We start from the raw sequence: 461,373 nt of genomic DNA on the forward strand, positions 1-461,373 counted from the left end.
CGTCTGGTGGCCGACATCAGTATTCACGCGCATTTTTCCTTGCCCGTTATCAAAACCCTGATCACCCTGTGCCCATTGTTTGGTTTGCTGGGCACGGTAACCGGTATGATCGAAATTTTTGATGTTATGAATGCCTTTGGCATGAACAACACGCGCTCCATGGCATCGGGTATTTCCAAGGCTACCTTACCCACCATGGCAGGCATGGGATCTGCCATTTTTGGTTTGATGGCATACCGAACCTTGTTGCGTTATTACGAAAAGCAAGTGCAGGCCATTGCTGATCAACTTTCCCTGTCCACTCGAGGAATCACCTCATGAGACGGCCGTTTTATCGCGTTACTGAAGATGAAGATACCGGCATCGATATGACCCCTATGCTGGATATTGTATTTATCCTACTGATATTTTTTGTGGTGACTGCCTCCTTTGTTAAGGAAACCGGTATTGATGTAAACCGCCCACAAGCCAAGACTGCCATCACCAAGGAGACCGCCAACATAAAAATCGCCATCGATGCTAATGACGTGATCTGGATTGATCGCCGCCAAATCGATGATCGCAGTGTAAAACCAATGCTGGAAAGAATGCATATTGAAAACCCCCAAGGGGCGCTTATTGTGCAGGCTGATCGCAAGTCTACTAATGATAAGTTGGTGCGGGTTATGGACGCTGCACGGCAGGCAGGTATTAATTCTATTTCCATTGCAGCAGTGGATCAGTAATGATCGTCAGACGCTACATAATTGCGTTTTTTATAGCGTTTGGCGTGGTAACGTTTCTGTTCGCGCTGATGATCACGTTAATTAAAACCAGTGAAGTACCCGTAAGCAGTAACGGTGCGCTGAACATGGTGGATTTTATTCGCTCCAAAAAAGATCGCGATTTGGAACTGGAGCAAGCAAAACCGGAGCCGCCACCACAGCCTGCTAAGCCACCTCCACCGGCTGAATTGCAAATGGAATCCGTAAGCAATATAGCGGGGGAATCTTTTACGATTTCTGAGCAACCGGTTACGGACAGTTTTTCAGTTGAGCCTGGGTTTTCGATGGGTGAGGGTGATGGAGAATACTTACCCATTTATCGAGTGCCACCGCAATACCCGCGCAAGGCTTTATTTGATCGGGTAGAAGGCTGGGTGGTTGTGGAATTTACTATTGGTACCCAGGGGGAAGTTAAAAATCCAAGAGTGGTCAAATCCGAACCCAGGGGTATTTTTGACCAGGCTGCTCTTGATGCCGTAAAGCGGTTTCGCTTTAAAGCCCGCACCATCGGAGGCACGCCCGTGGAAGTATCTGGCATTCAAAACCGCATTCGATTCAAGTTGAAAAAATGATGACTTGGCGCAGGTTATTCAACTCATTGCTGTTGTCTGTTGCGTGTAGCATCGGCGGCGTTGCGATGGCTGAAAACACGCCCACTCTCACCGCGTTGGTCTATAAAAAACTGGTTGAATCTCAACAAGCACTTCGTGATAAAAAACTGGATAGCTCGATGGCGATTCTTCAGGGCATTGCCAACAACGTAGAGAATACACCCTACGATAACGCCATGATCTGGCACATGCTAGGTTACATCCATTATGAGCAGGGCGACCTTAAATCTGCCGCCGAAGCGTTTGAGCGTGTGTTTGAGTTTGATGTTCCGCAAAGCCTGAGTCAAAGCAATCATAAGATTCTGGCGCAAACCTATATGGCGATGGATCGGTATAAAGAGGCATTGCCTCATTTACGCAACTGGTTAGAGCATGCCGACCGTGATCAAGAAGAAGTGCATGTGCTGATCGCCCATTGCCTGTATGAAATCAAGCAGTTCAAATCCGCTGTTTCTCACTTGCAAACGGCCATTGATAGCTACCGCGTCATGGGCAAAGCACCTCTAGAGCCTTGGCTCAACCTGTTGCAAGCCAGCTTGGCGCAAATGGATGATGTCAAACACCGTATTGATACCATTAAGTTGCTGTTGGCCTGGTATCCTAAACCCGAATACTGGTTGGCATTAGCCAGCAGCTACGCCCAGCTCGAAAAAATGGATAACTACCTGGCCATTCTGGCTCTGGCTCAGCGCAAGGAATTACTCACCAGCGAATCCCAGTATGTGTCATTAGCCAGTGTTTACTTTGCCCAGGGGGCCCCGCAAAAGGCCACCGAGATGCTCGAAGAGGGCATGCACAAACAATTGGTGCAACGCAATGTGCGCAATTTGCGCTTTCTGGCCTCTGCCTACAGTATGGCCCGTGAATTTCAGGCTGCGCTGATTCCATTGCGGCAGGCAGCCGCCCTCTCCGAAGACGGCGAACTGGACATTATGCTCGGTAATGCCTTGTATCAACTGGGCCGCTGGCAGGAAGCAAGCGCCGCGTTAGCCAAAGGCCTGGAGAAGGGCGAGGTGAAGCACACCACCACAGCGTGGCTGTTACTGGGTCAGAGCCTGCTGAATTTGAAACAATACGACGATGCTATTGCAGCATTTGAACAGGCCGCACTGGATGAACAGCGAGCCGATCAGGCTCAACAGTGGTTGAAATACGTGCGCTATGAGAAAGAGCGACAGGAAAAATTGAAGTTGGAGGCAAGCTGATCATGAAAGCCATTGTTATCGGAGCAGACAAATCACTGAGCTGGCAGCAGCTGGATTCAGAACCCGCGCCAGGCCCAAGCCAGGTAGCCATCAAAGTGCACGCCACGGCGGTTAATCGAGCCGATCTGATGCAACGGGCCGGTTTGTATCCACCACCACCGGGAGCCAGCGCTGTATTAGGGCTGGAATGCGCCGGTGAAATCAGCGCCGTGGGCGATGCCGTAACTCAATGGCAGGTGGGCGATCGGGTTTGCGCTCTGCTGGCCGGGGGCGGCTATGCAGAAACTGTGGTCTGTCACGCTGATCATGTATTGCCCATTCCTGCTGGATTCAGCTTTAGCGATGCTGCTGCACTGCCTGAAGTATTCGCCACCGCCTGGCTCAACCTGTTTATGCTAGCAGAGCTAAAACCAGGCCAAAAAGCGCTGCTGCACGCAGGCGCCAGTGGTGTCGGTACTGCTGCCATTCAATTGTGCAAAGCCATGGGCAACCCGGTATTCGTCACAGTAGGAGATCAAACCAAGCTCGATACCTGCCTGCAACTGGGTGCCGATGGCGGCCATGTACGCAGCGATGGTGAATTTGAAAATGCAGTCAAGACCTGGGCGGGCAAGTCCGGTGTCTCGGCAATACTTGATCCAGTTGGCGGCAACTATCTTGAGCAAAACGTAAGATGCCTGGATACCGATGGCAGTTTGGTGATCATAGGCCTGATGGGGGGCCGCAGCGCACCGCTGGATATTGGCCGTTTGCTGGTGAAACGGATTCGCGTGGTGGGGTCGACCCTGCGCAGCCGAGACGACTCCAGCAAAGCAGAGATCATTACCCAGCTGAAACAGCGGATTTGGCCACTGTTTGACTCGGGCGCAATCAAACCTATAATCCACAGCCGCTTCCCCATAGAGGAAGCCGACGCTGCCTTCGCATTGGTGGCCAGTAACCAGACCATCGGGAAGGTGATTCTGGAACTGCCACGGTAGCCAACGTAATCGTTACCTGCATTATTCAGGTATCATTGGTAGTATTAATGAAACGATCAGCAGATGGGAGCAGATCACGTGGAAGCACAAGCGCTGAATGAGCCGGAATCGGTCATTGAAATTGAGGACTTGAGCCTGTTTTCCGATCAGGGTGATCTGTTTAATGCGGCCGATACCAAAACATTTAACACTGTGCGCCTCAATCAAACCATCGCCAACTCCGCCCATCGTGCCCTGCAAGTCTGCAACGCCCAAGCGCAGTTGATGCTGGCCAAATACCAATCCGACAACGTGGATGAAATGAAAATCGCCCGGCTCAAAGCGGAGCACATCGCCTATGATCTGGGGGATTCTGAATACGATCCCGACGCTGATCGCGATAACCCCTTCGATGAATCCATTTTGGCTAACGCCTGGCAGGATGGTTACGAAAGCGCCCGCAGTGCCAAACGCTTCCGGCCCATGTTGCAAATTGAGCAAAAGTTTTGGGAGGAAGGGGTGAACACCGAAGACGCCCGCTCCCAATATGAACTCTGCGCTTTACAGCTCTATCGTATTGCATCCCGTCTGGAGGAAGGCGATCAGGCTGAGCGCGCCAAACGATTAGCCATGGAAATGTGTCGCTACAACGAAGGCGAAATGCCTTCTAACAATCGGCAGGCTGAGATCGATCTTTTTATGGCGAAACAAACCGAGCGCATTGCTAAAACCATCGATTTTTAACACCTGCATCGTTACTACTGATTACGTAGTTAACTACTACTCAAACCGTAGTTGGTTACTACGGTTTTGGGATTAGAACCTTAATCCCTGCCCCCCTATCATGCCTCCATCAAAGCGAATCACCAGTATCGACTCTTGATGACACTTCCTACGCTTTATTCTTTCATGGAGGCAAAACATGAAATTTGTTCATTTCAACTTCATTAAATGCATAACCGGCGCGATGCTTTGCGCATCCATCGGCTTGACTACTAATAGCCATGCCCTTGCTCCGGTCAATACAGATCCCACCACACCACCCGACTTGGGGCTACCGGCAGCACCCACCCTTTCCGTATCACGCAGTTCTATATCGCTGAGCTTGAGCATGAAGGACAGCTCAAACGAAGAAGACGGTTACTTTATCCAGATGCGCAACTCCAGTAATCAATGGGTCACCGTTCGCAGTAGCGGACCTTTGCACTCATACCAGTCCATCTCTGATACCCGTTGGGGGCTGAAACCGGATACTCGCTATTGCTTCCGTGGCGCTGCGTTTAACGCAATGGGCAATAGCTATTCAAAAATCAAATGCGCCTATACCTATGATGGTAATGAAAATTCGGTATGGCGAGTGCAGCTGGCGGTTGAAACCGGTGCCGGTGTGCATAGCGGTACCAACGACCAGGTGTGGGTGCGCATGAATTCCTCGTCTGTGAACGAATATCCACACGGCAATCTCACAGTGGTGGATTATCCATTTTCGGATTTTAGCCGTGTTACGACGCATACCGTTGATCTTAACCTGACCGGCCTGTCACAAATGAGTGACATCAATACTCTATCCCTTTACAAACAAGGCACTGACGACTGGTGTATCAAATCCGTTAAGCTGCTGGTGAACGGTATTGAGGTGTTTGTGAAAGATTACTCCAGCGCCAGTTCAGACTGCCAGATAATGCCGAGTTTATTTCCCGGTTTTGATATGTTGAGTTTTGACCGCTCAACGCTGCGTACTGCCAACGCATGGCATAGCTATGACGAGGATATTGCTCTGAGTCTGTTGGGTACCTTCGGCATTAGAAATACTGAGCTGGTATCCCGCCTGTCTGGCATGATCGGCCATAAAATGTATTTCAATGAACTTAGCTGGCGCGACGGTTATTATGATACCCCCATCTCTATTACCCCTGTCTGCAACAGCGCTAATCAATGTGATCGCCTGAATGTGGATCTGAACCTGTTAGCCGATGTCAGTATTCTGGATTTAGGCAATCTACACCCTAACGTAGACATCAATTTTGATTTGCTGGTGGAATGCGGTACCAACGAGTTAATCATCAGCACGGAAAACTTCTCTGTATCTGCAGATTCCGTCCTGGCGCAGGAAATACTCAGCCTCAGCCTGGTCAACTATGTGGATGGCCAGGTGGAATCGGCTATTCGCGATGCCTGGGACGCCATATCACAGTCCGTGCCAGGGATTCCCCAGTGTGAAGTGCAAGTTACCCAAGACGGCGATGTATATTTGCTATTAGCAGAGTAGTGTATCCATCCAGATCAGCTTTTAACCCACTGCAGCACACTTCTATCGGTGTGCTGCAACTATTTCATTACCTTATATACAAGTTAACCTACTGTTTTATATAGCTATATTTACTGTTACGACTCCTGCTGGCACACCGCGCCAAAACTCCTACACTTAGTGTATAAGCTTAAAACACAGGATGGTGTACTGGTAATCCCATGGCGTTGGATCTTATCCCCTACCATAAGAAGAACGTGCTGATCATTGAAGATCTGGCAGAGATGCGTTCCTCCATGAAATCCATGTTGGCCAATATGGGTGTCCAGTCCATGGAGACTGTGAATAACGGTGAAGATGCGCTCGCCAAGTTGGCAATGAATCGCTATCACATCGTGTTCTCTGATTATGAATTGGGCCGGGGTAAGGATGGCCAGCAGATTCTGGAAGAGGTTCGTCACTCCGGGCTTATCCCCGCCTCCACTGTTTATATTATGGTTACCGCAGCCCAGACCGTCGAAATGGTAATGGGCGCCTTGGAATATGAGCCCGATGGCTACATCACCAAACCGGTTACGTTGGAAATCCTGCGCACCCGCTTGAATCGGATCATTCGCACCAAAGATGTGTACCGGGAAATCAATCTTGCCATTGATAAGAAAGACATCAATGGCGCGTTAGAGGCCTGTAACCGCTTGGCGGTGGAGAAACCTAAGTTCGCGCTTCCGGCCTACCGCATTAAGGGCAAACTACTGATCAGCGAAAAGCGCTTCGACGAAGCCAAGGACATTTACGACACCGTACTGGGCATCAAGCGCGTCGCCTGGGCGGTGCTGGGCATGGGTAAGGTGGAATATTTTCAGGGCAACTACGATGAAGCCCAAAAATTGTTGGAGAGTCTGGCCCAAACCCGTTCCAAGTATGTCGAAGCCTTTGACTGGCTTTCCAAAGTATTGGAATCCCAGGGTAAATTCAAAGCCGCTCAAAAAGTGCTGGAACAAGCCATCGCAGAATCCCCTAAATCCGTATTACGGCAGCAGGAACTGGCCAGGTTGGCGGAGCTGAATGGTGATATGGAAGCCATGTACAAAGGTTGCCGCAAAGCCACCGGTTTGTCGAAGAACTCGGTATTCAAAAATGCCGATAACCTGATTCGATATGCTAAGGCGCTTCAACCCAAGATCAAGCATGGCAGTATGCGTGATCAAAAGATCGCCATCAGCGAAGCCTTTGGTTTGGTGGAATCCGCCAAAACAGAATTCCATCTGAGCCTTTCCCAAATGGTGAAATGTGGATTGGTGGAAGCTCAAACTCTATTTAACAGCGGTAAAACGCTGGAAGGCAAGATGGCCTACCGTGCGGTTAGTACCATGATCAAAGACAGCAGCGCTCTGTCGTTGGATGATCAGCTGGATGTACTGGTGGCCAAGCTACAGTTCGAAGATGAGCCAGAGGCCCAAGCCTATGGCGATGATATTTTGAAAAAAATCGGCGGTAATCGGCGTCTGCAAACAAAGTACTATGGCATTCTTGATTTTCATCTGTCGAAGATACCGGAAGCTCGGCTGGAATTGCTGAAACGGCGTGGCAGTGAACTGCTGAGTATTAAGGAATATGAAGAGGCCTGGGAAGTGTTGTACAAAGCCACACGCCTGCCCTGTGCCGACGTTGACTGCCAACTGGACGCGCTGAAAGCCATTGTCAATTTATACAAGCAGGGGGAGCGTTCGTCTGATTACCTGGGTCAGGCCAACGAGCTGTTTAATCTGCTGCAGAACATGGACAGTGGCGATCCCCGTTACCCCTCGCTGGAAAAACTCCGACTGCAATGGGCCGAGCAACAACCTGATGACGAACAATCCGCAACTGGCTGATCAGCTACTCGCTGCTTCTATCCACGAAATCAAAAATCGCTTTGGGCTGGTGTTTTCGCAACTGGATCAGTTGCTGGCAGCATTGCCTTTGGATGAAAGCCTGAATCAAAGCGCAGAGCAGATTAAGAGCGAGGCAGAATTCATCGGCGCTGAATTGGTACGGGTGTTGGCCAGTTATAAAACCCTGGAGGGCGATAACCTGATCAATCAGGATCAGCAGTTTCTGGTTGATTTTCTGGAAGAGAAAGTGGCCCGCCATGCCAACACCATTCGCGCCCACCACCTGAATTTAAGCTACGACAGTGATGAGGAATTGGATGGTTTTTTCGACGCCGGTGTCGTCAATATCGTGCTGGATACGACAATCTACAATGCGGTGAAAGAGGGCGCCAAAACTATTCTTCTGAGCGCTGATTATGTGGATGACTATTATCTACGGATACAGGTTCACGACGATGGCCCCGGCTTTCCGGCATCCATGCTGGAAACAGATTTCTCGCAAGGGCAAATCAAAAGCGATAGTCAATCTACTGGACTGGGTTTGTTTTTCGCCCAGCGCCTGATCAGTCAGCATCAGGAAGGGGAAAAGCAGGGCCGGGTCGAACTGGGTAAAAGTGATCGTCTGTCCGGCGCCTGCGTCAGTCTGTTTCTACCGCAGTAGGTTAATGGCGTTACCAGCTAATGTCGCTGCCGAAGCTGGAGAACTTGGGCCCAGAGCTCATGTTGTCTGGCATACCAAGGTTTATCGGCCCGCTACCGAACATCGGGGCGGGAGCAGGAGCAGTTGCCGGTGCTAACGCAGCCGATGCCCTGACCGCATTCACTTGTAAGAAGTTCTCCACTCCAAAATTGTCTCTTAAAAAGGCCATATTACACATACCGTTTATATCGGCAGCCGGGTGTGCAGTCAGGTATTTTTGCATTGCCCAACCAGCCACAAAGGTTCCGGTTCGGCCTTGGCCATAGCCGCAATAAACCAACACAGCGCCCCCGGCATTGATCGCTGCATCGATTACGTTCGCCGCATTCTGTAGCTGAAAAACACTAGGTGGTTGGTAATCGCCAACCTGGTAATGATGATGACTGATATTCGCGTTATTCAGCAACGTTCTTCCAACCTTGGGAATATCGTAATGGTTAGCACTGATGACACAATTGATGCCCTTGGACTTCAGATAGGTGATTTCTACGGGCCCCAGGGCATGCTTGCTGTCATTCGACGTATAACCAGGCTGCGAAGCCCGTGCTACAGCACCGTTGAGTGTCCATTGAAAATTAGTAAAGCCCATTTCTTTTCTTGTATGATTTTGATACGAATTTAAGCCAAATAGTTGGGCGGTCATGATGAATACCTTAATTTTATGGGTTGTTACCTTTAAATACGCAGCAAGCGCCATAAAAGTTGCAGTAGTTTTTGGTATTTCTGGATTTACAGGCCGTACTCACGCAAAGGCTGCGGCTGTTCCATCGCAGACAATGCAAGTATCGAAGCTTTAACGCTAATCAGGCTATAATAGGCGCCTTTTGAATTCGAGCACTTCACGATCAAGGTTTTCCATGAGCGAACAGAACGCATCCGGCCCCAAACAGGCCCTGACTTTTCAGGAATTGATCCTCACCCTGCAGAACTTCTGGGCTTCCCAGGGCTGCGTGGTGATTCAGCCCTATGATATGGAGATGGGGGCCGGCACCTTTCATACCGCCACCTTCCTGCGGGCCATCGGGCCGGAAACCTGGAACGCCGCCTATGTACAGCCCAGCCGCCGTCCCACCGATGGTCGCTATGGTGAGAACCCGAATCGATTACAGCACTATTATCAGTTCCAGGTGGTGCTGAAACCATCTCCTTCCAACATCCAGGATCTGTATCTGGAATCCCTGCGACTGCTGGGGATCGACACCAACGCCCATGACGTGCGCTTTGTGGAAGATAACTGGGAATCCCCCACCTTGGGTGCCTGGGGCTTGGGTTGGGAGGTTTGGCTCAACGGGATGGAGGTCACTCAGTTCACCTATTTTCAACAGGTGGGTGGGGTAGAGTGTTATCCCGTCACCGGTGAGATCACCTACGGTCTTGAGCGGCTGTGCATGTACCTGCAAGGGGTAGACTCTGTTTACGATCTGGTCTGGACCGACGGCCCCTTCGGTAAAGTAACCTACGGCGACGTGTTTCATCAAAATGAGGTGGAGATGTCCACCTACAACTTTGAACACGCCAACGTAGCCAAGCTGTTTGAATTGTTCGATTACTATGAAGCGGAATCCCTGAACCTGATGGAAAAAGAACTGCCGCTGCCCGCTTATGAAATGGTGGTTAAAGCGTCTCATACCTTCAACCTGCTGGATGCCCGCCGCGCCATCTCGGTCACCGAGCGCCAACGGTATATTTTGCGAGTACGCACCCTGGCACGCAATATCGCCAAGAGCTATCTGAAGGCACGTGCCAAACTCGGCTTCCCCATGGCCCCCGCCACACTGCGGGATGAAGTGTTGGCCAAACTGGCCCAGGAGGACGCAGCATGAGCACTCAGGATTTTCTGGTAGAGTTGGGCACTGAAGAGCTGCCACCCAAAGCACTGAAAAAACTTTCACAGAGTTTCTGTGACGGCATTGTAAAAGGTCTGGCCAGCGCGGGTTTGCCCCACGGCGATGTACATGCCTACGCCGCGCCACGGCGATTGGCCGTGCTGGTCAAGGCACTGTCTACACAACAGCCGGATTGCATACAGAATATTGATGGCCCGCCGGTAAAAGCGGCGTTTGACGCAGACGGTCAACCCACCAAAGCGGCCTTGGGCTTTGCCAGAAAGAATGGTGTCGAGGTTGATCAGCTGGATCGCTCCGGTGCCAAGCTTCGCTACGTTCAGGAAGTAAAAGGTAACCCGGCGAAAGATTTGTTACCCGACATCGTTGCACAATCATTGAATGATTTGCCTATTCCAAAGCGTATGCGTTGGGGTGCATCCCGGGTTGAGTTTGTTCGGCCCACACAGTGGCTGGTGATGCTGTTAGGCAACGACGTTGTAGAGTGCGAAATACTCGCGCAGAAGGCTGGTCACGAATCACGGGGCCATCGCTTTCATCATCCAGAAAAAGTACGCATCAGTGCGCCTGCCAATTATCTCGAAGATATGCGGGCCGCCTGGGTTATTGCCGATTTTGAAGAGCGCCGAACGTTAATTCAAAAACGCGTACACGAATTGGCAGCCAAGGAAAATGGCATTGCCATTGTTCCCGACGAGCTGCTGGATGAAGTAACCGCGTTGGTGGAATGGCCTGTACCGTTGGTGTGTTCCTTTGAGGAGCGTTTTTTGGCGGTGCCGCAGGAAGCATTGATTTTAACCATGCAGGATAATCAAAAGTATTTCTGTTTACTGGATGCCAATCAAAAACTGTTGCCACGCTTTATTACTGTAGCCAACTTGGAAAGTACCCAGCCTGAATTCATTGTTGAAGGTAATGAAAAGGTGGTTCGCCCCCGCTTGAATGATGCTGAATTCTTTTTCAAGCAGGACAAAAAGAACACATTGGAATCTCACAATCAACGTTTACAAAATGTGGTGTTTCAAGCCGAGTTGGGCAGTGTCTATGATAAGGCCGCCCGTGTTGCCAAGCTTGCCGGCTACATTGCCAGAACGCTGGGCTCGGATGCTCAATTGGCAGAAAGGGCGGGCTTGCTTTCAAAATGTGATTTATCCACTGAGATGGTGGGTGAGTTCCCCGAACTGCAGGGCATCATGGGAACTTATTATGCGCGTCACGATGGCGAGCACGATGAAGTGGCATTGGCATTGAACGAGCAGTACCAACCTCGCTTTGCAGGTGATGCACTGCCTTCAACTGTTACCGGTCAAGCCGTCGCCGTTGCCGAGAAAGTTGATACACTGATTGGTATATTGGGTATTGGCAAACACCCTACCGGTGATAAAGATCCCTTTGCGTTACGTCGTGCTGCATTAGGCGCATTGCGCATTATCGTTGGCAAAGAATTAGCGCTGGATTTGGTTGAGCTGGCATCTGAAGCTATCGCAGCCTATGGCGGTAAACTTACCAACGCCGATGTGCAAACGGACTTCCTCAATTTTATGAACGGGCGTTATCAAACCTGGTTTGTGGAAGAGGGTATCAGCATTGATATCATTAAAGCTGTGCTGGCCGTTAACCGAACACAACCATTGGATTTTTATAAACGCGCTAAGGCCGTTCAGGCATTCAAACAGCTTCCCCAGGCAGAAGCGCTTGCCGCTGCCAATAAACGTGTGGGTAACATTCTGTCCAAGCGAGATCAGAGCGAACCGCTTCCTGAACTCAACCAGCAGCTGTTGCAGGATCAGGAAGAGCAAACACTGGCCAGCGCTGTTGCATTGCACATGAGCGACCAACGCATGGATTACCCTGATCGCCTGCAGTCGCTGGCTGCCTTACGGGAGCCGGTGGATGCGTTTTTCGAAAAGGTTATGGTCAACGTTGAAGACATCGCTGTTCGTAATAACCGACTGGCCTTGTTGAAACAGTTGCATGACCTGTTTCTGGATATCGCGGATATTGCCGAGTTGCAGTAACTTCGGAGTGGTGTGTTGTAATTTCCTTAATGTTGCATTGCTATGGGTTGATCCAGAAAATTGATGTATATCCTTCGTGGTTTGGTATTTAACCTCTTTTATAGTCTGAGCGTGGTGCTACTCAGTATCCCCGTTATTATGATTGGGCCTTTTCTCGGCCTTCGCGGTAGAGCCCGGCTGTTCGTACTTTGGACACAAAGCATTCTGTGGTTGTTAAAGGTTATCTGCGGAATTCGTGTCAAAGTCATCGGCAGAGAGAATGTACCTGATCGACCCGTGGTAGTGGTCGCCAACCATCAAAGCACCTGGGAGACATTCGCTTTTTACAACCTGCTTTTTCCCATCTGCACCGTTTTGAAAAAAGAGCTTACCTATATTCCTGTATTTGGGTGGCTGCTTTTGTGGTCCCGCCCCATTGTGATCGACCGCAGTAAAAAGGCCACGGCGCTCAAAGAGATTTTGCGACAAGGGCAAAACAGACTTAAATCGGGGTTTTCAGTATTAATCTTTCCCGAGGGCACACGTGTCGCCCCTGGTGAAACCAAGCCTCATATGCCTGGTGGAGCCATGCTTGCTGTCAAAAGCGGGGTGGAAATACTGCCTGTTGTGCACAATGCCGGTCAACATTGGCCAGCCCATCAGGTAGCCAAGATCCCCGGTGAGGTCATTGTTCGTATTGGGCCCCCCATTTCCCCGGAAGGCCATACAGCCAAGAGTCTCAATGCAACGGCTGAAGCATGGATTAATGAACAGAAGGAAATGCTTAATTTTGGGGCGAATGGGTAACATTCTTGTTACCTCTGTTTCAGTAGGTAACACAGTTATCCACAGATTTTGATTGTGAGGATGGGAAGATCTTCGTCTCAGTGGATAACTACTTATTCCATCATATTACTTTACAGTCTTTTAACGGTTTAACATAAGCTATTGATTAGTATCAATAAAATCGAACTGAACATTTTGTATTCATATTAATTATTGTAGTTAGCGCTTACTTACAGTTTACTGCTTACCCTTTTCAGCTTCACGCCCACTGATTTATTCCACAAAGTTATCCACAAGCTCGTTTCTTTATTGCACATTTATTCAGCATAAAAAAAGGCCGCTGTAAGCGGCCTTTTTTAGCGTTGTTGCTGCTTATGTGAACTACACGTCCAGGTTGGACACGTTCAGCGCATTGGTCTCGATAAAGTCGCGCCTTGGCTCTACGTGATCGCCCATCAGGGTGGTAAATATCTGATCCGCCGCTATGGCATCATGAATCGTAACCTGAAGCATTCTGCGAGTTTCAGGATCCATTGTGGTTTCCCACAGCTGGCTTGGATTCATTTCACCTAGCCCTTTGTAGCGTTGTATGGTGTGACCTTTTTTCGACTCAGTCATCAGCCATTCCAGTGCCTGATCAAAGCTATCCACAGGGTAATTGCGCTCGCCTCTCTTAATGAACGCACCTTCTTCTATCAAGGTCGCCATTTTCTCACCCAACGTAGCGATTGAGTTGTAGTCATCGGAAACCACAAATTCACGGGACAATATATGCTCTGTCGGAACGCCGTGATACACCTGTAGAATTCTGGGTAGGAATATATGACGCTCGGTATCTTCATAGAGCGTTACTTCATAGCGTTCGGTAGCCGGTGTTGTCGCAACTAAATGTGCATGAAGCTCAGCACACCAGCTTTCGACCTTACTGGCGTCCGTCAGATCCTGTTCTTGCAACCTGGGAACATATACCAGTTGTTGCAGCACGAACGCAGGGTAGACCCTGGACAGGCGATCGATGCGTTTGTGAGTGCTGCGATATTCCTGCACCAAGCTTTCCAATGCTGATCCACTGATGCCTGGCGCCTCGGCATTTACATGCAGTGATGATCCATCCAGCGCGGCTTGCGTAAGATAGCTTTCCAACGCCAGATCGTCCTTAAGGTATTGTTCTTGTTTACCTTTTTTGATTTTGTACAAGGGCGGTTGGGCGATATAGATATAGCCACGCTCAATCAGCTCTGGCATCTGCCTGAAAAAGAATGTCAGTAGCAGTGTTCGGATGTGCGAGCCATCCACGTCCGCATCCGTCATTATAATGATGGAGTGATATCTGGATTTGTCTGGGTTGTATTCATCTTTGCCGATGCCACAACCCATTGCAGTGATCAGGGTTCCTACTTCAGCCGATGACAACATTTTATCAAATCGTGCCTTTTCAACGTTGAGGATCTTACCCTTCAGCGGCAGTATTGCCTGAGTCTTACGGTTGCGACCTTGCTTTGCCGATCCCCCCGCAGAATCACCCTCCACCAGGTAGAGTTCGGACAATGCTGGATCCTTCTCCTGGCAATCGGCCAGTTTTCCTGGCAAGCCTGCGATATCCAGAACCCCTTTACGGCGGGTCATCTCACGAGCGCGGCGGGCGGCGTCTCGGGCTCTTGCTGCATCAATGATCTTATTACAGATATTCTTCGCATCGTTTGGATTTTCCAACAGGTATTCCTGCAGTTTTTCCATCATATGCTGCTCAACAACGCCCTTAACCTCAGATGACACCAGCTTGTCTTTGGTCTGTGATGAGAACTTCGGGTCTGGCACTTTCACCGACACAATGGCTGTCAGGCCTTCACGGGCATCATCGCCACTGGTACTTACTTTGTGCTTCTTCTGTAGGCCTTCTTTTTCGATATAGGTGTTCAAGCAACGGGTCAACGCCGCTCTAAACCCCGCCAAGTGGGCGCCACCGTCACGCTGGGGGATGTTATTGGTGTAGCAGTAGATGTTCTCTTGATAGGAGTCATTCCACTGCAGCGCCACTTCAACGGATATGCCTTCGTCTTCTCTGTGGCCATCAAAATAGAATACCTGGTTAAGCGGTGTCTTATTCTGATTCAGGTACGACACGAAGGCACTCAGTCCGCCTTCGTATTGGAATACGTTTTCCTCACCACTGCGTTCATCTTTTAATACGATGCGTACACCAGAGTTCAGGAATGACAGTTCACGCAGGCGTTTGGCTAATATATCGTGGGAAAACTTAATGTTGGTAAAGGTCTCTTCCGATGGCCAGAAGTGCAGTTCTGTACCGGTTTTGTCGGAATCCCCCACAGCCGCTAACGGCGCGTCTGGCACGCCATGGGTATAGTTTTGTTCCCATACCTTGCCTTCACGGCGAATGGTGATTTTTAACTTGGTGGATAGCGCGTTTACAACTGAAACCCCCACACCATGCAGGCCGCCTGATACTTTATAGGAGTTATCATCGAACTTACCACCGGCGTGCAGCACCGTCATGATGACTTCTGCGGCGGATCTGCCTTCCTCGGGGTGGATATCCACCGGGATACCACGGCCATTGTCGGATACTGATATTGATTCATCTGGATGGATGACAACTCTCACTTCAGAGCAATGGCCAGCGAGCGCCTCGTCTATTGAGTTATCCACCACCTCAAACACCATGTGGTGCAGACCTGTGCCATCATCCGTATCACCTATGTACATGCCTGGGCGCTTACGTACTGCGTCTAGCCCTTTGAGTACCTTGATATTGGAGGAATCGTAGGTTTTATTTGAATCATCAGACATAAGTGTCGTTTGCTCCGGGTTCTGTATCGGGGTGTTTAGCGTAGAGTTCCATGTTCCACGTGAAACATTGTATGGTCCATCAACCCAGCTAGGAGGGTATCGTCGATAGACTGCTCATTAATGGCAGTGATAAATGTTTGGCACGGAAACTCAGTTAAAAATTGGGTCACGTTCTCTATATTCTTTTTATCCATTTCGGCAGGTAAATCATCCAGCAACAATACCGGGGATACACCTGTGCGATCCAGCATGAGGGATATCTGAGCCAGCCGGACACCATATAATACCAGTTTTTTCTGTCCTCTGGAGCATATATCTTTAGCTAATGTACCTCCCCACAGTATATCCAGCTCCGCCCTGTGAGGGCCGTATACGCAGCTCCTACGCTCTATCTCACTTTCGACCTTGGAATTGAGGCAATCAGCAAATTTGGGATATTCGTGCCGGTTCCAGCCAGCGCGGTATCTGAATTGAATATCCACATCGCTGCCAAAGTAATGCTTGAATATGCGCTGGGTATAAACAATCAACGCATCAACGTACTGCATACGCTCAGTATCAAGCCTCTCACCGTAGCGCTCCAGCACAGCATTCCAATAATTGACCTGGTGGGCTGTCACACTGGCCGTAGACTTAAGCAGGGCATTCTTCTGTCTAAGTGCTGCCCGATACTGGCTCCACGCATCAAGATAGCTATGTTCCACGTGGAACAATCCCCAATCTAGCATGCTTCGCCGTAGAGAGGGCCCGCCCTCTATCAATTCTACAGACGATGTATCTATGGCAATTGAGGGTAACATCTTTGCTAGCACCGACACTTTGCTAAGGCGTTCGCCATCCAAACGGGCATTGGTATTACCCATTGAATCCTTAGAAATGCCCAGCCGCGACTCCTTAAGAGACTCAGCGCAGACTTTGCCAAACACCACGAGCTGGTCGCTACCCTGGGCAATCAATTTCTTGGAATCGGCAGAACGAAAGGAACGGCCATTGGAGAGCAGCGAAATGGATTCCAGCAGACTGGTCTTACCGCTGCCATTAGGCCCAACAATAAAGTTGGTTCGGGAATGAGGATTAAGAGAGACACTCTGGAGGTTACGCACATTGGTAACCTCCAGGGAGGTAAGACGCATAGACTAGAGTCGCATGGGCATAACAACATAGGATGCAGAGTCATCACCTGCATCCGTAATCAACGCACTGCTATTGGAATCTGCCAACAGGATCTTAACCGTTTCGCTGCGAATAACGTTCATCACGTCCAGCAGATAGTTGACGTTAAAACCAATTTCTAACTCACCGCCGTTGTAATCGACGTTAATGGTTTCTTCGGCTTCTTCCTGCTCTGGGTTATTAGCAACCGTGGTAAGGCTGCCGGACTCAAGCCGCAAGCGCACGCCACGGTACTTTTCGTTAGATAAAATCGATACCCGTGAGAAACACTGCTTCATCTCATTCTTGTCACTGAGTACGGTTTTGTCGCTGTTCTTCGGTAAGACGCGTTCGTAATCAGGGAACTTGCCATCAATAAGCTTGGAGGTGAAGCGCAGATCAGGGCTTTCCACCCGAATATGATTAGCGCTTAGGGACACCGACACATCCGAGTCCATATCCGCGAACAACTTGGACAGCTCTAACACCCCTTTGCGAGGCACGATAGCCTGAACCGGGGATTCCACCTCAACCTGGATCTCGGCATTGCAAACCGCCAGACGATGACCGTCAGTGGACACCGCGCGCAGCAAATTAGTGGACACCTCAAACAACATACCATTGAGATAAAACCGAACATCCTGCTGCGCCATGGCAAAACCGGTACGATCGATTACCGACTTCAGATAACCCTGATTAATAGAGAAACTGACGTTGCCTGTGGCTTCATCAAGATTGGGAAATTCATTGGAGGGTAGGGTAGCCAGGCTGAAACGGCTACGACCTGCCTTCACCGACAGCTTTTGCTCATCGGTGACAAATTGAATAGTACTGTCATCAGGCAATGATTTACAGATATCCAACAGCTTCTTGGCCGGTACAGTAATCTCGGCGTGATCATGCTGAGATTCCAATTGCACATGGGCAACCAGCTCCACTTCCAGATCAGTGCCGGTCAGCGACAAAGTGTCGCCATCCACCACCATCAACACATTGGAAAGCACCGGCAAAGTCTGGCGACGTTCTACCACACCGGCCACCTGTTGCAAGGGTCGTAATAGTTTTTCCCGCTCAATGGTAAAGTTCATAGGCAGTCCTAAAGTTAGTTAGTGCTAACTCACGAAGTCAGTGATCTTAGTAAATTTGAATAATCTTCCCGTACATCAGAGCTGGTTTCCCGCAGCTCTTTAATCTTACGGCAAGCATGCAAAACCGTAGTGTGATCACGCCCGCCGAAGGCATCCCCTATTTCCGGCAAGCTGTGATTGGTCAGTTCCTTGGCCAGGGCCATGGCGATCTGTCTGGGCCTGGCCACAGAGCGGCTACGACGTTTGGACAGTATATCCGCCAACTTGATTTTGAAATACTCTGCGACGATTTTCTGGATATTGTCGATACTGACCTGTTTATCCTGAAGCGCCAGCAAATCTTTCAGCGATTCCTTAACAAATTCAAGGGAGATCGGTTTACCGGTAAAATGAGCGTTGGCGATCACACGCTTCAGCGCCCCTTCCAATTCCCTCACATTCGAACGCACACGCTGCGCAACAAAGAACGCCGCCTCATCTGGCAAAATGATTTTCGCCTCTTCGGCTTTCTTCATTAATATAGCAACGCGGGTTTCCAGCTCTGGGGGCTCCACCGCCACCGTAAGGCCCCAACCAAACCGGCTCTTCAACCGTTCTTCTACCCCGCTGATCTCTTTGGGATAGCGATCACTGGTCAGTATCATCTGCTGACCACCTTCAAGCAACGCATTAAAGGTATGGAAGAACTCTTCCTGAGAGCGCTCTTTGCCTGCAAAAAACTGAATATCATCAATCAACAAAGCATCCACAGAGCGATAGAAGCGCTTGAATTCATTGATCGCATTAATCTGTAGTGCCTTAACCATATCCGCCACAAAGCGCTCAGAATGCAAATAAACCACCTTGGCATTGGGATTCTGAACCATCATGAAGTTACCCACCGCGTGCATCAAGTGAGTTTTACCCAGACCGACGCCACCGTATAAAAACAGCGGGTTATAAGCTTGACCTGGATTCTCCGCCACCTGAGTAGCCGCAGCGCGCGCCAATTGGTTGGACTTACCCTCAACAAAGCTGGTGAAGGTAAAGGCAGGGTTAAGATTGGTTTTATGCTTGACGGTGCCCCCCATATCCACTTCGCGGGAACGAGCGTCTTTTCTATTGCTTCCTCTATTAATAGAAGCGTCGGCAGATGAACCCTGGTTTGCGGCTGGATCTTGTTGATCCAACGCATGCTCCACCACCGTCACGGTACGACCGGAACGCCCTTTGGAGGTATCAACGTTAGAAGGCGTTGGCTTTGCCTGTCTGGAACCGATGGCAAGCGCAACACTCAACGGCTCATCATCCAAGGACAGCTCTTTCATCAGCTCTGAAATGCGGCCAAGAAACTTCTCGTTGACCCAATCCAATACAAAACGGTTGGGTGCTAATAAACGTAACTGCACACCATCCACTTCGGCTTGAAGAGGTCTGATCCACATATTGAATTGTTGCGAGGGTAATTCTTCTTGTAGTCGATCAAGGCATTGATGCCATAGCGAACTTACCACCTGGCCAGCCCCCTGTGATGTCACGATGTCAGACAAATTGAACCCAGAATGATATACCCCGGAACAGGACTTATCCACAGAAGAAACTCAGTTTTTTACGCGCTAACTCCTTGACTGTGAATAGCAATGGATCTTGTGGACAACTCCTGCACGAAACCGGTACTGAGTGGGTACAGAATTGTGAATAACCCCAAACACTCAGTTATCCACATTCCTGTCATCAGGTTCCTATCAGCTAATACCGATTAAGAGCACTGGGTTATTATTACGCTAACTTCTTGTATTAATAGATAAATAATCAGTTATCCACAGAAACAGCTCTACCTAGTAATAACAAACATAATCTTTTCTTTATATATTCTTTATTTATTATTACGACCTGTGGATTGTGGAAAACCGCTGCCGGAAAACCCCTGACAACAACGCATTGACAGTCACCCCAAGGGGCCTTAGAATTGCGCCTCTTTTTTCCACTCCTGCATGGGCAAGCCATATTGGTCCCCCAGCGGATGAACACACCAGAGCGGTCGTATCATGAAAAGAACTTTCCAACCAAGTAACTTGAAGCGTAAGCGCAATCACGGTTTCCGTGCCCGTATGGCTACCAAAGGCGGCCGCCAGGTACTGGCTCGTCGTCGCGCCAAAGGTCGTCAGCGTCTGTCTGCATAGTACACAGCTGAAGCGGTGGCGTGAGCCTATACTCCTTTCAACGCCACCAGCGCCTGCTGACCCCATCGCAATATAAATCCGTATTCGACGGTGCCGATGGACGAGTCAGCCATTCTGCCTTTCTTCTGCTAGCTACTAAAACCCAGCCTGAGCAACCCGCCCGGCTGGGTTTAATCGTGGCTAAAAAACACCTCAAAAGAGCCGTCGATCGTAATGGCTTCAAACGCGTAGTCAGAACCCAATTTCGATTAGCCCAGCACAGCCTGGTGGGGCTCGATATCGTGGTATTGGCACGCCCCGGGTGCCGAGAGCTGGACTCCCGCCAATTAGCCGCAGAGATAGAGAAATACTGGCCCAAGCTGGTGCGCAGATGCCATAATCCCTCCCCGGATCAACCCGCTAAAGGCAAACCCCGATCTACCCAGTAACGGAAGGAGGCTGATTCTGAAAACCATCGCGCTGTTCCTTCTTAAGCTATACAAACTGGCCCTTAGCCCTTTGCTGCCACCACATTGTCGCTTCGAGCCTACATGCTCAAGTTACAGCCAAGAAGCCATTCAACGCTATGGCTTTGCACGTGGCAGCCTGTTAACCTTGCGGCGGCTATCAAAATGTCACCCGTGGCACCCCGGCGGATACGATCCTGTGCCGGATAACGAGTGTTGCGATCATGACGCAACCGAACCTACATCCAAAAGACAGTAAGTGAAGATGGACTGGCAACGAACCCTATTGATTGCAGCCCTGGCAGTGATCTCATATATGATGATCCTGCAATGGCAGAAAGATTACGTAGAAGCACCGCTGGCTCAGCAGGCTGAAACTTATTCACAAAGTTATCCACAAGACGGTGCAGGGGATGTCCCCGTGGCGGCAGTTGATGTTGCCGCCGACGTTCCCATGGATCCAGCTACGGTCAATGATGTACCGCAAGCGGTGACCTTGGAGCCGACGCAGAGCATCATTACGGTGGATACCGATGTTTTGTCGGTGAAGATCAACCCCGTGGGTGGCGATATTGTGTACGTAGGGTTGAAGCAATATCCTGCTTCCCTGAAAACGCCAAACATCCCCATCACGCTATTGGATTCCACCGACAGCTTTACCTATATAGCTCAGAGTGGATTGATTGGTCCTAATGGGCCGGACGGGTCGAAAGATGGCCGCCCGCAGTATTCCAGTGCTCAGACTCACTACACTCTGGATGGCGATACGTTGCAGGTTACGCTGCGCTATCAGCAGGAAAACGGCGCACTGATCAGTAAAACATTCACATTTACGGCGGAAAGTTACGTAGTGGATGTGGCGTTTACAGTGAATAACCGTGGCACTGAAACTTGGCAGGGCCTGATGTATGGTCAGATCAAGCGCGATGGCAGTGCTGATCCGGGGTTAAACACGGCAGTCGGGTTTGGTTTGCCAACCTTCCTGGGTGGCGCGTACTGGGATCAGGAAAAAACCTATAACAAGATCGATTTTGATGACATGGCGGAAGCGCCACTCAACAAAAAGATTCCCGGTGGCTGGTTAGCCATGATTCAGCACTACTTCATGAGTGCCTGGATTCCTGATCAGGAGCAAACGCATCAGTACACCACCCGGGTAGCCAAAGGCAACAATATCATTGGCTTTACCACGCCCAAGGTTGCATTGGCTCCACAGCAAAGTCACACCTTCAGTGCACGTTTTTACGCTGGCCCGAAAATTCAAGACACATTGAAAGCACTGTTGCCAGGTAAAGGCATGGATCTGGCCATCGACTTCGGGCCATTGTTCTTTATCTCAGAAATACTGTTCTGGTTCCTTCAGTTGTTCCACGGCTGGACCGGTAACTGGGGCTTCGCCATTATCATGCTGACCATGATGGTGAAAGCTGTGTTCTTCTATCCTTCGGCGTTGAGTTATCGCTCCATGGCGAAGATGCGCAAGGTCGCGCCGGAACTGACTCGCTTGCGCGAACAGTTCGGTGAAGATCGACAGAAACTGTCTCAGGAGATGATGAATCTCTACAAAAAAGAGAAGATCAATCCATTAGGCGGTTGCTTGCCCATATTAATCCAGATGCCCGTGTTTTTGGCACTGTACTGGGCGCTGTTGGAAAGCGTTGAATTGCGTCAGGCTCCGTTCCTGTTGTGGATTAACGATCTGTCGGTAATGGATCCCTATTTTGTGCTGCCATTAATAATGGGTGGCAGTATGTTTATCCAGATGACGTTGAACCCGGCACCACCGGATCCGATGCAGGCCAAGGTCATGAAGATGATGCCGATACTGTTCACGGTAATGTTCCTGTGGTTCCCGGCGGGACTGGTACTGTACTGGGTGACCAACAACATCCTGTCCATTGCCCAGCAGTACTTTATCACCAAGCGCATCGAATCCGGTGCCAGCAGTTAACACCCGTACCGATGCCTGACAGCATTCGCACTCTCGATACCGACACCATCGCTGCCCAGGCAACACCACCTGGCAGGGGTGGTGTCGGTATTGTTCGTATCTCCGGCCCCAAAGCCTGCCTGATCGCCCGCACCCTGTGTAAGAAAAGTAATCTGCAGCCCCGTTATGCCCACTTTGCCCGCTTTCACAATGCCGATGGCCAGGTAATTGACGAGGGTTTGGTGTTGTATTTCCCTGCACCCAATTCATTTACCGGAGAAGAAGTAGTCGAGCTGCAAGGTCATGGTGGCCCGGTGGTGATGGCCAGTCTGCTGAATCAAGTGGTGGAGTTGGGCGCGCGGGTGGCGCGACCCGGTGAATTCTCCGAGCGGGCTTTTTTGAACGATAAGATTGATCTGGCACAGGCAGAGGCGATTGCTGATTTAATTGATTCCGCGTCCGAGCAGGCAGCCCGCAGCGCGTTGCGTTCACTACAAGGGGCATTTTCTGATCGGGTTAACGTACTGGTAGAGCAACTGATTGCGCTGCGCATGTATGTGGAAGCGGCCATTGATTTTCCGGAAGAAGAAATCGATTTTCTCGCCGATGGAAAAGTGCTGACGGATGTGGATAACATCCGTCAGCAGCTACACCAGGTGTTCCAAGAAGCCAATCGTGGCGTGCTGATGAAAGAGGGCATGAAGGTGGTGCTGGCGGGTAAGCCGAATGCAGGCAAGTCCAGTTTACTGAATGCTCTGTCGGGCCGTGATTCTGCCATCGTAACGGCCATCGCCGGTACCACTCGTGATGTGCTGCGCGAACACATTCATCTGGATGGCATGCCACTGCATATCACCGATACGGCAGGCCTGCGCGAAAGCCCGGATGAGGTTGAGCAGGAAGGTATTCGCCGAGCCTGGCAAGAAATTCAGCAGGCGGATCATGTCATTATGTTGGTGGATGCCAGCGAAGTGACCGGTCAACAATATGCACCCAATGCGCTATGGCCCGAGTTTGTGCAGCAACTGCCGGCACATATTCCATTGACGGTGGTATTGAATAAAATTGATCTTGTGGGTTCACTGCCTGAAGCTGAAACAAATAATAAGGTTATCTGCCTATCGGCTAAAACCGGTACAGGCGTGGATGCGTTGCGTGAATACCTGAAGTCTGCAATGGGCTATGCAGGTGAAGGGCAGGGTAGCTTCACCGCGCGTCAACGCCACATTGATGCTCTGAAAAAAGCACAAGATGCCCTGGAGCAAGGCAGAAGCCAGCTGGTGGAAGCCGGTGCCGGTGAATTATTGGCGGAAGATTTGCGCTTGGCCCAGGAACATCTCGGTGAGATCACCGGACGATTTACTCCTGATGATCTATTAGGACGAATTTTTTCCAGTTTCTGTATTGGTAAGTAATTCTGTAGCAGGCCGCCATCAGACTTTGTATTGACTGGAGAGTTGCCGAAAGCTGCTGGCCAACGACGAGAGTTTTTGGCTTATTTCCCGACTATTTTCCACCGATTCGTGGGTTTCCTGCGCCAATGCTGCAACGCCATTAATGTTGGCGTTAATTTCATCTGCTACCGAACTTTGCTCTTCGGCTGCCGTTGCAATCTGTGTGTTCATGCCTTTAATGGTTTCAACCGCCGCAGTGACACTGCTGATGGTTTCTCCTGCCTGTTGTGACAATGTTACGCATTGAGCCGTGCGATCCTGACTGACTTGCATGGCTTGGACAGCATCCTTGGTTCCATTGTGAACGGTACTGATGATTTGATGAATTTCCTCAGTGGATTCTTGTGTGCGTTGGGCCAGAGTACGAACTTCATCGGCCACCACCGCAAAACCTCGCCCCTGTTCCCCGGCGCGGGCGGCCTCAATGGCGGCATTCAGTGCCAGTAAATTAGTTTGCTCAGCGATACCCTTGATGACATCCAGCACGCTGCCGATTTTGGAGGTGTCAGATGCCAGTTTGTTCATGACACTCGCAACGTTTTGTACATCGTCTGCCAGCTGATTAATCGAGCCAATGGTGTTGTTCATCACCTTGATACCATCTTGCGCACTATGATCTGCTTGCATGGCAGCTTCAGCTGCACCGGAAGCATTGCCTGCCACTTCCTGGGAAGCGGCCGTCATCTCATTGGTCGCCGTGGCTAATAGTTCGGTTCGAGTTTGTACCTCATCACTTTGTCGCAGCATACCGGCCATCATGCTTTGCAGGCGTTGGGAGTTGTCATCCAATACGGTTGCGCTGCTTTTCATATCTTCAATCATGTTGCGCAGCCCATGTTGCATGATGTTCACATCATTGGCCAGTTGCGCCAGCTCACCCTTGGCCTTGGTACTCACCGGCTGAGTGTAGTCGCCCTGGGTCATGCGTTTGATCCCGGTCATAAGAGAGTTTAAGGGGCTGATCACTAGATTATTCATGGCATAGATCACGCCACCGACAATGATCAACACCGTTACTAGTACCAAGGGGATCACCACCGCAGCCATAGTGCTGCTGCGTTGAGTATTGCGCTGCGCCATATTTTGGGATTGAGTAATGATCATCTCGACGGCTTCTGCCAGTAGCTGGGCAGGCTCACGGTCGATACCACTCACCGCCTGATCCCCGGCTTTGTGATCAAAACCGGATTGCTTGAATTGCTCTAAACCGGCCCGGTAAGCGGCGGCCATTTTCTGGTGGGCTGTCAGGAAACTGACCACTTTGTTTTTACTGGATTCATCGCTAAGATGCGTCAGCAATGTTTTGCCAACGTCTTGAATCTCAGCCTCGCGCTTTTGAAACGATCCCCAGTATTTGTCCAGCTTGTCTTTATCGTGTCCCCGCAGGAGTACGTTCTTCCATTCCTGTACTTGAACTTTGAACAGATAGTTCATGGTTTGAACGGAGTTGGCATGATCCAGATCTTCAACCACCAACCGCTCAAAATCCTTCAATATGGTGTATTGATATCCGATCACACTCACACAAATTAGAGAAACCAACAGGAATCCTAAAGCAACGCCTTTGGAGAGAAGTGACAGGGATCCTTTGCCTTTTGAAGTGTCCATACTAACCTGATCCTAACTCAATAAGTTTATATGCAGTAAAGGGTTATAAGTCAGTATAGAACGAACTATGAAAGGGAAAATGGAGGTGTGGATTTCACCAAGCCTGCCTATTTCAAAGCCAGTAACAGGCAGGCCTGGTGGGTTGGTATCAGTTCAATTCTGAGGTGGGGACGATAGGCAATACCACGCTGGAGGGGTGCTCTGAACTGTTGTGGATGGTGGTGGTTCCGCCTTCCACCATGGCACGACGGGGCAGGTTCAACATGCCCTGGGCCTGATTGCTGGGGCTGATGGAGACTCGCAGGCGGTTGCCTTCACGGATCAGTGCCGAGGTGGAGAATATTTCCACCTGTACCTTGGTGACTTCACCGGGCACCAGAAACGTTTCGGCCTCTTGGGTGAAGTAGTGATAAGGCTGAATCATTTCTCCATCAAGGAAGCGCGAGCGGCTTACATTGACCTGGCGGGCGGAAGCCAACAACAATCCATTGGTAATGGGAGCAACTCGGCCACTTTGGGTGACCTCATCAATACGTACCGAAATCACAGCGTCTTCGTGGGTACTTGATATCCACAGATCGGCCTGGATCGGCCCGTTAATGTAGTAGTCCTCAGTCATGGGGGCGGTTTCATAATTCAGCGCCGTTTGTTCCAGCTCGCGGTTATCCCAAAAGCAGGAATCCAGAGTCGCAATGCCGGCGGCTCCCAGGGTCCACTGTTCGTAACTGGGGGAACACTCGGTGCCGTCGTTCAATGTCAGGTTAACCCGCAGCAGTCCGCCGTTGTCGGATTTGCCGAAAACGTAGTCCGCCGACGGTGAGGCTTCCATGCTGTGGGTAGTTTCCGTCTCCAGTGCTGGTTCCTGACGCAGGCTCATATCGCCTCGCAAGTACCAGCGCTGTGGCATTGCCGCAGGGTGTGGCCAATCGGTGGTGGTGGCGAATCCCTGCCATATTCCGTGTTTGTAATTCTTCACATACTGGGTCACCGGGGGAATGCTTTCGGTTTGGGTGTCCATGCCCTTCAGGTACTTATCAAACCATTGCAGCAGCAGGTTAAGAGAGGGGTCGGTACTTTCAGTACCCGGCATAGCCTGGAGGAAGTTACTGATATGGCTGCCGTTGTAAATCACCAGGCGAGTGTCAACGCGGTCTTTCAATGATTCGTACAAAAGCGGCGCATCCCGCTGGAAGATATCGTTGAGGGCACCGAGGATGATGGTAGGTGCAGTGATTTTATCCATATTCTCGATGGGGGATCGAGTGCGCCAGAACTCGCTGTCATAGGTGATTTCAGGATCGCCGTCCAACACCCTATCAACCAGTGGCAGGTAGTAATTGTCGATTTGCGCAATGTGATCGCTGGTGGCTTTGGCGATTTGCTCCATATGCTTGGGGAACTGCAGCATGGTGGTGACGTTTTGGGTTGAGGTCAGATGAGTCAGCGTCATCCATTCGCTCATAAACACGGCGTTCAACATTCCGCCTGTACCCACTGTGCCACGCTGGGAATCCCCCATGGGTACGCTGGCAAAGATGGCTTTGATGTCGTCGGGGCGTTGTTGCGCTGTGAACAAGCCGGTAATGGCCATATAAGAGGCACCCGCCACGCCCAGGTTGCCGTCATACCAGGGCTGCTGTTTGATCCAGTCCACCACGTCGCCGTAGCCTGATTGCTCCTCGGCACCGAGCATTTCCCAGCCACCTTCCGATACGCCGCCGCCGATAACATCCACACCCACAATTGCGTAACCCCTGCGCACCAAAAATGGGTCCGGGGCACCCAGCACGACCGCTCCGGGCAGGGCCAGGAATGACATCAGGTTAATGTTATAAGCACTTTGTACCAGAATCACCGGGAAAGGGCCTGGGGCCGGGTTACCATCAGCGTCGGCAGGCAAGGTCACGCGTAAGCCAATGTTGTGGCCGCTGGTGGAAGGTATGTATTGCAGGCCGCCAACTTTTATTCTTGGGTAGTCAGCATCACGGGTGTAGGCACCGGTGCGAGGCGTATCCGCGTTTGATGCATCGGAGCCGGTTTCTCCATCGTCAGGTGCACCAGTGGTGCCCGGCGTGGAATTTTCCGTATCGGTGGAATCCTCGGTGGTAGCGCTGTCGAGGCTGCGAGAGCCGTCAGTTGAAGAGGAGTCTCCACCGGATGAGCCACCACCGCAGGCGGATAGGGCTGCCAGCAACAGGGTAATCAAAATCAGGTGTAATTTGCCCACAGGGGGCCGCTGCAGCGCAGACCTTTCCATGCATGTGCTCCTATTTCCGTTTTTGTTTTTATTGTAAGCAGCGCGCACCTTGCACAAGTGTGCTACTTATTAGTAGACAGCCAGTATGCCACGGACACTTTCTCTGGATATGGCCTAAAACGTCATTTTTATGTGTGAAATTGCAAATGTGGTTGACATATCTATCAGCAGGGGTTCCATTCTAAACAGGCGTTAAGCGCTAACGTTCATCACCACCGCCAACTAATGCTTTTGAACGATGCAGCGCAGGATCAGTCCCCTTACAGTCGTAGGCCCTATGACAAAAAACGACAAGGCTGCCTGCCGTGACAATAACAACAATAACCCGATGCTGTGGCGCGTTACTTCTGATGACATTCTTGGCTGCCTGCCAACGGCCGGAGCCACCGCCGGTAACCCCGGATCCCACTGAACTGGATGAGCCCGGTGTTTTCACCGTGGCTAAGTTCAACACCCGTATGGAGAACGACTACGGCGGCTATCCCACCACCATCTATTATCCGCAAGAAGGCGGTGCAGCGTTTCCTGCGGTGGTATTTTCGCCAGGATTGGCTTCCAACAAAGGCCTGAATCGCTGGGTTGGAGATCATCTGGCCAGCCACGGCTACGTTGTACTGATCTTCACCGCGCCGTTCCCGGTGTTGTTGCAAACCCATCAGCAGGAAGCGGGCTTTGGGTTGGGCTTCGAGCGACTCGAACTGTTGAATGACGATCCTGAAAGCCCCCTCTATGGCATGGTTGATCCGCAAACCCGCGCCATCATGGGCCATTCGCTGGGGGCAATGGCGAGCTTGCGGGCAGGCGCATACATGGATGTGGATGCCATCGTGCCGTTGGCGCCCTACGTGATTGAAGCCGAAGCACTGCAGGCGATTACCGCTCCTACGCAAATTCAGGCAGCCACTCAGGATTGCATCACCTTTCCCAGCAGTTCCATCAGCAATTATCAGTTGCTGGGCAGCGCACAAAAACAGGTGATCACTATCAATGGCGGCAACCATGTCAGCTTTAACGATGCCGACAGCGTGGCGGAGATCGTTGGTGGCTCGTTATTTGATTGCCCGTCGGTAATCGATACCTATGATCATCATCAGCGTTTGTCCCGCCGCTATTTTACTGCGTGGTTGAACTACTTTCTGAAACAACAGCAGCAGTATGAGCCCTACCTGTATGGTACGCTGGCCCAGCAGGATCTGGCATCGCAACTCTTAACCGAGTGGCAATTTGAAATGCCAGCCGTGCAGCCTTAAATCTTAACGAGCAGAAGATGGAATTCTTATCAGAGGAAGTCGTGATTTGCCCATACTGCGGAGAATCCCTGGATGTGCTCATTGATCATCAGGAAGCAGGTCAACAATACATCGAAGACTGCCAGGTGTGTTGCAGGCCAATCACTTTCAACGTGGGGATAGATGCGGAAGGCAACCTGAGCGTATCGGTTCACGCTGAAAATGAAACGAACTAACCGGCCACCACGACCAGCACCTTGACTGGTTTTTGCCCCAGTCATTCACCTAGTTAGGTTAGTTTTCGGAAACCCAACAAGCAAAACCGTAAAGCTTTTTTCTTTTTCTGTCCTCTGACATATAATATGCGGCCTTTTCTGTCGGTTGCGGGCATCTGCCACCAAACAGAAAAAGCAGTAATCATCGGCCTCTGCAAGAGGCCCTAGAGGGCAGTTTCGTGGATTATCCAAAGCATTACGGAGTCATCATCATTGGTGGCGGTCACGCCGGTACCGAAGCCGCATTGGCCAGTGCCCGCATGGGTGTTGCTACCCTGTTACTGACCCACAACATCGAAACCCTCGGCCAAATGTCCTGCAACCCGGCCATTGGCGGTATTGGCAAAAGCCATCTGGTGAAAGAAATCGACGCCCTCGACGGCGCCATGGCTCGCGCCACCGATAAAGGTGGCATTCAGTTCCGCATCCTGAACTCCCGTAAAGGCCCAGCCGTGCGTGCTACCCGGGCCCAGGCCGATCGTATTCTATACAAAGCTGCCGTACGTGAAATTCTCGAAAACCAGCCCAATCTGGACATCTTCCAGCAGTCTGCCGACGACCTGGTAATAGAAGGCGACACCGTCAAAGGTGTAGTCACCAACATGGGCGTGAGCTTCTTTGCCCAATCCGTGGTACTCACCGCTGGCACCTTCCTCGGGGGCAAAATCCACATAGGGTTGGAAAACCACTCCGGTGGCCGTGCCGGTGATCCACCTTCCATCGCCCTGGCCCAGCGCCTGCGAGAGCTGCCGTTCAATGTGGATCGCCTCAAAACCGGCACCCCACCGCGCATCGATGCCAAAAGCGTGGACTTCTCGGTGATGACAGAGCAGCCCGGCGACACGCCCCTGCCGGTGATGTCCTTTATAGGATCGCTGGCTGAGCATCCCCGCCAGATCAGCTGCTACATCACTCATACCAACGCGCGCACCCACGACATTATCCGTGGCGGATTGGATCGTTCCCCCATGTACACCGGCGTAATCGAAGGCATTGGCCCCCGTTACTGCCCGTCCATCGAGGACAAAATCCATCGCTTTGCCGATAAGGATTCCCACCAGATCTTTATCGAACCAGAGGGCCTCACCACCCACGAGTTATACCCCAACGGCATCTCCACCAGTTTGCCGTTTGATGTGCAGCTGGATCTGGTGCACTCCATCCGTGGCATGGAAAACGCCCACATCCTGCGCCCCGGCTACGCCATCGAATACGACTACTTCGATCCTCGGGATCTGAAATATTCATTGGAAACCAAATTCATCAACGGCCTGTTCTTCGCCGGACAGATCAACGGCACGACAGGCTACGAAGAGGCCGGCGCCCAAGGCTTGCTGGCAGGGCTCAACGCCGGTCTGCGCGCCCAGGAAAAAGACCCATGGCATCCGCGCCGTGATGAAGCCTACATCGGCGTATTGGTCGACGACCTCATCAGCATGGGCACGTTGGAGCCCTATCGCATGTTCACCAGCCGAGCCGAACATCGCCTGCTGCTGCGAGAAGACAACGCCGACCTGCGGCTTACTGAAAAAGGTCGCGAGCTGGGTCTGGTGGGCGATCACCGCTGGCGATTGTTCTGCGAAAAGAAAGAAGCCATAGAACAAGAAGAGCAACGTCTGCGCAGCACCTGGGTATTACCAGACTCCGCCATGGCAAAACAGTTGCAGCCCAAATTGGAAAACACCCTGGCCCGAGAATACAGTCTTAAAGATTTACTGCGTCGTCCGGAGCTGAACTACAAAGACATCGCCGCCCTAACCCCCGAACTCAATGTGGATGCAGCGGTGGCCGAGCAGGTAGAAATCATCGCCAAGTACGCCGGTTATATTTCCCGGCAACAGGACGAAGTCGAACGAGTACGACGCAGCGAAGGCACCTTGCTGCCGGATGATTTCGATTACGAGTCCATCTCAGGGCTCTCCAATGAAATCAAATCCAAGCTGGGTCAAGCGCGGCCACAAACATTAGGACAGGCTAGTCGCATTCCCGGTGTCACTCCAGCGGCGGTGTCCCTGCTGCTGATACACCTGAAGAAGCGCTCTACCCAGAACAAAAAAAGCGCGTAATGCTCATCGGCGCCAGCCAAGCAGCCTAGGAACACACAGTGCAATTGACCGAACAACAAGCGCAGCGACTGGCGGCGGGCTGCGAGCAGCTGGGCCTGAATCTAAACTCAGAACAGCTGCAGAAAATCCGCCGGTATCTGGAAAATCTGCTGAAGTGGAACCAAGCTTACAACCTCACCGCCATCCGCGATCCGGATGACATGGTGATCAAGCACCTGCTGGACAGCCTATCCATAGTGCCTCATATAAAAGGGCAAAATATACTGGATGTCGGCACAGGCCCCGGCCTGCCCGGTGTACCGGCGTCCATTTGTGATGAACATCGTCAGTGGACCCTGATCGACAGCAACGGCAAGAAAACCCGTTTCCTGGTGCAAATGAAAGCTGAATTGAAACTGGATAACGTCACCGTCATTAAAGGACGCATCGAATCCGTGCCGAATAGCCAGCGCTACGACACCATCACCAGTCGCGCATTTGCATCCCTGGAAGACTTCGTTAGTGTGTGCTTACCACTACTGCAAGAAGGCGGAGAACTGCTGGCCATGAAGGGGCAAATCCCCCATGAAGAAATCGAACTACTAAAAGATCAACAACTCAATATTCACATCGAACCACTGAAAGTGCCCTATTTGCATGAAGAACGGCACCTGATTGTGGTACAAAGAGCACAGACAGAATAATTCCATTCGGGGAGATCGATTGTGGGCAAAGTAATCTCGGTGACCAATCAAAAGGGCGGTGTAGGTAAAACCACCACCTCCGTCAACCTGGCTGCGTCGCTGGTTGCCACCAAGCGTAAAGTGCTCATGATCGATCTCGACCCCCAAGGCAACGCCACCATGGGCAGTGGCGTCAACAAGCACGAACTGGAAAGCTCCATATACGATGTGCTGGTGGATCAAATGACCGTCGCCCAGGCAGTGATTCATACCGAACCCGGTTATGACCTGATCGGCTCCAATGCTGACTTAACCGCAGCCGAAGTAGAGTTGCTGGATCTGGAAGGCAAAGAGCAGCGTCTCAACCGGGCCTTGGAAGGTGTGCGCTCTCAATACGATTACGTCCTGATTGACTGTCCGCCCTCACTTAACATGCTTACCGTTAATGCCCTGGTGGCATCGGACTCCGTAATCATCCCCATGCAGTGTGAATATTACGCGCTAGAGGGTTTGTCCGCTCTGCTCAATACCATTGAAAAAATTCAAAGCGCCCTCAACCCGAAACTGGAAATCGATGGTCTGCTGCGCACCATGTATGACCCCCGCATCGCATTATCCAACCAGGTATCCAGCCAGTTAACGGAACACTTCGGCGACAAAGTCTATCGCACCATCATTCCGCGCAACGTGCGTCTGGCCGAAGCCCCCAGCCACGGCCTGCCGGTATTGGAATACGATCGCAAGTCCCGTGGTGCCGTGTCCTATCTGGCCCTGGCCGGTGAACTGATTCGCCGTGCAGAGCAGAAAATAAGCGGCACCAGTGCAGAAACCGCCCCGGCCTGATTGCGTCGGTGGCCAAGCCCCTTATAATGTTCCACACACAAAATTGAATTTCGCATAATTCACCTACCACCATAAAGGCGATGCATGGCTGCCAAAAAGAAAGGACTGGGTCGTGGACTGGACGCACTATTGGGGAGCGCCAGCATACCGCAAAAAGAGGTGCCCACCGACGCCACCAAGCCGGTTAGCGTCAGCAAAGAAGACCTCGACGGAGAGCTGCGACACCTGCCCATCGAATTTTTGCAGCGAGGCCGCTACCAGCCACGCCGCGACATGGATCCCCAGGCCCTCGAAGAACTGTCTAACTCCATCAAAGCCCAAGGCATCATGCAGCCCATCGTGGTGCGCCCCATGGCCGGAGCCAATCAATACGAAATCATCGCCGGTGAACGCCGTTGGCGTGCAAGCCAACTGGCGGGCCTGGATAAAGTACCCTGCGTCATTCGTGCAGTAACCGACGAAGCCGCCATCGCCATGGCGCTGATTGAAAACATCCAGCGCGAAGACCTCAACCCCATCGAAGAAGCCGCTGCCCTGCAACGATTTCAGGATGAGTTCGAACTCACCCACCAGCAGGTGGCTGAGGCAGTGGGCAAGTCACGCACCACCGTTACCAACCTGCTGAGGCTGATGAGCCTGAGTGCAGAAACTCGTAAACTGGTAGAACACGGTGATCTGGAGATGGGCCATGCCCGCGCCATACTGACCCTGGATAGTGTCAAGCAAACTGACGCAGCCCGTACCATTGTTGCGAAAGGCCTATCGGTGCGCCAGACCGAAGCACTGGTGCGTCGCCTGCAACAAGAAGAAATCGCCACCGGCGACACCAAAATCGACCCCGATGTAAAATTGTTACAAGATAATTTATCAGACAAGCTGGGGGCACCCGTCATGATCCAGCACAGCGCAAAAGGCAAGGGCAAACTGGTAATTCGCTACAGTAGCCTGGACGAACTGGATGGTATTCTCGACCACATCAAATAGGTTGAGCAAAAAGTCACCGAAAAGCCTTAGATCCCGCCGCAACCCGTGTTGCCTGTGGTTAGGAAAGTCTCTATAATCGGCACCGCCTTACACAGGCACCTGCAATCAGCGTTTGAGCTGACCCAAAAGGTTCAAAAGGTCAAAAGAGAGAAATCCGCTGGTTGAGGGCAAACGGAAAAAGACTGTGACAAAGCCAAGCACGTTAAACAAAGGGTATATCGCTGTTTACGTGGTGGGTTCGCAGGCGCTCGTATCGACTCTAATTCCTGTGCTCGTGTTGTTTGCAGTAAGTAAAGAAGCCGCGTTAGCCGCGCTGGCAGGGGGCTGGACAGCTGTTCTCGCCAACCTTTACTTCGCAATACAGGCATTTCGCTTTTCTGGCGCACGCGCGTCGCAAGAAATGGTGCAGGCATTTTATCGGGGTGAGGCCGGCAAATTCGTCATTGTCATGCTGCTGTTCATCGCAGCGTTCAAACTGCTCCCGGGTGTTCGTGAAAGCGCGGCATATTTATTTTCAGCCTTCTTTATAGTGTATGGGATCGCCTGGGTGGCGCCTCTTCTGTTGCGTAAAACATAGCGCAGCATGGCCGGTAACGGCATTGACACAATGAATAAGGTAAAGTCCGACTTCGATTTTAAGGTATTGGGATACTATGGCAGGCGGAGATTCTTCAGAATACATCAAGCACCATTTGACCAACTTGGTATATGGTCAACACCCTGACGGTAGCTGGGGTATCGCCCACAGTGCAGCGGAAGCGGCGGAAATGGGCTTCTGGAAATTTCACGTAGACTCGCTGGGCTGGTCTATCGGCTTGGGTGTACTGTTCCTGGCACTTTTTGGAATGGCCGCTAAGCGTGCGACCACTGACGTACCTACCGGATTCCAAAATTTTATCGAAATCCTGGTGGATTTCGTTGATACCCAGGTGAAAGAGAACTTCCACGGTCGTAACGCCATGATTGCGCCGATGGGTCTTACTATTTTCTGTTGGGTATTTCTCATGAACTTGATGGACTTGGTGCCAGTCGATTGGCTGCCAGCCCTGTTCAATCTGTTCGGTGTTCATTATATGAAGATCGTACCGTCTACCGACCCCAACATCACCTTGGGCATGTCGTTCTCGGTATTCTTCCTGATTATTTTCTATAGCATCAAAGTGAAAGGCATTGGCGGCTTTGCAGGTGAATTAACCCTGCACCCTTTCAGCAGCAGCAATATGTTTGTGAAAATCATACTGATCCCGATTAACCTGTTCTTGGAAACCGTAAACCTGCTGGCCAAGCCCATCTCTCTGGGCCTGCGATTGTTCGGAAACATGTATGCAGGTGAAATGATCTTCATTCTTATTGCTCTGATGTTCAATGCTGGCTTGATCATGGCTGCGTTCGGTGGCGTACTGCAACTGGGCTGGGCGATCTTCCACATACTGGTAATCACCTTGCAGGCCTTCCTGTTCATGGTGCTCACCATTGTGTACTTGAGCACTGCGCACGAAGATCATTAAGAATTTGTTTTAACTTTTACACTTAACCTTAACTTTAAAAAGTAACACCAGGAGATAACATGGAAACTGCATCTGCACTTGTATTGATCGCCGCTGGTTTGGTAATCGGTCTGGGCGCGTTGGGTACTGCGATTGGCTTCGGTCTGCTGGGCGGCCGTCTGTTGGAAGGTACTGCTCGTCAACCAGAAATGGCTCCCATGCTGCAAGGTAAAATGTTCCTGATGGCGGGTCTGTTGGACGCGGTTCCAATGATCGGTGTTGGTATCGGCATGTACATGATCTTCGTATTGGCCTAAGTCCACCGCTTCGTAGAAAGTAGCGTCAAACATTTACTTTAACGAGCGAGAGGGTTTGGTATGGATATTAACGCCACCATCCTAGGACAATCTATCGCCTTTGCCGTATTCGTTTTTTTCTGTATGAAGTTCGTATGGCCACCGTTGATCAACGCCATGCGGGAACGTTCAGAGAAAATAGCACACGGTTTACAGGCGGCAGACCAGGCAGAGCAAGATCTTGAATTGGCTAAAGAGAAAGCCGCAGATACCTTGCGCGAAGCCAAGCAGCAAGCTGCTGCGCTGATTGAGCAGGCTAACAAGCGTGCCAACCAGTTGGTTGAAGAAGCAAAAGATCAGGCCCGCGCCGAAGGCGAGCGTCTGAAAGCGGCTGCACAGGCCGAAGTAGAACAGGAATTGAACCGCGCTAAAGAATCATTGCGTGGCCAGGTTGCGGTTCTGTCTATCGCCGGTGCGGAAAAAATTCTTGGCACAGCAGTAGATCAAGGCGCTCACAACGCAATGCTTGAGCAACTTGCATCAGAACTGTAACGGTATCGGATTATGGCAGAACTAATCACAGTTGCCCGGCCTTACGCGAAAGCGGCTTTTCAGTTCGCCGACGAAAACGGCGCACTTGCTGAATGGTCCGATATGCTAGCCTTTGCAGCGGCTGTTTCAGCAGACGAGGCAGTGTCCGGTTACTTGCACAACCCCAAGATCACTTCTGCACAAAAAGCAGAAGCCTTTGGTGCACTGTGCAAGGATAAGCTGAATGAACAGGGTCAAAACTTCGTGTCCTTGCTGGCGCAGAACAAACGATTAGCGGCATTGCCGGAAATCGCTGCGCTGTATGAAACACTGAAGTCACAGAAAGAACAAAGCGTCGATGTAGAAATTACATCCGCATTCGCTTTGTCCGACGAGCAGGCAAGCAAACTTGCCGCTTCCCTGAAGCAGAAACTGGGCCGCGAAGTCAACGTCACTACCGCAGAGGATAAATCTCTGGTGGGTGGCGTCATCATCAGAGCCGGCGATTTAGTGATTGACGGTTCTGTGCGCGGTAAGCTCGCTAAACTGGCCGAAAAATTGAATTCTTGAGTTTGAGGACATAAGCATGCAGCAACTCAACCCTTCAGAAATAAGCGAGCTGATCAAACAGCGCATCGCGAATCTGGATACAACATCCGAAGCGCGCACCGAAGGTACTATCGTTAGTGTATCTGACGGTATCGTGCGTATTCATGGTCTGGCCGACGTAATGTACGGTGAGATGGTTGAATTTGAAAATGGCATTTTCGGTATGGCTCTTAACCTGGAGCAGGATTCCGTAGGTGCAGTAGTACTAGGTGATTACCTGGGTCTGGCTGAAGGCCAGAAAGCAAAATGTACCGGTAAAGTATTGGAAGTGCCTGTAGGGCGCGAACTGCTGGGCCGCGTTGTTGACGCTCTGGGTAATCCAATTGACGGTAAAGGTCCTCTGGGCACTACCGAAACTGATGTTGTGGAAAAGGTTGCACCAGGTGTAATCGCACGTAAATCGGTAGATCAGCCAGTTCAGACTGGTTTGAAGTCGATTGACTCCATGACACCTGTAGGTCGTGGTCAGCGTGAGCTGATCATCGGTGACCGTCAGATCGGTAAAACGGCCATCGCCATCGACACCATCATCAACCAGAAAGATTCTGGTATTAAATGTGTGTACGTGGCCATCGGTCAGAAGCAGTCTTCTATTGCTAACGTAGTACGTAAGCTGGAAGAGCACGGCGCCATGGAAAACACCATCGTGGTAGCAGCGGCAGCCGCCGATCCTGCAGCCATGCTGTTCTTGGCAGCCTTTACCGGTTGCACCATGGGCGAATATTTCCGTGATCGCGGCGAAGACGCACTGATCGTATATGATGATTTGACCAAACAAGCTTGGGCTTATCGTCAGATCTCCTTGCTGCTGCGTCGTCCTCCGGGTCGTGAAGCTTATCCTGGTGACGTATTCTATCTGCACTCCCGCCTGCTGGAACGTTCTGCTCGCGTTAGCGCTGACTATGTAGAAAAGTTCACCAACGGTGAAGTGAAAGGTCAAACTGGTTCGTTGACGGCTCTGCCCATCATCGAAACTCAGGCTGGCGACGTATCCGCATTCGTACCGACCAACGTAATCTCCATCACCGATGGTCAGATCTTCGTTGAAACCAACCTGTTCAACTCCGGTATTCGTCCGGCGATGAACGCAGGTATCTCGGTTTCTCGTGTAGGTGGTGCAGCACAGACCAAAATCATCAAAAAGCTGGGTGGTGGTATTCGTCTGGCACTGGCTCAGTATCGCGAACTGGCAGCATTTGCTCAGTTTGCTTCTGACCTTGATGAAGCGACACGTAAGCAGTTGGAACACGGTACTCGTGTTACCGAGCTGATGAAACAGAAGCAATACGCGCCTCTGTCCGTTGCTGAGATGGGTCTGATTCTGTTTGTAGCCAACGAAGGCTATCTGGAAGATATTGAAGTACCCAAGATTCTGGATTTCGAAGCAGCACTGCTGTCTTACGCAAATTCTGAAGCCTCCGCATTGATTGCTAAAGTCAATGAGAAGGGCGATTGGAACAGCGACATCGAAAGCGAGTACAAAGCACTCGTTGAGAAGTTCAAGTCCACTCAGACTTGGTAATCATTAACCGGGGCAAGATAACTTGCCCCGTAACCTGAATACGGTAGACCTATGTCAGGCGCAAAAGAGATACGTGGCAAAATAGCCAGCGTTAAAAACACGCAGAAAATTACCTCCGCAATGGAACTCGTTGCGGCCAGTAAGATGCGTAAAGCGCAGGAACGTATGGCGGCGTCCAAACCCTACGCGGAGAAAATTCGCCAGGTCGTACGTCACCTAGCCAATTCCAACCCGGAATATAAACACACTTATATGACCGAGCGCGAAGTAAAGCGCGTGGGTGTCATCGTTGTGTCTTCCGATCGTGGCCTTTGTGGTGGCTTGAACATTAACCTGTTCAAAAAAACCATCGCTCTTACCAAAGAGTGGAAGCAAAAAGGCTGTGAAGTGGATATGGCACTGATTGGAACCAAAGCAGTCAGCTTTTTCCGATCGGTGGGTGGCAACGTGGTAGCGACTCGCACCGGGTTGGGTGATCAGCCTTCAATCGAAGACTTGATCGGCGCTGTAAAAGTGATGTTGGACGCATTTGAATCCGGCAAGATCGATCGCCTGTATCTGATGTACAACGACTTCGTAAATACCATGACCCAAGTGCCTTCATCTTTACAGTTGCTGCCTTTGGAAGCATCGAAAGATGGCGACTACCAACACCATTGGGATTACATATACGAGCCTGAAGCCAAAGAGATTTTGGATTATCTTTTGGTGCGCTTCGTAGAATCCCAGGTATATCAGGGTGTGGTTGAAAACAACGCCTGTGAACAGGCAGCGCGAATGGTCGCCATGAAGTCTGCTACCGATAACGCGGGCAACCTGATTAACGATCTGCAGTTGGTTTACAACAAAGCGCGTCAGGCAGCGATCACCCAAGAGATTTCAGAAATCTGCGGTGGCGCGGCAGCGGTATAACGATCAGGTTTCTTACCAACAGATTTTAACAGTTACGATTCAAGAGGATACAAACATGAGTAGCGGACGTATCGTACAAATCATCGGCGCGGTAATAGACGTAGAATTCCCGCGCGATTCTGTACCAAACGTGTACGACGCACTGAACGTGGAGAACGCTCCGACCGTTCTTGAAGTTCAGCAACAGTTGGGTGACGGTATCGTTCGTACCATCGCCATGGGTTCCACTGAAGGTTTGAAACGTGGCTTAGGTGTTAACAGCACTGGCGCACCGATCAACGTACCAGTTGGTATCGAAACCCTGGGCCGTATTATGGACGTTCTGGGTAACCCCATCGACGAATGCGGACCTATCGGCGAACAGCAGCGTGCATCTATTCACCGTAAGCCGCCTACTTATGCAGAACAATCCAACTCAACGGATCTGTTGGAAACCGGTATCAAAGTTATCGACCTGATCTGCCCATTCGCCAAAGGTGGTAAAGTTGGTCTGTTCGGTGGTGCGGGTGTTGGTAAAACCGTAAACATGATGGAGCTGATCAACAACATCGCAACCGAGCACAGCGGTCTGTCCGTATTCGCTGGTGTTGGTGAGCGTACTCGTGAGGGTAACGACTTCTACCACGAAATGCAGGAAGCAGGCGTTGTAAACGTTGAGCAGTTCGACAAGTCGAAAGTAGCGATGGTTTACGGTCAGATGAACGAGCCACCTGGTAACCGTCTGCGTGTTGCACTGACTGGTTTGACCATGGCTGAAAAATTCCGTGATGACGGTCGTGACGTTCTGTTGTTCGTAGACAACATCTACCGTTACACACTGGCCGGAACCGAAGTATCTGCACTGTTGGGTCGTATGCCTTCAGCGGTAGGTTACCAGCCAACTCTGGCAGAAGAGATGGGTGTTCTGCAAGAACGTATCACTTCTACCAAGACAGGTTCTATCACGTCTATCCAGGCCGTATACGTACCTGCGGATGACTTGACTGATCCATCGCCAGCCACCACGTTCTCGCACCTTGACTCAACGGTAGTACTGAGCCGTGATATCGCCGCCAAGGGTATCTACCCTGCGGTAGATCCACTGGACTCCACCTCCCGTCAGCTGGATCCTCTGGTAATCGGCACCGAGCACTATGAAGTTGCCCGTGGCGTGCAGACTAACCTGCAGCGTTACAAAGAACTGAAAGACATCATCGCCATCCTGGGTATGGATGAGTTGTCTGAAGATGACAAACTGGTGGTATCGCGCGCTCGTAAGATCGAACGATTCCTGTCACAGCCTTTCCACGTTGCGGAAGTATTCACTGGTTCGCCCGGTAAATACGTATCCTTGAAGGATACAATCCGTGGCTTCAAGATGATTCTTGACGGTGAGCTTGACCATCTGCCTGAGCAGGCTTTCTACATGGTTGGTTCCATCGAAGAAGCTATCGAGAAAGGCGCTAAAGCTTAATTAAGCTAGGGAGTAATCACCATGGCGATAACCGTACACTGTGATATCGTTTCTGCCGAGAAATCCATATTCTCTGGTTTGGTGGAAATGGTTGTCGCTCACGGCACACTGGGTGACCTGGGTATTGCTCCGGGTCACGCTCCCTTGTTGACACAATTGAGCCCTGGCCCGATTCGTGTCATCAAGCAAAACGGTGAAGAAGAAGTGTACTACGTGTCTGGTGGTATGCTGGAAGTGCAGCCCAAAGTGGTTACCATTCTGGCAGATACCGCCCAGCGCGCTGATGACGTGGATGAAGCAGCAGCCCAACAGGCTATTGAAGATGCCCGTCGAGCGTTGGCGAACCAGTCTTCCGAAATCAACTACTCTGCTGCGGCAGCGATGTTGGCGGAAGCGGCAGCGCAACTGCGTACGATACAGGCCCTGAAGAAGAAAATGGGCAAATAAGCACCGGTTGTCGTGAAACGCGCAACAAAGCATGATAAAAAGGGTAGCGCTAGCTACCCTTTTTTCGTTTAAACCCGATATGGAATTGTTTCGATGGATCTAAACGTTGTCATCCTTGCTGCAGGCAAAGGCACGCGCATGAAGTCGCGCTTACCTAAAGTGCTGCAACCTTTGGCTAAAAAGCCCATGCTTGCTCATGTGCTCGAGACCAGCTTTAAGCTGGAGGCCCATAAAGTGATCGTAGTGTATGGTCACGGCGGCGACAGCGTGAAATCCGAGATCAGCCGTTACTTTCCCGATGCGCCTATAGAATGGGTTGAGCAGGCTGAACAACTGGGCACTGGGCATGCGGTCAAGCAAGCAATGACTCTGTTGGAAACCAACACGCGGACGCTGATTCTATATGGTGATGTACCCCTGATATCAGAATCAACCCTGAGCCGCTTTCTGAACGAAGTTCAGCCAGGCGAATGCGGAGTGCTGACAGTCAAGTTGAACGACCCTACCGGGTATGGCCGTATTGTGCGGGACCATGCTGGTGTGGTGAGAGAAATTGTTGAAGAGAAGGACGCCGGTAAGGAAATTCGAAAAATCGAAGAAGTGAATACCGGCATAATGATGGCGGACTCCATAGACTTACAGCAGTGGTTGCCCACCATAGAAAATAAAAATGCGCAGGGTGAATATTACTTAACCGATCTTGTGCGTATTTCCAATGATCATGACGTGCCGGTTATTGGTTGTCGTGTTAAAGACCCAATCGAAGTCGAAGGGGTGAACGATAAAAAGCAACTGGCACGATTGGAGCGCATGTTGCAAAAACACCTGGCTGAGCGCTTATTAGTGCAGGGCGCGACACTGGCAGATCCTGCCCGAGTTGATATCCGTGGTGAAGTTAACATCGGTCAGGACTGCTTTATAGACATTAATGCAGTTTTCGAAGGCAACAATACACTGGGAAATAATGTAAAGATTGGCCCAAACTGTGTCATCGAAAACTCGGTTATCGGTGATAACACCATTATCAAAGCCAACAGTGTGTTGGAAAACGCGATACTGGGTGAGCATTGTGATGTGGGTCCGTTTGCCCGCCTGCGACCCGGCACCGAGTTGGCCAACGGTGCGAAAATCGGTAACTTTGTAGAAACGAAAAACATAAAGATGGGTGCAGGCTCAAAAGCCAATCACTTAACCTATTTGGGTGACAGTGAAATCGGAACCGATGTTAATATTGGCGCAGGCACCATTACCTGTAATTACGATGGTGCTAACAAGCATAAAACCAAAATCGGGGACGGCGCATTCATTGGCTCTAACAGCTCACTGGTGGCACCGGTTGAAATTGGGAAAGGTGCAACCATCGGGGCCGGTTCAACCATCAGTAAAGATGCAAAAGAACAGACATTAACCGTAACCCGCGCTAAGCAGGTCAGCATCGACGGTTGGAAGCGTCCTGAGAAAAAGCCCAAATAAGCAGTAAGGAAAAAGTTATGTGTGGAATTGTAGGTGTCATTTCAACTCGTGATGTAACGCCCATACTGCTGGAGGGTCTGCGTCGCTTAGAATATCGGGGTTATGATTCCGCCGGTATCGCCAGATTTAATCCAGGATCTGACATTGAACGGATTCGGCGTGTTGGCAAAGTGAAGGAACTTGAAGCCGCCGTTGCAGAGAGTCAGGGTGCAGGTACCATAGGTATCGCTCATACTCGCTGGGCCACCCACGGGGTGCCATCAGAAAGTAATGCGCATCCACACATGTCTTCCGATAACATCGTTGTGGTTCACAACGGCATCATAGAAAATCACGAAGAACTACGTGCATCCCTACAGAAAGACGGTTACGTATTCACCTCGGAAACCGATACCGAAGTAGTTGCGCATTTGGTACATCAAAATCTGAAAACCAGTGCGACATTATTGGAAGCAGTAAAAAAAACCACCCGTAAATTACGTGGCGCTTATGCTCTGGGTGTTATCTGCAAAGAACAACCGGAACTGCTGATTGCCGCCCGCGAAGGCAGCCCGTTGGTGTTGGGTGTGGGTTTGGGGGAGAACTTCATCGCTTCAGACCAGTTAGCGCTGCTGCCCGTTACCACCCGGTTTATCTTTTTAGAAGAAGGCGATATCGCCGAAGTCAGAAAAGATAGCTTCGTTATTGAGAATCGTGAAGGCAATACGGTAGAACGCACGGTAAAACAATTCACCGGCTCTGATAGCACAGCGGACAAAGGTGAATACCGGCACTACATGCTGAAGGAAATATTCGAGCAGCCTACCGCTGTACGCAATACGCTGGACGGACGGGTGACTCCAGAAGGAATCGATCCGGCACTGTTTGGCACTGATGCGGAAAAACTGTTTCCGAACATTGAAAGTGTTCAGATTATTGCATGTGGGACTTCGTATCATGCAGGGCTGGTTGCAAAATATTGGCTTGAGGGTCTGGCCGGAGTTCAGTGTAATGTAGAAGTGGCCAGCGAGTTCCGTTACCGCAGAACGGTAGTGCGCCCCAATACTTTGTTTGTGACTATTTCTCAGTCCGGTGAAACGGCAGACACGTTAGCCGCGCTGCGTGATGCCAAGGGATACTTATCAAGCCTTGCCATTTGTAATGTTGCAACCAGCTCATTGGTACGGGAATCGGCCATGTCGTTCCTCACCAAAGCTGGCCCGGAAATCGGTGTGGCTTCAACGAAGGCTTTTACCACACAGCTGGTTGCCTTGTATTTGATGACCATCGCCATTGGCAAGTTTCACGACATAGATGCGAAAGAAGAACGTCGCCTGCTGGAAGGGCTTCAGCAGCTACCGGATGTCATTCAGTCAGCACTACGTTTGAACAAGCCTATTGAAGTGATGGCTGAGAAATTTGCAGAGAAGCACCACGCTTTATTCCTCGGCCGTGGTGTGCAGTATCCGATCGCGCTGGAAGGTGCGTTAAAGCTAAAAGAAATATCCTATATCCACGCCGAGGCTTATCCTGCCGGAGAGCTGAAGCACGGCCCGCTGGCATTGGTGGATGCTGATATGCCGGTGGTAACCGTGGCACCATCGGACACCTTACTGGAAAAGTTAAAGTCTAATCTACAGGAAGTGCGTGCCCGAGGCGGTGAGCTGTTCGTATTTCAGGATTCAGATGCAGCGATGGAGCCTCAGGACGATGTTCACGTGTTGGATGTCCCTAAGGTGGCAGCAGAACTCGCTCCTATTGTGTACACCATACCGCTGCAGCTTTTGAGTTACCACGTGGCAATCATTAAAGGCACCGATGTGGATCAGCCGCGCAATTTAGCCAAAAGCGTAACGGTAGAATAACTGGATAACGCTAACTGCTAGCGGTTGTAGGTGAGTAGAAAAGGAGTTAACAAAGTAATAGAGTTGTTAACTCCAAAATCCGAGATAGATCACAATATGAGCAATTGCCAAAGGGGCATTGCTGAACGATCTGTAGCAATCGGGCTATAGCGGACGTCCGTGATTGACTGGCTAATCGAGCACATCAAGCTGAATGGGCCTACTTTCCGGTTGGCACATACTCAAAAGCTAATTCATGGCGTTCTGAATTTTCACTGAGACCTTCTGAAGCATAGATACAGATGAGCGGGAGAAAACCGCTTTCATAACGCCGCGATAAAGTCCGTCGGGGAGTACTTTTCTTGCCAGCAACGTCGCGTGGGCATCAACGCCAACGATGTAGCGAAGTCTATTGCTGCCATCATTGACTGCGTTCCAGATTGTTTCGGCAACATCGCTAGGTTTGGTTGCGAATAAGCCCGCAGCGTCATCAATTAGATCCAGCACCGGACGTGATTTCTCGTCATAGTCGTTGACACCGGTACAATTCTTGCGGTCTGTAGAGCGCCCCCAGAATTCGGTTTTTACCAACCCAGGCTCAATAATCTTGACCTGTATACCATATGAAGAAACCTCGTATTGCAGCGAATCACAAAAGCCTTCTACCGCCCATTTGCTGGCATGATAGACACTGTAAAGTGGAAAAATGGAGCGGCCTGCAAAGCTGGCTACATTAATCAGAAGACCGGAACGTTGCTTGCGAAAATGCGGTAGTATTTCCTGGGTAACAGACATCAGGCCCAGTACGTTGGTCTGAAATTGCCGGTTAATCTGATCGGTGCTAAAGGTCTCAAATGGACCTATCAGACCGTAGCCGGCATTATTGACAACCACATCGATTTGCCCGAATTCCGCTAAACCCTCTGCAATGGCTTCCCTGATCGTCGCTTCCTGCGTTACATCGAGAGTTGGACAAATGACATTAGCCAGGCCAACCAATTCCTGTTCATTGTCGGGCGTGCGCATGGTCGCGATAACGTTCCAACCCTCACGCTGAAATCGAAGAGCGGTTTCACGACCGATGCCACTGGAACAGCCGGTAATCAATACGGTTTGTTTCATTACTTAATTATCTCTTTGGCACTGATTAGGATCGAGAAACGCGCGCCTGATATTCTCGGGTCTTTTCGTTATCTGGTGCTATTCGCTCTTGTGCACCTGCAATTCTCTTAATCCAATTGCCAACGCGTTCAGGCAAGGCCTGTTCAATAGTACCAACCGGATATAACCATTTCGGCATGGTAACCTCTGGCTGACCATGCTTGCATGAAGCAATAACCTCGGCAGCGATTTCAGATGGCTTAGCCTTGGGAATTCCACGAATATTCATCCCGGCTGTCAGATCGGTATCCACTGCCGAAGGCATAATGGTCGTAATGGACACACCCGAACCCACTATTTCGGCACGCACCGAGCGCGATAGACCGGCCACCGCAAATTTACTTGCCGTGTAAACGGAAGCCCCGGCGCAGGTCATTTTTCCCGCCATGGAGGACACATTTACGATATGCCCATGGCTTCGTTGCAGCATGTCCGGAAGAACCAGACGCATACCATTGATCACACCGCCTGTATTGATTGCCATTTCCCGGTGCAACGCTGCTAAATCGATGTCGACGAACTTCCCGGTACGCATAATTCCGGCATTATTCACCAGCAAATCTACAGGCCCCAATTCGCGCGCCACATTCAAAAAATTCTCGAACGACTCGGGGTCGGCCACATCCAACTTTACTGCTCTTACACCTGAGAGTGATGCCGCTACAGCCTCTGCAGCTTTCTCGTCAATGTCGCCGACAACCACGCGAGCCCCTTGATCAACCAGGGCTCTGACCGTTGCTTCACCGATTCCTCTACCGCCACCTGTGACACAGGCAACAGCACCATTCAAATTGATGGACATAAACGATAGCCTCTTAGCGAACGTAGGGATAACGAAGGGCGAAGTAACCGACAATATCCCAGCCGTGTTTCACCTTGTACACCACCCGTCCCAAAAATACATCTGGCACGATTTCCACGATTTCGTCCCGAACCTTAGGAAGAATCAGTGGGTTCTTGAATGACGGTTCATCATAAGTAATCGCGCGAACTTTCAGGTGGGGTGCTACCGGTGAAGTGTCAATGCGATGATGGAAATCGAATCCAAGTAACTCATTACCCTGCTTTTGCAGCTTGTAGTGAGGCATAGCAAGCTTGGCGGGGATATAAGCAGAAGCGGTGATGCGGTTGTAGCCTGTGCCGGTTTTCTGATTGAAGGTTTTGCCTGTCCAACCCATGCGCCACAGAAGCTGCCCTAGAAAAACGGCGTTGTTAATCGTCCGCATCAGAAACGAACCGTGCAGGTTCATCACCATGCCTTCAGTGTCACCATCGGGTGCTTCTGCGTCACCATTACCCTGGGCAAACAACCAAGGCAAGCGATAGAACTGCGATTCGTGCTGGAGCTCTTTGAGCAGCTCCCAGGCATTTTCTTTCGCCAAATCAGGATTGCTCTGGGCTTGAACCCTTAGATTCTTCAGGCGCTGCTCTTCTGATATTGGCGCAGGAACAGTGGATGCCTGTTTCAACGTAGCTTGCATATGGGTTCTCCCTCTATTAATCCAGTCAAAATGTTTACAACACATACTTGGTACTGCTCTGTACCAATGTTATGGTAAGTTAAGCTAGGGAGTCAATAGCGGCTTGCCATGGGCAACCGAATTCTCTATAAGATGGAGCAAAAGCAAGGCAGGCCGCATTCATGTCACAACCAACACGTCCGTTCCTTGGCGAATCCGCTGAATCGCGTATCAGCTCCCGTCGCCAGACCCTTCTTGATACAGCTTTCGAAATGGCTGCGGAATCCGGGTGGAAAGGCTTGTCCATTCACCAGCTTTGTCAGGAAGCTGGGCTTAACAAGCGTTATTTCTATGAGAGCTTTGCTGATCTAGATGAACTGGGTGCTGCGCTGATAGATGATTTGGCCGAACAGCTGATTACCGCAGGGCAGGCAGCTGTTCAATCAGGATTGCAGCAAGGTTTTGATACGATGGCATTGGCCCGTCATGCGCTTAAGCACAGCATTGGATGGTTGGTAGATGATCCTCGTCGGGCTCGATTGCTGTTCAGTATGGCGAGCGACAATCCACGCGCATTACAGCATCGCCAGGATGTCATCAGGAGATTTGCGAGGACACTTTCCGCGTTTAGTATTGAATATCATCAGGCAGATGAGCCCCATGTGATCGCCAAGGTGGGTTCTGCCTTGCTCATCGGTGGAACCATCGAAATTATAGTGAGTTGGCTGGATGGGCAACTGGACGTATCGTTGGATGACCTAGTGGAAGATGTCGCGAATTTCTGGGTGGCAGTTGGCAATAGCGCCATTGACCTGACCAAAAGACGACTTGAAAAGAAAGCGAATGAGAAAGGGCAGAAAAAGAAAAAGGGCTGACTTGGGTAAAAGTCTGATCTGGTTTAACCTTTTAATATTTACATCATGCTATCCAACATCGTGTGCAGATGTTGATGAATATCCACTTTTCGCGATTGGATGAGGCAGAGAGGTCTAACAGTCAAGATCTCCTTATCGCCCTTATGGGCCATCGAAAACACAACAACGAATGTCCTCTTTCTGGTGCAATGCAACATTCAGAATGCTTGGCAAAATATTTCGCAGTGTTGAGCGAGATAAGTTGTTAACAACTTTATTTCCCTTTGAGCGATGGCTGCATCTATAGAATCTACAGCTTAGTGATCTTCCAGTTAACAACAATATTACTCACCCACAGCGATGGTAGCTTTGGTATTGTTCGTAGCCCGCAATGTGATTGCGGGCATGATGCTGATGGGATCGGTACCACAGGTCACGTCGAACCTGGCAACGATGCCAGCTAGAATTAAACAGGCTTCCAGCATTGCCAGATACTCACCGATACAAGTTCGTGCCCCGGCGGAGAACGGTAAATACTGGGAGCGCGAAACGTCCAGGTTAAGCCAGCGATCAGGATCGAATTGCTCAGGGTTAGGGAATACATCGGGGTTTCGATGGATCACGTAGGGTGAGACCATGACCAGTGACCCCTTCTTCAACGTCTCAGCACCCAGCTGAGTATCATTAATCACCGTGCGACCAAAGATATAACCAGCCGGATACAGACGCATCACCTCTCTAATGATGTTGTAAGTCACGGGCAGGGATTCACGTATGGCGTTCAGGTTATCGAACGCATCCAGGTTACAAGATCGTACCTCTGCGCACAGTTTTGCGAATTGTTGCGGGTGTTTGGAAAGCAATATAAAAGCAAAGGTGAGCGTGCTGGCGGTGGTTTCGTGGCCTGCCAAAAACAGGGTAACGATTTGATCTCGCAAATGAGACTTACGGCTGTCTCCGTCGTTTCCAGACGCAGCCATCAAATCCGCCAACAGGCTGGGTTGTTGTTCACCATTATCTGCAAGCCTGGCCTGAATTCCGCTGTATATAAACCGATCCACCCGTTTAACGGCCTTACGATATAGAACATTACCCCCCACCGGGAGCCAGTCCGGCGTGTAGATCGGATAGCGCAAGCGGGGCCCTAAAGAGCTCATTAGCTGATCCATGGTATCTTCCATCTCGGCCATATCGACTTCAAGCTCCATACCGAATATGCAGCGTGTAATGATGCGAGCGGTAATCTTGGACATTTCATGGGCTATATCAACTTGGGTACATCCATCCCAGTCTTTAGCAAGCTTTTTTACTTCGTCGTTGATAATAGGAATATAGGTGTTGGTGGATTTGGGTTGAAACGCGGGTGCAGAAAGCTTACGCAACCGTTTCCATTCATCACCTTCAGAAGTGAGTAACCCGTGGCCGAAGAGGCGACGCAGGCGTTTGGCGAAACTGCGATTGCGGACAAATGATTGTGATTTATTGGTGAGCACTGTGTTGACCAGCTCGGGATCGGATACCAGATACACGCGGGTATTGAATAACCTGAACTGAATAAACGGGCCGAAGTTCGCTGTGCTCTCGAGATACCCCAGGATATCCGCCATGAAAGGCTTTAGATTTCCCCACAAAAGGTGGGAAGAGGGCAGGGAGTGTGCAATCAGCCTGGGTTCATTCATGAGTGTGCGAAACGCCTTTGTTATTGTTAGAGCATAAGCAGATCGTTATTCTAACACCGAGCACTACCACAAAAGTTAATGGAATCCACATGAATAACCGTTGGCACCATCGTTTTTACAGATTTTGCATGATGGCTTTGATATTGAATTGCCATGCTGTGCAGGCCGAGATCATCATTCCCGAGGGCGCTACCGTCGGACTTGTCTTGAGTGGCGGTGGTGCCCGTGGGTTAGCTCATGTGGGGGTAATCCGAGTGCTGGAGGCCAGAGGTATTCAAGCCCAGGTCGTTACAGGAACCAGTATGGGCTCCATCGTCGGCGCGCTCTATGCCAGCGGTCGAAGTGCGGCCGAGATTGATCGCATAGCCAGAACCATGAATTGGCAAACTGCGCTCAGTGATGCATCGCCTCGGCGTGATCAACCATATTCATTCCGTGAGTTGGAAGCGGGCATGAGTACGGATGTGAGGATGTCGATCAATGGTGATGGCGTAGCGTTTCCCAAAGGGGTAATCGAAGGTCAGCATCTGGAGCAGACATTGGGCGAGCTGTTTCAAGAGGATGGCAAGCCCCTGCGCTTCGAGGAGCTGCCACGCCGCTATGCAGCAATCGCCGCGAACCTGGAAACCGGGGATCAGGTGGTTATGAATACTGGTGATCTGGCCAGCGCTGTGCGGGCCAGTATGTCTATACCGGGGGCGCTGGCACCAGTCGAGCGGGATGGCATGATTCTGGTGGATGGCGGCATCGCCAATAATATGCCCGTTGATCTTGCACGAAAAATGGGTGCCACGTTTATCATCGCGGTTGATGTGACGGCACCCCTGAAAACACGGGATGAATTGGATTCAATTTTCAGCATCGCCAATCAAACATCAGCGTTTTTGGTTCGCCTTAATACGGTAGATCAGCGCAGCAATCTTAGAAAGGAGGAAGTGCTGATCTTGCCGGAACTGGAAGGTCTGGGGTCGGCGGATTTTGATAAATTTGGCCCTATTATTGAGGCTGGACAGAAAGCGGCTCTGGACATCTTTACGATGGAAGAAGACTCGCTGCCGGAGTTCTTACACGGCACGCATTCTGCCGTAGATGAAGTGCCGGTGATTGAATTTATTCGGGTGAATAATGACAGCGCAGTCAGCGACGAGGTGATGAGGGCGCAGATCCACCAACAGCCAGGTCAAGCATTTGACATTAAGCAGATGGAACGAGACTTGTCGCGTTTGTATGGTTTGGACTACTTCAGCGTAGTGCGTTACAGAATTGTTGATGAAGACGGAAAAACCGGTTTGGAAGTCACTGGTGTTGGCCGCGAAACGGGCAATAGCTGGTTAAAACTGGGCCTGGAACTAGCGGACGACTTTAAAGGGAACAGCGTAGTAGGCCTGGCGGCCAGTGTTCGATCTGCAGGCTTAAACGAATATGGCGGCACAGCGTTTGGCAGGGTGGTATTGGGAACCATCCCGGAGCTGGAATTGCGTTATATCCAACCTCTTACGCCCAACTTGGCGTATTTTGTGGAACCGGCAGCAGGCTACAAGGCAGACCGCCTGGATGTTTATGTTGATGAATTCCAAGATGAACCCATATCAGAATATCAGAAACAGGATCGTTGGGTTGAGCTGTCTTTCGGTAGAACAATTTGGGATGGCGCGGGAGAAGTAAGGTTTGGTGCTGCACGTGAACGTGGTTCGCTGGATTTCAGATCTGGAGTGGACTTGGAAAGCCAAGGCGATAATATCGATAATTACGATGATGGCTTTTATTTTGGAAGAATCGGCTGGGATACGCTGGACGATCTTGGGTTCCCCAGCAGCGGACAGCGTTGGAGTATTACAAGTGAGCAACATCGCAGGAATTTGAAAGCTGAAGATGACTTTACCCGTGTCGAAGTCGATGGCACTTTCACATTAAATTGGGGGGCAAATACCCTGCTGTTAGAGGGTGACGCGGAAGTAAGTGACAGTGATGAGGCGACATTTGTTGATATTCCTTTTATCGGGGGATTTCTGGAGCTTTCAGGGTTACCGCCCCGTTCCCGATTCGGTCGTCATCGGGTGTTATTGCGTAGCGTATATTATCGTCGCTTAGACAAGGGCGGGCCGCTGCCTTTGAGTGTGCCGGTGTATATGGGAGGGTCTTTAGAGAGAGGAAATGTCTGGCTTAGTCGCGATAATATCTCGTGGGAGAACGCCATTGGTGCAGGCAGTGTATTTGTAGGTGCGCGAACACCGCTGGGCCCTGCATACTTAAGCTATGGTGTGACGGAAGAAGGCGATCACAGTTTATCAATCTTCTTGGGGCAGCGGTTTAGGTAAGGGCATATTGCGTGACACGGGTTTGTGCAGTTCCACCAGTTCGATACCCTCAACTATTGGCGTGCCTACATTGAGGTGGATAGGGTAGGGATGTGTTAGTCCATTTTCTGCATAGCCACGACGCTGGTAATACGAAATCAACTCTTTTCTGGCGGTGAGAACGGACAAGATGAATGCATCTACTTTGTAATAAGACTGGCTATAACACTCTGCATGTTGCAATAGTTTTGACCCGACACCTAACCCTTGGGTATCAGGAGCGACAGCGAAGCTGCCTATATGTGCAGTATGCCCGTGAAGTTCAATGTTGATACACCCAAGTAGCCGGTGACCATCTTTTAAAACGAAGTAGACACTGTCAGGGCTTGTGAATGAGGCTCTGATTGCATCAACAGATGAACGATTTCCAGCAACCAGATCAGCTTCTGAAGTCCAGCCACCGTGAGATCGGTAAGCCGAATTCAACAGCTGGCATATCTGTTCTGCATCTGAAATATCAGCTGAAACAATATTCGATAAATTGTGCATGTTATTCATGTCAGATCATACGGCTATGAGTTATGCCTGCTCGGTACTGCAAGCCCAGCCATCGTTGCGGCCGTTTAATTCGGATGCATGGTGGAGCAGAAGGTTTTCGTATTCGGTGATTTCCTGATAATTCGGACTCATGGTGACTGTCACCGCGATCTCATAGGGGTATGCTTCTGATTCTGGGTTGTCACAGAGAAGAATTTTCTGCCGGTTATAGAGCAGGATCTCACCGAACTTTAACGCTTCATTCTCAGTAGGGAACGCCACAATAAATTCCACATCTCTGATTTTTGATAAATCATCGCCCTGCTGCACCATATGCCACAGGGCGTCGCCGCTGGCATCATCTGGAAATTGAGAATAATCTCTGTTCATATTCACCACGCTGGATTCGTTAAGCATCGTCGGATGCTTTATCCCATTCCTCAGTATAGCCATTGTTCCTTAAATAGGATCTGAAGGTAGCCATAAGCAATTCACTCCACTCCTGCAGGTTTGTCTCGCCACAAATCTCGGTATTTGATTCAGAACACTTAACCAGTTCATCCACCGCCCGCCAGAAGAATTGAGCGAGATGGAGTGCTTGCTGGGAATTTTCAACCACGCCAGCCCTTATAATAGATAACGCTTCGGCGTCACAAAGTGCTTCGGCCAGATACAGCGCGATCTGTTGTTCTTTTTCATATCGATAGGAAATCATAATGTATCCTGGGCCTCTCTAATGACAGACATGCGCTCAGCAACAGCAATTAGTTTCACTTTCAATTGAGCACTGGTCATTCGTTCAGTGACTGTTAAAAAATAGTGTTCTTTATCCTTTTCATCTTGAACGAATTTCAGGCCAAGCGGTAGATCACACTGTTCGATAACCCAAAATACGTCCACTGGGTTGCCGGCTGCCCACTTCTTTTTGAGTTTGTATTTATCTTTAAGATGTTGCCACCTTGCAGAGAAAGAGAGGCCCATTTGATTGTGGGGTATAACCCAATTACGGCATTGTGAAAACAGATAATCCTTTTCGCGAATGTTATTGTAGGTTTGGCCCTGCTTGTCATCCATATACAAAGTGGGGTGTTCACCTCGTTGGACAGAGCGTGCGCAGAATGCATCAAAACTTTTGATGTACTCGCGGATATCCCCAATGATTCTAAACTGTTCCATTGTAATCTCTCAGATTATGGGCAAGAAATCGCTGATGACAGCGATCTGGGCGCAAGTGGCGCTATAGGCGATACAGTCAATTTCTGTGCCAAGAGCTATACCATTGATTTTAAAGAATATTATGGAGCAGCTGAGAGAAGTGACATGTCATATGGCATGCCACCAAGTGAGCGGGTATTGATCAGGCTTTTACATTGATGATCTGACCCGCCACCCCACCGGAGGAAGACAAGGTGGGCAAAGGAGGCAGGGCCTGCAGCAATTGCAGTGCGCCTTCTGCTTGTAAATCAACGGCTTTTTTGAACACGGCCAGCTCCGCAGTCTGTTGGACGCGGGAGTTGGACAGACTTGTCGCCAAGCTCGCGATGGCGGATGTTTCCATGAATTACCTCACTGCGGAGATTATGGCTCATAGTGCCTATCGGCCGCTGACAGCATTACTTGAGGTATTTTACGGAAAAGATATGACTCGAGGATCGAGCTTGCCTGAAAGACCGATGCTTAGTTGTGATGTTTAGAGTACACACGATAAACGACGGCAATGACAAGGCAAATGCTTGCTGGAAATAACAGCGCCATGAAATTATACATTTTATACAACAAGGCACCTAATGCACCGCCCAATATAAAGCCAACAATGATCGTTAAAAACAGCTTAGCTTTGCGCTTATCAAGCTTTTTGCCCCTAAAGTATTCGCCAAACATGATACCTAAATCTGTGAAAATACCCGTTACATGGGTGGTTCTTATTACCGCGCCGCTGTATGTAGTTGCCATGGCATTTTGCAGACCACACGCAGCGGACGCAAAAAAATGGCCATAAAACGAACCGATAGACAAACACCACAAGGATATCAACAGCAAAGCGGACTCTATAAATAACGCTGTATCATAGTGCCTACCAAGTTTTAGCGATGAGCTATGTAGTAAAAAGCCTGCTAGGGTTGAGCCGCATAAAAATGACAACAAAATGCCCAACAAGTGGGTAACGTTATAAAGGGGCACATTCAACAAACTTGTGCCTAAAAGCGTAGCTGTACCTGATAAATGGGAAACAGATTGATGCTCAAAACTAAGCAGACCGATGGCGTTAATGAACCCTGCTACCAACGCTAAAACAAACGCACCAACTTCAACCCATCTTGGTAATTGTGAAATCAACTCTTAAGACCCTACCCATTTTCCGATGCCGATAGCTTCCATAATAAACTCGACAGACAAAGCAGCCAGTATCATACCCATGATTCTTGTTAGGAGAGAGGCTCCACCGTTCCCAATGATTCTGATAATGCCGCCTGAAAAGAGCAGCAATACTAAAGTAACGATCAAGACAGCTAACATGGTTGCGGATGTAACAACCTGTTCTTGAATATTGTAAACACTATTATCAGTAATGAGTCTAACTGCCAACATTGCCCCGGGCGATGCCGTGGCAGGAATCGCCCAACGACAATCGCCCCGTGATAATTAGTGCCTACTTTTTACTTTTTCTCGCATCTCTAACCGTGTAGGAGGTCCCTTGACCGCGCTTGACCTCAAATAGATCGATGGCCTTAAACAAACTGCTGAGATTCTTATATCCATAGTTTCTACAATCAAATGATGTCTTATTTGATATATTCGAACCAATTGCGCCGAGATCTGCCCACCCGTCATCGTCTTCAGTTACCTCGATCGCTCGACGTAAAAGCGCAATTAACTTGGTATCTGACTTTATATTTTTGGGTTTGATCTTGTCTTGCTCTAGTGCCTCGGTTCGATCCAGAAACAGAAATTTTGAACAGGCATTAACAAAAGGCATTGGAGTTTTTCTTTCCCCAAAACCCAACACTACTTTGCCTTCCGCCAGCGCTCTGGTGACCATTGGAGTAAAGTCACAGTCAGATGAAATAAAGCACATCACGTCGATTTCTTTCGTATACATAACGTCCATTGCATCAATAACCAGAGCAATGTCTGAAGCGTTTTTTCCTTTGGTTAAATCGTATTGTTGAACTGGTTGAATGGCGTACTCGTGGAGTAAATCCTCCCAGCCTTTAAGGGTCGGTGACTTCCAGTTACCGTAGGCTTTACGGATGGTAACTAAACCATACTTTGCTACTTCGCTCAGAACATCTTCAAACTTACTGGCTGGTGCGTTATCAGCATCAATGAAAAGGGCTATCTTTTGCTTTAACTCATCCATTATAAACTCGCTATTTTAAAAGATAGGCTAACTGAGTTACCCACTGAAAGTGGATAACTAGAGGTATTCAGGGCTTGTCCTATGGTTGCGACGGCGCCTGCTTGCTGTGTATTCATTTGGTAAATATGTACGCGGGTGCATTGTGCGTACAAAGATAGTAATAGACGATGAGTTACTGGCGCAAGTGATTGTTACAGATACCAGAGCCTTGTTAGCCTTTTACTCATTGCTGCAGCCAAAATACGATACTAGGGCTTAAAAACAGAAACATCATGCCAATACTAAGTAAGTTACCCTTAAGCGGATTAAAATCATCTCTGATTTTTTTCCACCCAAATTTGAATACGTGCCTACCAAAATAGATGTCTAGGCATAACAGCATTACTAACCAAACAAAGCCTATTGCGATACAGTCCAAGTAGGTTTTTGGAGATATGAACGGTAAAGCAAACCAAGAAATAGCCAATATTATGGCTGAGCCTGAAAATAAACTGATCGTTTTGGCTCTTTTTTTACCATACAAACGATGTAATACTCGCACTCGAATATTGCCATTTACAACTTCACCCAAGGCAAGCAGCAAGCCGATCACAATAGCTTTCAATAACACTTTGTTTGCCTCATTAGCTCATTAGGTAGGCTTTAAGATGCTCGGTTTCTTTAACAAAATCAGAGTGAAGGTATAACCCCAGAGGGGGAAATATTGCTGAGCCAACGTTCTACACAATCGTATCATTGGACAGCTAATATATAAAACACGTGCTTGGTGTAGATCTCAATATCTACGTCACACCTTTCATGGCATTGAGTTTGTTTTTTATTGTTGGCGCATTTAAGAATAAGGCAGTTGACCGTTCTGATTCAATTTATGATAAAGAGCGGTGCGATTGGATTTGGAATTTAAGTGCGAGAAGTCTCATGTCTGATATATTTACTCAAGAAGAATTGATAGATAGAGCCTTTCATAGAGCTGCTTACGCAATGAAAGGAATGTGGGAAGAATATGGTAGTTCCGATACTAGACTTCTTATGCCACCTTTGATCCCGGATGAATATGTTCTGGCAGGAGAATCTCTAAATGGCAACGCCTATAAGGAGCACGTGGTTCCTAGGGTGATGATAAAAGTTATAAAAAATGGCTTCTAACGAACCAACTTTCGGGCCAATGGGTAACATAGAAGACTGAGCACAAACCAAGCGACAGCTAAATACTCTAAAGCATTGTCTGGTGCTTTTACCTGTATTCCGACCAACACAACGAGAACCACAAATAGAATGCCAAAACTTATTATTACTGAGCCGATGATGTACTTCATCCTTTACACCTTAATATTTCTAAAAGTTACGTTAATTGAAATGGCTTGCACCACACTTTGACTTCATGGAAGCCTATAATTTCATCAGATATAATTACAGCATAGCTTCGACCATTCCATTGTTTAGACTAGCTCAATACTCATAACGCCAAGGTAATGAAGAGAACCGCTCTGTATATCTAAGGCTATCATCCGTAATTTGTTGTTTTAAAGTAACTTTTTAGGTTAACAGTTATTACCTATACCATGTAAAAGCCGAAGGTTTGGTGATATTCAGATTCAAGGTATATGTGTTCGTTAGCCTCCTAACAGTAGCTTACCTTCGATTGGAATGAATCTATTGGCGGCTTTCATTAGTGATGTGGATGTTAATGATTCCACGCCATAGACTTCGACCTCTTTGCCTTTTCTGTTGCGTATTTTGTCTACCAGAAGGTCGAAGTCGCCATCGCCGGATACGAGGGTGATGATGTCGGCGCTGTCTGCGTGGTCCATTGCGTCAATGGTGATGCCTACATCCCAGTCTCCTTTGGCGGAGCCATCGGAGCGTTGGATAAAGGGTTTTAGTTTTACTTCAAAACCGATGGCTCTGAGTATGTTTTGAAATTCCCGTTGTTTTTGATCGCCTCGATCTATGGCGTAGGCGATGGCTTTGATTACTTGTCGGTCTTGGGTGGCTTGTGACCAGAATTGGTTGTAATCAAAGTTGCGTTTAAAGGCTTGTCGGGTGGTGTAGTACACGTTCTGCACATCAACCAATAGAATTACTTTTTTGATCACGTATCAAACCCCTCAAGTACGATCTTGCCGCGCGCGGTGCCGCTTTCGATGTGGGCGTGGACTTTACGCAGGGTGGCTGCGTTGATTTTGCCTGCGATTTCGGTAACGGTGGTTCGTAGCTGGCCTTTGTCGATCAGGGTGGCTACTTGGTTTAACAGGTTGCCTTGTTCGGTGATGTCGGGTGTCGCAAACAGTGGTCGGGCGAACATGAATTCCCAATGCAGGGACAGGGCTTTTTGTTTTAGCAGGAGGATGTTCAGTTCTTTGGGATCATCGATCAGGCCGAAGCGGCCCTGTGGTGCGATCAGTTCGACGATGTCTGCCAGGTGTTGATCGGTTTGGGTGGTGGAGAATACAAATCCCGGTGCGCCAAGGCCGAGTTGTTTTATCTGTGGTGCGAGTGGTTGGCGGTGGTCGATTACATGGTGTGCACCGCATTGACGTACCCAGTCTTGTGTTTCCGGGCGAGAGGCTGTGGCGATGACGGTAAGGTCGGTGAGTGCGCGCAGCAGTTGAATGGTAATGGAGCCTACGCCACCGGCCCCGCCGATGATCAGGATGAGGTTTTCACCCTGGGGAGTGGGGCGGCGCACATCAAGACGATCGAACAGCATTTCCCAGGCGGTGATGGCGGTCAGTGGCAATGCAGCGGCTTGGGCATGGTTCAGGCTGTTGGGTTTGTGGCCAACGATGCGTTCATCCACTAGGTGATATTCGCTGTTGGTGCCTGGTCGGTCGATGGCACCGGCGTAGAAAACGGTGTCGCCGGGTTTGAAGTGTTTTACGTTGGCGCCCACCGCTTCCACGGTTCCTGATGCATCGAATCCCAGCACTCCCCACTGGGAGCCTTGTGGGGGTCTGTTCATTCGCACTTTGGTGTCCACCGGGTTGACCGATACCGCAGCTATTTTCACCAGCAGGTCGTGGCCTGTTGGGTGGGGCCGTTCGAGTGTGATGTCCTGCAGGGCATCTTCCCGGTGTATGGGGCCTGGGGTTTGGTAGGCTACGGCTTTCATGGCGGCTGTCCTCGTGGCGGTGAGTAGAGGCAGAGGATAAGCGATATTTGCCGTTTATGTGTAGATATGATGTTTGCCTTTGGCCTGCTCGCTTAAGTTCTGTTGGTTGAGTTCCTCTAATATGCGATCCAGTGTTTTGGATATGAGGGCCGCATTTTTGATCATGGCGATTTTCGGCCAGGTGGAGCGTTTGCCGATGTTGATAAGATTTTCGATTTCTCCATCTTTGAATTCGAAGACGGTGTGACGCCATTTGAAGTCGGACTTTTCTAACAGGATGTTGATGTCGCCCAGGTAGTTTTGTTCCAGCATGCGTATGAGGTAGGCCAGCTGCGCTGCGATGCGGCTGCCCATGTCGCCACGGCGATCGAAAAATTTTTCTGAGGTGGATAGGCCTTCGTTGAGCACGCGTATGAAGGCTTCGGTGAGGGCGTTGCGAAAGCCTTTGGTTTGGGTGGTTTTTACATCTTCGATGAAGGGCACGACCATGGGGTTGATGAGGCTGACGATGAAGTGGTTGACGCCGTAGAGGCGCATCAGGCGTTTGGCGGGGAGATCGCCGGAGACGGAGCCATCGACCCAGCGGCGGCTGGCCAGGTAGGGACGGGCTTTGCCATCGAAGCCTTTGGCGTAGAGTCGCTCGGAGGGCATGAGGCCGGGGATGCTGCAGGAGGCGGCGACGGCGGAGCGTATGAATACGTTGGGGGAGGTGATGGCGTTCATGAGCCGGGATGACTGGTGTTTTTCGGCCGGTGAGATGGAGATGTTGATGTAGCGGCCGGTGTGTTCGAAGGCTTCCTGGAAGGTGAGATCCATGGCGATGACTTCGTCTAGGGTGCGTTCCCGTGAGGCGCGGGCTTGCTGTTCGGTGGTGCGGCCCATGAAGACGTCCATGAGTCGGGTGTTGTTGGTTTCTTCGTAACGTTTGCCGGTGAAGTATCCGGCTTTGAGTTCGGCGTGGGTTTTGGTGCCGAGCATGGCGGATACGATGGAACCGGCGCTGGCACCGGAGATGACGTTGGGTAACAGGTCGTGATCGATAAGTTCTTGCACCACGCCATGGTGAAAATAGATAAGCCCGGCACCGCCGCTTAACATTAACGCCGAGCGGCCGTAGCAGTGGCTGGCGCGGCGGAAGAAGTCGAGTTTGTCGGGGTAGGAGATGACGTTGTTGGGGCTGTTGTGGATGCAATCCATGGCTTGGGCGATGGTGATGACGTAGCTGTCGATGAGGGTTTTGGTGCCCGCTTTGGCGCGGTTGTACAGGACGGCGCGGCCCATGCCTCCCATGTTGCCGTGGATGCCTTCGTTGAGGGCGTAGAGCAGTTCACGATGGGCGCCGGCGTTGAGCAGGGTTTTGAGTTTTTTGTGGCGGGCGTTTATTTCGTTGTAATCGTAGAGGCTGCTTTTGGTTTCTTCTCGCCAGAGGGTGCTGCCGGAGCGGGTGTCGTGCTCTTTGGCCAGTTCGAGCCAGTGTTGATAGCTGTGGGAGGATGCCATGCGTTTTTCGAGCTGACGCAGGGATGATTTACTGGAAGAAAGTATGGGTAAGGTTAGCGACTGCATGATGACTGCCTCAGTTTGGATATGCGGCCCCCTTTCACATCGGTGTGGATGTGATACGTGCATCGGTGCTCTGTGGCACTTGTTGTCGACCTGCGTCGGTTGATGCGCGAAGCGGTGGCAATGTGTATCTGATTGGGCAGAAATGTTATGCGAGCGCGCTGGTGGGTGCAGAACTGCACTGTGGCAGAACCGCTTACTCCCACCAGCCTACCGCAGATGCCGTTGACGGGATAATCCTTGGGAAACCGGAATTTTACCTGGAGGCTCAGACCCTTGTACGGGACTGCTTGGTATGCCTCTTCGCGGCTTCTTACGAATTCTATTGGACACGCAGATTGCTTAGTTGTTCCAGCCGTCATCGAGCGCGGGGCTTTCACACCGCAGTAGTGCTCTAGGTATTTAAGCTAGCACCTTTGACTGGGCTAAGAAAGTGAATTATTGGGACTATTGCAGTTCCATTTCTGATATTTGATTGCCGTCAATGTCCAGCTCCTGCACTTTGGTCAATCGATCACCAGTGTAGTGGTAGCGGGTGTGGGTGATGAATTGATCGTCGCGGGTGTATTCGATTTCCCACAGCAGGCGGCCTTCGTTGTCTTCTTGACGCAGGGCTTTGCCGAGGGGGCGGCCGCGGCCGTCGTAGAGGGTGGCGCGGAATTGTGGGCCTTGTGCGGTGTGCTCCGGTGTGCTCCAGCATTCGCAGTCGACGCCGGGGTGTTGGTTGCGGTGCTGTTGGATGAGGGTGTCGAACGGCGGTTGTTGATGGCAATAGATGATTTTGTAGAGTTGGTCGCCGTCGAGCATGTGGATGTGTTGGGTGTGGCCGTTGTCATCGAGCCAGTAGATGCTGTAGACGCCTTCTTGTTTGGCTTCCTGTTCGCTGACGATACGGTGATCAATTCGATATTGCTGCTGCATGCTGTTTGGGTTCCTGTCAGCTTATTTTCTGGAACGGGCTGATGTCGAAGTCGCGGCCTTTGAGCATGAGTGAGAGGTCAATGCTGTCGCTGCCGGACAGGTGTTTGGCGAGATCCCGTAGTTCTTGGTTGAAGGTGCGATCGCCTATGCGGTCGAAATAGTAGGAATTGATGCGCCCTTGTTCAATCTGTTTTCGCATTTCGGCGCTCATTGAGCTGGCGACGTGGGGTTTGGCGCGGCTGCGCAGGCCCTGGAGCATGGCGTCGGTGAGTTCTTTAAAGCGCACCGGGTCGATGAACACGGCGATGTCGACGTCTTTGGCATCGGGTGAGCGCAGGGCGGAGCCTTGTACGCGCAGGTCGTCCACTGGCAGGCCGTAGCGCAGCAGCAGGGTTTTGAGATCGGTGCTGAAGTTGACGAAGTCGGTGATGCTGTCGAAGCGGAAGGGGAAGCCCTGGGCGCGGACGATGTGGATGTAGTTGCTCATCTGTTGCATCAGTTCGGCGGATGCGATGGGTTTTTTCACGCGGGAGCCGGTGAACATGAGGTCGCCGATATCGGTGTCGGTGAGGCCCAGGCTGCGACCGTGGCTGACGATGTCGGTGACTTCAGCTTGGTCGTAGCGGAATTCGAATTCGGCGTTGGTTTGCGCGCTGATGCGTTGTTGTATGCCTGCGGCGAGGTCGGCCGGGGTGCGCAGGGGCTGGGTGCCTGCTGGTGCTGCGCTGTTGGCGCGGAACAGGGCATCGTTTTTATAGGTGAAGGAGTCGGCATCGGCTCCGGGGGCGGCTTTGATGGTGCCGGGGTTGCCGTGTTCGTCGGCCTGGATGACGACGCCGCGGATGGGCGGGTAGCCGGTGCGGATGGCTTCGAGGATGAGGGTGGCGGTGCCGTCGTCGCCCCGCATCAGCATCTCGCGTACGGTGTTCATGATCCAGGCGGGCCCCATTTGTTTGCCTTTCTGCGGGTCGCCCAGGGTGGCGCGGTGGCCTTTGGCTTCGACGATGAGGATGTCGACGATGATGCCGTTTTGTTTACGCACCCATACTTGATCGAAGCCGGTGCCTGCTTCGAAGCCCCGTAACAGGGTCATGCCGTGGAAGCGTGGGTCGCCCATGAGGGCGTGGGTGGCGGCGATTTCGCCGCTGGTTTCGGTGACTTTCTGTTTTAGGCCTGCCTGCAGTTCGTTGCGGTATTCACGCATGTTTTTGTTGGCGGTGTCGTCGGTTGCCCAGTTGGGGAAGCGGCGTTTGGCGAAGTCGTCGGCCATGTCCACCATGGCTTGGTATTCGATGCGCTGGCGGATGAGGTTTTCCAGATGCAGTTGGGGTGATACATCGTGCTGATCGTGGCGGATGCTGCTGGGGTCGATGCCCATGCGGGTGAGCTCGGCGGCCACTCGGGCATCGAAATCGGGCTCGCGGCCGGAGCCTGCGGCGTACTGTCGGGTGACGGACAGGATGCTGCGCAGGGCGTCGTGGGTGCTGATGTCGGTGCGTTTGCCGATGCCGATGCCGATCAGTTCGCGCAACAGCAGGGCTTGTTCATCCGCCTCGCTGTTGCCACTTTGTTTGAGGCGGTTCTGGAAGAATTCGCTGGCGACGATGTGGCGGAACCAGGGGTGCAGATCTGCGAGCGCGGCCATTTGTTCTTTGGGCAGGTGGCCCATTTCCTGTTCCAGCAGGTGGGCAAAGTGTTTGCTTTCCGGGGCGGTGCGGAAGTCGCCCCATTGGCCCAGTTTGTCTTCCAGGTGAATGCGGTAGGCATCGCCCCCGCTCATGGGTTGTTTGTTGCTGATGGAATCGGCAAAGCGTTGGATGAGGGCGGGGCTCATGCCGCCAGCGCTGTCCACGGCGCGCACGGCGGCGCGGATGTCTTTGGCGTGATCTGCCGGTTCGCGGCTGCTGAATCCACTGAGTATGTACTCGATGACGGTCTGACGTTGGGCGGTGGCGGGCATGGATTCCAGGGCGCGCAGCAGTTGCTGGCTTTGCAGCAGCAGGCTGCTGCGGCTGCCGGGGCCGAGGTTATCCAGCAGGTCGGCGATTTGCTGGCGCTGATCGGGGCTGGCCCGGTGCAGCAGGTTGTGCAGGGCGTCGGCGTGGGTGTTGCGGTGGGCGGGCAGGCCGAGGATGGCATCAGCAATTTTTTGGGCGGCCACGGGATCGTTGCCCATGAGGCGGGCGCTGGCCCCCAGTTTGGGCAGCAGGCTGAGGTAGTCCTGTTTGTTCATGAGTTGGGACAGGGTGGCGCTGCGTTGGGCTTCCGGCAGTTGTCGCGCCAGGGCCAGCAGTTGGCGGACGTTGGCGCGGGTGACGTTGGCATCGGTGCCGCCGGATTTGAGGATGCTGCGCAGTTGTACGGGATCGAGGCCCAGTGCCAGCAGGCGATTGACTTCGCGGTTGCTGAGGCCGGTTAAGTGGCGCAGGGCACGGCGGGCGTCGGCGTTGTTGTCGCTGACCCCTTGTTTGATGAGGGCGCTGAGGTCATCGCGGGCTTTGTTGAACAAGCGCGCCGGTTGTAATAGGTACTGGGGCGTGGGCCGCAGGCCTGCGCGTATCTGCAGTCGCTGCAGGGGGGTAATGGCGTCCACTTCGCCGAGGCGGTTTTCGAGGTTTTTCAGGGTGCGCTGGGCCAGTTCCAGTTCGACCCGCAGGCGCTGTTGCTGGGTGGGGTCGTCGCTGCGTAGCAGTTGGTTGGCCAGGTCGTCCACCATGCGGTCGTGGGCATCGATCTCCAGTTCGAGCTTGTTGCGGTAGAGGGCAAGCTGCATGTCGAGGGGCAGGTCTTCCCAGCGGCTGAGGCGGGTTTCGTCGAGGCTGCCGATGTGTTTGGCCCATTTGGGATCTTGGGCCTGCAGGGCGTGGATGCCTTCTTCGCGCAGCACTTTGGGGTCGGCCCCCTGCCGCAGGATCACCACCGGTTTGCCGTGGAGGATGACGGTGACGGCGTTGCCGCTGTCGGAACGGGCGTAGCGGGCGAAGGCGGCGTCCGGCAGGATGAGGATGGGGACGTTGGCGACTTTGCTGCGTTGCTCGGCGGGTACGGCGGCCTGCATTTCACGGCGCAGTTGTTGTTCCTGGTCGGCGCTGGGGCGGATGGGGGTGCCTTGCTGGATGGCGTCATCGAGGGCTTTGTTGAAGCTCTTCAGATCCAGATCCGGGTTTTCCCGCAGGGCGGCCTGTTCCAGTCGCAGGCGTTCGGCGGGGGAGATGGAGCCTTCCATTTGGCGCAGGTGCAGTTCCACCAGGGCGGCGTCTGGTAGTACGGAGAGGGTGCCGCGCAGATGTTCGGGCACGTTGGTCATGTGCAGTTGGCGCTGGGCGCGGTCGGCGGCCTTTTGGGTTTGCTGGCGCTGCTGGGCGTTATCCACAGCCTGTTGCAGGTTCTGTTTGAACTGGTTGCGATCCAGTGAGGGGTCGATGGCCTGGGCCTGGCGCAGCAGTTCGTCGAAGCGATGGGGGGCGGGCAGGGTGCCTGCGTCCATAGCGGCGCGCACGGTGCTGATGGCGTCTTCCGGCAGACGGGCAAACACACCTACGGCGGCCATGGGTACGTCTTCCAGTACGGCGGCCCGTTGTTTGGCGAGGAGGCGGGTGTGGGCATCCTGGGCCATGCGGGCGCTTTGCACGGCGCTGTTGAGGTTTTTGAGGAAGCCGATGGCGTCCAGATCCGGGTTTTGCTTTTGGGCGGCCCGCACCAGGGCTTCGGCGTCCCGGTGGCTGAGGGTGCCTTTGGCCAGCATGCGGGCGACTTTGGGCAGTTCGCTGGCGGGCAGGTGTTCCAGGCCGCGCACGGGGATGTCGGCGAGGGCATCGCGCACCGGGCCGGGCAGGTCGGCGGTGATTTGATCGCGCAGGGGTTTGGCGGTGGCTTCGAACGCGCGGCTGCTGGCGTCATCCTGTTCGTTGCGCATGCGCTGGGTGTTGAGTTCCATTTGCTGACGCAGGGCACCGAAATCCAGATGCGGGTTTTTCTCGCTGAGGTCGGCGAACAGGTCGAGGCGGGTGTCGCCCCCTTGCCCCAGTCGGCCGCCGTGCAGCAGCTCGGCCAGTCTGGCGAGGGAGCTGCTGTCCATGCCGCGGGCCAGACGCTGCATCTCCGGTGGCAGCAGGGCCAGGTTGGCTTGGTCGAGGCGGATCTGCTGGCGGATTTCCTCCAGGGAGCGGGGTGGTTCGCCCGCGGCCATGGAGGCAGCGCGTAGGGCTTGCAGATCCTGCTGGGTCAGGTGGGGGTTGTCGCGGGCGGCGGCGGCCAGCTCGTTATAGCGGGCGCGGTGGCGGCCACTGAGACCGGCACGGCCACCGGAGCGGATCATGTCTTTCAGGCCCGCCTGTCCCATTCGTTGCAGGGCATCGTGGAGGCTGCCTTTGTACTGGCCGCTGGAGATTTCGATGTAGATGCCCATGGCTTCACCGGCGATGCCGCCCAGGCCTTCGGATACGCCTTCTTTGAGCATGTTGCGGCCGGTGGGGCCGAGGCCGCTGCCCAGTCGGGCCAGGCGGCTGGTGCTGGCGGGGTTATCCAGTTGGCCCACTAAGCTGCGGTTGAGGCGGTTGCCCAGGCTTTCGGAGACGCCAGCACTGACGGCGCTGATGGCGGCACCCTTTAAGCCACCGCTTAGAATGCGGCCGAAGGCGGCACCGGGGCCGTCGTCGTAGGTGCCATCCTGAATGGCGGTCTGGGCGGCGGAGCTGGCGGCCCCGGTGATGGCTTCCCGTACCATGGCACCGCCGACGCGGCCAAAGGTGCTGTTGATGGCTTCGCCAAAGCGCGCCAGTCGGCCCACCACCATGCCGCTCTTGCCGAGGCCCCCGGCGATGGCACCCCCAGCGCCGGCGGCGGCCACTTCGATGGCGGTGTTGGCCATGTCGGTGGCGGATTCCTCCCAGCCGTAGCGTTCCCCGCGCATGCCGCTTTTGACGGCGATGGTGAGCAGGCCTGCGCCCAATGCGACGATGACGCTGGCCAGTACAAAGCCAACCCCGAAGGCCATGAGGATGAGGGTGGCGGCGATGGCCAGTGCGGTGATGCCCGCCAGCCACAGTTGTTCCTGGCGGTCGATCTCCATCTGGTAGCGGGTGGCGGCCTGTTCCACGCGCATGGAGCGGGTGAGTAGCCCGTTGCGGTCGCCGGTGTAACGAGGTTCGGTGAGGCGGTCGCCCCGGTTTTGCTTTTGGAACACCAAGGCCGCAATGCGGGGGTTGATGCGGCCGTCACTGCCGAAGACGGCGTCATGTGAGCTGGGTAGCGGGAAGTCGTCTGGCGTGGCGTTGGGATCCTGTTGCAGGCGCAAGGCCCGTTGGCGGTGGGCCTCAGCCAGCAGTTCGGCGGCCATGCCGGTTTGTTCGGCGTCGATGGTGCGGGCCTCATCGGTGCTGGACATGGTGAGGCGGGCGAGGAAGCCGGTGCCCTGGCGACGTTGATGCTGGAAGCGCAGGGCTGCCAGTTCGATGTAGTCCTGATCGGTTTCGGGGTTGCCGCGGGCGAGGACTTCGATTTCGTTGGCGAGATCACCGGACACTTCGGTGACGTTGCCGAACATGAGGGTGCCCACTGGATTGGTGACGAGCCCCAGGGCAAATTCGCCGCCGGACATGCCCCGGTGGCGCTCGATGCCAAGCATGGCATCCATGCTTTCGCCGTAGCGGGATTCCCAGTCGGCGCGGGTCTGGGCGGTTTCGGCTTTGGTGCGATCCTGAAACGACATGCGCAGCAGGTCGTCGTTGGTGCCGGTGCCGCGGGTGGCCAAGCGTACCCCGGCGGTGAGGCTGGCGCGGCCTTGGGTGATGAGTTCGTAGCCGTATTGGGCGTCTTCTTGATCGGCGCTGCGTTCGGTGCCGCTGGCCAGCCCGGTCTGGTAATCCTCGCCTCCGGAGAACAGGCGCGCGGTGCGCTGGGCCATGTATTGGGTGGCACCCCCGGCCGTGTCGATCTGCTCCTGGGTGGCAGGGGGATCAAGCCGCTGGGCCAGCCGCTGCATGCGCTCTTCTTGCCGTTGGCGCAGGCGCAACAGTTGGGGCATGAGCTGGTCGCGACGCTCGGGATGCTCCCGCAGTTCCCGTTCCACCCGGTTGAGTTCCTGATCCTGAAAGGTGCGGGTGAAGCGCACTTGATCGGCGCTGGACGGGCGGCTGCCGCGACTGGCGCGACTGAATTCGTAGGCTTGCTGGGCGGCGAGGGCGTCTTCATTTTTCCAGCCGCCACGCACTACTTGTTGGACGTAGTCGCGCACGCCCTCATCTACGGGCACCAGTCGCGGGTGTTCGCCACCGCCGTGGGGGCCGCCGTGGCCGGGTTGGTGTTGCAGAATTGGCGCGGTGGCTTCGCGTATGAAGATTTCGCGGGCGGCCTCCAGATCGTTGGGATCGGCGGTGTCGGTGGGGCGTCGGTGATGGCTGGCGAAGTCCAGCATGGCGTCGTCGGTGAGCTGCTGTACCTGTTCATCGGTGATGAAGGTGGAGCCCTGGGTGCGGATCAGTTCTTCCCGCGCCAGTTGTTCGATGTTCTGCACCGACTGGTAGATGTGGTCGCTGCTGCGGCCACGGGCTTCCCGCAGGCTGGCGTCCATGCGGGCGGACAGCACCATGCCCAGGTCGCCGCGAATGTAGCCTTCGTTCATACGGTCGGTGGTGCTGCGAGTGAACAGGGTGGTCCAGCTGTTGTTCATGTCGGAAATCAGGCTGTCGATGCGCTCGCTGCCAGCGGCATCGCGCTCGGTCTGGTGCCAGCCCTGAACCAGTGATTCCCGCGCGAAGGAGTTCATGCCGAATACGGTGAGGGTATCCCGCAGGGCGCTTTCCCGTGCGTCGGCTCGAGTGGAGGCGTTGGCGCTGAACATGCCCCGTGCCCGTTGCGCCTGGGTTTCGCTCAGGCATTCGTCGAAGCGGTCGAACAGGTCGCCTTTATGGGCGACGTTTTCAAAATAGTAGCGCAGGGCCGGCTGGCCAGGCCATTGCAGGTCACCGAAGGCGGCGAAGACTTCATCGTCGTCGGCATCAGAGTACACCAGATAGCCCACGGTGAGGGGGGTGGTGGCCCCGAGGGTGAGCACGTTCAAGACCACCAGTCCGGTGGTGGTGTCGGTGTCGGGTTTGGTGAGTTCGGCATCGAGGGTTTGTGAGCGGGTGCTGAGATCATCGTCGAGGCGGCTGGTGATCTGCATGAAGACGCTGCCACGGCCGCTGCTCATGTTCTCTTCGTAGTCGGCCACGGCGCTGAAGTAGCCTTGCCCGGCGCTGTCGATGGCGTTGTTTAACGAGCCGCAGAAGCTGCGCAGCAGATTGGCTAATGCACCGTTGCCGTCGCCGCGGGTGGCGAGAATTTGTTCGGCCATGCGGGTGGCGTAGTCGCGGGTGCCCCGGATGCGGGCCCAGCCGCCTTCGCTCATGACGCCGGTGACCTGATAGCTGTACATATCAAAATCGAAGCGGGTGGCGGTGACCACGTCGGATACGCTTTCCAGGCTTTTGTCGGTGCTCTCCCCCAGGGCATTCATTTGTTTGCGCTTGGCGTTTTGTGCCTGTTGCAGGGTTTGTGCGGCCTGCTCGGCCATGGCGGCGTATTGTTGATCCGGCAGGTTGCGGGCGCTTTGCCAGGCGGCTTTCAGTTGTGGCCCCAGTTCATCGTGGTTGAGGAATTGTCCGACGGGCAACAGGGCGGCCACCCGCGACACCAGCTCGGGGTAGGCCAGGGCCAGTGAGGCGGCGGTGTTGTCCATCATGCGCTGGGTCAGTTCGCCCTGATCGCGAAAGCCTTTGGCGGCTTTGCTGCCGGCTTTTTGCAGGCCTTCCACCAGCTTGGGTTGCAGTTCGTCCTCAAGGTGTTTGATGACGCCGTCGTATTTGTCCACCAGGGTGTTGCCGTGCTCCCCTAGCGATTCGGCCAAGTTGTGGCGATCGTCTTCGATCTGGAAGGTCATGGCCTCCCGCGCGCGGCGTCGCTGGTCGGCAAAGCCATCGGCCATGGGGGTGGTGAGGCGCAGGGCGTAGTTGGTGAACTGGCCGCGAAAGCTGTCCAGGGAGCGGGCCTGGCTGGTGAGGTTGCGCTCGATGTTGGTGTTGGTCTGCCGGTGCTGGGCGGTGAGCACTGGGGTGATGCGGTCGGCGTGGTAGAAGCCTTGGGCATTGCTGTTGGCCATGGTCTGCACCTGGCGGGTGAGATCGCTTTGGGCCGTGGCCAGGCTTTTGCGCGGGCCGGGGGGGACGGTGGACTGGTTGGCTTCGCCATCGCCACTGCTTTCGGGCACCGGCGGCGGGTTGGGGCCGTAGGCGGGGGGGGTGATGTGGTAGGCCTCGCCGTTGGTGTTGATGTTGAGGATGTTGGTTTGGGCGGCCAGCAGGTAGGGGGTGAATTCCTGTTGCAGTTCCAGGTGATATTGTCCCAGTTCCTGTTGGTTGTTGAACAGTTCGTCGTGAACGGCCTGCTCCCCCTGTTTGCGGCCTTCGGTGAGTTCATCGCCGGTGCGCAGGGTGTGGGTGGAGAGGTGCTCCAGTTGCGCGTCAATGGCGGCGGTGAGTTCCTGTTTGGCGGTGGTGACGGCGTCGCGAATGCGGCGGATACAGCCGCCGGTGAAGGCGAGGATGTCGCGGGCGATTTCGTTGAATGAACTGCGGGTATCACGGGCCAGGTTATTGGTGCGCCATACGATTTGGCGCTGGCTGTCGCGGGCGGCGTCCACCACCCGCAGTACGGCCTGCTGGATTTTGGCGTGGTGCATCTCCGGGGGCGAGCCGGTGCGCTGACGAATGTCGCCGCTGCGTTTGAGGGCTTCTTTCGGCGGCGCGGGTACGCGCGGAGCTACGATATAGCCGGTGCGGGCGATGACAGGCTCCGGTAGAGGAGTTTCTTTTTCTTCTGCGCCGCCCTCGCGATTTTGCTGTTGCACGGTGTCCTGGGATTGATCGCCGCTTTCATCGCCGCTTTGTTCGGGCGTACACATGAGGGCGTCGCCATCGGTGCTGGCCCCGCCGGTGGGCGCGCTGCCATCAGCGGAGGTACTGTCGGTTGCGCTGTCGTCACCGCTATCACCGGCTGTGTCGGTGGAGGCATCCGCTGTGCTGTCACCTTCGGAGGGGCTTGTGGGGTTGGCGTCGCGGGTGGCTGTGGGGTCAATGGCAGCGTCGCTGCTGGGGGTGGCATCCTGGATGTGGCTCCAGCTGCTGTAGTCCAGGGTGGGATCATCCAGACTGTAATCGGTGCTCATGTAGCGGGGCACCGAGCACAGGGGCAACTCCTCCCGCGAGTAGGATTGGGTGGGCTCGACGCTGGGGCGACTGCGACGCAGGGATTCGCTGCTGCCGGGTTCGTCAGCGCTGGATCGGCGGCGGGTGAGGGTGTGGTCGTTCACGAATCAGGCTCGATTAACGCGTTAATGCACGCTGCTGCCGTAGGTCTGCTTTTCCAGCGCCGCCGACACCAGTCGATAGGCTTTGGGCAGCCAGATCCAGTGGTCTTCCACCCACACCAGGCCATCGTAATGAGCGCCGCCTTTGGGCAGCAGTTGGCCGGGCTGGTCGTGGCAGCGCCAGGTGAGCCAGATCCATTGGGGTTGCAGCCAGCCTGCAATGTTGCGGTAGCCGCGGGGGAATTTGTCGCTCAGTTCGTTGGGCCAGCGCAGTAACCCGGCGTTGGCGGCGGTGATGGCCACCTGATCATAGTCGGCTCCAGGGTCGGCGGTGGGGGCGCTGGCGTAGAGCTGGTCGACCTCGGGGATCATGGCAGCGGCGATGGCGGGGTCGAACAGTTTGTGCAGATCCTGGGGGCTGGGTTTGAGCTGGCGGGTGTAGAGGGGGTTATCCAGTTCGCGGATGATGTCCTCGGCCACTTCCGCCAGCAGGCGCAGATTGATGAGCAGGGATTCCCGCGAATCGAGGATTTTCTGCAGCCGTTCATCCAGTTTGCGGCCCTGCTGCGCCACGCTGTGGTCGGGGTCGTGGCGCAGGCGATGGGCCTGGGGGATGAGGTCGAGGCGTTCGGTTTCGCGGGCCGCCCAGATGCCCAGCAGGCGCTGGCGCGGTTCGCTGGCGAACAGCAGGTCGTCCACATCCCGCTCCTGCAACAGGGGCAGGCTTTCTGACAGTAAGCCACGCATGGCGGGGGGCAGGGTGGCCACGTCCAGTACCCGCAGGCGAGCGATGGGGTTGAAGCTGTAGATAAGCACGGGTTTGCGCCCGCCCCAGGTCCAACTGGCGAATTCAGGCTCCCCGGACAGCAGCGGGTTCTGGCCGGTCTCGGCGGGCTGCCAGCCCAGGTGCTGCAGGGTGGAGGCGATCTGCTGGAAGGGTACGTCGGGCTGCACCAGCAGGGTCTGACCCAGTTCGTAATCCATCATGGGGTTGGCTCCGGTTGGTGTTGATTGGGGGTGGGTTGGGTGTCGTTTGCATGCCAATTGCGCAGCAGGTTGAGTTTGCCCGGCAGCTCCCGCCCCAGTTTGCGGTATTCCGCCAGCAGGCCCACCAGCAGGTCGGCGGCGGTGATGGGGTTGTGGTTGGCATTGACCGCCGCCGCCAACACCACGTTGCGCAGTTGGCCGCCGCAGAAATCGCAGTAACTGGCCAGCAGGCGGTAGATGTCGTCACCGGGGCCGCGCTCCCCCAGATGGCTGCGCCACAGTTGCAGGCGTTCTTCAAAGCCGGGGATGGGGAACTCCACAATCAGATCCAGCCGCCGGGTGAAGGCCGCGTCGATGCGCTCCCGGTTGTTGGAGGTGAGGATGACGATGCCGGGGTGGTTTTCGATGCGGGTGAGCAGGAAGTGGGTGAGCATGTTGGCGAAGCGCTCGCCGGTTTCTTTGCCTTCGCTGCGTTTGCCGAACAGGGAATCCGCTTCGTCGAACAGCAGCACCACGTCGCTGGCGGCGGCCATGTCGAGCACGGCGGACAGGTTCTTTTCCGACTCTCCGATGTATTTGTTCATCACCGCTGAGAGGTCGACCCGATACAGGGGGGAGCCCAGCTGGGTGGCGATGTAGCTGGCGGCCAGGGTCTTGCCGGTGCCGCTTTCGCCGATGAACAGGGCGCGCACCCCGGCGGTGAAGGTTTGCTGCAGGGTGGCCCCCAACCCTTGCCAGAGGGATTCCCGTTGTTGCGCCCGCTGGATCAGGCGCTGCAGTTCGGTGTCCACCAGGGGCGGCAACACGATGGCGGCGCGATCCACCTGCCGGGGCTCCGGCTGGGCCAGCAGGCGCAGCCGTTCGGACCCCAGTTGCTGGCGGGCCTGGGTAACGTGGTGTAGGGCCAGCGGGGTGTTGTCGCGCTGGGCCAGCAGCTGGGCCGAGGCGGCGAGGCTTGCGATGGTGGGGCCGCTGAGCAGGGCGTTTCGGGCGCAGTGGGCGGCCAGCTCGGGGCAGCCTGCTTGCTGTGCCCAGATGGACTGACGCTGGCGTTGATCCGGCAGGGGCATCACCAGTTCCAGACATTGGCTGTCGCCCAAACGGCCATCTGCAGCACCTTCTACCGCGCCGTCGCTGCCCAGCAGGATGACCTGGGGCTGGGGCCTGGTGGCGGAGGCCGGGGTGTGTGCATTGGGGTGCCAGACTTCGCCGGGGCCCAGTTTGGGCTCCAGCACCGGCAGCCAATGGGCGTAGCGACAGGCCAGGGGCAGGGCCGGATCCTGTTGCCAGCGTGCCAGGGGGATGCCGATGGCCTGCAAGCTCAGCGCGCGGGCCAGCGCCTGGGCCAGTTGGCGGCGGCCGCTGTGGGGATGGCCCCGTAACACCAGGGTGTGGGCGCTGCCCTGTTGCAGCAATGCTGCCAGCACCGGCAGTTGTTGCTGCAAGGCGTCGGGCAGGAGCGTGAGATCGCCATCCCTGAGCAGGTCGCAGTCCTCCCAGCCATTAGCCTGACCCAACAGCACCGACCAGTAGGCGGCAGGCAGTGACAGGCTTTGCAGCGGCAAGGGTAAGGCAGTCTGAGGCGAGTCGTGATTGCCCTGCCGCTGGATCAGCCCGGCGCGGATCAAAGGGTGTTGTGGCAGGTTGAGTAATTGGAACGGTTGCTCCGGCTCTGTTTGCAGGCTTTCAAGAATGGCGGCGCACAGATGCAGTGTGGGATGGGGGGATGGCGAGGGCGCCTGTAGCTGAGTGATCACCAGCGAGATCACATGGCTGCGCTGGGTTTCTCCCAGCAGTGTCAGCAGAAAGGTATCCATCAAGTTGAGGCGGTATTCGTGGATCAGCCGCAGCAAGGGTTCGGAGCTGTCCTGGCTGGATGCGCGCTCATCAAAGGTGCGCCACTGCTTTTTCAGCGCCTGCTGCAGACTGTGCGCCGTGTATTGCTGGCCCCCCAGCAGGGATTGTGCCTCATCTTGCAGCAGGCGCAGTAAGCCGTTGTCTTTGGGCAGGGCCTGTTGCCAGAAGTGCACCAATCCCAGCCGCACCCAGCCCGCCAGAGCTTGCCACAGGGGGATGGTTGCAGGGCGTGCAGGGTCGGTATGGTGTGGGGGTTGGTTCATGACGGTTGCTCATAGTGAAAGTTCACCACCCGACCCAGCCAGGGTAGCCAACCGGGGTTGATGTCCAACCCGGCCAGCCGCACCTCAATGCGCACGTTGCCGGGGCTGGTGTAAAGATCCACGTGGCTGGGGTTATGGCCAATGGTGGCCGCCAGGGTAAGCAGGCTGGGTTGCCACAGTGGGCCATACCATTGCTGTGCCAATTGCTGGATGTCATCAGCTTGTGGCAATGGGGGCAGCCGGGCCAGATCGGCGCTGTGTTCCAATCCCAATTGCCTGGCTATGAATGCTGCCAATGGGTCCGACGCGTCGAAACCCAGTAACTGCGCCACGCGATATAACCAGAGCCAGCCGTTGGGCAAGGTCTGCCAGTAATCCCCCATCAGGGTTTGCAGTTCGGAACGGTTCAGGAAATTCAATAGATAGAGCACGCCGCCCTGTTGGGTCTCAAATTGATCTGGCAGCGGCTTGGGCGCCGGTGGTTGCAGGCGCAGCTGCTGTAATGGGTGTTGAGGTTGATGCGACCCGGCTTGCTCGGGCTTGATTTGAGCTTGGGTTTGGCTGTGAGCCGGGCCCGGTGTGGATGCCTCAGGGCCATCGGATGGCTGGGTGTCGACGCCGGTGGTGGCAAGCGTTGTGGCAGGGGGTGGCTGCGTGCCAGCCTGTTGCTGCGGCGGCTGGCTTTGGGTGGGCGCAGGCATATCGGCGTGATCGTTCACCGTTGGCTGAGCGTTGCCATCAACCGGCCCGGTGCGGGTGTCTGGCTGGGTGCCTGCTGTATTGTTGGAAGCCGCGGGTGCCGCGTGGGTGTGATATTGATGGCTGTGGTTCGCTGCAGCGGCATGGTCAAGGCCATCCCCAAAGGCGGTTGCGCTGGAGGTTGTCTGTGGTGTGGTTGCGCCGCCGATCTGAGTGAAGACCGCCGCCAGTGCCGCCTGGGGTGCCTGCCACAGCATCAGGGGCAGCCATTCCTGCGCCGCCAGCACACAGGCCAGACGCACCCGCAGATCCGTTGCTGGCAGATCCGCTATGGCGCTTGCCCAGCGCTGTTTCAGGGCGGCAGGCAGAGCAAAAGTTGCAGTTGGCGGTGCCGAGGAAGCGGGCAGTTCAGCGCCCACGGCAATGCGATACCCCTGTTTCCAGTTCAGCTCCCGCAGCAGTTGGGCGGCGTCTTCCGGTTGCAGGGTTTGCCACAGGGTACGCAGCATTTGCCGCTGCGCCAGCACAGCGATCACCCCATTCAGGTGGTGCAGATGATCGGCCATTAAACTGGCCACCGCCCGGCCCGCGGCCTGGTTGAACAGTGGTGCCCAACGTTGCCAATACCAGCGCCGGGGAGCCTGCCCCAATGTCAGATCGATAATCAGGGAGGCCAGCAGCGCCTGCAAATTGGCAAAGCGCACCACGTTATCCGGGTTGCGGTCGTGCTCGATGCAGTGGCGCGCCTGTTGCAACAGTGTTTGCTTTAAGCGATGGGGTTCGGCACGGGCACGCACCTGCCGTATCAACACGTATTCATCGCCGTGGGCGTGGGGCCACTGCGCCTGCTGCAATTCGCGGCCAAGCCGTTGCTGAGCTTCTGCCGGGCCGCGCAGATGCAAGCGGTGAATGTGGATATCCGAAGGCGCTAGCATGGGCACCTACCGCTGCTTGCGCAGGTTGCCCACCACCGCGAAGCGGGTATTGATCTTCGCATTGGCCTGTACCACGTTGACAATGCTCACTTCGGTACTGTCCGGGCTGTGATCTTCCACCGTGAGCTCCGCCGCGACCCGCTGATTCAGATCCAGTAACTGCAAGCGAATACCGGGGCTGATGGCGCGATTGAGCTTCACCCTAAAGCGCTCCCCCGGCAGCAGCAGGCGCGGCGGCACAAATACGTTGCCGCGCACGATTTCCTGGGGATCACCCAGTGATGCAAAGATGAGCGTGGCTCGAATCATATTGTGCATGGCGGTACGGCTGGCGGCATCGGCATCGTCTTTCAGTTGCCGGAACCACCAGTCTATTAATTCGGAGAGGGTACGGGTGGTGTTGAAGTCATCCTGCTCCGCTTGATCCAGCCCTGGCCACCAGCTGACATTCTCCACCCGAATGCGATCGTCCTCTGCCAACTGACCCCATTGCAAACGCAGGGAGCCGGGCAGCAGGGCCAGCTTCTCCAACAGGCAGGCCTGACATTGCTCCAGCCGCTCCCGCAGGGTTTGCGCTTGCTTGCGCAAATAGCCGTTGCTGCCCTGGGACAAATCCTCCAGCGAAAAGACTTTGGCGGCTTGCTGCTGGGTTTGCAGGCTGCTGGCGACGAACGTAGGCAGGCTTAACGCCGACCACTGCTTGATCACCGATTGGGTTTGCAGTTGCACGGTGTGCAGGCGCGCCTGCAGGGTATCGTTGCCGGTTTTGAGGCTCATTCGCTGCGGTTTGGCCTTAAAACGGGCCGCCCGCAACTGGCTCAGGTAAGCGTATTTGTCGAACGCGGGCAGTTTCGGCCGCAGCAGGTGCAGACCGGCCCAGTCGTCCATGGGGATTTCGGTGACCGCATCGAAGAAGCTCTCCAGTTCAGCGGGCAGATCGGCGTCGTTGTCCCAGTCGCAGCCGGGCACAATGTCGTTTTTATCTTTGTGGCGCAGGCTTAACGGGTCCGGCAGCGCTATGGACACCGGTGTGCTGCGCACCCGCACATAATACAAACCCTGCACTGCGGTGGTCAGAACCCGTGAGCGTTCCAGAAAGCGATCGTGGGTTTGTTTCCAGTCCTCTTCCAGTAGCCGTTGCGCCACACCGTAATCGCCCAGTTGCTCATCAAAGAACCGGTCGAGGCTTTCCAGTGTTTCCCGTGCGACGCGAATCAAACCGCTGAGCTTTTCGATCTGGGCCAGCTTGCGGGTGTGCTCCCGCAGTTTACCCTGCAATTTGCGCTCGATCTGGTTGTAGCGGGTTTCGGTGATGGCGATCCATTTGGTGAGCACTTTACCGGCGTTGAACAGGGCCTCGTAACGTTTTTGGTTGGCCACCAGCCCACGCAGTTGCTGGAATTTGGTGTCATCATTGCCAGCCAGTTCGCGGGCGCGGGTGTCGATCTGGGTTTCCAGCACGGCGGGGGACACCAGCCCCAGGTTCTGTTCGCTGGCTTTGAGTTTTTGGCGCAGGGAGGCCGCGTCAGTGGCGTCGAATACATCGCTGATGGTGGCGATCAGATCTTTCATGCCGTAGTAGGCTTTGTTGTATTCGTTGATCTCGGGGCTGATGTGATCCAGCACGCCAAAGCGGAATTCCTTGGCCTCGTAGGCGGGTTTGCTGACCGCGCTTTTGGCCAGGTTGGCCAACAGATCCAGCCGCTTGGTGTTGATGCCCAGTTCGAAGGCGGAGTAGCTTTGGGGTTTGCTGGTCAGGTAACTGGGGGTGCTTTTGGTGCTGGTGTTGAGGGCAGACAGCAGCAGGTTGTTGCTGAAGTTGAAGCCGCTGGAGGAGGTGCTGGAGGTTGCCGGGGCGCTAGCTTTGGCATAGCGGATGCCGCTGTAGGCGCTGGCAGGTGCTGGGCCGATGCTGGCGGTTGCGGTGGGCGCCGGGTTTGTGGCTGCGGACAATTCCTCGGGCATCAGGTTGGTGTTGAGGCTGGCGTAGGGCAGCCAACGGGCCACTTGCAGGCCATTACCATCCCCCGCCACACCGCCCGCCAGAGACGACAGGGCAACGGTTTGTGAATCCAGCTGTTGCCGTTTCAGCAGCAGGATGTCGCGGGTTTTCTCCAGCCGGGTGCGAATGGCGCGAATCTGGTTTTCGATGGCTTCCAGCTCCACCAACGCCACGGCGTATTGAATGACCAGGCCGTCCTCCTGCGGGGTGGGCAGCGGCGGTGGCACCGGGCTGCCATCCACGCTCACCAGCCAGTCGCGGTAGAAATCGGGTTGTGCAGGCACCCCTTTGCTGTACGGGTAAGGGGCTGCGGTGGTGCCCGGTGGCAGCAATTCACTCAGTGCCTTTTCAATCACACTTTGAAACAGGGCGGCGGGTGTCACCGGTGGCTGAGTTGGTTTGGGCAGATCCAGATGTTTGAACTGTTCCGGATCCAGCACGGCGTGTTCGAGGGTGGCAAGCTCGCCGCTTAAAGGCTCTTCGTTGGAAGGCTCGACAAAATACAGCTTGTCGAACTGCTGACGCCAGCGTGACCAGGCGTTGTAGGTGCGCATATAAAAGCGATACAGATCCGATTCCAGTTGCGCATCCGTGGGGGGAATATCCAGTAGATCGGTTCGGTAGTCACGACGATCCAAAGCCAGTAACAGACGGATTTTGTCGCCAGCAGGCTGCCGTAGATCGATCACCCGCCGGGCGATATGGCGGTCAAGCAGCTCCTGCACCGAGTCTGCGGGCACCGGCACCATATCGATGCCCAGATGATTGGGCAGCCACAGCAGGTTGGGGTTGATGGCGTCGGGGTTTTGCAACCAGTTCACCGGCAGCTGGCCTGCGGCGGGCAGGTAATCCAGATGCAGATTGCTGGTTAAAAAATCACCCAGAGGAGTGGCGCTATTGGCAGGCAGACTGTGGGCCTGCATCACCGCCCGCAACGCCGCGCTGGTTTGATTGAGCAGCGCGCGATAGCCGCCCTGGGGGTTGGCATCATAACGCCCGGCGGGCTCGGATACCCAGGCAACGGTGTGGGTATCGCCACTGGTGGTAATGGCCACCAGAGCCAATGGCACCGCTTGGTTGAAGCCGCTCAAAAAGCTGCCATCGACACGGTCGGCCGCCACCCAGTTTTGCAATTGTTCGGCGGGGGTAGTGGCCACCAGCGCCGGGGCGATGGCGAGCCGTTGCAATTGTACACTGGTGACCGTAACCAGCCGCGAATCGCGGGTTGGATCGAACTCGGCGCGCTGGCACGGCTCAACGCTGGGGCTGTCGATAGTGCGCTGAGCCTGCTGTAGGGTGAGGTAATACACCCCGGTGGCATCGGCACTGGCGGTGCTGGCCAGGTAATGCGCAATGATCGCCTGCCATTGGGCCCGCAGCGGCATCTGTACATTCAGGGTTTGCCCCTGAGCGGTCACCGCCAGCCCCGGATTGACGATAAAACTTTCATGATCTGCCAGCGCACCGCCGCCGCTGCTGTTGAGGTTAAGGCCGTATACCACTCCGGCGTGGTGGGTTTTGAGCAGGGGCAGCAGGCGCGCATCCGCATATTCCTGCTGGCGATCAAATTCCTCTTCCCCCAAATGGCGACCGGCGAACAGATGAACCCGCTCCAGTTTGGCGGAGCTGGCGATGGGGCGATGCAGCACGATGAAAGTCATGTTCGGTTCCTCAACTGTTAACCCGCTCGATCAACCTTTCCCAATCACCTTGCAGTGCATTGGGCAGGCCCTGTTGGGAGGCGGCATCCAGCACGGTTTTGCCCACGGCGGCAGGGTGCTCTTCCACCTGCCGCAGCCGTTCCAGCAGCGGTGCCATGGCGTCCCGTTCCACCAGTATTTGCACGGTGGGCCAGATCACCGGGTTGTAATGGCGATCCGTTAACAGCAGAAACTCGGTTATTTGCTGCACCGTGCGAGCGTTCTCGCCGTGCTGGTTCATCAGCCGCTCCAACGCCTCACGGCTTAGGTTGTCTTCTGCCGGGCGAATCTCGGCCAGCCGTTTGAAATTCACAAAGCGCAGGAACACGTTATCTTCACTTTCGATCAGACTGCCGGGATCAGAAGGTGTGGGGGTGGGTGTCGGAACGGGCACCGGTTCGGTTTCGGTATCCGTTTCCGTGTTATCCGTTGGGGGCGGTGGAATAGGTGCCGGTGGGGTTGGCTCAGGAACCGTGGTGCCCAATGCCAGCACGATACCGCTGACGGCGGTTTCGGCGGCTCTCACCGGGCGGCGCACGTACAGCAGCTGGCCGTCGGCCAGGGTATCCCAAATGTTTTGCCAGACGTTGGCATCGGTATCCAGCGCGTGCACCGGATGCACCGGATACAACTTCAGCCGCAGCAGATCCATCTGTGGCAGACGCCGGTTGATCGGGTTGTAGCCCCGCTCCAGTTGCGCACCATAACGGCCGTAATCGGCGTTGGAAAGCGGTGCCAGCACCACGATGTCGGTGCTTTCTGTGCTGCTTAAATCAATGTTGGGCAGCAACAGGGATTCGGCCTTGATCAATTCCACATCGGACAGGCGAATGGGGGCAATATGGACATTGAAGTGCTCGGGGAAATAGCCCTGATGACCATTCACGGCATCCACCGCATCCTTGGGCACCGTGCCCACCGGTGGCAGCAGGCTGAAATAATCGGCCGCAGCAAACTGGTTGTTGAGGCTGCCACTGGCACGATGGGTAAAGACGTCCGCCAGCAGGGCTTCGTATTGCCGTGACAGATCGGCCTGTCGGTCAGCAGCACCTATCTCCTTGCGCAGAGGCTGGCGCAGCAACTGGCTGTCCAGCCACTGGGGGGTGTCGTTCTGGATGGCGATCACACCCAGCGCCACGCTGTCTTCGGGAATCAACGCGTCTGCCAGTTCATTGCCCAGGAACTCGCGCATCAGGCTGGCCCGCAGTTGCAGCGGGTTTTGCTGCACCAGTGGCACCGGCAGTGGCACCAGTCCCATTTGCACCGATTCTGTCACCAGGGCGTAATCCGCGCCCCGCTTGCTGGCCAGATCCGTGGGGAACACTTCCGCCAGATCCGTGGCCACGTCCACATAGCGCAACACCACGGCGTACAGGGCGCGGTTGAACTTGCGGTATTGACTGGCGTTGAGTTGCGAAATCAGCGCTCTGTCTCCCAGGCTCACCATAAGCTGGGTATTCAGTTGCAGCACCCGGCCCAGTGATGTCATGGCCTGACCGGGCTGCAGGGTGAGCAGGCCAGAGAAAGGATCAAAATTCAGGTCGAGGCCGTTGATGATGCCGTGGCCCAGCACCTTGCCGATCTCCCGCAGGCGCTGATCCAGATAGATCTGATCCCGCTCCAGATCCTCGGCGGTGAGCAGACGGCCGTCGAAGTAGTGGGTGCGGGTCATGCGCGGGTCGATGTCGGCGATGTGCTCCAGGCTTTCACCGGCGGCGATGGGGTCCCCCAGGGGTTGAAACAGTATCTCGCTCATGATGTTGCTCCTGTGACCTTGCGTGGGGATTAGGGTTGTCGGTTGAGCCAGGCCAGCTGGCTGGCGGTGCTCAAAAACGGCCGCACCAGATTGTTGATGCTGATGCGTTCCGGGTTCACCACGATGTTATTGACGTCGCTGGTGCTGATGCTGATATGGGCCAGCAGCAGGCGCGCGCCGTCTTCCAGTTCATCCGCCAGGTTGCGGGTGGCGATGCCGCTGGCGTCCAGGGCATGCAGCAGTTTGGCGTGCAGGCTCAGTTGGGCGGCAGCGGCCGGGTTGCTCAGCTCCAGGGCATCCAGTTGCTGTTGTTCTGCTTCGGTCAGCGTGGGCATGGCATCGGCCACAGGGCTGTGACTGGACCAAGGGGCGTAACGCTCATCGGCGCTGGCCGGAGGCAGTTCAGGGATCAGCTCCAGTTGCACGCTGTCGGCGGTACGGGCGGGCTGCACTGCGTCGGTGCTGAGGTTGAGCTTGCGGGCCAGTACCGGCTGTTTGGCCACGGCGCAGTCTTTCTGGCGCACGGTGACTTTCAGCCACAGCAGGTCGTTGCTGGCGTCGAAACCTTCCAGCAGATCCGCCTCGGTTTGTGCATCCAGCCATTGGCGCAGGTCGATGCAGTAGGTTTCATGGATCATGACCTCACGCCCCAAACCATCAATGCCCAGGCCCGCGCTCACATGCAGGCGTACCAATATGTCATCCACATCGTTGCTGTGGCTGTTCGGCTGCATGCTGACCCCCATGCCCGCCAGGGTGCCGAAACCGTGCAGCCAGTACTGGTGACGGGTCAGGCGACGGCGATGGTAAGCCTGCTCGTCGCGGGTGGCTTCCAGCCCCAGCATCATGCCTGCTTCATAGGCCACCCGGCGCAGGGGTTGGGCCAGCTCGTCGTCCTGCTCCAGGGTGGGCAGGTCGTCCAGATTAGTCATGGGGCCTCCTCATGTGCTCGTCTCCATGCTCACAGGCTGGCGTTGATGTCCCGCGGTGAAAATGCCACCGGGTTCTTCAACAGGCCTTCCTGTCCGATCAGGGTTTGGTTAAGGATCACCGGCTCAGGATCGGGCCGCTGCTCCAGATAGGTGTCCACACTCAGCAGGGGTGAGGTGCCCAAAATGAAGGGTCGCTCGGTTTCAATAATGCTCCACTGCAGGTGTGCCGGGATCTGTTCGCTCAGGGTTTCCATGACTGCGTTTTTCTGTTGGCGGGCGCGGCCGTGCAGCAGCACGCTGAGCTTGTGGGCGTACTTGTCGAAGAACGCGTTCACCGCTTTGGTTTCCTCTTCGTCCGCCAGTTCTGGCGCAAACAGGGCCAGAAACTCCTGTGCATTCATATCCGACAGAATCAGGCTGTCGCCGATGATGCTGTTGCCGCTCATGCCGGTGCCCAGGGTGAGAGGGTGCGTGGCGTCGTCCATATTGCGGCCCAAAATGGTGGCCAGGGTACGGCGCAGGCGGAAGTTCTCCACCAGCACCACTTCGCCCCGCTGCACGCCGCCGTCGGTGGCCACGTCCAGTGCCAGGTTTACACCGGGCAGGGTGCCTTTGTATTGCTGAATCAGGGTGGCGCATTGCAGCAGGCGACGCTGGCGCGGCACCGGCCAGTGAGGGGGCAGTTCGACCCCGATGGATTGCGCCAGCCAGTGCAGGTTGTCGGCGGGGGCGGCAGCAGGGTGAACCAGTTGATCACTGGCGGCGATGCGGCCTTCAATGGGGGTGAGCATGCCTTCGAAGCTGGCCAGCAGCCGTTCCCGCGTATCCGCGCCGTTGGCGGGGCCGATCTGGTGAGCCGGGTTCTGCGGATCGAAGGATTCCTCCTGTCGGAACAGCTCCGGCAAGTAGGCTTCCTGGTAGGAAAAACGCGGTTGATAAACCCGAATGGCATGCAGGGCCGGGGTGGTGCGGCCATTGCCGGTAAAATGCACCTGCAGTTGCAGATAGCGGCCAGTGAGGCGTCGCACCGGGCCCTGGGGCCGTTGCAGCAACAACTCAAACAGGCCTCGTTGACCGGGGTTATCGCCTTCATCGCTGCGGGATAACGCGGGCTGGAACGCCAGTTCAGAGGGCAGTGGATTCCACACCGGGTCGGGCTGGTCGATCAGCGCGGCACTGCCCCGTTGTTCGGGTGAATTGTAAACGCGGGCCGAGAGTTTGATGCTGCAACCCGGTGGAATGCAGGCGTCCAGATAGACGCGGTGCCAAACCGTATTGGGGGCACCGGAATCCAGAACTTCATGCAGCAGGGCGTTGGCTTCCAGGTGATAGCGGGGCTGGCGCAGGGCATGCAGTTCCCGTGGGCGGGGGTCAAAGTCCGGGTAGTCGGGGTCCAGCTCGGCCTGATAGCGCAGCTGGCCATCGGCGCAACTGGCGAATCGGGGCACCGCCAATGACAGCATGGGGTAACGCTCGCCGATGAGTCGGGCCGAGCCGGTGTCCCCATGCAGGCTCAGCACCGGGCAGTCCCGTTGCCGGAACTGGGTATCACCGTTTTGCCGGGGGGCCAGGGCAGCCAGCCGGCCGGGGCCCGCAACGGCCAAATCCACCGCAAAGGGCAGCTCGGCTGGCAGGGTATAGGTGGTAAGTGGGCGATCACTTAGGTCGGTGAGGGGGCGGCTCACAATGCGCTGGTTGCCGCCGTTATCATGCAGCAAAATACAGAGTTGGGTCTGATCGCCGGTAATGGCCAGAGCCTCCCAGCCGCTGGGCAGATCCTGCTGCCAGCTCAGGCCCAGGGCATCGGGGTTTACGGTTACCGGTTCAAAGCGGGTGTCTTGGGGTGCATAGGGCAGGGGCAGTGGTTCGCCCTCACACAGCATGAGCTGAGTGGCGCTCACACACCACACCCGGTTTTGGTGGTCCACCCAGGCCCGTCGTGGTGCCGCTGGCAACTCGCAGTGGCTGAGCCAGCGCTTGCCCAGATGGAACAGCAGCAGGCCGTGATGATCGCTATCATTGCTGTAGGGAATGGCCAGGCGGCCCTCCCGGTTAAGATTCAGATCTTTCAGGGTGACCGCAGGTGTGGCACTGAGGGCAGCGGGGGGCAGGGCCACATCATTCAGCTCGCCGTCTTTAAGGGTCAGCCAGCCTCGTCCGCTGTTGAATTCCACGCGGCTGGCATCCGCACTCAGGCGCGCCACCTGATAAAACGGGTCCACTGCCATGGGGCTGGCAAGTTGCCAGGCGTTCAGGGCCGCAACCGCATCACTTTCGGGCAAACGCAGGGACTGGTTTTGCGCCAGGGTTAATGCCTGCTTGGCGCCATGCCATTGCAGCCGGGTGGAGGCGTGATCGAGTTCAGCCTCGCTGCGCAATAGAAAGTAGGGGGTATTGTTAACGTCCATAGGCCACCCTCATCAGCACAGATCCGGTATCACGGGCACGGCGATGCCATCCCGACTGTCGCTGGGGCTGCCTTCCAGTGGGCCAATGCCCTGCGGCAGTTTGGGGGTGTCACCGGGTTTGCCGATCTCAACACGCACGCCCATCAGCTCCGGCAGTTGATAGGTCTTCAGATCCAGCTCCTCGGTCTGAGGTAGGCGGCGCCAGACTTTTTCGCTGCTTTTGGCACCACTTTTCAGGCTGTGTTCAAACAGCGCCACGGCATTCACCGCCTGCACCCCGTCTACTCGGGCGGCCTGAGTCAGCAGCTCGTTGACCCGCACAGACTCCCCCATGGGCCAGCCATGGCCGCTGGCACCTCCGCTTTGCAAGGGCCACAGATATTCGGTAATAGCGTTTTGCACGGCCAGTATGGTGTCCTGCTCGGTTTGAGGGTCGCGCACCTGCACCACAATGCTCACCGCCACCGGTATAAACTGCGGGCTCAGCACATAGATTTCGGTGCCCACCAACACTCGATTCAACAGATACGAAAACACGTCCTTGAGCAGGCCTTTATTGGGTTTGGGCCAGTTGCCAATGCCCAGCTCTGCCGGTGGCAGCACAAACACGCTCACCACGCCGGGCACATCGGCGCGGGCCGCATCCAGAGTATTGCCGGGCAGGAACCCTTTAATGACCTCGGCGCGGGCCACAGGGTTGATGGGGTTCGACTGGCACAGCGCCTCAAAGTCGGTTTCGGTCACCGCACGATTGCGATGGGTAAGAAACTGGGGAATACGTTGTTCGGCCTGTTCCACCGTCTCGGCGTCGCGGCCACCGCTTAAGGGCCACTCATGGCGCAGCTTGAAACGGGGGCTGCCGTCGACGATCTCTTTGATGGTGCCGCAGGCCAGGTTGCCACCCTGGCCGCCGCCATAGCGGTATTGGGCCACCCGAATGCGGGCACCCTGGGGCGGCCGCTTACCGTTGGCAAGGCCATCACCGAAGTAGACGAAACCGGATTCAGGATTGAGGCGATACACCAGCGCATCCGCACTTTGCCCCGCCAGAAAATCCACCGGGCTCCAATCCACCCAACTGCCTTGATCCTCCACCTGCAATACCACGGTGCTGGCATCAATGTGTTGGTCTGGCAGGGCAATCACCTGATCCGGCAGGCCGGTGCCCATGCCGACGATCTGATCCCGACGCAGGCCCTGTGCCACCACATCCACACCGTTTAGGCCCAGATACCCCAATTGCAGGCCGGGATCGTCCGGGCAACGCAGGCGAATCCACAGTGCAACCCGCGCCGCCGCTACTGCATCATCCAGCGCCGGGGGCAGGTTCTTGCTGCCATCGAACATGGGGTCGGCGTTGGCGAAGTCTTCAAACAGGGCTGAATTCTTTGGCAGGCGCAGGCGCACCACCCCGGTCTGACGCCCCCCTAAGGAGGTGTCAGAAAGAATGTCCAGAGGCAGAAAACGGGTGCTGCCATCGGGGCCTTGCGCCACCAGATCCCATTTCAGATTACGGGCTTCCAGGTCGCTGATGGCATCGCCGTCAAGATTATCGGCGGGGGCGATGGCTACACTCAAGCGCACACCGGCCAGGTTATCCCGCAGCAGATCCATGTGGCTGTCCAGTTGTTTGGGGGCGATACAGGCCAAATAGAAACTCTGATCCAGGCTTTTTTCCAGGCTCATGTTTTCGCGGCCAATCTCAAAGCGGCGTGGCTGGAATGGATTGGGTTTCTCGCCTTTGCGCAGGCCGAATTGCTCATGTAAATCCTGCAACGTCATGCCCAGGGCATCCAGATCATCGGTGGACAAGGCTTGCTTGATCAACACCTGCAGGCTCAGGCAGGTGGGCTGCAATTCACCCTGGGTGGTGAGGGTTTGTTTGCCGCCGCGCAATTGGCTGCCATCTTTCAACAACGGTGCCAGCAACACGCTGGTGGGGCCAGCGTCTACGCAGATCACTCCACGGGCCGGGCGGGCCGGGCGCACCGGAATCTGCAGCAAGTTAAGGAACACCCGGCGTTGACGCTCGGGAATCAAATTGGCGCGATACAGAATGGTTTCGGTAAGCCAGGCGAACAGATCGATGAAACTGTGCACTGGGTCGCCGGGAGCAATCTGGGTCAGCTCCGGCAAATGGGCAGCCAGACGAGCTTTGGCCTCGGCTACCAGGTCGTCGAAGCGGCGATCGTCCAGATTGGGGACCGGTAATGGCATGGTCTCAGTTCCTCCTTACACACCCAGGTTCAGGGTCAGGCCCAGTTCGGCGGGGGCCGGGTTATGTCGCATTCGATAGCGGATATTGATGTGCACTTCCGCCAGACTGTCGGGGCTGGGTTGTACCTCTACGCCATCGATCGTCACCCGTGTTTCCCACAGCTGCAGGGATTTACGCACCACGCCAGCAATCAGGTTACGGGTGGTTTCGTTATTGGGTTGATGCACAAAGTTCAGCAGCCCCGCGCCAAAGTCGGGCCGTTGCAGGCGTTCGCCGGGGCGGGTCAGCAAAATATTCAACATCACTTCACGCACGCTCTGATCATCGTTGGCCCAGGTCAGCGCGCCGTCTTCATTGACGCTACCCAGTGGCCAGCTTTGAATCTTAGGGGTCGGGGTTGCCATGCTTAACGCCTCATTGCTCAATGCTACTTTTCAATTTTCGGGAACGGCAGACAGATCCGAACCCAGGGCAGCCAGAAGAACACAATGTTCAGCAGCGAAATCATGATCATCAGCAGAATCATGGCCACCAAGGTGATCACCGGCAGGCTGAACGAACAGATCCATTGGATGCCCAGCTTGGGGCCATCGCCGATGACATCCTCACTGGCACCCTTTTTCAGATTGAGGCCATTGATTAAATCAAAGGTGTCGCCGGGGGTAAGCACGCTGGCCCCTTTTGCTAATCCTCTTTTTAAGTCCCGCAGGCTGGGCATGGGGATCAGTGATGGGCGGCTGGCTTCGGGATCAAAGGGTGCGGCTACACGAAACTCCATGGATCGACTGTATTCATCGGCCCATTGAATCTGCTCTTTGCCCTGATCGTTTTTGGAGCGTACAAAGGGCACGATCTGATACACATCCTGTTGCCCCTGGCCAAACTTCGGCAGAGGAATTTCCTTTGCCTGAGCCAGGGTTTGCTCTCGAAAACGTTGGCCCAGCTGATGACGAATATCTTCCGCATCGCTGGCCACGATTCTTAATGAAAACGTTAACGAACCGTTGCCATTGCTGTTGGGCAGGGCTGCCAGTGTTGGCAGGTTATCCAGGCCGCCGACTTTGTCCGCCGCCTGCTCCTGCTGGATAATCCATTGCACCAGTGGATTGTGTTCCTGCTGGGCAAAACATTGCTGCAGATAGTGGGTCAGATGAAATTGCCGATAGCCTTTCACCAGTTCACGAGAGTGCTCATTAAACAGGCCATTGCGTAGATTCGCAGGCAGACGCCGATCATCGTAAAACCATAACGATGAGCAGAGTGCTTCCAGATCGGCATTCAAACTGGCGTTCTGACGGCTGTGTTGCGCACTGCCCGCTTCCCCCAGATGGTAGCGATTTACCAGTAAGCGCAGCAGTTCAAACATGGCTTTGCTGGGTACACCATCGTGCACCGGCAGGGCGTGGTGTTGCAGAAAACTCAGTTGCTTGCCTTCTCGATAGCCAAAGGGCCAGGGCAGGCTGCTGGCGGCGAAGTTTTCAATCTCCTGCCGATCACCGGCGGCAAACAGCTTGGCTGCCTGGCGTTCATAATAGAACCCCCCCAAGGGGACGTAGCCGAACAGCAGTGTGTGGCATTTGCCGTTGTCATCCACGGTGTTAAGAACATGCAAAGGATGCGTCTGTTCACCACTGTAGGCAGCTTGATTGGTGCGTGGGTGCAGCAGGCCGTTGGGGCACAGGCGTCGATCCAAATCAGGGTCACGCAATTCGTTGCTGGCATCCTGCCAGCCCAGTGCTTCGCCTTCTTCCAACACCCAGGCCTGTTCCTGCCCCTGGCGCTGGCGACGAATCACAAAACCGGCCGAGGTGATGCGGGCGGGATCCAGTGCCGGGCGGCCAAAGCGTTCGCACACCACCTCGCAGCACACCAGATGAAACGCGCGATGGGTGGGCAACCGCAACACCGGTTTGCTATCAAACTGGCTGTGGGTTTCTTCTTTAATCCAATCCGCAAACTGGGTTTGCGCAAAGCGCTGCTTGCTTACATCCTGCTGAAAGCGGTTAACAAAATCGGGATCCAGATACCGCAACAGGGATGCCTGTTCACCGGACTGAGACAGCCTCTGGAAAAACGGCGGTCGCAGACGAACACTGTGAATGGGTTGTGCACTGGTCATGTCAGCCTCCTCATTACCAAATGTTGCCCGCGCCGGGGGTGTATGTGGTGCCCACTACCGATGTGGCGATGATGGTGTCGCACTGCACGACGCCACTGAAGCGGGACATGCCAGCGTCGACCTGCACCATGCTGGCAGAGACATTCACCGTGGCGGCATTGATGTTCACCGGGCCTGCGCTGTCTACCGTAATGTCGGAGGCCGTCATGGTAACGCTTTGGCTGCCGCGTTCGATTTTTACTTCACCGCCGCCACCTTCAGTAATGGTGATGTGGTAGCCACTGCGGGTACGTAATTCCACTTTGGGATCGCTGTCGTCAAATTCCAAAACGGTGTCGTTGGGGGTGCGTACCACGTAGTGCTGTTCCTGTGGGTCTGCATCTTCCGGGCGGCTGCCATTGCCGCACCAGATACTGCCCATCACCAGCGGTGTATCCTGATTAATAAAGGCCACCACCACGATCTCATCCAGCCGCGGAATAAAGCTGGCACCGTAACCCTGGCCCGCCGACGGAGCCACCACGCTGGCCCACATTTCCATGGGGGCAGATTGCAAACGAATCTTCACGCGGCCTCGGTTATCTGGGTCGGCATTATCAGTGACCTGTGCCAGTTGCATGCTGTGTAAGTGGCCGAGCACGTGGGAATTCATGAGGCTGGGCTCCAATCGGCTTTGTTGACTTTAAGATGGGTTTCGAAACCGGTCTGGTTATCAAAACGATGGCTGCAATGCACCACTTGATAGGTGCCGCGCAAGCGGGGGGAGACACCGCTAAGTACGATTTCACGGCCGCTTTTCAGGCTCGGTTCTCCCTGACAGACGATATCGCCTTGCACAAAGCGTTTTGCCGCACGACGAAAATGCGCATCGGCGTACACATCGGCCTCACCCTGACTGCGGGCGAAGGGATGGGGTACGATCTCCTCTCCTGGCCAGCCCAGTTGCCCAAGCGTATCAACGGCGCTGGTGGCAGCGGGCGCAGGTGTGATGCGTTCGCTGGTGTGATCCACTGGGTCTGCAGTGCCCACGTTATAACCTTGAACGGTGGAGGACAGGGGTTGCTGATTCAGATCCACAATCAGCCGCACTTGCAAGGCGCTGTCTTGGGCGCTGATTTCAACGGGGTTGTTGTCAGGTTGCTCGGGTTTGGCACGCAGATTGTCGCCATCCATGCGCAGGGCAATGTCAAAGCGCCCCAGTAAGCGCATCAAAAAAGCCAGATCACTTTCATTGAGCTGATGCCAGGTATCGTTGATGGTGGATACCTGCACATCGGCGCGCACGCCCGCTTCACTGGCGATGGCCTGTACGATGTCATCGGGGCTTTGTTCTTCATAGCTGCGATTCTGTCGCGCGCGGGCCAACCAGTGCAGTTTATCCTGCAGCAGCAACGCCAGGGTCGGCGCGCCATCGCCGTATTGTTCTTCAATGGCGGTGATTTCACCTTTAAAAATCAGCGTTGGGTTGGGTTGCCCCATTTCAATTTCCACCTCCGCACCCAGGCCGATGTCATTAAATACATAATCAGGCTCTTGTCCGCCCTCGGGCACACCCCAGTTGGTGAGGGTCAGCTCCGCGTGAGCGCAGCCGTGCAGTGGCAGGTTTACCACCAGGCCAGTGATGGCTTCCTGCATATCCTCACGGGTCTCGCCCTCTATTTTGAAACTGGGGCGGGTGCTGATAAAGGCGTCTTCGGTCATAGTGCGCTGCGGATTCCTGATAACGGGTTAATCAATTTTCAAACGTTGTTGCCGTTGCTGGATGCGTTCCAGCGTTTTGGCCAGCTCCACTTCCGCCACCGAAAGCGGTTGTTGTTGTGATGCTGGCTGTGATTCCTGTGCCTGTGTCACCGGTTCCTGAATATCGGCAATCACCTCGTCAATTAGCACCGGCATGATGTGTTCTCCTGTCTTGCGGTTGTTGCTAAATAGGCATTAATCAAACCCCACGCCACCATCAAACTTGACTGCAGGGGTTGTTAGTTTCAGTTGTGCTCGGTTGCCTGTGGTGCTGCTGCGCAATTGCACCGATCCGTTGGCCAGGTTGCCCGCATTTAATGCGGTGCTGGCTCCTGCGCTGAAGGCGCCTTCTACCTTGGTGCCCAGACTGGCGGAGGCACCAAAACGGTATGCCGGTGTGGCAGATGAACTTACGGATACCGAGCTGCTGATGGAAACGCCAGCGCCAACACTGGCGCCCATGCCAAACCCCGCCTTGGCACCCACGGCGGAGCTGGCGGAAACGTTGGGCACCGCCAAAGTGGAGGCCGACGGCAGGCGAGGATTTTCGACGCCGTTGTACATGGCCGTGTCGCGCCAGTTGCCCGGTTGATTATCGCTGGCTCCGGGCACCGGTGCCGTGTTCTGGTCGGGTCGTGGCGCGCCATTGCTGTCCGGGTTATTGTCGCCGTTGCCAGCGTTATTGTTATCGGTGTTGCCCGTTGAGCTGAGTGTCGGTGTATCTTGAGTCGCCGCGGCAACCCCGGATGTACGCTGGCGGAACTGATAACGGTCCTCTTTCAACTTGAGGGAAACCGTTGCGCGCAGTGGACGTCCTTCCTTGGAGAAAAAGTCGAGAGTCTCTTCGTAACTCTCCACCAGCCCAACAAACTCAAAACTGCCCCACTGGAATAGACAGCGCTTGGGCGCCTGCATGCGGCTGCCAGAGCCAATGGGTTTCAAAAACCGTTCAGCGATCTTTTTGGTCTGATCGCGCACATCGGAGCCTTGCTCGATGCGATTGGCACTGCTGCTGGAGGCTGGCGCATTCCCCTGACCCTGATTTGCATCCCCCTGACTGGGGGCGGCTTCTATATAGGTGGTATCAAAAATCAACTCCACCGTCAGTGAAGATGAGCTCTTATCCACATACTGGGTAGAACGGCTATTGCCGTTGCGCTGATTCTCTTTCAGCGTGTTGGACAGGCTCACCTTTAACGTTGTGGGGTTGAACTGAACATCCACCGCGTTGTTCATGTCTGGCGTGTTGTTGTTGCCGCTGACTGGAATCAGTTTTCCGCGCTCGGGGTTCATATCAAATTACCCTCCCTGACTGCCGCTGCTATTACTGCTGGCCGGTGGTCGTTCCAGCTCCAGGCCTTCGTGTACCAGATGCACCTCTTCGATAGCCACCTGATTACCGGTGGCGTTCAGATCCGGGCCTTTGAATTTGGTGGGCAACACACCTTGTAAGCGCCATGTCATCATGTGATGTTCATTCACCGTGACATCAGGATGGGCATCTTTACCGTTACCTGCTGCAACCGTGGTGGTAGGGTTGCCCAACACAATAATTTCACCATGCAGGCGATAGCCGTAATTGGAGCCACGGGTGCTGGCGTCAAACCAACTCCATAAATCATTCACACTGGTGACGCCCCGTTTCAGAATCATGGGCGCGAACTTGGTGATGCCGCTGCGTTGCAGTTCACCCCAGTTGCGGCCACCTTCCTGAATGGCCTTGGGTTCCATGGTGAGTTCAAAACCGGTGACCTCACTGAAAGCGCCAGAGCACAGCAATTGATTACTGCTGCTGTTGTATAAGTTGACGCGAAAGCGAAACGGAACAAACTCAGACACCGCCGATCCCTCCCTGCCACTGCCCATCCACATTGGTAAAGGTGAGTTGAATGCGATCTATAGGAAACGCCGGTGCAATCATGATCTCGTAAATCATAGCGCCTTCGCGAGAGCTGATTTCCCGAATGCGAAACGCCTCCTCTGCCGTGGCGCCTCGCAAAGCACCCTGTTGTTGCAGATGCCGAAAAAAACGTTCCAGTAACAAACGTGGGCGGGGATCGCGGTAATCGATGTTAAACACCAGTTGATCCCCCAGCGCATTGAGCTGACGCTGCAAATAACCCAACAGACGCATCACCTCCGCCGAGCGGAAACCATCAAACCGTTGCAGGTTATTGGCGTAGGCATAGTCCTCCGGGTGCAGGGCAGGCACCACCAATCGCTCATCATCTAGTTGCAGAGTGCCACTGCGTTGCTGCAGCACGCATACGCCGGGGTTGTCCCGCAGGCTGACGGTTTCAGCAACCGCTAAACGGGGATAGGGCAGGCCATCGGTTTGCAGCGGAAGGGCTGCGATGGAGCGCCAGGGGCCGACATGCTGTGCGCGCGCACTTTGCTTGCCTGCGATGACACCTGCCGGGCTGTGTAATGAAAACTGCGCCCCTCTTAAATAGGGAAACAAAAACTGCATCTGACGCAAGCGATGACCACTGTCGCCGTCGCGGATGTCGCGCAGCCATTGCAGTGCCTGCTGATCCACGGCAGGGCTATCCAGTTCTCCGGCGTAGGCCAGTGGCAAGGTCAGCAAACATTGCACGTCCGGGCGATACTGCGCCATAAAGGGCAAAATACCTTGCAGCAGAACATTAAACGCTGCCGGGTCGGGCATTTCACTTAGCGCCACTTCAGAGGAGTGGCGTCGCTCTCGATGATCGTCGTCGGTGTTGGTGCCGCAGGGTAAAAATTGTGGATCAGGGTTGTCCAGGCGCACCCGGGGAATATCCGGCAAGCGAGCCGGTATCTGCAGTCGTTCCAGATCCGGTAGCGACAGGCTGCCTACCGATGCAATGACCAGCGCCGTGGCGATGCCTCGTAGGGTACTGACATCATGCAGTTGCGTATTGGCGGCCGGTAAAAAGCCGTTCAACCCCTGCTGCTGTGGAATAGAAACCACCCACAGTTTTTCACCACCGTTGGCAAAGAAATCATCCACACAGCGGGGCAGCCAGGCGCGACGTCCGGCAAGAGTGCTGATGTAGGTTGTGTCGGTGCTGCGTGCAGCAGGAAAAATATCGTGAAACTCGGCACTGGAGCGCACAGGAACAGGTACATGATGCAGCAACTGCAATTCGGCATCGGCGGTACCCGCCTGCAGCGCATCCAATGCCGCACCAAACCCGGCGTGCCGCATTTCAGCCACGGCACTGCCCAGAGCAAGCAGACGCTCGATGCGCACCGGCCCCGGACAATGGCCCAACATGGCTACTTCCAGCGCCACATTAAGGCGTGGTAATGGCCGTGGCGTCAAAGCAATGCGGGATGCCAGCAGTTGCTGCATAGGTCAGCCCTTATTCCTGCTCAATGTGCTCAACGGCCAGCACCAGCTCTTCAATGGCCACGTCACTGCCACCTTTAGCGGTCAGCGTTGGCCCTGTCCACTTAATGGGCATGGCATTGATGAGCTTCCAGGTTACCACCGCACTGGAGCTGGTGGCGTCTTCATTTTTGAGCTTGATGACCACGTTGCGTTTGGCGGTGACATCACCGGCCCGCACCTGATCCAGCCAGGTGTAGATGTTATCTGCACCGATCACGCCACGCTTCAAGGTGACATCCCCTGCCTTGTGAATGGCAGGCACCTTGGTGACGTAATTCACCGGGGCATTGCCGTTGCGATATTCCGCCACGGTGATTTCGGCATTCAAACCCGAGACTTCAGAAAAACCGCCGGCAATGTCGCCTTCGGTGCCATCATCCAGGTTCACCAGATAATTAAAAACGCTGTAGGGTGTATCGCGAAAAGTTGCCATGTTTATGTCCTCTTATTCATCCAGTGGCCGGTTAGCTGTCAGCGGTTTTCTGACCGATACGGAAGATGACAAACTCCGCCGGTTGCAAAGCTGCCACACCGATTTCACAAACCAGTCGCCCGTTGTCCAGATCGTTTTGGGTCATGGTGCTGCGATCGCAACGCACAAAATAGGCGGTCTTGGCGCTGCCCAGGAGGCGGCCGTTAACCCATTCGTTATAGAGGAAATTCTCAATGGTGATGCGCACGTTATCCCACAGGCGCTCGCCATTGGGCTCGAACACAACCCATTGGGTGGACTTCTCGATCGAGCGTTCCAGATAGAGGAAGTAACGGCGAACGTTAACGTATTTCCATTCTGGATCGGTGCCAGAGAGTGTGCGACCACCCCAAACCCGATGGCCACGGCCGGGGAATGAACGCAGGCAGTTCACCCCGTCTGGATTTAACAGTTCCTGCTGGAAACGATTAATGTCCTGTGCAAAGCCCAGCGCACCGATCACCGGCTCGTTGGCAGGCGGTTTGTGTACGCCCCGTTGCACATCTGTGTTGGCATAAACACCGGCCACAAAACCGGCGGGCGGTACGTTGATGGTGGTAGCGATGCCGCGTGGATCGGAGCTGATCACCCAGGGGTAATATAACGCTAGGCGGGAGTCATCAAACTGGGAGCGGAACGCACGTACTTCGGAAATGGACATGCTTTCGCGGCTGTCGACAATGCCAACGCGATAGCGCATCTTGCGACAGTGCTTCTGCATTTCCACGACCACCCCTTGATGGTTGGTGGCATCGGCGGCCGCTGCCGGGGTCATGACGATGGAAATGTCTTCAATGTCTTCCAGTGCGGCAAAACCGGAGCTGCCGGTAACTTCATTGGTGGCGCCGCCGTAATGCACTGCCTGCGGTGCCGCACCATCACTGCCACCACTCAGGCTGATCAGGTAGCGGGCTCCATCCACCGAATTGGGGCCGGGGCTCATGGCTGCGGGATCGAACAGTTCGTACAGCGCGGCCATGATTTGCTCGCCGGTAACGCTGTTGGCCAAAGTGCATTGCAGCGGACTGGTGAGCTGGTCGTAGCGTTTCTCCGGCGCTGCGGACATAACGCTGGCCAGGCTGTTGCTGCCGCTGGGTGCAGACGTCACATTGCCATAGGTGTAAATCACCGGGCCATTGCTGCCCCCGCTGCGCACATTAATGTCGAACGTGCGCTGTACCATCATCGTGCGGACGCTGCCCGGTGCGGCAGCCAATGCCGACAAGTATAAATCGATGGCGCTGCCTACCCCTGCGTTCAAGCCACTGCCATCCACGGTGAAGATCGTACCGGCGGCATTCAGGGTGCCCCGCAAGGTGGTGAGGGTGCCCCAGTGGCTGCCGGTAAAGAAGTCCGACAGATCGGTTTCTTCACTCAGAGTCAACACCGCGGAGGTGCCGTCTGCCAGTGCTCCACTGGTGGGGCGGCGTGCCGCCACCTGAGTGTAGGTGATGCTGGTATCGACGTCGTTCACCAAGTTGGCAATCACCAGGTGGCCATCCGGGGTGGCAAGATCGGCGGCGGCCAGTGGCGCAGCGTCGTCGGCTGTTATCACACACAGCCCATCCAGAATTTCAAAGTGATCGCCATCCCGTTGCACCACACCGCGAATGTCCATAGGAAAATGGGAAGCGGGCAAAGCGCCATTGGCGATGGCGTTCTGGGGCAGGCCGGTGGCATCAATAAAGACGATGTCCTGATCCTGAGGGCCGCTGGTAACGGTGGACTGGATAAGGTTCTCGCTGTCGCGCCAGTTCACCTCCAGTGTCACATCTCCCATGGCGCCCGGAAACCGACTTTGGAAGGTGACAAAGTCGTTGCTGTCTGCAGCAGAAGCGAAGCCGTCGGTCGGTAAGCCATAGTTGGCAACACGCGATACATACAGTTGCTTGCCGCCGCCGTCGAAGAAAGCCTTGGCGGCAATGGCAGTGTGATTCAAAACGTCAGATCCACCCAAAGACAGGTTTTGCACGTCGCCGTAGATACGGGTGAACTCTGCAAAACTGGTGACCACTTCGGGTCTGCCACGGAGGGGGCCGTAGCGGGTTGGGCCGACTATGCCCGCCACGCTGGTGCCAACTCCTTCAATGGATTTGGAACGAAAACTGACTTCCTCTACATACACACCCGGCGCTAGGTATTCAGGCATGGTCATCTCCTTTCAGTTGCGGTCAACTGGGTTGCACGGCTAAGTGATCCTTGCTGGCGGATCGGATTAATTGAATCTCACCGGGTACGACTTGAAATCCGATGGGGTCGGAAAACGAAGCAGGAGTGGACAGGCTTTCAAGTTCCATGGCGACCAGATCGTCGGTGGCAAGTGGCACCTGGGGATCGGCGCTTAACAGTGCCTGTACACTGATTTGTGCGTTGTATTCGGTAATGCCTTCGGGCAGGGGCGGCAGACGTTGTAATGAAACCATCACATCGCCACGATGATCCGCCTGGGCGCGATAGGTTTGGGTGCCACCACCGGGAACGGTGACATTCACCGTCAGCAATGCCCAGGGCACAATGCTGCCGTCGGCGGCGTAGCGCAGTGTGGCGATCAAACCACCGGCTTTGCCAAATCGCGTGCCCAGTGGTGTTGGGTAAAGAGTCAGAGCCTGCCCCGGCAGAGGCACATCACTGTTGCCAACGGTGGTGGAAAACGTGCGAGGGTTAAATAACCCCTTGGGATCACTGACTACACCGCTTAATAAAAAACCGGCTCCGGGTACAAAGGTTTTGTCGATATCGTCGGCCACGCCATTAACGATAGGCGTGGTGGGTTTGCGCCATAGCGCTGTTTTGCCAGCACCATGACGTAACTGTAAATCAGCAGGCTTATTCGACAGCTGTAGCTGCAGCGGATGTGGAATGCGTTGCATGTCCGCAGTGTTTTCTGCGCTGCTGCCATTTAGCCAATATAAAATATCACTGGCGTGCAGTACGTTGGTTTCCAGAATGGTAATGCTGCTCATACACGCCCTCCGGGAAACACACGGGTCACCACATCGGGGCCTTCGCTGCGTTGCGGATTCAAACGCAGGCGTACGGTTTTTGCGGTGTAGGCCATGGTGCTGGTGTAGGGGGATTCGAACACATCCCAAATGCGCATGAGATCTTCGGTGCTCATGTCGGCGGGGGTAATGTTCAATACCTCTGCCTGACCCCATTCATCATCGATGTCTTGTACGTGGGAAATATCCAGCTGGCTGTGGTTGGCCAGTTCGACAATGGCCCAGCTCATCAAATCTGCTTCAATGGCCGCACTGGTGGCGTTGGCAATCAGTAAAAAATGCAGATTAACCGGTAGTTCGGGGCGTGGGCCGCTGTTGTCGGTGCCCAAGGGTTTGAAAAAGCGGGCACGCCCGTGATCGTCGATGGTAATGCGGTGCAAATAGATACCCAGCAAATTGCCGCTGAGGTTGTTGGCGATATCGAAACTGCCCAACAGCGCAACGCGGGCATTGGTGGGGCCGTCACTGAGATCAGCAGGCAGTCGGCTTTTGAAGAAATCTTCAAGAGCAATCAGCGCACCTTGTACACCTTTGTACGAAGCCATTCACACTCCTATCGCGACAGCATGCTTTGTGAGTAATTATTCTTCTCTACTGCTGTTCTTTTTTCTGTGCAATTCACTACAAAAGCGCTGCGACTTAATCAAAGTTAAACAGGATCATAAGCCGCATCGATAATAAAAGTGTCACCGTATCGATTAAAAAAACGTCTGCGTTTTTCAATCAACAAACAACTGCACTGCTGCGATAGGTGCAACGATAAAATGAATCGCCGGAAGCGATCGAACATTCAGGCTAAAGCAAAGCGATTTTGTCCGCAAGGGGATTCAGTGGGCACTGCAAAAGATTTATGTTGAGTGAAATTGATTGTTGCTGCACATCAAATTTTTGTGAAATTTTCGAAAGCATTTTTCTGTCACGACATGTGCGAAAAACAATCAGAGCAAATATTAATCAAGCGGAGACGTTGCGTAATATTTTTTTGAGTTAGTAAAAAGATAAGCTCAAGAAATGAGCTGATTAGAAATCAATCGATAATGAACCGATGAAGGCGCGGGGTTCACCGAGTGTTAAATAACCAGCCCCTGGATAGCCGCCAACCGAAGCCCAATAATGTCGGTTAGTGATGTTGGTGGCGCGCAGACGAAACACAGCGTTGCTGCCTTGCCAAGCCTCGGTGATGTAACGCACGCCCACATCCCAGCGCCACCATGATGGTGCCCGTTGTTGATTGTCTGCATCGGCGTATTGTTCGCTGGTGTACATCAGGTGACTGTTCAACGATAAGCCGTTCACGTTGGCCAGGCTCCAATCCAAATTCAGGTTGGCCAGTTGTTGCGGCGCGCCGATACTGTGCTTGTCGTCGAGGTCGGTATCCAGCAGGCTGATGCCTCCTAGTAATTTAATATTGGCAGTTGGCTTGCCAAACATCGACCATTCAATGCCGCGATGGCTTTGTTCCTCGGTTGTGGTAAAGCGGTTAGCCTCATCGAAACCCAGCACCGGTTTGTCCATATTGAACAAGCTGATGCTGCCACCGAGATTGTCGGTAGAATACTTAAGCCCGGTTTCGATCTGTTTAACCCGAACCGGCGCTAGCGATTCACCTGCATTGCTGACAGGGCCGTTGCTGTTGCTGTCTGGAGCGTTGCCGCCTTTAGTCAGGCCCTCAACATAGTTTGCGTAAATAGATAGTTGAGGTGTTACGCGATACAGCGCAGCCAGTGTCGGCGTAGTTTGATCGCCGTCATAATGTGATATCAGATCGCCGCTGTCGTAGTCGTATGTTTTGTCGTGTATGGATTGCCATCTTGCTCCCAGAGTCAACAGCAGTTGATGTTCCAGCAGGGCGATTTCGTCGGCCACCGCATAGCTTTTGGTGTGGGTGTACGAGGTGACAAGAGGGTTGTCCAGATTTCCACCTGCAAAACTCAGGCTGCCAGGCATCCCTATGGGGCTTGCATTGTATATATTGCCATTGAAGGGATCGTAAATTGCGTAGGCGTTGTGGGCATGATTGCTGAACGTGGCGGTGGCAACGGTGAGTCGATGCTCGACTGCGCCAACAACAAACCGATAGCGTGCGCCCAGCTCTCCCGTCGCGACGGAGTCCTCGTGGATAACATCAAAACGGTTTGCGCTGTAGTCTCCCAGGTCGTTGGTGACGGTGAGAAAAGCAGCGAAACGGGCGTCTTCTTCACCTTCCCGCATGCCTCCGGCCAGCCAGCCGGTTAAGTTGGCGTTGAAGTCGTATTCTGCCCGCAAGGTGCCAAACAGATCCTGCTCGCTGGAATAGCTCCAGTCTGGAGCGATGCTGTTTTTGGCATCCGGTGCACTGGGTATGTCCAGGCCGCTGCCAATGGTGATGCTGGGCTGGGTCGCCTCCATTTGATGATTCTGGTAACCCAGATCGGCAGAAAGGCGCAGCTTTTCACCTGAGTAGTCGAGACCGACGGTGGCTAATCCGAGCTGCCGCGAATCTCCATCCATGGCGGCGTCACCGTTGCGGCTGATGGCGTTGAGTCTTATGCCAAAGTGACCGTCAGTTGAGCGACGTGCAATGTCGGTGGCAACTGACACTTGATTGTCGGACTGAATTCCCATGACGACACGGTTAAGGGGCTGCAGCGGCGCACGTTTGGGCATGACATTGATGGCACCACCCAGGCTGCTGTCGCTGGGCGGTGCACCGTTCAGAAACCCGTTTGGCCCACGCAGGATTTCCACCCTTTCGATCAGGTCTGCAGCCAGGTATTGCCGTGGCAGCATGCCGTACAGACCGTTGTAGGTCATATCGTCGGAAAAAATAGGCAAGCCGCGCACAACATAGAGCTGCTGGAAGTTGCCGAAGCCTCGCGCCACCCGCACGCTGGAATCGTATTGCAGAACATTGCCCACATCGTTGGCCTGCTGATCAGCGATGTAATCCTGTGTGTAGCTGGTGACGGAAAAGGGCGTAACGCTTGCAGGCTGGTTGCCGAGTATACCAACACGACTGCCCTGGGCGGTCTGACCGCCGGGCTGGGGCAGGCTCAAGCCCGCTGCAGAAGCATCAGCGCTGGGGGTGATGTCAATGGTCAGCAGGGTTTGCAGGTCAAGATCCAGCAAATCAACTGGAGCCCTGCTTTCTTCTGCAAACACACTGGCCGCCGACCATACGAATATGGAGAGCAACATCACCGAATACAGACAGTTGGGAAAAATCCGTGTCACACATATTCCTGTAAGCGTTGCTGACATCAGTATAGAGGAGAAATTAACGCAGTAGCACCGGAGACAAACCTGGCCTGGTGAAAGTTTGATCAAGTATAAATTTGCTACACTGTCTCTGGCGCAGCGTAAAGATCGAAAAGCCCGATACCGAGCTCCAAACGGCAAGGCCGTAGCCAAATGGAAGCAATTCCGCTATGTTGGCAGCTGCGCAGTTAATGCATTGAATAGTTTTAACAATTCGAGCTTGCGATATACTAAATGGCAGGGCGCTCCGGCGAGGGCGAGCTTCCACAACTTCCGATTTGATCGACAAATTGATGTCACCATCCACAGAATTACTATGACGACACTCAGATTGACCGTGACCAGCGCACCGCCGGACAGCACGTTAAGCGGTAAAACCATCGATATCAGCGTAGCTGGCACCACCTTTGGGCGCGGCCCAGGCAATCAGTGTGTATTGCCCGATGGCGAACGCATTGTGTCGTCCAAGCACGCCAGCATTACCCACGAGCTGGGTCAATACGTGGTGACCGACCTCAGCACCAATGGCACCTTTCTCAATGACAGCCCAACCGCGATCGGGCCGAACAATTCAGCCCCATTAAAAGAAGGGGACTGCATTGCCATGGGTAAGTACTTATTTACCGTAAGCCTCGCAGCCAGCGTAGCCGATAAGCCTGCATCAGCGCCCACTGCGGGTAGCTTTCTGGATGATCTGGGGGTGCCACCGGCAGCCTCAACACCGGCGCAAGCCCCAGCCTCAGGCGGAGCCGACGACCTGGATCAATGGCTCGAGCCCGCATCCAAGCCTGCCCAGCCCCAGCCCTTGTGGGGAGCCTCCAATGTGGTGCAGGCCAGCCCCGATTTTGAAGAAGAGAACGATCCCCTGGCAGCGATTGATCAGGCGCGCCGCTCCGAGTCGCCCATGGGGGGCTCATTTCTGGATTCGGTGCCGGAGGAGGAAGATCCTGATTGGTGGAAAGGCTCCCAAAAGGATAATGTTGATCCAATGAGTCAGGCATTCGAGGCACCCAAGCCTGTGCCGACGCCAGATTTTGCTGCCGAGCCGACACCGGTTCCTCAGATTCCCACGCCAGAAAGTCAGACCCCACCGATCCCAGAGCAAGCGGCCGTTATTCCCGAGGTAGACGATGCGGATGATCTGGACGCGCTGCTGGGCCTCGACAGTGCCCCAGCCCCGGCATCAACCCCTGTGCCTGACCAAACTGAGCCCAGCCTGCTACCTGTCACGCCGCAAAGTGACATGTCATCACCGTTTGCAGCGGAGTTCACCGAGCCTCCTGCCATGGCAGAGCCTGTGCCCCAGCCGCAGCCCAAAGTCGAACCTGCTGCCAAGGCTTCGCGAGCGCAGCCTGCCCAGCCCGAGCCGACACCCTCACCTGCGGCCAGCGCCGATGCTGCCGATACCGCCCAGGTGTTGGCGCAATTACTGGAGCTGGGAAACCTGGATCAAGGCCAACTCGATGCCCTGACACCCGAAGTCGTTGCTGTGCTGAACGCCACCATCGGCCATCTGCTGGAGTTGTTGCGTGCTCGCAGTAGTATAAAAAATGAACTGCGATTGGATCGCACCATGATTCAGCCCGTGGAAAACAACCCCCTTAAATTCGCCCTGACCGACAAGGATGCCAAGCGATATCTGTTTGGGGAGCACTCCGGTGCCTACATGTCCGGTAGCAAGGCGGTAGCAGAGGCGTTCAACGACATCGCAGGCCACCAAATGGCGTTGTTGGCGGGTATGCGCAGTGCGTATGAGAAGATGTTGGCTAAGTTTTCACCAGAAGCATTGGAGACCCGCTTTGGCGATGCTGCTACTAAAGGACTACTCAGTAGCAAAAAAGCCCGACTGTGGGATGCCTATGTGGAATACTTTGATAAACTTCAGCAAGATCCCGAGACAAGCTTTAATCGTCTTTTTGGCGAGGAGTTTGCAAGTGCGTATGAAACGCAAGTGGATGACATCAAATCCAGTAAGCCGGATCGTTGATGTCGTAACCCCACTTGGCAACCATTCACTATAACTAATATTAAGATTCAGAATATGATGATGCCGCTTCGTCACCTGTTACAGATCACCATCTCTGCGCTGTTGATTTTCAGCCTGACCGCCTGCGGAACCACCCGCAAAGCCCTCAATCTGGAAACCTCCGCCGAGTTCAAATTCGTTGCCAGCATGGATGTGAACCCCACTACGGCCACAGGCAAGGCCGCACCCATCGTGGTGCAGGTCATCACCTTGCGGGATGCCCGCCAGTTCAAGCAGGAAGACTTCCTCAACCTGTTTGAAGATCCCCAGAGCCGACTGGGCAACGATTTAATTGAGATCACCCGACTGAAAGAGTTTGCACCGGGAGAGAGCCGGGTGGAAACCTTCAACCTGACGCCGGACGTAAAATTCATCGGCATACTGGGTGAATACATCCAATATGAAGATGCCGAGGCCAAAGCGATAATACCCATTGAGCCTCACACAACCAACAAAGCACGCATCAGCATAGAAAAACTAAAAGTGCGTATCGAAGACTGACAGCCCTCCGCACATTGTTTTGCACCAGGAGCCCGCAATGACAATCAGTAATAAAGTGGTCTGGTCCGAGGGGTTGTTTCTGCGCCCCCAGCATTTCCAGCAGCAAGACCGCTATTTTGAACGCTACATTGACGGTCGTTGCGAAGCCATCGGTGGCTACCTGTGGGGGCTGCTGGATATCACCCTCGATAGCGAACTGCTTAAACTGGGTAAAATCGGCATCAGCTACGCGCGCGGTGTGTTTCCCGACGGCAGCCCATTCAGTTTTCCCGATGGAGATGAGCTGCCACCGGTATTAAGTGTGCCGGAGAACACCAATAACGAGATGGTGTATCTGTGTTTGCCATTGCGTCGTGCCGGTGCCATGGAAATCACCCAGGAAGACGGCCAAAATACACTGGCCCGTCACAACAGCGTAGAAATCGAAGTCCGCAATAATGTAGGCGAGCAAGGCGAGCCCACTGATATCGCAGTAGGTCAGCTCAATGCCATACTGAAACTGGGGTCTGAAGATTTGAGCGGTTATGCCAAAATCGGCATCGCGCGTATTCAAGAATACATCGCCGATAAAGCCGTGCAGTTGGATAACGCTTACATCCCGCCCATGGTGGATTGCTTAAAGTCCCAGGTTATCGCCAGCCATCTCACAGAGATTCATGGATTGATTCACCATCGCGCTGAGGCATTGAGTGGTCGTTTGGCCGACAGCGGTCGGGCTGGATCGGCAGAAATTGCCGACTACCTGTTACTGCAGGCATTGAATCGAATAGAACCACTGATTGCCCATATCAGCACGATCAATCAGCTGCATCCCCTGGCGTGCTACACCGAATTGCTGCAAATGGCGGGCGAGCTTGCAACCTTTACCACCCGCACCAAACGACCACCTGAGTTTCCCCGTTATCAGCACGAAGATCTGCAGACTATTTTTGATGCCGTGTTGATAAGTTTGCGACAGTGCCTGAGCACCGTGCTGGAACAAACTGCGGTTTCACTGGAACTCACCGAGCGCAAATACGGCATTCACGTAGCGCCCATAAGCGACCATTCCATTATCGGCAAAGCCAGTATCGTATTGGCAGTGAAGGCCGATGTTCCCGGCAATCAGTTGCGCACCGGTTTCCCTGCTCAGGTGAAGATTGCGCCGGTAGAACGCATTCGTGAATTCATCAGTGCGCAACTGCCGGGAATCGGTTTACAGGCGCTGCCGGTAGCGCCGCGTCAGATTCCCTACCATGCCGGGTTTACCTATTTTGAACTGGATCGATCCAGCGAGCTGTGGGCAATGATGCAAACCTCAGGTGGGTTTGCCATTCATCTGGGGGGGAACTTCCCGGGTTTGTCCATGGAGCTTTGGACAATTCGTGATTGAAGCGTGGAACACTAACACAGACGGAATTCAGATTGGGTATCAGTCATGAGCAGCGACGACGATAAAACCGTATTTACACCGGGTCAGCGACAACCGTCGCAGGCGGACATGGACAGCACCGTTTTTATTCCCAAGCCCGGAGCCCAGCGTGCTGCGCCCGCTCCCTCATCGCCAGCGGCCGCAGCCCCCGCGTCATCGGCTCCGGCAATGCTGGCTACAGAGCTGTTGCAGGTAGAACGAGGCCTGAACCCGGTGATCAGTGCTGCTACCACCCTGCTGGCGGTGGCCAACAAATTGCGAAACACAGCCCAGCATGCCGATGTGGCTGGCTTGCATCGCAATTTGGTTGAAGAAATCAAACTGTTTGATAGTAAGTTAAAAAGCCAGAACACCCGTCCGGAAATTGCATTGGCTTCACGCTATCAGATCTGTGCTGCGCTGGATGAAGCCGTCATGAACACACCCTGGGGCGCCCAGGCCGGATGGGCACAGCGTTCCCTGTTGAGTCTGTTCCACAAAGAAACCTCCGGCGGCGAAAAGTTCTTTGCCATACTCGCCAAAATGATGGAAGCACCCAGCACCAATCTGGACATCATAGAACTGGATTATCTTCTGCTGAGCCTGGGCTTTGAAGGTAAATTCAGAATAGATCCCCGAGGTCGCGATCAATTGGAAACCCTGCGGGACAATTTATACAACACCATTGAAAAACTGCGTGGTGAGTTTCAGCCGGATCTGTCGATCAACGCCAATACAACCGTAAGAGCCAAGCACGGGTTGATGGAGTTTTTACCGCTGTGGGTGGTCTCGGCAGTGGTATTGGCGCTCATCCTGGTGGTTTACAGCGGGTTCAGTATTTGGATGTCTCAGGCCACCGAATCAACAGCTGCCCAGCTGAACACGCTGAGTGCTGAAATTTTAAAAACGGATAAGAAACAGTAGTCCAAGTTCATGCCAACGGAATAGTTCATGAAACGCGTCATAGAGATATTAAAAAATAAAATTTTTCTGGGGTTGCTGGGCGTCATCGCGCTGTCACTGGTGATTTGGTTTGGTGCCGATTTCGTAAAATTTGGCGAAGACAATTCAACGCTTTCTGATCCCGCTCGGTTATTGTTGATGCTCGGGGTGTTGTTGATCTGGCTGTTGGCCCAGCTGTTAAGCATGTGGCTATCCCATAGCAAAAACAACAGTATGCTTAAGGAAATGGAAGTCGAAGAAGTTGATCAGGATGCCGTCCGCGCCGGGGAAGAAGTCGCAGCGCTGAATAAGCGCTTCACTGACGGCATGGCGATTTTAAAGCGCGCCAAATTTGATACCAGCAAAGGCAAAGTTGCGCTGTATCAACTGCCCTGGTACATCATCATCGGGCCACCCGGTTCTGGCAAAACCACAGCTTTGGTTAATTCTGGCCTGGAATTTCCTTTGGCTGAGAGCCATGGAAAAAATGCGCTGGGTGGAGTGGGTGGTACCCGCAATTGTGATTGGTGGTTCACCAATGAAGCGGTGATGATAGACACCGCTGGGCGCTTTACCACCCAGGATAGCCACAAAACCGTAGACAGCTCCGCGTGGCAAGGTTTTCTTGCATTGCTGAAAAAGCATCGGCCACGCCGCCCTATCAATGGTGCTCTCATTGCAATCAGCGCCCAGGATCTTTTAACACAGCAACCGGCGCAGCGGGCTCATAACGCGAAACTGATTCGTGAGCGCATTGATGAGCTGCAGAAAAGTTTTGGCGTTAAGTTTCCCATCTATGTGATGCTGACCAAATGTGACCTGGTGGCAGGCTTTACCGAGTTCTTTGCCAATCTTACTCAGCCTGAAAGGCAGCAGATTTGGGGCACCACCTTTAATATCGAGTCCGACCAGCAGTTGAACAGCATGCCCCATGAAATGGATTTGCTGATAGGTCGATTGAATGATCGTGTTTTGTGGCGTGTCCACAATGAACGAGACCCTGCTAAGCGCGCCTTAATACAAGCCTTTCCTCAGCAAATGGAGAACCTGAAGCCGTTGCTGGTGGAATTCATGAGCGAAGCGTTCGCGTCGAATCGTTACAGCGAACAGCCGCTGTTGCGCGGTGTGTATTTCTGCAGCGGCACTCAAGAAGGTACGCCCATTGATCGTATGATGTCTGCGGTGTCCTCCAATTTTGGCTTAAGCCGCGATGCGCTGCGTAATCAGGGAGGCAGTGGTAAAAGCTTTTTCATCAACCGCTTGTTCAAGGATGTAGTGTTCCCTGAAGAGGAGCTGGTTGGCAGTAATAAAAAGCTGGAATCCAATTTACTGTGGTTGCGCCGTGGTTACTTTGGCGCGCTTGGTGTGTTGTTTGTGGGGCTGGTTGTAATGTGGGCGTTTACCGTAAATCGTAATAACGCTTTTATGGCAGAGGTAAACAACTACATAGCTCAGTATCAGTCACAACAAAGCCAGCTGGGGCAGTTTGATCAGGATCCGGTTAATACGTTGCCGGTTTTGGCGCCGCTGTATCAGGCGTCACGGGTATACAACCAAGAAGAGCACCCATGGCTCAGCGGTGTGGGTTTGTATGACGCTTCTGTAGATAAAGCGGCAGATGCTCTGTATCTGAATGCGTTACGCAAAGATTTCCTGCCCCGCTTCCAGTATTACATGGAGCAAAAGTTACAGTCCATGAGTGCTACGGATGAAAACCTGATAGATACCTTCCGTACGTATCTCATGCTGGTGGATCGTGAGCACTTTGATCCCAAAGTAATAAGCGGATGGGCAGAGGATCAATGGCAACAGCGTCTGCCGGGCGAAGCGGGTAAACAGAACGACCTGAATCAACATTTGGCTGTTCTGCTAGCGAAGGGCTTTGGCAATGTGCAATTGAATGAATTTATCGTGACCGGCTCGCGTCAAAAGCTGAAGCAGATTCCAGCAGGTCAGCGTCTCTACAGTCAAATGAAGTCCAGCGATCTGGGGCAACAACAACTGGATATATACTCTCAGATCGGTGGCAAATCGGCAGAGATATTTGGCTATGGCGATGCGGCGAGTGCATTGCAGATGTCAGCGCTGTACAGCCGACCAGGTTTTAAATCCCTGGACTTCAGTGTTAAGTCTCCGTTGCTGCAACAGTTAGATCGGGATCGATGGATTTTCGGCAGTTCAGACGTGGATGATTTCACCGAGGCGGATAAAGAGAAATTAGCCACCGAGCTGAAAACATTATACCTCAACGATTACAGTAGCCAGTGGCAGAGTATGTTGAACCAGCTGCATGTGGCCAAGTTCAGTGACATGACCAGTGCAACAGCGATTGTGAAACAAATGGCTGATCCAGTCTATTCGCCTATTGTTGCAGTGTTGCGTGTCGCCAAAGAAAACACAGCACTGACTCCGGGCTGGCCCAAGCCTGCGTTATTGCCAGGTACATCGGCGACGGCAGCTGGCGCGGCAGAGGCCATCATCGGCAAAGTGGTGAAGCCGACTTTGGTCGATGTTGCTTTTAGAGACATCAACCAACTAACCACGCAGAATGAGCAACAGCCCGCTGCCATAAACGATGTGCTCAATGGTATTAAAGAGCTGCACGGTTACTTGAACAACATGGCGGTGTCACCCAATCCGAACCAGGCAGCCTTTGCAGCGGCCAAGGCCCGATACTCCACCAACAGTGCGGATGCAATTCGCAAGTTGCGTATTCTTGCCAGCAATACACCTGCGCCGGTAAGTGTGTGGTTGAATGAGCTGGCAGACCACAGTTGGGGCGTGATTCTGCAAGGCACCAAAGCACACTTGGATACAGCCTGGAATCAGCAAGTCTATTCAGTTTACGCGCGCACTCTTGGGGATCGTTATCCGCTGCGTAAAGTGCGTAACGAAGCCACGGTGGATGACTTTAATCAATTCCTCTCTGCCGCCGGGGTTGAAGCAACTTTCGTGAAGACCAACGTTAAACCTTTCCTGGATCGTAACTGGAAACCCGCGCAACTGGACGGACAGGCGGTTGCCTTTACCGAAGCCAGCCTGGGTCAGCTAAGGGGTGCTGATACGTTGCGTACGGCGCTGTATCGTGCCGGTGAAGAGCCCGGGTTTGATTTCACTTTGAAACCAAGAAGCCTCGATACTGCGGTGGGTAAATTCGAACTGCAACTGGGTGATCAGCGTTACACTTATACCCACGGCCCGAAAATTGGCAAAAATGCCACTTGGCGCAGTGGACGGGATACCAGTATTCGTATTTTATTTGAGGATCTCAACCAGACCCCGCACCGTGAGACCTATACGGGTAACTGGGCTTGGTATCGCCTGCTGGATGACGCTGGAATTCGTAAAGTAGGCAACACTACTTATCGGGCAACCTTTAACAAGGATGGACGTAAGGCAGAGTACGAGTTGACCAGTAGCAGTCGCATCAGTGGTTTGAATATATCTCTGTTGCGCAATTACCGTTGCCCACAAGGTTTGTGAGGAGAGCGCAGCGATGGCCAGTGAAATAGGCTTCTTTGGCAAATTGCCTGGCTACGGCGATTTTATTGAGCGCAACCTGCCCCGTAGTTTTGTTGAAGTATGGGATCAATGGTTGCAGCGGGCCATGGCGGGCAGTCGTCAAATGCTGGGTGAGCAGTGGCTCGACAGTTATCTTACCTCCCCGGTGTGGCGTTTCGCGCTGTCATCCGGGTGTGTCGATGGCCACGCCTGGCTGGGGATCATGTTGCCCAGTGTGGACAGAGTAGGGCGCTATTTTCCCCTTACCATTGCCTTACCCATGAGCAGCGGTGTTAATCTTAGTTTGGCTCTGTATCACAACGCTCCGTGGTTTAAACGTTTGCATGAGATAGGCTTGGCCTGTTTGCAGGAATCCCCAACCGTCGAAGCGGTTGTCGATGTGCTCGAAACGCTTTCAGACCCGGTGTTGGTGCCCTGGCGTGCCGAGCCCAGCCAGATGCGATCGGTTGGCAACTGCGTGTCACTGGTTGCAAGTAGTGACGTGAAACCCGAGCATGGTGACGTGTCACTCCGACAAAGCCTTGTACAAAATGAGGCCTTGTTAAGGCAGCACTACGCCAGTTTCAGCCTTTGGTACAGTGCGGGAGATGAGCAGGTGCCGGATGTACAATTAAACAGCGAATTTCTACCCGATCCGGTGGGCTATGTATCCATGCTCACCGGGCGGTGGCCCGATTATGGCTGGAATCAGATTGGATAATTTGAATATTTCACCGTGTATAACACACCATGGCAGGGTATCTTGGCTAGAATGAAGGATCAGGAAAGAGCCAGTACGCAGACAAAAACCATACAGTACAAGCGTTAGAAAAGGATCAGCATGGCATCTCCACACATCATCGACATCGACGAACTGCTGCAGCCCATCTCTGAGAACCAGCCCCAGGGTTCCGATATTCGTGAAGATTCTTCCTCCACGTCGTTGTATTACCAAATAAAAGACGCACGCAATACCGCCCGTGCAGCAGAACGGGCCAGCCTGTTTGATCCGGATGAAGCCGCCAATGTGCTGAATGCCTGGCGCCCGATACTGGATCTGGCACCGACGATACTAAAAGAACACAGCAAAGATCTGGAAGTAGCCAGCTGGCTGATTGAAGCCCTGATCCGCTTCCATGATTTCCCCGGACTCCGTGACGGCATCAAGCTTACCAGAGGCCTGGTGGATAACTTCTGGGAAAACCTCTACCCGGAACCGGATGAGGATGGCATAGAAACCAAAGTGGCACCCCTGGCCGGCCTCAATGGTGACAGCGGCGAAGGCACTTTACTTGCGCCCATTCGTAACGCCCTAATAACCACCGAAAGCTCGGTGGGAGCCTACAGTTTCTGGCAATATCAACAGGCCAGGGACGCTGCCAGAATCACCGATCCAGACAAACGTGAAGAAAAAGAAGCCACACTGGGATTCACCCAGAGACAGATAGAAACCGCCGTTGCCGAGGCATCCAACGAATACTATCAGAATCTGGTAGACGACCTGGAAGGGGCCGTGGCGGATTTCAAAGCCATGAATGACGTCCTGCGTCAGCATTGTGGTCACGAAGCACCACCGTATTCTTTGATACTGGAAACATTAGAAGAAGTACTGCGCGCTGTGCGTTTTTTAGCCAAAGATAAATTGGCTGTGGCTGCCCCTGAGGAAGAGGCTATGACCGAAACATCCGCAGGAGAAGCACCAGTGGCGGTGGCTCCAGGAGCCAGCGCTGGCACCAGTGGCCCCATTAGCAGTCGCGAAGATGCCCTGCGTCGGCTGGATGAGGTGGCCAAGTATTTCCGCGCCACCGAGCCTCATACTCCCCTGGTGACAGGAATTGAGCGCTTGGTACGCTGGGGTCGCATGCCGATGGCAGAATTGATACTGGAACTGGTGCCGGATCCCACCGCGCGCGCCTTCTACCAGCACCTTACCGGTGCTAAGCTCAACGAAAGTGATGATCAGGCGGACTTGAGTGCGACCTATGCCGCGACGGCGAGCACCATCAGCCAGCCACAAGCCACTTCATCCAATACCGAAGAAGACAGTGGTGGAGGTTGGTAGCAAACCTCTATGGCCAGATCATAAAATAGGAAATAGTAACAACATACGGAAGTGGCATAAAAACTGGAACGGAACATGCTTTCTCTCATAGCAAGACCAACGAATTTTAACGGAGGAACCACCCATGGCTGATAGCATTCACGACAAACTCAAACGTGTGCGCAAACCCCGCGTTCACATAACTTATGATGTAGAAACCGGCGGCGCTGAGCAGACCAAAGAGTTGCCCTTTGTGATGGGCGTGATGGGGGATTACTCCGGCGACAACACGGCAAACAAGAAATCCTTGAAAGAACGTAAGTTCGTGGGCATTGACCGTGACAACTTCAATCAGGTTATGGGCAACGTAAACCCTACCGTTTCCATGAAAGTGGAAAACACACTGGCGGGGGATGACAGCGAAATGGCGGTCGATCTATCCTTCAAAAATATGGATGACTTTGATCCAACCGCCATCGTGAATCAGGTAGAGCCGTTAAAGCAGTTGCTGGAAGCGCGCAACAAGCTGCGTGATCTGATGAGCAAGGCGGATCGCTCCGAAGAGCTGGAAACCATTTTGGAAGACATCCTGCAGAATACTGACAAGGTGACTTCCATTTCACAAGAACTGGGCCTCGGTAAGGAAGGGGAAGAATAATGGCCGAACAAGAAACCCAAACTGAAGGCGGCGCAGAAGCCGCGGAAGGTTCCGTCAGTCTGTTGGAAATGGCCATCGGCGCCACCAAGCAAACCGAACGGGATGAAGCACAGGATTTGATGGCCAACCTCACCAAGCAGGTGTTGGACGGTACCGTAACCTGGGATCGTAACCTGACCAAAACCATTGGTAATGCCATTACCGCCATCGATGCTGCAATTTCCAAACAGCTCGCTGCCATTATGCATAACGAAAAGCTGCAGAAAGTCGAAGGTTCATGGCGTGGTCTGCACCACTTGGTAATGAATTCCGAAACGGGAACCGGCTTGAAAATTCGCATGCTGAACATCGGCAAGCGTGAACTGTTTAAGGATCTGGATAAGGCTGTTGAATTTGATCAAAGCCAAATCTTCAAAAAGATCTATGAAGCAGAATTTGGTACCGCTGGCGGCGAACCCTATGGTGCTTTGATCGGCGACTACGAGTTTACCAATCACCCCGAAGACATCGACCTGCTGTCCAACATGTCCAACGTAGCGGCTGCAGGGTTCTGCCCATTCATCAGTGCTGCGGGCGCTCAGATGTTTGGCTTCGATGACTTTACCGAACTTTCCACACCGCGTGACCTGTCCGGTATTTTTGCATCCCAGGAATACATCAAATGGCGCAGCTTCCGTGATAGCGAAGATTCCCGTTTTGTATCATTGGTCATGCCCCGCGTACTGTCCCGTCTGCCATATGGTGCCAACACCAAGCCAGTGGAAGAATTCAACTACGAAGAATTCGAAGCAGATGAGTCCGGCATGCACAAAGCCGTTGGCCACGATCAATACACGTGGATGAATGCTGCATACGTAATGGGTACTACACTGACTCGCTCTTTCTCTGAAAATGGATGGTGTACTGCCATTCGTGGTGCAGAAGGTGGCGGTAAAGTAGAAGGCTTGCCATCACATCTGTTTAAAAGTGATGATGGTGACGTGGATCAGAAATGCCCAACTGAAATCGGTATCACTGATCGACGTGAAGCGGAACTCAGCAATCAGGGCTTCCTGCCGTTGTGCCACTATAAGAACACGGATTACTCGGTATTCTTTGGTGCCCAAACTGCGCAGAAACCCAAAGTGTATGATGACCCGGATGCCACGGCCAACGCGTCTATTTCTGCACGCCTTCCTTATATGATGGCTACCGGTCGTATCGCCCATTACCTGAAAGTGATGGCGCGGGACAAAATCGGTTCCTTTATGGAAGCGAAAGACTGTGAGCAGTGGTTGAATCGTTGGATTGCCGGTTATACCAACAGTAACCCCGATGCCAGCGCTGAAATGAAAGCCAAGTTCCCACTGGCGGAAGCGCGCATTGAGGTAAAAGAAACGCCTGGAGCCCCAGGCTCGTATAACGCCGTTGCCTATCTGCGCCCTTGGCTGCAGATGGAAGAACTGACCACCTCTCTGCGCATGGTGGCCAGTATTCCGAAAGCGGGTTAATTCCCGTTGTAACGGAATCCGGTCGGCGTGGTTTGACCAAACCACGCCGACTGTTTTCTTGCCCTAACAAAAACTGAACCCGTTACCATGGCCAACATCGACCTAGCAGAACTGCTTAATGCCACTCAGGCTTCGCAAGCGGCGCCCGGCAATCCGCTGGCTGCGTTTCTGCACAGTGAAGGGGAAGGTGATGGATTTCGAATATGGGTACAAAACTTTTCTGTAGCGAGTAAAGCGGCTGATCTGCCATTACGGCAGTATCTGGCGCAGCAGGTTTCGCTAATAGATGAGCTGATAGAAGAACAGGTTAATGCCATTCTGCATCATCCAAAATTGCAGCAAGTGGAGTCATCCTGGCGCAGTTTGCACAAACTGTGTGATGAGAGCTATCACTACCCTGATATCAAACTGAGACTACTGAATGTCAGTTGGGCTGAAGTCTGTAAAGACATCACCAAAGCTCAGGATTTCGATCAAAGCCAATTATTCCAGCGTATCTATAACGATGAATATGGCACGCCCGGTGGTGAACCTTACGGTTTATTAATCGGTGACTACTACGTAAGTCATAAGCCTTACAAAGGGCACAAATACAACGATCTTGAGGTGTTACAAGGTTTGGCGCAAATCGCTGCCGCCGCCTTCGCACCGTTTATCTGTGGTGCGGCTCCCCAATTGTTCGGGCTGGACGATTACCAGACTCTGGGCAGCCATCTTAATTTTCAGGCCATTTTTCAACAGCAGGAATACATCAAATGGCGCGCCTTCCGTCAGCAGGAAGATGCACGTTTTGTTGCCTTAACACTGCCGCGAATAATACTGCGCAAGCCCCATCAAAGCGTGGCAGGAGAACTGCCTTTTAAAGAGCGCTGTGAACGACCCCAGCATTATCTTTGGGGTAATGCAGCGTTCGCGTTCGCCAGCGTCATCGTACGTGAATACGGTGATATCGGCTGGTTTGCCCAAATTCGAGGTGTGCCACGTGATCAGTTAGCTGGCGGTGTCGTAACTGGATACGATGCCTTGCCGATTCCTGACGGCACCGGTGTTTATCACATATTGACAGACGTGGTGATAACGGATGCGATTGAACGTGAGCTCAGTGAGCTGGGGTTGATGCCGCTGTGTCAGTGTTACGGAGTTCCATTGGCTGCTTTCCACAGCAATCCTTCGGTACACATGCCGAAAAAATTCGAAAGCAAAAGCGCTACCGCTAATGCCCGTATCAGTGCCATGTTGCAACAGGTTCTGTGTGCATCGCGTTTTGCACACTATCTAAAAGTCATGATTCGCGACAAAGTAGGATCTTATACTACGGAAAAAGAAATCGAAGGCATGCTCACCAAATGGCTCAATCAATACACAACCGGTCGAGATGATTTGAGTTGGGAGATGAGAGCGAAATACCCGCTGCGGGATGTCCGCCTTCAGGTGCGTGAAATGCCTGGGATGCCAGGTCAATATACCTGTGTAATATTCCTCAAACCGCACTATATCGCAGAAAATTTGGTATCCGAATTAAAGTTGACCACTGAGTTGTCCCAGGCCGGCATAGGATCGAGGGGCTAATCATGATTGATAAAGAACAAAAACTGATTGTACCGTTGCTGGATCGTCTGCTTGATGATAATCCTCAGGAAACCAAAGAAAGTGCTCGCGCACATCACCTGTTGATTCATCAGATGAAAGAAAGCGTGCGCCGTGATCTGGAAGATCTGTTTAATACCCGGCAGTGCTGTATGGCACCGCCTAAGTCACTGCCGCATATTCAGGCGGCTTTGCATAACTACGGCTTACCCGATGCGGCCACGTTGAATTTGAGTTCACAGAAAGCCAGGCACGAGTTCTGCCGTACGGTAGAAGATACAATTCTGCGTTACGAACCTCGCATTCGTAGTGCAAAAGTGCAGACCCAATCGTCCTACGATCCAGAGGATCCCAGTATCCGATTTCGAGTAGAGGCTACACTGCATGCTCTCAATGCCGATGAGGTGATCGTGTTCGATTCGGCCCTAAACCCAGTGACCCGTTCAGTCACCGTATCGGAGACCGTGTAAATGAGTGATGAGCTGCTCAAGCATTATGAAAAAGAGCTGGCTTTTGTGCAAAAGGCTATGTCCGAATTTGCACAGCGTCACCCAAAAATCGGCAGTCGTCTGCGCATATCGGATGATCGCCCGGAAGATCCTTTTGTTGAACGTTTACTGGATGGTGTAGCGTTATTGAATGCGCGCATCCAGGATAAGCTTAACGACGATTTTCCTGAAATGACCGATGGTATGATGGGGACGCTGTATCCTCATTATCAACGGCCAATTCCATCCATGAGCATCGTTCAGTTTCAGGCGGCCGAGGCACTGGATGAATGCGTGACGATGCCCGCGAACACAGAAATGGACACAGATACCTTCGGCGGGGAAAGTTGTCGCTTCACCACTTGTTACCCAGTGGACATTCAGCCGTTGAAGGTAGAGTCGGCGCAACTGATGGCGCGCCCGTTTGTGGCGCCTGGCGCAGATGCGGTGAGTGGCGCCGATGGCGTATTAAAAATTGCATTGAAAACCTTGTCGCCGGCGTTGAATCTAGCGGAGCTTAAGCCTGGTAAAATTCGGTTTTACCTGCGCGGGCAGCCCAAGCATATTTATCCGCTGTACGAGCATTTTATGAATGGTGCCGTCAAGGTTGTACTGGCAAAAGGCGAATCGGATACCAATCCCACCTACTGCAATACCGATGTTATAAAATCGGTGGGATTTGATCTTGATGAAGGCATGTTGCCATATCCAGCCACAGCGTTTGAAGGCTACCGGCTGCTGACTGAATACTTTGTGTTTCCGCAGAAATTTTTGTTTGTTGATATCGACATTTCAAAGTTGCCCGCCACCATCAGCAATGAATTGAATATCTACGTTTATTTGAAAGAATCTGACGGCGAGCTGGAACATTACGTCAATGCCAGCGTGTTTGTTCTTGGGTGTACACCGGTTGTAAATTTGTTCTCCTATGTGGCTGATCCGATTGCTCTGGATCATACGGAAACAGAATATCGTGTCATTCCCGATGGCCGTCGCACTGGTGCGCTGGAGGTATACTCAGTCGATAGCGTCAACGCATCCGATGCTAACGGAAACAAGTTTGAATACACGCCATTTTATGGAATCAAGCACCGTCATACAGAGCGTAATCATGGTACTTATTGGCATGAACGTCGCTTATCTGTTATCGAGGGTGAGAATCGTAATGAGGAAGCATCAGAGCTTAACATCAGTCTGGTTGATCTGAATTTTGATCCGAATCTGCCGTCCGATGAAACATTGGATTTGCAAGTAACCTGTTTTAATCGAAACCTGCCCGCCAAGTTGCCGTCGGGCACTAATCAGCCGCGGTTGAATTTGGTCGAAGGGGATGCACCAGTGGCATCCATCCATTGTATAACACCACCTACCAGCACCTTGCGGCCACCATTGCGCAATCGTGCCTACTGGCGGTTGATGTCCCATTTGAACCTGAATCATCTATCCCTAACAGGAGATGAGGACGGCGATGCATTGAAAGAGATCTTACGTCTTTATGATTTCCGCAATGCAGATAGCACCCGCAAGATGATTGATTCCATTCGCCGAGTATCGGTAAAGCCGATTATGGCACCAATAAAAGTAGGTAAGGGCACTGCCATGTGTCGCGGTACTCAGGTAGAGATGGAATTTGATCCCAGATTGGTAGCAAGTGGATCAGCGTATCTATTTGCCAGCGTGCTGGAGCGCTTTCTTGCCCTCTACTGCAGCCTGAATTCATTTACCCGACTGATCGCCCGTATCAGTGAAAGTGAAGGAGAACTGAAGCGATGGCCTCCGCGCGCCGGCGAAAAAGCCTTGCTGTAACCAAGCAGCTGCAGGAAGAGCCCTATCGCTTTGAATTCTTTCAGGCGGTACGGCTACTGGAGATGGCTGCCCGCTTAAAAGCGGGAGAGAACAAAAAGTTTGCCCGTGTGCCTGTTGCCAAAGGTGCGCCCCCTAACCGTGAAAGTATCCGGTTTCGTGCCCAGGCCAGCCTGGCATTTCGTGGCGCTGACGTGGATCGAATTGAGATCACCGAAACCATCGAGCAGGATGATGGGGAAGCACCCCAAAAGCAGTGGCAGATGTTGATTAACAGCTTTGGGTTGTTTGGCAGTAATGGCGTACTGCCTTATCACATGAGCGAGTTGGTGATTCAACGTCTGCGTCAGAAGGATCGTTCACTGGCGAACTTTCTAGATGTGCTGAATCATCGCAGCACCTCGTTATATTACCAGGCGTGGCATAAATACCGCCTGCCTGTAGTGTACGAGCGAGCACATCGCGAAGGGCTTAACCGCAATGATATATTCAGCCATGTATTGGCATCGTTCATTGGTCTGGGAACAGAAAAGTTACAAGAGCGACTACCTATACCGGATGATGCGTTGCTGGGATTCAGTGGCCAACTGTCTCGTGGTACGCCTTCGGCACCTACCATGGCACGCATTTTGGAGCACTATTTCGAGCTGCCTATTAATGTTGAACAGTTTATTGGCAAGTGGCAGCCATTGCCCGAGGACATGCAAAGCAGGATACCTGGATTGGGTGTGCCGCTTGGGCAGAATAACGTGCTGGGTGAAAACGTAATACTGGGCCGTCATTGTTGGGATATTCAAAGTAAATTCCGCATTAGTCTGTCTCGGTTGACCTATGAGCAGTTCGTCAGCATTGCGCCTGGTACGAAAAAGATGAAAGCCCTCAAAGCGCTGGCCCGCTTTATGGCAGGTACAGAGTTTGATTTTGATATCGAGATCAGTATTCGTCAATGTGACTTGCCCAGAACCGGGCTGGGCCAGGTGGCACAACTGGATGGTAAGGCCATCAAGGGCGGCGAGTTGATGTTGGGCTGGAACAGCGGCCTCAGTAGTAAGAAAGACAATCTGCAAGACCAGAACCGGCTGATCCAAATTCGGGTGAGTGAATAATTCGATTAATCATTACTAAAATACAGGGAAGCTCAACATGATAAACGTAAACCTAAAATCCCTTGTGGACAAAATGTCCCCCACTATGCGCGATTCCCTGGAAGGGGCGGCAGGACTCTGTATCGGTCGTAGCCACTACAATGTTGAAGTAGAGCATTGGCTGTTGAAGTTACTGGAGACTGTCGATACCGATTTCAACACGCTGTTGGAAAAGCACGAATTGGATATCAGTCATCTCAATAAACAGCTGACTAATACTGTAGAAAAGTTTAAAAGTGGCAGCTCGCGTCCGGCTGCGCTGTCACCGGCGATTGTCGAAGCCAGCAAGAATGCCTGGATGATCAGTTCGGTGGATTTTGGCCACGGTATGATTACCAGCGGCCATTTACTGGCAGCCTTGATGTTGGATGATCAGTCGCGTCGAGCACTGCTGGATTCCGCTCCTGAATTCAAAAATATTGCGCCGGAATCGCTGCGCGAAACGGCGCGGGCGATAATCGGCACGACCGGTGAATCGTCTAGCGGCAGCCACGCTGGATCTGCTCCCACTGGTACGCCGGGTGATGGCGCGGTACGCCCAAGCAAGACCCCGGCGTTGGATAAATACACCATCAACCTGACGGATAAAGCGCGGCAGGGGAAAATCGATCCGGTGCTGGGGCGTGATGACGAAATTCGTCAGTGCATTGATATTCTTACGCGGCGGCGTCAGAACAACCCAATCCTGACCGGTGAGGCCGGGGTCGGTAAAACGGCCGTGGTGGAAGGTTTCGCTCTGCGTATCGCGAACGACGATGTACCAGAGCCATTGAAAGGTGTGGATCTGCACACGCTGGACTTAGGGTTGCTGCAAGCCGGGGCCAGTGTCAAAGGCGAGTTTGAGAATCGCCTGAAATCCGTGATTGAAGAAGTGAAATCCAGCCCCAAACCCATCATTATGTTTATTGATGAAGCCCATACCCTGATCGGAGCGGGTGGTAAGGAAGGTCAGGGTGACGCGGCCAACCTATTGAAGCCTGCATTGGCGCGTGGAGAATTGCGCACGGTTGCCGCTACCACATGGGCCGAATACAAGAAATATTTTGAGCGCGATCCTGCCTTAACACGCCGCTTTCAGGTCGTGAAAGTAGAAGAGCCAGATGAAGAAAAAGCCATCAATATGATGCGCGGAATCTCCAAGGTACTGCAGGATCATCACAAAGTACGCATTCTGGATGAAGCCATTATCGCCTCGGTAAAACTATCGAATCGCTATATACCAGGCCGCCAATTACCGGATAAATCTGTGAGCCTGCTGGATACTGCATGCGCTCGTGTTGCCCTTAGTCAGACAGCAACCCCTTCTGCTATTGAAGACTGTCGCCGCAAAATCTTTCAGGATGCCAGCAACGTAGCCAATATTGAGCGGGAAAACTCGGCCACCGGTGTCCATGATGAACGTATTGCGGCCTTGCACGAAAGTATGCAGCAGTCTGAACAGGAACTGCAGGAACTAGAAGCCCAGTGGGAAAAAGAAAAGGAGTTGATTCAACAGATTCGCGATGTGCGGGATCAGATAGAAGCAGACTTCTTGCGCACGCAGGGCGGTGAAGAGCGTGAGATCGATGATAGTAAACTCGCAGAATTGAAAGCCGAGTTGAAGACGCTGACTGCAAAACTGCAAGAGGTGCAGGGAATACAGCCATTGATGCAGGCTTCAGCGGATGAACAGGCAGTAGCTGAAGTAGTAGCGAACTGGACCGGCATACCGGTTGGGAAAATGGTGAGCGATGAAATAAATGCGGTTCTGAATCTGAAAGATCGTTTGGAAGATCGAGTAATTGGGCAGCCTCATGCATTGGAGGCGGTGGCAAAAGCAGTACGCACCTCCCGTGCTGGATTAACTGATCCTCGCAAACCCATTGGCGTATTCCTGTTCGTTGGCACCAGCGGCGTGGGTAAAACTGAAACGGCGCTTTCGTTGGCGGATGTGATGTACGGTGGTGAGCATAACCTGACCGTGATTAATATGTCGGAGTTTAAAGAGGAGCACAAGGTATCTATGCTGTTGGGTTCTCCTCCAGGCTACGTTGGTTATGGTGAAGGTGGTGTGCTGACAGAGGCTGCCCGTCGCAAGCCATACTCAATCATACTGTTGGATGAAATGGAGAAGGCACACCCAGGCGTACAGGATATTTTCTATAACCTGTTCGATAAGGGCACCATCAAGGATGGTGAAGGTCGCGACATAGATTTCAAGAACACCATCATCATCATGACTTCCAACGCCGGTGAAGATGCTATTCGCGCTATCTTCAACCAAACCGAAGAGCGTCCAGATCCTGAGATTGTATTGGATAGCATTCGCCCGCATTTGCTACAACACTTCAAACCGGCGTTTTTGGGTCGTACCACGTTGATCGCATACAATCCTTTGGATGATGAAGATTTGATGAAGATTGCGGCCATCAATATGCGTCGTATTGAGAAACGAGTGAAAAGTCATTATGGGGCGTCATTCACTTACGACGAAGATGTGCTGTTGCACATTGTTGCGCGTTGCCATGAAGCTGAAACCGGTGCCCGTAATATCGAGAATATTCTTAATAAAACCATGCTGCCTGAATTGGCAAGCGAGTGTTTGCATCATATGGCGAATGACGAGCCGGTGATGAATATTCATGTGGGTGTTACTGAAGAAGGTGATTTCACCTATAAAGTAAGCTAAGGCCGCTTCTGCAAAAGCACGAGGCTGAGTCAGAGCAGGCCTCGTGCCATCAGATATAACATACGAAACGAAGAGAGATCAGCTATGAGCAGGGCAACCATGAACACCGGCGGAGTTCCCATTTCCTCTGGATCGGATCAGGGGGCTTCCCAGTTGGTTCGTAATCGCCCCTGCCATATCGTTGTTTTGGCTGATTTGAGCGGACGTAATCACAGTGGGTTGGATGATCATACAACGCTTTCACAGCGCAAAGTTCATGAAGTAACGCGTGATAATTTTGATGATGTATTCGTACGTATTGGGGTGACCCTGGATCTGGTTATCGCCGATAAGCCAATTAAGTTTCAAGAGCTGGATGATTTGCACCCTGATTATATATATGAGCGTGTTGATCTGTTCAGCCAGTTTCGTACCTTAAAGCGAAAGCTCAACAAAGCAGACAGCTTTGATGCGGCAGCGCGGGAGATTCAAAGTTGGTCTACCGCCAAAAAGCAGGAGCATTCTGAGCCTACTCCTCAAACCACAGGTGATGATGGTCAGGATGATGTGTTGGACATGCTGTTGCATTCCACGCGAGCACAGCAGGAGGCGGCGCAATCAATTCAGGGTTTGATTCAGCAGATTGTATCACCTTACGTTGTGCCGGCAGATGATCCGCGGAAAAGTGAGTTACTGAATACAGTAGATCAGGCCACCAGTCATCTGCTACGTGAAATACTGCACAGCAGTGCGTTCCAAGATATTGAATCCAGTTGGCGTGGATTATATTGGTTGCTAAAGCAGCTGGAGACGGATCAGAATCTGCGTTTATTTGTTGCAGATGTTAGCCTGCAGGAGGTTGTAGCAGATAATCAAGCCAACGCTGATACCACCACCCAATTGCATAAGCTACTGGTTGATCAGAAGGTCGGCGAAGGCTCAGTACCCTATAGTGTGATTGTTGCGGACTATCGTATTGAAGATCAGGTAAGCCATTGTGAAGCACTCGCTAATCTTGCCAGTGTTGCTGCTGATTCCCATGCAGTGTTGCTTGCAGGTGGGTCTGAGCGTTTGGCTGGTTGCCCTGGCCTGGCAACCATCTCGGATCCGGATCATTGGTACTTACACAATCAGGGCGAGACTGATTTTACGCTGATGTGGAACGCTATTCGAGAGCAGGATTACAGTCAGTATGTTGTGTTGACCTGTCCGCGATTTATGTTGCGTTTGCCCTATGGTGCACAAACCAGTCCGCTGGAAGCGTTCGAGTTTGAAGAGCTACCCCAAGATGGACAGCATGCTTACTATCTGTGGGGCAACGGGGCCTGGTTGGTGGCAGCGCAGCTAGGTAATTACTTTAGCGGCGGTGGTTGGTCGATGCAGGCAACCAGCGCTACAAAAGTTACCCAGTTGCCACTTCATGTGTACAAGGAGCATGGGCAAAGCAATGTCATGCCCTGTGCCGAGGTATTGTTAACCGATGTCACGGCTGGTGCATTGATGAATAACGGATTGTTGCCATTGCGCTCGGTAAGGGATGAAGATAGCGTGGTGATCCCTACGTTGCGGTCGATTTCTTCTTTCGATCCAATGCTGCTCGGCCCCTGGAGCGAAGTTCGATAGCGTATTCTATCGATGAATAAGATGTTTGAATTTACTCAAGCCGGACTTTCTCCAAATCCAGGGCTTCGAATTCACCTTGTTGGTTGATGATGGAGCCCCATACTTGATGGCTGGCCTGATGATCGGATGCACTGAATGACAATGGCTTACCAATACCAAGATCCACGTTATTGAGGCGCTCTAATTCATCCACCAGTTCTTCAGTTGTGAAGTAGCGTCCCGCATTAATAAGAGCCATCGTAAACAGTTTCGCGGCAACATATCCCTCCAATGAAACAAAACCGGGCTGCTCTGTCGGAAAGTGCTGTTTCATTGCTTGCTGGTATTCCAGTACGCCGGATGCGTAGGCATCATACATAGGTACTACCTGCGATACAATGACACCTTCACCACCGTTATTTTCAGATTCTCTCAGTTCTTCGGCCAGCGCCGCCGATCCAACAAATGATACGTTGGCGAAATGCCCTTGATAACCATTGATGCGCATCAGTTTGATAAAACGGGAGCTGGCAGGATAGGTTCCTACGATGATAACACCTTCTAAGTGATGAATTTCTGGCCGCAGTAAAGCGATGGCATTCATCACTCGAGTGCTGTTACGCTGATAACTTGCTGTGCTGAGATCGTTAAGAGAAACACCGTACTGGTCGATGGCATTGGCCACACCAGTGAGTCCATCCCGCCCAAAGCTGTCGTCCTGATAGAACACAGCGATATTCTTTGGTGTGATGCCCAAGACACTTACAAAGTAATGTACTAAAGCAGCTGTTTCCTCGCCGTAGCTTGCACGGTAGTTAAACACGTAACGATCCGGAGGATCATTACGCAATATTTGCGCTCCAGAGAATGCACCGAACAGGATCATTTTATTCTCAAGCAGTTGCGGCAGTATGGCTTTGCTGGTGGGTGTGCCAACGTTGCCCAAAAGAGCAAACACGCCGTTTTCGTTGTCAAGAAACTCACTCATATTGTGAGAGGCTTGCTCGGGCTCGTAGCCATCATCCAGTGATTTTAAATGCAGTGTGCGGCCGTGGATGCCACCATTTGCGTTAAGCTGATGAAAGTACGCTTCGGCACCCATGCGCATGGCGCGTCCAAGCTCTCGGGCACTGCCACTAAAAGCTGCACTCATGCCGAGCTGGATCCGATCGTGGCTGACACCTCGTTGTGGTTGAGCCATGCCGATGCCATAGATAACATGGTCGGTTATTCCGTAACGCCAACTGGGAACCGCGTAAATCGCAATGCTGGCAATACAGATAATGCTGCAAAGTACAGTGATCCAAAGGTTGCGAGTTCTGCTACCCGCTTTTTCATTGGGGGAGTTTGTCGAATAAGATGGCTCAGCGCGATGGGCAGGGTTGCTGTAGCCATCAATGGATGGTTGGCTTGACTGTGGGGATGAAGGTACGTTGTGAGCAAACGGAGATGTGCCGGCCTGAACAAAGTTGGCTACTGAAATCGGTCGGGAGCCGGGTGTTTGCGGCATGGAATGAGATGTAGAACGTGCCTGAGGTGATACAACGCGGGTGCGATCATCCAGTGCTTCGGCGTGAACAACCAAGCCGTGATGCCGGAACAGCGTTACATACCGTTTTGCTTCCTGCTCATTAATATCTTTTTTGATCGTAATGCGTTTTTTACTTAGTAATGCGCTTAATTGTGCATCGGAAAAACGTAATGCCTGCTTCAAACCGGCGCGTATCTGGTCGGCAGTGAAGCCTCCCAACATTTCACCCTGACATACCAAATTGAACAATATAGGGTCGTTATCGGGTGCAGTGGGTGTGTCCGAAGGGCCTGCATCCCGAAGGCATTGTGAAAAGGCTTGCCACAATTCGACAGTGGATGCGAACCGCTGCTCCCGTTCCAGCGCCATGGCTTTGTACACAACCGGCTGCAGTATCTCGCAAGCCGGGTCGGTTAGCGAATAGCTGGACAATGGCGGTGGTAGCTCTCGCATTTGCTTGGCCATGATCACTTCACGACTGGCTCCGCGATAAGGTGCCTCACCCGTAATCATAAAATGAAGAATGGCGCCGATGCCGTAGATGTCGGCCAGGTGATTGATATTGGCACCCCGGATTTGTTCCGGAGCCAGATAGCCAGGGGTGCCCATGACTGTACCCAGCTGTGTATGCTTGAGGTTTTCCTCGTGCATAGGCTTGCTGATGCCGAAATCCACAACTTTTACCGTCGTGTCGTTACCTGAAAGGGTGGCCACCATTACATTGCCGGGCTTCAGATCCCGGTGTACCACGTTGTGTTGGTGGGCAGCGTTGATGGCGCTGCACAAAGGTTCCATCAGCCAAGTGATGTTAGGCAGGCTAAGCCCCTTCTCTTTATATACTATGTCTGCCAGGGATGCCCCTTCCAGGTATTCCATCACGAGAAACACCAATCCATCTTCGGTATGGCCGAAATCCAATACGCTGACGATATTAGGGTGATTCAATTGGCTGCAGATGCGAGCCTCACGCAGGAAGAGCTGGATAAAGTCATCGTCATAAAAGCTGGGCAGCAGCATTTTGACCACCACTTTTCGTGCCAGGCTGAGTTGCTCAGCCAGATATACTCGACTCATTCCACCATCGGCCAGCATGGCATCGATGCGATAGGTATCCTTCAGTGTGCGGCCGATGAGTGGATCGGTCATTGGGGTCCCTTAGGGTCAGCGATAGGTTGGTCAGTAGAGTATAGATGAGGGAGCGGCGAGTTTCTTTTGAGCTTGGGCAACAATTTATTTACACTTCCGGATGTGTTTCGCTTGGGGGCGAAATGGTTGAATCTACGTTTTAAATACAATGTCTTAAGTGTACCGGCACCATTACATCGCGGTGGCGGGCACAGGTTGTGAAGTCAGGGGATAAGTCATGGAAGTCAGCCCAACCTATCGAGTGGTGTTTACGGGGAAATTTACATCTGAGTCAGGAGCGGCGGCAGCGGTATCCGGTTTCGCTGCCTTGGCTCGTATATCCAACGAGAAAGCTGCCCAGGTGTTAGGTGCTGAGCGGGTTCTGAAGCAGGGGCTGGAGTTAAAGGTGGCCCATGCCTATCGAGAGAAATTGGAGCAGATTGGCTTACAGGTAAGCATTCAACCGCAAAAGGTGGAAAAACCAGTCTTGTCGTTGTCACTTGAGCCCATCGAGAATGAGCCCCCTGCGGATAATCACAACGAGATCAAACCCGGTCAGGAAGTCGTGGATTCACCGGTCGCCCAACTTTCTACAGATCGTATGCGGTGTCCGAAATGTGGCCATGAGCAGGATAAGGCTGCACAATGCGATTCCTGCGGAGTCTACGTGCATAAGGTCCAGTCAGCGGAGCCAGCCTTGACCGATCGTGGTGCAGCGGTGCGCGGGGAAGCTGATTCTGATGAGCCCGGTGATCCCAAACTTATTTCAGTAGTAACTGCAGTGGTTGCGGCGCTGGTATGTGCCTATCTATGGTTGGGGATCGCGGTAATTTCAGAATATGAACTGGGAATTGTTGCCTGGGCCATAGGGGGTGTTGTGGGTTTTGCTGCCATTGCATCGGGATCTGCCGGGATGCGTACCGGGGTTATGTGCGGGGCTTTAGCCTTGGCATCCATTCTGGGTGGAAAGCTTTTGGTGGTGAACCATTTTTACGGAGAGATTGCGTCTGCGCTGCAGCAGGAGCTACCGGAAGAAGGGTTGTTTCAATCCTATCAGGCTTACAATGAAATGGCCCGCTACTATGTGGAGCAGGTTGATACGGATGCGGAGTTGCGCAGTTTCATGGTGCACTATGATTTCGCCGACACAGACGATCCCGATATGATTACCAGCGACGAGCTGGACTTTTTTCGGCAAGAAGAGGCACCCATCCTGGAAGCAACGGCGGCTGAGCCGATTGATGTGGAGGCTTTCCGCGATCTGGATCAATTAAGCGGATCGGAATATGCAGAAAGCCTGTTGGGTTATAGCACTTGGGATGCGCTGAAAGAGGATTTAGGCCCGATCGACTACCTGTTCTTCTTTCTGGGTATCGCGACAGCGTTTCGTATGGGTGCCAGTGGCCGTTTGGGCTAGAGTTCACGGGAGTGGATAGTACCAGTCCGGTCGCGAGCGCAGGTCGTTAGGTGGATACTGATACTCCTGTTGGGGTTCAAACATGAGTGAGTTAAACCAACTGCTGTCGGAGGACAGCAGTGACAGCAAGTGACGTAAGCGGGATAAGTTAATGCCTGCTTCTACCCAGTCGGTCTCGCCATTGGCCAGATCCACGGGATCCATAATATTGAGATAACCGGGGTTTAGCGGCCGATCCACGGTTTTACCCTCATCCCGCCACCAATAGTGTAGCGTGCGCACGGACCAAAGGTAGCCAAAGTGATAGGCGGTGGGGTTGTAATCCCAACTGGCGATGCGGTCTGCATCGACCCGGTAGTGTTGTTCACGTTCTGTGGCAATGGCTTGCGCGCGATCCAGCGCATTCCGGGCCAGGTTTAAATGAACATTGGCATCAGCATTGGACTGGGCGTTCACAGTGGCATAGAGGTTGAGCACCTGTTCGGCCCTGAGCGTAGTCATCTCCATCGCGTCTTTCAGTTCTTGATACAGAGGTAGACCCTGTGGGGGAATGTCTTCCTGTAATGTCTGCATTTCCTCTAGTAACAGTGTCAGTTCATTGGTTGTGGTGGAAAGCAGCGGTGCCAGTTCGGTTGTGAAATCGATTTTCCCGGATTTGGGTATCAAAGGGTTTTTGTTATCAAGCAGGCCCATGTTACGGGGTTGTGTTTCCAGCATGCCAGCCAGTTTTGCCATATCATCCCAGGCTTCCCATCCCTGCAGATAGGCTTGAGCATTGCGCAGCGCAGGGTCATGGGGTTTCACACCGTTCACCTCGCCTTCAATAAACAATTGCTGTTGTTTCTGCACCCAGCGCACTAACAAATCGCTGACGCGTTCTGCTGCGTGGCCAAAAGGCTTAACCACCGGCAGTAATGCCTGTTGTAGTGCGGTTGTTTGATCAGAAATCTCTGGCATTGGATTCCAGGCGGCGCGGGCGGTAATCACGTCGTTGAGCCAATAGCCCCATTCCCAGCCACTGGAAAAGTTAACCTGACCATCAATTACGCTACCCGTTTTCTCATCTTCTGCGATCAAACGCAGATCATACAAACGGCGGTCGGCGTAAATGGGCAGGAACAGTGGCACGTCGATGTCGTAACTGACCCAGTAGGCTGTTTCGGGATAGTAGAGGACTTCACGGCGGCCCGCTTCTAGCCGCATGTAATCACGTATGAAAGTGAAATTGCTGTTGTTGTAGGTGTATGCCGGGCCCTCTAGATCGTAGTACTGAACCGTGTGTGGCATGACGCCAAGCAATGGATCAGCGTAGTAAGGTAAAAAATTGAAGTTAAGGGGATCGCCGTTGCGAGGGTCAGTGAAATTTTCTGCCACTTGATCCTGGGTGCAATGCACTTTGACGTAACTGCGCTTGCCATATTGGCTCCAGCTATAGCGAGCCACTTCGTTCATCCAGCTGAGCATGAGCTGATCATTTGGATGAGTAAACTCACTGAATCCCATCTCGATTTCAAAATAGTCGAAGCCCGCCTGATTCAGCCAATCGATAGCGTTGCGAATCTGTGCCAGTTCACCTCCGGGCTGCCGAACCATGGTCCAGGCGTGTTGCTGGCGGAATACAACGGGGGCATCAATACCCACGGCGAGGCCCCATTGATGTGCCATATCCACCAGGGTGTTCAGGCGGCGCTGGCGTTCATCGCTGTCGGCGAACTCCTGCCAGGAGTCTGCCATTAATAAAAACCACTCCACCCGGTTCTGCTTGTTGGCGACGCTCCACTCCAGAAAGCGCTCCCATTCCTGTAGTAGCGATTCCCATCCGGCAAGGTCATCCGGCCCGTTGGGGCCCCATCCGTTAAGAACATGGGTCAGTTCCAATGGATGCTGAGTGTGAATGTGCCAGGCGCGAATGGGCCAATGGGGTTGTTCATGACGGTTTGGTGCAATGCTCCAATCCAATTGCTCAGGCACAGTGGGGGACAGCGGGTGTAAAAAAGCAAAGCCCAATTCCTCCAGCAGCGCGTAGGCGGCGTAGAGATCACCAATATTGTGGCCGTTAGAGAGCAGGTTTTTTTCACTGCCGGGGTTGCCCTGGGCAAAAATGGCTTTGATATTGCGTGCCAGAGTCAGGGTCCTAAGAGTAAACGCTTCTGAAGCATCGTCGATAATCGGCGTGTTCTGGAGCAGCTCCCAATCGCCAGTGTCCCCAAAAACCAGAACCTGCGCCCCGGAGTCCAGGCGGTTTAACCCGTAGCTGGAATCCAGAACAGTGATAGGAGAAAACTGGCTCAAATGGGCCACAATTCGCTGCTTGGGAGTATCGGGGATGCTATCAGCGAACTTCACGAAGAAGCTGCCCGGCGAGCCTTGACTCTGGGTGTCTTCGTTTCCACCGCATCCTGACAACGGCATAAAGGCTAAACAAAGCAGGATGGTAAATAGGTATGGGATGGGCTGCACGGGATGTTCCATTCTCAGTTTGAGAATTCAGTTATTGCTACATCCGGGGAGGGTACCATGTTCTTATCGGGGGAGGACTATACCAAAGATGGATAGGCGTGCACTGATTGATCAATAAAAGACTGTTTGGTTGTGTAAGTGAGCGGAAGTAAATCATAAACCGATGGTAGAATATCGGTCTAACTGAAAAATTCACAAGGAAGGAAAGACACGGATGATTTCTGTTAAGAAACATGCTGTTCGTATTAATTTTTTAATCATTATCAGTTTGGTGTTATGGGGATGTGGCGGTGGTACGCCCAAGATATTGAATGGAGAACCGATCACTGGGCTGTCCGGCAACTTCGATACCGTTAAGACATTTTCTATTACTCTGCCAGAAGATACACAGGGATTATTGCTATCGGTTGTGGGCAGTGTGGACGTACAGGCCGAGTTGCTGAGCTCTGATGGCGCCAGCATTCTAATTTGCCAGCCTATGGGTATATGCCCTGTGAATAGCCCTGTAGCCGGTGACTATGAACTCAAGCTTACCGCAACCAACGACTATGAAAATGTCGTCGTGGCTGCGACCTGGGGTGGTCCAACAGAATCAGTACTGAAGAACGATGTTGCGTTGGTTGAATTAGCCTTACCTGCTGGTTCTGTTCGGTTGGCCTCTGTATTCCTGCCGGAAAATGGTCAGGTTTTATCTCTTAAAACTACCCATATGGGTGAAGTGGGCATACGGGTATTGGATGGGCAGGCTCAATTGCGGCATGAGTGTTTCTTCCCGCTCTGCAGCGTGTCGGGCTTGGAGTCTGGGCTGTATTTTGTGGAAATTTACAATACTGCTGAATTCACCGGTGCAAGTCTAACGGCAAGCTGGGGTATACCGCTGGTAGCGACTCTGGAAAATGGTCTACCCAAGCGGGGGCTGTCGGGTGGAGATGGCGAATGGCTCCATGAGACGCTTTATTTTCCTGAGCAGGCAGAAACATTGGTGGTGGTGAGCAGTAAACCAGATGTTGAACTGGTTATTGCGGATCAGCAGGGGAATGCTATTCATTTTTGTAGCATGAGTGTTCCTTGCTTTGTAACAGGCTTAGATCAAGGTTTGTATACGGTAGCGGCTAGAATACTGAGCGCCAGTGATGACTTTTCTATTACTGCGGCCTGGGCTGGTGCGCCCATGACCTCGTTACAAAATGGGAGCGCGCGCCTATGGGATGATATTGAGCCCGGAAATCATTATCTCGATAGTTTTGTGATGCCTGTCGATGCAGCTTTTGTTGCCGTTGCACCGCTTGCAGAATCTGTTCACCAGCAAGTATTTAATGCGCAGGGTGAACGGATTGCTGATTGTTGGTTTGAGCACGCGTGTATTCTTCCTGAGCTTACGGCCGGCCTGTACTTTGTAAATAGTCATGTGTCTGAGTCGGCGGCACATCAACAGTTTAGTGTGGCGCTGAACTATGGCGGGCCTAATTATAATTCATTAGGGCGCCACGAAAACAAGCAGAATATTGATGTACCTGCGAGTGGTTATGTAGTCGAAACGTTTACGGCGCAACCACAGGATAGACGTGGTGTGTTTTTTACCAGCCACACTGCCTCATTCGAAATCTATGCAGAGGATGGAAGCAAGCTGCCATGTGATCCCTATAGTCTTTGTGATTTAAATCTGGATGGAGCCAGATCGTATATTGCCTATGTGAGATCAAATGATGTGCTGGTAGACACACTGAGCGTAGCCTTCTCCACTTGGACAAATGCTGGTGGTTCTGTTCAACATCGAGAATCGGTTCCGGTTTCATTGTCAGGCCCCTATGACGTCATGGTCGAAACGATTGCTGTGCCAGAAGATGCTGATTCCTTTATGGTGGCTTTGCCCAGCGCATCTGTATCAGCACCCAATTCGGTATTCATTGAGATATTTCAACCGGGAGACACATGGCCTCGCGATGTTTGCAATTCTAATGAGCTGTGTATTATTCCGAACTATGGATCTAATGATTATGTCGTTTTAGTGCAGGGTTTGATGACAGATCTACAGCAACCCATTACTTCCAATTGGTCGCTTACTTTTGCCGGACAGAATTATACCACCATAGGAAATGGCGAAATAAATAGCTATGAAGATATGCAGGCAGGTGATTCAATTGTTGAGAGCATATTCATTCCTGAATCTATAGGGTTGATGCGGTTTGCGGCATCGTTCAATGGGATCGTCGATGTGTTTGGTGCCAATGGGGAGCGATATTGCCATGATAGTTACCAATGTTTTGTGGAAACGAGTGCCAATACTGCATTTTATGCAAGAGTTACGTTAGGCGACGATCTGATGCCATCGTTGAATACAGCAATGGCTTACGGCATGGCTGAGATGGGTTCCTTGAGCAATGGGGATCGGCGTGAAGCGATACTAGGCAATGAATATGGCGTGATAATTGAGTCATTCTATGTGCCGGAAGGCACACAGTCCGGAATGGTTGCTGCCTATAGTCAAAACTCTGATGTGTATGTTTCTATCTATTCGAGTAATGGCGCTGAGCTTTGTCATGATCAGGGGCATTGCTCGTTTTTTGCGCGTGAGCCAGGTGTATATTTTGTAGAGCTGAGTGCGGGTTCCAAGTTGGATCCGTCAACAGATATCAGAGTGAACTATTCACTTATTTTGGCCAGTGAGACTGACACATCGATTCAGGGTAATGCTTCATTTTTTGATTTGAATTTACAATCGGGTGAAGTGCATTTGGCTTCATTCTATTTAAAGGATCATATTAATTCATTTTCATTGATCGCCACTCCTGACGTAGATGTTCGAATGTACGATAGCTTTGGTAACGAAATTCATCTAAATAATGTTGTATTGAATTTGCCTGAAGGTATGTATTTCTTACAAATGACAAATTTGTATGATACCACTGAATTCACAGCAGGTTATTCAATCGCGTTAGGCGGAGAGGAAAATACAACCATGCAGCGAGGCCTGCCCGCAGTGTTTCCGTATGAGGCTGGCGGCATTGGAGGGGTGCAGTCGTTCTACATACCAGAGGGTGTTGAATCTATAATATTAAAGAGTTCACCATCTCCACTATCATTAAATATATATCATGAGAGTGAAGATTATGGGATGACTCGACATTGTTACAATGTTGAGTCCTGCGTATTACTCAATCCTTTGCCCGGTACGTATTTTGTTCATACATACTCTCCTGTGTATCCGTCGGATCTGCACGAGGAATATTTGCTTACCATGCAGTATGTTGGGTCGGCTGTGGGTGGTTCTATGATTAATGGCGAATACGTTAGCTTTGATGGGGGCGTTGAGGGGCAATACTGGATTCAATCGTTTTATGTTGACGCTGACAATATGCCACTTGCGTTTGGTGCAACAGAAAACTTAGCGGTTAGTTTTTACTTTGAAGATGGGACTCCTATAGAGTTATATGGTAGTGGGCAATCACTGTTTTATGACTACGGCCTACCAGCAGGTGGTTATTATGCAGTGATGGAGCTACTGGCTTGGAGTGGCCGTGTTGATTGGTATGACGGAGTCAGTGCCAAAGTAATGTGGGGCGACGCTCCTACATTGGATAATGGTGAATCCATCACGACGGGCGATGCTAATTTTGTGATGGAAAGCTTTTATGCTGTTGATGGTGCTGAGGAAAACTATCCGGATATTTACGCAGGGATGGTGAGCGCATCCATTGACTCAGGGCAAGTGATTGTAGCGAGCGAATACGATCGCACGGAATGTTTTATTAGCATCTTTGATACATGCTGGTTTGATGCATTCAGACCGGGTATGTATTTTATGATGGCACAAACTCCAAACTATGAAGGTCGTGGCCCTAATGGTATGTCTCTTGCCTGGGGAGGGCCTAACGGAACATCTTTACAGAATGGCGTCGAATATCAAACTTCCGAAATTCAGTTGCAGCTCTTTGAAGTTCAGTCTATGTATGTTGATGTGCCACGGACCATCAACATAACGGCATCAGGCCACGTATATATTGAGTTGCGTAACGGGTATCCGGGCGAGGTTGTTGAAACTTGTCAGAGTGGTTGCGAATTAGAATTGCAGCCAGGGTTGTATTTTATGCATTTCAGTTTCTTTGGCCCATCCGTCGGCGAAAGCTACCGCGTGGATTGGTGAGTTAATGTTTTTATTGGGCAGGGTGGCAATCTGTGAAGGTAACGGATAAACATAATTATTTTGTTTATATTTTGGCAACTATTTTTTGGCCGGAATAGTTTTTTCCTGAGGGTATGTGGATATTCATATTTCCTGTCTGTGTTGTTATCAGTTGAGTGCTGCTGGCCATCTAGTCGATGGCCAGTTCTTTAATCCTTCTTTTCAGCGCCGCCTTTGACACCTTTAATTGGTCTACCATCTGTTCTAGATTGCCTGCACAACTCTCATAGCTAGTGGTCAACTCATCAACACTCAGATCTCCAGCCTTGCGCACGTTGGGGTTGGCTTCAATCATTTTGTATAGTGCTGCGCGTGAGATGTTGAGATCCTCGGCCGTGTTTTTTAGATCCCAGCGTTGGCGTTGCAATGCTTCCATGAGTTCTGCTTCGTCGATGGTGCTGGGTTTGCGCCGAGGCGCGGCAATGGGGGCTTCTATTTGTGGGTTGTAAACGTTGTTGTGCATTGAGCTTCCAGGAACCGGTGTGGCTTCGGCCTCAATGCCGTTGCTTTGAACCTGCTCATTGGCCTGGCGCTGGTTTTCCTCCAGCAGCATGGTTTCAACTCTGGGAGGAATGCTGGTGAAGCTGGCCAGTCGATTATGGATGGCAACTTGGCGGGCGATGTTGCGCATTTGTCGAATGTTGCCGGGCCAATCGAATTCCAATGCATGACGGAAGAACTGGTACCAGAGCATTTCCGAGTTGGGGTTTAGCTCTTGATAGTGGCGTTGTTCGGCAATGGCATCGAACTCGAAGCGTAGGAATTCTGACAGTAACAAGCAGATATCCGGTTTGCGCTGGGCAAGGCGAGGAATCCAGATTTCGAAACCGGCTAGCCGTTGCAGTAATGGATTGCGGAAGTCCTGGCTTTCTAATTTGCTTTCCAGGTCGGCATCGGTGGCGGCAACCAAGCGTACATCCACTTTGAGGGTTTCAGTGCCGCCGACGGGCCTGACTTCGCTGGTTTCCAGCGTGCGTAGTAAGGCTACCTGAACTTCATCCGGGGCGTCGCCAATTTCGTCTAAAAACAGTGTGCTGTTGTTGGCTTGGGAGAAGTAACCGGGTTTATCTTTGCTGGCACCAGTGAACGATCCTTTCTTGGCACCAAATAATTCTGAGATCGCCAGGGTTTCCGGAATGGCCCCGACGTTCACGGCCAGCATCGGGCGCGTACAGCGAGGGCTGGCATTGTGCAGTGCGCTGGCAACCAATTCTTTACCGGTGCCGGTTTCGCCTCTGATTAACACAGGCACATTTAAGTCCGCCACGCGATCTATGGAGCGGCGCACGTTTTCGATGCCATCGCTAACACCCAGCATGCGATGCATATTGCTGCTGCGGCCGTCCGGTGACAGGCTATGCAGCACCAGGATGACGCGGCCGCCCAGCTCCATCACGACGCCGTTTTTTAGCTGCTCTTCGTATACATAGTGGGGGGCGCGCACGTGGACGCCATCAACGCGGATTTCGGTACCGTCAGGATGGGGGGTGATTAACAGCCGACCGTTCAATTGCTGAATGCTGATGGGCTTGCGGCTTACGTAGCGATCATCTAGGCAGTAGCGGCTTTTTGAATAAGGGGTTCCGAATTCAGGCTCAAGCCGCGACAGTGTGCAGACTTTGCCCTGGGACAGACCTTCGAGGTAGACAGTGGCTCCTATTCGTTTCCAGTCGCTGTGATAGGCGATGGTCACGGCGTAGACGCTGGTCTGGCTACTGAAGCTGACCGGACGCTCGGTGCCCCACATAGTAGTATCGTTGCTCATTCCCGGCTCACTGAGTGGTTTTATTATCGGAGGGTGTCAGCTAGGGGATTGTAACGGTGGCAGCCAAAAATATCCATGAGGGGGCCAGGATAGTTCAGCCCCCGATCAGGACAGTAGGGCAGCCCACCACAATGGTGCCACCGTGGGCGGTACTATCCCCCATGCGAGCTGCGGGTTTACCGCCAATCATGACGGTCGCACTGCCTTTGATGATGCTGTCTGGAGGGCCTACGCACACACACATGCTGCCCATGCCAGCAGCAGGCATGCTGGCAATCAGTACGGTGGGTGCCGAGGGCATGCTAATGGGCCCGCCCACATGGGGTATGGGTACGGGAGCGGGGGTTTGCATCGGGCAGACGTGCATATCGCCGACGCGTGCTGCGGGTTGACCCATGGCGCTATCCTCTTGTGTATGATTAGTTGATCATCACCAGGCCGCCTTGCATTTTCAGCATGCCGCCGCCTTTCACTTCTGTCATGGCGCTACCATTGATTTTCACCATGGTGCCGGTGATGGTAACGCCGCTGGGATCGATCTTGATACTGTTGCCGCCGACTTTCAGTTCGATGGACATATTGGCCTGCAAGGTAATCTTCTGGGCGGATTTGTTGGTGATGGCACCGGTGATGTTCATGGTTTGTTTGCCGGTTACCTTCATGGTTTGATCACCGCTGACTTTTACGTCGTGCATGCCACCGACACTGAGGGCCTGATCACCATTGACCGAAATGCTTTGATCTCCACCGACCGACTCGCTGTGGTCACCGTCAACGCTGGTTTCACGGTTACCGGCTACGGTGAGTGCCTGATTGCCCTTGCCCAGAGATTTGCTTTCATTGCCTTCGCTGATGGTGATGGTGCGATCTTTTTTCACGGTGAGCGTTTGGTTGTTTTCTATATTGCCGGTTTCGTCAAAATGCACCAGATAGTTGTAGTTCTTGCCGGCCTCAACGTAGATCTCTTCTTCGCTGTCTTTGTCGTCAAAGCGCAGCTCGTTGAATTTCTTGCTGGAGGTTTTGAATCCGCTTTGGGTGCTGGTGTATGCAGGGCCTTGATTGTCCTTGTTATACAGAGCGCCTACTACCACGGGCCGATCCGGGTCGCCGCCGATGAAGTCTACCAACACCTCTTGATTAAGACGTGGCACGAAGCTGGCACCCCACCCGGCACCGGCGTATGCTTGAGCCACCCTTAACCAGCAACTCTTGGCCTTGTCCGCCCATGGGAATTCAACTCTGATCATGCGATGGGGATCTGCATCGGCTTTGGATGTGGAGGCATTCAATTCCACCACTTTTGCCGTCAGTGGGCCGCCCATTCTCTGTTTGACCCGTGTTTGCGGGGCGCGGAATACCACTTTGTCGGGGATACAGCTGAAGCTATTTTGGTATTCACCGGCACTATCGTTTTTGTTGCTGGCAGCGTGTTGAATTTCGGTGATTACGTAGGTATTGCATTCCGATTTGATATGGTGATCCAGGGTGAAGCGGCCACCGGCGAAGAAGCTGCCACAGTAACCAGAGCCCTTAGCGATATCATGGGCTGCTTCCAGGCTTTCAAGGCGTACGCCGTTTAGGTTCTTGTTGGTGGCCACATCAAAATCGTGCGCAGCCTGGCCGTTGGATTTGAAGTTGAAGCCGCCAAAATCCTGAATGGTTTTTTCGCCGGGGCTTTGCGCAAACTTGTGCTTGGTGGATAGCGTCTGCTTGTAGAAATTCTTGGGTGTATCGTGGTTATAATCGGTCATCTCGAAGCTGCCAGCATGGTATTTCATCTCTCTATGCCAGCTGAGAATCTTGGCGGCTTCTTCGAAATCCGATCCTACATTGAGCTTAACGTTTTTTTCAGCGCAATCGGTGTAGCCACTGGTGCTATCGCACAATACCATGGTGTGTTTATCTTTTTCATGGATGAAGTAATACGCGATACCTTCTTCTTCCATGAGGCGCGTGACAAAATCGAAATCGCTTTCACCGTATTGAACGCAATATTCTTTTTTCAGGTAAGTAGCGGATGTTTTCTTCTCAAAGGTACCGAAATCACCGTATTCCTTGAGGATACTGCTGATGATGTCGACCGCGGTTTGCTCCTCATAGATTCGGTGATGGAACGATTGGGTCGAAAACCAAAATCCGGGCACCAGTCGTAAGGTGTACTGGCGAAAATCACCTTCAAGTTCGCCTAACGAAAAGCCGTTTACCCGACCATGGAAATAGCGCGGGGTTGCGCTGTCTTGGTAGTGAAGGGCAACTGAACATTTTTGGCCAATGACATCACTGCTGCTGAGGCTGTGATTCTTCGACAGGATGGTTACCGACAGGTTGAAGGGTTGCGAGAAAGCTTCGATGCCTTGTAGCGCGATGGCGATGGCGTCGCTGCTGATAAAGCTCGCTGAGATGGATAAAAGTCGATTGTCCTGGCTGATTGACATGGCCGGAGCCCCATTGTTTTGTGGTTATTGATCAGAGTGGAATGGGGCGAGGCAGTGCTGCCCCGCCCGCGGCAATTTACTGAGGTTTGCCGGTGGTCAGGTCATAACCCACTTTCATGTTCTGGCCGTTTTTGTTGGTTTTGTCTGCGCCTTGCAGATCCGCTACGATTTTGGAGTAGCTGAGGCTCAGGCTTTCGTGAGGCGCACTGCCGCCGCTGGCACTGACGCTGTAAGAGCTGATCAGCACGTCTGTCAGTTCGTAAGCGGCAAATTTCTCGACCTGTTTGGCACCAGTCTGAACGATGTGAATTTGAACCACAACGCCTTCTACACCGGTGAGTGACTCTTTGAACAGGCCACCGGAAGAATTGTCCATCATTTTGGACACGGATACTTCGCTGAGAGAAGGGCGGCTGGCTTCACGGTTGGCCATGTTGCCCACTTCCATGCTGATACCGCGGCCGGTACCCAGGTTGAAAGAATCCAGTTCGATCCAGTCTTCATAACCGGCTGCGGTTACGTTGCCCTTGATCTTTTTGTTGTTGAAGTTCATGTAAATAGCCATGGTGTCGTGCTCCTTGGGTGATATTGGTTACTTCTGATATTGTAGTATCAAATCTTGTGCCAACTCCACAAGTTGTTGTTTTATAAGGATAATTAAGCCGTGGGTTGCATCGGTGCTGATGTCGTAATCATGACTGCGCTGTAGATGCACGCCATTTCAGGAAGTGACAAGTCACATTACATTTCGGCGTGTCACACCATCAGGATGAAAATGAGACACAAAAAAAGCGCCCGGAGGCGCTTTTCTTTGCGAGGTGGGGTGTTGCTAAGTAAAGCTCTTACTGAGGTTTGCCGGTGGTCAGGTCATAACCTACTTTCATGTTCTGGCCGTTTTTGTTGGTTTTGTCTGCGCCCTGCAGATCCGCTACGATTTTGGAGTAGCTGAGGCTCAGGCTTTCGTGAGGCGCGCTGCCGCCACTGCCGCTGACGCTGTACGAGCTGATCAGTACGTCTGTTAATTCATAGGCGGCGAACTTTTCTACTTGCTTGGCACCGGTCTGCACGATGTGAATTTGAACCACAACGCCTTCAACGCCGGTGAGTGACTCTTTAAACAGGCCGCCGGAAGCGTTGTCCATCATTTTGCCAACGGATACTTCGCTGAGAGAAGGGCGGGTGGCTTCGCGGTTGGCCATGTTGCCCACTTCCATGCTGATACCGCGGCCGGTACCCAGGTTGAAAGAATCCAGTTCGATCCAGTCTTCATAACCGGCTGCGGTTACGTTGCCTTTGATTTTTTTGTTGTTGAAGTTCATGTAAATGGCCATGGTGCTGTTCTCCGTCGGGAAAGGTAGTTTTGAATTCGGTACTGCGTTTTTGTGTTGCTTGATAAAGGTATATCAAAGACCGTGCCAGTTTCGTAACTGTCTGTTTTAAAACGGTATATTCAGCTGGGAGAGAAGACGGCAGGGCACCAGTGCCAAAAAAGAGCGGGAACAGCAGTGAATCACGAAAAGTGACATGTCACCCGAGCCGGAATCAGGCCGTGGGTGACAGAGTGTGATCAGGCAGCTTCGCCCCGGCCACCTGCGGCAAGGTCCAGACCCTGTCGAATATAAAGCTTGAACTGGTCGGCGGCGTTGTCTGGATCGGGTGCAAAGGCGGCCATCGAAATGGCACCGGATACAGCGTGCGCGTAGAGAAAAGGGGGGGCGGGCATATCGGGTTCGCCGGGTTTGGCCATGCTGCCGCCACTCCAGAACGCCGAGGTGGCAGCCCAGCTGGCGGCCGATTTCTGCTGGGTTTTTTCACTCCAGGCTTTGGCCAGTTGACGCTTTTCTTCGTTGGGTTGCATTGCCCATTGCTCTGCGGCGTTGAGCGCAGCCTGTTGTGCTGCGGGCGCATCCGCAGGCATCGATTTTTTTACTGCCAGACAAGCCCACCAGATGGCTTCGCGCTTAGGCAGTCCGTGGGCCAGGAATTTTACGGCATCAAAATAAAGATCAGCCTTGATGAGCTGCTGAATAAACTCGGACGGAGACAGATTGCCTTTATCTGCAAACTCGACGGCTTCTTCACTCAGTTCGAAATGCTTGAGAATTTCGCTGGCTTGCTTGGCGGTAATCTTAACCAGTTCTGACATGGGAGAGGTTCCAAAAAACAATTTAAAGGAATGCTGTTGATGGACTATAGCATATTGGAATTCTAGGGATTTTGTCGCTAAATTTCTGGGGAGATCAGCAGCCAGCTGGACTCACTCCACGCTATTAATACGATGGGATGTGGGCGGTAGTGCGCCGGAAGCGGGTGTTTGCGGTGGGCGCGAGGCCCACCGTATTGATACTGTTTGCGTTATGCGGCGGCGTAGTCCAGCATCATATGATTGTTATTTGAAGGCATGGTTACGTGGGTGGTACGGCTGCGCTTGCGATGTTCCTGTGGCGTCATGTCGGTCCAGCGCTTGAATGCCTCGCGGAAACTGGCAGCATCTTTGAAGCCACATTTATGGGCAACGGCACTGGACTTTAATTTGGGATCGGCCAGGTAGTGCAGCGCCAGCTGTAACTGGTGTTCGTGACAAATGCGGCGGTAGCTGGTGCCTGCTTCCTGCAACTTGCGCCGCAAAGTGCGTGGTGTTACGTGCAGCCGGTCAGCGATTTGATCCAGGCTGGGCAGAGGGCCTTCCTGTTTGCCAATTTCTGAACGCAGCATCCAGGTCAGATCCCCTTTTTGCACTTGCGCCACCCGCTCTGCTTCCAGTTTACAAACAGCGATAGCCTGTTGCTCGGTGATGGGGTTGCCTGTGGGCAGTGCTCGCAGCATCAGTTCATTGGGGATCACCAGCATGCTTTTTTCACGGTTAAACGAAAACGGGCAATCAAAGTATTTTTCGTAGCTCTCGTAGTGTGCTGGCGGTGCATAGCTCAAATGAACTTCCGCAAACACGTTGCGTTCTTTAACCAGTGATCGAATCATGCTCTGCATTGAGCAGATCAACAACTCATGCGAAAAGCTGGGGGAGAGTGGAAAGCTCATGCCTTCCTGCCTATCGATCACGATTTCGGTGACGTCTTTGCGGAAATGGGGCGTGAGGCTGAATCGGCTGCGTACTATACTGCGGAAACGGTTTCCGGTTTCCAGAGCAGATCCCAGGGTTTGTGAACAAATCATGGCCACTGACAACACGCCCCAGCGCGACAAATTCAGGCAAGAACCCAGCGCCAGCGCAACATCTGGCCGGTTGGTGATACGGAAGATGTTGTGGTAGATGATGTCAAATTGCCGCAGGGAGACCAGGGTCTCCGGGTTCAGAATATGTTCTTCTTTCAGGCCAGTACCCAGCAACCATTGCCGAGGGTGAAAACCTTCTCGCTTCATAAACTGTTTGATAAGAAACAGTTCCGCACTGGGATAAATTGCCTGATCTTCGAACGCAGTCATGGTATTCCCCTTCATTGTTGTTTTTGGTGAATCAAGGAGTACTGCCTGTGTACTACACACCTTGGGAGTGAATTTGGGCCACTCTTTATCTTGTGATGGCCAATGATAGGGTGATTTGGGACGAAATACGAGTCATTTTTTGTAAATGACTCATAGTACGGCATAACTAAAAAATATCTCAATTTAGTCAAGAGGTTAGCGTAAATCATGAGCACTAACAGTCAGATTCAACAACAGGTAAGCAAAGAAGAATGGCAACAAAGGGTGGATTTGGCCGCCTGTTATCGCCTGGTGGCGCAGTTCGGGTGGGACGATTTGATTTTCACTCACATCTCGGCAAGGGTGCCTGGGCCGGAGCATCATTTTTTGATTAACCCCTATGGAATGCTGTTTGAGGAGATCACGGCATCCAGTTTGGTAAAGGTGGATCTGCAGGGTAACAAGGTGATGGACAGCGATTTCGACATTAACCCCGCCGGTTTCACCATCCACAGTGCCATCCACGCTGCCCGTGATGACGCCAAGTGTGTGCTGCATACTCACAGTATCAACGGCGTGGCGGTATCGGCGCAGAAAGAAGGCGTGTTGCCCATCTCTCAGCAATCCATTTTTGTACTGGCGTCTTTGGCCTATCACGATTATGAAGGGGTGGCGCTGCGTGATGATGAAAAACCACGTTTGGTGGACGATATTGGGGACAAGTTGTTTTTGATGTTGCGCAATCATGGGTTGTTGACGGTCTCTGAATCCATCGCTGATGCATTCTTGTACATGTATTTGTTTGAGGCCGCTTGTATGATTCAGGTGCGTGCCCAGTCAGGCGGTGGTGAGCTGCTGCCTATTGCGCCCCAGATAATTGATACCGCTATGGCTCAGGCGCAAGCGGTAACACGGCAAGCGGGAGGGGCGTTGGCCTGGCCCGCGTTGCTGAGAAGACTGGATCGAAAAAATCCGGGATACGATCAATAGAAAATGGCACCCATAAGGGTGCCATCGTTGTTGCTGGATGTAGCTCTGCTGACATCAAGGTTGCGTGATGATCACCTCCTGTCGCTGAGTGATGTTGGTTTCTATGCCGTCTGCTGTGATCATAATCGGCGCGGATAGGATGCTGCCTGGCGTGACCGTAGCGTCGACCGTAGCGGTAATGTCCACCCTGACTTGTGTTCCGGCCTGAATAGTGTCCAGGCTCCAGAACACTTCATCATTGGCGCCACAGTATCCCACCGAAGTGCACCCTGAGTGGCCGGTGCTGACGGGATTGGTATCGCGGACCCGGTTAAACGTGATACCCGCCGGTACTCGCATCATCAGTTGTGGATTTTCGATCAGGCCACCTGGCGAGGTATTCTCCAAGGTAATGCTGTACACCACGCTGTCGCCTGGATTGACTGCAGAGGATGATACTTCGTAATCCACATTCAATCGCGTAGGCTCAGAAACAGTAATCGATGTATTGAGCGCCTGATCCAGCTCCATACCGTCATCGTGCATCAGCTTGGCGTGAGCGGTTAGAATGCTGCCGCTTCGCGCATCGCTCGCTAAAGTAACGGTCAGAGTTCTCTGCAGGAATGCCGCCGCATCTAACCGGGAAACAGTCCAGCGCACCTGATTGCCCACTTGAGTGCCACCATCGCTGATCGCATCAACGGCTAAGCCTTCTGGTAACGAAATCTCCATGGCGATGTTATCGAGCGCGTCATTACCTGCATTACCCAGGCTCAGCGTGTATTGGAAAGCGCCTCCTGCAACGATTGTCCCGGTGGTGCTGCTTAACGTAAAGCCAACAGGTTCGGAAGCCACCACTTGCAGGCTGCGCTGCAGGTGAATGGTGTCTCCCAAAGCGTCGGCACTGACATAGACGGGCGTTTCGATCACCGTACCGGGTGGGATTGTGTTATCGACGGTACCGTTTATTTCGATCGTAATGCTTTCACCTGCCTCCAGATCGCCCACATTCCAGAACACTTCATCATCTTCGGCACATTGACCCACGGAGGTGCAACCAGAATGGCCAGTGCTGTCAGGAGCAACCTGTGTAATGCGATTGAAGCTGACGCCTTCAGGAACTTGCATCATCAGTATCGCGTTACTCACCCTGCCACCCAGAGACGTGTTGCCTAAGGTGATGTGGTAGGTGAAGTCGTTGCCCGCCGCCACGATGGTGCGATCCAAGTGGTAGTCGACATTCAATCGCAATGGCGCAGAGACCGTGACCGATTGCTCCACAATTTGATCGCGCTCAAGACCCTCATCAATCTGCAGCGTAGCTTTGGCTTTTAGAATAGAGCCTGCTTGGGCGTCTGCGGCGACTGCTACGGTTATGCTGCGATGGATGCTGTGGGTTGGGAGCAGTGATGTTTGAGTCCAGCTGACACGTTTACCCGTTACCACCCCAGTGCCTGCATCGATAACCGTAAGCTCAGCAGGCAGTTCCAATTCGACGTGAATATCATCGAGCACGTCATCGGTTGGGTTTCCCATTTCAAAGTGATATTGAAAGTGTTGGCCTGGAGCCACTGGTTCGGCCGACGCCTGTAGATAAAAGCTGGCGGCCTGCTCAGCGACCACGCTGGCACTGTCCTGTAGGTGCAGAATGTCACCTAAGCCATCAGCCTGTATGAACACGGGCGTGGTGATGACGGTTCCCGGGGGCGTTGCATTTGCGATAGTTGCGTTAATCTCCAGTGTCACGCTATCGCCTTCTGCAAGATTGCCGAGGTTCCAGAACACTTCGTCGCCGGCATCGCAGTAGCCGACCGAAGTGCAGCCGGAGTGCCCGGTACTGTTGATGGACGCATTCGCCATACGGTTGAACAGCACCCCGTTAGGGACGCGCATTTGCAACACCACGTTCTCTACAGTCCTACCCAGCGAGGTGTTACTGACACTGAGGTGATACTTCAGTTCGCCATTGGGAGTAACGACCGCTTTCGCCAAGTGGAAGTCGGCTTGCAACGCAATGGGATCGGATACAGTGACCGAGCTGGCAAGTGATTGATTCAGATCCAAACCAGCGTCATGGGAAAGATCGGCGAAGGCAGTGAGTGTCTCGCCTGGCTTAGCGTTCATGGCAACGGTCGCTGAGATACTGCGTTGCAAAGACGCTGTGGGCAATAAGCGAGGAACTGTCCAGGTGATGGTGTCACCGTCGACAATGCCTCCGTCGTCGATGCGATCAATGATGATTGAGGGTGGAACGGTCATGGTCAAGATGGCGTTCTCATGAACATCATCGCTGGCGTTACCGTAGTAGAGAAGGTACTCGAAGCTTTCCCCTGGGGCCAAAGCATCACTGGAAGAATATAAGCCAAAAGACGTTTCCTGTTGTGCCACAACACGAACAGAGCGCTGTTGCTGGATCACATCTCCAAGCCCATCAGCCGACACGAATATAGGTGTTTGCAGCACGGCTCCAGGTCTGACCAGTTCGGATACGGTAGCGTTAACTTGAAAAGATATGCTGTCACCGGGAGTAAGATTGGGCAGTTGCCAGAACACTTCGTCACTGCCATTACACATTCCTACAGAGGTGCAGCCACTGTGGGCGGAGCTGTCCAGCGTCGCGTTGGCTATTCGGTTGAAGGTAACACCGGATGGGACTCGCAGCATAACCACAGGATTGCTCACCGTATTCACGGCAGAGGTGTTACTGATATTGATGCTATAAATCAGGCTTTCACCCGCGGCCACAACCGACTGCTGCGTTTGGTAATCCAATTGCAGATGCAAAGGCTCAGAAACAGTGATGGTGTCGTTCAGTGTTTGTGCAGGCCTGCCTGCATAACTCAAGGTTGCGGAAGTGATCAACGTTGCGGCTTCTTGCATGGATGTGGGTAGGCTGATGGGCAGTGAGCGCTGCAGTGATTGTGTAGGCAGCAGGTCAGGTATCGCCCAAGTCACTATGTTGCCGTTGACTGTACCCGAGTGGCTTGGCGTACGAATGTTCACGTTGGCAGGTAATTCCAATGCCACTGTAATGTCGCGAATCATATCGTCGCTGGTATTGCCGATAGCGAGGGCGTAATCAAAAGTGCCGCCCGCTGCAACCGGCTCTGTGGAGGGTGTAATGGTAAAAGCCACCGGTTGTGCAGCGACTACCTCGGCGTGCCGAACCAGTTCGATGGATTCGGATACGCTGTCAGATGTGATGCTTAATGTGGTGCTCAGGATGCTGCCGGGTGTGACACTTTCCGCTACCGTTGCATCAACTTCGAAACTTAAGCTGTCGCCACTGTTTAGATCACCCAGGTTCCAGCTGGAGATATCGCCTCCATCACAATAACCCACTGACGAGCAGCCAGTGTGTCCAGTACTGTTAGTGGAGGCATTACCGATGCGGTTGAAGCTAACACCTGCAGGAATGTGCATATCTACAACAACGTTGCCAAGGATATCCACATCTGAAAGGTTAGCGACCGTTACCAAATATACCAAGTGTCCACCGGGCGTTACCTGACTGGACTGAACTTCAAAACTGAACTGATCGGTTGTTGCAATGGGGAAGCTTGCTGCGTTGGAAGGATCGGTGCCAGCGTCAATTTCTGTTTGGTTACTGAAGCCGTCATTGTCAAAATCTTCCTGCCCGTCATCAGTGCCATCGTCATCTGAATCGTGTTTGTTGATGTCATAGCCAAGCACCTGCTCCCAATAATTGCTGAGGGAATCACCGTCTTCGTTTTCCTGGCCGTCTTGAATGCTATCGCCATCGCTGTCGATATTGTCTGGATCGAGACCATGTTCCAGTTCGTATGAACTCAACAACCCGTCACCGTCCAGATCGCCATCCGACAGCGTGATTTGCAGTGTGTCGATGTCGTCAAACTGACCGTCACTGACGGTTAGCTGCACCAGATAGCTGCCGGGGCGATTCAATGCGAGCGATGGTGTAGCCGAAGTATCGCTGCTGAAGCTGTATTGCGCATCGGCGGGCGCATTGGTTACAGCCCAATGGTAAGTTAATTCATCGCCGTCCGGGTCAATAGAATGTTCCGCATTAAAATTAACGGTTGATCCCAAGATGAGACCACCCTGGTCCGGGCCTGCTACAGCCTGCGGCGGTGTGTTCTGATCAACGGTGACAATGACGGGGCGTGATTCGCTTTGGAGTTCTCCATCGCTGACAGTGAGCTGAATGACGTAAACGCCTTGTACGTCTGCCATAAAATAAGGTGTTTCAGTGTCTGCGCCCAGGAGTTGGGCGCTGCTGCCAGAGGGTACCTCACTGAACGACCAATTGAATGCCAAGGCATCGCCGTCTGGGTCAGATGATAGCGAGCCGTTCAGCACCACCTGAATTCCAGGGTTGCTGAAAGATTGCGGCGCGCCGGGATCGGCAGTGGGTGCATGATTGGTCAGCGAATCCACCGAGATATGTAGATTGTCGGTGTCGGTAGACTCACCATCACTCACCTGCAGTTGAACAATGTACTGTCCGCTCACATCTGGTATGAAATCAGCGTTAACTGAGGTGCCATTATTGAGGCCAGCAGTGCTGCCATCAGGAATACTGAGTAAAGACCAGATAAAGCTAAGCGTATCGCCATCCACGTCGGTGGAATCGGCTGCACTGAGGCTCACGCGCTCGCCAACTGTAACCAACTGATCGTCACCGGCGTTGGCAATAGGCGCAGTATTCCCAGCATTAACCATCACCCTGTCAGTGCTGGAAAGATCGCCATCTGTAACCGTCAGTTCGACCTCGTAACTGCCTTTTTGGTCAATGATAAAATTGGGCATGCTGGTGTTGGATTGGTTTAATGACGCAGTAGAGTTGGCGGGTATCTGCTGGGTGAAGGCCCACGCATAGGTCAGGGTATCGCCGTCAAAATCGCTGGACTGGGTACCGTTCAAGGTGACATGGTCGCCAACTAACTTGCCGCCAATGTCTTCGCCTGCATGGGCAACCGGAGCTACATTATTGGTTGTGATGATGACAGTATCCTGAACGCTGGCAGTGAATCCATCACTGACTGTGAGCGCAACAATGTAGGTGCCGGATACGTCGATATTTTGCAGAATAGGCATGGTATCACTGGCAGAACTTAACATTGCGGTACTGCCGATGGGCGTATCCAATATCTGCCAACTGAAATGCAGTGCATGGCCATCAGCGTCAGAACTATTGCTGCCGTTAAGTTGTGCTGAGCCGGGTGAGTTGGGTGTTAAATCTACCGCGCGATCGGCGCCTGCATTCGCTATAGGTGTGGTATTGGTGAGGGTGATGGAGGAGGTTTGCGGGTTGCTATCCACTAAACCGTCGTTGACGATCAGCTGAATCACATAATCCCCCGGCAGGTCTGCCGCCAATGAAGTCTGCGGCGCACTGGGACTGGTAATGTCAGCATTGTGGCCGACAGGTCCGGACAGAATAGACCACTGAAAGCTAATGACATCACCATCGGGATCTGTCGATGCACGTCCATCCAGAGGGATGGTAGCCGTGATGGATTGCGGTGAGCTGATGTCTTTAATTATTGCCGATGGTGCGTGATTTTCGCTATCGCGAGGTGTGTCGTTACTGTCATTGCCACCTCCCCCTCCGCCACAGGCGGTGAGTCCGACAGCGATTACAGTCGGTGCTATGATGCGGGCTAACGGTGTTAACCAGCAGGGAGGTTGTCCCTTTGGGTTGCCAGAAGTTTCGTGTGTCATGATAAATCCCCTATTTGTCGACGGGTGCGTCCCATACCGCTACAAGCGTACGCACGTTGTTGGCGTGTTCTGTTTAAAAAATTCCTTCCCAGAGCACGTCCATGCTGGGTTATGAAAAGTCCAGGGCATTTTTCTGAAGCGAAATTTGTTGCCTATTGCTTGCATAGTCAGGTTGTTGGATGAATAGGGGGCGAACCATGAACGAAATTACACCGCACCAGGTAATGACCGAAGTGGCATTGGCCATGGCCATGGCATTTTTCTGCATGATGGTGCTGGCATTGGTGTCACTGGGCGTGCGTGCGCCACCGGCGCAGCCAAAGCTGTTTCAGGTGGAGCAGCAGGCGATTCAAACCACGAAAGCAAGCAAACAATCCGCAGATATGGGATCGAAGTGGGTGATCTATCATCATGGGGATTTCTTTGATCAGGATCTAAAACCCATTGATCCTGTTGAGTTAAATCAGACAAATGTACTAATGGCGGTGTCGCCGGAATTGAATTTGCAGCAGCTTATGTCAGCACAGTCACAGATTTCTTCCCCTAACGTTTCCATAGCCCTTTTGGATAAAGGTTGGTTGTCTCGATTGGAGGAAATGCCATGAATGTAAATATTTCACAGAAATTCTCGATGCTTATTGTGGGCATATTGCTGATAGGCATGGGGGTAAGCAGCAACGTGTGGGCTAAGTCCAGCCTGTCGCGTATGGAGTTGACTCGATTAATCGTCAATGAGGCGATGCAGTGGGAGGTTGAGCCGGCGCTGGCATTGGCAGTGGCTAAGGTTGAATCAAACTTCGACCCCCAGGCCTTAAGTCACGCGGGTGCAAGGGGGGTGATGCAGATCATGCCCAGTACCGCCATGGGTGAATTCGGTGTGCATCGCTACCGCTTGTACGATCCAAATGTCAATGTTCGCCTGGGGGTGCGATATTTGAGGATGCTGCTGGATCAGTATGATGAGGATGAGAGCCTGGCCTTGTCTCACTACAATGGCGGGTCACGGGTGCGTCAGAGTGATGGATCATTGGCGGTGATCCCCGCCACCAGAGCGTATGTTGAGCGCGTTCTGCAGCAAAAAGCACATTTCGCCAACCATTCATTGGTACTATCCGCTAAACGGGGTGATCTGGATCGGCGTTACGATCGTTTGGCGCAGGCTGATCTGGACGACTTCGGTCAGTCAGCGCGCCTGGGCTCGGTGGGCATGCCTGTTGCTGTACGCGCAGAGCCTCAGCATGAAAGCAGCGAGCGAGCTCAGCTTATTCAGGCACTGCGGTCACTTAAGTTCAAAAACAGGGTGCGGGCCGTATCAGATCGAGGTTGGCATGCGCATTCACCCGAGCCGTTGGATGATTTCTAGCAAGCTGTTATGTGTAACCCAAAAATGACACAATATTGCAAACATGGCGGCCTACGAAATGAGCTATGTGAAGAAGCCAACGGGGATGGCTTCGATATTGATGCGGATCAAAATAGAATGGAAATTGATTTGGGGGGCGACATGTCAGAGCGTGGTGCAGAGGACAGCTTTAATGCGCTTAATCAGTTTGGGGTGAGTGAAACGCTGATTGGCCTGTTTCAAAGTTTGCGTGAGGCACCGGGGCTATCAGGATATAAATACCGCACCGAGGACATCAGTCGTCTGGAACGTGCCGTCGTCTTTCGTAATTATGGCAAAGCCTGTCTGGAACTCAGCTATCTTCTCACGGCAATTTTGCAACTGCCAATCGCGCAGAGACATCACTCGCCGCTATTACAGCATCTGTGGATTGAGCAGAACATTACTCCTGTCCGAGTGCGCTCTGCGTTCGCTGAGGCGGACGGAGAAATTGTAAGCCTAACAGAGGAGGGCATCCAACAGCAGATTGGTGCAGATCGCTTTGTTATTTCACCGACGCGGGTCGGTTATTTAGCGGCGCTAATGGAGTTGATCACGTATATCAATCCGGCAGTGATAGCCGAGGCGGAACATCAGCTAATCAAGCCTACCGTAAAATCGATACAGTCATTCTCCTCCCGATTACAAAAGTGGATTTATGACTATCTTGATGAGCATCTAATGCCAGCACAGCTGCGACGTCGGTTCCGCTTTTTAATGGATTGGTGTTTAGCGAACAAGCCGGAGCACCAAAGCGTAGAGACCTTTACGAGTGATCAGGTGGTGTTTCAATTTTGGCAGCAGGTGTCTGAGCTGGATGAAAACCTCGGGTTTCGACGGTTTCGATCGGTAGGTGATGACTTTATTGCCTTACTGAAAGCGCTGGAGCTGGGGCGCAGCCGATCTGAAGCCAATCATGCGGCAACCATTGGTTTGGACGTTGAAGCCGGAGAATGGCATCCAGATCAACTGGAGCAGCTGTATGAGGAGCTCGGATTAGAGCTGGCGGATGTTGGGTTTCTTGCAAAGGCTCCGAAATTTTTTGCTTCGAGCACCTGGGTGGAGGTGTCTCAGAGATTGATGGACGCGGGCAAACTCAGCGCTCGATTACCTCTCACTATCATGCGCATGGATGTACTGGGTGGCTTGCAGGCTAAATTGATTCAAGCTGATAAAGATAAGAACCATGAGCGATTTGAGTTTTATATGGATTCCATCCCAGAGCAGGATTACAGCGCCTATTTGGACGGGTTGGAACAATACACATCAGCAATCCAGGATGCCAGGATGTTGGGCCTTGGGTTGTTTCTGCAGTTGAATAGCCCAGAAGCGCTGGCACTATTGGCAGAGATATTGCCCGCTGACGTGTTGCAAGCCATGCAACAATGTATGCAAGATGCCAAATCTGATCAGCTACTAGAGAAAATAGTCGAGATCAGATTGCAGGTGCCGGAGCTAAATAGAGTGTGTCAGCAGGCCACAAAATTGCTGAAGAAAACCAACAGGGCGGGGTTCAGTGTCCTCCCGCAGCAGGATGAATTATTCGACTACAGTTATGCGCTGGATGTCATAGCACAATGTAATCGCTTGCGGAATGGGCATGTGTGTGCGTTGCATTCTAAACTAGAGCATCACGACACTGTGACCTTTACTGAAGATCTGGCGACATTCCGACGCATACTGCGTAAGCTTTATGGAGAACAATTATGAATGGTGATCAAGGCACAATGGATCATTCTACACCGGAATCGATGTTTGTGGCACTGAAAGCATTACAAGGCATTCACCAGTTGCAGGGAGATACCCAGGTTGTTTTGGCGGATATCGTGGCCTATATCTCAGGGCGAGGCAAGAAAGACATATTAGTAGAGAAGGCGATTCGCTCCGATTTGCGGTTAAGGCAACTGTATAAGCTGCTGTTGCAGCAGCAGCGGGTGGCGTTCTTGCCGAAGGAAGCACTTGCTCAGGATGCAGCTGAGTTGGATATGCGGATTGGGGCAGGCTTTCGCATATTGTTTCGCCGATCGCGTGCAGATTCAGGGCAAACATATGTGATTATAGAGCTGGATGAACATTATGAATTGGATCGCAGTTCAGACTATATGCTGTTTGCTGAAGATTCGACTGACGTCGTGCGTTTGAGATTTGTGGCGACCAGCGGTGGACGCTCACAAATCATATTGCCCAGTGACGATAAAAAGCTCAAGACAATAAAAAACCCGGATATTGAGCTGAGTCTGGTTCCTTTGTAATCCCTAAATTGGAAGCGTTGTAATGCGTGTACATGTTTTTATAGCGACAACTCAAGGCCCCATAGCAGTACAGCGTATTGTGGCAGAAGAACCTGACGTGCAATCTGTTATATGTATTGATGGCGGTATGGAGCCACTCTCCATTAGTGGCCGATATCATGATTTTGTGCGTAAAGGCAGTGGATTGATTCAGCGGGATTTTGGTGAGCCTGCCTATCGTGTGGATGTGTCCGGGCGCATTGATCAAGGCAACAGTTGGCAGTTGCCCGTGTATCTGGCTCATTATTTGAGCGCAGAGGGCTTGCTGGGAGATGGACAGCCGCAGCCCGGTGACAGAGTGGTGTGGAGCACAGGAGCCCTGAAGGCTGATAGATCCATTTCACCGGTAGAGGAGGTATACAATAAACTTAAAGCATCCAGTGAGCTGTTTTTGAATCTCAAAGAACAAGATGCACCTGTGTTGGTGTTGGTGCCCGCAGCTGAGAGCCCAGCTTTGGATCGCTGGTTACAATCAGACGACATCATGGTGGAGGCGCATACTGACTGGATCTGCGCTTCATCGGATCAGCTAGACGATGCTCTGCGCCAACTGTGTGATTTTATTTATCCTGAGCATGTTGGTGAACAAGACCAGCAAGATCACTGCATGGAAGAGGGCAACATCACCCAGCCAAATATACTGCAGGAGCCCTACCTGCCGCCTCCGGGAATGGTATCGGAAAGCGTACCTGCGATGGCGGCGGATGTTGCAACAGCACCGCAACCGAGCACAAGGGGCGGTATGATCTGGGGAGCACTGATATTATTGCTAATAGGTGCTGGCGTTGCGGGTTGGCAATACCAAGAGACAACGTTACCTGCCCCCAGTTTGGTAGTTGAGATGGGGCCAACCTATGGGGAATGCAATCAAAAATACATGATCGAACAGGTGTTAGTGGCAGAAAATGGAAACTTTCCGGATGTGTCGTTAAACAGGCTGTGCGCAATATGGATAGAAACGTCGCCGGAGGTTGGAAGTGTTGTTGGGGTGTCTTTGGATAACGGTACACTGTTTCCCATTCAGTTTAGTATCGATCGTTGGCGAATGTCGTTACCCAGTCAACGCTTTCACAGTCGCAAATATGCATTACTTGTTTCGGAGCAAGTACTGACAGACTCCGTGCTGAATAAACTTAAGAGTCAGCTAGAAGATGAATTCAATCGAGACAATGCCCAGAACGATACGATAGACCCTGCGTGGTTAGAAATGGTTGCGCAGAAAAATTCTATAGATATAGATGTGTATACGCACCAACTGGTTTACGAAAAAATGTCGTCTCGCGATTTTTGATCGGCAAACAATTGACCTAATCCTGTCATAGCCATATCAGAACTACCTTTTGGGAGACTGATATGAGCAGAAAAACGATAATTGCACTCTGTATGGCCCTGTTGCTATCGGGCTGCTTGATGCAGCCAGGCAACATCGAAGCCAACGACCCCTATGAACATATACGAGCTGAATTCAGCCAATGTCGCGCTCAGGCCCTGAAGATGGATGCCAGTGCTCGTGAACATCAATCTGTTGCCCAATATCACACCGCCGCCAACCTGTTCGGTCATTGCGTTGAGCGATATTCCACATATACAACGGTTGTATCCGCTGATGAGATGTTGGAAATGCAGGCGCTCTCCATCCTGGGCTTTATCAAAGCAGGAGATCTTCAGTCAGCCGAGGAGCAACTTCAAATTATGCGGGACGCATTTCCCGACCATGATCTTTATTTTTCAGACGGAAGTTCGTTTGTAGATTCGATTTATTTGCTGCTCGATACTGCCCCGACTGCGAGCAATAACAGGCGCCTATTGAATGTGAATCCAACCGTTTCTGCTGAGCGCCAGCGCCGCGATTACTGGTTGCAATACTAATCAGTTTGGAAATGGAGGGTAACGCAATGCATCGCTTCAACAACAGGTTTCCAGCAAGCTTCTGCCTCAAAGTGTTGATCAGTTTGATGTTGATGATTGTGCCTTGGGTAGCCAATGCACAATCTGCGGACTGGGTTCCAGTATCCAGTGAAAAACTGATTCAGCTGCCGGCGAGTTACCTCGATCGCTATGTGGAGCAGGATTTTCGTAGATCGTCCCTTGCCCAAAGCGTGGACGCTGCTAACAGTGCAATGGATGCGCAGTTATCTCGCATGACTTCACTGCGGGATCGTCTGGCTAGTGCACAGAAACATGAACAAATAGATTTGCGACATCAATTGCTGTTGGCGAAGTCGGAATACATTGATGCAGTGGAAGAAAAGCAGCGATTGGATCGCCGTGCGCTAGATAAAAAGTCCACGCTCTATCAGGGCGTACTAAGGGCAATGCTGAAAGATCAGCGAAGTAGAAATGACCCAGTCAGTGTTACGCTGGTATCTCAGCAGAAGGCAGCACGGGAGCGCATGCAGCGTTCGGTTGCAGTGGTAAATGAAGTGCTGGATGCAGAACCGGGTTTTAAACCTTCCCAGTATTCAGAACAGTATCGGGAAAACCTTGCCAGAGTGGAAGCGCTCAAATCTGCTATTGCCGAGCATGTAGCAAATGCGTCGCCGCTGATTAATGGCGAAGATGTATCAAGAGAGGAGTTTGTACGCTTTCTGTTGGCGAATGTTGAATCAGAGCGAGCTTTGTTGGATCAGGAACAGCTGATGTTGGGATATATGGCGCGACTGGTTGCATTGGATGCTCATGGGTTAGAGCAGGAGTTGATGTTAGGTGAGCATAATGACGCTGAAGTATTGGGCGCCGGAGCCAAATCAGAGCGCTTGGCCAAAGCGTCCGAACTGTTTGTTGATCAATATTAAAATACGGGATACCCAACATGTATAAGATGATTCTGATCATAACACTGGCTTTGGCCAGCATCCCTTTTGCTCAGGCCGCAGATCTGCGCAGCCTCGAAAACCTCGAACGAGAGCGTGCGCGTATGCTGAGTCTTGCACTGTCTCATGATATGGAAAGTGTACAAAGGGAGCAGCGGCTTAAAGCCATGTTGCGAACCCTTGTTGATCTTGAGCGTATGGTGCTACGAGACGACCGGCTGCTGGGTGTTGCCGACCCTAAAGTGAGGCGTGCATTCAAACACTATGAACTAACGTTTGTCAGTCATGCTTCTATGGAAGCGCAGCAGCAGGTCGTCGATTTCTGGCTTGAGCAACAAGGTTTGAGTACGGATCGGATTCTGTCTGCCAAGGCAGGCTTGCGATGAGTGTGAAAGTGAACGTGCAGAGACAAGATTTGGCGGGGTGGTTGATCAGGCCTGGCCGAGTATTGTTCTACCTTGGCGGCACAATAGTAATTGCCCTTGCTCTGGCCAGTTACCTGACTGAGACGGACACGGAACAGGTGTTGCTGTGGCTCAGGCAGGTATTTACTTCCAGTTTCATCGTGATGTTTTTGGTGTTGGTGTTTGCCGGTGTGTACGGACTGATCCGGCTCGATGGCTCTGAGGAGGACGCGTTCTGGCGGGAGTGCACGCTGCAAGCAGCAAACGGAATAGCTACGTTGGCGCTTACGTTTACCTTGTTGGGGATCAGCCTGGGGATTGGGGGATTGGCCCAACACAGCATCAGTGTTGACACTGTGCCAGGCCTTATTCAGGAGTTAACCGGACATTTTTCTACCGCTTTTATGACAACGGTCGTTGGTCTGCCTGTGGCGACGCTATTACGTTCGGTGGCATCGATTCGCTCAATTCGTTTGCAACTCGATTGGAGGAGAAACAGATGATTATTCGATTGTTCCTATTGATGGTGCTGGTAGCAGTAGGGTATCTGATGACTGCGTCACCGATGAATGTGTCTGAGTGGGCCAGGAAACTGAACAGCTCCGATGGGTTCCAGGCTGAACCTGAGCGAACGGAACAGCTGCAGTCGATTCAACAAGAGTTGGCGCTTATCAAACAGCAGTATGCGGAGCTTAAGCTTGCTTTATTAACAGAGAACACAAAAAGCGCCGAATATATCGAGCAGAATACGGATTTCCATGCCCAGCATCAGCGGCCCCAGGAGCTGCTTGAACTGGCCGAGCGCATGGAGCTTCGTGCGATTGAATTTGGCCGTTGAAAGTGTGATGCACAGGCTGCTGGATGGGATAATTGCTGTTGCAACACTGGTGATTATCGCAATGACAGCAGTGCACCCCGTTAGACAGGAGCCGCCGCCAGACAAGCACAAAACTACAGCGCCCGTACATAGGGGGCCAACATTGGAGCAGTCGGTATTATTCACAACAATTCCATTGCCCCCACCGCCACCCAGCGGTGAAATCACTGAATCGAATCTGAATCTGCCCACAAGACACGATAAGAATGGGCCGCACATAGAGTGGGGCTGGCCAGATAGCGCAGTAGAACAAGATGAGCTTTATCATTATCTACGGCGTTGCGCTGGCATGGAACTGGCGCTGCTCAGTGCGGGACAGATCGTGCGAATAACCAGCCAGAAAGATTCGGTGCCGATAAGCAGTGCAGTTCGGATCATCAAGGGAAGGCCGAGCCCTGCTGAGCAGCGCTTAGTGCCCCAGATCAGGGCAAGGGGAGCACCAGTCCGACTGTTTTCGGCTCAGTTTGATCAATATTTGATCCGGCAATTGCAGCAAGTGTACGGTCAATCTTTACGCGATGCTGATCGAATATCGGGCCGCTATCAACGAGCAGGAAAACATTGGAATCTGAATATGCTAACCGTGAATGGCCGTAGAGTAGGCGGGGAAATCCCCTTGAAATATGCTTGTATTAGTAGTCGCTGATGTTTGGTTGAGGGGTTGTCAACCCAGGCCGTGGTTGCGACACTATCCAGCGATACTTAGTAGAAAGCCATAAGAGGGAAGTATGAAATTCTCCAGGCAGGTTCTTGGCCAGTAGAAAAACTGCCCTAGCCTGTTCATAGTCAATCGAGACCATCAAAATCGAATAGGAAGCGAACCATGAATATCTTACGAACACTTTGTGCCAGCATCGTTGCCCTGTGTGTATTGGCCTTCAGTGCGCCGTTGTTGGCTGGGGATAACCCGAATTTATTAGTGATGGGGGAGGATGGTGACAAGGACACAGTGCCCCGTAGCAGTCGCGTATTTAAGCGAGTGCTGGATGCATTGAACGAAGAGATGCACAACGCCGGATTTAATATGTACGACGAAACTGCGATAACTCTGGGGGACTTTGCGCAGGGTCGTTCACGTCGTACTGACGCTGAGATTATAGACGTTGCCCGCTCTGTGCGCAGACCTCCTATAGATGTGGCGGTGATCTTTCAGATTTATGCCAGTGCCAAGCCCTTGGATCATACAACTAAAGTAAAGGTACGTATCAGCGGCCGCATGCTGAACGTAAAAACCGGCCAACGCTTGGGCAACTTCGAGGTGGATACACCCCAGGAGTGGAATGCAGAGCCGGAGTGCAATCGTGAATGTATTCTGGAAGTGGTAGGCAATTACAGTAAAACCATTGCTGCAGATCTTGGTGCTGTGTTGGCTGAAAAACTGGCGTGGATGGTCGAAGGTGACAGTGATGGCAGCGCTGCCACAGGTGAAAGTCAGTTACCGATGGCGTTTAACTTAATATTTGATGGCTTTACCCCAGATGACATGTTGTCCATCGAGGAATATATAGTCATTTTCTCTGGCTACAAATCACATCGCCCTGTGTACAGTTCTGCTCGTCGTTCAGAGATCTGGTATGAATCCACTATAAAGTCAGCGAAGTTAAATCGTAATCTGCAAAAAATGTTAAAGGAGCTGGATCTGAGCGGTATGGTTCAGTTTGCAGGTAATACCTACAGTGTTAAGAAAATTGCCCGTCGTAATGAAACCAAAAAGCCCGATACCAAAGATGGTTGGTAATGCCTGGCTACGTAGCTAAATTGGGGAACGATGATGCGTAATGTCTATTTAGTACTGTTGTTAGCGGGGCTGATGATTTCTGCTGGTTGTGCCACTAAGTCTCCGGCCACAGAGCCATTACTCTGGACGCCCACTAATCCTGAGCGCGCAGTGGTGGTGTTTGTAGATGATCACATTGACAACAGTCTGGAGCGTGATGAGGATTTGGTTCTTCAATTGCAGCGGCGCTCAGTCAGTGAGCTGCAGCAATATCAATATGACGTAACAGAAAGTGATCGTTTAACACAGACATTTCTGAATCATGCTGGGCGCAGAACCGGCAGTGAAGTGGCTGATAGTCTGGCAATGTTGGAGGGTTGGGGATTTGCAGTGGCGCATGTGTTCTCTTTGCACTCAGAAAACACCGCGCAGTATCGAAAGGTTTGGCTCAGTGTCAACAGTACGCTGTATGACGTTCAAGAACAGCGCATTATTCAGCGTTGGGAACAACCAATGCTGCGTCATGTGGTGGTTGCGGCTGATTGTAATCAAGCGTGCACTGAGCAATCTATCTTGCCTCGCGCAGAGGAGCTTATGGTGAACATCGCCGAGCGTACTCATCGGGCAATTAGGGAATATCATCATCCTGCTGAATACAAAGCACCACCTGCAAGAAAGCCGCCACCAAAACCTCCGGCGAAAATACCGGATGATGTTCCCGAGCCGAGATCGTCTGAAAAAGGTCAATGGAACACCATTAATTTCTAGCGGCTCTACCACGACGGCGCACGCGTCAAACTGAAAAAAGTACTGGGCAAAGTATGAGTAACACACGAACCAAATGGATGTTGTGGATCAGCTTGGTGTTGATCATGCAAAGTGCCTGTTGGAGCCAGGCAGCGCAACAGCAAACCGATCTGGAGCGGCCACTTGTCGCATGGGCGGGCTTATCGCTGTCTGGTTCGAGCAACAAACTGGATATCTTGTATCCCAGAGTAATGAAATATCAGGTGCGGGCTAATCAGTTGTTATATAGCACGCTAAAAGGAGTGCGGCCCGAATACTACCAGCTGGTTACAGACGATAAGGTGGATCTGCGCAAGGGTAATAGCCTTGCGATGACGCTGATGGTGGACAGTGAAAATGTCGTGGTTAGACAATTAGCCGGTTTACACCAAGCAGTAGTAGAAATCTCGGCCAGTGTGCTGGTTTATGATGTGGCCAGTGATGAAAAAGCAGTAGTGGCTTCGTTTCCAGTGGGGTTGGGTCCTTACGTAGAAACCTATGAGCACAGTGCGCCTACGCCGCAACAGCTGGATCGTTTGGTGGAGGGATATTTGTTTGGGGGGTTAAGCAATCTTGAAGCCGGTCTAATCGAAACTGCCATCAGTAACATGCAGTCAGCTGATATCAAATATCGATATGCCGCGAAGATTGGAATTGGCTCAGTAGCAATTGCCGAAGAGGCTGCGGCACTGATGGCGCCCAACTTCGGTTCTGATCAGAATGTAATGGAAGCCTATATTGCCAGACAAACAGCACGTTTATTATCAACCAGTCAGAAGGTGTCAGTTATTCCCTATAGAGTAGATAGTGCTGTGGCTCAGATGGTGCTGCGATTTACTGGAAAGAAAACCACGGTGCTGTTGGAGCTGCCTGAACCTGATTATCAACTATCTGTAAATGTTGAGCGCTTTGCACGTAAGTTGACTCAGGAAAACAAGCATGAACAACTTTTTGTTTATGCGGCCAGGGCAACGATCGGTATTGATGATGATTTTGGCGATCAGGTATACCAGGAATCGATGAAGAACTATGTACATAAAAAGATACTGCGTTCGCAACCAAACATTAATGAATGGGTTGTGTATCGTGGTGCGCTGGAGAACCTGACACTGACATTCTTCCAGCAGCTGGCTGCGCCCCAGGCAGGCTGGTTCAATTTGCAAGGTTTTGAGGGAGATCAGCGTAAGCAAGTGCAGTCAGATTTGCTGGCTGCCGCCGAGGTTTTGGAGCAATGTCGATGAGAAGGTGGGCAATATTGTGTATGGCTGCTGTGTCCTCATGGGCTAATGCTGAAATTGTCCACTCCAAAGGATTGGCTGAGATCAGAATCAATGGCGCAAGTGCCAGTTCGCAAGAACTGGCTCAAGCAGAATTTGTGGCCAAGGAAAATTCAGTACAACGCTTTCTTGCGGAATTCAGACCAGCAGCAGCGCAGGTGTACGCTAACTGCGGATTAACGCAGAAGAACATCGACGAAGTGGTTATTGATACTCGTACGCGTCCACCCAAAACTCGGCAGGGATTGGTGCAGGTAAAAATGCGTACCAGCATTGATCAGGTTAAGCTGGATCTGCATTTAAATTCATGCGTTAAACCCACATCACAACGTATTGCTATTGTGCTGGTGGCGCGTGAGCAGGCAGACACGCAGAGCCATGATACCTACAAAGCGTTTTTCGGCCAGCTTGATAAGTCTTTGGGGGCGGTGTTTGTCGCCAAGGGATTCAGCGTGGATTCGAAGCAGGATATGGAAATATTCAGCGGTGGCATTTATCGACAAGAGCGCCTGGTTCGGCAATATGAGCACAGTGGTCAGGTTAATTGGGAGCCAGCGCGAATAGCCGGTTTTATTACCAACGTTGATTTGTTGGTCATTGGCTACTTTGATATTGGTCGTTCTAATAGTGTGAGCACAAACAATCTAACAGAGGTGGCTGTATCAGGAACCGCTGAGATGTTCGATATGGTCGAGAATGTGGTGGTGGCATCAACGCCTAAAATCCAATTGAATGCCGAAGCAAGAAACGAACGGGAAGCAATTAATGAAGCAGTGCAGTTGGTGGTTGAAGAGGTGGGTATTCAGCTTACGGATAAGCTAAACGCCTATTCGCTACGGGCTGGAAAATAAATTTTAGAACATTGGGGAATGTTATGAATAAGCTGAAGAATATTGTGATGACGATTGCCTTGTTGGGGCTGGCAAATGCAGCATCGGCGGGCTGGGGTTTTGATGATCTGAAAGAGCTGGTGCCGCTGAAAAAAACTCAAAATGATTCAGAGGTGAAAGTAGAAGAAAAAGCAGGGATAGACGCAGATAAGGCTTCTGAAGCCCAAGCTACTACGGCTGAAACACAAGCCAAGGTGCAGCAGTCCGAGGCAAAAAAGGTTGAAGCCGAAGCGAAGATGGACGTGCTTGTTGATGAGAATGAACGGGTGGTAAAACGATTGATCGCATCCTTGCTGCGGGTGGCAGAGGCGCAGGCAAATTTTGCCGAAGCTCTGGATGCCAAAGACCAGGCGGACAAGCTTCGGGCCGAAAGTAAGGCGCTGGGGGAAGCTAACTATACAGATAAGAGTGCTCTGCATCGACACGTGAAAGTGTCTAAGGCTACTAATAAGGTCATTCAAAAGAAAATCGCCTTAAATCAAGAGCTGAGCCAAGAGGGGCGAGAGCAGTTCAGTACTGGGATGTTACATTACGTGATTGCGGTAAAAGAAACCAAAGAGATGACCGATGAAATAGGCCCGTTCTATGATGCCACCATGGCAGAGGCCAAAACGGTGCAGAGCCTGATTAATCAAAGCAAGAATCAGAATAATGTAATTGGCTTCATCACTAATGTAAAAGACTATGCCACAAGTCGTTTCGGGAAAAAATTCGCTACCACCAAGTATCTGGTAAAAAACAGCAAAGGTTTAGCGAAGGATCATAAGGCTACCGTGAATTCAGTAGTGGAGTATGCGAGAAACAATGATATTGAGGTGCCTAAGGAAGTAGAAACGTCTTTGGACTTCATATGATGCCGTTGGATGCAAGAGGATAGAACTCATGGAAGCGACAGCAGCGATGAGGCAATATTGCGTGGCCAGCAGGATGACAATTCAAGTTTTGCTGCGGAGTGTGAGGCGGATGGGGCTGTGTGCTTTGTTGTTGCTGAGCGCATATTCGGGGCCGTCAGTTGCTGTTGAAGCAGGGTGGGATGGGCCGAATAACGATCCGTTTGGGTTGCAACCTAAAGAACGCAATATTGCCCGGATCAAAGAGATACCCATTGCGCTGCCCGGTGAATTCGTTATGGATTTACATAGAGCGTCGGATTTTGACAAAACGAATACCTATATTGCTGATCAGCTCGGTAAGGATGATTATGATATCGCCTTGATACCGAACTCAACACTAAGTGTGGTGAAGTTTCCTGTACCAAAAGGGGGGTGGATCAATTTTAACGATTACTTGGCGATTCTGGAACAGGCACCGGGTGTGGCTGATGCCCAGCCTAATTTTGTCCGATATACCACCGTTGGCCAAAGCCCTTTTTCTGATCCGCAGGCAAGTAAGCAGTGGTTTTTGCAAGCAATCAATGCTGAGCGCGCGTGGCGGATAAATCAGGATGCCTCGAGTGTCGTTGTGGCGGTTATTGACGACGCCATTATGGTTCAGCATGAAGATTTACAAGGCAATCTTTGGAGTAACCCAGGAGAGATCCCGGGCAATAGGATTGATGATGACCGCAATGGATATGTTGATGATATCAACGGCTGGAATTTCGGCGCTAACAATAATGATCCATCTCCAAGAGGTTCAGGTTGTATTGAAAGTGGGCACGGCACTCATGTGGCAGGTGCGATAGGTGCTGTGGGTGGCAATGGTAAAGGCGTCACGGGTGTTTCACCTAAAGTAAAGATCATGGCTTTGTCTGCTGGCCGGCCTGATAGTAAGTGTGGTTTTGACTCTGCAGGCATACTGGAGGCTGTTCGGTATGCGGTTGATAACGGAGCCAAGGTCATCAATCTTAGTTTGGGTGGCCCCATGGGAACTAGAATTGCGAAGCAAACCTATCAGTATGCCAGTGATAAGAATGTATTGCTGGTTGTAGCTGCGGGCAATGATGGGTTATCCAATGACGTGGAGGATATACCCCAAGGCAGCGAGATCACTCTGACCGCTCTGGTGCGGGACAACAAAGTTGTTCATCAGGCATTGGCTCCCAGCTATCCAGCTGCGTTTTCCCGCAGCATTGACGGCATGCTGACGGTTGCCAATATGCGCGCTGATACTCAAAATTCAGCAAATCTTTTTTTATACCGTAGGGACATTCCCTGGGATTACGTAGGTGTTGGGGTGAAAGTCCAAGGTGGAAAGCTGGTGACAAAAGGCTTTAAAAAACTGTCATCGGGATCTTGGGTTGTGGGCAGTAGTTATGGTGCCCGTACGGTTCAAATTGGTACACCTGGAACGGATATCTTCAGCACTATTCCCAAGCCCAGTGGTGATGGGGCTGCGAGTGGCTATGGCATGATGACTGGCACGTCGATGGCCAGTCCGATTACAGCGGGTGCGGCTGCTCTGCTATGGTCGAGCTTTCCTGAGCTGAGTAATGTGCAGATCAAGCAGCGCTTATTAGCCAGCGTGAAAAAGAATTCGGATCTGAGCGGTAAGGTTGGCAGTGCGGGGCAATTGGATATCTATGAAGCGTTGTGCGGTAAGCAGTTTAGTAAACGGGCGACCGGTTGCGATGGCAATAAGCCAAAATCCAAGCCACCTCAGGCTGCGCCCCCTGTCAGTAAACCTGTGCCGAAACCAGCACCAACACCTGAAACGAAACCGAAGCCAGCACCTGAGCCGAAACCAAAACCAAAACCCACGGCCAATGATTGGTTGCGTGGTGCTGAGGACCCATCGGAAGGCAGCATCGAATGGTGAAACACATGCAGAGCAATAAGCTGATCGTAGTGGTGATATTTATGGTCGTTGCCGTTGGCTGTTTAAAGCAAGAAGAGCCACTTGAGCAAGCGGAGGTGCTGCCTGATATTTCTGCCCAGGCACTTGAGCAACCGGTAAGTGTACCCTATGAGCTGATAGTGGAGTTGGGCTCAGGGATTGACCCTGCCGCATTGCAGCAGGCACTGGTTGATTTGAAGCCGGTTTGGAAATGGATTGGGCCCCAAGAGCATAACCTTGTGCTGTTGACCTTTCCGGATACGGTGGATATGGATGCAGCGGCTACCCGTATACAGGCTTTGGATGGTATTGAAAATGTTCAACCTAATTTCATAATGCAAATCCAGGAGAGTTCTTTACCAGAATCAAATTAGGCGATCAGTTTCTGATTGCCGCCTTTGGCTGTGTATAATGCGATCGAAATCAATATGTGGCCAATATTAAGAGGATGCCGACCATGAGCTGGACAGTGTACTTATCAGGTGAAATTCATACCGACTGGCGCGAACAGATTATTCTGGGAGCTAAGGCCTTGGATCTTGCCATTGAATTCACTTCTGCGGTAACGGATCACGACGCCAGTGATGCGGCGGGAGATGTGTTGGGTGCCCAGGATAACGGGTTCTGGCGTGACCATCAGTCTTCCAAAGTAAATGCTATTCGCACCAAGAACCTGATTGAAAAAGCGGACATCGTAGTGGTTCGTTTTGGGGATAAATATAAACAGTGGAATGCCGCTTTCGATGCGGGATACTGTGCAGCCTTGGGAAAGCCTTACATTACCCTGCATGATGAATCCATTATTCACCCTCTCAAAGAAGTGGATGCCGCCGCCATGGCGTGGGCTCAGACGCCACAGCAGGTAGTGGAAGTGTTGCGTTACGTGGTGGGTTGATATCGCAGATTGAAACATCTGATTGCTTCACGCATCTAACAGGATAACCAGGGGGAGTAATCTGATGAATCGAGTTAAGTCTGTTTTTATTTCGTTATATCTCACGTTGTTGGTGGTGGGGTTGGTGCGTGCATTGTGGCAGTTATCGGTACAGCCTGCCTGGGGCTGGGTTGTGCTGGCATTGTTACCTGCGCTGGGCTTTTTTGGCTGGGTGTTTGGTTTCCGTGTGGCGCGAACCGGTTATGCTTCTGTGGTGATGTGGGCTGCTCCGTTGATTGCGTCGGTAGCGATGCTGATTTCAGGGGTGACGTTAGTGGAGCCCTGGATCTGGGTGTTGGATGTGGGGCTGGGCGGCGCTTTACTGTATGTATTGTGGTATTCCCGCTACGGAGCGCGTGATAGTTTGGTGTTGCAGTGTGGTAACACTTTGCCCGAATTGGTATTTGAAACAGAGCATGGCCAGCGTGTCAGTACACAGGATTTTAAGGGCCCGCTGTTACTGTTGTTTTATCGGGGAAATTGGTGCCCTTTGTGTATGGCGCAGATTCGCGAAGTGGCTGATCAGTACAACGAATTAGCCGCAAAAGGTGTGAATTTGTTAATGATCAGCCCGCAATCTCACAATAATACAGCGGCGTTGGCCCAGAGGTTCTCTGTGCCCATGCAGTTTTTGGTGGATAGGGATTTGGCGGCGGCAAGGAAATTAGGTATTGAAGCGGTTGCCGGTTTGCCCGCAGGATTGGAAGTGCTGGGGTACGATAGTGATACAGTTATGCCTACGGTTGTTATTACTGATGCGAAGCACAATATTATTTTTGTTGATCAGACCGACAATTACCGAGTGCGGCCAGAGCCCGCGACATTTATGCAGGCTCTGGCGGCGGCAGGCCTGTAATCCTAGTAGAAGCGGGATACCAGTTCCAGCCGCCAGGTGGTGAAATTTGGATTTTCTCCTGCTACATCAACGTCCACTTCCGACCACTGGTATGTACCCTTGACTGCAAAATCACGGTTTACATCCCAGCGTAGCCCCAGTCCCAGTTTATAGCTGAAGCCGCTTTCCACTTTAGTGGGCTGGTAGACGTAGCACGAATACCAGTCGCACCAGCCGTAACTGGGGCCGGTGGCGATGTTAGAGTCGATAGTAGTCCACCCCAGCGAGCCGGCCACAAAAGGCGAAAATGGTTTGTTGAGCAGGTAGTATACGGCATCAAAATTCAGGCTATAGGTGTACAGCCGGTTGCTGTAGGAGAAATCATCATTGGATGGGTCAATGGCTTTGGCGTGAGAGGTATAGTTCATACCTATCCAGTCAAAACTGCCACCTATGGCGAAATTCCCTGTCTTGTTGTACAGATACGCAAAACCGAACCCCAGATCATCATCCACCTCCAATGAGGAACCGTTGGGGCCCGAGTAGTTCTCGTCTTCAACATAGTTGAAACGGAATGAAAATTCTGACGTATAGGGGCGTCGGCTTTGGGCTTGAGCCAGATCTGCTGAAAATACGAATACGAAAATGACCATAAGAAACAGGCGTGATAAAGGCATGTTGCATCCCTGTAGATTGATAGTAAAACGAATGTCACGGATGTTAGCAGAAAGTTCGGGTGGTGCGTTATACCTGAGTGAGGTGGTTGGCCCCTGTGTTGTTTGAATAAGAATATGTCAATGCTGAGGCGGAAATGGTCACTGTGTTATGGGGTCTGCTCTGATACTGTACGGTTTATTATGCGGCAGAGCTATTTCTGGGTAGTGGGAACGGTGTGTTATGAATTGTGCGACTAAATTCGAGGAGATGTTGCGTTCAGGTGCGGTGGGCACTGAGCAGGCGTTAGCTTATTTTGATGAGCTGGAACCTGTAAACGTGGCTTTTATGCTGGGGAGCTGGAGAGGCAAAGGCTTTCCTACAGGGCACAAAATGGATGGTTTACTGGAGAACTATAATTGGTACGGAAAGACCTTTGAGAGTTCGGAAGACGTACATCCACTGGTGTTCAAACGCACAAATGGCAGCACCGTGCGCCTAAATCCTATTTGGTTTCCCATGAGTGCAGCCCGCCGTACTCGCCTGGCGACCAGTGGTTTGTCTCGCTTCACCTTCAATATTGCAACGTACTTTCTGAAAACCGGCAAATCCAGAGCACGTCTGCGCATGACGGAATACCGTGGCAAGGTGAGTGCCACCATGGTTTACGATCAGAAGCCGATCAACGATGTGTTTCGTAAGGTGGATGAAAACCGGGTGCTGGGGGTAATGGATCTGAAAGCCAAAGGCTATAAACCATTCTTTTTTGTGCTGGAGCGCGCCACGACCTGAATAAAAGAAGCAGCGCGACTATGAGCAGGCAGGTTTAGGCGGCTTTGGCCTGCGGTGCTTGGGGTGGCTGTTGCAACAGGGCGCGCCACTGTTCGATCAAATAACTGTCATCATCATCCCAAGGGTGGAAACCGGGCTTAAAATATTGGAACCAGGCAGGCACAACGGTTGCGAACAGGCCGCCGGGTTTGGCCAGTTGCCATACGCCTTTTGCCAGGGTAAGCGGTTGATTTAATAGGCCGTCTTTACGCAGGAATGCGGCAGTATAGCCGAAGGTATAGAGCAGCAGGAACCAAGTGGCCGGTGCCATCACTTTTACTCTCATTAGGTAGTCGCCGTCAGTAACCTGATCCAGCAGATCAAAGGCCACAGCCTTGTGCTCGGTTTCTTCAATGGCGTGCCACAGCCACAGCTGACGCACAGAGGGGTCGATCTTGTCGATGACATTGTGCTTGGAAAGCAGCCACTGAGCCATGATGGCCGTGATGTGCTCCAATGCTGCAGTGGTGGCCAGCTGTTCTACGTCACTCAGGCTTTTGCGCCCCCCGGCAATGAACTTTTGAGCCAGGGCCTGGCCGCCTTCAGCCTCCTTTTGATAACCCATCATGGCAAGCATTTTGTTGAACGTGTCGTGCTCCAGCGAGTGCATGGCCTCCTGGCCGATAAAGCCCGAGATTTCCTTTTGTTGTTTTTTGCTTTGGGCAACATGGCGGAAAGCCCGTACCGAGTCCACGAAGAAGCGCTCGCCATCGGGAAAGGTCAATGACAAAGCGTTCAGCAAGTGGGTTTGTACCGGCTCGTTGTCATACCAATGTTTGGGAACATTATTGAAGTTGAAGTTCATGCGCTGGGGAATAATGGATACGGCTTTGGGCGTTGCTTTGTTGGCCTTGGTGGAACGGAAAAGCTTCAACATAATGACTGCCTCAGATGGGGTTTGGCCCAAACTCAAAATAAATGACATTCGTGTATGAAATATACTATGGTCTAATACTCGTCCATTTGCTGAAAACTGTCTTTTGTGAGAGGGCCAAACTACTTTGAATTTAGGCCACGATAAAAAAACCGTTCTGTTTCAAGGTATTCCAGGCATCTATTTACTGTTGCTGTGTGATGTGATTAAGCAGCTTGGTATGGATGAGCAGGCCATCATTCACGATATGGGTGTGACCCGTGGTGAATTGCTGCGGCCGGATAGTCGCATCACCATGAAAATGGGGCATATTGCTGCGCAAAGGGGTACGGCTCTGGCGGGTGATTTGGGCTTGGGTATGGCCTATGCCCAGGCTTTGAAGGTGACACTGCATGGATCTGTGGGCCTGGTGGCGATGACCAGCCCAACTATTGGGGCTGCGTTGCAGGCCATGTCGAGTTTCATTGCACTGCGCGCACCTTTTTTCAAAGCGGCGTTTGAAACCAGCGAGCGTGAGATGCTGGTGTCATTGGATCCCACGCTGGAAATGGATGCCCCTATCCGCACGTTTATGACCGAGGCCATTCTGATAGGTGTGACGCTGATGTCAGAGCAATTACTGGGCCGTTCTTTACAGCAAACCCAAGTGGAAATGACCGGGCCTGAGCCACCCTATTATCAGCGTTATCGAGAGGTATTGCCGGTGCCGGTGCGTTATGACTGCCCGCGCTGCTGCGTGAGAGCGCCCATTGAATTGTTCCACGCGGTACCTCAGTTGGCCGATCCGGCGGCTGCAGAGCTGGCACGACAACAGTGTGAACTGGAGTATCAAGAGTTGTTTCCGGAGCAGGAAACGTTCGCCGATAAGATCGTGCGTCATTTGCAGAATTCCCCGCAGGGAAAATCGTTGCCCACACAAGAAGACGTAGCTCGACGTTTTCATCTTTCTTCGCGCACCTTAAAGCGACGCCTGCAGGAAGATGGCACCAGCTTTCGTGAATTACTGGAGCAAGAACTCAGGCAGCGGGCCACCCATATGCTGCAAGAAACGGATCTGGATATATCGGAAATTGCCTATCAGTTGGGGTATCGGGATGTGGGTAACTTTTCCACCGCATTCAAGCGTTGGACTTCTAAAACACCCAGAGCGTTTCGCCAGGGGTGATGATTTTTTTGACATGACAGAGGAGGCAGTATGGGACCGTTACAGGGCTTTAAAATAATCGAATTGGCAGGCATAGGGCCTGGGCCATTTTGCGGCATGATGTTAGCGGATATGGGGGCGGAGGTGATTCGGGTAGATCGGCCCGGCGGTAATCCGTCAGCCGCCGGTGGCCATGATATTTTGTTCCGCAATCGTAAGAGTATTGCGGTGGACTTGAAAAGCCGACAGGGGGTGGAGACCGTATTGAAACTCTGTGAGCAGGCAGACGCAATTTTTGAAGGCTATCGCCCCGGCGTGGCTGAGCGTTTGGGTGTGGGGCCAGAGCAATGTATGGCTCGTAATGGCAAGTTGGTGTATGGCCGCATGACCGGTTGGGGGCAAACCGGGCCGCTGGCCAAAACGGCAGGTCACGATATTAATTATATTTCCATCTCGGGTGCGCTCCATGCCATGGGCCGTGCCGGTGAGAAGCCGATGCCGCCATTGAATCTGGTTGGCGATTTCGGTGGGGGTGGGATGATGATGGCGTTCGGCATTGTCTGTGCGTTATTGGAAGCACAAAAGTCAGGCAAAGGGCAAACCATTGATTGCTCTATGCATGAAGGATCGGCAGCCCTGATGGCCATGTTCTATGGGCTGAAAGCAAACGGTTTATTCAGCGATAACCGCGGCACCCATATGCTGGATACCGGCGCGCATTTTTATGATGTGTACGAAACCAAAGATGGCAGGTATGTCTCTATTGGTTCAATTGAACCGCAGTTCTATGAATTGTTGAAAGAGAAAGCGGGCTTGCATGTTGAGGCGTTTGGCGAGCAGATGAATCCAAGCCTGTGGCCGCAACAAAAACAACAACTGGAGGCAATCTTTAAACGTAAAACCCGTGCCCAGTGGTGTGAGATCATGGAAGGCAGCGATGTTTGTTTTGCCCCTGTGCTGGGCTTGGACGAAGCGCCATCACACCCTCACAATACAGCGCGTGCTAGCTTTATTGACGTAGAAGGTGTTGTACAGCATGCACCTACGCCGCGTTTTTCCCGAACGCCAAGTGCTAAGCCTGAAGCCATGCGCACACCAGGTACCCATACTCGTGAAACCTTGCTGGCATTTGGGTTCAGTGATGCCGAAGTCGATCACCTGTTAGAACAGGGGGCGATAGCGCAGCTTTAACGCTGGCCTCGTCGTAGCAACGAGAAGAACTCGTAAGAGGGATCGTCGGTTCCGGCTTTGCCCAGCCGTGATCCCTCTACAATCGGGCTATTCAGATCAACAATCGATGGGTTATGTACATTAACCCAGTCGGCAACTACGGCGCGGTGAGAAAACTTCCAAACCCCATCGCGCTTTTCATATTTATCGAAATAGCGACCGCCAATTAATAGATCAAATGGCTCGCCGTCGGTTTTCACTTTGTGAAACGCCAGCACGTATACTTCGCCTTCGGCATAGTCGCCATCGAGCTTTATGTTCACGGTGGTAACGTTGTGATGCAGAATCTCCATGGGGGCCTGAATATCCGGCAGGCGATCAATGAACTCCATCGCCAGGCCCTGAAAGAAGCCGCCGTGGTCGTCGATGGCATCGGGGTGATAGAGGCTGCGCATCTTGTCTTGGTCGCGGCGGTCGGCGGCGTTGCAGTAGGCGTGGATCAGCTCCTGAATGGCCTGTTTCTCTAACAATATTTGCAGTTGTTGTTCTTGATGTGAGGTCAATGCCATGGTGGGACTCGTAGATTATGGATCTGTGGCCAGATTAGGGGCCAATCGGCAAGCCCTCCACGTCTGTTTGGGTGTTGTCTTGGCGGGCGCATTCCGCTAGAGCTGGTTTAAGAATTGAACATCTGATTCAAAACCTTTGTGTATCAGCAGGTTGTGGTGTGTTGGGTAGTTATGCAGGGGTAAATATCGCTTGCCGATACAGCTGGGGCCTCTATAGTAATAAGTACAATGTAATGAATGTGTTGCAGCCACTGCGCCATGGATAGACATCAGCAGCAAGTACGACCGTTCTCTAAACGAGAGAGGATTCGGCCGCCTATTCAGGTGGGGCTGCTGGCTGCCTTGGTGGTGCTTATTCCCAGCTTACTCTTTGTGCTGGTCATTGTTCAGGGCGAGCAGCGTGATATTGCAGCAGAGGCGGAGCAGTTAATGGATGCTCTGGCAACCAAACTGGAAGGACGCCTGCAAGCCAATTTGGCAGTGGGGATCGGCTTTGAGGCGCAGATCGCCGTGTTGGGTGATTTAAATCAGGTGGGGCTGAATGTATTGGCTGAACGCCTGATTGATCCTGATCTCAATATCCGCCATGTTGCGCTGGCCCCGGATCTGGTGGTGCAAGCAGTCTATCCATTGCCGGGTAACGAGGCTGCCATCGGCTTGGATTATCGTACCCATGAAAAACAACGCAAAGCGGCCTTGCAAGCCATGGAAACCAATGAAATGGTACTGGCCGGGCCATTGCGCCTGGTTCAGGGGGGTGGTTCTCATCTGATCGCAAGGTTTCCTGTTTATTTAGCGCAAGATGAGCCTTGGGGTTTGATAGCGCTGGTGATCAGGGCGGATGAGTTGTTTGCTGATGTTGGGTTGATAGACGCGCAATCGCACTATCAGCTGGCATTGCGCGGTGCTGATGGTCTGGGTGAATCCGGAGCGGTATTTTTTGGCGACGCTGATCTGTTCCAGCAGGATGTAAAGACACTAAACATCGAGGTGCCGGGTGGTAGTTGGCAAATGGCGATTCGGCCGATAAACGGTTGGAATGCTCCGTTGGCTATCTATCTTATTTACGGCGTCATAGCCTTGTTGTTTGCGGTGTTGGGTGGCGCGGCAGCCTATTCTTTGCGGCGTTCAGTCACGATGCGTCTGGCCCATATGCGCCACCTTGAATCACTTTCCGCTATTGATCCACTGACCCGGATAACCAGCCGCTATCAATTCGAGCGCGATCTTGCTGAGCAGGTGACAGTGTGTGAGCGAGACGGTTGCGGGTTCACTCTACTGTTTATCGATCTTGATCATTTCAAGGAAGTGAATGACGGCTTGGGTCATGCTCGTGGCGATGAGTTATTGGTAACCATGGCAGATCGCATGAATAGCTGCATGCAACGAGGTGATCTGCTGAGCCGGATGGGAAGCGATGAATTCACGGCTGTATTTCGTGGTGTGACCTCGACGGTTGAAATTGAACGTCGAGCTGAAGAATTAATGGCGGCTATTAATCAACCGGTGAATATCGGTGGCCTGGATATTACTATAACCAGCAGCATTGGTGTGGCAGTGTATCCTGAGGATGGGCGGGATGGTGAAACGCTGATTCGCCACGCTGATCGAGCCAAGTTTGAAAGCAAGCGCTCGGGACGTAATACGCTGTATTTTTTCAATGCATCTATGCGCAACGAGGCAGACCTGTATATCGAGCTGACCTCGGCAATAAAGGCCGGGTTACAGAAGGATGAATTCGAAGTTTATTATCAGCCCATTTATGACCTGCGTCAGGGCGCTTACACCCGTTGTGAGGCGCTAATGCGTTGGCGCAGGGGCGGTAAAGACATGGTGTCTCCGGCCGATTTTATTCCTGTTGCAGAGCAGTCTGGTTTGATTATTGAGTTGGGTGCCTGGCTCGCAGATGAGGTGTTTAACTGCTATCAAATTATGCAGGCTGCGGGTTTACCGATGAGGTTTTCCATTAACCGGTCTGCGCAGGAGTTCAGTTCTTTGCGTCATACCCAGCACTTTATGAATCTACAGGAAAAGCGCGATATACCGACGCACGACATTACGCTGGAGATCACGGAATCTCTTTTGATGTCTGATAATCGTACTAAAAGCGACAATTTTCAGCTGCTAAAGGAGCATGGATTTTTATTCTCCATTGATGATTTCGGCACAGGTTATTCGGCGATAAATTATCTGCGCAGTTATCCTGCAGAGACCCTTAAGATTGATCGCAGTTTTATTTGGGAATTAGGCAAGTCCGAGCAGGCGGATGTTTTGGTAAGGGTTATTATTCAATTGGCGCAAGCGTTGGGTATAGCGGTGGTTGCAGAAGGGGTGGAAACCCCGCAACAGTTGGAACTGCTGCGGGATATGGGGTGTGATTATATTCAGGGTTTTTACCTGGCCAAGCCTATGCCCCAGTCTGAGTTCAAAGACTTTATTCGTGATGCTGTAGCGGCGTCATAGCCGTGGTGGTTGGCTCTGATGGAGTTGATTGCCGTGTTAGCCAGCGTCGCACGAATTGGTAGAACACAGGAACAAAGAGTACAGCCAGCAACGTTGCAGCGATCATGCCTCCAATTACCCCCGTGCCGATGGCTTGACGGCTGGCTCCGCCGGCACCACTGCTAATAGCCAGTGGCAATACTCCGAACGTGAAGGCCAATGAGGTCATCAGAATTGGGCGCAACCGCATGCGACAGGCATTGATGGTGGCTTGCAACAGATTGACGCCTTTTTCTTCTTCATCTTTGGCAAACTCCACAATCAGTATGGCGTTTTTGGCCGCCAGACCAATGATGGTGATCAATCCTACTTTGAAGAATACGTCGTTCGGCATGCCGCGCAGGTAGACTGCCGCCAGAGATCCCAGTACGCCCAACGGAACTGCCAGTACCACCGCGACGGGGATGCTCCAACTTTCATACAGTGCTGCCAGGCACAGGTATACCACCAGCAGCGATAACAGGAACAGGGCCGGTGCCTGGGCTTCGGATAATATTTCCTCGTAGGAAACGCCGGACCATTCGTAGCTGAATCCGGGGGGCAGCTGTGAAGCCAGTTTTTCCATTTCCATCATAGCTTCGCCAGAGCTGATTCCTGGTGCGGCCTGCCCGCCGATTTTCATGGAAGGCACGCCGTTGTAACGGGTCAGTCGCGGTGAGCCCATGGTCCATTCCAGATCTGCAAATGCGGAGAAGGGCACCATTTCACTTGATTGATTTCGCACACGCAATTGCAGAATGTCTTCGGGCAGCATGCGCGATGGAGCGTCTGCCTGCAGTATGACTTTTTGGACTTGCCCCTGATTCATAAAGTCGTTCACATAGCTCGAACCCAGCGCGATGCCCAGGGTGGTATTGATATCGCTGATGTCGATGCCCAGGGCGCGTGCTTTTTCCCGATCTATGTCCACTTTCAGTTGTGGTGTGTCTTCCATGCCTTCCGGCCGCAGGCCTTGCAGTTTTGGGTTTTGCATGGCCATGCCCAAAAGCAAATTGCGAGCCTGTGTCAGTGCTTCGTGGCCCTGGCCGCCAATATCCTTAAGTTGGAATTCAAAGCCGGTGGCGGTACCCAGTTCTGGAATGGATGGAGGGTTCAAGGGAAATATGATGGCGTCCCTTACACTGGAAAGCTGATTCCAGGCACGACCGATGACGGCATCAACATGTTGATCGGGGTGCTTGCGCTGATCCCAGTCTTTCAGTCGCACAAAGGCGATTCCGGCGTTCTGGCCACTGCCGAAAAAACTGAAGCCCGCTACGGACACTATTTTTTCCACATTGGGTTCATTCTGAAGGAAGTAGTTTTCCATGGAGCGCAGTACTTTGGTGGTGCGTTCCTGGGTGGCCCCGGCAGGCAGTTGTACAATGGTGATGAAGTAGCCCTGATCCTCCTGGGGAAGGAACGAAGTGGGCAGTCGCAAAGCAAAAAAGGTTACGCCACCAACCAGAATGGCGTACACCAGCAGTACGCGAACGCTGCGTTTCAGCAGATACCCCACGCCTTTTTCGTAACCTGCTGTGGTGCGATCAAACACCCGATTGAACCAGCCGAAGAAGCCTTTGGAGTGGGTCGCGTGACCACCTTTTAGGAGCGTGGCGCACAAGGCTGGGGTCAGGCTCAGGGCAAGAAAGGCAGAGAATAAAATGGAGGTGATCAATGCCAGTGAGAATTGACGGTAGATGGCGCCTACCGAGCCGCTGAAAAATGCCATGGGCACGAATACTGCCACCAGAACCAGCGTGATGCCGACGATGGCACCGGTGATCTGGCTCATGGCTTTTACGGTGGCTTGTCGAGGGCCTAGCCCTTCTTCGCGCATGATGCGTTCCACGTTTTCTACCACTACGATGGCATCATCCACCAGAATGCCGATGGCCAGCACCAAGCCGAACAAGGTCAACACGTTGATGGAGAATCCAAACAGGCCCATGCCGATAAAAGCCCCCATCACCGCCACCGGCACCACCAGGGTGGGGATGAGTGTGGCGCGCCAGTTCTGCAGAAACAGAAACATGACCAGGAACACCAGGACGACTGCCTCGAACAGGGTCTGCACCACTTCCATAATGGAGATGCGCACGAAGTCGGTGGTATCGTAGGGGATATCCCACTTCATACCCACAGGAAAGAACGGCGCCATCTGCGCCATGCGTTCTTTTATCAGGGCGGAGGTTTCCACTGCGTTGCCGGTGGGTGAAAGTTTGATGGCAAGGGCAGCTGCAGGTTGACCATTGACGTAGGCGGTTGATGCATAACTTTCACCACCCAGCTCAACCCGTGCTACATCCCTCAGCAGTACGCTGGAGCCGTTGGGGTTTACTTTCAGCAGCACTTGTTCGAACTCTTCCACGGTGTTGAGGCGACTGTCAGTCACCACGGTGGCATTGAGCATTTGCCCTACATTGGCGGGCAGGCCGCCCAATTCACCGGCAGCCACTTGCACGTTTTGCGATTGAATTGCACTCACCACATCGGTGGGTGTGAGTGAAAAAGCCGTGAGGCGGATGGGATCAAGCCAAATACGCATGGCGTACTCGGTGCCAAAGACCTGCGCCTCGCCCACCCCTTTGACGCGGCGGATTTCGTCCAGCAGAAAGGTATTGGCGTAGTTGCCCAGTGCGATGGAATCCATGCTGCCATCGCTGGAGCTGATGGTGAGGATCATCATGAAATTGCGGGTGGCTTTGTCTACGCGCAGGCCCTGACGGCGCACGGTTTCTGGCAGGCGTGCCTCTACCCGTTTTACACGGTTGTTAACCTCCACCTGGGCGATGTCGAAATCAGTGCCCGGTTGAAAAGCGATGGTGATGTTGGCGCTGCCATTGGAGCTACTGTCGGAGCTGATGGAAAGCAGCCCCTCAATGCCATTCATCTCTTGCTCCACCACCGAGGTGACGGTTTCTTCCAGAATCTGGGCAGAGGCACCGGGGTAAGTGGCGGTAACCCGCACCGAAGGCGGCGCGATATTGGGGTACTGTGCCACCGGCATGTCCATCACCGTCAGGGTGCCACCCAGCAGAATGATCAGTGCGATAACGCAGGCGAAAATAGGCCGATCAATAAAGAAGCGAGCCATGATTATTCACCTTCTGCATCGGTGTCTGCTACGATGGCTTTCACCGTCGCGCCGGGTTTGGCTTTTTGCAGGCCTTCGATGATGATCTGTTCGCCACCCTGCAGCCCGCTGCGGATGATCCAACGATCCCCTTGGGCGCGATCGGTTTTCACCGGCAGGGGCACTACCTTGCCGTCTGCCAGTACGGACATGACCATATCGCCCTGATTGCTGCGTATCAAAGCCTTCTGCGAGACAGTGAGTGCTTGCTTATATTCTGCCTGATCCAGGCTGACCCGCACGAACATACCGGGCAATAACAAGCGATCGGGATTGGGCAGTTGTGCTCGCAGCAGGATTTCGCCGGTACCCGGATCAACGGTCATTTCGGAGAACAGCAGCTTGCCAGGGTGCGGGTAGCTGCTTCCGTCCTCCAGCAGTACGGAGACCTTGGGATCCTGCACCGCCAGATCACGGCCGGCATTTCCCTGGCGTAAACGCAGCAATGCGTTGCTGGACTGAGTAAAATTCACATACAGTGGATCCAGTTGCTCAATGGTGGCCAGGTGAGTGGCCTCACTCTTGCCCACCAAGGCTCCTTCGGTTACCAGTGCGCGCCCGATGCGGCCAGTAATGGGCGCACGCACGCTGGCGTATTGCAGGTCAATGCTGGCGCGGGCGACGGCGGCCTTGGCAGAAGCCACGTCCGCTTCGGCCTGTTTGGCGATGGCGAAGGCTTCATCGTATTGTTGCTGGCTCACGGCTTTTTTGTTGAGCAGGTTAGCAAAGCGTTTTTGCTTCAGGGTGGCTTGAGTCAGATCCGCTTCGGCGCGGGCCAGTTGGGCCTCGGCGGCATCCAGATCGGCCTGCAGGGTGGCGGGGTCGATCTGGAACAGAAGCTGTTTAGCCTCCACTTCGCTGCCTTCGGTAAACAGTCGCTCTTGAATGATGCCTTCCACCCGGGCACGAACTTCTGCCGTGCGTAAGGCTTGAACACGGCCGGGCAGCGTGGTTTTCACCACCAGATGGCGAGGTTTTACCACCTCTACAAGCACTTCCGGTGGTGGCATTTGCATGCCTCCCGTTGCGGAGGTGGCGGGTGAATCGGATTCGTTGCAGCCCCAGAGGAAAAGGGTGGCAGCGATAATTATGCCCACGCATTGGCTTGATTTGGAGGGTAACATCTTGATAAACCTCGGTTATTTATTGAAAAGTGTAAGATCTTGGCTGGCGTATTCGATTGAATTACGCTTTAATCATACATTCGTGTATGTATAATTAGAATAGAGTATAGACAAAAGTAAACAAATCATGGTGAAAAAAACCAAAGAAGAAGCGCTGGAAACCCGCAATATGCTGTTGGATACGGCAGAGCAGGTGTTCAACGAAAAGGGTGTGTCTGGCACCACCTTGGCAGATATTGCCTGTGCTGCCGGGATGACACGGGGCGCGATTTACTGGCATTTCAAAAATAAGGCGGACTTATTTGATGCGATGTGTGATCGCGTGCGGCTGCCGCTGGAGGGGATGACGGCAGCCAACGCAGATGCAAATGTCAGTGATCCGTTGGGTGAGTTGCGCAAGACCCTGGATTACTTGTTTATAAAGGTGTCCACTGATATCCACCACCATCGCGTGTTTGATATTTTGTTCAACAAGTGCGAATTCGTCGAGCAGCTAGGCCCCATCATGGATCGTGACGCGCGGGTGCGTAAGCTGTTCCGCGAGCGCTTTGAGCAGGTTTTCGCCAACGCCATCCGCCTGGGTCAGCTGCCTGCCGATACCAATGTGAGCCTGGCGGTGAACGCCTATCTCGCGTTCACCAAAGGGATTCTGCGTAATTGGCTGCTGGAGCCCCATTCCTTCGATCTGTATCGGGATGGTATGCGTATGGTGGATGGCTATTTCGACATGCTTTTACTCAGTTCTGCCCTGCGCGACTAGTTTGTGTTTCAGTGCGCTTCTGCCGGTACAGGGTGAGCCATTTTTCCAGCTCAACCAGCATCAGTACACTGCCTGATCCTGCCAGTACCCATAACCATTCTTGTAGCGACAGACTTTTGGCCTGGAATAGATCCCGAAAGCCTGGCAAGTAATTGAACAGCATCTGCAGTGCAACCACTGTAACCACTGCAATCCAAACAGCGATTCCACCAAAGGGGCGTGGGTTCTGCCAAAGGGGCGTTTGGGTGCGGCAATTAAACAGGTAAAAAATTTCAAAAAACACCAGCGTGTTGACGGCCACGGTGCGGGCTTTCTCGATGGATGCACCTTGTTCTAGTGCCAGATAAAACAGTCCAAACACGATCAGAGTGCCCAGCGCACCGACAAAGAGTAATCGCCGTAACACAAAGCCGGTTATTAAGCCTTGTTTGATCGGGCGGGGTGGTCTGTTCATCGAGAGGGGCTCACTGGGTTCAAAACTCAGGGCCAGTGCCAGGGTGATGGCGGTGATCATGTTTATCCACAGAATCTGAGCAGGGGTGATGGGCAGCATCAACCCCAATAAAATGGCCACCGAGATCACGCTGGCCTCTGCCAGGCTGGTGGGCAGAATAAACAGGATCGCCTTGAGGATATTGTCGTATACCGTACGCCCCTGCCGCACCGCCGCCACAATGGTGGCGAAGTTGTCATCGGTGAGCACGATGTCGCTGGCATCCTTGGCGGCGTCGGTGCCTTTACGGCCCATGGCGATGCCAATATCTGCGGCGCGCAAGGCTGGTGCGTCGTTAACTCCATCGCCGGTCATGGCCACCACATGCTGTTGCTGTTGTAACGCCTCCACGATGCGCAGTTTGTGTTCAGGGCTGGTGCGGGCGAAAACGTCGCATGCCTGTACCTGCTGCGGCAGTGTATCCAGGTCGGTCTTATCCAGATCCGCTCCGGTCAGCACGCGGTTGGTCCTCAACCCCAGCACGCGGGCGATGGCCGCGGCGGTATGGGGGTTGTCCCCGGTAATCATCTTCACCCGAATACCGGCCTGCTGGCATTGGCGGATGGCATCAATGGCTTCCGCTCTGGGTGGATCAGTAATGCCCACTACGGCCACCAGAATCAGATCCTGTTCCACCATATCGTAGGTCAGTTCCTCCACTGGCGGGCTTGGTTTGTAGGCCAGAGCCATCACCCTGAGGCCGACGCTGGCCAATTCCTCTATGGATTGATTCCAGTGGTCGGCATCCAGTGGCTCTACGCCGTTACAGCCAAGCTGGTGGCTGCAAAATGGCAGCAGTCGATCGGGGCCACCTTTGATCAGGATCTCATGTTCACCCTGATGATTGTGATGCAAGGTAGCCATGTAGCGGCGCTCGGACTCAAAGGGCAGCATGTCGTTACGGGGCCATTCCTGCGCAGCGCGTTCTTCTGTTAGTCCAGCTTTCAGGGCGAGGCTGACCAAAGCGCCTTCGGTGGGATCTCCGCTCAGTTGCCATTGTCCATCTTTGCGAATGACCGTGGCCGTATTGCACAATAGCGACGTCCGGGCTATCAGGCTCAAGCGTTGCTCGTCGTCAGCTCTCAGGCTGTTTTGTGCAGCATCCAGAATGTTACCCACATCGCCATAGCCTTCCCCGCTTACGCTCAGGCTGCAATCTGCCAGCACTAACCGGGTGGCGGTCATTTCATTGCGGGTGAGGGTGCCGGTTTTGTCAGAGCAGATCACCGATACCGAACCCAGCACTTCTACCGAAGGCAGTTTGCGCACCAGGGCATGCAGCCGGGCCATCTTTTGCACGCCAACGGCCAGGGTAATGGTAACCACAGCAGGCAGGCCTTCCGGCACCGCCGCCACCGCGATGCCCACGGCTGCCTGGAACATGGCGAACAGGTCGTACTGGCGGGCAAAGATTCCAAACAGAACCATGGCGCCAGACAGTGCAATGATGATGTAGGTGAGCTGTCGAGCGAACTGCTCCAGACGCCGGGTCAGGGGTGTTTTGGGTACTTCAGCCTGCTGAACCAGTGTGCCAATATTGCCCAGCTCAGTGCGGACTCCAGTGTTGACCACCAGGCCAAGCGCCGTGCCGTAGGTAACCAGAGTGCCGGTATAGGCCATGTTGCTGCGCTCTGCCAGAGGGGTTGCCTCTGCCAGTTCACCATTGGACTTGGTGACCGGTTGGGATTCACCGGTGAGGGCAGACTCATCGCAGCGCAGATCCTTGACCTGAAACAAACGAAGGTCTGCGGGCACCCGATCACCGGACTGCAGCAGGATCACATCCCCTGGAACCAGCATCTCACTGTCCAGTGTTTCAACCCGATGATCCCGCCACACCTTGCATTCGGTGCGCACCATGTTGTGAATCGCACGCAGCGCGGCTTCAGCCTTTCCTTCCTGAACAAAGCCAATGATGGCATTGATAAGTACGACGCCGAATATCACCGTAGCGTCTATGACGTGCTGCATCAGCAGGGAAATACCGCCACTGGCCAGCAGTACATAGATAAGCACGTTGTTAAACTGGGCGGCAAAGCGCAGCAGAGCGGGGCGGGTGGGTGCTTCAGGCAGCTGGTTGGCGCCGAACTGGATGAGACGTTGCTGGGCCTCCTCTGCTGTGAGCCCATGTTGGGTCGAGGAAAGGCTGTTCATAACCGCAGTCAAAGTGTTCGAATGAAATATCACGATGTACAATCCAATTAACCATTATGGGTTGCAGGCGCTACGCTTATCAAAGAAGCTGCAACCTGAAGCTCTGCAATCATGTCAATCTTGGATGTGCAACACAATGGACTGGATCAGTAAAATGATAAATGCTGCGCGATTCAGCATCGGGCGTGAATCATTGGCGGCGACCTTCGATGAAGAGCTGCATTTTCACGCTGGTTGGGTCTTGGTGTTCAGTTGCGCCATGTCCCTGGCTTGGCTACCGTACATCCCGGTAGATCGTGTCTTGCATCCCGAACAGCCTGTTATCGTTTGGCTGAGATGGTGCCTGGTGGTGATCAGTGTTGCCGTACTGCTGTTACGGCGAGTGCCTTATTTGCGACAACGCAACCAGTATTTGATGACGCTGTGGGCATGCTATGCCATGACGGCAACAGGTGTGATCACCGGGCTCACCTCAGTTGATCCTACCTATGTGTCCGGTTTCGTTTTAGTGATTTGCCTGCTGCCTATGGTGCCGTTGCGCATACCTTTGTCCATCAGCATTTTAGTATTGGGATTGGCAGGTTTTTTTGGGGCGACCTATGCAATGGAGGTGGATCTTACCCAGGCTCGCGTACGTTATACGCTGAACGATATTATTGTGGCTTCGGTTATTGTTTTGTTCTTTATTTTTTTAATGAATACCTACCGCTATCGCACCTGGAAAAGTGCAAAAATCATCGAGCGTGAATCCTCCCGCCGGGTGCAACAGGCGGATCTTGAAAATCAGGCCAAGAGTCGATTCATTGCCACCATGAGCCATGAAATTCGTACTCCCATGAATGGCATAATTGGTATGGCGGAAATGCTGCATACCACCAGGCTGGATAAAGAACAGAAAAATTTTGTAGATGTTATCTCCTATTCGGGAAAATCACTACTGAATGTCATCAACGATATTTTGGACTATTCAAAAATTGAAGCAGACCGAGTCACCCTCGAGAAAGTTGAATTTAACTTTTATTCCCTGTGTGCGGAAGTGGCCACGGTATTCAAATCCACAGCAGGCAAAAACAGCATAGAGTTTGTGGTTTGTGTCGATCCCAATATTCCGGCCAGAATCAAAGCTGATCCATCCCGTTTGCGTCAGGTGATCCTGAATTTGATTGGTAACGCCTTCAAATTCACACGCGTGGGGCGAATTGAGTTAAAGGTTGAGAAAGGAAAAGACACACTGGATGGCGGTGAGCTGGAATTTATAATACTGGATACCGGTATCGGAATATCTCAGGCGCAACAGGCAACCCTGTTTAAACCGTTTCAGCAGGCAGACAGCTCCATCACTCGTGAGTATGGTGGTAGTGGGCTGGGTTTGAGTATTGCCAAATCATTGATTGAGTTGATGGGCGGAACAATCAGCGTCGACAGCGCACCACGACAGGGTTCTACGTTCAATTTCACAATGCATTACGAGGCCGCGTTGCCAGAACCGCAGAGTAAACATTTGCTTGCTCTTAAGAATGTGAAGATCTTATTGGTGGGGCGTCCCAGTCATTATGGTATGGAGCTGACACGGCATTTGCAGTTCAGTGGGGTAAAGGTCAGCACCGAGCGTACTATCGTAGATGGAATAGAGCGGTTATACCGTTATACGGATGGATTTACCATGGCGGTGGTTGATCTTGATAGCAACAGCGATGTTGATCCTTTGCTGATAGAGCGCTTGCAGGAAACTTGTGGATTGTTATCTCTGGAGTGCATGGTGCTGACTTCTGATGAATACCCCCGCTACGGCTTTAAGGTTATTAATAAACCTGTATGTGCATTTCAGTTTACTCACATTCTGGCACAGGCACTGGGGAAAACGGATGAAAGTGACAGGCCGCCAGGTGATGTCAAGACAGAGCAAGTGCTTGCCGATTGCTCAATATTGGTGGCCGAAGACAACGACATCAATCAGAAAGTGATTGCAAGCATGTTGGATAAATTGGGTGCGCGCTATACCATCGCCCACAACGGCCGTCAGGCATGCGCTGAATACGCTTCCAAGCATGCGCAATACGATGTAGTGCTAATGGATTGCGAGATGCCTGTGTTGGATGGCGAGCAAGCCACGCGACGGATACGAGAGCAAGAACGGGAACAGGGTTGGCCGCGTAAACCGATCATCGCACTGACCGCCCACGCCATGAAAGAACACATTGATAGTTGCGTGGCGGCCGGTATGGATGATCATATTGCCAAGCCGGTGGAAATGTCGATCCTGCAAGAAAAGATACTGGCAGCGATCAAAAAATAGATGCTAGATCTTCGCTGAATACCAATCCTTGCAAAGTGTGTGCTTCGATCAGTTTGCGATATTCATCGGAGCAAAAAATATTTTTGCCGTCGTCGAACTCACTTTTGAACAACAGTAGATCTTTTACGGCGGCTGGATTGAATTGCAGTTTTTTAACATCAATATAACCGCTTTCCTCAACCGTGCGCACGCTGGATGAGTCAACGGCATCCATGCCGGTAGATCGGGTGATGTGTAACAACCAATAGGGAACACCTTCGCACTGCAAAGGTAGCCATTCACCGTAGGGGCTCAGGGTGTCTTTAAGGGCCTCATAGGCTCTTTGATTCACCACCAGCTGATCAGTGAACCACAGTGTTACATCGGGTGGCTTGGTAACGTTATGTTTGTCACTGTCGTCAAAAAATTCAACCGGTAATGGCTGCCAGAAGGTCTCCCACTGGGCTTGTTCCAGTAGCGAAAAGTAGTCTGTGCCGAAACTTTCTTCCAGTACATCGGGGCTGATATCAAAGCTCAGAAATCGTGATCGATCAAAACGCAACTTATAAATCATGACCAGTTGGCTCCCGCTGGAAGACCTTCTTCTTTTTTCATCATGACATACTCAGGAAACGTGCCCTGCTGCAAATGGCGGCCGATTAATTGCAGATCCTGTCGGAAGTTCTTCGGTTGACGGATATTCATCAGACGAAAGCGCAACCAGAAGAAGTAATTATAACGATGAATGCGTGAGTGAGGCACAGCTTTAGGGAACGCCGGGTGGGGGGTTGCGGCCGTGTTACTGGGTAGCCAGCAACCGTTATCAGGGTCATCGATACGGATTTTCATGCGTGCCATCATGGCCCGTGTAACCACCGCGTTGTGGTGTTTGCCAGCAACGATGGCATGCGCATGACAGCTGTGAGGCCGGGTTTTGCCAACGGCCTCCAGATGGGCACCCAGTCGGCTGGAGTCATGCTGCTCAGCGCGCAGCTCGCCACTGTTCATCTCGGATGCTTGGGCCAAATACCGATCCAGGCCTTGTTGAACCTGGGCTGCAGTGATCAGGCGATTAATGTCGCTGTCGGTGATCTCGCCCTCTTTGTTAACGAAAGCGTCCGTTTCCCGATCCAGCAGGTTCTTTTCGTGAAAGGGAGTATCCCGGTCCGGTAGGCTCATGGCATGTCATCTTCAAATACAAAAGTGAATAGGCCCTAGCCTACACGGACAAAACTTAACCGAACAGTGACTATTTAACAAAAAACGAGCGTCCTGATGCCGTTATTACTGGAACGGATTGCGAATAACCATCAGGCGCAGTTCGGTCATGTCCTCCATGGCCCAGCGAATGCCCTCGCGCCCCAGGCCGCTGTCTTTTACTCCGCCATAGGGCATGTGATCCACCCGCCAAGAGGGGATATCACCAATCACCACCCCGCCCACTTCCAGCTCATCCCAGGCTTTTTGAGCCTGATACAGGTCTTTGGTAAAGATGCCAGCCTGTAAGCCGAAACGGCTGCCGTTGATGTCTTTGAGCACCTGATCGAAATCATCAAAGGGAGCTAGTATGGCCACTGGGCCAAAGGCCTCTTCGGCACAGACATCCTGCGAAGGGTCCACATTTTCCAGCAGTGTTGCCTGCAACATGGTGCCCTCGCGTTCGCCGCCGCACAGCAGAGTCGCCCCGGCTGAAACGGCATCGTTGATCCAGCCGTGCAAGCGAGAGGCTTCGCCTTCGCTGATCATGGGGCCGATGAAGGTTTGCGGATCTTTTGGATCACCACTCTTCAGGGCTTTGGTCTTGGTTACTAGCTTCTGCTTGAACTCATCGTATACATTGCTGTGTACGTAGATTCGCTGCACGCCGATGCAGCTTTGGCCAGACTGATAGAACGCGCCGAAAATAATGCGGGCAACCGCATCATCGATGTCCCAGTCCTTATCCACCACACAGGCGGCGTTGCCTCCCAGCTCCAATACCACGGGTTTTTTGCCAGCGCGGGCTTTTAGGGCCCAACCCACATCCGGTGACCCTGTGAAGCTGAGGAGTTTCAGGCGGTCATCTTCAGTGAGCAGGTCGGCGCTGTCACGGCGACAGGGCAGGATGGAAAATGCACCTTTGGGCAGACTGGTTTCCGCCAGGATTTCACCAATCAAGAGCGCGCCGATGGGCGTCAGGCTGGCAGGTTTCAATACAAAGGGGCAACCGGCGGCGATGGCAGGTGCCACTTTATGAGCTGCCAGGTTTAATGGAAAATTGAACGGGCTGATGAAGGCGCAGGGGCCGATGGGCACCCGTTTGGTCATGCCACTGTAGCCTTTCGCGCGCGGGCTGATGTCCAGCGGAATGGTTTCACCATACTGGCGCGATGTCTCTTCGGCGGCAATTTTGAAAGTGTCGATCAGGCGGGTTACTTCACCTTTGGCATCGTTGATGGGCTTGCCTGCTTCAACGCACAAAGCGTAAGCCAATTCATCAAAGCGCTCGCGAAACCGACTCACGCAATGTTCCAGTACGGCTTGCCGCTCAAACATGGGCATCTTGGCCATAGCATCGGCTGCACCACACGCAGCGCTGATGGCTTGATCCAATACCTCCGGGGTGGCCAGTGGCACTTCGGTGGCCAGCTCTCCGCTGTACTTGTCGTACACCTTGAGATCTTTATTGGCGTAAATGGCCTCGTTGGCCAGATAGTAAGGATATTCTTTCTTCAGCATGGGGATACCTGTAAACGCTCTATTGTGCGATCAATAATTTTTCCAGTGCGCTGCGGATCTGGGCAGGCATGGGTACGGATTTGTTTTCTGCGCGATTCACGAATACGTGAATAAAATCACCAAAGGCACAGGCTGTGTCTTCGCCTTTCTTAAAGATGCCCACGCCGTAGGTCACTGAGCTGTTGCCCAACTTGTTCACCCTCAACCCGGCTTCGATCTCATCTGGATAGGCTATGCCGGATAGATAACTGCAGCTGGAATTCACCACATAACCGACCACGGGGGCATTCTGAATATCAAGCCCACCCTGTTCGATTAAATATCGGTTTACTGCGGAATCAAAGTAGGAGTAATAGGTTACGTTGTTGACGTGACCATACACATCGTTGTCCATCCAGCGGGTGGTGATAGGATAAAACAATTTATAATCGCTGCGAGCGATGGGTTTGCTGTCTGTCATAGTGGTTGCTTCGTATCCTTTGTCGTTACCAGGCCGCTTTATAAATGGCAAGGGCATCTGCTTCAGTGACTTCTCGAGGATTATTCACCAGCAGGCGTTGTTGCAGCATGGCGTCCGCCGCTAATTTACTGATGAAATTCTCCGGCACCTTGCAGTCACGCAGCTTGTTGGGCAGTGCAACTTTTTCGATAAGTTTTTCGATCCAGGCAATCAGTTTGTCGCTGACCTCTTCATCGCTGCCTGAGGTGTATTCTTCTCCCATAATGATGGGGGCCAGCTCGGCATAGAGTGCTTTAGCGCTGGGTGCGTTAAAGCGCATTACGTGGGGTAATACCAGAGAATTACTGAGGCCATGGGGAATATGAAAGTGGCCGCCCAATGGATAGGCTAATGCATGCACCGCAGCGACAGGGGCATTGGCGAAGGCCTGTCCTGCCAGCAGCGCACCCAGCAACATATTGCTGCGGGCCTCCACATCACTGCCAATGCGCACAGCGGTTAATATGTTTCTGGAGAGCAAACGCAACGCTTCCCGCGCCAGCATGTCCGACACGGGATTCTTTTTATGGGCTGAGGTATAGGCTTCGATGGCGTGAACCATGGCGTCGATGCCAGTAGCGGCGGTAACCTGGGGTGGCAAACCTACCGTCAATTCTGCATCCAGCAGCGCGATATCCGGCTGCAATACCGGGGATACCACCCCGGCCTTGGTGGTCTCACCGGTGGTTACGATAGCGATAGGGGTTACCTCGGAGCCGGTGCCAGCGGTGGTGGGAACCTGAATAAGCGGCAGCCGGGGCTCTTTGGCGTTACCGACTCCGTACATGTCCGGCAGGGCCTGTTGGCATTGTGGGTGGGATAGAATGGCCACCAGCTTTGCCACATCCATGGAGCTGCCGCCGCCGAAACCTACCACTAAATCGGCATTGGCTGTTTTGGCAGCCGCCACGGCGCTGAGCACGGTACTGTCCGAGGGATCGGGCTCAACCTGGTCAAACACCTCCACGTGCACGCCAACCGCGCTGAAGCTCGACAACACAGGCTCGAGCAGTCCGGCTTTGATGATGCCCGCATCGGTCACCAGCATGACGGACGCAGCACCTTGTTGCTGACAGAGAGCGCCCAGTTGCTTGGCGCTGCCGGGCTCGTTGATGATGGTACGAGTTGTAGAAAACGTAAATGCCTGCATGAAGAAGGGCACCTCAAATAATGAACGCACAGATTTTACTATACTACCACGGTGCGTAATTGTGGATGGGCCATTTACGTGGCAGATCAGGCCAGCGATTGGTTAGCGTTTGGCCTCTAAACCGGTATCGTCCACGCGATACCACTTATCCACATAGTGGACCAGTGCGCGATGCAGTAACAGAATGGCTATGATCCCACTGTACAGGAATGCACTGTTATCACCCACTTTAGCCTCCATCAACAGGTGCGCTGAGGCCAGGATCGAGAGCAGATACATGGTGCGGTGCAGCTGGCGCCAGCGTCTGCCCATTTTGCGTCGAGCCCACTGCGGTGAGGTGATGGCCAGCAGAAAGGAGATCGCCCAGGCGCAAAAGCCAATCACCAGGAACGGTCGTTCTGCAAGATCATCCCACAGCCAACCAAGATTCCAGCCCAATTCAAGATGCAGATAAATTGCCGCGTGCCAGCACAGGTAAAAAAAGCTGAACAGGCCCAGCATCCGGCGAGATTTAATCAGAAAATTCCAGTCTGCCAACCGTTTCCCATAAAGCAGTTTCATGCTTCGACATAAAAAACCAAGCCAGCGTCGCAGCGGGGTTATGGCCAACGTCAGCATCAAATACAGCAGCGCCCAAAACCCTGTTCGAGCGATGAGTGCATCAAAAGGGTTGAACCCTAACTGGGCCTGATAAATATCTTTGATCAACAGCAAGGCAGGGGCACAGCTGAGCACAAACAGCAGCAAGCGGAACCAATGATCCTGTTGGTTGAACCAATTCAGTAAGCGTAGTCGCATCAGAAGTGTTTAGTCATATCCAGATTGCGATACAGATGCGCCACCTGTTCAGCGTAGCCATTGAACATCAGGGTGGGCTGTTTACGGCTTTCACCGAGGGGAACTTCCCGGCGCTGACTCCAGCGAGGGTGAGGTACATCAGGATTTACGTTGGCGTAAAAGCCGTACTCCTTAGCAGCGGCTTTTTGCCATGTGGTTACAGGTTGATCTGACAGTAACTCAATATGTTGAACAGCTTTTATGCTTTTGAAACCGTACTTCCAAGGCACCACCAAGCGTAATGGTGCGCCATTTTGGGGTGGCAGATCGCCACCGTACATACCGGTAGCAATCATTGTGAGGGGGTGCATGGCTTCATCCAGGCGCAGGGCTTCCTGATAAGGCCAATCCAGAACGGGCCGTCGCTGGCCAATCATCTCTTTCGGATTGACAATCGAACTCATGCGCACAAAACGCGCAGAAGAAAGAGGATTTGCCAGCTTGATAATGTCCGCCAACATTATGCCGCGCCAGGGTACCACCATCGACCAACCTTCGACGCAGCGGAATCGATAAATACGCTCTTCTGTACACAGTTTTTTCAGCGCATCCAGGTCAAGTGTGATTGGGTTTTCGACTTCACCTGATATGCGTAAAGTCCAGGGCGACAGGGTGAGTGATTTTGCCAAAATACGAATGGCTTCTTTGTCGGTGGAGAACTCATAATAGTTGTTGTAACCGGTTGCGCTCTTTTTAGGCGTAAGAGATGCACTATAGTCCGGGATGGTGATGCCAGGGGGGCATGTATCGGAGGCAAGAAGCGAGGGTGAGTATCCCGCCATCACAGCAGCCCCGGCCAAGCCTTTTATCAGTGAGCGCCGCCGTGCAAAGTCAGATTCGCTGGTGATTTCAGACGGCTGCGGTTCGGGAAATTCAAAAGCCATAATCAGTCCCGGATGGACTTCAAATGCAGTATCAGAGAATTTATTTCTGATTCAGACAATTGATCGCCCCACGGCGGCATGTGTTTAGAGCGACCAACCGCTTCACCGCCTTTGACGATAATCTCTTTTAAATAAGGATCAGGCAAACGGCTGGCAGTGAGATCGGCTGGCGGAGGTGTTTTCAGCAACTTGGCCATTCGGCCATCTCCTTCACCGTACTGACCGTGGCATAATACGCAGCGCGTACTGTAAATTTGCTGACCCAGCTTTCGGTTGGCTGTGCTCTCTACATTCAGTGCGCTCAGCAGTGTGTAGGCTTCGTCTTTATTTTTACGTAACAGCAGAATAAAGTCAGATACGGATTCCAGTTCGCTCCAGCTAAGCTCTTTGCCAAAAGGCGGCATATACTGGGATATGTCTTTGAAATAAGCGCCCAGTACAGTCGCATTTAGAATGGATGCGCGGTCGGAGGCAACGCGGTGGTTGATCAGCGAAGTATTAGGATACTCTTTTAACCGCATGGGTAAAATGCCTTCCCCCATACCTTTATTGCCATGACATAACGCGCAGCGGGTCAGATAAACCTTGGCACCCAGCTCCAGGCTGGGTGACGGATCATCGTAACTTACTTCAGATAGTGCTGTGGATGACATCCAGTACAGAAACCCGCTCAGGATCAATACAATTCCATGTGTTGGCATGTGCTTATTCCTGAACGTTGATGGTCATTTTCATTTCTGGATGAATGGCGCACTCAACTTCCACTTCACCTGGCGTGGTGAAAGTGACATCTCGTGATTCACCTTTAGGGTAAGATCCAAGGTCAAACATTTCGGCGTCACTCAGGCTGAAAACGTTGTGAAAAAACGCATCATTATTGGTGAACTTAACAGTGTCGCCGACTTTGATGTCTAAAGAATCCTGGGTGAATTTTTTATCCTTCTGACCTACTTCTACCGTTTCGGCCATGACCGAGGTGCTGATTACCAGAGAAAGGATTGCTGCTATGTTTTTTGAGGCCATGTTAACGCTCCTGTATGATTAAAATGCGTTTTCGGGAAGAATTGGAAGCACAAAGGGTTTTTGTGGAGACGTCAGCGCTTTCATGAATTCCACCAGATCCGCTTTTTCGGTTTGCGTTAGTGTCAGTTTCTTCATGTTTGGAGAAAGATTGGTTTGTACGGAACCTCCGGTTTCGTAATGATCCATTACGTCGCTTAACGTCATGGCTGAGCCGTCGTGAAAGTAAGGAGCCGTCAGTGTGATGTCTCTGAGAGTGGGTGTTTTGAAGGCACCTTTCATAAGGTTGATCGGTTTTATGGCGTAACGACCCATGTCAGGATTCTCCTGGCCCCAAGATTTAAGTCCAATGTTGTGAAACCCACTGTCACTGAAGTTAGGGGCAGAGTGACATACCGCGCAGTTGCCTTTTTCTGGATCAACGAATAGTTTGAAGCCGTTTACCTGCTGTTTATTCATGGCTGTTTTGTCGCCCTTGATCCAGCGATCGAACGGAGAATTGTTGCTGATGACAGTGCGCTCAAAGCTGGCAATGGCCATGGCTAATGTCTCATCTTTGATGCCTTGCCCCGGATATGCTTTTTCAAAGGCTTGTACGTAGGTGCTGTTCCCTTTCAAAAAGTTAATCGCCATGGATAAATCAACATTCATTTCCGCGCTGGAAAGCATGGGGCCTAAGGCTTGATCTTCCAGTGACTTCTTACGTCCATCCCACATTTGCAGGCTGTTGTAAGCAGAGTTGGTGACGGTTGGAGAAGCTCGTCCCAGGACTTTACTTTTAAAGCCCTTGGCAGTGGGCAAACCATCGGACCAGCCGAACAAAGGGCTATGGCAAGTTGCACAGGACATATTGCCATCGCCGCTCAGACGAGGATCGAAAAACAGCATCTTGCCGAGATCAACACGCTCGGCATTAGGTTTGTTGTTGTCTGGATAGGGCACCTCCGGCATCAGCCATTCTTGCAAACTGGTATGGCCAGCTTCAAAAACATAATGCTCATCCGCTTGCGCGGGTGTTAAGCCGAACATGAATGCTGAAACCAGAACAGATGTGGTGATTGTGGGTTTAGCTATACGGGCAATAGACATAGAACACTCCGTGTTATTGTTTGAAATGAGACACCATATCGTTCAGTGTGGTTGAGGATGCGGATAAATCATCGGAGAGGGTGTTCATTTCTGATACGCTCTCCAATGCAGAGTCACTGACTTTTTGCAGCTCTTCGATGAAGTGGTGAATTCCATCTAGTGCTTTCAATTGCGATTGATTCATGGCGAGTGCCGATTGAATTCGTGTGCGAGACAGATCTGAGTGTTCGTTTGCATTGCGTACGTCTTTGGCGCTGTGCTCGAATAACTCCACGTTGCTTTGCAGCTCACTGTTTACCAGCCCCAGCAGGTCTACCACCTGGTTGAAGTTCTGGGTCATGGTGGATGCCAATTGAGAGATCTCTTTTACCGCCTCGCCACTGCGATTGGCCAGCGCCCTTACCTCATCGGCAACTACTGCAAAGCCGCGTCCTTGTTCACCTGCTCGAGCTGCCTCAATAGCAGCGTTTAGCGCTAATAGATTGGTTTGCTCTGACACGCCTTGAATGGTGTCGGCAATGCTGGTGATGGAGTTAGCCGAATGGGATAACGTTTTGATCTGTTCAGACAAGGTTCCGACCTGCTGCTCGAATTGGCGTTGAAACTTCAGCGAGGCGGTGATTCGTTTGTCGGCCTCAGAGCAGCTCAAGGCGGTGCTTTCAGCATCGTTGGTGCTGCTGGAAAGCAGAGCGTTCACTTCATTCGAAACGTTTAACAATTCGTTAACTTTCGTGTTAATCGAGAGCACATTGTTTGACACGATTTGCGCGTTATCTGCTGATCGGTGGGCTGTTCCGTTAACGTGTGCTGCGTTGCTCTGCAGGTTACCGGCTTGCGATTGCAGACGATTGACGATAGCGGTAGTTGAGTTCACCGCATTGCGCAGCGCCTGAAAGGTAAGGGAAAGCTCATCGCTACCTTGTTCCTGCAAGTTAATATTAAGATGCCCGTTGGCAAACTGCCCCATAGAACGCTGGATGCGTTGCATGCTTGAGATCAAGCGCCTGATTAGAAAGAAGGCAACGACGGAGGTAATTATCAGCCCGGCCAGCGTCCATAATGACAGCATCGTAATGACCTGGTAGCTGTCCTTTTGGTTGTTTTCGGCCAACATACTTAATGATGTGAATTCGTTGTCCAGAATTTGCTGTGCGTTTTCGATAATGCGCTGGGTTTGGGGTGCAATTGCTTTGAAGGCCTCGTTAGCTTCGTCATCACGGTTCTTTTTGCCATAGCCGATAACCTTCATTTGTAGAGGGCGCAGGGCTTCAAGATCAGTCTTCAGGGTCTGAACGGCATCACTGTCAGGAATAGTGGCTTCGAGTTTCTGAATTTGCTCATCAAGACTGGAGGAGGCCTTGATCGTTGCAATGGCATTCTTGCGTATATCTGCTGGGCTGTTTGATGCAATCAAGGCTTGCAGATCCCGCTGCGCCTGGATGATGGCAATCAGTGTGTTGTTGGCTTGATGCTGGCGTACCTGGGATACACTGATGGCAGTATTAAGGCTATGATTTTGTTGGGTAAGGGTGTAGCTCGCCAATAAAACACAGCCGATCGCAACCAGTGCGGGCATTACGCACATGAAGATAAGCTTATAGCGCCATGATATTTGATTTAACCAAGCCATAGGTACCGTACTAAAAATCGGGGATACTCTATTTAGGTTAGACGATGGGCGAGGTCTATCAAGGCAATAGTTTTTGTCTAACAGGAAATTGTATCCAGCGTTCTAATTGGTTTAGCTGATAAGCACCTTAGGCCGCCTGTTGATGGCAGACCCGGTTACGACCTTGTTGCTTGGCCTGGTACAGTGCTGTGTCGGCCTTTTCGAGAAGGGAGTTCAAGGTAAGATCGCTATTAGGCGTAACGGAATGGACACCGGCGCTGATAGTAACGGCAAGAGGGCCGTTGCGGGTATCGACGGGCTGATTATGGATTAATTCCCGAATGCGTTCGGCGACGGTCATGGCACCATCCAGTTCAGTTTCCGGCAGGATAATGCAGAACTCTTCACCACCGTAGCGCGCAGCAAAGTCGGTAGGCCAGCGTACGCCGGTTTTGATTCGGCTGGCTACTTCCTGCAAGCAATCGTCACCCACCGGATGGCCGTGGGTGTCATTGACTGACTTGAAGTGGTCGATGTCGATCAGGATGACAGACAAGGCGCGTTGATAGCGTTTACCACGTTCCCATTCTTCCAGTAACGAGCTATCCAAATGACGCCGGTTGTGCAGCCCGGTGAGCTGATCCGTATTACTCAGATCTCGCAGTTGTTGTGTCAGCGTCTCCAGTTCTTTGGTACGCGTGAGTACGCGGCCTTCCAACTCCTCGTTAGCGCGTTGGGTAGCAGCCAGAGCCTGGGCCTGAGCTTCGTAGCGCATACGCCGTTCAGCATTAATACGTTCTGCCAGAGCAAACGAAAGCAGTACGACTTCCAGAGATGAGCCTATGTGGGTGCCATATTCGGTGAACAAGTTAGTGGGTAGAAGACCGGCTTTATTCAACGCCAGAATCAGGCCGCCCGAAAGCATGGATGTCCACGCGATGGTGTAATATTTTGCGGTATTCTGGCCTTTGAACCAGCACACACAGCCGGAGGCCAACGCTGCGATACAGGCCCCTGCAGCCCAAACGATCAGCACCGTAATATTGTAGTGATAAGGAATAAAAAAGGCGCTGATGCCAAGGGCTATGCCGCCATACCAGAAAATGATCAGCGCGCGATCTATCATGGGTGCATAGTTGCGTACATCCAGAAAGCTGCGAGTAAAGGAGGCTCCGAATACTACTACTCCGGATAAAAATACGATGATGGACTGATCGTTCCACTGAGTAAGCGTTGGCCATAAATATCGGAATGAATAGCCTCCCAGGCTGGCTAAAAACAGCGGCATGCATAGCACATAGCCCACATATAATAGATAAGTACGTTCACCCAGCACAAAGAATATCAGTAGGTTATAGGCAGCAATCACAAGCATTGTGCCAAAGAAAATGCCTTGCAGTATGGTTCGGGTGGTGTCAAAACCAAAGAATGTTTCTTTGTCCCACAAAGTGACCGGAACCTGCACCGCGCTGGTGGTCTCTACTCGCAGGTAGATCGATAGATGTTGATTTGGATTCCACTCTAATGGCACGATGAAGTTGCGGTGGTCGAACGCCCGTTTGTGGTAGGGGTGCTTGTCGCCGAGATTGTATTGTTTCAGAATCCTGTTGTCTTCCACCACAAAGACATCAATGTAATCCAGCACCGCGTAGCTGATCTCAAGCAGCCTGGTCATGGTGTCCGGGGTGGGGTTGTCGATGTCTATTCGCAACCACCAGCTTGATTCGTTATAACTCTTATTAAAGGTCTTATCGTCGTTTTGAGTCCACTGGGGTTGTTCATTCAAGATATCGTTGATGGTCAGGGCTCGATCGGCATCCTCCATGTACCGAACTGCGCTGTTAAGGCTGATGCCAGCTTCCTGGTTATCCAGAATCAGGGGCGAGCCGCTGGCGGAAAGCGACGCAGTGACGATCAATAGAGTGACAAACAGGTGTCTCAGCATGGTAAGGGGCACGCGAACAAAAGAGGAACTTATGTTAAGCGTAGCACTAGCCACCAAGTTTGGGTGTTTTGTATCCGCAGCAGGGGTTAATTTTGGGCGGTGTGGGTGTACAATGGGTTGAGTTATAAGAATAACAACTAAACAGGTCGTTCGTATGAATCTAGCGAAATATACCGTTTTACTGCTGGTACTGATCTTTTCTACCCAAAGTTTTGCCCTTATACCGCCGTTACGACAGATTGATGCCTTCAAGGTTATTTCTGTTGAAGGGGAGGATGTCCCCTGGGTGCTGGGCTGGAGCCTCGATGAATTATCCCTGGCGGCCATGGTGGATGGTGTCATGGAGCCTATTCCCTTTCAGATCGATCAATATAATACCGGTGGAGCCATCTATTTCGAAGGTTGGCATATACCTATGTCCGGTAGCCCGAATTTGATGGATGGCACCGATAAGATACTGTTTTTATTTAAAGATGCTGGCCCACGCCTGGATCCGCGAGTGCCCTTCGATGGTGAGATGGTGGCTGAGGTCGTGACCCGCGACCGAGATGGCGTGGAGCGCTTTGTGTACTTGGTGCGTAACTCTCGTCTGCGCTCTGAGGAGCAGTACGTTCGTTACAGCGCCGAATTGGGCCTGGTGGAGACGGATTTTTACAGTTTGCGCTACAACAAGAAGAATCACCTGCAATGGGATGACTTCAGTTATGTGAATTACGTGGGTGAGCGGCCGCTGGATTCCATGAAACTCCGTCTCAACACCGGTATTTTGACCTCTGTTACGGATACTGAGTTGAATAACAACCAGATGATCGCGTTGCCTACGGGTGAGATCATTGGTCCGATTCGTACCACCACGCAGTTGGATTTCAATCTGTATCTGTTTGGTGTGTCCATTTTGCAATTGAGTATGCAGATCCACCATTATCCTAAATCCATTATGTACGATGTCAGAGGGATCATTCCTGAATTGCGTCGCAAGCTGCTGGTTGATCCATCGTTGACGATGTCTCTGGATGCCAACCGTTTGTTGGGTGCTGAAACCCGAACCTCAGCCTGGCCTGATAAATTTGGAACAGTGGATGGTGTCGTGGATGACAATGAGTTGAAGATGATCGAGGCAGGTCTGGATCCTGCGAATAACTGGCTTTGGGTGACGTCGAAGCGTAATTTGGATATCTTGGCCTTTGTGGATTATTTGGGGGACTTTAACGAGCCCATGGCGTTGCTGTACAAAGATGATCTGGAAAAATACGAGCCACCCGAGGTGTTCCCCGGACAGATGCCCAATGTGGGCTACGGTATCACCAGTTTTCCCATGACAGGTTTTATTGGCTTTGTTGTGAGCTTGTTCGTCAGTGATGGTTATGAAGGCGATCCCAACGAGTTTGCGCCTTATGCGCGTACTCTGCCTGATCTTGAAGTGCGGGCAATGTAATAAGTGAACCGGTACATAAAGGATGTTTCAGGTATGAAAGTATTGACCGGCTTGGCAGCAGCGCTGGTGTTGGTGGGGTGTACCACTACAAAGGATTCAGCAATGGATTCCCAGGTGGCAGCGCTGACCACGTGCGAGAAAATTGATGCGCTTATCGAAGGTCATAAAAAAGGATTTCCTAAACTGCGTATGACGCAAAGCAGCGTTAAGCTCATGGATATATGGAAGGCGCGCTATCATCTGGTAGGAGATAGTTGTCAGGTGTGGGGTTGGGGGGCAGGCAAGTTTAGTTATGTCTGTTCCCTCACAGAGCCCAACGAGCAGGTGGCGCGGGAGCACTATCAGCTGGCAGTGCAAAAGGGCAAGGAATGCTTGCAACAGGGCTGGACGCTGGACGAAGGCGGCCGTGCCATGGGTGAAGGCTTGAAAGCGGAATTCACTCGTCCAAATGATGAAACCGTATTAACAGTGGTTGCGACATCCTCGCCGACACTGTTTAAGACTGAATGGAAGACCTACGTATTTGTGGGTGATCCAAACGATCTTAAATAGGCGTTATTGGGTGTTTATTCTGTTTCACCTTCGTGCAGTGTGGCCTGAGCCAGTGAGAACTGACAGGTTGGGCTCTCTGCGCCACGCGCTTTGCTGGACAGCTTCAGGCTTTTACCATCGGTTATGATGGAATAACCGCCATCCCGCTGCACCACTTTAAGCTCTACGTTCTCATCATTCATGATCAGGTTTTGAAATAACACCTTTTTGAATGACTGATGAGGATGGTCTATGTAGAACTCGTTGTAGAATTCGCCATTGCTATCGTTAACCGCCATGGTGACGAACGTGGTTTCGCCGGTTGTGTAGAAGTTGGCATTACAGGATTGATCGTTGCTGGCGGTTCCGGTCAATTCCACACGGCCAACGCCGGAGCGAAACTTGCTGAGTGTATCGTTCAGCAAGTTCTTGAACTCTTGATGAACTGCGCCGTTTTCCCGGGGTACCTTGACGATGGTGCTGTCGGCCAGTACTGCCGTGGAACCCAGCATTGCTGCTACACATATTCCAGTTGTTATTGTTTTCATAACACCATCTCCCGTTTATTAACGTAAATGCTGAACCAGAAGCTTGGGTAATACCTTGGCTTCTTCTGCCAGCAAGAGTTTGTGGGCATTTTCATCACCGGCGAAATACATCCGACGTTGATCTGCTTCTGTGCCGTTTTCAATGTTGAAACGGCCCGAAGCGGTTGGAACACGAACCACTTTGCCTCTGGCATCCAGGCTGGAAATTTGGCGTTGGTAATCCAAAGGACCTTTTGCATCTTTCTGCCAGCGGTTATAGAAAAACTTAATGTTGGAGGTGATCATGCGTTTTTTGGACGACTTGATGCACGCTACGTATTCAGTGTTGGTGATGGTGTTTTTAGGGTCTGGCTTGGTGCAGGCACCTTTGGTGTCATAAACAATGTTTGCCCTTAAGCCTTCGCTGCCAATCGGATCCAGCACTGCGAGAAAATCAACGGTTCGATCTTCACTGAAGGCGATGCGAGTGGCTGCTTCTATGGCTGAGCCACCGCCGAGTCCATGCCCGATCAGAATCAATTTTGCATCTTTGGGAATCTGTCGGATGTACTCACGGAATGCTTCCTGAAAGCCGAAGCTGTTGGCGGGACCGGAGCCATTGCTGAATCCATTCCAGTTGGCTTCGATGAATTTGGCTCCGTAGGACTCCACCCAGCTTTTAAGGTGCAGGGTATTTTCAATGTTGGGCTCTTGATCACCGGAAATGACAAATACGTAAGAGGCGTGCTCTCCGGTGCCTAAATCAAGGTTGGCTTTAGCGGCGGCTTTGGGCGCAGGTTTAGGTTCAGCCGCTGCTTGTTTGGGTTTCTGTTTGGCGCTTTGCTCACGCTTAAACTGGGCAACCAGGGTATTGAACTCGCTGGTTTCCTGGCTGAGTTTGGCTTGCTTGGTTTTTAATCCTGCGCGCAGACTGCTCAGTTGAGTGGCGGTACTGTCGCGCTTGCTGATCAGAGAGGCGATGCGCGGGTCATTATCCAGAGATGATTCATCCACTTCGCCCTTTTGGGCTTCAAGCAGGCTTTCCAGCTCAGCGAGTTTGGCTTTTGCCTTTTCCAGCTCGGCTTGCAGCGGAGCCTTTTTTTTCTGCAGGGCCAGAATCTGGGTTTGATAATCTTTTTGACGCGATTCGTAGTCACTTTGGGCCAGGCGCTGTTTGAGTACGTTCAGGTCGGCGTGACGCTGCTGATCACGGTCTTTGTCTCGTTGCACGATGTCGATATCAAAGTCCACCAGAGAGATGTCTTTCTCGATGCGTTCGATTTCAAATGACTGCCGTTTCAGGTCTCGTTTGGCTTCGTGAAACAGTTTGCGCTCTGAGGTGCGCTCCTCGCGGATGGTTTTACGCTTATCGAGGATCTGCTTGTCGAGGCTCCAGAGTGATTTCTCGAGCGAGCTGATGGCCGCCTCGGTTTCATCAACATCGACTTTGAGCTGCTTGACGGTGGAGGCGCTGGTATTGATCTGAGTTTGTGTGACTGCCTGGGCGGTGCCCCATAGCATGCAGGCAAACAGAGCCAGCCAATGCAGGTGGGCTTTCGTGTAGCAAATTGACAATTTATGAAAGGTTAAGCTCGCCATCGTGTTTCAACACTTAATTATAGTTATTTCCCTAAATGTCTTCCGTTCTTATTCTTGTTCCGGCTAACCCATTGGTGCGGGTTTAAACGTACCGTTGTATATAGTAGCTCAGAATTTGTGCAATCGTTGTGTGATGTAGTTCTCAATGCAGAATAAGACGGTTCCCTCAACTGTGCAAGTCCAGCTCTTCGGCCGGCTTCTCTATCTCTCCCTTATAATACTGCCATATCAGCCTGTTACATACTGTGGCGTCCCTGTAAAATGTTTGTACAAAAAACGATCAGGCATAAAAAAAGGGGTGCTTAGAGCACCCCTTCATTATAAACAACTTAGGACGTTATCGAACACCGCTACGACGCAAGGCCGCAGGCTGGAACTCCACTTTCGAGAATTTTACTTCGAAGTTGGTGCCCTTCGGTTCGTTGTTTTCAAAGCCCAGAGCCAGGTAGCGGCCTGCGTTCAGGTCATACAGGGTTTCGATCGCATAGCCCTGTACGTCTACGTTGTAGTAGAACTGCTGATGGGCTTCTGCTACGCGCCACAGGTTGCCACGGCCATCGTAGTGATCGATGACGCCAGCCAGCCAGGAGTCTTCATCCAGGAAGAATACTCGCTTGGCGTAGATGTGACGGGTGCCTGCGCGCAGATTACCTTCTACTTCCCATACTCGATGCAGCTCATATCGAGCCATATCCTGGTTGATGTGGCCAGCCTGAATCATTTGATCGTAAGGCACGCCTTTTTCATCCAGCTTGTAGGAGTTGTAGGCAATATACATCTCTTTCTTGCCTTTCAGGGTCCACTCATAGCGGTCTGGCGAGCCGTTGAACAGGTCAAAGTTATCCGCAGTACGCAAACCGTCTGAGGCTGTACCTGGGCCGTCATAGGCTACCTGAGGTGCGCGACGTACACGACGTTGACCTGCGTTGTAGATCCATGCACGGCGGGGTTCTTTAACCTGGTCAATGGTTTCGTGTACCAGCAGTACGTTACCGGCCAGACGGGCTGGGGCAGTTACCTGCTGTTTGAAGTAGAACATGACGTTGTCATCTTCACCCGGTACGTAGTCGGTCAACTGGTTGGTTACAGACAATTGGTCGTTAAACATAACCATGCTGTAGTTGCCGTTGGCCTGCGGGGTAACCTGACCAATGGTGCGCTCGAGGGCGTCACCACGCCAGCGACCAATGTGGTTCCAGATCGCTTCCAAGCCGTTCTGGGGAATCGGGAAGGGATAACCCTGCAGATTCAGGCCAGTCAGACCGGTAGCGCCAGCGGTTTGCGTGGACACCGCGTTTTTCTTGGTCAGCTCCTTGATGCGGTCGGGTATGGTGTAGACGCGACGGGTCTGGTAAACCGGCATGCGATAGGTGTCTGGATATTTTTCAAACATGGCTATCTGGCCAGGGCTGAGTTTGCTTTTGTATTGATCCAGGTTTTGCGCCGTGATGGTGAACAGAGGCTTGTCATCCGGGAACGGATTACACAAGAACTCCCCACCGTTATAGCAGCTTGGGTTGTCGGTCATGCCGCCTTCCCATTTGGGAATGCTGCCGTCGGCGTTAGCAGCCACTTCAGCACCACTGGGTGTCAGTTCACTGCCGCCCAGTTTGTCTGCTTGAGCCTGGTCAACTTTGGCAAAGGCCGGAGCCGCCGCCATGGAAGTGGCCAACAGTGCACTGGCCATGAGTTTCAATTTATACGTAGATTTCATGTTCATTTCCTTGTTTCCCCCACAACTTAGAACGAGGCTGATGCGCTGATGGAGTAGTAATCACGGTCAGCGAGCTGGTTATATGGTTCGGCACCGTAGAAGTCGGTGTATGACAGGTCAACCGTGTAGCTGTTTTGGTATACGGCTTCTACCGACAGGCCAAGTGCTTTGCGGTCTTCCAGGAAGTTGGTGATCGGGCCTGGAGTGGTACCGTATACATCGTGGCTGAAGCTGATGGTCGGCCTTAGGTTAATACCGGCAAAGACGTTGTTGTACTCACCGGTGAAGCGCATTTTGTAGCCCCATGCACCGCTGGTTGGGTAGTAGTCGTCTTCGTAGGCTGTGGCACTGTTTGCAACTTCGTTACCTGCCAGGAACTGTGGATACGTACCCAGCGGTGCAACGCCATTGATGGTAGCGACATCAGGCACCCAAGGGTGGTACAGGGTGGCATTATATGAGCTGTTTAGCAGTGCTTCGTCCTTAGAAGGCAGATCTACATATGAGCCTGCAACATCTAAAATCGCGGTCCAGCGGGATGCGCCCAGAATGCGGTCGAAGAAGTGAATAAACGCGATTTCGGCTTGGTAGTAGTCACTGGTTACGAAACCAGGAGCATACTCGCCCGCTTCGTACTTGTTGTAGCAATCGTATGCTTGATCAGCGTCGTGGCAGCTGATGGAAGGCAATCCCAAAGCGCCCCCTACTGTATCACCGTCTTCCAACTGGAAGGGCTGATCTTTCCGCATACTGATTTCACCCGAGAAGGCCGTGGCGCCACCGGGTAGGCCTATGTCGATAGTGGTGTTGAAGCTGGCTCCGAGCAGTTGGATATCTTCTGGATATTCGTTGAAGAAATCTGCTGTTGGGAACAGGAAAGCAGTAGCGGTTGGTGTGCCGAAGGTTTGCAGCATTTGGAGTCGTGCGGTTTCCAGGTCTTGCGACAGGGGGTTACCTGTAGCTCCCTGAACCGCGGCTTGTATGCCGGCGGCAGCTTGAGATGGATCGATCATGTGCCCGGAGATAAGGGGCGTACGTGAATGATAGTTGATGTAGTACAGCGCGAATTCGGTCTCGATGGAGTCTACAAAGTAGCGTGCTGCAACACCGTATTGGCCTTGATCGTCTGGCTCACCATCTGCACCACGAGGCAGTACGCGACTTTCGGCACTGTTGATACCCAGCGCTGTGAGGGTGGCGTCATCGTACACGTAACTGGCTTCAGCCCCGCCTGGGAAGAAGCCACCGTAGCAATTGGCGCCCGCCAGATCAGTAGTGGAGAAGAACGTACCACATTCGGGCAGTTCAGTCTCTTTCCAGTCGAACAGCACGAAGGCTTCCAGTGTCAGGTTGCTGGTTAAGCCAATCGAGCCATACAGTGCGTTCAGAGGGATCAGCGCATCTTTCAGTTCGGAGCCTGGTGCCAACAATGCGTTTACGTCAATCGGGTTAATTGTGTTAATACCATTGGGAAAGAACAAGCCTTCACCCCAACTGATAACCTGTTTACCCAATCGCACGTTCAAGGGTTTGTCACCCAGCCACCAGTCGCCCCAAACAAAGGCATCCAGTATATCGGCGCTGGTTCCAGCGCTTTGTGCTGGTTCCAGCGGGTTGCCATAGGCATCCTGGCGGTAGTAGGCGGGCAGATCGGTTACGCCGTCGCCATTCACAATGCGGTTATCATAAAATGCTTTACCGCGGATAAAGGCACCGTAGTTTTTGTAGTTCATCTCCAGGTCCATGGTGACCTTGGCAACTTCAGAGAAGGTTGAACCCTTTTTCCAGAGCTGGTTGCTGTTGTCCTGAGAGCCGGTGCCATGCAAATGACTGGATTCGCCAGCAGCGGCGGCATTCACTGTGCCCACGCCACGATAGTCCCGATCATCTGCACGCCACGAGGCACCAACAGAAACCGTGGTATCAACCTGCATTCGGAAATCATCTTTAACGTACTCATAGCCGTAAGCCGGGGCCACCGATCCGGCGGCAGCGACCGCTGCGGCAAGAGCGGTTACCTTAAAACTCTTGTTCATTGCCATTAGAGTCGAACTCCATTCAGTATGTATTTTTATATGGAAGACCAAACTGTGCTGGAATCGAGCAGGGAGAGGATAACAATTGAGAAATAAAAGAATTGGGCAGCAATCCTGGGTTTTTCTTATTGTTATCGTTATACCAGTTCGATAGACGCACCTTCGCACTTTGGTTAGCAAAAAATATATACGCAAATACACAGAACGTGAAACTTTCTTGTGACATTTTTTACATAGTGGCCGTTTTTTGTTGGATTTTTGCCGTTCTTTGTACTTTTTATAGATAAAAGCGGTAGAAGTGACCGTTTCTTATTATGTTTGGAACTGTGCGCCATAAAAAGTAGAATGCGGCGATGCATCAATCTTCGTTAATACAGTCTCTTAACAGTGCCCAGGCTCAGGCAGTCACTTCCATGGCGGATCGGTTGCTGGTGTTGGCCGGTGCCGGCAGCGGTAAGACTCGAGTGCTGGTGCATCGCATTGCTTGGCTAATTAAAGAGCAACAGCTCTCTCCTTTCAGCATATTGGCGGTGACTTTTACCAATAAAGCTGCCGCAGAAATGCGCAATCGCATAGAAACATTAATGCGCGCTCCCAGCGGTTCCATGTGGGTGGGTACATTTCACGGCATTGCTCATCGCTTGCTGCGTATGCATTGGCAGGAGGCCGGGCTACCTCAGAATTTTCAGATACTCGATTCAGATGATCAGCTGCGTCTGGTGAAACGAATCATGCGTCAGCAGGAACTGGATGAGTCTCGTTGGCCGCCGAAACAGGCGCAGGCTTTTATCAACAGCAATAAGGATGAAGGCTTACGTCCGGATCATATCGACGATTATGGCGACATTTACCAGAAGACATTGATCGGCGTATACAGGCAGTATCAGGAAGCCTGCGAGCGTGGCGGTATGCTGGATTTTGCCGAGCTGCTGCTGCGCAGTCATGAGTTGTGGTTACATCAACCGCAGTTGCTGGCGCATTATCAACAGCGTTTTCGTCATATCCTGGTGGATGAATTTCAGGATACCAACCGTATTCAGTATGCCTGGCTGCAAATGTTGGCGGGCAAGAATGTGCCCATCACCATTGTGGGCGACGATGATCAGTCCATTTACGGCTGGCGCGGTGCTCGTATAGAAAACATTCGATCCTTCGGTGATGACTTTGGTCGTACGGAGGTGGTGAGGTTAGAGCAGAATTACCGGTCCACGGCGATGATATTGAATGCTGCCAACGGCGTGATCGCGAACAACCGTGACCGCCTGGGTAAGCAACTGTGGACATCCGGTGAGGATGGCGAGCCCATTTCCCTTTACTCTGCCTTTAACGAGGTAGACGAAGCCCGCTTTGTGGCGGAGCGTATCCAGCAAGCCTTACAGCAGGGGTTGCGGCGCAGTGAAATAGCCATTTTGTACCGCTCCAACGCGCAGTCGCGGGTGTTGGAAGAGGCGATGCTGCGGGGCAGCATTCCTTATCGTATTTACGGTGGCCATCGCTTTTTTGAGCGGGCAGAAATTAAAAATGCGTTGGCGTATCTGCGTTTGATCTGTCATCGGGATGATGATGCTGCCTTTGAACGCGTGGTAAACACGCCGTCTCGAGGTTTGGGTGATAAATCGTTGGAACGGATTCGTAACACCGCACGTGAACTGAAAGTGCCGATGTGGCAGGCTAGCCTCACGGTGTTGCAGCACAAAGAACTGTCCACCAAAGCCGGGAAATCCCTCCATGAGTTTCTTGGGTTGATCGAGTTGCTTGATCAGGAGCTGCGCGGGCTGGGTTTGTCGGAGCAGGCGGAACGGGTTATTGAGGCCTCCGGCCTGATTGCATTTCACCAGAATGAAAAAGGCGATCGGGGCGAAGCTCGGGTTGAGAACCTCAAGGAATTAATCAGTGCCACCCGTGAGTTTGAGGCAAATGGCGAAGGCGATAGCGCCTCACTGGCGGCGTTTTTGGATCACGCGGCGTTGGAGGCAGGTGATACTCAGGCCCAGGCGGACGAAGACTGTGTGCAAATGATGACCTTGCATTCCGCCAAGGGGCTGGAATTTCCTATTGTCTTTATGGTGGGCGTGGAAGAGGGGTTGTTCCCGTCGATGAAGTCGGCGGACGACCTGGATCGCATGGAAGAGGAACGCCGTCTGGCCTATGTGGGTATCACGCGGGCTATGAAAAAACTGTTCATTAGTCACGCAGAGAGCCGCCGCATATACGGCTCGGAGGCGCTGCATGCGCCATCACGTTTTATCCGTGAGATACCGCACCATTGCCTGCAGGAGGTGCGGGCCGCTGCAAAAATCACCCGGCCGATGGCCGTGCCGCGGGGCCGTGCTGCCGTGCAGAATACAGACACACCCTACCGATTGGGGCGCTCGGTGCGTCATCCCAAATTTGGCGATGGTGTGATTATGGGGTGCGAAGGACAAGGCCCCAATTCACGAGTCCGCGTTAATTTTGCCGGTGCCGGGGAGAAGTGGCTGGTAGCCCAGTATGCCCGGCTGGAATTGCTCTAGGCGTTGCTTTAAGGGGGCGGGGTGCAGGTTTCGCTTGACTCCCCGACCTCAATTGGGGAGCCTCTCATTCCAATAACAATTAACTTCAAACACCCTTTCAGGAGCCTACACATGATGTGGACGCGCACCAGCCTGCTTTGGCTGACCCTTGGCATACTTGCCTTGTCCGGTTGCGGCAAAGAATCCGAAACACCCACTGCGCTGGACGCGGCACCTCAACAGACCTTCGAATGGAAAATGGTAACCACCTGGCCTCGTAATTACCCCGGTTTGGGTATGGCGCCGGAGAATTTCGCCAAGGCCGTCACAGAGATGAGTAACGGCCGTCTGAAAGTAAAAGTACATGGGGCTGGCGAATTAGTGCCCGCCATGGGTGTGTTCGATGCGGTGGCTCGTGGTGCCGTAGAGATGGGGCACGGTGCGGCTTATTATTGGAAAGGTAAAAGCCCTGCGGCTCAGTTCTTCACCGCGGTACCTTTCGGTTTAAATGCACAGGAAATGAACGGCTGGCTGCATTACGGTGGCGGTATGGAGCTGTGGCGCGAAGTGTATGCACCCTTCAACCTGGTGCCGTTTGCCGGCGGCAGTACCGGTGTGCAGATGGCGGGCTGGTTCAAAAAGGAAATCAACAGCGTAGAGGATATACAGGGCCTTAAAATGCGAATCCCTGGTCTGGCAGGTGAAGTGTTCCAGCGTTTGGGCGGCGTGCCGGTGACTTTGCCTGGTGGCGAGCTGTTCACGGCCCTGCAAACCGGCTCTATTGACGCAACTGAGTGGGTTGGTCCTTACAATGATCTTACCTTCGGCCTTCACAAGGCGGCCAAATACTATTACTACCCAGGCTGGCATGAGCCCGGTGCAATGCTTGAGTTTATTGTTAACAAAGAAGCCTGGGATGCTTTGCCGCCGGATCTGCAGGCTATCGTCAGTTACGCCACCCGCGCCATCAATCAAGACATGTTGGATGAGTACACAGCGCGGAATAATGCGGCGTTGAAAGAGTTGGTGAATAAACACGGTGTTCAGTTGAGGAAACTGCCGGATGATGTGGTGGACGCCCTGCGTACCACTTCTCAGCAGGTAATCGAAGAAACCATCGCCAAAGACGAAGCCGCCAAAAAAGTATACGCATCCTTTAAGGCCTTCCGGGAGGATGTCATGCCCTATACCGCCATTTCTGAAGGTGCCTTTCTCGATATCCGGGAGTAATCCTTTCGCCATTTTTCGGGCAGAGTTGTGAGTGGCTCTGCCCGATCCTGATCTATACTCAAAAAATGTCAGAGTATCCAGGCGGGCAGGCTTGATATGGCCGGCTTAAGCGGGTTTGGCGACCTGCAGCTTTTATCCAACAGCACAGTTCATCAAGTTTTTCGTACTACTCGTCAGAGTGACGGCGCCGCGGTTATCGTCAAAGTGCTGGATACGCTGCAATGTCGTGACGAGGATGGTGCTCGTCTGCGGCATGAGTACCAACTGCTGAAAGACCTCAATCAAACCTTGCTGGTAAAAGCACTGGATTATGAGATCCGTGACCATGTGGAAATTCTGGTGCTGCAGGATGACGGTGCCACCGACCTTGCCAACAGCCTGAATCAACACAAGTTCGACTTACCAGTTTGCCTTGGCCTGATGATCGCGCTTGTCAGAGCGATCGGTCAGGCGCATCAGTGTGGCATCGTTCACCGTGATGTAACACCGGCCAATCTGATACTGATCGATAATGAGCAGGGAGCGCTTTCCCTCAAATTAATAGACTTTGGTCTGGCGGTACAGCGTAAGGGCGTGTTGGGTGATCTGGGACAGATTGATGCCCTAGTGGGCAGTCTGCGTTATATGGCACCGGAACAGACGGGCAAGATGAATCGAAAAATGGATGCCCGTGCCGATTTCTACTCCATGGGGGTGACATTTTACGAAATGTTAGTGGGGAGAACCCCATTTGAAAATATCGATGAGCACGAACTGATTCACGCTCACATTGCCAAGCGCCCCATTCCGCCTCACGACATAGATAAAAGTATTCCGCCTCAGCTTTCAAATATTGTCATGAAGCTGTTGTCGAAAAATCCAGAAAGCCGTTATCTGAGTGCGCCGGGTATTGAGCGCGACCTTGAACGCTGCCAGTCAGACCTTGGCAGCGGGCTGCTGGAGGTGGCAGCCTGGCAGCTTGGGCAGCAGGATGTGTCACCGCAGATGGTGATTCCTGAACAATTGTATGGGCGTGATCAGGAGCTGCGGCAGCTATTTCGAGCATTCAGCAAGGTGCGTCAGGGTAACAAGACCATGTTGTTGCTGGGTGGTGATCCGGGCGCAGGTAAAACCAGTCTGGTGAAAGAACTCTACAAGCCGGTACTGGATAACCATGCCTATCTGGTATTTGGTAAGTACGATCAATTAAAACGAGATGTGCCTTACAGCGGGCTTATATTGGCGCTGCGTCAATGGATTCAGCAATTGCTGGCAGAGAGTGAAGACAGCCTGCATTATTGGAAGAGCACGCTCTGTAAAGCCTTGGGCAGTAACGGAGCCATGCTGACGGACCTGGTGCCTGAGCTGGAGCAGATCATCGGTGCCCAGGCGCCACTCAAGAAAATGGACCCTATTCAGCATCAAATGCTGTTTAATCATGTGTTCGAAACCTTTATCGCAGCTATTGCTCGTAAACAGCACAGTCTGGTGCTGGTGTTGGATGACTTGCAGTGGGCTGACAGCGCCAGCCTGGCCCTACTCGAAACAATAATGACCTCAGAAGAGGTCTCTAATCTTCTATTGGTGGTGATTTTTCGCAATAACGAAGTGGATGCTCATCATCCTCTCAGTGTTTGCGTGGATGCAATTCGGGGTCGAGGCTGCAGTACCGATCAAATCAAGTTAAAGCCGTTGCAATATGAGTCGTTGCAGCAGCTGGTGCGCGATACGTTTCATGTCGGGTCGAGTGCATCTGATCAGCTGGCGACGATCCTGATGAGCAAAACCAAAGGCAATCCGTTTTTTGTAGAGGAGTTTCTGAATAACCTAGTGGCAGATGGTTTGATCAGGTTTGATTATAAAGAGGGCCGCTGGGTAATTGATTTTGACAAATGTTCGGCTCGTAATGAAACCCGTAATGTATTGGAATTTATCGCCGGGCGTTTGCAGTTGTGCCCTCCTCAATATCTGTTCGTATTGCAGGTTGCCGCCTGCGAAGGCATTGAATTTAAAATTCAAACACTACTGAATCTTGATGGCATACACCACACGCAGATCGTAGGTGCCTTGGTCTATGGGGTCGATAATCAGTTGGTTAAGCCCGTGGGTGAGGCCTACTTGTTCAATCAGTTTATTGATAACCCAAAGTGGATAGAAAAAAACAGACCACGTTATCGCTTTATACATGATCATATTCTATCGACGGTATACGCCTCCTGTTTGCCGGATGTGCGCAGGGAGGTTCATCATTTGCTTGGGCAGTTGCTGTTGAAGCAAACAGATCTGGATAAGCAAACGGATCGTATATTCTCGATTGTACGGCACTTGAATTACGCTGTTGATCTGGTGGCCAGTCAGCAAGAGCGTGTGTCGCTAATACGGTTGAATAAGATTGCTGCAGAAAAGGCACTGGCGTCCACTGCGTTTGAAAACGCTGCTCAGTATCTGCAAACCGCTCGCCACCTCTTTACGGAGGATATGTGGCAGGATGCCTACGAGTTTTCCCGTGAGTTATGGTTGATGATGATGGAGGTTTCCTATCTAACAGAAGACTATGACGGGCTGGAGCAGAATCTATTGGAATTCGAACGAGTCCAGCGTGACCGGGCCGATGCGATGCCGTTCTACCACATCAAAATGCATGCACTACATCGCCAGGACAGGGTACGAGAAGCCATCTCCCTGGGTATGGATAAGCTGCCCTATGTGAACGAGCGCCTGCCCCGCAACCCAGGTCAGTTAAAGGTGCTGTGGGAACTGATCAGAACCAAGTTGTATCTGTGGGTCAAGCTTCGAGGTCAGCCCATTCATCAGCATCTCAAACAGGGTTTGCTCGAGCGTGCGCAAGGGGAGGCACTGCAATCAGCCAATCACCTCTATGAGATTGGTGTGTATGCATTCCTGGCCCAGCGCAATCTGTTTTCTTGCCTGATATTCAGAGGGGTGAGGGTCTATTTGCGTGATGGTGCAACATTGGCATCCAGCGGATCGTACGCTGCGTATGGGGTGGTTCATTGCAGCCTCTTGAATCAAGTTGAAAAGGGCTATGAGTATGGAAACTTTGCTCTGCAATTGGCGGAAGCATTTGGGCATGATACTGCCATAATCAGCTCAAAACAGGTATTTAATGGTTTTATCCGGCACTGGAAAGAGCCATTGCGTGAATCTCTGCAGCCGTTGCTGTGGGTGCATCGCCGGTCAATGGAGGTGGCAGAGCTGGAATATGTTGCCCACTCTGCCAATTTGTACGTAGCCCATGAGTTTTACGCAGGGGTCGATCTGGATGAGGTGCGTCGCGACGCAGAAAAATACTATCGGGTGTTGTCGCGTATTGGGTTGAAAAACCTGAGTCTTTACACAGCGTTATTTCAACAGTTCATGCTCAATCTGATGGGTCAGTCCAATGATCCATTTCAATTGGCAGGTAAGCTATACAACCCTGACGCACAGAAAATAAAAGAAATTGAGCAGAGCGATCCTACGCTACTGTTTTATTTTCATTTGTGTGCGCTGCAACTGGGGGTGACGCTGGATCGGGATGAAGGGCTTGATCAACATGTGACCGAGATTCTACGTTTGCAGTTGGGCAGTGCGGGTAGCTATGCCATTTGTATTTTTTATACGCTGCATGGGGTTCTGTGCACGCGACGTTATCTGAACGGGTCCTTATCTCGCAGTGATGCAATTGCGATCTTGCTGCGGTATCAGCGTAAGATGAAATTGTGGTCCAGGCATTGCCCCGACAACTTTGAAGACAAATCGATGCTGCTGCTAGGTTGTATCGAGCTGGTTAACGGGCACTATTTGAAAGCCTTGGGGAGCTTCGAAAAAGCGGTCGCTTTGGCAAAGGTTCAGGGGTTTAAACAGGAGCAGGCACTGGCCTGTGAAATGTGCTCGGTGGCAGCGATGAAAGCGAATTTGGATCTGGCAGCAGCGTCTTATGTGCAACAGGCGGCTGTGGTCTATCAAGTATGGGGTGCAAAAGCAAAGTTGGCCTTGTTGAAAGAGACACCATTGCCCGGCCAGCGTAATTTGAATGTGGCCCCAGGTGTTGCTTCCCGCTCTTTGTCGATGGCGGATCGTGACTTGGATTTGGCTGCTTTACGATTGGCGCTTCGCTCTATATCTGAAGAAAAAGTGCACACCCGATTGATTGAAAAAACCATTCTTGCTGCCAGTCAGTTTGCTGCTGCACAAAAAGCCATTTTGCTGTTGAAGCGCGATGAAGCGTTATTGATTGAGGCGACCATTACATCGGATAAACCTGCTCCAACTATTATGCAGAGCATTACTCTAGGCCAGGACTCAACCTTGCTTTCTGATGCTGTGGCGAATTATGTGGCGCGAACCCGCAAAAGCGTTGTCATTAATGATGCCCAGCAGTTACAGGACCAGCTGCCCAGCCTGCACAAGATGCCCTATATTTTGTTGAACAGAGTGCGTTCCATCATGGTGATTCCCCTAGTGGAGGGGGATCACCATCAAGGGCAGCTGATTGGTATGTTGTATCTGGAAAATAACCTGGCACCGTCGGCGTTTACCGAAGGCATGATCGAGGCGCTGGAAATTATCGGGCTGTCTGCAGCCGGACGCTTGGAGTTGTCACGTAAAGCGGTTACCGATGGTTTGACCGGCTTGTTCAATCATGATTATTTTCAACAGCAGTTACGAGAGCAGATTGGTCAGGCCAAGCGGCGTAATCATCGTTTGTGTTTGCTTTTGATGGATATTGATCACTTTAAACAGTTCAACGATACCTGGGGGCATCAGGCGGGCGATTCGGTATTGAAAGAGGTTGCTTTGTTGTTGCAGAAACATTCTCGCCAGGCGGATGTTGTGGCGCGCTATGGTGGGGAGGAAATGGCCCTGATTCTGCCCGATACCCACGAGGCGGGAGCATTGCAGTTGGCAGAAAAAATACGCGCAGTGGTGGAGCAGGCAGCAGTGCATTACGCTGGGCAGGAGCTTAAGGTCACGATGAGCGTGGGGGTGAGCTGCCTGACACCTGATTGCGATCAGCCCGAACAGCTGATTAAGGCGGCAGATGATGCGTTATACGCCTGCAAAGACGCTGGCCGCAATCAGGTGATTGCCGCCAGCGCGCTTAGCAGACGGTGATGCTCAGGCCGTGCGGGGAACCGGTCGAGTGCGACGGTTTTCGTCTATGGCCACAAAGGTAAACTGGCCCTCTGTTACCTTGCGGGGTTCGGTGTCGCTGTGGTGTTGAGCCCAGACTTCCACAATGATGGCCATTGAGCTGCGGCCGATATCTTCTACATGGGTATAACAGCTTATCACTGAACCTACTGCAACCGGTCGTAAGAACACCATGGAGTCGATTGCCACAGTGGCCACTCGGCCACGGGCCAGGCGATTGGCGCAAACGGCACCAGCCAAATCCATCTGGGATACCAACCAGCCTCCAAAAATGTCCCCGTCGGAATTGGAATCCGCAGGCATGGCGATGGTTTGCAGCGCCAGTTCTCCCTGAGGTTTAGGGAAGTCGTCGTTATCGTCTTCTGCTATGTCGTTCATGAGCGTCCTATACCGCGAAATGGATCTGTCTTTATGAGTTATAGACTATATCCGGCAACCATGTGGCAAGTGAAGGCCAAATTGCAATTAGTGACAAAGTCACGATCTGAATCAGAATAAAAGGAGCCACGCCACGGTAAATCGTGGTGGTGGGGATGCTGTCTGGTGTGACGCCCCGCAAATAAAACAAGGCAAAGCCAAACGGTGGTGTGAGGAATGAGGTTTGCAGGTTAACGGCGATCATCACCCCAAACCAGACGGGGTCAATGCCCATGGCCAGCAGCACTGGCCCTACAATGGGCACCACAACAAAGGTGATTTCGATAAAATCCAGGATAAACCCCAACAGGAAGATGACCACCATGACCAGCAACATAGCGCTGAAAACCCCGCCGGGCATGTTGTTGAAGAATTCGTGGATCAGTTCTTCTCCGTTGAATCCCCGAAACACCAGAGAGAACAGCGTGGCACCGATAAGGATGGCGAACACCATGCAGGTGACTTTGGTGGTGGAGATCATGATCTCTTGCAAATTACGACGATTGAGCTGATTTTGCAGCAGCGCTAGCAGGCAGGCGCCCAGCGCGCCGACGGCAGCAGCTTCCGTGGGGGTGGCCAGGCCTGCCAGGATCGAGCCCAAGACGGCAGCGATCAGCAATAAAGGCGGTGCCAATCCTTGCACGCACTGTTTTAGCAGGGGTGGTTGATCGGCGCTGTCATCCTCCACGGGCGGCGCGCAGGTTGGGTCGATGATGGCGCGGGTGACGATATAAGCCATGTACAGAGCCACCATGATCAGGCCCGGTATCAGCGCTCCAACGAACAAGTCGCCCACGGACACGGTGTCGGCGTTAAAAATCCCCATGTTGAGCTGAGCCTGTTGGTAGGCGTTGGAGAGCACGTCACCCAGCAGTACCAAAGCGATAGAAGGGGGGATGATTTGCCCCAGGGTGCCGGTAGCGGCAATGCTGCCTGTGGCCAGCGCCGGATCGTAACCGCGCTTGATCATGGTGGGTAGAGCCAGCAGGCCCATGGTGACGACGGTGGCTCCGACTATGCCGGTGCTGGCTGCCAGCAGCATACCTACCAGGGTGACAGACAATCCCAGCCCGCCGGGAAAGCGGCCAAACAGGCGACTCATGGCATTGAGCAGGTTCTCCGCCACCTTGGACTTTTCCAGGGTAACCCCCATCAGCACGAACAAGGGCACCGCCAGCAGAGTCTGGTTTTCCATGATGCCGTACAGGCGATTCGGCAGGGCGTTGAGCAGCGTTGGGTCAAAGCCTCCCAGTAACACGCCCGCGCCAGCGAAGGCCAGAGCGACACCCCCCAGGGTAAAGGCAACGGGATAACCCAGCATCAGAGCCAGACAGACAGCCAAGAACATTAATAAAGGAATCATACGACATTAGACTCCTGCGGCTGAGGGGCGATGTTTCCGGTGAGGATGCCGATGTTACGCAACACTTCCATCAAGCCCTGGATAAGCAGCAGGCCGCTCATTGCCGGAATCAGGGACTTCAATACGTAGACATAGGGCAGGCCTTCTGCCTCGCCGGAGCGCTCCTGTATCTGCCATGAGAAGGAGACGAAATCCAGGCTGGCGAACAAAATAAAGCCACACATGGGAAACAGCAGGAATAAGGTGCCCAGCAAATCCACCCAGGCTTTGCCCTTAGGGCTGAATCTGCGGTAAAGCACGTCCACTCGTACGTGGCCGTTATGTTTCAGGGTGTAGGCGCTGGCCAACATAAACAGGATCGAGTGCAGGTACATGACGCTTTCCTGCAGAGCTATGGCGCTGATGCTGAAACCTGCCAGGGTCAGGCCGCTGGCACTGAAACCATAGCGCATCACCACCACCAGAAACGTCACCGCCATGATGGCGATGGAAGCGGTGGCCAGCAGGCGGCCCAAGGCATCGCTGACTTTGTCGAGGTAGGCAATTATTGTTGTCATGTGGCTGTGAGACACTTCCCCAGGTTGAGTGCGGCGCATTATAGCGGCAGCGTCACCCGTCCGGCAAAGAATCCATCCAGGCCAAAAATGCGACCAGCGGCTCTAATCGCAATCAATCTGTAATATAATTGTCACGCGTCACCCCTATAGTTCCGAGGTCATGGGGGGCATGAAACGCTAGTTACCCTGAAATTAAGTCCATAATCTCGGAGAAAATCCATGAATTTCAAGAAATTAGTAACATCCATAGCGATCACCGCCAGCGCTGCACTGATCGCAACCGGCGTTCAGGCTGAATCTAAAGTCGATCCTAAGTTGCCTGCATACAGTAAAGTAGGTGGCGTATCTGGTAACATTTCCAGCGTGGGTTCTGACACTCTGGCCAACCTGATGACTTTTTGGGCCGAAGAATTCAAGAAGCAGTATCCTAATGTGGCTGTGCAGATTCAAGCTGCCGGTTCCTCTACTGCGCCACCGGCTCTGACCGAAGGTACCTCAAACCTGGGCCCCATGAGCCGTAAAATGAAGGATAAAGAGATCGAAGCCTTCGAAAAGAAATTCGGCTACAAGCCCACCGCTATTCCTGTAGCGATTGACGCTCTGGCGGTATTTGTAAACAAAGACAACCCCATCAAGGGCATGAGCATCGAGCAAGTGGATGCGATCTTCTCTTCTACCCGTACTTGCGGTGGCGCAAAAGACATCAGCAAGTGGGCTGATCTGGGTCTGACCGGCGATTGGGCTGGCCGTGATGTGCAGCTGTATGGTCGTAACTCAGTGTCGGGCACTTACGGTTATTTCAAGGAAGTGGCGTTGTGTAAGGGCGACTTCAAAAGCAGCGTGAACGAGCAGCCTGGTTCTGCCTCAGTTGTGCAGTCCGTTGCCACTTCTCTGAACGGTATTGGTTATTCCGGCATCGGTTACAAGACCTCCAGCGTACGTGCACTGCCTCTTTCCAAGAAAGGTGAGAAGTATGTCGATGCCAGCCCCGAATCTGCTTTGAACGGTTCTTACCCTCTGTCTCGCGCACTGTATGTCTACGTGAACAAGGCTCCCGGTAAGGAACTGTCTCCTTTGGAGCGTGAGTTCGTTAAGCTGGTATTGTCCAAAGAAGGTCAGGAAATCGTAGTGAAAGATGGCTACATTCCGATGCCTGCTGCCATGGTTGCTAAAACCCTTGGCAAGCTGGGCATTAAATCTGAAATAGCTGCAAAATAAACTTTCCCATTTGGGATGAAATGAAACGGGGCTGCACAGATGCTGTAGCCCCGTTTTGTCACAACTGAGAAGTGAGTTCAGTTTCCATGGAATCAACAAGCGAATCATTATTTGGGGTGTCCGAGCAGCGTCTGGCCAAGATGCGTCGGTATCGCAAGTTGAAAGATCAGGTGGCGGCTGCGGGCATCAGTGCCGGTGGCGTTGGGGTTATATTTGCGATATGCCTGATATTTTTCTACCTGTTGTATGAAGTTCTGCCGTTGTTTATGCCCGCGTCCATGGAAGAACGCAGCACCCTCACTGCTTATGATTTGACGACGCCGTATTTCACGGTGGTGGAGGAGCAGGGCCAGGTCGCTCTGGCTGTGGATCAGGTGCGAGGCCCGGTTTTTTACAACGCCAGCAGCGGTGAGCTGGTTAGCAACCCGGCGTTGCCAAACTCCAGCCCTATTACCGCTTTTTCCAAGGATGCGCCGGGCACCAGGGCTTACGCTTTGGGTTTTGCCGATGGCAGTGTGCTGATTCAAAAGCCATCCTATCGCATCGAGTATGGCGCTACGATGCAGGACAAAACGGTTCACCCCGATATTGTTTATCCGCTGGGTGAGGAGCCGATAACCGTGTTGGATGGGGAGGCTATCCAGCATCTGGCCTATCGCGAATCCGGAGATCAGCTCCGAATTGTTGCCGCTAATGCTGCTGGCGACTTATATATGAAGGATTTTGCCAAAACCGAAAGCTTCCTGTCGGATGAGGTTGAACTGCAGGAAATTGATACCGTACGTTTACCCGCACCCTCTGGCAAGTTGGCCAACCTGCTGTTGAGCCTGGATCAGCGTTGGTTATTTTTGGTAGAAGCCCAGGGCAAGGTTGAGGTATTGGATCTGCGTAACCCGGTAAGTGAGATGCGCGTGTTCATTGCCGATGTGGTCGATACCCAGACACGGATCACCGTCAGCGATTTTCTGCTGGGTGGCTTCTCGCTGTTAATCGGCGACGATAAAGGGCGTATCAGTCAGTGGTTTGTCACCTATAACGACAATAATCAGCCCTACCTTGCCAAAGTGCGTACGATGACGCTGGAACCCGGTGTGGCCATCACTGCCCTGCAAACCGAGCATCGTCGTAAGGGCTTTATTGCCGGCGATGCCAACGGCAATATCGGTTTGTTTAACACCACCGCCGAGCGTGAGGTGTTGGATGAAACCATTACCGATCGAGCCATCGATTGGATTGCCATGTCGCCCCGTGGTGATACCGCTATTTTCAAGGCCCGTGAGCGTGCACCGGTCAGGTTTCATATGGATAACGAGCACCCCGAGGTGTCTTGGTCTTCCATGTGGAGCAAGATCTGGTATGAGCGCTACGAAGAGCCCACCTACACGTGGCAGAGCTCCTCTGCCAGCAACGATTTTGAACCCAAGTTCAGTTTGATGCCGCTTACCTTCGGTACGATGAAAGCGGCGTTTTACGCTATGTTGGTGGCAGTGCCGCTGTCTATTTGCGGTGCAATTTATACTGCGTATTTTATGGCTTCGGGCCTGCGTACCAAGGTAAAACCCACCATTGAATTAATGGAAGCGATGCCTACCGTTATCCTCGGCTTTCTGGCCGGGTTGTGGTTGGCACCGTTGGTGGAAGCCAATCTGGCGGGGGTAACCAGCATACTGGTGCTAACGCCCCTGTTCTGTATTATCGCGGCCTTTTTATGGTCGCGGTTGCCACGGGATCTGAGTACACGGGTGCCCGATGGTTATGTGCCGGTTATCCTGATTCCTGTGGTGGTGCTGGCCGGAGCACTGTCCATGTGGATGAGTGATCCTATCGAAGCCGCCTTTTTCGGTGGCAGCATGCGTGAATGGTTATCCAACGATCTGGGTATCGATTTTGATCAGCGTAACTCTCTGGTGGTCGGTCTGGCCATGGGCTTTGCCGTGATTCCAACGATCTTTTCGATTACAGAAGATGCGATATTTGCAGTGCCCAAAGGCCTTACGCAAGGATCACTGGCATTGGGCGCTACACCTTGGCAAACCTTGGTCAGGGTGGTGTTGCCGACTGCCAGCCCGGGTATTTTTTCTGCCTTGATGATTGGTCTGGGGCGCGCAGTAGGGGAAACCATGATTGTGCTGATGGCCACCGGTAATACGCCCATCATGGATATGAATATCTTCGAAGGATTGCGAACCCTGTCTGCCAACATCGCCGTGGAAATGCCAGAAGCTGAAGTGGACAGTACCCACTTCCGTATTCTGTTCCTGTCCGGGTTGGTGCTGTTTATTTTCACCTTCCTGGTGAATACCACCGCCGAAGTGGTGCGTCAGCGCCTGCGCGGAAAATACGGCTCGCTGTAATTGGGGGAAACGACAATGAATTCAATGAAACTATGGTTTCGCAAGGGTGAGCCCTGGGTCTGGTTAAATGCTGGCGCGGTGGCAATTTGTGTGGTGATGGTGGTGGGTCTGCTGGGTTTGGTGGCCGTACGTGGTTTGTCCCACTTCTGGCCCCATACCATTATCGAAGGCACCTACACAGAGGCCAGCGGCAACGTATACAACCTGATTGGTGAGATCGCCGATGAAGAATGGGTGGCAGCCTCACGGGTTCGGGATACGGGTGTAAATATCCCGGCCGACGTGAAAGTGGTCAAGCGTATGCTGATCAAAACCGGTAACCGTGACATTACAGGGCTGGATTTTCGCTGGTTGATTGCTGAAAACCTGCGAGAAGTATCCGCACCCGACGAGCTGATGGTGGTTGAACGGCGCGAGTGGGGCAACTTTTACGGCTATCTGGATGCAGTGAAGCAAGACGGAAAAGCGGTGGCCACCGGTGCGCAAGCCTTGACCGAGTTGGAAACACGCATGGAGCGGGCGTTGGACTTGTTCGACCAGATCCGTGAAATCGAGAACAAACAAATCGGCGCTATTAACTATGAACTTGAGCGCTTGCGCCTGAAAGAGCGCAAGCTGGAGTTGAGTGGCACCCTTGATGAGGCTGCGCGCATGCAGTTGCAAGAAGATCGTGCGGCTCTGGATGCTCAATACAGCAGCTTAAAACTCGAGCTGGATGAGTTGAATAAGCAAATCAGTCGGGACAGCCTGGTAGCGAAAACCATGGGGGGCGTGGAAAAAGAAATACCCCTCAAACTGGTGGTGCAATATAAGCAGCCCAACAAAATGTCACTGGTCGGCAAGGTGGGGGATTACTTCCATCAGTTGTGGTTGTTTTTGTCAGATGATCCCCGTGAAGCCAATACTGAGGGCGGGGTGTTCCCGGCCATATTCGGTACCGTGCTGATGGTTATTTTGATGTCCGTGATTGTGACGCCCTTTGGTGTGATCGCGGCGGTGTATTTGCGTGAGTATGCCAAGCAGGGCCCGCTCACTCAAACCATTCGGGTGGCGGTGAACAACCTCGCAGGTGTGCCTTCTATTGTTTATGGTGTATTCGGTTTGGGTTTCTTTGTGTATTTCCTGGGTGGCAACCTGGACGCGCTGTTCTATCCCGAAGCGTCACCGGCACCGGTGTTTGGCACGCCGGGTTTGATGTGGGCTTCTATCACTTTGGCTTTGTTGACCCTGCCTGTGGTTATTGTTGCCACCGAAGAAGGGCTTACCCGAATTCCAAAATCCCTGCGCGAAGGTTCCCTGGCACTGGGTGCCACCAAGTTTGAAACCATCACCAAAGTTATCCTGCCCATGTCCAGCCCGGCCATGATGACAGGTTTGATTCTGGCGATTGCTCGGGCGGCGGGTGAAGTAGCGCCGTTGATGCTGGTAGGTGTGGTCAAGCTGGCACCAACCTTGCCGCTGGATGCAAACTTTCCGTATCTGCACCTGGAACGCAAATTCATGCATCTTGGGTTTCATATTTATGACGTGGGCTTTCAAAGCCCCAATGTAGAAGCGGCCCGTCCGCTGGTATACGCCACGGCAGCATTGCTGGTGGTGGTGATTGTGATGCTGAACCTGACGGCCATCATGATCCGAAATCGACTGCGGGAAAAATACCGGTCGTTGGAGAGCTAATATGACTGAACTGAATTCTGATGTAATTAAAGGCGGTGACACCATGACAGCAGCGGAAACACCCAGAAAAATGGAAGTCGGACGCAAAGTAGTGGATATGGATCTGGTTCCGAATAAATTGGAGAACGAGGACATCTGTATTCAGGTGAAGGACTACCGCCTCTTTTATGGTGAGAAGCGGGCGCTGCATGGCATCAATATGTCGATCCCCAAAAAGCGTGTTACCGCGTTTATCGGCCCCAGTGGCTGCGGAAAGTCCACGCTGCTGCGTAGTTTTAACCGCATGAACGATCTGGTGGATATCTGTCGTACCGAAGGCGAGATCCTGTTCGATAATAATGATATTTTTCATCGTACGGTGGACGTCACTGATTTGCGTCGACGGGTGGGCATGGTGTTCCAGAAACCGAATCCGTTCCCCAAGACGATTTATGAAAATGTCGCCTATGGCTTGCGTATTCAGGGCATCAACAAAAAGCGCGTTATTGATGAGCGTGTTGAATGGTCGTTGAAAGGTGCAGCGCTGTGGGATGAAGTGAAAGACCGTTTGCACGATAATGCGTTGGGCCTGTCCGGTGGTCAGCAGCAGCGCTTGGTGATAGCGCGCACCATCGCGGTGGAGCCGGAAGTGTTGTTGTTGGATGAACCATGCTCTGCACTCGATCCGATTTCCACGCTGAAAGTAGAAGAATTGATCAGCGAGTTAAAAGATCGCTATACCATTGTCATCGTTACTCACAATATGCAGCAGGCAGCTAGGGTTTCCGACTATACTGCGTTTATGTACTTGGGTGACCTGATTGAATATAAAGATACCGATACCCTGTTCACTAACCCGGAACAGAAGAAAACAGAAGACTACATAACCGGCCGTTACGGCTGATGCATGCAGAGGAAGAACGTGGATGAGTAGCGAAGAATTTACCCAGCATATTTCCAAACAGTTTAACGCTGACTTGGAAGAGGTTCGTAGCCACATTCTTGCTATGGGTGGCATGGTTGAGAAGCAGGTTATTGATGCGGTGCAGGCGTTGGTGGAAGGCGACAGCGCTCTGGCGGCGGAAGTCATCAGTAACGAAAAGCAGGTTAACGGCATGGAGCGACGCATTGATGAAGAATGCACTCGTATTATTGCCTTGCGTCAACCAGCGGCCAGCGATTTGCGATTGTTGGTAGCGGCCACGAAAGCCAATACGGATTTGGAACGCATTGGTGATGAAGCCAACAAGATTGCCAAGATGGCGATTCGGTTGTCAGAGGATGGCGCTATTCCCCGTGGTTACATCGAAATTCGGCACATCGGTAATCATGTTAATGCCATGTTGCGTCAGGCGCTGGATGCTTTTGCCCGCTTTGATGTAGAGCAGGCCATTGCGGTTGTGCGAGAAGATAAATCCGTTGATGTGGAATACGAATCAGCCATGCGTTTGCTGGTGACATTTATGATGGAAGATCCCCGTTACATCAAGCGGGCTTTGAATGTGATGTGGAGCCTGCGTGCGTTGGAACGCATCGGTGATCACGCCCGTAACATTGCCGAGCAGGTAATCTTCCTGGTGAAAGGTAAGGACATTCGTCATATGCCGTTGTCTTCGTTGGATGATAACGACTTGGTGAATAACGGTGAGGGTGTTTAATAGCCCACTGGATTGCGTCAGGTAACACGATAAAGGCCGCGGCTAACCAGCTGCGGCCTTTATCGTTTAGAATTGCACGCCCACTTGCAAGGCGCCACCGGCATTGTTTTCGCTGAACTGGGCGCCTAAATCGAAATACACGGCGATAATGTTAAAGCCCAGGCCTGCGGTGATCGCTTGATCGTCTGCATCTGCCAGGTTAGAGCGCAGGCCGCCCCGCAGGCGTATCATGCTGGCGACATCCCATTCCACACCGACTCCCAGGAACTGAGTGTCCTCACCTAAAAAGAACGGTTTGTTCTTGGTAAGATCCAAATCGGCAGCAAAGGTCAGCCCTGCCGGTGCATCCCAGGCAACGCCGAGCCTGGCCTGAGTGTCCACGTCAAAAGTTACGGCTCTTCCGGTGCGTGGTGAAACGCTGGTTTCGTACTGGTTAGCTATAATGTTTTTGATGGTAAGGCCAACGGTGAGCGAATCGCTGAGAAAGCTGGTGGCCAACCCGATATCCAAATTCACATCACTGTCATCGTTCTCGCTGTCTTCCAGTTCGTCAGCAAGATCGTAGTTGTCGTCATCCAATTGTTGCACAGACGGGGTAGCGTAATAGCTGGTTATGGTTTGCAGTTTGGGTGTGATGCCCAGCGACACGTCTTTGCCAAACAGGCGAAAGTCGTGTGCGATGGCGATGCCCAGTTCACTGATGGTGACTCCGGCAACGATGACTTCTGAGGTTAGATCATCGCTGGGGTCAGTAATAATGACGCTAGCCCCAGACTGCACGGCTATAGGTGTATCGTTGCACCCTGCTGTGGGGTTGGTGGAGGCGGCGATATACAGCTCTGCTTCTGTTTGCACCGATTCGAAAAAATCTACGTAATCGTTAAGCAGCTCTGTGTCGCAGTCGGTCACAATGGGTGTGGTTTCGATGGTGGCGTTCACATTGGCAAATACCGCCAGGCCCAGTGCTTTGGTGGGAATGGCGACGCTGGCAAACCCGGCGGCGTTAATGCGAAAGGGTTGTTCGCTCAGTTCGTTCAGGTTGCTGCTCAAACTGCGTGAATTGTTGGTGAACTGTTCTTTGTTACGAATGAAGTCGGCTTGGTTGTCCGGGTTTTCCATGCCTTGAATGGCGATGTCTATGTTGTCGATGTAGGCTTCATCTTCTATTTCGTTGTAGGCATCCAGCGCATCGGGGTCGGCGAATACACTCACACCGAGATTGGGTAGTATGATGTGGATGGTTTCGCCATCGCTGTTATAACTCAGCAGGGCTGGGTTGAATAGCGCAGCGGTGCCGGGTTGGGCAGAAGCAACGCCAGTGTCACCCATGGCCATGGAGCGTGCGTCCAGGGTGGCAAACGGTTGGGCCACGGCGGATGTGGCGCACAGAAGTAGTGGTAGCAGTAATGGAGATTGAAGTTTCATAGCGTTATTTGCCATAGGTTGGTGATCCCAGCATGGTGTCCATTCTTTGCATGCGTTCATCCATGATGCGTTGAACATCCTTAGCTTGATCAATCAGCTTGGGAATCTCGGCGATAGGAACGGTGGTGGGAACCGGTAAGGTTGGCTCCAGCCCTTCACCGTTTGCCAGAGGGTTGTTCTCCATGATGGAGTTGGTGTTTTTAACGCGGCCAAATGCCGAGTCGATCTGATCTGCGGTGAGACCTTGTAATACATTGGCGTTGGGGTCGGTACGTACCACCATATTCAGGGTATTGCGATTGGGCAGTTCGCTGAATTGCCACACGCCGTTTTCATCCTGCCAGCGGTAGAAGATGTTTTTCTGCGCTTGGATATCCAGTACGGCTAATTGCTCACGGGTGAGTTGATCAGGTTGTAATGGGGGTTTGTCGTCGGACCATTGAATCCATTGCTGGCTGCTCTCTGTGCCTGCCCCAGTGCTCATCAGATCGGCGGCGTCATCAATATCCGGTAAGGAAAAATCCATACCGGGCAGCATGTCTTTAATCTGCATGAGTTTTTGCATGCCATCGGGCCCCATGAGCAGGTAGGGCCCGGCAAAGGCCATGATGACAAAAAATATCAGCATTTTAACGACGAGTTTCATGCAGGGCGGCTCCGGTTTCCATTGTTCAATATATGTGCGGTGCATATAAGAGGCGAACTTTGATCAGTATAGCCCGTTTGCCGCTCTACACAGGCCGACCCCGATGCATTACTATGTGCGAAATTGCACGTTTCGGGGAAAATAATGCCTTCATTCGATATTGTTTCAGAACTTAATATGCACGAAGTGGATAACGCGGTGGATCAGGCCAAGCGGGAAATCAGCAACCGCTTTGATTTTAAAGGCACCAAGTGCACTTTCGAGCAGGATAAGAATGTTATTACCCTGGTGGGGGATGCGGATTTCCATTTGCGTCAGTTGCAGGACATTCTTGAAGGAAAACTGATCAAGCGCGGCATTGATATTGGCTGTATTGATTTGGCCGATCCGGAGGTCAACTTGAGCGAGGCTCGCCAGAAGCTGACGCTGCGTCAGGGCCTGGATTCTGATCAGGCGAAAAAGCTGGTGAAGCTGATCAAGGACAGCAAAATGAAAGTGCAGGCTTCAATCCAGGGCGATAAGGTGCGGGTCACCGGTAAGAAGCGGGATGATCTGCAGGAAGTGATCGCCATGTTGCGTGAGGCCAAGTTCGAGATGCCTCTGCAGTATGAAAATTTCCGCGATTAATCAGTAGCTTCTCAGGCTACGGATTTCTGTGCTTTGGGAACGATGTTCTTGCGGGGGAAATGGCAGGTAAATACGCAGCCTTCCCCCAGTTCACTGAAAATCTCCAGCTTTGCATTGTGGTGAATCAATACGTGTTTGACGATGGCCAAGCCCAACCCGGTGCCGCCGGTTTTGGCGTGTCGGCTTTGATCAGCACGGTAAAAGCGCTCGGTTAGGCGTGGCAGGTGCTTGGGGTCAATGCCGTCGCCATCGTCTTCCACTTCCATGTAGACGCCGTTTTCATCTTCGTTCCAGCGGATGGTGATGTTGCTTTTCGCCGGGGCGTATTTGATGGCGTTGATCACCAGGTTGGAGAATGCGCTGCGCAGTTCTTCGTGATCGCCGTTGATATCCAGATCTTCATCCACTTCCAGGATGATGTTGTGTTGTTTGGTTTCGTTCATGGCCTGGGCGTCGTGGTAGATCTGACGCAGCAGCTTGGGGATGCCGACGGGTTTGATTAACTGCTGACTGTTGTCGGTTTCCAGCCGTGATAATAGCAGCAGATCGTTTACCAGGGCTTCCATGCGCAAGGCCTGTTCGTTCATGCGATGGAGGCCCCGGCTCAGCTGTGGGTGGTCTTCCTGCAGGGAGTCCATAAAGGTTTCCAGATAGCCTTTGATGACCGTCAGCGGGGTGCGAAGTTCGTGGGAGACGTTGGCCACGAAATCCTGCCGCATCTGCTCCAGGTTGTGAACGCGGGTAACGTCACGGGCTACGATGAGGCGTTCGCCCTCGCCAAAGGTGGTGATCTGGAACTGCAGTATGACACCGGCCTGTATGGATGAAGGGATTTCGAGGGGGCGTTGGAAGTTGCCCGCTTCAAAGTAACGAATGAAACGTGGATCCCGCAACAGGTTGGTGAGGTTCTGGCTGCGGTCGGTTTTCAGTTGGAAGCCCAGCAGGTGGGTGCCTGCGTCGTTCCACCACTCCAGGTTGCCGTATTTGTCCACCACTACCACGGCGTCGCGTATGGCATTGGTGGATTGCTGGGCGCGAATGATGATGTTGTGCAGGTTATCTATGTGGGTTCTGTAGGTTTTGTTCTGCTGATATAGGTTGTCGAAGATCAGGCCCCAGACACCGGTGCTTTCCGGTGGATCGGATTTGTCTTCAGAGGTCAGCCAGCGCGCCAGGTCACGGGTGCGCAACAGCATCCATAAGCAATATGGTACGCTCACCAGCGCCACACCGATACCCGGATAACCCAGGCTCCAGCCGCCCACCGCGCCGATGAGGATGAGAATGATGAACTGGTTAAGTTCGATGTTCCATTCTTTAAACACGCACTACACCCTGATAAACGATTTCGGGAGAATACTATCGTACTCTAGTAGCATTTCTGTTGCGTTGCGACAATATTCAGGTGTGGTTGCCGGTCTGCGCTTGGTGAGCGCTCCAAATAGTTGATTTTATATCAAAATTTGGTTGAGAAACGATAGCCTGTGCCGCGTACGGTTTGCACCAGATGATCGTATTTATGGGGTGCCAGCGCCTTGCGCAGGCGTCGGATATGCACGTCCACGGTACGATCCTCCACGTACACGTTACCGCCCCAGACCTGATCCAGCAACTGGGCGCGGGAGTAGGCTCGATCCTGGTGGGTCATGAAGAATTCCAACAGGCGGTATTCCGTCGGCCCCATTTCCACTGGGCGTTCGTCGGCGGTGATGCGGTGGCTCACCGGGTCCAGCGCCAGGCCGTCCACCAGGATGGCTTTGTTCTGGTCGCCTTTGGCTCGGCGCAGTACGGCGTTGATGCGGGAGATCAACTCACGGGTGGAAAAGGGTTTGGTGATGTAGTCGTCCGCCCCTGCATCCAGGCCCTGAATTTTGTTGTCTTCTTCGCTTTTGGCGGTGAGCATGATTACGGGGATCTCAGCCGTGGCTTCATCCCGCTTCAGGCGTCGGGCCAGCTCTATGCCGCTCACTCCAGGCAGCATCCAGTCCAGCAGAACCAAGTCGGGGCGCTCGTCCACGATCATGCTGTGAGCTACCTGCCCGTTCTCTGCTTCCATCCATTGGAACCCAGCCAGCTCCAGTGATACGGAAATCATTTCGCGAATTGCTTCTTCGTCATCGACGATCAGAATTTTTACGTCGGCCATGATTCATCTGTTCCACTTCGAATTCGATATCACGCATTTAAGTGTATCAATGTTACAGAAAAATGACGTTTGTGGGTCAGGACAGGCTGTAATGCAGAAAGATGCCGGCAAATATCACGGCGCCCACCCAGTGGTTGTGCAGAAATGCTTTGAAGCAGGCGTCGGTGTCGCGGTTGCGGCACTGCCACAATTGCCAGCTCCAGAGGGCGACGGCGGCAGCGAGGCCAGCGTAATACCAGAGGCTGAAGTCCAATCGGCTGCCCAACAGGCCCATGGCCAACAGTGCGGTGGCGTTGAGCACGCCGACCATCAGCAGATCCATGTCACCGAACAGGATGGCGGTGGATTTGATGCCGATTTTGAGGTCGTCATCCCGATCTACCATGGCGTAGAGGGTATCATAGGCCATGGTCCAGGAGACGGTGGCCAGGTAAATCAGCCAGGCGTGTTCCGGCACCGATTCGCCGACGGCACCGAATGCCATGGGGATGGCCCAGGCAAAGGCGGCCCCCAGAACCAGCTGCGGAAGGTAGGTGTGACGTTTCATGTAGGGGTAGGCGCAGGCCAGCAGCAGGCCGCCCACCGACAACATGATGGTGAACTGATTGGTGAACAGTACCAGCACGAACGCAAGCAGGCCGATAAGTGCAGCGATAGCGAGTGCTTCCTTACCGCTGACGCGCCCGGTGGCCAGCGGGCGATTGGCGGTGCGGCTGACGTCTCCGTCAAAGTTGCGGTCGGCGTAGTCGTTGATGATGCAGCCGCCGGTGCGGGTCAGGATCACACCGGCAATAAAGATGAAGATCAATTTGAAGCTGGGGTTGCCTTCTGCGGCGATCCAAAGCGCCCATAAGGTGGGCCACATCAGCAGGTAAATGCCGATGGGGCGATCCAGTCGGCCCAGAGCGATGAAGTCCGGCAGGCGGCGTAGCGGGGAGTTGGACAGTTGCAGTTCTTTCAGTGATGCCACTTACGGTTCCTCAAGCAGGCTTGCTTCAAACAGAATGGGTTTCTGAGCCATTGGCGTACATGGGGCAGTCGTGCAGGAAGTACTCACTCACCAGCAAGGGCTTGTCATATAGATAGAACACGGACTGCCGCCCCCAAATACTGCCCTGCCCGGCAAAGTCTTGACTGACTCGGGCTGCGTCCAATCGGTATACCGCAATCGGGCCCCGTCGCACGTGGGGGTGGTTGAACAGTACCGCACCCAGGGGCTTGCTGCCAAGCCGGGTGAGGGCGCGGGCGGGCCCCTGCAGCGTCTCCACCGGGATCACGGTGCGGGCGAATACCCAGGGCTGTTCGTGGCACAGCAGCGCTACTTCCCGCAGGAACGGCCAGCTGCGCTGCTGCAGTTGCAGGGCCTCGCGCTCGTGATCGGTGGCTATTTGGTGCCCCTGGCGCAGCAGTTTCACCCGAAATGCACCGTCGCTGGCATGAATCAGGCGACGGGTAAGGGAGCCCCGATCCAACAGCCAGGTGCGATAGGGGCGGGGCACCCGGTAGGGCGGGTTGCTGCCGCCGCTCCCCAGGTACAGCGCCTGATCTTGCAGGATCGACGGAAGAAAGTGCTGGTTTGGCATAAAGTATTGAAACTATTGATGGTGTTGCAGCTGATTGTAGCGAAAAGCAGGGCGAATTGCTGTTTCTGGCGTGAGCAAATTGATTCAGTTGACTTGCTTTTTTGGGGTTTCGCACGTAATTTGCCCGTTCTTTACAGAGGCTGACATTAGTAGAAAGGTGTACACATGAAAAAATACGAATGCATCGTATGCGGTTATATCTATGACGAAGCAGAAGGCTGGCCGGAAGACGGTATTGCGCCGGGCACCAAGTGGGAAGACATCCCCGATGATTGGGTTTGCCCTGATTGTGGTGTAACCAAAGAAGATTTTGAGCTTATTGAAGGTTAAGTAAGGAACCCCCCTAATGGATCCTGTCATCATCGTTGGAACTGGCCTGGCCGGTTACAACCTGGCGAAAGAATTTCGAAAACTGAATAAGGAGCAGCCCCTGACGCTGCTCACCTCCGACGATGGGCGTAACTATTCCAAGCCTATGCTGTCCACCGGGTTCACCAAGGATAAAACCGCCGATCAACTGGCCATGGCCGATGCCGATACCATGGCCGCACAACTGGGTGCCGAGGTTCGCACCGGGGTAAGTGTCAGCACTATTGATACCTCCGCACAGACCCTGCAGTTGGATAATGGTGAAACTCTGCCGTACAGCCAGCTGGTGCTGGCGTGGGGTGCGGAAGTGTTTCGTCCGCCTCTGGAAGGTGATGGCTTAGAGCAGGTTTATTCTGTCAACGATCTGATGGATTACGGCCGCTTTCGAATTGCCCTGGAAGGCAAGAAGCGGGTGGCCATCGTGGGCGGTGGTTTGATCGGTTGCGAATTTGCCAATGATCTCACCAATGGCGGATTTGAGGTGGAAGTGATGGAGCCTCTGGGCCGTCCGTTGCCCACTTTGCTGCCGGAGCAGGCCTCGGCCGCGGTGCAGCAGGGCCTGGAAGCCATTGGTGTTAAGTTTCGCTTTGGCCCTTATGTGACGGCGGTGAATCAGGCCGATGGCGGTGTTGTGCTGAGCCTGTCAGACGGCTCTGCGGCAGAGGCGGACATTGTGGTGTCTGCCATTGGTTTACGCCCTCGCATTAAGGTAGCGCAAGCTGCGGGTATTGACGTGAATCGTGGCATTAAAGTGGATCGCTTCCTGCGCACCAATGCCGCTAACGTATATGCCTTGGGCGATTGCTCAGAAGTCGAAGGCAACGTCATGCTGTATGTGCTGCCGCTGATGGCGGGTGCCCGCGCCCTGGCTAAAACGCTGGCTGGCACCGAGACCGCAGTGGCATACGGCCCCATGCCCGTGGCCATTAAAACCCCGGCTTGCCCGGTGGTGGTGGCGCCTGCACCCAACGGTGTCGAAGGCACCTGGGAAGTGGAAGCCGATGGCCTTAATGTAAAAGCCTTGTTCAAAGATGCGGCAGGCACCGTGCGGGGCTTTGCCCTAACCGGAGAGTCTACCGCCGAGAAAAACGCCCTGGCGAAGCAATTGCCGCCACTCTTGGGTTGATTTCGTTTGGGTTAACACAGCACGTGATTAACCCTCCGAATTAGTCGTTTAAAAAACAGGCAGCGAGGTCGCGAAGGCCCGCTGCCTGATTCAGTGCGGGTTTTACCGATTCCAACAGCCGCAGAAGTTGGGGTTGAACTAGAGCCCTTCGCCTTTCCCTGCACCCCCATCCGGTATACAATCGCCGCTTTTGAGGGGATCTCACACATGCAGAAATCAGAAGTAGAAGCGGCGCTTGCAGAAAAGCTCAATATTACAAAAACAGCCGCCCGAGATCTGCTGAATGTGATGCTGGATCAGATAACCCTGGAACTGAGCCGTGGCCAGCGCGTTAGCTTGCCTGGGTTCGGTGTGTTTGAAGTGCGTGCCTACGGCCCCCGCACCGGTCGCAACCCCCAAACCGGCGCGCCCATTGATATCCCGGCAGGTCACAATGCTCACTTCAAGCCAGGCAAGGGTCTGAAAGACGCCATCTCTGGATAAACACTCAATTTACACACTCGCTTTTGGGAATGCTGCTATGAAGTTTTGGTTCTTGTTGCTGATTTTGGGTTGGCGTATGCGTTGGCTTGCCAACCATAACGACGCGTTCAAAGAAAAGCTGGAAGAGAAGGACACTGTCCTTCAGTTTCGCACCGAGAGCGCCAAGGTAGCCCGCTATTACATTATTCGCGATCAAAAGGTGAAGCCCTGCGCAGGCCTGCACCCCAAGCCTAATATGTGCATGTCATTCAAGGATGCTGAATACGCCTACCGAACCATCATGAACGCCAGCAAAGATAAGATGGCCTTCATGAAAGGAATGGGCTCCAAAGAGATCGTCGTGACCGGCGAGGCTCAGGAAATGATGTGGTTCATGAGCCTGATTAAGTTTTTTCCGCCGAAAAAGAAGAAAAAGTAACCACTTATCAGGGCTTTCGGTAAAACTTCACTTGTTTCGTTGAGGTTTTGTGACGAAACTTAACGTGAACTGGCTTTTGTTATGTCCCGTTGCTACAGTCTGCGCTGCTCAAAAACTGCACAGCGGTGGCGCAAGACATCGCTAGACGATATTTCTCCAGACTAAGACGCTGGCGCTGGAAAAGGAATTTGGCTCCGGCGACCGGTGGGCACCACGGAAGGAGCCAATAAAAGCTGCCTGAAAGACCAGTAAGAGGATCCGGGGTGACAGAATCGCTGCAACCGGGGCAAGCCGCCCACGGTGAAGGCTCAAGCCACAACCAGCACCACAAGAAAGACACACTGACCATCCGCATTTTCGTCGGGTTGTTGCTGGGTTTTGCTGTGGGCTTGGTAATGCACTATCTACCCCAGATAGTGCCAGACTCCCCTGTTGATCTCTGGATACAGGAATACCTGATCGACGGAGTCTTTCTGGTATTCGGTAAAATCTTCGTTAACCTGCTCAAACTCATGATTGTGCCTCTGGTGCTGGTGTCCCTCATCTGCGGGGTGATTGCCTCCGAGGAAAGCAAAAGCCTGGGCCGCCTTGGCAGCAAAACCTTTGTGCTGTATCTGCTCACCACCGGTGTTGCCATTACGCTGGCGCTGATGGTGGCACAGGTGATCGACCCTGGTGCGGGTGCGAACCTGGAGGGTGATTACGAGCGTTACGTGCCCAAGGAGCGCCCGCCCTTCGTGCAGGTACTGATCAATATTTTCCCGGATAACCCAATGCAGGCCATGGCCGAAGGCAACATGCTGCAGGTAATCGTGTTTGCCATTCTGGTGGGCATCGCCCTCAACCATACCGGGGCTCAGGGCAAGCGCATCGGCGCGATTTTTGAAGATCTGAACGTGGTGGTGATGAAGCTGGTGCAGCTTATTATGCAGCTGGCTCCCTACGGCGTGTTCTTTCTGGTAGGCAAAGTGTTCGCCGAGCAAGGTGTTGATCTGCTTAAAGGGCTGGGTGCCTATATGGGGTGTGTGCTGCTGGCACTGGCGCTGCATTTTACGGGCACCTACATGACCATCCTCACCCTGGTTGCCCGCCTCAACCCGATTATCTTTCTGACCAAAATGCGCCCGGCCCTGATGTTTGCGTTCAGTACCGCCAGCAGCGCTGCCACCATGCCGGTCACCATGGGCGTCGTGGAGAAAAAACTGGGTGTAAAGAACTCGGTGGCGTCGTTCACCATTCCCTTGGGCACCACCATTAATATGGACGGCACCGCCATCATGCAAGGGGTGGCTACGGTGTTCATCGCCAGCGCCTACGGTATTGAGCTGGGTGTGAGTGAATTTTTAACAGTGATAGCGACGGCTACGTTGGCCTCCATTGGCACCGCCGCCGTGCCCAGTGCTGGCATGATTACATTAGCGATGGTGCTGGGGCAGGTGGGGCTGCCGGCAGAGGCCATTGGTTTGATACTTGGGGTAGATCGGATATTGGACATGGTGCGCACAGCGGTGAATGTGACCGGTGATGCCGTGGTTACCTGTACGGTAGCGCGCTCAGAGGGTGCTCTGGATCAGGCCGTGTTTGATGACCCCGATGCTGTGGAGGTTCAACCGGGATGATGCGGTTAATTGGGGTAGTGTCGATAGTCATGCTGACAATGGGGTCAGGCGTGCTGTGGGCGGATCAGAACGCGCAGACAAGAGAGCAGTGGGAGCGCTACATCGAATCCGCAGGGGTGAGTGTAGTGTTGGATCAGGCTAATGATTTGATCGAGCAGGAGATCCGTAACCTCGAAAACGCGCCGCTGGGTTTTACCGCAACACAACTAGAAGAGATGCGCGACCAACTGCGTTTGCGGCTCGGCTCCGAGCGTCTGAAACAGGATATTGTGGCGCGGTTGCAGCGTGACTATTCTCCGCAGCAGATGCAGGAGCTGAACAGGGTGCTGGAATCCAAATCTCTGCAGGCGCTACAGCAATTACAGTTGCAATTGACCGATGCCGATGTACGGCAAGCCATGCGCTCTTATCGTATTAAGGTGCAAGAGCACTCCCCCAACGAAACCCGCCTGCAATTGTTGTCCTCACTGGATCAACAATTACAGCAGTCGGCGTTGGAAACTGAATTGAAAGTAGAGCTGCGCAAGCAGCTGCTGGCCACAGTGTCCCACCTGAAAACCAGTGAAACGTTCCCGGAAGATTTGCTGGAGCGTCAACTGGAAGATTACCGTGCTACCGTAGAAGGTGAGATCAGCGAGAACGCGGTCTTTGCCTATCTGTACTTGCTCAAACGCACGCCCAGCAGTCGGGTTCGGGATTTGCTGGTATCACTGGACGACCCCGCCTTCGAAGCATTCATGGCCCTGTGTCTGGATGCCATGCAGGATTCCTTCCGCGAGGCGCGGGAGCAGATCAATGAGAACGTGCAGCTGGCTGGGAACTAGTCGGGCGCTTGCCCTGCGTCTGCGTTATTAGACCAAGTATTTGCTGTGATTCTTGATGATATGGTCGCGCAATTCCGATGGACAGTGTCCGGTCCATTTCTTGAAAGCACGGCGAAAGTTCGACGCATCGCTATAACCCAGTCGCGCGGCGACCTCCTCTATGGTGACCTGTTCGATCGAAAGCCAATAGGTGGCGCGCTGTCGTTTTTCATTTTGCAGCAGTTGCTGAAAATGGGTGCCACCGGCTTTGAGCCCGCGATGCAGCGTTCCCCGACTGATGTTGAGTTGCTGGCAGATGTGTTCGGCATCCGGCAGGGTTTCGCTGTTGCTTAAGGTATGTTCAACCTGAAACGAAATCGGACTGCGCGCCAGTACCGGCGTCAGCAGATGGCGGAGGCTTTCCGGATTCGGTGCGGCTTGTCGTTTGCCGGCTTTTTGCAGTGCGGATGCAGAAAAACGGATGCGATAGGTTTGGCGCTGGCTAATTTCAAGACAGTTGATGCTGTGCAGTGCCTGCGCTGCCATGCCATGGCGTAACAGGGTCATGTAAACCAGGTTCAGACACGCCTGCAGTGCAAAATGCTCAACCGCTAGAGGGACACTGAGATAGGGCAGTGATATATCCAGTGTGCACGCATCCCGTTCAAACAGGATGTGGGCAGAGATGGTGACGCCGGAAATAACGTGAAATTGTTTCAACAGCCCCAGCAGTTCCAACAGCGTTTTCCAGCCTGCGCCGTCGATCGTGGCGACCACTTCTGGAACCGAGGCCAGGCGGGCCCCGTAGTTCAGCCCCGCACAATCATCTTTCAGAACAGCGCACAGTGCGCTGGTTTCGGCACCAAAACGCATTACCTCCCATGGCTGTTGCACGGCGCTGGGTGGCTCGACGTCCATGCCGGCCTCGCGCTGCATCTCGCGTAACAATTGGCACAAAGCAATGGCTACATGGTGTGCACGACCATCGGCCTGTTTGTGAAAACGGTACATGACGAAATCCCTTCCCTGTTCCCGCTGAAGCGTTCCCTCTATCTCTTTTAGTCCGATGCAGCCTGACATGCAAGGCGCGTTGCCACCGAATGGAAAAAACTGACCTGCTGCTATGAGTGACGCTGCAGTAGGATCAGGGCAGGCTTTGCTGTGCTGCCTGAGAAGATCAAACGACACAATGGCTGTGTCGAGAGTGGAATAAAAATAAAAAAGGGAGTTTTTTCATGGATCTACGGAATTTGATCGTGCTTGTCCTTGCCTGTTGCTGGCTCAGTAGCACGGCCCTGGCAGTGGCTTGTACCGGGCTTGAGGCCCACACCTGTGCTCTGCCATTCCCCAGTAACGAATTCACGGTGCCGGATGCGGGCTCGGCCACCGGCCTCCAGGTTTCGATCAGCGATGACGTGTTACCTCCGCACAAACTCGACCTGTTGCCGGCGCGGGTGCGACCTGCGGCCATACTCAACGGTCGTGACGGCTTCAGCCCTTTGGGTGCGGCCATGTTTGAGCTGGGCCTGGATGCACCGATGGCGGCGCTGGAGTCTGATCCAGGGCAATGGGTACATGCATTCTCAGTGGATACCGGCGCGCCCATCGAGGTGGTGGCAGGCCGCAGTCCGGCGGAATCGATCATTGGGGAGCATCGGCGCGGCCAGCAGGCCATTGCCGAGTTTGATTATCCGGTGGAGTTCACGGGCACGCGTTATTACCGTAGGGGCACGGTGGCAGCGAAAATCAGGGGGCGCGCGTTGCTGCCGGATTTTCGTGGTGAAGACGGACTGGTGGAGGCAGTGGTTTTGCGGCATTCGACGATCGTGTGGACGGCGCCTATCTGCAGGTGGCGGGCACCGGCATTGCCCGCATCATGACGCACTCGATGTTCTGGGGGCTGGGCTTCAAGAATCTCATCACGCCGGAATTTTCCGCTGGCGAAACGGCCTTTCAAGCGACCCTCGCGCAGCATGTGGTGGACATGGTGGAAGGTGGTATGTTGGCTGAGTCGTTCAATCGCGATACCAAGCCCCTGTTCCTGCAATATGGCCTGGACGATACCGTGGCGACCAACGCAGCCACGTTTTCCCTGGCGAAAATCGCCGGGCTGACGCTAAACCCGCCGGTGCTGGCGGATCTGTCGGGGATTCCGGTGAATGACGCCTATGATCCGTTGATGGGATTGCTGCAGGTGGAGCCCGTTGCCGCGCAGGGCTGGCTGCGAGGGTTAACCGCGCACACTACCTTCGTTCGACCAGATGCGTATCAGGCTTATCATCAGTGGCTGGATGCCATTGCGGGGTTAACCGCGCAGTGATGTTGTTGGGGCTGAGCAGGGGCTCACCCCTCCAAATTACGCGCCATCTGCCGTAATTCATCTTTTTGTGCCACCACCCGGTTGATGACTTGCAGAGCGTCAACCGGCGAGATACCCAGTTCTTCGTACACTTTATCATCCAGATCATGCACCGGGCCTTGTATCAGGCCGACGCTGCGCAGCAATTGATTGCTGGCGTAGAGCAGACGGGCGTAGAGGTTGTAATCACCCTGATAGTCCGGGTAGTTCTGCCAGCGCAGTGCCTGGATGACTTCTTCGGGCATGCTCCAGCAATCCATTAGCTGACTGGCCAGGGTTTCGCGATCCACGCTCAGTATGTGTTGTTCGATGAGGTGGGGGTCGACGTGGCTGTTGGCTTCGATGTTGCGACAAATAACGTTGAAGTAGGGGGGGAATATATGGGCCAGCACCAGGTAGCCGTAGTTGGACAGTAGTCCGCTCAGGTAGGCCAGCCCGATGGAGGGGCGACGTTCGGAGGGCATGGCTTTGACCAGTCCTTCCATGGTCACGGCGCAGTAGACGGATTGCTGCCAGAATGGGGTGACGCCGTGGGGGCCATCCTGGGGCAGTTTGAGGGTGCGGCCCAAGGCCAGGCCCAGCGCCAGGTTGATAACCAGATCAAAACCCAATACCCGCACCACGGCATCGTGCACGGATTTGATGGCACCGGGGGCGGCGTAATAGGGGGAGCTGGCCCAGCTCACTACTTGCGCGGCCAGGCTGGGATCTCTTTCTACCAGTTCTGCCAGTTCACCCACACCGGCTTCCGGATCGATGCGCAGCTGAATGATTTGTTCAGCGGTTTCCGGCAGCGGGGGCATTTCCAGGGTTTCTTCCAGGCGGCGCTGGATGCGCAGTTTGGTAAACCGCTGCACGGAGCTTTCTACGGCGGCACGGTCGTTGTCATTAGGGGTGAGGCGATTCAGGCTGATGCAGAAATCCGCGATGCTGCCATGGCTCACCAGTTTGGCAAATTCTGATTGGGTCAACTTCAGGTGTTGGCCGCTGATGCTCATCTCCAGGTACAGGCTGTCGGCTTCGATCAGGCGTTTTTCCACCACCAATGGCAGGCTGTCGTTGAGGGGGAACGCCGGCAGTTGTTCCAGGCCCTGGGAGCGCGCCATCTCTTCGTGTTGCTGGGGGGTGATGGCAACCAGGTTGCGGCCCTTGAGTTCACTGAGCCGGGATAGATCCAGCAGGCTGTCGGCCGGGATCAGGGCCTGCAGGTGGCCCAGTGAATCCTGCAGCACCACCAGTTTTACGATTTGGCTGGGGCTGGCCTGTTCACTGCTGCAGAGCTGGTGCAGGGGGGCTATTTCTGCCGCTTCGATGATTTGGTAGTCGATTCCCTGGGAGCTGAGTCGCTCGCTCACGGATGGGGGTAGGGGCATGCTACTTACCTCACAATGTGCCATGCCACTAAGCATAGTAGCGGCTGCGAATGCTGCCACATGAGGTATATACCGTGTTTTGTGCAAATTGTGGTGTATGTGACTGATTTGGCAGGTTAGGGCCTGGGGGTGGGGCATTCCAGCAAGAAAAAAATCTTATTCTTGGCGGTTTTTTGTTTAATCACGTGCCAGTGCTCTGGCAGTCGGCTGGCGTTGAAGTCGGCTTCTGCTTCGAGGTAGAGTTTGGTTTCCGGTTTGATAAAGCCCTGATATTCCAGCAGATACAGGCAGGGTTGCAGCAGGTCTTTGTGGAATGGGGGGTCGAGGAAGATCAGATCGTAGGCCTCAACCGCGAGGTCGGTGGCCGCTTGGGCCTGTTGCTTGAGCCAGGCCTCGGCGGCGCGATGGTGTACTCCGGCTTGCTGGCAGCCCAGTGTTTTCAGGTGCTCGCGGATATTCTGCGCGGCCTGGGGGCTGGCATCTACAAAGTCCACATGGCGGGCACCCCGGGACAGGGCTTCCAGCCCGAGGGCCCCGCTGCCGGCGAACAGATCAAGACAGCGGGCACCTTCCACATCAAACATCAGCCAGTTGAACAGGGTTTCCCGATAACGGTCGAGGGTGGGGCGCAAGCCTTCTTCTGCCGTGAAGCTGAGGCGGCGGCCTCGCCACTGGCCGCCGATGATGCGCAGTTCGCCTTTGCTGGCGGGGCTGGTTTTGGATCTTGGGCTCACTGCTGGGTATCGCCTTTGCTGGCGGTCTGGCCTGCGGTGATGGTGAGCAGGGCGTTGGGGTTGACCACGCGCTGGAATGCTTTGCGGATAGCCTGGGCGTCCACGGCCTCGATCTGGCCGATGTAGGTGTCCAGATAGTTGAGGGGCAGGTTGTAGAATCCGATTAAGCCGAGGTAGTCCACGATGTTGCTGTTACTGGCGGTTTGCAGGGGAAAGCTGCCCAGGATATGGCGTTTGGCATCGTCCAGTTCTTGGTCGGTGGGGCCGTTTTTCACAAACTCGCCCAGGGTCTGGTTGAGCAGGGTCAGGGCTTGTTGGGTTTGATCGTTACGGGTTTGCAGGTTGATCAGGAATGGCCCTTGGCTGGCCATGGGAATGAAATGGCTGTACACGCTGTAGGCCAGGCCGTTGTCCTGGCGGATGATTTTGTTAAGGCGGGCGCTGAAACCACCGGCACCGAGGATTTCGTTGCCGACGTAAAGCGCAAACCAGTCTGGGTCACCCCGTTTTACCCCCAGGCCGCCTACCATGATGTGGGTTTGGCTGGAGGGGAATTCCACATGCTGGGTTTTGCTTTGCGGCAGGCTGGTGGCTGCTTGCAGCGGTGGTGCGGCTTGGCCCACCGGCAGTTGCTTATCCAGTTGCAGGGCAATCAGTTCGGCCTGGGTGCGGTCAATGGCACCGATCATGGCGATCACCATGTTGCTGGCTACGTAGTGGCTGCTGTGGAAACGGCGCAGATCTTCGCCGTTGATGCGGGTCAGGCTGTCTTCGGTGCCGTTGGGGGGAATGCCATAGGGCAGGTCGCCATAGAGGCCTTCAAAAAAGGCTTTTTGAGCCAGTGCGCCGGGGCTTTGCTGTTCTTGTTGCAGGCCCAGCAGCATCTGCCCGCGCAGCCGCTCCAGGCTGCTTTCCGGAAAGGTGGGTTGGGCCACCACATCGTAGAACAGGGTCAGGGCGGGATCTCGGTATTGTGGGTCAGACAGGGTGCGCAGGCTGACCACGGCCATGTCACGATAGGAGCCGGTGTTGATGTTGGCGCCCAACCCTTCAAAGGTGCGAGCGATGGTATCGACATCGGCGATGCCAGCACCTTCGGTGAGCATGGCATTGGTGATGCTGGCCAGGCCGGGTAAATCCCCATCACGGGCGGCTCCGGCGTCAAACACCACGCGCACGTCCAGCATGGGAATCTCCGGTGCCTGTACGAACAATACTTTGGCCCCGTTGGGTGTGTTCCAGGCTTCGATGCGCACTTTGTAGGGCTTGCTTTTGGCGTTCTCGATCATCTCCAGCGAGGTCAGTTTGAGGCCGTCCTCCCGTTCCTGCAGGGTTTCGCTTGACTGGCTGGGGAGGATCAACGGCCCTGGCTCTACGGAGCCGGGCTTGCGGCTGCCGGGCAGGTTGTACAGCACCACGATGAAGAGGGTGATCACCAGAGTCATGATGCTGAGGGTTTTGCGGCTGATGCGGCTTTCTTCACTCATATTTATTTGCAATCCTTATGGGCATCATTTTAAAGCGGCTGGGGTTTCAGCACGGCCACGGTTCGGTTGGCAGGTATCAGATATTTGCGGGCGACAGCCTGAATCTGTTCGGGGGTGATGGCGGCCAGTTTTTCAACCAGGGCGTCGGCTTCGCGCCAGCTGCGGCCGATGGCTTCCATGCGGCCAATCTGATTGGCCTGGCTGGAAATGGAATCCTGCTGATAGACAATGCCGGAGATGATCTGGGCTTTCACCCGTTCCAGTTCGTCCGGGTCAGCCAGTTCCGTTTGCAGCCGTTCGATTTGTTCGTAAAAGGCCGCCTCCAGTTGCTCGATCGAGTAATCGTTGGAGGGCACGCCGCTGAAGTAAAACAAGGAATCCCCCAGGGACACGCCACCGTAACCGGCTCCGGCGCTGGCAGCAATGCGCTGATTGCGCACCATCTCGGTTTCGATGCGGGCACCATAGCCACCGTCGAGTACGCCGTTTAACATTTGCAGGGCATAGATGTCGGATTCATCCTCGGCGGTATTGATGCTGGGCACATTGTAGCCAATCAGCAGGGTAGGGATCTTGGCCGGGATGGCAACCTCAATGCGGCGTTCGCCATTACCCTGAATTTCACGGTTAAGGGGTCGCTTGGGCACATCCCCAGCGGGAATGACACCGAAATAGCGCGACGCCAACTCAAACACTTCCGGTGCCTTCACATCCCCCACCACCACCAAAATGGCGTTGTTGGGCACATACCACTTTTTATACCAGTTCCGCGCATCCTGAGCGGTCATATTGTCCAGGTCATGCATCCAGCCAATGACCGGGTTGTGATAGCCGGAAGACACGTAAGCCGCGGCCATAAAGCGTTCGTAGGCCACGGCATTGGGTTTGTCGTCGGTGCGCAGACGACGCTCTTCCTTCACCACCTCAATCTCTTTGGCGAACTCATCGTCTGGCATGATGGCGTTCTGCATGCGATCGGCTTCCAGTTCGAGACTGAGAGGCAGATTGTTGGCGCTCATCACCTGGTAATAACCGGTGTAATCGTACGAGGTGAAGGCATTCTCGCTGCCGCCATAGTTGGCGATCAGTTTGGAAAACTCGCCGCTGGGCACTTTGTCGGTGCCTTTGAACATCAAATGTTCCAGCACGTGGGATACACCGGTTACCCCGGCATGTTCATAGCTCGACCCGACTTTGTACCAAACCTGAGACACCATGACCGGCGCGCGGTGATCCTCCCGCACGATGATCTTCATGCCGTTATCCAGGGTGTGGGTAAAGGTGCGATCTGCAGCCGAGAGGCGGCCAGTGGCCTGCGCCGAGGCCAGTAGCGGTGCGCTGGTAAGCAGGCCGGTCAGGGCCAGAATCAGGGTTGTGCGTTGTTTTAATATCACCATCGTTATTCGTCTTATAGCAAAAGGGATGGGTGTGCGAGCAGTATGAGACAGCGATTATGCGCTGAAATTCAGTGTGGTGCAGTGCCAATTTGCCTTGGGCAACGACAAGCCAAACTCCCCGGGGCGGAAATTTTACCATTCTTCTTGCTGGGTTATTTAGCTGCTGAGTCATATTCAAACAAATGATAGGATACTGGCCAGCGAATTGGACTGAAAAACGATTTCGAGGTTGTATCATGGTTAACCCCGCTCACGAAGCTGCCGTATTTGAGCGCATGTTCGGACCGGATGCCTATGCCCTGCGCGGACCGCAGGTGCTGACTGAACAGGCTCTGTTTGCCCGCTTCTTTGATGCCGAGGCCGCCAATCAGGCGTTGATGGCACCACCGATGGAGGTGGTTGCTCCCCCCGAGCCTGCAGCTGCGGCAGTCAAGCCTGGCGTTGATGTGACGCCCAAGCCGGTTGCCGAGCCAGTTTCGTTCTTTGCTCGAGTTAAGCAAGGCCTGGGGCGCACCCGAGCGGGGTTGAGTGATGGTCTGGCTGGTTTGCTGATGGGCAAGAAGGCCATTAACGACGACCTGCTGGAAGAAATCGAAACCCAGCTGTTGGTGGCCGATGTGGGTATGCACGCCGCCACCGCAATCATTGCAGCCATCACAGAGCGTATGAATCGCCAGGAACTGAAAGATTCCGATGCGTTGTATGACGCCCTGCAGCAAGAGATGGCCGCTATCCTGCGTCGCTCCGACGACGGCGGCGGCTTGCAGATCGACAGCAGTAAAGCCCCTTATGTGATCCTGATGGTGGGTGTAAACGGCGTTGGCAAAACCACCACCATCGGCAAACTGGCGAAAAAACTGCAACAGGAAGGCAAATCCGTGATGCTGGCGGCAGGGGACACCTTCCGTGCTGCCGCAGTGGAGCAGCTGCAGGTATGGGGCGAGCGCAACAATATTCCCGTGGTGGCGCAACACACCGGTGCCGATAGCGCCTCGGTGATTTTTGATGCCCTGCAATCGGCTCAGTCGAAAGGGGTTGATGTGTTGATTGCTGACACCGCCGGCCGCCTGCATACCAAAAGTAACCTTATGGATGAGCTATCCAAGGTTAAGCGGGTGATGGGCAAGCTCGATGGCAGCGCACCCCACGAAGTCATGTTGGTGCTGGATGCCGGAACCGGTCAAAATGCCCTCAACCAGGCGGAGCAGTTCCACCAGGCGGTGGGGGTTACCGGTATTACCCTGACCAAGCTGGACGGCACCGCCAAGGGTGGTATCGTGTTCGCCATTGCCTCCAAAATGGGCTTGCCGATCCGTTTTATCGGGGTGGGTGAGCAGATTGACGATCTGCGCCCGTTCCAGGCGGATGAGTTTGTTCGCGCTTTGTTTGATCGCTGAGCCGGGGCGCTTCGAATGTTGCACTGCCATCGGTACGAAATGCGGGAAATATGATTCACTTCCACAAAATCAGTAAACGCTACGAAAACGGTAATGATGCCCTGCTCAACATCAGCTTTGAGTTGGATCAGGGCGAAATCACCTTCCTCACCGGGCATTCCGGTGCGGGCAAAAGCACCCTGCTGAAATTGATCATGCTGATCGAGCGGCCCAGCGGCGGACGTCTGATCGTCTGCGACCAGGACACCGCCAAGGTGGGCCGTTCCGCCATCCCGTTTTACCGGCGTCAGATCGGTATGGTGTTCCAGAACCACCAATTACTGTTTGACCGCACCGTTTACGACAACGTGGCGCTGCCGCTGATCATCGCAGGCTACCGCCCCCGCGAAACCGGCCGCCGGGTGCGGGCCGCATTGGATAAAGTCGGCCTGCTGGATAAAGAGAACCTTAGCCCAATCGCACTGTCTGGTGGAGAGCAGCAGCGCGTGGGTATCGCTCGTGCCGTGGTCAACAAACCGCGCATTCTGATAGCCGATGAGCCAACCGGTAACCTTGATCCCGAGCTTTCTGCCGAGATCATGGATCTGTTCGACCAGTTTTCCCAGGTGGGGGTGACCGTGCTGATCGCTACCCACGATCTCGGCCTTATCTCCCGTTATGATCATCGATTATTATCGCTGGATTCCGGTCAGCTGATCAGTGATGGCACCGACTCCATCGCGGCCGATCCCCATCATCAGATTTACACCGGGGGTTACTGATGAATCAGCCAACTGCACCTAAGCCTGCCCCGAAAGGTGCTACCGCCGCAGGCACAACCTTCAGCCAGCGCTTTCAAAGTTGGCGCGAACACCACAAAGAAGTTGCACTGGAAAGCCTGCGCCGTTTGATGGCAACGCCGCTGCCAACCTTGATGACCATATTGGTGATCGCCATTTCACTGAGCCTGCCTGCCGGGCTTTACGTTATGTTGAAAAACGCTGAGACCATCAGCAACGATTGGGATGGCAGTGCCCAGATCTCACTGTTTTTGCGTTTTCAGACCAGCGCCGAACAAGGTCGTAAACTGGCCGACACCCTGGCCAAAAGAAGCGATGTAAAACGCACCGAGTACATCTCCCGCGAGCAGGCATTGGCAGAGTTTCAAGAGCAAAGCGGGTTCGGTGATCTGCTACAGGAACTGGGGGAAAACCCGCTACCGGCCGTAGTGGTGGTGTATCCCTCGGTGACGGATTTAAATGCAGCCGAAAAGCTGCGCTCGGATCTGGCCAGGCAAGGGGAAGTGGACTTGGCTCAGCTGGATGCCCAATGGGTGCAGCGCTTGTATGCCATTCTGGAGCTGGGGCGGCGTTTGGTGGCCGCGCTCAGTATCGGATTGGCTCTGGCGGTGCTGCTGGTCATCATTAACACCATCCGGCTGGCCATCGAAAGCCGTCGCGACGAAATCATCATCGTCAAACTGGTGGGGGGCACCGATGCCTTCGTGCGCCGCCCGTTTATGTACACCGGTCTGTGGTATGGCTTGGGGGGCTGCCTGATCGCACTGATGCTGATCCAGACCGTGCTCTGGTGGCTGGATGGCCCGGTGGCTGCCCTGTCTGATCTGTATCGCAGTCAGTTTGAACTGAGCGGCCTGGGGCTGGAAGTCTCCTTCCTTATGCTGACAGGCAGCGTTCTGATCGGGCTCGTCGGAGCGCGGCTGGCCGTGAGCCAGCACATTCGCTCCATTGAGCCGGGTTGATCGCAGGTTTTATTGCGTCATACCTATTGAGTAATAATGCGGAAGTTGCGGTATCCCCAGCACAGCACACCGATATCATCGAGCGCACAGCTGTAGCTGAGTGCGGCCTCCACATCGCGAGGATTGCGTAAGTGATCATGGGGCACCACACTCTGCTGGTATCGGTTCATGCCGCTGGTGCTGCCTTCAACCCCGGCACCCCAGCACACCACGCCTTCATCGGCCAGAGCGCAGCCATGTTCGTAACCCACACTCACGTCGGTTGGGTTCGTTAACACAGGGGCATTGAGTTTCCCGTAGCTGTTGGAGCCCCAGCACTGAATACCGTTGTCATCAATTGCGCAGCCGTGATTGTTTGCCACGTCGATGGCAGTAGGATTGCTTAAAGCCTGCGATGCCAAAGCACCCCAGCACACGGCGGCAGTGGGTTGCAGGGCGCAGCTATTGTCATTGCCCAACGCCAAGGTGGAAACCGGGCCCAAGGTATCGGGCGCAGTCGACTGGCCACTGAAATCATCGCCCCAGCACGTCACGCGGCCTGCGCCATCAATAGCACAATTGTGGTCGTACCCTGCTTCCACCTTGCGTGCACTCTGGATGACGTCGGCGGGTATCCAGGTTTGATCAACGTTGTTATCACCAAAGCAGGCCAGCCCATTGCGGTCGATATAGCACTCATGGCGATTGCCAATGCCCAGGTCAGTGATTTCCTGCAGTGTGTTCGGTACGTCTGCCCCGTATCCCCAGCAATGCACGCCATCCTCACCGAGTGTGCAGACTTGGCGTTCTGCTGCTACGATCTTGAGCGGTCGGGACACACTGCGTGGGACATTGTTCAAGCCGTTATAGTTGTCACCCCAGCACACCAACTGATTGGCGGCGAGAACGCAAACGTTGCGGTTGCCAGCACCAATGGCGCTGATGTCCGCTAAGCCTGCGGGAATATCCAGTTGGCTCGATTGATTGCTGCCCCAGCATTGCACCGCATCATTTACCACCACGCAGGTGTGCGAGCCGCCAACGGCAAAGCCATCGATGGAGCCCTCAATGATGGGCACATCCAGCTGCCCCCATTGGCTTTCACCCCAGCACATCACGTTGCCATCCTGAATCGCACAGGTATGAGCATTACCCGCGCCGATCACGGTGGGGTTTACTAAACCTTCAGGCACGATACTTTGACCGGCTTGCGGAAACCCGCCTTCATCCACCATGCCTGCGCCCCAACAAACCACGCCGGTATCGGTGATGGAACAGGTATGGTGAGCGCCTGCGGTTATAGCGGTAGGGTTAACCAACCCGGCAGGCACCGTGGACTGACCGTGTTCGTTACTGCCCCAGCAATGCACAGCAGCGTTTTCTATGGCGCAGGCGTGATACCACCCTAATGCCACCTTGTTTGGGAACTGCACGGCGTCGGGCACCAGGGCGATTTCCTCGTCCCCCCAGCACACCAGGCCAGAATCGGTTTCCGCGCAGGAGCTACGGGTGCCTGCATACAGCGCTTGGGCAAGGGTTACGCCTTCGGGAATATCGAGTTGCCCGGCATCGTTGCCACCCCAGCACTCCAATCCCACTTCACTTTGTGCGCAGGCATGGTGGGTGCCGATGGCAAAGGCAGCATCAAACTGCTTTCTGATAAAGCGAGCGGTTACCTTTTTATTACCAGACCAATCCGTGACCTTCACAGAGCATGGCTGCTGACCGGAACAGGCGCCTTCCCAGCCTGCAAATTCATAACCCTCATCGGCGATGGCGGTCAGCACTTCCGTATATTGCGGTGAATTATTTTTCAGCGCCTGCGAGTTAACCTGGCATTGATCGCCACATTCGATCAATCCACTGGCCGAACGCACTGTGCCGCCACCTTCATTAATTACCGTCAGTTGACAGGCCGATAACCATAACAGGCTCAGGAGCAGAATGATTTTTTGAGCGGTGTGCATAGAAATCCTTTTCACTTGGTGATGTGGGTGGCGTGTTGCAGGTTCTGGCTAATTCAGCACGGTTTTTATAAGGGCGCAAGATCATGAGGCCAGAGGGGGCACGCGTACAGCACCTGTTTGTCCTCTTGAGAACCGGGTCACTCTTAAAAGGGCTGGCTGATGCTGAATTCCAGCAGCAGTACACTCAAATCCGTTTTGATATCGGTGCCAAAAAACGGATTGTAGATAAAATTCAAAGGGTCGGTGTCGTTGCCCAGGGGGCTGGTGCCCGAGGGCATATCCAGTGAGTTTTTAAAATAGGCGACACCCATATCCATCACACCGCCGCCTTCCAGCTTGAGACTGAAACCCGCACCATAAAGCTTACCGGATCCCATGGGCAGCAACGGGGTATAGCCACCGCTGGGCAGTGAGGTGGGGCGATCCTCCACCCCCACTCGCAAGGCCAGCTGATCCGACCACTGATATTCCATGCCCACCGCCCAGTTCCAGGTGTCTTCCAACCCCAGTGGGAACACCAGCGCATTGCGGGTGGATTCACCCACGAACTCCGCCAAACGCAGAAAATTAATGGGTTTGGAGAACTCCAGGGGCAAATCCTGCCATGATGACCAACCCGAGAACTTGTAGTCGACATTCAGTTTGACCTCGGGGGTGACTTGAATGCTGGTACCAAGATTAAACAGCTCCGGCATTTCGATGTCCAGAGTGGCTTTGCCCTCGGTCACCGTGGAGGTGTCAGGCAGGCTGTAACCCAGCACCTGAACCAGGTTTTCCAGGCTGCCGTAAAGGGAGCTTTGTGCCAACGGCAGCATAAACCCCAGCCAGCTATCGGAACTGGTCCAGGTGAACTCGCCTTCCAGCGTCATAGGGATGGGTGCCACATAACTCATGCCGAACGACAGCCAGGATGTTGGCCGCCACAGCAAACCCACGTTGAAGCCGATCGCCATGGGTGTCTCCACTTCCATGGCCAGATAGCCCAGCTCCTCATAGGGCGTGAATGTACCGCCGCACAGAAAATCCGTGGGCCTTGGATTGCCCGTATCGGTATTGGCGCAATCCAGCGTGGTGGCTTGCAACTCCCCCAGCCCGAAAATGCTGGGGTTACCACCCCGAAACGGCAGCTCGAACCCGACCCCGCCGTAGTTGAATGTCATTGCCGCACCGAACGAAAACTCGTCATTCACCTGGTAGGCGAAGCTGGGCGAAAAATAGGTGATCTGCATGAACGACATGCGCTGCCCTATCCAGCGGCCCGGATCGTCTTCCGCCCGGTAGAAACCGACCATCATGGGTGAGTAGACATTGGTTGCGAAGGTAATATCGCTGCCAGCAGGGGAGTAAGAGGCGCCGCCCAGGGGGGCCAGCAGAATGGGGACATCCGTCATGCCGAAAACAGGCAGCATAAGCGAAGCCCCTTCGGTGGTGCTTTTGCTGTTGAGGGCGTCATTAAAGTAGTAGCCTTCATCGTAATAGGCTTGATTGCGATAGCCTTCCACCGTGGCGGCTGTTTCCGGGTCGTAGTCTCCGAACGCCATATCAATCGCAAACGTGCCAGCCACCACCTTCAGGTGGCTTTGTCTGCCCTTTAAATCCGCCAACCCCGCCGGGTTGAAATGGATGGCATCGATGCCGGGTGGATCGGCGGTCACGGCATGTCCCAAACTGATGGCCTTGGCGTTACCAATGGTCAAACTGTCAGTTAGAACTGCACTTGCAGGCGTAGCCAGGAGCGCCGCGAGGGCGGTGGCAACGATCCGTATTGTGGTCATCATCCCATTCCTTTTTGTTATCGATTTGGGGCGGCTGGGTTGCTCCTTAACGGTCAGGAGCGGGCCGAGGTGATCGTCAATGATGATTTATGCATTATCATTGCATAAGTTATGTAGTTGATCTACATATTTGTGCAGTCATACTGCGTAACATGGATAGAAGCCCGTTTTAGCCCTTTAATATCAATATATTGGGCGCCAAGTTGGGTGTGTTTGAATGTGAGGGGAACCAATGAAACGAACGCGAAGAACTCAGCAGCAGCGACGGGATGAAACCAGTCAGGCGGTACTGGAGAGCGCCACCCACCTGTTTGGTGCCCGTGGCTACCAGGGGGCATCGCTGGAAGAAATTGCCCACGCCAGCGGCACCACCATTCGGCCGATCTACCATTACTTTGGCAACAAACAAAATCTGTTTCTGGTGGTCACCGAGCAGATGGAGGAGCGGCTATTTATGGCGCTGCTTGAAGTGGATAAAGCCCATGATGGCACCATTGCCGTGGTCGATTACTGGAACACGTTCATGGCCTTTGCCCGCGAACCCGACTTTCGACAGATCGTGTTGGTGGATGCGCCCACTGTGCTCGGCCGGGAGCGGTGGGAGAGCTCGCCGGTGGTGGCGCGCGCCATTGAGCTGCTGTCCTCCATGCTGCCCCATATTCAAGCGGAAACGCGCCTGCTGATTGCGCGGATGGCGGTGGCAGCCCTCATAGAAGCCGCCATGTCGATGGCAGAGCCGGGCAATACCCGTAAAGAACAGGCGTTTGATGATGTCTCGGCCATGATCAAAACCGCACTTCAGTCCATTACTGTTGTGAAGTAGACCCGTGCAGTGGCGACGTAAGTTAGTGCTTGCTTACTGCCTGGCCCCCGATATAAATGATTGCACTGCGGATTGAGGTCACAAGCCACTTTTCTGCGCCAATCTACTTGAAAATCAGGCCAAGAAAGCCCATAAATACCAGTCCCGGCCCCGGGGGAATGTCATGGAATCGGGGAACTTTTGGCAGTATTAGCACTCAAAGGTTCAGAGTGCTAAACTCGGTCAGATCCGACGGAGGTTTATTGTATGAGTAGCGCCCTTCAACCTGCTTTTGTCACCGCACCCGGTGTCAACCTGGAAGCCTATGTGCAGTCTGTACAGACCGTACCGGTTTTGAGTGCAGAAGAAGAAAAGACCCTGGCAGAAAAATTGTTTTTTGACGGTGATGTGGATGCAGCTCGCCAGCTGGTATTGTCTCATCTGCGCTTTGTCGTGCATATCGCCCGCTCTTACAATGGCTACGGTCTGCCCCAGGCGGATCTGATTCAGGAAGGCAACGTGGGCTTGATGAAAGCCGTAAAACGCTTCGATCCCACCGTAGGTGTGCGATTGGTGTCCTTCGCTGTGCATTGGATCAAAGCCGAAATTCACGAATACGTACTGCGTAACTGGCGCATTGTGAAGATCGCCACCACCAAGGCTCAACGTAAGCTGTTCTTCAATTTGCGTAGCCAGAAAAAACGCCTCGGCTGGATGAACACCGACGAAATCAACGCCATCGCCGCTGATTTGGGAGTGAATGCTTCCGACGTGCGTGAGATGGAAGGTCGTCTGGGTGCGTACGATGCATCGTTTGATGCGCCAGTGGATGCCGATGACGACAGTGTTGGCCAAGCGCCGGTTTATTTCCTCGAAGACAGCAGCATGGATCCGGCTGTCATGCTGGAAAGTGATGATTGGGAATCTTCCCATAACGAACGCCTTTATCAGGCCCTCACCATACTGGATGAGCGCAGTCGCGACATTCTGCAGCAGCGTTGGTTTGATGATGAGAAGGCCACATTGCATGATCTTGCGGCCAAATATGAAGTATCGGCAGAGCGTATTCGCCAACTGGAAAAAAACGCCATGAAAAAGCTAAAGGCGCATATGCTGGAGGCTTAAGTCTTTCTGCCAGTATCTAAAAGGCCGATCCAGCAGGGTCGGCCTTTCTTTAATTACGAAGTGTAAAATACCTTAACTGAAATCCAACCGGCAACTACGTTATACTTGCCTGAATTTCACTTCGGCTTGTTAATTTTATTTTAAGGGACCAAAAATGAAGTTAGTCCGTGTTGTTGGTGTCGCACTGGCCGCTTTAGTTTGCGTTGTGTTTGCCGACGACGCCATGGAAGCCACCAAAGGTGTGTTCGCCACTCAAACCGCCACTTCAGGTTCCACCCTGGATGGGTTGTGGGTGTCCAACTGTTATCAGTTTGAAGATGACGATTATCAGGTGCGAACCTTTGAGTTTGTGCTGGATCACCTTGCCACCATCACCACCATGAGTTATCCCGATCAGCATTGTTCCGACTCGCCCATGGGGTCTACCGTTATTTCGGCGACCTGGGATTTGGGGGAGCATCGGGTCACAGAAGAAGGCCTGTTGGCTTACACCCTGGATGTGTTGTTGAAAGCTGGCCCGCGCCAGGAGCTGACCACCGTCAATCAGATCGTACATTTTCAGGAAGAGTCCTTCATTTTAGGCATCAATCGGCAGCTGGATATGTACCCGGATCGCCTTGACTGGGAAATCAGCTACACCCGCGTAGAGCAGCCTTGATCTATCTTTTGGGCAATTGATTGGGGTATAGCCTTGCGCTATTCTTGCCCCGCATTTTTGCGCCTAACATTTCGTTCAATTAAATTGGGGATAACTCATGTCCATGTTTAACAAAGTGGCAACGATCAGTGCTGCTTCTGCGCTGTTGTGCTTATCAACAGCCCACGCTGAAACCACTCAACCGCAGCAGGTGGAGTCTGATGGTGCTATTCATCTGGCTGAGCGCTGGATATTCAATGTTAATGTCGAAAGCTTGTCGATTGATGAAGAAGTTGCTGCCCTGGAGGGTGTAGAGCCTGACGCGTTCGCGATTAACATCGAGGCTGAGTATTTCTTCAATGATAACCTCTCCACCGTGATTGGGTTGGGTTATCTGGGTTATGACGATAATGAGGAGTTTACCCAGTTGACCGAAGACGCATTCGGCGACGTGGATAATTCAAGCTCTACCGCCTCTGCATTGCCGCTGGTGATGGATGTGGGTTACACCCGCTTCTACGCAGGCAAGGTGCCTACTTATGTCTCGCTGCGCGGTGGCCTTACTCATATGTTTGCATCGGAGCGATCTATTGAAAACTGCTCGGATTGCTCGTCACAGGATATCAATGTGGATGGAGGCATGTTTGTACAGGCAGCCGCTGGTATAAACCTAGGCCGCTCCTTTAACCTGGGTATTTTTTATAAAAACTACCTGTCAGGTGATCTGGAGGATGCCATTGGTTTGAAACTGTCGTTCGGACACTTTCGATCCCGTTGATCCCGTGATGACAATAAATCAGGCTCGCTTGCCGCGTACGGAAGCGTAATAGATCAAAGGAATCACCACCAGCACCAGTACTGTTGAAAACATGAGGCCGCTGACAATGGCGGCGGCAATTGGCCCCCACAGTAGCGACTTACCGCCAAAGCCTACCGCGAGGGAGAACAGACCGGCGATGGTGGTGGTGCTGGTGATCAGAATGGGAATCACCCGGCGACGACCGGCGTAGATGGTTGCATGCAGGGGGCCCATGCCCATCTGCATTCGATTGTTGGCCGCCGAGATCAGTACAATAGCTGAATTTACCGCAATGCCTGATAAGGCTACGACACCGTACATGGTGGAAAAACTCATGGGGTTGTTGGTGATGACCAGCCCGAACACAACGCCGATAAAGGCCAGTGGAACGGACACTAAAATCATCAGCGGTTGCCAGTAGCTTTTAAATTGGGTGCCCAGGATCAAATAGATCAGGCCGATACCAATGGCAAACAGCATGCTGATGTTGCTCAGGTTTTCTTCAATGTCATCAAGCAACCCTGAGTAATCCAGATCCACCCCCGGATGTTGCGCGCGGATGCTTTCCCAATAATCTTTGATTAATTGATTGGCTGCCACGGCATCAATTTTATCCTCGTCAATGTCTGCGGCGATGGTAATGGATCGTTTGAAATTGTAGTGGCGGATGTTCTGATAGCCGCTGCCGTAGGCGGCCTTCACCAGGGTGCCCAGGCGCACGTTGTCACCGCTTGCGGTCGATAGTGTCGTGCTCATCAGAGCGTCCAGGTTATCATCGCCGGTTGGCTTGGAGAGCACGCGGATGTCTACTTCTTCGCCGAGGCTTTGGTACTGTCCGATGAGCAGTCCATCCACACGGCTTTGCAGGGCGCGGGTGACCACTACGGGTGATATGCCTGCCCGTTGAATGGCATCCCCGTCCAGAGTCAGTTTCAATGTCGGGCTGCCCGTTTTGAAATCGGTGTTGATGTTCTTGAACAGAGGATTCCGGTTCAAGTGGGCGCTGATCTTCTCTACGACGGCTTCAATATCTTCGAAGCGATCACCTCTTACTTTCACACTGATAGGTTGGCCTACGGGTGGGCCGTCTTCCAGCACCAGCACCGACACTTTAGCGTCCCCCAGGGTTTTGCCAACGGCTGCTTCTACTGCGGCTATGGCGCTGTATGTGTCTCGCATGCCACTGCGAATGGGTTTCAGGCTGATCAGCGCCTGGCTGTAGTTTTCACCAAAGAACGGTTCGGTTTGGGTGAACATCAAGCCACTGTAGGCGGCCGACGAATTCACTTCTTCTGGTAACAATACCGACAGGGCTTTTTGTTCCAGTTGCACTGCTGCTTCTAGTGAGTCCTGCAGGGTTTTGTGCGTGGGTAGCTCGGCGTTGATATAGATCAGACGGTAGGGGTCGGCAGCGAAGAAATTAAATTTGATCACGCCGCTGGCCAACAACAGTACGGCGCATAGTGCCGTGGCCAGTACACCGAGCACCGATCGCCAGGGGTGGCGCATAACGCGAATCAGCAACAGGCTGTAATTGTGGCGCAGTTTACGGGTGAGGCGATTGCGTTTTCGTTGCAGCCAGGTTTCTTTATTGAAATTAACGTTCAGGCCAGCCACATGGGCGGGCAGCATCCAAAATGCTTCCAGCAGACTCACAGCCAGGCCAATGCAGACCACAATAGGAATGACCCGCAGAAACTCCCCCATGATGCCCGGTAACAGCATCAGCGGCAGAAAAACCGAGATGGTGGTGAGCACAGATGTGAATACCGGTGCGGCTACCTCTTTCAGGGATTCGATGCCAGCATCCATGGCTTTGGCGCCTTGCTGCAGGCGATAGTAAATGGTTTCCACCACCACCACAGCGTCATCCACCAGCATGCCCAGGGCAATAACCACCCCCAGCAATACGCTGTTGTTCAGGCTCATGTCCATGCTGTGCAGAATGAAAAAGGTGGCCGCCAGGGTGAACGGAATGCCGATGCCGGTGAGCAGGGCGATGTGGCCGCCGAGAAACACAAACACCACCAGTATCACCAGCGCCAGGCCGATGGCCGCATTGCGTTGCATGAGGTCGATGGCATCCCGAGTGCTGACGGTTTGGTCGTCTACCAGCGTGAGTTGATAGCCCAGATCGGCTTGCACACTTTGTTCGCGCTGAATGAACTGATTGACTTCGTCCAGCAGTTCCAGGGTGTTGGCACCTTCCTGCTTGGTGATGTTGAGCAGCACCGCAGGTTGACCCTGAAACTGTGCCAAAACGCCGGGTTCTGCAGAGCTGCGATAGATATCAGCCAGGCTGCCCAAGGCAACGACGCCGTTGGATGTGATCACAGGAAAGGATTCCAGTTCTTCCAGTGAACCGTTGGTGCCTTCCAGTTGCACCAGCCAGCGCCCGCTGCTGGTTTCCATGTCTCCGATGGAGGCATCACTGAAGTAGGCTTGAACGGTGCTGGCCAGATCGCCGGGGTTGATATTCAAGCCTTGTAGTCGCTCGGGATAAAAGGCGATGTGCAGCTCCGGTGCTTCAAGACCCTGGGGCAATACTTCATCGACTCCGCGCAGGCGTTCCAGTGCCAGCTTGAGATTGCTGGCGTAGCGGCGAAAGTTGTCATCCGGTGAGTGGCTGGTCAGGGCGACAATGGCGGTAGGGAAACCGGAAGAGGTGGTGATTTCCCGAATTTGAGGATCAAGTGCTTCGGCGGGCAGTTGATCCGTGTAGATGTTTTGCACCTCCCGGCGCAGATCTGCCACCCGTTCCCGAAAGTCATCTTTACTCAACTGGTTGAAGCGCACCAGGATGGAGGACACGCCTTCGCGGCTGGTGCTGGATACAAAACGCAGATCACGCACGGTGCGACTGATGGTGTCTTCTATTGGATCGGTAATACGCTTTTCTACTTCCAGCGATGCAGCGCCGGGCAATACCGTAGTGATGTCAATCCAATTGAAATTGATGTCCGGATCGCGGGCGCGGGGCATGTCCTGATACGCCAGCAGACCCAATATTATTACCAAGCCGAAGGTCAGGTTGGCCAGTACATGGTTCTCCAGAAAGCGACGCAGCAGATTCATTCTGGAGACTTCGGTTGCAAGGTGTCACCGTTTTGCAGTGCACCCAGTTGGCGGGTGATAACCTGTGTGTCTTCGGCCAGGGAGACGGCCGCAGAACGCCCTGGTATTGCATTGGGGATAACCACAAAACGAGCTGTGCCTTGTTCGTTGATCATGACGCCCAGTTGTTGATTGCGTTGCACGATGTATCGGGCCGGTAGAAAAGGGCGGGGATCTTGCCAGGTTAACTTACCTGCTGTGCCGGGCGGCGGTGGCTGACTGATAAATGCCAGCCGAATTTCCTGATCGCGGGTGGCAGAATTGATGCTGCCGCCCAAGCGCAACAAGCGCACTGGGTAGTCGGCACCTGCTGTGAAGGTTAAGCTCTGTGCTTGTTGCAGTTGCGTGACTTCTTCGGGTTTAACTTGAGCGGATAATTCCAGGTGTTGGGTATCGATCATGCTGATCAGCGGAGTGCCGATGGAGGCAAGTTGACCTTCGCTGGCCATGCGCGCCGTAACAATGCCTGCAAAGGGGGCTTTAATGGTGCAGCGCTCGGTGTTGATGGTTGCCTGGCGCAGCGTTATTTTTGCCTGCTCCAGTTCTGCTTCACGGGCAATGGCCTCGGCCTGGAGGGTATCGGCGTCCTCTCGTGAAGCAAGATCTTTTTGCAGCAGTTGGTTGGCCCGTTTTTTCTGACTATTGGCCAGGCTCAGGCGAGCTTCAGCAATGGTGACCCCCGCCTGCGCCAGTTGTCGCGCCAGTTGGTAATCCGTGCAATCCAGTTGCAACAAAGTATCACCGGCGTTTACGGTTGCACTGACGCCGACTTTGATGGCAGCAACATTGGCCTGAATTTGAGCGCTGAGTGTGCTGTGGTTAAGGCTCGCGGTGGTGGCCGGAGCGCTGCGTGTCGGGTGCTCGACGATGTCGCCCAGGCGCGCAGTCAGGGGCTCTGCCATGGCCGATGTGGTGATCATTCCCCAACACAAAAATGTTGTCAGGGAGAGTACTGCTGCCTGCTTCCAACGCATAAGAACACACGGTTGCCGATCAAAAGGAGTCGACAGCATACCGATACTGTCGAGCCATAGCAATTGTGTGTAGAAGTGTTGTTATGCTGTTGAGGCCTCGCTGTAAGTCACGCCTTGCAGCGACTTCAAACCACTTTTACGGTTTGCGGCTTCTGCCATTTTACGCTCTTCGGCGGTGGCGTATTTTTCATCCCACTCCAGTACTTTGGGTGTCATCAATTTGTGCCACAGCGGGGGAATTAATGCCACCGCAATGGTGGTGAGATAGCCGTTGATCATCATCGGTGCATCGCTGTAGGGCTTCAGTTCATGGTAGGGCACTTCGCCTTGAGCATGGTGATGGGAATGGCGGGTCAGGTTAAACATGGACCAGGAGCTGAACCGCTTGTTGGTATTCCATGAATGGCGAGGTTGCACCGGTGTTGCCGGGTTGCGCACCATGCCATAGTGTTCCATGTAGTTCACGATCTCCAGCAGGGCTTTGCCCCACAGGCCGGCCGCGGTAAACATCAGCACGCCTGCCCAACCTGCAATCAGATAGGATGCCACCAGAATCAATGCGCTCATCAGATAACCGCGAATAGCAACGTTGTGGATGGAGAATAAGCCCTGACGTTTTTTCTTGAGGCGCTCCTGTTCAATGTTCCAGGCGCTGATGTTGCCACGCACGGTGGAGATGAGCACATGGGAATAAACGCTGCGGCCCCGTGGCGCTGTGGCAGGGTCTTCGGTGGTGCTCACATAACGGTGATGGCCATAGACGTGCTCGATGGCAAAGTTACTGTCAAAGCTGAATGCCAGCAGCCAGCGCCCTACAAACATAGAGACAGGGTCCCAGGTGCGATGGGTCAGTTCGTGTCCGGTGATGGTGCCCACCATGCCGATCATCAGTCCGGTCATGATGACGCCCCAGAACAGATTCCAGCCGCTGGTTGTGTCGCGGGCAACAGCCATGTCGTAGCCGGACAGTTGTTGCACCAGTGCGCCGTAGCCTAATGGATCGCCGTTGCCCACCTGCCAAAGAAAAGTGAACACAATAAAGCTAAGCAGTGGCAGCGCCATCCACAGCTGCCATGTCAGGATGCCCGGCGCTTTGTAATCGGGGATGGTGATGTCGTCTCCCAGTAAGGCATCCAGCATCACGTAGCCGAGAAATATACTGAGGAAGCCGACGGTCATCCAATCGCCACCCAATGTCAGAAACAGCGCCGCCAGCAGGCCGATGCCGTGGAACAGAAAAAATTTAAGATAATGGAACATGAATGTAGACCTTCCCTTATGGATGTTGTTGCTATGCAGTTTTCTGATGGTTGGATTTGTCTAAAAACTTATCGCTGAATATTTGGTCTGCGGGGATGCCCAGCTGTTGCAGGCAGGATTCTGCGGCATCCAGCATGGCCGGTGGGCCACACATGTAAGCCTGCGCAATGGGGCTGGCATATTGAGGCAACCATTCAGTCACCAGACCGCGAGCACCTTGCCAGTCTGAGGCGTCGGGCTCTTCCGATAATACGGGCACAAACATAAAGTCCCCGGCCCACTCTTTCTGCAGGCTCTTGATCTCATTCAGGCAGTACAGATCCTGTTGAGTGCGGGCACCGAACAGAAACACCACCGGGCGAGGGCTTTTAAACCGCAGCGCATCTTCCAGTAAGGCTTTGACTGGTGCCAAACCACTGCCACCGGCAACGCACAGAATCGGTTGCTCACTTTCCCGCAGATAAAAGTCGCCAAACGGGCCTTCTACCTGCACTTGGGTATCAACGACATCGCCCTGGGCCCAAGACGACATTGCGCCTCCGGGAACCTGTCGAATAAAAAATGAAATACTGCTGACCCCCTGTTGAAGGGCAGCGCTGGCGAAGGAATAGCTGCGGGCCTCGTTGATGCCACCGGGCACCGACAGCAGGGCGTACTGGCCTGCCGCGTAGTGCATGGGCTGATCCAGGGCGATGTCCAGTGCCACGATATCGTGGGTCAGGCGGCGCTGAGTGATGACGGTGCCGGAACAGGTTTGTGGGGTGAATTTGGGGCCACCTGCCTCCAGGTTATCCAGCTTGATGCTGATGTTGCTTTTTGGCACCGCCTGACAGGCCAGTATGTAACCCTGATCCAGTTCCTGTTCCGATAGAATATAGGCGGATTCCGTCAGCTCTTTCACCTTGCCTTCTTTTAACTGGCATTTGCAGGTGGCGCAGCCGCCCACGCGACAACTGTGCGGGAAGCGGATACCCTGTCGCAGGGCTGCGGTCAGGATGGTTTCCTTATCGAGTACGTCGATAGGCGAGTCGATTCCCTCGATACTGACCTGTTTGGGTTTGGAGGATTTAAACAATCCGAACATCGGTAACACCTGCAGCGTGATGCACTGCAATAAGCAGTGGGTATTAAATTATCTGTGTAGGATTGTCCTACAATCTAACCGTAAGATAGCGAAACTGAGTGAAAGCTGCAAGTTTCGCTTAATGATGTGGTGGTATTTTTTTGTATCAAGCGCCGCTGGAGTGGGTAAACTGGCAGCCAGATGACGGCTTGGAAGGGGGTTTTTATGAAGATTTTCATTGTGATAGGTGTGTTTGCCATGGCGATTGGCGTGGTGTTGGGGGCGTTTGGTGCCCACGGCCTCAAGGCGCGAATTGAGCCGAATTTGCTGGCGGCGTATCAAACCGGGGTCGAATACCACCTTTATCACGCCCTGGGCTTGATACTGGTTGGCGTGTTGGCCTACCAGTTTCCCGATGTCTCAGGCCTGAAGTGGGGGGCCTGGTGTTTGATGTGGGGGGTGTTGTTGTTCTCTGGCAGCCTGTACCTGATGGCGGTCACTGGAATCCGTTGGTTGGGGGCCATCACACCCCTGGGTGGCATGGCGTTTATCATTGGTTGGGTATGGATTGGCTGGGCGTTAATCAGGTCTGCCTGAAAGTGGTGGATTTGGCCGGAAAAAGATTTCATAGCCCTTTACGGGCTGTGATCAATTCAACACAATAGTCACCCAGCAAAAACGGGCATTTTATGAACGAATCAGGCACCTCCACCAACCTTATAACGGTTACCGTCAATGGTGACCAACAGCAGCTTGTCTCAGGTGCGACCATCGCCGACCTGCTCGATGGCATGGATTTGCAGGGCAAGCGGGTGGCGGTTGAGTGCAATCTTGAAATTGTGCCCAAGGCCCTGCACGCCACTACCGCGCTTAATACCGGGGATGTGCTGGAGATTGTGCACGCCATTGGCGGCGGTTGAGTAGCGCTGAGATGGCCGTACGTTAGCGAACAGATGAAAAGGGAACCAGGCATGACAGACACAACTCTCAAAATCGGGGAGCGCGAATTCCAGTCCCGCCTGTTGGTTGGCACCGGTAAATACAAGGATCTGGAAGAGACCCGTCTGGCGATTGAAGCCAGCGGTGCCGAAATCGTCACCGTAGCGGTGCGACGGACCAACATTGGGCAAAACCCTGATGAACCCAACCTGCTGGATGTACTGCCACCGGATCGTTACACCATTCTTCCCAATACGGCGGGTTGTTATAACGCCAAGGATGCCGTGCGTACCTGTCGTTTGGCGCGGGAGCTGCTGGACGGCCACAACCTGGTAAAGCTGGAAGTATTGGGCGACGAAAAAACCCTGTTCCCGAATGTCGTGGAAACCTTATCGGCCTGTGAAACCCTGATCAAAGATGGATTCGATGTGATGGTGTATACCTCCGACGACCCCATCATTGCCAAAGAGCTGGAGCAGATGGGATGTGTGTCGGTGATGCCGCTGGCTGCGCCCATTGGCAGTGGCCTGGGCATTCGTAACCCCTACAATATTCGCATGATTCTGGAAGAAGCCAAGGTGCCCATTATTGTCGATGCCGGAGTGGGAACCGCGTCGGATGCGGCCATTGCCATGGAGTTGGGCTGTCATGGTGTGCTGATGAATACGGCCATTGCTGCCGCCCAGAAACCCGTGTTGATGGCGTCGGCCATGCGCAAAGCCATTGAAGCGGGGCGTGAAGCCTACCTGGCAGGCCGTATGCCGCGGAAACTGTACGCCAGCGCATCCTCTCCTATTGAAGGCACCTTTTTCTAAATGACTGAATCCGATCAGCCGCAGCGTCGCCTGCGCAGTTTTGTGCGTCGCCAAGGGCGTTTGACTGAAGGTCAGAGCCGGGCGCTGGATACCCTGTGGCAAACCTACGGGCTGGAAGTGGCCGATGGCATGTTGTCGTTCCCGGATGTGTTTGGTAATGACGGCGATGTGATCGTTGAAATTGGCTTTGGTAACGGCACCTCGTTGCTGGAGATGGCACAAACTGCCCCTGATAAAAATTTTATCGGCGTGGAGGTGCATCGCCCCGGTGTCGGTAAATTGATTAACGATGCTCATCACGCTGGCGTTACCAACGTCAGAACCTTCTGTGATGATGCCATCGATGTACTGCAGCACAATATTCCTGCTAACAGTCTGGCGGGTGTACAGCTATTCTTCCCAGACCCTTGGCATAAAAAGCGTCATAACAAGCGCCGCATTGTGCAGCCTGAGTTCGCCCAGAAGATCAGGGCTAAATTGAAGGTGGGTGGATACTTTCATATGGCCACGGATTGGGAGCCGTATGCCGAACACATGATGGAAGTGATGTCGGTGGCTGAGGGTTATGACAATCAGGCGGGGCCGAACCAATATTCCCCTAAACCCGATTATCGGCCCAATACAAAATTTGAGCGCCGTGGCGAACGGTTAGGCCATGGCGTATGGGATTTGGTGTTTATTAAATCGAGCTGATCTTAATTGGGGCTCATAAAAATAAGAAAGGTAATAAAGATGCATCGCATACTGGCACTGGTTCTGTGCGCGCTGTTGTGCGCCCAAGCCGCGTGGAGCTATACCCCGGAAGACACAGCCATGCTGATGCCGGGCCCATTCCAGAATTGGAAAACCCTGGAAACCGATCACTTTCGCATTAACTATCGTGAACACCACCTGCCGTTTGCCCAGCGCCTGGCTGCGGTGGCAGAAAAGGTTTACATCAAACAGACTCCGCGCCTGCAGTGGGAGCCGAAAAAGAAAACCGAAGTGGTCATCACGGACACCTATGACGGATCCAACGGTGGCGCGACGGTTTTACCTTTTAATCGCTTTTTTATATTCATGAATGCGCCGGTAGAGGGAGAGCTGCTGGATAATGCGCCCTGGATCGAGCAAGTGTTCACCCATGAATTTGTCCACATTCTGCATCTTGATCAAAGCTCCGGTGGCCAGACCACGTTGCGTAATATTTTCGGACGCTTCTTTTTTGCGTTCCCCCAGATATTCAGTCCGGCCTGGGTATCAGAAGGGCTGGCAGTGTATGAAGAAACCGATGCCAGCAAACAGTTTGGTCGCGGTCAGAGCGCATACTATGACGCCATGATGCGGGCCGAGTACCTGAATGGTTTTCGCAGCTTCTCTCAGCTGAGTTATCAGGGCTATTGGGGCACCGATTGGCCCAGTGGTCAGGTGTATTTGTACGGTTATTACTTTTTCGAGTTCCTGCACGCAGAATACGGTGAACAAAAAGCCTTTGAGTACCTGCAGAACTGGAACAGCAATATCATTCCCTGGCGCATGCAGTCGCGGGCGAAAAGGGTCTTCGGCCTCAGTGCAGAAGGGCTGTGGAATCAGTTTCAGGCTTACCTGACGAAAAAGTTCGAGCAGGAAATGGTGTCTCTGCCGGTGGTGGATTACACGCCTGTGGTAGAAACCGGCCGCATTAATGGCAACCCGGTGTGGATGGCCGATGGCAGCTTTTATTATTATCGGGAAGATGGCCGTCGGCACCCCACGCTGCAACACATTGATGCAGATGGCAATGAAGTGCAGGTTGCCGAAGTAATCGAATACCAGCAGATTGATGTGCACCCCCAGGCGGGTGTGCTGTTGTCGCGGCATACGGTGTGCAACAACGTAGATGTGTTTGCTGATTTGTATCGCCTGCAGGATAACGGTGCCTGGAAACGCATCACCGAGTGCGGCCGCTATCCGCGCGCTGCCTGGGCACATTCTGGTGAGCGCATTGCAGCGGTTCACACCGATCGCGGTTTGTCACAGATTGCGATTCTGGACGGTCGTGGCACTTTGCTGCAATTGCTCAAGCCTTTGGCGGCCGGTGAGGTGATTGGCCATATCGACTGGTCACCGGATGATAAAAAACTGGTGGCAGCCGTGCGGCGTGAAGCCACCGGTTGGAACCTTGAAGTGTTGGATGTGGAGCGTGACCTGTGGACGCCGTTAACCCGTAACGATCATCTGGAACAGCGCCCCCGCTTTTCGACTGACGGTAAATGGGTGTATTTCATCTCGGATCAAAAAGGCATGATGAACGTGCGGCGCATGCGCCTGCAGGATGGTCAGGTGCAGACCGTATCCCGTACGCAGACTGCTATTGTGGATTATTCGGTTAATGCCGATCAGAGTTCGGTGCGGGTGGCAGAATACACCGCCCAAGGTGTTGTGATTCGAGAGCAGGCACTGCAATCCTGGGGTGATACGTACGCTGGTTTATGGAAAGATCGCGCAAAGGTGAAGTCGATCGTGAATCAGCCTGATTACAGCGCGGAAGCCTTCACTGATATTTCAGATTACTCACCTCTGGATACCCTGGCACCTACTTCGTGGTTTGCCTTCTTGTATGCAGACAGTGACGATAACAATTGGATTCAGTTTATTCTGCAGGGTCAGGATGTACTGGGTTTTCACCAGTGGCAGTTGGCTCCGGCTTACTATTTTGACAAACAAGAATTCGGCGGCAGTCTGTCTTATGTGGCATATCATCGTTTGGCGTTGCTGGCGGAACGGGAGCTGGATACGGTGCGAGAAGAAGCACCGGGCATCCCCAGCGTGTGGCGACAGGAAACCCGATACCAGGCTGTTTGGCAGCAGCCCATTAATAGCTTTGAAGGTACATTCGAAGTGGATTTTGGTATGGGTAAAGAGGATGTAAAACGGATTATTGATGGCTACGGCGAATACGATTCCTATCGGGATAACTTTGCCGGTGTATCACTTAACTGGTCTGATTACGAACGTTACCTGCATTCCATCAGTGTGGAGAATGGCCGCAAAGTGCGGCTGCTGGCAGAACAGTATGATGCCTTTGGTGACGGTTATCACGATGGCTCTGTGTACAGCTTGGATTGGCGTGAATACTTGAGCCTGTTCGATAACCATGTGTTGGCTTTGCGTGCGGTGCTGGGTAAAGCCGACGACAGTGCCAAGGCGTTTCAATTAGGTAACGAGCTGGATGAGTTGCAAACCCTGGGTGCGCTGATCGGGTTTGGTCGAACCGGTTATACCTTACGTGGCTATTCCGACAATCAGAGCCAGCTGGCCGGTACCAATCTGCGTTTGTATTCGGCTGAGTATCGCCTGCCGGTAGGGGAATGGTTTGATGGCTACACCGTGCTGCCGGTGGGGTTGGGCAAGGCGGGTTTGCATCTGTTTGTTGATCATGGCGCGGCCTGGAGCGCGGGTCAGAACAAGGATTACTACACCGGTATTGGTGCAGAGCTGCGGCCTGATCTGCTGATTGGCTATTCCACTCTTAAATTGGAAAGTACGTTGGGCTTTGCCAAGGGGCTGGATGATGAAATTGGCGAAACCACGGTGTATCTGAGGCTTGGGGCCAGCTTCTAAGCTTCGCTTAACCTGCATTCATTTGCAGTCTTAACTTCCTCATAAACCGGGTGCAGGCTTTCTCGCCCGGTGCCGAAATTCAACTATCCTTAGGGAGCACCCTGCTGCTTCATGGATAGAAAATGGTCTCAATTCGCATACCCCTGATGTTGGTAGCCACGGCAGTAGGCTACTGGCTGCTGGGCATCATATCGGGTTTTTTTGCTATACCGCCCGGTTATGCCAGCCCCATCTGGCCCGCAGCGGGGTTTGCGTTGTTTATGGTGTTTGTGGGTGGGCTGCGAGTATTGCCTGCCATTTGGATTGCCTCGTTTGTTCTTAATATCGGATTCTCCGATGCGTCGCTGTTGCACCCCAGCAAGGCCTGGTTGATTGCCGGGTTGATTGGCATCGGAGCCATGCTGCAGACGTTGTTAGCGTATGGCTTGATTCTTCGATTTACGCGTTTTCCCAACTGGGTTCGCAGCACCGATCCGATGATGTTCGCCTTGATGGGGGGGCCGGTGGCTTGTTTGGCATCCAGCGGTGTTGGAGTGGCAACCCTGTTCGGGTTTGGCGTTGTTGGCAGCACCGAGGTGGTCGACAACTGGGTGAACTGGTGGGTTGGGGATGCTATCGGGGTCATGTGTGTTGCGCCGTTGATTCTGGCGGTGAAAGGGCACAGTAAGTGGTCATCGGATACCCGGCTGACCAGCTTTATTCTGCTGTATGTGGTGTTGGTCACCCTGGCCAGCTCCAGTTTTATTTATTTTCGCTCGGAACATCAGCGCTGGGTGGGCAACCTGTTTGCAGAGCGTGCCGCCAGTATGCATCGCGCCATTCAGAAACAGCTTAATACCATTTCTCATGTCTCCCACACCTTGGTGGGCCTTTACTCTACTTTTGATGAGGTGCGTTACGAGCAATTTTATCGCTATGCCGAGGAGCTTTATGAGCACGTGCCGGGAACACAGGCGTTGTCATGGGTTCCCATTGTGCCGCACAGCGAACGAGCCAGCTATGAAGCCAGAATGAGTCAGCATTTGGGGCAGCCGTTTCATTTCAGGCAGCTTACGGCGGGGAAAAAAATGGAGACTGCGGCGGTGCGGGATCGGTATTTTCCGGTTTACTACATTACGCCATTGGAGGGTAACGAGCAGGCCCACGGCTTTGATCTGGGATCTCATCCGGGCCGCCTGCTGGCCATTGAACAGGCGATCGCCAATCAGGAAATGATCAGTACCGAGCCGATTACATTGGTGCAGGAGCGGGGCTCACAGCCGGGGTTTCTGTTACTGACGCCGGTGATAGAAAACGGTGTGGTGACCAGTTTGATCTCTTGTGTGTATTTGGCCAGAGATATGCTGGATGCTGCGTTCAACCTGAGTGACCTGGAGCAGATCTCGGTCAGCATCGAGGATGTGACATCGCGAGGCAATCCGCAGCAGCTGTATGATGATACGGTGCAGCCCACGGCCCAGCGCATCATCCATCATTTGCCCTTTGCCAGACGAATGTGGCAGATCACCTATTCGCCTGGCATTGAATACCTGAATAAGACCCGTGATAACGCAAGCTGGATAGTGTTGGTGTCCGGGTTTTTAGTGGTGTCGGTATTCGGTATGTTCCTGCTGCTGGTGATGACCCAAAAATCCACGGTCGAGAATGAGGTTCTGCAGCAGACGGCGGTATTGCAGAATGCCCTTGAGAAAGCCGAGCACGCCAGCAAAATCAAAAGTAACTTTCTTGCCAGCATGTCTCATGAGCTGCGCACGCCGCTTAATTCCATTATTGGATTCAGTGTGCGTTCTCAGAAGAAGCTGGAGGGCAGCTCCGAGGAGCGGGTATTGGATTCCTTGGGGTTGATTGAAAAAAATGGCCGTCATTTGCTGAGCCTGATTAACGACATACTTGACCTGTCCAAAATTGAAGAGGGCAAACTACAGATCGAGAGAGGGCCGGTGCTGATCACCGAGGTCACTCAGGATGTGATCCGTTTGCTGCTGCCGCTGGCAGACGAGCGGGGCCTTAGTTTGCAACTGATACCCGGCTCGGTGGACTTGATGCAGGTGGATCGTAAGCGCTTTTCTCAGATATTGATCAACCTGCTCTCCAATGCGATCAAATTTACCGAGCAGGGCGGCATCACCATTCGTTATGAGCGCCGCAGTTATAACGGTATCGAGGGGGTGTGTCTGGAGGTATCGGACACCGGCAGAGGCATCAGCAGTGATGATGTGAAACGGCTGTTTCGGCGTTTTGAACAACTGGGGAATGATTTCAGTAATCAGGATCTGGGCAGCGGTCTGGGTTTATCTTTGGTGCAGGAGCTGGTGCATATGCATGGCGGCAATATTGAGGTAAGCAGCAAACCTGGGCAAGGCACGGTGTTCAATCTGTGGTTCCCCTCCGCTTGATGATGCAGGGTGGTTAAACAGGCCATTTTTGCGTGCTTATTCGGCCTGTAGACAACTCTTTTTTGCTTGTATGCCTCGGAGTCTCTAGTATCCATGATCATAGCGATGTTGATTAACGCCTGCGTGAGGATTCAGAGTGCAAAAATTACCCCGCAATAAGAGTAACGATTACACCCCAGAGATGGCGGCCGAACGCCGTGCCGTGGTCAATGCTGAAACCGGTGCAGAATTAACCCATGTGGGTTCTTATTCCATCGATCCAGGCCTGCTGCCGGGCAATATTGAAAACTTCGTGGGGGTGGCGCAGGTGCCACTGGGCTTTGCCGGCCCCATGCTGGTGAATGGTGAGCACGCTCAGGGTGAGTTTTACGTGCCCATGGCTACCTCCGAGGGCACCCTGGTGGCCAGTTACAGCCGTGGCATGCGCCTGACCCGTGAAGCCGGCGGCATCAAAACCACGGTGATTGACGATGCCATGCAGCGGGCGCCGGTGTTTATTTTTGAAGATGCCCGTGCCGCGTTGAAATTCGGGCGCTGGGTGGAAGATAACTTTGAGGCGATCAAAGCCAAGGCAGAAGAGACCACCTCGTCCGGCAAGCTGCGCAATATCGAACAGTATGCCGCGGCCAAAATGCGCTGGCTGCGCTTTAACTTTACCTGTGGCGATGCCGCGGGCCAGAACATGGTGAGCAAGGCCACCCGCCATGCCTGCATGTGGATGTTGGATCAGGGCATTCCGGGATTGGAAAATTTCAGTCTGGCAGCCAACTTTGATACCGATAAAAAACACTCTTTTGTCAACAGCTTACACACCCGTGGCAAGCGCGCCGTGGCAGAAGTCACCCTGCCGGGTGAGCTGGTGAAAGACATCATGCACACTACCCCCCAAGACCTGTTTCGGCAGCGTCAGTATTCCAATATGGGGGCCTTGATGGCGGGCTCGGTGTGCAACGGTGCCCACTTTGCCAATGGTATTACGGCCATGTTCATCGCCTGCGGTCAGGATGTGGCCAATGTGGCGGAATCGTCTGCCGGGATCGTCTACAGCGAAGTCACCGAGCAGGGCGATTACTACTTTGCGGCCACTATACCGTCGCTGGTGGTAGCCACCTATGGCGGTGGCACGGGGCTGCCCACCCAGCGCGAGTGTCTGGATGTGTTGGGCTGTTACGGTAAGGGCGGGGTACACAAGTTCGCCGAGATCGTGGCGGCCACGGTGTTGTGCGGCGAGTTGTCACTGGCGTCTGCTATCGTGGCCGACGAGTGGGTGTCCAGCCACGATGCCTATGGGCGTAACCGCCCCTAGTGATTCGAGTGGGGGGCGGTGTTGCTGCTGGCCTGGTTTCAGTTTGACGAGTATTTACCGTTGAAATACTTGATCACTAAGCCAGCGCTGTTAGCCAGGTTGACCGGCGCAGCGAAGGCACACCATTTCGTGTCTTTTTCGAAACCGGATACGGTTTTTTTCGATCCCTTAAAGTGGAACTGTGCCCAGCGCAGGCTCTCGGCATTGGGGCCCACGGTTTGATCCGGGTCCATGGCTTGATAGGGATCGTTGATCCAGTCACACACTTTGCAGGTGTTTTTGTTCTCTTCCAGTGATTTGTAGCCACAACAGGGGCATGTAAATTTCATGATCGTTCTCGGCTGATACTACTGTTTGTTGGTTCACTCAGTAATATTAGACGTTCCCGGTGCCCAATTGGTCACGTAAATAGTCACAAATCGTTTTGCGGGGTTATGAATGTTCTAAATCCGCACTGCGTTGGGTTTTGACGCCAACGTGCCGCACACTGCCCTTGTGATCTGCGCCACATCCTCATCGGCGTGCAACCCCCTACACATTCACCACTGGAATCAGCAGCTCCCGCTGTTTTTGCTCACGGCGGGTTTGTCGCCTGCCCTGCAGTATCAGGCCACTAAAACCCAGCACCAATGCCAGCAGCATGGCCGCAACCCATGACAGGGATGAGAGGGGATGCTGCGCCAGTGTCGCCAGTTGGAAAAAGATCACCGCGCTGGCGTAACCGATCAGCAGGCTCCAGCCCAGGGTAAATGCGGCCCAAAAGCCGTTCAGCTCTTTATAGATGGCACCGAAGGTGGCCACGCAGGGCGCATACAGCAATATAAACAGCAGGTAGGCGAAAGCCCCGGCGGACCCGGCGAACAGGAGTTTCATGGTGCCCAGGGTGGACAGGCTCACCGCTTGTGCCTGGGCGGCTTCGGATGCGTTTTCAATATTGCCTACGCTGAGCCCCAGCGGATCGGCCAGTTGATCCAGCAGGCCGGACAGGTTATCGGGCACGGTGTGCCAGGCGGCCAGCAGCGCTGCTCCCAAATGGAATGCCGGTGGTGGCGCTGAGCTGTCGGCGTTCATATCTGTGTACAGCGCATCCAATGTGCCCACCACCACTTCTTTGGCGAACAGGCCGGTGAAAATACCCACCGTGGCAGGCCAGTTGTCGGCTTGCAAACCCATGGGTTCGAACAGGGGGGTAATGGTTTTGCCGATGGCTGAGATCACCGATTGGCTGCTGTTCTGATGGCCGAAACTGCCATCGGTGCCGACAGAGTTGAGTACATTCAGAATTAACACCACGGCGACAATGGCTTTGCCCGCTCGCAGCATAAAGCCTTTCAGGCGTTGCCAGGTGCGGATGCTGAGGTTTTTCAGGGTAGGAATATGGTAGGGCGGCAGCTCCATGATGAACGGTGACACCGAGCCGGGCATGATGGTGCGACGCACAATGAAGGCCGACAGAATCGCCAGCGCGATGCCGATGATATACAGCAAAAACACCACGTTTTGGCCATTACGGGGGAAGAACGCCGCCGCGAACAGAGCGTACACCGTGAGGCGTGCGCCACAGGACATGAACGGTGCCATGACAATGGCGGTGAGGCGATCGTTGTGATGTTCGAGGGTGCGCGCCGCCATAACACTGGGCACGTTGCAGCCGAAGCCCACAATTAAAGGCACAAACGCTTTGCCCGGCAGGCCCACGCTGCGCATCACCCGATCCACAATAAACGCGGCCCGAGCCATGTAGCCGGAATCCTCCAGAAACGACAGGCAGAAAAACAGCCCGGCTATGATGGGGATAAAGGACGCCACCAGTTGTACGCCGCCACCCATGCCATCACTCAATACGGTAATCAGCCAGTTGGGCAGGTGTAGGGAGGTCAGAGCGCTGCGCAGGCCATCCACAAAAATGGCACCGGCGACACCATCAAAAAAGTCCACAAACGCGTTGCCTACGTTCACACTCAGCATAAACATCAGGTACATCACCCCCAGAAACAGAGGAATGCCCAGTACACGGTTCAGAAACAGCCGATCAAGCCAGTCTGACAGGTTAATGCGCTGCGTTGTTTGGTGCGTAACGCTGTCTTGCACCACGGCATCGATCCAATGATAGCGGCTGTTCACCAAAGATTGATCCAGGTCTTCCCCCAGTTCAGCCTCCAGAGCCTGCACCGCGCTCAGAATATCGGCTCTCTCCTGCTCAGAAAAAAAGCCCAGTGCGCCTGCATCCTGTTCCAGTGCTGCCACGGCCAGCAAATGGTGGTTGAAGTTGTGCTGGCTGTGGCGTGCTGCCTGGGCAGCCATGCGCTCGATGGCGCGCTCCACCGGTGCTTGATACTGGAACGGACGCATGGGGCAGTGAGGCTTGGCTTGCATATTAGAGATCATATCCAACAGCACGCCCAGGCCATCGCTTTTGCTGGCGATGATGGGCACCACCGGGCAGCCCAACTGGCGCGACAGCTCATACGGATCAATATGCACCCCGTTCTGGTGGGCAACGTCAGTCATGTTCAGCGCTACCAGCATGGGCAGCGAAGCATCCAGTAACTGGGTGGTGAGGTACAGGTTGCGTTCGAGGTTGGAGGCATCGACGATATTGACGATCAGATTTGCCTGACCGGAGAAGATAAAGGTCTGGGCAATTTGCTCATCCAGCGAGGTGTCGTCGGCGCCCACATGCAGCGAGTAGGTGCCGGGCAGATCCACCAGCTCATAGTGCTGATCAGCGTGCCGAAACAGGCCGGTTTTCTTCTCTACAGTGACCCCGGGCCAGTTGCCCACCCGCTGGCGGGAGCCGGTGAGGGCGTTGAACAGGGTGGTTTTGCCGCAGTTGGGATTGCCCACCAGGCCGATGCTAAAAGGGGCAGCAGAAGGTTTGCTCACTGGCTTGCTCATAGACGTTCCACCTGTAGCCCTGCGGCCTCCATGCGGCGCAGACTCAGGCGAAAACCGCGCACATTGATTTCCACCGGGTCCCCCAGGGGAGCGACTCTTTCAAGGTTGAAACAGGTGCCGGGAATCAGGCCCATGCTCATGAGCTTTTTGCGGTAACTGTCTGTCAGGCCGTGATAACTCAATACGCGAGCGCTGTCGCCCACAGAAAGATCAGTGAAATTCAGGCTCATGGCACCGCTCCTCATGGCAGCATACTTCTCAGGATTTAAATGCTAATAATTCTCAGTTGTGCCCGCAACACATTGTCATCCAAACGGCAGCGTAAATGACGAAGTGCTGACGCGGATCAAGATCGCAGCGTGATTTATCCCCCCTAAAAAATCTTTATCTGGCCAAAACCCCGCACAATTTAATTCCAACTCACACAACGCTGTGCATATCTTAAAGTCGTGCAACGATCACGCTGCTCTTAAGAGCGAGAATCAAGGAAACTAATTTAACTGCCCCTCTTATTTTACTTTTGCATTTAAGTTAAATTAAGGCTCTCGCTTATTTTAACTTTAGTGCAACTTGAGAGGGCGTCATGGATCGCGGAAACACAGGCCAATACGTTGCCAGTATTGCCGGGGGCGTAAACTGTCAGGCATTTATTCCTGCCGCGCTGCCACCGCAGCCCGCGTTACAGCTGGATACCAAGCTTCAAGGGCGTATCAACCAAGCCATGCTTGCCCTTGGCCGCCTGGATGCCATCAGCACCTTACTGCCCGATGCGCGCCTGTTTCTATACAGTTATGTACGCAAAGAAGCCGTTATGTCCTCCCAAATCGAGGGCACCCAATCCTCCCTAAGTGACCTAATGCTCTACGAAATGGAAGGCGTACCCGGCGTACCCATGGATGACGTACAAGAAGTATCCTGCTACGTCAGTGCCTTGGCACTGGGTGTACAGCGAATTCGAGAAGGCCACCCTATTACCTTTCGTTTAATCACCGAAATGCATAAAGCCTTGATGACCTCAGGCCGAGGCATCAGCAAAGGGCCGGGGGAATTCCGCAAAAATCAGGTCTGGATTGGTGGCCATCGTGCCGACGAAGCCACCTTTGTGCCCACCCCCGCCAACGAGCTGGCCAACTGCTGGGCCGAGCTGGAACGCTTTCTTAATGACGTACCCGAAACCACCGACCCACTGATCAAAGCCGCACTCGCCCACGTGCAGTTTGAAACCATTCACCCCTTTATGGATGGTAATGGCCGCCTGGGGCGCTTACTGATCCCACTGATACTGGTGGCTGCCAATGTATTAGCCGAGCCACTGCTTTACCTGTCGGTATTTTTCAAAAAACACCGACAGGTATACTATGACCGACTGCAACAAGTTCGCCTAAGTGGCGACTGGGAAGGCTGGCTGCTGTTCTTTGTTGATGCAGTGGCCGAAACCGCCAATCAGGCCGTAAGCACCGCCCAACAGCTTAACCAACTGCGCCAGATACACCGCGCGCAGCTCACAAGCCTTGGGCGCATGGCAGGCTCCGCCCAACAAGTACTGGACGTACTGTTTGAATACCCCATTGCCAACATCAACACCCTGGTGAAGCACAGCGGTATTACCGCCGCCACCGCAGGCAAAGTCATGGATAAACTAGCACAACCCGAGCTGGCACTGGTACGCGAACTCACCGGCCAAAAGCGCAACCGCGTATTTGCCTATAGCGCCTATATCGACATCTTAAATCAGGATTAACCGAGAAAACCAACGGGAACAACCAATGACAAGCTTACAACAACGCGCCGCCCTGCAACGCCAAATCTGGGCCATTGCCAACGATGTACGCGGCGCCGTGGATGGCTGGGATTTCAAACAATACGTACTGGGCACCTTGTTTTATAGGTTTATCAGTGAAAACTTCAGCGCCTATATCGAAGCCGGTGACGACAGCATCCACTACGCCGAGCTGCCCGACAGCGTGATCACGCCCGACATTAAAGACGATGCCATCAAAACCAAGGGGTATTTTATTTACCCCAGCCAGTTGTTTGCCAACGTGGTTAAAGGCGCCAACACCAACGAGAGCCTGAACACCGATCTGGCCGCCCTGTTTGCCGCCATCGAAGCCTCCGCCAGCGGCTACCCGTCTGAAGACGACATCAAAGGCCTGTTTGCCGATTTTGACACCACCAGCAATCGCCTCGGCAACACCGTTAAAGACAAAAACCTCCGCTTGGCCCATGTGCTCAAAGGTGTGGCAGGCCTGGATTTCGGTGACTTCCACGGCAGCCAGATCGACCTGTTCGGCGACGCCTACGAGTTTTTGATCTCCAACTACGCCGCCAATGCCGGTAAATCCGGCGGTGAGTTTTTTACCCCGCAGCACGTCTCCAAACTCATAGCCCAGCTGGCCATGCACAAGCAAACCAGCGTCAATAAAATCTACGACCCAGCAGCAGGCAGCGGCTCACTGCTGCTGCAAGCCAAAAAGCATTTCGATGCCCACATTATTGAAGAGGGTTTCTTCGGCCAGGAGATCAACCACACCACCTATAACCTGGCGCGCATGAACATGTTTTTGCACAACATCAACTACGACAAATTCAATATGCAGCTGGGCAACACTCTAACCGAACCCCATTTTCTGGACGACAAACCCTTTGATGCTATTGTCTCCAACCCGCCCTATTCGGTGAAATGGAAAGGCAGTGATGACCCCACCCTGATCAACGACGACCGCTTTGCCCCCGCCGGTGTATTAGCGCCCAAATCCAAAGCCGACTTTGCCTTTGTGCTGCACGCGCTCAGCTACCTGTCAAGCAAAGGCCGCGCTGCCATTGTCTGCTTTCCCGGTATTTTTTACCGCGGCGGTGCCGAACAGAAAATCCGTAAATATCTGGTGGATAACAACTATGTGGAAACGGTCATCTCGCTGGCGCCCAACCTATTCTTTGGCACCACCATCGCCGTGAATATCCTGGTGCTCTCCAAACACAAAACCGACACCACCACCCAGTTTATAGATGCCAGTGGCCTGTTTAAAAAAGAAACCAATAACAACACCCTCACCGATGCCCACATCCAAAAGATCATGGATGCGTTCGATAGCAAAGCGAATATCGATCACTTTGCCCTTTCCGTGCCTTTTGAGCAGGTTGCCGCCAACGATTACAACCTGTCGGTGAGTAGCTATGTGGAGGCCAAAGACACCCGTGAAGTGGTGGATATCACCGCGCTGAATGCCGAACTAAAAACCACCGTCGCCAGAATTACCCAACTTCGCCAAGACATCGATGCGATTGTGGCGGAGATTCAGGGGGAGGAACAGGACGCATGAGCAACATAAGCTTTATGAAAAAGTTGCTGGATGGAGTTGAGGTGGAGTGGATGGAATTAGGAAGTCTTTGCGTAAGCATTTCATCCGGTAAAAACAAGAAAAAAAGTGAAGAAGGGCTCTATCCTGTTTTTGGTTCGACAGGTGTAATTGGAAGAACGGATAGCAAAGTCTATGATACAGAGCAGATTTTAGTTGCGCGTGTTGGAGCCAATGCTGGGCGTGTCTATATAGCTCATGGTGAGTATGACGTATCTGACAATACGCTAATTGTGCAAAACAAAGGATGCGTTGTTCTGAAGTATTTGTATTACTATCTTGTGAATATTAGGTTAAACCAATTTGCTCAGGGTGCTGGCCAGCCCTTGATAACAGGGGGGCAACTGAAAGGCTTATCGATCCCCATCCCCTGCCCAAACAACCCCAAAAAATCGCTGGCAATCCAGGCCGAAATTGTCCGCATTCTTGACGCATTTACCGCCATGACCGCCGAGCTGACCGCCGAGCTGACCGCCGAGCTTAACCTGCGCAAAAAACAATACAACCACTATCGCGACCAGTTGCTGAGTTTTGAAGAAGGGGAAGTGGAGTGGAAAAATCTAGAAGATGTCGCTTCATTTAGGCGCGGCTCATTCCCCCAGCCCTATGGAAACAGTGAATGGTATGACGGAGATGGCTGTATGCCATTCGTTCAGGTTGCTGATGTTGCCGATTTCGGTTTTAGACTTCACCAACAAACGAAGCAGCAGATTTCGAGGCTTGCACAGCCTAAAAGTGTATTAGTTGAAAAAGGTACTGTTATTGTTTCGCTACAAGGTACGATTGGGCGTGTTGCCATCACCCAATATGACTGTTACGTTGATAGAACCCTAGCAATATTCAAAAACTACAAAGCAGCCATAAATAAAAAATATTTTGCTCATCAGCTAAAAGCCAAATTTGATTTAGAAAAAGAGTTTGCCAGAGGAAGCACTTTGAAAACTATCACAAAGGAGGAGTTTTCGAAGTTCCAGATACCTATCCCACCTATTGAAGAACAGAATCGCATTGTCTCACTTTTGGATAAATTCGATACTTTGACCCATTCAATCAAAGAAGGCCTACCCCGCGAAATCGAACTGCGCCAGAAGCAATACGAGTATTATCGCGATTTGCTGCTGAGCTTTCCTAAGCCGGATGCAGAGGTGGCAGCCTGAGATGAGCAAGACGCTGACAGAAATTGCGGAGCAGTTAAATGCGCCCAGAATGGTGAAGAATAAGAAGACCACCGAGGTCGAAGTCGTCACGCAAGTGCCGAAAGTACAGCTAATCTACGCATTCAACGGCACGGGCAAAACCCGTCTTTCTCGTGAGTTCAAGCAGCTGGTTGCACCCAAAGGCAATGGCGATGATGACGAAGCCATTTCGCCACGGGAGAAAATCCTCTACTACAACGCCTTCACTGAAGATCTCTTTTACTGGGATAACGATTTAGAAGAGGATGCAGCCCCTAAGCTGAAAATTCAGCCGAATACCTATACCGACTGGTTACTCACCTTGCTGAACGACCTTGGGCAAGATGCGAATATCGTTAAATACTTCCAGCACTTCGCAAATGACAAGTTAACCCCGCATTTCAGTGAAGACTATGCCGAAGTCACCTTTACCCTGGAGCGAGGTGACGATAAAGGCACGGAGCCACTGAAAATATCCAAGGGTGAAGAAAGTAACTTTATCTGGAGTGTTTTCTACACGCTGTTGGATCAGGTGATTGCCATCCTCAATGTCGCAGAGCCAGAGAATCGTGAGACTAGGCAGTTTGATCAGCTGGAGTATGTGTTTATTGATGATCCCGTAAGTTCATTGGATGAAAACCACTTGATCGAACTGGCCGTCAACTTGGCTGGGCTGATCAAGTCCAGCAAGTCTAACTTGAAGTTCATTATCACCACCCACAGCCCGCTTTTTTATAACGTGCTCTACAACGAGCTAAACAGTAAAGCCTGTTATCTGTTGGAACGGTTTGAAGATGGCTCCTTTGCGCTGCTGGATAAGCACGGCGATTCCAATAAGAGCTTCTCTTATCACCTGTATTTGAAACAGACACTGGAAAAAGCCATCGCTGAAAACACTGTGCAGAAGTACCACTTCACACTTTTACGTAACCTGTATGAAAAGACGGCAAGCTTTCTGGGTTATCCAAAATGGTCAGAACTCCTGCCCGATGACAAGCAGGCGTATTTAAACCGCATTATTCAATTTACCAGTCATTCAACACTATCGAATGAAGTCGTCGCCGAACCAAGTGGGCCTGAAAAGAATACGGTAGGCTTGTTACTGAATCACTTGGTCAGCAATTACGGCTTTTGGCAGCAGGCAGACCCTACCGCCAGCGCGACCGTGGAGCCACAAGGATAACGCCATGCCTAACCTGAGCCTACAAGACCAAGCCACCGAGTTTCTGCTCTATACCGCCCCCACAGGCGAGGTGAAAGTCGAGGTACTGCTGAGCGGTGAAACCCTCTGGCTGACCCAAAAACGCATGGCCGAGCTGTTTGGTGTGGGCGTGCCTGCCATCTCCAAACACCTGAAAAACATCTTTGAAAGCAATGAGTTACAGGAGGAAGTGGTTGTTTCCATTTTGGAAAATACCACTGAACACGGCGCCGTGGCGGGCCTGACCCAAACCCAGCAGGTGAAATACTACAACCTGGATGCGGTTATATCCGTGGGCTATCGGGTCAACTCGGCGCAGGCCACCCAGTTCCGTATCTGGGCGACGGCGCTCATCAAGGATTACATCATCAAGGGCTTTGCCATGGATGATGAACGCTTAAAGAATGGTCGATTTTTCGGTAAAGACTACTTCCGCGAGCTGCTGGAGCGGGTGCGCTCCATTCGTGCCAGTGAGCGGCGCATCTACCAGCAGATAACCGATATTTTTGCCGAATGCAGTATCGACTACGACCCCAAATCCAAAACCACCCAGCAGTTCTATGCCCATGTGCAAGATAAATTTCACTTTGCCATCACGGGCCATACCGCCGCCGAGATCATTTCGCTGAAAGCCGATGCCAGTAAACCCTTAATGTGCATGAGCACCTATAAAAATGCGCCCGCTGGCCGGGTGTTGAAGTCGGATACGACGGTGGCGAAAAATTACCTGAGTGAAGATGAAATCAAAAAACTGGAACGCGCCGTGTCGGCATTTTTTGACTATATCGAAGGCATTATCGAACGGCGTAATACCTCCGTGTTACCCACAATTAGTAGACATCCTTTATAGTTAGACTAACCACTATGGAGGTGTCCGAGATGGCACGCAAGAAGACCCAAGCTTATACCGAAGAATTCCGCCGAGAAGCGGTAAACAGAGCCTCGAAAGACGGCATTACTACTGCTCAGGTTGCAAAAGAGCTAGGAGTGAGTGCCCAGCAGATCTATAACTGGCGTCGTCAGTTCACCCGTCTTTCTGATAAGCAGTTCAATACGGTAGATGGTGTTGATTATTCTAAGCAGGAGAGTGAAGAAACGCGTAGGCTACGTCGGGAAAACAAGAAGCTCAAAGAGGAGTTGGAATTCCTAAAAAAGGCAGCTGCGTACTTCGCGAACGACCAAAAGTGAAGTACGCCTTGATCAGTGAGTATACGGATCAGTATCCGGTCACTCTCATGTGCCGTGTTCTGAAGGTATCCAGATCCGGTTATTATCGGTGGCTGGAACGCCCTATTAGTGATCAAGCTCAGCGCCGGCTGGAGATGGAAGAGCTGATCAAAGACACCTACGAGGCTTTTGAGGCCATATACGGAGCGCCTAGATTGGCTAAAGAGCTGGCGGAGCTTGGTCATCCCTGTTCCGTCAATTATGTCGCTCAGATCATGTTTGAGCAGGGAATAAGGGCCTTGAATGGTAAAGGCTTCAAGTATCCCAGACATAGCCTGACGATGCATAATGTTTCGGACAACCTGCTGTGGCGTGACTTCTCTGCCTGCCAGCCAAACGAGAAATGGACGACCGATATCACCTATATCTGGGTCAAGGATCGTTGGTTGTACTTGGCGGTGGTGATGGATCTGTTCTCGCGCCGAATTGTGGGCTGGAGCCTGGATACCTCAATGACAGAGGCCCTGATATCCAAAGCCATGGATATGGCCCTGCGGCAAAGGGAGACCACACCAGGTCTGATCGTGCATTCCGATCGAGGCACCCAATACCGTTCGCAGGCGTACATTGATTATCTACGCGCTAACGAAATTAGCATCAGCATGAGTCGAAAGGGAAACTGCTGGGACAATGCACCAATGGAGTCGTTCTTTAGTCGGCTCAAGGTTGAATTGATCTACCCGAAGAATTACCGGACGATAGATGAGGCTCGATCGGGTATATTTGCCTATATCGAGATATTCTATAACCGTAAGAGAAGGCACTCAGCAAACGATGGGGTAAGCCCCGTTGAATATGAGGAAGCAGCTGCTATGGCTGCATAGTTAGAGTGTCTACTTTTTGTGGGGAACACCAACCTTTACCATGGAAAGTTTCGCCGAGAGTGTGAACAAGTTTTTGGCGTTTAATGAGTACAAGATTCTGGAAGGCTACGGCACCATTTCTCGCCAAAACGCTGAATCGAAAGCCTTTGCTGAATACGAAAAATTTAACAAACAGCAGCGCATTGAGTCAGACTTTGACCGTGAAGTGAAAAAGGTGCTGCAAAAAAAGGATAACGACCAATGACGAATTACAAAACCATTGCCGAATCCAATAACTTTATTGTTCTGGATAAATACAACAAAGAGTGGAAGGTAGCCGAAAGCTATCAGAGCGAAGGCGACTTGGAGGGGGAGCTAATTCAGGATCTGGTCAATCAAGGCTACGAGTATCTGCCTGCGCTGAATAACCCGGAAGCCATGCTGGCCAATGTGCGAGTGCAACTGCAAGCACTGAATAGCGTGGAGTTCTTGGAGGGTGAATGGAAGCGGTTTGTCGAAACTTATCTGGATAAGCCTAGCGACAGCATTGTCGATAAAACCCGCAAGATTCACGATGACTACATTCATGATTTTGTGTTTGACGATGGCCGCATCAAAAACATCTACTTGTTGGATAAAAACAACATCACCCGTAACAAAGTGCAGGTGATAAAGCAGTTTGAACAAGCTGGCAGCCATGCCAACCGCTACGATGTGACTATTCTGGTGAATGGCTTGCCGTTGGTGCACGTAGAGCTGAAAAAACGCGGTGTCGCCATTCGTGAAGCCTTTAATCAGGTGCACCGCTACAGTAAAGAGAGCTTTAACAGCCAGGGCTCGCTGTATAAGTACTTGCAGTTGTTTGTGATCTCTAATGGCACTGATAGCCGCTATTTTGCCAATACCACTGCGCGCAATAAAAACAGCTTCGACTTCACCATGAACTGGGCGAAGGCCGATAACAGCCTGATTAAAGATCTAAAAGACTTTACTGCCACCTTTTTCCAGAAAAATACCCTGCTCAATGTGTTGCTGCATTACTCCGTACTTGACGTAAGCGACACGCTGCTGGTGATGCGCCCCTATCAAATTGCCGCCACCGAGCGCACCTTATGGAAGGTAAAAAGCTCGTATGAAGCCAAAAATTGGAGTAAACCCGAAAGTGGCGGTTATATTTGGCATACCACCGGCTCGGGTAAAACCTTAACCAGTTTTAAAGCAGCGCGACTGGCCACCGAACTGGAGTTTATCGACAAGGTGTTCTTTGTGGTGGACAGGAAAGATCTCGACTACCAGACCATGAAGGAATACCAGCGCTTTTCTCCCGATAGCGTGAACGGATCGGACAGCACCGCAGGGTTAAAACGTAATATAGATAAAGAAGATAACAAAATCATCGTCACTACGATTCAGAAGCTCAATAACTTGATGAAGAGCGAGGGCGACCTGACCATCTACAACAGGCAAGTGGTGTTTATCTTTGATGAATGCCACCGCAGCCAGTTTGGTGAAGCGCAGAAGAACCTGAAGAAGAAGTTCAAAAAATTCTATCAGTTCGGTTTTACCGGAACACCGATTTTCCCGCAGAACGCCTTGGGTGCAGAAACTACGGCCAGTGTGTTTGGCCGGGAGCTTCACTCCTATGTGATCACCGATGCCATTCGGGATGAAAAGGTGCTCAAGTTCAAGGTGGACTACAACGATGTCCGCCCCAAGTTTAAGGAAATAGAAACCGAGCAAGATGAAAAAAAACTCAATGCAGCAGAAAACAAACAAGCCCTGCTGCATCCCGAACGTATTCGCGAGATATCCCAATACATTCTGAATAACTACCGCCACAAGACTCACCGTCTGCAAGGCTTTGGTAAAGGCAGTGGTAAGGGCTTTAACGCTATGTTTGCGGTGAGCAGTGTAGATGCCGCCAAGTACTACTATGAATCGTTGAAGCAATTGCAGACTGGCCGCGAGAAACCATTAAAAATCGCCACCATATTCTCTTTCGTCGCCAATGAAGAGCAGGATGCAGTGGGCGATATTTTGGATGAGAGCTTTGATGTCTCCGCCATGAATTCAAGCGCCAAAGAGTTTTTAAGTGCCGCTATTGCCGACTACAACGCCTTCTTTAAAACCAGTTTCAGTGTCGACAGTAACGGCTTCCAGAACTATTACCGTGATTTGGCCAAGCGGGTGAAATCCAAGGAAATTGACTTGCTGATTGTGGTGGGCATGTTCCTCACCGGCTTTGATGCACCGACGCTCAATACCTTGTTTGTAGATAAAAACCTGCGTTACCACGGTTTGATACAGGCCTATTCACGCACCAACCGCATTTACGATGCGACCAAAACCTTCGGCAATATCGTCACTTTCCGCGATCTTGAAAAGGCCACTGTGGATGCCGTTACGCTGTTTGGCGATAAAAACACCAAGAACGTGGTGCTGGAGAAGAGCTACAAGGAATACATGGAGGGCTTTACCGATGTAGTAACCGGTGAGGCGCGGCGGGGCTTCATGGATGTGGTAAGCGAGTTGGAGCAGCGCTTTCCTGATCCGGCTGCCATCGAGAAAGAGTCCGATAAAAAAGCCTTTGCCAAGCTATTTGGTGAATACTTGCGCGTTGAGAATGTGCTGCAAAACTACGACGAGTTTGCCAGCCTGAAAGCCCTTCAAAACCTGGATATGAGCGACCCAGAAGCGGTTGAGGCGTTTAAAGCCGAGCACTATCTGGATGATGCAAAACTGTCTGAATTGCAGACTATACGCCTGCCGGTCGAGCGTAAGATTCAGGACTATCGCTCTACCTACAACGATATCCGCGACTGGCAACGTAGACAGAAATCGGCAGAAGAGGAAGAAAAATCCACCATAGACTGGGACGACGTGGTGTTTGAGGTGGATCTGCTCAAATCCCAAGAGATCAATCTGGATTACATTTTAGAGTTGATCTTTGAGCACAACAAAAAGAACAAGAGCAAAGCCGATCTGGTTGACGAAGTGCGCCGCGTGATACGCGCCAGCCTGGGCAACCGCGCTAAGGAAAGCCTGGTGGTGGACTTTATCAATCAAACCGACCTCGACCAGATTGGCGATAAGGTCAGCGTGATCGAAGCCTTCTTTGCCTTTGCCCAGGCCGAGCAGCAGCGCGAAGCCGAGGAGCTGATTGGCGCAGAAAACTTAAATGCAGAGGCAGCCCGACGTTATATAACTACCTCGCTCAAGAGGGAGTATGCCAGCGACGCAGGAACAGAGCTGAATGCCATTCTGCCCAAAATGAGCCCTTTAAACCCACATTACCTCACCAAGAAGCAAAGCGTTTTCCAAAAAATAGCTGCGTTCGTGGAGAAGTTTAAAGGTGTGGGTGGGAAAATCTAGCCGTAGATTTATATCGCATAGAGTGCTTGAGATTTTGTATGCCGCAAGTTTCGGGTGGCCATCGCGCCGGGTTAACCGGATACTGTGCCTATGTCTTTACAGGTGAAAAGCACTGTGAATAGCCCAGCAATGAACCCAGCCGAAACCCATCGACATTATCAGCAAGTGGCTGCGGCCATTGCCTTCTGTGTGGAGCAACGAGTTGCCCAGCCTGGTCTGGCTGAGTTGTCCGAGCACTTGGGGCTGAGTGAGTTTCACCTGCAGCGCCTGTTTTCGGAGTGGGTGGGGGTGTCGCCCAAGCAGTTTTTGAAGTTCCTTACCAAGCAGGAGGCCAAACGTCGGTTGCAACAGCAGTCGGTGTTGGATGCGGCGTTGGATCTGGGTTTGAGCGGCAGTGGTCGTTTGCATGATCTGATGGTGACCTGTGAAGCGGTCACGCCGGGGCAGTTCAAGCAGCAGGGGGCCGGCTTGGAAATCCATTATGGTGTGGTGGCTTCGCCCTTTGGTGAGGCGTTGCTGGCGCAGACCCCAAAAGGGGTGTGTAAGCTGGGTTTTTTTGATGGGGCCGATGGTTGGGAGCGGTTGTTGCTGGAGTTACAGGCAGAGTGGCCCAAGGCTACGCTGCGGCGGGATGATGGGGTGGTTGCGCCCACGGCGGCCAAGGTATTTGGCAGCGCAACCCGTGCATCCAATAAAATGGAGCCTGGGCGTTTGCATGTATTGATGAAAGGCAGCCCGTTTCAGCTCAAGGTGTGGGAGGCGTTATTGGCCATCCCGCAAGGAGAGATTCGCACCTATCAGCAGGTGGCCGATGCTATTGGTTCACCGGATGCGGTGCGGGCGGTGGCCAGCGCCATTGGCCGCAATCACGTTGGTTATCTGATCCCTTGCCATCGGGTGATTCGCAGCACTGGCGAGTTCAGTCAGTACGCCTGGGGTGCCACCCGCAAGCAGGCCATGATCGGCTGGGAGGCTTGTCACCGTTAAGGTTCTGGTTTGCATTATCAGTGAAACAGATTGAGCAAGGTGTTGAGAAACCGTTGCCCCAGTTCGGTGGTTTGCCAGTGCAGATCGGTTTCAGACAAGAGTTGTTTTTCTATGGCTTGAAGAACAGGTGGCTCTACTGTGCTCAAAGGCAAAAAAGTACGCTCGTTGAACAGCGTTTTTTCAATGGGCTGATGCAGGCGCAGGCTGTTCATAAAAAATTCAAACGGCAGATCCGCCGACTCTACGATATTCTGTTTTGCCGTGAACGCTTTGTTGTTATCCAGGTAGTCTTGCGGCTGACGGGTTTTCTGATAGCGGGTGATGGTTTTGTTTTCCGTATCCGTGATCTTGCCATGGGCACCGGCACCGATGGCCAGGTAATCCCCAAAACGCCAGTAATTCAGGTTGTGTTCGCACTGAAATCCATCCAAGGCAAAGGCGCTGGTCTCGTAGCGGTTGAAGCCATTGTGTTCCAGCAAGGCAAAACCGGCGTCTTCAATATCCCCCAGGTCATCATCGTGGGGCAGCGTTGGCGGTTTGCTGTAAAACACGGTGTTGGGTTCGATGGTGAGCTGATACCAGGATAGGTGAGTGGGTTGCAAATCCACCGCCTGTTGCAGGTCGGCCAATGCTTCACTGACGGTCTGCCCCGGTAAGCCGTGCATTAAATCAATATTGAGCTTTTCAAAGCCGACATCGCGAGCAGCCTTGATTGCGTTGATGGCTTCGCTGCGGTTGTGAATGCGCCCTAATGCCTGCAGTTTGTCTTCGGCGAAACTCTGCACACCGATGGACAAGCGGTTGATACCGGCCTTGCGAAAACCGGCAAATTTTTCGTATTCAAAGGTGCCGGGGTTGGCCTCCATGGTGATTTCGGCATCACGGGCGATGGGCACTATATGATGGATCTGTTGCAATAGATGATCGTAACTGGCGGCGCTGAACAGGCTGGGGGTGCCGCCGCCGATAAAGATGGTTTTGATCTCGCGCCCCTGGGCCAGCGCCGCATCCTGTTGCAGATCTTGCAAGAGGGCGGCGACGTATTCAGCCTCGGGTATGTGGCGGCTTTCGTGACTGTTAAAGTCGCAATAGGGGCACTTGCGCACGCACCAGGGTACGTGAATATAGAGCGACAGCGGGATGGTGTTCGGTGAGTGCCCCAAGGTGGTTTATTGCCCGTTCTGCTTGGCGGCAAAGGCGGCCATCAGTTTTTTCAGGGCCTGGCCGCGGTGGCTGAGCTGGTTTTTTATCTGCGGCGGCAGTTGCGCGGCGGTGCAGTTTTTCTCGGGCACCACAAACACAGGATCATAACCAAAACCATTATCACCGGAAGCTTGGAAATCAATGTAGCCTTCCCAGCTGCCCTGGCAAATCAGTGGTACTGGATCGGCCTCATGGCGCAGATACACCATCACACACTGAAAGCGGGCGGTGCGTTGTGCTTGCGGTAGGTCTTTCAAAGCGTCTAGCAGTTTGGCGACGTTATCGGCGTCGCAGGCATCGACACCGGCGTAGCGAGCACTGTAAATGCCGGGTGCGCCTTGCAGTGCATCCACTTCCAGGCCGGAATCATCCGCCAATGCTGGTTTGCCGGTGATCTTACTGGCGTTGCGGGCTTTGAGAATGGCGTTTTCCACAAAGGTGAGCCCGGTTTCTTCGATTTCGGGTACATCAAAATCGCTCTGGCCCAAGGCGCGCAGGCCAAAAGGATTGAGTACCTGATTGATTTCTTTGAGTTTGCCTTTGTTGCCGGTGGCGACGACGATGTCTTGCATGAGTGATCCACTGCCCGAGTAAAAAGTGCGCGCCATTATAACGCAGTCTTTACTCAAGCAGTGGATTACCTGCGGGCTGATCGGAGTGAGATCAGGGGGCCAGCAGGGTGACGTTGGCGGACAGGCGTCGCTCGGTGACCTTGTGCTCAAACACCACTTCTACGCTGGTGTTGGTGGTGGGCAGGCTGCTGTTGCCGCTGAGGGACACGGTGTAGCGGCCGGAACCTTCCTGCACGCTTATCCAGCGCAGAGCGTTGATTTCATCCATATTGGCGAGGCGGTAATCGTTACTGCTGATGTTGCCTTGACCGTTGATCTGGAAGGTATTGCTGGAACCGCTGGCCAGGCGCGGGTTGCCGTTGTTGTAGTTGTACCAGATGGTGCGGGGCAGGTTGTTGAGGCTGGTCAGTTCGCTGTTGTACTGATCTTCAGTGGATACATAGGTGCCAGCGTGACGCACAATGCCGATACCCTTGGCGAACAGCAGGGTGTTGGTGAGGGTTTCGTCGATGGTGATGCTTTGACCGAATACATTGATGCTGGCGTTGACGCTGGCCCGGAACAGGGCGGCGCGTACTGGTAGGGTGCCGTAACTGCCGTAATAGGTGGTGTCCAGGTTAGTGGTCTGGTAGCTGATGGTGATGTTGCTCAGGTTGGCGCTGAGGCCGCCGGAACGAATCACCGCTGTTGCCGTGGTGTTGCCGCTGCTTTGATTGCTGCTGTTGGATTGCATGATCAGTGGTGATGCAAAGCGCAGGTTATCCAGGCTGTACTGAACGCCGCCGCTTTCTACGGCAATGGGGCCATCAATGCCGAACACGCGAATGCGGTTGGCATCGCTGGACATAAAGAAACTGAAGGTATTGTTCGCGCTGTCGAAGGTCACTTCATAGACGTCGGCCCCTGCGTTCTGGCTCAGGGCGCTGTCCAGAATGTGCATGCTCTCGATACTGCCTACATTGCTGTCCTGATAGCCTAATGAGGCACCCACGGCCAGTGGCAGGTAAGTATTGAACATCTGTTCGTAGGGGGGATCCGGTTGCGGTGTGGGTGTGTTGTCACCACCGCAGGCGGCCAGTAGTGTACCGGCGCAAAGCAACACCAGGCTGCGGGCCAAGGGGCGTGTCTGAATCATGGGATAATATCCTGTTGTTTTGAATTTTTAGTTATTGTTTTTGGGGTGATCGCTGCGAACAGCGTAGAGCAATTAATGTTCTAACATCCCAGTCAGACAATTAAATGGGATATGCGGACAAGTTTGTTGTTAGCGGGGCGAACTGGAAGGGTTGCGCAGTGGGAGCGGGGTTGGAAACGAAAGAGCCCTACCTAAGTAGGGCTCTGATTAAGCGGAGTCAGGGCATTTTCTGCCGGGTGAGACGCGTAACGTTATTGGACCAATGTTACGTTTGAGGATAGGCGTTCACCGTCTGACAGGCTTTCGAACACCACTTCAACGCTGATCGGTAGATCGCTGTCGTCGGGCAGGTTGTCGTGTGGTTGCAAAGTGACATTGAATGTACTGCTGGAGGTGTCCTCTTCAACGGTGATCCAACCCAGCGCATTAATGGCGCTTTGATTGGCGATCTTGTAGTTTTCGGATCGGATCGCGCCTTGCCCAGGAATGGTGAAGGTAGTGTCACTGAGTGCGACAGGGGAGCCCAGGTTATAGTCAAACCAGATGGGTTGGGGCAGGTTGGTCAGCGAGCCAATTTGCGCATTCACATTTTGGCCTGCGTAGTTGCCCACATGGCTGACAATGCCAATGCCCTTGGCCAGCATCAGCTCAGTGTTCAGCGTGATATCAAAGGTGATTCGTTCGTTTACAAATGGTACGACCTCGTCGTACTGGATGCGAGTTGCAAGGTTTGTTTGCACCACGGGCAGGTCGCCGTCGCCGAAGGAATCTGAGAACACGGTATCAGTCTCGGTTTTGGTATAGCTAATATCAACATCGGTTCTGAAACCGATGAAGTTGTAAGTCAGGCTTGCGCGAGCTTGGGTGGGGGCGTAGGTGCTGTTGCTGCCATCGTAAATAACCAAAGGCTCATCGAACAGAAGTTGTGTGATGCGTGCACCGGATACTTCAAAATTACCTCTGATGCCGTGCAATTCGATAGAGCTGGCGGTGGATTTGAACAGCAGCGTCAGCGCATCGTCTAGCTCGCCATAGGTGATGGAATATATATCTTCACTGGATGAGGATAGATCCTCATCGTAGGCAACTACGCCGGAGGTGCCGTCTTCATAGTTGATGGAGGTGTCTACAGCAAGCGGCATGTAGGTGTTGAATTGTTGCGTGTAACTCGGTGAGCCAGAGCCGCCGCGACCGGTGTCATCGCCGCCACCGCCACCGCCGCCACCGCAGGCGGTTAGAAACAGAGCGGAAAACAGCAGGGAGGCGGTGCGCAAAAAGAGTGTCTTCATCATCATACTTCTCATTGTTATTGTTTTAATTCAGATCATGGTGCCAGCAGGGTGACGCTGGCGGATAAGCGCTCGCCACTGCTGTAGCGATTTTCAAAAATCACTTGCACGCTGGTGAGGCTGTCGGGCAAAGCGTCACTGGCAGTATCGATACCCACTGAGTACACGTCGGTGTTGGTTTCTTCTATTTCCAGCCAGCCCAGGGCATTCAGTGCAGACAGATTTGCGATACGATATTCCGTGCTGGATATATTGGTGTCGATGGCCCCATCAGCCAAGGTGAAGAACGAGCTGGTGCCCTCTACATTGGAGCCGGTCTGATCAAAGGCGATCAGATTGGGCAGCCCATCCAGATCGTGGAACTTGATTTCGTACTCGTTGCCGGCGCTGGAGGTTAGATCGCCGCTGTGCTGCATCAGGCCAAGCCCTTTGGTGAAATAGAAATTCATTACTATGGGGAAGGGGTCTAGGCTCAGTCCGCCGACGCTGATGTTGATGTCGGCTGTCAGGACGGATTTTAGAGTGGGTAATTCCAGCTCGGTCCAGTCGCTACGGCTGACCGTTTCATTGCTGGTGTTGGTGGTGTCGTAGGTGAGGGAGATGACGGTACCGTCCTCGGGCGCACCGTTGTAGACAACATCTGCGGTAACGGCAGTGGTTTGATCTGAGCGGTTGCCAATCAATCTGATGGGTGTAGCAAAACGCAAATGATCAACGCTGGCGCTGCCGCTGACGCCCAGTGGACCGTCGATGCCCAATAGTTCGATCTGGTTGGTGGTGGTGCGGAAGTACAGCTCCATATCCACATTGCCGCCGCTGATGGCGACTTTGTACACGGAATAGCCCTTGCTGTTGGAGGTGCCTAAGTCATAGGTGACAGAGCCTTCAACCGCACCGGGTGATCCGCCAGTCTCGGTGTAGAAGAACTGGGTGGCGTTGGTGAGGGGTAGATAGGGGCTTTGATTTACGTCCACAACCACCGTAGTGACTGAGGAATCATCCTCATCATCATCGGTTTCCAATCCGCAGCCGCTTAATATTAACGTGCCAAAGGCTATATAAAACAGATATTTAGGTAACATTGAGTGCTCTTCTAGTACTTATAATACTTATTCCTCTGGATTGTATCCCAGCAGAATGTAAGTGAGTGTAGAAAATTGTTAGGTGATCTTTATAGGTTTAAAACAGGCGGGCAAGCAGGCCCGGCGTCGTCTGAAACCGGGCGGTAAGGTATTAATCTACAAAGAAACTTTGTTCAAAGCTGACTTTTAGCGGGGAGGCTTCTGGTGTCGGTTTTACTTTGATGTCGAAGTTCAGCTTGCCGCCATCACTGGTCAAAAATTGAGCAAGATAGTAGATGGCATCGCCTTCTTCCACCATTTGAAAGTCCAGTGGAATCTCGCTGCCCCCCAGTTGACCGGTGTAGCCTGTTAACTGGGCCATCACCGCTTTGTTGCTGCCACCGGGCATTTTGCGTTGCACGGCGATGTTCACTACACCCCGATGGCGGCTGCGCATGAGGCCATAGGCCTGGGCAACCTCGGGGGTGAGATGGGTGGAATTGAAGGCGCTGTAATGGACAACGTAGTGCTGATCTTCAACCAGTTGTTCGGCGGCTGCCAGGTCGGCGGTCAGCAACAGGGCGATGGCCAGTAATGTGCCGATCAAGATCTTAAAACGGGTCATTCTGATGGTGGTCATGTCCTTAACCTCCCGGTTATTTTGTGACGTGGTAAACCGCTACTTCACCGAACAGGTTGGGGAACAAGCGCATAAAAAAGCCATCGCGGTAATTCATGTCCACCACCGTGCGGTTGAGTATTTTGAGATGTTTGCGGTGGCACAGAGCCTCAAAATCCTTGAATGTACACAGATGGATGTTGGGGGTGTTGTACCAAGTATACGGCAATGATTTGGAAACGGGCATGCGGCCGCGAGTGGCCAGATACCAGCGGCAGCGCCAGTAGCCAAAATTGGGAAAGGTGATAACACATTCTTTACCCACCCGCAGCATGTCGTCGATGACCCGATCGGGGTAGTTCACTGCTTGCAGGGCCTGGGTCATCACCACCATGTCGAAGCTGTCGTTCTCGAAGCTGCTCAGGCCGTAATCCAGATCCTGTTCGATGACATTGATGCTTTTCTTAATGCATTCAAGGATTTTGTCCTGATCGATCTCCAGTCCATAGCCGAATACGTTCTTGCTGTCGCGCAGATGCGCGAGTAACGCGCCGTTGCCACAGCCCAGATCCAGCACGCTGCTGTTGGGTTTGATCCATTGTTGAATGGTTTGCAGATCCTGGCGCATGGGTCAGTTGCCTCCATCCAGTTGGATTGAATTCATATAAGCTTTGAACAAATTGATATAACGGGGCACGTCCAGCAGGAAGGAATCGTGGCCTTGTGGGCATTCGATGTCGGCGTAGGTGACCTGCTTGCGGGCAGCCAGCAGCGCCTCCACGATCTCACGGGAGCGCTCCGGGGAGAACCGCCAATCGGTGGTGAAGGACAACACCAGAAAGCGGGCTTTGGCCTGGGCCAGCGCCTTGCGCAGGTCGTGATCGTAGTCTTGCGCAGGGTCAAAGTAGTCCAGCGCACGGGTCATCAACAGGTAGGTGTTGGCGTCGAAGTTTTTCGAGAACACTTCCCCCTGATAGTTCAGGTAGCTCTCGACCTGAAATTCCACGTTAAAGTCGAAACTGATGGCTCCGTTGCGCAGTTCACGGCCGAATTTCTCCCGCATGGCGGCATCCGACAAATAGGTGATGTGGCCGAGCATGCGGGCCAGGCTGAGGCCGATTTTGGGGTACTTGTTGTGCTCGTAATAATGGCCTTCGCAGAAATCGGGATCCGAGAGGATGGCTTTGCGGGCCACCTCGTTGAAGGCGATATTCTGCGCCGACAGCTTGGGCGCTGCGGCGATGACCACGGCATTGCGCACCAGATCCGGAAAGTCCATGGCCCACTGCATGGCCTGCATGCCCCCCAGGCTGCCGCCCACGACTGCCGACCAATGGGGAATGCCCAGGTGCAGCATCAGCGCATGTTGGCTGTTGACCCAATCTTTCACGGTCATGATGGGAAAGTCGGGGCCGTAGGGTTTGTTGGTGTCCGGGTTGATGGAGGTGGGGCCGGTGCTGCCGTGGCAGCCCCCTAAATTGTTCAGGCTCACCACGAAGAAGCGGTTGGTGTCGATGGCTTTACCGGGGCCGATGCAGGCATCCCACCAGCCGGGTCGCTTGTCTTCGGCGCTGTGGTAACCGGCGGCGTGGTGGTGGCCGCTTAAGGCGTGGCACACCAGCACGGCATTGGTTTTGGCTGCGTTCAATGTGCCGTAGGTTTCAAAGATCAGTTCGTAATGGGGCAGGGTCTTGCGACATTGCAGGGTAATGGGTTGTTCGCAACGGAATCGCTGGGGCTGAACAATGCCCACGGAGCCGTCTTTAAAGTCCAAAGCGGTGTGAACAGGGGTGGTTTCCTGTGTTTCCAATCGTCTGCTACCTGCGTTGTGTCTAATGAAGGGCTAAATGAAGAGCGCAGTCTATCAGAAATGGCAGGCAGGGGTAGGGTCGGGTTACAGTGGGCGCGATGAAAACTGGGAGCTGATAATGGGGATCACCTTGCGACTCTGATGGATGGGAGCCGGTTTGCGCAGGCCTTTGATCATGTCTTCAACCTGGGCGACCTGTTCATCCAGATCCTCCAGCATGGATTCCATATTGGCGATGCGCTGCTCGGAGGTTTCCTCGGCGTTGCCCAGAACCCGCAGTTTGGTGATGTGCTCATCCAGTAGGTGTTTTTGTTCCTGAGCGTTTTGGAACAGGGGCAGCAGTACATCATTGAGCCACTCTTTGGCGGCCCGCTCGTACAAGCGGTAGATGGTGGAACCCTCGTTGACGATGGTGCTGAGAAAGCGCTTGGAGGTGGCCTTCTGTTCGGTGAGCAACTTGCGCAGATTGCGGCGGAAACTGCCTGCTTTGGTCCGCAGGTCTTCCAGCCGGGTGGTGTAGTCACGGGGGCTGAACCGGGGGTAATCCAGTGGCGCCATGCCCAGTTCGGCCTCGTACTTGGCGTAGATGTCCGCCACCATGGCCTGCAGCTTTTCGTGTTGGGAGGCCAGGCTCACCATGTCACCGTTTAGGTTGTCGAAAAAGCTGTCGATGGCGTTGTTCATGCCGACGATGGTCCAGCTGCTGGTGAGGGCTTTGCCGGCATCTTTGAGGTACTGAGCCAGTTTGTTGCTGTTCACCGGCTCCAGCATGCTTGCCCCTTCCCGCAGGATCATCTTGCGGCTGGATTTCAGCAAAATCAGCTTTTTGTGGTAGAAGGCTTGCTCGTGACGGGCCTGGCTGAGCATTTTTTCCAGCTGGGATTTGCGGTCGGATTCTTCGGCTTTGAGTACGCGCAGTTCCGCCAGTACTGATTCGCGGCGGCGCAGCAGGGTTTTGCGGCTGCCGTGGAGCATGGCGTGGATGTCGCGGATAACGCTCTTCTGGATGAGGTGTTCCTTGCGTCGCATCATGTCGTTGGACAGCAGTTCTTCCAGCTCTGGCAGGAAGCTTTTGTCCAGTCTTTCCATATTGCCTTCCACCTGGGCCAGCAGGCCTTCTTTGGCGGAGACGCTGAGAATTTCATCGGGGGCAATGGCCAGCTGACGGGCACATTGGGCGCGAATGTCCCCCAGAATGCGTTTGTTGTATTGATCGTCCTCCAGTTCATCCCACACGGCATCGACTTTGTTCAGTACCGCGTACACCCCGGTGGATTCACGCAGGGAGAGGTCACGGATGTGTCGGTTCCAGATGTCCAGATCGGTGGCGCTGACGCCGGTGGAGGCGGATAGCAGAAACAGGATCGACTGGGCCTCTGGCAGCAGGCTGAAGGTCAGCTCTGGCTCGCAGCCCAGGGCGTTGAGGCCGGGGGTGTCAATGATGGTGAGGCCCTGACGCAGCAGGGGATGATCAAAGTTGATCATGGCGTGACGCCAGGCCGGGATCAGCACCTTGTCCTCGTTGTTCGGGTCTTTTTCCAGCAGATCGATCTGGAACCCCATGGCGGATGCTTCGCGGGGGCTGACGGACTTGAGTTGCGCTACCTCGGCAAAGGCTTTCTTGATCATGCGCGGGTCTTCGGCGTTCAGCGGCACAAACACCCACTTATCGGGGATCTTGCGGAAGCTGGCCAGACTGGAACCGACCATCCGGGTTTCAATCGGCAGCAGGCGGATGTAGCTTTCCGTGGAGCGGTGATCGTAGAGCAGCTCAGTGGGGCACATGGTGGTGCGGCCAGCACCGGATGGCAGGATGCGCGTGCCGTAATGACTGAAGAACAGGGCGTTGATCAGCTCAGTCTTGCCGCGGGAGAACTCACCCACGAAGGCGATGGTGATTTTGTCTTCTTTCAGGGTCTGCAGCGCCTGTTCAAGCTTGGATTCCAGCTCAGGGTTCTGCACATTGTGATCAATCAGCCAGCCACGGTAACGCGTCAGTTCGCGGTGGATTTCCTGCCGCCACTGAAGATAGGCATCCATCTGATTGGAAAGACGCGCTGACTCCATCTGCTTACATCACTCGTGTGGTAGTTCAAATTGACATACTTATGCCAAGGCTGACGCTAACCCCTTGAACCCTCAGGGCTTGCCAATGTTCAGCTTAGCAGGAATTTTAACCGGTGCGTGAATCCGAATGCGTTTACTCCGCCCCAGTTCCCCTTTTTCGATGGCCACCTGACTTTTGCTGACACCAAAGGACTTTGCCAGAAATCGGGTCAGGTGGTCATTGGCCTTGCCGTCCACCGGCGGGGCGGTAATGCGTATTTTCAGTTCGTTTCCGTGATCCCCTACGATTTCGTCAGTGGCGGCCTTGGGCTGCAGACGGCAATCCAGAATCAGATCGTCGCCCTGCCAGCGATACCAGTCGGCCATGGCTCAAGGCATGCCGTTGAGCTGGAACAGGTTTTTGATAAAAATCAGCGCCAGCATCACCAGCATGGGTGAGATGTCCAGCCCACCCATGGGGGGAATGATTTTGCGGGCCGGAGCCAGCACCGGTTCGGCGATCTGACGCAGTATATCTGCAAACGGGTTGTAGCCGCCGCTGGCCGCTGTGACCCAGCTCAGGATGGCGGATACGAAGATCACAAACAGGAAGAAATTGATCACCGTGTTGGCAATGGACTTTAACGCAAAAATGATCAGCCCCAGGATGGGCACACCGGCGGCATCGCTGAACACAAATATATACAGGCCCAGTTTGATCGCAACCACGATCAGAAACAGCGCCAGCGAGGCTATGTCCAGGCCACGATAGCCGGGCACGACTCTGCGCAGGGGGATCAAAAACGGGTTGGTGGCTTTAACGATGAACTGGGATATCGGGTTGTAGAAATCCGCCCGCACCATTTGCAGTATGAATCGGGCCAGCACGATGGAAATGTAGATATCAAATAGGGTGGTGATCAGAAAAAGAAAAGCGCCGCTTACGTTCATGTTCAGGTGTTCCTGGTTCAGATGTGCCTATTATCAGGGTGCAAGTTTGGATGAATGCCCTAATCATAACAGGAAGTGTAGGTTATTGGGCGAACCCACACCCTGCCAGAATTGAATGATTTTTCAGCCGGAAAGCTCTTTTGAGCGCTGATAGGCTCCCTGCAGTGCTTCAGCGAAGATTTCCCGCAGCTTGTTGTCTTCCATGATGCCGATGGCGCGCTCGGTGGTGCCGCCGGGGGAGGTGACGCGGCGGCGCAGCTCCGCGGGTTCGACATCGCTGGTGATGGCCATTTGCGCTGATCCCAGAGCGGTTTGCAGGGTCAGCTGTTTGGCGACTTGTTCGCTCAGACCCAGAGCCGTGCCCGCTGCAACCATGGCTTCCATAACCAGGAAGAAATAAGCAGGGCCGCTGCCGGAAACGGCAGTAACGGCGTCGATCTGATCTTCATTTTCAACCCACAGGGCCAGGCCCACGGCTGCCATAACGGTGCGGGCTTGCTCGCGCTGGGTGGCGGTTACGTTGGTGTTGGCAAACAGGCCGGTCGCGCCGGTTTCGACCAAGGCGGGGGTGTTCGGCATGCAGCGCACGATGGGCATGTCCTGCCCCAGCCATTGTTGCAGCTTGGCCAGGGTAATACCGGCGGCAATGCTCAATACCAGCGGTTTGCGCTGCTGAAACAGGCCTTGCAGCGGTGCCAGCACCTGTTCCATCACCTGAGGTTTCACCGCCAGCACCACCACGTCGGCCTTTTGGCAGCCGTTGATATTGTCACGGGTGGTGTTTACCTGCAGCTGCTTGCGCACCTGGGCCAGTTGCTGTTCGTTGATGTCACACAGGGTGATATTGATAGGATCCATGCCTTTGGCAATCATGCCACCGGCCAGACTGCTGGCCATGTTGCCAGCGCCGATAAACGTTATCTTGATGCTCATCTGTCGTCTCTGAAGTTGGTTTCAGCGAAAAATAGTTGAAGCGTAGGATAACGATTCTATGACGGAGATGTTACGTTTTTCTGGCCACAGGCCGGTGTTGTGCTGTGCCAGCGAACAATAGCCTCAAGCGGCGTTTTGTTGCGCAAGGGCCCGCAGCACAATTTGACACTGGTTTTCGCCGTATTCCCGGATGTCGGCAACGGTGGCAGAGGCGTCTCTGGCCAGCACGTTTTTTACCAGGCGTTGGAATATGCTCAAAGAGACATCAAATTCAGTGGTTTCCGCCCGTAAGGCGATGTAGGAGTAGCGCTGCAACAGCGGCAGTAGCCCCTCAATATCCTGGGCCAGATAGGGGTTTTTGGCAAAGCGCCGGGTCGCAATTTGTACAAAACGGAATGCAACCTCATGGGCCTGCAGCAGGTCGTTGTCTTGAAACAGTTTCCCCAGATCGCCCACCATGGCGATCAGGTCTTCCACTTCACCCTCTTGCCACTCTTCTGCAACCTGCGCCGCCAGCCTGCTGAACAACAGAAACAAAAAGTCGTACAGATATCGAACCTGTTGTGGATTGACATCGCATACGCGCACGCCCCGGCGAGGTTGCAGCTCAACCAGATGCATGTTCTCCAGAAGGCGAAATGCCTCACGAAGTGAGTTGGTGCTCACTTCAAGGGATTTGGCCAGCTCATTCTCCGGCAGGCGGCTGCCCGGCGCAAATTCACCGGTAACGATTTTCTGCGTCAAATGTTGGGCGATTTGCTCGCTTAGGCTCAAGGTTTTCAACGGCATGGTTCATTAGCTCCAGTGTTACGGGGGCCATTATCGCGGAAACTTAAACATGAGTCTATTCTTGAATTGTTTGACAATTCAAGAATTCATTTATAGATTGGGGCCAAGTATAAATGAATAAGAACGAGGTAGTAGATGTTTGAGTCGATGTCGCCGGATCGCATGCTGGCGTTAAAAAAGTGGGGCTATTTGCTGTTTTGGGCGACGATGGTGCCATTGGTTCCCTTTGCAGCCATGATTGGGCAGGATTCCGGCACCCAGAACTACTGGGCGTTTTTTCTGTACGCGGTGGTGTTTGGCATCATCCCCATCGCGGATTTCGTGATTGGTAAAGATCCCAGCAACCCAGACGAGGCGGTGCAGGTGCCTGCCATGAGCGAGGAGCGCATCTACCGTGTATTCACGCTGCTGATGGCGGGGATTTGGCTGATTGTTCAGGGTTATGCAGGTTACGTGTTCATCAACAATGACTATTCCATTTGGGGTCAGCTGGGCTGGATACTGTCTATCGGTACCGTGGGCGGCATCATCGCCATCAACTTGGGCCATGAGCTGATCCACAAAGATCCCAAGCTGGAGAACTGGGCCGGTGGCCTGATGCTGGCGTCGGTTACCTACGCTGGTTTTAAGGTGGAGCACGTGCGTGGCCATCACGTCCATGTGTCTACCCCCGAAGACGCTTCCTCCAGCCGCTACAATCAAACGCTGTATCACTTTTTGCCCAGGGCTTTTGTTCGTAATTTCATCAACGCCTGGAAGTTGGAGAAGCAGTACCTGGAGCGCAAAGGCCACGCCAATATCAGTGTGCATAACGAGCTGATTTGGTGGTACGCCATCTCGGCGCTGTTCGCAGTAGGTTATGGCGTAGTGTGGGGCTGGATGGGTGTGGTGTTCTTTTTAGGGCAGAGCTTTGTTGCCGCGCTTACCCTAGAGGTCATTAACTACGTGGAGCATTACGGCCTGCACCGTCGTGAAAACGACAAAGGTCGCTACGAGCGGGTGACACCGGCTCACAGCTGGAATTCCAATTACCTGCTCACCAACGTTGCCTTGTTTCAGTTGCAGCGCCACAGCGATCATCACGCCTACGCCAAACGCCGCTATCAGGTGTTGCGTCATTATGAAGAAAGCCCCCAACTACCGGCCGGTTACGCCAGCATGTATGTGTTGGCGTGGTTTCCGCCCCTGTGGAAGAAGATCATGAACCCCCGAGTGGAAGCCTACTATCAGGGTGAAATGGATCAGCTGTTCCGCGAGCGTGGCCGAGTCAATAATATCATCCAGCCCGCCCGGTAATTATGGCATTGATCAACGGCGCTCCCCAAAGAGCGCCGTTCCCACTCTGACCAGGGTGCTGCCCTCTGCGATGGCGGCTTCCAGATCGTCGGACATGCCCATGGACAGCGCCTGCGTGGTAATGCCCGCTTCTTCGAGTTGCTGTTTTAACAACGCCAGACGATGAAAAGCCGCCCGTTGTGGTGTCTCATCCTCACCCGCTGCCTGCACCCGCGAAGGAATACACATCAACCCTGCCAAGTGCAGATTGGGCAGGCCGGAGACAGCCCTGGCCAAGGGTAGCACCTGCTCTGGCGGCACCCCTGATTTGGTGTCTTCGTGATCGATATTTACCTGCAGACACACTTTTAAAGGGGGCAGATGCGCCGGGCGTTGCTCGCTCAGACGGCGCGCCACTTTCTCTCGGTCTATGCTGTGAACCCAATCAAAATGCTCTGCGATGGGGCGGGTTTTGTTGGATTGGATGGGGCCGATAAAATGCCAGACAATGTCCAGATCATTCAGGTCTGCCAGTTTGCTTTCCGCCTCTTGCCAGTAGCTTTCGCCAAAATCACGCTGCCCCAGATCGTACAGAGTGCGGATGGCATCGCTGGGGTGCTTTTTGCTCACGGCCAGCAGGGTAGGCTCTGGCTTGCCGAGGCGGGCGGCGGCGTCCCGAATATGTTGGATCACCTGTTGGAAGCGTTGTTGCAGATCGTTTGTCATGGCTTTGGGCTGGAGTTACGGAATTTTTTGGGAAAGTGTGGTATTTAATCACAAAAATCAATTAGGTGGGGGCTTGAAAAAAGTGGCAGGCCGAATGTCTGCTAATCTTGAAGAGTCCTATGCTCAAATATATTGGGCTCAAACATATCGGGTTCGAATTTAACCAGTTCAGAGAAGGTATCCCATGGATATTACGGAGTTGCTTGCCTTTGGCGTGAAAAACGGTGCGTCTGACTTACACCTGTCGGCCGGTTTGCCCCCCATGATCCGGGTTGATGGCGATGTTCGCCGAATCAACCTGCCAGCAATGGATCATAAACAGGTGCATGGCCTCATTTATGACATCATGAATGATAAGCAGCGTAAGGATTTCGAAGAATTTCTGGAAACGGATTTCTCTTTCGAGGTGCCGGGTGTGGCTCGCTTCCGGGTTAACGCCTTTAACCAGAACCGGGGCGCCGGTGCGGTGTTCCGAACCATTCCCTCCAAAGTGTTATCCATGGAGGATCTGGGCCAGGGGCAAGTGTTCAAAGATATCTGTGAGTTTCCCCGTGGCTTGGTATTGGTAACCGGGCCTACCGGCTCCGGCAAATCCACAACCCTGGCGGCGATGCTGGATTACGTTAACGAAACCCGTTACGAACACATCCTCACCATCGAAGACCCCATCGAATTCGTACACGAATCCAAAAAATGTCTACTTAACCAACGGGAAGTGCATCGTGATACCCTCGGTTTTGCGGAGGCCCTGCGTTCAGCGCTGCGGGAAGATCCCGATATCATCCTGGTGGGTGAGATGCGAGATCTGGAAACCATTCGTTTGGCGCTGACTGCCGCTGAAACCGGTCACTTGGTGTTCGGCACCCTCCACACCACCTCTGCGGCCAAAACCATTGACCGTGTGGTGGATGTGTTCCCGGCAGCGGAAAAAGCCATGGTGCGCTCCATGTTGTCGGAATCCCTGCAGGCAGTTGTGTCCCAGACACTGTTGAAAAAAACCGGTGGTGGCCGGGTGGCGGCCCATGAAATTATGATTGGCACACCGGCTATTCGAAACCTGATTCGTGAAGATAAAATTGCCCAGATGTACTCGGCCATTCAAACCGGAGCATCATTGGGGATGCAGACCCTGGATCAATGTCTGGGTGATTTGGTGCGCAAGGGCCATGTTAGTATCGAGCTGGCTCGCGAAAAGGCCAAGAACCCCGACGGACTTAAATAATTCGCTTGAGAAAAACCGCAGAGGAAAATCATGGATTTTGAAGACCTGCTAAAGCTGATGGTAGAAAAAGGAGGATCTGACCTGTTTATAACGGCGGGCGTCCCGCCTTCCATGAAAGTGAACGGCCGGGTTGTGCCCGTTACCAAAACCGCGTTGAGCCCCGAAAAAACCCGCGAGACGGTGCTGGGTGTCATGAACGAAGGCCAGCGTAAGGAATTTATCGAATCCCATGAATGTAACTTCGCCATATCGGCGCGGGGCATAGGTCGTTTCCGGGTCAGCGCGTTTTATCAGCGCAACCTGGTGGGCATGGTGTTGCGTCGCATCGAAACCCGTATCCCCACCATCGATGAGCTGAATCTACCGTCGGTCATCAAAGATCTGGCCATGACCAAGCGCGGCATCGTGATTTTTGTAGGGGCGACCGGTACCGGTAAATCCACCTCGCTGGCCTCCATGATTGGCCATCGCAACAATAACTCCAAGGGTCATATCATCAGCATCGAAGACCCTATTGAATACATCCACCAACACAAGGGCTGCATTGTTACCCAGCGGGAAGTGGGCCTGGATACGGAAAGCTTTGATATAGCCCTGAAGAACACCCTGCGACAGGCACCGGATGTCATCATGATCGGTGAGATTCGAACCCGCGAGACCATGGAATACGCTGTGGCGTTCTCCGAGACCGGTCACCTGGTGCTGGCTACTCTGCACGCCAACAACGCCAACCAGGCGCTGGATCGTATCATTCACTTCTTCCCGGCGGATCGTCACAACCAGTTGTGGATGGACTTGTCGCTCAATTTACGCGCCATGGTGGCGCAACAATTGATCCCGACCCCCGATGGCAAAAGTCGCCGCGCGGTTATTGAAGTGTTGCTCAACACCCCATTGATGGCGGATCACATCCGCAAGGGTGAAGTGCACCTGCTGAAACCGTTGATGGCCAAGTCCCGCGAGCTGGGCATGCAGACCTTCGATCAGGCGCTCTACGATCTGTACAGTGCCGGTGAGATCACCTACGAAGACGCGCTGGCCCACGCCGATTCGCCCAACGACCTGCGTTTGATGATCAAACTTGGCTCGGAAAGCTCGGCTGATGCGCTGGACAGCGCAACCAAAGGGCTGACCTTGCAAGATGATGATGGCATGAAAACCGGTTGGTGATGTGCATGGCCGCTCTGCATAACAAGCTTGATGTCGTTCGGGTTGGTTAGTGCAGACGGCCGATAATGGTTCCCCGCGATCCAAATCAAATCTGCGGGTGGTGATCCCCTTTTTCCTCCTCTGGATTGCCCTGCTGGCAGCGGCCTATTGGTATTTTCTGGTTAAGCCCCAGCAATGGTTTGATCCCAGTATGCAGCAGCCACCGATGCTGTCGGAAGCCAGTGAACAGCAGCAGCTGCGGGCCATACTGCAACGCCACTTTCCTCAGCTGCAGCAAGGCAAAGCCTGGTTTGTTCGAATCAAGCAACAGGATTGCAGCTGTGAGCGCTTTGTGGAGCTGTATCATCAGAGTTTTGCTGCGCAAGCAGATCCCGCCGAGATGCAGGTTGTGGTGGTTGATCTGTCGGATCAGGCATTGACGGAAGCTGAGCTGAAGCTGCTGCAAACGCTGATTCCTGCCACGCCCTCAGTTGTGCTGTTTAATTCAGCAGCGGAGGTGGGCTACTTTGGCCCATATCATCAAGACGGCATCTGCAATGCTGAAAACAGTTATTTGGAACCGGTGTTACAGGCTCTGCAGCAGGGGCAGAGCCTGTCGGTGTTGAACACACTGGTGTACGGATGCTTTTGTCACACCCGTTAGTCAGGCCATAGGTTGGAAACGATCAGCTGTGACGGTAGCTGAGGGCACCATCTTTTAGCGTCAACTTCACCCTTCCGTGCAGAGTGCGCCCGATGAATGGCGAGTTCTTGCCCTGTGACACCATATTGTCCCGGCTCAACTTCCAGCTTTCGTTGGGATCAAATACACACAGGTTGGCGTTGCTGCCCATGCTGAGATGGCCGGCATCCAAACCAATCAGCAGTGCCGGGTTCATGGCAATGCGCTGCACCCATTCGGATTCCGTCAACACCCCGGTACGCACAAATTCGTAGCTCAGCGGCAGGAAGTGTGAAAAAGCTGAGATGCCTGCCGCGGTTGTTGGAAAGGGTTCTGCTTTGGCGGCGGCTTCATGGGGCTGGTGATCCGAACACAGCACCGAAATCACCCCAGCCTTTACACCATCAATCAGTGCCTGGCGGTCAGCTTCGGTGCGAGCCGGGGGGCGAACATGATATTGACTGTTGAAACCATCGATCATGTCGTCGGTTAAATACAGTTGATGTACCGCCACATCCGCTGTCACCGGCAAGCCTTTGGCCTGGGCCGTGGCAATCAGTTCCACACTGCGGGCGCAGGAGATCTGACCAAAATGAGCGCGCACGCCGGTTTGTTCCACCAGCAACAGATCCCGCGACAGCGCAATGGTTTCTGCACATTCAGGAATGCCCGGCAATCCCAGGCGGGTGGCGGTGGGGCCAGCGTGAACACCACCAGCCGGACTGATGGATTGCTCTTCGCTTTGGAAAAACACAATCAGGTCAAAGGTGCTGGCGTATTCCAAACAGCGCAGCAGCACTTGTGCATCCTTCACCGGATGACGCAGTTGCGATACGCCAATACAGCCAGCTTCCCGCAGCGAGTGCATTTCCGACAGTTGCTGGCCGTCCAGGCCCTTGGTTAACGCGCCAATCGGCATAACATGGGCGTAACCGGACTGATAGGCTCGCTCTTGAATCAGGGCAGCCACGGCCCGAGTGTCGATGACCGGGTTGGTGTCCGGTGGGCAGCACAGGTGGGTTACCCCGGCCGCCGCTGCAGCGTGGGTTTCGCTGTGAATGTTGCCTTTTTGGGTCTGGCCGGGCTCCCGCACGCGGGCGCATACGTCTACCGCACCGGGGATCACCAGCATGCCTTCGGCATCGAATTCCATATCAGGCTTAAAGCCAACGGGCGCGTTGCCAATGTTGCTGATCAAGCCATCGGCAATGTAAATATCAGCCACCTGATCCAGAACCTGGGTGGGGTCGATGACACGGCCGTTGCGGATAACAATGCGCTGGTTGAAGTTAGGGCGTGAAAAATCCATCAGACACCCCCCTCCTGTGCGGCGACTTCCGTCTGCCCGCTCATGGCCATGGACAGCACCGCCATGCGTACGGCGATACCATAATTCACCTGTTGCAGAATCACCGAGCGGCTGCAGTCGGCCACGGCGGATTCGATTTCCACGCCCCGGTTAATGGGGCCCGGGTGCATGATGATGGCATCCGGTTTAGCAAAGGCCAGTTTTTCCATGGTGAGTCCGTACAGGCGATAAAACTCCGATTCACTGGGCAGTAACGCCGATTGCATACGCTCTTTTTGCAGCCGCAGCATGATGACCACGTCCACGTCTTTCAGGCCTTTGGCCATGTCGTAATAGATTTTCGCGCCCAGGCCTTCGAAGTCTGCCGGAATCAGGGTTTTGGGGCCGATAACGCGAACTTCGCCGACGTTGAGTCCGCGCAGGGCATGCACCTGGGAGCGGGCTACCCGCGAATGCAGCACATCGCCGACGATGGCGACGTTCAGCTTGGCAAAATCGCCCTTGTGGCGGCGGATGGTGTACATATCCAGCATGGCCTGGGTCGGGTGAGCATGACGGCCATCGCCCGCGTTGATCACGGCCACCGATGGTGTCACATGCTCGGCAATAAAGTGGGGTGCGCCGCTGGCCTGGTGGCGTACCACGAACATGTCGCTGTCCATGGCCTCCAGATTCCACAGCATGTCCATCAGGGATTCGCCCTTAGACGTGGCCGAGGTGCTGATGTCAATATTGAGCACGTCCGCCGACAGGCGCTTGGCGGCCAGTTCAAAGGTGGTGCGGGTGCGCGTACTGGCTTCGAAGAACAGGTTGACGACGGTTTTACCGCGCAGCAAAGGCACCTTTTTGACCGCCTGTTTGCCAACGCTGACAAAGGATTCTGCTGTATCGAGAATCTCGGTCAACAGCTCGGTACTCAATCCTTCGGTCGTAAGGAAATGTCGCAGTTGACCGTGCTCGTTCAGCTGCAATTGGTGTGGCGGTGTCTTCGGCGTCATGCTTTGGGTTCGATCAGGGTCAGAGTCAGGGGCTTGGGGCCGCTCAATTTTATCCTTTGTTTGGGGTCTAAATCCATTCTTATACCAACAACATCCGGCTGAAACGGCAATTCACGGCGTGGTAGATCCACCAGCGCTACCAGTGCCACCGAGGCCGGGCGGCCATAATCGAACAATTCATTGAGGGCGGCACGGATGGTGCGGCCGCTCATAATCACGTCATCCACCAAAATGACATGCTGGCCCTCGACACTAAAGGGCAGGTTGGAAGGTTGCACCTGGGGGTGCAGACCCTTGCCATGAAAATCATCGCGATAGAAGGAGATGTCCATCAGGCCCAGAGGTTGCTTCAGCCCCAGGCGTCGATGTAATTCTTTTGCCAGCCAGGCACCACCGGTGTGAATGCCCACCATGGCAGGTTCGTTGCGGTTGCCTGCCATAATCGAGGTTTTGATGTCGCTGGCCATAGAATCCAGCAGGGGTGCCACGTCCGGCATTGTCATTAAGGTACATCCTTCAGCAATTGTGGCCACTGTTCTGTGAACCAGGATTGCAGGATAAGGCTTGCAGCGATGCTGTCAACTAGCCCTGCTTTGCCGCAGCCCTGGGCATTGCGCTGTTCGCGGGCTTCAAAGGAGGTCAGACGTTCATCCATTTCAAACCAGGGTTTGCCAAAACGGCCGTGCAGGCGCTGGCCGAATTTGCGAGCGCGCTGGGTAAGCTCAAACTCAGAGCCGTCCATATTGATCGGTACACCCACCACGAAAGCGTCCGGTTGCCATTCCTCGATCAGTTGCGCCACTTGTTGCCAGTCGGGCTGGCCGTCACGGGCCTTGATTTCAGATAAGGGGGTAGCGGAGCCGGTCAGGGATTGTCCTATGGCAACGCCGATTTTTTGGGTGCCGTAGTCGAAGGCGAGAATGCTCACCTGGGAAGATTCAGGAAATTTAGCCATAGGATCTAAGTCTTGTGGGGATCAGGCGTGGCCGATCTGGTCAGAGAGCAGGTTCAGGTCAACGCCCAACAGATTGGCGGCGGCCTGCCAGCGCTGCTCATAAGGGGTAGCAAAGATAATATCCGGATTGGCTTTTACGCTCAGCCATGCGTTCTGGGCCATCTCATCATCCAGTTGGCCAGCACTCCAGCCCGCATAACCCAGTGCCACCAGGCTCTCTTTGGGGCCTTCGTTGTGGGCGATGGCCATCAGGATATCCCGCGAACTGGTGAGGCAAATATCCCCGTGTACGATCTGGCTGTTTTCCCACTGGCCGGGATCAGAGCGATGTAACACAAAGCCCCGCTCCATTTGTACCGGCCCCCCGCACATCACGGCGATCTCATTGTAGGTATCATCGTACTCATCGATTTTCAGGTGCGACAGGATGTCCCCCACCGACAGATCCATGGGGCGATTCACCACAATGCCCATGGCTCCCTCCTGATTGTGCTCACAAATATAGGTAATGGAGTGGGCAAAGTTGGGGTCGGCCATGGAGGGCATGGCGATCAGAAAATGATCTTTCAGGCTGCTGTGATTCGATTCAGTCATGAATTAAGTATTGAGTGTCTGGCGGAGGGGTTCAAGTATATTTTTTGGAATGAGCAGCGGCTATTTAAAACAAAACGCAGTTTAGAACGAAGACAGGAAATCTCCTTTACCGAAGCGCCAGGTGCGGATGATCTCCAGAATGTCGGTGTTTTGCTTGATCTCCGGGGGAAACGTAGAGAAGGGCGCGGCGATTTTCACGATCTGCATGGCGGCCTGATCCAGCACCCGATGCCCTGAGCTTTTCAATACTTTCATTTCTCGGAGGGTGCCATCTGAGTTGATGGACACTAACAGCCGCAGCTCGCCATAGATCTGTTGTTTGCGGGCTTCTGCCGGATAATTCAGATTGCCGATATGTTCGATTTTCAGGCGCCAGGAATCCAGGTAAGCGGCATCGGCGGCCTGCTTGGTGCTGGCAGAGGTCAGTACCCGCTTTTTAGGGCGTTTGGCGTAGGCCTGACGTTTTTCCTCAAGAGCCGCTTCATAACTGGCCATTTCGATCTGGCGGTTGAGGTTGGCCAGCAACTCCTCTTTCGAAACTTTAACCTCGCGATCCAGTGTGCTGGTGGGGGTTTTCACGGTCTTATGGGGGCTGTTGCCGGTGGTGCTAAGTTGCGTCGCCATAGAAGGTTGCACCGGTTTCTGGGTGGCTTCCTGGGGCAAAGGCTTCACGTCCCGAATGATGGCGTCATCAAATTCAGCGTATTGATCGGTGGTGGGTTTAAGCTTTTCGGCTTCAGTACCGCTGCCGATTTGGTTGGATTGGGCCAGAAAATCCGCTTCCTCTGGCGCTTTTTCGGTATGGTGCTGGGCCAGTATCACCTCCAGGGAGGTGGCCGCAGGGGTGCTGTCAGGAAAACCGATATGGATTCCCAACAGCACAATTGCATGCAGCACCAGCGCCAGAAACAGGGTAAAGGTGAAGCGGTCTGTGGCAGAGATTACAGGTTGTTCGGCAACAGCGGCAGCCATATTTATTCGTTACTTAATTTATTCTCGATGGCGTCCATCAATAGCCCGGCCACATTAAGGCCGGCACCGGCATCAATTTCCCGAATGCAGGTAGGACTGGTTACGTTAATTTCTGTGAGGTAATCACCGATTACATCCAGGCCGACGAAGATTAACCCTTTTTTCAGCAGCGTGTCGCGTACCTGGTCGCAAATCCAGCGATCTCGATCGGTTAGCGGTTGTACCACGCCTGAGCCTCCGGCCGCCAGGTTGCCGCGCACTTCGCCCACTGCCGGAATGCGGGCCAAGCCGTGGGAAACCGGTTCGCCATCAATCACCAGAATGCGCTTATCGCCTTTGCTGATTTCAGGAATGAACTGTTGCGCCATGGCGGGCGTGCTGCCGTGTTCCGTCAGGGTTTCGATGATAACGCTGAGGTTGCCATCGTTGGCGCCGGTGCGGAATATCGATGCCCCGCCCATGCCGTCAAGCGGCTTCAATATAATGTCGCCATGCTCCTCAGCAAAGGCCCGCAGGCGGCGCTTGTCTGCGCTCACCAGGGTCGGCGCGCAACACTGTGGAAAGTGGGTGGCAAACACCTTCTCGTTACAGTCTCGCAGGCTTTGAGGGTGGTTTACCACCAGTACCCCGGCGGCCTCTGCACGGTCCAGAATGTACGTGGTATAGATGAAGTTCATGTCGAAAGGCGGATCCTTGCGCATCAGGATAACATCCAGATTGCTCAGAGGGGCCTGGGTTTCCTCGCCAAACTCATACCATTTAAGTGGGTCGCGTTTGGGGTGCAGGCGGGTCATGCGCGCCTTTGCCACGCCGCTGTCTATATAGAGATCCGGCTGCAGCATATAAAAAATTTGCCAATTGCGTGAATCTGCCTCCCACAACATGGCAAGGGTGCTATCCTTTTTGTAAGTGACAGATTCGATGGGGTCCATCACTACCCCGATTTTGATTGTCATGATGCGCTCTGATTTCGGAAATGTGTCACGAATTGACTCAAAAGTTGTATATAGGTTACACCGGATCTGCAGTTCGGGTTATAAATATCGTTCTTTTATTAAAGTTAAAAAAACGCTTAATCCACAGTGGTTTATAGATTGAACATAAAAACTGTGATAAATATCATGCTGCGTTGTATATCCGGCAGAAATTCTCATCGTCTGAGTTTGCGAACTGCCTATATCGATATTATAACTATAATAAGATTGCTGACTTATCGCTGTTAATAACAAAGGCAATGTAGATGGAAGATAATTTTGAGAATCTGAAAGTGATGGTCATTGACGATAGTAAAACCATTCGTCGAACCGCCGAGACACTTCTTAAGAAAGCAGGCTGTACTGTGATCACCGCTACTGACGGGTTTGATGCGCTGTCAAAAATCGCCGATACCCAACCCAATATTATCTTCGTGGACATCATGATGCCCCGCTTGGATGGGTATCAGACCTGCGCCTTGATCAAAAACAACAGCGCTTTCAAAAGCACCCCGGTGATCATGCTGTCCAGTAAAGATGGCCTGTTTGATAAAGCTAAGGGGCGAATTGTAGGGTCAGATCAATATCTGACCAAACCGTTCAGCAAAGAAGAGCTACTGGGGGCGATTCGCGAGCACGTTGCGGCAGCCTGATTGCCTGTGTTCAGTGGCCTGTTGCAGGCTCGAATGTTCCATATTTATAAGACTTCGGAGGAATTATGCCTCGCGTTCTGATTGTTGATGATTCACCAACGGAAACATACAAGTTCAAAGAAACCCTGGAAAAGCACGGTTTTGAGATCATCACCGCTGATAATGGGGCTGATGGTGTGGCTGTTGCCCGCCAGGAGCAGCCTGATCTGGTGCTGATGGATGTGGTCATGCCGGGTTTGAATGGCTTCCAGGCAACACGCCAGTTGAGCAAAGGCGATGATACCAAGCATATCCCCGTCATCATCGTCACTACCAAAGATCAGGAAACCGACAAGGTATGGGGCCGTCGCCAGGGTGCTACGGATTACCTGACCAAGCCGGTGGATGAAGCGGTGTTGCTTGACACCATTAACAGAGCCATGAGCGGAAATTAAACGCAATTATGTCTGAGGTTTCCCCAGCCTATCTCAAACTGATTGAGATATCCGAGCGCAGTCGCGAACATTCGCGAGGCTTGCCTGAGCAAGAGCAGGCCAAAGCAATCTGGAGCGGTGTTGGTTTTACGCTCAACGATCGGCGCTATGTAGCGCCCATGGATGAAGTGTCTGAAATACTGACGGTTCCCCGTTATACGCAGGTGCCCGGTGTTCAAAGCTGGGTGAAAGGCATCGCCAACGTGCGTGGTCGCCTGATGCCGGTAATGGATCTGATGGCCTTTCTGGATAACCCCTCCCAATTGCAATTGAAGCGTCGGCGTCTGCTGGCGCTGGAGCGTGGCGAGCTGTATAGCGGCCTGGTGGTGGATGAAGTGCTGGGTATGCAGCACATTGCACAGGATCTTTACACCCAGACTGTGCCCGGCGAATACGCCGATACCATGCCCTATTTGAAGGGTGGATTTGAAACCGATAAAGGCTTTTTTGCCTGGTTTAGCTTATACGAGTTGGCGCGTGATCCGCGCTTTCTCAACGTGGCTTCCTGAGTATTGGAAGCAACAGTATTCATGCAGCCTGTCATGTCGGGTTGCTGGATTGGGGCAGGGACTGCAAAAGGTTTTATTCCCCGCCTTTTGAGCAGTGATGTTCAAAACTTAAACGATAAGGCATCTTTCAAAATTTGTTCTTTACTTAAACGAAGGACAGGTGTTGAAAGGCGCCTTTCTTGTGAAAACTCACCAATAACAAGTGTTCATAAAACATGTGTTGTGCACTAAACGGCCAGGAGTCCGCCTATGTCGTCTAGCACTGGAAAGCTGGAATCCAGCAAGTCCACGAACCTGATACCGGTTTATATTATCGGTCTGGTTATTACCATTGGTCTGATGCTGCTGAACTTTTACTTTGTGGCAAACCACAGTGAACAGTCAGCGAAGTACGTAACCAAAGCGACAGAGCTGAGGGTTCTCTCTCAAAGGATCGCGAAAAACGCCCTTGAAGCGGCTGCTGGTAACGGGGATGCGTTCTCGTTCCTGGATCAGGCCCGGGTGGATTTCGGCCTGGAGTGGGATGCCATCAAAAACGGCTCGCCGGATGAAGGCATGGCTGCCAACTCGGTTTTCATCACCACTGCATCCCAGGAAATGACGGATGTGGAACGGGTGTGGAAGCAGGTGTCCGACAGCTCCGACGTGATACTGGAAGGTCGCCAGACGGTGATCAACCTTCACGACGTGGCCCGTGCCCTGAATGAAAACATTCCTGTCCTGCAGGAAGAGTACGACCTGGTTGTGCAGACCCTGGTGGACAGCAAAGCGCCCGCCGATCAAGTGGCGGTCGCCCAGCGTCAATCGCTGCTGGCGGAACGTATCGTGCGATCCGTTAACAAGGTGCTGGAAGGTGGTGAGGATGCTGTTATGGCAGCCGACAGCTTCGGCCAGGATACCGAGCGCTTCGGTCGGGTACTGCAGGGCATGCTGGAAGGGGACAAATCCCTTGGCATCACCCGGGTGCGCGATAAAGCAGCGGTGGAATCCCTCAACGAAATATCGGATCTGTTTGCCGGTGTAAACGAGAGCGTGGATGAGATTCTGGAGAGTTCTCCTGAGCTGTTCCAGGTCAGGGCTTCTGCCAACGGTATCTTTAAAGATTCTCAAACCCTGCTCACCGAAACCGGTGCACTGGCGCGATCGTTCGAAAATACGCCGGTGGCAGGTTTCTGGTCCACCCTGTTTGGTATAATCTTTGCCGCCTTGGCACTGCTGTTCCTGTTGTTGATATTCTTTAGCGTAATGGCGCAATCACGTGCCCAGCTGGCCGAAGAAGCGCAACGCCGTGAAGAAAAAGAAATGCAGAACCAGCATAACCAGGAAGCGATCCTGCGACTGCTGGATGAACTGGGCGATCTGGCTGATGGTGACTTAACCATCCAGACCACAGTAACCGAGGATTTCACGGGCGCGATCGCCGACTCCATCAACTTTACCATCGACCAACTTCGTTCTCTGGTATCCACCATTAACGAGACGGCGGTACAGGTATCGGCTGCGGCCCAGGAAACCCAGGCCACAGCGATGCATCTGGCGGAAGCATCCGAGCACCAGGCCCAGGAAATTGCAGGGGCATCAGCCGCGATCAACGAGATGGCGGTGTCCATCGACCAGGTATCTGCCAACGCTGCTGAATCCGCGGCGGTTGCGGAGCGATCGGTATCGATCGCCAACAAAGGTGCGGAAGTGGTACAGAATACGATTCACGGGATGGATACCATTCGTGAACAGATTCAGGAAACTTCCAAGCGTATCAAGCGACTGGGTGAATCATCCCAGGAGATCGGGGATATCGTATCGCTGATCAACGACATCGCCGACCAAACCAACATCCTCGCATTGAACGCTGCGATCCAGGCCTCTATGGCGGGTGAAGCGGGTCGAGGCTTCGCGGTGGTAGCGGATGAAGTACAGCGCCTTGCGGAGCGTGCATCTGCTGCAACCAAGCAGATCGAAGCTCTGGTAAAAACCATCCAAACCGATACCAACGAAGCGGTAATCTCCATGGAACAAACCACTTCTGAGGTGGTGCGTGGAGCCCGACTGGCACAGGATGCGGGTGTGGCGCTGGAAGAGATCGAGAACGTATCCAGTAACCTGGCGGACTTGATCCAGAACATCTCCAACGCGGCGCGTCAGCAGGCAGCATCTGCGGGTCACATTTCCAATACGATGAACGTTATCCAGGAAATCACCTCGCAAACGTCAGCGGGTACCACCGCGACGGCAACGTCTATCGGTAACTTGGCGGAACTGGCGGTACAGATGCGTAACTCTGTAGCCGGTTTCAAACTGCCAGATACCGGAATGTAATGCACCTGGGCCCGGCGGATGTGAGAGCAGAAGCCGGGCCCAAAGGTGACGTGGCCGGGAGTGATGTCAGTGCCAGCAGAACGATGGAGTCTTCAGAAAGCCGAGTTGAACGAGGAGCAGTTTATGCGTTGGCGTACTCTGCTGGAAGATCGAACCGGCATGCAGCTGTCCATCGAGCGCAAATCCTTCCTGGAAACCAGCCTGAATATTCGCATGCGCGAAATCGGTTGCACCAGCTACGACACCTATTACGAAAAACTGATGTCTGGTTTGGCCGGCGAGGTGGAGTGGGCCACTTTGGTGGATCGCCTCACCGTGCAGGAAACCAGTTTTTTCCGTCATCCCAGTTCCTATGAATTGGTGCGTAACTACTGCACCAAGCTGTATAAAGAGCAGGGGCGTAAACACATTGAGTTGTGGAGCGTAGGGTGTGCCACGGGAGAGGAACCGTACTCTCTGGCCATGCTGATGGATGATTTGGTGAGCCAGCAGTCGGATCGCCGATATTACGGCATCACCGCTACCGATATCAGTTTGCCCGCGTTGAGTAAGGCGCGGGAAGGTGTGTACAACATTCGCAAGCTGGAGCGCGTCGATCAACGCTATAGCCAGCTGTATTTTGAAAGTCATGAGCGTGGCCGTTGTCGTGTGGTGCCGCGTTTGAAAGATCGAGTCTGTTTTGCCCAGATCAACGTGCTGGATCTGCGGCAGGCACCGGTTCAAAACGTGGACGTGGTGTTCTGTCAGAATTTGCTGATCTATTTTCAGGGCTGGCGCAAAAAAGACATCGTTACTCATTTGGCTGAACGGTTGGCACCCGGTGGCATCATGGTGCTCGGGGTGGGTGAAGTGCTCGATTGGCAGCGTCCGGATATGGAACGTTTCCAATACAAAGACACCCTCGCCTTTATCAAACGCAACCATTCATAGCTCAGCCAATATAACCAGAGCCAGGAGCAGACATGGCCGATCAACACGATTTTCAAGCGCTGGATTGGGTCAAGGGCGAAATTGAAGAGACCTTGAAGCAGGCGCAACAATCGTTGGAAGCGTTCGTGGACAATCCGGAAGATTCCACGCGCATGCGTTTTTGTCTCACTCATTTGCATCAGGTGGCTGGCACCCTGCAGATGGTGGAATTCTTTGGCGCTGCTCTGTTGGCCGAAGAGATGGAAAACCTGGCCATCGCGCTCATAAATGAAAAAGTACAGCGGGTGGATGATGCGCAGGAAGTGCTGATGAAAGCCATCCTGCAGCTGCCAGTGTATCTTGATCGGGTTAAGGATGGTCAGCGTGATATGCCGGTGGTGGTATTGCCCCTGCTGAACGATCTGCGTGCTGCCCGTGGCGAACATCTGCTGTCAGAAACGGCCCTGTTCAAACCGGATCTGGAAGCCGGTAGTGAAGCCGCACCGAAAGAAACCGTATCCCAGGAAGCGTTGGCGCAATTGCCCCAACTGCTGAAAAAAATTCGTCAGCTCTATCAGTTTGCCCTGGTGGGCTTGATCCGCAATCAAGATATGCCCACTAACCTGGGTTACATGGCCAAATCCCTCGCCAAGTTGGAGCAACTCTACAGCAACGCGCCGATGGGTCAGTTGTGGTGGGTGTCTGCAGCACTGGTGGAAGGGGTGTCCCGTTCCTATATCGAGCTGGGTACGTCGGTTAAAATGCTGTTTGGTCAATTGGATCGACAGCTTAAGCACAGCATCGATACCGGTGCTGATCGTAATGAAGCGGTGCCCACAGAATTACTGAAGAACCTGCTGTTTTACGTCGGCCGCGCTGAAGGCGAAACCTCCCGTATTCAAGCGGTAAAAGCCGCGTTCAAATTGGATCGTGCATTACCGTCTGAAGATTTGCTGGATAATGAGCGGCAGCGGTTGACCGGGCCCGACAAAGCTACCATCAGTTCGGTCGTGGCGGCGTTGTTGGAAGAGTTGTCTGGTGTTAAAGAAACACTGGATCTGTTTATGCGGGGCCAGGTGAGCGACAGCAAAGAGCTGCGTGCTGTGATCCCGGTTTTAAAGCAAATATCCGATACCCTGGCGGTGCTAGGAGTAGGCAATCCGCGCCGTGTCATTGTGGAGCAGATCGATACCATCGGGCACATGGTGGACAGTCAGGAGCTTCCTGATGACAACATGCTGATGGACGTGGCGGGTGCTCTACTGTATGTGGAGGCCACCTTACAAGGTATGGCCAGCGATCCTTCTTCTGCCGTATCTGGGGCCGACGAGGGTGATGATTCGCAGTTTGTATCGCCGGAACAAATCAGCAAAGCCCGCTCTGCGGTTATTGAAGAGTCCCGCTCCGGGCTGGAAAACGCCAAGGATGCCATCTCCGATTACATTGGTTCCAACTTCGATATAGATTCACTGCAGGCGGTGCCGGATATTCTGCACAGCGTGCGGGGCGGCTTGATGATGGTGCCGCTGACGCACCCGGCAGCCTTGCTGCAAAGCTGTATCAGTTTTATCAGTGAGCAGTTGATCGAGGCCCGCGTTCAGCCAGACTGGAAACAGTTGGACACCTTGGCGGATGCCATTACCAGCGTTGAATATTATCTCGAACGTCTGGGGGATCGTTTCCCCGGTGACGAAGACATTCTCTCCATTGCCGAAGAAGCCGTTGCAGCTTTGGGTTATCCTGCCGAGCGCATTGATCCCAGCGACATGGCACCGACGCTCATGGACACTGAATCCCTGGGTGAAGAAGCCGAGCTGCAAAGCCTTGATGAACAAGACGGCGATGACGACATCATTCAGATCGAGTTCACCGAAGAGGACTTGTTGGCTGCAGGTGAGCCTGTGGCAGCGGCTGAGCCGGAGCCTGAAGACGATGATGATTTGATTGATGAAGAAGTCATCGAAATCTTCATTGAAGAAGCCGGGGAAGTGCTCGAAGCCATTCATGATCATCTGCCACGCTGGAAATCCGATTACGATAACGAAGAAGCGTTGAAAGAATTGCGTCGTGCTTATCACACCCTCAAGGGCAGTGGTCGCATGGTGGGGGCGTTGATTGTTGGTGAGCTGGCCTGGTCGGTGGAGAACATGCTCAACCGGGTATTGGACAAGACCATTCCCACTAATGAAGACGTCACCGGAATTGTAGAGCGGGTTACCGAGGTTGTGCCTGCTCTGGTGAAGGCATTCGAAGATCGAGTCAAGCCAGACATCAATGTGGATGCGTTGGCGGCAGTAGCCGATGCGTTAGCAAAAGGCGAGGTGCCTCCCGCAATACCCGAAGATCTTAGCCTGGCGGCGTCTGTTGCTGAGTCTGTGGTTGAAGAATTGCCAGAAGCGATGGAAGCGGTTGCTGACGATGATGGCAGCGCTGAGATTGATCCGGTGCTGGTTGATATATTCAGTCAGGAAGCCTCTTCGCACCTTGAAACCCTCAAAGCCTTTTTGGCGCAAGAGGATACGCGTTCACTTAATGACGATATGTTGCGTGCCTTGCACACCCTGAAAGGCAGCGCGCACATGGCCGGTATTGGGCCAATTGCCGAGCTGGCTTCACCTACGGAGCGTTTTTTCAAAGAATGTCATCTGCAAGGTGTGGCGGCATCGAATGACATCACCTTATTGCTGGGCGATTTCGTGCAGCTGATCGAGCAGGGGTTGGTGGATCTGATGTCCCATCCATCTGCGCCGATCCTGGGCAGCGAGGAATTCCTGCAACGCTTAAACGAGCTGCGGGAAGAAAAGCTCAAGCATGCTGAGGAAGCTGCCGCTGCCGACTCTGGCCGCCCTGATCCGCAACTGGTGAGCCTGTTCCTGGCCGAAGGTATGGATCTGATCATGGACGCAGGGGATGTGCTGCGTCATTGGGAACAGAATCCTGTGCCCGGCGATGCGCTGGATAAACTGCGGCAAGAATTGCGTATCATGGCGCGCAGTGCCAGTGCCGCCCAACTCAACGAAGTGGTTGAATTGGGCATGACTCTGGAAGAGCTGTACGAAGCCGCGGCCAACGGTATGATCACCCCGGACGAACGCTTTTTCCGCAGGGCCCATAAGGCCCACGAGGCGCTCGTCAACATGATGGATTTCATTGCCGCAGGGCAACCCGTGGTAGCGGATAACGATATCATCGCCGAACTTCAGGCATTGATGGATCAGGCTCCCGAGGTCAGCGAGCAGCTCGAAGCGGCTGAACAAAATCAAATAGAGGCCGGGCTGGTTGAGCAAGAAGCAGAGCCGGAGCTTGAGTCAGAACCTGAATTTGAGCTGGATATAAACCTTGCCGAAGATCTGACGGATGATCTTGCAAATGAGCAGGATGAACAAGAAAGCCAGAACGAAACCGCCGAGTTTGAAATAAATTCAGAACAGTCATCCGATCAGCCGTCGGCCGAGCAGGATGACACGGGTGTGCTGGAGTTTGAACTGGACGACACCTCTGACACTGAGCAGCCCGCGCTGGAGGCCACTGCGTTCGAAGCAGAAGAATTTATCCTCGACAACGCAGAAGACTCTGATACCGAGTTCAGCATGGAGGAAATTGATCACCTTGAAGAAGAGCCGGAAGCGTTGGCTCCTCAGGAAGACATGGTGGGCGATTTCGATCCGGAACTGGTGGAAATCTTTCTGGAGGAAGCATCCGAAATTCTCGACAGCACAGCCGAGCAATTACAGAGCTGGATGGAACAGCAGGATAACCTGGATATAGTGGCTGGCCTGCAGCGTAATCTGCACACCCTCAAAGGGGGTGCACGCATGTCGGACATGAAGGAAATGGGTGATCTGGCCCATAACCTGGAAAACCTCTACGAAGGCTTGTGCATGGGCAACTTTACTGCCACGCCAGCCCTGTTCGAGCTGTTGCATCAGTGCCATGATCGTTTGTCTGAAATGTTTGAAACCATTCAGAGTGGTCAGCAGGCAAATGGTGCTGAAGACCTGATCGGCCGTATTGACGACTTTACCCATGGGCGCCTGGAACCGGTTGCCGCACCTCAGTCCGAGCCCGAACCAGTGCCTACTCTTACCGTGGCGGACAACCCCTTCGAGCAACAGGCCGAAGAAGACACCGAAGCATTGTCTGCCCTGGGTGGGGCCGGTGAAAGTGTGGATACTGAAATCCTGGAGATCTTCCTGGAGGAAGCCGAAGAACTCACCGAGGGCATCGATAACACCATCAATACCTGGCTGTCGGAGCGTGATAACCAGGAGCATCTGGATGAAATGAAACGCCTGCTGCACACCCTGAAAGGGGGTGCTCGCTTGGCAGGCTTGGTTCACATCGGCAACCTGAGCCACAACTTCGAGACGTTCTTGATTCAGAGCGAAACCGATAACGTCGCCATGGACGATGCTTATTTTGCCAAAGTGCAAACTGAGCACGACAAACTGTTTGAGCAAATGAATCATCTGCGTCAGCAGGGCAGTGAGCTGATCTCATCGGCCGCTGAGGATGCTGAGTTCGCCTTCACCATGGATGAAGATGAGCCTGCCCTGGGCACCACAGCGAGTGAACCAGCAGCGCAGGCAGCAGAAGATAATGTAGTACCGATCACGCCTCAGCCGGAAAGCTTTATTGCCCCGAAACCAGAAGAGATGCTGCCCGCATCAGCATTGCGTGCGGAAGACAAAAAGCGTGCTTCTGGTGAGAGCGTCAAGGTGTCCTCGGAATTGATGGAGAGCCTGGTTAACCTGGCCGGTGAAACCTCAATATTCCGTGGTCGAATCGAGCAGGAAATTACCGATTTCAACTTCGTTATTGACGATATCGGCATGACCATTGACCGTGCCCGTGAACTGTTACGACGGCTGGATATCGAAACCGAGGCGCAGATTTCCTATCGCTATCAGCAGGCCCAAACCGAAGGGGAAGAGTATGAAGACTTCGACCCCTTGGAGATGGATCGCTACTCCACGTTAAACCAGATCTCCCGTTCACTGGGGGAAACCGTGTCCGATTTGATGGATCTGCGGGACTCTCTCACCGATCGCGCCCGGGATGCAGAAACCCTGCTGATTCAGCAGGGTCGAATCAACTCAGAACTGCAAGAAAGTTTAATGCGTACGCGCATGGTTCCGTTCTCGCGTATGGTGCCTCGTCTGCGCCGAATTGTGCGCCAGATCGCCGGTGAAGTGGGTAAGAAAGCGGAACTGGAAATCATCGGTGCGGACGGCGAAATGGATCGTACTGTACTGGAGCGCATGGTGCCGCCACTGGAGCACATGCTGCGAAATGCGGTGGATCACGGCCTTGAGACCCCGGAACAGCGCTTGGCTGCAGGCAAAAAAGATACTGGCCGTATCACCATTCATCTGGCTCGCGAGGGCGGTGAGGTGGTGCTGCGTTTAACGGATGATGGTAAAGGTATTAACCTGGACGGCGTGAAGAAGCGTGCGATAGAGCGCGGTTTGATGAAGGCCAATGCGCCACTCACCGATAAAGAAGTCATGCAGTTTATCTTCAAGCCCGGCTTCAGTACCGCAGAAAAAGTTACCCAGATCTCCGGTCGTGGTGTGGGCATGGACGTGGTTCACAGCGAAATCAAGCAATTGGGTGGTAATGTTAAATTGCATTCGGCACCCGGTGCCGGTTCGCAGTTTACGATTCGACTGCCCTTTACCGTGTCGGTTAACCGCGCCTTGATGGTGCGGGTGGGAGAGGATCTGTACGCCATCCCGTTGACCAACATCGAAGGTATCGTGCGGGTCAGCCCCTATGAGCTGGAAGCCTACTACCAGCCCGATGCACCCAAGTTTGAGTATGCCTCCCAGAACTACGCCATGCGTTACCTGGGCCGCTATGTGCACAACAACCCCATACCCAACCTGACCAGTCACACCAAGCCCATCCCGGTGTTGCTGGTGCGAGGAGGTGATCACGCGGTGGCGCTGCAAGTGGATGCGTTGCTCGGTTCCCGCGAGGTGGTGGTGAAATCCGTTGGGCCGCAGCTGGCCGCAGTCAGCGGTATTTCCGGTGCCACCATTCGTGGGGATGGTAGTGTGGTTATCATCCTTGATTTGAGTGCGGTGATCCGCGCCGAACAGGCTCAACTGAGTATGGAAGCCTCGCTGGAACAGGATGCCCTGGTATCTCAGGTGCGCGAAGAGGTCAATGAAACACCGCTGGTGATGGTGGTGGATGATTCGGTTACTGTGCGTAAGGTAACCAGCCGCTTGCTGGAGCGTAACGGCTTTGAGGTGGTCACCGCCAAAGACGGTGTGGACGCCATAACCCAGTTGCAGGACATCAAACCCGATGTCATGTTGCTGGATATTGAGATGCCCCGTATGGACGGGTTCGAGGTGGCTACCCTGGTGCGTCACGACGAACGTCTCAAGGATACGCCCATCATTATGATCACGTCCCGAACCGGTGAAAAACACCGTGATCGGGCCATGAGCATCGGCGTTAACCGCTACATGGGTAAACCTTATCAGGAAACGGTGCTGCTGCAGACCATCGATGAATTGATCAAACAGGAAGCCTAGTGTGCCCCAAAAGCCCGGCTCCCTGCGGGGAGCAAATCCCCGCGTGGGGGTGATTGCAGATTCAACACTGCAACGACACGTGGTTTGCAAAACCATAGAGTCGGTGGGCTACGGCGTGGCGGTGACTCTATCGCCAGACAAAGTCAGTGATGACATTATTTGTGGTGACAAGGCCGATGTCTGGTTGGTGGACATAGAAGATGAGGATAAGTGGTCGGATTTTATCGTGCATTTGTTTGAATCTTCCACTGCCCCTATTTTGCTGGGCGAAGGCAATGCTCCTAGTGTTAGCACCCTGCAATTCCAGCGCTGGGAAAGAAAGATTTACGCCAAGCTGAAAGACATCGTGGGCAAGCCCATGCCGGTGGATGAAACCATCACCAGTCTGGTGAGCGTCGAACATGAACCGGCGCAGGCATGCGAAGAGCATGCGGTTGAAGACGGTGAACCGGCATCCAATGTCTGGGTATTGGGGGCCTCCCTGGGTGGCCCTGCTGCGGTGAAAGAGTTTCTGGATGCATTGCCACCGGCACTGCCCATCGCCTTTGTTATTGCCCAGCATATTGATCCCGGCTTTCAGGATACCTTGAGCAAGGTGTGGGGTCGCAACTCCCATTTTAAATTCAAGCCTCCTGTTGCAGGCCGTTGCCTCAGTCACGGGGAGATCATGATTGCTCCTATTGAGCAGGTAATGACGCTGAATCAGTTTGCCCGGGTGGAACTGTACGAAGAGCAGTGGGAAGGGCCCTACGCCCCATCCATCGATCAGGTTATGTCGCTGATGGCGGATCGCTACGGAGTGCAAACTGGCGCTATACTGTTCAGCGGCATGGGAAACGATGGTGCCATCTCTGCCGCCAAGCTGAGACAAATGGGCATCGAAGTATGGGCGCAGACAGCCGATACCTGTGCCAACAGCTCGCAGCCGGATTCGGCTCGGGCCACCGGTTGTGTGACTTTTAGCGGCTCCCCCAAGGAGCTGGCCAGGAAACTGGTTGAATACACCTCGGAGTTCTACTCCGAATCACTACTTAATTAAACGGATAACGCCATGGCTGAACTACCTGAACAAATTGCCAGCTTATTGATTCCCATGATCGGACGCCCCCTGTTGCTGCCCAACGTGGCGGTGGCGGAAATCGTGGGCTGGGATCAACCGGAGAAGCAGGAAGGCAGCCCCGACTGGCTGTTAGGCAAGATCGAATGGCGGGGCGTTGAGTTGCCGGTGGTGTCACTTGAGCTGATGAACGATCTGGAAATCGAAGATGCCTCTTTGGGCCAGCGCTTGGCGGTGATTAATGGTGTTGGTGAGTGCAAATTGCCGTTCTACGCGATTTCTGTGCAGGGTATTCCCCGGCTGGTGCGGGTATACCCAGAAGAAATGGGCAGCGAGGAACCCTCGCAAGATCGTGCCTATGACACCTTGGTTATGGTCAGTGGCGAGCGTGCCGTAATACCTGATCTGGTCAATGTCGAACGTGAATTGAATCAGGTGGTATAAGCGGGCTTTTGGGCTACAGCAGAAAATCCCCCCAACTGAGCTGAATCAGGCTCAGCAGAACCACCGGTGCGGTTTCGGTGCGCCACACCCGCGGCCCCAGCGTAATGCAGTCAAAACCCAGATCCTTGGTCTGTTCCACCTCCTCGTCGGCAAAGCCACCTTCCGGCCCCACCGCAAAGCACAGGCTAGAAGGAGCCTCCGCGTTAAATGGGTTGCCGGGCAGATCTTCGGTGTGCAGAATCCACTTTTTATCCGCTTCCACCGCCTCTGCCCATTGCAGCAGTGGCTGAGGGGGGTTGATGGTAGGAATAATATTCATGCCGCACTGTTCACAGGCACTGATCAGTAGATGCCGCCACTGATCCAGCTTTTTCTCCAGCCGCGCACCTTTCAGTTTCACTTCACAGCGCTGGCTGAATAGGGGGGTGATCTCACTCACTCCAAGCTCCACTGCTTTTTGCAGGGCGTAATCCATGTGATCACCCTTGCCCATCACCTGGCCCAGATGGATCTGAACCGGGGAGGCCCGATCCGCTTCGTTGAAGAATGTGAGTTCCACCGCCACAGATTTATTACCCACCGCCGCGATCTGTCCGTGGTATTCGCCGCCGGTACCGTTAAACAGGATAACCGGGTCGCCTTCCACCATGCGCAGTACTTTGCTAAGGTGACGGCTGCCGTTCTCATCCAATTGAACGGTGTTTCCTTCCAGCAAAGGCTGGTTCTGAAAAATTCGAGGCGTGCGCATAAGTCTGTTTGAATCGCCAATCTGAGTGGGTGTATCCCCATTTTAGAACAGAATATGCCTGCCTGTCTCAGTCCACCTGCGTGGCTGTACTCAATGGGTAATTAATAGGTCGTTAAAGGGTGTGTTATGACAAAACTGATCGGTTATGTGTTTCTGATCCTGGGCATTGGCTTGTTGCTGATGGGCATCAATCAGCTTGGGTTATATGTGCAAAAGCCGGAAACGTTTCCCATCTACCAGGCGCTGATTAGCCTGCCTGAGTCGGATCGCACTCTGCAGTTACAGCAAGGCTCCATGGTGTTGCCGGTGGGCTTCTTTAAAATAAGCGGCATGCTATCCATTCTGTTGACGGCGTTCCTGTTGGTGTCCGTGGTGCGATTGTTGGTTTCCACCGGCGTAGGCATGATGAAATCCAACACGCAGGATCTTGCTCGTCAGCTTATTGCTGAAATCCGCAAGCAAGGCAAGTCTGACTATGATGGCAGTGACCTGTCATGATGGATGCATTCATCACGTTTGCACGTTATAACCGCAAGATGAATGCACAGATCTATGATGTCTGCGCTCAGCTGGATCAAGGGCAGTTGGAGGCCGATCGGGGGGCTTTCTTTGGTTCTATTTACTGCACCTTGAACCACATTATGATTGCCGACCTGTATTGGCTGCAGCGAGTAACCAAGCAGCCTTCGCCCTTGGTTGACAGTGCGGGGGAGCCGCTGCGGATACAAGCCCTTGATCAGATTTTGTATGAGCAGCTGGCGACCCTGTCCCATTGGCGCAGCATAATAGATGACCGCATCGTGGCCTGTGTGGAGGCTCTGGCACAGGAGTCAGCAGACCTGTCCCGCACATTGGATCATCGCCTGATGGATGGCAGCGTGGTTCAATTTACGTTGAATAAAGCCCTTTGCCACTGGTTCAATCATCAGACCCACCATCGTGGTCAAGTGACCACGATATTAAGCCAATTACATATCGACTTTGGTGTGACGGATCTGTTGCTTATGGAATTGGATTAATCAGCGGGTTGCCAGTTCAATCCCTTCCCATGCTACCTTGGCCAGATGATCTATTTGATCTTCAGTAATAATGTACGGCGGCATGAAGTACACCACATTGCCCAGCGGCCGTAGCAGTGCCTGGTTTTTCAAGCCATGCTCGTAGACGCGCAGGCCACGGCGTTCCTGCCAAGGAAACGGCGTTCTAGTGGTTTTATCCTGCACCATTTCAATGGCCAGTATCATCCCCGTCTGACGCACCTCTGCCACGTTGGGGTGATCAGCGAAATGCGCGGTGGCATCCGCCATTTTCTGAATCAGTTTTTGATTGTTGGCGATGACATTGTCCTGCTCAAAAATATCCAGCGTTGCCAGGGCTGCTGCACAGGCCAGAGGGTTGCCGGTGTAGCTGTGGGAATGCAGAAAGCCGCGCAGAGTATCGTAATCGTCATAGAATCCCTGGTAGATCCGATCATGGGTCAACACGGCGCAGAGGGGCAGATAGCCACCGGTCAAGCCTTTCGACAGGCAAAGGAAGTCCGGTGTGATGCCAGCCTGTTCGCAGGCAAACAGCGTCCCGGTACGGCCGAAACCCACCGCAATTTCATCGGCAATCAGATGCACATTGTAGCGATCGCAGGCTGCTCGCAATTTGGTCAGATAAACCGGGTGGTACATGCGCATGCTGCCTGCACACTGCACCAGGGGCTCTACAATCACCGCGCAGATTTCCTCGTGCTTCTCTGCCAGCAATTGCTCCATGGCTACCGCCTGGCGCAGGCTGTAATCCTCCCAGCTTTCGCCGGGCTCCCGGTTGTAGCAATCGGGGCTGGGGGCCGTGAAGGTCGTCATCAGCAGGGGTTCATAGGTTTTCTTGTAGAGATCCACGTTGCCCACGGCTAATGCAGCCAGGGTTTCACCATGGTAGGAATTACTCAGGGTCACGAACTTGGTTTTACGGGTGTTGCCCTGGTTGAGCCAGAAGTGAAAGCTCATTTTCAGCGCGACTTCTATGCCGGAGGAGCCGTTGTCGGCATAAAAGCAACGGTTCAGCCCCTCAGGTGTGATCGCCACCAGCCGTTCTGATAGTTCGATCACCGGCTCATGACTGAAACCGGCAAGAATCACGTGTTCAAGGTTGTCCAGCTGATGCTTGATGCGATCATTGATGCGTGGATTGGCGTGTCCGAACAGGTTCACCCACCATGAACTCACCACATCCATATAGCGATTGCCCTCAAAATCCTCCAGCCAGATGCCTTCACCTTTTTTAATGGGGATGATGGGCAGGGTTTCATGATCCTTCATCTGTGTGCAAGGGTGCCACAATACTTGAAGATCTCGCTGCATAAGGCTGTTATTCAATGACATTTTGTTACCGGACAGGCGGAGGGTGAGGGCATTAGGGTAAGCACATGATGTGCTTTGCGCAAGCTCTGCCTTGCGAATGCCTGCAGAAGCCATAGCCCTTCCCCATAACGTGGCTCATCTATTGCAGCGCGATCCCTGCGTCGTCACAAAGTGCGCTATGCGACTCTTGCTGTGATTTATTCAAATGTATTCTTTTTAGGGGACTCAAGATGAGTGGAAACCAAGCTCGCCTTAACGCCATTGCTGGCATTACCAATCGTAAACCAGTGGATGTCGAGATGCCGCTGCCACTGAACAAGATCTGGGCAGATGATGTGTTTAATCTGGCTACCATGGAAGAATGCCTGTCGAAAAGCGCGTTCAAAGCCATGAAGAAAACGGTTCACACCGGAGCCGAGCTGGATCCGGGCACGGCGGATATTGTCGCTGCCGCCATGAAAGACTGGGCGATGTCGAAGGGCGTAAAGTTCTTCTCCCACATCTTCTATCCCATGACCAACGCCACTGCAGAAAAGCATGACGGCTTTATCGTCACCAATTCCGATGGCGGGGCCATCACTGAATTTACCGGCAGCCTGCTGATCAAGGGCGAACCCGATGGGTCTTCGTTCCCCAATGGCAGTCTGCGTATGACCAATGCCGCCCGTGGCTATACGGCTTGGGATCCCACCAGCCCGGCCTACGTCATGCATACGGATAACGGCGCTACGTTGATGATTCCCAGCGTATTTTTGTCCTGGACCGGGGAAGCCCTGGACAAAAAGATCCCGCTGATGCGCTCCAACGCCGCCATGAACATAGCGGCGAAAAAAGTCTTATCCCTGATGGGTGAAACCGAGATCGCCACCGTCAGTTCCAGCTGTGGTGCCGAGCAGGAATACTTTCTGATCGACGCCGGTCTGGCCGCTGCCAGGCCGGATCTGTTGTTGGCGGGCCGCTCATTGTTCGGCGCGTCACCCGCAAAGGGCCAGCAGTTTGATGACCAATACTTTGGTGCCATCCCTGAACGGGTCCAAGTGTTCATGCAGGCACTGGAAGACAAGCTGTATCGCTTAGGCATTCCGGCCAAAACCCACCACAACGAAGTGGCGCCCGGACAGTTTGAGATCGCCCCCTATTATGAGAGCGCCAACGTGGCATCGGATCACCAGCAGATGTTGATGACCCTGCTGAAGATCACCGCTAAACAGCATGGCTTCGTCTGCCTGCTGCACGAAAAGCCCTTTGCCGGAGTCAATGGTTCGGGCAAGCATGTCAATTGGTCGGTGGGCAATGCCACCCAGGGGAACCTGCTTGATCCCGGCAAAACCCCGAACGACAACCTCAACTTTCTGCTGTTTTGTGGTGCAGTAATCCGTGGTGTGCATCTCTACGGTCCATTATTGCGGGCTGTTATCGCATCGGCTTCCAACGATCACCGCCTGGGAGCCAACGAGGCACCACCGGCCATTCTTTCGGTGTATCTGGGGGACCAGCTGGAAAAACTGTTCATGGACATTAAGGAAGGCACCATTGGCGAGCTGCTCAGTGGCGGAATGATGGACATCGGGCTGGCGGAAATCCTCAAGTTCGAGCGGGATCCCGGCGACCGTAACCGTACCTCGCCCTTCGCCTTCACTGGCAACCGCTTTGAGTTCCGCGCGGTGGGTTCTTCAGCGTCGGTTTCTGGTCCCTTGATCGCCATGAACACCATGTTGGCCGACTCGCTGGATTGGATTGCCGACAGGTTGGCTCCGGCTCTGGCGAGCAGCGCAAGCCCGGCCGAAGCCGTGTTCAGTGTGCTGCAGGAGCTCATGTCCGAGCACAGCAATGTGATTTTTGGTGGCGACGGCTACTCCAGTGAGTGGCATCGTGCTGCCGTGGAAGAGCGTGGCCTGCAAAACATCCCCACCACCGCTGACGCCTTGCCTGCCCTATTAAGCCCGGAGGTGCAGGGCCTGTTCGAGCGCACAGGCGTACTGTCACCAAAAGAGGTGAACAGCCGCTACGAAGTCTACGCCGAACAATACATTCTCTCTATCGAGGTGGAAGCCAAGCTGGTAGTGGATATGGTCACCACCATGATCTACCCCGCAGCCATGGCCTATCTTTCTACCCTGACCTCAACACTGGTGGCCGCTCAGTCTCTATCTATATCTCTGGATACGGGTATTGCCAGCTCGATAGCGGAAACCGCCAATGCCATGATGACGGCCGTGAGCACCCTCTCCGGCGCCCTGGCTTCCCATGACTTTGATTCCACCGAAGCCCATATGAAGTTCTGTGCCGACACCTTGTGCGGCATGATGCTGGCTGTCCGTGCCGAAGCCGACAAGCTGGAATCCTTGGTGGATGACCAGTTGTGGCCCCTGCCCAAATATCAGGAAATGTTGTTCATGCGCTAGCAATTGCACGGAGCGGAGTCAACAAAGGCTTTACGGTGGTGCCCATAGCACAGCCGTAAAGCCTTTCTGTTAGCTAGTGTGCCATTTTAATAATGACTTTTTAATCAGAGGGTTGGGGTGGCTTCAGTCGAATTTCTGATCAGCTCTACCAGCCAGCGCCATGCCGGTGTATTCCGTCTTGCTGACCCGCCACAGCAAACCGACCTGACAAAATCAGCAACAAAAAGTAGCCCTTTCTACTTCAAAAGCACTTTTCAGGCCACAGGTTTCATATAGAATGCTCGATCGACCCGGCAGCCTCCTTGATTTGTACAAGATTCTGGTATGCGCTTTACTAAACGCTGGGATTAACAATGATCAGAGGAGACGTAACTGGTGGAACATAAAGTTGAAATTGAAGATTATTACACTCCCGAAGTGTTTCAGCGTCTGAAGGCGCTTGCTGATACCAAGGATACTCCGTTTGTCGTAATCGACACGGAATCCATTCGAAATCAGTATGATGAGTTGGTGACCAATTTTCCAAAAGCCAGCATTTATTATGCGGTTAAAGCCAACCCGGCCAACGAAATTCTGGCACTGCTGGCGGAGAAAGGCTCCAGTTTCGATATCGCCTCCACCTATGAGCTTGATAAAGTGATGGCCCATGGGGTATCGCCTGATCGCATCAGTTTTGGCAATACCATCAAGAAAAGCAAAGATGTGCGTTACTTCTACGAGAAAGGCGTGCGCCTGTTCTCGACCGACTCGGAAGCGGATCTGCGCAACATCGCAAAGGCAGCGCCGGGCTCCAAGATCTACGTGCGAATCCTGACTGAAGGTGCTCAAACCGCCGATTGGCCTTTGTCGCGCAAGTTTGGCTGCCAGCTGGATATGGCGCTGGATCTGTTGATCATGGCGCGGGATCTGGGGTTGATTCCCTATGGCATTTCATTCCACGTAGGATCGCAGCAGCATGATATCGGCTCTTGGGATGCGGCCATCGGTAAGGCCAAAATCGTCTTTGAACGTTTAAAGAAAGAAGACGGCATTGTTCTGAAAATGATCAATATGGGCGGTGGCTTTCCAGCCAATTACCTAAAGAAAACCCACGATCTGGCCACCTACGCGCAAGAGATCAATCGTTTTCTGGAAGAAGACTTTGCTGAAGACATGCCTGAGATCATTCTGGAGCCAGGCCGTTCTCTGGTGGGTAATGCCGGTATCCTGGTGAGTGAAGTGGTGCTGATCTCCAAAAAATCCAGAACCGGGTTGAATCGCTGGATATTCACCGATGTGGGTAAATTCAGCGGCCTGGCCGAAACCATGGACGAATCCATCAAGTATCCGATCTATGTGGAGAAGAATGGTGAGTTGGAGGAAGCGGTTATTGCAGGCCCCACCTGTGACAGCGTGGACATCATGTATGAGAACTACAAGTATGGCTTGCCGCTCAACCTGGCCATCGGTGATCGTATGTACTGGATTTCAACAGGCGCCTATACCACCAGTTATTCCTCCGTTGAGTTCAATGGTTTCCCGCCGTTGAAAAGTTACTTCGTTTAGTAGTCTTGCCTGTTTATTCACTCCGGGTTCGTTGTCAGGGCCTGGAGTGGATGCCCTGAATCGTTTGCGATTGTTTGCACTTCTTTGTGCATGGAGCCTCTGTGGTTGATCTGCTGAATCTGTTCTTGCTCATATTGGCCAGCGCCATTTTTGCCATGTCGGAAATTGCCGTGGCGGCTGCACGCAAAATCAAACTAATGGTGATGGCAGAGGAAGGCAGCACCAAAGCTGCGGATATTTTGGCATTGCAGGAAAACCCCGGCGCGTTTTTCGCCATGATTCAGATCGGGTTGAATGCGATCGCCATCATGGGCGGCATTTTAGGGGAGGCGGCCCTGACCCCTTATATCGAAGAGTTGATTCAAACGGTCTATCAAGGCCCGTTGCTGGAAAAGATCAGCTTTCCGATTTCGTTTCTTATCATAACGTCCTTATTCATCCTGTTTGCAGATCTGTTGCCAAAACGCCTGGCGATGATCATGCCGGAGAGCATTGCCATAAAGGTGATCACCCCAATGCGTTGGGTCACGGTGGCGTTGACGCCGCTGGTGCTGTTTTTTAATGGCATTACCAATGCGGTATTACGTTCACTCAAACTGCCGATTGCACAGAAGGAGGTGGTGACCACCGAAGATATCGTGGCCACCATTGGCGCAGGCCTGGATTCTGGTTCTGTGCAACCGCAGGAACTTCAGATCATTGAAAACGTGTTTGAACTTGAACAGCGCACGCTGTCCAGTGCGATGGTTCCCCGCGATAGTATTGTTTACTTCGATGTGGCAGACGAAAGTGCCGATATCAGTCAGGCCATTATCGATCACCCTCACAATACCTTTTTAGTCTGTGATGGCGGCTTGGATAAACTGATCGGGCTTATCGATTCCAAAGAGATATTGATAACCGTGTTAAAGGGCGAGTCGGCCAGGGTTTCCCCTGACGTGATCAATAAAAATGTGTTCTACCTACCCGAAACCCTGTCGTTGGCGGATGCGTTAAATGCATTTAAAACCAAGCCGCAGCAATTGGCGGTGGTGGTGAACGAATATGCGCTGATTGTCGGCGTGGTGACGGTAAAGGATCTTTTGAGCGGGTTTATGGGTGAGTTGATCACGCCCGCCGGTAAAGAGCTGATAGTGAAGCGTGATCAGGATTCATGGATTGTGGATGGCATGACGCCGGTTGGCGATGTGGCCCGTCACCTGGATATGGATGCTTTCCCGGATAAAAATCAGTATGACACGATAGCCGGTTTTATTATCTTCAAACTCAAAAAGCTGCCCAAGTTAACCGACCACGTGGTGTATTCCGGTTATAAATTTGAAGTGATTGACTTGGAGGGTGTGAGGATTGCCCAGGTGTTGGTTACCAAGGTTAACTCTGCGCTGGGCTAAGGGGTTCCAGCAGCAGGCTCCAATAGGAACCCGCTGCTGGCCGGTTAACTGGCGAACTGTTCTAATGCGTCCAACAATTCTTGAGTTTTAGCTTCCATCAATGGGATGTCGCCCCGTGATTCCACGTTCAGGCGTACCAGCGGTTCGGTATTGGATCGTCGCAGATTAAAGCGCCAGTTCCCCATGTCCATGCTGAGGCCATCCACTTTACTGATTTGTTTGGCTTGCGCACGGTAAGTTTCTTCAACTGCGGCAATAGCGGCGGCTGAATCGTTGATGGTGCGATTGATCTCACCGCTGGCCGGGAAGGTAGCAATGCGCTCATCCACCAGTTGGGACAGGGTCTTGCCAGTTTGCGAGAGCAGGGACGACACCATCAGCCATGGGATCATACCGGAGTCGCAGTAAGCAAAGTCACGGAAGTAATGGTGTGCGCTCATCTCGCCGCCATAGATGGCGTCTTCCTGCCGCATGCGTGCCTTGATAAAGGCATGGCCAGTTTTGCTTTCTACTGCAATGCCTCCGGCCTGTTCCACCAATTCAACGGTGTTCCAGGTGAGGCGAGGATCGTGAATAATGCGCGCGCCTTTTTCTTTCTGCAGGAACAGTTCTGCCAGCATGCCGACTATGTAATAGCCTTCAATAAAGCGGCCCTTTTCATCAAATAGAAAACAGCGATCGAAATCCCCATCCCAGGCGATACCGAAATCAGCTTTATGCTCCAGCAGAGTTTGCTCGGTAATTTTGCGGTTTTCGGGTAGCAGAGGGTTGGGTACGCCTTGCGGAAAATTGCCGTCCGGTTGATGCAGAACCTTGATGAACTGGAAGGGCAAGTGTGGTTCCAGTGCATCAATTACGATGCCGGCTCCACCATTGCCTGCGTTCACTACCACTTTGTAGTTGTTCAGCTGGCCGATATCCACGTAACCCAGCAGGTGTTGCACATAATCGGTCGTGATATCCAGAGGCTGCACTGAGCCTGGCTGGGGGGCGTCGGTGAATTCACCGGGTACGGCGGCTTTGATCTCCAGCAGACCGTTGTCGGAGCTGATGGGGCGAGAGCCTGGGCCCACCAGTTTCATGCCGTTATAGTCTTTGGGGTTGTGGCTGGCGGTGACAGCGATGCCTCCATCGAGTTCATAGAAAAAGGTGGCGAAGTAGACTTGCTCGGTTCCGCTCAGGCCAATGTCGTATACGTCAGCACCGGCAGCAGTAAGCCCTTTGCGCAGTGCTGCCGCAAGGCTGGGGCTGGAAAGCCGAATGTCATAGCCGACAGCCACTTTTTTGGCACCGGTCACCGCTACATAGGCGCGGCCAATGCGTTCGACGATGTCTGCATTGAGTTGGTCGGGAACGCGACCACGGATGTCGTATGCCTTGAATGCTTCCAGATTCATAGTGAACTCTCTTCGGCCAAAATCAGATGGGTAATGGCCGAAGAGTATACCGTGGATTGTTTACAAATTCAGGTTGTTCCAGATGGCAAGGGTAGGCTCGGACTGGTTCATGGTATAAAAATGGATGCCGGGAGCACCCATTGCCAGCAGTTCCTCGCACAGACTGGTGACGATTTCTTCGCCCAGCTGTTTGATGGATTGCTCATCACCACGAAACGCTTCCATCCGCATGCGAATGAAGCGTGGGATCTCTGCGCCACACATGCTGGAAAAGCGCATCAGGTTGTCGTAGTTGATGATGGGCATGATGCCGGGGTAGATCGGCAGGTCCAGCCCCATCTTTTCGCAGCTGTCGACAAAGAACTTATAGGCGTCGACGTTGAAAAAGTACTGGGTGATGGCGCTGTCAGCACCGGCTTCTACTTTGGTTTTGAAAGCTTGCAAGTCGGCATCCATGGATTTGGCCTGTGGATGCATTTCTGGATAGGCTGCCACTTCCAGATGAAAATGATCACCGGTCTGCTCGCGAATAAACCCCACCAGATCGCTGGCGTATTTCAGTTCGCCTAATGAGGCGCCCATGCCAGAGGGCAAGTCGCCCCGCAAGGTGACGATGCGGTTAATGCCGTTGCTCTTATATTGGCCGAGCAGTTCCGCCAGTTGTGCCTTGGTGTCGCCTACGCAGGACAAGTGCGGGGCGGCGTCGATGCCGGTTTTGGCTTTGACATTCATGACGGTGTCAAAGGTACGGTCGCGGGTGGAGCCGCCAGCACCGTAGGTAACAGAGAAGAAGCTCGGCTTTTTCTCTGCCAGTTTTTGTTGTACGCCGTTAAGTTTTTCTACCCCGGCATCGGTTTTAGGGGGAAAGAACTCAAAGCTGAAACGCTTTTCGTATTGTTTTTGAGAATCCATATTATGGCCTTTGCTGCTTCAACGGCGGCGGCTTGTGGCCACCGCCGTGCAGGGTTTAGTACTTGTAGCTGTCTGGCTTATAGGGGCCGTCAACGGGTACGTTGATGTATTTGGCTTGGGCGTCGGTCATGCGGGTAATGACACCGCCAAATCCGCGTACCATCTCGGCTGCTACTTCTTCGTCCAGCTTTTTCGGTAACACTTCAACGTACAGGTTGGACTGTTTTTCAGCAGCAGGCAGGTCAGCAAATTTACGTTCCCACAGATAGATCTGCGCCAACACCTGGTTAGCGAAAGAGCCGTCCATGATGCGAGAAGGGTGGCCAGTGGCGTTACCCAGGTTCACCAAGCGACCTTCAGATAGCAGGATCAGGTGATCGTTGTTGTCGGCGTTACGCACGATCTTGTGTACCTGCGGTTTTACTTCCTGCCATTCCCAGTTTTTACGCATGAAGGCGGTATCGATTTCGCTGTCGAAGTGGCCGATGTTGCAGACCACGGCACCGCTTTTCAGGGCCTTCAGCATGTTGGCATCGCACACGTTGACGTTACCGGTGGTGGTAACCACCAGATCGGTTTTGCCCAACAGATCGGTATCGATGCTGGCTTCGGTGCCGTCGTTGATGCCGTTTTTGAAAGGTGAAACTACTTCATAGCCATCCATGCAGGCTTGCATGGCGCAGATAGGGTCGATTTCAGTAACACGAACAATCATGCCTTCCTGACGCAGGGATGCAGCAGAACCTTTGCCCACATCACCGTAACCGATGACCAGCGCTTTCTTGCCGGACAGCAGGTGGTCGGTACCGCGCTTGATGGCGTCGTTCAGACTGTGACGGCAACCGTACTTGTTGTCGTTCTTGGACTTGGTCACCGCATCGTTAACGTTGATAGCAGGGACTTTTAGCGTGCCCGCTTCGAGCATCTCCAGCAGACGATGCACGCCGGTGGTGGTTTCTTCTGAAATGCCGTGGATGCTGTCCAGCATGTGCGGGTATTTTTCGTGCAGGATCTGGGTCAGGTCACCGCCGTCGTCCAGAATCATGTTGGCGTCCCATTCTTTGTCGCCTTGCAGAACGGTTTGCTCGATGCACCACCAGAACTCTTCTTCGGTTTCACCTTTCCAGGCGAACACAGGAATACCCGCGGCTGCGATGGCAGCGGCAGCGTGATCCTGGGTGGAGAAAATGTTGCACGATGACCAGCGCACTTCCGCACCTAGTTCGATCAGGGTTTCGATCAGCACGGCGGTTTGAATCGTCATGTGGATACAGCCCATGATCTTGGCGCCTTTCAGGGGCTGATCGGCTTTGTACTTGGTGCGCAGTGCCATCAGGGCGGGCATTTCGCCTTCGGCGATCTCGATTTCACGACGGCCCCAGTCGGCCAGAGAAATGTCAGCTACTTTGTAATCGGTAAAATTGTTTTCCAGTACGGCATTCATAATGTTTGCCTCTTCCTTTTGGGTGAATTAGAGGTTGGCAGCAGCGCGCAGGGCGTCGGCTTTATCGGTGTTTTCCCAGGTGAAGCCCTGTTCTTCGCGACCGAAGTGGCCGTAGGCGGCAGTGGCGCGATAGATGGGGCGACGCAGATCCAGCATTTCGATTACGCCCCGTGGACGCAGGTCAAAGTTTTCACGGACCAGTGCTGCGATCTGTTCTTCGCTTACCTTGTTGGTGCCGAAGGTGTTGATGGAGATGGAGGTAGGCTCGGCCACGCCGATGGCGTAGGACACCTGGATCTCACACTTGTCGGCCAAGCCTGCGGCAACCACGTTCTTGGCAACATAGCGGCCAGCGTAGGCAGCGGAGCGATCCACTTTGGATGGATCTTTTCCAGAGAACGCACCACCACCGTGACGTGCAGCGCCGCCGTAGGTGTCTACGATGATTTTACGACCGGTCAGGCCGCAGTCACCTACGGGGCCACCGATGATGAACTGGCCGGTGGGGTTGATGTGGTATTTGGTGCCTTTGTGCAGCCATTCTGCTGGCAGAACGTGTTTGACCACTTCTTCCATGATGGCTTCTTGCAGGTCTGCCAGCTTGATGTCTTCGTCGTGCTGGGTGGACAGCACCACGGCTTCTACCGCGACTGGTTTGCCGTTTTCATAGCGCAGGGTTACCTGGCTTTTGGCATCGGGGCGCAACCAGGGCAGGATGCTGTTTTTGCGCAGGTATGCCTGACGCTGCACCAGTCGGTGGCTGTAGTGGATGGCGGCGGGCATCAGTACGTCGGTTTCGTTGGTGGCGTAACCGAACATCAAGCCCTGGTCACCGGCGCCCAGATCTTTCTGTTCGCCTTCGTCTACGCCCATGGCGATGTCGGCTGACTGTTTGCCGATGGCGTTCAACACGGCACAAGATGCACCATCAAAACCTACGTCAGAGCTGTTGTAGCCAATGTCCAGAATCACATTGCGCACGATGTCTTCCAGATCCACGTAAGTATTGGTGCGCACTTCACCGGCGATGATGGCCATACCGGTCTTTACCATGGTTTCTACGGCAACACGGGCGTGGGGATCGTCTTTGATGATCGCATCCAGAACGGCGTCTGAAATCTGGTCGGCCATTTTATCGGGATGGCCTTCGGAAACAGACTCGGAGGTGAAGATGGAGTATTCGCTCATTGCACTGGGTTCCTTTCTAACGAAGTTGGCAAAGTTAAGGAGTTGTTTAATTTATTCCGGTTTATCAAAACGTCTTACCTGTATCTGGAAGCCGTTGCGCAGCCCCACATACAAACTTTCGGTGCTTTCCAATCCGGCATCTTGCGCCCAATCGGTTAATTCTTCGGGGTCAAACCCCAGCCACAAATCGCCGCAGCTCTGTTTGGCCCAATCCTGATCGTGACGACACAGGTCGGCAACGATCAGGGCTCCGCCGGGTTGCAGCAATTGGGCGCAGTCTTCAAACACGTCCGCTGGTGACGGTACATGGTGCAGCACCATGTTGCAGATAATGCGATCGACCTTGATGCCCTGTTTGATGGCGGCCTCGGTATCCGCTTGCAGCAGGGTGACATTATCCAGTTGTTGTTGCTGGCGTAGGGCATCGGCTTTCTCGAGCATCTCTCGCGAGATGTCGATGGCGGTAACCTGATGGAACAAACCTGCCAGTGTTGCCAAGAATGCACCTTCGCCGGGGCCAATTTCCAGCGCCTGTTGCCCCTTATGCGGATTCGTTTGAAGCAGCAGGTCTTTTACGCTGTCAGCGTATTGATCGAACAGGGCAATCAGCTCTTGCTGCTCGCGGAACTGCTCCGCGTGGCGATCAAAAAACTCGCGGGCGGCTTCTTCTCGCCCCTGTTTAATGCCTTCGATACGCTGGCGAGTGTCATCGCTTATGGCTATCTGGTCTATGGCGCAAAACAGAGCGTTCAGTAGTTGGCCTTGGGGCTGATTCTGATCGGGCAGCATGCGTCGATAGAAGATGGAGTTGCCTTCGCGCCGGGTGGTGACGGCACCGGCCTTGGCCAGCACTTTCAGGTGGTGGCTCATGGCAGGCTGCTTGGTGTCGAAAATGTCACACAGCTCCAGCACGCCAAACGAGTCCGTCTTCAGGGCTCGCAGCACCTCCAAACGCAACGGATCACCGGTTCCCTTGCATAATTGGGCCAGGGAATTCAGGTGATCAGCGGTGACAGGGGGCAGGCTAGCGTTCATGGGGGAGAAGTCTAGCAGCGTTTAAAACCTATATCAAAATATTTCGATATAGGTTTTAGGGTTTGTCCAGGTTTGGGTTTAGTAGTCTTCCTGGCTGCCCCTGCGCCATTTCTTCAGCTTGGCGCTCAAGCCGTGAAAGAACTTGTGCTTGCTGTTGGCGGCTTCGCTGGTGAGGAAGTTGATTTGAATGGACTGGCGTTTGCCTTCGAAGGAAGGGTAGCCGTGCCAGCCGTGATCGGTGACTTTGAAGGCCATGAGGGTGCCGGGGCCGGGGACGATCTCGTCGGCGTAATCTTCCATGTCATCGGCGCTGCGCAGCACTCGTAATTTACCGGTGGGGGCACTCCATTCCTCATTTAGATAGATGAGGATGGTGAGCACCTTGGTTTTGGAGTCGGTGTGGATGCGGCCGTCTTTTTTGCGGGAATGGCCCCGCAGGGTGATCATCATCGGCAGATCCATGATGTCCACCTCGAACTTGTCGCACAGTATGCGGCGGAACTCCGGGGTATCCAGTGATTTGAGGAATTTGTCGAATTCTGGGCCGATCTTGACGTCATCAAGATTGTAACTGCCGCCATCGTGTATTTTTGGGAAATCGGCGATAACGGCTTTCACGGCGGCATCGGAAATGGATCTTTCCACGGTGAAGTAAGGATACGGCTGGCTGTTGAGGCTGGCGTTTTGCAGAGCTTCGAGGTTGAGAATGTTGGTCATAATTTGATCCGAAAGCGGTTGGCTCAGTTGGCTTCTTGTCTGGGCAAAAGTATAGGGAGTTTGGCAGGCGTGAAAAAGCGATATTCATCCATTGATTGACCTGGGTAAAAGCTTTAGCGTTTGCGGCTGAAACTGAATCAGATGGAGGGTTCCATGCAGGCTCTTGTGCAGAGTTGCCTTAGCGGGCGGATGAATCGGGTCAATTATGTGGCGGTGACGGTGGTTGCCCTGTATCTGTTGCCGTTATTGCTGGGGGCGTTGTTTTTGGGTCTGGGGTTGCCGATCTATATGGGGTTTGGTTCCGGTGGCAAAAGTTTGATCAGTTTGATGGGCTTTTGGTATCTCCAGATTCCGATATTTGCCTGGGCTACGCTGCTGCGGGTGCAGGATCTGGGCTGGCCGCGATGGGCTGCGGCCTTGTTGTGGCTGCCCTTGGTTAATTTTGTGATCTGGTTCTGGCCGGGGCAGGCGGGATCAAACCGGTGGGGAGAGCAACCCGCCAGTGCAGGTTGGCCCGGGCGAGTGATCTGTTTTGGCGCGCCACTGTGGGTGATGCTGTCTTATGGGGTGGTGTTGCTGGTGTTAGTGCGGATTCATTAGTGGAGTAGAATAACAGGCTAGTCCTACATTAAATTATGGCATTTTGTGTCAGGATGCTGAGACACCTTCTGCAGGTGTTAACGCTTATGTTTCTAAGGTCGCAAGTATGTTAAATGTTCTATTTCTATTCGTAGGTATAGTCTTGCTTACCTGTGGTGGTGAAGCATTGATTCGTGGCTCGCTAGCTGCTGCAAACCGTCTGGGTGTGTCACCTTTGTTAAGCGGCTTGGTTATCGTGGGCTTTGGCACTTCGGCTCCGGAGTTGGTGGTTTCTGTTAATGCTGCACTAGAGGGGCGGCCAGATATAGCTATTGGCAATGTCGTCGGTAGCAATATCAGTAATATTCTGTTGATTCTGGGTGTTTGCGCGGTGATTACGCCAATGGCAGTCAAACCGCTGGTATTAAAACGAGATGCTGCCACGGTGGTGCTTGCAAGCATTCTGTTTCCAGTTTTGGTTGGGGGAAGTGCCCTCGGGCGTGCCGATGCGGCGATCTTTCTTGTTGCCTTAATAGCGTACTTGATTTGGGCTTATTGGAGTGAGCGTTTCCATGATGCGCCGTCCGGTGAGCTGCACCAAGCGGAAGCAGGCGAAATTTCTGCTGCGCCGGATTCGACATTATGGATTGTGGTTGCCGTAGTTTTTGGTTTGGTGCTGTTGGTTGGTGGATCACAAGTTCTGTTGATGGGGGCAATTGGCATTGCAGAATATCTTGATGTGCCAGAGGCCGTCATTGGCCTGACACTGGTGGCGGTGGGTACATCGCTTCCTGAATTATCTATATCGGTGATTGCTGCCATTCGACGGCACGCTGATGTCGCGATTGGAAATATACTTGGAAGTAATATTTTCAATTTGCTTGGCATTCTGGGGGTGTCGTCACTTCTTCAGCCACTTCCGGTTCATGCAAGAATCCTGCAGTTTGATCAATGGGTAATGCTCGGAACGTCTTTGCTCTTGCTGTTGTTTCTGTGCACGGGAAATCGCCTGACCCGGCTTGAGGGCGGGATGCTGTTGGGTGGCTACGGTATGTATGTTTGGTTGAGTTTTACGGTATTCAATAGCTAGAATTCAAAAGCCTCATCATCACGAAAAGCCCAGTCGCTTCAGTTCGATAAGCAGGTTGCTGCGGCCTTCGGATTCCACGTAGTTGAAAAAGGTTTCTGCGATCAGCGATTGGGGTTTGTCTTTCAGCCACACGAAGTACCAGTTGGTTTCGATGGGCAGCTGTTTTACGTTTAATACCGCCAGCCCGCTTTTGCCGCCGAAGGCGAGGGTGTGAGCCGAGAGAATGGACACTCCCAGCTCGGACATGACGGCGTGTTTGATGGCTTCGTTGCTTTCGATGGTCATGTTGGAGCGCAGTTGTACTTTCTCGCCTTTTAAAAATTCTTCAATGGCATAGCGGGTGCCTGACCCGGCTTCTCGCATCAGCAGTTTTTCGGCAAAGAGTTCGGTGAGATTGATGTTTTTTTTGCGGCTCAGTCGATGCTTGCTGGCGCTGATGGCAACCAGTGGATTGGGTAGAAAGTCCAGGGTCTCGAAGCGGCTGTCTGCCGGGGGGTGGCTGAATACGTAGAAGTCGTCGCTGCCTTCGTAGAGGCGATCGATGATTTGTTGGCGGTTGCCTACTTTGAACTGGATGTCGACGTTGGGGTGGCGTTTACAGAACGGGCCCAGCAGGTGGGGGATGAAGTATTTGGAGGTGGTGACCACCGCCAGTTTGAGCGTTCCAGCTTTCATGCCGCGCAAGTCCGCCAGTTTCATGTCCAGCCGTTGGAAGCTGTTCATGACCTCGCGGGCGGTGTGTATCAGCGCCAATCCAGAGTCGGTAAAAATCAGGCGGCGCCCGACGGTGTGGTAGAGGGGGGTGTCGATGCCGTCGGCCAGCTTTTTCAGCTGCATGGATACCGTGGGTTGAGTGAGGTGAAGTGTTTCTGAGGCGGCGGTGATGCTGCCTGCTTCGTACACGGCCAGTAGGATTTCCAGTTGGCGCAGGGTGCCGATATGGGCGTGTAGTCGATTATTCATGGGTATCTCTGCATAGATAAATATCTATGTATTAGATCAAAACTATCTATTTTTATCTATCTATGATTTTAGGCATGATGGCGCCATCAAATTCATGAGGGAGCTTAAGGTCATGTCTACACGATCGTTTATTTTCTGTTTGGCGGTGAGCTTGGTGGTGATTGCGCTGGCGGCTACGGTGATGGTGCTGTTTGCGGCTCAAAGCTCTACCGGCTGGTCGCTGCTGTTGGTGGGGGTGTTGATCGCAGGCATCGCCAGTGTGCAGGCCGGTGTTGCTGGTAAGTGGGCGACTGTGCCTGTGCAGGGTGTGAAGCAGTCATGACGCTGGACATTGTGGTAGCGTTTTTTGTTCTGGGTGCGGTGGGCCGTCTGCTAAAGGCGGATCTGGTGTTCCCGGCCGGGTTGCACCAATCGCTGACGGTGTTTTTGATGTTGGCGATTGGTTTGAAAGGCGGTGAGGCCCTGGCCCAGCACGGCTCAGCCGAGTTGTTGCTGCAGGGCGTTGGGGTCGTGCTGATGGGGGTTGTTCTCACCCTGCTGGCGTTCCCGTTGCTGCGTTGGTTTGGTGAGTTTTCGCGCTTGGATGCGGCGTCCATCGCGGCCCATTACGGGTCTGTCAGTGTGGGCACTTATGCGGTTGCGGTGGCGTTTCTGGAGACGAGGGGGATTGAGTATGAAGCCTACTTCCCCTTGTTCGTGGCGTTGCTGGAGGTGCCTGCCATTGTGGTCGGGATATTGTTGGCAAAAGGTTCCGCCGAGAGCTTTCGTTGGCGGCCGGTTCTGGCCGAGATCTCACGCAGTCAGGGGTTGTTTTTGATGGTGGGCGGCTTGCTGGTGGGCGCGCTGGCGGCGGATCAGGTGGGCGCCATCGGGCCATTGTTCAAAGATCTATTCAAGGGTGTGCTGGCGTTGTTTCTGCTGGATATGGGTGTGTTGGCTGCAAGCCGATTCGCTGATCTGAAAACCCACGGTGCGTTTGTGGTGGCGTTCGGCGTGGCCGTGCCGCTGCTGGGTGCGGCTTTGGGCGGTGTGCTGGGGGGTGTTATGCAGTTGTCGGCCGGTGGTGTGGTGATGCTGGCGGTGCTGGGTGCTAGTTCTTCTTACATCGCGGTGCCTGCTGCCATGCGCTCGGCCTTGCCCGATGCCAATCATGGCCTGGCCATCACGGCATCTCTGGGTGTCACCTTTCCGTTTAATGTGATGATCGGCATACCTTTATACTGTGCCTTCATCCTTTGGTTTATGTCTTAAGTGGAGTCAATCATGTCTAATCCAATTGTCAGTATCATTATGGGCTCTCGTTCCGACTGGCCTACCTTGCAAGAAGCAGCTCAGGTGCTTGATGGGCTGGAGGTCGCCTATGAAACTCGGGTGGTGTCGGCCCATCGCACACCCAAGCGTTTGTATCGTTTTGCGGAGGAGGCACCGGAAAGAGGGATTCGTCTGATCATCGCGGGGGCCGGGGGCGCGGCCCATTTGCCGGGAATGGTGGCCGCCATGACCTGGTTGCCGGTGGTTGCTGTGCCGGTATCCAGTAAGCAGCTCAACGGCCTGGACAGTCTGCTTTCCATTGTGCAGATGCCCCGTGGTGTGGCGGTGGCCACGCAGGCGATCGGTGGTGCCGGGGCCTACAATGCGGGCGTGCTGGCTGCTCAGATATTGTCGTTGCAGGATGCGGCGTTGCAGGCGCGTTTCCAGCACTGGCGCAGTGAATTGTCTGCGGCGGTTTCGGAGGACGTGGAGTAATGCAGGGGGCTCATGTAGATCATATCGCTATAATCGGGTGTGGTCAGTTGGCGCGGATGATGGCGCTGGAGGGATTGCCTTTGGGTATCTCGTTCAGCTTCGTGGCTCAGGCTGAAGAATCCACTCGGGCCGTGGCTGGGTTGGGAGCAGTGTGTGAGTGGGCGCCTGGTATGGACAGCGCTGCGCTCTACGCTGCATTGGGTCGGCCGGATGTGGTGACGGTGGAAAAGGAGCAAGTGGACACCGGGATGCTGCGTGGGCTTGAGGCATTTTGTCAGGTGCTTCCGAATGGAGAAGCGCTGTATCAGTGTCAGAACCGGCTGCGGCAGAAGGCGTTGCTGGAGGCGGTGGGGCTGCCTTGCACACCCTATATGCCGTTGGCTGTAGAGCAGGATTTGCGCCTGGCCGTGCAGCGCTTTGGTTTGCCCTTGGTCATCAAGCACACTGAGCACGGCTATGATGGCAAGAGCCAGTGGCTGTTGCGCAGTGATGAAGACTGTGATCAGTGGGTGGCTAAATATATGGTTGCCAGGGATGTTTCAGGCTGCTGGCTGGTGGAGCGCTGTATGCCTTTTGATCGTGAGCTATCGTTTCTTGCGGTGCGAGGCCGTGATGGCAGCGTTCGATTCTACCCGCCCACCCAGAACCAGCACCGTCATTCCGTGTTGATCAGCTCGCTGGCACCGGCGCCGGACATTTCGGAGGCGTTGCGCACGGAAGGGCAAGATGGCTTGGGGCGCTTGCTGTCGGCCACTGATTATGTGGGTGTGATGGCTATGGAGTGTTTTGATGTGGGGGGGCAGCTGTGGGTGAACGAGCTGGCTCCGCGTGTACATAACAGTGGTCACTGGACTCAGCGGGCATCGCTTACATCGCAGTTTGAAAATCACCTGCGTGCCATTGCAGGCTGGCCTTTGGGCAGCACTGAGCTGGAGGGTGGCGCGGCCATGCTGAACCTGCTGGGGGTGCCGCTGGATCAAGCTGCCATGCTCCGCGATGGCGGGTGTCTCAATTGGTACAATAAGGAGGTTCGGCCCGGTCGCAAGGTAGGCCATATCAACATTCACGACAGTAACCCTCAGGCCGCACATGCACGACTTTCACGGTTGCAGGAAGCCATTTACGGATCAATTTGAACGGCTTGGGGTTGATCGGCTAAACCGTTGATCGGGATCAATATGAGGTGGTTGTGGGGGTAGGACCCAATATCCCCTTCTAAGACAAGGAATTAGTCGCCTTAACTCATTTTGGGTAGACATTTCTGGTCGATTTGTAGTCAATTATTTGAAGGGAGCGGCTGTAACGTTGGTGTAATGGAGGCCGTTTGGTGGTAGTTTACACCCATTTTGTGAACCACCTCTAAAACGAGCATTCAGAGCATGTCAAAGGAAACGGCTATGGCCGCTACACCCCATGTTTCAGGCAGTCACCCAGTGGCGTTGGCCCAAGGGCCCGGCTGGATCAACTGGATCAAGATTGCGGGGCTGGTTTATCTGCTTCTTATCTCGGTATCGCTTATCGGCGACGGTTTTAAGCTTGCCGCCGGTGAGCATGCCAAGGAACTGTTCGCGTTTGCCAGCAACCCCATTGCCGGGTTGGTGGTGGGTACGGTGGCCACCGCCCTGATTCAGTCCTCAAGTACTGTTACGTCCATCATTGTCGGCCTGGTTGCAGGTGGTATGCCGGTAGCCATTGCTATTCCCATGGTGATGGGAGCCAATATCGGCACCACCATCACCAACACCATCGTCAGCCTGGGCCATGTGCGCCGTGGTGATGAGTTTCGCCGGGCCTTTTCTGCCGCCACAATCCACGATTTCTTCAATGTAATGTGTGTCGTGATATTCCTTCCCATCGAAATCATGTTCGGGGTGTTAGAGAAAGCCGGGGCATGGCTGTCGGGTTTGTTGGTGGGCACAGAATCCATGTCCATGAAGGGAATGAATTTTATCAAACCCATCGTTAAGCCCCCAATCAAGTTTATTGAAGGCAGTTTGGGTGGGTTTCCTGACGGGGTGTCGGGTACCCTGATGGTGCTGTTGGGCGTGATGGCGATTTTTGTCGTGATCACATTGATCGGTAAGTTATTGAAAGCGCTGATGGTTGGGCGCGCTAAGGATATTCTGCACTCTGCTGTGGGCCGTGGCCCAGTGTCGGGTGTTGCATCCGGCACCATCGTTACCGTATTGGTGCAGTCCAGCTCCACCACCACCAGCCTCGTGGTGCCGCTTGCGGGCAGTGGCGTGTTCTCGTTACGTCAGGTGTATCCGTTTACCTTAGGCGCCAACATTGGCACCTGTATTACTGCGTTGTTGGCGGCCACCGCGGTGACCGGTGAATACGCTGTTTTTGCTGTGCAAATCGCACTGGTGCATTTGCTCTACAATGTAATGGGTGTGTTGGTTATTTACGGCATTCCCTTTTTGCGGGAGCTGCCCATAAAAGGTGCGGAAAAAATTGCAGATATTGCTGTCAAAAACAAGTTGGTGGCGTTGGCCTACATTACCTGTGTGTTTTTTGTCATTCCGCTTTTGTTAATTGGGGTCAGTAATTTATTGACCGCCTGATGTGGTTGTCGGGGATCTGTATATGAACGTGAAAAGACAGGAACTGGAACGCAAAATCGAACAGATGGAAGCCGCTCTGGGTGAGCTGAAACTGCAGTTAAGCCAAGCGGTGGCAGAAGAGCAGCATGAATCCATTGATCACCTGGATGAGCATCTGCAGGAGCTGGATCATCGCTGGGAAAATATTCGTGAATTCTGGCCCATCGTGGTGAAGGAATTCCGCGAGCGTTTTGTCAAAAAGTAAGCATCAGCAGTACTTCGCAGCATCCAGCATTTCAAATATTCCTTTCTTCTAAAGCGATAGGCAACACAGAGCAGTGTTGCCTAATAGTTAACCTTGTGTCTGTCGGTAGATTTTACAAGTTCTGCGTTAGCGGTTTCGGCTGTGGCGCTAAGGCAATGAAAATATTTGCGAATTTTTTTTGGCGCAGGTTTTGCGTGACGAGCCAGGAGTCTCGCGTGAAGCTGTAGCGGATGGAACTTGTGAAATGGATTATTACGAGGACATTTTGATGAAAATCACATACCGCGCATTGTCTGCAGCCCTGTTGTTGGGTGCGGCGGGCGTAGCGCATTCTGCAATCATCATCGACAACAATACCGGCGGACTCTACAACAACGGTATTGGCGATTTATCTCTTTATTACGATGCCAGTCAATTCCCCGGGCCAAACAGCAGCGAGGGTGATCCAACGGCAAATCCGCTGGCGGAACCAACGTTCTTTACTCCTGAGTTCGGTGCGGATTGGCTCAATGGCGATTACACCGGAGGAACCTGGGCAAGTTCACTCAATATTCCTAATAACTGGGCAGTGAACAGCGAAGTGGCCATTGTTTATGACTTCGATTTACTGGAGTTGACGGATATTCACATCGATTTTGGTGTGGATAACGGCATATACGTGTGGCTGGATGGCACGTACGTATTTGGTGCAATGGCCCCTGGTGGAGCCAGCATCAATGAGTACGATCTGGATCTGACTGCATTGTCGGCGGGCAGTCATAGCCTGCAGATACTGTTGGAGGATCACGGCGGGGCTACCGGTTATCAGATCGCGGTGGACGCGGTTACCAGTACGGCCGTTGTGCCAGTGCCTGAGCCGGGCTCAATGGCATTGATTGGTCTGGGCCTGTTGGGGTTGATGGGCTCGCGCCGCCTGCGCCGCTGAAGGTGTGGACGGGATGCTGTGAAGGCATCCCGTCAGAACCTTAGAACTCGTAACGCCCCCCCAGGGATATCTGGTTACTTTCTATGTCATCGAACTCTGCAGTGCCGCGATAACTGAAATAAGCAGATGCGCCACCGGCCATGACGGCGACGGCACTGACTTCATATTGGTAAAACAGAGAGTCTTCCCCTTCTGTTAGCAACGTGAAATCCCCGGCACCACTGCCATCGTCGATAAAATGAAATTCTACGGGGCGGTAATCTTTACTGGATTGGCTGTTGGCGCTTAGATTCAGCGACGGCACTAACACCCCCCAAGAGCAACTGAAGGCATAGCTGGTGTCCAGGCCAAGCCCTGTGTTCCACTGAGCCATGTCCTGATCTCCGGCTTCAACTGCCCAACCCATGCCTCCGGTTTCGCGGAACCCATCGATCTGGGCACGCAGGTAATCCAGGCGCAGATAGGGGCGCAGGTTCCAACTGTTTTTCGACCAGTTCCAATCCAGTTGCGTGCTGATGCTGGCGACCTGGGTGTCGGTGTTGGCGTTGGTTGCTGTGTCGAATCCGCTGTATTGAATATTGCGGGTGATGTCCTGATCTGCCTGCAGGTAGCTCAACTGCAAATCCACGTTGATGAACGCGCCCATATAGGATGCGTAACCGATCAGGTTATACAGGCTGGCATCCAGAGTACCAGCTGTTTCGTTATAGGTTACGTCCTGCTCGCTCCAGGCCAGTGCCAACCCCAGAATCCAGCTTTGATTGAGGCGGTAGTCGCTACCCAGTGTGATGCTGCTGGTTTCGGTGTCGTAAGGATCTTCCAGGTCATCGCCACCGAAGTCCGTTTCGTCGTACTGTACTGATGCGAATCCACTCCAGGGGCTGATGCCTTCGCCGGCGTTGCCACCGGTGACATTGAGCAGACTGAATTCGCCCTCGTTCAGGGTGATTTCCGGTGCGGCGTGTTTGCGTCGGCGATTAATTTGCTGGCGATACACAAGGTCGGTGTGCTGGCGACTGACATCGGAAGTCAGGCGGCGCAGGGATAATATTTCGTCTGGGGTGATCTGGCTGATCATGCCCTGAAGCGCGCTGGGGTTGGTGTTGGCAGCGTCGTTCAGTTCATCGCAACGGGCTTGCAGATTGCTGCTGATGGCGTTGTCGCCACTGCACAGGCTAGTGAGCGCCGATGCAACCCGTTGACGGTTACGGCCGGATACCAAGGGGTTGGCTGATGCGGCTTGTTCTGATGTTGTGATCTCGATAGTGGCACCGTCGCTTGATATGCGTGATATGCCACCTTCGCCTTCCGAATCGACAACATACTCCTCAAGCACGTAGTACATGCTGTCGGTGCCAAGATAGTCTTCATCCGGGGTGTAGACGAAATTTCCACTTTCGTTCAATGTGGCGCTGCCATTGGCAAGATCGTCGACGCACACACTTACAATCACGAAGTCTTCTGTTTGTGATTCATCGAAGGGATCTGCTGGCTGGCCGTTGGAATCGTAGAAATCGTTGCTGTATTGGTTGATCTCGACGAACACCTGGCCAAATTGACCCATAACCTCGTTTAATCTGTCATTTTGCAGGATGCTGGCGACACTGAAAGACTGGCTTTGGTTGATGACGCCGCTGAATGTGTCGGCGACAGCCACAACCTCAGCCTGTACTTCACTGGCAATTGCAGCGGCAAGTGTTAGCACCGCAAAAGGTGCAATCCTTGAATTCATTTTATCATTCCTTAATGTTACGAAACGGCGAATGCATCGTCGGGGCGATCCTACCAGCTCCATTTGTTTCGTTTAAAGTAGATGCCGTCACTATTTCGCGTAGATTTGTTATGCTCTGTAACAATGCAGCAACAACAAAACTTTACTAGGGGATACACCTTGAGCAAAACCATTCTGATGGCCTGGGAGCTGGGCAATGAAATCGGGCATCTGTCGCAGTTTGCAGAAATGGCTGCCGTGTTCAAAACCCAAGGGCATCGTGTGGTCATTGCACTGCGGGACTTGTCCCGAACACACTTTTTTTTCAAGCAGCAGGGCCTTCCGATTATACAAGCGCCGGTATGGTTGTATCCGGTGCAGATGCAGCGACCGGTGTTCTGCATGGCGGATATATTGATGACCAAAGGTTATCTGTATCACACCACATTGCAGAATTTGGTTGAGGCCTGGCAAGCCTTGCTGGATTTGGTGCAACCGGATTTAGTCGTGTCTGAATACGCGCCGACGTTACGGCTCGCGTTGCGGGGCGGCACGACACCGGATGTCATTATGGGAGCCGGTTTTGCCGAGCCTGCTGCGGGGCAGCCCATGTTGGATATGCGGCCCAGGCCTGAAGCGGATGGTGTCGTGCAAGCTCAAGAGCGCAATTTGTTGCTCACTATTAATCAGGTGCTGGATGCGTTGGGAAAACCCCCGTTGGATCGCTACTCTGATCTGTTTCAGCCTGACTTAATGGTGATGAAAACCCTGCCTGAACTGGACATTTATCAGCGTGATGCAACGGCCCATTACTGCTTGCCGGTATCGCGTTCACGCCGTCCTGCGGCGCAGTGGTTGGATCGGCCGGGTAAAAAAGTGTTTGTCTACGGACTGCCGGAGCATTCACAGTGGTCCGTGCTGATAGATGCATTAAAAGCTTGCAACGCCAACGTATTTTTGTACTCCCCAGGGGATCGGCGTCAGCGTGTTAAGGCCCATGACGAGGGTTCGTTCCGTTTGGGGGTGGATGTGGTGAATGTGCCGGAATCATTGCGCCAGGCCGACTTGTTTGTGTGTCATGGTGATATGCACAACCTGGTGCAGGCTGCCTGTGTTGGCGTGCCGGTGTTGTCATTGCCGATGAACTTGGAGCAGCTTCTGAACAGCCTCAACTATCAAGCCCTGAGTGCGGGGGTGTGTCTGCAGAAGGTTGCTTCGGTGGCGGCGGGTGTGCAGATCATCAATCAGATGCTGGCAGACGATGGCCTGACTGCTGCAGCGCAGCGGCTGGCGGAGCGGGCAGGGGATTTCGATCAGATCGATGCGATCGAACAAGTGGTGGAGCGCTGTCTGGGGTTGCTGCCTTAATGCTATACTGCGCCCCATGAAATCAGCCCACTCCATTCTAGAACATGTATTTGGCTACGATGCCTTTCGTGGTCAGCAGCAAGCCATTATTGATACCTTGATTCAGGGTGATGATGCCTTGGTGCTGATGCCCACCGGGGGCGGCAAATCCCTTTGCTATCAAATTCCGGCGCTGGTACGGGATGGCTGTGGCGTGGTGGTCTCGCCATTGATTGCCTTGATGCAGGATCAGGTGGATGCCCTGAAAGCGGCTGGAGTGAACGCTGGTTTTCTCAACTCATCGCTATCAATGGAGCAGGCCAGCGAGATCGAGCAGGCGTTGCTGAACGGTGAGTTGGAGCTACTCTATGTGGCACCTGAGCGCCTTATCCAGCCCCGCTGCCTGAACCTGTTAAAGCGGGCGAACATTTCACTGTTTGCCATTGATGAAGCCCATTGCGTGTCTCAATGGGGGCATGATTTTCGGGCCGACTATTTGCAGCTGAGCCTGCTGCACGAGCAGTTTCCACATATCCCCCGGGTAGCGTTGACGGCGACGGCAGATGAGCGTACCCGCCAGGAAATCGCCCAACGCCTGGATCTGCAGAATGCCGCACATTTTGTCAGTGGGTTTGATCGCCCCAATATTCAATATCGCATTGAGTTGAAGGATAAGCCGCGCCAACAGTTACTGCAGTTCCTGCGGGATGAGCAGGCAGGTAATGCCGGGGTCATCTACTGTCTGTCGCGCAACAAAGTGGAAAAAACCGCAGAATGGTTGAGTGATGAAGGCTTCAACGCGTTGCCTTATCACGCCGGTTTGCCATCTGAATTGCGTGCTCATCATCAGCAGCGTTTCCTGCGGGAAGACGGCATCATCATGGTGGCCACCATCGCGTTTGGTATGGGCATCGACAAGCCGGATGTGCGGTTTGTTGCACACCTGGATCTGCCCAAAAGTATCGAAGCCTATTATCAGGAAACCGGCCGCGCCGGGCGGGATGGTGAAGCGGCCACAGCATTGCTTTTATATGGCCTGGAAGACGTGGTTAAACTCGGCCAGATGGCGGCGGGCTCTGATGGCAACGAGCAGTTCAAGCGTTTAGAGCGACAGCGTCTGGAAGCCATGCTGGGCCTGTGTGAAATCACCAGTTGCCGCCGTCAAACCCTGTTGCGCTATTTTGGTGAAACCCTGTCCGAGCCCTGTGGGAACTGTGATTGTTGCTTGCAACCACCGGTGACCTGGGATGGCTCTCAGGTATCACAAAAGCTGTTGTCCTGTGTGTACCGAACCGGCCAGCGCTTTGGTGCCAATCACGTGGTGGATGTATTGCGGGGCAGCACCAACGAAAAGGTGATGCAGTTTAAGCACGACCAGCTTTCCACATACGGCATTGGCCGTGATCTGAGTGTTAATGAGTGGCGGGCAGTGGTACGTCAGTTGGTGGCGCGGGGGTACTTGCGGGTGGATGCCGATGCCTACGGTGCTTTGTGCTTAACGGAGCGCTGCCGGGCGTTGCTGCGCGGTGAAGAGCAGATCCAGTTGCGCAAGACACCGGCGAAAGCCTCTGCTGTCGGAACGCGTTCGCGAACGGTTGAAATTGATGAGCAGGACGTGCCGTTATGGAATGCATTGCGCGCCTGTCGTAAACGATTGGCGGAGGAGTTCGGTGTGCCGCCCTATGTTGTCTTTCATGATGCTACTTTGCGTGAAATGGTACAGCAGCGTCCCATGAGTGAACGCACCCTGCTGAAAATTTCCGGTGTGGGCGATTCCAAAATGGAGCGCTTTGGGAACGCCTTTCTGGATGTGATTCGCAATCACGAATACCCCGAATAATTGGACGAAAGTGCAGCAAGCGCTTATTCTTAATAGTCATGACGTGATGAGCTGACATTACCAGGGATTATGGTAACCAACATTATGCGGATCAACGCTTCGGCAATGCATCTTTACACAGTGCTTGTGGGCATCGCTTTGTGCTTGGCTGTCTCGTTGGCGGTTGCAGAGCCCTATCAGGATCTGTTCGAGATCTCTCTTGAGCAGTTGCTCGAACTGGAAATCGCTGACGTGATGACCCAGGCCGAAAAGCGCGAAGCCTTTTCCCAGAGTGTGCCGTTCTCTTTGTCCATTATTGCCCCCGCGACGCATTATTCTCCCCTGTTCAATACCATCCATGATCTTGATGCGCGTACCTCCGGGTTAGTCGTAACGCAATACAATAACACCACGCCCCAACTATTCGTGCGTGGAATCGGTTCCAATGCGTCTGGTTCGGGTGATGATCCGTCGGTGGCGTATCTGATGGACGGCATCAGCGTGTCCCGCCCTGGCTACCACAACCTGCCGTTGTTTGACGTTAAACGAACCGAAGTTATAAAAGGGCCCCATGGCACGCTCTATGGCAAAGGGGTTATCGGCGGTGCGGTCAACGTGGTGCCCAACAAGCCCGAAGCGTCGGACTACAGCAAACTGATCTCCGGGGTCAATGATCGCGGTTGGGAGCTGCAATCCATCAATAATCACCAGATCAGCAGTGAGACAGCCCATCGCCTCAGCGTTGCCTATTCCGACACCCAGGGTTATGTGGAAAACGTCATCACCGGGGTGGATACGGGCGCATCCCGTGAGCTCTCCATCCGCGATCAATTGGCCTGGCAAGGCGCTGGCCAACGGGTGGGCTTGAGGCTGGAATACAACCGCCTTACCAGCGTCGACCCGGCCCAGGTCTATGAGGGCGAGCCCCCCTATGCCGCCGTTGGTGGTGCTGCGTTGGCACCCTACGCCAATACGCGGGATAAAGTGGCCATGCCCGAAGATGGCTTTGCCAATCGCAACTTTTACTTTGCCAGCCTCAGTTATGAGCATGAGTCCAGTTACGGTAAATGGGTGTCCCAGTCTGCCTATATTGCCGGTGATTACGAGTTCGAATTGTCGGCGGCTCCGATTAACTACATACCTTCCACTAATCCTGGCGAAGAAAAAAGCTGGCAGTTCAGCGAAGAACTACGTTTAGAGCAGGAGCATGGCGATTGGCAGTGGAGCAGTGGTGTTTATCTTTCCCGCGAGCATGTGCAGCGGTTGGAGCGCTTTGATATTACCGGTTTAGTGCATCTGGCCGGTTACGGTGGTTTACTCAGTGAGGAGTCGCCGGGATACGGACAATACGATTCCAGCAACGACGTGTACAACGGTGCTTTGTTTGTTCAGGCGCGCTGGGCGTTCATGCCTGATTGGAATCTAAGCGCCGGTGTGCGAGGGGACTATGTAAAAAAGGATTTTGCTATTCAGGTGAGTGGTGGTGATCCTTTGAACTTGACGCTCAATAACAGTGAAGATTTCTCTGTGGATACGGATAAGAGTTGGCGTCAGCTGTCCTATTCTTTGGGCCTGGATCATCATGTTGCCGAAGACGTGATGTTTTATGGCCAGGTGGCCACGGGTTTTAAAGCTGGCAGCTTTAACAGCGTAGCGTTTTCACCGCAGGCCGCTCTGGCCAGCAGCAAGCCGGAATGCGCGCTCAACACCGAGCTGGGCATGAAAGCGTTCTTTTTTGATCGTGCCCTGAAGCTCAATGGCGCGGTGTTCCACACCGATTATGAAAATCTGCAGGTGTTTGCGGGCATCGAATCGGAGGCAAACGCCCCGCAAGCCGAAATCCAGGGGGCTGAACTGGAGTTTCAATTCAGGGTGTTGAAAGGGTTGGAGTTCACTGGCAATTACACCTATCTGGACACAGCCTTCAACAGCTTTATATCCCCCGAAAATGGCGATAATCTTTCTGGAAACAACCTGTTACGAGCGCCGCAGCATTCAGTGGCACTGAATCTGAATTACTCTTGGGTGGGAAGCTCACAGAATCGCTACTGGGTAGAGTGGAGCAGCAGTTATACATCCGAATTCTATAATAGCCCTCAAAACGATCAGGGTACCTGGATGCCGGGGCATCACCTTACCAACCTGGCGCTTTATCTACAGCCTGCAGGTACAGAACACTTGATGTTCATATGGGTGAGAAATGCTTTGGACGAGCAGTATCCTGTTCACAGCTTTGATCAGGCCAGGCTGTTGTTCACCCCTCAGGGGTCCGCCTGGAACATGGCAGAGCCGCGAACCATCGGTATCACCATGGATTGGATCCTCTAGTTTAGCCAGTCGTCCGCTTAATCCGTCAATCCCATTTGCTGCCCGCTTCCCTTTGAGCGACAATAGCGCCCAAATTTCGGTACCGTAAACTAATCAAGTTAGGAGCATGCAGCATGCCCACTCGCAGTGAGTTAGCCAACGCCATCCGTGCACTTTCCATGGACGCCGTTCAGAAGGCCAAGTCCGGTCACCCCGGAGCCCCCATGGGAATGGCAGACATCGCACAGGTTTTGTGGTGTGACTACCTCAAGCATAACCCGGCCAACCCCAACTGGGCCGACCGCGATCGCTTTGTGCTTTCCAACGGTCATGGATCCATGCTGATCTATTCCCTGCTGCATCTGACGGGTTACGATCTGTCCATCGACGATCTCAAGAACTTCCGTCAACTGCATTCCAAAACGCCCGGTCACCCCGAGTATGGCTATACCCCGGGTGTGGAAACCACCACCGGCCCCTTGGGGCAGGGCATTGCCAACGCGGTGGGTATGGCGATCGCCGAGAAGGTGCTGGCGGCACATTTTAATCGTGGAGCCTACAATGTAGTCGATCACAATACCTACGTATTCATGGGTGATGGCTGCATGATGGAGGGTATTTCCCACGAGGTATGCTCTTTGGCAGGCACCCTGGGGTTAGGCAAACTGATTGCGTTTTATGACGATAACGGCATTTCCATTGATGGCGAAGTGGAAGGCTGGTTCAGCGACGATACCCCCAAGCGTTTTGAATCCTACGGCTGGCATGTGATCCCCAATGTGAATGGCCACAGCACCGAAGAGCTGATCGCGGCGGTTGAAATGGCCAAGGCCAATGATGACCGACCCACTCTGATCTGCTGCAAAACCGTGATCGGTTTCGGCTCCCCCAACAAACAGGGCAAGGAAGAGTGCCACGGCGCGCCTCTGGGCGACGACGAAATCGCCTTGACCCGCGAACAACTGGGCTGGAAGCATGCTCCTTTTGAAGTCCCGGCCGATGTCTACGCAGGTTGGGATGCCAAAGAGAAAGGTGCCAAGGCCGAAAGCGACTGGCAGCGCCTGTTTGACAACTACCGTAAGGAACACCCCGAACTGGCGGCTGAATTTGAACGCCGTATGAGCGGGGAATTGCCAGCCGACTGGGAAGAAAAGTCCACAGACTATATCCAGCAGATCCAAAAAGCCGGTGAGAAGATCGCTTCCCGTAAAGCATCCCAGCATTGCCTCAATGCCTTTGGCCCCATCCTGCCGGAACTGTTGGGGGGCTCTGCTGATCTGGCTGGATCCAACCTGACGTTATGGAAAGGCTCCAAAGGCGTCAGCGACAAAGACGCCGATGGCAACTACCTGTTCTGGGGTGTGCGTGAATTCGGCATGACCGCTGCCATGAACGGCATCACATTGCACGGCGGCTTTATTACCTACGGCGCTACGTTCCTGATCTTTATGGAATACGCTCGCAATGCCATGCGCATGGCAGCCCTGATGAAGCAGCAGAACATCCAGGTCTACACCCATGATTCCATTGGTTTGGGGGAAGATGGCCCTACGCATCAGCCCATTGAACAGCTCACTAATCTGCGTACCACCCCTAACATGTCGCTGTGGCGTCCCTGCGATGCGGCGGAATCCGCCATTGCCTGGAAAGCCGCTATCGAGCGCCGAGATGGTCCGACTGCGTTGATCTTCTCGCGTCAGAACCTGGCCCCCATGACGCGCAGCGATGAACAGCTGGCAAACGCAGCCAAAGGCGGGTACGTGTTGCGCGCCGTGAGCGGCACTGCGGATGCCCTGATCATTGCCACCGGTTCTGAGGTGGAGCTGGCCATGCTGGCGGCCGATGCTTTGGCTGAAAAGGGCAAGGCGGTGTCGGTGGTCTCCATGCCTTGTGTCGATGCCTTTTTAAAGCAGGATGCGGCGTACCGTGAATCAGTGTTGCCCGCCGCTGTGCGTGCCCGAGTGGCGGTTGAAGCAGGTATGAAAGATTATTGGTATAAATTTGTGGGCTTGGACGGTGCTGTCGTGGGTATGGAAACCTTCGGTGAATCTGCTCCTGCCGGTGAACTGTTCAAGCAATTCGGCTTCACCGTGGACAACATCATCGCCACCGTGGAATCCGTACTGAGCTGATATGCCGATTCGGGTCGCCATCAATGGCTATGGTCGTATTGGTCGCAACATGCTGCGAGCGCTGTATGAAAACTTGCAGCAAGGTTGCAACCGCCATGTGCGATTGGTGGCGATTAACGATTTGGGCTCTCCGGAATCGTTGCTGCATCTGACCCGTTATGATACGACCCACGGTCGCTTCAATACGCCGGTCACATTAGTGCAGGATGATGTGCTGCAGGTAAACGGGGATTCCATTAAGTTACTGCAGATTGAAGACCCTGCTCAATGCCCGTGGGCGGCGCTGGATGTGGATGTGGTGTTGGAATGCACCGGTATCTACCGTAGCCGTGAAGATGCCAGTCGCCACCTTCAGGCCGGAGCCAAACGGGTTATTATCGGTGCAGTGGCATTTGATGAGGTGGATGCGACCATCGTATATGGCGTGAATCATCATTGGTTGCAGCAGCAACACAAGGTGATATCCAATGCATCCTGCACTACCCACTGCATTGCACCGTTGCTGCAGGTGATGGATGCAGCGTTCGGCGTGAAGCAAACCTTCATGACCGAAATTCATTCTTACACCAGTGATCAGGTGTTGTTGGATCATGTGCACCGGGATCTGCGCCGCGCCCGTGCCGGTGCCCAGAATTTGATTCCCACAACCAGCAGCAGTATTGGTGCGGTGCAAAAAGTATTGCCGCAGTTAGAGGGGAAAATTTCCGGTTACTCCATGCGTGTGCCCACACTGAACGTGGCCGCAGTGGATTTAACCTTAATGCTGGATAAGCCCGTAGCGGATGTGCAGCAGATTCACGCGGCCATGAAACAGGCCAGCGAAGGCGCGTTAAACGGCATACTTGGGTATTGCCACGAGCCGCTGGTGAGTGTGGATTTTTTACATCGAACAGAGTCCGCCATTTACGATGAAACGCAAACCATCGTTACAGAAGGCATGATCAAAATTGTTGCCTGGTATGACAACGAAACAGGGTATGCGCATCGTTTGTTGGATTTGGTTGAATGCTTGAAATAGCGCTTTAGTGTACAACAGGGAGTTTGGGGTGATTATGAAAAACAGTATTTATGCTTTGGGTGTTTTGACGTTCGGTCTTGCTGGTTGTGGTGGTGGCGGCGGTGGCGATAGTGTCAGTGGTGTCTCTTCGAGCAACGGTTTGGAAGGTACATGGATTCAAACCAACGTTAACTACGTGCTTGCATCGGGGGATGTCTTCAAGGTTCGTCGTCAGACCATTGTGGTCACCAAGCAAGATGATTTTCTGTATTTTACCGATTGTATTTCAGGCGCGTCATTGGCAGCGCAGGTTGTTGATGATCAGGTTGATTTTGTATCGGCCGGGGTTCCCAATCTACTGGTAGAAAATAACTCAACGCTGACGACTTCGCTGGTTTCTGGATCATTGGGCACTGATGTTGAATTACAAAAAGTCAGCAGTGACAAGACAGTAAGCGTGGCCGATGTGTCGTTGACTGAGCCCGCTAATATTTCCTCCTGGGATCAGGTCTGCTTGGAAACCATAGTGGATCAGTTTCTCCCAGATGAAGTGAAAATCAAGGCTGTTCATAACTCCAGTGAGACCACGGTGGGGGTCAATCTTGAGTTGGGCGGGGATATTGCGGCGGGATTGTATACGTTCCCCTCTGGTTCCAGCGATGTGGACGGTTATGTCACAGAAGGTGCTGATACGCGCAATCTGCTTAACCCTGTGGGTTCCATTGTGATATCAGAAGTAGCAAACACGTATCTCGATTTCAACCTTGCCATGGACAATAACGTTAACGCCAACTCGGACGGAGTCGAGGGTAGAGTTGAAATTGACTCAAGTTGGTTATCTTACGAATAAACAAAGCCGGAGAATCGAAATGCCCGTAATCAAAATGACCGATCTGGACCTGTCAGGCAAGCGAGTGCTGATTCGTGCAGACCTGAACGTGCCCGTGAAAAACGGCGAAGTCACCAGTGATGTGCGCATTCGTGCGTCTATGCCATCGGTCGAGCTGGCGTTGAAGCAGGGTGCGTCGGTGATTTTAATGTCGCATCTGGGTCGCCCGGTTGAAGGTGGCAGCGACCAAGAAAACGCACCCTACACTATGGCGCCGGTAGCTAATCGACTCTCTGAGCTGCTTGGCTTTGAGGTGCCGGTGGCGGCCGACTGGCAGAACGGCTTGAACGTGGAGCCTGGCAAACTGGTGCTGCTGGAAAACGTACGTTTTAATAAAGGTGAGAAAAAAGACGGTGAAGAACTGTCCAAGGCCTATGCGGCGTTGTGCGATGTGTTCGTAATGGATGCATTTGGCACCGCTCACCGTGCGCAGGCATCTACCCATGGTGTGGGCAAATTTGCTCCCGTGGCTTGTGCGGGTATTCTGCTGGCAGATGAATTGGATGCCCTGGAAAAGGCGCTGGCCAGCCCAGCCCGACCCATGCTGGCAATTGTGGCGGGCTCTAAAGTGTCCACCAAGCTGGACGTGCTGACCGCGCTGTCTGATCAGTGTGATCAGTTGATCGTGGGCGGTGGTATTGCCAACACCTTCCTGGCGGCAGCCGGTTACAACGTGGGCAAATCTCTGTGTGAGCATGATCTGATCGACACGGCCAAGGCCATTGCCGCCAAGGTGGAAGTACCGTTGCCCACCGACGTGGTGGTAGCAGAGGTAACCGGCCCTATTGATGACTTTATGGATTTTGTTACCAACGCCGATGCCGTGGTGAAAGCGGTGGCCGAGGTAGGTGACAACGATATGATCCTGGATGTGGGCCCCGCTACCGCCAAGCAATTCGCCGATATCATTCTGGCGGCCAAAACCGTATTGTGGAATGGCCCGGTGGGCGTGTTTGAAGTCGATCAGTTTGGAGAAGGCACCAAGGTGCTGGCCCAGGCCGTTGCCGACAGCGCTGCGTTTTCCATTGCTGGTGGTGGTGACACCCTTGCTGCAGTGGACAAATACGGTGTGGCCGATAAAGTATCGTATATATCAACCGGGGGCGGCGCCTTCCTTGAATACGTAGAAGGAAAGGTATTGCCAGCGGTCGCCATGTTGCAGGAACGTGGTCAGTAAGCAGTTATTGAAATTCTCAGAAATACATAAACTTAACGAGGCACAGTACAATGGCTCTCATCAGTATGCGACAAATGCTGGATCACGCCGCCGAACAGGGCTACGGCATTCCGGCTTTCAACGTGAACAACCTGGAACAAATGCGCGCCATCATGGAAGCGGCAGATAAAACAGACAGCCCTGTTATCGTGCAGGCCTCGGCCGGTGCCCGTAAGTACGCCGGTGCGCCTTTCCTGCGCCATCTGATCCTGGCGGCGGTGGAAGAATTCCCCCATATCCCGGTTGTTATGCATCAGGATCACGGTACCAGCCCCGCTATATGTCAGCGCTCCATTCAACTGGGCTTCAGCTCCGTTATGATGGATGGTTCTTTGGCTGAAGATGGCAAAACCCCAACGGATTACGAGTACAACGCCCGCGTTACTCGAAACGTAGTGGATATGGCGCACGCGTGTGGCGTATCGGTGGAAGGTGAAATCGGTTGCCTGGGCTCATTGGAAACCGGCATGGCAGGCGAGGAAGACGGTGTAGGTGCCGAAGGCGTTCTGGATCATTCTCAGCTGCTGACCGACCCTGAAGAGGCCGCCCAGTTTGTTAAAGACACCGGTGTTGATGCCTTGGCCATTGCTATTGGTACTTCTCATGGGGCTTACAAGTTCACTCGCCCGCCAACGGGCGACATTCTGGCGATTGATCGCATCAAAGAAATCCACAACCGCATTCCCAATACCCATCTTGTTATGCACGGTTCTTCCTCTGTGCCACAAGAATGGTTGAAAGTGATCAATGAATACGGCGGCGACATCGGCGAAACCTATGGTGTTCCAGTGGAAGAAATCGTGGCAGCCATCAAATTCGGCGTGCGCAAAGTCAACATTGATACCGATTTGCGCCTGGCTTCAACCGGCGCGATTCGCCGTTTTATGGCGCAAAATCCTTCAGAATTTGACCCCCGAAAATACCTGAAAGAAACCACAGCAGCCATGCGTGATATCTGTATTGATCGTTATGAAGCATTCGGAGCCGCTGGCAATGGTAGCAAAATCAAGCCTATCTCCCTCGAAGGTATGTTTGTACGCTATGAAAAAGGCGAGTTAAATCAGCAAGTAAAATAGGGCAACCGCTGGTTTGTAGCTAAGTAAAAAAGGGAGCGCCTCTAGCTCCCTTTTTTATTAGTACCTATAATAAAACTGTCATCTCAAACAGCAGAGCTTATCCTGCAGCCACCGCACAGCAAAAACGGAGCTTCATTGAAATTTATCCCCGTTGAATTACGTCAGACATTGCCGGTGTTTACGCTGGAAACACGGCAGCCCATTGGGGCTTCCGCGCAATGCTATAGGCAATTTTACGGGATCGATTTCGAAAAGCGCTTTAATGACCTGAAAGTGTATATGGGTAAAACCCATGTGGCCGGGTTTGATATCGTAGTGCATGGCTATATACCTAAAGCCGCCAAGGGGACGGTGTTTGTGGTGCATGGCTATTACGATCATGTGGGAATTTATAACCACTTGATCAAAACCTTGCTCAGAAACCGTTATGCGGTAATGGCATTTGACCTGCCGGGGCATGGCCTGTCTTCTGGCTCTCGGGCCGCCATTTCATCGTTCCGCCAGTATGGCCCGGTGTTCAAGCGGGTGCTGCAGCTGGCAAAAGATCACACCCCGCAGCCTTGGCACGTGGTGGCGCAGAGCACCGGCGGGGCTATTGTATCGGAGTATTTGTTGCAGTTTGCTGGATTGGAGGAGCGTATTCCATTCGAAGGCGTGGTGTTCTACGCCCCGCTGATCCGGCCGGTGCACTGGTTTTTGAACAAGCGACTGCACACGGTGGTCAGCCCGTTCCGCAATTTTGTCTCCCGCAAGTTTTCCGAGAATTCAAACGATCCTGATTTCGCTGAATTCATCCGTGACAAAGATCCATTACAGCCGCGCTACCTTTCTTCGAAATGGGTAGGAGCATTAAAGCAGTGGATACCCTATATAGAACGGCATGTTCCTATCGATTTTCCATTGCATATTATGCAGGGCAAGAGCGATCAAACGGTGGATTGGCAACACAATATCCCGTTGTTTCAGCGTATATTCAAAGGTACAGAGGTCACCTTCATGCCTAATGTGCGTCACCATGTGGTGAACGAGCTGGAGCTATACCGCCGTGATGTGTTTGCCCGCACCATAAAGTATCTGGACACATTCTCGACACAGCCTCAGCTTGCGATCAAGTAGAGCCCTCGTTGTTCCTCAACCTCATCCGACTTTTTGTGAGCTTCTGTTCCATAGCGGATCACCCGCGGATTGACCACGCTGCTGAAAGGGCTTTTCACCGCGTTTGCGCCCCGCTCCAGAATATGAGTGTAGATCTGGGTGGTTTTCAAATCCTTGTGGCCTAGTTGCTCTTGCACTGTGCGAATGTCGTAACCCCGCTCCAGCAGGTGCGTTGCAAAGGAGTGGCGCAGAGTATGGCAGGTGGCGGGTTTATGAATCTCGGCGGCTTGCACCGCCTGCTTAACGGCTCTTTGCAATAATTGCTCGCTGATATGATGGCGTCGTTTAATGCCGCTGCGGGGGTCAATAGACTCCATGGCAGCCGGAAACACGTACTGCCACATCCAGGTGCGGTTAGCGTTAGGGTATTTCCGTTCCAGTGCGTGGGGCAGATATACTTCGCCGCCGCCTCTGTTCAGATCCTGCAGGTGCTGATTGCGCACATGAGCCATGTGAATGCGCAGGTGGGGCAGCAGTTGTTCATCCAGGGTCACCACCCGATCCTTGGCGCCTTTACCGTCGCGAACCACGATGGCGCTGCGGGCCAGGTCTATGTCCTTCACGCGCAATCGCACGCATTCCATCAAACGCAGCCCCGAGCCATACAGTAACCCTGCCATCAGCCAGTAGCGCCCTTCCAGCTGCGCAAACAGCTGCTGCACCTCGTTTTGGGTGAGCACCACCGGCAAGCGCCGGTTCTGTTTGGCACGGGTAAATTCAATCTCTTCGGAAAAGGGCTTTTCCAACACATACTTGAATAGGAACAGCAGTGCGTTCAGTGCCTGATTCTGGGTAGACGGGCTGACTTTTTCGGTAATAGCCAGGTGGGATAGAAAGGCATTGACGTGGCTGTCGTTGAAGTGCTGAGGGTTACGGGCACCGTGAAAAAAAATAAAACGGCGTACCCAGTAACAGTAGGCGTCTTCGGTTCGAATGCTGTAATGACGTACGCGAATGGCGTCCCTGACCTGATCCAGAATTCTCATGGGCTGCTTCCTGCAGTGAACATGGCGATACTGTAACTATATACAGTATCGCTATATCAGGTCAAGAGTGGGTAAACAACGCTGTATGGATTACTGCTTAAACGGGTTCATCCGATCGCCAAGGTAGTACTGCAGGGATACCGGCAGCGGGCGCATACTGCCTGCGATAATTTTATTGACTGTGCCTGGTACGCACACGGGTTTGCCTTTCATCACTGCACGCCAGCCTTCCTCTACAACGGCATCGGCGTCTTGCCACAAAATGTCAGGCAATTGATTAGCTTGATCGCGGGTGCCCATGGTGTCGTGGAATTCGCTGTGGGTGAAACCGGGGCACAGTGCGGTGACGTGGATACCCTGGGGTTTGAGTTCCATATCCAGTGATTGCGACATGCCCAGTACATAACTTTTGATGCCGGTATACAGCAGGCTGGCCCCCGGTGGCGCAAACGCTGCAATGGACGATAGATTGATGATTCGCCCCCAGCCCCGCGCTTGCATGCCGGGCAGTACGCGATGGCACAGCTCGGTGACGGCGGTCACCATCAATTGTATTTCGGCGGCCAGGGTGGGCCAGGGGGTGCTGGCAAAGGCATCTTTACCCGAAAGCCCGGCGTTGTTGATCAGTACGTCGATGTGGATATTGCTTCGCTGCGCATAGTCGATAATAGCGGCGGGGGCGGCTGGATCATTCAGGTCGGCGGCAAACACTTCACAAGGTATGCCGTGCTGCTCCGATAATTCTGCGGCCAGTTGTTGCAGGCGTTCAGCGCGTCGGGCGACGAGCAGCAGGCCATAACCTTCGCTGGCCAGATAACGGGCGAAGGCGGCGCCGATACCAGCGCTGGCCCCGGTAATGAGTGCGGTACGATTGGATGCTGTCATGATGACCTCTTTACATTGTCAGGGCGGGGAGTTCCCGCGAGCCGGGGTGGAAATGTTTACGTGGGCGACCGATGTCGCCACGATATGGGCCTTGAGGCCCGGTTAGCAAGAACGGGTAAGGAATGCGCCGCTGGGCATCGGTAAATCCATAGGTGCCCAGCCCGAGGTACAAGCCGGGGGCCGCGCGCCGTACTTCGTCTACCATGTGCACCGTGCCACAGAGGGAATGGAAGTGGCGATAGATCAGCTGGAATGCGGGTTTGCCATCAAAGCGCGAGGGAGCGAGTTGGGTGCCCATGGGGAACCGTTGCACCACACGCCGACCCTGCTGGAAGGTGTTGTATCCGCGCCCGGATACGTCATCCACAGGGCGAAAGGCCTTACACAGCCAATGTTGTAGCGGGTTATCCAGGGTGGCTCGCCCCACCACGCCAGCCAGCCAATTTGGTTGGGCCAATAGGTGCGCGGCGTACTCGCCCTGCATTTCTGTCACCGAGGGGGGCTCCAGTCGGGCAAACAGCTCAACCAATTCGGGCGTTTTGAGAAACTCCAGCTCTGTGGCGGTGATGGTAGTGTTCATGTCGGGTCTCACTTTCACTGTATCAGAATATCTTGAATGTCATTTAAGATGTATCTTACAGAATATCTTGAACAGTATTCAAGATATTCTACAATGGAGCCGATAAGCGGCTGTAGTGCCCGACCCCCCTGAATTGGAGAACACAATGCCCCGTAACAAGCGTGAACAGGATCGCGAAGAAAAGCGGGGGGAGATCATCGCTGCTGCCCGTCTCCTGTTTTTGAATGATGGCTTTGAAGCCACTGCCATCAGCCGATTGGCTCAGGCCGCAGGCGTGACGCCGAACACAATCTATTGGTATTTCAAGGATAAGGATGACGTCTTGGTGGCGGTGCTGGAGGCAGAGCTTGCGGCACAGATGGCCGAATATCAAAGCCTCTCGTTTGCCAGCCTTGCAGAGCGGTTGTTGTGGGTGGTGAACCGACTGGAGCAGGTCAGCCAACTGGTGAGTACAGTGCATGCTCGTTTACAGGCATCCGCAGCGGTGAATGACTGGCATGATCGCTTTCACGCACTGACTGAAGGGCTGTTGAGTGCAGAGATGCTAAATGCGGGCGTGGCGGCCGACAGGATTCCGGCGTTGGTGAAGATCAGTGTGTTCACGATCGAGGGGCTATTGGCCCACAGTCTGCCGCTGGAGGAGAAACAGAGCATATGTGCAGCACTGGTAGCCTGATCAGAATACGGACCTTTCTCAAGGCTGGCTGGCCAGTGCCCACAGGTATGGGGCCGCTTAAGCGGCTTTAGGTTGCTCTTGCCATACGGTACCGCGGTGTTTGGTGTAGATCGAACGCACCCACTCCAAACCGGGCCGATCTTTCCATAGCGCATTGGTAGGCGCCATCTTGTCGCGGAATTCCGCGCTGCCGTAAATAGGGTGCTCTTTGGGGCAGGCTAATGGTGCTAACAGTGAAGCCGCTGTGATGTCAGCTACGGTAAATTGATCGCCCACCAGATAGGTTCCTGTGGCTGCGATTCTTTGTTCCAGCCATTGAACTGCTTCATCAATTTTAACTTCTGCGCGGGCAACATCCGTGGCATTGATTTTCAATTTGGCTTTAAAGATGGGCTTAACGATCGGGTAAATAGCACGAATCACCTTGGCTTCCCGAGGAGTGGCAAAGCGAGTCCACATATCCAGAATCAATGCTTTATGCTCAAAGCCGGGGTAATAAAGGTAGCGCGCAACGCCTTTGCCGATAGCATCAAAGCGGGATGCAACGTCCATGATTTCATCATAATAGCGTTCTGGCAGGGTTTGCAGTGGGCCGTACTCTTTGCCCAGCCATTTAACAATTCTGGGGCTATCCTGAATGCAGGTTTTCCCGCGATAAATGAAAGGCACCGTGGTTTGTCCGCGTTTGCCTTTGATTAAAGCAGGAAAGCTATGATAGACCGGCGTCCGCGCTGCCTCGCGATACGATATTTGCTCATAGTCTAATAGCCAGCGAATCTTCTCGCTGTAGTGTGACATGGCAATGGTGTTTAACACTAAATTCGCATCTGCAACGCTTTGGGTGCTTTCAATGGGCATAGCTGGTTACTTCTTGAGCCTGGCAGTAATAAGGTGTTCGAACTATCACACTTTTTAAGCAACGCTTCCAGAACATTCAGGCCAAACTTATCGGTATCTGGCACGGCGCTTGGTGTTATATTCATTATTCATGTAACTAAAACAAGATGAGCAAAGGTAAGGGACTATGATTGGATATGTAACTTTAGGAACGAATGACCTGCAGCGTGGTGCGGAGTTCTATGACCAACTGCTGGCAGAACTGGGCGCAAAAAGATTCATGGAGGAAGACTCGTTTATCGCATGGGCCATTACGCCAACGCAGCCCAGCTTGGCAATCACCAAGCCATTTGATGGTAACGCTGCCACGGTTGGCAATGGTGTCATGGTGGCGCTTGCGGTGGAAACCCCTGCGCAAGTGGACGCGCTGTATGCAAAAGCCATTGCCTTGGGTGCTAAAGATGAGGGGGCTGCAGGGCCGCGCCAGGGAAGTTTCTATGCCGGTTATTTTCGCGATTTGGATGGCAACAAACTGAATGTGTTTTGCATTACAAAAAATTAGATCGTTAACGCTCTAATGTGAAACATCGGCAGCAAGCCGCTTGCTGCCGATGCCTATCGCTACATCACTTTCTGCTGCTTGGATATATAGTATTTTACCGAGGAAGGCAGCATGGCCATCACCTGAGACAGCCCCTGATTTACCCGTCCGTTGACGTGAACCGGTTTGCCTTCCATTACCGCATCAAATCCTTCCTGGGCTACCTCTTCGGCAGTCATCCATAAAAAACGGGGCAACTTACTGACAGAGCCACGGGTGCCCATAACGTCGTGGAATTCACTGAAGGTAAAGCCCGGACAGAGTGCGGTGCAGTTGACTCCATAGGGCTGTAGCTCTAAATCAATGGCCTGGCTGAAATCCAGAATAAAGGATTTGGCTGCGCCGTAGAGGTTGCCTTTCAGTTGTGGTGACCAGGCCGCGACCGAGGCTAAATTAATGATGCGGCCGTAGCCCCGCTCTTTCATAGCGGGAGCAAACAGGTGGCACAGATGCACCACGCTGATATTTAACACCTGCATAAAATCAAGATGGGACTGCCACGTGGCCTGCAGAAAATCATCGTGCAGCGCATAGCCTGCATTGTTCACCAATGCATCCACCTGAATGTGGTTTTGCTGGCACCAGTCGTAAATGCGCTGAGGCGCAGCAGGGTCTGCCAGATCTTCAGGCAGGCAGTAGGCCATCTGACCGTACTTGTGCTTGATGTCGGTTTCCACTTGTTTGAGTTTGTCTTCCCGGCGAGCCACCAGAACCACATCAAAATTATTCTGTGCGAATACGTGGGCCAGCGCTTTGCCTATACCGGCAGAAGCACCGGTGATCAGAACGGTTTTGGGCAGTGCAGCGTCATTGCTCATGGAATGTCCTTGCGAGTCTTTCAGTAGAAGTAAGTGTCAGACTATGCCACAAAACACAGAGCGGTATATAGAGGCTGAAGTATTTAAAGATGAGGTTGCGAGCCCGCGCCGATTCGCGCTAGCCTACGCTGACAAAAACAGCATTCTGAACAGAGGCACGATCATGTCATACGATAATCAAAATATATTCGCCAAAATTTTGAGGGAAGAACTGCCCTGCATTAAGGTGTATGAGGATGAACATACCTTGGCTTTCATGGACATAATGCCTCAGTCTGAAGGCCACACTCTTGTGATTCCCAAGGTGGCCGCCGAGACCTTATTCGAGCTGCCAGCCAGCCATTACGAGGCTTGTTTCAATACGCTGAAAAAAGTAGGCAACGCGTTGAAGAAGGCATTCGGTACAGAGGGTATCATGATGTTTCAATTGAGTGGCGCCGATGCGGGGCAGACTGTACCCCACCTGCATTTCCATTTGCTGCCTACCTCCATTCATACCCTGCGCACCAGCACTCATGCCGCGAAAATGGCCGATCAAGTAATATTGCAAGGTTATGCCGACCGCATCATCGCGGTCATGGAATAACTACACATCCGCCAGTGCGTCGGTGCGAAAACGGGTCGGTGAAACACCGGTCCAGCGCTTGAACGCCCGAGTGAAATTAGCCTGTTCCGAAAACCCCAGCAGGTAAGCGATTTCGTTGATGGACAGATTCTCATCGCGTATATACTGATCGGCGAGTTTCTGTCTTGCCTCTTGCAACAGGCTTTGAAAATTCACACCTTCATCCAATAATCGCCGCTGCATAGTCCGGGAGCTCATGTTCAGCCCAGAGGCAATATCCGTTTCTTTCACATTACCAGAGGGTAAGCGCTCCATGATGGAGAGCTGCACCTTTGCCGATAGCTCATCCTGCTCCAGGTTCGACATATGCTTGAGAATAATCTGCTCATGGGCCTGGGTCAGCTCATCATTGCCACTGTGTAATTTGCGTTCGATGTCGTGGCGATCAAATACCAGCTCGATATAGTCCTTGCCGTAGTGAACCGGGCAGCGAGTGTACTGCTCCAGCAGAATGCTGGCGCCGGAGGGAGGGTGTGGGCTGGCTACCTCCATAGGGCTGAAGCTGTCCCCCAGTAATAATCGGCACATTTTCACAAAGGCTACGATGCCTGCATCGCCTGCAGCATCGCTGCGTACCCGTGATGCTGCAGGCAGGCGTTGCAGGTTGGCAGACACCCGAAAGCGATACAAGACTTTCTCGGAGAACAGCGCGTAATCCAGGCCGTCGTTCAGAAATCGGCCGTAGCGGGCCAGGCGATGCAGTGCATCACCAAGGGAGTTGCTGGCCAGCCAGGCAAAGCCCAAGGCATGAAAGGTGGTGGGGTTCCAACGCTCACCGGCGGCCACGCCGAAGCCAGCGTCGGTGGCGTCCTGTGCCAGCCCCCACAGCTGCACCATATTGGTCACCGGAAAGCGGGCACCGGCATTACTCAGTTTCGCTGGGTTTAGGCCTGCCTCCCGGAAGATGGCGTTGGCGTCAAGGTTGCGGGCGTCCAGTTCTTCCCAAACCAATAGCGCCCAGGACGTTAGGGTTGATGCGGTCACTGTGGTGTGGCTCCTTGTTTTTCACCTAGGATAAACCCTTGGCGGGAAATGACAAATGATAGATAACAAGGTGGCGTACACAGACCAGTGACAGCGGCTGGATTTTCATAATCTGAACTCAGGAAATCACAACGAGGAACAGGTTATGAAACACACTCAACGCAACCCCTTCTATCAGCACACCCTGTCTGGCCCGGTACACTTTGTTGGACGGGGGCTGCATAACGGCAAAGCCGTGAGTATGACATTGTTACCCGCTCTGCCAGATTCAGGTTATGTGTTTGAGAGGCTGGATGTGGGTGTAGCCAGTGCCACCGTGGCGGCGCGCTGGCATACGGTGACCGATACTCGACTTTCCACAACAATTGCCAATAGCTACGGTGTTACCGTCAGCACCATAGAGCACCTGACCGCTGCCCTGAATGCCTGCGGAGTGGATAACTGTCGCATTCTGATCGATGGCCCTGAGGTGCCAATAATGGATGGCAGCGCTAAAGTGTTTGTGGAGCGGATTCAGGCAGAAGGCCTGACCCGGCAGAGGGAGGAGCGAAAAGCCCTGGTGATCACTAATCCGATCTGGATTTATGAACAGGATAAGTACGCAGGGTTCCTGCCGTTTCCACAGCCATGGTTTGATATGACCATTGAGTTCGAATCCAAGGTGATCGGTAAACAAAACTACTCAATGCCCATGAATGAAACGTTTTTTACCTCTCAAATATCGCGAGCACGAACCTTTGGTTTTGAGGATCAGATAGCCACGCTGAAGAAACTGGGGCTGGCTCAGGGGGGCACCTTGCGCAACGCCATACTCGTCAATGACAAGGGCGTAGTGAATGAGGAAGGCTTGCGTTATGACGACGAATTTGTGCGCCACAAGTTACTGGATGCCGTGGGCGACTTGGCCTTGGCCGGTGCGCCGATCTTTGGGCGCTTTGTCGGGCACTGTAGTGGGCACAATCTGAATAATCGATTGTTACGCAGTATGATGCAGAACAAAACCTTCTGGAAGTTTGTCACAGTGCGCGAGGCAACGGAAAACTGGAGCCGCATGATAGACGACACCAGTTACGATGAGATATTGGACATCGTGAATCAGTGCAGTGCTGTTTAGTATTTCCAATAGTTGAGTCAGGTAAGGTATGCTCGACATCTTTGCTGCAAACAGTGGATAACGATTTTGGTATACATTGGACTGCTTAACCCCAAGAGCCCAACCAACATGGGCTCAGTATTACGAGCCGCCGGCTGCTTTATGGCGCAGTCGGTTTTTTATAGCGGAACGCGATATGCCAAAGCGGCGGCTTTTCAAACCGACACCCATAAAGCCTCTACCCAGATACCGTTGGTGGCGGTTGATGATGTGCTGGACTGTGCAGCGCCTGGGATGTCGGTGGTGTGTGTTGAATTGGCCGAAAATGCAATACCATTGAACGAGTTTAGTCACCCAGACGATGCACTGTATGTGTTTGGGCCGGAAGATGGCACCATCCCTCAATCGGTCATTGATCAGGCGGATGCAACGGTGTTTATTCCGACGCACGGTTGTCTGAATTTGGCGGCTAGTGTGAACGTAGTGTTGTATGACCGTATTTCAAAGCTGGGCCTGCAAAGCGACCCTAACGCCCTGATTAAAAAAGTACGTGATCGCAACAATAACGTGAAGGTTCGAACCTAGTTGATTGCCACGACTTCATAGTGTTTTTGTTTGTTGCCCAAAGCCACTGTAAGGCCATCACCCAGATGGCTGTTGTGCAGCGCTTTGCCCAGTGGCGCTTTGGTTGTGACGACCATGATAATGTTGCCATTACACTCGACTTTTAGTCCACCGGCAGCCGGCCCCAAGAAGAATAAATGGGTGTGGTTGTCATCATCAATCAGCTCAACCAAAGCGCCCACACCAATGGCATCAGCTTTTTTAAATGAGCCAGGTTTTATGCTCTTAAAGGCTGCCAAATCAGCCTCGCATTCTGCCAGCCTTTGTGCCTGACCCTGAGTCAGATAAGCCGCCTCCAGGCCCAGTGTGTCGTACTTGTTTTCTGCAATGTTTTCTTCGTGGGTGGCCGTCTCATAGGCTACCTGCATGGCGTTTCGAGCGTTATCAACCAGCGCCTCCAGAGCTTTGATGATTGCCGTGAGAAGCGCCTCTTTGTTGTATTCAATGGGCATACAGCGGTGGCTCGATCTGTTTGTATTCGGTGTGGTAGTTGGCCTGCAACACAGGTTGGGAATCAGGTAGCTGGCGCGGCGATTTTACTCGGTTCCATACCTTTTCGTGAAAGTAGTATGCCACGGTATTACACAAGGGTTCCACCAAAGCAAGTGCGCCACCCACTGCCAAGTCTCCGGTCATAACATAACCCACGGTGAAAGCCACACCCATGTGGATTGTGGCGAAGCTGATGGTCTTTTTCATGATACACCTCCTCAGGGATGGCTGACGAAAACACAAGGTCGATGGATCAATGATTGCAAATGATTCTTATTTGTGGAAATGAATCGTTTTGTGAGTTTTGATAGCTTTAAGCTATCGGGCGTTGCTTTGGTAAGCTTACCAAGTGGGCCTCAGAAATCAGGGCAATGGATCCAGATCGATGCCCCCGATGCGCGCCGGTGCCATTTCCAGTGGGCACACTGGCGTAATTTGTTGGAATGTCTTGCGGTAGTGTTTTTGTACCCGCTTCATATCCACCAGTGATAACCCGTTAGAGAAGCCGAACCACACATACAATCCGTTCAGATCCCGAAACATCTCCGGTAAGTATCTGGGTGGCTCCACAATGCCTTCCAGATAGGCTTCATACAGCACCGGGATGTCTTCCAGCGTGATTTTGCCCAAAAACAGCATGGGAATCAGCTCCGGCAGGCCAGCGCCGATAGCACTGCGAATAAAGTTAACGTTTTCCACAAAGCCTTTTACGTAGGAAAGATCTTTGGTGAACACCGAGCTACCTTGCACCATGCCGCCACGGAACACCCGCTGGGTGGTGGTGTAGGCATCGCCATCGGGCAGGCCGCGATCCCGCAAATGGTGGAATACCTCAACGAAATCCCCCCCTTGCTCTGCTGCATGAATGGCGCTGACCCGATCGCTCACGCGGCGTGCGCGAAACGGAAAACTGCTGAAAGTCAGGGTTTCCATCAGCAAGGCCAGCCCTTCCTGAATGGCGGCAATACGGGGTGATCCCACACTGAGCCAGCTGGCGTAGGGCTGGCGACGCCCGTTCAGCGTGGTGCCCACGTGCACCCAGCCTTCGTGTACCTCCAGCACCCGCAGATCCCGCTCAGAAAAGCGCGCGCGGCTGTTCATCTTGATGGTGTCGCCACCGGCAGCAGCATCAGACACGATACCATCGGACAAAATCACTTTGAGTTCGCCCGCAGTAAAATAACGATTCAACCGCTTTTGCAAAATGGCCACTGCGCCACTGGCATCGTAATCCTTGGGCTGAGCAAAGGCGATGTGCTGCGCCGCTGGTTGAGAGAAAATTGAACACAGTTGCTCACCTACTTCCAGCAGGGAACGCTTGTCGCCGAACAGATGATCCTGCGCCGATCCGTAAAGCTCTACGCTGTATTTGCCAAAATCCTTTTTGCCTCTGGCTTTCAGCATTTCAGTAACTTGGATGTACTGATCTGTGGTAGAGGTGAGCAGTTTGCCCAGCGCATCCTGTTTGCCCAGTTTTTTTCTGATGGCTTTCTTCAGATCGCGGAATTCTTGTTGTTTGGTATCCGGGTTAAAATCCAGCGGAATCGATTGATAATATTGCGCGTCAGCTTTTGGTAACGAACGCATGCCAGAATCAAAGAATGACTGACGCCATTCGCTCGGCCACTTGATGCTGTCCAGTATGCGAATCGGAGCTTGAATCGCAATCATCTGGTCGGACAGGGATTTCAGGTTTTCAAGGTAGATCTGGCGTTGGCTCATTGTTTACTTCTTAAATAGGTTGCTTCTTGCGATCATCATAGCGTGACTGTAGGGTGCATTGTCCGCGCTGGCAACGATATATTGCAGTTAAATTAAATGGAGTGGGTGATGGTGCCGCAAGTGCAACAGGTAAGTCTTTGGCAAGCATTTAAATACTGGCTGAAACTGGGCTTCATCAGCTTTGGTGGGCCAGCAGGGCAGATCAGTATGATGCATCAGGAGCTGGTGGATAAGCGTCGCTGGATCTCTGAGAAGCGCTTTTTGCATGCGCTGAACTATTGCATGGTGCTGCCGGGGCCCGAGGCGCAGCAGTTGGCCACGTATATCGGCTGGTTGATGCACGGTGTAAAGGGTGGATTGCTGGCCGGTGGCCTGTTTGTGTTGCCTTCGCTGCTGTTGTTGGTGCTGCTTAGCTGGATCTATCTGGCGTTCGGCCATCTGCCTTTGGTAGCTGGCGTGCTGTATGGAATCAAACCTGCAGTCACTGCCATTGTTTTGCTGGCGGCCTGGCGTATTGGCTCACGCGCACTTAAACACTGGTTTTTATGGGGGATTGCTGCGTGTTCGTTTGTGGCAATCAGTGTGTTCAAGGTGCCATTCCCTGCCATTCTGCTGGGGGCTGCACTGTTGGGGTGGCTTGGCTTTCGCGTGTGGCCTGAGATCTTTCGAGCCAGTAATCACCCAGTTACAGCAGGGCAAGGCGTGGCGGATGCGCTGATTGGCGATCACAGCCCGGTGCCGGTTCACGCCCGCTTTTCGCGCAGGCGCACGATGGTTACCTTGCTTTGTGGTATTGGGTTGTGGCTGGCGGCCATGGCCGTGTTGTGGTGGAGTGTTGGGCCGCAGCATGATCTTACTTTGATGGGGTGGTTCTTTACCAAGGCGGCATTGCTCACCTTTGGTGGAGCCTATGCGGTATTGCCCTATGTGGTGCAGGGCGGAGTGGAACACTATGGTTGGCTTAGCGCCACTCAGATGATGGATGGTTTGGCGCTGGGAGAAACCACGCCGGGGCCGCTTATTATGGTGGTGTCTTTCGTGGGTTTTGTGGGGGGCTGGACCAAATCTGTACTGGGGCCAGACTGGCTGTTTGCCGGTGGCGCACTGGCGGCCTGCGTGGTGACATTCTTTACGTTTCTGCCCTCGTTTCTGTTTATTTTATTAGGCGGCCCGGTGGTGGAGGCCAGCCGTAATCAAATGCGCTTTACTGCGCCTTTAACTGGTATTACCGCTGCAGTAGTGGGGGTGATTCTTAATTTGGCGTTGTTCTTTGGTCAGCATGTGCTGTTTCCTGATGGCGTTGGTGGCAGCCTGGATTGGTACTCGTTGGTGTGGGGCCTGTGTTGTGTGGGGCTGTTGTATAAATTGGAATGGAGTATTTTGCGGGTGATCGGGTTGAGCGCGGCTGTTGGGCTAATAGCAGGGCTGAATTTATTGAGCGTTTGATGATTTGTGCACTGGTTTGGAGATGATTACAACATCCACGGCACGTTTAAATTCGCAATTTCTTTAACGCCTTTCAATGCTGTTTGCAGAAGTGGTTTATTGGAATCGGAACGATACGTTAAGTAGACCGGATAGGTGAACTCGGGTGCATCGGCAACCCGTAGCAGTTTTCCCGAAGACAGATAAGGTTCAACAACGCGGGTTCGAAACCAGCCGTTGCCCCCGGTTTGCAGCATGACCTGCAGAGCCAGCGGCCCCAAATCAAAACTGAACGCGCTCTGGCTGGGGGAAGACGCCACCGCCATGTATTGGCGTTCAAATTCAGAGCCCCAATTGATGAATAAGTTTGGTTCTGATGTAAGCGGGCTTTGCACTCGAATCAGCTTCTCTTCCAACAGCAATTCCACGTTAATCCCAGCGTAGTAATTCGGGGTGTGTACGATGGCGGCATCCAGTTGCCCCCGCTCCAATGCCTTAGTTAGGCGGTCTGGGTCTGAAACCTGGGAATCCACGGCTGCTTCTGGTAACTGATCCTTTATCCATGTGATCCAGTTTACCAGCAGCGGATTCCATAGGCTTGTCTCGCTGCCGAGGCTGAGGCGGGATTGATGCCCATCAGGTAACGCGATACTGCGTTTGGCGTGATTCCAGGCGTTTAGTATCTCGGTGGCATGGGGCAGAAAGTTTTCACCTTCAGGGGTCAGACGCGCCCCGGCCCGGTTGCGTACGAACAGTTTGCAGCCCAGCTCTCCCTCCAGTGAGCGTACCCTGGCGGTTACGGCTGTCTGAGTGATATGGAGTCGCTCGGAGGCTTTGATAAAGCTCCCCGCACTGACGATTTCCAAAAACGTTCTAGCCAGATCAATGTCCATAATTCTTCTTTATATGAATTTAATTGTTATTAAAGCACATTAGAATTCATTAGATAACATATAAATGCATCTTTATAGTGCGCTTGGTTTCGTTGTATATGAGAGCAGGCGTTATGAGACTCGATGACTTAGGTGCGGTTTTGATGGTGTTTTCCACGGCTGTAGTGGGGGGGTGTTTGGCCTTTGTGTTTCTAATGGAGCAGGCGGTTGCTGTGCCTTGGTTGGTGTTGGGCCATGGGGTTGCCATGGTGGGCGCTGTCGGAATCAAGATCGGATACATCATGCGCTTGGAAGCCCACTCGCGCTTGGCGAAGTGACCGGGTGCGTAACGTGAGCGGCACACTGCACGCCATAGTGCAGTATTTGGGGGTGCCAACGGACAACACATCCCATGTGGAAAAGTTGATATCCGCCCTTGGCGCTGGCATCGGTATTCTTATCGTATACGGCGCACTTTGTGTGTACTCCATTGATCACGCCTCGGTGCTGCTGGTGGCCTCTGTGGCGGCCTCCACTGTGTTGGTGTTTGCGGTACCCCATGGCGCGTTGTCGCAACCTTGGCCCGTGATTGGCAGCTACCTTGTGTCCGGTTTGGTGGGGGTAACCTGTCACCGGTGGATCGACCATCCGGTGCTGGCTATTCCGCTGGCAGTAGGCTTTGCGGTTTGGTGTATGTACTACACCCGCTGTTTGCACCCTCCTGGTGGAGCCATCGCATTGGTGGCCGTGACCGGTGGCAACGAGATCCAGCAGCTTGGCTATGGCTTTGTTCTGGTGCCAGCCCTAATGAACGCTGCCACCTTGGTGTGCGCAGGGTTTGTATACAACTATGTTTTTCCGTGGCGGCGATACCCCGTGCACTTTCTGTATGCGCAACCCCATGCACATCCTTTGGTTCAGCAATACGAATTGCTCGAACTCACCCACGAAGACTATCAATACGCATTAAAAACGATGGATTCCTTTATCGATATCAGCCCGGAAGATCTGAGTGAATTGGTGGATTGCGCCCGAGAACACGCATTGATAGTGAGTAAGCGATACATTCGTCCAGGAGTAGAGAAATGTTAACAGCAGAACAGATCAGCATAATCAAAGCCACTGCCCCAGTAGTGGGAAACCACGCCCGAGATATTACCGGGGCTTTTTATCCATTGCTGTTTGAACGTTATCCCCATGTTCAGGCTTACTTTAATCAAACCCATCAGGTGCAAGGCACACAGCGAGAGGCGCTTGCCCAAGCATTGGTGGCGTACGCTTCCCATATTGACGAGTTGGGCCAGTTGAGTGACGCAGTCAGCCTGATTACGCATAAGCATTGTTCCCTTAACATCCAACCCGAGCATTATGATCTGGTTGGGGAATGTTTGATGGAAGCCATTGCGATGGTATTGGGTGCCGCGGTGACCACCGCCGTGGCAGATGCTTGGTCAGCAGCCTATCGCCAACTGGCCGATATTCTTATCAATGCCGAGGCGATGATCTATCAACAGAATGCAGAGCGTCGGGGTGGATGGCAGGGTGAACGGCGTTTCTTAATAGAAGCCATTGTTCCGGAAAGCGCCACGATGACATCTTATTATCTAGTGCCTGAAGATCAGGAGCAGGCAATCGATTTTAGCGCAGGGCAATACGTGGGCCTGATCCTTACCATCAATGGCAGCGTGGTTAGACGCAACTATAGCCTGTCGGATGCTCCCGGTGCACGCCACCTTCGGATCAGTGTTAAGCACGAGCAGGGTGGTGTGGCTTCTGGCTATTTACATCAACAGGCCAAGGAGGGTAATCCAGTACTGCTAACAGCACCATGCGGGGATTTCGTGCTCACGCAAGATGAATATGGACTTGATAAACCACTCTACCTGGTGACCGGCGGTGCGGGTATCACACCTGCCATCAGCATGCTCAACAGCTGTGTGGCAAGTGGGCGAGAGATCGTGTTTGTTCATGCTGCCATTAATAGCGAGCATCATGCTTTTAGCGCCCATGTGCAGGCACTGGCATCAAATCATGACAATCTGAAAACGTTCTACATCTATGAGGCACCGTTGCCCAAGGATACACCCGATGCCACAGGCTACTTGAACGCGGATATGCTGAAAGCGCTGATGAGCGGGAGGCAAGATGTGGATCTTTACTATTTAGGGCCGAAGCCTTTTATGGCTTGTGTAAATCGAATTGTGCATGAGTTGGGCATTCCGCCGCAGCAAGTGCGCAGTGAATGGTTTGGGCCGAGGGAGGCGTTGGATTAGGGGTAGGATACCTTCACCTTTTTTTATACGGCCTGCAGACTCTTAAAAACACTCTCAAATAGGGTGTTTTTTTGTATAGAAAGCCGTATATTTATGTCCAGAAAGTGTACATTTAATGAGCCGTTGCGTCATTAGAATCGAATACGCTGAGCCAAAGGCAATGAGCGATAGGGCCGTTAAAAAGCACATGCACTGAACAAAAAATGATAAAAGCCGAGGTTGCCAGGTATTTTAGTGTGACGTGAGTGACTTTGAGTAAAGCGCTCAGTGGTGGTTATTAATCTGTGAGGTCTGCAGATGGCCCGAAGCGGACATACATAAAGGATGGGTCGAATTTATTGTATATCAGGCAGAATAAAGTACCGATGGGATCATGGCTGACATGAGCAGCGTAAATAACGAAATAATGAGCTTGGTTCGCTAAAACACAAAATCAATTATTCTGACCCCATTGATCTTCGAGGTTTAACACTGCGAAAACGGCATAAAAAGGGTATTATTCATGGCATCAGAGTTAAATATTTCAGAAATATATGAACAGAATCTAAACTTTCTTATTGGTTCTGGCGCATCTTTCGGATACTTGCCAACCCTACAACTATCACTCAAAGATAGTTTGACGGAAGAACAATTCACTGTAGAAACTCTATCTGTCGAATTGACCAAGCAGAATCAAGAAACACTAAATACGCTGTTATTTATGCACTATTACAATTCCTGCATAAAACCAGCTATCGAATCAAACCCTCCAGTACCATTACCACCTCATAGATTAGAGGTAATAAGTCACTACACTGATTTCATATCAACGGTTTCGAGTGTAATAAAGGAAAAGAAATCCAACGAACGAAAATGCAATATATACACTACAAACTATGATGGCTGCCTAGAATTTGCAGCAGAAAATATTTTAGCAAAGGGAGGTCAAACAGTTTCCATAAATGATGGAACAAGCGGCTTCAAGAAAAGATATTTTCATACGAAAAACTACAACAATCACGTTATACAAAGAGGAATATTTGATAACTATTCAACGCCAACACCTCAAATAAACGTCCTGCATGTACACGGATCAGTATATTGGAAAAAAGAAAGCGGTCACATTGTCGTAGACTATGGAAATCAGGACGCAGGAATATCATTCAGCGCAAGAGAATTGGATATTCTTAATGAATTTTCCACGATTGTTGGAAATGAGAATGCCACTGAAAACGACTTGCTTGCTTTTCAGCGCAACGACGAAATAGCTTGCCAAGCATTTTGGAGTAAGTACAACAAACTTCCTATAGTCAATCCAACCAAATGGAAGTTTTATGAAACTGTTTTTGAAGAGAATTATTATCAAATTCTTAGGCATCTGAGCTTTGAGCTTGAGCGACCGAATACCGTTTTCATAACATTCGGGTTTTCATTCGCAGACGAACACATATTGCATCTTCTCCAGCGATCACTTTCAAACCCATCTCTCACCGTTTACGTTTGCTGCTTTAACGAGCCTGAGAAGTCCGTTATGTGTGAAAAATTTAAAGACTATCCCAATGTTAAGCTCGTAACAACCGAAGCAGTCCTAAACTTTTCTGCATTCAACTCAGAAGTATTTACTTTATCAAAAGGCGATAGAACTGCTAATGGATAGTGTTGGAGAGGTAATAGAGGTACGAGGTGTAAGAATTGTTATTCGAGTTTTTGACGAATCAAACAAGGAAACGCTTTTTTACCTTGGAGAGAAATATAAAGGCATCTCAATACGGGAACACGTGACAATACGGCGCGGTTTTAGAAATATAGTTTGTATCGTCGAGGGCGAGTATTTGGATGAAAAGAAATTGAACGAAGATCAGACCGACTTTGTTAGAAAGGTTGAACTAAAGCCAATAGGTTACTTTCAAGAAGGTGAATTTTTGGAGGGAATAAAATACCTCCCAATGATTCGAGATTCGGTATTCCTTATATCAGAGTCCGAGCTATCAGCAATATATGGACGATGCCAAGAAGATTTTGTCGTAGGAAAGCTGTTAAAGGAAGGAATTCCTGTTTCCCTATCATGGTCGAAGCTGTTTAATACCCATATTGGAATCTTTGGAAATACAGGAAGTGGAAAGTCCAACACATTAACCAATTTATATACAAATTTATTTGAAAAAAAGAAAGGCAGCATAACTGGAAAAAGCCAATTTATTGTTCTCGACTTTAATGGTGAATACACTGGAAACCAGCTTCTCCCGAGGGAGGAGAAAAGCGTATATATACTCGACACAAAAACCGACCAAGGACAGCAGTTTCCACTTTCTGAAGAGGAATTTTGGGATGCGGAGGTTTTTGGCATACTTTTTAAGGCTACGGAAAACACCCAAAAACCGTTTTTGTCTAGGGTAGTTAAAGGGCGGGAGAAATATTTGGACGCGCCCAACAGCCTACAAGCCTACACTAAAAAGATTTTTACTCGCGCATTGACTTCCGCTTCACCTAAAAAAGAGTTTTCAGATCTTCTCAGGATTGTTGCAAAACTAATAGGCGAAACGCAGTTAGAAAATCAGCTATCTCGACTTAGCTGGCATGGAAAAAATGAGAATTTTTACTTGCCAGAAGGTCATTTAAATGGCGGTGAAAACGATCCCACATACGTCACCCATTTTAGATATGATGTAGACAATATCACGTTACCTAATTTATCGCATTTTGATCAACTGATTGTACGGATAAACCTTCAGCTTGCGAGCGATCTAATTGGTGGGTATGTTCAATTCGACCATATTCAGCCTCTCCTAAAAAGAATAGAGTCATCAATTTCTTCATTGAAGAAAGTAATTACAGTTTCAAATGAGCAAGACGATAAGATTCTTACCGTCATCTCAATGAGAAAGGCAAATCAGGAAACAAAAAAGGTAATTCCATTGCTGCTTGCAAAGTATTATTACAACAAGCATAAAAATGCCCTTGCAAACCAAAGTCCACCGACAAAAACGATGCATCTCATAATTGATGAGGCTCATAACATTTTGTCAGTGCAATCAAACAGGGAGCATGAAAGTTGGAAAGATTATAGGCTGGAACTTTTTGAAGAAATAATTAAGGAAGGCAGGAAGTTTGGTATGTATCTTACGCTTTCCAGTCAACGACCAGCAGATATATCTCCTACGATAATGTCACAATTGCATAACTTTTTTATTCATAGGCTAGTCAACGATAGGGATTTATTTTTGCTGGAAAACACTGTAAGCACGTTAGACAGCCTATCGCGAGGTATGATTCCAAACTTGAGCAAAGGTTGCTGTATAGTAACAGGCACTTCTTTTGACTTGCCGATGGTAATTCAATTCAACAAGCTGAATATTGAGCATCAGCCCGATAGTGATGACGTAGATTTAAATGTCTTGTGGAGCAATTAACCAAACTTTTTAATTGCAGGAATCAGGGGCAGGACTTTGATTCTAATCCACTAATGTCCGCTTCTGGCTGAAAGCAGACCGTAAGTAAACGTATTATCATTAAATATCAACATATGAAGCACCTAAAAATACTGGCACTACTTGTCATTAGCATTAACTCAGCTGCTGAAGTAACCGAACAAGTTGACTTCGAGTACTACTATGTAAACGGTCAAACAATGAAAGAGTTGACCTTATCCATGAAGGAAAACAGTCCGGTTATTCGTGGTAACTCAAAACATGCTGCGACAGCAAGACTTAAGATTCAATATCGTTATTCAAATCATAAGAATACTGCTGGCTGCTCGCTAATTAATCCCGAAGTCCGACTAAAGACAACTTATGTCCTACCCAAAATAATAGAAAATCGTAGTAGCGATAGGGTCATCACTGTGTTCAAGGAATATTTATCCCGTTTGATGAAGCATGAGCAAGCACATAGAAACATTGCTTTCGAGTCAGCTCAACAACTTGATAAGAGTTTGGCATTGCTACCTCTTGCAACTGATTGTGCCTCGCTGAAGCGCAACACCAGAACCTTGTACTCGCGGATCAATGAGGATCAAAAACGCCGAAATCAGATTTATGACAAAGAAACCCAGCACGGTGTACTGCAAGGGGTTTCATTTATGGATATTGTTAAACCATTGGTAAAAACAAGAAAAGAACTTCTAGAATTTTGATCCAGCTCCATGTTCCTATAGCTAATTGCTGTACCTGCGTCGCAGCACTTGCGACATTAGTTGGCGTTTGCTCCAAGCCGAAATCAGACTACCCAGTATCACTCCCAATCAAAAAGAACAACCCAGAAAGAGGAATCCCATTGAGTGATCGAAGTTAATAGCCCACAAGATTTGGCGCGCTTACGTCGCCTTTCCCTATCTGCACAGGGTTTACTTCAAAGCCAGCCCTTTGGGCAGGGTTTGGCAGGGGCACGCAAGGCAATTAACCACCTAGGCTATGTGCAAATTGACACCATATCGGTTGTGGAGCGTGCACATCACCATGTTTTACATTCCAGAGTGCCTAAATTTAACCCAGTCATGACCAATCAAATGTTGGTAAGTGGTGAAATTTTTGAATATTGGGCTCACGCTGCTGCTTTTCTGCCTATTTCCGATTTTCGCTTCTCTTTACCGTATAAACACGCAATCAAAAACGGGCAAACCCACTGGTATAAAACACCTGATAGAAAACTCATGGCGGAACTGTTGGCACGCATACGTTCAGATGGCCCGTTGCGATCCCGCGATATAGAAACCAACAGGGCAAGGAATACAGGGTGGTGGGATTTGAAACCCGCCAAAAAGGCGCTCGAGCAATTGTATATGGAAGGGGATCTAATGGTGAGTAACCGTGAAGGATTCCAAAAAACCTATGATCTGACCGAGCGAGTGCTTCCATCCCATATCAATTCAAAAATGCCTGATATGGAAGAGTTTGCAGAGCACATTGTAGATCAACAGCTACGCTGCCATGGCTTTGCATCACTGAAAGGGTTCACCTACCAGCGCAGAAACGCAGGCTTAAGGGATGCAGTGAAAGCTTTGGTAAACGAAAGGTTGGCGCAAGGCACATTAGAACAAGTACGCGTTAATAATAGTGATGTGTTCTTGATTGAAACGGGCGCCCTGGAGCGCCGCCTTCCCAGGCTGAGTAACCGCGTTTCAATTCTATCACCCTTTGATAATGCCGTGATTCAGCGTGAACGGCTCAAAGCACTGTTTGATTTTGACTATCAAATAGAGTGTTATGTACCTGAGGCCAAGCGTCAGTACGGATACTTTAGTTTACCTCTACTTTATCAAGATCAATTTATTGGCCGAATGGATTGTAAAGCACACCGTAAAACCAGGCATCTGGAAATCAAGTCACTCTATTTTGAGCAACACGATTTTGAGGCGGCTGCAATTATTGATGCATTCACAGATGCCGTTGCAACGTTTTGCCGGTTTCAAGAATGCGATTCGGTGTCGTTAACAAAAGTCCATCCCAAAAATTTAGCCCAGCAGTTGTGCCATGCACTGCATAAAATCGAAGAGTAGCGGGAGAAGCAATTCAACACACAAATAGGCAAGCCAAACTCTAACAGCAAACTACGTAGTTGTAAGTGGTTACATCATGCGATAGGGCTTGGCAGTCCTGAAATGTTTTTCACAACAAGACGTTCAAGCCCATATCTGCAAACACCTCTTTAAACAGGTTGAACCACAACACAAAAATGATAATGACCTATCTGTGCACTCTGGGTAGATGCATTTGGAAACTCAGCAGCAACATTTGCCAGTATTTTCGCGGTAGTTAAAGGATGAAAGGATATCAATACCGCGAATACTCTTTTATTTAATGGACGAGCAGAGCCATGAATTTGTTCAGCAAATCTATAGTAGTCAAGGCGATCGCTCATTGGCTTTAACTTTTCCATGTCGCTCTTAAGCGCACTTTTCCAGCTCATTGATGAGAACTTGCCACGTTTATTCCCACTTTCGGCCTTTATCTCAATATAATAGCAGGTACGCTTGTCAACAAAGTTCTTTAAACTAAACGGGTGCATCGGGTCTGGTGGTGGTGGGCGATGATGAACTGCGGCGAAATCCGAATTCAAAGACCTCCAGTGAGGTGCATCATACGGGATCTCTCTAATTTTTGTCCCGCCAAAATCCGGATGCTCCGTTGAAACTCCCCAGCGCGTCTTAATGGCCCTGTCGATAATAACTTGGGCATAGATTTCGTTTTGGGCGCCGGATTTAAAACCTTCAACAAGTTCAGGGCCGTAATTTACTATTAAATTTGCAAAAGTAGTAGGTTTCATGCGCCATCCTGATTGGCTACCGTTAGTTAATGCTTTCAGTTCAATTAACTACGAATGAACTTGATCCCCTGGTCAAACCATTCTCGATATCGAGTTGGTTCTACATTTCACTTTTCAACAGGTGATCATGGTTGCCTAATATATATTAAGTTTTTCGACGACGCGATGCTTTAGTGCTGATAGCCTCTTTCTTGACTCACTCGCCTGTATCAAAACGTTGTTCCAACTCCCTGGCTATAAACTCAATAAAGGCCCGTGTCTTTGCAGGCATATATTCCCGCCTGGGAAACACAGCATAAATGGATCGCTGCGTTCTGGTCAGCCCTGGGAATAGGTTAATCAGTTTTCCTTCCGCCACTTCCTCTTCCAGCAGAAAGCTCGGAACTCGAGCGATGGCAGTGCCACCCAGGACAATCGCTTTAAGCGCCAGACTGTTGTTGGAAACGATATCCGCCTTTAACTTGATCACGGTTGTTATGCCCTGTTCATCCTCAAAAGCCCATTCCAAAGCCGAATCCTGAAAGCGGAAACTGGCTATACGATGATGGGTGAGATCCTCTGGTGATTGCGGCACGCCATGCTGTTCGAGATAGGCAGGCGCAGCCACTACCAAATGATTACAGGTACCAAGGCGGCGAGCGGTGAGGGAAGAATTCCCCAGTTCACCGATGCGGATGGAGATATCGAAGCCGGGCTCAATCACATCCAGTTTGCGGTCATCGAAGTTCAACTCTATTTGCACCAGCGGGAACTGCACCAGGAAACGGGGAATCAGCGGCGCTATATGCAGGATACCAAAGGACATGGGCAGGTTCACAAAGAGACGGCCGCGGGGTTCGCGGTTCATTGATCGCACCTCATCCACCGCCGCATCAATACTGCCCAGGCTATTGCTGCATTCCTGATAAAAGCGCTCCCCTGCCTCGGTCAGGCTAAGGCTGCGGGTGGTGCGGTTCAATAGCCTCACCCCCAGATGGCTTTCCAGCAGGCTCAACCGCTTGCTCAATACGGAGCGGGATGAGCCGAGGGCTTCCGCAGCCCCGGTGAAGCTGCCTGCTTCTACCACCGCCACGAAATTGCGGATCTCTTCCAGCATGGATTACCTCTCGACGAGCTCATGTTGTGTTTGATTAGTCAATTTATGAGAACAATCTTATTCCTAAACATGCGTTTATCAACCTTTTAGATGCGAATAGGCTGTATTCACCTTAGATAACCCGTATCGAGACACCTTCAAGCAAGAGGCGTATGACCATGCAACCACTTTTCCGCGCATTGAGCGCATTCCTTCTACTAGTCTCAGCGTTGCCTGCCGCCATGGCGGAGGGGCGACAACCCGGCGTTAGCCCTTGGGGGCCTGACGATGAAATCGGACGCCTTAACCTGATGACTGACGAATCCCGTGCCAACGTGCTGTCGCGCATTCTGGGGGGCAAAAGTTATGACCTGTCAGTGGAGTACTACATTGGTATGCCCAGCTGGCAGGCGGCAGGAGATCCCCATTACCGCATCTGGATGACCCACACCCCCGAAGGCACGGTGATCGACGACCCTATGAACCTGGGGGTTACCATGAATCAGCATGTCAGCTATACCGGTGCGGCGGTTTCCATGTATACCCATATGGGCACCCATATCGATGCCCTCAACCACTTTGGGCTGGACGGTAAAATCTGGAATGGCTTCGCGGCAAAAGATTATGCCGGAGATCGCGGCTGGCGTGTTGCCGGCATTGAAAATTTTCCACCCATCATAGCCCGTGGTGTGTTGATTGATGTGGCTGCGAGTAAGGGTAAACGCATGCTTCCCGATGGTTACCGCATTAGCCGCAGCGATATTGAGGAGGCGCTACGCCAACAGCAAATCAAATTGCAAACCGGAGATGTGGTGTTACTTCGCACCGGTCGCATGCAGGACTATGACAACGCCAAAGCCTATATGCGCAACCCTCCTGGCTTGAGCTACCACGCAGCAAAATTTCTGGTGGAGACCGCGGGGGCAATGATCGTGGGTGCGGATAACCTAAGCCTGGAGGCGTTTCCCTCGGAATTGGAATCTGACTATGTGCCTGTGCATACCTATCTGCTCGCAGAGCAGGGCGCTCCCATTATTGAACTGGTTAATCTAGAAGAGTTATCCAGTGATCAGGTTTATGAATTTGCGTTTATCGGCAGTCCACTGAAACTTCGTGGTGCCGACGCTGCGCCGTTGCGACCAACCGCCTTTCCCCTGCGCTGAAATTGGAGTTTTTGCATGAACGCACTATTGAAGCGATCCAGCAATCTGCCGGTAGATCCGTTATTTCTTGGCCGCTGGTCACCCCGCGCATTTGATGGTCGCTCGTTGCCGCTGGATGATCTTATGACTTTATTTGAAGCTGCCCGTTGGGCGCCTTCGGCCTATAACAAACAACCATGGCGCTTTTTATATGCATTACCGGAGGATGAATTCTGGCCGACCTATGTTTCGTTACTGGATCCATTCAATGCGAGTTGGGCCCGGCATGCCGGTGCACTTATCTTTCTGCTAGGTGACACTCGCTCTTCCAGCCACCGCTTTGATGTCGGCGCGGCCTGGAGTCATATTGCCTTGCAGGCCCACCTGCTGGGCTACCAGGCACACGCCATGGGCGGCATTATGCACGCTTCAGTGCGCACAGAATTAGCGGTGCCGGAGTATTTGAATGTCGAGATCGGCATCGCCGTTGGCTCTGAGGGCGATGCCGGGAAGCTGCCTGATGAATTGCGCCAAAGGGAACAACCCAGTGACCGCCGCCCCCTGGCTGAATTGATCTCCCGAGGGCGCTACCGATGACTTACCTCCGCGACGCCCGCTTTTTACTAGTAACATGCGGTATTTTGCTGGGCTTTACCTTTCCAATGGCCAAGCTGGCAAACCAGGTTGCCCTGCCGGTGACAACCTGGGTAGTCATCAATTCACTGGGCGCCAGTATAGCGCTGCTGCCATTGCTGGTGTTTAGTCGGCAGTTGCGTTGGCCCAAGGGCCGACAATGGCGTTATGTGCTAATCGCGGGCCCGTTAACATTCGCCGGGCCCAACCTGCTGGTATTTCTGGTGGTACCCAAGGTAGGTGCAGGCTATGGCGGCGTCATGTTCGCGCTGTCTCCGGTATGCACACTGCTGCTGGCCCATATTGCTGGGCTGGGCCAGATGAATCGTCAGCGTTATCTGGGGCTGCTGCTTGGCTTGTCGGGGGCTGTAGGTATCAGTCTGACTCGCGACAACCCAAGCTTCCCGGCAGAGCCGGTTTGGTTGCTGATCGCCGCGCTGCTACCTTTCGTGCTTGCATTGGGTAATGTCTATCGCACTATCGACTGGCCGGAAAATGCCTCTCCCGAACTGCTGGCATTCTGGAGCCATACTTTGGCGGCGCTGATATACAGTTTTATTGCGCTGGGAAGTGACCACGCAGCCCTATGGCAAGGCTTGCAATCCAATTCGAAATTGATAGGTGTCCAGCTGATTCTGGCCGGCCTGATCGCCCCCTTGCTGTTTCGGTTGCAACGTTTCGGCGGCCCCGTTCTACTGAGTCAGATTGGTTATGTGGCCGCAGGAACCAGCCTGTTGGTTGCAACCCTGATTATGGGCGAGCGCTATCCGATCCTTACCTGGTTATGTGCATTCATGATTTTACTGGGCGTGATTGTTGGGGTTCTGAAGTCAGCTACAGTACGCACTGCAGGTTAATGTCAACGTCTGCGTATGGCCGGATACGAATCGCCCATATGTCTTTTAACTTGAGGGGCAATTTCTGACCTACCAATTTGCCTTTGCTCCATGGTGTACGCTGGCTAGTAGTTGCAATGCTCATTTTTCATTCCTTTGCCATAGGGGTGGAACTCTTACCCCTGCTCTTTTACGCGGCATTGATATATTGTATCATTACAAGGTCTCGTATAATGCTTTCCAGGCTGTTCTATATTCACACATATTCTAAGAGGATACCCGATGAACCGTCCTTCAATCACTGCTCTTTCCTGGTTTGCCTTGCTACCGCTGGCGGCACTGGCGGGTAACGATGAGCATCACCATGTACAGCACGGCGCACATGTTCATGGAGAAGCTGCCTTGTACCTGATGCTACAAGGTAACGAGCTGGAAATGGAGTTTCATTCACCGGCGATGAATATTGTTGGTTTCGAACACAAGGCAGTCAGTGTGGAGGAAAAGCAGAAAATCCAGAATGCCCTTGCCATCCTGAAACAGACCGACGAGCTATTCGCATTCAAGGGCACCCAGTGCAAACTAGAAAAAGCTGAAGCCGAATTTAAGCTGGAAGAAAGCGATGAGCATGACGCAGAAGAACATCATGATCACGAGGCGGAAGGCAATCACGCAGAGCACAGTGAGTTTGATGTGACTTATCAATTCACCTGCGATGATGGGAAAAGTCTGCGTGTAATTGAGGTTAACCTGCCGGCGAGATTCAGCGGTATTCGAACACTGGATGCTGAGTGGGTTCTGAAAGGTAAGCAGGGTGCAGCAGAACTGACAAAGGATACCAACACTATCCAGGTGAAGTAGATGAACGCAACCAAACTGAAAAAAAACCTGACTCGAGCGGAGCAAAACTGCATTGCCCACGGTGTCAGGCTGACCACAAAACGCAAACACATCCTGCAACTGCTATTGCAATCGGATACGCCGCTGTCAGCCTACGAACTGGCGACTCACTATAATGAAACGTTCAACGAAACGATACCTGCGATGTCGGTGTATCGGATGCTGGACTTTCTGGTGGCCGAAGGGTTGGTGCATAAATTGAACTCCGCCAATAAGTACGTTGCCTGTGCCCATATCACCTGTGACCACTCCCATGAGGTACCGCAATTCCTGATTTGTGCACGCTGCCAAAGTGTTAAAGAAGTGGGAATCAGCCCTGATATTATTGAGGCTTTGGAGGCCAGCGTCGCACAGGCAGGCTACCTGCTGACCCAGCCGCAGATTGAGCTGCATTGTCTATGCGAACGTTGTGTCCAGGCAGCTTAAAAATTACTGCGGAGTCTCGATGTAAGGTACTACACTGGCTGCCTCCAGTAGATAGGCGGAGGTTGCCATTTGATGCTGAAACAGGCTGGTTTTGAGTAAACCGGAGATATGGAACGCATCATACAGCTCATCTATCCTCAGACCCTGAGGGTAGTCCACCAGGATGATCTGGTTGGGCGGTGGTGGTGGCACATGAATACAGGCGCCAAAATAAGGTACCAGAAAGAATCTGATTGTCCTTTGTTTATCATCAAAGTCGATGGGTACGATAAAACCGGGAATGCGGATGTGCTGGTTATTGAAGGCCTCCACCACATTGGTGGAGCTGAGCGCCTGTTGGTAGCGACTATCATTTGCTTGGGCGATGGCATTGGACATCTGGCTGCTGAGTTGATCCATTTCAGATCCGTCTGGAATATTCATGACCTCATCCGGCGGTTGCAATAACGCCTCCAGATCTTCTTTTGGCATCAATTCGGTCCATTCAACATCTTGATAGCTGACGGGTTTGGTGGATTCTGTTATGGCATTCGACACTGTCGTAGAATCGGAGCTTTGTGGGTCAGGCCCACAGGCGGTCATCACCAATACAACACTGAATAGGAATAGGCGGTTAAATGACATTACAGCAACCATGATTTATACCTCGGGCAGAGCGATTTCGAGGTGCTATAGTAACGGGCAACTTCGCCCAAGAGAACGCTAACGTGACAAAAAAACATGACTGATCTGGAACCGAACACGCAGGCCATCGCCATTAACGGTTTGCAATTTGCTTATCCACGCACGACAACGTCGGTGCTGGATATGCCACATTGGCGGGTCGAGCGTGGTGATCTGGTTTTTCTGAAAGGTGCATCCGGTGCCGGCAAATCCACATTGCTGAATTTACTGGCGGGTATACTAACTGCCTTGCCTGGAACCCTTCAACTGCTCGGGCAGGATCTGGCAGCACTATCCTCACGTCAGCGCGATACCTTTCGTGCGCGTCACATTGGCATGGTGTTCCAGCAATTCAATTTAATCCCGTATCTGAGCGTGTTCGACAATATCCAGTTAGCGAGCCATTTTGCAGGTCTCGCACGCGATGCGACTGTAATTCGGGCACAACGTCTGTTCGAAGCCCTTGATCTCAATGGAGCTTTATTGCAGCAGCATGCCGGTCAGCTCAGCGTAGGCCAGCAGCAACGGGTGGCCATCGTCAGAGCCTTGATCAACAATCCAGAAATACTGCTGGTGGATGAGCCAACTTCGGCGCTGGATGCTGATCTGAGGGATCGTTTTATCCAGTTGTTACTGGATATATGTCGTCAACAACAAAGTACGCTGATTTTTGTCAGTCACGACATGCAACTGGCGCATCATTTTTCCCAGGTGGTGCCGCTGGATTCCATTAACCGAGCGCAGCATCTTCACCATGTTTTTTAAACTTGCCTGGAATAGCCTGCGCAGCCGCAGCGCTACCGCGTTACTGACTGTTTTTTCAATTGCCATCAGCGTATTCGTATTGCTTGGGGTAGATCATATCTGCCACGAAGCCAAACGCAATTTCAGCCAAACTGTTTCCGGTGTGGATTTGATAGTCGGAGCCCGCACGGGTCAGGTGAATCTGCTGCTGTATTCTGTTTTCCATATTGGCAACGCCACCAACAATATTGACTGGCGCAGCTACCAGCATGTTGCCAATGATCCCAATGTCGCCTGGACCATACCTATTTCCCTCGGAGATTCCCATCACGGCTATCGGGTGATGGGCACCACGACGGATTTTTTTACCCGCTATCATTATGGTCAGAAAAGGCCACTGACTTTTGCGGCTGGTAAACCCTTTGACAATCTGTTCGATGTGGTACTGGGCGCACAGGTGGCAGCGAATCTGGGCTACGAGATCGGTGATCCCATCGTGCTAGCGCATGGCCTGGGAGCTACCAGTTTCAGTCAGCATGACGACTTGCCATTTGTTGTCAGTGGTATCCTGAAACCCTCGGGCACGCCGGTCGATCAGACATTGATGGTAAGTCTGGCCGGTATCGAATCCATTCATATGGGCTGGCAGAACGGTGTGAAGATGCCCGGTCAAGCCCCATCACGGGGAGCGCTGCAGAATATGGTGCTGACGCCACAAACCATCACTGCGTTTATGGTTGGCCTGAAATCAAAAATGGCTACGTTCCGCCTGCAACGCGCCATCAATGAATACCCCAGGGAACCATTAATGGCGATATTGCCGGGGGTCACCCTCACCGAACTGTGGGGCACCATGGCGGTAGTGGAAAACACACTTCAGATCGTGTCCTGGCTTGTACTGTTTGCTTCGTTGCTGGGGATGTGTACGATGTTACTGGCATCAATGAAGGAACGGCAGCGGGAATTCGCGATTTTGCGTTCTATCGGTGCCGGTCCTCTCTTTATCTGGTTGGCTATCGAGCTGGAAATTCTGCTGATGGTCGTGCTAGGTATGGCCGTGGCCCTGTTTACGCTTTGGGTCGGCATCATGTTGTTGCAGAACTCGGTAAGTGAGCAATGGGGGCTGTTTATTAGTGCGGACCTGATTCATCCCCAAACCGGTGTGATGCTGGCTGTCATCGTGGGTTGTTCGCTGTTGCTGGGTTGTCTGCCCGCCCTGCGCGCCAGCACTCTGGCATTGCATGGTAAATTGATGCGCGGCTGAGCCAGCGAAAATTCTCAATTGATGTCTGCCTCAAGCTTCGCACTCAATCCAACCGGTTCATCGTTGCTCTTCAAACAATCCAGCAGATGCGATTCCCAGGTATCTTCGATCTGGCTCGAAATAATTTCGATCCTGCTTTCCAGGCAATCGGCTAACTTGCTTTCCGTCAGAGCGCCATCGACAAAGTTGTACCCATATGTGCCTTCGTCGGTCTTCAAGACAGCTTTCATCCGTTCTGAATAAAGCCCATTGAAACAGCGCAAAAGCGCATTTCGGTTGAACACTTTCTCTGTAGCAAAACGCCATCCAGCACTCTGGTAGCCTTCTCCTGTGTTTTCTATTTTCAGATAGCCGCAGGCTGGGATGGGGAGGTCATTGATACTGGAATCTTGTTTATGGTGATGAAGTGTTGGCTGGGTCAACGCCCTTGCAACACTTAAAGAGCCTGTCAAAACTGCGGAGTCCAGATTGCCGTGATCAGTAAATATGATTCGGGTGGATCTTCCTTTGCGAGTTGCAATATAGTTTTCCAGCAGCGCTTTTTCATTACCTTGATAAAGATCCTGCTTGTTGCCGACGATAATATCCGCGATGTCGATTTGCTGATTGAAAGTATCGTGGCTGGTGTAGCGCGAGTCTGTCAATTTTCGCGCATCAACCAGGGTCACATTGTTTTGAATGTCCAGCACGCCTCGGTACTGAACTGCATTCAATACTGATAGCACCTCCCTGGGATGGCCTAGGCCGCTGGGTTCGATCAACAACCGCTGTGGTTTGGCACGGGCTAGCAATTGGTTCAGCGCGACCTGCATTGGCAGCCCTGCCGTACAGCACATACAGCCGCCCGGCACTTCGCGGATAAAGACACCGGTGCTTTCCGGGTATTGCCCTTGAAATAATCCACCGTCAATGCCGATTTCACCAAACTCATTGACCAGTACAGCCCAACGCTCGCCCTTCGGCTTCGCTCTCAGCAAGGACAGTATTGCTGAGGTTTTACCCACACCTAGAAAGCCGCTGATAATGTTGGTGGGGATCGCCTGTAGAAATTGGGTGTTATAGTTCATTTGCCAGTTTTTTATAACCTTGAACCAGATAGTGATTGTCTGATGGCACATATCAGTGAAACGCTGATGGCCACTTTATCTGCGATGATTTGCATTGTTTTCATTGAATACTTTTCCAGCATTACCGTCTAGTTAAGCAGATTGCTTGAGAGATCGTGATTCTGCCTTCTACCCTCGTACCTCTTAACAGGAAGATGCAGACACAACGCAATGATATGTTATATCATTGTCTCGATGGCATCCAGTGACGGTTATAGCTTTGGTAATACTGATGCGCATAACGAAACAGTAAGTAGTAGATCGTTTAGCCAGTGCTGCCAGTGCCACAGCGCCTGTACCGAGACTTGTGGGATACGGGGTTGAAGAGAGGAGCTTTACTGAAAATACATGATATGATATATCATGTATTCTGTATGTTATGAATCGCTGGATATTTAACACCATTGGAGCGCAATTCCCTCATGACAAGGCTACCAGTCACAGTTCTTTCAGGTTTTCTCGGTGCTGGCAAAACCACCGTTCTCAGCCATATCCTGAATAATCGCCAAGGTAAAAAGGTCGCGGTAATCGTCAACGATATGAGCGAGATAAATATCGATGCGACCACGGTTCAGAACGAAGTTTCACTCAGTCACAAAGAAGAAAAACTGGTTGAAATGAGCAATGGATGTATTTGCTGCACACTGCGTGAGGATCTGCTTCTGGAGATCAATAATCTGGCCAAGGATGGTAGATTCGATTATCTGGTGATTGAGTCCACAGGAATTTCCGAGCCACTACCAGTAGCAGAAACCTTTACATTTGCAGACGAAAATGGAGTTTCATTGTCCGACGTAGCAACGCTGGATACTATGATCACCGTGGTTGATGCGGTCAATTTTCTAAAGGATTACGACGACGCCAAGTATCTGCATGAATCGGGTGAATCACTGGGTGAGGACGACGAGCGAAGTGTTGCAGATCTGTTGGTTGAACAAGTGGAGTTTGCAGACGTGCTGCTCATCAGTAAAACGGATTTGGTGTATCCATCCGAAATCGAGAGGCTGATTGCCATTCTTAGAACGCTCAATACCCACGCTCGCGTAATTCCAATTTCAAACGGGAACGTAAACATTGACGATGTCCTTAGCACCGGCCTCTTCAACTTTGAGCGTGCCCAGCAAGCGCCAGGTTGGTTGAAGGAAATGCGCGGTGAGCATGTGCCGGAAACCGAAGAATACGGTATCGGTAGCTTCAGCTATATTGCTCGGCGCCCGTTTCACCCTGAGAAATTCTATCAGTTTCTTCATAACACAAGTGCTTTTGGTAAGTTGATTCGGTCCAAAGGCTACTTTTGGCTTGCGTCGCGCCCTGAATTTGCGGGGCAGTGGAGTCAGGCCGGCGGTATTGCCCGTTACGGTTTTGCGGGAATGTTCTGGAAATCCATACCAAAAGAACAGTGGCCAACGGATGAAGATTACCTGGAGTCGATACGGAAGAATTGGGTGGAGCCTTTTGGTGATATGCGACAGGAGCTGGTATTCATTGGCCAGGGTCTCGATCAAAAAGCAATGACACGTGCGCTCGACGATTGTCTGTTATCGGATAAGGATTTGTTAAAAGGCAGGGATTATTGGTCAACACTGAGCGACCCATTTCCCGCATGGAGGGAACTTGCATGAAAGCAGTCACTTCCCCCCTTCGGGAGATCACTCTACAAAGACAATCCCGGCAAGCGATAATCGGAAGTCAAGCAGAATTGCTTACCGATATTTATCGTGACGATACCAATATCGTTGTTTGGCAACGGCGTATTGCCGAGGAGTTGATTCAAGCCGCAAATTACATTGTTGAAACCATGCCGAGGCTACAAACATCCCGTACGGTTACGCCAGAAAATGCCCATGCTGCCGTGAGCGATGTGTTGGGAGCTTCTCACCTTATGGAACCACTGTGCAATGACATTGCTCGGCTGGTGGATATGTTTTGTTGTTTGTTTGATCTAAAACGATCGGGATTGAGATTGATCACGCTGGATCGAGCGATGTGCCCACGCTTCCATGTAGACAGAGTGCCTTGCCGCCTGGTGACAACCTATCAGGGAGAGGCAACGCAATGGTTGCCTCATCATTTGGTTGACCGCAGCAAGCTGGGTGCCGGGAACCAAGGTAAGTCTGCTGAGTGCTATGACGTGCTCAAAGAGGCAGCTGAGATAAATCAGCTGAGCCGAGGTGATGTTGCTCTGCTCAAAGGTGAGCTCTGGCAGGGTAATGAAAATGCAGGCCTGGTTCATCGCTCACCTCAACTGGAATGTAATAGTAGGTGTTTATTGCTTACGCTTGATTTTGCGAACTAGATAGCCACCTTGAATTATGGTCGACAACATAACTCAGCAATCGTGCAAGGAGCTGGATATAAACTAATAATGAGCCTCCGGTTAGAATCACATTGTCCTTGTGAGGATTCCATAGAGCAGGTGGTGGCTTAACAGATAACACAGGAAATGTTTCTATGAGGTCGGGTCAGTCAATCATGGATAAATTTGCAATTGGACTATCCCTTGCGTGCGCTATTCACTGCATTGTACTACCAGTACTATTAGTGATGCTCCCAAGTTTGGCGGCACTACAACTGGACGACGAAGCTTTCCATATATGGATGGTCGCTGCGGTACTCCCCAGTAGTATTTATGCGTTGAGTATGGGGTGTAAACAACACAAGCGTTATAGGCTGCTTTTTATTGGGCTCATCGGGTTGATGCTTTTGGTGTTGGCGCTGGCATTGGGCGAAGAACGAATCGGCGAAATGGGTGAAAAAAAATTAACAGTTATCGGATCTGGTTTCATTGCAGTTGGGCATTGGCTTAATTATCGGTTCTGTCATGAACAAAACTATTCTGATTGCGAATGTCCTGAAAATGCGCAAAGTGGGCCACAATGAAGCACGACTATTTTATCGCCTTGGAGCACCTAAGCGATAACAGTATCGTGTTTCTATTTAAATTTTGACGTTGATAAGCAACAGGTTGTTGTAAAGGGAGATCACCTCTAATCGTGGCAAGAACACTTATTAAGCATGCCTGTGTCCGGTTTTCCGTAATTCTGCAACTTCTATTTATGCGCATTGAGTGTCCGCCATTATCCGAAAAATGACATTACTATCACTCTCTAAAAATAGTGGCTACTACTCAAATAGTAATTTTATAAAAAGTTTAACTATAGGCTCAGCTTAGCCTTTCCCGGCTTCAAACTCGTCGAGCGCAGTTTCTGCTGCGTTGAGCGCCTTCCTGATCCGACAGGTACAAGTCCAGCAGCTCTTTCTTGCTTTCGATATTCAGGGTCATTTTCCTTTATTTTCCAGTGAATGGCATCGAGCCAAACGATGGGCTAAATGGCTTCCAGGTCGTCGCAGAGATGCGTCTGATGTTTTTTGAACAAAACATCTCAAGTCAACGTTTGGCGCGTGAATTGGCGCGAATGGCCAAGATTATGTGTTGTAGTGACAATTCGAAGTGGTTGAGTATCCCGTAAGATGGAGTCTTCTCTATTAATTGATTGCCACTTCGTGAACGTGGCTTGGTTTGTTCAGGAGTGCCACATACGAAAAATCGTTTTAATGGGATCATTACATAACGACAACATCAACGAATGTTTACAGGGAATAAAAGCATGTCGTATTCATTACCGCATCAGGTGAGCGCCAGTGAGCGCGAGTCTCGTCAATCTCAAATCAGTCTTTCCAGAAGCATCTACCAGTACAGTGTGTCTGAAGCAGAGTCCAGCAATATACGGGCTCCGCATGTTTTGCCTGAGAGTGAAGAGTTCTCTAATCTGGTGGATAACACTAGCGGCGAGCCTGTTGTTTACCAGGATGAGCTCGATGATAGTTTGGGGAAAATGGTAGCAAACGGAGTATTTCACGCATTTTTTCTGACCAGAAACTTTGCCAAGGTACGGCACGATACTCTGGGTGATTTGGAGGGGTTGGAAGATCAACTGGCCGATGATCCAACCATCGAAAATATGAGTGCATATTATGATGGTTTGGCATCATCGGTCACCGCTGCGGGTACCGCTGACCAAACCAAGGAATATCTCGATTTGTATCAAAACTGGTCAAAAAATGGAGTGAGGGGCCAAGGTGCTGAAATATTCAGCGATGAGGTGTTTGCGAATCAGGCAGTTGCCGGGCCTTGCCCAACCGTAATTAAAAAAGTCAGCTTTGAGTTGCTGAGTGAATACCGAACGAACGGTTTACCGCTCACCGATGATGTTTTTTTGGCCGCATCACCCTTCACCGCGAACGGTGATACCAACCTGGAAACCATGATTGCCGAAGATCGGCTTTATGTGCAGGATTTTTCTATGCTGGCCGGGCTGTCGAGTGGACACCAAGGGGCTGACTCCGATGAAAATCGATTTGTGTATTCTCCCGTAGCGTTCTACGCAGTCACCGCAGACGGCAATCCGAGATTGTTGCCCATTGCCATACAGATGCGACAAAACGACCGTGATCCTGCTCATTGGGATCCGGTTTTTGTGCCCCATATGCCCAACGCGATGGCGTATGGGGCCGATGTTAATACGGCAGACTGGAGTTGGATGGTAGCCAAGGCCAGTGTCAGTTGTTCCAGTCAGATTTATCATGAATTTTTTGAGCACCTGGGGCGATCGCACTTCCTGATGGAGTCGGTCGCGATGGCGACGAATCGCTGCCTCTCAATTAACCATCCGGTGTATGCAATATTGAAACCCCATTTGCTGGGGACATTGGCCATTAATGATTTTGGCAGATCTACTTTGGTCAATGATGGTGGAACGGTGGATCGCTACATGTCCTGTACCATTGAAGACTTTCGTCAGTCTGCAGCCAGGGCGATCTACGAGACTGATCTGCTGTCGCTGATTCCTGCCGTGGATCTGGCTAACAGAGAGGTGAATGGTATTCCCTATTATCCATATCGTGATGATTCAGTTCCGTTGTGGAATGCTATTCACGCCTATGTATCGGAGTTCCTTGGCGTGTTTTATGCGTCGTCAGGCGATCTGGTCGCTGATTTGGATGTGGATAATGGCGGCGAGTTGGGCGATTGGTGGCGTGAGCTGACAACGGATCTTGAACTTGAGGGGTCAACCGGCGTATTGAAGGGATTGAATTTTGGCACGTTGGAAAATCTAGAAGATCTGGTGAACGTGATTACTTTTATTATTTATACCGCATCGGTTCATCATGCTGCAGTGAACTACCCTCAGGGCGACTATTACTCCAATGCGTTGTTATGCCCTGCCACCGTCTCTAGGCCCACGCCTGTACCGGGACATACCAACAAAGCCTACTTCATGGAGTTCCTGCCACCGGAGACGCAGGCGATCTTTCAGATGAACCAGATGATGGTGCTGGCGTCGTTTCGTTTTACCCGTCTTGGGTACTTTGAATCGGGTGCATTTAATAACGATCCCAGAATAGATGGGGTGGTAGCCCAGTTTCAGAATGCGCTGGCGGATATTGGAGCGGCCATTGACAGTCGAAACGCGGCACTGCCGGCGACGTTAAGGTATCACTATATGCATCCCAACAATATCCCACAGAGCACGAACATATAAATATTTAAAGGTGAAGCTATGTCAATTAATCGAAGATTGTTTCTTAAAAGCAGCTGTGGTGCGGTCGTTGCTGTAGTTGCTTCGCAAACTCTGTTTAGCGGTTTGTTTTCTGATCCAGGCTCTATCAGGACACTGGTAAAAAATACAGTGATGAAGCGGTTTCCCCAATTTGATTTTAGTGGTGGGGCGCTTGATGAGTTCGCTGACATGATGGCAGCGAGAGATCTGCTTAGCGAAGGTGCTGCGGGTATTGCGCTAGCCGATATTCTGGATGAGGATACTCCAACAGTCACGTTTGAGCGTTATGTGATGCGGGAATTTTTACTTAACACTAATTATCTTTCACACAAATCGGCGAATTTTCCCGGCCTCAAATTCAGTCGGTTCGGCGGGCAGAATCTGAACGTAGCGTAAGCTAATCAAAAGTAAGGCGGCCACCCGGCAGGTAGGTGCCGGGTGGCTTACTGTTTAGCTGTTGCCTCTGGTTCACAGAGGTGTATTACCGTTTTGGTCGGTTTTTATCTGACCTGAACAAGCAGTGCAATGCGATTTAGTACAACACCCGGCACCGAATAGTGCCTTCCACTTCCCGCAGTTTTTCCAGCGCCAGTTCGCTGTGGGCTTTATCAATATCAATCACCACATAACCGATCTTGTTGTTGGTTTGCAGATACTGGCCGCAGATGTTGATGTTGTTGGCAGAGAACAGGTTGTTGATGTTAGACAGCACGCCTGGCACGTTTTGGTGAATGTGCAGAATACGGTGCACATTGTCGTGAACCGGCAGTGCCACCTCAGGGAAGTTAACCGCCGAGATGGTGGAGCCGTTGTCGCTGTATTTGATGAATTTCTCGGACACTTCGCCGCCGATATTCACCTGGGCTTCCAGGGTGCTGCCGCCGATGTGTGGGGTCAGGATTACGTTGTCGAATTCACGCAGGGGTGACACAAATTCTTCATCGTTACCGCGCGGTTCAACCGGGAATACGTCGATGGCAGCGCCGAGGATTTTCTTTTCACTCAGGGTTTGGGCCAGGGCTTCAATGTCCACCACGGTGCCTCGTGAGGCGTTGATCAGGATGCTGGTGGGTTTCATCTTGGCCAGTTGATCCTTGCCAAACATGTATTTGGTGGAGGGGGTTTCCGGCACATGCAGGCTGACGATGTCGGCTTGCTCCAGCAGTTCATCCAGCGAGTTGACCTGTGAGGCATTGCCCAATGGCAGTTTGGTAACGGTATCCTGGAAGATAACTTTCATGCCCAGGTTTTCGGCGATAACACTTAGCTGAGAGCCGATGTTGCCGTAACCGATGATGCCCAGGGTTTTGCCACGGATTTCGAAACTGTTGGCGGCTGTTTTCTGCCAGCCGCCACGGTGGCACACGGCGTTCTTTTCGGGGATGCCGCGCAGCAGCAGGATGGCTTCTGCCAGCACCAGTTCTGCCACCGAGCGGGTGTTCGAGAAGGGCGCGTTGAATACGGGGATGCCACGGGACAGCGCCGCCGTCAGATCCACTTGGTTGGTGCCGATACAGAAACAGCCCACGGCCATCAGTTTGTTGGCGGCAGCAAACACGTCTTCGGTAAGCTGGGTGCGGGATCGGATTCCCACGAAATGCGCATCGGCGATCTTCTCTTTCAGTTGATCGTCTGGTAGGGCGGTTTTGATGTATTCGATGTTGGAATACCCGGCCCGCTCGAAGTTATCAACGGCAGATTGGTGAACGCCTTCCAACAACAGAATGCGGATTTTGCTTTTATCCAGAGAAGTCGTGCTCATGCTGTTTACTCGTATCAAATGGGGGTAGCTTTGAGGGCGGCTATGTTATCATATCGCATCGTAAACGCAGTCCCGCGCCGTGAAAAGATGCGTGAAAATCTCACATGGCGGCGTGAATTTCCCTAATGAAAAGCCCGTAGGCTGTATGACTTGTGGGTTTTGAATGCGGCCCGCGCTTACCCTTGATTCCTGTTTAACCTGCTGTATTTAAAGAGAAAACCATGACAGACACCAACCAGATCATTACCGGATTGAGCCAACTTGTGGATGCAGGGCGCGTATTGACCGACGCCGACAGCCTGAAGCACTACGGCTGCGATTGGACCAAGAAGTATGATCCGGCCCCTCTGGCCATCGTGCTGCCCAAAACCGCAGAGCAGGTGCAGGCCATTGTGCGCTTTGCCAATGAGCATCAAGTGGCGCTGGTGCCTTCTGGTGGCCGCACCGGCCTTAGTGCAGCGGCGGTGGCGGCTAATGGTGAGGTGGTGGTGGCCTTTGATTTGATGAATAAAATCAATGACTTTAATGCCATGGATCGCACCGTAAAGTGTCAGCCAGGAGTGGTGACCGAGCAGTTACAGCAGTTCGCGGAGCAGAATAACCTGTATTACCCCGTGGATTTTGCCTCGGCGGGCTCCAGTCAGTTGGGGGGCAATATCTCTACCAACGCTGGTGGTATCAAGGTGATCCGCTATGGCATGACCCGTGATTGGGTGAAGGGTTTGAAGGTGGTGACGGGTAACGGGGATCTGCTGGATTTGAACGCCGGGCTGGATAAGAATGCCACTGGCTACGATTTCCGCCATCTGTTTATCGGTGCCGAGGGCACCCTGGGCTTTATCGTGGAGGCCACCATGAAGCTGGCCCGTACCCCCAAGAACCTCACGGTGTTGGTGCTGGGTGTGCCTGAGTTCCGCGCCATCATGAAGGTGCTGGAAACTTTCCAGAGCAAGATCGATCTGACGGCCTTTGAGTTCTTTTCTGATAAAGCGGTGGAGCTGGTGACGGCCCACCACGATGTGCCGCGCCCGTTTGAAAGTGCGACGCCTTACTATGCGCTGCTGGAACTGGAAGCCGCAACCGAGGAGGTGTTGGACGAGGCCATGGCGTTATTCGAAACCTGTGTCGAGCAGGGTTGGGTGATGGACGGGGTGATCAGTCAGAGTGAGGCGCAGGCCGCTGCGTTGTGGCGCTTGCGTGAGGGCATCAGTGAAACCATCGCACCGTTTACGCCTTATAAGAATGATGTGTCGGTGGTGGTGTCTAAGGTGCCGGACTTTTTGGAAGACATCGATCAGATCGTGAGCTCTCAGTATCCTGATTTTGAAATTGTGTGGTTCGGTCACATTGGCGATGGCAATCTGCATCTGAACATTCTGAAACCGGAGGCTCTCAGTAAAGAAGAATTCTTCAAGCGCTGTGAAGGGGTGAACACGCAGGTGTTTGAAACGGTGCAGAAGTACCATGGCAGTGTGTCTGCGGAGCACGGTGTGGGCATGACCAAGAAGCCTTATTTGCAATACACTCGCAGCGCGCTCGAGATCAATTATATGCGAGCGGTTAAGCAGGCTTTTGATCCCAATAATATTATGAACCCTGGCAAGGTGTTTGATCTGTAGCGGGGGGGTAAGATGATAAAGCACATCGTGATGTGGAAGTTGCTGGAGCAAGCCGAAGGTAACAGTAAGATTGAAAACGCGCGCTTGGCAAAGGTGCGGTTGGAGGCACTGAACGGCAAGGTGCCCGGTTTGCTCAAGTTGGAGGTGGGGGTGGATTTTTCCTGTTCCGATAGTTCTTTCGATCTTATTCTGTATTCCGAGTTTGAAGATCGCGCTGCGCTTGAGCGTTATCAGCAGCATCCTGAGCACCAGGCTGTGTTTCCTTTTATGAAGGCCATTCGCAGTGAGCGTGCGGTGGTGGATTACGAAGTTTAGCAATTCATTTTTGGCACGGAGTGCAGTGCATGTCTTATCAACATTTGTTGAATGGTGAAAAACTCAATCTGCCGGTGGGCAAAGTGGTGTGTGTCGGCCGCAATTACGCCGAGCACGCTAAAGAGTTGAATAACCCGGTGCCTAGCTCGCCTATTCTGTTTATCAAACCATCCACCGCCGTGGTGCCATTTGCTGGAGAGATCTGCATCCCTAAGGATCAGGGTTCTTGCCATCACGAGTTGGAAATGTCGGTGCTGATCGGCAAACCGTTACAGCACGCCAGTGAAACAGATGTGAAGAATGCCATCCTCGGTTTTGGTTTGGGGCTGGATTTAACTCTGCGGGATCTGCAATCCAAGTTGAAAGAAAAAAGCCACCCTTGGGAAGTGGCCAAGAGTTTTGATGGTGCCTGCCCGCTGTCGGAATTTGTGCCAGCGGTGGCTGTGAAAGATCCGTTGGACACGCCCCTTAGTTTGCATGTGAATGGTGTTTGCCGACAACAGGGCACCACCCGCGATATGATTACGCCGCTGTATGCCCTTATTGCCTATATGAGCCAGTTTTTCACATTGCTGCCCGGTGATGTGGTGTTGACCGGGACGCCAGCCGGTGTTGCCGCGTTGCAAGTGGGTGATCTGTTGCAGGCGAACCTTGGGGATGGGCTTACCTGTTCTGCAACTGTTGTTTAGTACAAAGCCCAGTGCCAAGTTGGTAATGCTTTGGGCAATTTTTTGTTCCTCCAGTTGAATTTTGTAATCCAGTTGACGCATTATATTTAGCAATAAAATAGACAGTTCCTCATATTAATAATAAAAAAGGTCAATAACATGAGTAACGCGTATCAATCCCCCAGCGCGGCTGTGGCGCAACAACAGATTGAACATCAATACATGGGATTCTGGATGCGGGTGCTGGCGTCCATTCTCGACAACATCTGGTTGGGTGTCATCATTGCGATTGTGATGCTGGTGCTGACGATGGTGTTCCCGATGGACAGTGAGAGCACAGAGTATTTTCTAACCGGTGGCTCCGTTAATGTATTGTTGCCTCTGGTTCTGGTGATCGCCCTGTGGATTCGGTATGCCTCCACCCCCGGTAAGATGGCTTTTAAAGCCAAAATAGTGGATGCGGATACGTTCGAGCCGGTGTCCAATGGCCGTCTGATTCTGCGTTATTTTGGTTATTTCGTGTCGATATTGCCGTTGTTCCTGGGTTTTTTGTGGATTTGTTGGGATGAGCGCAAGCAGGGCTTCCACGACAAGATCGCAGGCACGGTGGTGGTGATCGAGAAGTAAACCAAGCACCTGCTTGGCTGTGTGCACCTCTGCTGGAGGTGTCCAGGGACAAGCACATTTTCTGAACGGCTTTATACTGGGTTTCTTACTGCACTCTATTTGGATTGCAGAGGGAACTTATTATGTCCACCGTTAAGCCCGAAATGGGCGATCTTCGGCTGCTAGCCCTTATTGATGCCCTGTTTCCGACAGGGCGCATTTTTCCCGCTCCCAATACCGAGGCGCTGGCCTCCCGAGTGATGGCGCAGCTTGAATCTGTCCCCGGTGCCACGGCTGCGGTTACGTTGGCGCTGTCGGCGTTGGATGCTCGATTTTTTCTTGCCACCGGTACTCGTTTTGTTAGTGCCGATCCGGCCCGGCGCAAAGCCTTTCTGCGTCAACAGCAACAGTCTGCTCTCAGTGGGCGTTTATTGCAGTTGCTCAGCCTGCCGTTTCGGGCAGCGTACCTGTTGGATGAAGAAACCCAGCGCCGCAGCGGCGGCCATTCGGTGCGAGTGCCTGCTCAAGTTGAGCGGCAGCGTTGGCAGCAACAGATCATGACGGTACCAGAATTAGATGGATTCACTGAGCTGGAAGCCGACGTGGTGGTTGTTGGCAGCGGAGCCGGTGGCGCGGCAGCGGCCTACGAGCTGGCCAGTCATGGGTTGGCAGTGTTGCTGCTGGAAGAAGGCCAGTACCATGATCGCCGCGACTTTACTGGCAGGCTCACCGATGTGCTGCCGAAACTGTATCGGGCCAGTGGGGCAACTATTGCCATCGGTAATAGCGTTATTCCAATTCCGGTTGGGCGCAGCGTGGGCGGCACCACCACCATCAATTCCGGCACTTGTTTGCGTACCCCGGATGCGATTCTGCAACAATGGAGCAATGCCGGTCTGCAGGGCTTTGAAGTGGATGAAATGGTGCCCTGGTTTGAGCAAGTGGAAGCCATGTTGCATGTTCAGTCTGCCGATCCCCGTTATGTGGGGCCGATTGGTGAGGTGATTGCCCGTGGTGCCAAGCGCACACTGTTCTCACAGGCTCATCCATTGCAACGCAATGCGCTGGGTTGTGATGGGCAGGGGTTATGTCAGTTTGGCTGCCCTACCGATGCGAAACAGTCTACCAACGTCAGCTATGTGCCCCGAGCCCTGGAAAAAGGCGCGTTTCTGCTGACGGGCATGAAAGCGCAAAACATTTTGTGGCAGGGGCCGCAGGTAGTGGGGCTGGAAGCACAGGGTCAGGATAACGGCATCATCAAGCGAGTGCGCATCAAAACGCGCCAAGTAGTGGTGGCCGCCGGTACTTTTTTCACGCCTCTTTTTTTGCGCAAAAACGGTATTCGGAATCCCTGGTTAGGGCGTAATTTATCCATTCATCCTTGTGGCGTGGTCAGCGGTTATTTTCCTGATCGTCAGTTTGATCATGCCCGTCGTATTCCTCAGGGGTTTGGGGTTTCGGATCTGGCGGAAGAAGGCATTCTGTTTGAAGGCGGCACGCCGCCGTTCGCTGCCCATGGCTTGATGAATCCGTTCCTGAGTGATGATTACATGGATTTCATCGAGCAATGGCAGCACACCGCTTATTTCGGATTTATGATTCGGGATAGCAGTCGTGGCCGGGTGAGTGCCGGGTTGCATAAAGATCTGCCATTCATACGCTATGCTATGAATCAGCAGGATCAAACATTGTTTCGGCGGGGATTGTCGTTGCTGGCCCGAATGCAGCTGCGAGCCGGGGCTGAATACGTGCATCTGCCGGGTTATAGGGCGGTGCCTAGAATATACAACGAGCGTGAGCTGGATCGAGTGTTGGCCCGGCGCTTAAAGCCGCATCAGCTGGCGATTACGGCCTATCATCCATTGGGAACAGCGCGAATTGCGGCCAGCCCTAATGCAGGGGTCTGTGATGCAGATCATCGAGTCTTTGGTTGCACTGGGCTATATGTAATGGATGGCAGCTCGGTACCGTCATCGTTGGGTGCCAATCCGCAGGTTACTATCATGGCTATGGCTTTAAAGGCGGCCAATGCATTGGCCAAATCTGTTTTGGCTGCTTGTTGAGCAGTCTGTTTGTTTGAGGGAAATCATGCTGACACTGAAATTACGGGAAACCATGAAAGGCTGGCTGGAAATGAACGATACTCATAACAAGGAGCCGTTCGAGTTCAGCATTGATGTCACGTTTATGAATCGACTGCGCCCCTGGAAGCCGCAGCCATTTGTCGGCGTATTGACGTTGCCCAGTCGTAACCTGACCACTGAAACCCATGGCTATCTTACGCTGAAAGCCTCGGGCCCCCGCTACGAGTTGCGATTCAATATTCCAGGCTTGGGAAACGTAGAAGCCAAAGGTGAAAAAGCCTACGATTTGCTGAATCTGAAAGAATCCCTCACCATGTGTCCAATGACCCTTTATCAAAATGGTACCGCCATTGGCTATATCGAGGTCGCTTATGAGGACTCTATTCTGGCGTTTGCGCTGAAATCGTTGAGGCTGACCCATTATGCCGCTTAACCACAGGGCTTGAATCGATGGATACTCTTACTGATCTGGTTAAGTCAGATCCCTATGCTCCGCAGCGCCGCCAGATGAACGAGTGTCGATATTTGCATCATGCGAAAGGACACTACGAGAGCTATTTTTTGCGCGCCAATCATCCAACTCGGCCGCTGGCGTTCTGGTTTCGTTATACCATCTTCGCACCTAAAGGCCGTCCACAGGATAACCTGGGTGAGCTGTGGGCCATCGTATTTGACGGTGACAGCAACCGTATTGTGGTGGCGAAAGAAGAGTATCCTCTGGCGCAGTGCCAGTTTGATAACAGCCAACTCAGTGTGCACATGAGCGGGTCTAAATTGCGCCCGGGGATGGCCATTGGTGAAGCCCGGCAGAATGGCAATCGTATCAGTTGGGATCTGGGGTATCTGCCTGGTGATGAGCCTGTCTATTTGTTACCCAAATCGCTGTACGATGCGCCCCTGCCAAAAGCCAAGGCGCTGGTGGCCAATCCTAATGCCCTGTTTAACGGAACCATTACTGTAAACGGCGAAGCCATCCACGTGGAAAACTGGATTGGCAGTGAGAACCACAATTGGGGCAGTAAGCACACCGATGAATACGCATGGGGGCAGGTAGCCGGGTTTGATAACGATGAAACCGCCTTTTTGGAGTGTGCCACGGCACGTATTCACCTTGGGCCGATTAAAACACCCTGGATGACCACATTGGTGTGCCGGGTAGGGGGTGAGACCTACGCGCTGAATAACCTGCTCAAAGCCGCCTTGGCCAAGGGCCGTTATGATTATTTTAATTGGGAGTTTGAAACCGGTAATGACCGGGTGAACATAAAGGGCGTGATATCGGCCCCGTATGAACACTTTGTCGGGTTGACCTATGGCAATCCTCCCGGTGGAACCCACACTTGCCTGAACAGCAAAATTGCCCAATGCAGGCTGAGCATCAAGCCCCGTGGCCAGCCCGAGATCAATTTGTACACCCGCCATCGGGCGGCGTTTGAAATTCTGACCGATGATGTCGAGCATGGTGTGCCGATACTGGCCTGATTGACCGATTAAACCCTACTTTGGTAGGTGTACCGCCCGCGCATGATGCTGCTATGTGTAAGGATTAAGGTTTGATGCGAACGGGTGGTTAATTCATGGATCCTTCTACGCTCTATTTGTGGAAGCGCCGCACCTTATATGTGGGGGGCGAGCAATTCTCTTTGCGGGAAATCAATTCTGCCGCTTCCATTCTGCTGGTGGCTCTGGATCAGGATCTGGAAGTCCGCATTGATCAATCCCCTGATAGTTGCGTCAGTCGGAGTGTGCTGGTACCTGCAGGCACCGCCGCCTCCGGTGAGGCAAAAGGCAGAGTGGCTTGTTTGTTTCTGGATCCGTTTCTGGATCAGGATCTGCATCCTTTGCAGCGGTTGATGACCCAACAGATAGGCCCGGTGTTTTATGATTCCTGCATCGAATCGCAACAGGTTCAGGCTTTCCAATGCATTTTACAGGAGCAGCTCGATCCGGGGTCGGCCTATCGTTTGCTGTGTGATCGGGTGTTGCCGGTTTGTGGTCACATACCCTCGCGCCCATCGGCGGATCAGCGGGTGGCGAAAGTCATTGATATGCTAAAGGCCGAGCACGGGATCAATGTGTCCAACAAAGTTCTGGCAGAACGGGTGGGGGTATCCAGTTCTCAGTTGCAGCGATTGTTTAAAGACGCCACCGGCATTCCCATTCGTCGTTATCGCCTTTGGCATCGGTTGTTTGAGGCCTCTGTTCTGATTGGACTGGGCCGCTCACTGACCGACGCGGCGGTGGAGGCGGGCTTTTCTGACTCGTCTCATTTTACGCATACGTATTACAGCATGTTGGGGCTGAAACCTTCGGCGATAATGCGTGGCAAGAGTCGTACTCGAATTCTGGTGGGTGGGGATTAGGTTGCTGGGCTCACGCCGGGTTCACCACACCGCGCCATGGTCATCCAGGTGCGTTAAATACAGCCTTAAATCAAATTCGTACTGATGGTAGTTCGGCTCTATGTGGCAGCATAGTTTGTAGAACGCTTTGTTATGCTCTTTTTCGCGAAAGTGCGCCAGCTCGTGTGCCACGATCATTTTCAGAAAGGCTTCCGGCACCACCTTGAACACGCTGGCGATACGGATTTCATTTACGCTTTTCAGTTTTCCGCCGTGGGCTCGCGAAATAAAGTGGTGTTGACCCAGGGCGTGTTTGATCACTTGAATCTTGTTGTCGTACTGCACCTTGCTCAGAATAAGCCCCTTGCCCAGGTTGTCTTTCTTGATGTCGGTGGCGTATTCATACAGCGCAGCATCCGAACGCACCTGATGCGCTGCGGGGTATTTCTGCAGCAGCCAGTCGCCCAGTTGATTGGCTTGAATCAGTGGTTCTACTTTGGCAAGCAGGTCGGCGGGATAGCCCTGCAGGTATTTGTATTCTGTGGTCATGCTGTCAATTATACCCGATATCCACCCAGCCTTGGTTGCTACAGATAGCGGTTGATGCGATCCCCCGCCGCGGCGTCATGATCCCGCAGCTGCTGTACCGCGATACCGAACCACTGATCCGCTTTCACCGGGCCCAGTATTTCACAGCACGCTACGTAGATCACGGTAAAGAAATCACGCAGTGCGGTGTCGTCAAAACTGGCCAGAAACAGTGGATTGTCGGAAATCAGATATTGGGCCAGGCGATCGTAACTGCCGTTCACAAAGCGCTGTTTTAACTGGCGTGCCAACCGTTCGTGCAACTGTTTGCGCTGTGCAATTGGAATATTGCGCATCAGCTCTGATATCAGGCCGTGCAGGGCTAATTGGTTTTGATTGGGTTGCACATCGAATAGATCGATACCGGCGTTGGCGCGCGCTTTCTGCAGCAAGGGCAGCGGATCCGGTGCCAGATCATTGGAGCGGCGTACCAGCACTTCCATGAGTCGGCGGCGAATCAGCTTGGTATCCATCTTTTGTTCAAACAGATGGCCGATGCGGGTGAGGTAGTCGTGCATGGCGATGGAGGGTTTACCCTGATGATGTTCCTCGAACACCAGCAGTGCCTCCAGCAGCTTGTCCTCATTGAGCCATTCTTGCAAAACGGTGTAAATGGCGCGCCGTTGCAGAACCTGCTGTTGATCCTGAGTGGATTGGGTCATGGTTGGCTCCTAGTTCGCCAGCGGTTTGTGCAAAGGCAGACGATCGAATTCAGGATAACCGCGCTCCGCGTGTTCACTGTAGTCCAGGCCCCGTTGCTGATCCAAGTTGGATGCCCGCAGGCCAATCAGCTTTTCCAGTAACCAGTAAGTGAGCAGGGCGGTGGGGAAGGCCCAGAGGAAGGCCACGATACAGCCTACCGCCTGCACCCCGACCTGCTGCAGATTAAACAGATCGCCTTCCATGAACAGGCCGGCGGCGAGGGTGCCCCAGATGCCAGCAAACCCATGCACAGGGATGGCGCCCACCGCGTCATCCAGTTGCAGCAGTTCCAGCAGGTAACTGCCCACCATGACGATCATGCCCGCAATCAGACCAGTCACCACAGCAAAGGTAGGGGACATGGTGGCACAGCCAGCGGTGATGGCTACCAGCCCGCCCAGACTGCCGTTGATGGTATGGGTGAGCAGTACTGGTTTGCGCAGCAGGCTTTGGCAGAGGAAAATGCCCACCGCACCGGAGCAGGCGGCCAGATGAGTGTTAAGGGCGATCTTGCCCAGGCTGCTGTCGGCCTGCAGGGTGCTGCCGGCGTTGAAACCGAACCAGCCCAGCCACAGGATAAACCCACCCAGAGCGACGTTATTCAGATTATGGCCGGGGATGGCTCTGGCCACCCCGCTGGCAGGATCAAAGCGACCCAGGCGTGGGCCAACCACCAGAATACCGGCCAAGGCGCACCATGCACCGACCGAGTGCACCACCGTAGAGCCTGCGAAATCCACAAAGCCCAGTTCTGCCAGCCAGCCTTTACCGCCAAAGAAGCCACCCCACACCCAGCTGCCAAACACGGGGTAGATCAGGGCGGTGATGATGATTGCCCCCACCAGATAGCCGGAGTAGCGGGTTCGCTCCGCCATGGCTCCACTGGCGATGGTGGTGGCAGTGGCGGCAAACATGATCTGAAACAGCAAGAAGGTGTACGACCATTCATCTTCAAATTTGGGCAGCCAGTGGCTGGTTCCGAAAAAGCCGGTGTCGTTCACACCAAACATGATGCCGAAACCCACGGCCCAGAACACCATGCTGCCCAAGCACACATCCATGTAGTTTTTCATCACCACGTTCACGGCGTTCTTGCTGCGGGACATGCCGCTTTCCAGCAGGGCAAAGCCGGTTTGCATAAAAAATACCAACGCTGCGGCGATGACCAACCATACGGTATTGACGGGGTCACCCCCGTCCGCCGCGAAGGCGTCCAACGGCAAGGCAGTGAGCACGAGCAATGCGAGACGGAGCATAATTGAAACCTCAATTAAGGCGTGTAATAGAAATGCGAAATCATATGCTGGGCGCGAGTTTGAAAGCAGTATTTATGCCATTGTGGTTTTACAGGCCGGAAACAGGGGTGTGGCCATAAAATATACTGATTTTCAAAGCGCTATGTTCATGGAAAGGTGCAGATGAAGACATTTTGCACCAAATATAATCTGAAATGATGGGCCCGCACGTGCATACCTTGAGGGTATGCACGACGGCCTAATGGTTTGTGGGAGCGGTATTAATCTCGCCGTTGATCGTGGGCAATGACTTGCAGTAAGCGATACGCTGCTTGCATTGCGGTGGCTTCGTCGGGATGCAAGCCATCGCCTTGGTGAGTGAAGTGTTTCCAGGCGTTGACTAACAGGGCCTCAGGCAGTTCCTGACGAACTCGGGAGGCATAGAGTTCACCGAAGGCATCATATTGTGCATCGGTCATCACCCAGGTGAGCCCGGAAAGTTGAGAGAACAATGCCAGGTCAAGATGGCGTGCGCCAGGATACTTGGTGAACACTGGCGTCATACCCAGATTCAGAACTTCCTGACCAACAGCTATCAGGCGATCAATGACAGCATTTTGTTCAGCCAGAGAACATGGGCTTGTCAGTGCCTGATCCATTCCAAAGGCATCGGAATGGAGACAGTCATTGCCCAGGCTGACGATAACATAATCAGCATTATACCCAGCTGGCCCGTTGACATCGAAGAGCGTGACCCGTCGTAATCCACGCTGAAGCTGAGTGGCGTAACTGTCCCATGTGGCTTCGCCGCAGACCGGGTTGCAGGTGATTCGGCTGAAGGTGGTGGCCCCCGCTTGGCCTTCATTGCGTACCTTTGCGCCGAAGCGTGTCAGCGCCATGCCCAGGTCAACGTAGCCTCCGGCACCGACCGAAATACCCTGCAGCGGCCCTTGCAAATCCTGTTGCAACGGCGTGTTCCCATTGGCAAAGGAGGCACCGATAAGGATAAGTGGTTTTTCCGGTAGTAAGGAGAAGTGGTCAGCGTAGGCACCGCTGGTGAATATGGATGCAATGATTAAAACAACGTATTGAAGATAATGGGTCTTCCGATTCATCTAGTATGCTCCCTGATATAGTTATAAACCGATGCAGTAAGAAATGTCGGCTCAGCAGTAGGTATGCGCGGTGTTTACACCGTCGTCACAAGTACGCCCATTGATTAAAAAATAGACAATTCAGTAATAGCACAGAATTTGCCACACGGCATAATTCGCGGTGCTGACTTTAAAGCTCATAACAAATGAGCGTTTCAGCCAGTCGAAGTGATTGTCTAGGCAATCCTCAGGAGGGGGGTGCTATGGTAGCCTTTCACGGCATTTCAACAGTACACCGTAGTAGGGGGAATTATGAAAAAGCGAATGAATGTACAGAAAGAAATTGAACGCCTTGATCCAAAAGCCGATTGCGAGCGTATTGTATTTCTTACCTCCTATTTGGAGTTTCCCTGGGATATGACGCGTGCGTTGGAATTGGCGTTGTTCCGAACGTTTGCCGTGCCCTCTATTGCTGTGCTGCTGGACAAGACCGGAGAATTTTCCAACGACACCCTGCGTCGTTACGATGATACGTCCATTATCATCAATGAGATCATGATCAACGGTTACGATTCTGAGCGTGGTCAGGCCTTCATCAAACGCATGAACCGTATGCATGGGCAATACGACATCAGTAACGATGACTTCCTGTATACATTGTCTACTTTTGTGTTTGAGCCGATTCGCTGGATGGCGCGTTTCGGTTGGCGTGATCTGTATCCCAATGAACGCCTGGCGCTGTTCTATTTTTGGCGGCAAGTGGGCGAGCGCATGCGCATTCAGAACATCCCGGAAACCTACGAAGCGTTCGAGCGCTTCAGCCTTGATTACGAACAACAAACCTTTGCCAATACCGATGCAGGGCGGCGGGTTGGGAATGCCACCCGGGATCTGTTGTTGAGTTTCTATCTGCCAAAACCCTTATGGAAATCGGCGCAGCCCATGGTGTATGCGTTGATGGATGAACCCTTGCTGCAGGCCATGGGTTATCCCATTCCCAGCGCTGCTGCTCGCCGTCGGGTAGAGGCAGTGTTGCGTGTCCGTGCCCGGCTATTACGTTTGTTACCCAAGCATAAGAATCCACAGATCATGACATTCCAGCAGTATGCCACCCACCCGGAAGGCTACAGCGTTGAGGATGTTGGGCCCGAATCACTGCGGCAGAAGTGGGCAAAGTAGATTTCGAGCAGTTACTTCTCGATGGTCTCCACCCCGTTTTCGGTGCCCAGTAACAACACATCCGCAGAACGGGCCGCAAACAGTCCATTGGTTACTACGCCCACAATATTATTCAGCGCGTGCTCCAGTTTTACCGGTTGGGCGATCTGCATATTGTGGATGTCCAGAATGATGTTGCCGTTATCGGTCACGAAGCCTTCGCGATACACTGGATCACCCCCCAGTTTTACGATTTCGCGGGCCACGTGGCTGCGGGCCATGGGAATCACTTCCACCGGCAGAGGGAACGCACCCAGCACCGGTACTTTTTTGCTGCCGTCGGCGATGCAGATAAACTTTTTCGCCACGGCGGCGATGATTTTCTCACGGGTCAGTGCGCCACCGCCGCCTTTGATCAGGCACAGGTTGGGGTCGGCTTCATCGGCTCCATCCACATAAACCGGGATATCGTCTACGGCGTTCAGGTCGTAAACCGGGATGCCGTGACTTTCCAGGCGAGCACGGGTGGCTTCCGAGCTGGCCACGGTGCCTTCGATCTGACCCTTCATTTCCGCCAGATAGTCGATAAAGTAATTGGCGGTGGAACCGGTGCCCACCCCTACGATGGTGCCTTCTTCCACGTATTGCATGGCTGCGCGGGCTACGGCCTGTTTCAGTTCATCTTGGGTCATGAGGGCATCCTGATACTATGCTGGTGTGAGGTTTTGCCATGAATTATAGGGCTTCATGGCGCTGGAAGACAGTCCCCAAATATCGCCGCCCCAATAGATGGTGTATCCTTAACGCAAACGTCACAATAACCTCCCTGGAAGTTTGCCAACCGATGCCGATCCGCACCATCAAGAAGATCCTGCAGTCCCGCGTATACGACGTGGCCGTGGAAACCCCCATCGACCGCGCTCGCGGGCTGTCTCGCCGTCTCAATAACAACGTTTTGCTCAAACGTGAAGATCTGCAGCCGGTGTTCTCTTTCAAAATTCGCGGAGCCTACAACAAAATTGCCAACCTCAACGATGAGGAAAAGGCCCGTGGCGTGATCTGCGCCTCGGCAGGCAACCATGCCCAGGGTGTGGCGCTGGCGTCAGCCCGGTTGGGCATCAAGTCCGTTATCGTAATGCCCCAGACCACGCCCGAAATCAAGGTCAACTCCGTGCGCACCCTGGGAGGCAAGGTGGTGTTGCACGGTGATGCTTATGATCAGGCCGCCGCCCACGCCAAAATGCTGATGGAAAAGCACGATTACACCTTTGTGCATCCGTTTGATGACCCCGATGTGATTGCCGGGCAGGGCACCGTGGGTATGGAAATTCTGCGCCAGCACACGGGCGATATCGAGGCGGTGTTCGTGCCAGTGGGCGGCGGTGGTCTGATTGCCGGCGTTGCCTGTTATCTTAAATACTTGCGCCCTGACATTAAGGTCATCGGCGTGGAACCGGTGGATTCCAATTGTCTGCAAGCGGCTATGGCCGCCGGGCGGCGGGTGGTGTTGCCAGAAGTAGGCTTGTTTGCTGACGGTGTAGCAGTAAAACAGATCGGCAAGGAAACGTTCCGGTTGGCACGCAAATATGTCGATGAAGTGATCACGGTGACCACCGACGAAATGTGCGCGGCCATTAAAGATCTGTTCGATGACACACGTTCTATTAATGAGCCCGCAGGTGCATTGGCGGTGGCGGGTTTGAAAAAGTACGTCGAGCGGGAGCGGTGCGAAGGCGCAAATTTGATGGCCATATGCAGCGGTGCCAATGTTAATTTTGATCGCTTGCGCCACATCGCCGAGCGGGCCGAAATTGGAGAGCAGCGTGAAGCGGTTCTGGCGGTGACCATTCCCGAAACACCCGGCAGCTTTCGCCGTTTCTGTCAGGCTTTGGGCAAGCGTTCGATCACTGAATTCAATTACCGTTATGCCTGCCAGGAAGCCGCCCATGTGTTTGTGGGGGTGCAGACCCTGGGCCAGCAAGAACGTGAAGCGATTTGTGCGGATTTGGTTGATCAGGGTTATAAAGTGCAGGACTTTTCATTGAATGAAATGGCCAAGTTGCACATCAGGCATATGGTGGGTGGCCGCGGGCCGTCAGCAGGTGCGGAATTCAGCCTGGAAGATGAGGTGCTGTACCGTTTTGAGTTTCCTGAGCGCCCTGGTGCGTTGATGGAATTTCTCAGCAAACTGGGCCAAAACTGGAACATCAGCCTGTTTCATTATCGTAATCACGGTGCGGCGTTTGGGCGCATTTTGGTGGGTATGCAAGTACCAAAACAGGAGCGCTCCAAGTTGAAGCGTTACATCCAGCAGCTGGAATATCGCCACTGGAATGAAAGTGAAAACCCGGCCTACCACTTATTCTTAAAATAATATCCAAGTGCAATGCGGGCCTTGTTATTTCGAGGTCCGTTCACCTATTCCTGTTCAGTGCGATTTTGTTGGAGCTTTCCCGCGCGCTGTCTTTATATCTCACAAAGTGTTCCTAAAAAGCCCATATAAAGTAATATCCGGCCAACCCTCGCCAGCGCTGCTGTTTTTTCGATTTCAATAACGAAAAATGGCGTTTCAAGCACTTCCTACCAGTGTTAGTCTCGAAGAAAAATAACAATAATAAAAGGTACGTAGTAGTGAAACGGAATCACGCTATCATTATTGGTGCGCTGTGTTTGGCGCTGTTGTCTGGTTGTAAACCGGATACGGCCAACTACATGAAAATGGATTTACCGGAATTTGAGCGCTCCAATTCTATACCGACTTTATTGTCACTCACTGCTGGTAACTTCTACGCCAATGGCTTTCCCAATAACCTGCGCCGTGATGAGCACGATGGCATTCGCATGGATGATTTTCCGCGCCGGATACATTGGTTAACCGGGCGCTATGTTGATAACCTGGTTGATATGGGCGGTTTCCCCACGGTGATGCCGGTGTATTTGCCGTTTGCCGATGGTATTGATCTGGACGCGATGTCGCAGTGGGATGCGGATTATGCCGATCCACGATCACCGATTCAACTAATTGATGTGGACATGGATTCTGCGGAGTATGGCCGCCGTTTTCCGTTGAAGCTGTCCATGACCCGGTACGCTGACAGTTATCGACCGGCGCATTTATTACAGGTGTTGCCCACGTTGGGAATTAATTTGCGGCCCAATACAACATACGCCTTGATCGTGTCGGATCAGGTGCCGTTGCGTGATGAGCGGCAATGGCAGCAGAGCCCGCAACTGACTGCAGTGTTGAATCCAGCGCACAGTACGCGTGATGTGTCGGTTAACACGTTGCAGGTGTACGCTCCCTTGCGTGATTTTATGGCGCAGCAGGGTATTGATCCTCAGCATATTGTTGGCGCAACGGTATGGACCACAGGGGAGCCGGTAGCCAGGTTCCACCGCGCTGCGGCGCGCGTTGCCGAGCAGGCGGATGCGTTGTCGGAATTACCGATCACAGCGCTGGAGCGTGCTGATGACTATCCGGAATATTGTGTGATTCGCGGCTTTGTGGATTTGCCCGGTTTCCAAAAAGGTACGCCACCCTATGCGCTGTTGGGTGGAGAGGTGGAATGGGGCAGTGATGGTAGCCCTTTGCAGCAATATACCCGCACGGCAGAATTCGTGCTGACGATACCAAAGCACACCACTATGCCGGATTCAGGTTATCCGCTGTTGTCGTATGTGCATGGTGCCGGTGGCCGTGCCAGTCAGGTGTATGATCGTGGTGAATTCGATCATCTGGATCCATCGCAATATCCATTCTATATGGGTAAACCCGGCGAGGGGCCAGCGCAGATTGCGGCAGAGCGGGGTTGGGCCAGTTCTGGTTTGGCGGGCCATGCCTCCTACGATCATATTCCCCAGTGGGGCAGCCTGAACGGGGTGATGGTGTATAACGTGTTTAACCCCGAAGGGCTGGCGGGTAACTACATGACGATGGCGTGGGAGCGCATCTTTTTCCGTCGTATAGTTGATCGTATCGAGGTGGATGCAAGCCTGTGTCCGCAGGCTGATCCGGGGCCTGGGCATACCCGCTTCCACTTCGATCGCAACTTGCAGGTTAACCTGGGTCAATCGCAGGGTAATTGGGTTAGTTCTTTGATGGTGGCGGCGGACCCTCGACCTTATCAGGGCGTGGTGTTTTCAGGTGCTGCCGGTATCTGGCCGCGACTGTTTAATAACAACCCCGGTTTTGAATTGGCCATGAACAGTGCGGTTATCAATCGCATTCCGTTTTTGGATCTGGATGACGCCCACCCTTTTCTGATGCTGCTGGAGTGGAATCTGGGGGCGGTGGACACGATCACCAACCTGGACAGGTTGATGTATCACCCGACCAAGGTGCCGCCCCACGTGATTGGGTTCTCCGGTTACAACGATTATTTGCTGGCAGAAACCACCCAGCGGCCTTTCTTTATGACATTGGGGTCTGACCTGTTGGGGGATGACATTGGCCAGAGCGCCAAGCGAACCTTTATGCCCCATATCACTCTGGGGGGCGCGCAGCATTTGGCGTATCCGGCTTCGGCAAATTTTGATGTGCCGGGGTATGGGCCTCGCACCAACGTGGTGATGCGCTATCGCGGCGACAACCCGGCGTTGCTGTATAACGGCCATGAAGTGCTGTTCCAGTCTGATGCGATCAAGCACCAATATGGATGTTTTTTGGAGCATTTGGCTCAGGGGCGAGTGCCTGTCGTTGATGTGGGGTATGAGCAGGGTGGGCCTTGTTTATGAGCGCCCCAAGCTGGAACGTTATGGAAGAGCAGTGAAAGTGTGAACCGGTCCGGACAATTATTGTTGAAGTAAGCCATTGTTTTTTAAATTGGACCTTTTCAAGGTTGCGGACACGTGTTAATTTTCCCGACACCTAAAGCGTTTCCGTGTTGCGCATGGTCTGGCGCCGAATGATCTCATTCAGTTTCAGACTCTGCTGATAAAATCATAAAAACCTGTTCATTATGTGAGCTGATGCTCACTTGCCAGCTGGCTGATGGCGCGGGCTGGTCTATATTGATAGTGAAAGCAGTAATGTATACACGGCGTAGCAAGGTCAGTGGTGCTGGCTTTAGGTGGTAGACGCTCTGTTTTCTGGCTCTTTCCGCACGACGGAATAATAAAACCAACAACGAGTCAGAAATTGGCCCATCGACTATTCGATGGCGTGTTTTTAACGAGGCAAGGTAAAAATGAGAAAGAAACCCGATTTGTTGGTTGTGCTGGTGTTGGTACTGGGTTTGGGTGTGCTCGCAAGCTCCTATACCCAAGGTCAACCCGACCCTGAAATGGTCGCTAGCCAATTCTCCATCCGCTAGTCTTAAGGCTGGCTTCCTCGCTCCGGTAGCTGTTCAGGCTACCGGGCGCTGTAAATATCCTTATCCGTAACAATCTTGTTCATCATAATATCCCAGCGCTCATTGGGCAGGGTGTCTACTTTCTGGCATTCGTGCGCAACCCCGATCATGCGGGGCTTGCGGGGTTTGCTGTTGTCATTCAGAAACGCGAACGTTCTGTCGTAAAAGCCGCCGCCCATGCCCATACGGTTCCCGTTTTCGTCAAACCCCACCAGGGGCGTTAATACCAAATCCAGGGTCCACACCGGGCAGTGGGAATCCTGATCGCAAAGGGGCTCTGGAATGCCAAAGCGATTTTTTGCCAATACCTGATGGGGGTGATGGGCCATGAATAACAGGCGGCCTGTTGAAAACGGGTGCAGTACCGGCAGGTAGATCTGCTTGCCCAGCCGCCAGGCCAGTTCCAGCAGGGGTTGTGGGTCAATTTCGCCATCGTTGGGTATATAGGCGGCGATTCGCTGACCAAAGATGAATTCGGGCAGCAGGCTCAGTTGGCGACACAGGCCCATCGAGGCGTGTTTCTGCTGGTGTGGGCTGAGGCTGCGGCGCTGCTGGCGCAGTGCTTTGCGGATCTGATTTTTGGCCGGGGTGCTGGTATTGGGCAGTTCCAAGGTCACGGATTCCAATTCTGTGTTTGGGTGTTTTATTGGGTAGCGTCTGCAGGAAAAAGGCTAATACAGCGTAATTCAGCTGTCATAAGATTGTGAGTATAGAAGGCGTTAGCGCATGAGGGTATGCGCCGGCGCTAAAAAAATAGCGCCCCCCGTTCTGCCGTGACTGGCGGTAGCCCTTGAACCCAAGGTTCAAGGTGGTGGCTCCTGTGATGCATCGGGCTTTCCGTCAGGCGGACATGCACTCCCGCATCAACCAGAACCCCCGGGTAAAAAAGCATCGGCTCAGGGACGTCGGCCAGAAGCTCGAACAGCGCAGGGGGCTGAAGCATCAGTATAACGGAAGTGGGGGTGTTTCTCGAATAACCTATTTCTTGTCGAGGTCTTGACTTTACAGATCCAGCTGCCGGGCCGACGCCAGTGCGCGCTCGATTTTGTCATTAAGCTTGGCCAGCTGCTTCTCGGTGATGCGGTCGTAGTTGGCCAGCTCGGACTGGGCCTTGATCAGCTCGTGGGCAATATTCAGGGCCGCCATCACCGCAATGCGATCCACCCCGACGATCTTGCCGGAACGGCGGATTTCGCGCATGCGTTCGTCTAGCAGGCGGGCGGAGTTTTTCAGCTCGTCCACCTCGCTGGGAGGGCAGCTTACGCCGTAGTCCCGATCCAGGATGTTGACGTGCAAGGTATGTAGTGGGTCGCTCATGAATCCTGCTCCAGCGCTTTCAGGCGCGAAATCATCGCTTCGACCTTGGCTCGTGCCATGTCGTTTTTCTTCATCAGGTTGGCACGCTCTTCCGCCAGCTGGCTTTCGCGGGATTTCAGCGATCGGTTATGGCGTTTGTATTCGTCGCAAAGATCGATGAATTCGTCAACGCGGGATTCAAGGTTTTTGAAAAGCTGCTCAACTTTGTTCATAGAATTTGGTCGCAATTTTTGTTTTCCATGTTACATCAAGTGTTATGGCGGCACTATGGCCCTTTTCTCTTTCGTGCCGAACCTCACATTAAGCTTAGCCCCATTCCTGGCTTTGCTACATCTTATGGCGTGTTACAATGCCTGGGAGTGTTGAATTTTGGGAAAATAGCTATGTCCTCGCAATCTGAAGATATTCTGGATTTCTACGAGTTGGAAGCAGAACTGCAAAAAATCGAGGCGCTGGCGACGCCGTCGGAGGCCCATGGCATCCTTTGTGGTCAACTCAGTGCCGGTTTCAAGTCTGATCAGATGGTCTGGCTGAAAGAATACCTGCCCAACTTGGGGGTGAAGGGTGAGCCCTGGGAGAATACCCGCGACTGGTTCTTCCAATTGCACAAATTCACGCTGGAGGAGCTGGTAGACGATCAGTTCAACTTTATGCCTTTGCTGCCGGATGACGAAGACCCGCTGGATGCCCGGTTGGGTGCTCTGGCGGAGTGGTGTTCCGGGTTTTTGGCCGGTTTTGGCGGCGCTGGAGCCCGCAAGCCCGAGGAGTTCACCGAGGATGCCCTCACTGCGTTACGGGATATCCAGCAAATCAGTCAGGTGGACCCTGAAATCGATGAAGAGGAAGACGGCGAGGCGGCCTATTTTGAGGTGCTGGAATACGTGCGCATGGCTGCCCTGATGATCTTCACTGAATTTGCCCTCGACCGCGACAGCGTTGTACCCCCCGGTGCGACTATTCACTGATCGCAACCCCATTGTTTCTCTGACCGTTGTGTGAGTAACCCCCTGCATGAGCATAACCAAGAAAGAATTTGCCGAACGTCGCCAGCAACTCATGAACATGATGGAGCCCAACTCCATCGCCATTGTTCCTGCTGCACCCATGCGCACCCGCAGCCGGGATACCGAATACCCCTATCGCCAGGACAGTGACTTTTTTTACCTGAGCGGCTTTGCCGAACCTGAGGCCGTGCTGGTGCTGGTGCCCGGGCGTGAACACGGTGAGTACGTGATGTTCTGCCGGGAGCGGGATCGGGATATGGAGATCTGGAACGGCTATCGGGCCGGGCCGGAAGGGGTGGTGAAGCAATACGGGGCCGACGATGCCTTCCCCATCGGCGATATCGACGAGATCCTGCCGGGGCTGCTGGAAGGCACCGATCGGGTCTACTACCTGATGGGGCGGGATAAGGAGTTCGACACGCAAGTGATGGAATGGGTGAACACCATCCGCGCCAAGGTGCGCAGCGGCGCTCATCCGCCGGGGGAGTTTATTGCCCTGGATCACCTGCTGCACGACATGCGTTTGTATAAGAGCAAAGCAGAGGTACGTTTGATGCAGCAGGCCGCCGATATGAGCGCCTCGGCCCATGTGCGGGCCATGGAGAAGTGTCGGCCGGGGATGATGGAGTTTCAGCTGGAGGCGGAGTTTTTACATGAATTCGGTCGTCACGGCAGCCGGTTCCCGGCCTATTCCAGCATTGTGGGGGGCGGTGCCAATGCCTGCATCCTGCATTACATTGATAACGTGAATGAGCTGAAAGCGGGGGATCTGGTGCTGATTGATGCGGGGGCCGAATACCAGCATTACGCGGCGGATATTACCCGTACTTTCCCGGTGGACGGCCAATACAGCCCCGAGCAGCGCGCCCTGTATGAGGTGGTGTTGAAGGCGCAGTTGGCGGCCATCAAGCAGGTTAAACCCGGCAATCACTGGAACCAGCCCCACGAGGCGGCGGTGAAAGAACTCACCAAAGGGCTGGTGGCTCTGGGCCTGTTGCAAGGCAAAGTGAACGAGCTGATCGAAAACGAAGCCTATCGTCGCTTTTACATGCATCGTACCGGCCATTGGCTGGGCATGGATGTGCACGATGTGGGCGACTACAAAGTGGGGGATGCCTGGCGCGAACTGGAGCCGGGCATGGTGCTGACGGTGGAGCCGGGCCTGTATGTGGCACCGGACGACGATACGGTAGACCCGAAATGGCGTGGCATCGGTATTCGTATTGAAGACGATGTGCTGGTGACGGAGAAGGGCCGCAAAGTACTGACCAGCAAGGTGCCGAAAGATCCCGATGAGATCGAAGCCCTGATGGCCAAAGCCCGCACCGCAAAACGCGCCGCTGCCAAGAAAACCAAGCGGGTTGCCTGACATGGACATTATCATCATGGGTGGCGGCCTGGTGGGAGCCTCGTTGGCCGCCTGTCTGGCCCGCGACCCTAAGATCAATATCGCTGTGGTGGAGAAGTTCGCGCCGCAGCCGCAAGATCCGCACGGGCAGGGCGATGCCGAATCCCAGGTGCTGCACCCCAGTTACGATGCCCGCAACACCGCATTGGCCAACGGCACCTGTCATGTGTTCGATCAGCTGGGCCTGTGGCAATCCATGCGCGAATACGCTGTGCCCATCCACACCATCGACATCACCAATCAAGGCCGTTTTGGTCGCGCCGTGATCCGGGCTGAGGAGGAGCGGGTGCGGGCCCTGGGCTATGTGATCGAGAATCGTTACATGGGGAAGTTTCTGTCAGAGCATTTGCAGAGTTGTCCCAATGTGCAGTATCTGGCCCCGGCGGAAATCGGCGGCCTGCATTACGAAGGCGACCAGATCGTGGCCTCGGTAGAGGTGGATGGCCGCTGGGAAATGTTCAAGTCGCCCCTGGTGGTGATCGCCGATGGGGCTCAATCCCAAGGCCGTGAACTGTTGGGCATCGGTGCGCAGGTTACCAGCTATGATCAGGTGGCCATTGTTACCGCTGTGACCCCGGATCGTCCGCACAATAACCTGGCATTAGAACGCTTTACTGATACCGGCCCCCTGGCCGTGTTGCCACAAACAGACAATCGCTGGGGCCTGACCTGGTGTCTTGATCAGGCGCGGGCCGATGAGTTGATGGCCGCCGATGATGCCACCTTTATGCGCGCGCTGGAACAGGCCGCCGGTTCTGCCATAGGTAATCTTACCAAAGTGGGTCGGCGCTTTACTTACCCGCTGGCATTGACCTTGGCCAAAGAGCAGGTGCGCCCTAATGCAGTGGTGCTAGGCAATGCTGCCCACGGCCTGCATCCGGTGGCGGGGCAGGGCCTGAATATGGCCATGCGGGATGTGGCGGTGCTGGTGCAGACCTTAAGCGAGGCCCGTACGCGGGGTCAGAGCTGGGGTGATTTCACATTGCTTAACCGCTACCTGCAACAGCGCGAGCAGGATCAGTTCAATACCATCCAGTTTTCCGACAAGCTCACCAAACTGTTCAGCAATCGTAACCCGCTGCTGAGCATGGCCCGTAATAGCGGCCTGCTGCTATTTGATACCCTTGGCGGCACCAAGCGTTTTGTGGCCCGTCACGCCATGGGGCGATCCGTGTCCACTACGCTGCCGGAGGTGGCTTCATGACTCTATCTTCGCAACCGGATCTGCTGATCGTGGGTGCCGGTATGGCCGGGCTGACCCTGGCGGCGGCACTGGCCGATCAGCCCCTCTCCATTCTGGTGATCGATCCCAATGTGCCTGCGGCTCCCCAGCAATGGCCCGATCACTTTGATCCGCGGGTCAGTGCGCTTACCCATGCCTCCGAAAACATCCTGCGCCGCTTGGGTGCCTGGGATGCCATTGCCAACACGCGGGTGGCTCCCTTCGCCCATATGGACGTGTGGGATGGCGATGGCACCGGCAACATCCAGTTTCACGCCAACGAGGCAGGGGCCGAGCATCTGGGCCACATTGTCGAGAATCGTGTCACCACCCATGCCCTGTTCCAGCGGGTGCAAGGGGCCGCCAACATTGAATTTCGCGCCCTGGGGCTGGAGAAAATCCTTGAGGGTGAGATGGGTGGCTGGCGTATCCAATTATCCGATGGCAGTGACATCACACCAACGCTGATGATCGGGGCCGATGGTGGCCGTTCCCGGGTGCGGGATCAGTTGGGTTTTCGCTGCCGCACCTGGGCGTATGGCCAGAGCGCCATCGTCACCACCGTCACCACTGAAAAGCCCCACGGCGATACAGCGCGACAGGTGTTTCTGGAAAGCGGCCCGCTTGCGTTTCTGCCGTTGCGAGAGCAAAGCAATCAGCGTGGCGCTTGTTTGTCTTCCATCGTCTGGACCTTAAATGACGATCAGCTGAAAGCGAAGCTGGCACTGACCGACGCCGACTTTTGCCAGCAACTGGAGCGTGCATTCGAACAGCGTCTGGGCAAGGTGGTTCATGCCGATCCACGCTTTGCCTTCCCCTTGGTGCAGAATCATGCGGTGGATTACATCCAGCCCGGTGTGGCGCTGATTGGCGATGCCGCCCACACCATTCACCCGCTGGCGGGGCAGGGCATCAACCTGGGGTTTCTGGATGCGGCCGTGCTGGCAGAAGAGATCCAGCGCGCCCTGGGCCACGAATTACCACTGGATGATTTCAGCGTGCTGCGTCGCTACCAGCGCCGTCGCAAACCCCATAACTTGATGCTGATGTCCACCATGGAAGGCTTCAAGCGGCTGTTTGGAGCAGACATCCCGCCGCTGCGGGTGGCGCGTAATGTCGGTATGTCGTTCTTCAATCGTCACAGCCTGATCAAGGGCCAGATCATGGCCCGAGCCATGGGCATGGAAGGGGATCTGCCGCAATTGGCCCAACCGGGGCTGGTGGCGGATTTTTAAGGTTTCTTGTACCCTTAGGGCAGTGGGATGACAACACAATTGCAGGAGTGACTTCATGGTAAAGGCGTTTGTGATACGAAACCAACTTGGCCAGTATTTTACGCGTAAAGGGGAATGGGTATCCGGTAAGGATGCCAGCGTGCTGTTCCACCAGCCTCACTATGATCAAGCCCTTAATCAGTTAATCGAAATCAACTCCAAAGACATCGAGCTGCGGGGCACCGTGGTGGAAGTCGAAATGGAAGACAAACGTCTCATCATCAACGAATACGGCCCCGACCCGGTTCAGCCTGAACTGTTGGCAGAAGAAGAATCCAAAACCGAAGACGGCGTGGCCGCCTGATTGAATATGCCCTGGGGACAGGTAACCGCGGGGCTGCATCATGACATTTAACCAGTTTCTGAATTGGGGGTGGGATCCAGCCACCACCGACCCCCGGCAAATGCGCCGTGTGCGTACGCTGGTGTCTGCCTGTCTGCTGTTAATCCTGATCGGCATTCCTTTTGTTGCTCGCGCTATCCAGTGGGATCTACCCATCCGTCAGGCTTTTCTGGGCACCGCAGTGAGTTTCGGGTTATTGGCTTTGTGGCTGCTGCGCGTGCAGCGCTTTACCCTCAGTGTGCACAGTTTGGCGTTCGGGGTGTATTTGGGGGGGTTGAATCAATATCTCACTGTAGGTGGGCTGGAGTCCGGTGCGGTGGCCTGGTGGCTGATCGTACCGTTGATTGGCGGCCTGTTGATGGGGCTGCGTACGGGGCTGGTGTGGATCGTGATCGCTCTGCTTTCCAGTCTGATCCTGTTCTACCTTGAAACCCATGGCCACACCTTCCCCAATCTGACTCCGCCAGAGGCCCGCAATGCCCAGCGCGTGGTGCTGGTGGTGGGTGAGTTCCTGGCGGTGCTGATATTGATGACCGCTTACCTGACTCAGATCGAAACCTCGGAACGCAGCCTGGCGCAGAAGAATGCATCGTTGCAGCAACAAGTGGCGCGAGCAGAAAGCGCCGAAGCGGCCGCAGTGGAGGCTTCCGCTGCCAAAACCCGCTTTCTGGCCAACATGACCCACGAGCTGCGCACGCCGCTTAACTCTATTCTGGGGTTCTCCCGCCGGGTTTCGCAGCAGTTGGATGCCCAGCTCAACGAGCGGCAGCGAGACGGCCTGCAACTGGTGGTGGATAACGGCGAGCAAATGTTGCGGCTGGTGTCGGATCTGCTGGAACTGTCGGAGCTTGAAGCAGGCAAATTGCAGCTCGGGCGCAGCGCAATGAATCTGCGTGAAACCGTGAGCCTGTTGTTGCCTGACATGCAGCGTAAGGCCGGTCAGTTTGGCCTTGATGTCGTGGCAGATGCCCCTCTGCCCGAAGTGCTGATCCATGGCGATCTGTCCCGTCTAAAGCGGGCGCTGGAAACCCTGTTGCGACATGCGGTGCAATATTGCCCGCAAGGGGTTATACGTGTCTCAGGACAGATCAGTGGGCAGGCCGTAGGTGAACAGCGCTGGGTGATGCGGGTGCATTGCGAACAGCTTTGTTTCAACGATGAGCAGCTGCAACGCATATTTGATCGGTACGATCACCTGCACAGTCTGTCCGAGCGGCCTGATCTGGTATCCGGTTTGGCCATGGTGCTGGCCCGTGAGTTCGTGCGTCGTCATGGGGGCGACTTGCAGGTAAGCCCGCATCCGCAGCGGGGAACCCTCTACCAATTAACTCTGCCGTGCGGTTAAGAGCAGGTTTGGCGCACGGTTGAGATTCAGGCACTATACTGATGTGAAAGGGATTTCATTGGAGAGTGTCGTTGGAGGGATTGCTGAATCAGCTGCTGAATTGCGGTTGGGATGAGGATAAAACCGATCCCATCCAGTTGCGGCGTATTCGTACCATCACTGGCACATCTCTTCTGCTTATATTGTTGGGTATTCCTTTTCTGCTGCGTGCCTACGAATGGCACATTTCCTTGCGCATGGTTACGGTGCCTGCGGCCATGCTGCTGGCGATCACATCCATCGCTGTCTTGGGTTGGTTTAAGAATTATCACATCAGTACCCAGTTGGTGGTCTTGGCCATTTATGTGGCCGGTGCCGGTGCTGTATTAACCAGTGGCGGGGTTGGCACCTCGGCGGTGGGTTGGTGGTTTCTGGTGCCGTTGCTGGCGGGGTTGCTGCGGGGAATGAGCAGCGGCCTGAGCTGGGGTGCCATAGTGCTGCTTTCTATGTATGCCTGCTACTGGGCCGAAGGCCACGGAATTCCGCTTCCGGATCTGACGCCGCCTGAACACGTTGCCGCCCAGCAGTTGATGCAAGCCCTGGGTGTGACCTGTGCCACCCTGATATTGATCAGTAATTACCTCGGCCAGATCGGCCACTCCGAGCGGATCCTGGCAGAGCACAATGAACGTCTGTCCAGGCAGGTGGAGCGGGCAGAGACTGCCGAACGTGAGCTGACGGTGGCGGTGGAATCGAAAACCCGCTTTCTGGCCAATATGAGCCATGAGATGAAAACCCCCCTGAATGCCATTCTGGGGTTTTCCAAACGCCTGCAGCACCGGGCGTCGGATAAGCTCGATGAGCGCGAGCAATTGGCCCTGGGCCAGGTAGTGAATCACTCAGGTAATATGCTTGCCCTGGTCAACGACCTGCTTGCTCTGGCGCAACTGGATGCAGAGACTCCTCAAGAGCCGAAACGCAGCCCGCTGGATCTGAAGGAGTTGTTGGTGCGCACAACCCAGGAGCTGGCACCGGTGGCGGGCAGGTTTGATCTGCAATTGATGATGGAGGCTGAGGACAGCCTGGTGATCGAGGCCAATGGTGAACAGATCACACAGGCAGTCGGCGCGCTGGTTCGTCATGCGCTCATGTATGCCAAGCAGGGAGTGGTGCGTCTTACACTCGGTGAGATGACCCAAGGTGCTCTGATTCAGGTGCTGTACCCTGGCGAATTGTCGGAGGCCGGCAAACAGCGTCTGTTCGATCGTTATAATCACCTGCACAGTCAGAACGGCCGCGACGTGGGGATGTCTGGCCTGGCGCTGGCCCTGGCGCAGGAGCATGTGCTGCTGCACGGTGGGCGCATTGGCGTCAGTTCCGATCCGGCGGCCAGCAATGTCTGTTTCAATCTTTACCTACCGAGTTGATTCCCATCAACTAAGCAGCAATTTGCCCATAAAAATTTGGTAAAACTGTTTCATTTGCAAATGCAGCAAATTATCATTTACACCCAATGCAAATACAGAGGTTTACCTATGAAAAAGCGTGTAATGAATATCCTTTCGCCGGTTTTTACGCTGGCCCTGTCAGCGATGGCGCTCGGTGGGATCGCAGGATGCAGCGATCAGGATAGCGCCAAGTCAGAGGCGGAAGCCGGGCAACCTACTGAAATAGTAGTGTATTCGTCACGTAATGAGCATTTGGTCAAGCCTCTGTTTGACCGCTTCACCGATGAAACCGGCATCAAGATCTCCTACATTACCGATGGCGAAGGCCCCCTCATGGCGCGTTTGCAGGCCGAAGCCGAGCGGACCCCCGCAGATCTGCTGATCACGGTAGACGCCGGTAATCTCTGGCAGGCGGCCAATATGGGCCTGTTGCAGTCCACCGAGTCCGAGGTGTTGGAACAGAATATCCCGGCCAAATATCAGGATTCCGAGAATCGCTGGTTCGGTCTGTCCATCCGGGCGCGCACCATTGTCTACTCCACTGAACGGGTTAAACCGGAAGAACTTTCCACCTATGAAAACCTGGCGACCGCAGCCTGGGATGGCCGCCTGTGTCTGCGTACGTCCAAAAAAGTGTATAACCAGTCGCTGGTGGCGACCCTGATTGAGCGCCATGGCGAGCAACGTACCGAAGAGATCGTGAAAGGCTGGGTGGATAACTTGGTCACCGATGTGTTCCCTAACGACACCTCGCTGATGGAGGCCATTGTGGCAGGGCAGTGTGATGTGGGCATCGTGAACACCTACTATTTTGGTCGCATGCAGGCAGAGGACCCAGCCATCCCCATGGCATTGTTCTGGCCCAACCAGCTTACCTCGGGAGTACATGTGAACGTTTCCGGTGCCGGTGTTACCCGACATGCCAAGCACCCCGCCCAGGCAAGGCAACTGCTGGAGTGGTTGGCCCAAGGAGAAGCCCAGGCCATGTTTGGTGGCCTCAATATGGAGTATCCGGTTAACCCGGCAGTGCCAGTGGATGATCTGGTGAAATCCTGGGGCGAGTTCAAAGCCGATGATCTGAACGTGGAAGTGGCAGGTCGACGGCAGGCTGAAGCCATCAAGTTGATGGATCGTGCCGGTTACCGCTAAATCCCCCGCACGATGACCGCTACCGTCATCGCCCGCCCCCAACCCTACTTGCCCAAACTGTTGCGGCGGGTGGGGTTGTTGCGCGCCTGCGCCTTGCTTTTGGCGCTGATGGTGGGCGCACCCCTGCTGGTGATTGCCTTCAGTTGGGGCGACGTTAATGCCGAGATCTGGTTGCATCTGGCCCAGACTCAATTGTTCCGATTATTGGGCAACACCTTTGTTCTGGTGCTGGGAGTGGCGGTTCTGGTGCTGTTGATCGGTGTTCCCCTGGCCTGGTTCACCGCCACCTGCGACTTTCCGGGGCGGCGGGTGTTTGATGTGGTTCTAATGCTGCCTCTGGCCGTGCCTGCCTATGTTATGGCCTTTGTTATGGTGGGGTTGCTGGATTACGCAGGCCCGGTGCAGGGCGCCCTGCGGGACTGGTTCGGCCCCCAACTTTCGTTTAGTTTTCGGGGCACCTTCCCCGTGGTGCTGGTGATGTCGCTGGTGCTGTACCCCTATGTTTACATGCTGGCCCGCAGCGCCTTTTTGTCACAGGGGCGCGAGCCGCTAGAGGCAGCGCGAGTGCTGGGATATGGCCCCTTGCAGGGCTTTCTGCGGGTTGCGTTACCCATGGCAAGGCCTGCGATTATCGCCGGTTTGTCGTTGGCGCTGATGGAAACCCTGGCGGATTTTGGTGCGGTGGCGGTGTTCAATTACGATACCTTCACCACCGCCATTTATAAGGCCTGGTACGGTTTTTTTGATCTGCAAACAGCCGCCCAGTTGGCCTCACTATTATTGGTTATCGTGCTCAGCGGTCTTTACCTTGAGCGCAGCGGGCGTGGCTCGGCCCGCTATTTTCAAAATGGGCGGCGGCGTAATTCTAGCGCCCGCATAGCCTTATCCGGCTCCCGCGCCTGGTTGGTGTCCGCTTGGTGTGGGTTGGTGTTTCTGGTGGCCTTTGTGATTCCAGTGGGGCATCTGTTGCTGTGGATAATTCAAGGTGCCTGGCGCGGTTTGGATGAACGCTACCTGGGGTTGGTCGGGCATACACTCACCCTGGCTGCCATCGCCGCAGTGGTGACGGTGATCGCCGCCTTCCTGCTGGCGCTCTATCGTCGCACCTACAAGGGCGCGCTGTCTGGTGGAATCGTGCGGCTGGCCACGGTGGGCTATGCACTGCCGGGCTCTGTGCTGGCGGTGGGGATCATGCTCAGTTTCAACTGGTTGGATGCCTGGGCAGCCCAACTGCAAACCGCCCTCGGCCTCAGCGTACAGCCCATCTTCGTCGGAGGCGTGCTGGCGTTGCTGCTGGCCTACACCACGCGCTTTCTGGCCGCCGCGTTCGGCCCGGTAGAAACCAGCCTGGATCGCATCAAACCCTCGATTCCCGAGGCCGCCGCCATTCTGGGGGCCCGTCCACCGGAGATCGTGCGCCGTATCTACCTGCCCATGCTGGCGCCGGGCCTGCTTACCGCCGCGTTGCTGGTGTTTGTGGATGTTATGAAAGAGATGCCAGCGACCTTGCTGATGCGTCCATTCGGCTGGGATACCCTGGCCGTGCGCATCTATGAAATGACCTCCGAAGGCCTTTGGCAGCAGGCGGCCCTGCCGGGGTTATCTATCGTATTGGTGGGGCTGGTGCCGGTGGTTATTCTGGTGCGCCGATCCGCCCGCTGACCCTAACGGCACGCACACCTTAGTCAACCGCTCTACACCACTGGCCACGTGCCTCCGACCTGAGTACAATTGCCCCCCTCAATTTGGTACAAACAAGCTAACCCCCAACAGCATTGTTTTGGTACAATCGTGCCAAAACAGGAGACCAAGCATGGCCCAGCGCACAGCTCTATACAACAGCCACCTGCAATCAGGTGCCAAAATGGTGGATTTTGGCGGCTGGGACATGCCTATCAACTACGGTTCCCAGATCGAAGAGCACAACAGCGTGCGTACCGACGCCGGTATGTTTGATGTCTCTCACATGACCGTAGTGGATGTACAGGGGGCGGACTGTCGGGCCTATCTGCAGAAATTGCTCGCCAACGACGTGATCAAGCTCAAGACTCCCGGCAAAGCCCTCTACAGCGGCATGCTCAATGAAAAAGGCGGCGTGATCGACGATCTCATCGTCTACAACATGGAAGGCTGGTACCGGGTAGTAGTGAATTGCGCGACCCGTGAAAAAGATCTGGCCTGGATGGAAAAACAGAGCGCAGGATACGATGTCAGCATCACCGAGCGCCCCGACTTCGCCATGATCGCCGTACAGGGCCCCAACGCCATCGCCAAAACCTGCGCCGTAGTGGGTGAGCCTAAAGCTGCCGTCATCAACAGCCTCAGCATCTTTCAGGGCCTGCCTGCCCAGGACTGGTTTATTGCCCGCACCGGCTACACCGGCGAAGATGGCCTCGAAATCATGTTGCCCAACGAACAGGCTCCCGGCTTTTGGCAGCAACTGATCGAAGGCGGCGTGGCTCCCTGCGGATTGGGCGCGCGCGATACCCTGCGCTTGGAAGCCGGTATGAATCTGTACGGTTCCGACATGGATGAAACCGTATCCCCACTGGCCGCCGGTATGGGCTGGACCATCTCCTGGGGCCCAGAGGAGCGCGACTTCATCGGCCGATCCTCATTGCAACAGCAAAAAGTAGACGGCGTGGACTTCAAACAGGTGGGCCTGGTGCTGGAAACCCGTGGCGTGCTCCGCGGTCACCAGAAAGTCATCGTAGAAAATGTAGGCGAGGGCGAAATTACCAGTGGTACATTTTCCCCGACCTTAGGCTATTCTATTGCTCTGGCGCGGGTTCCCGCCGCCACCGGCGATGTCGCCCAAGTGGAAATTCGAGGCAAGCTGCACGACGTCAAAGTCGTCAAAGCCCCCTTCGTCCGCAACGGCAAACAGGTTTTTTAGTTCAAATTTTTAACTCTTTTTTAAACCTTTATCAGTTCTGAGGAATGATCATGAGCGAAATACCAACCGAATTGCGTTACCTGTCGTCACACGAATGGGTTCGGGTAGAAGACGGCGTTGCCACCATCGGCATCACAGCTCACGCCCAAGAAGCCATGGGCGATCTGGTGTTTGTGGAAACCCCCGAAGTCGGCACCACCCTGGCCGCGGGTGACGAAGCCGGTGTCGTTGAATCCGTAAAAGCAGCCTCCGACATCTACACCCCGGTGTCTGGTGAAGTGGTGGAAATCAACCCGCTATTGGAAGATGCCCCTGAAACCGTCAACTCCGATCCCTATGGCGATGGCTGGATGTTCAAAATTGAGATCGCCGACGGTGCCGAGCTGGAAAACACCCTCACCGCCGACGAATATCAGGCACAGATCGAAGACGAATAAGTCGGTTGTAAAAACCGTCGCCGTAAACAGCCCGATTCTTGCCAGTCGGGCTTTTGCATTTATATCAGGACCCCAACATGCCCTACATTCCCCACACCGACGATGACGTAAAACGCATGCTCGACACCATCGGTGCCGACAGCATTGATGATCTGTTTGATGAAATCCCCAAAGACATCATCGCCCAGCCGCTGCAACACGTTCCAGCCGGAAAATCCGAGATGGAAACCACCCGCATCATGAGCGATCGTGCCGCCCACGACAGCGGCAACCTGTGTTTTATCGGCGCGGGAGCCTACGAGCATCACATCCCGGCCGCCGTGTGGGAAATCGCCGGGCGCGGGGAATTCCTCACGGCCTACACACCCTATCAGGCCGAGGCCAGTCAGGGCACCTTGCAGGTCATCTACGAATTCCAATCCATGATCGCCCACTTAAATGGCATGGACGTCTCCAACGCCTCCTTGTACGACGGCGGCTCCGGTCTGGCCGAGGCCGTGCTGATGGCCGTGCGCGCCAACCGCAAATCCAAATCCAAAAAAGCACTGGTGCTGTCCAGCGTTAACCCGCTCTACCGTCAGGCCACCACCAACATCGTCGAAAACCAGGGCCTGGAATTAGTAGAAGTGCCTTATTGCAGCGCGCAGGGCACCACCCCGGTGGATGCACTCAAGCACTTCGAAGGGCAAGACTTCGCCGCCCTCATCATCCAGCAGCCCAACTTTTTCGGCTCACTGGAAGACGTAGACGCACTAACCGACTGGGCACACGCCCACGGCATGCTGGTCATCGCCTCCGTCAACCCCACCTCACTGGCCATCCTCACCCCGCCCGGTGAATGGGGCGAAACTGGCGCCGACATCGCCACCGGTGAAGGTCAGCCCCTGGGCGTGCCCTTGTCCTCCGGCGGCCCCTATTTCGGATTCATTACCTGCAAACAACAGCACGTGCGCCAGATGCCTGGCCGCATCATCGGCCGCACCGTAGACATGGAAGGCCGCCCCGGTTTTGCCCTCACCCTGCAAGCCCGCGAGCAACACATTCGCCGCTCCAAAGCCACCTCCAACATCTGTACCAACCAAGGCCTGGCCATGACCGCCGCCACCGTGTACATGAGCTTGCTGGGGGCAGATGGCTTAGAGCAAGTGGCCATTGCCAGCCACAACAACACCCAATCATTGTTAGAAAAACTCACAGCCATCGACGGTGTAGAGAAAGTCTTCAGCGCCGCCACCTTCCATGAAGTCGTCATCAGCCTGCCATTGAAAGCCACCACAGCGCTGAAAAAAATGGCCAAGCGAGGCATTCAGGGCGGGCTGGATTTGGGCGAGTACTACCCCGAACTCAGCAACTGCATATTGTTATGTGCCACTGAAACCAAAACCCAAGCGGACCTTGATCGCTATGCCACCGTGCTGGCTGAAGTATTGGCCGACACCACAGAAGGAGCGCAGTAATGCTTATTTTTGAAAAAAGCCAAAGCGGACGCCGCGCCACCTCGCAGTCCCCCAAAGCACAACAACTTAAAGGCACCATCCCCGAAGGTTTGCTGCGCAAGCAAAAACCCTTGATGCCCGAAGTAGGCGAGATGCAAGTCGTGCGACACTACACCAACCTGTCGCGCAAAAACTTCAGCATCGACACCCAGTTCTACCCGCTGGGTAGCTGCACCATGAAATACAATCCACGGGGCGCACATCGTGCTGCCATGCTGCCAGGCTTTCTTGGCCGCCACCCCCTGGCACCGGAACAACATAGCCAAGGCTACCTGGCTTGCCTGTACGACCTGCAAGAAGTACTGAAAGACGTCACCGGCATGAAAGGCGTATCCCTCACCCCCATGGCCGGTGCCCAGGGTGAATTCGCCGGTGTCGCCATGATCCGCGCCTACCACGAAGCCCGCAACGACCACGAACGTACCGAAATCCTCATCCCCGAAGCGGCCCACGGCACCAACCCGGCCACCGCCGTTATGTGTGGCTACAAAGTGCGTGAAATACCCGTTAACGCCGACGGCGACGTTGACGTTGATGCCTTAAAAGCCGCCGTCGGCCCTCACACCGCCGGACTGATGATGACCAACCCATCAACCTGTGGCGTGTTTGAACGAAAAATAAAAGAAATCGCCAAAACCGTTCACGAAGCAGGCGGGCTGCTCTATTACGATGGTGCCAACCTCAACGCCATCCTCGGCAAAGTGCGCCCCGGCGACATGGGCTTTGACGTGCTGCACATGAACCTGCATAAAACCTTCGCCACGCCACACGGCGGTGGCGGCCCCGGCGCAGGCCCGGTTGGAGTAGGCGAGCGCCTGCTGCCCTACCTGCCCACGCCCATCGTTGGCAAAGAACACGTCAATGGCGCCGACCACTATCGCTGGCTTACCGAAAAAGACATCCCCGGCACCATCGGCCGCCTGTCTACCTACATGGGCAACGCCGGTGTACTGCTGCGCGCCTACTTCTACGCCAGCGTACTGGGTAAAGAAGGCATGCACCGCGTCGGCGAATTCAGCACATTAAACGCCAACTACATGATGAAAAAAGCGGAGCAGGCCGGGTTCCAATTGGCCTACCCCAATCGTCGTGCCACCCACGAATTCATCATCACCTTGAGCAAGCAAGCGAAAGAGCTGCACGTGAGCGCCATGGACTTCGCCAAACGCATGCTCGACTACGGCTACCACGCACCCACCACCTATTTCCCATTACTGGTGCCCGAGTGCTGGCTGATCGAACCCACCGAAACCGAATCCCCGGATGAGTTGGACGGCTTCATCGAAGCCATGGTTAAAATCCAGAAAGAAGCCGAAGAAACACCAGACCTGGTAAAAGGCGCGCCCTATACCCAACCTGTGAGAAGGTTGGATGACGTGAAGGCGGCAAGGGAATTGGATTTGGTGTGGGGGAAATAAAAACGTAACGAATACGGTTTAAAAAGATCAAACAAAGAGGGTGGCTGCCTGTGTCATAGGGGCCACCCTCTTTATCCAGGAAGCTTCTGATTATCTCAACAATTTATCCTGCATCCAAAAATTCGTAAATAATCTCAGCAGCTGATGTAATGTTGAGCCTTTGTTGACCTTTTCTATCAAAGCGAAAAGTTCGCTAATTATACGGCAACTATAATGGGGTGCGCGTAACAGTGCGGCTCGATGAAAATACTGGCACAGTGAAAACAACCCACCCAACATGGGAACAGTAGCGGAGAGTTAAATGGATAAAATTCAGGAATTTCTTGAGCGCGAGTTTGATTGCCTTTTAAATGATCCGGAATTTGGTGAAGGTGGTTTTATGGTAATCGAAGATAGGCTACGCAAGGCGCCATCATACGTAGATGTTTTTGTCCAAAAGCTAGGGCTTCCTCTAAGTAATGCCCATAGAATGTCTTTAAGCTTTATCATTATTATGGTGTTGCCGTTGGCGCCCTGTGTGGATCTTATTCGAAAGTATGATGACGACCAAACGTTATATGATTGGGATCATACCGAAGAAGATATTGAAAACCCTATGACGATGGAAGAGTACGAAGTCTGGCTAAAAGAGCAGATGAAACTAGATGGTAGGGTCTAGCGTCGAGTTGGGAAAGAAACAAAAAATGGGGTAGGTCTTTGATTTTGGTAAACACCTGATATAGTGATCAGTAAATCAACAACTGCCAGCAGATCACAGAGGGCTAATCATAATGGCCGAATCAGAATTAGAAGAACAAACCTCCTTTCTGGAAGACCTGAAAGAAACCTTACGCCGTGGCAAAACCATCGACGGCTACGATTACAAAGCCAAAAAGCGCTATTACGAGCCTGCGCCGGAACAAAACCACGGTGAAGCGTTTACCCAGGTGGTGGAAAGCCGCCGCTCGGTACGTAAGTTCACCGATAAGCCCATTCCCAAGCACGTGTTGGATGCTTGCATTGATCTGGCGCTGATTGCCCCCAGTTCCTGCAATCTGCAGCCTTGGGAGTTCCATGTGGTGCAGTCCCCCGATAAAAAGCAAAAGCTGGTGGAAGCCTGCATGAGTCAGAATGCAGCGACCACAGCGGCAGAGCTGATTGTGGTGGTGGCCCGTACCAACAATTGGCGCAAAATTGCCAAGCTGAATATCGAGCAATGGCCGCAGCCCAAGATCCCCAAACACTGGAAGGAGTTCTACACCAAGGGTGTGGCGTTCACCTATTGGCAGGGGCCGTTTCATGCGGTGGGCGTAGTGAAGAAAGCCTTCACCAATCTGGCCGGTGCGTTCCGCCCGATGCCTCGTGGCCCGTTCACCAAATCCGATATGCGGGTGTGGGCGATTAAGAGCACGGCATTAGCAGCCGAGAATCTGATGCTGGCGTTCCGGGCCTATGGTTTTGATTCCTGCCCCATGGAGGGTATGGATGAGCAGCGGGTACGCAAGTTGCTAAAACTGCCCCGCGATGCCGAGGTGGTGATGGTTGTCGGTGCCGGTGAGCGTGCCAAAGATGGTGTGTACTTCCCACGGGTTAAGTTTGATCGTGAGAATTTTGTTCGCTACGTTTGAGTGGGTTTAACCTGAGCAGAAAAGCTAAGAAGCCCAAAAGGTTGGGTGATCAATGATGCTTTGGATGAGTATCTGGCCCAGGTCGAAACGGGGCAGGTTGTTGATGGCGGTGAAGTGATGCAATACATGATCCCCAAGCCGCTCGATGCTACAGCGAGCGGCTAAAGCAAACCCTAAACATCTGACCAAGCACCCTAAAATAATAATTAGAACCGCAGATTAAAGCCAACGCTCAGCAGGCTGACATCTTGCTCGATAATGGTGTATTCCGCTTCCAGTTGAGCAATGTTGCCCATGTTGACCCCAACGCCTCCGCCAACGGACAGGCCAGTGTCTGATTCGCCGAAATCGTTTCCAGAATAAGATGAGTTAACAGTCACGTCTTCTTTGAGCAGGCCTGCTCGTACTTTGAAAAATACGGTGCCCTCGGAGCGATAGGCAAAATACAGTGCGGTGGTTTCTATTTCGGCTGAGCCATAATAGATATTTTGGCCGCCGGAAAAGCTGATTGAGCCAGAACTGTTGCGTTCAAACTCTATGGCAGGGCCTTTGCCAAAATTGTATCCGAGTAAAAAGCCGCCACCAGTCGGGTCGCTGGCATTTTCAATATCCACTTGAAAACTACCGCCCTTAACCCCAACGTAAACACCTTGATCTTGCGCGTAGACAGAACCACACGCAGCCATAGCAATGGCAGATGCCAAAAATTTCGAATCTTTCTGTGAGGGAATGTAACGAACAGGGTCAGGTGCAAGCACCTTCCAAAAACACCAGTTCAAACCGACCTACGATCAAGCGATCACCGTCTTCAATAACCGCCATCTCCATAGGCTCACCGTTAACGATGCAGCCTTCGCTGTCTGGGTGGGTGGTAATCATCCACTGATCTTCACTGTGCTCTATGCATAGGTGATACGCTAACAGGCCTGGATCTCGAATATAAAAGTCAACGCCACTGGCGGAGCCCAGGCTCCAGTGATTCTGATCTTTATGGGGTTTCAGCACCATCTCCAAGCCCCGCAGGGGTGCCGATAAGATGATGAAGCGTGCATAGGGGCAAGGTTGGCGTGATTCCCGTTGAAAATGACGATGCAGCGGAAAGGGGGTGATGGTGTGCAATATACGGTTGTGTGCAGCCGATCCCATGGCCAGCCTCCTTGAGAGGTATCCTGATTACGGCTGAAATAATGCCCTCTATAGGTTTATAAAAATAGAGGAAAAGGTCACAATATCCTGGGCAATAGTGGTGATGGTAAGATAAAAACAACAGGTTACGAGGGAACACACTTCCAATGGGCATGCTATCCAACCCGGTAAAAGATGTTAAACGGCTAAATGAGATCTTTTCCATTCTGATCAAATATGGCTTTGGCGACATGATGCGTCGCATGGGGTTATCCAATACGGTGGAGCACACCAGCCGTTTTATGCGGGCACCGATTTCTAATGAGCTGCTTAATATGAAGCCGCCGGAGCGTTTTCGTTGCGCCATCGAAGAGATGGGCCCAACTTTTATCAAACTGGGGCAGATACTGGCAACGCGGGTGGATCTGTTCAGCCAGGATATGATTCACGAGTTGGAAAAGCTGCAGGATAACGCGCCGGTGTTGCCCTATAGTGAGGTCGAGCCGCTGATTGAGAAAGCCTTGGGCGCACCGCCTGCCAAAGTATTTCGTTATGTGAATGAGTTGCCGCTGGCCAGTGCATCCATGGCGCAGGTGCATGAGGCGATGACCAAGAAAGGCGAGCGGGTGGTGTTGAAAGTGCGCAAGCCTGGGGTGAAATCCACCATCGAGGCGGATCTGCGTTTGATGCACAGTATGGCCCGATTGTTGGCGATTCAATCGGTGGAGTTGCGTCGTTATCAGCCAGAGGAAATGGTGCGTGAGTTTGATCGTTCGTTGAAGCGCGAGCTGGATTTTACTATTGAGGCCAAGAACGCAGAGCGCATCGCCAAGAATCTGCGCAAATTTAAGTGGCTGAAGATTCCCAAAATCTACTGGCAGTGGACCAGCGAAACACTGAATGTGCAGGAGTTTGTTCAGGGTATATCCGCTAAGGATCCGGAAGCATTGGATAAAGCCGGGCTGGATCGCGAAGTGTTGGCGTTACGTGGCTCGCAGGTGGCGTGGAAATGTATGTTGGAGGATGGCCTGTTTCACGCTGATCCACACCCCGGCAATTTTTACGCGTTGCCTGGCAATGGTATTGCCATGTTGGACTTTGGGATGGTGGGCAAGCTCAGTTACCAGCGTCGTGAGCAAATGATTCGTTTGGTGCGATCCATCATTTTTCAAGAGACCGATGCCGCAGCCGCTGTTCTGGTGGAGTGGAGTAACAGTGATAATGTGGATGTGGAGGCGCTGGCCCGTGAATGTGGCGAATTGATCGAGCAGTATTACGGCTTGCCCCTGAATGAAATTGATATTCCGCAGATCCTGCTTGATTGCATGGCGTTGATGCGCAACTACGATTTGGTGTTGCCTTCGGACATCACCTTGGCGGCCAAAGCGTTTATTACATTGGAAGGGTTTGGCCGCTTAATAAAACCGGACTTCAATTTGATGGAGGCAGCGGAGCCTCTCATCAAGGATCTGATTAAGAAGCGCTATCACCCTGCGCGCCTGGCGCGCTCTTTGGGCAGTCGTGCCATTCGCTTTGTGGATAAAGTATACGAGGCACCTTCTGAATTACCGCAACAGCAGCATCGTGGCTCATCACAAAAACTCGATGCGTATTTGATTGACAGGCTGTCTTATCGGTTAGAGGATGCCAGCTATCGGCAAACGCAGGCAATCTACGATGTGGGTTTTCTGCTTGTGTTTACGCTTATGTTGATTACCTCACACGGCCCGCGTATTTATGACATCAGTGTGCTGAACGTGATCGGTTTGTTGGGTGTTCTGGGGGTAACCGGCAATGTGTTCCGTGTGCAGGTGGTGACTTGGTGGCAGCGTAAAAAACGGGATCTGAACTAAGGTTAACTTACAGTAGCCGTCAGCCAGAAAACTAACGTTCATGGGCCGTTGCAAAGCCAGCCGGTGAACGCTAGTTTCAAGCTTTCGACGCGTTGCTTTTACCAGGCCTTGTAGGGCAGGAATTTTCCGTTCATGGTGATGACAACACGATCACCTTTTGGGTTCTCTTCCTTTTCCACTTCCATAGAAAAATCGATGGCGCTCATAATGCCGTCACCGAATTTTTCCTGAATCACTTCTTTCAATGTTTCACCATAGACGCCTACTATTTCATAGAGTCGGTACACCAGAGGGTCGGTGGGCACTGCTTGATCCCAAACCTTAGTGGGATATTTTTGCAGAGCGGTACAGATGTCGGCATCTAAACCCAATAGGTTGCACAAGGATTCTGCGGTTTCTTTAGGCATGCTGTTCATGCCCATGCAGGCGGAGGTGGTCCATACCGGTGACATGCCAACGGCATTGCCGATTTCTTCCCAGCTTAAGCCTTTGCTTTCTTTGGCGGCGATGATGGTTTTTGCTACTTCACTCATGCTGATTCTCCTGCGGGTCTTTATCGGTTTAAAGAGGGTTCGGTTCCCCTTTTTGGGCGTTGTGTCAGGTGCAAAGCATCTTAATGGTGCGTCTATGACGGATAAAAAATCGCAGCTGCACCGAAAGCGATTTGATAACCAGATAGAAAGCACTGTCTGTGCCAGGTTTCAGAAGGCGTGGTTTTCAGTTGAGGAAATGGAGGGAAAGGCAGGGCGAGTTCAGTGATAGGGGCCTTCAGCCAGTTCTTCTGCGGTAGCATTGCGAACGTTGCGCACTTCGGCCGAGAAGTGTAACTGCAAACCCGCATAGACGTGATTGCCATCCACAGTGATGTTGTCAGCATCCATCGCTACGATGCGAACCGGCACGGGGCCATCCTCGGTCTGGGCTGCGATCTGCATACCGATTTCAAGTTCGGCTTCACCTTCCAGCAAATGCCTTGGAACGGTCTGTAACAGTTCCTCGTCGCGAAAGCCATAGCCGTGTTCTGGTTGCACTACCGCTTCCACCCGGTCACCGATGGACTTGCCCTCCAGGGCGCGCTCGAAACCTACCGGCATTTGGCTGTGGCCGTGGATGTACAGCATGGGCAGTACACCTTCGGTTGTTTCCAGCAGTTCTCCGGCCTGATCGCGGATGGTGATATTCAGAGCCACCAGTTTGTTGTTTTGAATGGTTTCTTTGCTCATATTGGCTGCTGCTGCATCCTGTATCAAAATCTGGGCAATAAAAAAGGGCGATGGATTCGCCCTTTGTTTGTAACCTGCTCCGGCTTAGTAGGTCAAGCTGGAGAAGTGATCTGCGATGTGGAAGGCATTCGCCAGTTCCCACTGATCATAAGTCAGGTTGCCGTAGGCAAAGTGGGGATACAGTTCACCAGTGAAGTTCTGGAAATCACTGATGGCGTTACGGATACGCAGAAAGGCTTCTGGCAGCGGGCCGTCATCGGGGATTTCAGGGCCGGGCACTGGGGCAGCTAGGTCGTGGCTCATAAAGCCCTGGGCAACAAAGGCGTTAAAGCCGATTTTGTTGATGGCCTGGGTGGCAGGCGGATCGTTCTCAGGGAAGCCGTACAGCGCGCCCTCTGCGGTCATGGCCAGGTGGTTAAGCACCTTATACAGCGACCATTCCTGCTGCATTTCCAGAGTGTCCAGGTTGTTTTCGATCAAGGCCAGCTCAACCAGTGCGTCGTTCAGGCTCTCAAAGCGCAGGGCGCGGCCATTGTTGCTACAACCGGTCAGTGAACCCAGGCCGGCGGCGGCAGCCACCCCAACAGACAGGCGCAGGAAACTCTTTCGACTCATGGTGGTGGGCGCGTTCAGCTCACCCATGTTATTGTTTTTATTGCTCATAACTCACTCTCTACATGCTTGGTCAATTGGGAAAGGAACAGTTGTGACAGCTCTAGTATTCGATTATAAAGAGGTGCAGTACAGGAAGCGCCCGTCCATAGGGATGGGCGCTTGTAATAGACCTATAAGGTGGTGTGAATGATTCGCGTAAAGTGGTTGCACAATGCGGATATTGCGGATGGTGGCAGGGATCTTATCAGTCAGTGGCAGCAGCAAGGTGGCGTCATCTGGATTGACATGTCAGACGAACCCGATGCCGATGAGGCCAAGCTGCTGACCAGCCTGGGATGCCACATGCTTGCCGTGCAGGATGCCCAGCGTCAAAGGCATCCCCCCAAGTTTGAAGACTTTGAAGACAATACCTTTGTGCTGTATCGAGGTTTTGAGTCGTTTGAAAAGGATGTCAGTATCAAGCACGTGCAGGTTTCGTTCTTTATCAGCAAGAACTGTCTGATCACACGGCGTAATGGCGTATCTTACGGGGTGGAAAGTCTGTGGAATGCGTCGGAAGATCTGCCCAAGTTTTTACATTCCCCCGCCATTTTGTTCACGCGAATTGTAAATCAGTCGCTGGCGCAATACACCAAGCGCATGCTGGAGCTGGAGGATGTGATCAGTCAGATGGAAGACGAGATGCTGGACTCACCCACTGACAGCCTGATGCAGCGCTTTGTGATGTATCGTTCCCGTCTGCGCAAGCTGAATCGGGTGTTCGGCTATCATGAAAAAGTATTCGGAGCGATTATCAAAGAATCAACACCGGTACTGGATATGAGCGATGCCACGCTGTATCACCCCATGCAGGATGTGTACGACAAGTGCGAGCGGTTGTACAGTCTGACGACATTGTACTATGAGCAGTGTGGTGATTTGATTGATGGTTATATTTCTTTGACGTCTCATCAACTGAATAAAACCATGCAGGCGCTAACCGTGATTACGGCGATCTTTGTTCCATTGGGCTTGCTGTCGGGTATTTACGGTATGAACTTTGAGAACATGCCTGAGCTGCATTCCCAAAATGGCTATTACATTCTATTGGGCGTGATGGCTACTGTGGCGATCACGCTGTTGATCTTCTTTCGCAGAAGGCGTTGGCTGTAACAGGGTCTGCAGAATGCATTAATCAGGCCTTGTTGTGTGCGCTGGCGTATTTAAGCAGCTCGTCGGCGACTCGCTCCCGTATTGCGTTTTGATCATTTGAATCCAGGCCGTATTTTTGCGCCAGAATCTCAAAGTCTTCACTTTTTAACGAAACCGTCAGGCGAGGGCGAACCGGTTTTTTGTTGTAAGGCAAGCCCAGGATTTTGCGGATCTGGTCAGGTGGATTCAGGTTGCTGTCCAGTGCTGCTTGTTTGATGGCGCGCTGGGCTTCTGCCGATACGTCAAATGCAACCTGCACCGCTTTGATAGCCTGTTTTTCTTTTTGCCAACGTTCATTCATGCTGATCTGCCTGTACGCACAACGCGACGCCACTCAATTGAGTAGGGTCGCGCTGCTTGGGTTGCGGTTTAATGGTTAAGTCTTCCGGTTACTGTTTTCCTGCTTTTATACGCGCTAAAATGTCTGCCGCTGATGCGGATTCACCTTTGATGCCCGCACTTTCCAGTTTGCTGTCCAGATCATTGCCCGACATCTCTTTCTCCAGCAGCTCGCCTGCTTCCATTTGATCCTGCTTCATTTCCTGACGGGCTTTGATGCGCTCCAGTGATTCCCGCGCAGAGTTTAACGTAGAGTTGTTGGATGCTACGTTTTCTACTACTTGCTCGGTGGCCTTTTGCACGCTTTCTGTGGTGCGCACAATGGACAGTTCCCGTTCGTGGTCGGCAATTAGCTTCTCGGCCTTTTTAATATGGGCTTTGAGTTGCTCGACCTGGCCGGTTAAGCGCGCCACAATGGCATCTTGTTCGGCTTTATTGTTTTCCAGGGTGGCGATCTTGCCTGCTACTTCCAGTGCCAGTGCTTCATCATTCTGATCCAGAGCTTTGCTGGCATAGGTTTCATGATTGCGAATTTCTTCCACGAAGCTACTTACTTTGCGCTCAGCCTGCATCTTGCGAGCCATGACCTCTGTAAGGTTGTGCTTGGCTTGCCCGATGCTGGCTTTAGCGTCGACGATTTCCTGCTCGAAAATACGAACACCATTTGAGTCAACAATGGCATCACCCATTTCCCTTACGCCACCGCGCAGTGCGGTCCAGATTTTATTTAATACGCTGCTCATGATCGTTCTCCGAAGATGGTTTGTTAAATGCCTGATGGCTACACAAGGTAATTTTCGATGGCTTCCAGTGCGTCGTAAGCGTTGGAGGCCAGGGTGATCAATTCTTTGCAGACTTCGTTAAAGCTGCTGCTGGTGGCCATGGCTCCAAACACAACGTAGTAATCTTCTACGATCGCAAAGGAACTCAAGGGCATTGCTACATTCAATTCAAGCATGGTTTTATTGAGTTCGGCGATGCGCTTGGGCTGAATTTCGGTTTGCTTGCACAGATACGTAATGCACAGTATTTGGGTGTCGGTGATGGTAACGAATATCGGCATGGCATCCAGCTCCGATACGATTACCTGCAGCACCTCCTGCTCGCCGTGAATGGGTAAACAATCGAAGGTGTGCCCTTCGTAATTCACTTGTCCCAGTTGATAGGTGAGTTCCTGAATTTGGGTCATCGGCTGTCGTCTCCTTTTTGACATATTATGTCGATAAGGTTAAGGTTAGACCTCTATGACATAACATGTCAAGTGTTTCTGTTTAAGGGCCTAAAAGCTTGCTATTGTTCGGTCTCTCTATAGCAAGCAAGTATAGAAAGGTATAACAATACAAATATTGACATAATATGTCGAAAAGTCTAACTTGACATATTATGTCTTCTGTTGGGGAGTAACATGGAAGCGTTCTTTGCTAATATTTTTCACTATCCTACTGTTTTCTTTACGGTTTTGTTGCTGGTGTTGGCGGTATACTGGTTTTTCGCCATCCTCGGAATGATCGATATTGATGTGCTGGATCTGGACATGGATGTTGATGCGGATGTGGATGTTGATCTGGAAGGGTTAACTGGTTTGGCGGGGCTGTTGGTAACCTTGGGGCTGACCGGCGTGCCTGTGACGGTGGTCGTTACCTTGTTGTCGCTGTTGGCTTGGTTGGTCAGCTACTTTGTGGTGCATTTGTTCTTTTTTTGGGAGCCTGGCTCCCTGATGGGGTATTTGGTAGGTACGGCGGTGGTGCCGTTGGCTATCGCGGTATCGATACCGGTTACCGCGCAATTGATCAAACCTTTGAAGCCTTTGTTTAAAAAAGCATACACGCCACCACCGGAGAAAGTACTGCTGGGGCGTACTTGCAACGTGCGTTCAACCCGCGTAGACGAGGCATTCGGCGAGGCGGCTGTGGATCTGGATGGTGCCAGTCTGATTCTGCGGATTCGCGCCAAGGCTGATGCCGGGCTCAAGCGGGGTGATGCTGTGGTGTTGATCGAACATCGGCCCGAGGACAATACCTATTGGGTTGTTCCGGAGCATGAGTTTAAAAAATAACATTCATTTTTAATTATTAGTTCTGATTTAGTCGTTAATTCTAATAGAGGTACGGAAGCTATGGATCTATCAATCATCATGCCTGTTCTAACGGTGGTGGGCTTTATTCTGCTGGTTTTGGTGGGGCTGTTATCCCTATTCAAGGCATTCTATATCAAGGTAGATCAGGGCAAGGCGCTGATTGTAAACGACATGTCATCTACGCCTAAGGTGTATTTTACAGGTGCGATGGTTTTACCGGTCATTCACCGCCGGGAGATCATGAAGATATCGGTGATCACATTAGAGATTGATCGTCGTGGCAAAGATGGCTTGATCTGTAAAGATAACCTGCGAGCGGATATCAATGTAGCATTCTATCTGCGCGTGAATGAAACCGCTCAGGATGTGCTGAAAGTTGCGAAAGCGGTAGGGGTTGAGCGAGCCTCCAGCAAAGATGCTGTTAATGAGCTATTCAATGCCAAATTCTCAGAGGCCCTGAAAACCGTGGGCAAGAAGATGGATTTTCTGGAACTGTTTGAAAACAGAATTCAGTTCCGTGATCGCATTATAGAAGTCATCGGTGAAGATCTTAACGGCTACGTATTGGAAGACGTGGCAATTGATTATCTTGAGCAGACTCCGAAATCCGCACTGGATCCTTACAATATCCTCGACTCCGAAGGTATTCGTCGGATTACCGAAATCACCGCCACCCAGAATGTTGAAACCAATCGTCTGGAGCGTGATGAAGAACTTGAGATCAAGCGCAAAAATGTGTCCACCAGAGAGGCCATGCTGGAACTGGAGCGCCAACAGTCCGATGCCGAAGCCAAGCAGCAGCGCGAAGTAGAAAGCATCCGCGCCCGCGAACAGGCTGAAACACTCAAAGTTAAAGAAGAAGAGCGTCAGAAAGCGGAATCGGCGCGTATTTCTGCGGAGGAATCCATTCAAATAGCAGAAGAAAACAAATGCCGCCAGGTAGAAATCGCGGGTAAGAATCGCGAGCGTGCAGTGGCTATCGAGCACGAGAAAGTTGAAAAAGCACGTCAGCTGGAAGTGGTGAATCGTGAACGTGAAGTTGAACTGCAAACCATTGAGAAAGAAAAAGCGCTGGAAGAAGAACGTAAGATAATCGCCAATACCATCAGTGAACGTATTGCGGTTGAAAAGAAAGTGGCGGAAGAGGAAGAACGCATTAAAGACGTGCGCACTATCTCTGAGGCAGAGCGTTCCAAGCAGGTGAAGGTTTTGGATGCGGAGGCAGATGCTCAAGAAGATCTGGTGAAGCATGTTAAGAAAGCTGAGGCCGAAGAATTGATGGCCACGCATCGCGCTAAAGAGATCAATGTCATTGCTCAGGCGGAGCTGGAAGCGGCTGCCAAGCAGGCTGAGGCCCAGATCAAGCGCGCTGAAGGCACTCAGGCCGAAGAAGCGGCTTCTGGATTGGCTGCGGCCAGAGTGCAGGAAGCCAAGGCGGTGGCATTGGAGAAAGAAGGTATTGCCAAGGCTAATGCTGATCAGGCGCAAGGCATTGCACGTGCCCGTGTGATCGAAGAGCAGGCTGCGGCCAACGAGAAGCAAGGCTTGGCTGATGCTCATGTGCTGGAAGAAAAACTGGCTGCGAAAGCGCGCGGTGAGAAGGAAATCGGCATGACCGAAGTGAAGGTTATGGAAGGCAAGTTAACTGCCCAGGCCACCGGTGATGAAGCCATCGGTCGCGCTGCCGCAATCGCTGAGCGTGAGAAAGGTTTGGCAGCAGCAGAGATTATTCGTGAGAAAGCCCGTGCAGAAGCAGAAGGCCTGACCGATAAGTTCGATGCGATGAACAACATGAGCCCGGAAGCTCGTGAGTTTGAAGAGCTGCGTATGCGTCTGGAGCTGGCCTTCGAGGAAGTCATGGCAACAATTGCGGCCAATAAAGATATCGCTAAAGAGCAAGCGGATGTGCTGTCTGCAGCGTTGTCTAAAGCCAAGATCGAGATTGTTGGTGGCGAAGGGGATTACTTCAATAGCTTTGCCAAGGCGCTGTCGGTAGGTAATGCGATTAACGCGGTGTCTGGTAAGAGCCCTGTAGTACAGCAGGCGTTAAGTAAGCTGATGAGTCTGGGGGGCGGAGAGCAACCCGTTGCAACTGCACCGGATGTGGCAGTTGATAAAGAAGCGTAATGCATAGGAAACATTGGGGGTGAACGCCCCCTAAACAGGAATGTTGAGGGTCAGTAAGTGACAGTGAGTCAAACAGCATCTGAACAGCAGGTCGAGTCGGCGGTTTCTCAGGGCTCCGCTTATGAAGTCATCCGTAACCGATTGATTGATCAGGGTAGTCAGTTAGAGGCACTGGCTACACAGATAAACCAACAGCGCATGGACGAATTCGGCTCCACCGAGCTCAATGTGATCGGTCGTACACGGGTACGTACCGAAAACAACTGTGTAGCGCGGGATATTGTGCGTGCCGGAGACTATTTGCTGTTTGGCTACAACGTTTTTATTGGCCTGAAACAGACCACCTCGGTGGAGGATGTGTTTTCGCTTTATCGGCTGGTGGAAGGAGACGGGTCGCTGGATATGGAGCCAGTGGCGACAGAGTCGACTTTCTTAGGTGATGCCCGGTTTGTGTCGGACTTTAACGAGCTTTACACCTATTACAAAAACACGTTTCTAACTCAGTTGCGAGTAAAGGATGGACGCCTGCTGGCAGCGTTTCAGATCGGTGAACGTGATACCGATATCCGGGTGTTTCGTTGGTCGGTATCGGCCGATGGTAAAACAATAGAGTACATTGATAACCGTGGTGAGCGCGATATTGAGTTGCCGCCGGCCTGGGATTTCGAATGGCAAGAGGTGAGCAGGGAGCTGATGGTGGATGGCCGTCATCCTCATATCAATGTTTTGGACACGATTTTTGTAGACACCATTCACGGCGATCTGACCATTAAAGTAGAGAACAACACCCGCAGCGGTCAGGGTATCTATTCTGAGCCGGTGGAAGATGTAAACCAATCCCTGGACGATGCTGATTTTTATTTTGCGGAAATAGGGCAGTTGATACTGCTGCGCATCAAACCCTATCAAGAAGAAGCGTGGCGGCATTTGGTATTTAATCGCCTGAATAACAGCGTGGTGCGCATTGATGCTATCGGTGACAGCTGTCAGCAGTTGCCAGAGGATCATGGCATTGTTTTTCCGGGCGGTTACTATTTGCAAACTGGCGACTATAAGACCTTTGATGAGCCTCTCTATGGGCTGCGCTTTCGTCGGGTAATTCGCTCTCCCAATGGGGAAGATGTGCTCTATGTGTATTACCAGGCTGAGCAGGGTGTAGTCGCCCTTTATCCTTACAACATGATTGAAAAATCATTGCGTAATCCAGTTTATGGCCACGGCTATGGGCTTTTTGAGGATGGTCGCATGGTGGTGTTCTCTGCTGATGATGAGCCGACCCGCGTGCACCCTATGCAAATCTGGCAATCTCCGTTCTTTAGTGATGTGCATGCCAGTCAGGCCCAGCAGTCGCAAAGTTTCTTTGGTCGTATTGGTAATGCCGAGCTGGTGCGTGGTATATCCGATTTGTTCAGTGTTGTGCAGCTGATTCGCAACCCTGAGGCAGCATCTGCCCATTACCTTGAATTGTGCAAATACGCGTCGCGTTTGTTCGACCAGTATCACTGGCTATCGGACAAAAGCCTTACGGATGTTCACGGCGTATTAAAGTCCATCATCGAATCCGGCGAGTTGGTGCTGGATGAGTATGAAAAAGTTCAGAGTATTCGAAAAAGCTCGCAGCAGGCATTGTTGCAGGCCGAGCAGTCTGTTGCTGATCTGATCAAACAGTTGCAACCGGATGGCTGGACGGTGCCGCAGCCGTATATGACCGCTATGATGGATATTCGAAAATTGCGCGGGCATTTGCTCACGATTTTAGAGTATCGTTATATCGATCAGGTACGTATTCATGAGCTGGATGGCAAGCTCATGAACAAGCAAGGGTTTATCGCCGAGCGCACCATTGAATTCCTGGCCCAGGATGATTCGCTTGATCCATTCTATGATGATCTGAAACGTTTGGAAAAATCCGTTCAAGCGACGCAGGTCAAGTCGGAGCTGATGCCGCTGCAGGAAAAGCTGGAAAGTCTCAGTGAAGGCTTGGATGCGTTGACAGAAACGGTCAGTGGTATTACCTCTGCCGAGGCCACTACCCGTACCGCTATTATTGAGCGTATTTCAAGCCTGTTTGCGCATTTGAATCAGGCGCGGGCGCGCACTCAAAACAAACTTAAAGGTTTGGGCTACAACGAGGCTTTGGCCCAGTTTTCTGCTCAGTTTAAACTGCTGTCGCAAAGTCTTACCAGTGGCCTCAGCATGGCAACCTCACCGGATCGTTGCGATGAGCAGTTAGCAAAGTTGATGAACCAACTACAGGAGTTGGAGAGTCAGTTTGGCGAGTACGATGAATTCCTGACAGATATTCTTGAAAAGCGCGAAGAGATATTCGAAAGCTTCGAAGCCCACAAGCAGGGGCTGCTGGATGAGCAGCAGCGTCGTGCGCAAACCTTGTATGATGCGGCCAAGCGTATTGTTGACGGTGTGCGTAAACGCAGCCAGAAATTCAAGTCTGAAGAAGAGCTGAACACGTTCTTCAGCTCCGATCCATTGTTGAATAAGTTGAAGCAGCTATCTGAGCAATTGCGTCAGTTGGATGATGCCGTTAAAGCAGATGATGTGGATGCTCAGCTTAAAGGCGTTAAGGATCAGGCAGTACGCTCGTTGCGGGATAAGTCTGATATTTTTGAAGATGATGGCAGGGTGATCAAGCTGGGGCCGCGCCATCGCTTCAGCGTGAACACTCAAGAGCTGGACCTGACCTTGTTGCCTCGAGGAGAGGGGTTGCATTTTCATTTGTCGGGCACGGATTTTTACGAACAATGTGAAGAACCCGGATTGGTCGGCACTAAACCCTATTGGGCCATGGCGATGCCGTCTGAGTCAGAGCAGGTGTGTCGGGCGGAGTACTTGGTCTATTCAGTTTTGATGGCGGCTGAACGTAATTCCGCAGGCTTCTCTATGGCTGAGCTGATGCAGATCCGTAATGATCGGGAGCGGCTGGTGGAGGTTTTGCGCGGCTACGCCGAACCCCGCTACAAAGAAGGATATGAGCGCGGCATACACGATCATGATGCTGCGTTGGTGCTGGAAAGTCTGTTGCCGCAATACGAGTTGGCGGAGCTGTTGCGGTTTGATCCGCTGGCACGTGGTTGGGCTACTTTGTTTTGGGCAGAGAGCCAGAAGCAGACTGAACTGAAGAGCTGGACACTGCGAGCACAATCAGCAGTGCAGATGTCGACGTTATTTGCCAGTGACAGTGCATTTTCAGAACTGTTGGCAGAGGTGGCGGAACAGCTGTCGAGCTTTTTGGATGCAAATAGATGCGAAACTGGCGAAAATTTTGCCCAGCGTAGCGCCCGTTATCTTATTCTGGAATTGGCGCGGCCTGTACCAGAGTTTGTTGCGACCCGTGCCAGTCAGACTTTGATGGAAAACCTGCAGCGTGCTTTGGACAATGCCAACGCCCATTCTGTGTTTGAAGAAAACCTGCGAGCACTTCAGCAAGAGCCCGGTAAAGGCTGGCGCTATATTGAAGGTTGGCTCAACGCCTGGTTGCAGCAGCAAGCCGACCAAAGCCTGCTCCCCTATGTACCTGAGGCTGTGGCGCGTATTTTAGTGGGCAGTCGATTGCCTTGGAAGTCGAGAGAGTTGAACTTGGCGCTCGGCATTGATGGCTTGCTGTCGTCTCACAACCGTATCGACAATGGTGTGTTGAATCTGAGGCTGGATGAGTTTTTGCTGCGGCTTGAACATCATCAGGCGGAGGTGGTGCCTGCCTATCAGCGTTATTTGGCGTTGCGTCATGATTGTGTTGAGCAGGAAAAATCACGTTTGCGGCTGGATCAGTTTAAAGCGCGACCGCTTTCCTCGTTCGTGCGCAATAAATTGATTAATCAGTCCTACTTGCCCCTTATCGGAGATAACCTGGCTAAACAGATGGGTACAGTCGGGGATAAAAAGCGCTCTGATTTGATGGGGCTGTTGATGATGATCTCGCCGCCCGGTTACGGTAAAACGACGTTGATGGAATACGTGGCTAACCGGCTTGGCCTGATATTTATGAAGATCAACTGTCCTTCTTTGGGTCATGATGTGGATTCATTGGATCCGCAGCAGGCACCGAATGCAACGGCCCGGCAGGAGCTGGAAAAGCTCAACCTTGGCTTGGAGATGGGCAATAATGTGATGCTGTATCTTGATGATATTCAGCATACCAACCCCGAGTTTTTACAGAAGTTTATTTCCCTGTGCGATGGCACTCGTCGTATTGAAGGTGTATGGAAAGGGCAAACGAAAACCTATGATATGCGAGGCAAAAAATTCTGCGTGGTGATGGCAGGTAATCCATATACGGAAAGTGGAGAACTGTTCAAAATTCCAGATATGCTGGCCAACCGCGCGGATATATATAACCTGGGTGATGTATTGAGTGGCACCGAGGAGGTGTTCGCGCTGAGTTATATTGAAAACAGTATGACATCTAACGCTGTACTTGCCCCATTGGCCAGTCGCGACCTTGCCGATTTCTATTTGTTTGTGGATATGGCAAAAGGCAGGGCGGTCAACGAATCAGATTTTAAGCATCCTTATTCTGCGGCAGAAAGCAGGGAGATCGTGGAGACGTTGAGGAAGCTGTTTCAGGTGCAAAAAGTGGTGTTGAAAGTGAATCAGCAGTACATAGAGTCCGCCGCCCAGGATGAGCGATTCCGCACCGAGCCTGCGTTTAAGCTGCAGGGCAGTTATCGCAACATGAACAAGCTGGCCGAGAAGGTGACGCCGGTAATGACCGACGGCGAATTGGAATCCTTGTTGAGCGATCACTATCTTGGTGAGGCTCAGCTGCTGACTACCGGCACCGAAGCCAATCTTTTGAAGTTGAAAGAGTTGCGCGGTGTTTTAAATGCTGAAGAGGTTGCCCGTTGGGAGCAGATCAAGCAGGAATTCCGTCGCTTAAAGCAGATCGGTGGTGATGATGCAGACGTGGGTGTGCGTGTGGTGTCGCAATTGAATGCGATGGCTCAGGGTATTGAAAAGGCCGCCGCCGCATTGATTGATCAGCGCAGCGCGGACAGCAAGCAAGCAGCCAACAATGATGCTGCTGCGTTGCATCAATCGTTGCAATCGATAGCCGAGGCGATGGGCAAAATGAATTACCAGGTGGAAGTGGTGAACCAGCCCGTGCCAGGCCTGGATTTGTTGTTAAAAGGCATGGCCGATGCGCTGGAAGGCAGCATTTTTCCGTTGGTGAAAGCCATGGATGGGAAAATAGATCTGGATCTGAAAACCCATAACAAAATGGGTGCCATACTTGATCAGTTACGAGGGCTGGAGGCCAGTATGTTACGACTCAAACATACGACCAGAGCGTCATCGGGCGAGAGGCAAGTACCAAAACTGGATTAGTCTGGTTTAGGTAGGCGCTTTCCAGTAGAGTGGTCGATCCACGTTAGATATGAGAATTGCCGGTGGAAAGTTCTTTGGTGTTCAGTTTTGCCCTGGTGGGTGTATTAGGGCTGGTGTGTCAATGGGTGGCGTGGCGTTTAAGAATGCCCGCCATTTTGTTCCTGTTGTTGACCGGTATCGTTGCGGGTCCGGTGAGCGGGTGGCTTAACCCGGATATGTTGTTTGGCGAAATGCTGTTCCCGATGGTATCCATGGCGGTTGCCGTTATTTTGTTTGAGGGCAGCCTGACTCTGAAGTTCAAGGAAATTCAGGGTATGGAGACGGTGGTCTGGCGTATTCTCAGCGTCGGGTTTGTGGTCAGCTGGGTCAGTATCTCGGTGTTTACCGGTTGGTTGTTGGACATTAATTGGCATCTGTCTTTGCTGTTTGGGGCGATGGTGGTGGTGACCGGCCCTACGGTGATTGTGCCTATGCTGCGATCGGTGCGCCCGAATGCCCGCATCACCAATATTCTGCGTTGGGAAAGTATACTGATTGATCCGCTGGGGGCTTTGCTGGCGGTATTGGTGTTTAACTTCATTGTGGCGCAATCAACCGGCGGTAATGAGTGGTTGGCCGTTATTCTGGTGTTCTCCAAGATTCTTGCGATTGGTGTGGCGTTGGGCTGTGGTGCTGGTTATGTCTGTGGCTGGTTACTGCGCAACGAGGTTATTCCTGCTTTCCTCCATAATGTGTTTATTCTGACTTCTGTCATCGCGGTATTTGCTGCCTCGGACACGCTGGAGCATGAGTCTGGCTTGCTGGCGGTGACCATCATGGGTATCTGGCTGGCAAACATGCGCGGTGTGGAAACAGAGAACATCCTGGATTTTAAAGAAAGCCTAAGTATTTTGCTGATTTCCGGCTTGTTTATTATTTTGGCGGCACGGGTGGATCTGAATGATCTGGCAATGCTGAGTTGGCAGGCGCTGGCTATTTTGGGGTTTGTGCATTTTATCGCCAGGCCGTTGAAAATCATCACGGCTACCATGGGCACCTCGATTACCTGGCAGGAGAAAACCCTGATTGCCTGGATTGGCCCGCGCGGCATCATCGCGGCAGCGGTGTCGGCGTTGTTTGCGCTGCGTCTGTCTCAGCTGGGCTACGACAATGCCGATTTGCTGGTGAACCTGACTTTCGTGGTGATCATTGGCACGGTGGTGTTTCAGAGCCTGACGGCCAAGCCCTTGGCAAAATGGCTGGGTGTGATCGAGCAGGCTCCCCAGGGGTTGTTATTTATTGGTGCCAGTGTGGTGTCCCGTACCATTGCCCGTGAGCTGAAAAAGAATGGTTTCGATGTGATGCTGGCGGACAATTATCGTAACAATGTGAAGCAGGCGCGCATGGATGGTTTGAAAGTGTTTCACGGTAATCCTGTGTCACGTTTGGCGGAGAAGGAGCTGGATTTGGTGGGCATTGGCCGCATGATGGGGGTATCTCAAAATGATGACCTTAATGTTTTGGCGGTGCAGCGCTATGTGCGGGAATTTGGTAAGAAGCGAGTGTATGCGTTACCCAGTCAGGCCAGTCAGCGTAAAAGTGAACGGGAGCAGGTATCCGATGATTTGTTGGGTATTGCGCTGTTTTCAGAGGATGCCACGTTCAGTAAGTTGGCCAGCCTGATCGCTCAGGGGGCTGAGATGCGAACCACGAATATCAGTGAAGAGTTCACGTTCGAAAACTATCAGGAAAAGTATGGGAGTAATGCCATTCCCATGTTTGTTATTGACGCGCGTAAACGGTTAACGATCCTGTCTGGGCTGCCGACGGCAGAACAGGTGCCTGCTGGCTCCAAAATCGTGGCCTTGATTAAGGCGGTGGAAAAGGCTGAAGAGAAGAAACAGGAGGCCACCAAAGCGTAATCGGGTTAGGCGCTGTGGTGGCTCACCGAATGGGAGTGCGCTAAGGCATGAATACGAAGCGCGCAGGTGGGGTTTGGTGAATCAGGTCGCCGTGTTTATCCAGCGCTTTTACCTGCCATTCGTAGCTGTTACCCGGCAGCAGTCGATCTAACAGTTGCGGCGACAGCGTGGTGCGATGGGTTTGGCCCGGTATCAGTAACCGCCCTATGTATTCCGCAGAGGTGATGCTGGCTTGGCCACTGTGTTGAGTCAGTGTCAGCTCATACACTACGGCACCTTCTGTTGCTTTCCAGTTCAGTTGGGTGGTGGCAGCCAGTGTGGCGGGTGCGGCTTCTGGCGGTGCTGAGGCTTCCTCGGTGATCACTTGGTATTCAATGGACGCACTTTGTTGTGGGTTTGGGCACAGGTTTTCGCTGCTGGTTGCGTTGAGGGTCTGCAATTGACAGAAGCGCAGGGTGTATCGCCCCGCCGTAACGGTGGGCAGTTGCGGGCTCAGTAACCAGTCGCGGCCGCCAGAACGCAGTATTTTGCTCACCTGAGCCAATTCCTTGAACTGTAGCTTACCGTTGCTTTCGTCCAGTGCTGCCAGTTGCCAGCTGCCTTTTAATTCACCGTTACCGGAATAAGCCACACTCAGCTGCGCCTGCAGGGGCAGCCCGGCATTGATTTGGCTGCGAAAACGCTGAGGTTTGTAACTGAGTTGCAGGTTGTGGATTGCCAGGGCGGTTTCGAGGCCACTGAATGAGGCGTTTGCGTTTTTGTTGCCCAGTTTGATTATTACTTTGGCTTCGCTGGTGGTGGGGCGTTCGCTGCCGGTGCTGAACTGGCGGGTGTATTCCAGCTGGCGGTAGCCTAACTTCAGCCACTCGGTGGCTTCTTCTGCTGTGATGGTGAGGGGTTCGTCAAAGTAGAGCGGGCCTGCCCCTTCGGTTTTGTTGAAAGGGGTGGTCAGTGTTTTCAGTACGGTGCTGGTGGCGGCATCTTTGAGGGTGCCTTGGGCGGAAAAGGCACCGGTGCTGTGGGCTGAGGTGGTGGAGATCACCCAATGAATCTGTAGGGTGCGACCTTCTTCCACCGGCACTCGTGCCTGTTTGGGGGCGCTGGTGGCGCCGATCAGGGCGGCCTGGCTGGTTGTGCTAAATAACAGGCCAAGCATCAGGGCGGTGATGAGGGATTGGATGGCAACGCCTTGTTTACTAATCCGCGTTGAATCACGAAACATGCCATTCTCCGGACAGTGGATAAAAAGAGGTAAAAAAAGGGTGTTTTAACAGCCGGGAGAGTCTACCGAAGCTGGCTGGTTAGGAGAAGAGCAATTGGCAACAGAATGTGTATTAACCTATCAGTGGTCTGTCTCAGGTTTTAATGGTCGTAATAACCTGATCCGCTGATGCCGATGTTCTCCATTTGGGCCGTAATGTCGTCGTAATCCAGGTCACTGAGGCCGACGTAGGCCAACAAGTCGGTGCCGATGGCGTCCCATTCATGATCTACTTCCTGATTGCCGAGGGTTTGGTGTAACCGGCAGATGTGTTCAGACATTTTCAGAATGGCCATAAGGGTTTTTTTTCCGTGATCGTAGCTGGCGGCCTGGTTGCGGAAGATGTTCTCGACGCTGTGGTGCTCTGCGATGACTTCGCATAGGTCGGCGGGTAATGACCACGATTTGGCGACAAAATAACCTACCACGGCATGGTTGGTGCGCAGTTGTGTGTTTTCTGTGTCGATTACTCGTGGGCTGGGGTTGGCGTAGGATTCCTCCAGTACGGCCTGATAGTTGGCGTGGGCCCGGTACAGCAGGGGTACGCCGCAGTTGTGGAACAGACCGAGGCAGTAGGCGCGGTCGGGTGATTGATAGCCGATGGCGCGGGCGATGGTGGCGGCCACCGAGGCGATATCCATGGCGCTGTCCCAGAAGCTGCCCAGGGCGACGATGGTTTCGTCGTTCATTTCGCTCTTGATGGAGAGGCCTTCCATGATGCGAATGATGGATTGCAGGCCCAGAATCTGTACCGCCTGTTCGATGGAGGTCATGCGGTTTTTGAGGCCGAACAGGTCGGAGTTTACGACCTTCAAAATGGTGCCCGATAGCCCCACATCCTGGCTGATAAGCTTGCCGATGCGCTGGATGTCAGGATTGGGCATGGCCTGTTCCATGTGGATGTCCACGATCACCTGTGGCTGCGGGGGTACGGTGATCCCCTGCAGTATTTTGGTGATGTGTTCGTCGTCTAGTATGGGTGTTGGGTTCATTTGGGTATAATTCGCGCCCAAGATCGTTATTTATGAGTGTAGCAGCCGGATATTGATGCTCCAGTTGCCTTATTCCTACCTGTGGAGCCCTGCCTGTGTCCGATTCCAACCTGCCCCGTATCCGTTTGAAATCAAAGGAAGAACGCCGTATCAAAAGCGGCCATTTGTGGATCTACAGTAATGAAGTGGATACTGCCGTAACCCCGTTGCAAGGGTTGGAGGCGGGGCTGGAGGTGCTGTTTGAAGAGGCGTCCGGCAAGCCGTTGGGGCGAGGTTATGTGAATCCACATTCGTTGATTTGTGGTCGTTTGTTGACCCGGGATGCGAAGCGAAGCCTTGATCAGCGCTTTCTGGAGTTTCGCTTGCAGCAGGCGCTGGCTCTGCGGGAGCGTGCCTATGATCAACCGTATTACCGTTTGGTGTATGGGGATAGTGATGGTCTGTCGGGGCTGGTGGTGGACCGTTTTGGTGATTATCTGGTAGCGCAACTGAATACCGCGGGCATGGAGCGCTTGAAGGCGCCTCTTCTGGCGGCGTTGGAGGCGGTGCTGAAACCCAAGGCGGTGCTGTGGCGTAACGACAGTGCGCAGCGTGAGCAAGAGGGCTTGCCGCTGGAGGTCGTGGTGGCGGCGGGGGAATGGCCGCAGCAGATCGATGTGGTGGAAAACGGGCTGGCCTTTCAGGTGGCGTCTGAGTCTGGTCAAAAAACAGGCTGGTTCTATGATCATCGGGAAAGCCGCCGCGAGCTTACCCGTTGGGTAAAAGGCAAGCGGGTGCTGGATGTGTTCTCGTATGTGGGCGGCTGGGGGCTGCAAGCCATGGCAGCCGGGGCGGCATCCCTGACGGCCATCGACGCCTCGGAAGCGGCGCTGGATCAGCTACAGGCCAATGCCGAGCGTCAGGGCGTGGCGGAGAATGTGACCAGCTATGAGGGCAATGCGTTCGACGTATTGCGGGCCTTGCTGGAGCAGGAAGAGAAGTTCGATGTGATCGTGGTGGACCCACCTGCCTTTATCAAGCGCAAGAAGGATTTCAAAAGCGGTCTTAATGCGTACAGTAAGCTCAATGGTTTGGCGCTGCGTCTGCTGGAGCGGGATGGCATTCTGGTGTCGGCATCCTGTTCCATGCACTTACCGGAGGAGACTCTGCTGGATACCGTGCGCGGGGCAGCCCGCCATGTGGATCGTCATGCGCAGCTGGTGTATCGCGGCACGCAGGGGCCAGATCATCCGGTGCATCCGGCCATACCGGAAACGCACTATCTGAAAGCGTTGTTCTTCCGGGTTAACCCTGCTCTGTAAGCAGGCGATTAAGGGCGCGGGAAAGCTGCTGGCGCGCGTCGTCGGCAGCGGGCTCTGGTGCCATGTCGCCACTGCTTTCCTCCTGCTCTGAATCTGCGGTTGCTGCGCTGCCGGGAATCACCTGATCCGCCAGCCAGCTTTGGATATGGCTGGATAGCTGGGTGTTGTCCGGTTGCGTGTCCAGCCCGGCGATGAATGCCCGGATCTGTTGCCGACGCCATACAGCAATAGCGCTGCTGTCATTGGGGGCGGGGGCTTCCTGCCACTGTTGCAATAGAGCCTGACTGTCTTCTGCCAGTAATTGGAGGGTCAGGGTCAGGAGGCGTCGCCTGCGGTTGTTCGGGTGTTCTGCCACGGGTAGATCGGTATTGCTGTCCTCCCAGTTTTTCACTTCAAGATAATCGGTTGCCGGGCGTGGAGGCAGTTGCGGGTTTTGTCGTTGCTCTCCCCACAGAAGAAAGGCCACCACATGAAAGCCAATGCTGACATCTGCATCGTCGGTGAGGCCGTGTTGTTCCCTTAGGTTGGCGGCGTCCAGAGGCAGGCTGGCATCATTCACAATGCCGCTATGTGGATAGCCTTGTACGCTGTCGATGAACCCTGGCATGGGCAGTTCATTGCCCAGGTTGGCGCGCAGTTGCTGCAGGCTTTGCTGTTGCTGCGCGGTATACCCTGTCAGCAGGGTGCTGGCGGAGTAAAGCTCAAAGCAGGCCTGCCATTGGGTTTTGAGTGTGTCGAGGTTGGCTGGGTCTGGTTGCTGCAAAAACTGCTGGCCCATGGTGGTCAGGGTATTGCTGCACTCGGACAACCCCTGTAACAGCTCTGCTGTGCGCCGTTGGAATTTCTTCAGCTCAGCCAGTTCTTCCGGACTGGCCAGTTTGGGGGCAGGCGCGCTGACGCTGGGCTGTGTTTCGGCCTTGGGCGCAGGCGCCGGATCATCGCAACCGGCGCTGAACAGTAAGGCTGTAGTCAGGCTGGCTGTGGCCAGGTGCAGCGTTAGTCGCGCAGGGATATGCATGGCCAGCCTCGTTGTTGGGCTTCTGCGGTCAGGCGTTCATCGCCATCCACCACCACCGGGTGAGTCACTGCTTGCAGCAGGGGGAGATCGTTGATGGAGTCGCTGTAAAAATAGCTGTTCTCCAGGTTCTGCCGGGTCTGCTGTAACCATTGGTTCAGCCGGGTGACTTTGCCGTCTTGATAGCAAGGCGTGCCCACAATTCCACCGGTGTATGCATCCCCTTTGATTTCAGGGTCGGTGGCGAGGATGTCGTCTACGCCCAGGGCTTTGGCTATGGGCTGGGTAACAAAGCCGTTGGTGGCCGTGATGATTAACAGGTAGTCACCTTGTTGGCGATGGTGTTGCAGCAGGGCATCGGCCTTGGGCAGGCGCATGGGTGCGATAACGGTGTGCATGAACTCCGCGTGCAGGGTGGACAGCTCATCCAGGGAAAAGCGAGTCAGCGGCTTTAGGGCGAAGGTCAGATATTCCATGATATCCAGCTTGCTCTGCTTATAAAGTTCATAAAAATGATCGTTCTGCGTACGGTAAAACGATTCATCCACGATGCCTTTTTTCACCATAAACTCGCCCCAGGCGTGGTCACTGTCACCGTTCAGCAGAGTGTTGTCTAAATCGAAAATCGCCAGGCTCATGTCTGTTCACTTCGTATACATAATGAAAGTTGCGGGCAAGTTTATCAGGTCGCCGCGACAGGGAAAACGAGGCAGGCCCGCTCAAACAATTAAAAGTTTAGAAAAATCAAATAAATAGTTCTATAGTAATAAGAAATTGAATTGTAATGTTATTGCACGGGGTGCGGTAAACCCAGTTGTGCGATCGGGCAGACTAGGGTATTTATAATCCTAGTGAAGATTTGGAACCATTAACGTGATTGATGAGGACGGATTCAGGCCGAATGTCGGGATCATTCTGGCTAACGCGCATGGGCAGGTGCTTTGGGCCCGGCGGGTTGGACAGGATGCGTGGCAGTTTCCTCAAGGTGGTATCTCGGTGGATGAAACGCCAGAGCAGGCGCTCTACCGGGAGCTACGTGAGGAAATCGGTTTAAAACCCGAGGACGTACGGATAGTCAGCTCCACCCAGGGTTGGCTACGCTACCGTTTGCCCAAGCGCTTTCTGCGGTATCGCAGCAAGCCGCTGTGCATTGGCCAGAAACAAAAGTGGTTTTTGTTGATGCTGACAGGCTGCGAGAGCCAGGTCAGTTTTGAGCATGGTGATCCGCCTGAGTTTGATGGCTGGCGTTGGGTGAGCTACTGGTATCCCCTTAATCAGGTGGTGTCATTCAAACGCGAGGTTTACCGCAAGGCACTGAAAGAGTTGGCGCCATCCCTGCATGCTATAGCGGTGGAAGCGTGTGATAGTAAGGCCAACGCCAAAACAATAAGAAATCAGTAACCGGGCACTTACTTAATAGATAGTCGGCTGCGAGAGCTTTTCTATGCTGGAAACCTTAAGACGTATCGTGCAGGAGGTGAACGCCGCCCCTGACTTGTCCTCTGCCCTCAGTGTGATGGTGACTCGGGTACGTCTTTCCATGGGCACAGAAGTGTGCTCCATATATCTGCTTGATCACACGATTAATCGCTATGTGCTGATGGCCACCGAAGGCCTCAACAAGGAGGCAGTGGGTACCGCAACCCTGCATTTCTCCGAGGGTCTGGTGGGGCAGGTGGGTATGCGTGAAGAGCCCATTAACCTGGATGATGCCCCCAGCCACCCCAAGTTTCGCTATCTGCAGGAAACCGGAGAGGAACCGTTTCACTCATTTCTGGGTGTGCCCATAATTCATCACCGCAAACTGCTGGGCGTTATCGTGGTGCAGCAGCGGGACAGTCGTCGCTTTGATCAACAAGAAGAAGCCTTTCTGGTCACCATCTCGGCCCAGTTGGCGGCGGTGGTGGCCCATGCCGAAGCTACCGGTGCCATCGACGGCATATTTGGCGGTGGGCTGGGCAATGTAACCACCAAGTTTGATGGTGTCGTTGGCTGCATCGGGGTTGCCATTGGTAAGGCCTTTGTGGTCTACCCGCCCGCAGAATTCAAATCTGTGCCTGACCGCGCAGTAAAGAACATTCGCAAAGAGCTGGGCGCTTTTAATGACGCCTTGAAAAAAGTGCGCATGGATATTCGTGCCCTCAGCGAAAAAGCCTCCCTCACCTTGCCCCCGGAAGAACAGGCCCTGTTCCAGGTCTATGAGCGCATGCTGGATGACAATGCGCTGGCAGGCGAGATCCGTGCCCATGTGCAAGCGGGCAATTGGGTGCAGGGCGCTTTGCGTGAAGTGGTCATGAAGCACGTCGCCGCGTTTGAGGCTATGGAAGATTCCTATTTGCGGGCCCGGGCGTCCGACGTTAAGGATCTGGGTCTGCGTATCCTGGCCTATCTGCAAGAGGCCAAAACCCTAAACGCACCGATCCCGGATCAAGCCATCGTAGTGGGGGAGGATATTACCCCTACAATATTTGTTGATATTCCCCGGGAGCGTATCGCCGGTATTGTCTCTCTGCACGGTTCCAGCAACAGCCATATGTCTATTGTGGCCCGCTCGTTGGGCATTCCTACAGTGGTGGGGGTGGGTGATTTCCCGCTGTCCCGTCTGGAAGGGCTCAACCTGATTGTGGATGGTCATCGCGGTGAGGTGATCATTGAGCCCAATCAGGAGGTAGTGCGCCAGTATCGAGCCATTATCAGCGAACAGGAAGAGCTTTCCAAAGAGCTGGAATCGGTTACTGATCTGCCCTGTGAAACCCTCGATGGCCACCGCATCAATATGTTTGTGAACACCGGTTTGATGGCTGATGTGAACATTTCTTTGCAGCGGGGTGCCGAAGGGGTTGGCCTGTATCGCACCGAGATACCCTTTATGGTGCGGGATCGCTTTCCGTCCGAACTGGAACAGATGGAGATTTACCGGCAGCAGCTGGAAGCCTTTTATCCTGCTCCGGTGACGATGCGCACCCTGGATATTGGCGGTGACAAATCCCTGCCCTATTTCCCCATTCAGGAAGACAACCCCTTCCTGGGTTGGCGCGGCATTCGGGTTACGCTGGATCATCCGGAAATCTTTCTGGTGCAGATTCGCGCCATGCTGTGGGCCAGTGAGAGCCTCGACAATCTGCGCATTATGCTGCCCATGGTGAGCTCGGTGATGGAGATCGACGAAGCCATGCACCTGATCCACCGAGCCTATCTGGAAGTGCTGGAAGAGGGTGCCCACGTGCAGATGCCTGAGGTGGGCGTCATGATTGAGGTTCCGGCGGCGGTCTACCAGATCAAGGATTTCGTGCAGCAATGTGACTTTCTTTCGGTGGGCAGCAATGACCTCACCCAGTATCTGCTGGCGGTGGATCGTAACAACCGTCGGGTGGCCAGCCTGTATCAGGCATTTCACCCCTCAGTGCTGCGAGCCCTGAAGCACATTATTGACGAGGCCAAGGCCGAGGGCACCCCTGTGTCCATCTGCGGCGAGATGGCCGGTGATCCGCGCTCGGCGGTGTTATTGATGGCCATGGGCTATGAAACCCTGAGCATGAGCGCCACCAGTTTGCTGAGGGTTAAATGGGTGCTGCGCAAGATCAGTCTGGCTGCCGCACAGGAGCTGCTGGAGCAGGTCTGGAAAATGGATAACGCGGCAGTGATCAAAAGTCACGTGGATTTGATGCTCGATCGTGCCGGGTTGGGCAGTTTCATCCGCCCTACCGTGTTTCAGAACACCCCCACCAGCGAAGCAGCGGCCCAGGCCTGAACCGGTCGCTCCATCACCACAATTGCCCTTCAATAAAGCGGGATGACAATGTCCGCTTGGTCTTCAGTTGTGTCCCAGTATTTGCCGGATTTGGTGTACACTAGTGGCCCCTGCAGCGCACCGGACTGGGCCGGTGGCAGATGAACATATAATGCCCATACCCTAATTTGATAAAACTTTAGACTGAAAAGGAATCCCTCAATGTTGATGTATCCGGAGATTGATCCGGTAGCGATCCAGTTGGGTCCATTAAGTGTACGCTGGTACGGCATCATGTATCTGTTCGGCTTTGCCTCAGGATACTGGTTGCTCACTCGCCGGGCGCGTCGGCTTGGTTCCGGCTGGACCACCGAGCAGGTCAGCGATCTTATTTTTTACGGCGCTCTCGGCGTGATTCTGGGTGGTCGTTTCGGCTATGTGTTCTTCTATAACTTTACCGCGTTTCTGAACGATCCCCTGATTTTGATTCAGGTCTGGAAAGGCGGGATGTCGTTCCATGGCGGCTTTCTGGGTGTGATGTTCGCCATGTGGTTGTTTGGTCGCAAAACCGGCAAAAGCATGTGGGACATTCTGGACTTTGGTGCCCCCATTGTTCCGCTTGGGCTGGGCGCAGGCCGCATTGGCAACTTTATCGGCGGCGAACTGGTGGGGCGCACCACGGATTTACCCTGGGGCATGGTGTTTCCGCACATCGATAACCTGCCACGACACCCCTCCCAACTCTATCAGGCAGGATTGGAAGGCCTGACATTATTCTGCATACTATGGTTCTTCTCGGCCAAGCCCAGGCCCCGTTATGCCGTGTCCGGCATGTTTGCGTTGTTCTACGGCCTGTTCCGTTTCGGGGTGGAATTTGTGCGCCAGCCCGACGGACATATAGGCTTTGTGGCGCTCAACTGGATGACCATGGGCCAGATACTTTCCTTGCCGATGATTTTTCTGGGGCTGTCGTTGCTGTATATGGCCTACGGCAGAAACAAAGCGGCCTAGCGCACTTTATGTAACTTACTCATAACGGAATTTAATCGAATTTCATCATGAAACAGTATCTAGATCTTCTGCGCCATATTAAAGATAACGGCGTGACCAAAAGCGATCGAACCGGTACCGGCACCATCAGCCTGTTCGGCCACCAGATGCGATTCAATCTGGCGGACGGGTTTCCTTTGGTGACCACCAAGAAGACCCACTTAAAATCCATCATTCACGAATTGTTGTGGTTCATCCGCGGCGATACCAATATTGCCTACCTGAAGGAAAACGGTGTTTCCATTTGGGATGAATGGGCGGATGAGCATGGCGAGCTGGGGCCTGTATATGGCAAACAGTGGCGCAGCTGGGAAACCCATGATCAGCGCACAGTGGATCAACTGGCGCTACTGGTTGATGAAATCAAAAGCAACCCTGATTCACGGCGTTTGGTGTTGAGCGCATGGAACCCGGCGGTGTTGCCGGACGTCACCAAATCACCCAAACAAAATGCGGCCGAAGGTAAACAGGCGCTGCCTCCCTGTCATTGTCTGTTCCAGTTCTATGTGGCGGATGGCAAGCTTTCCTGCCAGTTGTATCAGCGCAGTGGTGACGTGTTTTTGGGTGTACCCTTTAATATCGCATCGTATTCGCTGCTGACGTTGATGATGGCGCAGGTGTGCGGCCTGGAGCCGGGTGATTTTGTGCATACCTTTGGCGACGTTCATCTATACCTGAATCATGTAGAGCAGGCTGACTTGCAGCTGTCGCGGGAGCCGCGTCCGCTGCCGGTGATGAAAATCAATCCGAATGTGAAATCGTTGTTTGATTTTGTCTACGAGGATTTTGAACTGGTGGGGTACGACCCCCATCCTCTTATCAAAGCTCCTATTGCAATTTAAGAGGGTTTCATGATTTCTCTGATCGTGGCAAAAGCCGACAACGGTGTTATTGGCCGTGACAATAAAATGCCCTGGCACATACCGGCGGAGCTTAAATATTTTAAGGCCCGCACCATGGGTAAGCCTATTATCATGGGCCGCAAAACCTTTGATTCCCTTGGGCGTGTGTTGCCGGGCCGACCCCATGTTGTGATCAGTCGCAGTGAATTGGCATTGCCTGAAAACTGCTATGGCGTGCAGTCGCTGGATGCGGCCATCGAGACAGCGGCCAGCCTGACCGAGGGCGATGAGGTGGTGATCATCGGCGGCGCAGAAATTTATCGGCAGGCGCTGGATCGGGTGCAGCGCCTGTATATTACCGAAGTGCATTGTTCTCCAGAGGGCGACACCTTTTTCCCCGAACTTAACCCCGGCGATTGGCAGGAAACACAGCGTGAAGATGTGCCTGCCGATGCCGATTCTGCAATTGCCTACAGCATTGTGACCTATCAACGTAACTAACGCGACGATACGACATGTTCAAAAATCTATTCAAGCCCAAGTGGCAAAGTGCTAAACCTCAAGTGCGCATCCAGGCACTGCAAAATCTGAATCTGAGTGATGATCACGATTTCCATATTCTGGAGCTGATGGCAAAAGGGGATGTGGAAAATGAAGTGCGTCTGGCCGCTATCAAAAGAATCCCCCAGCGCGACAAGCTGCTTAACCTGATCAAGCAGGAAAAAGACGGCAGTGTCCGTTTTGCTGCCATTGAACATTTGATTGCCGTGCTGGCCGAGAGCGGTGGCGGTATTGATCCCGTTGTGCGCGATATGGTGCTTGAGTTGGATGGCCACGCCCTGGCGGCCATCGTTGAACAAACCGAAAATGCGGATCTGGGTTGTCTGGCGATCAGCAAAATCAGTGATGAGGCGCTGCTGGAAGGTTACGCTGTGAAACTGCCCTTGGCCTTGATGCGCCAGACCGCCGCCGCAAAGCTGCAGGCAGAAGACGTGCTGGAGCGGGTGGTGAAAGCCAGCAAAGGTAAGGATAAAAGCGTGTGGCGTATCTGTAAGGATAAGCTCAACGCCCTGCGGGAAGAGCAACAGCAGGAAGCCTCTATTGAACAGCAGTTGGCCGAACTGTGCCAGAATCTGGAAATGCTGTCCCGGTTGCCCTATGACAATCTATATGGCCCCAAGCTGGAACATTTCCAGAAACAATGGCAGCGCATGCAGCATCACGCTGACAACGAAACCATCCACCGCTTTAATCGTGCCTATGCATTGTGCAAGGCCACCATCGACGACATCAGTAACGAACAGGATCGTCTGGCGGAAGAGACCAAACAGCAACGTGAAGCCTTGCAAGAGCGTATGGCCGCCTGCGAGCAGCTGGAAGAGGCTGTGCGCCAGTTAAGCTCCATCGCCGTGTTGCAGCCCAGTGACATACCGGCGTTGCAAGCGCTGCTGAATACACAAAAAACCCGCTGGGAAGAAGCCGCCGGTGTGGTCGAGCCTGCCGCCGATGAGCGTAAACGCTTTACACGCATACATGGTTTGCTGCAGCGCGCGCTGGATGCTGTGCGTAAACTGGGTGAGCACGATGAAGCCATACGCAATGCAGCCACAGCGGTATTGGGTTTGGAAGAGGCCACCATGGCGACATTGCAAACCAAGCAGCGCCAGTTGGAAAAGGCGTTGGGTGATCTGAAATGGCCGGAGGAATTGGCGTGGCCGGAGTCACTGAAATTGCACCAACAGGCATTGGATCATTTTGAGCGTTTACGCAGTAAAGCCAAGGTGATGGAAGACGATGCCATCAACAACATCAAGTCGATTTTTAACGAGCTGAGCAGTGAAATCGAGCAGGGCCATCTGAAACCGGCTAATCGGTTGTTGAAAGAAGCCAGTCAATTGGTCAAGCACCTGCCGATCAAGGCAGCATCGGGTTATCAAAAGAAATTGCGTGAACTCACTTTGCAGGTTAATGAGCTGCGTGACTGGCAGGGTTTTGTTGCCACGCCGAAAAAAGAAGAATTGATTAGCGCAATGGAATCGCTGGTAGGAACGGACATGGACCCACAGGCCCTGTCGACCAAAATTCGTCGCCTGCAGGATGAGTGGCGTGGGCTGGGGGAGGCGGATAAAGGCCGCAACAAGGAATTGTGGGATCGCTTTAGTGCGGCTGCCGACCAAGCATACGAACCTTGCCGTGGGTATTTCGATAAGCTTTCTGAAGTGCGTCAGGTCAACCTGGATAAACGCAAAAACGTCTGCGCCCAGCTTGAAGCCTACTTGCAACAGTACGATTGGGATAACGCGGATTGGAAAGCCGTGAACGAGGTGTATAACACTGCCAAGAGCGAATGGCGGCTTTACACACCAGTGGAACGTAAAGAAGGTAAAAAGGTTCAGGATCAGTTTAACGGTTTGCTGGATCAGTTGCGGGATCGTTTGCATGGTGAGTTCGAACGCAATCGAGTCAAACGCGAAAAACTGATTGAGGCGGTGGATGCCTTGCTGGAGGTCGAAAACCTGGCGGAAGCTATCGAGCAGGCCAAATCGCTGCAGCGTGACTGGCGCAATGTTGGCATGGTGGCGCGGCGGGATGACGCTCGCCTCTGGAAACGCTTCCGGGCGGCCTGCGATAAGGTGTTTGAGCGCCGTGATCAACAGCGCGAAGAAGTACAGAAAGAGCGAGCCCAGAACTTTGTGCACGGTGAGCATCTGTGTGAACAGATCGAGCAGTTGGCTGAAAGCGACCTCAGCGATGTAAAGGGTGCTCGCCAGGAGTTCCGGCAGCTTACCAAGCGCTATCAGGATTTGGGGCCTATTCCCCGTGACCAGCAGGACGTCATTAAAGCGCGCTTTCAGGCCGTGTGCGATCAGTTCGAGGCGGCGATTGTTGGAGCCGAAGTAGCATTGCGCCAGCAGGGCTTTAAGGAATTGTGGCGTCGGGCGGCGATTTGTGACGAGCTGGAAGATTCTTTGGTTACGGCCAATCAGGGGGATTTGTTCGGTGTGGCACCGGAGTCGGAATGGCACAGTGAGCAATCCATGCCCGTCGGTGCGGAGGCTGTCCTCCAGGCCCGTTATGATGCGGTAGTGAATGCCTTGAAAAGCGCCCAAGTACCCACGCAGGATCAACTGACAGAGAATGCCGAGCGTTTACATGAGCTGTGTTTGAAGCTGGAGATTGCCGTGGGTGTGGATTCCCCAGCCGAGGATCAGCAAAAGCGCATGGCGTTGCAGATAAACCGTTTGAACGATGGGCTGACCCATCGTGGTGATGCGGTGAGCAGCCATCAGCAGGTTGAGCAGATGCAAGTGGAGTGGGCAGGTATCGGCCCGGTAGCGACCGCCGATAGAGAACGCTTTAGCAAGCGCTTTATTGCGGTGCTGGAAAAAGCCAAAGGCTAACGCAAGCAAGGGGGCCCAGGCCCCCTTGTTTATATCAAGGTGTTTATATCAGGGCAGCGCGTGTATCAGGATGCAACGCCCAAATTCTTGCGGATGGTTTTGCAGGAGCTGCCGACCATGGACAGCAGGGATTGAGCATCCCGGTCAACGGCGACGTTTTCAATTTTGTTGTTGCGGATGGACAACGTAACGGTACATTCGTTAGCGGCCATGCCTTTTTGCTTATCCAGATAGATCCAGATCATGGCTCCGGAACGGGTTTCGCTACGCTTGTTGGGCAGGCCCAGCTTCTTTTCCACGTAAGCGATCGGTTTGCCCGTTAGATCGGCGACGATGGGGTCGTCCTGAGGCTCCACTACGGAACTGCTGCAACCGGCCAGTAAAACCGCTGCGGTTGCAAACGCTATTAGGGTCTTCATGAAACTCCCTCTTGGTACATATCGTTGTTGTTGTTTCGACTATTGTGACCAAATGAGGGGGGCGGTGGCAAGTATCGTTTGGTAAGGATACTGTATCCGAGTTTAGTGTATACCATTCAACCAGTTAGTGATGGCGGGGCCAGAGGCTTCATCCAGCTCAATTCCCAGGATATAGGTCTCCCGTTCGGTGGACTGAATCCAGCGTACTGTGCCGCTGATCAGAGTGCGGGCACCGGTTTCGGCGTTAATCCACAGGGCAATTTCTGCACCCTGCAGTACCGCAAAATCCAACTCTACCTGCAGGCCAGTGCTGGAGGCGTTGATGGCATTGGCCTTGGTGGGCTCCACCATGCTGATCTGACTGGAGGACACCGACTCGATAAAGAGGGTGTCTTCGATGGGGGAGCGGGGGGCATTTCTGCGGTCATCGTAACTGGTCATACCAAATTCTCTTTGTCTTTTTTTTGATTGATCGTTTAGCTTCAAGCATAGACGCTGCTTTGGGTTTCAGGTAGCGGCCGCGTTTTCGGTTAGTGTAATTGAGAACTCCACCCCATTGTTTTGAGGCAGGTTTCGGGCGTGGACCTGGCCTTGATGGGCGGCTGCGATCAGGCGCACGATGTACAGGCCCAGGCCCAGGTGGGGGCTGCCGTCGCGGTGCTGCTGGTCGCGCATGGATACCAGGGAATCAAACAGTTGGTGTTGCAGTTGATCTGGCAGGGTGGAGCCTTCGTTGCGCACCCACAAACGCAGCTGAGCGCGTTCCCGGTGATCCTGCTCCCGCTGCAGTCCAAGGGTGATGGGGGTGCCGGTGGGAGCAAAACTGCGGGCGTTATCCACCAGTTTGTCTAACAGCTGCGCCATCAGTTCGGGGCTGCCCTGGAGGGGGGCCGTTGTCACGTCCAGCCGCATCTGGTAGTGGTGATTCGGATAGGTGTCGGCATAGGCTTGTGTGAGCCCGGTCAGTAACGGCACCAGATCGAATTGCCTGATTTCGCTCTGTTGTATGGTCTGTTCCACCCGACTGGCTTCGCTCATGGCGGACAGGATCTGGCGCAGGCGTTCGCTGCCTTCTTCGGCCCGCTGCAGGTAGTCGCTGAGAGGCTGTGGGTGGGTGTTGTCTGTGTCGGTCTGGCTGCGAGCCAGTTCCAGCGAGGATTTGACGATGGCAAGGGGGGTGCGCAGTTCGTGGGCCAGTTTGCCGTTCAGGGTTTCCAGGTATTCGGTATAGCCCTGTACCCGTTGTAGCAGGTTTTGGTAGCTGCGGGACAAGTCGCCGATTTCATCGGGGCGCTTTGAGGCCTTAAACCGGTTTACCTTGCCATCCGAGCTGATGGCCTGTTCGGCGGACTGTTTGAGGCTGCGAATGCGCCACGACAGGCTGCTGGCGAAGGCGACCAGCGCCACAATCACCAGTATCAGTACCCCAAGGGTGAGGTGAGTAACCCGGCGCAGGGCTTGATTGGTGAGACTGATGAGGGCGTCGCCGGTCTGGGACAGCAGCAGGTAGCCTTGCAATTTGCCCTCGGCGTACAGCGGCTGGCTGACCAGCAGTGCGGATCGTTGCTGATCCTGCAGCTGATACCAGCCTGCCTGCGGAGCATGCTGTAGTTTGAGTCGGGCCAGATCAAAACGATCCTGTTTGGCGCTCAGTTCCTCTGCCTGCAGGGGCCAGGGAGTCTGGCTGTCGCTGGGGGTGAGCAGGTCAATGAGTAAACGGTAGAAGCGGCTCATGCCCTGGTTGAGCAGGCTTTCCGGGTCGGTGGGGGGCTCGATGGCTGGTGGTTGGTTGATCCAGTCCTTTTGGGGGGACAGGGGCCAGCCCTGTGGATCAACCAGTACGGCATCCAGCTGGTCGGTACGTTGCGCCTGTAGAAGCGATGCCAGTGCTGGCAGAGGGCGTAACCAGTGCTCACCGCGAGACTGTTCGACACGCAGGCTGGTGGCGGCCAGTTGTGCTTCAGGTTGGGCTGCAACCTGATACAGCTGCAGTACGATGTTGGGCAGCAGATCCTGTTGGGCGACGCTGATTTCCAGGTTGAAGCCGTCGCGGGTTTCCTGCCACCAGGCCTCCATATCCTGCAGGGGCTGCAGTTGCTGTTGTTGGCGCAGCCACTGGTAGGCCTGCAACTGCCCCGGCGCACTGGTGAACAGCACCCATTGGCGGCGCACGCGGCCGTCGTGGGTGGTCAGGCGCACATGATCGCTGTGGCTGAAGGGCAGGCCGGGGTTGTGATAGTGAATGTTGGAGCGCTTTACCTGCAGGAACAGGTATAGCCGATCCTGATACAGAGCCTTTTGCAGTGTGACGCTCGGGCTGGCCGATAAGGTTTCTGTCACATGGTTTTGCCAATCGTCACCATAACCGTCTACTTGCACCGGCTGATAGCGGCGGGGGGTGTAGAACAGGGCCTCGGGCAGATCCCAGGGCAGTTCTGCGGTCTGAGCCAGGCGGCCCAGTATGGCGCTCTGTTGCAGCAGTGCCTGGCTTTGGTTTTCCCTGAGTGCGCCCTCCATTTCCTGCACATAGTGACACCCGGCCCATGGCAGCAGCAAAATGGTGAGGGAAACCAGCAGTAACTGAGTGCGCAGGCCCAAATGTCAGGCTCCGCTG

394 protein-coding genes, 1 other RNA gene and 2 pseudogenes (2 of these 397 running past the window's edge) are annotated in these 461,373 nt (G+C 53.0%); 224 read left to right on the forward strand and 173 right to left on the reverse strand.

The annotated features are described in order from the left end of the window. From Kalk_RS11735 to Kalk_RS11775, 9 genes are all read left to right on the forward strand, one after another. A protein-coding gene (locus Kalk_RS11735; protein ID WP_101894429.1) for a MotA/TolQ/ExbB proton channel family protein crosses the window boundary here: on the forward strand, positions 1-321 show its 3' portion. It extends 222 nt beyond the left edge of the window; only the last 321 of its 543 coding nucleotides appear in the window; the start codon falls outside the window, past its left edge; it ends in the stop codon at positions 319-321. Further along, on the forward strand, positions 318-725 hold the full coding sequence (locus tag Kalk_RS11740; RefSeq protein ID WP_101894430.1) for an ExbD/TolR family protein: 408 nt from the start codon (positions 318-320) through the stop codon (positions 723-725). Before Kalk_RS11735 ends, Kalk_RS11740 begins: the two co-directional genes overlap by 4 nt. Further along, positions 725-1,336 (forward strand): energy transducer TonB, encoded by a 612-nt coding sequence (locus tag Kalk_RS11745; RefSeq protein WP_101894431.1) that lies wholly within the window; start codon positions 725-727, stop codon positions 1,334-1,336. The genes Kalk_RS11740 and Kalk_RS11745 overlap by 1 nt, the downstream gene beginning before the upstream one ends. A gap of 65 nt (positions 1,337-1,401) precedes the next feature. Beyond that, the gene (locus Kalk_RS11750; protein ID WP_158643453.1) at positions 1,402-2,580 is read left to right on the forward strand and encodes a tetratricopeptide repeat protein; all 1,179 of its coding nucleotides are present in this window, start codon (positions 1,402-1,404) and stop codon (positions 2,578-2,580) included. A gap of 2 nt (positions 2,581-2,582) precedes the next feature. Then, positions 2,583-3,560, forward strand: a complete 978-nt coding sequence (locus Kalk_RS11755; protein WP_101894433.1) for an NAD(P)H-quinone oxidoreductase — start codon at positions 2,583-2,585, stop codon at positions 3,558-3,560. Between the two features lie 78 nt (positions 3,561-3,638). Continuing rightward, positions 3,639-4,283, forward strand: a complete 645-nt coding sequence (locus Kalk_RS11760; RefSeq protein WP_158643454.1) for a hypothetical protein — start codon at positions 3,639-3,641, stop codon at positions 4,281-4,283. Between the two features lie 178 nt (positions 4,284-4,461). Further along, positions 4,462-5,808 (forward strand): fibronectin type III domain-containing protein, encoded by a 1,347-nt coding sequence (locus Kalk_RS11765; protein WP_101894435.1) that lies wholly within the window; start codon positions 4,462-4,464, stop codon positions 5,806-5,808. A gap of 200 nt (positions 5,809-6,008) precedes the next feature. Further along, the gene (locus tag Kalk_RS11770) at positions 6,009-7,661 is read left to right on the forward strand and encodes a response regulator (RefSeq protein ID WP_101894436.1); all 1,653 of its coding nucleotides are present in this window, start codon (positions 6,009-6,011) and stop codon (positions 7,659-7,661) included. Further along, positions 7,636-8,322 (forward strand): sensor histidine kinase, encoded by a 687-nt coding sequence (locus Kalk_RS11775; protein WP_101894437.1) that lies wholly within the window; start codon positions 7,636-7,638, stop codon positions 8,320-8,322. The genes Kalk_RS11770 and Kalk_RS11775 overlap by 26 nt, the downstream gene beginning before the upstream one ends. A gap of 10 nt (positions 8,323-8,332) precedes the next feature. Here the strand turns inward: Kalk_RS11775 and Kalk_RS11780 are convergent, their stop codons facing one another. Continuing rightward, positions 8,333-9,058 carry a protein-tyrosine phosphatase family protein gene (locus Kalk_RS11780; protein ID WP_101894438.1) on the reverse strand — a complete coding sequence of 242 codons (726 nt, stop codon included), beginning with the start codon at positions 9,056-9,058 and terminating at the stop codon, positions 8,333-8,335. Between the two features lie 160 nt (positions 9,059-9,218). Between Kalk_RS11780 and glyQ the strand changes: the two genes are divergently transcribed. The 3 genes from glyQ to Kalk_RS11795 all read left to right on the forward strand — a co-directional run bounded on the left by glyQ (position 9,219) and on the right by Kalk_RS11795 (position 13,009). After that, entirely contained in the window at positions 9,219-10,184 is a 966-nt protein-coding gene (glyQ, locus tag Kalk_RS11785) for a glycine--tRNA ligase subunit alpha (protein ID WP_101894439.1), read from the forward strand. Then, positions 10,181-12,223 carry a glycine--tRNA ligase subunit beta gene (gene glyS, locus Kalk_RS11790; protein WP_101894440.1) on the forward strand — a complete coding sequence of 681 codons (2,043 nt, stop codon included), beginning with the start codon at positions 10,181-10,183 and terminating at the stop codon, positions 12,221-12,223. The genes glyQ and glyS overlap by 4 nt, the downstream gene beginning before the upstream one ends. A gap of 63 nt (positions 12,224-12,286) precedes the next feature. Continuing rightward, complete coding sequence (locus Kalk_RS11795) at positions 12,287-13,009, forward strand: lysophospholipid acyltransferase family protein (protein ID WP_101894441.1); 723 nt, start codon at positions 12,287-12,289, stop codon at positions 13,007-13,009. A 360-nt stretch (positions 13,010-13,369) separates the two neighbouring features. Here Kalk_RS11795 and gyrB read toward each other — a convergent pair whose 3' ends face one another. Genes gyrB through dnaA form a run of 4 tightly spaced genes read right to left on the reverse strand, consistent with a single transcriptional unit; the run spans position 13,370 to position 19,529 of the window. Next, positions 13,370-15,796 carry a DNA topoisomerase (ATP-hydrolyzing) subunit B gene (gyrB, locus tag Kalk_RS11800; protein WP_101894442.1) on the reverse strand — a complete coding sequence of 809 codons (2,427 nt, stop codon included), beginning with the start codon at positions 15,794-15,796 and terminating at the stop codon, positions 13,370-13,372. A 35-nt stretch (positions 15,797-15,831) separates the two neighbouring features. After that, entirely contained in the window at positions 15,832-16,929 is a 1,098-nt protein-coding gene (gene recF / locus Kalk_RS11805; RefSeq protein ID WP_101894443.1) for a DNA replication/repair protein RecF, read from the reverse strand. A 3-nt stretch (positions 16,930-16,932) separates the two neighbouring features. After that, positions 16,933-18,036, reverse strand: coding sequence for a DNA polymerase III subunit beta (gene dnaN, locus Kalk_RS11810; protein WP_101894444.1), 1,104 nt, complete (start codon positions 18,034-18,036; stop codon positions 16,933-16,935). 29 nt (positions 18,037-18,065) lie between these two features. Beyond that, a complete protein-coding gene (gene dnaA / locus Kalk_RS11815; protein ID WP_101896296.1) occupies positions 18,066-19,529 on the reverse strand; it encodes a chromosomal replication initiator protein DnaA in 1,464 nt (487 codons plus the stop codon). Between the two features lie 534 nt (positions 19,530-20,063). Between dnaA and rpmH the strand changes: the two genes are divergently transcribed. The 5 genes from rpmH to mnmE are packed head-to-tail and all read left to right on the forward strand — an operon-like array spanning position 20,064 to position 23,989. Continuing rightward, positions 20,064-20,198, forward strand: coding sequence for a 50S ribosomal protein L34 (gene rpmH, locus Kalk_RS11820; RefSeq protein ID WP_101894445.1), 135 nt, complete (start codon positions 20,064-20,066; stop codon positions 20,196-20,198). Between the two features lie 20 nt (positions 20,199-20,218). Continuing rightward, a complete protein-coding gene (gene rnpA / locus Kalk_RS11825) occupies positions 20,219-20,626 on the forward strand; it encodes a ribonuclease P protein component (protein ID WP_101894446.1) in 408 nt (135 codons plus the stop codon). Positions 20,627-20,642: 16 nt separating this feature from the next. Further along, positions 20,643-20,903 (forward strand): membrane protein insertion efficiency factor YidD, encoded by a 261-nt coding sequence (gene yidD / locus Kalk_RS11830; protein ID WP_101894447.1) that lies wholly within the window; start codon positions 20,643-20,645, stop codon positions 20,901-20,903. A 6-nt stretch (positions 20,904-20,909) separates the two neighbouring features. Further along, a complete protein-coding gene (yidC, locus tag Kalk_RS11835) occupies positions 20,910-22,595 on the forward strand; it encodes a membrane protein insertase YidC (protein WP_101894448.1) in 1,686 nt (561 codons plus the stop codon). Positions 22,596-22,606: 11 nt separating this feature from the next. Beyond that, positions 22,607-23,989, forward strand: coding sequence for a tRNA uridine-5-carboxymethylaminomethyl(34) synthesis GTPase MnmE (gene mnmE, locus Kalk_RS11840; protein ID WP_101894449.1), 1,383 nt, complete (start codon positions 22,607-22,609; stop codon positions 23,987-23,989). An 18-nt stretch (positions 23,990-24,007) separates the two neighbouring features. Here mnmE and Kalk_RS11845 read toward each other — a convergent pair whose 3' ends face one another. Beyond that, a complete protein-coding gene (locus tag Kalk_RS11845) occupies positions 24,008-25,636 on the reverse strand; it encodes a methyl-accepting chemotaxis protein (protein ID WP_101894450.1) in 1,629 nt (542 codons plus the stop codon). 148 nt (positions 25,637-25,784) lie between these two features. Further along, positions 25,785-27,893, reverse strand: a complete 2,109-nt coding sequence (locus tag Kalk_RS11850; RefSeq protein WP_101894451.1) for a CocE/NonD family hydrolase — start codon at positions 27,891-27,893, stop codon at positions 25,785-25,787. Positions 27,894-28,243: 350 nt separating this feature from the next. Between Kalk_RS11850 and Kalk_RS11855 the strand changes: the two genes are divergently transcribed. The 17 genes from Kalk_RS11855 to glmS all read left to right on the forward strand — a co-directional run bounded on the left by Kalk_RS11855 (position 28,244) and on the right by glmS (position 44,526). Further along, positions 28,244-29,143, forward strand: a complete 900-nt coding sequence (locus tag Kalk_RS11855; protein WP_101894452.1) for an alpha/beta hydrolase family protein — start codon at positions 28,244-28,246, stop codon at positions 29,141-29,143. Between the two features lie 17 nt (positions 29,144-29,160). Continuing rightward, positions 29,161-29,358, forward strand: a complete 198-nt coding sequence (locus Kalk_RS11860; RefSeq protein WP_101894453.1) for a CPXCG motif-containing cysteine-rich protein — start codon at positions 29,161-29,163, stop codon at positions 29,356-29,358. Between the two features lie 218 nt (positions 29,359-29,576). Continuing rightward, positions 29,577-31,463, forward strand: a complete 1,887-nt coding sequence (gene mnmG, locus Kalk_RS11865) for a tRNA uridine-5-carboxymethylaminomethyl(34) synthesis enzyme MnmG (RefSeq protein ID WP_101894454.1) — start codon at positions 29,577-29,579, stop codon at positions 31,461-31,463. A gap of 38 nt (positions 31,464-31,501) precedes the next feature. After that, positions 31,502-32,146: a 16S rRNA (guanine(527)-N(7))-methyltransferase RsmG gene (gene rsmG, locus Kalk_RS11870; RefSeq protein ID WP_233716622.1), complete on the forward strand. Its 645-nt coding sequence runs from the start codon at positions 31,502-31,504 to the stop codon at positions 32,144-32,146. A 21-nt stretch (positions 32,147-32,167) separates the two neighbouring features. Continuing rightward, on the forward strand, positions 32,168-32,968 hold the full coding sequence (locus tag Kalk_RS11875; protein WP_101894455.1) for a ParA family protein: 801 nt from the start codon (positions 32,168-32,170) through the stop codon (positions 32,966-32,968). Between the two features lie 84 nt (positions 32,969-33,052). After that, the gene (locus Kalk_RS11880; RefSeq protein ID WP_101894456.1) at positions 33,053-33,952 is read left to right on the forward strand and encodes a ParB/RepB/Spo0J family partition protein; all 900 of its coding nucleotides are present in this window, start codon (positions 33,053-33,055) and stop codon (positions 33,950-33,952) included. A gap of 184 nt (positions 33,953-34,136) precedes the next feature. Continuing rightward, positions 34,137-34,529: an ATP synthase subunit I gene (locus Kalk_RS11885; RefSeq protein ID WP_158643455.1), complete on the forward strand. Its 393-nt coding sequence runs from the start codon at positions 34,137-34,139 to the stop codon at positions 34,527-34,529. A 76-nt stretch (positions 34,530-34,605) separates the two neighbouring features. Continuing rightward, entirely contained in the window at positions 34,606-35,460 is an 855-nt protein-coding gene (gene atpB, locus Kalk_RS11890; RefSeq protein ID WP_101894458.1) for a F0F1 ATP synthase subunit A, read from the forward strand. A gap of 59 nt (positions 35,461-35,519) precedes the next feature. Further along, on the forward strand, positions 35,520-35,756 hold the full coding sequence (gene atpE, locus Kalk_RS11895; protein ID WP_101894459.1) for a F0F1 ATP synthase subunit C: 237 nt from the start codon (positions 35,520-35,522) through the stop codon (positions 35,754-35,756). 60 nt (positions 35,757-35,816) lie between these two features. Further along, a complete protein-coding gene (locus Kalk_RS11900) occupies positions 35,817-36,287 on the forward strand; it encodes a F0F1 ATP synthase subunit B (RefSeq protein ID WP_101894460.1) in 471 nt (156 codons plus the stop codon). Between the two features lie 12 nt (positions 36,288-36,299). Continuing rightward, positions 36,300-36,836, forward strand: coding sequence for a F0F1 ATP synthase subunit delta (locus tag Kalk_RS11905; protein WP_101894461.1), 537 nt, complete (start codon positions 36,300-36,302; stop codon positions 36,834-36,836). A 16-nt stretch (positions 36,837-36,852) separates the two neighbouring features. Then, on the forward strand, positions 36,853-38,397 hold the full coding sequence (atpA, locus tag Kalk_RS11910; protein WP_101894462.1) for a F0F1 ATP synthase subunit alpha: 1,545 nt from the start codon (positions 36,853-36,855) through the stop codon (positions 38,395-38,397). A gap of 51 nt (positions 38,398-38,448) precedes the next feature. Next, positions 38,449-39,309, forward strand: a complete 861-nt coding sequence (gene atpG / locus Kalk_RS11915; RefSeq protein ID WP_101894463.1) for a F0F1 ATP synthase subunit gamma — start codon at positions 38,449-38,451, stop codon at positions 39,307-39,309. Between the two features lie 55 nt (positions 39,310-39,364). Beyond that, on the forward strand, positions 39,365-40,762 hold the full coding sequence (gene atpD / locus Kalk_RS11920) for a F0F1 ATP synthase subunit beta (RefSeq protein WP_101894464.1): 1,398 nt from the start codon (positions 39,365-39,367) through the stop codon (positions 40,760-40,762). A 21-nt stretch (positions 40,763-40,783) separates the two neighbouring features. Beyond that, on the forward strand, positions 40,784-41,209 hold the full coding sequence (locus Kalk_RS11925; RefSeq protein WP_101894465.1) for a F0F1 ATP synthase subunit epsilon: 426 nt from the start codon (positions 40,784-40,786) through the stop codon (positions 41,207-41,209). Between the two features lie 93 nt (positions 41,210-41,302). Next, a complete protein-coding gene (glmU, locus tag Kalk_RS11930; RefSeq protein ID WP_101894466.1) occupies positions 41,303-42,682 on the forward strand; it encodes a bifunctional UDP-N-acetylglucosamine diphosphorylase/glucosamine-1-phosphate N-acetyltransferase GlmU in 1,380 nt (459 codons plus the stop codon). 17 nt (positions 42,683-42,699) lie between these two features. Continuing rightward, complete coding sequence (gene glmS, locus Kalk_RS11935) at positions 42,700-44,526, forward strand: glutamine--fructose-6-phosphate transaminase (isomerizing) (RefSeq protein WP_101894467.1); 1,827 nt, start codon at positions 42,700-42,702, stop codon at positions 44,524-44,526. A gap of 228 nt (positions 44,527-44,754) precedes the next feature. Here the strand turns inward: glmS and Kalk_RS11940 are convergent, their stop codons facing one another. From Kalk_RS11940 to Kalk_RS11950, 3 genes are read right to left on the reverse strand one after another with little or no spacing between them, the layout of a single operon-like run. After that, positions 44,755-45,627, reverse strand: a complete 873-nt coding sequence (locus Kalk_RS11940; protein WP_101894468.1) for an SDR family oxidoreductase — start codon at positions 45,625-45,627, stop codon at positions 44,755-44,757. Between the two features lie 25 nt (positions 45,628-45,652). Further along, on the reverse strand, positions 45,653-46,468 hold the full coding sequence (locus Kalk_RS11945; RefSeq protein WP_101894469.1) for an SDR family oxidoreductase: 816 nt from the start codon (positions 46,466-46,468) through the stop codon (positions 45,653-45,655). A gap of 13 nt (positions 46,469-46,481) precedes the next feature. Then, positions 46,482-47,147, reverse strand: coding sequence for a hypothetical protein (locus Kalk_RS11950; protein WP_101894470.1), 666 nt, complete (start codon positions 47,145-47,147; stop codon positions 46,482-46,484). Positions 47,148-47,308: 161 nt separating this feature from the next. Here Kalk_RS11950 and Kalk_RS11955 point away from each other — a divergent pair, with 161 nt between their 5' ends. Next, positions 47,309-48,001 carry a TetR/AcrR family transcriptional regulator gene (locus tag Kalk_RS11955; protein WP_101894471.1) on the forward strand — a complete coding sequence of 231 codons (693 nt, stop codon included), beginning with the start codon at positions 47,309-47,311 and terminating at the stop codon, positions 47,999-48,001. A 323-nt stretch (positions 48,002-48,324) separates the two neighbouring features. Here Kalk_RS11955 and Kalk_RS11960 read toward each other — a convergent pair whose 3' ends face one another. Next, a complete protein-coding gene (locus Kalk_RS11960) occupies positions 48,325-49,659 on the reverse strand; it encodes a cytochrome P450 (RefSeq protein ID WP_101894472.1) in 1,335 nt (444 codons plus the stop codon). Between the two features lie 89 nt (positions 49,660-49,748). On the opposite strand from Kalk_RS11960, the gene Kalk_RS11965 reads away from it, so the two are divergent. Then, complete coding sequence (locus Kalk_RS11965; protein ID WP_101894473.1) at positions 49,749-51,977, forward strand: patatin-like phospholipase family protein; 2,229 nt, start codon at positions 49,749-49,751, stop codon at positions 51,975-51,977. Here Kalk_RS11965 and Kalk_RS11970 read toward each other — a convergent pair. The 9 genes from Kalk_RS11970 to Kalk_RS12010 all read right to left on the reverse strand — a co-directional run bounded on the left by Kalk_RS11970 (position 51,948) and on the right by Kalk_RS12010 (position 56,464). Further along, entirely contained in the window at positions 51,948-52,514 is a 567-nt protein-coding gene (locus Kalk_RS11970; protein WP_101894474.1) for a GNAT family N-acetyltransferase, read from the reverse strand. The two genes, Kalk_RS11965 and Kalk_RS11970, sit on opposite strands and share 30 nt — an antisense overlap. Before the next feature lie 21 nt (positions 52,515-52,535). Further along, entirely contained in the window at positions 52,536-52,910 is a 375-nt protein-coding gene (locus Kalk_RS11975; RefSeq protein ID WP_158643456.1) for a ribonuclease E inhibitor RraB, read from the reverse strand. Beyond that, positions 52,903-53,208, reverse strand: a complete 306-nt coding sequence (locus tag Kalk_RS11980; RefSeq protein WP_101894476.1) for a hypothetical protein — start codon at positions 53,206-53,208, stop codon at positions 52,903-52,905. Before Kalk_RS11980 ends, Kalk_RS11975 begins: the two co-directional genes overlap by 8 nt. Then, positions 53,205-53,669 (reverse strand): hypothetical protein, encoded by a 465-nt coding sequence (locus Kalk_RS11985; RefSeq protein ID WP_101894477.1) that lies wholly within the window; start codon positions 53,667-53,669, stop codon positions 53,205-53,207. The genes Kalk_RS11980 and Kalk_RS11985 overlap by 4 nt, the downstream gene beginning before the upstream one ends. A 181-nt stretch (positions 53,670-53,850) precedes the next feature. Continuing rightward, complete coding sequence (locus Kalk_RS11990) at positions 53,851-54,051, reverse strand: YjfB family protein (RefSeq protein WP_101894478.1); 201 nt, start codon at positions 54,049-54,051, stop codon at positions 53,851-53,853. 119 nt (positions 54,052-54,170) lie between these two features. Then, entirely contained in the window at positions 54,171-54,830 is a 660-nt protein-coding gene (locus Kalk_RS11995) for a YoaK family protein (RefSeq protein ID WP_101894479.1), read from the reverse strand. Between the two features lie 3 nt (positions 54,831-54,833). Continuing rightward, complete coding sequence (locus Kalk_RS21785) at positions 54,834-55,109, reverse strand: MarC family protein (protein WP_407656827.1); 276 nt, start codon at positions 55,107-55,109, stop codon at positions 54,834-54,836. A gap of 34 nt (positions 55,110-55,143) precedes the next feature. Next, positions 55,144-55,854, reverse strand: coding sequence for an NYN domain-containing protein (locus tag Kalk_RS12005; RefSeq protein ID WP_101894480.1), 711 nt, complete (start codon positions 55,852-55,854; stop codon positions 55,144-55,146). Positions 55,855-56,077: 223 nt separating this feature from the next. Further along, positions 56,078-56,464 carry a hypothetical protein gene (locus tag Kalk_RS12010; protein WP_101894481.1) on the reverse strand — a complete coding sequence of 129 codons (387 nt, stop codon included), beginning with the start codon at positions 56,462-56,464 and terminating at the stop codon, positions 56,078-56,080. A 188-nt stretch (positions 56,465-56,652) separates the two neighbouring features. On the opposite strand from Kalk_RS12010, the gene Kalk_RS12015 reads away from it, so the two are divergent. Beyond that, on the forward strand, positions 56,653-57,000 hold the full coding sequence (locus Kalk_RS12015) for a hypothetical protein (protein WP_101894482.1): 348 nt from the start codon (positions 56,653-56,655) through the stop codon (positions 56,998-57,000). A 467-nt stretch (positions 57,001-57,467) separates the two neighbouring features. On the opposite strand, the gene Kalk_RS12020 is transcribed toward Kalk_RS12015, so the two are convergent. The 26 genes from Kalk_RS12020 to Kalk_RS12140 all read right to left on the reverse strand — a co-directional run bounded on the left by Kalk_RS12020 (position 57,468) and on the right by Kalk_RS12140 (position 100,475). Continuing rightward, positions 57,468-57,947: an NYN domain-containing protein gene (locus tag Kalk_RS12020; RefSeq protein WP_101896298.1), complete on the reverse strand. Its 480-nt coding sequence runs from the start codon at positions 57,945-57,947 to the stop codon at positions 57,468-57,470. Beyond that, positions 57,947-58,966 (reverse strand): zinc-binding alcohol dehydrogenase family protein, encoded by a 1,020-nt coding sequence (locus Kalk_RS12025; RefSeq protein WP_101894483.1) that lies wholly within the window; start codon positions 58,964-58,966, stop codon positions 57,947-57,949. The genes Kalk_RS12020 and Kalk_RS12025 overlap by 1 nt, the downstream gene beginning before the upstream one ends. A 54-nt stretch (positions 58,967-59,020) precedes the next feature. Beyond that, positions 59,021-60,532, reverse strand: a complete 1,512-nt coding sequence (locus Kalk_RS12030) for a patatin-like phospholipase family protein (RefSeq protein WP_158643457.1) — start codon at positions 60,530-60,532, stop codon at positions 59,021-59,023. Positions 60,533-60,976: 444 nt separating this feature from the next. Continuing rightward, entirely contained in the window at positions 60,977-61,450 is a 474-nt protein-coding gene (locus Kalk_RS12035) for a hypothetical protein (protein WP_101894485.1), read from the reverse strand. Between the two features lie 16 nt (positions 61,451-61,466). Then, complete coding sequence (locus tag Kalk_RS12040) at positions 61,467-70,655, reverse strand: hypothetical protein (protein WP_158643458.1); 9,189 nt, start codon at positions 70,653-70,655, stop codon at positions 61,467-61,469. Positions 70,656-70,820: 165 nt separating this feature from the next. Further along, positions 70,821-71,783, reverse strand: a complete 963-nt coding sequence (locus Kalk_RS12045; RefSeq protein WP_101894487.1) for a hypothetical protein — start codon at positions 71,781-71,783, stop codon at positions 70,821-70,823. After that, the gene (locus Kalk_RS12050) at positions 71,780-73,903 is read right to left on the reverse strand and encodes an ATP-binding protein (protein ID WP_101894488.1); all 2,124 of its coding nucleotides are present in this window, start codon (positions 73,901-73,903) and stop codon (positions 71,780-71,782) included. The genes Kalk_RS12045 and Kalk_RS12050 overlap by 4 nt, the downstream gene beginning before the upstream one ends. Beyond that, the gene (locus Kalk_RS12055; RefSeq protein WP_158643459.1) at positions 73,900-75,537 is read right to left on the reverse strand and encodes a hypothetical protein; all 1,638 of its coding nucleotides are present in this window, start codon (positions 75,535-75,537) and stop codon (positions 73,900-73,902) included. The genes Kalk_RS12050 and Kalk_RS12055 overlap by 4 nt, the downstream gene beginning before the upstream one ends. 6 nt (positions 75,538-75,543) lie before the next feature. Further along, positions 75,544-79,200, reverse strand: coding sequence for a hypothetical protein (locus Kalk_RS12060; RefSeq protein WP_101894490.1), 3,657 nt, complete (start codon positions 79,198-79,200; stop codon positions 75,544-75,546). 10 nt (positions 79,201-79,210) lie between these two features. Then, positions 79,211-80,995, reverse strand: coding sequence for a hypothetical protein (locus Kalk_RS12065; RefSeq protein ID WP_101894491.1), 1,785 nt, complete (start codon positions 80,993-80,995; stop codon positions 79,211-79,213). A gap of 29 nt (positions 80,996-81,024) precedes the next feature. Beyond that, the gene (locus tag Kalk_RS12070) at positions 81,025-81,927 is read right to left on the reverse strand and encodes a hypothetical protein (RefSeq protein ID WP_101894492.1); all 903 of its coding nucleotides are present in this window, start codon (positions 81,925-81,927) and stop codon (positions 81,025-81,027) included. Positions 81,928-81,956: 29 nt separating this feature from the next. Beyond that, positions 81,957-84,335, reverse strand: coding sequence for a phage tail protein (locus tag Kalk_RS12075; RefSeq protein WP_101894493.1), 2,379 nt, complete (start codon positions 84,333-84,335; stop codon positions 81,957-81,959). A 12-nt stretch (positions 84,336-84,347) separates the two neighbouring features. Next, complete coding sequence (locus Kalk_RS12080) at positions 84,348-86,552, reverse strand: putative baseplate assembly protein (RefSeq protein WP_101894494.1); 2,205 nt, start codon at positions 86,550-86,552, stop codon at positions 84,348-84,350. Positions 86,553-86,567: 15 nt separating this feature from the next. Then, on the reverse strand, positions 86,568-86,957 hold the full coding sequence (locus Kalk_RS12085) for a GPW/gp25 family protein (protein WP_101894495.1): 390 nt from the start codon (positions 86,955-86,957) through the stop codon (positions 86,568-86,570). Positions 86,958-86,980: 23 nt separating this feature from the next. Then, complete coding sequence (locus Kalk_RS12090; protein WP_101894496.1) at positions 86,981-88,672, reverse strand: hypothetical protein; 1,692 nt, start codon at positions 88,670-88,672, stop codon at positions 86,981-86,983. 13 nt (positions 88,673-88,685) lie between these two features. Beyond that, a complete protein-coding gene (locus Kalk_RS12095; protein WP_101894497.1) occupies positions 88,686-89,324 on the reverse strand; it encodes a phage baseplate assembly protein V in 639 nt (212 codons plus the stop codon). Next, positions 89,321-90,373: a phage late control D family protein gene (locus tag Kalk_RS12100; RefSeq protein WP_101894498.1), complete on the reverse strand. Its 1,053-nt coding sequence runs from the start codon at positions 90,371-90,373 to the stop codon at positions 89,321-89,323. Before Kalk_RS12100 ends, Kalk_RS12095 begins: the two co-directional genes overlap by 4 nt. Positions 90,374-90,400: 27 nt before the next feature. Further along, entirely contained in the window at positions 90,401-90,568 is a 168-nt protein-coding gene (locus Kalk_RS21220; protein ID WP_158643460.1) for a hypothetical protein, read from the reverse strand. A gap of 39 nt (positions 90,569-90,607) precedes the next feature. Continuing rightward, positions 90,608-91,705, reverse strand: a complete 1,098-nt coding sequence (locus Kalk_RS12105) for a CIS tube protein (RefSeq protein ID WP_199767903.1) — start codon at positions 91,703-91,705, stop codon at positions 90,608-90,610. Positions 91,706-91,711: 6 nt separating this feature from the next. Next, positions 91,712-92,251 carry a phage tail protein gene (locus Kalk_RS12110; RefSeq protein WP_101894499.1) on the reverse strand — a complete coding sequence of 180 codons (540 nt, stop codon included), beginning with the start codon at positions 92,249-92,251 and terminating at the stop codon, positions 91,712-91,714. Further along, positions 92,244-93,749 carry a hypothetical protein gene (locus Kalk_RS12115; protein WP_101894500.1) on the reverse strand — a complete coding sequence of 502 codons (1,506 nt, stop codon included), beginning with the start codon at positions 93,747-93,749 and terminating at the stop codon, positions 92,244-92,246. The genes Kalk_RS12110 and Kalk_RS12115 overlap by 8 nt, the downstream gene beginning before the upstream one ends. Positions 93,750-93,759: 10 nt before the next feature. After that, positions 93,760-94,221, reverse strand: coding sequence for a phage tail protein (locus tag Kalk_RS12120; RefSeq protein WP_101894501.1), 462 nt, complete (start codon positions 94,219-94,221; stop codon positions 93,760-93,762). 31 nt (positions 94,222-94,252) lie between these two features. Next, positions 94,253-96,409 carry a phage tail sheath family protein gene (locus Kalk_RS12125; RefSeq protein WP_101894502.1) on the reverse strand — a complete coding sequence of 719 codons (2,157 nt, stop codon included), beginning with the start codon at positions 96,407-96,409 and terminating at the stop codon, positions 94,253-94,255. Between the two features lie 22 nt (positions 96,410-96,431). Then, complete coding sequence (locus Kalk_RS12130; RefSeq protein WP_101894503.1) at positions 96,432-97,223, reverse strand: hypothetical protein; 792 nt, start codon at positions 97,221-97,223, stop codon at positions 96,432-96,434. Further along, positions 97,220-97,807: a DUF4255 domain-containing protein gene (locus Kalk_RS12135; protein WP_101894504.1), complete on the reverse strand. Its 588-nt coding sequence runs from the start codon at positions 97,805-97,807 to the stop codon at positions 97,220-97,222. Before Kalk_RS12135 ends, Kalk_RS12130 begins: the two co-directional genes overlap by 4 nt. Positions 97,808-98,282: 475 nt before the next feature. Further along, positions 98,283-100,475 (reverse strand): TonB-dependent receptor, encoded by a 2,193-nt coding sequence (locus tag Kalk_RS12140; RefSeq protein ID WP_233716624.1) that lies wholly within the window; start codon positions 100,473-100,475, stop codon positions 98,283-98,285. Between the two features lie 340 nt (positions 100,476-100,815). On the opposite strand from Kalk_RS12140, the gene tagH reads away from it, so the two are divergent. From tagH to Kalk_RS12215, 15 genes are all read left to right on the forward strand, one after another. Continuing rightward, on the forward strand, positions 100,816-102,486 hold the full coding sequence (tagH, locus tag Kalk_RS12145) for a type VI secretion system-associated FHA domain protein TagH (protein ID WP_101894505.1): 1,671 nt from the start codon (positions 100,816-100,818) through the stop codon (positions 102,484-102,486). 54 nt (positions 102,487-102,540) lie between these two features. Continuing rightward, the gene (gene tssJ, locus Kalk_RS12150; protein ID WP_101894506.1) at positions 102,541-103,026 is read left to right on the forward strand and encodes a type VI secretion system lipoprotein TssJ; all 486 of its coding nucleotides are present in this window, start codon (positions 102,541-102,543) and stop codon (positions 103,024-103,026) included. Positions 103,027-103,063: 37 nt separating this feature from the next. Continuing rightward, positions 103,064-104,398 carry a type VI secretion system baseplate subunit TssK gene (gene tssK / locus Kalk_RS12155; protein ID WP_101894507.1) on the forward strand — a complete coding sequence of 445 codons (1,335 nt, stop codon included), beginning with the start codon at positions 103,064-103,066 and terminating at the stop codon, positions 104,396-104,398. Between the two features lie 45 nt (positions 104,399-104,443). Further along, entirely contained in the window at positions 104,444-105,340 is an 897-nt protein-coding gene (icmH, locus tag Kalk_RS12160) for a type IVB secretion system protein IcmH/DotU (protein WP_101894508.1), read from the forward strand. A gap of 27 nt (positions 105,341-105,367) precedes the next feature. After that, complete coding sequence (gene tssM, locus Kalk_RS12165; protein WP_101894509.1) at positions 105,368-108,841, forward strand: type VI secretion system membrane subunit TssM; 3,474 nt, start codon at positions 105,368-105,370, stop codon at positions 108,839-108,841. Positions 108,842-108,854: 13 nt separating this feature from the next. Then, a complete protein-coding gene (gene tagF / locus Kalk_RS12170; protein WP_101894510.1) occupies positions 108,855-109,580 on the forward strand; it encodes a type VI secretion system-associated protein TagF in 726 nt (241 codons plus the stop codon). A 120-nt stretch (positions 109,581-109,700) separates the two neighbouring features. After that, a complete protein-coding gene (tssA, locus tag Kalk_RS12175) occupies positions 109,701-110,921 on the forward strand; it encodes a type VI secretion system protein TssA (RefSeq protein ID WP_101894511.1) in 1,221 nt (406 codons plus the stop codon). A 124-nt stretch (positions 110,922-111,045) separates the two neighbouring features. Beyond that, entirely contained in the window at positions 111,046-111,558 is a 513-nt protein-coding gene (tssB, locus tag Kalk_RS12180; protein WP_101894512.1) for a type VI secretion system contractile sheath small subunit, read from the forward strand. Continuing rightward, the gene (gene tssC, locus Kalk_RS12185) at positions 111,558-113,048 is read left to right on the forward strand and encodes a type VI secretion system contractile sheath large subunit (RefSeq protein WP_101894513.1); all 1,491 of its coding nucleotides are present in this window, start codon (positions 111,558-111,560) and stop codon (positions 113,046-113,048) included. Before tssB ends, tssC (Kalk_RS12185) begins: the two co-directional genes overlap by 1 nt. An 87-nt stretch (positions 113,049-113,135) precedes the next feature. Next, positions 113,136-114,617 (forward strand): type VI secretion system contractile sheath large subunit, encoded by a 1,482-nt coding sequence (tssC, locus tag Kalk_RS12190; RefSeq protein ID WP_101894514.1) that lies wholly within the window; start codon positions 113,136-113,138, stop codon positions 114,615-114,617. A gap of 2 nt (positions 114,618-114,619) precedes the next feature. Then, the gene (tssE, locus tag Kalk_RS12195; protein WP_199767904.1) at positions 114,620-115,105 is read left to right on the forward strand and encodes a type VI secretion system baseplate subunit TssE; all 486 of its coding nucleotides are present in this window, start codon (positions 114,620-114,622) and stop codon (positions 115,103-115,105) included. Beyond that, positions 115,106-116,929, forward strand: coding sequence for a type VI secretion system baseplate subunit TssF (gene tssF, locus Kalk_RS12200; RefSeq protein WP_101894515.1), 1,824 nt, complete (start codon positions 115,106-115,108; stop codon positions 116,927-116,929). Beyond that, positions 116,893-118,032, forward strand: a complete 1,140-nt coding sequence (tssG, locus tag Kalk_RS12205; protein ID WP_101894516.1) for a type VI secretion system baseplate subunit TssG — start codon at positions 116,893-116,895, stop codon at positions 118,030-118,032. The genes tssF and tssG overlap by 37 nt, the downstream gene beginning before the upstream one ends. Positions 118,033-118,069: 37 nt before the next feature. After that, on the forward strand, positions 118,070-120,739 hold the full coding sequence (gene tssH / locus Kalk_RS12210) for a type VI secretion system ATPase TssH (RefSeq protein ID WP_101894517.1): 2,670 nt from the start codon (positions 118,070-118,072) through the stop codon (positions 120,737-120,739). 84 nt (positions 120,740-120,823) lie between these two features. Continuing rightward, positions 120,824-122,341 carry a type VI secretion system contractile sheath domain-containing protein gene (locus Kalk_RS12215; RefSeq protein ID WP_101894518.1) on the forward strand — a complete coding sequence of 506 codons (1,518 nt, stop codon included), beginning with the start codon at positions 120,824-120,826 and terminating at the stop codon, positions 122,339-122,341. A gap of 31 nt (positions 122,342-122,372) precedes the next feature. Here the strand turns inward: Kalk_RS12215 and Kalk_RS12220 are convergent, their stop codons facing one another. Then, on the reverse strand, positions 122,373-124,997 hold the full coding sequence (locus Kalk_RS12220; RefSeq protein WP_101894519.1) for an ABC transporter substrate-binding protein: 2,625 nt from the start codon (positions 124,995-124,997) through the stop codon (positions 122,373-122,375). A gap of 217 nt (positions 124,998-125,214) precedes the next feature. Between Kalk_RS12220 and Kalk_RS12225 the strand changes: the two genes are divergently transcribed. Continuing rightward, positions 125,215-126,393, forward strand: a complete 1,179-nt coding sequence (locus Kalk_RS12225) for a hypothetical protein (protein WP_101894520.1) — start codon at positions 125,215-125,217, stop codon at positions 126,391-126,393. 3 nt (positions 126,394-126,396) lie between these two features. On the opposite strand, the gene Kalk_RS12230 is transcribed toward Kalk_RS12225, so the two are convergent. Continuing rightward, entirely contained in the window at positions 126,397-128,853 is a 2,457-nt protein-coding gene (locus Kalk_RS12230; RefSeq protein WP_158643461.1) for a hypothetical protein, read from the reverse strand. A 214-nt stretch (positions 128,854-129,067) separates the two neighbouring features. Between Kalk_RS12230 and Kalk_RS12235 the strand changes: the two genes are divergently transcribed. After that, positions 129,068-132,997 carry a hypothetical protein gene (locus Kalk_RS12235; RefSeq protein WP_101894522.1) on the forward strand — a complete coding sequence of 1,310 codons (3,930 nt, stop codon included), beginning with the start codon at positions 129,068-129,070 and terminating at the stop codon, positions 132,995-132,997. Positions 132,998-133,166: 169 nt separating this feature from the next. On the opposite strand, the gene Kalk_RS12240 is transcribed toward Kalk_RS12235, so the two are convergent. From Kalk_RS12240 to Kalk_RS12270, 7 genes are all read right to left on the reverse strand, one after another. Continuing rightward, positions 133,167-134,801: a sigma 54-interacting transcriptional regulator gene (locus tag Kalk_RS12240; protein ID WP_101894523.1), complete on the reverse strand. Its 1,635-nt coding sequence runs from the start codon at positions 134,799-134,801 to the stop codon at positions 133,167-133,169. Positions 134,802-134,895: 94 nt separating this feature from the next. Then, positions 134,896-135,198 carry a PAAR domain-containing protein gene (locus Kalk_RS12245; RefSeq protein WP_101894524.1) on the reverse strand — a complete coding sequence of 101 codons (303 nt, stop codon included), beginning with the start codon at positions 135,196-135,198 and terminating at the stop codon, positions 134,896-134,898. Positions 135,199-135,220: 22 nt separating this feature from the next. Continuing rightward, on the reverse strand, positions 135,221-137,236 hold the full coding sequence (locus Kalk_RS12250) for a type VI secretion system Vgr family protein (RefSeq protein WP_101894525.1): 2,016 nt from the start codon (positions 137,234-137,236) through the stop codon (positions 135,221-135,223). A 76-nt stretch (positions 137,237-137,312) separates the two neighbouring features. Then, on the reverse strand, positions 137,313-137,801 hold the full coding sequence (locus Kalk_RS12255) for an Hcp family type VI secretion system effector (protein WP_101894526.1): 489 nt from the start codon (positions 137,799-137,801) through the stop codon (positions 137,313-137,315). Positions 137,802-138,078: 277 nt separating this feature from the next. Beyond that, positions 138,079-138,567, reverse strand: a complete 489-nt coding sequence (locus tag Kalk_RS12260; RefSeq protein WP_101893950.1) for an Hcp family type VI secretion system effector — start codon at positions 138,565-138,567, stop codon at positions 138,079-138,081. 236 nt (positions 138,568-138,803) lie between these two features. Beyond that, entirely contained in the window at positions 138,804-139,382 is a 579-nt protein-coding gene (locus Kalk_RS12265; protein ID WP_101894527.1) for a DUF6931 family protein, read from the reverse strand. A 209-nt stretch (positions 139,383-139,591) separates the two neighbouring features. After that, entirely contained in the window at positions 139,592-140,680 is a 1,089-nt protein-coding gene (locus Kalk_RS12270; protein ID WP_158643462.1) for an AraC family transcriptional regulator, read from the reverse strand. Between the two features lie 207 nt (positions 140,681-140,887). On the opposite strand from Kalk_RS12270, the gene Kalk_RS12275 reads away from it, so the two are divergent. After that, a complete protein-coding gene (locus Kalk_RS12275; protein ID WP_101894529.1) occupies positions 140,888-141,649 on the forward strand; it encodes a class II aldolase/adducin family protein in 762 nt (253 codons plus the stop codon). 54 nt (positions 141,650-141,703) lie between these two features. On the opposite strand, the gene Kalk_RS12280 is transcribed toward Kalk_RS12275, so the two are convergent. Then, entirely contained in the window at positions 141,704-147,334 is a 5,631-nt protein-coding gene (locus Kalk_RS12280; RefSeq protein WP_101894530.1) for a PKD domain-containing protein, read from the reverse strand. A gap of 197 nt (positions 147,335-147,531) precedes the next feature. On the opposite strand from Kalk_RS12280, the gene Kalk_RS12285 reads away from it, so the two are divergent. The 20 genes from Kalk_RS12285 to Kalk_RS12380 all read left to right on the forward strand — a co-directional run bounded on the left by Kalk_RS12285 (position 147,532) and on the right by Kalk_RS12380 (position 164,335). After that, entirely contained in the window at positions 147,532-147,939 is a 408-nt protein-coding gene (locus Kalk_RS12285; RefSeq protein WP_101894531.1) for a hypothetical protein, read from the forward strand. Next, the gene (locus Kalk_RS12290) at positions 147,936-148,697 is read left to right on the forward strand and encodes a lytic transglycosylase domain-containing protein (protein WP_101894532.1); all 762 of its coding nucleotides are present in this window, start codon (positions 147,936-147,938) and stop codon (positions 148,695-148,697) included. Before Kalk_RS12285 ends, Kalk_RS12290 begins: the two co-directional genes overlap by 4 nt. A 9-nt stretch (positions 148,698-148,706) precedes the next feature. Further along, positions 148,707-150,425, forward strand: coding sequence for a hypothetical protein (locus tag Kalk_RS12295; protein ID WP_101894533.1), 1,719 nt, complete (start codon positions 148,707-148,709; stop codon positions 150,423-150,425). Continuing rightward, positions 150,422-150,967, forward strand: a complete 546-nt coding sequence (locus Kalk_RS12300) for a hypothetical protein (protein ID WP_101894534.1) — start codon at positions 150,422-150,424, stop codon at positions 150,965-150,967. Before Kalk_RS12295 ends, Kalk_RS12300 begins: the two co-directional genes overlap by 4 nt. 22 nt (positions 150,968-150,989) lie before the next feature. Further along, the gene (locus Kalk_RS12305; RefSeq protein WP_101894535.1) at positions 150,990-152,297 is read left to right on the forward strand and encodes a hypothetical protein; all 1,308 of its coding nucleotides are present in this window, start codon (positions 150,990-150,992) and stop codon (positions 152,295-152,297) included. 62 nt (positions 152,298-152,359) lie between these two features. After that, a complete protein-coding gene (locus Kalk_RS12310; protein ID WP_158643463.1) occupies positions 152,360-152,875 on the forward strand; it encodes a hypothetical protein in 516 nt (171 codons plus the stop codon). Between the two features lie 26 nt (positions 152,876-152,901). Next, positions 152,902-153,801, forward strand: coding sequence for a hypothetical protein (locus Kalk_RS12315; protein ID WP_101894537.1), 900 nt, complete (start codon positions 152,902-152,904; stop codon positions 153,799-153,801). A gap of 17 nt (positions 153,802-153,818) precedes the next feature. Further along, a complete protein-coding gene (locus Kalk_RS12320) occupies positions 153,819-154,205 on the forward strand; it encodes a hypothetical protein (RefSeq protein ID WP_101894538.1) in 387 nt (128 codons plus the stop codon). Beyond that, on the forward strand, positions 154,202-154,726 hold the full coding sequence (locus tag Kalk_RS12325) for a hypothetical protein (protein ID WP_101894539.1): 525 nt from the start codon (positions 154,202-154,204) through the stop codon (positions 154,724-154,726). Before Kalk_RS12320 ends, Kalk_RS12325 begins: the two co-directional genes overlap by 4 nt. Further along, positions 154,723-155,061, forward strand: coding sequence for a hypothetical protein (locus Kalk_RS12330; RefSeq protein ID WP_101894540.1), 339 nt, complete (start codon positions 154,723-154,725; stop codon positions 155,059-155,061). The genes Kalk_RS12325 and Kalk_RS12330 overlap by 4 nt, the downstream gene beginning before the upstream one ends. Then, on the forward strand, positions 155,039-155,746 hold the full coding sequence (locus Kalk_RS12335; protein WP_158643464.1) for a hypothetical protein: 708 nt from the start codon (positions 155,039-155,041) through the stop codon (positions 155,744-155,746). The genes Kalk_RS12330 and Kalk_RS12335 overlap by 23 nt, the downstream gene beginning before the upstream one ends. 177 nt (positions 155,747-155,923) lie before the next feature. Beyond that, positions 155,924-156,838, forward strand: a complete 915-nt coding sequence (locus tag Kalk_RS12340; RefSeq protein ID WP_101894542.1) for a hypothetical protein — start codon at positions 155,924-155,926, stop codon at positions 156,836-156,838. A gap of 30 nt (positions 156,839-156,868) precedes the next feature. Next, positions 156,869-157,585 carry a hypothetical protein gene (locus Kalk_RS12345; protein ID WP_158643465.1) on the forward strand — a complete coding sequence of 239 codons (717 nt, stop codon included), beginning with the start codon at positions 156,869-156,871 and terminating at the stop codon, positions 157,583-157,585. A 53-nt stretch (positions 157,586-157,638) separates the two neighbouring features. Beyond that, positions 157,639-158,844, forward strand: a complete 1,206-nt coding sequence (locus tag Kalk_RS12350; RefSeq protein WP_101894544.1) for a hypothetical protein — start codon at positions 157,639-157,641, stop codon at positions 158,842-158,844. Between the two features lie 20 nt (positions 158,845-158,864). Further along, a complete protein-coding gene (locus Kalk_RS12355; RefSeq protein WP_101894545.1) occupies positions 158,865-159,731 on the forward strand; it encodes a hypothetical protein in 867 nt (288 codons plus the stop codon). Positions 159,732-159,754: 23 nt separating this feature from the next. After that, the gene (locus tag Kalk_RS12360; RefSeq protein ID WP_101894546.1) at positions 159,755-160,624 is read left to right on the forward strand and encodes a hypothetical protein; all 870 of its coding nucleotides are present in this window, start codon (positions 159,755-159,757) and stop codon (positions 160,622-160,624) included. Positions 160,625-160,697: 73 nt separating this feature from the next. Beyond that, a complete protein-coding gene (locus Kalk_RS12365; protein ID WP_158643466.1) occupies positions 160,698-162,527 on the forward strand; it encodes a S8 family peptidase in 1,830 nt (609 codons plus the stop codon). A 5-nt stretch (positions 162,528-162,532) separates the two neighbouring features. Continuing rightward, positions 162,533-162,919: a hypothetical protein gene (locus Kalk_RS12370; protein WP_158643467.1), complete on the forward strand. Its 387-nt coding sequence runs from the start codon at positions 162,533-162,535 to the stop codon at positions 162,917-162,919. Positions 162,920-163,002: 83 nt separating this feature from the next. After that, positions 163,003-163,440 carry a YtoQ family protein gene (locus Kalk_RS12375; protein ID WP_101894549.1) on the forward strand — a complete coding sequence of 146 codons (438 nt, stop codon included), beginning with the start codon at positions 163,003-163,005 and terminating at the stop codon, positions 163,438-163,440. A gap of 64 nt (positions 163,441-163,504) precedes the next feature. After that, the gene (locus Kalk_RS12380) at positions 163,505-164,335 is read left to right on the forward strand and encodes a peroxiredoxin family protein (RefSeq protein ID WP_101894550.1); all 831 of its coding nucleotides are present in this window, start codon (positions 163,505-163,507) and stop codon (positions 164,333-164,335) included. A gap of 2 nt (positions 164,336-164,337) precedes the next feature. On the opposite strand, the gene Kalk_RS12385 is transcribed toward Kalk_RS12380, so the two are convergent. After that, entirely contained in the window at positions 164,338-164,991 is a 654-nt protein-coding gene (locus Kalk_RS12385; RefSeq protein WP_101894551.1) for an outer membrane beta-barrel protein, read from the reverse strand. A gap of 220 nt (positions 164,992-165,211) precedes the next feature. On the opposite strand from Kalk_RS12385, the gene Kalk_RS12390 reads away from it, so the two are divergent. Continuing rightward, on the forward strand, positions 165,212-165,760 hold the full coding sequence (locus tag Kalk_RS12390; RefSeq protein ID WP_101894552.1) for a DUF4334 domain-containing protein: 549 nt from the start codon (positions 165,212-165,214) through the stop codon (positions 165,758-165,760). A 34-nt stretch (positions 165,761-165,794) separates the two neighbouring features. Here Kalk_RS12390 and Kalk_RS12395 read toward each other — a convergent pair whose 3' ends face one another. Then, on the reverse strand, positions 165,795-166,676 hold the full coding sequence (locus Kalk_RS12395) for a metal-dependent hydrolase (protein ID WP_101894553.1): 882 nt from the start codon (positions 166,674-166,676) through the stop codon (positions 165,795-165,797). Between the two features lie 124 nt (positions 166,677-166,800). Between Kalk_RS12395 and Kalk_RS12400 the strand changes: the two genes are divergently transcribed. Together Kalk_RS12400 and Kalk_RS12405 are read left to right on the forward strand one after the other, a co-directional pair. Continuing rightward, entirely contained in the window at positions 166,801-167,838 is a 1,038-nt protein-coding gene (locus Kalk_RS12400; protein ID WP_101894554.1) for an AraC family transcriptional regulator, read from the forward strand. Between the two features lie 30 nt (positions 167,839-167,868). Continuing rightward, a complete protein-coding gene (locus Kalk_RS12405; protein ID WP_101894555.1) occupies positions 167,869-169,008 on the forward strand; it encodes a CaiB/BaiF CoA transferase family protein in 1,140 nt (379 codons plus the stop codon). Here Kalk_RS12405 and Kalk_RS12410 read toward each other — a convergent pair. Beyond that, positions 169,005-169,556 (reverse strand): nuclear transport factor 2 family protein, encoded by a 552-nt coding sequence (locus Kalk_RS12410; protein ID WP_101894556.1) that lies wholly within the window; start codon positions 169,554-169,556, stop codon positions 169,005-169,007. The two genes, Kalk_RS12405 and Kalk_RS12410, sit on opposite strands and share 4 nt — an antisense overlap. Before the next feature lie 258 nt (positions 169,557-169,814). Between Kalk_RS12410 and Kalk_RS12415 the strand changes: the two genes are divergently transcribed. Continuing rightward, a complete protein-coding gene (locus Kalk_RS12415) occupies positions 169,815-172,019 on the forward strand; it encodes a putative bifunctional diguanylate cyclase/phosphodiesterase (RefSeq protein ID WP_158643468.1) in 2,205 nt (734 codons plus the stop codon). Here the strand turns inward: Kalk_RS12415 and Kalk_RS12420 are convergent. Further along, a complete protein-coding gene (locus tag Kalk_RS12420) occupies positions 171,991-175,134 on the reverse strand; it encodes an efflux RND transporter permease subunit (protein WP_101894558.1) in 3,144 nt (1,047 codons plus the stop codon). The two genes, Kalk_RS12415 and Kalk_RS12420, sit on opposite strands and share 29 nt — an antisense overlap. 2 nt (positions 175,135-175,136) lie before the next feature. Next, a complete protein-coding gene (locus Kalk_RS12425) occupies positions 175,137-176,183 on the reverse strand; it encodes an efflux RND transporter periplasmic adaptor subunit (RefSeq protein WP_233716626.1) in 1,047 nt (348 codons plus the stop codon). Between the two features lie 241 nt (positions 176,184-176,424). Between Kalk_RS12425 and Kalk_RS12430 the strand changes: the two genes are divergently transcribed. Next, complete coding sequence (locus Kalk_RS12430) at positions 176,425-177,057, forward strand: TetR family transcriptional regulator (protein ID WP_101894560.1); 633 nt, start codon at positions 176,425-176,427, stop codon at positions 177,055-177,057. On the opposite strand, the gene Kalk_RS12435 is transcribed toward Kalk_RS12430, so the two are convergent. Continuing rightward, positions 177,035-179,737 (reverse strand): cation-translocating P-type ATPase, encoded by a 2,703-nt coding sequence (locus Kalk_RS12435; protein ID WP_267892383.1) that lies wholly within the window; start codon positions 179,735-179,737, stop codon positions 177,035-177,037. The genes Kalk_RS12430 and Kalk_RS12435 overlap by 23 nt on opposite strands. A gap of 121 nt (positions 179,738-179,858) precedes the next feature. Here Kalk_RS12435 and Kalk_RS12440 point away from each other — a divergent pair, with 121 nt between their 5' ends. Further along, a complete protein-coding gene (locus Kalk_RS12440) occupies positions 179,859-182,000 on the forward strand; it encodes an ATP-binding protein (protein ID WP_158643469.1) in 2,142 nt (713 codons plus the stop codon). Here the strand turns inward: Kalk_RS12440 and Kalk_RS12445 are convergent. From Kalk_RS12445 to Kalk_RS12500, 12 genes are all read right to left on the reverse strand, one after another. Further along, the gene (locus tag Kalk_RS12445) at positions 181,990-182,553 is read right to left on the reverse strand and encodes an imm11 family protein (RefSeq protein WP_101894562.1); all 564 of its coding nucleotides are present in this window, start codon (positions 182,551-182,553) and stop codon (positions 181,990-181,992) included. The genes Kalk_RS12440 and Kalk_RS12445 overlap by 11 nt on opposite strands. After that, positions 182,550-183,158: an AHH domain-containing protein gene (locus Kalk_RS12450; RefSeq protein WP_101894563.1), complete on the reverse strand. Its 609-nt coding sequence runs from the start codon at positions 183,156-183,158 to the stop codon at positions 182,550-182,552. The genes Kalk_RS12445 and Kalk_RS12450 overlap by 4 nt, the downstream gene beginning before the upstream one ends. A 105-nt stretch (positions 183,159-183,263) precedes the next feature. Next, positions 183,264-184,697 carry an aldehyde dehydrogenase family protein gene (locus tag Kalk_RS12455; protein ID WP_101894564.1) on the reverse strand — a complete coding sequence of 478 codons (1,434 nt, stop codon included), beginning with the start codon at positions 184,695-184,697 and terminating at the stop codon, positions 183,264-183,266. A 19-nt stretch (positions 184,698-184,716) separates the two neighbouring features. After that, positions 184,717-185,157, reverse strand: a complete 441-nt coding sequence (locus tag Kalk_RS12460) for an acyl-CoA thioesterase (protein WP_101894565.1) — start codon at positions 185,155-185,157, stop codon at positions 184,717-184,719. Between the two features lie 25 nt (positions 185,158-185,182). Beyond that, complete coding sequence (locus Kalk_RS12465) at positions 185,183-186,346, reverse strand: iron-containing alcohol dehydrogenase (protein ID WP_101894566.1); 1,164 nt, start codon at positions 186,344-186,346, stop codon at positions 185,183-185,185. A gap of 102 nt (positions 186,347-186,448) precedes the next feature. After that, positions 186,449-187,144 (reverse strand): protein-methionine-sulfoxide reductase heme-binding subunit MsrQ, encoded by a 696-nt coding sequence (locus Kalk_RS12470; protein WP_101894567.1) that lies wholly within the window; start codon positions 187,142-187,144, stop codon positions 186,449-186,451. After that, the gene (gene msrP, locus Kalk_RS12475; protein WP_101894568.1) at positions 187,144-188,067 is read right to left on the reverse strand and encodes a protein-methionine-sulfoxide reductase catalytic subunit MsrP; all 924 of its coding nucleotides are present in this window, start codon (positions 188,065-188,067) and stop codon (positions 187,144-187,146) included. The genes Kalk_RS12470 and msrP overlap by 1 nt, the downstream gene beginning before the upstream one ends. Before the next feature lie 2 nt (positions 188,068-188,069). Further along, complete coding sequence (locus Kalk_RS12480) at positions 188,070-188,768, reverse strand: cytochrome c (RefSeq protein ID WP_199767905.1); 699 nt, start codon at positions 188,766-188,768, stop codon at positions 188,070-188,072. A gap of 4 nt (positions 188,769-188,772) precedes the next feature. After that, the gene (locus tag Kalk_RS12485) at positions 188,773-189,090 is read right to left on the reverse strand and encodes a plastocyanin/azurin family copper-binding protein (RefSeq protein ID WP_101894569.1); all 318 of its coding nucleotides are present in this window, start codon (positions 189,088-189,090) and stop codon (positions 188,773-188,775) included. A gap of 18 nt (positions 189,091-189,108) precedes the next feature. Continuing rightward, the gene (locus Kalk_RS12490) at positions 189,109-190,176 is read right to left on the reverse strand and encodes a cytochrome-c peroxidase (RefSeq protein WP_101894570.1); all 1,068 of its coding nucleotides are present in this window, start codon (positions 190,174-190,176) and stop codon (positions 189,109-189,111) included. A gap of 13 nt (positions 190,177-190,189) precedes the next feature. After that, the gene (locus tag Kalk_RS12495) at positions 190,190-191,806 is read right to left on the reverse strand and encodes a methyl-accepting chemotaxis protein (protein ID WP_101894571.1); all 1,617 of its coding nucleotides are present in this window, start codon (positions 191,804-191,806) and stop codon (positions 190,190-190,192) included. Positions 191,807-191,933: 127 nt separating this feature from the next. Then, entirely contained in the window at positions 191,934-193,730 is a 1,797-nt protein-coding gene (locus tag Kalk_RS12500; RefSeq protein WP_158643471.1) for a sensor domain-containing diguanylate cyclase, read from the reverse strand. 154 nt (positions 193,731-193,884) lie between these two features. Between Kalk_RS12500 and Kalk_RS12505 the strand changes: the two genes are divergently transcribed. Further along, a complete protein-coding gene (locus tag Kalk_RS12505) occupies positions 193,885-195,165 on the forward strand; it encodes a hypothetical protein (protein ID WP_158643472.1) in 1,281 nt (426 codons plus the stop codon). 33 nt (positions 195,166-195,198) lie between these two features. Next, positions 195,199-195,717, forward strand: coding sequence for a hypothetical protein (locus tag Kalk_RS12510; protein WP_101894574.1), 519 nt, complete (start codon positions 195,199-195,201; stop codon positions 195,715-195,717). 14 nt (positions 195,718-195,731) lie between these two features. Here Kalk_RS12510 and Kalk_RS12515 read toward each other — a convergent pair whose 3' ends face one another. From Kalk_RS12515 to Kalk_RS12530, 4 genes are all read right to left on the reverse strand, one after another. Next, complete coding sequence (locus Kalk_RS12515) at positions 195,732-196,244, reverse strand: hypothetical protein (RefSeq protein ID WP_158643473.1); 513 nt, start codon at positions 196,242-196,244, stop codon at positions 195,732-195,734. A gap of 18 nt (positions 196,245-196,262) precedes the next feature. Beyond that, a complete protein-coding gene (locus Kalk_RS12520; RefSeq protein ID WP_101894576.1) occupies positions 196,263-197,822 on the reverse strand; it encodes a hypothetical protein in 1,560 nt (519 codons plus the stop codon). 337 nt (positions 197,823-198,159) lie between these two features. Next, positions 198,160-199,542: a DUF1329 domain-containing protein gene (locus tag Kalk_RS12525; protein ID WP_407656763.1), complete on the reverse strand. Its 1,383-nt coding sequence runs from the start codon at positions 199,540-199,542 to the stop codon at positions 198,160-198,162. Positions 199,543-199,562: 20 nt separating this feature from the next. Beyond that, entirely contained in the window at positions 199,563-201,578 is a 2,016-nt protein-coding gene (locus Kalk_RS12530) for a DUF1302 domain-containing protein (RefSeq protein WP_101894578.1), read from the reverse strand. A gap of 347 nt (positions 201,579-201,925) precedes the next feature. Between Kalk_RS12530 and uvrD the strand changes: the two genes are divergently transcribed. The 3 genes from uvrD (at position 201,926) to Kalk_RS12545 (ending at position 210,391) form a co-directional block, all read left to right on the forward strand. Beyond that, positions 201,926-204,085: a DNA helicase II gene (gene uvrD / locus Kalk_RS12535; RefSeq protein WP_101894579.1), complete on the forward strand. Its 2,160-nt coding sequence runs from the start codon at positions 201,926-201,928 to the stop codon at positions 204,083-204,085. Positions 204,086-204,199: 114 nt separating this feature from the next. Next, entirely contained in the window at positions 204,200-205,294 is a 1,095-nt protein-coding gene (locus Kalk_RS12540; protein WP_101896303.1) for a TRAP transporter substrate-binding protein, read from the forward strand. Between the two features lie 96 nt (positions 205,295-205,390). Next, a complete protein-coding gene (locus Kalk_RS12545; protein ID WP_101894580.1) occupies positions 205,391-210,391 on the forward strand; it encodes a diguanylate cyclase in 5,001 nt (1,666 codons plus the stop codon). 3 nt (positions 210,392-210,394) lie between these two features. Here the strand turns inward: Kalk_RS12545 and Kalk_RS12550 are convergent, their stop codons facing one another. Genes Kalk_RS12550 through Kalk_RS12560 form a run of 3 tightly spaced genes read right to left on the reverse strand, consistent with a single transcriptional unit; the run spans position 210,395 to position 212,767 of the window. Beyond that, positions 210,395-210,808 (reverse strand): acyl-CoA thioesterase, encoded by a 414-nt coding sequence (locus Kalk_RS12550; protein WP_101894581.1) that lies wholly within the window; start codon positions 210,806-210,808, stop codon positions 210,395-210,397. 31 nt (positions 210,809-210,839) lie between these two features. Beyond that, positions 210,840-212,210, reverse strand: coding sequence for a TRAP transporter large permease (locus Kalk_RS12555; protein ID WP_101894582.1), 1,371 nt, complete (start codon positions 212,208-212,210; stop codon positions 210,840-210,842). Further along, positions 212,207-212,767 (reverse strand): TRAP transporter small permease subunit, encoded by a 561-nt coding sequence (locus Kalk_RS12560; protein WP_101896304.1) that lies wholly within the window; start codon positions 212,765-212,767, stop codon positions 212,207-212,209. Before Kalk_RS12560 ends, Kalk_RS12555 begins: the two co-directional genes overlap by 4 nt. A 219-nt stretch (positions 212,768-212,986) precedes the next feature. On the opposite strand from Kalk_RS12560, the gene Kalk_RS12565 reads away from it, so the two are divergent. From Kalk_RS12565 to phoU, 5 genes are all read left to right on the forward strand, one after another. After that, on the forward strand, positions 212,987-213,985 hold the full coding sequence (locus tag Kalk_RS12565; RefSeq protein WP_101894583.1) for a PstS family phosphate ABC transporter substrate-binding protein: 999 nt from the start codon (positions 212,987-212,989) through the stop codon (positions 213,983-213,985). 86 nt (positions 213,986-214,071) lie between these two features. Beyond that, positions 214,072-216,339: an ABC transporter permease subunit gene (locus tag Kalk_RS12570; protein WP_101894584.1), complete on the forward strand. Its 2,268-nt coding sequence runs from the start codon at positions 214,072-214,074 to the stop codon at positions 216,337-216,339. 15 nt (positions 216,340-216,354) lie between these two features. Then, positions 216,355-218,016, forward strand: coding sequence for a phosphate ABC transporter permease PstA (pstA, locus tag Kalk_RS12575; protein ID WP_101894585.1), 1,662 nt, complete (start codon positions 216,355-216,357; stop codon positions 218,014-218,016). A gap of 97 nt (positions 218,017-218,113) precedes the next feature. Further along, on the forward strand, positions 218,114-218,899 hold the full coding sequence (gene pstB, locus Kalk_RS12580; RefSeq protein WP_233716896.1) for a phosphate ABC transporter ATP-binding protein PstB: 786 nt from the start codon (positions 218,114-218,116) through the stop codon (positions 218,897-218,899). 22 nt (positions 218,900-218,921) lie between these two features. Next, positions 218,922-219,653, forward strand: coding sequence for a phosphate signaling complex protein PhoU (gene phoU, locus Kalk_RS12585; protein ID WP_101894586.1), 732 nt, complete (start codon positions 218,922-218,924; stop codon positions 219,651-219,653). 66 nt (positions 219,654-219,719) lie between these two features. Here phoU and traF read toward each other — a convergent pair whose 3' ends face one another. Together traF and Kalk_RS12595 are read right to left on the reverse strand one after the other, a co-directional pair. Continuing rightward, the gene (gene traF, locus Kalk_RS12590; RefSeq protein WP_158643474.1) at positions 219,720-221,078 is read right to left on the reverse strand and encodes a conjugal transfer protein TraF; all 1,359 of its coding nucleotides are present in this window, start codon (positions 221,076-221,078) and stop codon (positions 219,720-219,722) included. A 4-nt stretch (positions 221,079-221,082) separates the two neighbouring features. Next, entirely contained in the window at positions 221,083-221,724 is a 642-nt protein-coding gene (locus tag Kalk_RS12595) for a hypothetical protein (protein ID WP_101894588.1), read from the reverse strand. A gap of 144 nt (positions 221,725-221,868) precedes the next feature. Here Kalk_RS12595 and Kalk_RS12600 point away from each other — a divergent pair, with 144 nt between their 5' ends. Next, a complete protein-coding gene (locus tag Kalk_RS12600) occupies positions 221,869-222,351 on the forward strand; it encodes a YajQ family cyclic di-GMP-binding protein (protein WP_101894589.1) in 483 nt (160 codons plus the stop codon). A gap of 11 nt (positions 222,352-222,362) precedes the next feature. On the opposite strand, the gene phoR is transcribed toward Kalk_RS12600, so the two are convergent. The 4 genes from phoR to Kalk_RS12620 form a co-directional block, all read right to left on the reverse strand. Next, positions 222,363-223,676 carry a phosphate regulon sensor histidine kinase PhoR gene (gene phoR / locus Kalk_RS12605; protein WP_101894590.1) on the reverse strand — a complete coding sequence of 438 codons (1,314 nt, stop codon included), beginning with the start codon at positions 223,674-223,676 and terminating at the stop codon, positions 222,363-222,365. Between the two features lie 131 nt (positions 223,677-223,807). Beyond that, entirely contained in the window at positions 223,808-224,497 is a 690-nt protein-coding gene (gene phoB, locus Kalk_RS12610; protein WP_101894591.1) for a phosphate regulon transcriptional regulator PhoB, read from the reverse strand. A gap of 76 nt (positions 224,498-224,573) precedes the next feature. Further along, entirely contained in the window at positions 224,574-225,458 is an 885-nt protein-coding gene (ubiA, locus tag Kalk_RS12615) for a 4-hydroxybenzoate octaprenyltransferase (RefSeq protein WP_101896306.1), read from the reverse strand. A gap of 34 nt (positions 225,459-225,492) precedes the next feature. Further along, positions 225,493-226,080 (reverse strand): chorismate--pyruvate lyase family protein, encoded by a 588-nt coding sequence (locus tag Kalk_RS12620; RefSeq protein WP_101894592.1) that lies wholly within the window; start codon positions 226,078-226,080, stop codon positions 225,493-225,495. A 165-nt stretch (positions 226,081-226,245) separates the two neighbouring features. Here Kalk_RS12620 and rubA point away from each other — a divergent pair, with 165 nt between their 5' ends. The 6 genes from rubA to Kalk_RS12650 all read left to right on the forward strand — a co-directional run bounded on the left by rubA (position 226,246) and on the right by Kalk_RS12650 (position 230,919). Beyond that, positions 226,246-226,410: a rubredoxin RubA gene (rubA, locus tag Kalk_RS12625; RefSeq protein ID WP_101894593.1), complete on the forward strand. Its 165-nt coding sequence runs from the start codon at positions 226,246-226,248 to the stop codon at positions 226,408-226,410. A gap of 16 nt (positions 226,411-226,426) precedes the next feature. Further along, a complete protein-coding gene (locus tag Kalk_RS12630) occupies positions 226,427-227,575 on the forward strand; it encodes an NAD(P)/FAD-dependent oxidoreductase (RefSeq protein ID WP_101894594.1) in 1,149 nt (382 codons plus the stop codon). A gap of 207 nt (positions 227,576-227,782) precedes the next feature. Beyond that, positions 227,783-228,058, forward strand: a complete 276-nt coding sequence (locus Kalk_RS12635) for an HU family DNA-binding protein (protein ID WP_101894595.1) — start codon at positions 227,783-227,785, stop codon at positions 228,056-228,058. 37 nt (positions 228,059-228,095) lie between these two features. After that, complete coding sequence (locus Kalk_RS12640) at positions 228,096-228,476, forward strand: hypothetical protein (protein ID WP_101894596.1); 381 nt, start codon at positions 228,096-228,098, stop codon at positions 228,474-228,476. A 263-nt stretch (positions 228,477-228,739) separates the two neighbouring features. After that, on the forward strand, positions 228,740-230,095 hold the full coding sequence (locus Kalk_RS12645; protein ID WP_199767906.1) for a dicarboxylate/amino acid:cation symporter: 1,356 nt from the start codon (positions 228,740-228,742) through the stop codon (positions 230,093-230,095). After that, on the forward strand, positions 230,092-230,919 hold the full coding sequence (locus Kalk_RS12650; RefSeq protein WP_101894597.1) for a hypothetical protein: 828 nt from the start codon (positions 230,092-230,094) through the stop codon (positions 230,917-230,919). Before Kalk_RS12645 ends, Kalk_RS12650 begins: the two co-directional genes overlap by 4 nt. A gap of 27 nt (positions 230,920-230,946) precedes the next feature. Here Kalk_RS12650 and Kalk_RS12655 read toward each other — a convergent pair whose 3' ends face one another. Further along, the gene (locus tag Kalk_RS12655; RefSeq protein ID WP_158643475.1) at positions 230,947-231,909 is read right to left on the reverse strand and encodes a helix-turn-helix domain-containing protein; all 963 of its coding nucleotides are present in this window, start codon (positions 231,907-231,909) and stop codon (positions 230,947-230,949) included. A gap of 224 nt (positions 231,910-232,133) precedes the next feature. Here Kalk_RS12655 and Kalk_RS12660 point away from each other — a divergent pair, with 224 nt between their 5' ends. Both Kalk_RS12660 and Kalk_RS12665 read left to right on the forward strand, forming a co-directional pair. Next, complete coding sequence (locus Kalk_RS12660) at positions 232,134-232,778, forward strand: hypothetical protein (RefSeq protein WP_101894599.1); 645 nt, start codon at positions 232,134-232,136, stop codon at positions 232,776-232,778. Continuing rightward, a complete protein-coding gene (locus tag Kalk_RS12665; protein WP_101894600.1) occupies positions 232,727-233,218 on the forward strand; it encodes a hypothetical protein in 492 nt (163 codons plus the stop codon). Before Kalk_RS12660 ends, Kalk_RS12665 begins: the two co-directional genes overlap by 52 nt. A 23-nt stretch (positions 233,219-233,241) precedes the next feature. Here Kalk_RS12665 and Kalk_RS12670 read toward each other — a convergent pair whose 3' ends face one another. From Kalk_RS12670 to Kalk_RS12685, 4 genes are all read right to left on the reverse strand, one after another. Continuing rightward, complete coding sequence (locus tag Kalk_RS12670) at positions 233,242-234,630, reverse strand: aminoacyl-tRNA deacylase and HDOD domain-containing protein (protein WP_158643476.1); 1,389 nt, start codon at positions 234,628-234,630, stop codon at positions 233,242-233,244. A 116-nt stretch (positions 234,631-234,746) separates the two neighbouring features. Further along, entirely contained in the window at positions 234,747-235,364 is a 618-nt protein-coding gene (rsmD, locus tag Kalk_RS12675; RefSeq protein ID WP_101894602.1) for a 16S rRNA (guanine(966)-N(2))-methyltransferase RsmD, read from the reverse strand. Continuing rightward, positions 235,361-236,851, reverse strand: a complete 1,491-nt coding sequence (locus Kalk_RS12680) for a M16 family metallopeptidase (RefSeq protein WP_101894603.1) — start codon at positions 236,849-236,851, stop codon at positions 235,361-235,363. The genes rsmD and Kalk_RS12680 overlap by 4 nt, the downstream gene beginning before the upstream one ends. 29 nt (positions 236,852-236,880) lie before the next feature. Beyond that, a complete protein-coding gene (locus Kalk_RS12685) occupies positions 236,881-238,248 on the reverse strand; it encodes a M16 family metallopeptidase (RefSeq protein WP_101894604.1) in 1,368 nt (455 codons plus the stop codon). Between the two features lie 236 nt (positions 238,249-238,484). Between Kalk_RS12685 and ftsY the strand changes: the two genes are divergently transcribed. From ftsY to ftsX, 3 genes are read left to right on the forward strand one after another with little or no spacing between them, the layout of a single operon-like run. Further along, positions 238,485-239,645, forward strand: coding sequence for a signal recognition particle-docking protein FtsY (gene ftsY / locus Kalk_RS12690; RefSeq protein WP_199767907.1), 1,161 nt, complete (start codon positions 238,485-238,487; stop codon positions 239,643-239,645). A 50-nt stretch (positions 239,646-239,695) separates the two neighbouring features. Continuing rightward, a complete protein-coding gene (gene ftsE / locus Kalk_RS12695; protein ID WP_101894606.1) occupies positions 239,696-240,406 on the forward strand; it encodes a cell division ATP-binding protein FtsE in 711 nt (236 codons plus the stop codon). Then, positions 240,406-241,386 carry a permease-like cell division protein FtsX gene (gene ftsX, locus Kalk_RS12700; protein ID WP_101894607.1) on the forward strand — a complete coding sequence of 327 codons (981 nt, stop codon included), beginning with the start codon at positions 240,406-240,408 and terminating at the stop codon, positions 241,384-241,386. Before ftsE ends, ftsX begins: the two co-directional genes overlap by 1 nt. A gap of 23 nt (positions 241,387-241,409) precedes the next feature. On the opposite strand, the gene Kalk_RS12705 is transcribed toward ftsX, so the two are convergent. Further along, complete coding sequence (locus Kalk_RS12705; protein WP_101894608.1) at positions 241,410-243,332, reverse strand: InlB B-repeat-containing protein; 1,923 nt, start codon at positions 243,330-243,332, stop codon at positions 241,410-241,412. A gap of 143 nt (positions 243,333-243,475) precedes the next feature. Further along, positions 243,476-245,107, reverse strand: a complete 1,632-nt coding sequence (locus Kalk_RS12710) for an OmpP1/FadL family transporter (protein ID WP_158643477.1) — start codon at positions 245,105-245,107, stop codon at positions 243,476-243,478. A gap of 232 nt (positions 245,108-245,339) precedes the next feature. Between Kalk_RS12710 and Kalk_RS12715 the strand changes: the two genes are divergently transcribed. The 4 genes from Kalk_RS12715 to Kalk_RS12730 all read left to right on the forward strand — a co-directional run bounded on the left by Kalk_RS12715 (position 245,340) and on the right by Kalk_RS12730 (position 248,449). After that, on the forward strand, positions 245,340-245,930 hold the full coding sequence (locus Kalk_RS12715) for a TetR/AcrR family transcriptional regulator (RefSeq protein WP_101894610.1): 591 nt from the start codon (positions 245,340-245,342) through the stop codon (positions 245,928-245,930). Positions 245,931-246,176: 246 nt separating this feature from the next. Next, positions 246,177-247,034, forward strand: coding sequence for an RNA polymerase sigma factor RpoH (gene rpoH, locus Kalk_RS12720; protein WP_101894611.1), 858 nt, complete (start codon positions 246,177-246,179; stop codon positions 247,032-247,034). Between the two features lie 154 nt (positions 247,035-247,188). After that, on the forward strand, positions 247,189-247,692 hold the full coding sequence (locus tag Kalk_RS12725) for a hypothetical protein (protein ID WP_101894612.1): 504 nt from the start codon (positions 247,189-247,191) through the stop codon (positions 247,690-247,692). Positions 247,693-247,789: 97 nt separating this feature from the next. Continuing rightward, positions 247,790-248,449 carry an outer membrane beta-barrel protein gene (locus Kalk_RS12730; RefSeq protein ID WP_101894613.1) on the forward strand — a complete coding sequence of 220 codons (660 nt, stop codon included), beginning with the start codon at positions 247,790-247,792 and terminating at the stop codon, positions 248,447-248,449. 18 nt (positions 248,450-248,467) lie between these two features. On the opposite strand, the gene Kalk_RS12735 is transcribed toward Kalk_RS12730, so the two are convergent. From Kalk_RS12735 to Kalk_RS12750, 4 genes are all read right to left on the reverse strand, one after another. After that, complete coding sequence (locus tag Kalk_RS12735; RefSeq protein WP_101894614.1) at positions 248,468-251,545, reverse strand: efflux RND transporter permease subunit; 3,078 nt, start codon at positions 251,543-251,545, stop codon at positions 248,468-248,470. Next, the gene (locus tag Kalk_RS12740) at positions 251,542-252,504 is read right to left on the reverse strand and encodes an efflux RND transporter periplasmic adaptor subunit (protein WP_158643478.1); all 963 of its coding nucleotides are present in this window, start codon (positions 252,502-252,504) and stop codon (positions 251,542-251,544) included. The genes Kalk_RS12735 and Kalk_RS12740 overlap by 4 nt, the downstream gene beginning before the upstream one ends. Positions 252,505-252,639: 135 nt before the next feature. Then, entirely contained in the window at positions 252,640-253,818 is a 1,179-nt protein-coding gene (locus Kalk_RS12745; protein WP_101894616.1) for an alkane 1-monooxygenase, read from the reverse strand. A gap of 31 nt (positions 253,819-253,849) precedes the next feature. Continuing rightward, positions 253,850-254,902, reverse strand: coding sequence for an NADH:ubiquinone reductase (Na(+)-transporting) subunit F (locus Kalk_RS12750; RefSeq protein ID WP_101894617.1), 1,053 nt, complete (start codon positions 254,900-254,902; stop codon positions 253,850-253,852). A gap of 204 nt (positions 254,903-255,106) precedes the next feature. On the opposite strand from Kalk_RS12750, the gene Kalk_RS12755 reads away from it, so the two are divergent. From Kalk_RS12755 to Kalk_RS12785, 7 genes are all read left to right on the forward strand, one after another. Beyond that, on the forward strand, positions 255,107-255,478 hold the full coding sequence (locus tag Kalk_RS12755; RefSeq protein WP_101894618.1) for a DUF423 domain-containing protein: 372 nt from the start codon (positions 255,107-255,109) through the stop codon (positions 255,476-255,478). Between the two features lie 92 nt (positions 255,479-255,570). Further along, positions 255,571-255,801: a sulfur carrier protein ThiS gene (thiS, locus tag Kalk_RS12760; RefSeq protein ID WP_267892384.1), complete on the forward strand. Its 231-nt coding sequence runs from the start codon at positions 255,571-255,573 to the stop codon at positions 255,799-255,801. A gap of 51 nt (positions 255,802-255,852) precedes the next feature. After that, positions 255,853-256,635, forward strand: a complete 783-nt coding sequence (locus Kalk_RS12765) for a thiazole synthase (RefSeq protein WP_101894619.1) — start codon at positions 255,853-255,855, stop codon at positions 256,633-256,635. Then, on the forward strand, positions 256,636-257,328 hold the full coding sequence (gene trmB, locus Kalk_RS12770; protein WP_101894620.1) for a tRNA (guanosine(46)-N7)-methyltransferase TrmB: 693 nt from the start codon (positions 256,636-256,638) through the stop codon (positions 257,326-257,328). Positions 257,329-257,367: 39 nt separating this feature from the next. Beyond that, positions 257,368-260,217 (forward strand): TolB-like translocation protein, encoded by a 2,850-nt coding sequence (locus Kalk_RS12775; RefSeq protein ID WP_101894621.1) that lies wholly within the window; start codon positions 257,368-257,370, stop codon positions 260,215-260,217. A 122-nt stretch (positions 260,218-260,339) separates the two neighbouring features. Next, entirely contained in the window at positions 260,340-262,613 is a 2,274-nt protein-coding gene (locus Kalk_RS12780; protein WP_101894622.1) for a CHASE domain-containing protein, read from the forward strand. Between the two features lie 136 nt (positions 262,614-262,749). After that, complete coding sequence (locus Kalk_RS12785; protein ID WP_101894623.1) at positions 262,750-263,919, forward strand: hydroxymethylglutaryl-CoA reductase; 1,170 nt, start codon at positions 262,750-262,752, stop codon at positions 263,917-263,919. Positions 263,920-263,957: 38 nt separating this feature from the next. Here the strand turns inward: Kalk_RS12785 and Kalk_RS12790 are convergent, their stop codons facing one another. The 3 genes from Kalk_RS12790 to Kalk_RS12800 all read right to left on the reverse strand — a co-directional run bounded on the left by Kalk_RS12790 (position 263,958) and on the right by Kalk_RS12800 (position 267,047). Further along, positions 263,958-264,248: a CPCC family cysteine-rich protein gene (locus Kalk_RS12790; protein ID WP_101894624.1), complete on the reverse strand. Its 291-nt coding sequence runs from the start codon at positions 264,246-264,248 to the stop codon at positions 263,958-263,960. A gap of 202 nt (positions 264,249-264,450) precedes the next feature. Beyond that, positions 264,451-266,817, reverse strand: a complete 2,367-nt coding sequence (gene feoB, locus Kalk_RS12795) for a Fe(2+) transporter permease subunit FeoB (protein ID WP_101894625.1) — start codon at positions 266,815-266,817, stop codon at positions 264,451-264,453. Next, positions 266,814-267,047 carry a FeoA family protein gene (locus Kalk_RS12800; protein WP_199767908.1) on the reverse strand — a complete coding sequence of 78 codons (234 nt, stop codon included), beginning with the start codon at positions 267,045-267,047 and terminating at the stop codon, positions 266,814-266,816. Before Kalk_RS12800 ends, feoB begins: the two co-directional genes overlap by 4 nt. Before the next feature lie 353 nt (positions 267,048-267,400). Here Kalk_RS12800 and Kalk_RS12805 point away from each other — a divergent pair, with 353 nt between their 5' ends. The 10 genes from Kalk_RS12805 (at position 267,401) to Kalk_RS12850 (ending at position 278,941) form a co-directional block, all read left to right on the forward strand. Further along, the gene (locus tag Kalk_RS12805; RefSeq protein ID WP_101894626.1) at positions 267,401-268,558 is read left to right on the forward strand and encodes a Fic family protein; all 1,158 of its coding nucleotides are present in this window, start codon (positions 267,401-267,403) and stop codon (positions 268,556-268,558) included. Between the two features lie 25 nt (positions 268,559-268,583). Continuing rightward, a complete protein-coding gene (locus Kalk_RS12810) occupies positions 268,584-270,140 on the forward strand; it encodes a type I restriction-modification system subunit M (protein ID WP_101894627.1) in 1,557 nt (518 codons plus the stop codon). Continuing rightward, positions 270,137-271,333, forward strand: a complete 1,197-nt coding sequence (locus Kalk_RS12815; protein ID WP_101894628.1) for a restriction endonuclease subunit S — start codon at positions 270,137-270,139, stop codon at positions 271,331-271,333. The genes Kalk_RS12810 and Kalk_RS12815 overlap by 4 nt, the downstream gene beginning before the upstream one ends. A 1-nt stretch (position 271,334) precedes the next feature. Further along, positions 271,335-272,534, forward strand: coding sequence for an ATP-binding protein (locus tag Kalk_RS12820; RefSeq protein WP_101894629.1), 1,200 nt, complete (start codon positions 271,335-271,337; stop codon positions 272,532-272,534). Positions 272,535-272,538: 4 nt separating this feature from the next. Beyond that, positions 272,539-273,402 (forward strand): RhuM family protein, encoded by an 864-nt coding sequence (gene rhuM, locus Kalk_RS12825; protein ID WP_101894630.1) that lies wholly within the window; start codon positions 272,539-272,541, stop codon positions 273,400-273,402. Positions 273,403-273,431: 29 nt separating this feature from the next. Further along, positions 273,432-273,740 carry a transposase gene (locus tag Kalk_RS12830; RefSeq protein ID WP_199767909.1) on the forward strand — a complete coding sequence of 103 codons (309 nt, stop codon included), beginning with the start codon at positions 273,432-273,434 and terminating at the stop codon, positions 273,738-273,740. Continuing rightward, positions 273,737-274,603, forward strand: coding sequence for an IS3 family transposase (locus tag Kalk_RS12835; RefSeq protein WP_101893641.1), 867 nt, complete (start codon positions 273,737-273,739; stop codon positions 274,601-274,603). Before Kalk_RS12830 ends, Kalk_RS12835 begins: the two co-directional genes overlap by 4 nt. A gap of 40 nt (positions 274,604-274,643) precedes the next feature. Next, entirely contained in the window at positions 274,644-274,847 is a 204-nt protein-coding gene (rhuM, locus tag Kalk_RS12840) for a RhuM family protein (protein WP_101894631.1), read from the forward strand. Then, positions 274,844-277,954 carry an HsdR family type I site-specific deoxyribonuclease gene (locus Kalk_RS12845; RefSeq protein ID WP_101894632.1) on the forward strand — a complete coding sequence of 1,037 codons (3,111 nt, stop codon included), beginning with the start codon at positions 274,844-274,846 and terminating at the stop codon, positions 277,952-277,954. Before rhuM (Kalk_RS12840) ends, Kalk_RS12845 begins: the two co-directional genes overlap by 4 nt. A 114-nt stretch (positions 277,955-278,068) precedes the next feature. Further along, positions 278,069-278,941, forward strand: a complete 873-nt coding sequence (locus Kalk_RS12850; protein ID WP_233716630.1) for a methylated-DNA--[protein]-cysteine S-methyltransferase — start codon at positions 278,069-278,071, stop codon at positions 278,939-278,941. A 17-nt stretch (positions 278,942-278,958) separates the two neighbouring features. Here the strand turns inward: Kalk_RS12850 and hemW are convergent, their stop codons facing one another. The 13 genes from hemW to Kalk_RS12915 all read right to left on the reverse strand — a co-directional run bounded on the left by hemW (position 278,959) and on the right by Kalk_RS12915 (position 291,349). Next, on the reverse strand, positions 278,959-280,104 hold the full coding sequence (gene hemW, locus Kalk_RS12855) for a radical SAM family heme chaperone HemW (protein WP_233716632.1): 1,146 nt from the start codon (positions 280,102-280,104) through the stop codon (positions 278,959-278,961). 6 nt (positions 280,105-280,110) lie between these two features. Beyond that, on the reverse strand, positions 280,111-280,716 hold the full coding sequence (locus Kalk_RS12860; RefSeq protein WP_101894633.1) for an XTP/dITP diphosphatase: 606 nt from the start codon (positions 280,714-280,716) through the stop codon (positions 280,111-280,113). 91 nt (positions 280,717-280,807) lie between these two features. Continuing rightward, the gene (locus Kalk_RS12865) at positions 280,808-281,851 is read right to left on the reverse strand and encodes a hypothetical protein (RefSeq protein ID WP_101894634.1); all 1,044 of its coding nucleotides are present in this window, start codon (positions 281,849-281,851) and stop codon (positions 280,808-280,810) included. Between the two features lie 251 nt (positions 281,852-282,102). After that, complete coding sequence (locus Kalk_RS12870; protein ID WP_158643479.1) at positions 282,103-283,140, reverse strand: hypothetical protein; 1,038 nt, start codon at positions 283,138-283,140, stop codon at positions 282,103-282,105. 35 nt (positions 283,141-283,175) lie between these two features. After that, a complete protein-coding gene (locus Kalk_RS12875) occupies positions 283,176-284,222 on the reverse strand; it encodes a hypothetical protein (protein ID WP_101894636.1) in 1,047 nt (348 codons plus the stop codon). Between the two features lie 151 nt (positions 284,223-284,373). Further along, on the reverse strand, positions 284,374-284,841 hold the full coding sequence (locus Kalk_RS12880) for a DUF4426 domain-containing protein (RefSeq protein ID WP_199767910.1): 468 nt from the start codon (positions 284,839-284,841) through the stop codon (positions 284,374-284,376). A gap of 16 nt (positions 284,842-284,857) precedes the next feature. Next, a complete protein-coding gene (metW, locus tag Kalk_RS12885; protein WP_101894637.1) occupies positions 284,858-285,448 on the reverse strand; it encodes a methionine biosynthesis protein MetW in 591 nt (196 codons plus the stop codon). Between the two features lie 3 nt (positions 285,449-285,451). Beyond that, positions 285,452-286,594, reverse strand: coding sequence for a homoserine O-succinyltransferase MetX (gene metX / locus Kalk_RS12890; protein WP_101896313.1), 1,143 nt, complete (start codon positions 286,592-286,594; stop codon positions 285,452-285,454). A gap of 120 nt (positions 286,595-286,714) precedes the next feature. Then, positions 286,715-288,697, reverse strand: a complete 1,983-nt coding sequence (locus Kalk_RS12895) for a dynamin family protein (RefSeq protein ID WP_101894638.1) — start codon at positions 288,695-288,697, stop codon at positions 286,715-286,717. 72 nt (positions 288,698-288,769) lie between these two features. After that, positions 288,770-289,063 carry a DUF167 domain-containing protein gene (locus tag Kalk_RS12900; protein ID WP_101894639.1) on the reverse strand — a complete coding sequence of 98 codons (294 nt, stop codon included), beginning with the start codon at positions 289,061-289,063 and terminating at the stop codon, positions 288,770-288,772. 3 nt (positions 289,064-289,066) lie between these two features. Then, positions 289,067-289,627, reverse strand: coding sequence for a YggT family protein (locus tag Kalk_RS12905; protein ID WP_101894640.1), 561 nt, complete (start codon positions 289,625-289,627; stop codon positions 289,067-289,069). Positions 289,628-289,750: 123 nt separating this feature from the next. Continuing rightward, a complete protein-coding gene (gene proC, locus Kalk_RS12910) occupies positions 289,751-290,560 on the reverse strand; it encodes a pyrroline-5-carboxylate reductase (protein ID WP_101894641.1) in 810 nt (269 codons plus the stop codon). 123 nt (positions 290,561-290,683) lie between these two features. Continuing rightward, positions 290,684-291,349 carry a GntR family transcriptional regulator gene (locus Kalk_RS12915; RefSeq protein WP_101894642.1) on the reverse strand — a complete coding sequence of 222 codons (666 nt, stop codon included), beginning with the start codon at positions 291,347-291,349 and terminating at the stop codon, positions 290,684-290,686. Positions 291,350-291,484: 135 nt separating this feature from the next. Between Kalk_RS12915 and Kalk_RS12920 the strand changes: the two genes are divergently transcribed. Continuing rightward, positions 291,485-292,645: an alkane 1-monooxygenase gene (locus Kalk_RS12920; RefSeq protein WP_101894643.1), complete on the forward strand. Its 1,161-nt coding sequence runs from the start codon at positions 291,485-291,487 to the stop codon at positions 292,643-292,645. A 12-nt stretch (positions 292,646-292,657) separates the two neighbouring features. On the opposite strand, the gene Kalk_RS12925 is transcribed toward Kalk_RS12920, so the two are convergent. Next, positions 292,658-293,350, reverse strand: a complete 693-nt coding sequence (locus tag Kalk_RS12925; protein WP_101894644.1) for a YggS family pyridoxal phosphate-dependent enzyme — start codon at positions 293,348-293,350, stop codon at positions 292,658-292,660. Positions 293,351-293,534: 184 nt separating this feature from the next. On the opposite strand from Kalk_RS12925, the gene Kalk_RS12930 reads away from it, so the two are divergent. Genes Kalk_RS12930 through Kalk_RS12940 form a run of 3 tightly spaced genes read left to right on the forward strand, consistent with a single transcriptional unit; the run spans position 293,535 to position 296,385 of the window. Next, a complete protein-coding gene (locus tag Kalk_RS12930) occupies positions 293,535-294,572 on the forward strand; it encodes a type IV pilus twitching motility protein PilT (RefSeq protein ID WP_101894645.1) in 1,038 nt (345 codons plus the stop codon). Between the two features lie 30 nt (positions 294,573-294,602). Further along, the gene (locus tag Kalk_RS12935) at positions 294,603-295,742 is read left to right on the forward strand and encodes a PilT/PilU family type 4a pilus ATPase (protein WP_101894646.1); all 1,140 of its coding nucleotides are present in this window, start codon (positions 294,603-294,605) and stop codon (positions 295,740-295,742) included. Positions 295,743-295,791: 49 nt separating this feature from the next. Beyond that, entirely contained in the window at positions 295,792-296,385 is a 594-nt protein-coding gene (locus tag Kalk_RS12940) for a DUF6436 domain-containing protein (RefSeq protein WP_101894647.1), read from the forward strand. 22 nt (positions 296,386-296,407) lie between these two features. Here Kalk_RS12940 and Kalk_RS12945 read toward each other — a convergent pair whose 3' ends face one another. The 7 genes from Kalk_RS12945 to gshB all read right to left on the reverse strand — a co-directional run bounded on the left by Kalk_RS12945 (position 296,408) and on the right by gshB (position 302,187). Continuing rightward, positions 296,408-297,712, reverse strand: coding sequence for a dihydroorotase (locus Kalk_RS12945; RefSeq protein ID WP_101894648.1), 1,305 nt, complete (start codon positions 297,710-297,712; stop codon positions 296,408-296,410). After that, positions 297,712-298,710: an aspartate carbamoyltransferase catalytic subunit gene (locus Kalk_RS12950; protein ID WP_101894649.1), complete on the reverse strand. Its 999-nt coding sequence runs from the start codon at positions 298,708-298,710 to the stop codon at positions 297,712-297,714. Before Kalk_RS12950 ends, Kalk_RS12945 begins: the two co-directional genes overlap by 1 nt. After that, entirely contained in the window at positions 298,707-299,213 is a 507-nt protein-coding gene (pyrR, locus tag Kalk_RS12955) for a bifunctional pyr operon transcriptional regulator/uracil phosphoribosyltransferase PyrR (protein WP_101894650.1), read from the reverse strand. Before pyrR ends, Kalk_RS12950 begins: the two co-directional genes overlap by 4 nt. Further along, a complete protein-coding gene (gene ruvX, locus Kalk_RS12960) occupies positions 299,213-299,665 on the reverse strand; it encodes a Holliday junction resolvase RuvX (protein ID WP_101894651.1) in 453 nt (150 codons plus the stop codon). Before ruvX ends, pyrR begins: the two co-directional genes overlap by 1 nt. Before the next feature lie 21 nt (positions 299,666-299,686). Further along, on the reverse strand, positions 299,687-300,259 hold the full coding sequence (locus Kalk_RS12965; protein ID WP_101894652.1) for a YqgE/AlgH family protein: 573 nt from the start codon (positions 300,257-300,259) through the stop codon (positions 299,687-299,689). Positions 300,260-300,340: 81 nt separating this feature from the next. Continuing rightward, positions 300,341-301,231 carry an energy transducer TonB gene (locus Kalk_RS12970; protein ID WP_101894653.1) on the reverse strand — a complete coding sequence of 297 codons (891 nt, stop codon included), beginning with the start codon at positions 301,229-301,231 and terminating at the stop codon, positions 300,341-300,343. A 2-nt stretch (positions 301,232-301,233) separates the two neighbouring features. Continuing rightward, positions 301,234-302,187, reverse strand: coding sequence for a glutathione synthase (gene gshB / locus Kalk_RS12975; RefSeq protein ID WP_101894654.1), 954 nt, complete (start codon positions 302,185-302,187; stop codon positions 301,234-301,236). 284 nt (positions 302,188-302,471) lie between these two features. On the opposite strand from gshB, the gene pilG reads away from it, so the two are divergent. The 8 genes from pilG to Kalk_RS13015 all read left to right on the forward strand — a co-directional run bounded on the left by pilG (position 302,472) and on the right by Kalk_RS13015 (position 315,114). Next, positions 302,472-302,858 (forward strand): twitching motility response regulator PilG, encoded by a 387-nt coding sequence (pilG, locus tag Kalk_RS12980; protein ID WP_101894655.1) that lies wholly within the window; start codon positions 302,472-302,474, stop codon positions 302,856-302,858. A 65-nt stretch (positions 302,859-302,923) separates the two neighbouring features. Beyond that, the gene (pilH, locus tag Kalk_RS12985; RefSeq protein ID WP_101894656.1) at positions 302,924-303,292 is read left to right on the forward strand and encodes a twitching motility response regulator PilH; all 369 of its coding nucleotides are present in this window, start codon (positions 302,924-302,926) and stop codon (positions 303,290-303,292) included. 8 nt (positions 303,293-303,300) lie between these two features. Then, a complete protein-coding gene (locus Kalk_RS12990) occupies positions 303,301-303,840 on the forward strand; it encodes a chemotaxis protein CheW (protein ID WP_101894657.1) in 540 nt (179 codons plus the stop codon). A 249-nt stretch (positions 303,841-304,089) separates the two neighbouring features. Continuing rightward, positions 304,090-306,156 (forward strand): methyl-accepting chemotaxis protein, encoded by a 2,067-nt coding sequence (locus tag Kalk_RS12995; protein WP_101894658.1) that lies wholly within the window; start codon positions 304,090-304,092, stop codon positions 306,154-306,156. A 69-nt stretch (positions 306,157-306,225) separates the two neighbouring features. Then, positions 306,226-307,086 carry a CheR family methyltransferase gene (locus Kalk_RS13000; RefSeq protein ID WP_324772019.1) on the forward strand — a complete coding sequence of 287 codons (861 nt, stop codon included), beginning with the start codon at positions 306,226-306,228 and terminating at the stop codon, positions 307,084-307,086. A gap of 32 nt (positions 307,087-307,118) precedes the next feature. After that, entirely contained in the window at positions 307,119-313,613 is a 6,495-nt protein-coding gene (locus tag Kalk_RS13005) for an Hpt domain-containing protein (protein WP_101894660.1), read from the forward strand. A 1-nt stretch (position 313,614) separates the two neighbouring features. Beyond that, entirely contained in the window at positions 313,615-314,652 is a 1,038-nt protein-coding gene (locus Kalk_RS13010; protein ID WP_233716636.1) for a chemotaxis protein CheB, read from the forward strand. A 12-nt stretch (positions 314,653-314,664) separates the two neighbouring features. Further along, positions 314,665-315,114 carry a chemotaxis protein CheW gene (locus Kalk_RS13015; protein ID WP_101894661.1) on the forward strand — a complete coding sequence of 150 codons (450 nt, stop codon included), beginning with the start codon at positions 314,665-314,667 and terminating at the stop codon, positions 315,112-315,114. A 13-nt stretch (positions 315,115-315,127) separates the two neighbouring features. On the opposite strand, the gene Kalk_RS13020 is transcribed toward Kalk_RS13015, so the two are convergent. Then, complete coding sequence (locus Kalk_RS13020) at positions 315,128-315,862, reverse strand: 16S rRNA (uracil(1498)-N(3))-methyltransferase (RefSeq protein ID WP_101894662.1); 735 nt, start codon at positions 315,860-315,862, stop codon at positions 315,128-315,130. Between the two features lie 126 nt (positions 315,863-315,988). Between Kalk_RS13020 and Kalk_RS13025 the strand changes: the two genes are divergently transcribed. Next, on the forward strand, positions 315,989-316,360 hold the full coding sequence (locus Kalk_RS13025) for a hypothetical protein (protein WP_101894663.1): 372 nt from the start codon (positions 315,989-315,991) through the stop codon (positions 316,358-316,360). After that, positions 316,357-316,881: a DinB family protein gene (locus Kalk_RS13030; protein WP_101894664.1), complete on the forward strand. Its 525-nt coding sequence runs from the start codon at positions 316,357-316,359 to the stop codon at positions 316,879-316,881. The genes Kalk_RS13025 and Kalk_RS13030 overlap by 4 nt, the downstream gene beginning before the upstream one ends. Here the strand turns inward: Kalk_RS13030 and Kalk_RS13035 are convergent, their stop codons facing one another. Then, positions 316,882-318,231, reverse strand: a complete 1,350-nt coding sequence (locus tag Kalk_RS13035) for an adenosylmethionine--8-amino-7-oxononanoate transaminase (RefSeq protein WP_101896315.1) — start codon at positions 318,229-318,231, stop codon at positions 316,882-316,884. It abuts the gene before it with no gap. A 209-nt stretch (positions 318,232-318,440) separates the two neighbouring features. Between Kalk_RS13035 and Kalk_RS13040 the strand changes: the two genes are divergently transcribed. From Kalk_RS13040 to Kalk_RS13050, 3 genes are all read left to right on the forward strand, one after another. Further along, positions 318,441-320,615 carry a glutamine synthetase III family protein gene (locus tag Kalk_RS13040; protein ID WP_101894665.1) on the forward strand — a complete coding sequence of 725 codons (2,175 nt, stop codon included), beginning with the start codon at positions 318,441-318,443 and terminating at the stop codon, positions 320,613-320,615. 375 nt (positions 320,616-320,990) lie between these two features. Next, entirely contained in the window at positions 320,991-322,160 is a 1,170-nt protein-coding gene (locus tag Kalk_RS13045; protein WP_101894666.1) for a type III PLP-dependent enzyme, read from the forward strand. A 101-nt stretch (positions 322,161-322,261) separates the two neighbouring features. Continuing rightward, complete coding sequence (locus tag Kalk_RS13050) at positions 322,262-323,551, forward strand: hemolysin family protein (protein WP_101894667.1); 1,290 nt, start codon at positions 322,262-322,264, stop codon at positions 323,549-323,551. Positions 323,552-323,595: 44 nt separating this feature from the next. Here Kalk_RS13050 and Kalk_RS13055 read toward each other — a convergent pair whose 3' ends face one another. From Kalk_RS13055 to Kalk_RS13080, 6 genes are all read right to left on the reverse strand, one after another. Continuing rightward, positions 323,596-324,948 carry a phosphohexomutase domain-containing protein gene (locus tag Kalk_RS13055; RefSeq protein WP_101894668.1) on the reverse strand — a complete coding sequence of 451 codons (1,353 nt, stop codon included), beginning with the start codon at positions 324,946-324,948 and terminating at the stop codon, positions 323,596-323,598. A 60-nt stretch (positions 324,949-325,008) separates the two neighbouring features. Beyond that, positions 325,009-325,860, reverse strand: coding sequence for a methylenetetrahydrofolate reductase [NAD(P)H] (gene metF, locus Kalk_RS13060; protein ID WP_101894669.1), 852 nt, complete (start codon positions 325,858-325,860; stop codon positions 325,009-325,011). A 55-nt stretch (positions 325,861-325,915) separates the two neighbouring features. Next, positions 325,916-327,304 (reverse strand): adenosylhomocysteinase, encoded by a 1,389-nt coding sequence (gene ahcY / locus Kalk_RS13065; RefSeq protein WP_101894670.1) that lies wholly within the window; start codon positions 327,302-327,304, stop codon positions 325,916-325,918. Between the two features lie 27 nt (positions 327,305-327,331). Beyond that, the gene (gene metK, locus Kalk_RS13070) at positions 327,332-328,492 is read right to left on the reverse strand and encodes a methionine adenosyltransferase (protein ID WP_101894671.1); all 1,161 of its coding nucleotides are present in this window, start codon (positions 328,490-328,492) and stop codon (positions 327,332-327,334) included. A 51-nt stretch (positions 328,493-328,543) separates the two neighbouring features. Continuing rightward, entirely contained in the window at positions 328,544-329,527 is a 984-nt protein-coding gene (locus Kalk_RS13075) for a metalloregulator ArsR/SmtB family transcription factor (protein ID WP_101894672.1), read from the reverse strand. A gap of 78 nt (positions 329,528-329,605) precedes the next feature. After that, positions 329,606-330,244: a 2OG-Fe(II) oxygenase gene (locus tag Kalk_RS13080; protein ID WP_101894673.1), complete on the reverse strand. Its 639-nt coding sequence runs from the start codon at positions 330,242-330,244 to the stop codon at positions 329,606-329,608. Positions 330,245-330,397: 153 nt separating this feature from the next. On the opposite strand from Kalk_RS13080, the gene Kalk_RS13085 reads away from it, so the two are divergent. Both Kalk_RS13085 and Kalk_RS13090 read left to right on the forward strand, forming a co-directional pair. Next, positions 330,398-330,844: a DUF805 domain-containing protein gene (locus Kalk_RS13085; RefSeq protein ID WP_158643480.1), complete on the forward strand. Its 447-nt coding sequence runs from the start codon at positions 330,398-330,400 to the stop codon at positions 330,842-330,844. A 43-nt stretch (positions 330,845-330,887) separates the two neighbouring features. Further along, positions 330,888-331,913 carry a calcium/sodium antiporter gene (locus Kalk_RS13090; protein ID WP_324772032.1) on the forward strand — a complete coding sequence of 342 codons (1,026 nt, stop codon included), beginning with the start codon at positions 330,888-330,890 and terminating at the stop codon, positions 331,911-331,913. A gap of 18 nt (positions 331,914-331,931) precedes the next feature. On the opposite strand, the gene Kalk_RS13095 is transcribed toward Kalk_RS13090, so the two are convergent. Continuing rightward, positions 331,932-332,876: a LysR family transcriptional regulator gene (locus Kalk_RS13095; protein ID WP_101894676.1), complete on the reverse strand. Its 945-nt coding sequence runs from the start codon at positions 332,874-332,876 to the stop codon at positions 331,932-331,934. A 112-nt stretch (positions 332,877-332,988) separates the two neighbouring features. On the opposite strand from Kalk_RS13095, the gene Kalk_RS13100 reads away from it, so the two are divergent. The 7 genes from Kalk_RS13100 to Kalk_RS13130 all read left to right on the forward strand — a co-directional run bounded on the left by Kalk_RS13100 (position 332,989) and on the right by Kalk_RS13130 (position 338,358). Further along, positions 332,989-333,198 (forward strand): hypothetical protein, encoded by a 210-nt coding sequence (locus Kalk_RS13100; protein ID WP_101894677.1) that lies wholly within the window; start codon positions 332,989-332,991, stop codon positions 333,196-333,198. Further along, positions 333,195-334,127, forward strand: a complete 933-nt coding sequence (locus tag Kalk_RS13105) for a sodium-dependent bicarbonate transport family permease (protein ID WP_101894678.1) — start codon at positions 333,195-333,197, stop codon at positions 334,125-334,127. Before Kalk_RS13100 ends, Kalk_RS13105 begins: the two co-directional genes overlap by 4 nt. Positions 334,128-334,139: 12 nt before the next feature. Then, positions 334,140-334,622, forward strand: coding sequence for a 5-(carboxyamino)imidazole ribonucleotide mutase (gene purE, locus Kalk_RS13110; RefSeq protein ID WP_101894679.1), 483 nt, complete (start codon positions 334,140-334,142; stop codon positions 334,620-334,622). Further along, a complete protein-coding gene (locus tag Kalk_RS13115; protein WP_101894680.1) occupies positions 334,622-335,758 on the forward strand; it encodes a 5-(carboxyamino)imidazole ribonucleotide synthase in 1,137 nt (378 codons plus the stop codon). Before purE ends, Kalk_RS13115 begins: the two co-directional genes overlap by 1 nt. Positions 335,759-336,001: 243 nt before the next feature. Beyond that, on the forward strand, positions 336,002-337,189 hold the full coding sequence (locus tag Kalk_RS13120; RefSeq protein ID WP_233716639.1) for a Na/Pi symporter: 1,188 nt from the start codon (positions 336,002-336,004) through the stop codon (positions 337,187-337,189). A 22-nt stretch (positions 337,190-337,211) separates the two neighbouring features. Next, the gene (locus Kalk_RS13125) at positions 337,212-337,433 is read left to right on the forward strand and encodes a hypothetical protein (RefSeq protein WP_101894682.1); all 222 of its coding nucleotides are present in this window, start codon (positions 337,212-337,214) and stop codon (positions 337,431-337,433) included. 268 nt (positions 337,434-337,701) lie between these two features. Further along, the gene (locus tag Kalk_RS13130; protein ID WP_158643481.1) at positions 337,702-338,358 is read left to right on the forward strand and encodes a PEP-CTERM sorting domain-containing protein; all 657 of its coding nucleotides are present in this window, start codon (positions 337,702-337,704) and stop codon (positions 338,356-338,358) included. A 40-nt stretch (positions 338,359-338,398) separates the two neighbouring features. Here Kalk_RS13130 and Kalk_RS13135 read toward each other — a convergent pair whose 3' ends face one another. Beyond that, positions 338,399-340,090 (reverse strand): autotransporter domain-containing protein, encoded by a 1,692-nt coding sequence (locus tag Kalk_RS13135; protein ID WP_158643482.1) that lies wholly within the window; start codon positions 340,088-340,090, stop codon positions 338,399-338,401. Between the two features lie 159 nt (positions 340,091-340,249). Here Kalk_RS13135 and Kalk_RS13140 point away from each other — a divergent pair, with 159 nt between their 5' ends. From Kalk_RS13140 to Kalk_RS13180, 9 genes are all read left to right on the forward strand, one after another. Beyond that, positions 340,250-341,437, forward strand: a complete 1,188-nt coding sequence (locus Kalk_RS13140) for a glycosyltransferase (protein WP_101894685.1) — start codon at positions 340,250-340,252, stop codon at positions 341,435-341,437. Between the two features lie 16 nt (positions 341,438-341,453). Further along, positions 341,454-343,256 carry a DNA helicase RecQ gene (recQ, locus tag Kalk_RS13145; protein WP_101894686.1) on the forward strand — a complete coding sequence of 601 codons (1,803 nt, stop codon included), beginning with the start codon at positions 341,454-341,456 and terminating at the stop codon, positions 343,254-343,256. 105 nt (positions 343,257-343,361) lie between these two features. Further along, entirely contained in the window at positions 343,362-345,563 is a 2,202-nt protein-coding gene (locus tag Kalk_RS13150; protein WP_158643483.1) for a TonB-dependent receptor, read from the forward strand. A 113-nt stretch (positions 345,564-345,676) separates the two neighbouring features. Then, a complete protein-coding gene (tkt, locus tag Kalk_RS13155; RefSeq protein ID WP_101894688.1) occupies positions 345,677-347,674 on the forward strand; it encodes a transketolase in 1,998 nt (665 codons plus the stop codon). 1 nt (position 347,675) lies between these two features. After that, positions 347,676-348,692, forward strand: coding sequence for a type I glyceraldehyde-3-phosphate dehydrogenase (gene gap / locus Kalk_RS13160; RefSeq protein WP_101894689.1), 1,017 nt, complete (start codon positions 347,676-347,678; stop codon positions 348,690-348,692). 34 nt (positions 348,693-348,726) lie between these two features. Then, positions 348,727-349,521 carry a hypothetical protein gene (locus Kalk_RS13165; protein ID WP_101894690.1) on the forward strand — a complete coding sequence of 265 codons (795 nt, stop codon included), beginning with the start codon at positions 348,727-348,729 and terminating at the stop codon, positions 349,519-349,521. A gap of 19 nt (positions 349,522-349,540) precedes the next feature. Further along, positions 349,541-350,737: a phosphoglycerate kinase gene (locus Kalk_RS13170; protein WP_101894691.1), complete on the forward strand. Its 1,197-nt coding sequence runs from the start codon at positions 349,541-349,543 to the stop codon at positions 350,735-350,737. A 50-nt stretch (positions 350,738-350,787) separates the two neighbouring features. Beyond that, positions 350,788-351,852 (forward strand): class II fructose-bisphosphate aldolase, encoded by a 1,065-nt coding sequence (fba, locus tag Kalk_RS13175; protein WP_101894692.1) that lies wholly within the window; start codon positions 350,788-350,790, stop codon positions 351,850-351,852. Between the two features lie 135 nt (positions 351,853-351,987). Beyond that, entirely contained in the window at positions 351,988-352,968 is a 981-nt protein-coding gene (locus tag Kalk_RS13180) for an alpha/beta hydrolase (protein WP_101894693.1), read from the forward strand. Positions 352,969-353,042: 74 nt separating this feature from the next. Here Kalk_RS13180 and Kalk_RS13185 read toward each other — a convergent pair. The 3 genes and pseudogenes from Kalk_RS13185 to Kalk_RS13195 all read right to left on the reverse strand — a co-directional run. Beyond that, positions 353,043-353,993, reverse strand: a pseudogene (locus tag Kalk_RS13185) (integron integrase); the annotation flags it as partial. A 90-nt stretch (positions 353,994-354,083) separates the two neighbouring features. After that, positions 354,084-354,878: an SDR family NAD(P)-dependent oxidoreductase gene (locus Kalk_RS13190; RefSeq protein ID WP_101894695.1), complete on the reverse strand. Its 795-nt coding sequence runs from the start codon at positions 354,876-354,878 to the stop codon at positions 354,084-354,086. A gap of 10 nt (positions 354,879-354,888) precedes the next feature. Continuing rightward, a complete protein-coding gene (locus Kalk_RS13195) occupies positions 354,889-355,458 on the reverse strand; it encodes a hypothetical protein (RefSeq protein WP_101894696.1) in 570 nt (189 codons plus the stop codon). Positions 355,459-355,603: 145 nt separating this feature from the next. Between Kalk_RS13195 and Kalk_RS13200 the strand changes: the two genes are divergently transcribed. Then, entirely contained in the window at positions 355,604-356,134 is a 531-nt protein-coding gene (locus Kalk_RS13200) for a TetR/AcrR family transcriptional regulator (protein ID WP_101894697.1), read from the forward strand. Positions 356,135-356,191: 57 nt separating this feature from the next. Here Kalk_RS13200 and Kalk_RS13205 read toward each other — a convergent pair whose 3' ends face one another. After that, a complete protein-coding gene (locus tag Kalk_RS13205) occupies positions 356,192-356,992 on the reverse strand; it encodes a glutathione S-transferase family protein (protein WP_101894698.1) in 801 nt (266 codons plus the stop codon). Between the two features lie 166 nt (positions 356,993-357,158). Here Kalk_RS13205 and Kalk_RS13210 point away from each other — a divergent pair, with 166 nt between their 5' ends. Beyond that, entirely contained in the window at positions 357,159-357,533 is a 375-nt protein-coding gene (locus Kalk_RS13210) for a VOC family protein (RefSeq protein WP_101894699.1), read from the forward strand. A 59-nt stretch (positions 357,534-357,592) separates the two neighbouring features. Here Kalk_RS13210 and Kalk_RS13215 read toward each other — a convergent pair whose 3' ends face one another. Then, the gene (locus tag Kalk_RS13215; RefSeq protein ID WP_101894700.1) at positions 357,593-358,390 is read right to left on the reverse strand and encodes an SDR family NAD(P)-dependent oxidoreductase; all 798 of its coding nucleotides are present in this window, start codon (positions 358,388-358,390) and stop codon (positions 357,593-357,595) included. A 163-nt stretch (positions 358,391-358,553) separates the two neighbouring features. On the opposite strand from Kalk_RS13215, the gene Kalk_RS13220 reads away from it, so the two are divergent. Continuing rightward, entirely contained in the window at positions 358,554-358,976 is a 423-nt protein-coding gene (locus tag Kalk_RS13220) for an HIT family protein (RefSeq protein ID WP_101896316.1), read from the forward strand. Here Kalk_RS13220 and Kalk_RS13225 read toward each other — a convergent pair whose 3' ends face one another. Beyond that, a complete protein-coding gene (locus Kalk_RS13225; RefSeq protein ID WP_101894701.1) occupies positions 358,977-359,999 on the reverse strand; it encodes an AraC family transcriptional regulator in 1,023 nt (340 codons plus the stop codon). A 145-nt stretch (positions 360,000-360,144) separates the two neighbouring features. On the opposite strand from Kalk_RS13225, the gene lpxC reads away from it, so the two are divergent. Both lpxC and Kalk_RS13235 read left to right on the forward strand, forming a co-directional pair. Next, complete coding sequence (lpxC, locus tag Kalk_RS13230; protein ID WP_101894702.1) at positions 360,145-361,113, forward strand: UDP-3-O-acyl-N-acetylglucosamine deacetylase; 969 nt, start codon at positions 360,145-360,147, stop codon at positions 361,111-361,113. 57 nt (positions 361,114-361,170) lie between these two features. Next, a complete protein-coding gene (locus Kalk_RS13235) occupies positions 361,171-361,677 on the forward strand; it encodes an RNA methyltransferase (protein ID WP_324774952.1) in 507 nt (168 codons plus the stop codon). On the opposite strand, the gene Kalk_RS13240 is transcribed toward Kalk_RS13235, so the two are convergent. The 3 genes from Kalk_RS13240 to Kalk_RS13250 all read right to left on the reverse strand — a co-directional run bounded on the left by Kalk_RS13240 (position 361,674) and on the right by Kalk_RS13250 (position 363,930). Further along, positions 361,674-362,168, reverse strand: coding sequence for a GreA/GreB family elongation factor (locus tag Kalk_RS13240; RefSeq protein ID WP_101894704.1), 495 nt, complete (start codon positions 362,166-362,168; stop codon positions 361,674-361,676). The genes Kalk_RS13235 and Kalk_RS13240 overlap by 4 nt on opposite strands. Further along, positions 362,158-362,415 (reverse strand): DUF2061 domain-containing protein, encoded by a 258-nt coding sequence (locus tag Kalk_RS13245; protein ID WP_101894705.1) that lies wholly within the window; start codon positions 362,413-362,415, stop codon positions 362,158-362,160. Before Kalk_RS13245 ends, Kalk_RS13240 begins: the two co-directional genes overlap by 11 nt. 156 nt (positions 362,416-362,571) lie before the next feature. Beyond that, positions 362,572-363,930 (reverse strand): flavohemoglobin expression-modulating QEGLA motif protein, encoded by a 1,359-nt coding sequence (locus Kalk_RS13250; protein WP_101894706.1) that lies wholly within the window; start codon positions 363,928-363,930, stop codon positions 362,572-362,574. A gap of 108 nt (positions 363,931-364,038) precedes the next feature. Here Kalk_RS13250 and chrA point away from each other — a divergent pair, with 108 nt between their 5' ends. Beyond that, complete coding sequence (gene chrA, locus Kalk_RS13255) at positions 364,039-365,376, forward strand: chromate efflux transporter (RefSeq protein ID WP_233716641.1); 1,338 nt, start codon at positions 364,039-364,041, stop codon at positions 365,374-365,376. Positions 365,377-365,402: 26 nt separating this feature from the next. Here chrA and Kalk_RS13260 read toward each other — a convergent pair whose 3' ends face one another. Continuing rightward, on the reverse strand, positions 365,403-366,248 hold the full coding sequence (locus Kalk_RS13260) for a LysR family transcriptional regulator (RefSeq protein WP_101894708.1): 846 nt from the start codon (positions 366,246-366,248) through the stop codon (positions 365,403-365,405). Positions 366,249-366,361: 113 nt separating this feature from the next. Here Kalk_RS13260 and Kalk_RS21225 point away from each other — a divergent pair, with 113 nt between their 5' ends. The 7 genes from Kalk_RS21225 to Kalk_RS13290 all read left to right on the forward strand — a co-directional run bounded on the left by Kalk_RS21225 (position 366,362) and on the right by Kalk_RS13290 (position 373,973). After that, positions 366,362-366,565, forward strand: a complete 204-nt coding sequence (locus Kalk_RS21225; RefSeq protein ID WP_158643484.1) for a hypothetical protein — start codon at positions 366,362-366,364, stop codon at positions 366,563-366,565. Positions 366,566-366,578: 13 nt separating this feature from the next. Further along, positions 366,579-367,319 carry an HPP family protein gene (locus tag Kalk_RS13265; RefSeq protein WP_158643485.1) on the forward strand — a complete coding sequence of 247 codons (741 nt, stop codon included), beginning with the start codon at positions 366,579-366,581 and terminating at the stop codon, positions 367,317-367,319. Then, entirely contained in the window at positions 367,313-368,500 is a 1,188-nt protein-coding gene (gene hmpA / locus Kalk_RS13270) for an NO-inducible flavohemoprotein (protein ID WP_101894710.1), read from the forward strand. Before Kalk_RS13265 ends, hmpA begins: the two co-directional genes overlap by 7 nt. 502 nt (positions 368,501-369,002) lie before the next feature. Continuing rightward, positions 369,003-370,136: an SIR2 family protein gene (locus Kalk_RS13275; RefSeq protein ID WP_101894711.1), complete on the forward strand. Its 1,134-nt coding sequence runs from the start codon at positions 369,003-369,005 to the stop codon at positions 370,134-370,136. Beyond that, positions 370,129-371,889, forward strand: a complete 1,761-nt coding sequence (locus Kalk_RS13280) for an ATP-binding protein (protein WP_101894712.1) — start codon at positions 370,129-370,131, stop codon at positions 371,887-371,889. The genes Kalk_RS13275 and Kalk_RS13280 overlap by 8 nt, the downstream gene beginning before the upstream one ends. A gap of 113 nt (positions 371,890-372,002) precedes the next feature. After that, complete coding sequence (locus Kalk_RS13285) at positions 372,003-372,611, forward strand: DUF922 domain-containing Zn-dependent protease (protein WP_101894713.1); 609 nt, start codon at positions 372,003-372,005, stop codon at positions 372,609-372,611. A 240-nt stretch (positions 372,612-372,851) separates the two neighbouring features. Then, positions 372,852-373,973, forward strand: a complete 1,122-nt coding sequence (locus tag Kalk_RS13290) for a winged helix-turn-helix domain-containing protein (protein WP_233716643.1) — start codon at positions 372,852-372,854, stop codon at positions 373,971-373,973. Between the two features lie 149 nt (positions 373,974-374,122). On the opposite strand, the gene Kalk_RS13295 is transcribed toward Kalk_RS13290, so the two are convergent. Together Kalk_RS13295 and Kalk_RS13300 are read right to left on the reverse strand one after the other, a co-directional pair. Next, on the reverse strand, positions 374,123-374,740 hold the full coding sequence (locus Kalk_RS13295; RefSeq protein WP_101894715.1) for a hypothetical protein: 618 nt from the start codon (positions 374,738-374,740) through the stop codon (positions 374,123-374,125). A gap of 196 nt (positions 374,741-374,936) precedes the next feature. After that, positions 374,937-375,836: a LysR family transcriptional regulator gene (locus Kalk_RS13300; RefSeq protein ID WP_101894716.1), complete on the reverse strand. Its 900-nt coding sequence runs from the start codon at positions 375,834-375,836 to the stop codon at positions 374,937-374,939. Positions 375,837-375,994: 158 nt separating this feature from the next. Here Kalk_RS13300 and Kalk_RS13305 point away from each other — a divergent pair, with 158 nt between their 5' ends. From Kalk_RS13305 to Kalk_RS13315, 3 genes are read left to right on the forward strand one after another with little or no spacing between them, the layout of a single operon-like run. Further along, positions 375,995-376,978: a cyclase family protein gene (locus Kalk_RS13305; RefSeq protein ID WP_199767911.1), complete on the forward strand. Its 984-nt coding sequence runs from the start codon at positions 375,995-375,997 to the stop codon at positions 376,976-376,978. A 15-nt stretch (positions 376,979-376,993) separates the two neighbouring features. Then, complete coding sequence (locus tag Kalk_RS13310) at positions 376,994-377,554, forward strand: nitroreductase family protein (protein ID WP_101894718.1); 561 nt, start codon at positions 376,994-376,996, stop codon at positions 377,552-377,554. Then, positions 377,551-378,447, forward strand: a complete 897-nt coding sequence (locus Kalk_RS13315) for a DMT family transporter (RefSeq protein ID WP_101894719.1) — start codon at positions 377,551-377,553, stop codon at positions 378,445-378,447. Before Kalk_RS13310 ends, Kalk_RS13315 begins: the two co-directional genes overlap by 4 nt. Positions 378,448-378,466: 19 nt before the next feature. Here the strand turns inward: Kalk_RS13315 and Kalk_RS21700 are convergent. Further along, positions 378,467-378,571: pseudogene (locus tag Kalk_RS21700) on the reverse strand (integrase); the annotation flags it as partial. Positions 378,572-378,708: 137 nt separating this feature from the next. On the opposite strand from Kalk_RS21700, the gene Kalk_RS13325 reads away from it, so the two are divergent. Both Kalk_RS13325 and Kalk_RS13330 read left to right on the forward strand, forming a co-directional pair. Beyond that, positions 378,709-379,284 carry a DUF2796 domain-containing protein gene (locus Kalk_RS13325; protein WP_101894721.1) on the forward strand — a complete coding sequence of 192 codons (576 nt, stop codon included), beginning with the start codon at positions 378,709-378,711 and terminating at the stop codon, positions 379,282-379,284. Further along, entirely contained in the window at positions 379,285-379,749 is a 465-nt protein-coding gene (locus Kalk_RS13330; protein WP_101894722.1) for a transcriptional repressor, read from the forward strand. 3 nt (positions 379,750-379,752) lie between these two features. Here the strand turns inward: Kalk_RS13330 and Kalk_RS13335 are convergent, their stop codons facing one another. Further along, complete coding sequence (locus Kalk_RS13335) at positions 379,753-380,385, reverse strand: DUF3299 domain-containing protein (protein ID WP_199767912.1); 633 nt, start codon at positions 380,383-380,385, stop codon at positions 379,753-379,755. 84 nt (positions 380,386-380,469) lie between these two features. Between Kalk_RS13335 and Kalk_RS13340 the strand changes: the two genes are divergently transcribed. Together Kalk_RS13340 and Kalk_RS13345 are read left to right on the forward strand one after the other, a co-directional pair. After that, positions 380,470-381,177, forward strand: a complete 708-nt coding sequence (locus Kalk_RS13340; protein ID WP_101894723.1) for an ABC transporter ATP-binding protein — start codon at positions 380,470-380,472, stop codon at positions 381,175-381,177. Further along, positions 381,167-382,420 (forward strand): ABC transporter permease, encoded by a 1,254-nt coding sequence (locus Kalk_RS13345; RefSeq protein WP_101894724.1) that lies wholly within the window; start codon positions 381,167-381,169, stop codon positions 382,418-382,420. The genes Kalk_RS13340 and Kalk_RS13345 overlap by 11 nt, the downstream gene beginning before the upstream one ends. Before the next feature lie 14 nt (positions 382,421-382,434). Here the strand turns inward: Kalk_RS13345 and Kalk_RS13350 are convergent, their stop codons facing one another. Beyond that, positions 382,435-383,487 carry a CobW family GTP-binding protein gene (locus Kalk_RS13350; protein ID WP_101896318.1) on the reverse strand — a complete coding sequence of 351 codons (1,053 nt, stop codon included), beginning with the start codon at positions 383,485-383,487 and terminating at the stop codon, positions 382,435-382,437. Positions 383,488-383,948: 461 nt separating this feature from the next. Between Kalk_RS13350 and zigA the strand changes: the two genes are divergently transcribed. From zigA to Kalk_RS13380, 5 genes are all read left to right on the forward strand, one after another. After that, positions 383,949-385,148, forward strand: coding sequence for a zinc metallochaperone GTPase ZigA (gene zigA / locus Kalk_RS13355; RefSeq protein WP_101894725.1), 1,200 nt, complete (start codon positions 383,949-383,951; stop codon positions 385,146-385,148). Then, complete coding sequence (locus Kalk_RS13360) at positions 385,145-385,822, forward strand: DUF1826 domain-containing protein (protein WP_101894726.1); 678 nt, start codon at positions 385,145-385,147, stop codon at positions 385,820-385,822. The genes zigA and Kalk_RS13360 overlap by 4 nt, the downstream gene beginning before the upstream one ends. 176 nt (positions 385,823-385,998) lie before the next feature. After that, the gene (locus tag Kalk_RS13365; protein WP_199767913.1) at positions 385,999-386,406 is read left to right on the forward strand and encodes a MerC domain-containing protein; all 408 of its coding nucleotides are present in this window, start codon (positions 385,999-386,001) and stop codon (positions 386,404-386,406) included. A 728-nt stretch (positions 386,407-387,134) separates the two neighbouring features. Then, on the forward strand, positions 387,135-389,069 hold the full coding sequence (locus tag Kalk_RS13375; RefSeq protein ID WP_158643486.1) for a lipoxygenase family protein: 1,935 nt from the start codon (positions 387,135-387,137) through the stop codon (positions 389,067-389,069). An 18-nt stretch (positions 389,070-389,087) separates the two neighbouring features. Further along, complete coding sequence (locus Kalk_RS13380) at positions 389,088-389,483, forward strand: hypothetical protein (RefSeq protein ID WP_101894729.1); 396 nt, start codon at positions 389,088-389,090, stop codon at positions 389,481-389,483. A gap of 136 nt (positions 389,484-389,619) precedes the next feature. Here Kalk_RS13380 and serA read toward each other — a convergent pair whose 3' ends face one another. Further along, positions 389,620-390,849 (reverse strand): phosphoglycerate dehydrogenase, encoded by a 1,230-nt coding sequence (gene serA / locus Kalk_RS13385; RefSeq protein WP_101894730.1) that lies wholly within the window; start codon positions 390,847-390,849, stop codon positions 389,620-389,622. Positions 390,850-391,070: 221 nt separating this feature from the next. Here serA and Kalk_RS13390 point away from each other — a divergent pair, with 221 nt between their 5' ends. The 8 genes from Kalk_RS13390 to Kalk_RS13425 all read left to right on the forward strand — a co-directional run bounded on the left by Kalk_RS13390 (position 391,071) and on the right by Kalk_RS13425 (position 398,504). After that, entirely contained in the window at positions 391,071-392,468 is a 1,398-nt protein-coding gene (locus Kalk_RS13390; RefSeq protein WP_101894731.1) for an FAD-binding oxidoreductase, read from the forward strand. Between the two features lie 12 nt (positions 392,469-392,480). After that, complete coding sequence (locus tag Kalk_RS13395) at positions 392,481-392,783, forward strand: Dabb family protein (RefSeq protein WP_101894732.1); 303 nt, start codon at positions 392,481-392,483, stop codon at positions 392,781-392,783. Between the two features lie 29 nt (positions 392,784-392,812). Beyond that, positions 392,813-393,472: a fumarylacetoacetate hydrolase family protein gene (locus Kalk_RS13400; protein WP_101894733.1), complete on the forward strand. Its 660-nt coding sequence runs from the start codon at positions 392,813-392,815 to the stop codon at positions 393,470-393,472. A 138-nt stretch (positions 393,473-393,610) separates the two neighbouring features. After that, a complete protein-coding gene (locus Kalk_RS13405) occupies positions 393,611-394,078 on the forward strand; it encodes an RDD family protein (protein WP_199767914.1) in 468 nt (155 codons plus the stop codon). A 122-nt stretch (positions 394,079-394,200) separates the two neighbouring features. Next, entirely contained in the window at positions 394,201-396,120 is a 1,920-nt protein-coding gene (locus tag Kalk_RS13410; protein WP_101894734.1) for a GMC family oxidoreductase, read from the forward strand. 25 nt (positions 396,121-396,145) lie between these two features. After that, on the forward strand, positions 396,146-396,574 hold the full coding sequence (locus Kalk_RS13415; RefSeq protein ID WP_101894735.1) for a hypothetical protein: 429 nt from the start codon (positions 396,146-396,148) through the stop codon (positions 396,572-396,574). A 17-nt stretch (positions 396,575-396,591) separates the two neighbouring features. Next, positions 396,592-397,623 carry a hypothetical protein gene (locus Kalk_RS13420; RefSeq protein WP_233716645.1) on the forward strand — a complete coding sequence of 344 codons (1,032 nt, stop codon included), beginning with the start codon at positions 396,592-396,594 and terminating at the stop codon, positions 397,621-397,623. A gap of 95 nt (positions 397,624-397,718) precedes the next feature. Next, the gene (locus Kalk_RS13425) at positions 397,719-398,504 is read left to right on the forward strand and encodes an AraC family transcriptional regulator (protein WP_101894736.1); all 786 of its coding nucleotides are present in this window, start codon (positions 397,719-397,721) and stop codon (positions 398,502-398,504) included. 21 nt (positions 398,505-398,525) lie between these two features. On the opposite strand, the gene Kalk_RS13430 is transcribed toward Kalk_RS13425, so the two are convergent. From Kalk_RS13430 to Kalk_RS13445, 4 genes are all read right to left on the reverse strand, one after another. Beyond that, positions 398,526-399,044: a YgjP-like metallopeptidase domain-containing protein gene (locus Kalk_RS13430; protein WP_407656829.1), complete on the reverse strand. Its 519-nt coding sequence runs from the start codon at positions 399,042-399,044 to the stop codon at positions 398,526-398,528. A gap of 26 nt (positions 399,045-399,070) precedes the next feature. Next, positions 399,071-399,733 carry a hypothetical protein gene (locus Kalk_RS13435; RefSeq protein ID WP_101894738.1) on the reverse strand — a complete coding sequence of 221 codons (663 nt, stop codon included), beginning with the start codon at positions 399,731-399,733 and terminating at the stop codon, positions 399,071-399,073. A gap of 9 nt (positions 399,734-399,742) precedes the next feature. After that, positions 399,743-401,029, reverse strand: coding sequence for an ammonium transporter (locus Kalk_RS13440; protein ID WP_101894739.1), 1,287 nt, complete (start codon positions 401,027-401,029; stop codon positions 399,743-399,745). 260 nt (positions 401,030-401,289) lie between these two features. Beyond that, positions 401,290-402,123, reverse strand: a complete 834-nt coding sequence (locus Kalk_RS13445; protein WP_101894740.1) for an SGNH/GDSL hydrolase family protein — start codon at positions 402,121-402,123, stop codon at positions 401,290-401,292. 291 nt (positions 402,124-402,414) lie between these two features. Between Kalk_RS13445 and Kalk_RS13450 the strand changes: the two genes are divergently transcribed. After that, positions 402,415-403,281, forward strand: a complete 867-nt coding sequence (locus tag Kalk_RS13450) for an oxygenase MpaB family protein (protein WP_101894741.1) — start codon at positions 402,415-402,417, stop codon at positions 403,279-403,281. An 11-nt stretch (positions 403,282-403,292) separates the two neighbouring features. Here the strand turns inward: Kalk_RS13450 and rpiA are convergent, their stop codons facing one another. Next, on the reverse strand, positions 403,293-403,952 hold the full coding sequence (gene rpiA / locus Kalk_RS13455; RefSeq protein WP_101894742.1) for a ribose-5-phosphate isomerase RpiA: 660 nt from the start codon (positions 403,950-403,952) through the stop codon (positions 403,293-403,295). A gap of 152 nt (positions 403,953-404,104) precedes the next feature. Between rpiA and ilvA the strand changes: the two genes are divergently transcribed. The 3 genes from ilvA (at position 404,105) to Kalk_RS21610 (ending at position 408,572) form a co-directional block, all read left to right on the forward strand. Further along, positions 404,105-405,634: a threonine ammonia-lyase, biosynthetic gene (gene ilvA / locus Kalk_RS13460; protein WP_101894743.1), complete on the forward strand. Its 1,530-nt coding sequence runs from the start codon at positions 404,105-404,107 to the stop codon at positions 405,632-405,634. A gap of 257 nt (positions 405,635-405,891) precedes the next feature. Continuing rightward, positions 405,892-407,994, forward strand: a complete 2,103-nt coding sequence (locus Kalk_RS13465; protein WP_101894744.1) for a hypothetical protein — start codon at positions 405,892-405,894, stop codon at positions 407,992-407,994. 452 nt (positions 407,995-408,446) lie between these two features. Then, the gene (locus Kalk_RS21610; RefSeq protein ID WP_267892388.1) at positions 408,447-408,572 is read left to right on the forward strand and encodes a hypothetical protein; all 126 of its coding nucleotides are present in this window, start codon (positions 408,447-408,449) and stop codon (positions 408,570-408,572) included. Positions 408,573-408,610: 38 nt separating this feature from the next. Here the strand turns inward: Kalk_RS21610 and Kalk_RS13470 are convergent, their stop codons facing one another. The 4 genes from Kalk_RS13470 to Kalk_RS13485 form a co-directional block, all read right to left on the reverse strand. Then, the gene (locus tag Kalk_RS13470) at positions 408,611-409,228 is read right to left on the reverse strand and encodes a 5-formyltetrahydrofolate cyclo-ligase (RefSeq protein ID WP_233716646.1); all 618 of its coding nucleotides are present in this window, start codon (positions 409,226-409,228) and stop codon (positions 408,611-408,613) included. A gap of 139 nt (positions 409,229-409,367) precedes the next feature. Further along, positions 409,368-409,547: non-coding RNA, 6S RNA (ssrS, locus tag Kalk_RS13475), on the reverse strand. Positions 409,548-409,613: 66 nt separating this feature from the next. Next, positions 409,614-409,928, reverse strand: a complete 315-nt coding sequence (locus tag Kalk_RS13480; RefSeq protein ID WP_101894745.1) for a cell division protein ZapA — start codon at positions 409,926-409,928, stop codon at positions 409,614-409,616. Next, entirely contained in the window at positions 409,925-410,140 is a 216-nt protein-coding gene (locus Kalk_RS13485) for a TIGR02449 family protein (RefSeq protein ID WP_101896322.1), read from the reverse strand. The genes Kalk_RS13480 and Kalk_RS13485 overlap by 4 nt, the downstream gene beginning before the upstream one ends. A 171-nt stretch (positions 410,141-410,311) precedes the next feature. Here Kalk_RS13485 and Kalk_RS13490 point away from each other — a divergent pair, with 171 nt between their 5' ends. The 15 genes from Kalk_RS13490 to Kalk_RS13560 all read left to right on the forward strand — a co-directional run bounded on the left by Kalk_RS13490 (position 410,312) and on the right by Kalk_RS13560 (position 426,954). After that, a complete protein-coding gene (locus Kalk_RS13490; protein ID WP_158643487.1) occupies positions 410,312-410,893 on the forward strand; it encodes a UPF0149 family protein in 582 nt (193 codons plus the stop codon). Between the two features lie 46 nt (positions 410,894-410,939). Beyond that, complete coding sequence (gene pepP / locus Kalk_RS13495; protein ID WP_101894747.1) at positions 410,940-412,301, forward strand: Xaa-Pro aminopeptidase; 1,362 nt, start codon at positions 410,940-410,942, stop codon at positions 412,299-412,301. A gap of 1 nt (position 412,302) precedes the next feature. Next, positions 412,303-413,544 (forward strand): 2-octaprenyl-6-methoxyphenyl hydroxylase, encoded by a 1,242-nt coding sequence (gene ubiH, locus Kalk_RS13500; protein ID WP_101894748.1) that lies wholly within the window; start codon positions 412,303-412,305, stop codon positions 413,542-413,544. Further along, a complete protein-coding gene (locus tag Kalk_RS13505) occupies positions 413,541-414,797 on the forward strand; it encodes an FAD-dependent monooxygenase (RefSeq protein ID WP_101894749.1) in 1,257 nt (418 codons plus the stop codon). Before ubiH ends, Kalk_RS13505 begins: the two co-directional genes overlap by 4 nt. Before the next feature lie 55 nt (positions 414,798-414,852). Beyond that, positions 414,853-415,140, forward strand: a complete 288-nt coding sequence (locus tag Kalk_RS13510) for a hypothetical protein (protein ID WP_101894750.1) — start codon at positions 414,853-414,855, stop codon at positions 415,138-415,140. Positions 415,141-415,180: 40 nt separating this feature from the next. Beyond that, complete coding sequence (locus tag Kalk_RS13515; RefSeq protein ID WP_101894751.1) at positions 415,181-416,524, forward strand: sensor histidine kinase; 1,344 nt, start codon at positions 415,181-415,183, stop codon at positions 416,522-416,524. 65 nt (positions 416,525-416,589) lie between these two features. Beyond that, the gene (locus Kalk_RS13520) at positions 416,590-417,930 is read left to right on the forward strand and encodes a sensor histidine kinase (protein WP_158643488.1); all 1,341 of its coding nucleotides are present in this window, start codon (positions 416,590-416,592) and stop codon (positions 417,928-417,930) included. Between the two features lie 108 nt (positions 417,931-418,038). Next, positions 418,039-419,100: an extracellular solute-binding protein gene (locus Kalk_RS13525; RefSeq protein WP_233716648.1), complete on the forward strand. Its 1,062-nt coding sequence runs from the start codon at positions 418,039-418,041 to the stop codon at positions 419,098-419,100. Between the two features lie 108 nt (positions 419,101-419,208). Further along, on the forward strand, positions 419,209-420,762 hold the full coding sequence (locus Kalk_RS13530; RefSeq protein WP_324774956.1) for an ABC transporter permease: 1,554 nt from the start codon (positions 419,209-419,211) through the stop codon (positions 420,760-420,762). A 151-nt stretch (positions 420,763-420,913) separates the two neighbouring features. Continuing rightward, positions 420,914-421,996 (forward strand): glycine cleavage system aminomethyltransferase GcvT, encoded by a 1,083-nt coding sequence (gcvT, locus tag Kalk_RS13535; RefSeq protein ID WP_101894754.1) that lies wholly within the window; start codon positions 420,914-420,916, stop codon positions 421,994-421,996. A gap of 50 nt (positions 421,997-422,046) precedes the next feature. Further along, positions 422,047-422,433: a glycine cleavage system protein GcvH gene (gene gcvH, locus Kalk_RS13540; protein ID WP_101894755.1), complete on the forward strand. Its 387-nt coding sequence runs from the start codon at positions 422,047-422,049 to the stop codon at positions 422,431-422,433. Between the two features lie 77 nt (positions 422,434-422,510). Beyond that, positions 422,511-423,890, forward strand: coding sequence for an aminomethyl-transferring glycine dehydrogenase subunit GcvPA (gene gcvPA, locus Kalk_RS13545; RefSeq protein ID WP_101894756.1), 1,380 nt, complete (start codon positions 422,511-422,513; stop codon positions 423,888-423,890). Continuing rightward, positions 423,890-425,347, forward strand: a complete 1,458-nt coding sequence (gcvPB, locus tag Kalk_RS13550; RefSeq protein ID WP_101894757.1) for an aminomethyl-transferring glycine dehydrogenase subunit GcvPB — start codon at positions 423,890-423,892, stop codon at positions 425,345-425,347. Before gcvPA ends, gcvPB begins: the two co-directional genes overlap by 1 nt. A 301-nt stretch (positions 425,348-425,648) precedes the next feature. After that, a complete protein-coding gene (locus tag Kalk_RS13555) occupies positions 425,649-426,005 on the forward strand; it encodes a hypothetical protein (protein WP_101894758.1) in 357 nt (118 codons plus the stop codon). A 112-nt stretch (positions 426,006-426,117) separates the two neighbouring features. After that, a complete protein-coding gene (locus Kalk_RS13560) occupies positions 426,118-426,954 on the forward strand; it encodes a nitroreductase family protein (RefSeq protein WP_101894759.1) in 837 nt (278 codons plus the stop codon). A 206-nt stretch (positions 426,955-427,160) separates the two neighbouring features. Here the strand turns inward: Kalk_RS13560 and Kalk_RS13565 are convergent, their stop codons facing one another. Further along, positions 427,161-427,658, reverse strand: coding sequence for an outer membrane beta-barrel protein (locus Kalk_RS13565; protein WP_158643489.1), 498 nt, complete (start codon positions 427,656-427,658; stop codon positions 427,161-427,163). Between the two features lie 40 nt (positions 427,659-427,698). After that, positions 427,699-428,100: an FHA domain-containing protein gene (locus Kalk_RS13570; RefSeq protein WP_101894761.1), complete on the reverse strand. Its 402-nt coding sequence runs from the start codon at positions 428,098-428,100 to the stop codon at positions 427,699-427,701. Between the two features lie 146 nt (positions 428,101-428,246). Here Kalk_RS13570 and Kalk_RS13575 point away from each other — a divergent pair, with 146 nt between their 5' ends. Continuing rightward, positions 428,247-429,932: an ABC1 kinase family protein gene (locus Kalk_RS13575; protein WP_199767915.1), complete on the forward strand. Its 1,686-nt coding sequence runs from the start codon at positions 428,247-428,249 to the stop codon at positions 429,930-429,932. Between the two features lie 98 nt (positions 429,933-430,030). Here Kalk_RS13575 and cynS read toward each other — a convergent pair whose 3' ends face one another. The 3 genes from cynS to Kalk_RS13590 form a co-directional block, all read right to left on the reverse strand. After that, positions 430,031-430,465, reverse strand: a complete 435-nt coding sequence (cynS, locus tag Kalk_RS13580; protein ID WP_324772082.1) for a cyanase — start codon at positions 430,463-430,465, stop codon at positions 430,031-430,033. A gap of 219 nt (positions 430,466-430,684) precedes the next feature. Next, a complete protein-coding gene (locus tag Kalk_RS13585) occupies positions 430,685-431,155 on the reverse strand; it encodes an FKBP-type peptidyl-prolyl cis-trans isomerase (RefSeq protein WP_101894762.1) in 471 nt (156 codons plus the stop codon). 84 nt (positions 431,156-431,239) lie between these two features. Further along, positions 431,240-431,818: a DUF1569 domain-containing protein gene (locus Kalk_RS13590; RefSeq protein WP_101894763.1), complete on the reverse strand. Its 579-nt coding sequence runs from the start codon at positions 431,816-431,818 to the stop codon at positions 431,240-431,242. 138 nt (positions 431,819-431,956) lie between these two features. Here Kalk_RS13590 and Kalk_RS13595 point away from each other — a divergent pair, with 138 nt between their 5' ends. Then, positions 431,957-432,922: a magnesium transporter CorA family protein gene (locus Kalk_RS13595; protein ID WP_101894764.1), complete on the forward strand. Its 966-nt coding sequence runs from the start codon at positions 431,957-431,959 to the stop codon at positions 432,920-432,922. Between the two features lie 22 nt (positions 432,923-432,944). Here the strand turns inward: Kalk_RS13595 and Kalk_RS13600 are convergent, their stop codons facing one another. From Kalk_RS13600 to Kalk_RS13610, 3 genes are all read right to left on the reverse strand, one after another. Beyond that, on the reverse strand, positions 432,945-433,262 hold the full coding sequence (locus Kalk_RS13600; protein ID WP_101894765.1) for a hypothetical protein: 318 nt from the start codon (positions 433,260-433,262) through the stop codon (positions 432,945-432,947). An 88-nt stretch (positions 433,263-433,350) separates the two neighbouring features. After that, entirely contained in the window at positions 433,351-434,043 is a 693-nt protein-coding gene (locus tag Kalk_RS13605; RefSeq protein ID WP_101894766.1) for a PspA/IM30 family protein, read from the reverse strand. 38 nt (positions 434,044-434,081) lie between these two features. Continuing rightward, positions 434,082-434,489: a YjfI family protein gene (locus tag Kalk_RS13610; protein WP_101894767.1), complete on the reverse strand. Its 408-nt coding sequence runs from the start codon at positions 434,487-434,489 to the stop codon at positions 434,082-434,084. Positions 434,490-434,705: 216 nt separating this feature from the next. On the opposite strand from Kalk_RS13610, the gene Kalk_RS13615 reads away from it, so the two are divergent. From Kalk_RS13615 to Kalk_RS13630, 4 genes are all read left to right on the forward strand, one after another. Continuing rightward, positions 434,706-435,356 carry an OB-fold-containig protein gene (locus Kalk_RS13615; protein ID WP_101894768.1) on the forward strand — a complete coding sequence of 217 codons (651 nt, stop codon included), beginning with the start codon at positions 434,706-434,708 and terminating at the stop codon, positions 435,354-435,356. 60 nt (positions 435,357-435,416) lie between these two features. Next, on the forward strand, positions 435,417-437,504 hold the full coding sequence (locus Kalk_RS13620; RefSeq protein ID WP_101894769.1) for a flotillin family protein: 2,088 nt from the start codon (positions 435,417-435,419) through the stop codon (positions 437,502-437,504). A gap of 63 nt (positions 437,505-437,567) precedes the next feature. Then, positions 437,568-442,847 (forward strand): DNA repair ATPase, encoded by a 5,280-nt coding sequence (locus Kalk_RS13625; protein ID WP_101894770.1) that lies wholly within the window; start codon positions 437,568-437,570, stop codon positions 442,845-442,847. Between the two features lie 62 nt (positions 442,848-442,909). Next, the gene (locus Kalk_RS13630; RefSeq protein WP_199767917.1) at positions 442,910-444,748 is read left to right on the forward strand and encodes a cation:proton antiporter; all 1,839 of its coding nucleotides are present in this window, start codon (positions 442,910-442,912) and stop codon (positions 444,746-444,748) included. A gap of 40 nt (positions 444,749-444,788) precedes the next feature. Here the strand turns inward: Kalk_RS13630 and Kalk_RS13635 are convergent, their stop codons facing one another. Both Kalk_RS13635 and Kalk_RS13640 read right to left on the reverse strand, forming a co-directional pair. Continuing rightward, positions 444,789-445,970, reverse strand: a complete 1,182-nt coding sequence (locus tag Kalk_RS13635; RefSeq protein WP_101894771.1) for a hypothetical protein — start codon at positions 445,968-445,970, stop codon at positions 444,789-444,791. Positions 445,971-446,110: 140 nt separating this feature from the next. Further along, positions 446,111-447,001: an HDOD domain-containing protein gene (locus Kalk_RS13640; protein WP_101894772.1), complete on the reverse strand. Its 891-nt coding sequence runs from the start codon at positions 446,999-447,001 to the stop codon at positions 446,111-446,113. A 95-nt stretch (positions 447,002-447,096) separates the two neighbouring features. Between Kalk_RS13640 and Kalk_RS13645 the strand changes: the two genes are divergently transcribed. After that, on the forward strand, positions 447,097-448,302 hold the full coding sequence (locus tag Kalk_RS13645) for a class I SAM-dependent rRNA methyltransferase (protein WP_101894773.1): 1,206 nt from the start codon (positions 447,097-447,099) through the stop codon (positions 448,300-448,302). Here the strand turns inward: Kalk_RS13645 and Kalk_RS13650 are convergent. Both Kalk_RS13650 and Kalk_RS13655 read right to left on the reverse strand, forming a co-directional pair. Continuing rightward, complete coding sequence (locus tag Kalk_RS13650) at positions 448,286-449,320, reverse strand: imelysin family protein (RefSeq protein ID WP_101894774.1); 1,035 nt, start codon at positions 449,318-449,320, stop codon at positions 448,286-448,288. The two genes, Kalk_RS13645 and Kalk_RS13650, sit on opposite strands and share 17 nt — an antisense overlap. Beyond that, positions 449,299-449,955, reverse strand: a complete 657-nt coding sequence (locus Kalk_RS13655; protein WP_101894775.1) for a histidinol-phosphatase — start codon at positions 449,953-449,955, stop codon at positions 449,299-449,301. Before Kalk_RS13655 ends, Kalk_RS13650 begins: the two co-directional genes overlap by 22 nt. Positions 449,956-450,190: 235 nt before the next feature. Between Kalk_RS13655 and Kalk_RS13660 the strand changes: the two genes are divergently transcribed. The 6 genes from Kalk_RS13660 (at position 450,191) to Kalk_RS13685 (ending at position 458,340) form a co-directional block, all read left to right on the forward strand. Then, on the forward strand, positions 450,191-450,718 hold the full coding sequence (locus Kalk_RS13660; protein WP_101894776.1) for an RNA pyrophosphohydrolase: 528 nt from the start codon (positions 450,191-450,193) through the stop codon (positions 450,716-450,718). Between the two features lie 43 nt (positions 450,719-450,761). After that, complete coding sequence (gene ptsP, locus Kalk_RS13665) at positions 450,762-453,068, forward strand: phosphoenolpyruvate--protein phosphotransferase (protein WP_101894777.1); 2,307 nt, start codon at positions 450,762-450,764, stop codon at positions 453,066-453,068. A gap of 201 nt (positions 453,069-453,269) precedes the next feature. Then, a complete protein-coding gene (gene lgt, locus Kalk_RS13670; protein WP_101894778.1) occupies positions 453,270-454,058 on the forward strand; it encodes a prolipoprotein diacylglyceryl transferase in 789 nt (262 codons plus the stop codon). Between the two features lie 47 nt (positions 454,059-454,105). Next, positions 454,106-454,939, forward strand: coding sequence for a thymidylate synthase (locus tag Kalk_RS13675; RefSeq protein ID WP_101894779.1), 834 nt, complete (start codon positions 454,106-454,108; stop codon positions 454,937-454,939). A 9-nt stretch (positions 454,940-454,948) separates the two neighbouring features. Next, the gene (locus tag Kalk_RS13680; protein ID WP_101894780.1) at positions 454,949-455,440 is read left to right on the forward strand and encodes a dihydrofolate reductase; all 492 of its coding nucleotides are present in this window, start codon (positions 454,949-454,951) and stop codon (positions 455,438-455,440) included. Positions 455,441-455,454: 14 nt separating this feature from the next. Then, positions 455,455-458,340, forward strand: coding sequence for a DUF349 domain-containing protein (locus tag Kalk_RS13685; RefSeq protein ID WP_101894781.1), 2,886 nt, complete (start codon positions 455,455-455,457; stop codon positions 458,338-458,340). Between the two features lie 65 nt (positions 458,341-458,405). Here Kalk_RS13685 and Kalk_RS13690 read toward each other — a convergent pair whose 3' ends face one another. The 4 genes from Kalk_RS13690 to pdsR all read right to left on the reverse strand — a co-directional run. Further along, on the reverse strand, positions 458,406-458,759 hold the full coding sequence (locus Kalk_RS13690; RefSeq protein WP_101894782.1) for a hypothetical protein: 354 nt from the start codon (positions 458,757-458,759) through the stop codon (positions 458,406-458,408). Positions 458,760-458,861: 102 nt separating this feature from the next. Further along, entirely contained in the window at positions 458,862-459,200 is a 339-nt protein-coding gene (locus Kalk_RS13695) for a PilZ domain-containing protein (protein WP_101894783.1), read from the reverse strand. A gap of 66 nt (positions 459,201-459,266) precedes the next feature. Then, on the reverse strand, positions 459,267-461,357 hold the full coding sequence (locus Kalk_RS13700) for an ATP-binding protein (RefSeq protein ID WP_101894784.1): 2,091 nt from the start codon (positions 461,355-461,357) through the stop codon (positions 459,267-459,269). A gap of 3 nt (positions 461,358-461,360) precedes the next feature. Beyond that, on the reverse strand, positions 461,361-461,373 hold the 3' portion of the coding sequence (pdsR, locus tag Kalk_RS13705; protein ID WP_101894785.1) for a proteobacterial dedicated sortase system response regulator. Its footprint extends 704 nt past the window's final position; the window shows 13 of its 717 coding nt (coding positions 705-717); the start codon falls outside the window, past its right edge — the gene reads right to left on this strand; its stop codon occupies positions 461,361-461,363.

The sequence above is a fragment of the Ketobacter alkanivorans genome, assembly GCF_002863865.1.
Classification (GTDB): domain Bacteria; phylum Pseudomonadota; class Gammaproteobacteria; order Pseudomonadales; family Ketobacteraceae; genus Ketobacter; species Ketobacter alkanivorans.

Bases quoted from the DNA above. Each gene is read 5' to 3' on its own strand.
- Kalk_RS11845 (WP_101894450.1), bottom strand. From the start codon at position 25,636: ATGGACACTTCAAAAGGCAAAGGATCCCTGTCACTTCTCTCCAAAGGC.
- Kalk_RS13240 (WP_101894704.1), bottom strand. From the start codon at position 362,168: ATGCCCATTGAATACAACAAAGAGGCGCTTCTCACGGCAATCATCAAA.
- recF (WP_101894443.1), bottom strand. From the start codon at position 16,929: ATGCGTCTTACCTCCCTGGAGGTTACCAATGTGCGTAACCTCCAGAGT.
- Kalk_RS12450 (WP_101894563.1), bottom strand. From the start codon at position 183,158: ATGAGCCTACCGGACCGGGATACTCCCTTTCACGAAAAGAACCTGCTG.
- Kalk_RS13505 (WP_101894749.1), top strand. From the start codon at position 413,541: ATGACTCTATCTTCGCAACCGGATCTGCTGATCGTGGGTGCCGGTATG.
- Kalk_RS11940 (WP_101894468.1), bottom strand. From the start codon at position 45,627: ATGAAACAAACCGTATTGATTACCGGCTGTTCCAGTGGCATCGGTCGT.
- tssJ (WP_101894506.1), top strand. From the start codon at position 102,541: ATGATGATGCCGCTTCGTCACCTGTTACAGATCACCATCTCTGCGCTG.
- cynS (WP_324772082.1), bottom strand. From the start codon at position 430,465: ATGAGTGAAGTAGCAAAAACCATCATCGCCGCCAAAGAAAGCAAAGGC.
- Kalk_RS12500 (WP_158643471.1), bottom strand. From the start codon at position 193,730: ATGCTGAGACACCTGTTTGTCACTCTATTGATCGTCACTGCGTCGCTT.
- tssK (WP_101894507.1), top strand. From the start codon at position 103,064: ATGACAATCAGTAATAAAGTGGTCTGGTCCGAGGGGTTGTTTCTGCGC.
- ubiH (WP_101894748.1), top strand. From the start codon at position 412,303: ATGGACATTATCATCATGGGTGGCGGCCTGGTGGGAGCCTCGTTGGCC.
- Kalk_RS12555 (WP_101894582.1), bottom strand. From the start codon at position 212,210: ATGATTCCTTTATTAATGTTCTTGGCTGTCTGTCTGGCTCTGATGCTG.
- rpoH (WP_101894611.1), top strand. From the start codon at position 246,177: ATGAGTAGCGCCCTTCAACCTGCTTTTGTCACCGCACCCGGTGTCAAC.
- Kalk_RS13635 (WP_101894771.1), bottom strand. From the start codon at position 445,970: ATGTTTCGTGATTCAACGCGGATTAGTAAACAAGGCGTTGCCATCCAA.
- Kalk_RS13620 (WP_101894769.1), top strand. From the start codon at position 435,417: ATGGATCTATCAATCATCATGCCTGTTCTAACGGTGGTGGGCTTTATT.
- Kalk_RS12045 (WP_101894487.1), bottom strand. From the start codon at position 71,783: ATGATGGATTACGAACTGGGTCAGACCCTGCTGGTGCAGCCCGACGTA.
- tssH (WP_101894517.1), top strand. From the start codon at position 118,070: ATGATAAACGTAAACCTAAAATCCCTTGTGGACAAAATGTCCCCCACT.
- Kalk_RS13055 (WP_101894668.1), bottom strand. From the start codon at position 324,948: ATGAATCTGGAAGCATTCAAGGCATACGACATCCGTGGTCGCGTTCCC.
- Kalk_RS12410 (WP_101894556.1), bottom strand. From the start codon at position 169,556: ATGGCATTGACCTCACATCAAGAACAACAACTGCAAATATTGTTAGAG.
- phoU (WP_101894586.1), top strand. From the start codon at position 218,922: ATGAGTAGCGAAGAATTTACCCAGCATATTTCCAAACAGTTTAACGCT.
- Kalk_RS11765 (WP_101894435.1), top strand. From the start codon at position 4,462: ATGAAATTTGTTCATTTCAACTTCATTAAATGCATAACCGGCGCGATG.
- Kalk_RS13585 (WP_101894762.1), bottom strand. From the start codon at position 431,155: ATGAGCAAAGAAACCATTCAAAACAACAAACTGGTGGCTCTGAATATC.
- Kalk_RS13445 (WP_101894740.1), bottom strand. From the start codon at position 402,123: ATGAATCGGAAGACCCATTATCTTCAATACGTTGTTTTAATCATTGCA.
- Kalk_RS11975 (WP_158643456.1), bottom strand. From the start codon at position 52,910: ATGCTTAACGAATCCAGCGTGGTGAATATGAACAGAGATTATTCTCAA.
- Kalk_RS11780 (WP_101894438.1), bottom strand. From the start codon at position 9,058: ATGGCGCTTGCTGCGTATTTAAAGGTAACAACCCATAAAATTAAGGTA.
- Kalk_RS12990 (WP_101894657.1), top strand. From the start codon at position 303,301: ATGTCTGAGGTTTCCCCAGCCTATCTCAAACTGATTGAGATATCCGAG.
- Kalk_RS12755 (WP_101894618.1), top strand. From the start codon at position 255,107: ATGAAGATTTTCATTGTGATAGGTGTGTTTGCCATGGCGATTGGCGTG.
- Kalk_RS12655 (WP_158643475.1), bottom strand. From the start codon at position 231,909: ATGTACCGTTTTCACAAACAGGCCGATGGTCGTGCACACCATGTAGCC.
- ftsX (WP_101894607.1), top strand. From the start codon at position 240,406: ATGAATCAGCCAACTGCACCTAAGCCTGCCCCGAAAGGTGCTACCGCC.
- Kalk_RS12115 (WP_101894500.1), bottom strand. From the start codon at position 93,749: ATGCAGCAACTGCTGGCATCCCGCATTGCTTTGACGCCACGGCCATTA.
- Kalk_RS12620 (WP_101894592.1), bottom strand. From the start codon at position 226,080: ATGCCAAACCAGCACTTTCTTCCGTCGATCCTGCAAGATCAGGCGCTG.
- Kalk_RS12935 (WP_101894646.1), top strand. From the start codon at position 294,603: ATGGATTTTGAAGACCTGCTAAAGCTGATGGTAGAAAAAGGAGGATCT.
- Kalk_RS12415 (WP_158643468.1), top strand. From the start codon at position 169,815: ATGGATAGACATCAGCAGCAAGTACGACCGTTCTCTAAACGAGAGAGG.
- Kalk_RS12340 (WP_101894542.1), top strand. From the start codon at position 155,924: ATGAATATCTTACGAACACTTTGTGCCAGCATCGTTGCCCTGTGTGTA.
- Kalk_RS13690 (WP_101894782.1), bottom strand. From the start codon at position 458,759: ATGAAGACCCTAATAGCGTTTGCAACCGCAGCGGTTTTACTGGCCGGT.
- icmH (WP_101894508.1), top strand. From the start codon at position 104,444: ATGAGCAGCGACGACGATAAAACCGTATTTACACCGGGTCAGCGACAA.
- tagF (WP_101894510.1), top strand. From the start codon at position 108,855: ATGGCCAGTGAAATAGGCTTCTTTGGCAAATTGCCTGGCTACGGCGAT.
- Kalk_RS13260 (WP_101894708.1), bottom strand. From the start codon at position 366,248: ATGGACATTGATCTGGCTAGAACGTTTTTGGAAATCGTCAGTGCGGGG.
- gyrB (WP_101894442.1), bottom strand. From the start codon at position 15,796: ATGTCTGATGATTCAAATAAAACCTACGATTCCTCCAATATCAAGGTA.
- Kalk_RS13395 (WP_101894732.1), top strand. From the start codon at position 392,481: ATGATAAAGCACATCGTGATGTGGAAGTTGCTGGAGCAAGCCGAAGGT.
- glmU (WP_101894466.1), top strand. From the start codon at position 41,303: ATGGATCTAAACGTTGTCATCCTTGCTGCAGGCAAAGGCACGCGCATG.
- gcvPA (WP_101894756.1), top strand. From the start codon at position 422,511: ATGCCCTACATTCCCCACACCGACGATGACGTAAAACGCATGCTCGAC.
- Kalk_RS13435 (WP_101894738.1), bottom strand. From the start codon at position 399,733: ATGACCCAATCCACTCAGGATCAACAGCAGGTTCTGCAACGGCGCGCC.
- Kalk_RS11985 (WP_101894477.1), bottom strand. From the start codon at position 53,669: ATGGAACAGTTTAGAATCATTGGGGATATCCGCGAGTACATCAAAAGT.
- Kalk_RS12705 (WP_101894608.1), bottom strand. From the start codon at position 243,332: ATGCACACCGCTCAAAAAATCATTCTGCTCCTGAGCCTGTTATGGTTA.
- pstA (WP_101894585.1), top strand. From the start codon at position 216,355: ATGAATTCAATGAAACTATGGTTTCGCAAGGGTGAGCCCTGGGTCTGG.
- Kalk_RS13530 (WP_324774956.1), top strand. From the start codon at position 419,209: ATGGTGGGCGCACCCCTGCTGGTGATTGCCTTCAGTTGGGGCGACGTT.
- Kalk_RS13345 (WP_101894724.1), top strand. From the start codon at position 381,167: ATGTTTTTTAAACTTGCCTGGAATAGCCTGCGCAGCCGCAGCGCTACC.
- Kalk_RS12040 (WP_158643458.1), bottom strand. From the start codon at position 70,655: ATGAGCACCGATTACAGTCTGGATGATCCCACCCTGGACTACAGCAGC.
- atpA (WP_101894462.1), top strand. From the start codon at position 36,853: ATGCAGCAACTCAACCCTTCAGAAATAAGCGAGCTGATCAAACAGCGC.
- Kalk_RS13245 (WP_101894705.1), bottom strand. From the start codon at position 362,415: ATGAAAAAGACCATCAGCTTCGCCACAATCCACATGGGTGTGGCTTTC.
- Kalk_RS13130 (WP_158643481.1), top strand. From the start codon at position 337,702: ATGAAAATCACATACCGCGCATTGTCTGCAGCCCTGTTGTTGGGTGCG.
- Kalk_RS12905 (WP_101894640.1), bottom strand. From the start codon at position 289,627: ATGAACGTAAGCGGCGCTTTTCTTTTTCTGATCACCACCCTATTTGAT.
- Kalk_RS21225 (WP_158643484.1), top strand. From the start codon at position 366,362: ATGAGACTCGATGACTTAGGTGCGGTTTTGATGGTGTTTTCCACGGCT.
- Kalk_RS13030 (WP_101894664.1), top strand. From the start codon at position 316,357: ATGATGGATGCATTCATCACGTTTGCACGTTATAACCGCAAGATGAAT.
- Kalk_RS13035 (WP_101896315.1), bottom strand. From the start codon at position 318,231: ATGTCATTGAATAACAGCCTTATGCAGCGAGATCTTCAAGTATTGTGG.
- atpB (WP_101894458.1), top strand. From the start codon at position 34,606: ATGGCAGGCGGAGATTCTTCAGAATACATCAAGCACCATTTGACCAAC.
- Kalk_RS13095 (WP_101894676.1), bottom strand. From the start codon at position 332,876: ATGAATAATCGACTACACGCCCATATCGGCACCCTGCGCCAACTGGAA.
- Kalk_RS12670 (WP_158643476.1), bottom strand. From the start codon at position 234,630: ATGCCCCTACCCCCATCCGTGAGCGAGCGACTCAGCTCCCAGGGAATC.
- Kalk_RS13615 (WP_101894768.1), top strand. From the start codon at position 434,706: ATGGAAGCGTTCTTTGCTAATATTTTTCACTATCCTACTGTTTTCTTT.
- Kalk_RS12125 (WP_101894502.1), bottom strand. From the start codon at position 96,409: ATGCCTGAATACCTAGCGCCGGGTGTGTATGTAGAGGAAGTCAGTTTT.
- gap (WP_101894689.1), top strand. From the start codon at position 347,676: ATGCCGATTCGGGTCGCCATCAATGGCTATGGTCGTATTGGTCGCAAC.
- Kalk_RS13295 (WP_101894715.1), bottom strand. From the start codon at position 374,740: ATGAAACCTACTACTTTTGCAAATTTAATAGTAAATTACGGCCCTGAA.
- Kalk_RS12920 (WP_101894643.1), top strand. From the start codon at position 291,485: ATGTTTGAGTCGATGTCGCCGGATCGCATGCTGGCGTTAAAAAAGTGG.
- Kalk_RS11980 (WP_101894476.1), bottom strand. From the start codon at position 53,208: ATGATTTCCTATCGATATGAAAAAGAACAACAGATCGCGCTGTATCTG.
- gcvT (WP_101894754.1), top strand. From the start codon at position 420,914: ATGGCCCAGCGCACAGCTCTATACAACAGCCACCTGCAATCAGGTGCC.
- Kalk_RS12650 (WP_101894597.1), top strand. From the start codon at position 230,092: ATGATGCGGTTAATTGGGGTAGTGTCGATAGTCATGCTGACAATGGGG.
- Kalk_RS12915 (WP_101894642.1), bottom strand. From the start codon at position 291,349: ATGCCGTTGAAAACCTTGAGCCTAAGCGAGCAAATCGCCCAACATTTG.
- Kalk_RS12245 (WP_101894524.1), bottom strand. From the start codon at position 135,198: ATGGGTCAACCCGCAGCACGCGTCGGCGATATGCACGTCTGCCCGATG.
- Kalk_RS12395 (WP_101894553.1), bottom strand. From the start codon at position 166,676: ATGTTGAAGCTTTTCCGTTCCACCAAGGCCAACAAAGCAACGCCCAAA.
- Kalk_RS12845 (WP_101894632.1), top strand. From the start codon at position 274,844: ATGACGAATTACAAAACCATTGCCGAATCCAATAACTTTATTGTTCTG.
- Kalk_RS13100 (WP_101894677.1), top strand. From the start codon at position 332,989: ATGTCTACACGATCGTTTATTTTCTGTTTGGCGGTGAGCTTGGTGGTG.
- Kalk_RS12600 (WP_101894589.1), top strand. From the start codon at position 221,869: ATGCCTTCATTCGATATTGTTTCAGAACTTAATATGCACGAAGTGGAT.
- serA (WP_101894730.1), bottom strand. From the start codon at position 390,849: ATGAGCACGACTTCTCTGGATAAAAGCAAAATCCGCATTCTGTTGTTG.
- Kalk_RS13085 (WP_158643480.1), top strand. From the start codon at position 330,398: ATGCAGGCTCTTGTGCAGAGTTGCCTTAGCGGGCGGATGAATCGGGTC.
- Kalk_RS13215 (WP_101894700.1), bottom strand. From the start codon at position 358,390: ATGAGCAATGACGCTGCACTGCCCAAAACCGTTCTGATCACCGGTGCT.
- Kalk_RS13525 (WP_233716648.1), top strand. From the start codon at position 418,039: ATGAAAAAGCGTGTAATGAATATCCTTTCGCCGGTTTTTACGCTGGCC.
- Kalk_RS13400 (WP_101894733.1), top strand. From the start codon at position 392,813: ATGTCTTATCAACATTTGTTGAATGGTGAAAAACTCAATCTGCCGGTG.
- Kalk_RS13170 (WP_101894691.1), top strand. From the start codon at position 349,541: ATGCCCGTAATCAAAATGACCGATCTGGACCTGTCAGGCAAGCGAGTG.
- Kalk_RS12420 (WP_101894558.1), bottom strand. From the start codon at position 175,134: ATGGCTCGCTTCTTTATTGATCGGCCTATTTTCGCCTGCGTTATCGCA.
- Kalk_RS12505 (WP_158643472.1), top strand. From the start codon at position 193,885: ATGAATCTAGCGAAATATACCGTTTTACTGCTGGTACTGATCTTTTCT.
- Kalk_RS12790 (WP_101894624.1), bottom strand. From the start codon at position 264,248: ATGAAATTTACATGCCCCTGTTGTGGCTACAAATCACTGGAAGAGAAC.
- Kalk_RS12800 (WP_199767908.1), bottom strand. From the start codon at position 267,047: ATGAGCCTGAATTTCACTGATCTTTCTGTGGGCGACAGCGCTCGCGTA.
- Kalk_RS12750 (WP_101894617.1), bottom strand. From the start codon at position 254,902: ATGTTCGGATTGTTTAAATCCTCCAAACCCAAACAGGTCAGTATCGAG.
- Kalk_RS12775 (WP_101894621.1), top strand. From the start codon at position 257,368: ATGCATCGCATACTGGCACTGGTTCTGTGCGCGCTGTTGTGCGCCCAA.
- Kalk_RS11925 (WP_101894465.1), top strand. From the start codon at position 40,784: ATGGCGATAACCGTACACTGTGATATCGTTTCTGCCGAGAAATCCATA.
- Kalk_RS13560 (WP_101894759.1), top strand. From the start codon at position 426,118: ATGGCCGAATCAGAATTAGAAGAACAAACCTCCTTTCTGGAAGACCTG.
- recQ (WP_101894686.1), top strand. From the start codon at position 341,454: ATGAAATCAGCCCACTCCATTCTAGAACATGTATTTGGCTACGATGCC.
- Kalk_RS13650 (WP_101894774.1), bottom strand. From the start codon at position 449,320: ATGCATATCCCTGCGCGACTAACGCTGCACCTGGCCACAGCCAGCCTG.
- Kalk_RS13330 (WP_101894722.1), top strand. From the start codon at position 379,285: ATGAACGCAACCAAACTGAAAAAAAACCTGACTCGAGCGGAGCAAAAC.
- Kalk_RS12550 (WP_101894581.1), bottom strand. From the start codon at position 210,808: ATGAACGACATAGCAGAAGACGATAACGACGACTTCCCTAAACCTCAG.
- Kalk_RS12285 (WP_101894531.1), top strand. From the start codon at position 147,532: ATGAACGAAATTACACCGCACCAGGTAATGACCGAAGTGGCATTGGCC.
- Kalk_RS12715 (WP_101894610.1), top strand. From the start codon at position 245,340: ATGAAACGAACGCGAAGAACTCAGCAGCAGCGACGGGATGAAACCAGT.
- Kalk_RS13570 (WP_101894761.1), bottom strand. From the start codon at position 428,100: ATGGGATCGGCTGCACACAACCGTATATTGCACACCATCACCCCCTTT.
- mnmE (WP_101894449.1), top strand. From the start codon at position 22,607: ATGCCTGACAGCATTCGCACTCTCGATACCGACACCATCGCTGCCCAG.
- Kalk_RS13685 (WP_101894781.1), top strand. From the start codon at position 455,455: ATGTTCAAAAATCTATTCAAGCCCAAGTGGCAAAGTGCTAAACCTCAA.
- tssE (WP_199767904.1), top strand. From the start codon at position 114,620: ATGATTGATAAAGAACAAAAACTGATTGTACCGTTGCTGGATCGTCTG.
- Kalk_RS12970 (WP_101894653.1), bottom strand. From the start codon at position 301,231: ATGGCTGCCGCTGTTGCCGAACAACCTGTAATCTCTGCCACAGACCGC.
- tssA (WP_101894511.1), top strand. From the start codon at position 109,701: ATGGCATCTCCACACATCATCGACATCGACGAACTGCTGCAGCCCATC.
- Kalk_RS12820 (WP_101894629.1), top strand. From the start codon at position 271,335: ATGAGCAAGACGCTGACAGAAATTGCGGAGCAGTTAAATGCGCCCAGA.
- Kalk_RS12570 (WP_101894584.1), top strand. From the start codon at position 214,072: ATGGAATCAACAAGCGAATCATTATTTGGGGTGTCCGAGCAGCGTCTG.
- Kalk_RS12070 (WP_101894492.1), bottom strand. From the start codon at position 81,927: ATGACTAATCTGGACGACCTGCCCACCCTGGAGCAGGACGACGAGCTG.
- Kalk_RS13515 (WP_101894751.1), top strand. From the start codon at position 415,181: ATGACATTTAACCAGTTTCTGAATTGGGGGTGGGATCCAGCCACCACC.
- Kalk_RS11860 (WP_101894453.1), top strand. From the start codon at position 29,161: ATGGAATTCTTATCAGAGGAAGTCGTGATTTGCCCATACTGCGGAGAA.
- Kalk_RS13420 (WP_233716645.1), top strand. From the start codon at position 396,592: ATGGATACTCTTACTGATCTGGTTAAGTCAGATCCCTATGCTCCGCAG.
- Kalk_RS12995 (WP_101894658.1), top strand. From the start codon at position 304,090: ATGTCGTCTAGCACTGGAAAGCTGGAATCCAGCAAGTCCACGAACCTG.
- lpxC (WP_101894702.1), top strand. From the start codon at position 360,145: ATGAAACACACTCAACGCAACCCCTTCTATCAGCACACCCTGTCTGGC.
- Kalk_RS12290 (WP_101894532.1), top strand. From the start codon at position 147,936: ATGAATGTAAATATTTCACAGAAATTCTCGATGCTTATTGTGGGCATA.
- hmpA (WP_101894710.1), top strand. From the start codon at position 367,313: ATGTTAACAGCAGAACAGATCAGCATAATCAAAGCCACTGCCCCAGTA.
- purE (WP_101894679.1), top strand. From the start codon at position 334,140: ATGTCTAATCCAATTGTCAGTATCATTATGGGCTCTCGTTCCGACTGG.
- Kalk_RS13220 (WP_101896316.1), top strand. From the start codon at position 358,554: ATGTCATACGATAATCAAAATATATTCGCCAAAATTTTGAGGGAAGAA.
- Kalk_RS12780 (WP_101894622.1), top strand. From the start codon at position 260,340: ATGGTCTCAATTCGCATACCCCTGATGTTGGTAGCCACGGCAGTAGGC.
- Kalk_RS13610 (WP_101894767.1), bottom strand. From the start codon at position 434,489: ATGACCCAAATTCAGGAACTCACCTATCAACTGGGACAAGTGAATTAC.
- rpiA (WP_101894742.1), bottom strand. From the start codon at position 403,952: ATGACCCAAGATGAACTGAAACAGGCCGTAGCCCGCGCAGCCATGCAA.
- Kalk_RS12660 (WP_101894599.1), top strand. From the start codon at position 232,134: ATGGATCTACGGAATTTGATCGTGCTTGTCCTTGCCTGTTGCTGGCTC.
- Kalk_RS13555 (WP_101894758.1), top strand. From the start codon at position 425,649: ATGGATAAAATTCAGGAATTTCTTGAGCGCGAGTTTGATTGCCTTTTA.
- glmS (WP_101894467.1), top strand. From the start codon at position 42,700: ATGTGTGGAATTGTAGGTGTCATTTCAACTCGTGATGTAACGCCCATA.
- thiS (WP_267892384.1), top strand. From the start codon at position 255,571: ATGAACGAATCAGGCACCTCCACCAACCTTATAACGGTTACCGTCAAT.
- Kalk_RS12280 (WP_101894530.1), bottom strand. From the start codon at position 147,334: ATGACACACGAAACTTCTGGCAACCCAAAGGGACAACCTCCCTGCTGG.
- Kalk_RS13375 (WP_158643486.1), top strand. From the start codon at position 387,135: ATGTCGTATTCATTACCGCATCAGGTGAGCGCCAGTGAGCGCGAGTCT.
- Kalk_RS12540 (WP_101896303.1), top strand. From the start codon at position 204,200: ATGTGGACGCGCACCAGCCTGCTTTGGCTGACCCTTGGCATACTTGCC.
- metK (WP_101894671.1), bottom strand. From the start codon at position 328,492: ATGAGCGAATACTCCATCTTCACCTCCGAGTCTGTTTCCGAAGGCCAT.
- Kalk_RS12510 (WP_101894574.1), top strand. From the start codon at position 195,199: ATGAAAGTATTGACCGGCTTGGCAGCAGCGCTGGTGTTGGTGGGGTGT.
- gcvH (WP_101894755.1), top strand. From the start codon at position 422,047: ATGAGCGAAATACCAACCGAATTGCGTTACCTGTCGTCACACGAATGG.
- Kalk_RS12005 (WP_101894480.1), bottom strand. From the start codon at position 55,854: ATGGATGAGTTAAAGCAAAAGATAGCCCTTTTCATTGATGCTGATAAC.
- Kalk_RS13280 (WP_101894712.1), top strand. From the start codon at position 370,129: ATGGATAGTGTTGGAGAGGTAATAGAGGTACGAGGTGTAAGAATTGTT.
- Kalk_RS13040 (WP_101894665.1), top strand. From the start codon at position 318,441: ATGAGTGGAAACCAAGCTCGCCTTAACGCCATTGCTGGCATTACCAAT.
- Kalk_RS12085 (WP_101894495.1), bottom strand. From the start codon at position 86,957: ATGGCAACCCCGACCCCTAAGATTCAAAGCTGGCCACTGGGTAGCGTC.
- Kalk_RS21220 (WP_158643460.1), bottom strand. From the start codon at position 90,568: ATGCCGGTGCTAATTGACGAGGTGATTGCCGATATTCAGGAACCGGTG.
- Kalk_RS12630 (WP_101894594.1), top strand. From the start codon at position 226,427: ATGGATCCTGTCATCATCGTTGGAACTGGCCTGGCCGGTTACAACCTG.
- atpE (WP_101894459.1), top strand. From the start codon at position 35,520: ATGGAAACTGCATCTGCACTTGTATTGATCGCCGCTGGTTTGGTAATC.
- Kalk_RS12240 (WP_101894523.1), bottom strand. From the start codon at position 134,801: ATGAGCAACGATACTACTATGTGGGGCACCGAGCGTCCGGTCAGCTTC.
- Kalk_RS13015 (WP_101894661.1), top strand. From the start codon at position 314,665: ATGGCTGAACTACCTGAACAAATTGCCAGCTTATTGATTCCCATGATC.
- Kalk_RS12405 (WP_101894555.1), top strand. From the start codon at position 167,869: ATGGGACCGTTACAGGGCTTTAAAATAATCGAATTGGCAGGCATAGGG.
- Kalk_RS12025 (WP_101894483.1), bottom strand. From the start codon at position 58,966: ATGAAAGCCGTAGCCTACCAAACCCCAGGCCCCATACACCGGGAAGAT.
- Kalk_RS13415 (WP_101894735.1), top strand. From the start codon at position 396,146: ATGCTGACACTGAAATTACGGGAAACCATGAAAGGCTGGCTGGAAATG.
- Kalk_RS12765 (WP_101894619.1), top strand. From the start codon at position 255,853: ATGACAGACACAACTCTCAAAATCGGGGAGCGCGAATTCCAGTCCCGC.
- Kalk_RS13605 (WP_101894766.1), bottom strand. From the start codon at position 434,043: ATGAGCAGCGTATTAAATAAAATCTGGACCGCACTGCGCGGTGGCGTA.
- Kalk_RS12325 (WP_101894539.1), top strand. From the start codon at position 154,202: ATGAGTGTGAAAGTGAACGTGCAGAGACAAGATTTGGCGGGGTGGTTG.
- Kalk_RS12680 (WP_101894603.1), bottom strand. From the start codon at position 236,851: ATGAGTGAAGAAAGCCGCATCAGCCGCAAAACCCTCAGCATCATGACT.
- Kalk_RS13125 (WP_101894682.1), top strand. From the start codon at position 337,212: ATGAACGTGAAAAGACAGGAACTGGAACGCAAAATCGAACAGATGGAA.
- Kalk_RS13350 (WP_101896318.1), bottom strand. From the start codon at position 383,487: ATGAACTATAACACCCAATTTCTACAGGCGATCCCCACCAACATTATC.
- Kalk_RS13300 (WP_101894716.1), bottom strand. From the start codon at position 375,836: ATGCTGGAAGAGATCCGCAATTTCGTGGCGGTGGTAGAAGCAGGCAGC.
- Kalk_RS13285 (WP_101894713.1), top strand. From the start codon at position 372,003: ATGAAGCACCTAAAAATACTGGCACTACTTGTCATTAGCATTAACTCA.
- ftsE (WP_101894606.1), top strand. From the start codon at position 239,696: ATGATTCACTTCCACAAAATCAGTAAACGCTACGAAAACGGTAATGAT.
- Kalk_RS13380 (WP_101894729.1), top strand. From the start codon at position 389,088: ATGTCAATTAATCGAAGATTGTTTCTTAAAAGCAGCTGTGGTGCGGTC.
- Kalk_RS11955 (WP_101894471.1), top strand. From the start codon at position 47,309: ATGTCACAACCAACACGTCCGTTCCTTGGCGAATCCGCTGAATCGCGT.
- Kalk_RS13120 (WP_233716639.1), top strand. From the start codon at position 336,002: ATGTCAAAGGAAACGGCTATGGCCGCTACACCCCATGTTTCAGGCAGT.
- Kalk_RS12735 (WP_101894614.1), bottom strand. From the start codon at position 251,545: ATGAATCTGCTGCGTCGCTTTCTGGAGAACCATGTACTGGCCAACCTG.
- Kalk_RS12465 (WP_101894566.1), bottom strand. From the start codon at position 186,346: ATGCAGGCATTTACGTTTTCTACAACTCGTACCATCATCAACGAGCCC.
- rhuM (WP_101894631.1), top strand. From the start codon at position 274,644: ATGGAAAGTTTCGCCGAGAGTGTGAACAAGTTTTTGGCGTTTAATGAG.
- Kalk_RS13675 (WP_101894779.1), top strand. From the start codon at position 454,106: ATGAAACAGTATCTAGATCTTCTGCGCCATATTAAAGATAACGGCGTG.
- Kalk_RS12260 (WP_101893950.1), bottom strand. From the start codon at position 138,567: ATGGCCATTTACATGAACTTCAACAACAAAAAAATCAAAGGCAACGTA.
- Kalk_RS12515 (WP_158643473.1), bottom strand. From the start codon at position 196,244: ATGAAAACAATAACAACTGGAATATGTGTAGCAGCAATGCTGGGTTCC.
- atpG (WP_101894463.1), top strand. From the start codon at position 38,449: ATGTCAGGCGCAAAAGAGATACGTGGCAAAATAGCCAGCGTTAAAAAC.
- pyrR (WP_101894650.1), bottom strand. From the start codon at position 299,213: ATGACAATGCCGGACGTGGCACCCCTGCTGGATTCTATGGCCAGCGAC.
- Kalk_RS12035 (WP_101894485.1), bottom strand. From the start codon at position 61,450: ATGCAGCAGCAATATCGAATTGATCACCGTATCGTCAGCGAACAGGAA.
- Kalk_RS12315 (WP_101894537.1), top strand. From the start codon at position 152,902: ATGCATCGCTTCAACAACAGGTTTCCAGCAAGCTTCTGCCTCAAAGTG.
- Kalk_RS13135 (WP_158643482.1), bottom strand. From the start codon at position 340,090: ATGAATTCAAGGATTGCACCTTTTGCGGTGCTAACACTTGCCGCTGCA.
- Kalk_RS13695 (WP_101894783.1), bottom strand. From the start codon at position 459,200: ATGACCAGTTACGATGACCGCAGAAATGCCCCCCGCTCCCCCATCGAA.
- gshB (WP_101894654.1), bottom strand. From the start codon at position 302,187: ATGACAATCAAAATCGGGGTAGTGATGGACCCCATCGAATCTGTCACT.
- Kalk_RS12870 (WP_158643479.1), bottom strand. From the start codon at position 283,140: ATGAAGACACTCTTTTTGCGCACCGCCTCCCTGCTGTTTTCCGCTCTG.
- Kalk_RS11775 (WP_101894437.1), top strand. From the start codon at position 7,636: ATGACGAACAATCCGCAACTGGCTGATCAGCTACTCGCTGCTTCTATC.
- Kalk_RS12730 (WP_101894613.1), top strand. From the start codon at position 247,790: ATGTCCATGTTTAACAAAGTGGCAACGATCAGTGCTGCTTCTGCGCTG.
- Kalk_RS11855 (WP_101894452.1), top strand. From the start codon at position 28,244: ATGACATTCTTGGCTGCCTGCCAACGGCCGGAGCCACCGCCGGTAACC.
- Kalk_RS11970 (WP_101894474.1), bottom strand. From the start codon at position 52,514: ATGAATAACATGCACAATTTATCGAATATTGTTTCAGCTGATATTTCA.
- glyS (WP_101894440.1), top strand. From the start codon at position 10,181: ATGAGCACTCAGGATTTTCTGGTAGAGTTGGGCACTGAAGAGCTGCCA.
- Kalk_RS12055 (WP_158643459.1), bottom strand. From the start codon at position 75,537: ATGCTAGCGCCTTCGGATATCCACATTCACCGCTTGCATCTGCGCGGC.
- Kalk_RS12310 (WP_158643463.1), top strand. From the start codon at position 152,360: ATGAGCAGAAAAACGATAATTGCACTCTGTATGGCCCTGTTGCTATCG.
- Kalk_RS12525 (WP_407656763.1), bottom strand. From the start codon at position 199,542: ATGAACATGAAATCTACGTATAAATTGAAACTCATGGCCAGTGCACTG.
- Kalk_RS12350 (WP_101894544.1), top strand. From the start codon at position 157,639: ATGAGTAACACACGAACCAAATGGATGTTGTGGATCAGCTTGGTGTTG.
- Kalk_RS11945 (WP_101894469.1), bottom strand. From the start codon at position 46,468: ATGTCCATCAATTTGAATGGTGCTGTTGCCTGTGTCACAGGTGGCGGT.
- Kalk_RS12635 (WP_101894595.1), top strand. From the start codon at position 227,783: ATGCAGAAATCAGAAGTAGAAGCGGCGCTTGCAGAAAAGCTCAATATT.
- ruvX (WP_101894651.1), bottom strand. From the start codon at position 299,665: ATGGCTAAATTTCCTGAATCTTCCCAGGTGAGCATTCTCGCCTTCGAC.
- Kalk_RS12425 (WP_233716626.1), bottom strand. From the start codon at position 176,183: ATGCCACCACCGGAAGTGCTTGTAGAGGTGGTAAAACCTCGCCATCTG.
- Kalk_RS12220 (WP_101894519.1), bottom strand. From the start codon at position 124,997: ATGACCGATCCACTCATCGGCCGCACACTGAAGGATACCTATCGCATC.
- Kalk_RS12255 (WP_101894526.1), bottom strand. From the start codon at position 137,801: ATGGCTATTTACATGAACTTCAACAACAAAAAGATCAAGGGCAACGTA.
- gcvPB (WP_101894757.1), top strand. From the start codon at position 423,890: ATGCTTATTTTTGAAAAAAGCCAAAGCGGACGCCGCGCCACCTCGCAG.
- tkt (WP_101894688.1), top strand. From the start codon at position 345,677: ATGCCCACTCGCAGTGAGTTAGCCAACGCCATCCGTGCACTTTCCATG.
- chrA (WP_233716641.1), top strand. From the start codon at position 364,039: ATGGTGCCGCAAGTGCAACAGGTAAGTCTTTGGCAAGCATTTAAATAC.
- Kalk_RS12740 (WP_158643478.1), bottom strand. From the start codon at position 252,504: ATGATCACCACATCGGCCATGGCAGAGCCCCTGACTGCGCGCCTGGGC.
- Kalk_RS12075 (WP_101894493.1), bottom strand. From the start codon at position 84,335: ATGGACGTTAACAATACCCCCTACTTTCTATTGCGCAGCGAGGCTGAA.
- phoB (WP_101894591.1), bottom strand. From the start codon at position 224,497: ATGGCCGACGTAAAAATTCTGATCGTCGATGACGAAGAAGCAATTCGC.
- Kalk_RS12710 (WP_158643477.1), bottom strand. From the start codon at position 245,107: ATGACCACAATACGGATCGTTGCCACCGCCCTCGCGGCGCTCCTGGCT.
- Kalk_RS12595 (WP_101894588.1), bottom strand. From the start codon at position 221,724: ATGAAACTCGTCGTTAAAATGCTGATATTTTTTGTCATCATGGCCTTT.
- Kalk_RS12895 (WP_101894638.1), bottom strand. From the start codon at position 288,697: ATGGAGTCAGCGCGTCTTTCCAATCAGATGGATGCCTATCTTCAGTGG.
- Kalk_RS12495 (WP_101894571.1), bottom strand. From the start codon at position 191,806: ATGGCTTGGTTAAATCAAATATCATGGCGCTATAAGCTTATCTTCATG.
- Kalk_RS11745 (WP_101894431.1), top strand. From the start codon at position 725: ATGATCGTCAGACGCTACATAATTGCGTTTTTTATAGCGTTTGGCGTG.
- Kalk_RS21610 (WP_267892388.1), top strand. From the start codon at position 408,447: ATGAGAAAGAAACCCGATTTGTTGGTTGTGCTGGTGTTGGTACTGGGT.
- Kalk_RS12355 (WP_101894545.1), top strand. From the start codon at position 158,865: ATGGCTGCTGTGTCCTCATGGGCTAATGCTGAAATTGTCCACTCCAAA.
- atpD (WP_101894464.1), top strand. From the start codon at position 39,365: ATGAGTAGCGGACGTATCGTACAAATCATCGGCGCGGTAATAGACGTA.
- Kalk_RS13480 (WP_101894745.1), bottom strand. From the start codon at position 409,928: ATGAGCGACCCACTACATACCTTGCACGTCAACATCCTGGATCGGGAC.
- metW (WP_101894637.1), bottom strand. From the start codon at position 285,448: ATGCGCCAGGATCTGCAAACCATTCAACAATGGATCAAACCCAACAGC.
- ilvA (WP_101894743.1), top strand. From the start codon at position 404,105: ATGCCGATCCGCACCATCAAGAAGATCCTGCAGTCCCGCGTATACGAC.
- Kalk_RS12250 (WP_101894525.1), bottom strand. From the start codon at position 137,236: ATGTCAATCAGCCAGGACAATCGACTTTTATCCATCTCAGCGAGCTTT.
- Kalk_RS11795 (WP_101894441.1), top strand. From the start codon at position 12,287: ATGTATATCCTTCGTGGTTTGGTATTTAACCTCTTTTATAGTCTGAGC.
- Kalk_RS12360 (WP_101894546.1), top strand. From the start codon at position 159,755: ATGAATAAGCTGAAGAATATTGTGATGACGATTGCCTTGTTGGGGCTG.
- msrP (WP_101894568.1), bottom strand. From the start codon at position 188,067: ATGGCTTTTGAATTTCCCGAACCGCAGCCGTCTGAAATCACCAGCGAA.
- tssG (WP_101894516.1), top strand. From the start codon at position 116,893: ATGGCCTCCGCGCGCCGGCGAAAAAGCCTTGCTGTAACCAAGCAGCTG.
- lgt (WP_101894778.1), top strand. From the start codon at position 453,270: ATGTTGATGTATCCGGAGATTGATCCGGTAGCGATCCAGTTGGGTCCA.
- Kalk_RS12480 (WP_199767905.1), bottom strand. From the start codon at position 188,768: ATGCCAACACATGGAATTGTATTGATCCTGAGCGGGTTTCTGTACTGG.
- Kalk_RS13205 (WP_101894698.1), bottom strand. From the start codon at position 356,992: ATGCCCATTGAAAGCACCCAAAGCGTTGCAGATGCGAATTTAGTGTTA.
- Kalk_RS12080 (WP_101894494.1), bottom strand. From the start codon at position 86,552: ATGCCATTACCGGTCCCCAATCTGGACGATCGCCGCTTCGACGACCTG.
- Kalk_RS12390 (WP_101894552.1), top strand. From the start codon at position 165,212: ATGAATTGTGCGACTAAATTCGAGGAGATGTTGCGTTCAGGTGCGGTG.
- Kalk_RS13405 (WP_199767914.1), top strand. From the start codon at position 393,611: ATGAGTAACGCGTATCAATCCCCCAGCGCGGCTGTGGCGCAACAACAG.
- glyQ (WP_101894439.1), top strand. From the start codon at position 9,219: ATGAGCGAACAGAACGCATCCGGCCCCAAACAGGCCCTGACTTTTCAG.
- Kalk_RS13600 (WP_101894765.1), bottom strand. From the start codon at position 433,262: ATGAATGAACGTTGGCAAAAAGAAAAACAGGCTATCAAAGCGGTGCAG.
- Kalk_RS13450 (WP_101894741.1), top strand. From the start codon at position 402,415: ATGAAAAAGCGAATGAATGTACAGAAAGAAATTGAACGCCTTGATCCA.
- Kalk_RS12135 (WP_101894504.1), bottom strand. From the start codon at position 97,807: ATGGCTTCGTACAAAGGTGTACAAGGTGCGCTGATTGCTCTTGAAGAT.
- Kalk_RS12520 (WP_101894576.1), bottom strand. From the start codon at position 197,822: ATGGCGAGCTTAACCTTTCATAAATTGTCAATTTGCTACACGAAAGCC.
- Kalk_RS13105 (WP_101894678.1), top strand. From the start codon at position 333,195: ATGACGCTGGACATTGTGGTAGCGTTTTTTGTTCTGGGTGCGGTGGGC.
- Kalk_RS13595 (WP_101894764.1), top strand. From the start codon at position 431,957: ATGATTCGCGTAAAGTGGTTGCACAATGCGGATATTGCGGATGGTGGC.
- Kalk_RS12120 (WP_101894501.1), bottom strand. From the start codon at position 94,221: ATGGCAACTTTTCGCGATACACCCTACAGCGTTTTTAATTATCTGGTG.
- Kalk_RS12330 (WP_101894540.1), top strand. From the start codon at position 154,723: ATGATTATTCGATTGTTCCTATTGATGGTGCTGGTAGCAGTAGGGTAT.
- Kalk_RS12470 (WP_101894567.1), bottom strand. From the start codon at position 187,144: ATGCGACTACGCTTACTGAATTGGTTCAACCAACAGGATCATTGGTTC.
- yidC (WP_101894448.1), top strand. From the start codon at position 20,910: ATGGACTGGCAACGAACCCTATTGATTGCAGCCCTGGCAGTGATCTCA.
- Kalk_RS12095 (WP_101894497.1), bottom strand. From the start codon at position 89,324: ATGAATTCCCACGTGCTCGGCCACTTACACAGCATGCAACTGGCACAG.
- Kalk_RS12965 (WP_101894652.1), bottom strand. From the start codon at position 300,259: ATGACTGAATCGAATCACAGCAGCCTGAAAGATCATTTTCTGATCGCC.
- Kalk_RS12810 (WP_101894627.1), top strand. From the start codon at position 268,584: ATGACAAGCTTACAACAACGCGCCGCCCTGCAACGCCAAATCTGGGCC.
- pepP (WP_101894747.1), top strand. From the start codon at position 410,940: ATGAGCATAACCAAGAAAGAATTTGCCGAACGTCGCCAGCAACTCATG.
- Kalk_RS11740 (WP_101894430.1), top strand. From the start codon at position 318: ATGAGACGGCCGTTTTATCGCGTTACTGAAGATGAAGATACCGGCATC.
- Kalk_RS13360 (WP_101894726.1), top strand. From the start codon at position 385,145: ATGAAAGCAGTCACTTCCCCCCTTCGGGAGATCACTCTACAAAGACAA.
- Kalk_RS13655 (WP_101894775.1), bottom strand. From the start codon at position 449,955: ATGAGCCTGGCGATTTTCGATTTAGACAACACTCTGCTGAACGGTGAC.
- Kalk_RS13025 (WP_101894663.1), top strand. From the start codon at position 315,989: ATGACAAAACTGATCGGTTATGTGTTTCTGATCCTGGGCATTGGCTTG.
- Kalk_RS12880 (WP_199767910.1), bottom strand. From the start codon at position 284,841: ATGACCACCATCAGAATGACCCGTTTTAAGATCTTGATCGGCACATTA.
- Kalk_RS12805 (WP_101894626.1), top strand. From the start codon at position 267,401: ATGGATCGCGGAAACACAGGCCAATACGTTGCCAGTATTGCCGGGGGC.
- Kalk_RS12440 (WP_158643469.1), top strand. From the start codon at position 179,859: ATGATAAATGCTGCGCGATTCAGCATCGGGCGTGAATCATTGGCGGCG.
- Kalk_RS13680 (WP_101894780.1), top strand. From the start codon at position 454,949: ATGATTTCTCTGATCGTGGCAAAAGCCGACAACGGTGTTATTGGCCGT.
- Kalk_RS12565 (WP_101894583.1), top strand. From the start codon at position 212,987: ATGAATTTCAAGAAATTAGTAACATCCATAGCGATCACCGCCAGCGCT.
- Kalk_RS13305 (WP_199767911.1), top strand. From the start codon at position 375,995: ATGCAACCACTTTTCCGCGCATTGAGCGCATTCCTTCTACTAGTCTCA.
- metF (WP_101894669.1), bottom strand. From the start codon at position 325,860: ATGGATTCTCAAAAACAATACGAAAAGCGTTTCAGCTTTGAGTTCTTT.
- Kalk_RS13075 (WP_101894672.1), bottom strand. From the start codon at position 329,527: ATGAACGCTAGCCTGCCCCCTGTCACCGCTGATCACCTGAATTCCCTG.
- tssM (WP_101894509.1), top strand. From the start codon at position 105,368: ATGAAACGCGTCATAGAGATATTAAAAAATAAAATTTTTCTGGGGTTG.
- Kalk_RS12445 (WP_101894562.1), bottom strand. From the start codon at position 182,553: ATGATTTATAAGTTGCGTTTTGATCGATCACGATTTCTGAGCTTTGAT.
- Kalk_RS12385 (WP_101894551.1), bottom strand. From the start codon at position 164,991: ATGCCTTTATCACGCCTGTTTCTTATGGTCATTTTCGTATTCGTATTT.
- Kalk_RS11770 (WP_101894436.1), top strand. From the start codon at position 6,009: ATGGCGTTGGATCTTATCCCCTACCATAAGAAGAACGTGCTGATCATT.
- tssF (WP_101894515.1), top strand. From the start codon at position 115,106: ATGAGTGATGAGCTGCTCAAGCATTATGAAAAAGAGCTGGCTTTTGTG.
- Kalk_RS12925 (WP_101894644.1), bottom strand. From the start codon at position 293,350: ATGACAAACGATCTGCAACAACGCTTCCAACAGGTGATCCAACATATT.
- Kalk_RS12830 (WP_199767909.1), top strand. From the start codon at position 273,432: ATGGCACGCAAGAAGACCCAAGCTTATACCGAAGAATTCCGCCGAGAA.
- Kalk_RS13575 (WP_199767915.1), top strand. From the start codon at position 428,247: ATGGGCATGCTATCCAACCCGGTAAAAGATGTTAAACGGCTAAATGAG.
- Kalk_RS12460 (WP_101894565.1), bottom strand. From the start codon at position 185,157: ATGACAGACAGCAAACCCATCGCTCGCAGCGATTATAAATTGTTTTAT.
- Kalk_RS12875 (WP_101894636.1), bottom strand. From the start codon at position 284,222: ATGTTACCTAAATATCTGTTTTATATAGCCTTTGGCACGTTAATATTA.
- feoB (WP_101894625.1), bottom strand. From the start codon at position 266,817: ATGAGCAAGCCAGTGAGCAAACCTTCTGCTGCCCCTTTTAGCATCGGC.
- ahcY (WP_101894670.1), bottom strand. From the start codon at position 327,304: ATGAATGCCGTACTGGAAAACAATTTTACCGATTACAAAGTAGCTGAC.
- Kalk_RS11960 (WP_101894472.1), bottom strand. From the start codon at position 49,659: ATGAATGAACCCAGGCTGATTGCACACTCCCTGCCCTCTTCCCACCTT.
- Kalk_RS11850 (WP_101894451.1), bottom strand. From the start codon at position 27,893: ATGGAAAGGTCTGCGCTGCAGCGGCCCCCTGTGGGCAAATTACACCTG.
- ptsP (WP_101894777.1), top strand. From the start codon at position 450,762: ATGCTGGAAACCTTAAGACGTATCGTGCAGGAGGTGAACGCCGCCCCT.
- Kalk_RS13490 (WP_158643487.1), top strand. From the start codon at position 410,312: ATGTCCTCGCAATCTGAAGATATTCTGGATTTCTACGAGTTGGAAGCA.
- Kalk_RS13080 (WP_101894673.1), bottom strand. From the start codon at position 330,244: ATGACCAACATTCTCAACCTCGAAGCTCTGCAAAACGCCAGCCTCAAC.
- Kalk_RS13275 (WP_101894711.1), top strand. From the start codon at position 369,003: ATGGCATCAGAGTTAAATATTTCAGAAATATATGAACAGAATCTAAAC.
- Kalk_RS12015 (WP_101894482.1), top strand. From the start codon at position 56,653: ATGGCATTGAGTTTGTTTTTTATTGTTGGCGCATTTAAGAATAAGGCA.
- traF (WP_158643474.1), bottom strand. From the start codon at position 221,078: ATGAAACTTCAATCTCCATTACTGCTACCACTACTTCTGTGCGCCACA.
- Kalk_RS13315 (WP_101894719.1), top strand. From the start codon at position 377,551: ATGACTTACCTCCGCGACGCCCGCTTTTTACTAGTAACATGCGGTATT.
- rubA (WP_101894593.1), top strand. From the start codon at position 226,246: ATGAAAAAATACGAATGCATCGTATGCGGTTATATCTATGACGAAGCA.
- Kalk_RS12455 (WP_101894564.1), bottom strand. From the start codon at position 184,697: ATGCTGAAGAAAGAATATCCTTACTATCTGGCCAACGAGGCCATTTAC.
- tssC (WP_101894514.1), top strand. From the start codon at position 113,136: ATGGCCAACATCGACCTAGCAGAACTGCTTAATGCCACTCAGGCTTCG.
- Kalk_RS12100 (WP_101894498.1), bottom strand. From the start codon at position 90,373: ATGACCGAAGACGCCTTTATCAGCACCCGCCCCAGTTTCAAAATAGAG.
- Kalk_RS13510 (WP_101894750.1), top strand. From the start codon at position 414,853: ATGGTAAAGGCGTTTGTGATACGAAACCAACTTGGCCAGTATTTTACG.
- Kalk_RS12265 (WP_101894527.1), bottom strand. From the start codon at position 139,382: ATGTCAGAACTGGTTAAGATTACCGCCAAGCAAGCCAGCGAAATTCTC.
- Kalk_RS11990 (WP_101894478.1), bottom strand. From the start codon at position 54,051: ATGGAAACATCCGCCATCGCGAGCTTGGCGACAAGTCTGTCCAACTCC.
- Kalk_RS12685 (WP_101894604.1), bottom strand. From the start codon at position 238,248: ATGGTGATATTAAAACAACGCACAACCCTGATTCTGGCCCTGACCGGC.
- Kalk_RS12430 (WP_101894560.1), top strand. From the start codon at position 176,425: ATGGTGAAAAAAACCAAAGAAGAAGCGCTGGAAACCCGCAATATGCTG.
- Kalk_RS12375 (WP_101894549.1), top strand. From the start codon at position 163,003: ATGAGCTGGACAGTGTACTTATCAGGTGAAATTCATACCGACTGGCGC.
- fba (WP_101894692.1), top strand. From the start codon at position 350,788: ATGGCTCTCATCAGTATGCGACAAATGCTGGATCACGCCGCCGAACAG.
- Kalk_RS12365 (WP_158643466.1), top strand. From the start codon at position 160,698: ATGACAATTCAAGTTTTGCTGCGGAGTGTGAGGCGGATGGGGCTGTGT.
- Kalk_RS13365 (WP_199767913.1), top strand. From the start codon at position 385,999: ATGGATAAATTTGCAATTGGACTATCCCTTGCGTGCGCTATTCACTGC.
- Kalk_RS12295 (WP_101894533.1), top strand. From the start codon at position 148,707: ATGTGTAACCCAAAAATGACACAATATTGCAAACATGGCGGCCTACGA.
- Kalk_RS11750 (WP_158643453.1), top strand. From the start codon at position 1,402: ATGGCTGAAAACACGCCCACTCTCACCGCGTTGGTCTATAAAAAACTG.
- Kalk_RS13410 (WP_101894734.1), top strand. From the start codon at position 394,201: ATGTCCACCGTTAAGCCCGAAATGGGCGATCTTCGGCTGCTAGCCCTT.
- Kalk_RS13200 (WP_101894697.1), top strand. From the start codon at position 355,604: ATGCCCCGTAACAAGCGTGAACAGGATCGCGAAGAAAAGCGGGGGGAG.
- Kalk_RS12370 (WP_158643467.1), top strand. From the start codon at position 162,533: ATGCAGAGCAATAAGCTGATCGTAGTGGTGATATTTATGGTCGTTGCC.
- Kalk_RS11880 (WP_101894456.1), top strand. From the start codon at position 33,053: ATGGCTGCCAAAAAGAAAGGACTGGGTCGTGGACTGGACGCACTATTG.
- Kalk_RS12225 (WP_101894520.1), top strand. From the start codon at position 125,215: ATGGAAGTCAGCCCAACCTATCGAGTGGTGTTTACGGGGAAATTTACA.
- Kalk_RS12090 (WP_101894496.1), bottom strand. From the start codon at position 88,672: ATGACCAGTGCACAACCCATTCACAGTGTTCGTCTGCGACCGCCGTTT.
- Kalk_RS13250 (WP_101894706.1), bottom strand. From the start codon at position 363,930: ATGAGCCAACGCCAGATCTACCTTGAAAACCTGAAATCCCTGTCCGAC.
- Kalk_RS11905 (WP_101894461.1), top strand. From the start codon at position 36,300: ATGGCAGAACTAATCACAGTTGCCCGGCCTTACGCGAAAGCGGCTTTT.
- Kalk_RS12640 (WP_101894596.1), top strand. From the start codon at position 228,096: ATGAAGTTTTGGTTCTTGTTGCTGATTTTGGGTTGGCGTATGCGTTGG.
- Kalk_RS12060 (WP_101894490.1), bottom strand. From the start codon at position 79,200: ATGACTTTCATCGTGCTGCATCGCCCCATCGCCAGCTCCGCCAAACTG.
- Kalk_RS12030 (WP_158643457.1), bottom strand. From the start codon at position 60,532: ATGCAGTCGCTAACCTTACCCATACTTTCTTCCAGTAAATCATCCCTG.
- Kalk_RS12745 (WP_101894616.1), bottom strand. From the start codon at position 253,818: ATGTTCCATTATCTTAAATTTTTTCTGTTCCACGGCATCGGCCTGCTG.
- Kalk_RS13150 (WP_158643483.1), top strand. From the start codon at position 343,362: ATGCATCTTTACACAGTGCTTGTGGGCATCGCTTTGTGCTTGGCTGTC.
- Kalk_RS12320 (WP_101894538.1), top strand. From the start codon at position 153,819: ATGTATAAGATGATTCTGATCATAACACTGGCTTTGGCCAGCATCCCT.
- Kalk_RS12930 (WP_101894645.1), top strand. From the start codon at position 293,535: ATGGATATTACGGAGTTGCTTGCCTTTGGCGTGAAAAACGGTGCGTCT.
- Kalk_RS12815 (WP_101894628.1), top strand. From the start codon at position 270,137: ATGAGCAACATAAGCTTTATGAAAAAGTTGCTGGATGGAGTTGAGGTG.
- Kalk_RS12545 (WP_101894580.1), top strand. From the start codon at position 205,391: ATGGCCGGCTTAAGCGGGTTTGGCGACCTGCAGCTTTTATCCAACAGC.
- Kalk_RS11965 (WP_101894473.1), top strand. From the start codon at position 49,749: ATGAATAACCGTTGGCACCATCGTTTTTACAGATTTTGCATGATGGCT.
- Kalk_RS12300 (WP_101894534.1), top strand. From the start codon at position 150,422: ATGAATGGTGATCAAGGCACAATGGATCATTCTACACCGGAATCGATG.
- Kalk_RS13335 (WP_199767912.1), bottom strand. From the start codon at position 380,385: ATGGTTGCTGTAATGTCATTTAACCGCCTATTCCTATTCAGTGTTGTA.
- Kalk_RS13310 (WP_101894718.1), top strand. From the start codon at position 376,994: ATGAACGCACTATTGAAGCGATCCAGCAATCTGCCGGTAGATCCGTTA.
- Kalk_RS12865 (WP_101894634.1), bottom strand. From the start codon at position 281,851: ATGATTCAGACACGCCCCTTGGCCCGCAGCCTGGTGTTGCTTTGCGCC.
- Kalk_RS13165 (WP_101894690.1), top strand. From the start codon at position 348,727: ATGAAAAACAGTATTTATGCTTTGGGTGTTTTGACGTTCGGTCTTGCT.
- Kalk_RS12050 (WP_101894488.1), bottom strand. From the start codon at position 73,903: ATGAACCAACCCCCACACCATACCGACCCTGCACGCCCTGCAACCATC.
- Kalk_RS12560 (WP_101896304.1), bottom strand. From the start codon at position 212,767: ATGACAACAATAATTGCCTACCTCGACAAAGTCAGCGATGCCTTGGGC.
- Kalk_RS13325 (WP_101894721.1), top strand. From the start codon at position 378,709: ATGAACCGTCCTTCAATCACTGCTCTTTCCTGGTTTGCCTTGCTACCG.
- pstB (WP_233716896.1), top strand. From the start codon at position 218,114: ATGGATCTGGTTCCGAATAAATTGGAGAACGAGGACATCTGTATTCAG.
- Kalk_RS13440 (WP_101894739.1), bottom strand. From the start codon at position 401,029: ATGCTCCGTCTCGCATTGCTCGTGCTCACTGCCTTGCCGTTGGACGCC.
- proC (WP_101894641.1), bottom strand. From the start codon at position 290,560: ATGAGCATCAAGATAACGTTTATCGGCGCTGGCAACATGGCCAGCAGT.
- tssC (WP_101894513.1), top strand. From the start codon at position 111,558: ATGGCCGAACAAGAAACCCAAACTGAAGGCGGCGCAGAAGCCGCGGAA.
- Kalk_RS13005 (WP_101894660.1), top strand. From the start codon at position 307,119: ATGGCCGATCAACACGATTTTCAAGCGCTGGATTGGGTCAAGGGCGAA.
- Kalk_RS13390 (WP_101894731.1), top strand. From the start codon at position 391,071: ATGACAGACACCAACCAGATCATTACCGGATTGAGCCAACTTGTGGAT.
- Kalk_RS12860 (WP_101894633.1), bottom strand. From the start codon at position 280,716: ATGCAAGACATCGTCGTCGCCACCGGCAACAAAGGCAAACTCAAAGAA.
- rpmH (WP_101894445.1), top strand. From the start codon at position 20,064: ATGAAAAGAACTTTCCAACCAAGTAACTTGAAGCGTAAGCGCAATCAC.
- Kalk_RS12065 (WP_101894491.1), bottom strand. From the start codon at position 80,995: ATGAGCGAGATACTGTTTCAACCCCTGGGGGACCCCATCGCCGCCGGT.
- pilG (WP_101894655.1), top strand. From the start codon at position 302,472: ATGGAAGATAATTTTGAGAATCTGAAAGTGATGGTCATTGACGATAGT.
- Kalk_RS12305 (WP_101894535.1), top strand. From the start codon at position 150,990: ATGCGTGTACATGTTTTTATAGCGACAACTCAAGGCCCCATAGCAGTA.
- pilH (WP_101894656.1), top strand. From the start codon at position 302,924: ATGCCTCGCGTTCTGATTGTTGATGATTCACCAACGGAAACATACAAG.
- rhuM (WP_101894630.1), top strand. From the start codon at position 272,539: ATGCCTAACCTGAGCCTACAAGACCAAGCCACCGAGTTTCTGCTCTAT.
- Kalk_RS12130 (WP_101894503.1), bottom strand. From the start codon at position 97,223: ATGAGCAGCATTACCATTCTGGAAACCAACGTACTGCACGCCAGTGAT.
- dnaN (WP_101894444.1), bottom strand. From the start codon at position 18,036: ATGAACTTTACCATTGAGCGGGAAAAACTATTACGACCCTTGCAACAG.
- Kalk_RS12945 (WP_101894648.1), bottom strand. From the start codon at position 297,712: ATGGATTTTTCACGCCCTAACTTCAACCAGCGCATTGTTATCCGCAAC.
- Kalk_RS12530 (WP_101894578.1), bottom strand. From the start codon at position 201,578: ATGGCAATGAACAAGAGTTTTAAGGTAACCGCTCTTGCCGCAGCGGTC.
- Kalk_RS12490 (WP_101894570.1), bottom strand. From the start codon at position 190,176: ATGTCTATTGCCCGTATAGCTAAACCCACAATCACCACATCTGTTCTG.
- Kalk_RS12725 (WP_101894612.1), top strand. From the start codon at position 247,189: ATGAAGTTAGTCCGTGTTGTTGGTGTCGCACTGGCCGCTTTAGTTTGC.
- Kalk_RS13195 (WP_101894696.1), bottom strand. From the start codon at position 355,458: ATGAACACTACCATCACCGCCACAGAGCTGGAGTTTCTCAAAACGCCC.
- Kalk_RS13425 (WP_101894736.1), top strand. From the start codon at position 397,719: ATGGATCCTTCTACGCTCTATTTGTGGAAGCGCCGCACCTTATATGTG.
- Kalk_RS11950 (WP_101894470.1), bottom strand. From the start codon at position 47,147: ATGCAAGCTACGTTGAAACAGGCATCCACTGTTCCTGCGCCAATATCA.
- Kalk_RS12215 (WP_101894518.1), top strand. From the start codon at position 120,824: ATGAGCAGGGCAACCATGAACACCGGCGGAGTTCCCATTTCCTCTGGA.
- tssB (WP_101894512.1), top strand. From the start codon at position 111,046: ATGGCTGATAGCATTCACGACAAACTCAAACGTGTGCGCAAACCCCGC.
- Kalk_RS12270 (WP_158643462.1), bottom strand. From the start codon at position 140,680: ATGACTGCGTTCGAAGATCAGGCAATTTATCCCAGTGCGGAACTGTTT.
- zigA (WP_101894725.1), top strand. From the start codon at position 383,949: ATGACAAGGCTACCAGTCACAGTTCTTTCAGGTTTTCTCGGTGCTGGC.
- Kalk_RS12900 (WP_101894639.1), bottom strand. From the start codon at position 289,063: ATGGCCGACTGGTATCGCTGGCAGGGCGACGATCTGATTCTGGATTGC.
- ftsY (WP_199767907.1), top strand. From the start codon at position 238,485: ATGGTTAACCCCGCTCACGAAGCTGCCGTATTTGAGCGCATGTTCGGA.
- Kalk_RS13340 (WP_101894723.1), top strand. From the start codon at position 380,470: ATGACTGATCTGGAACCGAACACGCAGGCCATCGCCATTAACGGTTTG.
- Kalk_RS13190 (WP_101894695.1), bottom strand. From the start codon at position 354,878: ATGACAGCATCCAATCGTACCGCACTCATTACCGGGGCCAGCGCTGGT.
- Kalk_RS13115 (WP_101894680.1), top strand. From the start codon at position 334,622: ATGCAGGGGGCTCATGTAGATCATATCGCTATAATCGGGTGTGGTCAG.
- uvrD (WP_101894579.1), top strand. From the start codon at position 201,926: ATGCATCAATCTTCGTTAATACAGTCTCTTAACAGTGCCCAGGCTCAG.
- Kalk_RS12275 (WP_101894529.1), top strand. From the start codon at position 140,888: ATGAGCACTAACAGTCAGATTCAACAACAGGTAAGCAAAGAAGAATGG.
- Kalk_RS12950 (WP_101894649.1), bottom strand. From the start codon at position 298,710: ATGACGCCGAAGACACCGCCACACCAATTGCAGCTGAACGAGCACGGT.
- Kalk_RS13485 (WP_101896322.1), bottom strand. From the start codon at position 410,140: ATGAACAAAGTTGAGCAGCTTTTCAAAAACCTTGAATCCCGCGTTGAC.
- Kalk_RS11900 (WP_101894460.1), top strand. From the start codon at position 35,817: ATGGATATTAACGCCACCATCCTAGGACAATCTATCGCCTTTGCCGTA.
- Kalk_RS12485 (WP_101894569.1), bottom strand. From the start codon at position 189,090: ATGGCCTCAAAAAACATAGCAGCAATCCTTTCTCTGGTAATCAGCACC.
- tagH (WP_101894505.1), top strand. From the start codon at position 100,816: ATGACGACACTCAGATTGACCGTGACCAGCGCACCGCCGGACAGCACG.
- Kalk_RS12380 (WP_101894550.1), top strand. From the start codon at position 163,505: ATGAATCGAGTTAAGTCTGTTTTTATTTCGTTATATCTCACGTTGTTG.
- Kalk_RS13210 (WP_101894699.1), top strand. From the start codon at position 357,159: ATGATTGGATATGTAACTTTAGGAACGAATGACCTGCAGCGTGGTGCG.
- Kalk_RS13640 (WP_101894772.1), bottom strand. From the start codon at position 447,001: ATGAACCCAACACCCATACTAGACGACGAACACATCACCAAAATACTG.
- Kalk_RS11755 (WP_101894433.1), top strand. From the start codon at position 2,583: ATGAAAGCCATTGTTATCGGAGCAGACAAATCACTGAGCTGGCAGCAG.
- Kalk_RS12345 (WP_158643465.1), top strand. From the start codon at position 156,869: ATGATGCGTAATGTCTATTTAGTACTGTTGTTAGCGGGGCTGATGATT.
- Kalk_RS13020 (WP_101894662.1), bottom strand. From the start codon at position 315,862: ATGCGCACGCCTCGAATTTTTCAGAACCAGCCTTTGCTGGAAGGAAAC.
- Kalk_RS12235 (WP_101894522.1), top strand. From the start codon at position 129,068: ATGATTTCTGTTAAGAAACATGCTGTTCGTATTAATTTTTTAATCATT.
- Kalk_RS12105 (WP_199767903.1), bottom strand. From the start codon at position 91,705: ATGAACCCCGAGCGCGGAAAACTGATTCCAGTCAGCGGCAACAACAAC.
- trmB (WP_101894620.1), top strand. From the start codon at position 256,636: ATGACTGAATCCGATCAGCCGCAGCGTCGCCTGCGCAGTTTTGTGCGT.
- Kalk_RS13590 (WP_101894763.1), bottom strand. From the start codon at position 431,818: ATGAGCAATAAAAACAATAACATGGGTGAGCTGAACGCGCCCACCACC.